The sequence below is a fragment of the Phyllobacterium sophorae genome, assembly GCF_003010965.1.
Taxonomy (GTDB): Bacteria; Pseudomonadota; Alphaproteobacteria; order Rhizobiales; family Rhizobiaceae; genus Phyllobacterium; species Phyllobacterium sophorae.
On record NZ_PGGM01000002.1, the window covers coordinates 286,753 to 738,552 of the forward strand.

General features: G+C 57.1%; 446 protein-coding genes, 10 tRNA genes and 4 pseudogenes (2 of these 460 cut by a window edge). 291 read left to right on the plus strand and 169 right to left on the minus strand.

The features are described 5' to 3' along the window. From phnK to phnN, 10 genes are all read left to right on the plus strand, one after another. Positions 1–67, plus strand: the end of a protein-coding gene (gene phnK, locus CU103_RS05290; RefSeq protein ID WP_106662893.1) for a phosphonate C-P lyase system protein PhnK. The gene continues 710 nt to the left of window position 1, outside the view; 67 of the gene's 777 nt are visible here — the last part of the coding sequence; the start codon falls outside the window, past its left edge; its stop codon occupies positions 65–67. A gap of 67 nt (positions 68–134) precedes the next feature. After that, positions 135–845, plus strand: coding sequence for a phosphonate C-P lyase system protein PhnL (phnL, locus tag CU103_RS05295; RefSeq protein WP_106663304.1), 711 nt, complete (start codon positions 135–137; stop codon positions 843–845). Next, entirely contained in the window at positions 842–1,456 is a 615-nt protein-coding gene (locus tag CU103_RS05300) for a DapH/DapD/GlmU-related protein (protein WP_106662894.1), read from the plus strand. Before phnL ends, CU103_RS05300 begins: the two co-directional genes overlap by 4 nt. Positions 1,457–1,553: 97 nt before the next feature. Then, positions 1,554–2,387 (plus strand): phosphonate ABC transporter ATP-binding protein, encoded by an 834-nt coding sequence (gene phnC, locus CU103_RS05305; RefSeq protein WP_106662895.1) that lies wholly within the window; start codon positions 1,554–1,556, stop codon positions 2,385–2,387. An 88-nt stretch (positions 2,388–2,475) separates the two neighbouring features. After that, a complete protein-coding gene (gene phnD, locus CU103_RS05310) occupies positions 2,476–3,387 on the plus strand; it encodes a phosphonate ABC transporter substrate-binding protein (RefSeq protein ID WP_106663305.1) in 912 nt (303 codons plus the stop codon). A 75-nt stretch (positions 3,388–3,462) separates the two neighbouring features. Next, positions 3,463–4,431, plus strand: coding sequence for a phosphonate ABC transporter, permease protein PhnE (phnE, locus tag CU103_RS05315; RefSeq protein ID WP_106662896.1), 969 nt, complete (start codon positions 3,463–3,465; stop codon positions 4,429–4,431). Then, complete coding sequence (gene phnE / locus CU103_RS05320) at positions 4,428–5,762, plus strand: phosphonate ABC transporter, permease protein PhnE (RefSeq protein WP_106662897.1); 1,335 nt, start codon at positions 4,428–4,430, stop codon at positions 5,760–5,762. Before phnE (CU103_RS05315) ends, phnE (CU103_RS05320) begins: the two co-directional genes overlap by 4 nt. A gap of 66 nt (positions 5,763–5,828) precedes the next feature. Continuing rightward, positions 5,829–6,536 (plus strand): DUF1045 domain-containing protein, encoded by a 708-nt coding sequence (locus CU103_RS05325; RefSeq protein WP_106662898.1) that lies wholly within the window; start codon positions 5,829–5,831, stop codon positions 6,534–6,536. Next, positions 6,537–7,676: an alpha-D-ribose 1-methylphosphonate 5-triphosphate diphosphatase gene (locus CU103_RS05330; RefSeq protein ID WP_106662899.1), complete on the plus strand. Its 1,140-nt coding sequence runs from the start codon at positions 6,537–6,539 to the stop codon at positions 7,674–7,676. A gap of 11 nt (positions 7,677–7,687) precedes the next feature. Next, the gene (gene phnN / locus CU103_RS05335; RefSeq protein ID WP_245448617.1) at positions 7,688–8,296 is read left to right on the plus strand and encodes a phosphonate metabolism protein/1,5-bisphosphokinase (PRPP-forming) PhnN; all 609 of its coding nucleotides are present in this window, start codon (positions 7,688–7,690) and stop codon (positions 8,294–8,296) included. 92 nt (positions 8,297–8,388) lie between these two features. Here the strand turns inward: phnN and CU103_RS05340 are convergent, their stop codons facing one another. Continuing rightward, on the minus strand, positions 8,389–9,432 hold the full coding sequence (locus CU103_RS05340; RefSeq protein ID WP_106662901.1) for a porin: 1,044 nt from the start codon (positions 9,430–9,432) through the stop codon (positions 8,389–8,391). 304 nt (positions 9,433–9,736) lie between these two features. On the opposite strand from CU103_RS05340, the gene CU103_RS05345 reads away from it, so the two are divergent. The 4 genes from CU103_RS05345 (at position 9,737) to CU103_RS05360 (ending at position 13,863) form a co-directional block, all read left to right on the plus strand. Continuing rightward, positions 9,737–10,060: a hypothetical protein gene (locus CU103_RS05345; protein ID WP_106662902.1), complete on the plus strand. Its 324-nt coding sequence runs from the start codon at positions 9,737–9,739 to the stop codon at positions 10,058–10,060. Between the two features lie 521 nt (positions 10,061–10,581). After that, complete coding sequence (locus tag CU103_RS05350; RefSeq protein WP_106662903.1) at positions 10,582–11,040, plus strand: (2Fe-2S)-binding protein; 459 nt, start codon at positions 10,582–10,584, stop codon at positions 11,038–11,040. A gap of 3 nt (positions 11,041–11,043) precedes the next feature. Continuing rightward, positions 11,044–13,200 carry a xanthine dehydrogenase family protein molybdopterin-binding subunit gene (locus CU103_RS05355; RefSeq protein ID WP_106662904.1) on the plus strand — a complete coding sequence of 719 codons (2,157 nt, stop codon included), beginning with the start codon at positions 11,044–11,046 and terminating at the stop codon, positions 13,198–13,200. A 12-nt stretch (positions 13,201–13,212) separates the two neighbouring features. After that, entirely contained in the window at positions 13,213–13,863 is a 651-nt protein-coding gene (locus CU103_RS05360) for an Isoquinoline 1-oxidoreductase subunit (RefSeq protein WP_106662905.1), read from the plus strand. A gap of 30 nt (positions 13,864–13,893) precedes the next feature. Here the strand turns inward: CU103_RS05360 and CU103_RS05365 are convergent, their stop codons facing one another. After that, positions 13,894–14,298, minus strand: coding sequence for a RidA family protein (locus CU103_RS05365; protein WP_106662906.1), 405 nt, complete (start codon positions 14,296–14,298; stop codon positions 13,894–13,896). 293 nt (positions 14,299–14,591) lie between these two features. Here CU103_RS05365 and dusA point away from each other — a divergent pair, with 293 nt between their 5' ends. Beyond that, the gene (gene dusA / locus CU103_RS05370; RefSeq protein ID WP_162707060.1) at positions 14,592–15,608 is read left to right on the plus strand and encodes a tRNA dihydrouridine(20/20a) synthase DusA; all 1,017 of its coding nucleotides are present in this window, start codon (positions 14,592–14,594) and stop codon (positions 15,606–15,608) included. Here the strand turns inward: dusA and CU103_RS05375 are convergent. From CU103_RS05375 to cobS, 3 genes are read right to left on the minus strand one after another with little or no spacing between them, the layout of a single operon-like run. Then, positions 15,605–16,309, minus strand: a complete 705-nt coding sequence (locus CU103_RS05375; protein WP_106662907.1) for a TIGR02281 family clan AA aspartic protease — start codon at positions 16,307–16,309, stop codon at positions 15,605–15,607. The genes dusA and CU103_RS05375 overlap by 4 nt on opposite strands. 7 nt (positions 16,310–16,316) lie before the next feature. Continuing rightward, a complete protein-coding gene (locus CU103_RS05380) occupies positions 16,317–16,550 on the minus strand; it encodes a DUF1289 domain-containing protein (protein ID WP_106662908.1) in 234 nt (77 codons plus the stop codon). Between the two features lie 18 nt (positions 16,551–16,568). Continuing rightward, complete coding sequence (cobS, locus tag CU103_RS05385) at positions 16,569–17,342, minus strand: adenosylcobinamide-GDP ribazoletransferase (protein ID WP_245448619.1); 774 nt, start codon at positions 17,340–17,342, stop codon at positions 16,569–16,571. A gap of 125 nt (positions 17,343–17,467) precedes the next feature. Here cobS and cobT point away from each other — a divergent pair, with 125 nt between their 5' ends. After that, positions 17,468–18,487 (plus strand): nicotinate-nucleotide--dimethylbenzimidazole phosphoribosyltransferase, encoded by a 1,020-nt coding sequence (cobT, locus tag CU103_RS05390; protein WP_106663308.1) that lies wholly within the window; start codon positions 17,468–17,470, stop codon positions 18,485–18,487. 42 nt (positions 18,488–18,529) lie between these two features. Here the strand turns inward: cobT and CU103_RS05395 are convergent, their stop codons facing one another. Beyond that, positions 18,530–18,976 (minus strand): DoxX family protein, encoded by a 447-nt coding sequence (locus CU103_RS05395; RefSeq protein WP_106662909.1) that lies wholly within the window; start codon positions 18,974–18,976, stop codon positions 18,530–18,532. A gap of 93 nt (positions 18,977–19,069) precedes the next feature. After that, the gene (locus tag CU103_RS05400) at positions 19,070–20,593 is read right to left on the minus strand and encodes a sensor histidine kinase (RefSeq protein WP_106662910.1); all 1,524 of its coding nucleotides are present in this window, start codon (positions 20,591–20,593) and stop codon (positions 19,070–19,072) included. A gap of 309 nt (positions 20,594–20,902) precedes the next feature. On the opposite strand from CU103_RS05400, the gene CU103_RS05405 reads away from it, so the two are divergent. The 4 genes from CU103_RS05405 (at position 20,903) to CU103_RS05420 (ending at position 23,287) form a co-directional block, all read left to right on the plus strand. Then, a complete protein-coding gene (locus CU103_RS05405; RefSeq protein WP_162707061.1) occupies positions 20,903–21,463 on the plus strand; it encodes a thermonuclease family protein in 561 nt (186 codons plus the stop codon). Beyond that, positions 21,460–22,071 (plus strand): glutathione S-transferase, encoded by a 612-nt coding sequence (locus CU103_RS05410; RefSeq protein WP_106662912.1) that lies wholly within the window; start codon positions 21,460–21,462, stop codon positions 22,069–22,071. Before CU103_RS05405 ends, CU103_RS05410 begins: the two co-directional genes overlap by 4 nt. A gap of 3 nt (positions 22,072–22,074) precedes the next feature. Next, positions 22,075–22,713, plus strand: coding sequence for a uracil-DNA glycosylase family protein (locus CU103_RS05415; RefSeq protein ID WP_210203711.1), 639 nt, complete (start codon positions 22,075–22,077; stop codon positions 22,711–22,713). A gap of 94 nt (positions 22,714–22,807) precedes the next feature. Next, a complete protein-coding gene (locus tag CU103_RS05420; RefSeq protein ID WP_099998570.1) occupies positions 22,808–23,287 on the plus strand; it encodes an Lrp/AsnC family transcriptional regulator in 480 nt (159 codons plus the stop codon). A 28-nt stretch (positions 23,288–23,315) separates the two neighbouring features. Here the strand turns inward: CU103_RS05420 and CU103_RS05425 are convergent, their stop codons facing one another. After that, positions 23,316–24,185 (minus strand): NAD(P)-dependent oxidoreductase, encoded by an 870-nt coding sequence (locus tag CU103_RS05425; RefSeq protein WP_106662913.1) that lies wholly within the window; start codon positions 24,183–24,185, stop codon positions 23,316–23,318. A 64-nt stretch (positions 24,186–24,249) separates the two neighbouring features. Between CU103_RS05425 and CU103_RS05430 the strand changes: the two genes are divergently transcribed. After that, positions 24,250–26,709 (plus strand): penicillin acylase family protein, encoded by a 2,460-nt coding sequence (locus tag CU103_RS05430; protein WP_106662914.1) that lies wholly within the window; start codon positions 24,250–24,252, stop codon positions 26,707–26,709. 11 nt (positions 26,710–26,720) lie between these two features. Here the strand turns inward: CU103_RS05430 and CU103_RS05435 are convergent, their stop codons facing one another. The 8 genes from CU103_RS05435 to moaA all read right to left on the minus strand — a co-directional run bounded on the left by CU103_RS05435 (position 26,721) and on the right by moaA (position 33,240). Beyond that, positions 26,721–27,341 (minus strand): glutathione S-transferase family protein, encoded by a 621-nt coding sequence (locus CU103_RS05435; protein ID WP_106662915.1) that lies wholly within the window; start codon positions 27,339–27,341, stop codon positions 26,721–26,723. A gap of 29 nt (positions 27,342–27,370) precedes the next feature. Further along, a complete protein-coding gene (locus tag CU103_RS05440; RefSeq protein WP_106662916.1) occupies positions 27,371–28,207 on the minus strand; it encodes an ABC transporter permease in 837 nt (278 codons plus the stop codon). Further along, positions 28,204–28,917, minus strand: a complete 714-nt coding sequence (locus CU103_RS05445) for an ABC transporter permease (protein ID WP_106662917.1) — start codon at positions 28,915–28,917, stop codon at positions 28,204–28,206. The genes CU103_RS05440 and CU103_RS05445 overlap by 4 nt, the downstream gene beginning before the upstream one ends. Before the next feature lie 129 nt (positions 28,918–29,046). Further along, entirely contained in the window at positions 29,047–29,838 is a 792-nt protein-coding gene (locus tag CU103_RS05450; protein ID WP_106662918.1) for an ABC transporter substrate-binding protein, read from the minus strand. 234 nt (positions 29,839–30,072) lie between these two features. Next, positions 30,073–30,588: a molybdopterin-guanine dinucleotide biosynthesis protein B gene (mobB, locus tag CU103_RS05455; RefSeq protein ID WP_106662919.1), complete on the minus strand. Its 516-nt coding sequence runs from the start codon at positions 30,586–30,588 to the stop codon at positions 30,073–30,075. Beyond that, on the minus strand, positions 30,585–31,214 hold the full coding sequence (gene mobA / locus CU103_RS05460; RefSeq protein WP_425350565.1) for a molybdenum cofactor guanylyltransferase MobA: 630 nt from the start codon (positions 31,212–31,214) through the stop codon (positions 30,585–30,587). The genes mobB and mobA overlap by 4 nt, the downstream gene beginning before the upstream one ends. 2 nt (positions 31,215–31,216) lie before the next feature. Continuing rightward, positions 31,217–32,140: a DMT family transporter gene (locus tag CU103_RS05465; RefSeq protein WP_162707062.1), complete on the minus strand. Its 924-nt coding sequence runs from the start codon at positions 32,138–32,140 to the stop codon at positions 31,217–31,219. A 110-nt stretch (positions 32,141–32,250) separates the two neighbouring features. Then, positions 32,251–33,240, minus strand: a complete 990-nt coding sequence (gene moaA / locus CU103_RS05470; RefSeq protein ID WP_106663311.1) for a GTP 3',8-cyclase MoaA — start codon at positions 33,238–33,240, stop codon at positions 32,251–32,253. 189 nt (positions 33,241–33,429) lie between these two features. Between moaA and CU103_RS05475 the strand changes: the two genes are divergently transcribed. Then, on the plus strand, positions 33,430–33,810 hold the full coding sequence (locus tag CU103_RS05475; RefSeq protein ID WP_106662921.1) for a gamma-butyrobetaine hydroxylase family protein: 381 nt from the start codon (positions 33,430–33,432) through the stop codon (positions 33,808–33,810). Between the two features lie 28 nt (positions 33,811–33,838). Here CU103_RS05475 and CU103_RS05480 read toward each other — a convergent pair whose 3' ends face one another. Then, positions 33,839–34,012 (minus strand): L,D-transpeptidase, encoded by a 174-nt coding sequence (locus tag CU103_RS05480; protein ID WP_425350566.1) that lies wholly within the window; start codon positions 34,010–34,012, stop codon positions 33,839–33,841. Positions 34,013–34,376: 364 nt separating this feature from the next. Here CU103_RS05480 and CU103_RS05485 point away from each other — a divergent pair, with 364 nt between their 5' ends. After that, entirely contained in the window at positions 34,377–36,296 is a 1,920-nt protein-coding gene (locus CU103_RS05485) for a L,D-transpeptidase family protein (RefSeq protein WP_106663312.1), read from the plus strand. Between the two features lie 11 nt (positions 36,297–36,307). Here the strand turns inward: CU103_RS05485 and CU103_RS05490 are convergent, their stop codons facing one another. The 6 genes from CU103_RS05490 to CU103_RS05515 all read right to left on the minus strand — a co-directional run bounded on the left by CU103_RS05490 (position 36,308) and on the right by CU103_RS05515 (position 41,921). Beyond that, positions 36,308–37,048, minus strand: a complete 741-nt coding sequence (locus CU103_RS05490) for a proteasome-type protease (RefSeq protein ID WP_106662922.1) — start codon at positions 37,046–37,048, stop codon at positions 36,308–36,310. Positions 37,049–37,086: 38 nt separating this feature from the next. After that, positions 37,087–37,884: a transglutaminase family protein gene (locus CU103_RS05495; RefSeq protein ID WP_106662923.1), complete on the minus strand. Its 798-nt coding sequence runs from the start codon at positions 37,882–37,884 to the stop codon at positions 37,087–37,089. Between the two features lie 5 nt (positions 37,885–37,889). After that, entirely contained in the window at positions 37,890–38,831 is a 942-nt protein-coding gene (locus tag CU103_RS05500) for an alpha-E domain-containing protein (protein WP_106662924.1), read from the minus strand. A 66-nt stretch (positions 38,832–38,897) separates the two neighbouring features. Further along, the gene (locus tag CU103_RS05505; RefSeq protein WP_106662925.1) at positions 38,898–40,310 is read right to left on the minus strand and encodes a circularly permuted type 2 ATP-grasp protein; all 1,413 of its coding nucleotides are present in this window, start codon (positions 40,308–40,310) and stop codon (positions 38,898–38,900) included. Between the two features lie 221 nt (positions 40,311–40,531). Then, on the minus strand, positions 40,532–41,086 hold the full coding sequence (locus CU103_RS05510; protein WP_106662926.1) for a BA14K family protein: 555 nt from the start codon (positions 41,084–41,086) through the stop codon (positions 40,532–40,534). A 151-nt stretch (positions 41,087–41,237) separates the two neighbouring features. After that, positions 41,238–41,921 carry an HAD family hydrolase gene (locus CU103_RS05515; RefSeq protein WP_106662927.1) on the minus strand — a complete coding sequence of 228 codons (684 nt, stop codon included), beginning with the start codon at positions 41,919–41,921 and terminating at the stop codon, positions 41,238–41,240. Positions 41,922–42,100: 179 nt separating this feature from the next. Here CU103_RS05515 and rpiA point away from each other — a divergent pair, with 179 nt between their 5' ends. The 3 genes from rpiA to gor all read left to right on the plus strand — a co-directional run bounded on the left by rpiA (position 42,101) and on the right by gor (position 44,965). Continuing rightward, complete coding sequence (gene rpiA / locus CU103_RS05520; RefSeq protein ID WP_106662928.1) at positions 42,101–42,814, plus strand: ribose-5-phosphate isomerase RpiA; 714 nt, start codon at positions 42,101–42,103, stop codon at positions 42,812–42,814. A 95-nt stretch (positions 42,815–42,909) separates the two neighbouring features. Then, positions 42,910–43,458: a DUF2059 domain-containing protein gene (locus CU103_RS05525; RefSeq protein ID WP_106662929.1), complete on the plus strand. Its 549-nt coding sequence runs from the start codon at positions 42,910–42,912 to the stop codon at positions 43,456–43,458. A 115-nt stretch (positions 43,459–43,573) separates the two neighbouring features. Next, positions 43,574–44,965 (plus strand): glutathione-disulfide reductase, encoded by a 1,392-nt coding sequence (gene gor / locus CU103_RS05530; RefSeq protein WP_106662930.1) that lies wholly within the window; start codon positions 43,574–43,576, stop codon positions 44,963–44,965. Positions 44,966–44,973: 8 nt separating this feature from the next. On the opposite strand, the gene CU103_RS05535 is transcribed toward gor, so the two are convergent. Further along, positions 44,974–45,858 carry an alpha/beta hydrolase family protein gene (locus tag CU103_RS05535; protein WP_106662931.1) on the minus strand — a complete coding sequence of 295 codons (885 nt, stop codon included), beginning with the start codon at positions 45,856–45,858 and terminating at the stop codon, positions 44,974–44,976. A gap of 198 nt (positions 45,859–46,056) precedes the next feature. Here CU103_RS05535 and CU103_RS05540 point away from each other — a divergent pair, with 198 nt between their 5' ends. From CU103_RS05540 to gltX, 7 genes are all read left to right on the plus strand, one after another. Next, positions 46,057–47,436 carry a class II 3-deoxy-7-phosphoheptulonate synthase gene (locus tag CU103_RS05540; RefSeq protein WP_106662932.1) on the plus strand — a complete coding sequence of 460 codons (1,380 nt, stop codon included), beginning with the start codon at positions 46,057–46,059 and terminating at the stop codon, positions 47,434–47,436. Positions 47,437–47,565: 129 nt separating this feature from the next. After that, positions 47,566–48,741: a Na+/H+ antiporter NhaA gene (nhaA, locus tag CU103_RS05545; protein WP_106662933.1), complete on the plus strand. Its 1,176-nt coding sequence runs from the start codon at positions 47,566–47,568 to the stop codon at positions 48,739–48,741. Beyond that, the gene (locus CU103_RS05550; RefSeq protein WP_106662934.1) at positions 48,742–49,239 is read left to right on the plus strand and encodes a GFA family protein; all 498 of its coding nucleotides are present in this window, start codon (positions 48,742–48,744) and stop codon (positions 49,237–49,239) included. A 54-nt stretch (positions 49,240–49,293) separates the two neighbouring features. Continuing rightward, complete coding sequence (locus CU103_RS05555; RefSeq protein ID WP_106662935.1) at positions 49,294–49,644, plus strand: diacylglycerol kinase; 351 nt, start codon at positions 49,294–49,296, stop codon at positions 49,642–49,644. Positions 49,645–49,697: 53 nt separating this feature from the next. Further along, entirely contained in the window at positions 49,698–51,371 is a 1,674-nt protein-coding gene (locus CU103_RS05560) for an NAD+ synthase (protein ID WP_106662936.1), read from the plus strand. Positions 51,372–51,739: 368 nt separating this feature from the next. Beyond that, positions 51,740–53,554: an ABC transporter ATP-binding protein gene (locus CU103_RS05565; protein WP_106663313.1), complete on the plus strand. Its 1,815-nt coding sequence runs from the start codon at positions 51,740–51,742 to the stop codon at positions 53,552–53,554. A 66-nt stretch (positions 53,555–53,620) separates the two neighbouring features. Beyond that, positions 53,621–54,994 (plus strand): glutamate--tRNA ligase, encoded by a 1,374-nt coding sequence (gene gltX / locus CU103_RS05570; RefSeq protein ID WP_106662937.1) that lies wholly within the window; start codon positions 53,621–53,623, stop codon positions 54,992–54,994. Here gltX and CU103_RS05575 read toward each other — a convergent pair. Both CU103_RS05575 and CU103_RS05580 read right to left on the minus strand, forming a co-directional pair. Further along, positions 54,912–55,904: a DUF2865 domain-containing protein gene (locus CU103_RS05575; RefSeq protein WP_170116988.1), complete on the minus strand. Its 993-nt coding sequence runs from the start codon at positions 55,902–55,904 to the stop codon at positions 54,912–54,914. The two genes, gltX and CU103_RS05575, sit on opposite strands and share 83 nt — an antisense overlap. 92 nt (positions 55,905–55,996) lie before the next feature. Then, complete coding sequence (locus CU103_RS05580; RefSeq protein WP_106662939.1) at positions 55,997–58,294, minus strand: NADP-dependent malic enzyme; 2,298 nt, start codon at positions 58,292–58,294, stop codon at positions 55,997–55,999. A gap of 226 nt (positions 58,295–58,520) precedes the next feature. Between CU103_RS05580 and CU103_RS05585 the strand changes: the two genes are divergently transcribed. The 3 genes from CU103_RS05585 to CU103_RS05595 all read left to right on the plus strand — a co-directional run bounded on the left by CU103_RS05585 (position 58,521) and on the right by CU103_RS05595 (position 61,773). After that, the gene (locus CU103_RS05585) at positions 58,521–59,342 is read left to right on the plus strand and encodes a UDP-2,3-diacylglucosamine diphosphatase (RefSeq protein ID WP_106662940.1); all 822 of its coding nucleotides are present in this window, start codon (positions 58,521–58,523) and stop codon (positions 59,340–59,342) included. Beyond that, positions 59,332–60,414, plus strand: a complete 1,083-nt coding sequence (locus CU103_RS05590; protein WP_106662941.1) for a glycosyltransferase family 4 protein — start codon at positions 59,332–59,334, stop codon at positions 60,412–60,414. Before CU103_RS05585 ends, CU103_RS05590 begins: the two co-directional genes overlap by 11 nt. A gap of 153 nt (positions 60,415–60,567) precedes the next feature. Next, the gene (locus CU103_RS05595; RefSeq protein ID WP_106662942.1) at positions 60,568–61,773 is read left to right on the plus strand and encodes an MFS transporter; all 1,206 of its coding nucleotides are present in this window, start codon (positions 60,568–60,570) and stop codon (positions 61,771–61,773) included. A 10-nt stretch (positions 61,774–61,783) separates the two neighbouring features. On the opposite strand, the gene dgcA is transcribed toward CU103_RS05595, so the two are convergent. Beyond that, positions 61,784–62,767: an N-acetyl-D-Glu racemase DgcA gene (gene dgcA / locus CU103_RS05600; RefSeq protein WP_106662943.1), complete on the minus strand. Its 984-nt coding sequence runs from the start codon at positions 62,765–62,767 to the stop codon at positions 61,784–61,786. A 57-nt stretch (positions 62,768–62,824) separates the two neighbouring features. Here dgcA and CU103_RS05605 point away from each other — a divergent pair, with 57 nt between their 5' ends. From CU103_RS05605 to CU103_RS05620, 4 genes are all read left to right on the plus strand, one after another. After that, on the plus strand, positions 62,825–64,000 hold the full coding sequence (locus CU103_RS05605; RefSeq protein ID WP_106662944.1) for an ABC transporter permease: 1,176 nt from the start codon (positions 62,825–62,827) through the stop codon (positions 63,998–64,000). A 20-nt stretch (positions 64,001–64,020) separates the two neighbouring features. Beyond that, a complete protein-coding gene (locus CU103_RS05610; protein WP_106662945.1) occupies positions 64,021–64,899 on the plus strand; it encodes an ABC transporter ATP-binding protein in 879 nt (292 codons plus the stop codon). 3 nt (positions 64,900–64,902) lie between these two features. Beyond that, positions 64,903–65,895, plus strand: coding sequence for an MlaD family protein (locus CU103_RS05615; RefSeq protein ID WP_106662946.1), 993 nt, complete (start codon positions 64,903–64,905; stop codon positions 65,893–65,895). A gap of 65 nt (positions 65,896–65,960) precedes the next feature. Next, the gene (locus tag CU103_RS05620; protein ID WP_425350567.1) at positions 65,961–66,545 is read left to right on the plus strand and encodes an ABC-type transport auxiliary lipoprotein family protein; all 585 of its coding nucleotides are present in this window, start codon (positions 65,961–65,963) and stop codon (positions 66,543–66,545) included. 4 nt (positions 66,546–66,549) lie between these two features. On the opposite strand, the gene CU103_RS05625 is transcribed toward CU103_RS05620, so the two are convergent. Continuing rightward, positions 66,550–66,975, minus strand: a complete 426-nt coding sequence (locus CU103_RS05625; protein WP_106662948.1) for a rhodanese-like domain-containing protein — start codon at positions 66,973–66,975, stop codon at positions 66,550–66,552. 85 nt (positions 66,976–67,060) lie between these two features. Between CU103_RS05625 and ftrA the strand changes: the two genes are divergently transcribed. Next, positions 67,061–68,056: a transcriptional regulator FtrA gene (ftrA, locus tag CU103_RS05630; protein ID WP_106663314.1), complete on the plus strand. Its 996-nt coding sequence runs from the start codon at positions 67,061–67,063 to the stop codon at positions 68,054–68,056. A 76-nt stretch (positions 68,057–68,132) separates the two neighbouring features. Here ftrA and CU103_RS05635 read toward each other — a convergent pair whose 3' ends face one another. Next, positions 68,133–73,100: an apolipoprotein A-IV repeat region-like domain-containing protein gene (locus CU103_RS05635; RefSeq protein WP_106662949.1), complete on the minus strand. Its 4,968-nt coding sequence runs from the start codon at positions 73,098–73,100 to the stop codon at positions 68,133–68,135. A gap of 383 nt (positions 73,101–73,483) precedes the next feature. On the opposite strand from CU103_RS05635, the gene CU103_RS05640 reads away from it, so the two are divergent. From CU103_RS05640 to CU103_RS05650, 3 genes are all read left to right on the plus strand, one after another. After that, positions 73,484–73,852, plus strand: a complete 369-nt coding sequence (locus CU103_RS05640; RefSeq protein WP_106662950.1) for an Hpt domain-containing protein — start codon at positions 73,484–73,486, stop codon at positions 73,850–73,852. A 135-nt stretch (positions 73,853–73,987) separates the two neighbouring features. Continuing rightward, the gene (locus tag CU103_RS05645) at positions 73,988–74,308 is read left to right on the plus strand and encodes a 2Fe-2S iron-sulfur cluster-binding protein (protein WP_106663315.1); all 321 of its coding nucleotides are present in this window, start codon (positions 73,988–73,990) and stop codon (positions 74,306–74,308) included. 215 nt (positions 74,309–74,523) lie between these two features. Further along, on the plus strand, positions 74,524–75,549 hold the full coding sequence (locus CU103_RS05650; protein WP_106662951.1) for an NAD(P)/FAD-dependent oxidoreductase: 1,026 nt from the start codon (positions 74,524–74,526) through the stop codon (positions 75,547–75,549). Positions 75,550–75,640: 91 nt separating this feature from the next. Here the strand turns inward: CU103_RS05650 and CU103_RS05655 are convergent, their stop codons facing one another. Then, entirely contained in the window at positions 75,641–76,258 is a 618-nt protein-coding gene (locus CU103_RS05655) for a DUF922 domain-containing Zn-dependent protease (protein WP_106662952.1), read from the minus strand. Positions 76,259–76,388: 130 nt separating this feature from the next. On the opposite strand from CU103_RS05655, the gene folP reads away from it, so the two are divergent. Beyond that, the gene (gene folP, locus CU103_RS05660) at positions 76,389–77,228 is read left to right on the plus strand and encodes a dihydropteroate synthase (protein WP_106662953.1); all 840 of its coding nucleotides are present in this window, start codon (positions 76,389–76,391) and stop codon (positions 77,226–77,228) included. Then, complete coding sequence (gene folK / locus CU103_RS05665) at positions 77,225–77,746, plus strand: 2-amino-4-hydroxy-6-hydroxymethyldihydropteridine diphosphokinase (RefSeq protein ID WP_210203712.1); 522 nt, start codon at positions 77,225–77,227, stop codon at positions 77,744–77,746. The genes folP and folK overlap by 4 nt, the downstream gene beginning before the upstream one ends. Before the next feature lie 43 nt (positions 77,747–77,789). On the opposite strand, the gene CU103_RS05670 is transcribed toward folK, so the two are convergent. The 4 genes from CU103_RS05670 to CU103_RS05685 all read right to left on the minus strand — a co-directional run bounded on the left by CU103_RS05670 (position 77,790) and on the right by CU103_RS05685 (position 81,594). Continuing rightward, on the minus strand, positions 77,790–78,326 hold the full coding sequence (locus CU103_RS05670; RefSeq protein WP_106662955.1) for a hypothetical protein: 537 nt from the start codon (positions 78,324–78,326) through the stop codon (positions 77,790–77,792). Positions 78,327–78,459: 133 nt separating this feature from the next. Then, positions 78,460–79,533 carry a YcjF family protein gene (locus CU103_RS05675; protein ID WP_106662956.1) on the minus strand — a complete coding sequence of 358 codons (1,074 nt, stop codon included), beginning with the start codon at positions 79,531–79,533 and terminating at the stop codon, positions 78,460–78,462. Beyond that, a complete protein-coding gene (locus CU103_RS05680) occupies positions 79,530–80,990 on the minus strand; it encodes a YcjX family GTP-binding protein (RefSeq protein ID WP_106662957.1) in 1,461 nt (486 codons plus the stop codon). Before CU103_RS05680 ends, CU103_RS05675 begins: the two co-directional genes overlap by 4 nt. An 88-nt stretch (positions 80,991–81,078) precedes the next feature. Next, positions 81,079–81,594, minus strand: a complete 516-nt coding sequence (locus tag CU103_RS05685) for a SixA phosphatase family protein (RefSeq protein WP_106662958.1) — start codon at positions 81,592–81,594, stop codon at positions 81,079–81,081. Positions 81,595–81,992: 398 nt separating this feature from the next. Here CU103_RS05685 and dksA point away from each other — a divergent pair, with 398 nt between their 5' ends. Next, entirely contained in the window at positions 81,993–82,409 is a 417-nt protein-coding gene (gene dksA / locus CU103_RS05690) for an RNA polymerase-binding protein DksA (RefSeq protein ID WP_091877580.1), read from the plus strand. Positions 82,410–82,479: 70 nt separating this feature from the next. Here the strand turns inward: dksA and CU103_RS05695 are convergent, their stop codons facing one another. Then, positions 82,480–83,523, minus strand: a complete 1,044-nt coding sequence (locus tag CU103_RS05695; protein WP_106662959.1) for a CvpA family protein — start codon at positions 83,521–83,523, stop codon at positions 82,480–82,482. Between the two features lie 566 nt (positions 83,524–84,089). On the opposite strand from CU103_RS05695, the gene cckA reads away from it, so the two are divergent. Further along, on the plus strand, positions 84,090–86,687 hold the full coding sequence (gene cckA / locus CU103_RS05705) for a cell cycle histidine kinase CckA (protein WP_106662961.1): 2,598 nt from the start codon (positions 84,090–84,092) through the stop codon (positions 86,685–86,687). A 71-nt stretch (positions 86,688–86,758) separates the two neighbouring features. Here cckA and cysK read toward each other — a convergent pair whose 3' ends face one another. Continuing rightward, a complete protein-coding gene (gene cysK, locus CU103_RS05710) occupies positions 86,759–87,730 on the minus strand; it encodes a cysteine synthase A (RefSeq protein WP_106662962.1) in 972 nt (323 codons plus the stop codon). Between the two features lie 142 nt (positions 87,731–87,872). Further along, the gene (locus tag CU103_RS05715; RefSeq protein ID WP_106662963.1) at positions 87,873–88,493 is read right to left on the minus strand and encodes a LysE family translocator; all 621 of its coding nucleotides are present in this window, start codon (positions 88,491–88,493) and stop codon (positions 87,873–87,875) included. A gap of 144 nt (positions 88,494–88,637) precedes the next feature. Between CU103_RS05715 and mbfA the strand changes: the two genes are divergently transcribed. Both mbfA and CU103_RS31300 read left to right on the plus strand, forming a co-directional pair. Beyond that, a complete protein-coding gene (gene mbfA, locus CU103_RS05720; protein ID WP_106662964.1) occupies positions 88,638–89,621 on the plus strand; it encodes an iron exporter MbfA in 984 nt (327 codons plus the stop codon). A 220-nt stretch (positions 89,622–89,841) separates the two neighbouring features. Beyond that, complete coding sequence (locus CU103_RS31300; protein ID WP_162707041.1) at positions 89,842–89,991, plus strand: hypothetical protein; 150 nt, start codon at positions 89,842–89,844, stop codon at positions 89,989–89,991. Here the strand turns inward: CU103_RS31300 and CU103_RS05730 are convergent. Both CU103_RS05730 and CU103_RS05735 read right to left on the minus strand, forming a co-directional pair. After that, on the minus strand, positions 89,979–90,326 hold the full coding sequence (locus CU103_RS05730; RefSeq protein WP_106662966.1) for an antibiotic biosynthesis monooxygenase family protein: 348 nt from the start codon (positions 90,324–90,326) through the stop codon (positions 89,979–89,981). The genes CU103_RS31300 and CU103_RS05730 overlap by 13 nt on opposite strands. Next, a complete protein-coding gene (locus CU103_RS05735) occupies positions 90,323–90,652 on the minus strand; it encodes an NIPSNAP family protein (protein ID WP_106662967.1) in 330 nt (109 codons plus the stop codon). Before CU103_RS05735 ends, CU103_RS05730 begins: the two co-directional genes overlap by 4 nt. A gap of 130 nt (positions 90,653–90,782) precedes the next feature. Between CU103_RS05735 and CU103_RS05740 the strand changes: the two genes are divergently transcribed. Next, a complete protein-coding gene (locus CU103_RS05740) occupies positions 90,783–91,478 on the plus strand; it encodes an ArsR/SmtB family transcription factor (RefSeq protein ID WP_106662968.1) in 696 nt (231 codons plus the stop codon). A gap of 9 nt (positions 91,479–91,487) precedes the next feature. On the opposite strand, the gene CU103_RS05745 is transcribed toward CU103_RS05740, so the two are convergent. Further along, a complete protein-coding gene (locus CU103_RS05745) occupies positions 91,488–92,201 on the minus strand; it encodes an SDR family oxidoreductase (RefSeq protein ID WP_106662969.1) in 714 nt (237 codons plus the stop codon). Between the two features lie 293 nt (positions 92,202–92,494). Here CU103_RS05745 and CU103_RS32460 point away from each other — a divergent pair, with 293 nt between their 5' ends. The 3 genes from CU103_RS32460 (at position 92,495) to CU103_RS05760 (ending at position 94,235) form a co-directional block, all read left to right on the plus strand. Continuing rightward, the gene (locus CU103_RS32460) at positions 92,495–92,626 is read left to right on the plus strand and encodes a hypothetical protein (protein ID WP_280954581.1); all 132 of its coding nucleotides are present in this window, start codon (positions 92,495–92,497) and stop codon (positions 92,624–92,626) included. Positions 92,627–92,838: 212 nt separating this feature from the next. Continuing rightward, positions 92,839–93,363: a GNAT family N-acetyltransferase gene (locus CU103_RS05755; protein ID WP_210203713.1), complete on the plus strand. Its 525-nt coding sequence runs from the start codon at positions 92,839–92,841 to the stop codon at positions 93,361–93,363. A 221-nt stretch (positions 93,364–93,584) separates the two neighbouring features. After that, positions 93,585–94,235, plus strand: coding sequence for a YiaD family glycine zipper/OmpA-like lipoprotein (locus CU103_RS05760; RefSeq protein ID WP_106662971.1), 651 nt, complete (start codon positions 93,585–93,587; stop codon positions 94,233–94,235). On the opposite strand, the gene CU103_RS05765 is transcribed toward CU103_RS05760, so the two are convergent. Both CU103_RS05765 and CU103_RS05770 read right to left on the minus strand, forming a co-directional pair. Then, positions 94,228–95,172 carry a pseudouridine-5'-phosphate glycosidase gene (locus CU103_RS05765; protein WP_106662972.1) on the minus strand — a complete coding sequence of 315 codons (945 nt, stop codon included), beginning with the start codon at positions 95,170–95,172 and terminating at the stop codon, positions 94,228–94,230. The genes CU103_RS05760 and CU103_RS05765 overlap by 8 nt on opposite strands. Beyond that, entirely contained in the window at positions 95,169–96,143 is a 975-nt protein-coding gene (locus CU103_RS05770) for a carbohydrate kinase family protein (RefSeq protein WP_106662973.1), read from the minus strand. Before CU103_RS05770 ends, CU103_RS05765 begins: the two co-directional genes overlap by 4 nt. Before the next feature lie 318 nt (positions 96,144–96,461). Between CU103_RS05770 and recA the strand changes: the two genes are divergently transcribed. From recA to CU103_RS05785, 3 genes are all read left to right on the plus strand, one after another. After that, positions 96,462–97,553 (plus strand): recombinase RecA, encoded by a 1,092-nt coding sequence (gene recA, locus CU103_RS05775; protein ID WP_106662974.1) that lies wholly within the window; start codon positions 96,462–96,464, stop codon positions 97,551–97,553. Between the two features lie 285 nt (positions 97,554–97,838). Then, positions 97,839–100,496, plus strand: coding sequence for an alanine--tRNA ligase (alaS, locus tag CU103_RS05780; RefSeq protein WP_106662975.1), 2,658 nt, complete (start codon positions 97,839–97,841; stop codon positions 100,494–100,496). Between the two features lie 300 nt (positions 100,497–100,796). After that, the gene (locus CU103_RS05785; protein ID WP_146147749.1) at positions 100,797–101,345 is read left to right on the plus strand and encodes a hypothetical protein; all 549 of its coding nucleotides are present in this window, start codon (positions 100,797–100,799) and stop codon (positions 101,343–101,345) included. Here the strand turns inward: CU103_RS05785 and CU103_RS05790 are convergent. The 3 genes from CU103_RS05790 to CU103_RS05800 form a co-directional block, all read right to left on the minus strand. Then, positions 101,342–101,665, minus strand: a complete 324-nt coding sequence (locus CU103_RS05790) for a YciI family protein (RefSeq protein ID WP_106662977.1) — start codon at positions 101,663–101,665, stop codon at positions 101,342–101,344. The genes CU103_RS05785 and CU103_RS05790 overlap by 4 nt on opposite strands. A gap of 138 nt (positions 101,666–101,803) precedes the next feature. Next, positions 101,804–103,042, minus strand: a complete 1,239-nt coding sequence (locus CU103_RS05795; protein WP_106663317.1) for an aminotransferase-like domain-containing protein — start codon at positions 103,040–103,042, stop codon at positions 101,804–101,806. Positions 103,043–103,181: 139 nt separating this feature from the next. After that, positions 103,182–104,396 carry an NADP-dependent isocitrate dehydrogenase gene (locus tag CU103_RS05800; RefSeq protein WP_106662978.1) on the minus strand — a complete coding sequence of 405 codons (1,215 nt, stop codon included), beginning with the start codon at positions 104,394–104,396 and terminating at the stop codon, positions 103,182–103,184. Positions 104,397–104,849: 453 nt separating this feature from the next. On the opposite strand from CU103_RS05800, the gene CU103_RS05805 reads away from it, so the two are divergent. Further along, entirely contained in the window at positions 104,850–105,716 is an 867-nt protein-coding gene (locus CU103_RS05805) for an RNA methyltransferase (protein ID WP_106662979.1), read from the plus strand. Further along, positions 105,709–106,521, plus strand: a complete 813-nt coding sequence (gene murI, locus CU103_RS05810; protein WP_106662980.1) for a glutamate racemase — start codon at positions 105,709–105,711, stop codon at positions 106,519–106,521. The genes CU103_RS05805 and murI overlap by 8 nt, the downstream gene beginning before the upstream one ends. Positions 106,522–106,595: 74 nt before the next feature. Here murI and CU103_RS05815 read toward each other — a convergent pair whose 3' ends face one another. Together CU103_RS05815 and CU103_RS05820 are read right to left on the minus strand one after the other, a co-directional pair. Continuing rightward, positions 106,596–107,660 (minus strand): LLM class flavin-dependent oxidoreductase, encoded by a 1,065-nt coding sequence (locus tag CU103_RS05815; RefSeq protein ID WP_106662981.1) that lies wholly within the window; start codon positions 107,658–107,660, stop codon positions 106,596–106,598. 159 nt (positions 107,661–107,819) lie between these two features. Further along, the gene (locus tag CU103_RS05820; protein ID WP_106662982.1) at positions 107,820–108,461 is read right to left on the minus strand and encodes an NAD(P)-dependent oxidoreductase; all 642 of its coding nucleotides are present in this window, start codon (positions 108,459–108,461) and stop codon (positions 107,820–107,822) included. A 146-nt stretch (positions 108,462–108,607) separates the two neighbouring features. Between CU103_RS05820 and CU103_RS05825 the strand changes: the two genes are divergently transcribed. After that, on the plus strand, positions 108,608–109,024 hold the full coding sequence (locus CU103_RS05825; RefSeq protein ID WP_106663318.1) for a winged helix-turn-helix transcriptional regulator: 417 nt from the start codon (positions 108,608–108,610) through the stop codon (positions 109,022–109,024). A gap of 216 nt (positions 109,025–109,240) precedes the next feature. Next, on the plus strand, positions 109,241–109,429 hold the full coding sequence (locus tag CU103_RS05830) for a DUF3008 family protein (protein WP_106662983.1): 189 nt from the start codon (positions 109,241–109,243) through the stop codon (positions 109,427–109,429). 21 nt (positions 109,430–109,450) lie between these two features. Here CU103_RS05830 and CU103_RS32465 read toward each other — a convergent pair whose 3' ends face one another. Continuing rightward, on the minus strand, positions 109,451–110,464 hold the full coding sequence (locus CU103_RS32465) for an extensin family protein (RefSeq protein ID WP_106662984.1): 1,014 nt from the start codon (positions 110,462–110,464) through the stop codon (positions 109,451–109,453). Positions 110,465–110,884: 420 nt separating this feature from the next. On the opposite strand from CU103_RS32465, the gene rpsD reads away from it, so the two are divergent. The 4 genes from rpsD to CU103_RS05855 all read left to right on the plus strand — a co-directional run bounded on the left by rpsD (position 110,885) and on the right by CU103_RS05855 (position 113,995). Then, entirely contained in the window at positions 110,885–111,502 is a 618-nt protein-coding gene (rpsD, locus tag CU103_RS05840; protein ID WP_106662985.1) for a 30S ribosomal protein S4, read from the plus strand. A 75-nt stretch (positions 111,503–111,577) separates the two neighbouring features. Then, on the plus strand, positions 111,578–112,507 hold the full coding sequence (locus tag CU103_RS05845) for a glutaminase (RefSeq protein WP_106662986.1): 930 nt from the start codon (positions 111,578–111,580) through the stop codon (positions 112,505–112,507). 84 nt (positions 112,508–112,591) lie between these two features. Then, the gene (gene ttcA / locus CU103_RS05850; RefSeq protein ID WP_106662987.1) at positions 112,592–113,434 is read left to right on the plus strand and encodes a tRNA 2-thiocytidine(32) synthetase TtcA; all 843 of its coding nucleotides are present in this window, start codon (positions 112,592–112,594) and stop codon (positions 113,432–113,434) included. 177 nt (positions 113,435–113,611) lie between these two features. Then, complete coding sequence (locus CU103_RS05855) at positions 113,612–113,995, plus strand: endonuclease domain-containing protein (protein ID WP_342588894.1); 384 nt, start codon at positions 113,612–113,614, stop codon at positions 113,993–113,995. 139 nt (positions 113,996–114,134) lie between these two features. On the opposite strand, the gene CU103_RS05860 is transcribed toward CU103_RS05855, so the two are convergent. From CU103_RS05860 to purL, 4 genes are all read right to left on the minus strand, one after another. Continuing rightward, positions 114,135–115,340 carry a multidrug effflux MFS transporter gene (locus CU103_RS05860; protein WP_106662989.1) on the minus strand — a complete coding sequence of 402 codons (1,206 nt, stop codon included), beginning with the start codon at positions 115,338–115,340 and terminating at the stop codon, positions 114,135–114,137. Positions 115,341–115,488: 148 nt separating this feature from the next. After that, positions 115,489–115,821, minus strand: a complete 333-nt coding sequence (gene grxD / locus CU103_RS05865) for a Grx4 family monothiol glutaredoxin (RefSeq protein WP_106663319.1) — start codon at positions 115,819–115,821, stop codon at positions 115,489–115,491. A gap of 133 nt (positions 115,822–115,954) precedes the next feature. Then, complete coding sequence (locus CU103_RS05870; protein WP_099998651.1) at positions 115,955–116,188, minus strand: BolA/IbaG family iron-sulfur metabolism protein; 234 nt, start codon at positions 116,186–116,188, stop codon at positions 115,955–115,957. Between the two features lie 12 nt (positions 116,189–116,200). After that, positions 116,201–118,432, minus strand: coding sequence for a phosphoribosylformylglycinamidine synthase subunit PurL (gene purL / locus CU103_RS05875; protein WP_106662990.1), 2,232 nt, complete (start codon positions 118,430–118,432; stop codon positions 116,201–116,203). Positions 118,433–118,636: 204 nt separating this feature from the next. Between purL and CU103_RS05880 the strand changes: the two are divergent. After that, positions 118,637–119,403, plus strand: a pseudogene (locus tag CU103_RS05880) (SDR family NAD(P)-dependent oxidoreductase). Between the two features lie 115 nt (positions 119,404–119,518). Beyond that, a complete protein-coding gene (locus CU103_RS05885) occupies positions 119,519–119,845 on the plus strand; it encodes a DUF1330 domain-containing protein (RefSeq protein ID WP_106662991.1) in 327 nt (108 codons plus the stop codon). Between the two features lie 217 nt (positions 119,846–120,062). Here the strand turns inward: CU103_RS05885 and CU103_RS05890 are convergent, their stop codons facing one another. Continuing rightward, entirely contained in the window at positions 120,063–121,475 is a 1,413-nt protein-coding gene (locus tag CU103_RS05890) for an aminotransferase-like domain-containing protein (protein ID WP_106662992.1), read from the minus strand. Positions 121,476–121,567: 92 nt separating this feature from the next. On the opposite strand from CU103_RS05890, the gene CU103_RS05895 reads away from it, so the two are divergent. Further along, a complete protein-coding gene (locus CU103_RS05895; RefSeq protein WP_106662993.1) occupies positions 121,568–121,801 on the plus strand; it encodes a DUF1127 domain-containing protein in 234 nt (77 codons plus the stop codon). Between the two features lie 48 nt (positions 121,802–121,849). On the opposite strand, the gene CU103_RS05900 is transcribed toward CU103_RS05895, so the two are convergent. The 7 genes from CU103_RS05900 to purC form a co-directional block, all read right to left on the minus strand. Next, positions 121,850–122,266 carry a hypothetical protein gene (locus tag CU103_RS05900; protein ID WP_106662994.1) on the minus strand — a complete coding sequence of 139 codons (417 nt, stop codon included), beginning with the start codon at positions 122,264–122,266 and terminating at the stop codon, positions 121,850–121,852. Between the two features lie 73 nt (positions 122,267–122,339). Next, a complete protein-coding gene (locus CU103_RS05905; RefSeq protein WP_106662995.1) occupies positions 122,340–122,999 on the minus strand; it encodes a glutathione S-transferase family protein in 660 nt (219 codons plus the stop codon). 80 nt (positions 123,000–123,079) lie between these two features. Continuing rightward, a complete protein-coding gene (locus CU103_RS05910; protein WP_245448624.1) occupies positions 123,080–123,496 on the minus strand; it encodes a PIN domain-containing protein in 417 nt (138 codons plus the stop codon). After that, positions 123,474–123,704, minus strand: a complete 231-nt coding sequence (locus CU103_RS05915; protein ID WP_106662997.1) for an AbrB/MazE/SpoVT family DNA-binding domain-containing protein — start codon at positions 123,702–123,704, stop codon at positions 123,474–123,476. Before CU103_RS05915 ends, CU103_RS05910 begins: the two co-directional genes overlap by 23 nt. Before the next feature lie 62 nt (positions 123,705–123,766). Beyond that, on the minus strand, positions 123,767–124,435 hold the full coding sequence (purQ, locus tag CU103_RS05920; protein WP_106662998.1) for a phosphoribosylformylglycinamidine synthase subunit PurQ: 669 nt from the start codon (positions 124,433–124,435) through the stop codon (positions 123,767–123,769). A 136-nt stretch (positions 124,436–124,571) separates the two neighbouring features. Then, the gene (gene purS / locus CU103_RS05925) at positions 124,572–124,811 is read right to left on the minus strand and encodes a phosphoribosylformylglycinamidine synthase subunit PurS (RefSeq protein ID WP_106662999.1); all 240 of its coding nucleotides are present in this window, start codon (positions 124,809–124,811) and stop codon (positions 124,572–124,574) included. 19 nt (positions 124,812–124,830) lie between these two features. After that, the gene (purC, locus tag CU103_RS05930; protein ID WP_099998663.1) at positions 124,831–125,595 is read right to left on the minus strand and encodes a phosphoribosylaminoimidazolesuccinocarboxamide synthase; all 765 of its coding nucleotides are present in this window, start codon (positions 125,593–125,595) and stop codon (positions 124,831–124,833) included. A gap of 328 nt (positions 125,596–125,923) precedes the next feature. Here purC and CU103_RS05935 point away from each other — a divergent pair, with 328 nt between their 5' ends. Continuing rightward, a complete protein-coding gene (locus CU103_RS05935) occupies positions 125,924–126,241 on the plus strand; it encodes a DUF1476 domain-containing protein (protein ID WP_106663000.1) in 318 nt (105 codons plus the stop codon). A 124-nt stretch (positions 126,242–126,365) separates the two neighbouring features. Continuing rightward, positions 126,366–127,136, plus strand: coding sequence for an HpcH/HpaI aldolase family protein (locus CU103_RS05940; protein WP_210203723.1), 771 nt, complete (start codon positions 126,366–126,368; stop codon positions 127,134–127,136). A gap of 29 nt (positions 127,137–127,165) precedes the next feature. On the opposite strand, the gene CU103_RS05945 is transcribed toward CU103_RS05940, so the two are convergent. Both CU103_RS05945 and CU103_RS05950 read right to left on the minus strand, forming a co-directional pair. Beyond that, on the minus strand, positions 127,166–127,714 hold the full coding sequence (locus CU103_RS05945) for an RBBP9/YdeN family alpha/beta hydrolase (protein ID WP_106663002.1): 549 nt from the start codon (positions 127,712–127,714) through the stop codon (positions 127,166–127,168). Positions 127,715–127,775: 61 nt separating this feature from the next. Further along, entirely contained in the window at positions 127,776–128,393 is a 618-nt protein-coding gene (locus CU103_RS05950) for an NAD(P)H-dependent oxidoreductase (protein ID WP_106663003.1), read from the minus strand. Between the two features lie 93 nt (positions 128,394–128,486). Here CU103_RS05950 and CU103_RS05955 point away from each other — a divergent pair, with 93 nt between their 5' ends. The 3 genes from CU103_RS05955 (at position 128,487) to CU103_RS05965 (ending at position 131,254) form a co-directional block, all read left to right on the plus strand. Beyond that, positions 128,487–129,131, plus strand: a complete 645-nt coding sequence (locus tag CU103_RS05955) for a TetR/AcrR family transcriptional regulator (protein ID WP_106663004.1) — start codon at positions 128,487–128,489, stop codon at positions 129,129–129,131. A 102-nt stretch (positions 129,132–129,233) separates the two neighbouring features. Continuing rightward, positions 129,234–130,217: an NAD-dependent epimerase/dehydratase family protein gene (locus CU103_RS05960; protein ID WP_106663005.1), complete on the plus strand. Its 984-nt coding sequence runs from the start codon at positions 129,234–129,236 to the stop codon at positions 130,215–130,217. 146 nt (positions 130,218–130,363) lie between these two features. Next, on the plus strand, positions 130,364–131,254 hold the full coding sequence (locus CU103_RS05965; protein ID WP_106663320.1) for a VOC family protein: 891 nt from the start codon (positions 130,364–130,366) through the stop codon (positions 131,252–131,254). Positions 131,255–131,781: 527 nt separating this feature from the next. Here CU103_RS05965 and purB read toward each other — a convergent pair. From purB to CU103_RS05990, 5 genes are all read right to left on the minus strand, one after another. After that, positions 131,782–133,098: an adenylosuccinate lyase gene (gene purB, locus CU103_RS05970; protein WP_106663006.1), complete on the minus strand. Its 1,317-nt coding sequence runs from the start codon at positions 133,096–133,098 to the stop codon at positions 131,782–131,784. An 89-nt stretch (positions 133,099–133,187) separates the two neighbouring features. Beyond that, positions 133,188–133,919 carry a DUF2259 domain-containing protein gene (locus tag CU103_RS05975; protein ID WP_245448627.1) on the minus strand — a complete coding sequence of 244 codons (732 nt, stop codon included), beginning with the start codon at positions 133,917–133,919 and terminating at the stop codon, positions 133,188–133,190. After that, entirely contained in the window at positions 133,916–134,590 is a 675-nt protein-coding gene (gene rpe / locus CU103_RS05980) for a ribulose-phosphate 3-epimerase (RefSeq protein WP_106663008.1), read from the minus strand. The genes CU103_RS05975 and rpe overlap by 4 nt, the downstream gene beginning before the upstream one ends. Positions 134,591–134,656: 66 nt before the next feature. Beyond that, positions 134,657–135,664, minus strand: coding sequence for a P1 family peptidase (locus tag CU103_RS05985; RefSeq protein WP_106663009.1), 1,008 nt, complete (start codon positions 135,662–135,664; stop codon positions 134,657–134,659). Then, positions 135,664–136,746: a branched-chain amino acid ABC transporter substrate-binding protein gene (locus CU103_RS05990; RefSeq protein WP_245448629.1), complete on the minus strand. Its 1,083-nt coding sequence runs from the start codon at positions 136,744–136,746 to the stop codon at positions 135,664–135,666. The genes CU103_RS05985 and CU103_RS05990 overlap by 1 nt, the downstream gene beginning before the upstream one ends. Before the next feature lie 223 nt (positions 136,747–136,969). On the opposite strand from CU103_RS05990, the gene CU103_RS05995 reads away from it, so the two are divergent. The 8 genes from CU103_RS05995 to CU103_RS06030 all read left to right on the plus strand — a co-directional run bounded on the left by CU103_RS05995 (position 136,970) and on the right by CU103_RS06030 (position 143,740). Further along, positions 136,970–137,425: a flavin reductase gene (locus tag CU103_RS05995; RefSeq protein ID WP_106663322.1), complete on the plus strand. Its 456-nt coding sequence runs from the start codon at positions 136,970–136,972 to the stop codon at positions 137,423–137,425. A gap of 79 nt (positions 137,426–137,504) precedes the next feature. Continuing rightward, positions 137,505–138,383, plus strand: a complete 879-nt coding sequence (locus CU103_RS06000) for an AAA family ATPase (protein WP_425350573.1) — start codon at positions 137,505–137,507, stop codon at positions 138,381–138,383. A gap of 1 nt (position 138,384) precedes the next feature. Then, positions 138,385–139,617, plus strand: a complete 1,233-nt coding sequence (locus CU103_RS06005; RefSeq protein ID WP_106663011.1) for a vWA domain-containing protein — start codon at positions 138,385–138,387, stop codon at positions 139,615–139,617. A gap of 21 nt (positions 139,618–139,638) precedes the next feature. Further along, positions 139,639–139,971 (plus strand): XdhC family protein, encoded by a 333-nt coding sequence (locus CU103_RS06010; protein ID WP_106663012.1) that lies wholly within the window; start codon positions 139,639–139,641, stop codon positions 139,969–139,971. A 2-nt stretch (positions 139,972–139,973) separates the two neighbouring features. Further along, positions 139,974–140,687: an XdhC family protein gene (locus CU103_RS06015; RefSeq protein WP_106663323.1), complete on the plus strand. Its 714-nt coding sequence runs from the start codon at positions 139,974–139,976 to the stop codon at positions 140,685–140,687. After that, positions 140,684–142,303, plus strand: a complete 1,620-nt coding sequence (locus tag CU103_RS06020; protein WP_106663013.1) for an NTP transferase domain-containing protein — start codon at positions 140,684–140,686, stop codon at positions 142,301–142,303. The genes CU103_RS06015 and CU103_RS06020 overlap by 4 nt, the downstream gene beginning before the upstream one ends. 10 nt (positions 142,304–142,313) lie before the next feature. Further along, complete coding sequence (locus CU103_RS06025; RefSeq protein WP_425350569.1) at positions 142,314–143,192, plus strand: alpha/beta hydrolase; 879 nt, start codon at positions 142,314–142,316, stop codon at positions 143,190–143,192. Between the two features lie 122 nt (positions 143,193–143,314). After that, a complete protein-coding gene (locus CU103_RS06030; RefSeq protein ID WP_106663014.1) occupies positions 143,315–143,740 on the plus strand; it encodes a hypothetical protein in 426 nt (141 codons plus the stop codon). 29 nt (positions 143,741–143,769) lie between these two features. Here CU103_RS06030 and CU103_RS06035 read toward each other — a convergent pair whose 3' ends face one another. Together CU103_RS06035 and CU103_RS06040 are read right to left on the minus strand one after the other, a co-directional pair. After that, the gene (locus tag CU103_RS06035) at positions 143,770–144,696 is read right to left on the minus strand and encodes a diacylglycerol/lipid kinase family protein (RefSeq protein WP_106663015.1); all 927 of its coding nucleotides are present in this window, start codon (positions 144,694–144,696) and stop codon (positions 143,770–143,772) included. A 70-nt stretch (positions 144,697–144,766) separates the two neighbouring features. Next, on the minus strand, positions 144,767–146,065 hold the full coding sequence (locus tag CU103_RS06040) for a glucoamylase family protein (RefSeq protein WP_106663016.1): 1,299 nt from the start codon (positions 146,063–146,065) through the stop codon (positions 144,767–144,769). A 130-nt stretch (positions 146,066–146,195) separates the two neighbouring features. Here CU103_RS06040 and CU103_RS06045 point away from each other — a divergent pair, with 130 nt between their 5' ends. The 4 genes from CU103_RS06045 to CU103_RS06060 all read left to right on the plus strand — a co-directional run bounded on the left by CU103_RS06045 (position 146,196) and on the right by CU103_RS06060 (position 151,878). Continuing rightward, positions 146,196–146,891 carry a fumarylacetoacetate hydrolase family protein gene (locus CU103_RS06045; protein WP_106663325.1) on the plus strand — a complete coding sequence of 232 codons (696 nt, stop codon included), beginning with the start codon at positions 146,196–146,198 and terminating at the stop codon, positions 146,889–146,891. A gap of 312 nt (positions 146,892–147,203) precedes the next feature. Then, positions 147,204–147,683: a hypothetical protein gene (locus tag CU103_RS06050; protein ID WP_106663017.1), complete on the plus strand. Its 480-nt coding sequence runs from the start codon at positions 147,204–147,206 to the stop codon at positions 147,681–147,683. A gap of 194 nt (positions 147,684–147,877) precedes the next feature. After that, complete coding sequence (gene mprF, locus CU103_RS06055; RefSeq protein WP_106663018.1) at positions 147,878–150,502, plus strand: bifunctional lysylphosphatidylglycerol flippase/synthetase MprF; 2,625 nt, start codon at positions 147,878–147,880, stop codon at positions 150,500–150,502. Beyond that, entirely contained in the window at positions 150,499–151,878 is a 1,380-nt protein-coding gene (locus CU103_RS06060) for a virulence factor family protein (RefSeq protein ID WP_106663019.1), read from the plus strand. Before mprF ends, CU103_RS06060 begins: the two co-directional genes overlap by 4 nt. Before the next feature lie 107 nt (positions 151,879–151,985). Here the strand turns inward: CU103_RS06060 and CU103_RS06065 are convergent, their stop codons facing one another. Both CU103_RS06065 and CU103_RS06070 read right to left on the minus strand, forming a co-directional pair. Then, a complete protein-coding gene (locus CU103_RS06065) occupies positions 151,986–152,978 on the minus strand; it encodes a bile acid:sodium symporter family protein (protein ID WP_106663020.1) in 993 nt (330 codons plus the stop codon). Between the two features lie 183 nt (positions 152,979–153,161). Beyond that, complete coding sequence (locus CU103_RS06070; protein WP_106663326.1) at positions 153,162–153,911, minus strand: DUF1868 domain-containing protein; 750 nt, start codon at positions 153,909–153,911, stop codon at positions 153,162–153,164. Positions 153,912–154,250: 339 nt separating this feature from the next. Between CU103_RS06070 and CU103_RS06075 the strand changes: the two genes are divergently transcribed. The 4 genes from CU103_RS06075 (at position 154,251) to CU103_RS06090 (ending at position 158,857) form a co-directional block, all read left to right on the plus strand. After that, positions 154,251–155,318 (plus strand): ABC transporter ATP-binding protein, encoded by a 1,068-nt coding sequence (locus tag CU103_RS06075; protein WP_106663021.1) that lies wholly within the window; start codon positions 154,251–154,253, stop codon positions 155,316–155,318. Between the two features lie 124 nt (positions 155,319–155,442). Beyond that, positions 155,443–156,465 (plus strand): Fe(3+) ABC transporter substrate-binding protein, encoded by a 1,023-nt coding sequence (locus CU103_RS06080; RefSeq protein WP_106663022.1) that lies wholly within the window; start codon positions 155,443–155,445, stop codon positions 156,463–156,465. Positions 156,466–156,613: 148 nt separating this feature from the next. Then, on the plus strand, positions 156,614–158,188 hold the full coding sequence (locus tag CU103_RS06085; RefSeq protein ID WP_106663327.1) for an ABC transporter permease: 1,575 nt from the start codon (positions 156,614–156,616) through the stop codon (positions 158,186–158,188). 96 nt (positions 158,189–158,284) lie between these two features. Then, complete coding sequence (locus tag CU103_RS06090; RefSeq protein ID WP_106663328.1) at positions 158,285–158,857, plus strand: DUF1349 domain-containing protein; 573 nt, start codon at positions 158,285–158,287, stop codon at positions 158,855–158,857. A 7-nt stretch (positions 158,858–158,864) separates the two neighbouring features. On the opposite strand, the gene CU103_RS06095 is transcribed toward CU103_RS06090, so the two are convergent. Next, on the minus strand, positions 158,865–159,569 hold the full coding sequence (locus CU103_RS06095; RefSeq protein ID WP_162707077.1) for a GntR family transcriptional regulator: 705 nt from the start codon (positions 159,567–159,569) through the stop codon (positions 158,865–158,867). Positions 159,570–159,655: 86 nt separating this feature from the next. Between CU103_RS06095 and CU103_RS06100 the strand changes: the two genes are divergently transcribed. The 4 genes from CU103_RS06100 to CU103_RS06115 all read left to right on the plus strand — a co-directional run bounded on the left by CU103_RS06100 (position 159,656) and on the right by CU103_RS06115 (position 164,126). Next, a complete protein-coding gene (locus CU103_RS06100) occupies positions 159,656–161,254 on the plus strand; it encodes a sugar ABC transporter ATP-binding protein (RefSeq protein WP_170116989.1) in 1,599 nt (532 codons plus the stop codon). Positions 161,255–161,292: 38 nt separating this feature from the next. Then, entirely contained in the window at positions 161,293–162,573 is a 1,281-nt protein-coding gene (locus tag CU103_RS06105; protein WP_106663329.1) for an ABC transporter permease, read from the plus strand. Positions 162,574–162,644: 71 nt separating this feature from the next. After that, positions 162,645–163,574, plus strand: coding sequence for a substrate-binding domain-containing protein (locus tag CU103_RS06110; protein ID WP_245448656.1), 930 nt, complete (start codon positions 162,645–162,647; stop codon positions 163,572–163,574). A 156-nt stretch (positions 163,575–163,730) separates the two neighbouring features. After that, positions 163,731–164,126: a hypothetical protein gene (locus CU103_RS06115; protein WP_106663026.1), complete on the plus strand. Its 396-nt coding sequence runs from the start codon at positions 163,731–163,733 to the stop codon at positions 164,124–164,126. Positions 164,127–164,156: 30 nt separating this feature from the next. On the opposite strand, the gene trhA is transcribed toward CU103_RS06115, so the two are convergent. Then, the gene (gene trhA / locus CU103_RS06120) at positions 164,157–164,813 is read right to left on the minus strand and encodes a PAQR family membrane homeostasis protein TrhA (RefSeq protein ID WP_245448630.1); all 657 of its coding nucleotides are present in this window, start codon (positions 164,811–164,813) and stop codon (positions 164,157–164,159) included. 302 nt (positions 164,814–165,115) lie between these two features. Here trhA and CU103_RS06125 point away from each other — a divergent pair, with 302 nt between their 5' ends. Beyond that, positions 165,116–166,828, plus strand: coding sequence for a cache domain-containing sensor histidine kinase (locus CU103_RS06125; protein ID WP_106663027.1), 1,713 nt, complete (start codon positions 165,116–165,118; stop codon positions 166,826–166,828). 144 nt (positions 166,829–166,972) lie between these two features. Here CU103_RS06125 and CU103_RS06130 read toward each other — a convergent pair whose 3' ends face one another. Continuing rightward, entirely contained in the window at positions 166,973–167,941 is a 969-nt protein-coding gene (locus CU103_RS06130; RefSeq protein WP_106663028.1) for a formylglycine-generating enzyme family protein, read from the minus strand. A gap of 250 nt (positions 167,942–168,191) precedes the next feature. On the opposite strand from CU103_RS06130, the gene CU103_RS06135 reads away from it, so the two are divergent. The 4 genes from CU103_RS06135 to CU103_RS31945 all read left to right on the plus strand — a co-directional run bounded on the left by CU103_RS06135 (position 168,192) and on the right by CU103_RS31945 (position 171,844). Then, positions 168,192–168,842, plus strand: coding sequence for a hypothetical protein (locus tag CU103_RS06135; RefSeq protein ID WP_106663029.1), 651 nt, complete (start codon positions 168,192–168,194; stop codon positions 168,840–168,842). A 391-nt stretch (positions 168,843–169,233) separates the two neighbouring features. Continuing rightward, the gene (locus tag CU103_RS06140) at positions 169,234–169,455 is read left to right on the plus strand and encodes a hypothetical protein (RefSeq protein WP_245448631.1); all 222 of its coding nucleotides are present in this window, start codon (positions 169,234–169,236) and stop codon (positions 169,453–169,455) included. Positions 169,456–169,577: 122 nt separating this feature from the next. Further along, positions 169,578–171,335: a tetratricopeptide repeat protein gene (locus tag CU103_RS06145; RefSeq protein WP_106663031.1), complete on the plus strand. Its 1,758-nt coding sequence runs from the start codon at positions 169,578–169,580 to the stop codon at positions 171,333–171,335. Between the two features lie 299 nt (positions 171,336–171,634). Further along, positions 171,635–171,844, plus strand: coding sequence for a lysozyme family protein (locus CU103_RS31945; protein ID WP_245448632.1), 210 nt, complete (start codon positions 171,635–171,637; stop codon positions 171,842–171,844). A 12-nt stretch (positions 171,845–171,856) separates the two neighbouring features. On the opposite strand, the gene CU103_RS06155 is transcribed toward CU103_RS31945, so the two are convergent. Genes CU103_RS06155 through CU103_RS06165 form a run of 3 tightly spaced genes read right to left on the minus strand, consistent with a single transcriptional unit; the run spans position 171,857 to position 174,963 of the window. After that, complete coding sequence (locus CU103_RS06155; protein WP_106663032.1) at positions 171,857–173,035, minus strand: hypothetical protein; 1,179 nt, start codon at positions 173,033–173,035, stop codon at positions 171,857–171,859. A 7-nt stretch (positions 173,036–173,042) separates the two neighbouring features. Next, a complete protein-coding gene (locus CU103_RS06160; RefSeq protein WP_106663033.1) occupies positions 173,043–174,311 on the minus strand; it encodes an alpha/beta hydrolase in 1,269 nt (422 codons plus the stop codon). Between the two features lie 19 nt (positions 174,312–174,330). Next, entirely contained in the window at positions 174,331–174,963 is a 633-nt protein-coding gene (locus tag CU103_RS06165; protein ID WP_106663034.1) for a response regulator, read from the minus strand. A 291-nt stretch (positions 174,964–175,254) separates the two neighbouring features. Between CU103_RS06165 and CU103_RS06170 the strand changes: the two genes are divergently transcribed. The 5 genes from CU103_RS06170 (at position 175,255) to CU103_RS06190 (ending at position 179,598) form a co-directional block, all read left to right on the plus strand. After that, positions 175,255–176,187 carry an ABC transporter substrate-binding protein gene (locus tag CU103_RS06170; RefSeq protein ID WP_245448633.1) on the plus strand — a complete coding sequence of 311 codons (933 nt, stop codon included), beginning with the start codon at positions 175,255–175,257 and terminating at the stop codon, positions 176,185–176,187. Between the two features lie 44 nt (positions 176,188–176,231). Then, complete coding sequence (locus tag CU103_RS06175; RefSeq protein ID WP_245448657.1) at positions 176,232–176,876, plus strand: L,D-transpeptidase; 645 nt, start codon at positions 176,232–176,234, stop codon at positions 176,874–176,876. 47 nt (positions 176,877–176,923) lie between these two features. After that, complete coding sequence (locus CU103_RS06180) at positions 176,924–177,223, plus strand: hypothetical protein (RefSeq protein WP_106663331.1); 300 nt, start codon at positions 176,924–176,926, stop codon at positions 177,221–177,223. 78 nt (positions 177,224–177,301) lie between these two features. Continuing rightward, positions 177,302–178,627, plus strand: coding sequence for a DUF3300 domain-containing protein (locus tag CU103_RS06185; protein ID WP_106663037.1), 1,326 nt, complete (start codon positions 177,302–177,304; stop codon positions 178,625–178,627). Between the two features lie 41 nt (positions 178,628–178,668). Next, a complete protein-coding gene (locus CU103_RS06190) occupies positions 178,669–179,598 on the plus strand; it encodes a DUF2950 family protein (RefSeq protein WP_106663038.1) in 930 nt (309 codons plus the stop codon). A 181-nt stretch (positions 179,599–179,779) separates the two neighbouring features. Here the strand turns inward: CU103_RS06190 and CU103_RS06200 are convergent, their stop codons facing one another. After that, positions 179,780–180,196 carry a hypothetical protein gene (locus tag CU103_RS06200; protein WP_106663040.1) on the minus strand — a complete coding sequence of 139 codons (417 nt, stop codon included), beginning with the start codon at positions 180,194–180,196 and terminating at the stop codon, positions 179,780–179,782. Between the two features lie 502 nt (positions 180,197–180,698). Between CU103_RS06200 and CU103_RS06205 the strand changes: the two genes are divergently transcribed. The 7 genes from CU103_RS06205 to phoB all read left to right on the plus strand — a co-directional run bounded on the left by CU103_RS06205 (position 180,699) and on the right by phoB (position 187,552). Beyond that, positions 180,699–180,929, plus strand: a complete 231-nt coding sequence (locus tag CU103_RS06205) for a hypothetical protein (protein ID WP_146147750.1) — start codon at positions 180,699–180,701, stop codon at positions 180,927–180,929. Positions 180,930–181,017: 88 nt separating this feature from the next. Next, a complete protein-coding gene (locus CU103_RS06210) occupies positions 181,018–182,067 on the plus strand; it encodes a substrate-binding domain-containing protein (protein WP_106663042.1) in 1,050 nt (349 codons plus the stop codon). Between the two features lie 90 nt (positions 182,068–182,157). Beyond that, positions 182,158–183,531 (plus strand): phosphate ABC transporter permease subunit PstC, encoded by a 1,374-nt coding sequence (pstC, locus tag CU103_RS06215; protein ID WP_106663043.1) that lies wholly within the window; start codon positions 182,158–182,160, stop codon positions 183,529–183,531. Further along, positions 183,524–185,263, plus strand: coding sequence for a phosphate ABC transporter permease PstA (gene pstA / locus CU103_RS06220; RefSeq protein WP_106663044.1), 1,740 nt, complete (start codon positions 183,524–183,526; stop codon positions 185,261–185,263). Before pstC ends, pstA begins: the two co-directional genes overlap by 8 nt. 15 nt (positions 185,264–185,278) lie before the next feature. Beyond that, on the plus strand, positions 185,279–186,094 hold the full coding sequence (gene pstB, locus CU103_RS06225; protein ID WP_106663045.1) for a phosphate ABC transporter ATP-binding protein PstB: 816 nt from the start codon (positions 185,279–185,281) through the stop codon (positions 186,092–186,094). 22 nt (positions 186,095–186,116) lie between these two features. Next, positions 186,117–186,848, plus strand: coding sequence for a phosphate signaling complex protein PhoU (gene phoU, locus CU103_RS06230; protein ID WP_106663332.1), 732 nt, complete (start codon positions 186,117–186,119; stop codon positions 186,846–186,848). 17 nt (positions 186,849–186,865) lie between these two features. Continuing rightward, positions 186,866–187,552 carry a phosphate regulon transcriptional regulator PhoB gene (gene phoB / locus CU103_RS06235; protein ID WP_162707281.1) on the plus strand — a complete coding sequence of 229 codons (687 nt, stop codon included), beginning with the start codon at positions 186,866–186,868 and terminating at the stop codon, positions 187,550–187,552. Positions 187,553–187,907: 355 nt separating this feature from the next. Here phoB and CU103_RS06240 read toward each other — a convergent pair whose 3' ends face one another. Beyond that, the gene (locus tag CU103_RS06240) at positions 187,908–188,810 is read right to left on the minus strand and encodes a LysR family transcriptional regulator (RefSeq protein WP_106663046.1); all 903 of its coding nucleotides are present in this window, start codon (positions 188,808–188,810) and stop codon (positions 187,908–187,910) included. A 121-nt stretch (positions 188,811–188,931) separates the two neighbouring features. Here CU103_RS06240 and CU103_RS06245 point away from each other — a divergent pair, with 121 nt between their 5' ends. After that, a complete protein-coding gene (locus CU103_RS06245; RefSeq protein ID WP_106663334.1) occupies positions 188,932–189,657 on the plus strand; it encodes an SDR family NAD(P)-dependent oxidoreductase in 726 nt (241 codons plus the stop codon). After that, complete coding sequence (locus CU103_RS06250; protein ID WP_106663047.1) at positions 189,651–190,139, plus strand: RidA family protein; 489 nt, start codon at positions 189,651–189,653, stop codon at positions 190,137–190,139. Before CU103_RS06245 ends, CU103_RS06250 begins: the two co-directional genes overlap by 7 nt. Positions 190,140–190,385: 246 nt before the next feature. Here the strand turns inward: CU103_RS06250 and CU103_RS06255 are convergent, their stop codons facing one another. From CU103_RS06255 to CU103_RS06305, 9 genes and pseudogenes are all read right to left on the minus strand, one after another. Continuing rightward, positions 190,386–191,660, minus strand: coding sequence for an alpha/beta fold hydrolase (locus CU103_RS06255; protein ID WP_245448634.1), 1,275 nt, complete (start codon positions 191,658–191,660; stop codon positions 190,386–190,388). A 258-nt stretch (positions 191,661–191,918) separates the two neighbouring features. Further along, on the minus strand, positions 191,919–192,953 hold the full coding sequence (locus CU103_RS06260) for a sensor histidine kinase (RefSeq protein WP_106663049.1): 1,035 nt from the start codon (positions 192,951–192,953) through the stop codon (positions 191,919–191,921). Continuing rightward, a complete protein-coding gene (locus CU103_RS06265; protein WP_106663050.1) occupies positions 192,937–193,620 on the minus strand; it encodes a response regulator transcription factor in 684 nt (227 codons plus the stop codon). The genes CU103_RS06260 and CU103_RS06265 overlap by 17 nt, the downstream gene beginning before the upstream one ends. A 45-nt stretch (positions 193,621–193,665) precedes the next feature. Further along, a complete protein-coding gene (locus tag CU103_RS06270; protein ID WP_106663051.1) occupies positions 193,666–194,436 on the minus strand; it encodes an SDR family oxidoreductase in 771 nt (256 codons plus the stop codon). 1,002 nt (positions 194,437–195,438) lie between these two features. After that, positions 195,439–196,356 carry an MBL fold metallo-hydrolase gene (locus CU103_RS06285; protein ID WP_106663052.1) on the minus strand — a complete coding sequence of 306 codons (918 nt, stop codon included), beginning with the start codon at positions 196,354–196,356 and terminating at the stop codon, positions 195,439–195,441. A 261-nt stretch (positions 196,357–196,617) separates the two neighbouring features. Then, positions 196,618–197,309 (minus strand): annotated as a pseudogene (locus CU103_RS06290) (SDR family oxidoreductase); the annotation flags it as partial. Between the two features lie 72 nt (positions 197,310–197,381). Continuing rightward, on the minus strand, positions 197,382–197,786 hold the full coding sequence (locus tag CU103_RS06295) for a cupin domain-containing protein (RefSeq protein WP_210203714.1): 405 nt from the start codon (positions 197,784–197,786) through the stop codon (positions 197,382–197,384). Between the two features lie 85 nt (positions 197,787–197,871). After that, entirely contained in the window at positions 197,872–198,627 is a 756-nt protein-coding gene (locus tag CU103_RS06300) for an SDR family oxidoreductase (protein WP_106663053.1), read from the minus strand. A gap of 116 nt (positions 198,628–198,743) precedes the next feature. Beyond that, a complete protein-coding gene (locus CU103_RS06305) occupies positions 198,744–199,019 on the minus strand; it encodes a carboxymuconolactone decarboxylase family protein (RefSeq protein WP_106663054.1) in 276 nt (91 codons plus the stop codon). Positions 199,020–199,477: 458 nt separating this feature from the next. Between CU103_RS06305 and CU103_RS06310 the strand changes: the two are divergent. The 4 genes and pseudogenes from CU103_RS06310 to CU103_RS06325 form a co-directional block, all read left to right on the plus strand. After that, positions 199,478–201,388, plus strand: a pseudogene (locus tag CU103_RS06310) (PAS domain-containing protein); the annotation flags it as partial. Further along, the gene (locus CU103_RS06315; RefSeq protein WP_106663056.1) at positions 201,385–202,032 is read left to right on the plus strand and encodes a response regulator transcription factor; all 648 of its coding nucleotides are present in this window, start codon (positions 201,385–201,387) and stop codon (positions 202,030–202,032) included. The pseudogene CU103_RS06310 and the gene CU103_RS06315, both read left to right, overlap by 4 nt. Beyond that, complete coding sequence (locus CU103_RS06320; protein WP_106663057.1) at positions 202,029–202,406, plus strand: response regulator transcription factor; 378 nt, start codon at positions 202,029–202,031, stop codon at positions 202,404–202,406. Before CU103_RS06315 ends, CU103_RS06320 begins: the two co-directional genes overlap by 4 nt. Then, positions 202,403–203,125, plus strand: a complete 723-nt coding sequence (locus tag CU103_RS06325; protein WP_106663058.1) for a response regulator transcription factor — start codon at positions 202,403–202,405, stop codon at positions 203,123–203,125. The genes CU103_RS06320 and CU103_RS06325 overlap by 4 nt, the downstream gene beginning before the upstream one ends. 33 nt (positions 203,126–203,158) lie before the next feature. Here CU103_RS06325 and CU103_RS06330 read toward each other — a convergent pair whose 3' ends face one another. Then, on the minus strand, positions 203,159–204,352 hold the full coding sequence (locus CU103_RS06330; protein ID WP_106663336.1) for an MFS transporter: 1,194 nt from the start codon (positions 204,350–204,352) through the stop codon (positions 203,159–203,161). Positions 204,353–204,935: 583 nt separating this feature from the next. Between CU103_RS06330 and CU103_RS06335 the strand changes: the two genes are divergently transcribed. Next, positions 204,936–205,757 (plus strand): alpha/beta fold hydrolase, encoded by an 822-nt coding sequence (locus CU103_RS06335; RefSeq protein ID WP_210203725.1) that lies wholly within the window; start codon positions 204,936–204,938, stop codon positions 205,755–205,757. A gap of 169 nt (positions 205,758–205,926) precedes the next feature. On the opposite strand, the gene CU103_RS06340 is transcribed toward CU103_RS06335, so the two are convergent. Both CU103_RS06340 and CU103_RS06345 read right to left on the minus strand, forming a co-directional pair. Next, complete coding sequence (locus tag CU103_RS06340) at positions 205,927–209,730, minus strand: vitamin B12-dependent ribonucleotide reductase (RefSeq protein WP_106663059.1); 3,804 nt, start codon at positions 209,728–209,730, stop codon at positions 205,927–205,929. A gap of 628 nt (positions 209,731–210,358) precedes the next feature. Then, positions 210,359–210,841 carry an NUDIX hydrolase gene (locus CU103_RS06345; RefSeq protein ID WP_410010387.1) on the minus strand — a complete coding sequence of 161 codons (483 nt, stop codon included), beginning with the start codon at positions 210,839–210,841 and terminating at the stop codon, positions 210,359–210,361. 258 nt (positions 210,842–211,099) lie between these two features. Between CU103_RS06345 and CU103_RS06350 the strand changes: the two genes are divergently transcribed. Further along, complete coding sequence (locus tag CU103_RS06350) at positions 211,100–212,140, plus strand: magnesium and cobalt transport protein CorA (RefSeq protein ID WP_106663061.1); 1,041 nt, start codon at positions 211,100–211,102, stop codon at positions 212,138–212,140. A gap of 9 nt (positions 212,141–212,149) precedes the next feature. Here CU103_RS06350 and gpt read toward each other — a convergent pair whose 3' ends face one another. From gpt to CU103_RS06365, 3 genes are all read right to left on the minus strand, one after another. Continuing rightward, the gene (gpt, locus tag CU103_RS06355) at positions 212,150–212,647 is read right to left on the minus strand and encodes a xanthine phosphoribosyltransferase (protein ID WP_106663062.1); all 498 of its coding nucleotides are present in this window, start codon (positions 212,645–212,647) and stop codon (positions 212,150–212,152) included. A gap of 141 nt (positions 212,648–212,788) precedes the next feature. Continuing rightward, positions 212,789–213,631 (minus strand): universal stress protein, encoded by an 843-nt coding sequence (locus tag CU103_RS06360; protein ID WP_106663063.1) that lies wholly within the window; start codon positions 213,629–213,631, stop codon positions 212,789–212,791. Between the two features lie 108 nt (positions 213,632–213,739). Further along, positions 213,740–214,492 carry a competence/damage-inducible protein A gene (locus CU103_RS06365; RefSeq protein ID WP_106663064.1) on the minus strand — a complete coding sequence of 251 codons (753 nt, stop codon included), beginning with the start codon at positions 214,490–214,492 and terminating at the stop codon, positions 213,740–213,742. 153 nt (positions 214,493–214,645) lie between these two features. On the opposite strand from CU103_RS06365, the gene CU103_RS06370 reads away from it, so the two are divergent. Beyond that, positions 214,646–214,731: transfer RNA gene (locus CU103_RS06370), tRNA-Leu, on the plus strand. A 108-nt stretch (positions 214,732–214,839) separates the two neighbouring features. Further along, the gene (locus tag CU103_RS06375; protein WP_106663065.1) at positions 214,840–216,336 is read left to right on the plus strand and encodes an ArnT family glycosyltransferase; all 1,497 of its coding nucleotides are present in this window, start codon (positions 214,840–214,842) and stop codon (positions 216,334–216,336) included. 11 nt (positions 216,337–216,347) lie between these two features. Here the strand turns inward: CU103_RS06375 and CU103_RS06380 are convergent, their stop codons facing one another. The 3 genes from CU103_RS06380 to CU103_RS06390 all read right to left on the minus strand — a co-directional run bounded on the left by CU103_RS06380 (position 216,348) and on the right by CU103_RS06390 (position 219,377). Then, a complete protein-coding gene (locus tag CU103_RS06380; RefSeq protein ID WP_106663066.1) occupies positions 216,348–217,850 on the minus strand; it encodes a tripartite tricarboxylate transporter permease in 1,503 nt (500 codons plus the stop codon). A 9-nt stretch (positions 217,851–217,859) separates the two neighbouring features. Beyond that, complete coding sequence (locus CU103_RS06385; protein WP_106663067.1) at positions 217,860–218,321, minus strand: tripartite tricarboxylate transporter TctB family protein; 462 nt, start codon at positions 218,319–218,321, stop codon at positions 217,860–217,862. Between the two features lie 78 nt (positions 218,322–218,399). Beyond that, positions 218,400–219,377 (minus strand): tripartite tricarboxylate transporter substrate binding protein BugD, encoded by a 978-nt coding sequence (locus CU103_RS06390; RefSeq protein WP_106663068.1) that lies wholly within the window; start codon positions 219,375–219,377, stop codon positions 218,400–218,402. A 259-nt stretch (positions 219,378–219,636) separates the two neighbouring features. Between CU103_RS06390 and ade the strand changes: the two genes are divergently transcribed. Genes ade through CU103_RS06410 form a run of 4 tightly spaced genes read left to right on the plus strand, consistent with a single transcriptional unit; the run spans position 219,637 to position 223,794 of the window. Further along, a complete protein-coding gene (ade, locus tag CU103_RS06395; RefSeq protein ID WP_106663069.1) occupies positions 219,637–221,451 on the plus strand; it encodes an adenine deaminase in 1,815 nt (604 codons plus the stop codon). Beyond that, the gene (ilvA, locus tag CU103_RS06400) at positions 221,448–222,707 is read left to right on the plus strand and encodes a threonine ammonia-lyase IlvA (RefSeq protein WP_106663070.1); all 1,260 of its coding nucleotides are present in this window, start codon (positions 221,448–221,450) and stop codon (positions 222,705–222,707) included. Before ade ends, ilvA begins: the two co-directional genes overlap by 4 nt. An 8-nt stretch (positions 222,708–222,715) precedes the next feature. After that, positions 222,716–223,261, plus strand: a complete 546-nt coding sequence (locus CU103_RS06405; RefSeq protein ID WP_106663071.1) for a DUF1697 domain-containing protein — start codon at positions 222,716–222,718, stop codon at positions 223,259–223,261. Next, positions 223,258–223,794, plus strand: a complete 537-nt coding sequence (locus CU103_RS06410) for a DUF1697 domain-containing protein (RefSeq protein WP_106663072.1) — start codon at positions 223,258–223,260, stop codon at positions 223,792–223,794. Before CU103_RS06405 ends, CU103_RS06410 begins: the two co-directional genes overlap by 4 nt. Here CU103_RS06410 and CU103_RS06415 read toward each other — a convergent pair. Then, complete coding sequence (locus CU103_RS06415; RefSeq protein WP_245448636.1) at positions 223,791–225,197, minus strand: aminotransferase-like domain-containing protein; 1,407 nt, start codon at positions 225,195–225,197, stop codon at positions 223,791–223,793. The two genes, CU103_RS06410 and CU103_RS06415, sit on opposite strands and share 4 nt — an antisense overlap. Positions 225,198–225,310: 113 nt before the next feature. On the opposite strand from CU103_RS06415, the gene CU103_RS06420 reads away from it, so the two are divergent. From CU103_RS06420 to CU103_RS06460, 8 genes are all read left to right on the plus strand, one after another. Then, positions 225,311–226,174 carry a DMT family transporter gene (locus CU103_RS06420; protein WP_106663074.1) on the plus strand — a complete coding sequence of 288 codons (864 nt, stop codon included), beginning with the start codon at positions 225,311–225,313 and terminating at the stop codon, positions 226,172–226,174. Between the two features lie 329 nt (positions 226,175–226,503). Next, on the plus strand, positions 226,504–227,844 hold the full coding sequence (locus tag CU103_RS06430; protein WP_106663338.1) for a DEAD/DEAH box helicase: 1,341 nt from the start codon (positions 226,504–226,506) through the stop codon (positions 227,842–227,844). 188 nt (positions 227,845–228,032) lie between these two features. After that, positions 228,033–229,067 (plus strand): cysteine synthase A, encoded by a 1,035-nt coding sequence (locus CU103_RS06435; RefSeq protein ID WP_106663339.1) that lies wholly within the window; start codon positions 228,033–228,035, stop codon positions 229,065–229,067. Further along, entirely contained in the window at positions 229,067–229,813 is a 747-nt protein-coding gene (locus tag CU103_RS06440) for an alanyl-tRNA editing protein (RefSeq protein ID WP_106663076.1), read from the plus strand. Before CU103_RS06435 ends, CU103_RS06440 begins: the two co-directional genes overlap by 1 nt. 2 nt (positions 229,814–229,815) lie before the next feature. Beyond that, on the plus strand, positions 229,816–230,667 hold the full coding sequence (gene sseA / locus CU103_RS06445; protein WP_106663340.1) for a 3-mercaptopyruvate sulfurtransferase: 852 nt from the start codon (positions 229,816–229,818) through the stop codon (positions 230,665–230,667). Positions 230,668–230,670: 3 nt separating this feature from the next. Then, entirely contained in the window at positions 230,671–231,207 is a 537-nt protein-coding gene (locus CU103_RS06450; protein ID WP_106663077.1) for a GNAT family N-acetyltransferase, read from the plus strand. Positions 231,208–231,302: 95 nt separating this feature from the next. Then, positions 231,303–231,740 (plus strand): hypothetical protein, encoded by a 438-nt coding sequence (locus CU103_RS31010; protein WP_146147751.1) that lies wholly within the window; start codon positions 231,303–231,305, stop codon positions 231,738–231,740. Positions 231,741–231,831: 91 nt separating this feature from the next. Next, on the plus strand, positions 231,832–232,305 hold the full coding sequence (locus CU103_RS06460; protein WP_106663079.1) for a DUF1203 domain-containing protein: 474 nt from the start codon (positions 231,832–231,834) through the stop codon (positions 232,303–232,305). 48 nt (positions 232,306–232,353) lie between these two features. Here the strand turns inward: CU103_RS06460 and ald are convergent, their stop codons facing one another. After that, positions 232,354–233,469 (minus strand): alanine dehydrogenase, encoded by a 1,116-nt coding sequence (ald, locus tag CU103_RS06465; RefSeq protein ID WP_106663080.1) that lies wholly within the window; start codon positions 233,467–233,469, stop codon positions 232,354–232,356. 153 nt (positions 233,470–233,622) lie between these two features. Here ald and CU103_RS06470 point away from each other — a divergent pair, with 153 nt between their 5' ends. After that, positions 233,623–234,108: an Lrp/AsnC family transcriptional regulator gene (locus tag CU103_RS06470; RefSeq protein WP_106663081.1), complete on the plus strand. Its 486-nt coding sequence runs from the start codon at positions 233,623–233,625 to the stop codon at positions 234,106–234,108. 149 nt (positions 234,109–234,257) lie between these two features. Here the strand turns inward: CU103_RS06470 and CU103_RS06475 are convergent, their stop codons facing one another. Both CU103_RS06475 and CU103_RS06480 read right to left on the minus strand, forming a co-directional pair. Beyond that, the gene (locus tag CU103_RS06475; protein ID WP_106663082.1) at positions 234,258–234,617 is read right to left on the minus strand and encodes a hypothetical protein; all 360 of its coding nucleotides are present in this window, start codon (positions 234,615–234,617) and stop codon (positions 234,258–234,260) included. After that, complete coding sequence (locus tag CU103_RS06480) at positions 234,614–235,876, minus strand: SAM-dependent methyltransferase (protein WP_106663083.1); 1,263 nt, start codon at positions 235,874–235,876, stop codon at positions 234,614–234,616. Before CU103_RS06480 ends, CU103_RS06475 begins: the two co-directional genes overlap by 4 nt. 536 nt (positions 235,877–236,412) lie before the next feature. Between CU103_RS06480 and CU103_RS06485 the strand changes: the two genes are divergently transcribed. From CU103_RS06485 to CU103_RS06530, 10 genes are all read left to right on the plus strand, one after another. After that, entirely contained in the window at positions 236,413–236,883 is a 471-nt protein-coding gene (locus CU103_RS06485; RefSeq protein WP_425350574.1) for a Csu type fimbrial protein, read from the plus strand. Positions 236,884–237,000: 117 nt separating this feature from the next. Continuing rightward, positions 237,001–237,717, plus strand: a complete 717-nt coding sequence (locus CU103_RS06490; protein ID WP_106663085.1) for a fimbrial biogenesis chaperone — start codon at positions 237,001–237,003, stop codon at positions 237,715–237,717. Between the two features lie 19 nt (positions 237,718–237,736). Beyond that, a complete protein-coding gene (locus CU103_RS31015; protein WP_146147752.1) occupies positions 237,737–238,336 on the plus strand; it encodes a hypothetical protein in 600 nt (199 codons plus the stop codon). After that, positions 238,299–238,994 (plus strand): Csu type fimbrial protein, encoded by a 696-nt coding sequence (locus CU103_RS06500; RefSeq protein WP_162707282.1) that lies wholly within the window; start codon positions 238,299–238,301, stop codon positions 238,992–238,994. Before CU103_RS31015 ends, CU103_RS06500 begins: the two co-directional genes overlap by 38 nt. A 325-nt stretch (positions 238,995–239,319) precedes the next feature. Continuing rightward, on the plus strand, positions 239,320–239,622 hold the full coding sequence (locus CU103_RS06505) for a spore coat protein U domain-containing protein (RefSeq protein ID WP_106663088.1): 303 nt from the start codon (positions 239,320–239,322) through the stop codon (positions 239,620–239,622). Continuing rightward, positions 239,622–239,846 carry a Csu type fimbrial protein gene (locus CU103_RS06510; RefSeq protein WP_106663089.1) on the plus strand — a complete coding sequence of 75 codons (225 nt, stop codon included), beginning with the start codon at positions 239,622–239,624 and terminating at the stop codon, positions 239,844–239,846. Before CU103_RS06505 ends, CU103_RS06510 begins: the two co-directional genes overlap by 1 nt. Before the next feature lie 235 nt (positions 239,847–240,081). Beyond that, on the plus strand, positions 240,082–240,612 hold the full coding sequence (locus CU103_RS06515) for a Csu type fimbrial protein (protein ID WP_106663090.1): 531 nt from the start codon (positions 240,082–240,084) through the stop codon (positions 240,610–240,612). Between the two features lie 27 nt (positions 240,613–240,639). Beyond that, positions 240,640–241,356 carry a fimbrial biogenesis chaperone gene (locus CU103_RS06520; protein WP_106663091.1) on the plus strand — a complete coding sequence of 239 codons (717 nt, stop codon included), beginning with the start codon at positions 240,640–240,642 and terminating at the stop codon, positions 241,354–241,356. After that, positions 241,337–243,850, plus strand: coding sequence for a fimbria/pilus outer membrane usher protein (locus tag CU103_RS06525; protein WP_106663092.1), 2,514 nt, complete (start codon positions 241,337–241,339; stop codon positions 243,848–243,850). The genes CU103_RS06520 and CU103_RS06525 overlap by 20 nt, the downstream gene beginning before the upstream one ends. Then, the gene (locus CU103_RS06530; RefSeq protein WP_106663093.1) at positions 243,847–244,812 is read left to right on the plus strand and encodes a Csu type fimbrial protein; all 966 of its coding nucleotides are present in this window, start codon (positions 243,847–243,849) and stop codon (positions 244,810–244,812) included. Before CU103_RS06525 ends, CU103_RS06530 begins: the two co-directional genes overlap by 4 nt. 313 nt (positions 244,813–245,125) lie before the next feature. On the opposite strand, the gene CU103_RS06535 is transcribed toward CU103_RS06530, so the two are convergent. Next, positions 245,126–245,542 (minus strand): hypothetical protein, encoded by a 417-nt coding sequence (locus tag CU103_RS06535; RefSeq protein ID WP_106663094.1) that lies wholly within the window; start codon positions 245,540–245,542, stop codon positions 245,126–245,128. A 59-nt stretch (positions 245,543–245,601) separates the two neighbouring features. Next, the gene (locus CU103_RS06540; protein WP_106663095.1) at positions 245,602–247,128 is read right to left on the minus strand and encodes an NAD(P)H-hydrate dehydratase; all 1,527 of its coding nucleotides are present in this window, start codon (positions 247,126–247,128) and stop codon (positions 245,602–245,604) included. A gap of 135 nt (positions 247,129–247,263) precedes the next feature. Here CU103_RS06540 and CU103_RS06545 point away from each other — a divergent pair, with 135 nt between their 5' ends. Further along, positions 247,264–247,512: a DUF2171 domain-containing protein gene (locus tag CU103_RS06545; RefSeq protein WP_106663096.1), complete on the plus strand. Its 249-nt coding sequence runs from the start codon at positions 247,264–247,266 to the stop codon at positions 247,510–247,512. Between the two features lie 30 nt (positions 247,513–247,542). Here CU103_RS06545 and CU103_RS06550 read toward each other — a convergent pair whose 3' ends face one another. Next, on the minus strand, positions 247,543–247,851 hold the full coding sequence (locus CU103_RS06550) for a DUF6665 family protein (RefSeq protein ID WP_106663341.1): 309 nt from the start codon (positions 247,849–247,851) through the stop codon (positions 247,543–247,545). 219 nt (positions 247,852–248,070) lie between these two features. Beyond that, positions 248,071–248,145: transfer RNA gene (locus tag CU103_RS06555), tRNA-Asn, on the minus strand. A gap of 164 nt (positions 248,146–248,309) precedes the next feature. Between CU103_RS06555 and CU103_RS06560 the strand changes: the two genes are divergently transcribed. Then, positions 248,310–248,639 carry a hypothetical protein gene (locus CU103_RS06560; RefSeq protein WP_483428615.1) on the plus strand — a complete coding sequence of 110 codons (330 nt, stop codon included), beginning with the start codon at positions 248,310–248,312 and terminating at the stop codon, positions 248,637–248,639. A gap of 18 nt (positions 248,640–248,657) precedes the next feature. On the opposite strand, the gene CU103_RS06565 is transcribed toward CU103_RS06560, so the two are convergent. Continuing rightward, positions 248,658–249,119, minus strand: coding sequence for a GFA family protein (locus CU103_RS06565; protein WP_106663342.1), 462 nt, complete (start codon positions 249,117–249,119; stop codon positions 248,658–248,660). An 87-nt stretch (positions 249,120–249,206) separates the two neighbouring features. After that, the gene (locus CU103_RS06570) at positions 249,207–249,443 is read right to left on the minus strand and encodes a hypothetical protein (protein WP_106663343.1); all 237 of its coding nucleotides are present in this window, start codon (positions 249,441–249,443) and stop codon (positions 249,207–249,209) included. Positions 249,444–249,642: 199 nt separating this feature from the next. Between CU103_RS06570 and CU103_RS06575 the strand changes: the two genes are divergently transcribed. Next, positions 249,643–249,716: transfer RNA gene (locus tag CU103_RS06575), tRNA-Cys, on the plus strand. A gap of 187 nt (positions 249,717–249,903) precedes the next feature. Here CU103_RS06575 and CU103_RS06580 read toward each other — a convergent pair. Next, complete coding sequence (locus CU103_RS06580) at positions 249,904–250,668, minus strand: putative nucleotide-diphospho-sugar transferase (RefSeq protein ID WP_106663098.1); 765 nt, start codon at positions 250,666–250,668, stop codon at positions 249,904–249,906. A gap of 354 nt (positions 250,669–251,022) precedes the next feature. Here CU103_RS06580 and CU103_RS06585 point away from each other — a divergent pair, with 354 nt between their 5' ends. From CU103_RS06585 to CU103_RS06595, 3 genes are all read left to right on the plus strand, one after another. Then, positions 251,023–251,352, plus strand: coding sequence for an ArsR/SmtB family transcription factor (locus CU103_RS06585; protein WP_106663099.1), 330 nt, complete (start codon positions 251,023–251,025; stop codon positions 251,350–251,352). Next, complete coding sequence (locus CU103_RS06590; protein WP_106663100.1) at positions 251,349–251,834, plus strand: SRPBCC family protein; 486 nt, start codon at positions 251,349–251,351, stop codon at positions 251,832–251,834. The genes CU103_RS06585 and CU103_RS06590 overlap by 4 nt, the downstream gene beginning before the upstream one ends. A 126-nt stretch (positions 251,835–251,960) precedes the next feature. Then, positions 251,961–252,377: a GFA family protein gene (locus tag CU103_RS06595; protein ID WP_106663101.1), complete on the plus strand. Its 417-nt coding sequence runs from the start codon at positions 251,961–251,963 to the stop codon at positions 252,375–252,377. A gap of 5 nt (positions 252,378–252,382) precedes the next feature. Here CU103_RS06595 and CU103_RS06600 read toward each other — a convergent pair whose 3' ends face one another. Beyond that, complete coding sequence (locus CU103_RS06600) at positions 252,383–252,934, minus strand: GGDEF domain-containing protein (protein WP_106663102.1); 552 nt, start codon at positions 252,932–252,934, stop codon at positions 252,383–252,385. Between the two features lie 695 nt (positions 252,935–253,629). On the opposite strand from CU103_RS06600, the gene CU103_RS06605 reads away from it, so the two are divergent. From CU103_RS06605 to CU103_RS31950, 3 genes are all read left to right on the plus strand, one after another. Beyond that, positions 253,630–254,304 (plus strand): protein-L-isoaspartate O-methyltransferase family protein, encoded by a 675-nt coding sequence (locus tag CU103_RS06605; RefSeq protein WP_106663103.1) that lies wholly within the window; start codon positions 253,630–253,632, stop codon positions 254,302–254,304. 145 nt (positions 254,305–254,449) lie between these two features. Continuing rightward, on the plus strand, positions 254,450–255,844 hold the full coding sequence (locus tag CU103_RS06610; protein WP_106663104.1) for a TolC family outer membrane protein: 1,395 nt from the start codon (positions 254,450–254,452) through the stop codon (positions 255,842–255,844). Between the two features lie 217 nt (positions 255,845–256,061). Continuing rightward, positions 256,062–256,910: a PopZ family protein gene (locus tag CU103_RS31950; protein ID WP_245448637.1), complete on the plus strand. Its 849-nt coding sequence runs from the start codon at positions 256,062–256,064 to the stop codon at positions 256,908–256,910. 36 nt (positions 256,911–256,946) lie between these two features. Here CU103_RS31950 and CU103_RS06620 read toward each other — a convergent pair whose 3' ends face one another. Continuing rightward, complete coding sequence (locus CU103_RS06620) at positions 256,947–257,288, minus strand: hypothetical protein (protein ID WP_106663105.1); 342 nt, start codon at positions 257,286–257,288, stop codon at positions 256,947–256,949. Between the two features lie 176 nt (positions 257,289–257,464). Here CU103_RS06620 and CU103_RS06625 point away from each other — a divergent pair, with 176 nt between their 5' ends. From CU103_RS06625 to CU103_RS06640, 4 genes are all read left to right on the plus strand, one after another. Continuing rightward, the gene (locus CU103_RS06625; protein ID WP_106663106.1) at positions 257,465–260,251 is read left to right on the plus strand and encodes a valine--tRNA ligase; all 2,787 of its coding nucleotides are present in this window, start codon (positions 257,465–257,467) and stop codon (positions 260,249–260,251) included. 390 nt (positions 260,252–260,641) lie between these two features. Further along, positions 260,642–261,925, plus strand: a complete 1,284-nt coding sequence (locus tag CU103_RS06630; RefSeq protein WP_106663107.1) for an OmpP1/FadL family transporter — start codon at positions 260,642–260,644, stop codon at positions 261,923–261,925. 404 nt (positions 261,926–262,329) lie between these two features. Beyond that, positions 262,330–262,464: a hypothetical protein gene (locus CU103_RS32470; protein WP_262260608.1), complete on the plus strand. Its 135-nt coding sequence runs from the start codon at positions 262,330–262,332 to the stop codon at positions 262,462–262,464. Beyond that, positions 262,451–263,245 (plus strand): tetratricopeptide repeat protein, encoded by a 795-nt coding sequence (locus CU103_RS06640; RefSeq protein WP_106663109.1) that lies wholly within the window; start codon positions 262,451–262,453, stop codon positions 263,243–263,245. Before CU103_RS32470 ends, CU103_RS06640 begins: the two co-directional genes overlap by 14 nt. A gap of 144 nt (positions 263,246–263,389) precedes the next feature. Here CU103_RS06640 and xth read toward each other — a convergent pair whose 3' ends face one another. Together xth and erpA are read right to left on the minus strand one after the other, a co-directional pair. Beyond that, positions 263,390–264,169, minus strand: coding sequence for an exodeoxyribonuclease III (gene xth / locus CU103_RS06645; RefSeq protein ID WP_106663110.1), 780 nt, complete (start codon positions 264,167–264,169; stop codon positions 263,390–263,392). 42 nt (positions 264,170–264,211) lie between these two features. After that, a complete protein-coding gene (gene erpA / locus CU103_RS06650) occupies positions 264,212–264,547 on the minus strand; it encodes an iron-sulfur cluster insertion protein ErpA (RefSeq protein ID WP_106663111.1) in 336 nt (111 codons plus the stop codon). Between the two features lie 158 nt (positions 264,548–264,705). Between erpA and CU103_RS06655 the strand changes: the two genes are divergently transcribed. The 13 genes from CU103_RS06655 to CU103_RS06715 all read left to right on the plus strand — a co-directional run bounded on the left by CU103_RS06655 (position 264,706) and on the right by CU103_RS06715 (position 279,369). Next, complete coding sequence (locus tag CU103_RS06655) at positions 264,706–265,914, plus strand: deoxyguanosinetriphosphate triphosphohydrolase (protein WP_106663112.1); 1,209 nt, start codon at positions 264,706–264,708, stop codon at positions 265,912–265,914. A 202-nt stretch (positions 265,915–266,116) separates the two neighbouring features. Next, entirely contained in the window at positions 266,117–267,874 is a 1,758-nt protein-coding gene (gene argS / locus CU103_RS06660) for an arginine--tRNA ligase (protein ID WP_106663113.1), read from the plus strand. Positions 267,875–267,984: 110 nt separating this feature from the next. Continuing rightward, positions 267,985–270,507: an SPOR domain-containing protein gene (locus tag CU103_RS06665; RefSeq protein WP_106663114.1), complete on the plus strand. Its 2,523-nt coding sequence runs from the start codon at positions 267,985–267,987 to the stop codon at positions 270,505–270,507. Positions 270,508–270,582: 75 nt separating this feature from the next. Continuing rightward, positions 270,583–271,602: a beta-N-acetylhexosaminidase gene (nagZ, locus tag CU103_RS06670; RefSeq protein ID WP_106663115.1), complete on the plus strand. Its 1,020-nt coding sequence runs from the start codon at positions 270,583–270,585 to the stop codon at positions 271,600–271,602. Positions 271,603–271,615: 13 nt separating this feature from the next. After that, on the plus strand, positions 271,616–272,479 hold the full coding sequence (locus CU103_RS06675) for a segregation and condensation protein A (RefSeq protein ID WP_106663116.1): 864 nt from the start codon (positions 271,616–271,618) through the stop codon (positions 272,477–272,479). Then, entirely contained in the window at positions 272,472–273,203 is a 732-nt protein-coding gene (gene scpB, locus CU103_RS06680) for an SMC-Scp complex subunit ScpB (RefSeq protein ID WP_106663117.1), read from the plus strand. The genes CU103_RS06675 and scpB overlap by 8 nt, the downstream gene beginning before the upstream one ends. A gap of 195 nt (positions 273,204–273,398) precedes the next feature. After that, positions 273,399–273,626, plus strand: coding sequence for a twin-arginine translocase TatA/TatE family subunit (locus CU103_RS06685; RefSeq protein WP_106663118.1), 228 nt, complete (start codon positions 273,399–273,401; stop codon positions 273,624–273,626). Positions 273,627–273,690: 64 nt separating this feature from the next. Then, positions 273,691–274,275, plus strand: a complete 585-nt coding sequence (gene tatB / locus CU103_RS06690) for a Sec-independent protein translocase protein TatB (protein WP_106663119.1) — start codon at positions 273,691–273,693, stop codon at positions 274,273–274,275. Next, positions 274,272–275,099, plus strand: a complete 828-nt coding sequence (gene tatC / locus CU103_RS06695; protein ID WP_106663120.1) for a twin-arginine translocase subunit TatC — start codon at positions 274,272–274,274, stop codon at positions 275,097–275,099. The genes tatB and tatC overlap by 4 nt, the downstream gene beginning before the upstream one ends. A gap of 68 nt (positions 275,100–275,167) precedes the next feature. Beyond that, a complete protein-coding gene (serS, locus tag CU103_RS06700; protein ID WP_106663121.1) occupies positions 275,168–276,451 on the plus strand; it encodes a serine--tRNA ligase in 1,284 nt (427 codons plus the stop codon). Between the two features lie 17 nt (positions 276,452–276,468). Continuing rightward, a complete protein-coding gene (surE, locus tag CU103_RS06705; RefSeq protein ID WP_106663122.1) occupies positions 276,469–277,227 on the plus strand; it encodes a 5'/3'-nucleotidase SurE in 759 nt (252 codons plus the stop codon). Then, positions 277,224–277,877, plus strand: a complete 654-nt coding sequence (locus tag CU103_RS06710; RefSeq protein ID WP_106663123.1) for a protein-L-isoaspartate(D-aspartate) O-methyltransferase — start codon at positions 277,224–277,226, stop codon at positions 277,875–277,877. The genes surE and CU103_RS06710 overlap by 4 nt, the downstream gene beginning before the upstream one ends. A gap of 124 nt (positions 277,878–278,001) precedes the next feature. After that, positions 278,002–279,369, plus strand: a complete 1,368-nt coding sequence (locus CU103_RS06715; RefSeq protein WP_106663124.1) for a M23 family metallopeptidase — start codon at positions 278,002–278,004, stop codon at positions 279,367–279,369. Positions 279,370–279,423: 54 nt separating this feature from the next. Here CU103_RS06715 and CU103_RS06720 read toward each other — a convergent pair whose 3' ends face one another. Further along, positions 279,424–280,287 (minus strand): ATP-binding protein, encoded by an 864-nt coding sequence (locus CU103_RS06720; RefSeq protein ID WP_106663345.1) that lies wholly within the window; start codon positions 280,285–280,287, stop codon positions 279,424–279,426. A gap of 157 nt (positions 280,288–280,444) precedes the next feature. On the opposite strand from CU103_RS06720, the gene yajC reads away from it, so the two are divergent. From yajC to CU103_RS06740, 4 genes are all read left to right on the plus strand, one after another. Beyond that, positions 280,445–280,786: a preprotein translocase subunit YajC gene (yajC, locus tag CU103_RS06725; protein WP_106663125.1), complete on the plus strand. Its 342-nt coding sequence runs from the start codon at positions 280,445–280,447 to the stop codon at positions 280,784–280,786. A gap of 63 nt (positions 280,787–280,849) precedes the next feature. Then, entirely contained in the window at positions 280,850–283,120 is a 2,271-nt protein-coding gene (gene secD / locus CU103_RS06730; RefSeq protein WP_106663126.1) for a protein translocase subunit SecD, read from the plus strand. A gap of 3 nt (positions 283,121–283,123) precedes the next feature. Continuing rightward, complete coding sequence (locus tag CU103_RS06735) at positions 283,124–283,513, plus strand: Mth938-like domain-containing protein (RefSeq protein ID WP_106663127.1); 390 nt, start codon at positions 283,124–283,126, stop codon at positions 283,511–283,513. Between the two features lie 27 nt (positions 283,514–283,540). Beyond that, a complete protein-coding gene (locus CU103_RS06740) occupies positions 283,541–284,377 on the plus strand; it encodes a phytoene/squalene synthase family protein (RefSeq protein WP_106663128.1) in 837 nt (278 codons plus the stop codon). A 2-nt stretch (positions 284,378–284,379) separates the two neighbouring features. Here the strand turns inward: CU103_RS06740 and trmFO are convergent, their stop codons facing one another. Then, on the minus strand, positions 284,380–285,789 hold the full coding sequence (gene trmFO, locus CU103_RS06745) for a methylenetetrahydrofolate--tRNA-(uracil(54)-C(5))-methyltransferase (FADH(2)-oxidizing) TrmFO (protein WP_106663129.1): 1,410 nt from the start codon (positions 285,787–285,789) through the stop codon (positions 284,380–284,382). 89 nt (positions 285,790–285,878) lie between these two features. After that, positions 285,879–286,826, minus strand: coding sequence for an aldo/keto reductase (locus CU103_RS06750; protein ID WP_106663130.1), 948 nt, complete (start codon positions 286,824–286,826; stop codon positions 285,879–285,881). 145 nt (positions 286,827–286,971) lie between these two features. On the opposite strand from CU103_RS06750, the gene CU103_RS06755 reads away from it, so the two are divergent. Beyond that, positions 286,972–287,547: a hypothetical protein gene (locus CU103_RS06755; protein WP_245448638.1), complete on the plus strand. Its 576-nt coding sequence runs from the start codon at positions 286,972–286,974 to the stop codon at positions 287,545–287,547. A 176-nt stretch (positions 287,548–287,723) separates the two neighbouring features. Here the strand turns inward: CU103_RS06755 and CU103_RS06760 are convergent, their stop codons facing one another. After that, positions 287,724–287,870, minus strand: a complete 147-nt coding sequence (locus tag CU103_RS06760; RefSeq protein WP_100001090.1) for a DUF1127 domain-containing protein — start codon at positions 287,868–287,870, stop codon at positions 287,724–287,726. Between the two features lie 254 nt (positions 287,871–288,124). On the opposite strand from CU103_RS06760, the gene CU103_RS06765 reads away from it, so the two are divergent. The 3 genes from CU103_RS06765 (at position 288,125) to CU103_RS06775 (ending at position 290,012) form a co-directional block, all read left to right on the plus strand. Next, complete coding sequence (locus tag CU103_RS06765; protein ID WP_162707283.1) at positions 288,125–289,237, plus strand: DUF2157 domain-containing protein; 1,113 nt, start codon at positions 288,125–288,127, stop codon at positions 289,235–289,237. Continuing rightward, positions 289,234–289,809 carry a GDYXXLXY domain-containing protein gene (locus CU103_RS06770; protein WP_106663132.1) on the plus strand — a complete coding sequence of 192 codons (576 nt, stop codon included), beginning with the start codon at positions 289,234–289,236 and terminating at the stop codon, positions 289,807–289,809. Before CU103_RS06765 ends, CU103_RS06770 begins: the two co-directional genes overlap by 4 nt. Before the next feature lie 120 nt (positions 289,810–289,929). Then, positions 289,930–290,012 (plus strand) — tRNA-Leu (locus tag CU103_RS06775). A 98-nt stretch (positions 290,013–290,110) separates the two neighbouring features. Here the strand turns inward: CU103_RS06775 and CU103_RS06780 are convergent. Together CU103_RS06780 and CU103_RS06785 are read right to left on the minus strand one after the other, a co-directional pair. Continuing rightward, on the minus strand, positions 290,111–293,281 hold the full coding sequence (locus CU103_RS06780) for an efflux RND transporter permease subunit (RefSeq protein WP_106663133.1): 3,171 nt from the start codon (positions 293,279–293,281) through the stop codon (positions 290,111–290,113). Continuing rightward, on the minus strand, positions 293,278–294,441 hold the full coding sequence (locus CU103_RS06785) for an efflux RND transporter periplasmic adaptor subunit (RefSeq protein WP_106663134.1): 1,164 nt from the start codon (positions 294,439–294,441) through the stop codon (positions 293,278–293,280). Before CU103_RS06785 ends, CU103_RS06780 begins: the two co-directional genes overlap by 4 nt. A 588-nt stretch (positions 294,442–295,029) precedes the next feature. Between CU103_RS06785 and tig the strand changes: the two genes are divergently transcribed. Continuing rightward, the gene (gene tig / locus CU103_RS06790) at positions 295,030–296,454 is read left to right on the plus strand and encodes a trigger factor (protein WP_106663135.1); all 1,425 of its coding nucleotides are present in this window, start codon (positions 295,030–295,032) and stop codon (positions 296,452–296,454) included. Between the two features lie 66 nt (positions 296,455–296,520). Here tig and CU103_RS06795 read toward each other — a convergent pair whose 3' ends face one another. From CU103_RS06795 to sfsA, 5 genes are all read right to left on the minus strand, one after another. Then, positions 296,521–297,240 carry a 3-keto-5-aminohexanoate cleavage protein gene (locus CU103_RS06795; protein ID WP_106663136.1) on the minus strand — a complete coding sequence of 240 codons (720 nt, stop codon included), beginning with the start codon at positions 297,238–297,240 and terminating at the stop codon, positions 296,521–296,523. A gap of 126 nt (positions 297,241–297,366) precedes the next feature. Further along, complete coding sequence (locus CU103_RS06800) at positions 297,367–298,200, minus strand: AraC family transcriptional regulator (protein WP_106663137.1); 834 nt, start codon at positions 298,198–298,200, stop codon at positions 297,367–297,369. A gap of 72 nt (positions 298,201–298,272) precedes the next feature. Then, positions 298,273–299,076: a RadC family protein gene (gene radC / locus CU103_RS06805; protein WP_106663138.1), complete on the minus strand. Its 804-nt coding sequence runs from the start codon at positions 299,074–299,076 to the stop codon at positions 298,273–298,275. Between the two features lie 13 nt (positions 299,077–299,089). Next, positions 299,090–299,920 (minus strand): type I methionyl aminopeptidase, encoded by an 831-nt coding sequence (gene map, locus CU103_RS06810; protein ID WP_106663139.1) that lies wholly within the window; start codon positions 299,918–299,920, stop codon positions 299,090–299,092. Positions 299,921–299,938: 18 nt separating this feature from the next. Then, positions 299,939–300,640, minus strand: a complete 702-nt coding sequence (gene sfsA / locus CU103_RS06815) for a DNA/RNA nuclease SfsA (RefSeq protein WP_106663140.1) — start codon at positions 300,638–300,640, stop codon at positions 299,939–299,941. Between the two features lie 320 nt (positions 300,641–300,960). On the opposite strand from sfsA, the gene CU103_RS06820 reads away from it, so the two are divergent. Then, positions 300,961–301,143: a hypothetical protein gene (locus CU103_RS06820; RefSeq protein ID WP_210203715.1), complete on the plus strand. Its 183-nt coding sequence runs from the start codon at positions 300,961–300,963 to the stop codon at positions 301,141–301,143. A 118-nt stretch (positions 301,144–301,261) separates the two neighbouring features. On the opposite strand, the gene CU103_RS06825 is transcribed toward CU103_RS06820, so the two are convergent. The 3 genes from CU103_RS06825 to CU103_RS06835 form a co-directional block, all read right to left on the minus strand. Continuing rightward, positions 301,262–301,336, minus strand: a tRNA-Glu gene (locus CU103_RS06825). A gap of 144 nt (positions 301,337–301,480) precedes the next feature. Beyond that, positions 301,481–302,737 (minus strand): YcbK family protein, encoded by a 1,257-nt coding sequence (locus CU103_RS06830; RefSeq protein WP_106663348.1) that lies wholly within the window; start codon positions 302,735–302,737, stop codon positions 301,481–301,483. Between the two features lie 323 nt (positions 302,738–303,060). Next, positions 303,061–304,881 carry a PHA/PHB synthase family protein gene (locus tag CU103_RS06835; protein WP_106663141.1) on the minus strand — a complete coding sequence of 607 codons (1,821 nt, stop codon included), beginning with the start codon at positions 304,879–304,881 and terminating at the stop codon, positions 303,061–303,063. A gap of 120 nt (positions 304,882–305,001) precedes the next feature. On the opposite strand from CU103_RS06835, the gene CU103_RS06840 reads away from it, so the two are divergent. The 7 genes from CU103_RS06840 to CU103_RS06870 all read left to right on the plus strand — a co-directional run bounded on the left by CU103_RS06840 (position 305,002) and on the right by CU103_RS06870 (position 313,352). After that, the gene (locus CU103_RS06840; RefSeq protein ID WP_106663142.1) at positions 305,002–305,346 is read left to right on the plus strand and encodes a hypothetical protein; all 345 of its coding nucleotides are present in this window, start codon (positions 305,002–305,004) and stop codon (positions 305,344–305,346) included. Between the two features lie 256 nt (positions 305,347–305,602). Beyond that, the gene (locus CU103_RS06845) at positions 305,603–306,820 is read left to right on the plus strand and encodes an LL-diaminopimelate aminotransferase (RefSeq protein WP_106663143.1); all 1,218 of its coding nucleotides are present in this window, start codon (positions 305,603–305,605) and stop codon (positions 306,818–306,820) included. Between the two features lie 69 nt (positions 306,821–306,889). Further along, positions 306,890–308,206: a homoserine dehydrogenase gene (locus tag CU103_RS06850; protein WP_106663144.1), complete on the plus strand. Its 1,317-nt coding sequence runs from the start codon at positions 306,890–306,892 to the stop codon at positions 308,204–308,206. Between the two features lie 178 nt (positions 308,207–308,384). Then, positions 308,385–309,374, plus strand: coding sequence for a class II fructose-bisphosphatase (gene glpX, locus CU103_RS06855; RefSeq protein ID WP_106663145.1), 990 nt, complete (start codon positions 308,385–308,387; stop codon positions 309,372–309,374). 207 nt (positions 309,375–309,581) lie between these two features. Next, on the plus strand, positions 309,582–310,139 hold the full coding sequence (locus tag CU103_RS06860; protein WP_146147753.1) for a hypothetical protein: 558 nt from the start codon (positions 309,582–309,584) through the stop codon (positions 310,137–310,139). A gap of 76 nt (positions 310,140–310,215) precedes the next feature. Continuing rightward, the gene (recJ, locus tag CU103_RS06865; RefSeq protein ID WP_106663147.1) at positions 310,216–312,006 is read left to right on the plus strand and encodes a single-stranded-DNA-specific exonuclease RecJ; all 1,791 of its coding nucleotides are present in this window, start codon (positions 310,216–310,218) and stop codon (positions 312,004–312,006) included. 101 nt (positions 312,007–312,107) lie between these two features. Next, positions 312,108–313,352: a Y-family DNA polymerase gene (locus CU103_RS06870; RefSeq protein ID WP_106663148.1), complete on the plus strand. Its 1,245-nt coding sequence runs from the start codon at positions 312,108–312,110 to the stop codon at positions 313,350–313,352. 240 nt (positions 313,353–313,592) lie between these two features. Here CU103_RS06870 and CU103_RS06875 read toward each other — a convergent pair whose 3' ends face one another. Further along, positions 313,593–313,850, minus strand: a complete 258-nt coding sequence (locus tag CU103_RS06875; protein ID WP_106663149.1) for a YjhX family toxin — start codon at positions 313,848–313,850, stop codon at positions 313,593–313,595. A 277-nt stretch (positions 313,851–314,127) separates the two neighbouring features. On the opposite strand from CU103_RS06875, the gene CU103_RS06880 reads away from it, so the two are divergent. Then, the gene (locus CU103_RS06880; protein ID WP_210203716.1) at positions 314,128–314,427 is read left to right on the plus strand and encodes a nuclear transport factor 2-like protein; all 300 of its coding nucleotides are present in this window, start codon (positions 314,128–314,130) and stop codon (positions 314,425–314,427) included. Between the two features lie 21 nt (positions 314,428–314,448). Here CU103_RS06880 and CU103_RS06885 read toward each other — a convergent pair whose 3' ends face one another. Continuing rightward, on the minus strand, positions 314,449–315,228 hold the full coding sequence (locus tag CU103_RS06885) for a bestrophin-like domain (protein ID WP_106663151.1): 780 nt from the start codon (positions 315,226–315,228) through the stop codon (positions 314,449–314,451). A gap of 233 nt (positions 315,229–315,461) precedes the next feature. Here CU103_RS06885 and CU103_RS06890 point away from each other — a divergent pair, with 233 nt between their 5' ends. The 7 genes from CU103_RS06890 to CU103_RS06920 all read left to right on the plus strand — a co-directional run bounded on the left by CU103_RS06890 (position 315,462) and on the right by CU103_RS06920 (position 320,836). Then, entirely contained in the window at positions 315,462–316,565 is a 1,104-nt protein-coding gene (locus CU103_RS06890; RefSeq protein WP_106663152.1) for a DNA cytosine methyltransferase, read from the plus strand. Positions 316,566–316,612: 47 nt separating this feature from the next. Further along, positions 316,613–317,629: a DUF262 domain-containing protein gene (locus CU103_RS06895; RefSeq protein ID WP_210203717.1), complete on the plus strand. Its 1,017-nt coding sequence runs from the start codon at positions 316,613–316,615 to the stop codon at positions 317,627–317,629. A gap of 55 nt (positions 317,630–317,684) precedes the next feature. Further along, a complete protein-coding gene (locus tag CU103_RS06900) occupies positions 317,685–318,443 on the plus strand; it encodes an MAE_28990/MAE_18760 family HEPN-like nuclease (RefSeq protein WP_106663153.1) in 759 nt (252 codons plus the stop codon). Positions 318,444–318,447: 4 nt separating this feature from the next. Next, positions 318,448–318,882 carry a very short patch repair endonuclease gene (locus tag CU103_RS06905; RefSeq protein ID WP_210203718.1) on the plus strand — a complete coding sequence of 145 codons (435 nt, stop codon included), beginning with the start codon at positions 318,448–318,450 and terminating at the stop codon, positions 318,880–318,882. Positions 318,883–319,141: 259 nt separating this feature from the next. Continuing rightward, on the plus strand, positions 319,142–319,531 hold the full coding sequence (locus CU103_RS06910; RefSeq protein WP_106663155.1) for a nuclear transport factor 2 family protein: 390 nt from the start codon (positions 319,142–319,144) through the stop codon (positions 319,529–319,531). 26 nt (positions 319,532–319,557) lie between these two features. Continuing rightward, positions 319,558–319,998, plus strand: coding sequence for a hypothetical protein (locus CU103_RS31020; RefSeq protein ID WP_146147754.1), 441 nt, complete (start codon positions 319,558–319,560; stop codon positions 319,996–319,998). Positions 319,999–320,065: 67 nt separating this feature from the next. Continuing rightward, complete coding sequence (locus CU103_RS06920) at positions 320,066–320,836, plus strand: pyrroline-5-carboxylate reductase (protein ID WP_106663157.1); 771 nt, start codon at positions 320,066–320,068, stop codon at positions 320,834–320,836. A gap of 50 nt (positions 320,837–320,886) precedes the next feature. Here CU103_RS06920 and CU103_RS06925 read toward each other — a convergent pair whose 3' ends face one another. The 3 genes from CU103_RS06925 to CU103_RS06935 form a co-directional block, all read right to left on the minus strand. Beyond that, complete coding sequence (locus tag CU103_RS06925; RefSeq protein ID WP_106663158.1) at positions 320,887–321,537, minus strand: FMN-binding negative transcriptional regulator; 651 nt, start codon at positions 321,535–321,537, stop codon at positions 320,887–320,889. 104 nt (positions 321,538–321,641) lie between these two features. Continuing rightward, positions 321,642–322,130: an anthrone oxygenase family protein gene (locus tag CU103_RS06930; RefSeq protein ID WP_106663159.1), complete on the minus strand. Its 489-nt coding sequence runs from the start codon at positions 322,128–322,130 to the stop codon at positions 321,642–321,644. Continuing rightward, entirely contained in the window at positions 322,127–322,972 is an 846-nt protein-coding gene (locus tag CU103_RS06935) for an NmrA family NAD(P)-binding protein (protein ID WP_106663160.1), read from the minus strand. The genes CU103_RS06930 and CU103_RS06935 overlap by 4 nt, the downstream gene beginning before the upstream one ends. A gap of 92 nt (positions 322,973–323,064) precedes the next feature. Between CU103_RS06935 and CU103_RS06940 the strand changes: the two genes are divergently transcribed. Then, complete coding sequence (locus CU103_RS06940; RefSeq protein ID WP_106663161.1) at positions 323,065–323,697, plus strand: TetR/AcrR family transcriptional regulator; 633 nt, start codon at positions 323,065–323,067, stop codon at positions 323,695–323,697. A 2-nt stretch (positions 323,698–323,699) separates the two neighbouring features. After that, positions 323,700–324,140: an SET domain-containing protein-lysine N-methyltransferase gene (locus CU103_RS06945; protein WP_106663162.1), complete on the plus strand. Its 441-nt coding sequence runs from the start codon at positions 323,700–323,702 to the stop codon at positions 324,138–324,140. Here the strand turns inward: CU103_RS06945 and CU103_RS06950 are convergent. Both CU103_RS06950 and CU103_RS06955 read right to left on the minus strand, forming a co-directional pair. After that, the gene (locus CU103_RS06950) at positions 324,137–325,615 is read right to left on the minus strand and encodes a pyridoxal phosphate-dependent decarboxylase family protein (RefSeq protein WP_106663163.1); all 1,479 of its coding nucleotides are present in this window, start codon (positions 325,613–325,615) and stop codon (positions 324,137–324,139) included. The two genes, CU103_RS06945 and CU103_RS06950, sit on opposite strands and share 4 nt — an antisense overlap. Before the next feature lie 190 nt (positions 325,616–325,805). Beyond that, positions 325,806–326,441, minus strand: a complete 636-nt coding sequence (locus CU103_RS06955) for a cysteine hydrolase family protein (RefSeq protein ID WP_245448639.1) — start codon at positions 326,439–326,441, stop codon at positions 325,806–325,808. Between the two features lie 238 nt (positions 326,442–326,679). On the opposite strand from CU103_RS06955, the gene gatB reads away from it, so the two are divergent. The 5 genes from gatB to CU103_RS06980 all read left to right on the plus strand — a co-directional run bounded on the left by gatB (position 326,680) and on the right by CU103_RS06980 (position 330,191). Further along, positions 326,680–328,182 carry an Asp-tRNA(Asn)/Glu-tRNA(Gln) amidotransferase subunit GatB gene (gene gatB, locus CU103_RS06960; protein WP_106663164.1) on the plus strand — a complete coding sequence of 501 codons (1,503 nt, stop codon included), beginning with the start codon at positions 326,680–326,682 and terminating at the stop codon, positions 328,180–328,182. After that, on the plus strand, positions 328,183–328,692 hold the full coding sequence (locus tag CU103_RS06965; RefSeq protein WP_106663165.1) for a GNAT family N-acetyltransferase: 510 nt from the start codon (positions 328,183–328,185) through the stop codon (positions 328,690–328,692). Positions 328,693–328,709: 17 nt separating this feature from the next. After that, on the plus strand, positions 328,710–329,177 hold the full coding sequence (locus CU103_RS06970) for a GNAT family N-acetyltransferase (protein WP_106663350.1): 468 nt from the start codon (positions 328,710–328,712) through the stop codon (positions 329,175–329,177). Between the two features lie 84 nt (positions 329,178–329,261). Further along, complete coding sequence (locus tag CU103_RS06975; RefSeq protein ID WP_106663166.1) at positions 329,262–329,660, plus strand: NADH:ubiquinone oxidoreductase subunit NDUFA12; 399 nt, start codon at positions 329,262–329,264, stop codon at positions 329,658–329,660. Between the two features lie 156 nt (positions 329,661–329,816). Beyond that, the gene (locus tag CU103_RS06980; RefSeq protein WP_425350575.1) at positions 329,817–330,191 is read left to right on the plus strand and encodes a DUF2155 domain-containing protein; all 375 of its coding nucleotides are present in this window, start codon (positions 329,817–329,819) and stop codon (positions 330,189–330,191) included. Positions 330,192–330,236: 45 nt separating this feature from the next. Here the strand turns inward: CU103_RS06980 and CU103_RS06985 are convergent, their stop codons facing one another. From CU103_RS06985 to CU103_RS07020, 8 genes are all read right to left on the minus strand, one after another. Continuing rightward, the gene (locus CU103_RS06985) at positions 330,237–330,650 is read right to left on the minus strand and encodes a VOC family protein (protein ID WP_106663168.1); all 414 of its coding nucleotides are present in this window, start codon (positions 330,648–330,650) and stop codon (positions 330,237–330,239) included. A 149-nt stretch (positions 330,651–330,799) separates the two neighbouring features. Next, positions 330,800–331,369, minus strand: coding sequence for a leucyl/phenylalanyl-tRNA--protein transferase (gene aat / locus CU103_RS06990; protein WP_280954582.1), 570 nt, complete (start codon positions 331,367–331,369; stop codon positions 330,800–330,802). A 47-nt stretch (positions 331,370–331,416) separates the two neighbouring features. Beyond that, positions 331,417–332,778 (minus strand): acetyl-CoA carboxylase biotin carboxylase subunit, encoded by a 1,362-nt coding sequence (gene accC, locus CU103_RS06995; RefSeq protein WP_106663170.1) that lies wholly within the window; start codon positions 332,776–332,778, stop codon positions 331,417–331,419. 19 nt (positions 332,779–332,797) lie between these two features. Then, positions 332,798–333,256 carry an acetyl-CoA carboxylase biotin carboxyl carrier protein gene (gene accB / locus CU103_RS07000; protein WP_106663171.1) on the minus strand — a complete coding sequence of 153 codons (459 nt, stop codon included), beginning with the start codon at positions 333,254–333,256 and terminating at the stop codon, positions 332,798–332,800. A gap of 38 nt (positions 333,257–333,294) precedes the next feature. Continuing rightward, on the minus strand, positions 333,295–333,738 hold the full coding sequence (aroQ, locus tag CU103_RS07005; protein WP_106663172.1) for a type II 3-dehydroquinate dehydratase: 444 nt from the start codon (positions 333,736–333,738) through the stop codon (positions 333,295–333,297). A 123-nt stretch (positions 333,739–333,861) separates the two neighbouring features. Further along, positions 333,862–334,653 (minus strand): DsbA family protein, encoded by a 792-nt coding sequence (locus CU103_RS07010; protein WP_106663173.1) that lies wholly within the window; start codon positions 334,651–334,653, stop codon positions 333,862–333,864. Between the two features lie 53 nt (positions 334,654–334,706). Beyond that, entirely contained in the window at positions 334,707–336,113 is a 1,407-nt protein-coding gene (locus CU103_RS07015; RefSeq protein ID WP_106663174.1) for a M48 family metalloprotease, read from the minus strand. A gap of 182 nt (positions 336,114–336,295) precedes the next feature. After that, on the minus strand, positions 336,296–339,235 hold the full coding sequence (locus CU103_RS07020; protein ID WP_106663175.1) for an Rne/Rng family ribonuclease: 2,940 nt from the start codon (positions 339,233–339,235) through the stop codon (positions 336,296–336,298). An 813-nt stretch (positions 339,236–340,048) separates the two neighbouring features. On the opposite strand from CU103_RS07020, the gene CU103_RS07025 reads away from it, so the two are divergent. The 3 genes from CU103_RS07025 to prfB all read left to right on the plus strand — a co-directional run bounded on the left by CU103_RS07025 (position 340,049) and on the right by prfB (position 345,228). Beyond that, on the plus strand, positions 340,049–341,254 hold the full coding sequence (locus CU103_RS07025) for an N-acetylmuramoyl-L-alanine amidase (RefSeq protein WP_106663176.1): 1,206 nt from the start codon (positions 340,049–340,051) through the stop codon (positions 341,252–341,254). A 272-nt stretch (positions 341,255–341,526) separates the two neighbouring features. After that, entirely contained in the window at positions 341,527–343,986 is a 2,460-nt protein-coding gene (locus CU103_RS07030; protein ID WP_106663177.1) for a penicillin-binding protein 1A, read from the plus strand. 113 nt (positions 343,987–344,099) lie between these two features. Then, positions 344,100–345,228, plus strand: a protein-coding gene (gene prfB, locus CU103_RS07035; protein ID WP_106663178.1) for a peptide chain release factor 2 whose coding sequence is annotated in 2 segments (ribosomal slippage) — positions 344,100–344,168 and positions 344,170–345,228 — 1,128 coding nt in all. Because the reading frame shifts where the segments join, the coding sequence is not laid out codon by codon here. A 61-nt stretch (positions 345,229–345,289) separates the two neighbouring features. On the opposite strand, the gene CU103_RS07040 is transcribed toward prfB, so the two are convergent. Both CU103_RS07040 and bcp read right to left on the minus strand, forming a co-directional pair. Then, positions 345,290–346,561: a M23 family metallopeptidase gene (locus tag CU103_RS07040; RefSeq protein ID WP_106663351.1), complete on the minus strand. Its 1,272-nt coding sequence runs from the start codon at positions 346,559–346,561 to the stop codon at positions 345,290–345,292. A gap of 117 nt (positions 346,562–346,678) precedes the next feature. After that, entirely contained in the window at positions 346,679–347,152 is a 474-nt protein-coding gene (bcp, locus tag CU103_RS07045; RefSeq protein ID WP_106663179.1) for a thioredoxin-dependent thiol peroxidase, read from the minus strand. 108 nt (positions 347,153–347,260) lie between these two features. On the opposite strand from bcp, the gene CU103_RS07050 reads away from it, so the two are divergent. Further along, entirely contained in the window at positions 347,261–350,689 is a 3,429-nt protein-coding gene (locus tag CU103_RS07050) for a YhdP family protein (RefSeq protein WP_146147755.1), read from the plus strand. Positions 350,690–350,864: 175 nt separating this feature from the next. Here the strand turns inward: CU103_RS07050 and tyrS are convergent, their stop codons facing one another. Next, complete coding sequence (gene tyrS, locus CU103_RS07055) at positions 350,865–352,118, minus strand: tyrosine--tRNA ligase (protein ID WP_106663181.1); 1,254 nt, start codon at positions 352,116–352,118, stop codon at positions 350,865–350,867. A 263-nt stretch (positions 352,119–352,381) separates the two neighbouring features. On the opposite strand from tyrS, the gene CU103_RS07065 reads away from it, so the two are divergent. Beyond that, positions 352,382–353,512, plus strand: a complete 1,131-nt coding sequence (locus CU103_RS07065; protein WP_106663183.1) for an anhydro-N-acetylmuramic acid kinase — start codon at positions 352,382–352,384, stop codon at positions 353,510–353,512. Here CU103_RS07065 and CU103_RS07070 read toward each other — a convergent pair. Further along, entirely contained in the window at positions 353,509–354,183 is a 675-nt protein-coding gene (locus tag CU103_RS07070; RefSeq protein WP_106663184.1) for an alpha/beta hydrolase, read from the minus strand. The two genes, CU103_RS07065 and CU103_RS07070, sit on opposite strands and share 4 nt — an antisense overlap. Before the next feature lie 208 nt (positions 354,184–354,391). Here CU103_RS07070 and CU103_RS07075 point away from each other — a divergent pair, with 208 nt between their 5' ends. From CU103_RS07075 to CU103_RS07105, 7 genes are all read left to right on the plus strand, one after another. Then, positions 354,392–355,567, plus strand: coding sequence for a cysteine desulfurase family protein (locus CU103_RS07075; protein ID WP_106663185.1), 1,176 nt, complete (start codon positions 354,392–354,394; stop codon positions 355,565–355,567). Between the two features lie 168 nt (positions 355,568–355,735). Further along, positions 355,736–357,262, plus strand: a complete 1,527-nt coding sequence (gene sufB / locus CU103_RS07080; protein WP_106663186.1) for a Fe-S cluster assembly protein SufB — start codon at positions 355,736–355,738, stop codon at positions 357,260–357,262. Then, positions 357,262–357,462 (plus strand): hypothetical protein, encoded by a 201-nt coding sequence (locus CU103_RS07085; protein WP_106663187.1) that lies wholly within the window; start codon positions 357,262–357,264, stop codon positions 357,460–357,462. The genes sufB and CU103_RS07085 overlap by 1 nt, the downstream gene beginning before the upstream one ends. A gap of 93 nt (positions 357,463–357,555) precedes the next feature. Further along, entirely contained in the window at positions 357,556–358,311 is a 756-nt protein-coding gene (sufC, locus tag CU103_RS07090) for a Fe-S cluster assembly ATPase SufC (protein ID WP_106663188.1), read from the plus strand. An 11-nt stretch (positions 358,312–358,322) separates the two neighbouring features. Beyond that, positions 358,323–359,594: a Fe-S cluster assembly protein SufD gene (sufD, locus tag CU103_RS07095; protein ID WP_106663352.1), complete on the plus strand. Its 1,272-nt coding sequence runs from the start codon at positions 358,323–358,325 to the stop codon at positions 359,592–359,594. A 42-nt stretch (positions 359,595–359,636) separates the two neighbouring features. Continuing rightward, entirely contained in the window at positions 359,637–360,878 is a 1,242-nt protein-coding gene (locus CU103_RS07100; RefSeq protein ID WP_106663189.1) for a cysteine desulfurase, read from the plus strand. A 5-nt stretch (positions 360,879–360,883) separates the two neighbouring features. Then, positions 360,884–361,300: an SUF system Fe-S cluster assembly protein gene (locus CU103_RS07105; RefSeq protein ID WP_245448641.1), complete on the plus strand. Its 417-nt coding sequence runs from the start codon at positions 360,884–360,886 to the stop codon at positions 361,298–361,300. On the opposite strand, the gene CU103_RS07110 is transcribed toward CU103_RS07105, so the two are convergent. Then, entirely contained in the window at positions 361,297–361,863 is a 567-nt protein-coding gene (locus CU103_RS07110) for a Cif family virulence factor (RefSeq protein ID WP_113172853.1), read from the minus strand. The two genes, CU103_RS07105 and CU103_RS07110, sit on opposite strands and share 4 nt — an antisense overlap. A gap of 126 nt (positions 361,864–361,989) precedes the next feature. Between CU103_RS07110 and sufA the strand changes: the two genes are divergently transcribed. Further along, entirely contained in the window at positions 361,990–362,364 is a 375-nt protein-coding gene (sufA, locus tag CU103_RS07115) for a Fe-S cluster assembly scaffold SufA (RefSeq protein ID WP_106663191.1), read from the plus strand. A gap of 9 nt (positions 362,365–362,373) precedes the next feature. Beyond that, positions 362,374–362,694, plus strand: coding sequence for a TfoX/Sxy family protein (locus tag CU103_RS07120; protein WP_106663192.1), 321 nt, complete (start codon positions 362,374–362,376; stop codon positions 362,692–362,694). A 3-nt stretch (positions 362,695–362,697) separates the two neighbouring features. Here the strand turns inward: CU103_RS07120 and CU103_RS07125 are convergent, their stop codons facing one another. The 3 genes from CU103_RS07125 to CU103_RS07135 all read right to left on the minus strand — a co-directional run bounded on the left by CU103_RS07125 (position 362,698) and on the right by CU103_RS07135 (position 365,579). Further along, positions 362,698–363,105, minus strand: a complete 408-nt coding sequence (locus CU103_RS07125) for an NUDIX domain-containing protein (RefSeq protein WP_106663193.1) — start codon at positions 363,103–363,105, stop codon at positions 362,698–362,700. Between the two features lie 9 nt (positions 363,106–363,114). Next, the gene (locus CU103_RS07130) at positions 363,115–364,620 is read right to left on the minus strand and encodes a DEAD/DEAH box helicase (protein ID WP_106663194.1); all 1,506 of its coding nucleotides are present in this window, start codon (positions 364,618–364,620) and stop codon (positions 363,115–363,117) included. A 185-nt stretch (positions 364,621–364,805) separates the two neighbouring features. Next, positions 364,806–365,579 carry an NAD kinase gene (locus tag CU103_RS07135; protein WP_106663195.1) on the minus strand — a complete coding sequence of 258 codons (774 nt, stop codon included), beginning with the start codon at positions 365,577–365,579 and terminating at the stop codon, positions 364,806–364,808. Positions 365,580–365,733: 154 nt separating this feature from the next. Between CU103_RS07135 and CU103_RS07140 the strand changes: the two genes are divergently transcribed. After that, positions 365,734–365,809, plus strand: a tRNA-Thr gene (locus CU103_RS07140). 191 nt (positions 365,810–366,000) lie between these two features. Here CU103_RS07140 and CU103_RS07145 read toward each other — a convergent pair. Further along, on the minus strand, positions 366,001–366,372 hold the full coding sequence (locus CU103_RS07145; protein ID WP_106663196.1) for a hypothetical protein: 372 nt from the start codon (positions 366,370–366,372) through the stop codon (positions 366,001–366,003). A gap of 325 nt (positions 366,373–366,697) precedes the next feature. On the opposite strand from CU103_RS07145, the gene CU103_RS07150 reads away from it, so the two are divergent. From CU103_RS07150 to CU103_RS07165, 3 genes are all read left to right on the plus strand, one after another. Then, positions 366,698–367,576 carry an AbiJ-NTD4 domain-containing protein gene (locus tag CU103_RS07150; RefSeq protein WP_106663197.1) on the plus strand — a complete coding sequence of 293 codons (879 nt, stop codon included), beginning with the start codon at positions 366,698–366,700 and terminating at the stop codon, positions 367,574–367,576. Between the two features lie 231 nt (positions 367,577–367,807). Then, entirely contained in the window at positions 367,808–368,074 is a 267-nt protein-coding gene (locus CU103_RS07155; RefSeq protein ID WP_106663198.1) for a DUF2277 domain-containing protein, read from the plus strand. 1,284 nt (positions 368,075–369,358) lie between these two features. Continuing rightward, the gene (locus tag CU103_RS07165) at positions 369,359–371,008 is read left to right on the plus strand and encodes an FAD-binding dehydrogenase (protein ID WP_106663200.1); all 1,650 of its coding nucleotides are present in this window, start codon (positions 369,359–369,361) and stop codon (positions 371,006–371,008) included. A gap of 102 nt (positions 371,009–371,110) precedes the next feature. Here the strand turns inward: CU103_RS07165 and CU103_RS07170 are convergent, their stop codons facing one another. The 3 genes from CU103_RS07170 to rlmB form a co-directional block, all read right to left on the minus strand. Continuing rightward, the gene (locus CU103_RS07170; protein ID WP_106663201.1) at positions 371,111–371,704 is read right to left on the minus strand and encodes a YceI family protein; all 594 of its coding nucleotides are present in this window, start codon (positions 371,702–371,704) and stop codon (positions 371,111–371,113) included. After that, positions 371,701–372,300: a cytochrome b gene (locus CU103_RS07175; RefSeq protein ID WP_106663202.1), complete on the minus strand. Its 600-nt coding sequence runs from the start codon at positions 372,298–372,300 to the stop codon at positions 371,701–371,703. Before CU103_RS07175 ends, CU103_RS07170 begins: the two co-directional genes overlap by 4 nt. Before the next feature lie 95 nt (positions 372,301–372,395). Further along, positions 372,396–373,262, minus strand: a complete 867-nt coding sequence (gene rlmB, locus CU103_RS07180) for a 23S rRNA (guanosine(2251)-2'-O)-methyltransferase RlmB (RefSeq protein WP_106663203.1) — start codon at positions 373,260–373,262, stop codon at positions 372,396–372,398. A gap of 243 nt (positions 373,263–373,505) precedes the next feature. On the opposite strand from rlmB, the gene CU103_RS07185 reads away from it, so the two are divergent. The 12 genes from CU103_RS07185 (at position 373,506) to rpoC (ending at position 387,836) form a co-directional block, all read left to right on the plus strand. After that, positions 373,506–373,590, plus strand: a tRNA-Tyr gene (locus CU103_RS07185). Between the two features lie 34 nt (positions 373,591–373,624). Continuing rightward, positions 373,625–373,698 (plus strand) — tRNA-Gly (locus CU103_RS07190). A gap of 239 nt (positions 373,699–373,937) precedes the next feature. Beyond that, on the plus strand, positions 373,938–375,113 hold the full coding sequence (gene tuf, locus CU103_RS07195) for an elongation factor Tu (RefSeq protein ID WP_106663204.1): 1,176 nt from the start codon (positions 373,938–373,940) through the stop codon (positions 375,111–375,113). A 403-nt stretch (positions 375,114–375,516) separates the two neighbouring features. Then, positions 375,517–375,592 (plus strand) — tRNA-Trp (locus CU103_RS07200). A gap of 227 nt (positions 375,593–375,819) precedes the next feature. Continuing rightward, positions 375,820–376,020: a preprotein translocase subunit SecE gene (gene secE, locus CU103_RS07205; RefSeq protein WP_099999177.1), complete on the plus strand. Its 201-nt coding sequence runs from the start codon at positions 375,820–375,822 to the stop codon at positions 376,018–376,020. 37 nt (positions 376,021–376,057) lie between these two features. Then, positions 376,058–376,588, plus strand: a complete 531-nt coding sequence (gene nusG, locus CU103_RS07210; RefSeq protein WP_027229726.1) for a transcription termination/antitermination protein NusG — start codon at positions 376,058–376,060, stop codon at positions 376,586–376,588. Between the two features lie 140 nt (positions 376,589–376,728). Then, positions 376,729–377,157 carry a 50S ribosomal protein L11 gene (gene rplK, locus CU103_RS07215; protein ID WP_106663205.1) on the plus strand — a complete coding sequence of 143 codons (429 nt, stop codon included), beginning with the start codon at positions 376,729–376,731 and terminating at the stop codon, positions 377,155–377,157. Positions 377,158–377,161: 4 nt separating this feature from the next. Beyond that, positions 377,162–377,860 carry a 50S ribosomal protein L1 gene (gene rplA, locus CU103_RS07220; RefSeq protein WP_106663206.1) on the plus strand — a complete coding sequence of 233 codons (699 nt, stop codon included), beginning with the start codon at positions 377,162–377,164 and terminating at the stop codon, positions 377,858–377,860. A gap of 344 nt (positions 377,861–378,204) precedes the next feature. After that, a complete protein-coding gene (rplJ, locus tag CU103_RS07225) occupies positions 378,205–378,723 on the plus strand; it encodes a 50S ribosomal protein L10 (protein ID WP_106663207.1) in 519 nt (172 codons plus the stop codon). Between the two features lie 49 nt (positions 378,724–378,772). Then, the gene (gene rplL, locus CU103_RS07230; protein WP_099999172.1) at positions 378,773–379,150 is read left to right on the plus strand and encodes a 50S ribosomal protein L7/L12; all 378 of its coding nucleotides are present in this window, start codon (positions 378,773–378,775) and stop codon (positions 379,148–379,150) included. 185 nt (positions 379,151–379,335) lie between these two features. Then, on the plus strand, positions 379,336–383,487 hold the full coding sequence (rpoB, locus tag CU103_RS07235; RefSeq protein WP_106663208.1) for a DNA-directed RNA polymerase subunit beta: 4,152 nt from the start codon (positions 379,336–379,338) through the stop codon (positions 383,485–383,487). 140 nt (positions 383,488–383,627) lie between these two features. Then, complete coding sequence (gene rpoC / locus CU103_RS07240; RefSeq protein WP_106663209.1) at positions 383,628–387,836, plus strand: DNA-directed RNA polymerase subunit beta'; 4,209 nt, start codon at positions 383,628–383,630, stop codon at positions 387,834–387,836. 334 nt (positions 387,837–388,170) lie between these two features. Here the strand turns inward: rpoC and CU103_RS07245 are convergent, their stop codons facing one another. Further along, positions 388,171–388,452 (minus strand): hypothetical protein, encoded by a 282-nt coding sequence (locus tag CU103_RS07245; protein ID WP_106663354.1) that lies wholly within the window; start codon positions 388,450–388,452, stop codon positions 388,171–388,173. Positions 388,453–388,921: 469 nt separating this feature from the next. Here CU103_RS07245 and rpsL point away from each other — a divergent pair, with 469 nt between their 5' ends. From rpsL to CU103_RS07425, 36 genes and pseudogenes are all read left to right on the plus strand, one after another. Then, complete coding sequence (rpsL, locus tag CU103_RS07250) at positions 388,922–389,293, plus strand: 30S ribosomal protein S12 (RefSeq protein ID WP_008121760.1); 372 nt, start codon at positions 388,922–388,924, stop codon at positions 389,291–389,293. A 60-nt stretch (positions 389,294–389,353) separates the two neighbouring features. Next, positions 389,354–389,824: a 30S ribosomal protein S7 gene (gene rpsG / locus CU103_RS07255; RefSeq protein WP_105732683.1), complete on the plus strand. Its 471-nt coding sequence runs from the start codon at positions 389,354–389,356 to the stop codon at positions 389,822–389,824. 33 nt (positions 389,825–389,857) lie between these two features. Continuing rightward, positions 389,858–391,945 (plus strand): elongation factor G, encoded by a 2,088-nt coding sequence (gene fusA, locus CU103_RS07260; protein ID WP_106663210.1) that lies wholly within the window; start codon positions 389,858–389,860, stop codon positions 391,943–391,945. A 65-nt stretch (positions 391,946–392,010) separates the two neighbouring features. Further along, positions 392,011–393,186: an elongation factor Tu gene (tuf, locus tag CU103_RS07265; RefSeq protein WP_106663204.1), complete on the plus strand. Its 1,176-nt coding sequence runs from the start codon at positions 392,011–392,013 to the stop codon at positions 393,184–393,186. A 63-nt stretch (positions 393,187–393,249) separates the two neighbouring features. After that, on the plus strand, positions 393,250–393,558 hold the full coding sequence (rpsJ, locus tag CU103_RS07270) for a 30S ribosomal protein S10 (protein ID WP_008124902.1): 309 nt from the start codon (positions 393,250–393,252) through the stop codon (positions 393,556–393,558). A gap of 25 nt (positions 393,559–393,583) precedes the next feature. After that, on the plus strand, positions 393,584–394,321 hold the full coding sequence (gene rplC / locus CU103_RS07275) for a 50S ribosomal protein L3 (RefSeq protein ID WP_106663211.1): 738 nt from the start codon (positions 393,584–393,586) through the stop codon (positions 394,319–394,321). After that, positions 394,321–394,941 carry a 50S ribosomal protein L4 gene (gene rplD / locus CU103_RS07280; protein WP_106663212.1) on the plus strand — a complete coding sequence of 207 codons (621 nt, stop codon included), beginning with the start codon at positions 394,321–394,323 and terminating at the stop codon, positions 394,939–394,941. Before rplC ends, rplD begins: the two co-directional genes overlap by 1 nt. Then, the gene (locus tag CU103_RS07285; protein WP_106663213.1) at positions 394,938–395,231 is read left to right on the plus strand and encodes a 50S ribosomal protein L23; all 294 of its coding nucleotides are present in this window, start codon (positions 394,938–394,940) and stop codon (positions 395,229–395,231) included. Before rplD ends, CU103_RS07285 begins: the two co-directional genes overlap by 4 nt. Positions 395,232–395,251: 20 nt before the next feature. Further along, entirely contained in the window at positions 395,252–396,085 is an 834-nt protein-coding gene (gene rplB, locus CU103_RS07290; RefSeq protein WP_105732688.1) for a 50S ribosomal protein L2, read from the plus strand. A 15-nt stretch (positions 396,086–396,100) separates the two neighbouring features. Then, positions 396,101–396,379 carry a 30S ribosomal protein S19 gene (gene rpsS / locus CU103_RS07295; protein ID WP_008124912.1) on the plus strand — a complete coding sequence of 93 codons (279 nt, stop codon included), beginning with the start codon at positions 396,101–396,103 and terminating at the stop codon, positions 396,377–396,379. 2 nt (positions 396,380–396,381) lie between these two features. Continuing rightward, complete coding sequence (gene rplV / locus CU103_RS07300) at positions 396,382–396,771, plus strand: 50S ribosomal protein L22 (RefSeq protein ID WP_099999162.1); 390 nt, start codon at positions 396,382–396,384, stop codon at positions 396,769–396,771. Further along, on the plus strand, positions 396,771–397,481 hold the full coding sequence (rpsC, locus tag CU103_RS07305) for a 30S ribosomal protein S3 (protein ID WP_099999161.1): 711 nt from the start codon (positions 396,771–396,773) through the stop codon (positions 397,479–397,481). Before rplV ends, rpsC begins: the two co-directional genes overlap by 1 nt. Before the next feature lie 41 nt (positions 397,482–397,522). Continuing rightward, entirely contained in the window at positions 397,523–397,936 is a 414-nt protein-coding gene (gene rplP, locus CU103_RS07310; protein WP_106663214.1) for a 50S ribosomal protein L16, read from the plus strand. A 12-nt stretch (positions 397,937–397,948) separates the two neighbouring features. Continuing rightward, positions 397,949–398,149, plus strand: a complete 201-nt coding sequence (gene rpmC, locus CU103_RS07315) for a 50S ribosomal protein L29 (RefSeq protein WP_027233168.1) — start codon at positions 397,949–397,951, stop codon at positions 398,147–398,149. A gap of 11 nt (positions 398,150–398,160) precedes the next feature. Beyond that, positions 398,161–398,403, plus strand: a complete 243-nt coding sequence (rpsQ, locus tag CU103_RS07320) for a 30S ribosomal protein S17 (RefSeq protein ID WP_091876997.1) — start codon at positions 398,161–398,163, stop codon at positions 398,401–398,403. A 79-nt stretch (positions 398,404–398,482) separates the two neighbouring features. Continuing rightward, entirely contained in the window at positions 398,483–398,851 is a 369-nt protein-coding gene (rplN, locus tag CU103_RS07325; protein WP_008124924.1) for a 50S ribosomal protein L14, read from the plus strand. A gap of 10 nt (positions 398,852–398,861) precedes the next feature. After that, positions 398,862–399,173, plus strand: coding sequence for a 50S ribosomal protein L24 (rplX, locus tag CU103_RS07330; protein ID WP_106663215.1), 312 nt, complete (start codon positions 398,862–398,864; stop codon positions 399,171–399,173). Then, entirely contained in the window at positions 399,166–399,723 is a 558-nt protein-coding gene (gene rplE / locus CU103_RS07335) for a 50S ribosomal protein L5 (RefSeq protein ID WP_099999156.1), read from the plus strand. The genes rplX and rplE overlap by 8 nt, the downstream gene beginning before the upstream one ends. A 25-nt stretch (positions 399,724–399,748) precedes the next feature. Further along, positions 399,749–400,054, plus strand: coding sequence for a 30S ribosomal protein S14 (gene rpsN, locus CU103_RS07340; RefSeq protein ID WP_099999155.1), 306 nt, complete (start codon positions 399,749–399,751; stop codon positions 400,052–400,054). 12 nt (positions 400,055–400,066) lie between these two features. Then, positions 400,067–400,465, plus strand: a complete 399-nt coding sequence (gene rpsH, locus CU103_RS07345; RefSeq protein WP_099999154.1) for a 30S ribosomal protein S8 — start codon at positions 400,067–400,069, stop codon at positions 400,463–400,465. A 25-nt stretch (positions 400,466–400,490) separates the two neighbouring features. Next, positions 400,491–401,024 (plus strand): 50S ribosomal protein L6, encoded by a 534-nt coding sequence (gene rplF, locus CU103_RS07350; protein WP_106663216.1) that lies wholly within the window; start codon positions 400,491–400,493, stop codon positions 401,022–401,024. A gap of 12 nt (positions 401,025–401,036) precedes the next feature. Continuing rightward, complete coding sequence (rplR, locus tag CU103_RS07355; protein ID WP_091876984.1) at positions 401,037–401,399, plus strand: 50S ribosomal protein L18; 363 nt, start codon at positions 401,037–401,039, stop codon at positions 401,397–401,399. Positions 401,400–401,500: 101 nt separating this feature from the next. Next, a complete protein-coding gene (gene rpsE / locus CU103_RS07360; protein WP_091922984.1) occupies positions 401,501–402,064 on the plus strand; it encodes a 30S ribosomal protein S5 in 564 nt (187 codons plus the stop codon). Positions 402,065–402,132: 68 nt separating this feature from the next. Further along, the gene (gene rpmD / locus CU103_RS07365) at positions 402,133–402,333 is read left to right on the plus strand and encodes a 50S ribosomal protein L30 (RefSeq protein WP_106663217.1); all 201 of its coding nucleotides are present in this window, start codon (positions 402,133–402,135) and stop codon (positions 402,331–402,333) included. Between the two features lie 17 nt (positions 402,334–402,350). Next, positions 402,351–402,827, plus strand: coding sequence for a 50S ribosomal protein L15 (rplO, locus tag CU103_RS07370; RefSeq protein WP_106663218.1), 477 nt, complete (start codon positions 402,351–402,353; stop codon positions 402,825–402,827). Between the two features lie 129 nt (positions 402,828–402,956). Beyond that, positions 402,957–404,297: a preprotein translocase subunit SecY gene (gene secY / locus CU103_RS07375; RefSeq protein WP_106663219.1), complete on the plus strand. Its 1,341-nt coding sequence runs from the start codon at positions 402,957–402,959 to the stop codon at positions 404,295–404,297. Beyond that, positions 404,294–404,944 (plus strand): adenylate kinase, encoded by a 651-nt coding sequence (locus tag CU103_RS07380; RefSeq protein ID WP_106663220.1) that lies wholly within the window; start codon positions 404,294–404,296, stop codon positions 404,942–404,944. Before secY ends, CU103_RS07380 begins: the two co-directional genes overlap by 4 nt. 210 nt (positions 404,945–405,154) lie before the next feature. Further along, complete coding sequence (gene rpsM / locus CU103_RS07385; RefSeq protein WP_106663221.1) at positions 405,155–405,523, plus strand: 30S ribosomal protein S13; 369 nt, start codon at positions 405,155–405,157, stop codon at positions 405,521–405,523. Between the two features lie 130 nt (positions 405,524–405,653). Further along, positions 405,654–406,043 (plus strand): 30S ribosomal protein S11, encoded by a 390-nt coding sequence (gene rpsK, locus CU103_RS07390; RefSeq protein WP_008124952.1) that lies wholly within the window; start codon positions 405,654–405,656, stop codon positions 406,041–406,043. A gap of 110 nt (positions 406,044–406,153) precedes the next feature. Then, on the plus strand, positions 406,154–407,167 hold the full coding sequence (locus CU103_RS07395; RefSeq protein ID WP_099999147.1) for a DNA-directed RNA polymerase subunit alpha: 1,014 nt from the start codon (positions 406,154–406,156) through the stop codon (positions 407,165–407,167). Between the two features lie 72 nt (positions 407,168–407,239). Next, a complete protein-coding gene (gene rplQ, locus CU103_RS07400) occupies positions 407,240–407,668 on the plus strand; it encodes a 50S ribosomal protein L17 (RefSeq protein WP_106663222.1) in 429 nt (142 codons plus the stop codon). Between the two features lie 278 nt (positions 407,669–407,946). Further along, positions 407,947–408,405, plus strand: a pseudogene (locus CU103_RS07405) (hypothetical protein); the annotation flags it as partial. A gap of 193 nt (positions 408,406–408,598) precedes the next feature. Continuing rightward, positions 408,599–408,922 (plus strand): ArsR/SmtB family transcription factor, encoded by a 324-nt coding sequence (locus tag CU103_RS07410; RefSeq protein WP_106663224.1) that lies wholly within the window; start codon positions 408,599–408,601, stop codon positions 408,920–408,922. A gap of 110 nt (positions 408,923–409,032) precedes the next feature. Beyond that, entirely contained in the window at positions 409,033–409,470 is a 438-nt protein-coding gene (locus CU103_RS07415; RefSeq protein ID WP_245448662.1) for a DUF1801 domain-containing protein, read from the plus strand. Positions 409,471–409,519: 49 nt separating this feature from the next. Beyond that, the gene (locus CU103_RS07420) at positions 409,520–409,930 is read left to right on the plus strand and encodes an SRPBCC family protein (protein ID WP_106663226.1); all 411 of its coding nucleotides are present in this window, start codon (positions 409,520–409,522) and stop codon (positions 409,928–409,930) included. A 77-nt stretch (positions 409,931–410,007) separates the two neighbouring features. After that, positions 410,008–410,421: a DUF1801 domain-containing protein gene (locus CU103_RS07425; RefSeq protein WP_106663227.1), complete on the plus strand. Its 414-nt coding sequence runs from the start codon at positions 410,008–410,010 to the stop codon at positions 410,419–410,421. A 2-nt stretch (positions 410,422–410,423) separates the two neighbouring features. On the opposite strand, the gene CU103_RS07430 is transcribed toward CU103_RS07425, so the two are convergent. Together CU103_RS07430 and CU103_RS07435 are read right to left on the minus strand one after the other, a co-directional pair. Further along, positions 410,424–411,035 (minus strand): LysE family translocator, encoded by a 612-nt coding sequence (locus CU103_RS07430; RefSeq protein WP_106663228.1) that lies wholly within the window; start codon positions 411,033–411,035, stop codon positions 410,424–410,426. Between the two features lie 86 nt (positions 411,036–411,121). Next, positions 411,122–411,934, minus strand: a complete 813-nt coding sequence (locus CU103_RS07435; protein WP_162707138.1) for an AraC family transcriptional regulator — start codon at positions 411,932–411,934, stop codon at positions 411,122–411,124. A 285-nt stretch (positions 411,935–412,219) separates the two neighbouring features. Here CU103_RS07435 and CU103_RS07440 point away from each other — a divergent pair, with 285 nt between their 5' ends. Together CU103_RS07440 and CU103_RS07445 are read left to right on the plus strand one after the other, a co-directional pair. Continuing rightward, a complete protein-coding gene (locus CU103_RS07440; RefSeq protein ID WP_106663355.1) occupies positions 412,220–413,584 on the plus strand; it encodes a DegQ family serine endoprotease in 1,365 nt (454 codons plus the stop codon). Positions 413,585–413,602: 18 nt separating this feature from the next. Next, positions 413,603–414,916, plus strand: a complete 1,314-nt coding sequence (locus CU103_RS07445) for a replication-associated recombination protein A (protein WP_106663230.1) — start codon at positions 413,603–413,605, stop codon at positions 414,914–414,916. A gap of 64 nt (positions 414,917–414,980) precedes the next feature. Here the strand turns inward: CU103_RS07445 and CU103_RS07450 are convergent, their stop codons facing one another. Further along, the gene (locus CU103_RS07450; protein WP_106663231.1) at positions 414,981–416,756 is read right to left on the minus strand and encodes a glucan ABC transporter ATP-binding protein/ permease; all 1,776 of its coding nucleotides are present in this window, start codon (positions 416,754–416,756) and stop codon (positions 414,981–414,983) included. Positions 416,757–416,955: 199 nt separating this feature from the next. Here CU103_RS07450 and crcB point away from each other — a divergent pair, with 199 nt between their 5' ends. The 5 genes from crcB (at position 416,956) to CU103_RS07475 (ending at position 422,245) form a co-directional block, all read left to right on the plus strand. Beyond that, entirely contained in the window at positions 416,956–417,333 is a 378-nt protein-coding gene (gene crcB / locus CU103_RS07455) for a fluoride efflux transporter CrcB (RefSeq protein ID WP_106663232.1), read from the plus strand. A 30-nt stretch (positions 417,334–417,363) separates the two neighbouring features. Continuing rightward, on the plus strand, positions 417,364–418,350 hold the full coding sequence (locus tag CU103_RS07460) for an RluA family pseudouridine synthase (protein ID WP_106663233.1): 987 nt from the start codon (positions 417,364–417,366) through the stop codon (positions 418,348–418,350). A gap of 42 nt (positions 418,351–418,392) precedes the next feature. Next, the gene (locus CU103_RS07465; protein ID WP_106663234.1) at positions 418,393–419,187 is read left to right on the plus strand and encodes an ATP12 family chaperone protein; all 795 of its coding nucleotides are present in this window, start codon (positions 418,393–418,395) and stop codon (positions 419,185–419,187) included. A gap of 266 nt (positions 419,188–419,453) precedes the next feature. Continuing rightward, complete coding sequence (locus CU103_RS07470; RefSeq protein ID WP_106663235.1) at positions 419,454–419,696, plus strand: hypothetical protein; 243 nt, start codon at positions 419,454–419,456, stop codon at positions 419,694–419,696. A 95-nt stretch (positions 419,697–419,791) separates the two neighbouring features. Beyond that, positions 419,792–422,245 carry a M10 family metallopeptidase C-terminal domain-containing protein gene (locus CU103_RS07475; RefSeq protein WP_162707137.1) on the plus strand — a complete coding sequence of 818 codons (2,454 nt, stop codon included), beginning with the start codon at positions 419,792–419,794 and terminating at the stop codon, positions 422,243–422,245. 60 nt (positions 422,246–422,305) lie between these two features. Here the strand turns inward: CU103_RS07475 and glnA are convergent, their stop codons facing one another. The 4 genes from glnA to uvrA form a co-directional block, all read right to left on the minus strand. Beyond that, on the minus strand, positions 422,306–423,715 hold the full coding sequence (gene glnA, locus CU103_RS07480; RefSeq protein ID WP_106663237.1) for a type I glutamate--ammonia ligase: 1,410 nt from the start codon (positions 423,713–423,715) through the stop codon (positions 422,306–422,308). Positions 423,716–423,786: 71 nt separating this feature from the next. Further along, the gene (locus CU103_RS07485) at positions 423,787–424,125 is read right to left on the minus strand and encodes a P-II family nitrogen regulator (RefSeq protein WP_008123000.1); all 339 of its coding nucleotides are present in this window, start codon (positions 424,123–424,125) and stop codon (positions 423,787–423,789) included. 255 nt (positions 424,126–424,380) lie between these two features. Further along, positions 424,381–425,184 carry a DUF72 domain-containing protein gene (locus CU103_RS07490; protein WP_106663238.1) on the minus strand — a complete coding sequence of 268 codons (804 nt, stop codon included), beginning with the start codon at positions 425,182–425,184 and terminating at the stop codon, positions 424,381–424,383. Positions 425,185–425,244: 60 nt separating this feature from the next. Next, on the minus strand, positions 425,245–428,166 hold the full coding sequence (uvrA, locus tag CU103_RS07495; protein ID WP_106663239.1) for an excinuclease ABC subunit UvrA: 2,922 nt from the start codon (positions 428,164–428,166) through the stop codon (positions 425,245–425,247). A gap of 430 nt (positions 428,167–428,596) precedes the next feature. On the opposite strand from uvrA, the gene CU103_RS07500 reads away from it, so the two are divergent. Together CU103_RS07500 and CU103_RS07505 are read left to right on the plus strand one after the other, a co-directional pair. Continuing rightward, complete coding sequence (locus tag CU103_RS07500) at positions 428,597–429,124, plus strand: single-stranded DNA-binding protein (RefSeq protein WP_106663240.1); 528 nt, start codon at positions 428,597–428,599, stop codon at positions 429,122–429,124. 49 nt (positions 429,125–429,173) lie between these two features. Continuing rightward, positions 429,174–429,608, plus strand: coding sequence for a YqaA family protein (locus tag CU103_RS07505; protein WP_106663356.1), 435 nt, complete (start codon positions 429,174–429,176; stop codon positions 429,606–429,608). 9 nt (positions 429,609–429,617) lie between these two features. Here the strand turns inward: CU103_RS07505 and CU103_RS07510 are convergent, their stop codons facing one another. Beyond that, on the minus strand, positions 429,618–430,025 hold the full coding sequence (locus CU103_RS07510) for a DUF2000 family protein (protein ID WP_106663241.1): 408 nt from the start codon (positions 430,023–430,025) through the stop codon (positions 429,618–429,620). A gap of 35 nt (positions 430,026–430,060) precedes the next feature. On the opposite strand from CU103_RS07510, the gene CU103_RS07515 reads away from it, so the two are divergent. Both CU103_RS07515 and CU103_RS07520 read left to right on the plus strand, forming a co-directional pair. Next, on the plus strand, positions 430,061–430,924 hold the full coding sequence (locus CU103_RS07515; RefSeq protein WP_106663242.1) for an AraC family transcriptional regulator: 864 nt from the start codon (positions 430,061–430,063) through the stop codon (positions 430,922–430,924). A gap of 98 nt (positions 430,925–431,022) precedes the next feature. After that, positions 431,023–432,330 (plus strand): NAD(P)/FAD-dependent oxidoreductase, encoded by a 1,308-nt coding sequence (locus CU103_RS07520; protein ID WP_106663243.1) that lies wholly within the window; start codon positions 431,023–431,025, stop codon positions 432,328–432,330. A gap of 90 nt (positions 432,331–432,420) precedes the next feature. On the opposite strand, the gene CU103_RS07525 is transcribed toward CU103_RS07520, so the two are convergent. Then, a complete protein-coding gene (locus CU103_RS07525; RefSeq protein WP_106663244.1) occupies positions 432,421–433,047 on the minus strand; it encodes a MarC family protein in 627 nt (208 codons plus the stop codon). A 339-nt stretch (positions 433,048–433,386) separates the two neighbouring features. Here CU103_RS07525 and gyrA point away from each other — a divergent pair, with 339 nt between their 5' ends. Continuing rightward, a complete protein-coding gene (gyrA, locus tag CU103_RS07530; protein WP_245448663.1) occupies positions 433,387–436,104 on the plus strand; it encodes a DNA gyrase subunit A in 2,718 nt (905 codons plus the stop codon). Between the two features lie 18 nt (positions 436,105–436,122). Here gyrA and CU103_RS31305 read toward each other — a convergent pair whose 3' ends face one another. Then, entirely contained in the window at positions 436,123–436,263 is a 141-nt protein-coding gene (locus tag CU103_RS31305) for a hypothetical protein (protein WP_162707136.1), read from the minus strand. Between the two features lie 185 nt (positions 436,264–436,448). On the opposite strand from CU103_RS31305, the gene coaD reads away from it, so the two are divergent. From coaD to tgt, 5 genes are read left to right on the plus strand one after another with little or no spacing between them, the layout of a single operon-like run. Continuing rightward, on the plus strand, positions 436,449–436,943 hold the full coding sequence (coaD, locus tag CU103_RS07535) for a pantetheine-phosphate adenylyltransferase (protein WP_106663246.1): 495 nt from the start codon (positions 436,449–436,451) through the stop codon (positions 436,941–436,943). A 15-nt stretch (positions 436,944–436,958) separates the two neighbouring features. Continuing rightward, entirely contained in the window at positions 436,959–437,543 is a 585-nt protein-coding gene (locus CU103_RS07540; protein ID WP_106663247.1) for a peptidylprolyl isomerase, read from the plus strand. A gap of 34 nt (positions 437,544–437,577) precedes the next feature. After that, complete coding sequence (locus CU103_RS07545; RefSeq protein ID WP_106663248.1) at positions 437,578–438,087, plus strand: peptidylprolyl isomerase; 510 nt, start codon at positions 437,578–437,580, stop codon at positions 438,085–438,087. A gap of 17 nt (positions 438,088–438,104) precedes the next feature. Then, a complete protein-coding gene (queA, locus tag CU103_RS07550; RefSeq protein ID WP_106663249.1) occupies positions 438,105–439,184 on the plus strand; it encodes a tRNA preQ1(34) S-adenosylmethionine ribosyltransferase-isomerase QueA in 1,080 nt (359 codons plus the stop codon). Then, positions 439,181–440,314 (plus strand): tRNA guanosine(34) transglycosylase Tgt, encoded by a 1,134-nt coding sequence (gene tgt / locus CU103_RS07555; RefSeq protein ID WP_106663357.1) that lies wholly within the window; start codon positions 439,181–439,183, stop codon positions 440,312–440,314. Before queA ends, tgt begins: the two co-directional genes overlap by 4 nt. On the opposite strand, the gene CU103_RS07560 is transcribed toward tgt, so the two are convergent. After that, a complete protein-coding gene (locus tag CU103_RS07560; RefSeq protein WP_106663250.1) occupies positions 440,315–440,890 on the minus strand; it encodes a TetR/AcrR family transcriptional regulator in 576 nt (191 codons plus the stop codon). It abuts the gene before it with no gap. A 162-nt stretch (positions 440,891–441,052) separates the two neighbouring features. Between CU103_RS07560 and CU103_RS07565 the strand changes: the two genes are divergently transcribed. Beyond that, entirely contained in the window at positions 441,053–442,279 is a 1,227-nt protein-coding gene (locus tag CU103_RS07565; protein ID WP_106663251.1) for an efflux RND transporter periplasmic adaptor subunit, read from the plus strand. Beyond that, positions 442,276–445,359, plus strand: a complete 3,084-nt coding sequence (locus tag CU103_RS07570; protein WP_106663252.1) for an efflux RND transporter permease subunit — start codon at positions 442,276–442,278, stop codon at positions 445,357–445,359. The genes CU103_RS07565 and CU103_RS07570 overlap by 4 nt, the downstream gene beginning before the upstream one ends. Positions 445,360–445,437: 78 nt before the next feature. On the opposite strand, the gene CU103_RS07575 is transcribed toward CU103_RS07570, so the two are convergent. The 3 genes from CU103_RS07575 to CU103_RS07585 all read right to left on the minus strand — a co-directional run bounded on the left by CU103_RS07575 (position 445,438) and on the right by CU103_RS07585 (position 446,584). Further along, the gene (locus tag CU103_RS07575; protein ID WP_106663253.1) at positions 445,438–445,692 is read right to left on the minus strand and encodes a GlsB/YeaQ/YmgE family stress response membrane protein; all 255 of its coding nucleotides are present in this window, start codon (positions 445,690–445,692) and stop codon (positions 445,438–445,440) included. Positions 445,693–446,029: 337 nt separating this feature from the next. Beyond that, positions 446,030–446,239, minus strand: a complete 210-nt coding sequence (locus CU103_RS07580) for a hypothetical protein (protein WP_106663254.1) — start codon at positions 446,237–446,239, stop codon at positions 446,030–446,032. 42 nt (positions 446,240–446,281) lie between these two features. After that, on the minus strand, positions 446,282–446,584 hold the full coding sequence (locus CU103_RS07585; protein WP_245448643.1) for a hypothetical protein: 303 nt from the start codon (positions 446,582–446,584) through the stop codon (positions 446,282–446,284). Positions 446,585–446,818: 234 nt separating this feature from the next. Between CU103_RS07585 and CU103_RS07590 the strand changes: the two genes are divergently transcribed. Together CU103_RS07590 and CU103_RS07595 are read left to right on the plus strand one after the other, a co-directional pair. Continuing rightward, positions 446,819–447,535, plus strand: a complete 717-nt coding sequence (locus CU103_RS07590) for a response regulator (RefSeq protein ID WP_106663255.1) — start codon at positions 446,819–446,821, stop codon at positions 447,533–447,535. Next, the gene (locus CU103_RS07595; RefSeq protein ID WP_106663256.1) at positions 447,532–448,944 is read left to right on the plus strand and encodes an ATP-binding protein; all 1,413 of its coding nucleotides are present in this window, start codon (positions 447,532–447,534) and stop codon (positions 448,942–448,944) included. The genes CU103_RS07590 and CU103_RS07595 overlap by 4 nt, the downstream gene beginning before the upstream one ends. Before the next feature lie 122 nt (positions 448,945–449,066). On the opposite strand, the gene CU103_RS07600 is transcribed toward CU103_RS07595, so the two are convergent. Continuing rightward, positions 449,067–449,142, minus strand: a tRNA-Lys gene (locus CU103_RS07600). 271 nt (positions 449,143–449,413) lie between these two features. On the opposite strand from CU103_RS07600, the gene CU103_RS07605 reads away from it, so the two are divergent. The 3 genes from CU103_RS07605 to glmS form a co-directional block, all read left to right on the plus strand. Beyond that, entirely contained in the window at positions 449,414–450,160 is a 747-nt protein-coding gene (locus tag CU103_RS07605) for a cytochrome c biogenesis CcdA family protein (RefSeq protein ID WP_106663257.1), read from the plus strand. Between the two features lie 85 nt (positions 450,161–450,245). Beyond that, entirely contained in the window at positions 450,246–451,607 is a 1,362-nt protein-coding gene (gene glmU, locus CU103_RS07610) for a bifunctional UDP-N-acetylglucosamine diphosphorylase/glucosamine-1-phosphate N-acetyltransferase GlmU (protein ID WP_106663258.1), read from the plus strand. Between the two features lie 105 nt (positions 451,608–451,712). Continuing rightward, positions 451,713–451,800, plus strand: the beginning of a protein-coding gene (gene glmS / locus CU103_RS07615; protein WP_106663259.1) for a glutamine--fructose-6-phosphate transaminase (isomerizing). Its footprint extends 1,736 nt past the window's final position; only the first 88 of its 1,824 coding nucleotides appear in the window; it begins with the start codon at positions 451,713–451,715; its stop codon lies beyond the right edge, outside the window.

The window sequence follows — 451,800 nt, forward strand, 5'->3', positions numbered from 1 at the left end:
CCGCGTGCTGGACGACCCGCAGGCGCCTTACACCCAGCTTCTCGTCTCTTCCATTTTGCAGGTCTAGAAGCAATTCCAGGAAAATGTGCAGCGGTTTTCTGTCCGGAATTGCGATAAAACAAAAAGGTAAAATCATGCCGACACCTCTCGTTGTTTCCGATGTCGCCAAGAGCTTCACCATGCATCTGCGTGACGGCATTCGACTGCCCGTCGTGGCAAACGTCTCCTTCTCCATCAAGGCCGGTGAATGCGCGGTGCTTGGTGGTCCATCCGGGGCTGGCAAGAGCTCGATCCTGAAAATGATCTACGGCAATTATGCCGTGGATGCCGGCCAGATCATTGTGCCGTACCGCGATCGGCTGATTGATGTCGCAGCTGCCGATCCGCGCACCATGCTCGGCATTCGACGCGACATGATCGGGTACGTCAGCCAGTTCTTGCGCACCGTGCCGCGTGTTGCGGCATTGGACGTGGTGGCCGAACCGCTGATCGCGCGCGGTGTGGATCGCACCGGGGCCCGCGACAAGGCAGCGTCATTGCTTGCCGGGCTCAACCTGCCGGAACGTTTGTGGTCGCTACCGCCGGCCACATTTTCCGGTGGTGAGCAGCAGCGCGTCAATATTGCACGCGGCTTCATTACCGACCATCCGATCCTGCTGCTCGATGAGCCGACAGCATCTCTCGACGCCAAGAACCGCGATGTCGTTGTCTCGATGATACAGCAGAAGAAGGCTTCCGGCGTTGCCATGCTCGGGATCTTCCACGACGAGGACGTGCGTGAGGCTGTTGCCGATCGCATTATCGATGTTACGGCGTTTTCAGTATCAAACGAGGCTGCAGCATGACCAGGCTTTCAGAAACGCCGTTCATTCACGCGACCGCGTCTGTTCATGATTGCCAACTCGGTCGATACACGGAAATCTCCGAGCGCTGCCGCATCAGCGAAGCCATCCTTGGCGACTACTCCTACATCATGCAGGACGGTGCTGTCTGGTGCGCAACCATAGGCAAATTCGCGAACATCGCCGCGAGCGTTCGCATCAACGCGCCCAATCATCCGACATGGCGGCCGACACTGCATCATTTCACCTACCGATCCAGTGACTATTGGGAAGATGCCGGCGTCGACGAGGCATTTTTCGAATGGCGCCGGACGAACTTCGTCACCATTGGCCACGACGTCTGGATCGGCCATGGCGCAACCATTTTGCCGGGTGTCACCGTTGGCAACGGGGCTGTGATCGGGGCGGGGGCGGTCGTCTCCAAGGATGTCGTGCCCTACACCATTGTCGGCGGGGTTCCCGCCCGCAAAATCCGCGATCGCTTTGATGGGAAAACGGCTGAACGCCTGCAGATCCTGGCATGGTGGGACTGGGATCACGCAAAATTGCGCATGGCTCTCGATGACTTCCGCACGTTGGATATCGAGGCTTTTCTAGAGAAACATTCAGCCTGATCAAAGCTTTACACAGTTGTCACGCAACTGAAATCAAACTGCCATCGCAGCTTCACACAATCGCTTTACGACAGTTCAAGGCCAAAGGGATGAACTGATGCTGAAGATTGAAAATGTGACGAGGCGTTTTGGCAAGTTCACTGCCATCGACGATGTCAATTTGGAAATCCCGCAAGGTCAGATGGTTGGTATTATCGGCCGTTCAGGCGCGGGCAAATCGACCCTGCTGCGCATGATCAACCGGCTGGTCGATCCCTCCGAAGGGTCAATCTTCTTTGAGGGAACCAATGTTGCGCAATTGAGAGGTTCGCAGTTGCGAAATTGGCAGCGTGACTGTGCGATGATCTTCCAGCAATTCAACCTTGTGCCGCGCCTTGATGTTCTCACCAATGTGCTGCTTGGCCGTCTCAATCACCGGTCGACCATCAAGAGCCTTTTCGGCATGTTCTCTCGCGAGGAACGCGCCATGGCGATCGCTGCTCTCGAGCGGCTGGATATCGCCAAGACCGCCTTGCAACGGGCCGGAACGCTCTCCGGAGGGCAGCAGCAACGCGTGGCCATCGCACGCGCCCTCATGCAAAACCCCAAGATCATTCTTGCCGACGAACCCATCGCCTCGCTCGATCCACGCAATGCCCAGGTTGTGATGGAGGCGCTGCGTGACATCAATGAGAAGGAAGGTCTGACAGTTGTCACCAACCTGCACACGCTCGATACGGCGCGGCATTTCTGTCAGCGGATCATCGGCATGCAGGGTGGCAAAGTTGTCTTCGACGGAACGCCGGACGACCTGACAGAACTTGCTGCGCGCCGCATCTATGGCGCCGACGGTATCAAGGACGCGTTTTCAGAAGCCATTACATCGACAAGCATCAGCCGCGGCGCACCAAAGCCGATACCGGAGCTGGAGGCCATTCTGGCCGCGCGTTGAGCGCAACGAGATCGTCTCGCCCACGTACGGGCTCATATGAAAATAGATCGCAAACCCATTTTTGGACGTTTGACAGGAGAGAACCATGTTGCTCAAGAAAGCCCTACTGAGTGCAATCGCAATCGGCGCAATGCTCGCTGGTTCGATGGCCCGCGCTGAAAACCTCGAAACATTCCGCGTTGGCATTATCGGTGGCGAAAATGAGGCCGATCGCCTGCGCAATTATCAGTGCATTGTCGATCAGCTGCCGAAGGTCCTCGGCGTCAAGGAAGTGAAGCTTTTCCCGGCGACCGATTATGACGGCGTTATCCAAGGTCTGCTAGGCGGTACACTCGATTATGCAGAACTTGGCGCGTCCGGTTTTGCAAAAATCTACCTGACCAACCCAAAGGCGGTCGAGCCAATCCTGACGACGGTTCAGACCGATGGTGCGACCGGGTATTATTCGATCATGGTTGCCCGCAAGGACAGCGGCATCAAGTCTCTCGCTGACATGAAGGGCAAAAAGCTTGGTTTTGCTGATCCGGATTCCACGTCCGGCTATCTTATCCCTGTGACTTCACTCCCGAAGGACATCAAGACTTCAGTCAAGGATTACTTCAGCGAAACGGGTTTCGGTGGCGGTCACGAGAACCTCGTGCTGGCCGTCAAGGACGGCAAGTTCGATGCCGGCACCACCTTTGGTTCGGGTGTTGGTAAATTTGACGAAGGCTATACATCAGGCAACCTGCGCAAAATGGTCGACAAAGGTGTCATCGACATGAAGGACTTTGTCGAACTATGGAAATCGCCGCTCATTCCGAACGGTCCGATCGTTGTTCGCACATCGCTCGACAGCAACCTGAAGTCCAAATTCAAAGACTACATGATGAACTTGCCGAAGTCCGATCCCGCCTGCTTTGCAGCGACAATGGGCGGTGACTTCAAAGGTTATACGGAAGTGAACACCGAATTCTATCAGCCGATCATTGACGCCCGCAAGGCTCAGATCGGCGGATAATTTCACAAAAACCGCCCACGGCCAGTTCCCCCGGGATCTGGCCGTGATTTTTTTGTGCCCTGGAAGGATAGATCAATGAGCCGAGCCATTTCCGCCGAGCTTTCCGCTGACGGCATCCAGATCGAACGGCACTGGCAGGAGCTCGCCGCCCGCCGCCGCGCTTATTCCTGGCTCATCTCGATATGCCTGCTGGTTGCAGTGGCTGGCTCCCTCTGGTTCGCCAATGAGTCAAATGCCGGCAAATTCTTCGACCGGCTGCCACATTTTTTCGATTTTGCGGGCGATCTCATTCCGCGTGACGGCTGGGAAGTCTGGCGTGCCATGTTCGATCTGCCATCGCCCTATTTCGACGGAAGTATGAAATATGATTATCCGGAGGGGCGGGTCTATCTGTTTGGCGGATTCTACTTTCCGGAATATTTCTATAAAATGCTGGAAACGCTCAATATTGCGATCCTTTCCACGCTCGTTGGCTTTATTTTCGGCTTCCTGCTCTGCTTTCTCGCCGCCAAGAATCTGGTGAAGAGCAAGCTGATCCGTTTCGCGGCGCGCCGCTACATGGAAATCCTGCGTGCATTCCCCGAAATCGTCATCGCCGGCTTCTTTGCGGCGATATTGTCACTGGGCCCGATCCCCGCAATGTTCGCCGTCGGCATCCACACGATTGGAGCGCTGGGCAAGCTGTTCTTCGAAGTCGTCGAGAATGCAGATATGAAAGCGGATGAAGGTCTGCGGGCCGTTGGAGCAAACTGGTTCGAACGGGTCGGCTTCGGCATTGTCCCGCAGGTCATGCCGAACTTCATGTCCTACGCACTGCTCCGTCTGGAAATCAATGTCCGCGCCTCGACCATTATCGGTGCTGTCGGTGGTGGCGGAATTGGCGAGGAGTTGCGGCTGTCGATCGGCCGGGGCCATCAGGCAAAGACGCTCGCCATCGTGCTGCTGTTGCTGGTGACGATCATCGCCGTCGATCAATTTTCCGCCTGGTTGCGCCGCCGTCTTGTCGGCAATCAGGCCTTCGCTTTTGGTGGGAAGCAATCATGAATGCACTCTCGTCCGCCGCCATCACCGATTTTGAAACGCGCCACCCTGCTGTCTTCAACCCACCCGTGTGGAAGCGCTTTATGCCGCTTCTGATCGGTGCTGGCATTGTACTTTATGTCGTTTATTGCTGGTGGTTCTTTTCCATAGGAGCCGTGCTTTCCAGCGGCCAATGGCAGCGCGCCGAACTCTATGCACGCGACTGGGTTTCCTACGCAGTCAGAACGACCGTACGCATGTCGCCCACAGCAACAACAGTCACATATCCGCGGTTTTCCGAGCTCGGCGACAATCCAAAACCGGATTGGGTGGTTCAAAACGGCAACAATGTCGCCATATCGTTCGGCGCGGGCAAATCGCTTGATATCAATGACAGCCGCGTGATCGCCACACGCAATGGCGAAAGCCTGACGGTTCTGATCGCAGCCGACGGTGCCAAGCCTCAAGGGGCGCTGCCTGAATGGGCGACGCTGAAAGAGGATCAGGTGACCGTCACTTTCGGTTTCGCCGGTCAGGCGGACATCATTCCGGAACGCGTTGTGGTGAGCCGGCGGTTTCCCGGATGGGCGAATTTTGTGTTCGATACCAATTCGCCATTCTGGAACAAGTCATTCGGCGAAGTGGCATCGATGATCACAAGCGGCGAACGCATCAAGCCGGAAATGTCCAATGCTGCCCTCGCATTCGACAATATCTGGTACAATTCGTCATGGCAGCACGGCGACGTCTGGACGAAGCTGATGCAAACCATCGTCATGGCCTTCATGGGAACGCTGCTTGCGTCACTGGTTTCGTTTCCGTTAGCATTTATTGCCGCCCGCAACATCATGCCGAATTTCTTCGCCAACCAGATCACCAAGCGCTTCTTCGATTTCTTGCGATCGGTCGATATGCTGATCTGGGCGCTGTTCTTCACCCGTGCCTTTGGTCCTGGGCCGCTCGCCGGTATCTCGGCCATCTTCTTCACAGATACAGGCACCTTGGGCAAAGTCTATTCCGAGACCTTGGAAAATATCGACGACAAGCAGCGCGAGGGTGTGAAATCAGTCGGTGCCTCGCCATTGAATGTGCAGCGTTACGGTGTCGTGCCTCAGGTACTGCCGGTCTTTGCCAGCCAGGCGCTGTATTTCTGGGAGTCCAATACGCGGTCCGCGACCATCATCGGTGCAGTGGGGGCAGGCGGCATTGGTCTCAAGCTCTGGGAGGCTATGCGTACAAACACCAACTGGCACAATGTCGCCTATATGGTGGTGCTCATTCTTGCGGTGATCTTCATTTTTGACAACATATCCAACGCGCTGCGCTCACGCTTGATGGGAAGGCAGCAGCATTGAGGCAGGTTGTGTTCAAAGGCTTGTCATAATCGGAGCGTAACGCGAGAGTGTTCCGGAGGAATCAATATGCGCTATGCAATCTACTTCACGCCGCCATCCAGCGATCCGCTGCTCAAAGTAGCGGCGAATTGGCTCGGCCGAAATGCCTTTACCGGTCAACCGGTGAGAACACCGCAGATTCGTGACCTTGCGCATGAAGATTTTGCCCAGCTAACGGAATCGCCGCGGCGCTATGGATTTCATGCGACGCTAAAAGCGCCATTTCACCTCGCGGACGGCATCGAGGAACGAGAACTCTTGTCCGCACTGATGCATTTTTCCTCTTCAATCGATCCGGTTGAGATTCCGAAACTGCGGATCGCCTGTCTCGACGGGTTCTTCGCGCTCATTCCTGCAGAGCCGCTTGATCGTCTCGATCAATTGGCCAATGATGTCGTTGTCGCATTCGACCGTTTTCGCGCACCGCCAAGCGAGCAGGAGATCAAACGTCGCGAGCCTGACAAAATGAGTGTTGCACAGCGCCGAAATCTCGAACTGTGGGGCTATCCTTATGTATTCGAAGATTTTCGCTTCCACATGACACTCACTGGACCGGTGCCTGAACGGGATCGGCCGAAAATTGAACGTATCTTGAGTGAGTTCCTTGAGCCAGTTCTTGAAGAACCGGTCGAAATCAACAATCTCGCTCTGTTCACTGAAGCCGAAGCCGGGTTCCCTTTTGAAATACACTCGCTGCACCCGCTTGCGGGAACCAACCGAAGAAAGACTGCATAAATGTCTGCCGAACTGATCTTGAACAATGCAAAAATCGTTCTCGAAGATGAAGTCATCGCAGGATCGGTTGTGATCCGTGACGGCAAAATTGCCGGCATATCAGAAGGCAACGTTGAAGGCGGAGAGGATTTTGAGGGCGATTATCTGATTCCCGGTCTGATCGAACTGCATACCGATCACCTTGAAGGCCATTATTTGCCGCGCCCGCGGGTACGATGGAATCCGATTGCCGCCGTTCTCGCACATGATGGGCAGATCGCGACGTCGGGCATCACGACCGTTCTCGATGCCCTGCGGGTAGGGTTGGACGAGGACGCGGACATCACAGCTGCAGAAACCCGCAAACTGGCCGACGCGATTGAAAACAGCGTCAAAGAGGGCCGTCTGCGTGCGGATCATTATTTCCACCTGCGTTGTGAAGTTTCAGTGCCTGATTGCCTGGAGGGCTTCGCCCATTTTGATAATGACAGCCGGGTTCGGCTGGCATCGCTGATGGATCACGCGCCTGGTCAGCGCCAGTTCGTCAATCTGGAAACTTATACCTACTACTATCAGCGCAAGCTGAAACTCTCCGATCAGGAATTCAATGCATTCTGTGAAAAACGCATAGCGGAATCGGCCAGGAATTCCGGCCCGCAACGAAAGGCGATTTCCGATTTGTGCCGCGAGCGGGGCATTGTGCTGGCCAGTCATGACGATGCGACTGCTGCCCATGTCGATGAAGCGGTCGAGCAAGGCATTCATGTGGCGGAGTTTCCAACGACGCTGGAAGCCGCCGCCGCCTCAAAACAGGCAGGCCTGTCAGTGCTGATGGGCGCACCAAACGTGGTGCGCGGCGGCTCACATTCGGGAAATGTCTCGGCACGTGAACTGGCCGAGCATGGCTATCTCGACATTCTTTCATCTGACTATATTCCGTTCAGCCTCATCCAGTCGACGTTCTTCCTCAGCGAGGCGGTCGATGGCATTACCTTGCCGGACGCTGTGCGTCTGGTGACAAAGAATCCAGCACAGGCTGTCGGGTTCGACGATCGCGGCGTCATTGAGGTCGGCAAGCGCGCTGATCTGGTGCGGGTGCGTGTCGATGAACATATTCCTGTGGTTCGTACCGTGTGGCGCGAAGGCCGACGGGTTGTATGATGGCGGCTGCGATGATCGAACGTGCCCTCAATGAGGCGTCTGCGCCGCTTCGCAATGGTGCCTTTGTCGCCGTGGTCGGGCCGAGTGGTGCCGGCAAGGATACCATCATCGATTTCGCCCGGGCGGTGCTTGGCGGCGAGCCGGGCTATCATTTCGTGCGGCGGGTCGTGACACGTCCGTCCTCCGCCGATACGGAAGTTCATGACACGTTGAGTGAGGAGCAGTTCCTGGCGGCAAAAAGGGCAGGGGAGTTTAGCCACTCCTGGGAGGCCCACGGTTTGTACTATGGCCTGCCACGATCTGTCGACGACGAGATTGAACGTGGTGCAGTCGCTGTTGCCAATGTCTCGCGCGGGGTCCTGCCTGCACTTCGCGAGGCCTATTCCAATTTTCTGGTCGTCCATATCACGGCTTCGCATGAGGTTCTGGCGAAACGGCTGTCCTCCCGCGGACGCGAAGATGCTGAGGAAATCCGCCGGCGTTTGACGCGGGCCGCTCCAAATCCATGCGATCCTTCCGGCGCGGTCATGATCGATAATTCCGGGGCTGTCAGCGATTCCGGTAATGAGTTTGTTGCGGTATTGAAAAGGACCGCCGCGTTTGTGGCCGTTTCCGAATAGATGTAGTGTTTAAGCAAACAGCCGGTAAGTACTGAAAGAAATGGGAAAAAATCCGGAAGCGACGCTTCCGGATTTTCATAAGAGCAAGACGGTCAGAAATCGCGCTGGAAACGGATGATACCGCCCAGTGCGTCGTCGTTGCCGCGATCTCCGTCAAACCTGGTGTAGTCCACTTCTGGCGTTACCGTAAAGCCGGGAACAAGCACGTAAGCGACGTTCAAAGCCGCAGCGACTGTGCCTTCAGACTCATAGGCGAGCTGAGCATTGACGGTTGCCTTGTCGGTCACTTTGGCGGCCAAGCCACCCCATGCAGCCCAGTCTCCGTGCCAAGGCGCTAGGAAATTGCGGTTTGTGCGTGTGTCGTCATAATTGGACTGATAGCCGCCCATGACCCAGGCTGTCACCGCGTCGGTGATTTTCACGTCCAGTCGAGCCTTGCCGGCAAATTCTTCGACGTTGGAATCGTACCCTGCAATGGCGGAGATTGTGCCCCAACCCTGTTCATACTTCACCCCGGCTAGAACATGAGGCATGTAGTCCTCGATGACGTAGTCGGCATAACCGTCGTTGATCGAGCCCTGTTCGGCGGCAATGATTGCAGAGAAACCATTACCGCCAGCAAAGGTATAGCTGATCTGGTTCGTTTCCCAACTGTTGTAGTTGATCACATCGTCCTGGATGATATCGCCAGCGTAACCGTTCCACGAGCCGAAAATTTCATCAGCAATACCGACACGGAAGCCGCCGAGCTCGATGAATGCCTGGGGAATGCTCGCGCCTTCGTTCAAACCATCTTCGAAGTCGAAGCGCGTTTGGATGTAGGAGCGCAACGTACCAAGTTCGGTTTCCGACCGGGCATCGAAGCGGACCTCTGCGCGCGTGTGCTTGACCCAGGTACCTAACTCGCCACCGTTGTAGACGTCATCGCCGCCTTGCGCGTCATAGCGTACATAGCCGCTGACCTTGAGGCAGGTTTCTGTACCCGGGATATAGAAGAAGCCGGCGCCATAGGCGTCGCATACGCGGACATATTCAACTGGTTCCGGTTCGGCCACGACGACCGCATCCGCGGCGCGCGCACCAGAAACTGCGATCAGGGCAGCAGTGGAACCCAGGAGAAGGCTCTTGATATTCATTTCAGATCTCCGATCAGGAAAGATTTTCATACAAGCTCATGTCCCCGGAACGGATGCTTAGTCCTGTTTTTTGAATGGCGCAAAACCGATCTATTATCGAACCGCGGGTTCGGAAATCGGTGTTGCGATTTTAACACGTGACTAACAAACAGTGAGATTCGGAACCTGGTTGTCAGCATCAGGGAAATCAATTGTGCTAATCATTGGCGGCACACCTTCCGGGCATCACCGGCGGTCGCAACCTGTCTGTAAAGGTGATAACTAACGAATTCATGCAAACGAAAATCTATCGGGGAATGCTGAAATGAGATTAGCCTGCTACGTCCTGGTTGCCGCCGCTCTCGTCTTTTCAACGTCATGCACGACGCCCAATGTCGACACCAATCTGGCGACCAACTCCCTCAGAAACTCGGTATATGACGAGTGTGGATGGGCACCCGACGCCTCTACCCTCTCCGGCTTGATTCCCGCCATTTCACAGGGGCGGGACGGATTTCAAAGAACCACCAGAGCAGTCTGCGCTGCGGCAAAGGGCGCGCCGGCTTCCCCAGGGGAGTTCGTAACTGTCGAGGTCGAGGGAAAACAGGTTCGCGGAAGGTTTCTCCAGCCGGGAGAGAAACTCACTTAAGGCCCGTAGGTCGTGTTGAGATGAACTCTCGCCGAGGTCAATGTCGATGACATGAGCCTGCTCGTATTCATCACCGTCAGGAGCAGGCTGCGTCCAAATCGTGCCGCCTGCCCCTTTCAATATTAGCTTCGTTAATGCCTCGTCTCCGTTCCCTCAGACCCGATAGCGGTTAGAAGGTTGGGAGTTGCACAATCGAAATTCCATAGAAAATATAGGCACCGATAGCCGTAGTGATTGCGATAACGATCAGCATTGCCCCATCTGTTAATTCGAACATTTCGCCCTCCTTATTATTATTTTTCACAAGTCTAGCAAATTGCGTCGCCCTTGGCTGCACATCAACCTGAGCTAACCAGGTAGAGTTAATTGGCTGATGGCCAATGGCATCGATGTCTCACGATCCCGTGAGCAGTGAAACACGGCGTGGGCACCCCGCTGAGTTTCATGTTATGAGTTGCCGATCACGATGACATCCCACTCAAGCCAGCACGGAATGTGCCAGCCAGATGCGGAGTTCAAGCATGGTTACTTTCAAGCTCAACGGACAGGAACGGAGTTTTGACGGGGATCCCGAGACCCCGCTGCTCTGGGTCTTGCGCGATTTCGAGAAACTCACTGGCACGAAATATGGTTGCGGTATCGCCCAATGCGGTGCGTGTACCGTCCATATGGACGGTACGACACGCCGAAGCTGCATCACGCCGGTCTCAACGGTCGATGGGTCGGAAATTGTCACCATCGAGGGTGTCACCGGCAAGGAGGCTGACGCAGTCAGGAAGGCGTGGGTCGCGATTGACGTCCCGCAATGCGGCTATTGCCAATCAGGGCAGATCATGTCGGCTGTTTCCCTTCTCCAAATGACCCCGAAACCCACTGACGCGGATATTGATGGAGCAATGGCAGGAAATATCTGCCGCTGCGCCACCTATCACCGCATCCGGCAGGCGATTCATGACGCCGCCGATATCCTGGAGGGTTAAGCGATGACCCTGCACCACATCACAAGCACGCGCCGCTCCTTCCTGGCAGGTGCTGGTTTAATCATCGGTTTTTCGCTCGCACCAAAGATTTTTGCGGCAAGGGCCTTCGAAGGTATTCAGGCGGGAGGGGGTGAAGCGCTTTCGACGATGAATGCCTTCGTGAAGATCGGCACCGATGACACAGTGACTGTGCTGTCGAAGCACATAGAGTTTGGTCAGGGCCCATTCACGGGACTTGCCACCATCGTAGCAGAAGAGCTCGATGCCGACTGGAGCCAGATGCGGGCTGTTCATTCGCCGGCCGATGACAAGATCTACGCCAATCTCGCATTCGGTCTGCAAGGTACCGGTGGTTCCACGTCGATTGGCAACTCATATGAACAGCTTCGAAAAGCCGGCGCGACGGCAAGGGCAATGCTCGTCTCGGCGGCCGCCGAAGAGTGGGGTGTTCCGGCGAGCGAAATAACGGTGGAACATGGCCGCATCAAACACGCCGCATCGGGCAAGGAAAGCGGGTTTGGTGCATTGGCGAGCAAGGCTGCCAAGCAACTCCCCCCTGCCGAGCCAAAGCTGAAGGATCCCCAGAACTTCACGCTCATCGGCAAGGAACTTCCAAAGCTCGATACCCTCGGCAAGACGAATGGGACAGCCGTTTTCACGCTCGATATCACTGCAGACAATATGTTGTATGCCACCGTTGCGCATGCTGTACATTTCGGGGCGGCGGTCAAATCCGTCGATGATGCGGAGGCTCGCAAGGTCCAGGGCGTAGTCGATATCAGACAGGTACCCCAAGGCGTGGCCGTCTACGCTGACAACACGTTTGCGGCGCTGAAAGGTCGTGAGGCGCTGAAAATCGAATGGGATCTCTCCAAAGCCGAAACTCGATCAAGTGACGAGCTTGCGGCCGATTACGCTAAGCTTTTCAACGAGAAAGGTCTCGAAGCGACAAATACCGGCAATGTCGAAAGTGCATTCACCGGCAATGGCGTGCAAACGTTGGAGGCAGAGATCACCTTTCCGTTTCTCGCCCATGCGCCCATGGAGCCGCTCGACGCGGTGTTCATCAAGGCCGCCGATGGATCGGTTGATATCTATAATGGCGCCCAGTTCCCGGGAATGGACAAAAACACTGCAGCAAAGGTGCTCGGTCTCGATCCTGGGAAAGTGCGGGTGAATACGCAACTTGCGGGCGGGAGCTTTGGCCGCAGGGCACAATTCGGGTCGCCCTACATCCAAGAGGCGGCGGCGGTTTTCGGAGCCACTGACGGCAGCCGTCCGGTCAAGCACATGTGGACACGCGAGGACGATATTCGCGGTGGCTTCTACCGGCCCATGTATGTTCACAAGATGCGTGGTGCGATAGACCCGGACGGGCGGATTATCGGTTGGGACCAGGCAATTGTTGGTCAATCGATCTTGGCAAAAGCTGACCTGGATGAAAGTTCGGTCGAGGGCGCTTCCAACTTGCCCTACGTAATTCCCAATTTGCGCGTCATTTCGCATAATACCACGCTTGCCGTGCCCCCGCTCTGGTGGCGTTCGGTCGGTCACACTCATACGGGATTCGCTGTCGAAACCTTCGTCGATGAATTGCTTGAGAAAGTGAACAAGGATCCCGTGGAAGGCCGGCTGGCGCTCCTGACCAGGGAGCCGCGACATATGGCGACACTGAAGAAGGTTGCCGAAATGGCGGATTGGGGTTCGCAGGTTCCGGAAGGGCGCCAGCGCGGCGTTGCGGTGGTAAAGAGTTTCGGGACTTATGTGGCGCAGATTGTGGAAGTATCCGTTGCCGACGACGGCACTCCCCGGGTGCATAAGGTATGGTGCGCTGTCGATTGCGGAGTGGCAATCAATCCCAATGTTATCACGGCTCAGATGGAAGGAGGTATCGGGTACGGTGTCGGGGCAATCCTGTTTGATGCGATTACACTCGGCGAAGGCGGCAAAATCGTTCAGTCCAACTTCCATGATTACCGCTCACTGCGCATCAATGAAATGCCCGCAGTCGAAGTCGCAATAATCCCCTCAACCGAAAATCCGACCGGTGTTGGCGAACCTGGGGTACCTCCGGTGGGGCCGGCAATAGCCAATGCATGGCGACGGCTTACGAATAGTCCGGTTCGGCGTCTGCCGATCGTAAGTGTCCTTTCCGCATAGGAGATGCACGCTATGAGACGAAATATCGCCTTCATTTCCATTGCGCTGTGCCTCGCCGTCAATGCGGCAGTTGTGGCCACCAATATTTCATTCGCCCAAGACAAGTCGGTGCCGGAGAAAGATAGTCTAAAGCCGGCGTCGGCATTCCAATCTATTTCTGATGAAAAACAGCGGTCTGTCGCCCTTTTCGAAGAGGCAGGGAAAGTCATCCAGCATCCGCGATGTGTAAATTGCCATCCGGTGGGTGACCGGCCATTGCAGGACATTGCCATGCATCCGCACCAGCCACCCGTCTCGCGCGGTGAAGCTGGCATGGGGCTTCCCGGAATGACCTGTAACACTTGTCATGGGGCTGAGAACGTTAAGGTCGTCGGCCAAGCGGAGACGATCAAGAGCATTCCTGGCAATCCCAATTGGCATTTGGCACCGATTGAAATGGCTTGGGAGGGCAAAACCCTAAGTTACATCTGTAAACAGATCAAAGATCCGCAGCGCAATGGCGGCAAATCGCTGGACGGCATCATTGAACACATGGCGCACGACGACCTTGTCGGCTGGGGCTGGAGCCCTGGTGAAGGCCGCGAACCGGTTCCGGGGACACAGAAGGCGTTCGGAGAACTGATCCAGGCATGGATTCAAAGCGGAGCCGCATGCCCATCATAGTTGACCGATCCTGTTAGGCTTGTTCTCATGCTAAAGTGAATCGTCAATGACTGCCATTGCGTCAACCTCGAGAAGGTAATCGGGTCTGGACAATGCGGCTACTCCCACCAGCGTATCGGTTGGCTTGTGATCTCCGAACAACGAAATTCGCCCTTCCTCAATCATGGCCAAGTGTTCGCGCTTATAGTTGGCCACAAAGATTGTGAGCTTTGTCACTTGCTGTGGCCGGGCGCCGGCCGCGGCAAGCGCCCGTCCGATGTTGGCAAACACCTGGCGGGCCTGGGCGGTCATGTCGCCGGAGCCAACAACATTGCCTTCACGGTCCTCAGCTACCTGTCCAGCGATGAAAACCAGCCTGCTCCCCGTGGCAACGATCGCATGGCTGTAAGTGAGAGGGGTAGGTATGTCGGTAGGATTGATACATTTCAATGTCATTGATCTGGTCTCTCGCGTTCAAGACAACTCTGGATGATTTGGCTCTTCCGATTTCGACTGCCGGTTTCAATTTGCGGCGTGTTATCGCGTGCCGTCGCAACTCGGCGTGATCGGCGGGTGCCTCCCGGTGGACAGTTTCACCGTTACGGATTATGACGATCCGACCGTTGTACCCGAACGTTTTTCGCTGTCTTGGTGCGGCACACTTGGCTGCATTTTAGGGCCAAATAAGTGGAAATGGTCAAGAACAGCTTTGAGGGGCAGCCAAACGGACATTTTGGAACTGACGGCAAGTGATTGAAAACTCGAAAAAACGCAACGATTACAGCGACAGCCGCTTCGCAGTGGCGCCGATGATCGATTGGACCGACCGGCATTGCCGGACGTTCCATCGACAATTCACACGCCATGCCTTGCTCTATACCGAAATGGTGGTTGCAGATGCGGCGATCCATGGAAATCGCGAGAGAATTCTAGGATTTGCAGAAGACGAACATCCCGTTGCCCTGCAACTGGGTGGGTCCGATCCTGCAAAACTGGCAGAAGCCGCGCGCGTCGGCGAAGCCATGGGTTATCAGGAAATCAATCTCAATGTCGGCTGCCCATCTGACCGCGTTCAATCGGGCACGTTCGGAGCTTGCCTCATGCAGACGCCGGGCGTCGTTGCTGCATGTGTGCACGCAATGAAGCAGGCAGTCGCACTTCCGGTGACAGTCAAGTGCCGTATCGGCGTGGACGATCAGGATACCGAAGTGGCTCTGGATGACCTTGCAGGCGCCGTGTTCCAGACCGGTGCCAATGCGTTGTGGGTACATGCGCGCAAAGCGTGGCTCAAGGGCCTTTCACCGAAGGAAAACCGCGATATTCCGCCGCTGGACTATGATCGCGTCTATCGCCTGAAACGGCAAAATCCGAATCAATTCATCGGGATCAATGGCGGTATTCAGACGCTCGATGAAGCGGTTAAGCATTTGAATCATGTAGACGGCGTTATGCTTGGTCGCGCTGCCTATCAGAATTCGATGCTCCTCCTCGATGTCGATACGAGAATATACGGCGACGATGGCGCATCGGCCTCGATCGGCGCCATCATCGACCATATGTGCGACTATGCGGATGCCCACATCGTGCGTGGCGGCCGGCTTTCTCATATCACCCGGCACATGGTGGGCATGTTTCACGGCGCTGCGGGTGCGCGTCGCTGGCGGCAAATTCTCTCGACCGAAGCAAATCAGGCCAATGCCACGAGCGCTGTGATCCGTCGCGCCTTTGAGGCAATCCAAACCACTCCAGCTGAAGAAGCGGCTTAATCCGACAGGACCAGGCGGTCGCCGCGCACGGAAAACCCGCTGAGCGTATTCAGAAAATTCATGCCGAGCAGACTGCCGGCCATCCGGCCGTCCTCGGTAACCATTGCGCGGATATTGCGCCGTTCGATGGCACCGATCTTGATGCTGTCCAACGTAACATTCGCGGCCGTTGTCATGCCATTGGCGGTCATGATCGGTGTTCTGTAGGAGAGCTTGTCCGGATTGAAACCGGCCCGGCGGGCATCGTCAGCCGAGAGCACGATTGAGGATGCACCGGTATCGATCATGAAGGGCACGGTTGCCCCATTCACTTCACCCCGAACCTCAAAATGACCATTATCTGCCTTGGCCAATGTCACGGTGACCAGACCATCGCCATTGCTGTTGGAGATGGGGCTGCCGGGAATCAAACCCGCTGTAATGCGGTGGCCGACGTCCTGCAATTCATAGCGATATTGATAACCAGCGACGAGGGCCAGAATGATGATGATCCAGATCGCGATGCTGCGCAGGAAGTGGCTGAGCGGTATGCCCGAGCCGAGGAGGGCGGAGGCAAGGACAATACCCCAGATACCCATATAGGCGAGGCGGGCAAAATCGTCATTGGCCATGCCCAGCGTCGAACCGCTATCGCTATTGGCCATCAGCAGAAGGAGAGTGCCGCCAATGAGTGCGATGATGATCCAGAACAGGCGGCTCATGGTTTGATCATACCTCCTGCTGTTTTTCGCGTGCCATCCGGTTTCGCCGAGTTTCGCGGCGTGGACGCCGCTCGACAGTTTCAAGCCGGGCAGGCAGGCCCGCCATGATGGCGCGGCGATTCTCAGGTGACATGATCGACCAGGCACCAATTTCGTCGCGCGTGCGCCCGCAACCAAAGCAAAAGCCCGTTTTCATATCGATCGCGCAAACAAGAATACAGGGTGACTCGATGATGCTCATGGCACAGATTTGGTACGGTTAAAGCGCAATGACAAGCCCGAGCAGAAGTGAAATCGTCGTGAGTTGTTGTATGGCGCCCAATGTATCTCCCGTCTGTCCGCCCAGCTTCTCCCGGCATAGCCGTGAAAAACCAAGGAAAACGAGTGCGGTCAGAACTGCGGCAATGATGACGGCCGTTAGTCCGCCGGCGGTGCCATAGCTGATCGCAAGGATGACTGCGCCGAGGAAAAAGGCAAAATTGGTGTCTTCGGCACTTGGGATTCCTGCCCGGTCAGCGACACCGCCGGCCCGCGCGGATGGCAGGCTCTGCCAGAATTTGACTAGTGCGGCCCGGCTGCCGGCTTCCGTTCCAACAATGATGATCACTGCCTGGAATGGTCCAACTTCATCGACGATCGTGGCCAGCAGTGCTGTTCGCAAAAGGACACTGACGATCAGGGCGAGCGTGCCGTAGGAGCCGATGGACGAGTCCTTCATGATTTCGAGCCGTCGCTCTACCGAATTGCCGCCGTAGAAGCCGTCGGCGACATCGGCCAGCCCGTCCTCATGCAGCGCGCCGGTGGTAACGATCAAGGCCACAATCACAAACAAGGCGGTGGCCATTTCAGGCAGATCGAGCGTAACCGCGACGAGCAAAATGATCGACGCGGGCAGGGCGATGATCATGCCTGCAAGGGGAAAGCCGCGGACTGTATCATGGAGAGAACCGCTGTACCCGGCGAACCAGTGCGGCGAGACGGGCAGTCGCGAGAGAAAGGCCAGCGCCCGCATCGTCTCCTTGACCAGTTCCATATTGAAAAACCTCTGAATCGAAGGGTCGCGACACTCTGTGCCGTGTGTTGACCTTTGCCTTTTCTCTTCCAGCGCTTATAGGACGGAGGTTCCTAATTTGCCATGAAGACTTGATTGCAAGGGATATCATGACCACTGGCCTGCCGTTTGACGATTTTCGCACTCTGATTGACACATTGCCCGGACCTGACGAGGCGGCTGTTGCAGCCGTACGCAAGCGCGATGCGACGCTGACAAAGCCGCCCGGCGCGCTGGGACGCATGGAAGAGATTGTCGAATGGCTTGCCGCATGGACGGGCCGGGCCAAGCCACAGGTCACACGTCCTCTGGTGGCGGTCTTTGCGGGAAATCACGGTGTTACTGCGAAGGGCGTTTCGCCCTATCCATCCTCGGTGACGGCGCAGATGGTCGAAAATTTTGCTGCGGGCGGAGCAGCCATCAATCAGATCTGCATCGCCAACGACCTCGGCCTGAAGATCTTCGATCTCGCGCTCGAATATCCGACTGCAGACATCACCGAGGAAGCGGCAATGGACGAAAAGACCTGCGCGGCTACAATGGCTTTCGGCATGGAGTCTATCGCTGGCGGCACGGACCTCCTCTGCATCGGTGAAATGGGGATCGGTAACACAACGATCGCAGCCGCGATTTTCCACGCGCTCTATGGCGGTACAGCGGAAGATTGGGTCGGACCTGGCACAGGATCGAACAGCGAAGGTTTGAAGCGCAAGGCCGATGCCGTTCGTACTGCAGTCGCGCTGCACGCATCACATCTGAAGGATCCGCTGGAAGTCCTGCGGCGTCTCGGCGGCCGTGAAATAGCGGCCATGGCCGGTGCAATCCTCGCGACACGCGTGGAAAAAATCCCGGTAATCATTGATGGCTATGTCGCGACGGCCGCGGCTGCGGTTCTGCATGCTGCCAAACCCGACGCGATCGATCATTGCCTGTTCGGGCACGTCTCAGCGGAGCCAGGTCATCGCAACGTTCTGGAAAAGTTGGGCAAAAAGCCGCTTCTCGATCTCGGAATGCGGCTTGGCGAGGGCACGGGTGCCGCGCTGGCTGCGGGCATTGTCAAGGCAGCTGCGCTCTGCCATAGCGGCATGGCGACGTTTGATCAGGCGGGCGTCAGTAACCGCGACTGAGACGGTAAAAGCCCGCAGAAGCGGGCTTTTTTCTTGAGTGAGTTAGAATTCCTTGCCGATCTTCGCATCGACCGAGTAGCTGCTGGCGCCGCGAATGACGAAGAAGAAAAGGATCGCCGTCCAAAGGATCGACTTTTCCGCACCGCTCCAGCCTTGTCCCTGGACAATACCGTGGAAGTAGATGGTGACGGCGAGGATAATCGTCGTGGCAAAAGCGGCCGGGCGGGTGAGCAGTCCGATGGTCAGTAGAATGCCGCCCACGAATTCGGTCACGGACAGCAGCGGAGACCAGAACACGCCTGGATAGAACCCCAGGCCTTCGACCATTCCCACAGCACCGAAGGGGTTCATGATTTTTCCGGAACCATGTACAATCAATGCGATGCCGGTTATCACGCGCAGTATCGTTTCCGAGAATTCGCCCAGATTGCTATAAATGTTGCCGAGGGCAGGGATGACCAATGGCCGATTATTTCCATTTGCGTTCATTAATACATTTCCCCAATCAAATTGTTGCCCTGCACGGAGCAATGCAGTGCTGCTAAATAACGAGCAAATAACAATAAATTGAAGTTGAGTTTTTCAGGCGGCTTTTTGCTGAACGGGTTTCTTGGGACTTGCCGGCGTCGCTTGAATGACGCGGCTGCGCGGGAATGTCGCCAGTGCTTCCGTGCCCTCACGCAGCTTGGAGAACAGGTGGAATTCTCCATCATGGATATGAACAAGCGCTTGCACAATGGGGAGCCCAAGGCCAGTTCCCTGTTCGGCGTTCTTGATGGCGATCGATCCCTGTCCAAAAGCCGAAAGCACGATCGGAATCTCCTCGGGCGGGATGCCGGGACCATTGTCACGAACGGAGATGTATTGCCCGCCGCCTACGGTCCATCCCACCTTCACATAAATCTTGCCATTGGGCGGAGTGAATTTCACGGCATTGGCCATGAGATTGAGCAGGATTTGACGGATTGAGCGCTCATCGGCGTTAAGCAGCAGCATTCCCGTCTCAAACTGTGGAATAAGAGTGATGTCCTTGTTGCGTGCCTTCAAATTCATCATGTGGATGCATTCATTGGCGATTTCGGCCAACAGCAGGGGTTCTTCCTTGATCGTGTATCGCCCGGCCTCGATGCGGCTCAGATCGAGGATCTCGTTGATGAGATTGAGCAGATGTTCGCCGGATGCATGGATATCGCTGGCGTATTCCCGGTAAGTCCCGTTCTGAATGGGACCGAGCACTTCCTTGGCCATGACCTCCGAGAATCCGAGGATGGCGTTGAGCGGCGTGCGCAGTTCATGGCTCATGGAGGCGAGGAATCGTGATTTTGCCAGGTTGGCTTCCTCTGCCCGCCGCCTTCCTTCGTCGGACATGGCGTTGGCTGTTTCGAGCTCGGCGATCAACGCGTCTTTCTCGGCCTGAAGCGCCAGGGTAACCGCAACGGACCGGTTAAGCCGGGTCGCGACCAGATAGAAGAAAGCAAGCCCTGCAAACAGCATGGCGACCATCACTGCCATGAGGGGGGTATCCATGTGATTGGATGCGAGGAGTGTATAGGTGATCACCGGCAGTGTGAACGCGGCCAGGACCGCGGCGCGCATGGCCGATGCAACGACAGCGGTAATGGCCATGGCAAGAATGATCACTACCGCCTTGATAACCGGAAAAAGGCCGGCGCCACAGGCCGGGCAATCGAGGTAAGCGAAATAGGCCCAACCTATGCTGGTCATGAAATGACCGCCGAGATAGATCATCTGCCATTGCCGGATGTATTCGTTGCCAATGCCTCGTTTTGCCAGGCGCCGCGCCAGTAGGCCAAGTACACCGTAGAGACCTATCGTAAAGCCCGCCCACAGCACGATGCTCTTGCCAAGGCCTGCAAAGACGCCGATGACTGCGATCATCACAATCAAGAGCGGGATCGTTGCCGCATTGACGATGAGCGCCCGGGTGTGCATGAACAGCAATTCGCGTTCGAAATGATTGATGCCAGAACGCTCCATCAGGCGGTCGCGGGCGCCGCGCATGAGCTTCGACAGATCCTTGTTGCGCGGCAATTTGCGGCGATCAACAATATTTTTGTCTGCACTGGTTGCGTCGAGTAGTGCCATGCGCCTCGTTCCAGATGGCCTTAGGGCGTAAACGCATGGATAGAATACCGTCTCGATTCTATCTATAAGTTCACGAGCTGATCTGCACTTGTGGCAGCATTGCATCGCAAGCCTATTCATAAATGATTAATGGAGCATCAAATCGAATGGGAAGAATCGAATCGATTCTGGAAATTTGAGGCAATTCATGGCGCATTGTAATCCCGTGCATCACCGATGAGCAGAGGCTATCGCAGCTATCGCCGCAGATGGCGGCGTCCGGTATCGGCGCCGCGCTCGTTTGGCCGGAGGGTGCTGGATTTTGTGTTGATGGCGATCTTTTTTGCTTTGGTCGCCTTACTTGTTGCCAAGCTCAACCAGCGGGAACCAGTGGAGCCTCTTGTGGGCAAAGCCTACGTTATTGACGGCGATACGATCTCGGTTTCCGGGAACCACATTCGCCTCAAGGGTATTGACGCGCCGGAACTTGCCCAAAGTTGCGGCAATGCATCAGCGCCGAATACCTGTGGTCAGGCCTCCCGCCAAGCGCTAATCCGGCTGATCGGCGGCAAGCCGGTCCAATGCGCGGAAGACGGGCGCGACAAATATAATCGAAGGCTTGCAACCTGCTCCGCCGGTGAGCTCAACCTCAACCGGGCAATGGTCGAGGCGGGACAGGCCGTCGCTTATGGCGACTATCATGATGCGGAGACGCAGGCTCGCGGCGGCAAGAAAGGCTTGTGGGGCACAACGTTTGAGATACCGCAGGATTGGCGCAGGGAACACGAGAAGGAACTACTCGAGCTGCCACAACAGCAACCCAATCGCCCGGCAGACTTGATCGAACAATTGTCTGGATGGATCGGTCGCCTACTGGGAGGAATTCTGTGAAGCTTTATGATGGGGGCCGCGCGCCCAATCCACGCCGCATACGCATATTTCTGAACGAAAAAGGCATTGAAGTGCCGCTGATACCGGTCGATATGGCCGCTATGGGGCACAAATCTCCGGAGATCACAGCACTCAATCCATTCCAGCGCCTACCGATACTCGAACTCGATGATGGCACAATCCTCACTGAGTCCGTCGCAATCTCGCGCTATTTCGAGGAGCTCCACCCAGAACCTGCCTTGTTTGGTACAGGCGCGGTTGGCAAGGCACAGGTTGAAATGTGGAACCGCCGTGTGGAGCTTTATCTCCTCGCGGCCGTTACAGCCGCCTTCCGCCACACACACCCGGCGATGGCCGAATGGGAAATACCGCAAGTTCCCGCATGGGGTGAGGCGAACCGCTCAAAGGCCGAGGCTTACATGAAGATCATGGATGACCAACTCGCGAGGAATGAATTCATCGCCGGCAGCGCGTTTTCGATTGCCGACATCACGCTACTCGTGGGGGTCGATTTCCTGAAGCCAGCGAGAATCCAGATACCCGAGGAACTCATCAGCCTCCGCCGCTGGCATGGCGCCGTCTCGAACCGCCCGAGCGCCAAGGCGTGAACCTTGACAAATTCGCTGTTACTCGCTGCTTTGTCTGCCGAAATAGAGACCTGCCGTATTTGCCGGGAGGCGCCGCGTTACGGTTCGCCCTTGCCGGTCGAACCGAATCCGGTCTGCGTCGTGTCTTCAACCGCGCGCATTGTCATTTGTGGGCAGGCCCCCGGCATTCGCGTCCACAATACCGGTTTGCCGTTCAATGATCCTTCCGGGGATCGGCTGCGTGCCTGGCTCGGCGTCGGTAGGGACGCCTTCTACGATCCAAACAAGTTCGCCATCGTGCCCATGGGATTCTGCTTTCCAGGTTATGATGCGCACGGCGGCGATCTTCCACCCCGGCGGGAATGTCGCGAGACGTGGCATGATCGCGTGTTTCAATCCATGCCACAGCTCGAACTCATCCTGACGATCGGCCAATATGCACAGGCCTATCATCTCGGCCGTCGCCGTAAGCGCAGCATGACGGATACGGTCCTCAACTGGCGCGAATATTTCGAAGTGGACACCGGCCCGTCCATTCTGCCCTTGCCGCATCCCTCCTGGAGGAACAACGTCTGGTTGAAGAAGAATCCATGGTTCGCGCAGAACGTTCTACCAGTCGTGCAGGAGAAGGTCAGGATTCTAATTTCCCAGACATCTGGATGAAATTTTTTTCAGATTTGCAAAGATTGGAATAATTTTCTTGTACGCAAGTTGATTATCGGACCATAAAGTATCCCATTCCACAGGGATGACAAACATGGACAGACTCGACCGAAAAATTCTTCGCCTCCTCCAGGAAGATGCAACGCTTGCGGTGGCAGATGTCGCCAAGAAAGTCGGCCTTTCGACGACTCCATGCTGGCGCCGTATCCAGAAGCTGGAAGAGGATGGCGTGATCCAGCGCCGGGTCGCGGTTCTGGACCCGGTTCGCGTCAACACGCGGGTGACCGTTTTTGTCTCGATCCGCACCGGGTCGCACAGCAATGAGTGGCTGAAGCGCTTCTCCGAAGTTGTGCAGGAATTCCCTGAAGTGGTCGAATTCTATCGCATGAGTGGCGACGTCGATTATCTCCTGCGCGTTGTCGTGCCGGACATTGCCGCCTATGACGCAGTCTACAAGCGCCTTATCACAAAGATCGACATTCGCGATGTCTCGTCTGCCTTTGCCATGGAGCAGATCAAATACACGACCGAACTGCCGTTGGATTATATGAGTATCGAGAAAGAACCGGCCTGAGAATAATCAGGCCGGCGCCGGCGATTGTTTATTTCTCCAGCCGCGCCAACAGGGACGATGTATCCCAGCGATTGCCGCCCATGATTTGCACATCCTTGTAGAACTGGTCGACCAAGGCAGTAACCGGCAGCTTGGCGTTGTTGCGATTCGCTTCTGCGAGGCAAATCCCCAAATCCTTGCGCATCCAATCGACGGCGAAGCCGAAATCATATTTCCCGGCATTCATGGTCTTGTGGCGATTTTCCATCTGCCAGGAGCCGGCTGCGCCCTTGGAGATGACCTCGATGACCTTCTCGATATCAAGTCCCGCTCTCTTGCCGAAATGAATACCTTCCGCGAGGCCCTGGACCAGGCCGGCAATGCAAATCTGGTTGATCATCTTGGTCAGTTGCCCGGCACCGGCTGGCCCCATCAGGCCGACCATCTTGGCAAACGACTCAATGACCGGCTTTGCCATGTCAAACGCATCCTGTTCGCCGCCGACCATCACCGTAAGTGCGCCATTTTCAGCGCCTGCCTGACCACCGGAGACCGGGGCGTCGAGAAAGTGGAAACCTCTCTTGCGCGCTTCCGCGTCGAGTTCGCGTGCGACTTCTGCAGAGGCGGTCGTGTTATCGATGAAAATCGAGCCCTTCTTCATCGAATGAAATGCGCCGTTTTCGCCTGTTGTCACTGCACGCAGATCGTCGTCGTTGCCAACGCAGGAAAAGACGAAATCCTTGCCCGCTGCCGCCTCTTCCGGAGTTGGTGCGTAAGCGCCCTTGAACTCCCCGGCCCACTTTTTTGCTTTCTCACTGCTACGGTTGAAGACCGTAACGTCATGGCCGCCGCGTGATTTGAGATGACCTGCCATCGGGTATCCCATGACGCCAAGACCGATAAAAGCGAGTGTTGCCATTACATAGTTTCCTCTGTCAGATAGGACATAGTGTTGAGTATCCGGATCGGGGGACGTTAGGACAATGCGGCGGATCATCAAAGGCCTATTGTGGATTGTTTTCTCCCTCATCCCCATCGCCCTCCTTGGGTCGGTTCTCGGCTACGTCTGGCTTGCACGCTCGGTCGCGCCTGCAACCGGTGAAATGACGCTTGCGGATCTGTCTGGGGCTGTCACGGTCACCCGTGACAAGAATGCGGTGCCGCACATCAGTGGCAATTCGGTTGATGACGTCCTGATGGCCCTCGGTTTTGTGCATGCGCAAGAGCGGCTTTGGCAGATGGAAGTGAACCGGATGGCCGGGCAGGGCCGCCTGTCCGAGCTTTTCGGGGACAAGACTGTCTTCACCGACCGCTTCATCCGGTCAATTGGTCTCTACGAATCCGCGGAAAGCTCCCTTGCGGCGCTGAACGATGCGGACCGCAAGAAAATTGATGCCTATGTGCATGGAATCAATGAATTTATTGCCAGTGCAGGCCCGACATTTGGCTCCAAATATTCGCCGGAGTTCGTCGTCCTCGGCCACAAGCCCGAAAAATGGGCGGCAGCAGATGTGATTGTAACGTTAAAACTGATGTCAGTGACACTGGCAGCCAACATCGATGACGAAGTGTTACGCCTGAAATTTGCGCGCCTTGGCATGAACGACGCGGAGATTACCGACTTGCAGCCGCCAGTGCCCGCCGACACGCCGCCGCCCTTGCCGGATTTGCGTCAGGTACTCGGCTTGCCAAGCGGTACCCTCAAGGCCGGAGCCGTCGAAGCCGAAAAACAGTTTGCGTCGCTGAATGAATTCATGGCCACCGGTGCGTCGAACAATTGGGTTGTTGGTGGGGCGCGAACCGAAAGCGGAAAGCCGATTCTCGCCAATGATCCGCATCTTGGACTGACGGCACCCGGAATCTGGTATCTCGCGCATCTTCAAGTCAAGAATGCTGATGGTACCTCAAGGAATCTCGTCGGGGTGACCTTACCGGGTGCACCGCTGGTCCTTCTCGGTCGAAACGACAAGTTGGCCTGGGGTTTTACGAACACCGGCGCGGATGTTCAGGATATTTTTATCGAAAAGATCAACCCCGCTAATGCGAACGAGTATCAGACGCCGCAGGGCTTCCAGCCTTTCGAGAAGAAGAACGTAGCGATCAAGGTGAAGGGCGGCGATACCGTCAATTTCGAGCGAATGGTCACGCGCCACGGCCCGGTCTTGCCCGCTGACTATCGCGGGCTTGACCATTATTTACCTGACGGCACCGTCGCCTCGTTGTCCTGGACAGCCTTGGCTGGTGACGACACGACCGTTTCCGCAGGTCTGAAGCTGTGGGATTTTGCCAATGTGTCTGACTTCCAGAATGGTATGCGTGATTTCATCACTCCGATGCAGTCGATCGTCATTGCCGATGTGGAGGGCAATATCGGGTTGATTGCACCGGGGAGAGTGCCTGTCCGTGACCCGGCCAATCAGATCATGGGTCGCGCCCCATCGCCGGGCTGGGACGCGACATATGACTGGAAGGGCTTCATTCCGTACGAGGGATTGCCTCGGGTCTACAACCCCGCTGAAAATGTGCTGGCGACAGCGAACACAAAGATCGTGGATGCGGCTTACCCGCATTTCCTTACCTTTGATTGGGACGAACCCTGGCGGTTCGAGCGGATCAAGACACTTGTATATGGCGCGAACGAGCAAACGCTGGCAACGAACGGCAAGGTGCAAGGTGATGCGTACGACAATGCCTATGCAGTATTGCTCCCGGTTATGCTCAAACAAGTCGGCGGCCGCAATGATGTAGATCTGGACGTCGTCAAGCAGTTGAGTGCGTGGAACTTCGTCGAAGACCGGGCCCGTGCCGAGCCCTTGCTTTTCAGTGCATGGCTCAGGATGGCGACAAAGCGAATTCTGGAAGATGATCTCGGTGACGCCTTCCCGTCATTCTGGCAGGGCCATGTTGGCGCCATGTTGCGCTGGCTCGGTCCAAATCCAGCGCGTGATTGGTGCGATGATGGCCGCACGCCGGAGAAGGAGAGTTGCGGCGACATCCTTGCATTGGCACTTGGCGACGCGGTCAAGGATCTGGAAACGCGTTTGGGTTCTGACCGCTCGAACTGGAGTTGGGGCAAACTGCATTATGCCTATGGCGCCCACCGGCCGTTTGCGCAGGTCAGCCCGCTTGACCAGCTTTTCAACGTCACGGTGCCGGCGTCAGGCGGTGCGTTCAGCCTCGATCGGGGCAAATCTTCCTTTACCGACGAAAACAATCCCTTTCGGGTGACCCACGGTACGAGCTACCGCGGCCTGTTCGATCTCGCCGATCTCGACCGGTCGACTTATATCCAGACCACGGGTCAATCGGGAAACGTATTCTCAGCCAACTATCGTGATTTTGCTCAGAAATGGGCGAACACCGAAGCAATCTCCATTCCAACTGGCGAGCGGGCCTATGAGGAAGGTCTGCTAGGGGTGTGGCGCCTGAAGCCAAAAAACTAGGAGAATGCCGCTCAGGTGAGGGGGATCATCACTGCCTTCTGAAATGCCGGGCGCTCTTTCAGCCGCTCATACCACGTAACAAGATGCGGGTGATCCGGCCGCTCGATAGGCATTTCCAACCAGGCATAGGCAAAGCAGCCAAGGGGAATGTCGCCCACACCGAATTTTTCACCGGACAGGTATGGCTGCTGGGCAAGGGCGGCATCAACGATCGCAAACAGCCTGCCGCAGTCCTGAATGCCCTTTTCCTTGGCCGCATGATCCTGTTTGTCAGGTGTCAGGCGCACAACATTCCAGAAGACGTCGCGGAAGGGGGTGGCGAGCGTGGACGTCGCCCAATCCATCCACTTTTCCGCCTTTGCTCTCGCAGCGGCATCTTCGATGTGGAGCGTCGCTTCGCCATACTGCGCAACAAGGTAGCGCACGATTGTATTGCTTTCCCAAAGCACCAGATCCTTGTCTTCCAGCGTTGGCACCAAGCCATTCGGGTTCATCGCGCGATACTCGGGATCGGATACGATGCCGAATGCACCCCCAGCTGGACTGTTCTCGTAGGGAACGCCCACTTCTTCGGCAGCCCAGAGGGCTTTCTTGACATTGTTCGAGTTTGTCCGGCCCCAGATCTTCAGCATGGTTCGGTTCTCTTTTCGTGGATTTGCAATTAGCGAATCAGGTGGCGCGTAATGCGGCGCTCCATCCAATCCCATAGATGCCGCAGTATTTCCACCAGAACCAGATAAATGATTGCTGTCCATAGATAGGTCTGGAAGTCAAACGTGCGCGAATACGCAAGTTTTGTATAACCCATGAGGTCATAAACCGAAATCAGGGCGACAATCGCCGAGCCTTTGATCATCAGGATGACTTCATTCCCGTAGGGCCGCAAAGCCACGATCAAGGCCTGCGGCAGAATGATTTTCCAGAATGTGACCGCTTTGGAAATCCCCAGCGATGCGGCTCCTTCCCATTGTCCCAAGGGAACGCTGCGGATGGCGCCTCGCAAAATTTCAGCCTGATAGGCGGCGGTATTGAGTGCGAACGCCAACAGGGCGCAAAACCAGGCTTCGCGGAAGAATACCCACAATCCAATCGATTGCAGCTCTTTATTGAATGAACCGACCCCATAATAGATCAGGAAAACCTGGGCGATCAACGGCGTCCCGCGGAAGAAATAGACGTAGAAATAAGCAACCGATGAAATGATACGGTTATTGCTCAAGCGGCCCAATACGACCGGAATGGAAAGCACCGCGCCGAGAATGATTGAGCTACCCACAAGGGTGATCGTGGTTCCGAGGCCGGAAAGGTATGTGGGGCCGTATTTCCTTACGAGATCGATGTTCCAGGCACTGTAAAGGTAGACCAGCAGCCCGAGAATGAGGGCGGCCCAGACTCCGACGAGTATGTGCCCGATCACGCGTGATCGCGTCCAGCCTTTGGGTGGCGCGGGCGGACGCAAAACGGTCGGGGTCCGTGCGTTGATGAAGCTCTCGGTCATCGCTTTGCCCCGCTTTTGGCCGACCATCGGTCAATGCCATCGATTACAAAGGATGACAGGATGGCAAGCACGAGATAGATCATGCAGGCCGTGCCGTAGAACAGGAACGCGTGTTTTGTAACACGTGCGGCAACTGAGGTCTGGCGCAATATATCGGCAAGTCCGATCGCGGAAACGAGGGCTGTGTCCTTGAGCAGGATCATCCAGAGATTGCCCAGTCCAGGAAGCGCTATCCGGATCAATTGCGGCAGGATGACCTTGCGCATTGTCTGGCCGTAGGAGAGGCCAATAGCATAACCGCCCTCGTACTGACCTTTCGGAATGGCGCGGAACGCCGAGAGGAATACTTCGCTGGCATAGGAGGAAAAGACCGTACCCATCGCGAACATGCCGGCGATGAATGAATTGATCTCGATCGTACCTGTGTAGCCCAGGAGCTGGCCCAGCTTCTGGATACCAATCTGACCGCCGAAATAGACCAGGAACAAAGTCAGAAGTTCGGGTAATCCGCGGAAAATCGTCGTATACATATTGGCAGCAAGCTTGACCGACGGTTCTTGCGATTGCTTGCCGAGAGCGACGAAAAAGCCGATAGCCAAGCCGACTGGCAGCGTTGCAAGGGCCAAGCTGACCGTTACGAGAACACCGCTGGCAATGCTAGGGCCCCATCCGCCTTCGCCAAAACCAAGTAACGCTATTGAGCCTTCCATAGGCAACTTTCATGTTTCGCGGGCCATTCCCCAGGGCTCTTTATTCGAGCCAACCCGTCATTTTTGAAGTTCGTGTTGTGAATGGCGGTCGCCCGCCATCCACATATTTAACAAGTCAGATCAATCGGCTCAATCTTCGCCGCCGTAAACGTCGATCTTGAAGTACTTGTCGTTGATTTCCTTGTATTTTCCGTTCTTGCGGATCGCAGCAATCGCCGTGCTGAACTTGTCAGCCAGGGCGGTGTTGCCCTTCTTCACAGTCACACCGGCACCCGGACCATGGATCGCAACGTCAGGTTCGAGCGTTCCCAGGAGCTTGCAGCATGCGCCGGCTTCGCTGTCGAGCCACTGGCCGAGAACGATCACGTCGTCCATCGCAGCGTCGATACGACCATTCGCCATTTCGAGTTTATACTCGTCTGCCGTCGGATACATCTTGATTTCGGAGCCGCTATATTTGGCTTCGGCAAAGTTCGAGTGGCTGGTGGAGGCCTGAACGCCAAGGGTCTTGCCCTTTAGCGCTTCCGGAGTGATGTCCTTGATGTCGGAATCCTTCGGGACGACGATGGCAGGCGGAGTATTGTAATATTTCTTCGAGAAATCGACCTTTTCCAGACGTTCTGGAGTGATCGACATCGACGCGATTATGGCGTCGAATTTACCGGCCTGCAGAGCCGGGATCATGCCGTCCCAATCCTGGGTCACGAAGGTGCATTCTGCCTTCATCTCTTCGCACAGAGCCTTGCCGATATCGATGTCGAAGCCTTCCAGCTTGCCATCTGGCGTCAGGTTATTGAACGGCGGGTAGGCACCTTCGGAGGCGATTGTAAGCTTAAGGGCGTCCTCTGCGTGAGCCGCACCCATGGTAAAGGCAAGGGCCGCAGCGGAAATCGCGAGTGCGAGACGCTTGGTGATACGCATTTATTTGAACCTCTCTTTTATGGCCCGGCTGTTCCCCTGCTTTTTTGGACAGCCTTCCGGGCAAGTCGCAGTTTTACTGCTCCTGACGCGGATATTCCCACTAGTTTTGAGCCAAAAGCAACTGTGAATCGTGCGCCTCCGGACGAATCTGGAGGGTAAAAACATACAATTATTATTGCTCTTATACTTTTGTTGCGCACGTTTCGGTGGAAACGTCATTTTCTGACGCGGCCGTCAGGAGAGCCCTGTCTCGCGCTCGACGAGGTCGGCCAGGCCGGTGATATCATCAAGGTCGTAGACGGGGATTTTCTCCCCGGCCAGGAGATGGTCGCTGGCGATCGCTACGATTGCCGCATCGTTCAACGCCAGGCGCTCTCCGGATCTCCCCTCGAGCCTTCTCGTCTCGATCTTCTTGTGATGTTCACGCTTATAGCCTTCGACGAGCACAAGATCACAAGGAGCAAAGCGTGCAATAATTTCAGCCAGAGAAGGCTCTTTTTCCTCGGCGAGTTCATGCATCAGCGCCCAGCGCTGATCGGACACAATGGCGACTTCACCCGCACCTGCTTTGCGGTGGCGGTACGAATCGGTGCCCTGCTTGTCGATATCAAAATCATGATGGGCATGTTTTACCGTCGATACCTTCCAGCCTCGTCGCGTCAGTTCACTGACGAGCTTGACCGTGAGTGTGGTCTTTCCCGAGTTCTTCCAGCCGGTGATACCGAAAATCCTGTGCATTCCGGATGTCATTGTAGTGCGGTCCATCTTTGCCGGGCGTCGGCAATATCCTGCGGCGTGTTGATGTTGAAAAATGGGTCGAACAAGGCGCCCGACTGTGTTGTCACAATCGGAAATTCCGCGATCTTGTGCGGATGCCCTTCGATCCAGGCAACGACACGGCGATTTTTGGCGTCGCTTAGCCAATGGCGAAGGTCAGTTCTGAGAAAGACGGGCCACAGCCCAAAGACCGGATGAAGCCTGTCGCCGGACGCGGCAACGCCGATGTGGCCGGGCGTTTCGGCGATGGAGCGCCGAAGTGTGCGAACAAGATCATCGGGAAAGAACGGGCTGTCGGCGGCTACAGTCAGGATGTGCGAAAATGGCGTCGGCTGCCTATTGGCCCATTCCATTGCGGCCAGAATTCCGGCGAGCGGGCCGGCAAAGCCGGAGATGTCGTCCGGTATCACCGGCAGGTGCAAATCTGCAAAATGCTCGGGAGCGCCGTTGCTGTTCAAGGCGACGATGTCGATCTGGCGGGACAGGCGTTCGAGTACATGGTCGATCAGGCGGCGGTCGCCGAACGGCAGCAGCGCTTTGTCCTTCCCCTCCATCCGGCGCGATTGTCCGCCTGCCAATATGATACCCGCAATCCGCACCGTCACACTCCATCCGGCGATGTTGTTGCTGCCGCAGCCGTCATCGCCACAGGTTTCATGCGGTTGACGGTACGCTCACGGTAGAGCGTATAGAGCCCGCTGCCAATGACGATGATGGAACCGATGATCATCGGGAGATCTGGAAGATCGCCGAAGAACAGGAAGCCGAGGACGATTGCCCAGATCAAACTGGTATAGCGGAAGGGCGCAACGAATGAAATCTCGCCCTCGCGCATAGCGAGGATAATGAAATGATACGCAACGATCACGCAGCAAGCCGCGAGTGTCAGGAGCAGCGTATTTGTCAATGTCATCGGCGTCCAACCTCCCAGCGGGCCGATCATTGCCACGCCAGCGAGGGAAACGCCCACCGAAGTCAACGCGGAAATCATCAAAACGGGAATGGCTTTCGGCACCTTGCGGGTGGCGAGATCGCGGAGCGCAGCGAAGATGACAGTGATGACGACCAAGAAAATATAGGGGCTTACACCATCATTGCCGGGCCGTACGATGATGAGGACTCCTGTAAAGCCAACGGCGATCGCAACCCAGCGCCGCCAGCCCACGGGCTCGCCGAAGAACATAGCTGCTCCCATGGTTACCACAAGAGGCAGCGCCTGCAGAATTGCTGACGTCAAGGCGAGAGGGACGTGGACAAGGGCGACAAGAAAGCTGACTGTCCCAACCACTTCGCCAATGACCCGCAGAACGGTCATTCTATGCAGGGCCTGGCGGAGAGGTATCAGCATTCCATTGTGCCAGGCGAGCGCAATGATCAGTATGGTGGCGATCGATCCGCGCACCAGCATGACCTGACCCATATTCATATGCTCGGCGACGAATTTCACCGTCGCATCATTAAACGTGAAGCTGGCCATGCCAATGGCCATATACAAACTGCCACGCAGATTGGGAGATAGCGCCAAAATTGTCATTTCCGAATGAGTGAGCGATTCTCCTCCAGAATCGCTAAATTGATATATCAGCCTGCGCTCCTGAGCGCATTCGGAATATTTGAGAAGCTCGCGGGAGGATCTTAACCGCCGGTGACACTCATATGCCGGGAGACGGCCGGGCGATTGTGGCGGCGATCGATGATGAAATCATGCCCCTTGGGCTTGCGCCCAATGGCCTCATCGATCGCATTGTTCAGAAGCGCATTGCCTTCGGAAGCCCGAAGAGGCTCGCGCAGATCAGCAGCATCTTCCTGGCCGAGGCACATGTAAAGCGTGCCGGTGCAGGTGAGGCGAACCCGGTTGCAACTCTCGCAGAAATTGTGGGTCATCGGCGTGATAAAGCCGATACGGCCGCCGGTTTCCCTGACCTCGACATAACGGGCAGGGCCGCCTGTCTTGTAGGGGATATCCTCCAGGGTAAATTCCTCGCTGAGCTTGGCGCGCAGCAATGAGAGCGGCAAATACTGGTCGGTGCGGTCGAGATCGATTTCGCCCATCGGCATTGTTTCGATCAGCGTCAGGTCCATGCCTCGCCCATGCGCCCATCGGATCATTTGCGGAATTTCGTGATCGTTGAAACCCTTGAGGGCAACTGCATTCAGCTTGATTTTCAGGCCGGCATCCTGCGCAGCGTCGATGCCTTCCATGACACGGTTCAGATCGCCCCAACGCGTGATGGCACGGAATTTTTCAGGGTCCAGCGTGTCGAGTGATACATTGATGCGCTTGACGCCGTGGTCGGCCAGCTCGTGCGCATACCGTGCCAATTGCGAGCCGTTGGTGGTAAGCGTCAGCTCTTCAAGAGCGCCGGATTGCAAATGACGGGAGAGTTCGCCAATCAGATGCATGATATTCTTGCGCACAAGCGGTTCACCGCCGGTAAGACGCAGTTTTTTCACGCCTTTTTCAATGAATGCTGTGCAAACACGGTCGAGCTCTTCGAGCGTCAGGAGGTCCTTTTTCGGCAAGAATGTCATGTGTTCCGACATGCAGTAGGTGCAGCGGAAATCACAGCGATCCGTTACCGATACGCGCAGATAGCTTATCGTACGCCCGAATGGGTCTATCATCGGTGCTTGACGTTCCGTCCTATCGATCAATGCAAATTGGTCCAAGGCTTCCTCCTGCAAAAGAGATAGGGTGCCAGCAGCCGCTTGTCCAGTCACGGGACGGTGCATGCGTTTACACCTTCTGGCATTTGTGCGCTTGCAGGCTTCATTTGCGGTGCTTACAGAGGAGCAGAACAAGGATTATACATCATGACCAATGCTTGGCCGAAAGAATTGCGTGTAAGCAAGGATCGCCGGTCGCTAACGATCACCTTTGACGACGGCGAAAGCTATAATTTGACGGCGGAGCTTCTACGGGTAGCGTCGCCATCGGCGGAAGTTCAGGGGCATTCACCCGAACAGCGCGTCACTGTGCCCGGGAAGGTGAATGTCGAAATTGCCAAGATGGAGCCTGTTGGCAATTATGCAGTGCGCATCATCTTTGATGACATGCACGACACGGGGCTGTTCAGCTGGGATTATCTGATGGATCTTGGCCGCAACAGGGATGAACGCTGGCAGGCATATCTCGATGAACTCGCCGAAAAGGGGCTGAGCCGCGAGCCCTTCACTCCACGGCGCTCCCACTAGAGCAAATTTTGTCTTTCTGGAGCCAGTTCTATCTCAGAACTATGACTTTTGTGCCAATGTCGACATTGGCGTAGAGATGCTTGACATCGTCATTGGCCATTCGGATGCAGCGGGATGACATGGCCTGACCAATCGTCCAGCGTTGATTGATGTGCAGGCTTTCCGGCCAGGAATATTTTTCTGATAGTTTGATCTTGTGCACGTGCAGGCATAGTCAAAGAGGATACGATTTATACTGTTGCGCATAGCAAAAGCAGGAGGAAAAACTTGTTCACCGTGTCCCCATTCGATCCAGCGAGTCGATTCTTCTGTAACGCTATTGGAAGATTTTTAAAATAACTCGGTGGGTCAACGAGTTCTCTTGTAGATCAACATGATAATCAATGTGTATCGCGATTGATGTGTCGAAATCGGCACACAGCTTAAAATTGTGCTCCTGGATAATAATCAATCGGGGGCGGGGCATTGTTAAAAGAATCTAAATAGGATGCGATGAAACTGGCCGAACACCAAATCAATGGCCCATGTTCACCCGTGGGCATGACAGTACCATCCGGGCGGACATCATGAATTCCTTTTCAAAAAAGCGTGCGATTTTTCTGGCTGCATTGTTATCGGCGACGGCAGTCTCGATTTCGCAGGCCTCGGCAGCAAACAATCTGATGGAATTGCTGTTCGGTAACCGCCGCGTGGAGTCCAAGCCTGTCGGTCCTTCCAGACCCGGCGAGGGCATTGACGAACAGTCAGCGTCTGTCAGACGCCCGTCAGCGCCGATCAAGCGCGTCACTGTGACTGCGCCGACGAATTACGATTACAAGCCCGAAGCGCTCGTTCAGATTGACTTTTCCAGGGTCGATCCTCAGCTGACTGCCTCCGCGGATCATGACACCGTAGCGCCGCCACAGATGGAACAATTCGGTCTCAAAATAGATCACTTAAAAGACGCGCATGTGCAGGCGGAAAAACAGATCGCCGACGCCATCGTTTCCTATTACGCCACGAAACAGCAGCCGATCTGGACCGCATCATATGATGTGACCTCAAAAGCCAAGGCTGTTCTGGCGCTCTTCGCCAAGGCTGGCGAAGATGGCCTTGATCCTCAGGATTACGCCGTCAAGGTGCCGGGCGATGATTATGACCGTGCCAATATTCCAGCACGGCTGAAGGAACTCTCCGAGTTCGAATTGACGCTGTCGGCGCGCGCGCTGCGGTATGCGATGGATCAGGGTGAGGGCCGTATCAATCCAAATCGTCTGAGCGGGTTCCACGATATCGCGGTTGGCCGCGTCCGTCCACGCGAGGTAATTGATCAGCTCGCTTCTTCAAGCGACCCGAGCGCCACGCTTGTTGCCTTTGCGCCTCAAAGCAAATGGTATGCCGAATTGAAGCAGAGCCTGGACAAGATCGGCGATGCCAAAGAGCCCACTGTGCGCGTTGCTCCGGGTACCCTGATAAGGCCGGGCGAAGTAAATCCGGAAATTCGCAATGTCGTAGCCCTGATCAAGGCAAAAGCCCCCGAAGACTATCTGGCAAAGCACGAGGCTGTGCTGCTATCGCACGAAAATACCGACGTCTATGACGAGAGCCTCGTCGAAGCCATCAAGGAATTCCAAAAAGGACAGGGGCGCAAACCCGATGGCATCATCGGCAGCAGCACCATCAATACGCTTCAGGCAGAAACGACCTCATCCAAGCGCGATCGAATTCTCTATTCGATGGAACGCTTGCGCTGGCTGCCGCATGATTTCGGCACGCGCTACGTCTTCATCAATCAGCCAGCGTACCGTGCTCAGTATTTCGATGACAACACCGAAAAGCTGGCGATGAACATCGTAGTCGGGTCACCGACGAACCAGACCTACTTCTTCCATGACACGATCGAAACCGTTGTCTTCAATCCATCTTGGGGCGTGCCACGGTCGATCATTCTCAATGAGATGATGCCGAAAATTCTCAACAACCCATCCTATCTCGAGAATAGCGGTTATGAAGTCTATGACAAATCCGGGCGCGTCATCCCTTCAAGCGCGGTGAATTGGTCACAAGTTGCCGCCAGTGGCGGTGGCGTCGGCATTCGTCAAAAACCGAGCCTCGACAATGCATTGGGTGAGCTGAAAATTCTGTTCCCGAACAGCCACGACATCTACATGCATGACACACCGGCGAAATCCTATTTCAAGCGGGACATGCGGGCATTGAGCCACGGCTGTATCCGGCTGGAACGACCACGTGATATGGCCGCCGCCGTGCTTGGTGTTCCGGTCGAAGACCTGAAGCAATATTTCGGCAAGAATGAGCGCAGCGTCAGGGTGAAGGACCAACTGCCCGTTTACGTGTCCTATTTCACCGCTTGGCCCGATGCCGCCACCGGCGAAATCCAATTCTACAACGATGTCTACGAGCGCGATGCCTACCTCGCAAAGGCATTCGCGAAAACGCGGGCCGTCCGTCAGGCCGCTGAGGTTGCCCAGACTGCAGGGCTCTGAAGTCCGCTGCTCTAGCTCCTGGGCTCTATTTCGAATGGGGGCAGGCTCTGAAATGCAAGTTTCAAGGCCTGCGACCAACCCTCCGAAATGATCTCGTAATAGGGATCGTGGCGTTCGATCCGCTTTTCGAATCCGAGCTTGAAGCTGTCGGATTCATAGAATTGCAGGTCAAGCGGCAGCCCTACCGACAGGTTGGACTTCAATGTTGAATCGAATGATACCAGCAACAGCTTGGTCGCTTCTTCGAATGTCATCGCCGGATCGTAGGACCGTACAATAATCGGCTTGCCGTATTTGTGCTCGCCGATCTGGAAAAAAGGCGTGTCGGGCGTGGACTCGATGAAATTGCCTTCCGGGTAGATCAGGAACAGACGGGGATCCCCGCCTTTGATCTGGCCCCCGAGGATAATCGACGCTCCGAACGAATCCGCGCGTTGCCCCCCGGAATCCACCTCGTCGATGACATGTCTTATCGTATCGCCGACGAGCCGCGCGGTCTGGAACATCGATGGCATATCGTAGATCGATGGCGACCGTTCAGAGGGTGTCTTGGTACGCTCATTCAAAATACTGATGACGGCCTGCGTGGTTGCAAGGTTACCAGCGGATAGCAGCGTGATTACGCGATCGCCTGTTTTGGCCCAGGTGTACATTTTCTTGAACGTCGAGATGTTGTCGACGCCAGCATTGGTCCTTGTGTCAGACATGAACACAAGACCACGGTCCAGTTTGAGGCCTACACAGTAGGTCATAGCGAATCCCGAATTCCGATTCCGAATGAATTTTGAGATTACTGCTCCACATTGACCTCGACGGCAAGTGATTCGATGCCTGGTCCAAAGCGTATTCCGGAAATCGGGGCTGCTTCGCGGTAGTCGAGGCCGCATGCTACGCGGACATAGCCTTCATTCGGGCAAATATCGTTGGCTGCATCGAATCCGACCCAGCCGAGCCCCTCGATGTGGGCTTCGGCCCAGGCATGGCTTGCCGTCTGTTCGATCGTATTGTTGAGCATCAGATAGCCAGATACATACCGTGCCGGAATATTCAGGACGCGTGCGACCGACAAAAAGATGTGTGTGTGGTCCTGACAGACGCCTTTACCATTCAAAAGCGCTTCCTCGGCCGTCGTGGCCACATTGGTCGATCCTGGTATATAGGCCACTCTCTGGTGCAATAGTCCCATCAATTCATGCATGATCGCAAGTTTGTCGGTCCTGATTTGAAGGCCGGCCGCCAATTCGCGAATCGCCTCTCCGGGCTTTGTCAGCTCGGTCTCCCGCTCATAGAGCCAGATCGGCATGAAGTTATAGACCTTGCCGAGAACGCCCGTGCGATCCTCGGTTTCAACTTGGCCTGAAGCGCGGATGACGAGCTCCTCGACGTTGCGTTCAAGGCTTATCAAGGTCGTGCGATTGCCATAACCGTCGCGATAGTTCGCCTCCTGCGTTGCCCCTTTCACCGTCACCGTCCAATCGATAACCTTTTGCCCTGGGCTGCTCTGTGGATGCAGGCGCAAACGCAGTACCGAATAATGCACCGGGGAGTCATAACGATAGTTGGAATTGTGATGAATGTTCAAAAGCATGGGCTTCAATCGAAGTTGTAGGCCGCAGCAATTTTGCTGCTCAAGCTGTTCGTTTGATAGATGAGATCGCTCAGAAATTCATGAAGACCGTTGTCAAAGATGGTCCGGATATCATTGTTTTCCAGGCGGATCATTATACTTTCCGACATGTCATGGCATTCGTGCCGCTTGCCATAATCGCTGGCAAGGTATTTCAGATTATCCACGATGTTCGAATAACAGAAATTGAGCGATCGCGGCATTCTGGAGTTGAGGATCAGATAGTCTGCAATATTTACGGGATTGTATTCCACGTCATAGACCCAGCGATAGGAGCGGTGCGCTGAAACGGAGCGCAAGATTGACTCCCACTGAAAGTTGTCGAGTGTCGTGCCAACATACGAGATCGACGGCAGCAGGACGTAATATTTGACATCGAGAATGCGAGCGGTGTTGTCCGCCCGCTCGATAAACGTCCCGATGCGTGCAAAATTGAAAATCTCGTTGCGCAGCATCGTTCCGTGGAAAGCGCCGCGGATGATCGCGGTTTCACGCTTGATCTGGTCGAGCACACGCGGAAGATCGGTCTCGGGGACAGCCTGTGCCAGCGTGGATTTGAGGATCATCCACGTCTCGTTCACACTTTCCCAGGCCTCGCGCGTCAGTGCCGTGCGCACCATGCGCGCGTTTGAGCGAGCTGTCTCGACGCACGACATGACGCTCGACGGGTTTCCGGGATCGCGCAGCAGGAAATCAGACACCAGGCTGGCATTGTATTCGTTGTACTTGTTGTCGTACCCGATTTTTACACCGGCGCTCATCAGAACCGAGGACCATTCTTCCGGTGCATCGGAAGTCTTCGTCAGAGCCATGCGCAAACCGGCATCGATCAGGCGAGCCATATTCTCTGCCCGCTCAATATAGCGGAACATCCAGTAGAGACCATTTGCGGTTCGGCCAAGAAGCATTTTTCGGTGTTATCCCTCTTTGTCTCTGGAACCGTCTTTGGCGGCCCTCATCCCCTCAGAACAAGTCTAATCGTCCAGCACCCACGTGTCCTTCGTGCCTCCGCCCTGACTGGAATTGACGACAAGCGAACCTTCTTTCAAGGCAACGCGTGTCAGCCCGCCAGGCGTGATGCGAATGCGATCGGAAACAAGAACAAAGGGCCGCAGGTCCACGTGCCGTGGCGCCAGGCCCTTTTCAGTCATGATCGGGGTCGTCGAAAGTGCCAGGGTCGGCTGGGCGATATAGTTCTTGGGGTTGGCCTTCAGCTTGAGTGCGAAAGCCTCGCACTCCTTCTTCGAAGCGGCAGGACCCACCAGCATGCCATAACCGCCTGAACCGTGGACTTCCTTGACGACGAGATCGGCGAGGTTTTCGAGCACGTATTTGAGTGTGTCCGGCTCGGAGCAGCGATGGGTTGGAACATTCTCCAAAATCGCCTTGCGGCCAGTATAGAACTCGACGATTTCGGGCATGTAGGAATAGAGCGCCTTGTCGTCGGCAATTCCCGTTCCAGGGGCGTTGGCGATTGTGATGTTGCCCGACCGGTAGACATCCATGATACCGGCGACGCCCAGTGCCGAGTCACGGCGGAAGGTGAGGGGATCGAGGAAAGAATCATCGACCCGGCGATAGAGAACGTCGATCGCGCGATTGCCCTCGGTGGTCCGCATGACCACCTTGCCGTTTTCCACTTTCAGATCGCTGCCCTCGACGAGCTCGACACCCATCTGATCCGCGAGGAATGCATGCTCGAAATAGGCCGAGTTGTAGATGCCCGGCGTAAGAACAGCGATTGTCGGTGTCCCTTTGCATCCGGGCGGTGCAACTGCTGCAAGCGATTGGCGCAGCAGCTTCGGGTATGTTTCGACGGGGCGAACCTTGATCTGCTGAAACAGTTCCGGAAACAACTGCATCATCGTTTCGCGGTTCTCCAGCATGTACGAAACACCGGACGGTGTGCGCGCATTGTCTTCAAGCACATAGAACTGGTTTTCTTCAGTTCTTACGATATCGACGCCGATAATATGCGTATAGACGTTGCCGGGCGGACGGAACCCGACCATTTCAGGTAGATAGGCATCGTTGTGGGTGAATAATTCTCGCGGAATGCGCCCCGCACGAATGATTTCCTGACGGTGGTAGATATCATCGAGAAACGCATTGAGGGCCATAACACGCTGCTCAATGCCTTGCGACAGGCGGCGCCATTCATTGCCGGTGATAATACGGGGAATGATGTCGAATGGAATGAGCCGTTCGGCTGCTTCTTCGTCGCCATAGACTGCGAAGGTAATCCCGGTCTTGCGAAATACATTTTCCGCATCCAGCGCCTTCTGCGCCAATCGCTCGGGGTTCTGGGTATCAAGCCAGCATTTCAGCTGTTCGTATGGCAGGCGCACATCACCGCCGGTTTTGATCATCTCATCAAATGGCTTCACTAATACCCCCTTTATATAAGTGTCATTCAAGCGGGTTCAGCAAAAAAAGCAAGCACATTCCATCGTTTAAGCGTGCACACTTTACTCCAGCACAAAAATTAGGCAGCCAAGACGGGATTGAGGCAAGCGCAATACGATTCCGGTTATGGCGTAGGCGCTAAACAATAAGAAGCCCGGATAAGGATCCAGGCTTCTTGGATTCGGCAGGTATCGGTGAAGACTTACCGGTAGGGTGAATAGCACTGCCGGCGCGGGCCACCATAGGGTTGATAGGTGTTGTCATAGGCCCGGTAGGACCGGTAACGATTGTAGCACCATTCCGTATGTGAACTGCCGGTGCGGTATACGGGAGCTGACTGGCTGATCGCATTACCGATGATCAATCCACCCGCGAATGCTGCGAGCGGGAACCAAGCGTCATTATAGTAGCGATAGCCGGGACGGTAATAACGGTAGCCGCGATATCCATTATAGTAATTGTTTCCATAGTAGCCGTCACCGCGCCAGCCACGATAACCGCGCCAGCCGCGATCGCCGCGCCAGTTCCCGTCGCCGCGCCAGCCTCGATCGCCGCGCCAGCCGCGATCGCCGCGCCATTCACGATTGTAGCGGGGCATGCGCCTGAGGACGCGATTGTCCTCATTGACCAACTGAATATTGCTGGGCGTTTCAACGGAAAGCAGTGCCAACGGTGCCGAATAACCGGGCACCGTTCCGGCAGACATCGTACTGACCGACATTGCGAGGGCTGCCAGTACCGAGGTGAGCTTTCTCATATTTCCTCCTGAAATCCGAGGCTTTATGCCTCGCATTTATGTAAGAGCAAAGAAAAGTCTGATGGTAAGCCAAATTGGCGTAGCATCAATCGACAGAGTAACGTGCGATTCTCGCTTTTGTTCCAGATCACCTTTGAGTTACTTGATTCCATCAAGCATTAACGGCACCGATCAGATCGTCCGCAAGTTCGACTTTCAATTCACGATAGTGTGAGATGATCCGGCTTGGATCGTAAGTCGCAACTGGATGGTCCGAATAGCCGAAATCGACGGCGACGACAGGAATTCCCGCGGCTTTCGCTGTATCGATATCGGTGCGGCTGTCGCCAATCATGACCGCGCGTTCCGGATCACCGCCGGCTTTCCTGATTGTTTCAATCAAATGACGGGGGTCGGGTTTGCGAAATGCGAACGTATCCGAGCCGCAGATTGCGCTGAATCGCGATGACTGGCCAAGCCCGCTCAACAGGTTGACAGAAAGTGCTTCAAACTTGTTGGTACATACCGCCAACAGATAGCCGGCGCCTGAGAGGTCTTCCATCGCCTTCTCGGCGCCTTCGTAGAGCGCCGAATGGCCGGGCATATGGGCGCTGTAATGTGCAATGAAGACGTCGACCAGCCAATCGAGCTGTTCCGGACTGAGAAGCTTCTGCTGTGCCTCAAAGGCACGTTCGATCATCACGCGCCCGCCTTGCCCGACATAGCGGCGCAGCGTGACGGGATCGACCTTTTGCATCCCGGCCTCGCTGAGGCAGTGATTGAGACTATCGAGAAGATCGGGTGCGGTATCCACCAAAGTTCCATCGAGATCAAAAACAACGATTGGTTGCGACATTTGTTTTCCTGTGACGTGGCGAAATTAATTCGCCAATTTTGTGGTGGGCACCCTTACACTCAAGTATAAGGCTGGCTGTAAAACAAGCAACGAGCCTTGACCCGATAGCCTGACGTGTTAGGAGCCCAGTGTCACGTCAAACCGATGTCGAGTCAAAGCTACAAGAGGGCGCACCACGAATGGATGCCAGGACATTGAAAATCAAAGCAGCTGGTGAAGCGCTGACCTATGTCAGGGATGGAATGCGCCTTGGAATTGGAACGGGTTCGACAGCCGAAGAGTTTGTGCGGCTCCTTGCGGCAAAAGTCGCATCCGGATTGAATGTTATTGGCGTGCCAACCTCCGAGCGCACTGCCGCGCTTTGCCGTGAACTTGGCGTCAAGCTCACCACTCTCGAGGATACGCCGGCACTTGATCTGACGATCGATGGTGCGGATGAAGTTGGCCCGGAACTCGCGCTTATCAAAGGCGGCGGCGGGGCTTTGCTGCGTGAAAAGATCGTTGCGGCCGCGTCGACAGAGATGATTGTAATTGCGGACGAATCAAAGCTTGTGGAAACGCTTGGCGCCTTTCCGCTCCCCATCGAGGTTAACCGATTTGGTCTTGCAGCCACCACATTGGCGATCGAACTTGCGGCTTCCAGACTTGATCTTTCAGGTACACTTACATTGAGGATGACGGGAGCAGAACCATTTGTTACAGACGGCGGGCATTTGATCCTGGATGCATCTTTTGGCCGCATTCCGGATACAAGAGCGTTATCGGCCGCTCTGCACGCCATTCCTGGTGTCGTGGAGCACGGACTTTTTTTGGATCTGGCGCGTGTGGCCATTCTGGCCGGTAGCGACGGTATCCGGACATTACTGCGCCGCGCGCCCGGTTCGGACGCATAAGGACGTAGCAACAAATTAAAATGGCGCATGATCCTTTGCAAAATCAAAGACGATTTTTGGGTCATGCGCGGCAACGAAAACGGAGCGATAAATTCATGAACCGAGCATCTGGCTTTCGCCGCTTGATTGCACCCCTGTCTGTTGCGATCATGCTTGGCGGTCTTTGCACTGCACAAGCGCAGGAAATTACCCCCTCGCATCTGGCGGCGGCCCGCGCTGCCGTTTCCGCAATCAAGACCACGGACATGTTCGACACCATCCTGCCTGACGCTGCGCGCGGGCTGAAGAGTGAATTGATTCAGAAAGATCCGAATCTCGAATCCGTTATCAGCACTGCCGTTGACGAGCAGGCACTGGCGCTTGCATCGCGTCGTGCCGATCTTGAAAACGAAGCTGCCCGCGCCTACGCCGTTTCGTTCACCGAAGAAGAGCTTAACGCCATCACGGGCTTCTACACATCTCCCGCAGGAAAAAAGCTGCTGTCGGAAGGCCCGATCGTGACGCGTGAAGTAAACAAGGCTGCAACGATCTGGGGGCGCGGTATCGCCCGGGATCTGGCGCAGGCCGTTGCCGAGAAGATCGCAGCCACCGCCGCGGCGACGGCGCCGGCCACGCCTGAGGCACCAGCCAAGCCGAAACCCTGATTGCTGCATGGATACAAAATCTGCAAAGCCCGGTCTCTAGCCGGGCTTTGTTCTTTTAAGCCGCCACGATACAACCCATATGCAATGACCTGTCGACCAGATTCGGAGTGTTACCATGACAAGCTATGACTACGACCTATTCGTCATCGGAGGCGGATCGGGTGGCGTACGAGCGGGTCGGCTTGCCGGCGCCATGGGAAAAAAAGTCGGGCTCGCCGAAGAATACCGGATGGGGGGGACCTGTGTCATTCGCGGCTGCGTTCCAAAGAAGCTCTTCGTTTACGCTTCCCAATTTCCGGAACATTTCGAAGCTGCCGCCGGATACGGCTGGAGCGTTGGGGCGACTACGTTCGATTGGCCCACACTGGTCGCCAACAAAGACCGCGAAATTGCGCGGCTGGAAGGGCTCTACCGAAGCGGGCTCGATAACTCAAATGTCGAGATTTTCGACAGCAGAGCCGTGTTGATCGACGACCATACGATTGAAATCCTCAAGACCGGCAACCGGTTCAGTGCCGATCAAATTCTTGTCGCTACCGGCGGCCACCCCAATCCGCATGTGGCTTTGCCCGGGCATGAGCTATGCATCAGCTCGAACGAGGCTTTTCACCTCGAGGAACTGCCGAAAGCCATTGTGATCGAAGGCGGGGGCTACATCGCGGTGGAGTTCGCGAACATATTCCATGGTCTCGGGGTTGAAACCACGCTCGTCTACCGTGGTAAAGAAATTCTTTCACGGTTTGATCATGATTTGCGGCAATTGCTGCATGCGTCCATGGTTGCCAAAGGCATTCGCATCCGCTGTGTTGAAGTTATCAAAGAGGTGAAACGGCCGGACAACGGGCGTCTTACCGTTCGTCTGTCAGCAGGCGATGAGCTTGTGGCAGACCAGGTAATGCTTGCGATCGGACGCGTGCCCAATACAAAAACGCTCGGACTCGAAGCGGCGGGCGTCGAGGTCGACGAGATTGGCGCGATCAAGGTTGATGCATATTCGCGTACCACCAAGGGAAATATCTGGGCAGTCGGGGATGTGACGAACCGCGTTCAGCTGACGCCCGTCGCCATCCATGAGGCGATGTGTTTTCTTGAGACGGCGTTCAAGAATAATCCCACCAGGCCCGACCACCGGCAGATCGCCACCGCTGTTTTCTCGCAACCGGAAATCGGTACGGTGGGCCTCAGCGAAGAGGAAGCGGGCAAGCAGTTCAAGGAGCTTGAAGTCTATCGCGCCTTGTTCCGTCCAATGCGCAATACGCTTTCCGGGGCCAAGGACAAGATGCTGACCAAGCTCATTGTCGATGCTGCCAGTCGAAAGGTCGTTGGCGCGCATATATTGGGACCCGACGCCGGCGAGATGGCGCAGCTTCTGGCCATTCCAATCAAGGCGGGTTGCACCAAGGATGATTTCGACCGGACCATGGCCGTGCACCCGACAGCATCGGAAGAACTGGTGACGATGTATAAGCCGAGCTACCGCATCGTGGATTGCCAGCGCATGGACTGATACGTTGCCTAGGCGGCCTGTGCTATCCGGCGCGGCGCCGCATTTTCGGGAATTTTGGCGTGCAGCAGCCAGTTGGTGACTGCAGGCCATAATTTTCCGGCCTGGTGCTTCCGGAAAAAGCCCAAATGCCCGATCTGGGTGTCGGCGGATTGGCCCGGCGAAAACCACATTTCGTGAACCGGCGCATTGCCGAAGCGCGAGAGCAGATCGTTCACCGCTCTTCGCGTGCCCCAGACATCGTCGGTTATTCCGACCGAAAGGAGCGGGATCGCAACCGATTGGAAATGTCTTGCTTCGGGAACTGCCGGATCGGCGAAGAGGAAATTCGGATTGCGGCACCACCGCGCCCAATCGCGAAAGATGGTTCCCGGAACGGCCTCGCCCAATCCTCCCCACCTTGGCAGTTTGCCGAAGGGGATGGTGAGAGGCACGCCGAGAAGATTCATCTTGGCATACATCGCGCAGGGTTGGGCCGTGTTGCGGTAGTAGCCGGAGAGCGAGGCAAGCATCGTGTAACGTTCGAACTCCGAAGCACGATTGCTGAGGCCAAGGGCAACGCCACCATAGGAGTGGCCAATGCCGACAAGCGGGCGGGGTCCTGCAATGCGCTTCAATTCGTCCAGGGCAGCCGGGAAGTCGAGTACACCCCAGTCCTTCAGGTTGAGCCGCGCCTTCCAATTTCGGGGCACGGCCGATTTTGCGACACCGCGATAGTCATATGTCAGCACATACGATGCGCCCAATTCTACCAGACGGCCGGCAAAATGCCGGTAAATCGTGTCCGGAACCGCCGCAGCAGATGAAATAAGGATGGCTGGGCCGTCGCCGGTCCCTTCAAACAGACTTCCATGCAGCGGAAAACCATCCGCTGCTTCAAATATGATGTCGCGCAATCGATCCTCCCAGATCTTACCTTAACGTTAACGTAATTCAAATTGATGTAGCGGGCAACGACGAAAATGCTTTGCCGTCACAATCCTTAACGGGACTGGTGCAAACGATGTAATTGGACTATATGAGCGCCTTCCGGCATGACCGGAGAAACCCCGAACAATCGCTACCAATATGGAAAGCAAATAACAGGTGCAATAATGACCAAGAACTGGACACCGACTTCCTGGAGAGGCATGCCTATCAAGCAGGTGCCATACTATCCGGACGCTCAGGCCGTGAGCGATGTCGAGGCCCGTCTTCGTACTTATCCGCCGCTCGTATTTGCAGGTGAGGCGCGCAAGCTAAAGAAGCAGCTTGCAGCTGTTGCCAAGGGTGAAAGCTTTCTGTTGCAGGGCGGCGATTGCGCCGAAAGCTTTGCCGAACATGGTGCGGACAATATCCGCGACTTTTTCCGCGTATTCCTGCAGATGGCCGTCGTCCTGACGTTCGGGGCGTCCAAGCCTATCGTCAAGGTCGGCCGCATCGCCGGCCAGTTCGCCAAGCCGCGTTCCTCGGATACCGAAACGAAGAACGGCATCGAACTTCCGATCTACCGCGGTGATATCATCAATGGTACCGAGTTCACGGAACAGTCGCGAACTCCCGATCCGGCCCGTCAGGAAATGGCGTATCGCCAGTCAGCCGCTACGCTCAACCTTTTGCGCGCTTTCGCACAGGGTGGCTATGCCAATCTGGAGAACGTAAACCAGTGGATGCTGGGTTTCGTTGCCGATAGCCCCCAAGGTGAGCGTTATGGTTCGCTGGCACGCCGCATCTCCGACACGATGGACTTCATGCGTGCCGTGGGTATTACGTCCGAGAGCAATGCCCAGTTGCGCGAGACGGATTTCTATACCAGCCATGAAGCATTGCTTCTCGGTTATGAAGAAGCCTTGACCCGCGTCGATTCTACTTCGGGCGACTGGTACGGCACATCAGGCCATATGATCTGGATCGGCGACCGTACGCGTCAGGCGGATCATGCTCACGTCGAATACTGCCGCGGTATCAAGAACCCGCTTGGTCTCAAGTGCGGTCCGACCTTGGAGCCCGATGACCTGATCCGCTTGATCGACCTCCTCAATCCGGCGAACGAACCGGGCCGCCTGACGCTGATCAATCGCTTCGGCCACGACAAGGTCGGCGATCATCTGCCGAAGCTGATCCGCGCGGTGCAGAAGGAGGGCCGCAACGTGGTCTGGTCCTGTGATCCCATGCATGGCAACACGATCACCGCCAATGGCTATAAAACACGGCCGTTCGACCGCATCCTGAAGGAAGTCGAAAGCTTCTTCGCCGTTCATCATGCCGAAGGAACCTATCCGGGAGGCATCCACATCGAAATGACCGGCAATAACGTGACGGAATGCACCGGCGGTGCGCGGGCGATTTCGGCAGAAGATCTGTCCGATCGCTACCACACCCATTGCGATCCGCGCCTCAATGCCGATCAGGCTCTGGAGCTCGCATTCCTCGTTGCCGAACTTCTCAAGAAGGAGCGTGACAGCCATCCGCAGAAGCTGGCCGTCAACGCCTGACCTGCTGGCCACGCGTGCATATTGCAAAGGGCGGTCTCGGACCGCCCTTTGTTGTGGGTGACCTGTGCAATTCCAATTAGCCCGGTGTTTTGGCTGGAGTTTTGCGTTTCAGGATTCTATCAAGGCTGCATGGACACAAAACCCTCGCGCCGAATCCGCCTGACTGCGTCTTTCCGTTCGTTCATGGAGAATGAGGCCTCCGGGGGCATCATTTTGATGGCAGTTGCCGCTTTGGCGCTGATCATTGCCAATTCACCGCTGAGCGAAGACTACTTCGGGTTCCTGAAGACCTATGTCGGCGGGTTGAGCATCCTGCACTGGATCAATGATGCGCTGATGGCCGTGTTCTTCCTTCTTGTCGGCCTTGAAATCAAGCGTGAGATGATCAGCGGACAGTTGTCGAACTGGTCGCGCCGAGCATTGCCTGGCTTTGCCGCGCTCGGCGGCATGATCGTCCCGGCGCTGATCTTCCTTGCCTTCAACGAAGGGGAGACCATCCGTGGCTGGGCAATCCCGTCCGCCACCGACATTGCCTTTTCGCTCGGGGTGCTGTCGCTGCTCGGCTCGCGGGTCCCGCTATCGCTAAAGGTGTTCCTGACAGCCCTGGCCATCATAGATGATCTTGGCGCTGTCATCATCATCGCCCTGTTCTATTCAGACGGCTTGAACGTGCCTGCGCTGGCAGGCGTGGCCGCTGTCTTTGGCATTCTCATCGCGATGAACTACCTCGGCATGGTGCGGCTGTGGGCATATCTCGTTCTCGGCGTGATCTTGTGGATATTGGTCTTCAAGTCCGGCATCCACGCGACGATCGCCGGTGTGCTGCTTGCCCTGGCCATTCCCATGCGCGGCGAAAAGGGACAGGCGGATTCGCCGCTGCTGGAGCTCGAACACGCGATTCAGCCCTGGGTTGGATTTCTCATTGTGCCCATCTTCGGTTTCGCCAATGCCGGTGTCTCCTTCAGCGGCGTATCGCTGTCCAACCTTGCCGACCCGGTACCGATCGGCGTTGCCGCTGGCCTCTTCTTCGGCAAGCAAATCGGTGTTTTCTCGTTCGCCTGGGTGGCCATCAAACTGCGCCTTGCCGAGCGTCCGGCGGGGGCAACCTGGCTGCAAATTTACAGCGTCGCGATTCTTTGCGGTATTGGCTTTACCATGAGCCTGTTCATCGGATTGCTCGCCTTTGCCAATTCGCCGCTGCTGCAGGATGAAACGAAGCTGGGCGTGCTGCTCGGATCGTTGTTGTCCGCTGTTGTCGGCGCGGCGCTGTTGCGCCTGTCGTTGACACGTCCGGCAAAGGCGTAAATGCGAAAGGCGTCGCTTGCGGCGTCGCCTAAGTTCGTCGTCGATAATCGGGAGGTTGTGGTTGTGGTCGAGTTGCGTCGGGGCTCTTGTCTTTGCGGGAAAGTACATTTCGAAACGCGGGGAAATCTGCGTGGCGTCGTTTATTGCCACTGCTCGCAATGCCGCAAGCAAACCGGCCATTTTCTGGCGGCGACCAATGTTCAGGACGATTCGATAAGCGTTTCTGGCGAAGAGAATATCGGCTGGTATGAGGCGAGCCACTTTGCCAAGCGCGGCTTCTGCAAAAACTGCGGCTCGGTCCTTTTCTGGAAACACAACGAGCTTGACTATATTTCCGTCATGGCAGGGGCATTCGATTATCCTTCCGGACTACGCGCCGAAAGCCATATATTCGTCGCCGACAAAGGCGACTATTACGAGATTGGCGACGACCTGCCGCAATATGAAAAAAGTGGCGGTGGTGTCGTGGTTGCGGGGACTGACCGTTCAAAGGATTGACGCGCGCCAATCTCCCCGTAAAGCTGCCCTCAGCGGAAAACACGGGGGCGGGGCATGCATCGGCTAGTATTGGCATTCATCAATTCCATGCGTGCTCTGAAGCATCTGGCGAAGCATGAGCAAGCGGTCCAGCAAGAACTCATTCTGTTTTTCCTTTCCATTCCCATCGCTGCCCTTATTGCACCCTCCGGTCTTTCTTTCCTGCTTCTGACCGGGTCCGTTTTGTTTCTGATCATGATTGAAGTGCTCAACACCGGCATCGAGGCAGCGTGCGATGCGGTTTCATTGGATTTTCATCGCGAGATCCAGATCGCCAAGGATTGCGGGTCACTTGCCGTGCTGATTTCGATCATCCTGGTTGCAACGGTCTGGTTCTATACGCTCTGGACGGTGTTTTTTTCCTGATGCATGTTACCGCCCACATTGTTTATCGAACAACGAAATGCTAAATACTCAACATGAGCAAAAATCCCGACATTCTCCGTATCGCCATCGCCCAACTCAATCCGGTGCTGGGTGACATCAAGGGCAATCTGGCAAAAGCCCGCGAAGCACGAGCGGACGCCGCACGTCAGGGCGCCGATCTCGTCCTTTACACCGAGCTTTTCATTTCGGGTTACCCACCGGAAGATCTGGTGCTCAAGCGCGCTTTCATCGAAGCCTGTGAAAAGGCGGTGCAGGATTTCGCCCTGGATACCGCCGATGGTGGTCCGGGGGTCATCATAGGAACGCCGCTGAAGCGTGAGACCGGCTTGCACAACTCGGTCATGGTGCTCGACGGCGGTAAAGTGATTGCCGAGCGTTTCAAGGTCGATCTGCCGAACTATGGCGAGTTCGATGAAAAGCGTGTCTTCCAGGCTGGCCCCATGCCCGGTCCCGTCAATTTCCGCGGGGTGCGCATTGGTATTCCAATTTGCGAGGATATCTGGGGCGATCATGACGTCTGCGAAACGCTGGCGGAGAGTGGCGCGGAAATTCTCTGCGTACCCAATGGCTCGCCCTATTATCGCGGCAAGGTCGATGTGCGCTATCAGGTGGCGCTGCGTCAGGTGATCGAGACGGGACTGCCACTGGTCTTTGCAAACCAGCTCGGCGGACAGGACGATCTGATTTTCGACGGTGCCTCCTTTGCGTTCAATGCCGACAAGAACCTTGCGTTCCAGATGTCGCAGTTCGAGGAACAGCTGATCGTCACGACATGGCGGCGCGGAGCCAATGGCTGGGCATGCCATGAAGGGCCGATGTCGAGGATTCCGGAGGGCGAAGAGGCGAATTACCGTGCCTGCATGCTGGGCCTGCGCGATTACGTCAACAAGAATGGCTTCAAGGATGTCGTGCTCGGCCTTTCCGGTGGTATCGACTCCGCGATCTGCGCTGCGCTTGCGGTGGATGCATTGGGCGAAGAGCGCCTGCGCGCCGTCATGATGCCTTATACCTATACGTCGAAAGATTCGCTGAAGGACGCCGAGGATTGCGCCCGCATGCTTGGTTGCCGCTACGACATCGTGCCGATCTTCGAGCCGGTACAGGGCTTCCTCAAGGCGCTTGGCCCGACTTTCGAGGGCACCAAGGAAGGCATTACCGAAGAAAATCTGCAGAGCCGCGCGCGTGGCACCATCCTGATGGCGATTTCCAACAAGTTCGGCTCCATGGTGGTGACCACGGGCAACAAGTCCGAAATGTCGGTCGGCTATGCCACACTCTATGGCGACATGAATGGCGGATATAATCCGATCAAGGACCTTTACAAAATGCAGGTCTATGCCATGTCGGAATGGCGCAATAACAATGTCCCCGCCGGTGGTCTCGGCCCTTCGGGCGAGGTTATCCCGGTGAACATCATCAAGAAGGCGCCCTCGGCCGAGCTGCGTGAAAACCAGACCGACCAGGATTCGCTGCCGCCTTATCCGGTGCTCGACGATATTCTGGAATGCCTCGTCGAGCACGAGATGGGCGTCGATGAAATCGTCGGGCGCGGTCATGACCGCGCGACGGTCGAACGCATCGAGCACCTGCTCTACATTGCCGAATACAAGCGCCGCCAGTCTGCGCCGGGTGTAAAGGTGACAAAGAAGAATTTTGGCCGCGACCGGCGTTATCCGATCACCAACCGGTTTCGGGATCGAAGCTAGACCGGCTAACTGTTGCAATCTGGCCGCACCAATATCCGAAAAGCGCCTGCCTAAAAAACAGGCGCTTGGCGCCCGGGAACGATTCACCTATAAGCGATCTTCCGGCAATGAAGACCGGGAGGTTCACGAATGACAGCTTTTTCCATGTCCCCGCGGGGCGGCGTTCGTTCCTGACACGTGATGACGGGAAGCCTTACGGCCTCTCGATTGACTTCACGAAGTCAAGGTAACTCATCGCCGACATTGGCCTTTCCTGTATCCAGGCGAGTCGCCAAATCAATCATGCCGTACTGATTCTTGTTCCCTTTTCACGGCATTCTTGTCTGAATTTTCTATTGAGGCCGGTGCGCTTGGCGCTGGACATTATCATGTCTTTTTTTCGATTCGACCTGCGCGGTGGTGCATTCCGCAGCGTTCTTGGATTCACCTGGAAACACTGGCAAAAGCAGCCGGTGCGTCTGGCTGTCATTCTTGGTGCGGTGTTGCTTTCGACACTGGCCGACGTTTTGACACCGCTCTATTCAGGGCGGCTCGTCGATGCGGTCGTCAATGGTCACGCCACCGAAGCAGTGGTCTGGAATGCCGCAATCGCGGCGTTCTCGGCGTTGCTTGCCTTGTCGCTGGGTGCGATCGTCCTGCGGCACATCACCTTTATTGCGGTCACGACTCTGACATTGAAGATGATGTCGGATATTGCGTTGGGTGCATTCTACCGCATCCAGCGGTTTTCGACCGACTGGCATGCAAACAGCTTTGCCGGCTCGACCGTGCGCAAGGTAACGCGCGGCATGTGGGCGCTCGATCTCCTGAACGATACGCTGTTGCTCGCCCTGTTCCCGTCGATTGTCATGCTCGCTGGCTCAACAGCACTTATGGCGTGGTACTGGCCAATGATGGGTGTGATCATCGGCATCGGATCGCTGGTCTTTGTCTCGGTCACGATGATGATGTCGCTTGGTTATGTCGCACCGATGGCAAGCCTTGCCAATCGCTGGGACACAAAGCTCGGCGGGTCGCTCGCCGATGCTGTCAGCTGCAATATGGTGGTGAAGGGGTTTGGTGCGGAGAGCCGTGAAGATGCGCGCCTGGCCAAGGTTCTGACCAAATGGCAGGACCGTACAGCCCGCACCTGGATCCGCGGCACACGCAACGGCACGACGCAAGGCTCGATGCTGCTTATCCTTCGGGCTGCGGTCATCGGCTTTGCGCTGGTCCTGTGGTCGAATGGGCAGGCGAGTGCGGGTGACATCACCTTTGTGCTGACATCCTTCTTCATCCTGCAGGGCTACCTGCGGGAAGTCGGGATGCATATCCGCAATTTGCAGCGTTCGGTCAATGACATGGAGGAATTGGTTGATATCCAGAGTCAGCCGCTTGGCATTGAAGACAGGCCTGGCGCCAAGCCGATCCGGATCACCAATGGCAAGATCGAGTTCGACAATGTGACCTTCCTCTACGGTGCGCATCGTCTGCCGCTCTACGACCGGTTCTCGGTGACGATCCGGGCAGGCGAGCGGGTGGGGCTGGTCGGTCACTCCGGATCGGGCAAGACGACTTTCGTCAAGCTGATCCAGCGACTGCATGATGTGAAGGCCGGTCAGATCCTGATCGACGGTCAGGATATTGCCGGCGTGCGCCAGGCCTCGCTGCGTCAGCAGATCGCCATCGTGCAGCAGGAGCCGATCCTGTTTCATCGGTCTTTGGCGGAAAATATCGCCTATGCGCGGCCCGGTGCCACGCAGGAGGAGATCGAGGAGGCCGCAAGGCAGGCCAGCGCGCATGACTTCATTTCGGCTTTGCCGAAGGGGTACAGCACGCTGGTGGGGGAGCGCGGTGTCAAGCTTTCCGGCGGTGAGCGGCAACGCGTGGCCATCGCGCGGGCGTTCCTGGCAGATGCACCCGTTCTCATTCTGGACGAGGCAACCTCCAGCCTCGATTCTGAATCGGAGGTGCTGATCCAGCAGGCCATGGAACGGCTGATGCTGGGACGGACGACGCTGGTGATTGCTCACCGCCTGTCGACCGTGCGTTCGCTCGACCGGCTTCTGGTCTTCGACCACGGCCGGATCGCCGAGGAAGGCAACCATGAAGCGCTGATCAGGCTCAATGGCGGTATCTACCGCGGCCTGTTTGAGCGGCAGGCGCTCGAGCTGACCAAGGGGCTTGTCCTCAACGACGACTAAGAATATGGGCCGCGTGCAGGCGCGGCCCATATTGCCAATTGTAGCGGCATCCGATATGCCCCCAGCATGACCATCACCGTCCGTTTTGCACCATCTCCGACCGGTTACATCCACATTGGCAACACGCGGATTGCCTTGTTCAACTGGCTGTTCGCGCTGAAGAACAATGGCCAATTCATCCTGCGCTTTGACGATACGGATACTATTCGTTCCAAGACGGAATATGCCGAGGCGACGATCGCGGATCTTGACTGGCTGGGTATCAAACCGGTGCGTATCGAATACCAGTCTAAGCGTATTGCGAACTATGACGCGGCAGCCGCGAGGCTCAAGGCATCGGGCCTGCTTTATCCCTGTTATGAGACGGCCGAGGAACTGGAACGCAAGCGCAAACTGCGTCTGGCTCGCCGCCTGCCGCCAATCTATGGCCGGGATGCCCTTAAACTGACAGATGCCGACAGGGCAAAGCTTGAAGCGGAGGGCCGGCGTCCGCATTGGCGTTTTCTCCTGCCAAACTTCAAGGACGATCCATTTTCGATTGCGAGGACCGAAGTTCACTGGGACGATCTCGTGCGTGCCAGGGAAACGGTTGATCTTTCGTCGCTGTCGGACCCGGTTCTGGTGCGTGAGGACGGCACCTATCTCTATACGTTTACATCGGTCGTCGACGACATAGATATGGAAATCTCCCATATCATCCGTGGCAATGACCATATCACCAATAGCGGCGTTCAGATCTCGATCATCGAGGCTCTGGGGGCGAAGGTCCCCGAACTCGGGCATATCAACCTCCTGACGACCGCCTCCGGCGAGGGAATTTCCAAACGTACCGGGGCACTCTCGATCGGCAGCTTGCGCCGTGACGGTTATGAGCCGATGGCTGTTGCCAGCTTGGCGGTGTTGATCGGTACATCGGAAAATGTCACTGCTGTATCCAGCATGGATGCGCTTGCAGCGATTTTTGATCCCGCGGCCACATCGAAATCCGCGTCGAAGTTCGACCCTGCAGACCTCGATGCACTCAATCGGTCGCTGATTCACGCCATGCCCTTCGCCGACGCGAAAGAGCGTCTTGAGGCGCTGGGGATCAAAGGCGATCGCGCAGAAGATTTCTGGCTGGCTGTGCGCGGCAATCTTTCGCGCGTGTCGGATGCCGCCAGCTGGTGGAAGATCATCAAGGACGGCCCTGCAACGGATGAGCAGCTTGCCGAAGAGGATCGCGAGTTCGTCGGGGCCGCGTTCGATCTGCTACCGCCTGAGCCGTGGAATCGTGACACATGGAAACAGTGGACCGATGCCGTAAAAGCGCAGAGCGGGCGAAAGGGCAAGCCGCTATTCATGCCGCTGCGTGTCGCGCTTACCGGCCTGACTTCTGGTCCGGAGCTTGCAGACTTGTTGCCCCTGCTTGGTCGGGAAGGAACGCTGGCCCGACGACCCTGACCTTGCGGTTGGGGTCGATGGGCTTGTCTTCGGTCAAGGGTTTCGGCTTCTCGATATTTCCCTTCGCTGGCTCGCCCAATTGAATAATTGAAGAGGGGTTCGCTGCCTCCGCAGCAGGTGCGGGCTCCGCAGGCTTGCTTTCCGTGGGTTTCGCCGGTTCTGACCTGGCTTCGAGCGATTTGTTTGCATCGGGAGCTGGTACGGGTTTGACTGGTTCCACGGGTACTTCCCGCGGATTTCCCAGCGTCTTGAAGTTTCCGGCAGGCTTCTGGCAAAAACATTGCGGCGTTGCAGTGGCGCCAACATTCCTGAACTTGAAAGCGTTCGGCATGTTTTTGTAAACATCCCCTCTCAGCGAAATCATTGTTTCAGGATTCTGGTTGTCGGTCGGCTGATAAAAAAGCTTTGCGCCCGGGCATTGGGCCTGACATTGCGTTTGATCACGCGAGAAATTCTCGGCACCCGTTTCGTAGGAAATCGGGAAATAGTAACCGTCGCATGTGCGCACGCACAGCGTCTGATAGCGGCCGCCGTAAACCGGTGCTGTGCTCATTTCCCGCTCGATCGGTTCCGGCTCGTTCCCGAGGATATCATAGGGACGCGGCTGAGCCACATCGCCTGGCAACTCCTGCAATGGCTGGTCGCGTTGCGGCTCATCGTAAAGCGGGACATCGCGCCGGGGCTCCGCATGGATCGGCTCATCGATTGTGGGGCAGTCATTTGCATCAAGCGCCGCTTCAACCCGATCGCGCCGGAGCGTGAGTTCATAATCGTCCGGATCAGAGCTGCTGTTAAGCTGATCAAGCCGTTGCTGCATCCGCATGCAAATATCTGAATTTGCAGAAGCAAGCTGCGTCGTTGCCACAATGGCGGCAACGGCAAATACAAGGAGGTGAAGTAACCGATACATCCAGAAGCCCGGGGTTATCATGCGCATTCGAGGGGAAACGAATGCGCATGACCCATCCACAATGATGCGGCAGTAATGAGACATTCGCAGGCTTATTCCGTACGTTGTGATGCCTCCACAACAGCCAGAGCCGTCATGTTGACGATCCCGCGTGATGTCACGGACGGCGTCAGGATGTGCGCCGGCTTAGCCGCGCCAAGCAGGATCGGTCCGACGTGCAGTGCGTCGGTTACCGTCTTGACGACGTTGAGCGTGATGTTTGCGGCATCGAGGTTGGGGAAGACCAGCAAATTGGCTTCGTCGCGCAGACGCGAATGCGGAAGAACGCGCTCACGCAGGACCTGCGAAAGTGCGGAGTCGCCGTGCATTTCGCCGTCCTGTTCCAAATCTGGGGCCTTCGCCCGCAGGATTTCCGAGGCAGTACGCATTTTTGCGGCGCTATCGGAATCGCGCGAGCCGAAATTGGAGTGAGACAGCAATGCTGCCTTTGGCTCGATTCCGAAGCGGCGGATTTCATTGGCCGCAAGAACAGTCTTTTCGGCGATTTCCTCGGCGGTCGGATCAATGCTGACATAGGTGTCAGTGAGGAAGAGCACGCCGCGCTGCGAGATGAGCAGGCTCAGGGCAGAGAAATTGCGAATGCCTTCGGATTTGCCGATGATCTGGTCGACGTTGCGCAGGTGCCGTTCGAAACGGCCCTCGAGACCGCAAATCATCGCATCAGCTTCACCGCGGACGATGGCAAGAGCAGCAATGGCAGTGCTGCTGCCGCGAACGACGCTTCGCGCCACTTCCGGCGTCGTGCCGCGCCGCCCGGTCAAATTGACGAGGAGATCGACATAGTCGCGGTACCTCGGATCGTCTTCGGGGTTGATGACGTCGAAATCGGTGCCGATCTTGATCTTCAGGCCGTAGCGCTGCAGACGAGACTCGATGACCTGCGGACGCCCGATCAGCGTAGGGACGGCGATCCCTTCCTCCAGCACCACCTGCGCAGCACGCAGGACGCGCTCATCTTCGCCGTCAGAATAGATCACGCGCTTCTTCTCGGCAGTCTTTGCTGCCGTGAAGATCGGCTTCATGATCAGGCCGGAGCGGAAGACGAAACGGTTCAACCGGTCAAGATAGGCGTCGAAATCCTCGATGGGACGCTCGGCAACCCCGGTCTCCATGGCCGCTTTCGCCACTGCCGGGGCGATGCGCAGGATGAGGCGCGGATCGAAAGGCGAAGGAATGAGGTAGTTCGGACCGAAAGTTGGCGTTTCACCGGAATAGGCGCGCGCCGCCACATCCGATGGCTCTTCGCGGGCGAGCGCCGCAATGGCCTTCACCGCGGCCATTTTCATTTCCTCGTTGATCGCGCTCGCCCCGCAATCAAGTGCGCCACGGAAGATGTAGGGGAAGCAAAGAACGTTATTGACCTGGTTGGGGAAATCCGACCGGCCCGTGCAGATCATGGCATCAGCGCGCGCGGCGCGTGCTTCTTCCGGCATGATTTCCGGGTTCGGGTTGGCAAGTGCCATGATCAGCGGGTTGGGGGCCATCTGCTTCAGAAGCTCAGGCTTCAACACGCCGGCGGCGGACAGGCCAAGGAAAACGTCAGCGCCGCCGATGACGTCGGCGAGCACGCGTGCATCGGTCTTCTGCACGTAGACTGATTTCCAGCGATCCATCAACGTATTGCGGCCTTCATAGACGACGCCATCGATGTCACAGACCCAGATGTTCTTCCGGTCCGCACCGAGTTTTACCAGCAGGTTAAGGCAGGCAAGGGCCGCTGCGCCGGCGCCGGAAGCGACGATCTTCACCTTGGAAAGGTCTTTGCCAGCAAGCTCCATACCGTTGAGGATAGCCGCTGCCACGATGATCGCCGTGCCGTGCTGATCGTCATGGAAGACAGGAATGTTCATCTTGGCGCGGAGCTGTTCCTCGACCTCGAAACATTCAGGAGCCTTGATGTCTTCGAGGTTGATACCGCCGAAGGTCGGCTCGAGTGCCGCTACCACATCGACGATCTTGTTGATCTCCTGGGCGTCGATTTCGATGTCGAAGACATCGATATTGGCGAATTTCTTGAACAGGACGGCTTTGCCTTCCATAACGGGCTTGGATGCAAGCGGTCCGATATTGCCGAGGCCAAGAACCGCAGTGCCGTTGGAGATGACGGCGACGAGGTTGGCACGGCTCGTATAATCTGCTGCCGTTGCCGGATTCTCGTGAATGGCAAGACATGGCGCGGCAACGCCAGGCGAATAGGCAAGTGCCAGGTCGCGTTGATTCCCCAGCGTCTTCGTAGCCTGGATTTCCAGCTTACCCGGTTGAGGAAAGCGATGATAGAACAGGGCGCTTTCTTCAAGGTCGGAACTGCTGGGTAGGTTGTCCTTGGCCATGGATGAAGTCCTCCGGGAAAATTGGCTCAGCGTCATAAATTCGCGTTTCAATTTGTGTAGCACGCATAAATAACAGCGCGAGGCATAAATGAAGTCTATTTTGTTACAAGTGTTTATCTTCTGAAAACACCGACTTTTCCGTGCCGTCATATGATTGTGACATGAATCGGGTTTGTGTCAGCGCAACTGGACGCCCCGGCGTCAGCGCTGAACGGAGATCAGCACCATGGTCGAGCACGAGGCCCGTAAGTTCCGTACGCTGTTTTTGTCCGATGTACATCTCGGCTCGAAAGGCGCGAAGGCAAATTTCCTTCTCGATTTCCTGAAATACCACGATGCGGATACGATTTATCTTGTCGGCGACATTGTCGATGGCTGGCGCCTGCGCCGCAGCTGGCATTGGCCACAGGAACACAACGATATCGTCCAGAAGCTTTTGCGCAAGAGCCGCAAGGGCGCCCGCATCCTCTATATCGCGGGCAATCACGACGAGTTCCTGCGCGATTTTCAGGGGACGCATTTCGGCGGCATCGAGGTGATGGATCGCACGATGCATGAGACAGCCGACGGCCGGAAGTTCCTGGTCATCCATGGCGACCAGTTCGACGTCGTGGTGCGCAATGCCCGGCATATCGCCTATCTCGGCGACTGGGCCTACGACGCCGCGCTGGCCATCAACACGATCATGAACAAGGTACGGCGCATGCTCGGCCTGCGCTACTGGTCGTTTTCGGCCTGGGCAAAGTTCCGGGTCAAGAAAACTGTGAACTTTATCGGTTCATTTCAGACAGTGGTTTCCGAGGAAGCCCGGCGTATCGGCGCTGACGGCGTAATTTGCGGTCACATCCACCACGCAACGATCGAGCACATAGACGGTATAGAGTACATCAATACCGGCGACTGGGTGGAAAGTTGCACCGCAATTGTCGAACATCATGATGGCCGCATGGAGCTGCTGTCGTGGACGCATCTGATCGGCGAGCTGGCCGGTTTCGCACCCGTCGTTCGACTGGACGACAAGCGTCCAAAGGCGGCGAATGCGGCCTGAGGGTAGCGCCCAGCCAAAACGGCTCGTCATTGTTTCTGACGCCTGGCACCCGCAGGTGAACGGTGTGGTGCGGACGCTGACCAAGTTGCGCGAGCAGATGGAAGCGCGCGGCTTTGAGGTGACGATCATTTCGCCAGCAGACTATCGTTCGGCCCCCTGTCCAACTTATCCGGAAATCCGCCTGGCATTGACCCATCCGTTCGCGGTCAAGGCGCGGATCGAGGCGCTTCAGCCGGCATTCGTCCATATTGCCACGGAAGGCCCACTCGGCATCATGGCGCGGCGAGCTTGCCTGAAGAACAATTGGCGCTTTACCACCAGCTTCCACACGCGATTTCCCGAATATCTGCGCGAGAGGCTGCCGATCCCGCTTTCCTGGACCTATGGTTTCCTCCGGCGTTTTCATAATGCGGCTGAAAGCTGTCTTGTCCCCACGCAATCGATCCATGACGAACTGGTGGCCCGAGGCTTCGATACGCTTAAGGTGTGGACGCGCGGCGTGGACCGTGAACTCTTCCGTCCCCGACCGGAAGTTGATCTCAAGCTGGCCCGTCCGATTTTCCTGTGCGTCGGCCGTGTTGCACCGGAAAAAAACCTCGAAGCGTTCCTGTCGCTTGATCTGCCTGGAACCAAGCTCATCGTCGGCGACGGTCCGGATCTGGAGGAATTGAAGCGGAAATTCCCGAAGGCCGTGTTTGCCGGCAAGAAAGAGGGCGATGAGCTTGCCCAATTCTATGCGGGGTCTGATGTCTTCGTTTTCCCAAGCCGCACCGACACATTCGGACTGGTGCTCCTGGAAGCCATAGCCTGCGGTCTGCCCGTGGCTGGCTATCCCGTGCCCGGCCCAAAGGATGTAATCGGCGCCTCGGGTGCGGGCGTCCTCTCAAACGACTTGCGGGAAGCGGCGCTCGCCGCGCTGGATATGGGCCGCGTCGATCCCGATGTCAGGCTCCAGGGTTTCAGCTGGGAGGCCTGCGCCGATATTTTCGAGAGCGTGCTGACGACAATTGTCGGTTCGAGGGAACTTGCAGCGAGCAAGGTGAAATCCAGTCGCGCTGTATCTGCTCAATAGCAATATTCCATTTGTTGGGAAGTCAAATCTCAATCGAAGAATAAAATCACCAGCGTTTCTAGGCGCTTGGGAATTTTCGTGTTAGTTCGAAAATTCAGGCAATGCAGGGTTGCGATTCTGCCTGGGCCATTCTGATCTTCCGAAAGTTCTTCAATGATAGCCGCCGCCTCAGCGGACACGTACCAGGAGAAGCCGCCTCGTTTCGAGCTGCGGGTTGCACTGGCCTATTTCGCGATTTTCATGTCCAGCGGATTGCACCTGCCGTATTTTCCGCTGTGGCTCGAGTACCGCTCCCTGACGCCGACGCAAATCGCCATCGTCCTGTCCATGCCGCTTTTCGTGCGTGTCATTGCAGCGCCGCTGGTTTCCATGCTCGCAGACCGCTCAAACGACCGCGCGCATATTCTGACCATTGCCACGATCCTCGCGGTCCTGGTCGCTGCCTTCTACTTTGTGCCCTTCGGCTTTGCGGGAATTCTGGTTGTTTCGCTGGCATTGGCACCGCCGTGGACATCGCAGGTACCGCTTGCCGACACAATCGCCTTGTCGGGTGTGCGCCGCTATGGCGCTGATTTTGCCAAGATGCGTGTATGGGGATCGATATCCTTTCTGCTCACCTCGTTCGTTGGCGGTATTTTTATCCAGAATGTGGGCGAACACATCATACCGTGGGCATTGCTGGGCACACTGATAGCAGCATGCGCCATGAGCTTCATTGTGCCGCGCATCGGCAAGCCGCGCCGCCTGTCTCCACTTTCGGATGTGGACATGGCGGACGCGGGCAGGGCGCTGCGACGGCCGGCCTTCGTCACCTTTCTGATCGCCACCGGCATTACCCAGGCCAGTCATGCCTATGGCTACAGTTTCTCCGCGATCTATTGGAAATCGATCGGTATCGGGGAAACCATGATCGGAACGCTGTGGTCGATTTCCGTGGTGGCGGAAGTGATCATGTTCACCTGTTTCCGCCGGCTTTTCGGCCGCCTTCACCCGGCCAAGGTGCTGATGATCGGCTCGGCAGTCGCGATGTTCCGATGGACGGTGTTTCCGCTCATTGCTCCGGCCGGTCTGGGCGTCGCCGGGTTTCTGGTTGTCCAGAGCCTGCATGCTTTCTCGTTCGCGCTTTCGTTTCTCGGCATGCAGAAGATGATCGCGCTTACAATTCCCGAAGAACGTGGTGGCACTGCCCAAGGACTTTCAACATTTTTTATCGGCACATCTCTGGCAATTGTCACGATGGCATCCGGCCCGCTCTACAGCGCCACCGGCATCTATGGTTTCTATGTTATGGTCGCTTTCGCTGCTTTCGGGCTCTTCCTCGCGAATGTCTCGCTAAGGCTCGAACAACGGGAGGCCTAGGAAAAGGAATCTAGCCCCAGAGTTCCGGTTCGGGTGGTGAGACACGGCTGCCTTCGAAAACCAGACCGGGATCGCGATCTTCTTTCAGGATCAGGGGACCATCGAGATCGACAAAATCCGCGTCCTGAGCTACCAGTGTGGCAGGTGCCATCGCCAGCGACGTTCCGACCATGCAGCCGACCATGATGCCAAAACCAAGTTCGCGGGCGCGCTTTTGCATGCGCAGCGCCTCCGTCAGACCGCCGGTCTTGTCGAGCTTGATGTTGATACTGTCGTAGCGGCCAAGCAACGTGTGAAGATCATCGGTGCCATGGGCGCTTTCATCGGCACAGACCGGTACCGGGTGCGGTATCTCGGCAAGGATATCGTCCTTTCCGGCAGGGAGAGGCTGCTCGATGAGCACCACGCCGGCCTTGGCCGCAGCAAGCATGTTCTCAACGATGTTGTCGCCGCTCCAACCCTCATTGGCGTCGATGATGATGCGGCTCGCGGGTGCCGCCTCGGCAACCAAGCGAATGCGTTCCGCATCATTGTCCCCGCCCACTTTGACCTTGATCAACGGCCGGTCGGCAAAGGCAGCAGCTGAAGCAGCCATCGCCCGGGCATTACCGAAAGAGACGGTAACTGCCGTGGTAAGGTCCCGCAACGGAGGCAGCCCGACCATGTCCGCCACCAGCTTGCCGCTGCGCTTGGCCTCCAGATCCCATAATGCACAATCAATGGCGTTGCGGGCGGCACCTGCACCGATGAGAGCGGGCAAATCCTCCCGGGTGGCGCCGTTCAGCAACGCGTCGCGCAGCTTTTCAATTTCGCCGCAGACAGAATCGAGGCTTTCGCCATAGCGTGCGTAGGGCACACATTCGCCACGTCCGACATAGTCGCCATCGGTCAGAATGCAGAGCACGACCGCAGCTTCGGTTTTTGAGCCGCGGGAGATTGTAAACGCCCCCGCTATGGGCCAGCGCTCAACCATTATCTCCATTTTTAGTGCCATTTTTCACGCCTTAATTGTTCAAGTGACATCAGCCAAGAGACTCGATATGTGTGTGTGATGTTGACCGATAGAGCAAACAATTCAAGTGCTTCTACCGCAGCGCCGCCTCACGTTGAATTCAGCAAGGAAGGCGATCGCGCGACGGTCACGCTTACTGGTGCATGGACGACCCGCAACGTTCGCCGCGTTGACGAGCGTATGCGCGAAATCGGTCGCGATAACGGCTTTTCAAGTGCTGTAATTGACCTTTCGGGCATTGAATTGCTCGATACCGCCGGAACCTGGCTGGTCGAACGCTTGCGTACCAGGCTTGAAAAGGCCGGCAAGCAAGTCACGATCGAGGGCCAGGCCGAGAGTTGGGGCGCGCTGTTTGAGGCTGTGGGCGAAGCTGCGGCAGCCCCCGAGGATGCAGTTCCTGCCGCAAAGCCCAGTCTGGTGATTCGCTTTCTGGAGACCATTGGCAAAACCGTCTACGCCTTTGGGGACGATTTCATCATGGCGATGCACATCCTGGGCGCCACCGTACGCGGCGCCCAGATGAAGGGTAGCGGCCGCAGCGGCATCAGGCCCGCGGCCATCGTTCACCAGATCGACAGCATGGGTATCGGCGCCGTTCCAGTCGTTGTGCTGATGTCAACGATCATCGGCGCGATCATCGCGCAACAAGGTGCGTTTCAGCTGCGCTATTTCGGGGCCGAGATTTTCGTCGTTGATCTCGTCGGTATTCTCGTCCTGCGCGAAATCGGCGTGCTTCTGACCGCGATCATGATTGCCGGGCGTTCCGGCAGTGCGATCACGGCAGAGATAGGCTCGATGAAGATGCGTGAGGAGACGGATGCGCTGACCGTCATCGGTCTCAATCCGGTGGGTGTTCTGGTATTTCCGCGCCTTGTCGCGCTGGTGATCTCACTGCCATTGCTGACGATCATAGCCGACTTTGCCGCTCTCATGGGCGCAATCGTCATCACCTGGGCCTACTCCGGAATCACTCCCGACGCATTCATTCAGCGGCTGCGCGATGCCATTGATTTGTCGAGCTACTTGGCGGGCTTGATCAAGGCACCATTCATGGCGATGATCATCGGCATCATGGCTTCCGTCGAAGGAATGAAAGTCGGTGGAAGTGCGGAGTCGCTTGGCCAGCGTGTGACCGCATCCGTGGTCAAATCGATTTTCGTGGTGATCGTCGTTGATGGTATTTTCGCTATCTTCTACGCATCGATCAATTTTTAGGTCAGGGACCGCCGAGGCGCATGACTCCGACAGCAGCCAACAAACAGATCCCCGACACAGAGGCCAAGGATGTCATCCTTTCTATAAAGGATGTCAGCGTTTCATTCGGCACGTCGAAAGTGCTCGATAATCTGTCACTTGACGTCTATCGCGGCGAGATTCTTGGTTTCGTTGGTGCATCCGGTACTGGCAAGTCGGTTCTTATGCGGGCAATACTTGGCCTGAACCAGAAGCAATCCGGAAAGATCAGCATTTTTGGCCACGATATCGACAAGGCTTCCGAACAGGAAAAGCTCGGCGTCGATATGCGCATGGGGGTACTGTTTCAGCATGGCGCGCTGTTTTCATCGCTGACGGTGCTGGAAAACATTCAGGTCCCCATGCGTGAGTACCTTGATATTCCACAAAGGCTGATGGATGAATTGGCGCGCCTGAAGATCGACCTCGTCGGACTGAAGCCCGACACGGCGGAAAAATACCCGTCGGAACTTTCCGGCGGCATGATCAAGCGCGCGGCTCTTGCCCGTGCACTGTCGCTCGATCCGGAGATTGTCTTTCTCGACGAGCCGACCTCGGGTCTCGATCCGATTGGCGCGGCGGATTTTGATGAGCTTATCGCCAACCTGCGCGATACGATGGGGCTTACGGTCTACATGGTGACCCACGACCTCGACAGCCTGTTCGCGGTTTGCGACCGAATCGCTGTATTGGGTAAGAAGAAGGTTCTCGTTGAAGGAACCATCGACGACATGCTGGCGTTTGATGACCCGTGGGTTCAAGAATATTTCCGCGGCAAGCGTGCGCGCCAGATCGTCAGCAATGGCAACAGCAGGCGGCGGCCAGGAGGCGATGGAACGACGCCACAGCCTGCACAAGGACGAGAAGGTCAGGTGGAATAGACCATGGAAACGAAAGCCAATTATGTCCTGGTCGGGATTTTCACGCTGGTCGTCTGCATTTTTGCGTTCGGCTTTGTCTACTGGATCGCCCGTTATGGCGATCGAAGCGAAACTGCCACGCTTGAAATCCGCATCGTCGGCTCTGTTACCGGCCTCGCCGAAGGCAGTCAGGTGCTTTTCAACGGTATCAAGGTGGGCAGCGTCCGGCGGCTGTTCATCGACGCCAATAATCCCGATGCGGTGATCGCCCAGACGGAAGTCAACGCAACGACTCCGATCACCCGTTCGACACAGGCGACGTTAGGCTTTGCCGGCTTGACCGGTCAGGCGTTCATCGAGCTCAAGGGCGGCAAGCTCAACGAGCCGAACCTGCTCGAGGAAGCCGCGAAAGACGATCAGATCGCCCGCATGGATGCTGATCCTTCGGTGGTGAACAACCTTCTGCAAAAGGCGCAAACGATCCTCGAACGCGTCGACGGTGCGGTGAGCACGATCGAAAGTTTTATTACCGAAGTGAAGGGCCCTTTGGTCGATACGGTCAACAATACGAAGAAGTTTACCGACGCGCTCGCGAACAATTCGGAAGTCATCGACAAGTTCAGCCAAAGCGCGGAAGACGTGCAGGCCGTGGTCAAGGAGGCGCGGGAAATGATGACGCGTCTCAATTCTGCATCGACCCGGGTCGATGGCGTTCTCGTCAAACTCGACAAGCAACTTTCGGATCAGGATGGCAGTGTTGTGAGGGAAGCGCGCGAAACAATGCAATCCTATCGCGCAGTGGCCGACAATCTCAACGCGCGACTCGGTCCGATCACCGACAACATCAACCGATTCTCTGGACAGGGCTTGCGCGACGTGCAGGCGCTCGTAAATGAGAGCCGTCAATCGGTCCAGCGGATCGAGCGGGCGATCACCGATCTTGAAAAGAACCCCCAGCGCGTGATTTTCGGTGGGGGAGGCAACGTTCCTGAATATGACGGGCGCACACGCCGTTGACTTTGGCAGATTCGCATCGCATGAAGGCTAACGGATCGTTGCGCTTCGCGGGGACAGGGGCATTGGTGAATTCAAGAACGACAGTTGCCGCTCTGCTGATCACCTTGTCCGTATCAGCCTGCGCCAGCAGCAAAAAGCTTGATACATTTGATCTTTCCAGTGCCTCGCCGTCCGTTACTTCACCGCGAAAGCAGGGGCGTCAAATCCTGATTGCCGCGCCGTCTGCACTCAAGGCGCTCGATGGCGAAAACGTTGTCGTTCGCTCGGGTCCCAATTCGATTTCGTTCCTCAAAGGGGCGCAATGGGCCGACCGGCTGCCGAATATCGTGCAGTCACGCCTGATTCAGGCCTTCGAAAGCACACGCCGCCTTGGCGGCGTGGGCCGTCCAGGCGATGGCCTTGCCATCGACTATCAGGTGATCAGCGAGATTCGCACCTTCGACATCGATGCTTCGGCGGGAGAGACCGCGGTTGTCGAGCTCGCCATAAAGATTCTCAATGACAAGAATGGAACCGTGCGCTCTTCGCGCGTCTTCCGCTCGACATCGCCGGTCAGCGGGCCAGGCAATGAATCGTATATCGCCGCTCTCGATCGCGCGTTCGACAGTGCCACAAGCGATATAGTGGCCTGGACACTGTCGGTTATTTAGCCGCTCAGGCAGCCTTGCTCAGGTCACCGGCGTCGGGGCCGGAAGCAAAGGGCAGCTCTTCGTCCGCCCATCCGGTGATTCCGCCGATCATGATTTTCACGGGACGGCCAAGTCTGGCGAGTTTCAGCGCGGCCTGATCGGCTCCATTGCAATGAGGGCCGGCACAGTAGGCGATGAACAGCGTGCCGTCTGGCCATTCTGCCGTACGTTCGGCCGATATTTCGCGGTGCGGCAAATGGATCGCGCCAGGAATGTGGCGGCGTTCGTATGCAGCCACTGTCCCGACAACATGGAGAAGCACGAAATCCTGGTTGCCTGTCATCAATGCCGATGCGACATCGGCACAATCGGTCTCTACTGAAAGCCGGCGGGAAAAATGTTCGATGGCGATCTTGGCCGGGGCGGCGGGAACATCGGTTACGTAGCTCATTTTGTTCTCCTTTGTGGATGGCCTATCAATAGGACAGCCATGGAAGGTCTGGTAGTTGGCGAGATTGCCATATATCGTCAAGATCATGTCAAACTCATCCGTTGCTTCCCGCCTTGAAAACCCGCTCGTCGTTGCTGTTGCCTATGATGGGCTCTGCACGTTCGAATTTGGCGTCGTCGTCGAAATGTTCGGACTGCCCAGGCCCGAGATGGGCGATGACTGGTACAAATTCGCAGTCGCCAGCATTGAAATGGGCGAACTGCGTGCCACGGGTGGTGTGCGCATCATCGCCGATGGTGGCCTCGATCTCTTCGACCATGCGGGAACGATCATCATGCCGGGCTGGCGCGGCGTCGAACACTCCGTGCCTGAATCGCTGGTGCAGGCGTTGAGACGGGCGCATGACAACGGCGCCCGCATTCTTTCCATCTGTTCCGGTGTCTTCGTTCTGGCCGCGGCGGGCCTTCTGTCGGGGCGCAGGGCAACCACCCATTGGCGCTATGCGGACCTGCTGACAGAGCGCTATCCGGACATCGAATTTGCCCCGAATGTACTCTATGTGGACGAGGGCAACATTCTGACCTCAGCGGGAAGTGCGGCCGGAATCGATCTTTGCCTGCATCTCATTCGCCGGGATTTCGGTACAGAAGCGGCGAACAAGGTAGCACGGCGTCTCGTGGTTGCCCCGCACCGCGATGGGGGACAGGCGCAATTCGTCGAACGGGCTGTGCCAGCGCAGCATGAGGGTGCGCGATTCTCCCCGCTGCTCGAACGCATGCGTAAAGAACTGCACCACGGCTATTCCATCGCGGCCTTGGCAAAGGCCGCCGGCATGAGCCCGCGTACTTTCCTTCGCCGGTTTCAGGCCGCGACAGGTTTGACGCCAGCGAAATGGCTGTTGTCGGAGCGTTTGGCAAAAGCACGGGAGATGCTCGAGAGCTCATCCATATCTGTCGAAAAGATCGCTAAATCCACCGGGTTTGGTACCGCAGCGACATTGCGGCACCATTTTCGCCAGGAACTGGCCACGACGCCGACTGCTTACCGCGAGATGTTCGGTCAGGAACAGGAATTGTTGTAGTGGCTGAAATGTTTTCGCTTCGTCTGACAAAAAAACGCGGCTCAAGGCCGCGTTTTTTCTTGTCTGGACCAAGATGTTACCGCAGGCGATTACTCGCATGCGCCAGCATCGTGTAGACCTTGCCAGTGTCTGACGTCAGATAGTTCTGCGTCATGACATTGTCGCGGTCGTTGCGGCTCACGTCTTCGAGAAGACGTTCGAAATCATCCATGTAACGATCCACAGCGCGGCGGAATTCGCTGTCCGCCGTGTACTTGCGCTTGATCTCGTCGAATGTCTGCTGACCCTTGAGCGTATAGAGGCGGCGCGTGAACACGTTGCGCTCGCCGGCACGGTAACGTTGCCAGAGTTCGACCGATGCCTCGTGATCGATCGCACGGGTAATGTCGATCGACAGCGAGTTCAGCGATTCGACCACCTGGCCCGGGGAACGGGCACCGGTCTCAGGCGATTTCGCCTTGGGATCCGACTGGGCCTCGTCGCTGGAAGCGCGGCGCAGCAGGTCCGAGACCCAGCCATTGCCGGCCGGACGCTGAGCCTGTGCCGCGGTGCCACGGACATCGATGCTGCCGCGCATTGCCGGTGCGGCAGGCGCTTGAGCTGTTGTGGCCCTCGGTGCTGTCGCCGGTTCGCTACGCTGCGGCTGCGCCGCAACGGCGGCTGTGCGAGCCGGAGCAGCTGCGCGGGCGGCGCGAGCTTCGCCAACGTCCGTGAGACGGCCGGATTTCTGAACGATTTCCGACAGTTCCTTCAAAGCGTTGATCTGTTCGGAAACAGCCTTGCGCATTTGTGCGGTCGACTGTTTTGCTTCTTCCGGCATGTCCATAACGCCGCGCTGCAATTCGGAACGGGTTTCCTCGAGTTCCGCGCGAATGGCGGCGGATGAGCGACGGATTTCGTCCGTTGCAGTGGCGAACTTCTGCGATGCCTGTTCGACAACCTCCGAGATAGAATTGCGGATCTGTTCGGTCGTCTGTGACGCACGGCCTTCGGCTCGATCGAATGCCGAGGATACCAGCGATTCGAACGAACGCATGGTCTTCTCGATGCCCTCCGATTTTGCCACCAGTCCGGCTGCCAGATTTTGCAGCGCTTCCTGGCGTTCGTCGAAGGTCGATGCGAGGTTCGACTGCGATGCGTTGATCAGTTCCGATGCCGAGTTCAGCATGCGGCCATGTTCATCGAAGCGCTTGGCGATGGCGGCAATGTCCGTCAGCGTCGAACCCGACAGCTCTGACAGCTTGCCGAGATTACCGTCGATGAGACGCGTCGATGTCTCGAAAGACTCCGCAGCCTTGGTGGCATTTTCGGCAAATGCGGTCGTCGTGTCGAGAAGACGCCCGTCGATGTCGCCGAGGTTCTTGGTCGCCATATCGATCAGTTCACCGAGCTTCGCATTGGAGGCGGAGAGGCGGTCGATGAGATTGCTGACGTCGTCGGTGAGGCCAGCCTTAGCCGCCTGGACAGCAGTGATCGTCTCGGCCGTGCGGCTGGCGATCGCGTTGATCAGAGCCGCATTTTCGACACGCAGACGTTCCGTTGCGGCCGTTGTCGCTTCGACGAGCTGTGAAGCCAGCGTGCGGCCATTGTCTGCGAGGCTGTCGACCAGCGGCTGTGCGGTATTGTCAAGGATGCCGATGATTTCCTGCGAACGGGCAGCAAGGACTTCGTTGAGTTCGCGGGTGCTCTCGGCAAGCTTGGATGCGGTAGAATCCGTCGCGGCGGAGAAGCGGGCCTCGAGCGCTTCCAGATTGGCTGCGGCTTCGCGGGCGCGCTCACCAAGACGCTGTTCGGTTTGCGCCAGGCTCTCATTCATGCGCTGGCTGAACGCCTCGCCATGACCGTCCAGCGCTTCACCGGCCTTCTGTGCCTCACCCGTGAGCGAAGAGGCGGCCTCGGTGATCTTGTCGCGCAAGGTGCGTGCAACGACGGAAGCGCTCTGCTCCAGCGACTTGCGCACATTGTCCACGCCCATCGCGAGCGCGTCCTGCATGGTCGTCGTGCGCTCGTCGATGGTTCCACCGTGGCTTTCGAACGCCTTTGCCAGCACTTCGGCGCTGTCCTGCAGCACAGCCTGAAGCGCAACTGTGCGGTCGCTGATCGCGCTGGCTTGATTGTCCAGCGTCTGGCCGATGGCGGCATTGCCCTGTTCCATGGCAGCCCGGATGCCGGCGATACGGTCATCAAGCACGCTTGCATGCGCATTCAATGTATCACCGATACGGGTGTCGCTATCCGACAGGGTTGCCCGGATCGCCGCGGCCCGCTCTTCGAGAGCGCCGATATGCGAAGCGAGCGTGTCGCCGATCTGGCTGTTGCTGGTGTCGAGCACCGAGCGAATACCCGATGTGCGCTCTTCAATATCGTGGGCATGCTGAGCGAGGGTCTCGCCAATGCGTGCGTGGGTATTCTCGAGTGCCGACTGGATGCCGGCAGTCCGCTCATCGAGCGAAGACGCATGGGTCGCAAGCGTCTGGCTGATGCGCGCATCGCTGTTGACCAAGGCCTGCTCGATACCCGCGGTGCGATCCTCGATAGAGCTGGCATGAGAAGCCAGAACGTCGCTGATGCGTGCGTCGCTGTCGATGAGTGCCTGGCCGATCCCTGCAGTGCGTTCTTCGATTGCGCTGGCGTGAGTGGCCAGAACATCACCGATACGCGCATCGCTGCTGGTAAGTGCGGACTCGATGCGGTTCGTCCGATCGTCCACGGAATCAATGAATCCACCGAGCGTGTCATCGATACGCGCGCCGCTGTTAAGCAGTGTCGATTGAATCTCCGCGTTGCGGGCGTCGATGGCCTGCGTATGGGCCGAAAGGGTCTCGCCGAGCTTGATATCGCTGCTCGACAATGCCTGCTGGATTTCCTGATTGCGCTCGTCAAGGCTCTTGGCGTGCTGATCCAGGGTCTGGGCGATCTTGGAATGCGTATCGACGAATGCAGCGCGCATTCCGGATGTGCGATCGTCAATGATCTTGGCATGGGCATCAAGCGTCTGACCGATGCGGGAGTCGTTCGTCTGGATCGCCGCCTCGATGCTGGAACTGCGCAGGTCGATTGTGCGTGCATGTTCGTCGAGCGTTGCGCGAATCTTGGCATCAGTATCCGAGAAGGCGGCGTGCATGCCAGAGGTACGGTCTTCGATCGCTTTTGCGTGTTGTTCAAGCGCCGAGCCGATGCGGGCATCATTGTCGTCGAGGGCCGTACGCAGCCCGGCAGCGCGATCTTCGAGGGAGACAGTGTGGCCCTCGACAATCTGGCCGATGGCGGCGGTGCTGCTTTCGAGAATGGTTTTGAGATTTGCGGTGTGATCGCCAATCTGACCGGCCTGTTCGAGAATGAGCGAGGCGGCGCGATCCGTTTCACTCGACAGCGTGGCTGCCAGTGCCTCACGGCTTTCAACCAGTCTGTCCGCAAAGGCTGCCGCATTGGTGGACAGCAGGCTGCCAACCGATTCCGACAGGCTCGACAGATCGTTGCCGATCTTGGCTTTGGTCTCGTCGACGATCCCGTCGATCGAGGCGCGGCCATCGGTGAAGGTCTTGGCGATATCGCGGGTGCGCTCGATCAGCTGTTCGTTGATCTGGCGTGCACGGGCTTCAAGCGCCGAGTTGAGACGCTCTGTGCTTGTGTCCAGCGACTGCGCGCGTGTCTCGAACTCGGCAAGCAGCGAACGCCCGCGTTCGTTGATCGTCGTATCGAGGCCGGCAAGACGTGTGTCGAATTCGCCGACAAGGGTCTGGGTTGCGTCGCCGAGCAGCGAGAGCATGCTGTTGGTGCGGCCATCGAGTGTGTCGGCCAGTTTCAGCGTTACGGCGTCGGTCTGTTCGGACAGGGCAGCAATGCGCATTTCCAGAAGATTTGCAAAGGCTTCGCCGGAAGTGCTGATCTTATGTGAAATGTCGTCGGAGCGCGTAACGATCGATTCGGAAATTGCCTGGCCGCTCTGGGTCAGGCGGTCGATGAGGGTCTCGCCCGACTGGCTGATCGACATCGTCAGGTTCGTCGAAGCACTGGAAAGGTTTTCGCGCAACGCATCACCGGCTTGCGACAGTTCATCCTTCAACTGTTCATGCGCACTCGATATCGAGGCGCGAACACGTTCGGCGTGGCCAATGACAGACTCGCGTTCACCGCCGAGCCGGTCGACCAGCGTCCGGATACGATACTCATTGTCCGTATAGACGCGTTCGAGCTGATTGACTTCGGTCTGGACAAGGGTTTCGAGTTCAACGGCGCGGGCGAGCGTGCGCTCGACACCCTCGCTCATCGCCGCAACTTCGCGGCGCACGGCTTGTCCCAGCGAGGCAACACGGTCCGAAGACAGCATTTCCGGTTCGGACAGACGCATGGCGGCTTCAGCCATGGAGCGCGCGGCATATTGCATTTCCTGAGCGCGGCGTACCATCAGGGCGAAAGCCCAGAACAGCATGATCGGCACAATGATGGCCGCGGCCAGTCCGATTGCATAAGGCGCTGCGGCGAAGTCCGACAATGAGCGGATCGACCATAGCGAGGACCCGTAAAGTGCGTTGCCGAGGACAAGCACGCCGGCGGCCCAGAGGACGCTTATGATTGCGGTAACGAGACTATAGGATCTTGGTGCCTGCACCGGGGCCGATGGACGCGAGGCTGATTTCGTCTGCAGCAGATCATCGTTTGCCGGCTTGAATGTCTGCGCCGGTATGGCCGGAGCCTTGGGTGGCGCGGGCGGTGCGGCGGGGATCGGATTTGCAGCCTTGATCTGAGGTTTTGGCGCGGGCAGGGGAACGGCAGCCGCCGCCGCAAGGGGCGCCTTGATTTCAGCCGCTTTCACAGGTTCCGGCTCTGAAGGAGCATTGTGCTTTTCGGCTGCGAGCTCCTGTGCTGCCTGTGAAATCTGGGCTTCCAGATCGTTCAAGGACAAAAGATCGTCATCGATTGGGGACAAATCCATGTCCATCCCAAGCGTCGACTCGTCGAAATCAATTTCGAGAGCCTTTTCAAGAGCTTCCCCGAGTTCTTCTTCGGTCTTCGCTGCTTTGCTTTTAGGAGCTGTGGCCATGTTTACCTCACAATATTGGGCGGTGACCACATGTGGAGCTCACCGCGCCATACTCATTACGCCGCTACTGTATCGTACTGGCACATGGCTTGGAAAGAAACAATGGATTCGGGAAATGCTTAAAAGTTTAAACACAAGGTTAATTTTTGCGCGTGACCCAAAAAATCGCTTGTTTGATTTTTTGACGCCCGCTGCGTCCTTGGTGAGGCCCAGGAACCAGCGGCACAGTATGATCGAATGAAATTTCACAGGAAAATCAAAATTTACCGAACGTTCACCATAAGTGCCTGTTTTTACACCGCGACTGCCACGTTTTAACCTTGAATCATCGGCATTTGAATAAACTCGTTAGTTCATTTGTAAATGCGTTGAGGAGAGTAAAAATGGCACAGCAAGCATCGATGGCCTTCGCGCTGCCGGGAGGCGAAAAATCGAAGCCATCGCGAAAGCGCCCCATCGATCTCGTTCATCTCACACGCGAGACCTTTGGCAACAGAGCCCTCGAAATCGAAATTCTCAGCCTCTTCTCGCGTCAGACATGCGGTATCGTTGACCGGCTCGCTCAGGCCAATCCGGACGAGCGCGTCCGTCTCGCCAGATCGTTGAAGGGATCGGCCCGGGCTATCGGCGCTTTCGGTGTCGCAGAGCTGGCGGAGGCGATCGAGCAGGCGCCATCCGATTCCCGAAAGGTCAAGGACCTGCGCCCGGTCGTTGACGATGTCCGTGATTATATAGCGGCAATTACCCGGTAACGTTCCTGGCCAGCAAGCTCGCCGCTTTCCGGGGAAGGGTGGAACCGTCATCGTAAGGCTGCGTCAGGGAGTACAATTGACTTCCCTGTCCGAATCCCTATGTCAGCGGTAACTTTCCTGCTTGGGGCATTTTTTATGGCAAAGATCACGTTTGTCACTTTCGATGGCGCGCGAATTGAGGCGAACGCCGAAAACGGCTCGACCGTGATGGAAAACGCCATCCGCAATGCGGTCCCGGGTATCGATGCGGAGTGCGGCGGCGCTTGCGCCTGCGCCACATGCCATGTCTATGTCGATGAAGATTGGACTTCCACGACGGGGGAGCCCGAAGCCATGGAAGAGGACATGCTGGATTTCGCCTACGATGTTCGCCCTAACTCCCGCTTGTCCTGCCAGATTCGGGTTTCAGACGATCTGGATGGTTTGGTTGTGCATGTGCCGGAACGCCAGGCCTGATTGGACGGCTGTTTTTTTCTCATCCACCGATTAGAATAACTGCCATGCCCGCCGTTTTGGTGTCACGGCAAAGCGCATTCTCTTGACCTCGACGAATGCAGTCGTTACGCGCTGTGCAGCCCGTGCGTATCCAGACCAGAAAGGCGCTGACGCACCAGCCATAATCCCTTTCAATCTGCACGGCATGCAGAAGGTCCTGGTGTGAGGAATTTACGATGAGCGAGATTATCAAGACTGATGTTGTGATCATTGGCGCCGGGCCGGTTGGCCTGTTCGCTGTCTTTGAACTTGGCCTCTATGATCTCAAATGCCATCTCATCGATATTCTTGACCGCCCGGGCGGCCAATGCGCCGAACTCTATCCGGAAAAGCCGATCTATGACATTCCGGCATGGCCGATCATCAGCGGGCACGATTTGACCGAGAAGCTGATGGAGCAGATCAAGCCGTTTGCACCGCAGTTCCATTTCAACCGCATGGTGACCAAGCTCGAGCGCCAGGCCGACGGCTCGTTCCATGTCGAAACTGACGAGGCGGAAGTCTTCGAGGCCAAGGTTGTCGTGATCGCCGCTGGCGGTGGCTCGTTCCAGCCGAAACGTCCTCCGGTTCCGGGCATCGAGGCCTATGAAGGCAAGAGCGTGTTCTATTCGGTGCGCCGCATGGAGGAATTCCGCGATCAGGACATCCTGATCGTCGGTGGCGGCGATTCCGCGCTCGACTGGGCGCTGAACCTGCAGCCAATCGCGCGCAGCCTCACCGTCGTGCATCGCCGTGCCGAATTCCGCGCTGCGCCCGATAGCGTCAAGAAGATGTTCGAGCTGGTCGATAGCGGCAGTGTCCGATTCGAACTCGGCCAGGTTTCCGGTCTCAAGGGTGAGGGCGGCCAGCTTACCCATGCAACGATCAAGGGCAGCGAAGGTGAAGTCCACATTCCCGTCACGCGTATGCTGCCCTTCTTCGGCTTGACGATGAAACTTGGACCCATTGCCGATTGGGGTCTCAATCTCAACGAAAATCTCATTCCAGTGAATGTCGAGACCTTCGAAACGTCGGAACCGGGTATCTTCGCCATCGGCGACATCAACTGGTACCCCGGCAAGCTGAAACTTATCCTCTCCGGCTTCCACGAAGCCGCGTTGATGACTCAAGCGGCTAAACACATCGTAAGCCCGAACGAGCGGATCGTATTCCAGTACACCACGTCATCAACCAGCCTGCAGAAGAAGCTGGGCGTCAATTAAAGACCCATTGTGGAAATGGGTCGATGAACCATCTGGCGCGGTTCGAGAACCGGAAGCGCAGAAAATCGCATGAGATGTCCATCAGGATGCATCAAGGATTTTTGCCGAATTCGCGAATAATCCGGTAGGTAAGAAGCCGCCCAAAACGATCTTCGAAATTTTTTGCCTCGACGCGGTCGAACTGGACTTGAGCGAGGTCGTGCTGCAGCATCAGTTTGACCGTCAGGGCATCGATATCGGCCTTCAAGGTGGGGCAATCGCTGCGCCAGGGGAGCGCCTTGAGCCGGCGCTCCATATCCCCGGCTGCAGTACGGGCAATGGAGATATGACTTTCCTCGTGCCGCTTGATATCTGACGACAGCGTGTCCCATACCATGGCGAGGTCCGGCTTGGCTGTCCGGCGCTGCTTCCACCGCGGCAGATATACCTGCGCATGGACCGTGATGCTGGCTTCGACGACACGGCAGCTGCTGCCATCCGAACCGTACTTGATCCGGTTGGTGAGACGCATCCTCGTCATGCCGGGATGGCGTTGCCCCGTCTTTTGCAACAACGGTCCGCGTCGGTACAATTCGCGGTCGAGATCTGCGGCGGTGCGGCCATTCAAGGAAAAATATTCGTATTTTCGCAAGACTGTTGCCGCGTCGGCGGCCGGCGCGGCCAAGAAAAGCGCCATACCGAGTGACACAGCTTTGGCTAGAGTATGCATGTAGATTTCCCTTCTCAGCCAAGTCTGCCTGATCCTGACCCTATCGTCAAAAACATTGCTGATGAATTGACGTTACGCTCGTTCTGATCAAAAACAGGACAAGGATTTGTGAAGTTCAAGGAGCGCGCCGATGCAACGGGAATGGAAACTGGCACATGGCCGGTCTCTGACTTTGGGGAACGAAGCGCTCATCATGGGAGTCCTGAATGTCACGCCTGACTCCTTTTCCGATGGCGGCGTTCACTATTCGTTGAGTCACGCGCTGGACGGCGCGCGCAAGATGATCGCCGAGGGCGCATCCATCATTGATGTCGGCGGCGAGTCGACGCGCCCTGGTGCGACGCGCGTTGAGCCGGCCGTCGAGCAATCCCGCGTGCTGCCGGTGATCGAAGCGCTGGTGAAAGAGACGGATATTATAATATCCGTCGATACCTATCGCGAAGAGACCGCTCGCCTCGCCGTTGCCGCCGGTGCTCACATTGTAAACGACGTCTGGGGCGTTCAGCGCGAGCCGGCTATTGCCGATCTCGCCGTCGAAACCGGTGCTGGCCTTGTCATTATGCATACTGGACGCGAGCGGGAGCGTGATCCGGATGTCATTGCCGATCAGTTCGCGTTCCTCAACCGGTCGCTCGAAATTGCCAAGGTCGCTGGTGTCTCACGCGACCAGATTGTGCTCGATCCGGGGTTCGGATTTGCCAAGGACACAGCGGAAAACATCGCCCTGATGGACCGCTTCTCTGAACTTTTGGCCTTCGGCTATCCGTTCCTCGTTGGCACTTCGCGCAAACGCTTCCTCGGCGCAACGTCGGGCGGAGAGGCCGAGCAGCGCGATGTCGCGACCTCCGCCTCGTCGGCGATCTTGAGGCTCGGGGGTGCGGACATTTTCCGCGTGCATGATGTTGCGATGAACCGGAGCGCTCTGGCACTGGCGGACGCCATGCTGAACGCGCGCCGCCGGCGAAGTTGAGCATGCCGATGCGCAAGGCCTGGCTGGGGCTTGGTGGCAATATCGGCGATCCGGTGGCGTCCATGGGACAAGCCCTGCGCGCATTGGACAGCCGAAATGATACGAACGTCCGTGCGGTATCTCCCGTTTACAAGACCCCGCCATGGGGCAAGACCGATCAGGCCTGGTTTCACAATGCCTGTGCCGAAGTTGAGACCGCGCTTGAACCGGAGGCATTGCTTGCCAGCTGCCTCGATATCGAAGCGCGCATGAAGCGCCAGCGCCTCGAGCGCTGGGGTCCGCGCATCATCGACATCGATGTCCTTGCCTGTGAAGGCATGGACAAGTTTGAAAGCCCGACACTGACACTGCCGCACCCGCGCATGACCGAACGTGCCTTCGTGCTGGTCCCGCTCGCCGATATCGCACCGGAATTAATGGTAAGCGGCAGGCCGGTCGCCGCATGGCGCGAGCTATGCGATAAGACCGGCATGACAAAAGCCAGCAGCGACGGGGGCTGGTGGCGTCAGACAGATTAATGGAAAAAAGGCCCGGTAACGTTGCACTGCGGACCATTTATGCTCAGTTTTTGGCGATGCTGCCGACCGCCGTCTGGTCAACGCGCTTCAAGGACATGCCGACAACCGGAATGAGTTGATCTTCCAGCCGCACGGAAATGGTGACGTTCATCGTGTTGTCGCTGGTGAACTTCGCCTGCATGGCGCCATTGAGTTGCTTGCGGCTGATTGACAGGACCACCTTGTCGCCGGAGACATTTCCGCCGGTGATGTCGAGGCCCTTGCCAGCCGAGCCATCGAGGAAACTGCCCTTGTAGCTATTGCCTGCCCGGACGATCGTTGCCCGCATCGGCTGATTGAAGATGCCAACGCGGCAGCTGCCATCGAGCGTCATGCCGGCTTTCTCTCCGGGTGTCGTGCCATCAAGGGTGCAGGTGAACTTGGTGCCTTTGTATTTGCCGGCAACAATCTCGCCCGGCCCCACCCATTGGCCTTCAACGGTCTGGAAAAACTCGGCATCCTTATCCTTGGCTTGCGCCGGCAACGCCAGAAGCGCGCAGGCGAACAGGGACAGGGTAGCGGCTGCTGCGCTTCTTTTCATCGACAAGACTCAACACAAATCATTGGAATGGCACTGGTCCGATCATCGTCCGGAATGGTTAACGGATAGTTGTCATCCACAGAAAACTTGGCTTGACGGAAATTGCAACCCCAAGAGGTCGGTAAAGCGACGCCTATGGCTTTCTTGCACCACCAATGCGTGCCAGATCCCCGATGAAATCGCCAATGCTCGGGCGTCGTTCCGCATTGAAGGGAAAAGGCCGCACCAGATCCATGGCTGAAATGCCGATGCGTGCCGTCATCAAGCCATTGATGACGCCTTCGCCCAGCCGCGCCGATAGTTTCGCGGCAAGGCCGTGTCCCACGAGCTGCTGGATGATGCTGTCGCCCATCGCCACCGTGCCCGTGACAGCCAGATGCGCTATCACATTGCGCGTGAGCTTGAGGAAGCCGAGCGTTCCGGGCCGTCCGCCATAGAGTTCGGAGAGACGGCGGATGAGGCGTGCCGACTCGAACACCACGTAGCCGATATCGACCAGCGCGCGGGGGCTGACCGCCGTCACGATTGAAACGCGCTTCGAGGCGGCGAGGATCATATCGCGCGCCTGCCGGTCAAGCGGGCGCAGCAGTTCGGTCTCGCTGAGCCGGATCAGATCGCGGCCGTCTATGACATCGTCGCGCAGATCATGAAGGAGTGCCCGGCCCTTGGCCGTCGCGGGGAGGGCTTCCGCAATCGAGACAAGTTTGCCGACGGCAGCTTTGGCGGCCCGCACATCATTGTCGGCGGCGGCCTTGGCGGCCTCGTCGCGCAGGTTCTGAACTGAGGCGAGACGGCGCAGTGCGAACGCTTCCCTCAGCACGATGGCCATCAGGGCAAAGGCGGCGACAGCGCTGACGCCGAGCGCGACCCAGCCGAGCCACGGCACGCGCTCGAACAGCGTGCGGATGAGGTTGTCGGCCCAAAGGCCGAGCGCCAGCGATACCAGCACGCCAAGCGTAACAGTCAACAGGGAGGCAAAGGAGAAGCGCCGTTTTTGGGCGATAGCTGGTGGCGGGGTCAGCCCGTCCAGTTCGTCAGCCGTGGCGGTGTCCGGATCGAATACATCGACCGCTGCCGGCGTGATAACTGCGGTATCCTTGATCGCGGCCGGCTTGCGCTGCTGTATCGATGTGGCCTTGCGCGGCGCTTCGGCCGGTTCCTGCGGCTCCAGGCGAAAGGAGGCGGGTCTGCGAGGATGATCCGTCATGCGAGGCGATCTCCGATGAGGAACTGTAGTGCGCGATCGAGCCTAATGTGCGGCAAGGACAGCGTGAAACCTTCCGCTGTCTTTTCCAGCCGGGGCGGGCGAAAACGGACGAAGCGGATCGCGGGGTCTTCAGAAACTGATTCCGCCTGCTCAAAAATTGAATCCGGTTTTGCCGGTAAGTCGCCGGGAAATATCGCAGTTTCCGTTTTGCCGTCGAACTGTTCGCCATTGATCGTTTCGCCCTTGAGGGGTGTTCCGACAATAACCGGCAGAACTTCCTTGCCCTGCGTCACCGTTGCCTCGCGTGTGGTCCGTACGGCGGCCATGGCGAGAACATCAACGCTCGCACCGGAAAAATCTGCCCGGCTTATGGCGCGGTCAACAAGGCGGCGGACAATTGCCTGCAGCCGGTCATGGCTCTCATGATGCAGATGATCGGCTTTCGTCGCCGCAACCAGGATGCGGCCGATGCGCCGCTGCACGAGGCCCGTGAGGAAATTGGTGCTGCCAGGGCGAAAGCAGGAGAGAATTTCGGTCAGCGCCCGTTCCAGATCGGCAATTGCAGCCGGGCCGGCATTCATTGCCTGCATGGCGTCGACAAGGACGATTTGCCGGTCAAGCCGGGCAATGTGCTCGCGGAAAAACGGCTTCACCACGTGGGTCTTGTAGGCCTCGTAGCGCCGTTCCATCATCGCACCAAGTGATCCCGGACGCAGTTTCGCGCCAAGATTTGGCAGTGGGGCGAAGGTAAGCGCTGGCGAACCGTCGAGGTCGCCCGGCATGAGGAAGCGGCCGGGTGGGAGCGTCGAGAGCGCGCGCTCGTCGGCTTTGCCTGCCTTCAGGTATTCGGTAAAACTTTTTGCCAGCCGTTGCGCCGCCATCTCGTCCGCAGCTGAATCCGCGTCGGCACTGTCAGCTACCTTCAGCCAGTCCACCGCAACGTCGCAGTGGCTTGGCTGTTTTGCCAATTCAAAGGAGTCTTTTGAAAACTGTGCGTAGGATTTGCCGAGCAACGGCAAATCGAGCAGCCATTCGCCAGGATAGTCGACAATGTCTACCGACAGCTTGCCGCCGGCAAACATGCGGTTCCACATCGAAGCCGATTCATATTCGATCGTAAGGCGCAGTTCGGATATTGCCCGGGTTGAATCCGGCCAGACGCGGTCATCGATCAGCGCCTTCAGATGATCTTCGTACTGGAAGCGCGGCACCGCATCGTCCGGCTGCTCTTCAAGATAGGCGCGGGCGATGCGGCCGGATTTTTGAGCCTCAAACATCGGAAGCCGTCCGCCGTGGATGAGATTGTGCACGAGCGCGGTTATGAAAACGGTCTTGCCGGCGCGCGAAAGACCCGTGACACCGAGCCGAAGCGAGGGCGAAACCAGCGCGCTGGTTCGATCGGCCAAGGTGTCCAGCGCAATTTTCGCTTCGTCGGTAAGCGTCGTCAGTGTTCCCAATTCAACCGTCCTATGGCCGCAGTCACAATCTGAGCCATATGGGACGAACCCCGTTCAATGGCAAGAAACTGAGCAAGAATTTGGCGTGTCAATGATGCGTGGAGGGAGAGAAGAATGCTTGCAACGTGCCGGTCCCCGGGCGGATCTCTGCGAGCGGCCCGTCAAACTGGATCACGGCGAGACCTGCCGTTGGAAAACCGGACTCAAAATTCGGGTGCGACGGCGGCTTGCCGCGTCCGGCGAGGGCGATGGCCAGTTCCTCCATCATGGGATTGTGGCCCACGAGCATGATAGAACTGGCGTTTTCATGCTCCAGTCCGGCCATGCGGATCGCCATGAGATAGGCGTCGGGCCCGCCCGAAAACAGTTTCTCGGACTGTTCGAGGACGAATGGAGGTTCGAGGTCGAGATATTCGAGGGTTTGCTGCGCTCTTATGGCGGCCGAGCAAACGACGATTTCGGGTTTCAGGCCGGCTCGCCTCAGTTCCTGTCCCAGAATCCTGGCGGCTTCGATCCCATCTGTATCCAGCGTCCGGTCGAAGTCCTTCTGCCCGGGGGAAGGCCATGCCGCTTTCGCATGCCGCAGCAAATAGACCTGGCTCATCCGTTATCTCCAGTGCATTCCGTTCTAGACAAAGCTTGCTCTAGATAAGGTGTCATGCTTCATGAAAAGACACAAATAGTCGATAAATGTCTGCGGAAAATGTGACAGTTATCAAATAATTGTGCAAAACCGGTTTGCGACAATTCTGTGCGGGATGCGTTTTTGCAAGGCAGCGCGCAACGGGTCTTAGTGCGTTGGAGCTATGAAACGGCGGAAATTGGGCCAGTTTCCTCATCTTTCGGATCAGAAAATCGCGAAACTTCGCGGATTTTGCCAATAATTTGAGCAAATTCGTGGCATTTCTTTCTTTGATTTACATGTCTTTTTGTAGTTGTGCGCCCCTTTGACACGACCTATATAGGCCTCCTCGCGTCTCATAGGTGCAGGGTGATTCAAAGATGAATAAACTTATCGATCTTGACTATAAGCCCACGGATGACGAGCCCTTCATGAGTGATCGGCAGAAATCCTATTTTCGTGAAAAGCTCATCAACTGGAAAAACGACATTCTGCGGGAAGCGCGCGAAACGCTTGAAATCCTGCAGCAGGAAAACGCGAACCTGCCGGATATTGCAGATCGTGCATCCTCCGAAACCGACCGGGCCATTGAACTGCGCGCGCGTGACCGCCAGCGCAAGCTGATCTCCAAGATCGATGCCGCATTGCAGCGTATCGACGATGGAACCTACGGATTCTGCGAAGAGACAGGGGATCCGATCAGCCTGAAGCGTCTGGATGCGCGTCCAATCGCAACTCTATCCATCGAAGCTCAGGAACGTCACGAAAGGCGCGAGAAAGTCTACCGCGACGACTGAGCTGGCAACTGCAAATGAGAAAAAGGCCCGGTTTCCCGGGCCTTTTCTTTTTGCAGCAACAGCAGGCGCTCTAGCGTTTTTCTGGCTTGGACAAATCACCCAGCAAACGTTCCATCTCGTCTTCGATGCTGTCGGCCTTTGCAGGCTTTTCATCCTTGCCCGGCGCAATGTGCAGTTCGCTTTCGACATCGGTCTCGAATGCATCCGTAAAATCGAGATCCCCCAAGGTAACTTCCGGCTCCTCCGTCTCAGCAGGGCCTTCGAGCGAGGGTTCCTTGTAGGCTGATGATGTCGGTTCGCTGCGTACGGCAAAGGGGAAGGCGGCCGCAGTCGTCGTTCTGGCCTCTGCCGGTGCCGCCCGCTCTGGTACAGCCGTTTCGGCGGCCGGTTCACTTCGGGCCGCGGTGCCAAAGGAAGGAGACGCCGTACGTTGCCAGTTGTTGCCGTTGTCTCGTGCCGGTGCGTTGACCGCGGGCGGTTCGGCCGCCGGCGCTGTTGCCGGAGCTGGGTCCGGCGTGATTGTTACATAGGGAACGGGTGCCGGAGCATGTTTCGGAGGCTCCGCCAAGCGCAGGTCCCTGGGTGGTGACACCGGCTGCGGCGGCGCCGGGCGAAGCGGTACCTGTGGTGCTGGTGCGGCCTGAACCGGTTGGGCCGGCCGCTGCGTTGGCGGGGCCGGAGGGGCGACGCGCGGAGCTGGCACGGCTGGTGCGGCCGGTTGCGTGCGCGGCGTTTCCGCAGTCCCGCTTGCAGCCCTTGGTTCAGGTTCGGCCGGTGCTGCGTGCGCAGCCGGTTCGGCGCGCGAAGGCTGCTTGGCGAACTGCCGGATGTTCTGCTCGATGACCAGATCGCTGGGGCCGCCGATCAGGATCAGATGTTCGACATCGTCGCGCCTGACCAGCACGAGCCTCCTCCGATTGTCGACCGCGGCCGCGTCGGTAACTGACAGGCGCACCTGCCTGTTGCGCCCGCCGGCAACGAAAGTGCCGCCCGTCACCCGCCGCAGGATCGCGAAGACGATAAGGAGGAGCGCAATCACCAGAATGAAAAGCAGTACAAATCCCACGATAGGGGCAGCGGTGTCGCCAACGATAGTGGCAAGCCAAGCGTTCATGACGAACTCCTTATTTGCGATCTCCGAACCCGAAACTTGGTCCCCGACACGGGCTCCGGAGCATTACTTTGCGTGACACAAGGGTCAGGACCCATTGATCTGGTCGAAATGGTATGAGGCTTTTCGTCCGGATACAAGGAGCAAAAGGCGACGGAAATGTGGTTCATTTTCAAGTCTTTGCGACAATGCAGCCGGTCGAAAAGACCATATCCTCCGGACGCCGGAACCGCTGAAAGCTCCAATGTCGAACCGTTCGTCCGGGGCGAAGACTCCGCCCTTCAAGCTTCTCCTCGCATCTTTTTGCCGTTTCAGGCGCCATTGTCGACCATATCAATGGGTCTGGGCCCTGATGCGAGCGATTGTTAGCCGCATCCCCGATGATGCGATGCTCAACGATCATCCGCAGGCCGAAATTGAACAATTGTCGAACGGAATGGTGGAATACCCTGTGGCACATAAATGATGGGGTTTATACCGCCTCAAAGATATGATCCAAACGATTCGGTAATAGACCTCGGCCCGATCCAGGGATGTGGCCGATGATGAAGAAAAGGGGTTTGAGACGCATGTCTCAAGAAACGAACAGCGATCTTTATCCAGAACCGATCATTGCGAACACCAAGTCGAGCAAGGCGGGCTTGCGTCTGGTCATTCTCGGCGTGTTGCTCGTCGGAGTTTCAATCCTCTATTTCATCTATCGCGATCAGCTTGGACAGCAGTTCCTCCTCGGCCTTCTCGGCACGCTTGCCATGACCGGCGTGTTTTACCTGTTCGGTTCAGCAATCAACGTCATCCAGTTTACGCCGCGCGGCACGAGCGACGAACTCACCCGCGCCTTTGTCGATACATTTCCGGAAGGCACAGTCGTTTGCGACCAGAAGGGCCGTATCGTCTATGCCAACCGGGCTTATGCCGAACTCACCGGCGTCACCAATTCCAATGATGTGCGCGCGATAGAGCATATTCTTTCCAGCGAAGCTGCGGCCTCCGATCCGATCTACAGGCTCGCCAACGCCGTGCGCGATGGGGTTTCCGGCCAGGAGGAATTGCGCCTGTCGCGGCCGCTCGACCCGTCGCGCGAGCCAGTGCCGACCTGGTACAGGGTCAAGGCGCGGCCCGTTGCCGGTATTCCCGACCAGACGGCGCCGGTCTATGCTTGGCAGATCGCCGACATTTCGGCGGAGCGGGCGGAGCAGGAGCGCTATTTCCAGGATATTCAAGAAGCCATCGATCATCTCGACCATGCGCCGGCAGGCTTTTTCTCTGCCGATCCGGATGGCCGCATCATCTATATCAATGCCACCCTCGCCGAATGGCTTGGCGTCGATCTGACCCGGTTCACTCCGGGCTTGATGATGGTTCGCGACATTGTCGCAGGCAATGGCATGGCGCTGATCAATGCGGTCAAGACCGAACCCGGCACGAGCCGCAATACGGTCATCGATCTCGATCTGGCAAAATCCAATGGCCAGAGCCTTGCCGTGCGCTTCTATCACCGCGTTCAGGCCCAGCGCGATGGCAGGCGTGGCCCGACCCGCACCATCGTCCTCAACCGCGCCGAGGGCGAAGACACTTCCGCTGCGTTGCGCGCGGCCGAGGTAAGGTTCACGCGCTTCTTCAATTCGGCGTCCATGGCAATTGCCGCCGTCGACGCCACCGGCAAGATCCTGCGCACCAATGCAAGGTTCCTCGGCCTTTTCGCGCCTGTGGTTGATCGCGATGACATCGATCGGCGCATCCCGCTGGAAACCGTGGTGCATGAACGTGATCGCGAGGCTTTCGACCGGGCGCTGGCAGCAGCCTTCGCCGGCCAGGCGGAGATTTCTCCGGTCGATACGGTAATCCCCGGCAATGAAGAGCGGCATTTGCGCTTCTATATCAGTCCGGTCTTTGACGCTGGTTCGGAAGACGGTGCCGAGGAAGCGGCCATCGTTTCCGTGGTCGAGACCACGGAGCAGAAGGCGCTCGAAGCCACCATGGCCCAAAGCCAGAAAATGCAGGCGGTGGGGCAGCTTGCAGGCGGTATCGCACACGACTTCAACAATGTTCTCACCGCGATCATCATGTCGTCGGACCTGCTTTTGACCAATCATCGCGCGTCGGATCCGTCCTTCGCCGACATCATGAATATCAAGCAGAACGCCAACCGCGCTGCGTCATTGGTCCGTCAGTTGCTGGCATTCTCGCGCCGTCAGACCCTTCGGCCGGAAGTTCTCAATCTGACCGATGTGATTGCAGATGTACGCATGCTGTTGACGCGCCTTGCCGGTACGCAGGTCAATCTCAAGATCGAGCATGGGCGCGATCTGTGGCCGGTACGCGCCGATCTCGGCCAGTTCGAACAGGTCGTGGTCAATCTCACCGTCAATGCACGCGATGCCATGCCCGAAGGCGGAGACCTGATCATTCGTACGCGAAACATGAGCGAAGCCGAGAGCGCCGAGCTGAATTATCGCGATCTCGTGCCGGGCGATTATGTATTGGTCGAGGTGGCGGACACCGGCACCGGCATGACGCCGGATGTGATCGCGAAAATCTTCGAGCCATTCTTCACCACCAAGGAAGTGGGCAAGGGCACTGGCCTCGGTCTGTCGATGGTCTATGGTATTATCAAGCAGACTGGCGGTTCGATCCATGCCGAGTCGGAACTCGGCATGGGTACGACATTCCGCATTTTCCTGCCGCGTCATGTGGAGGAAACGCACCCAGCGATGCTGGACGCCAATGGCGAAGTCCTGGTGACGGAAGTGCCCAGGAAGGAGAAGAAGACGGAAAAAGCCACCGATCTTTCCGGTTCCGCAACCGTGCTCCTGGTCGAGGACGAGGACGCGGTTCGCATGGGCGGCCTGCGCGCGCTACAGTCGCGCGGCTACACGGTGCACGAGGCATCGAGCGGCGTCGAGGCCCTGGAGGTGATGAAGGAGCTTGGCGGCAAGGTCGATATCATCGTCTCCGACGTCGTCATGCCGGAAATGGATGGCCCGACGCTTCTGCGCGAACTGCGCAAGGAGTATGGGGATATCAAGTTCATATTTGTTTCGGGCTATGCGGAAGACGCCTTTGCCCGAAACCTGCCGGAAGATGCCAAATTCGGCTTCCTGCCGAAGCCGTTCTCGCTGAAACAGCTGGCAACGGCGGTCAAGGAAATGCTCGAGAGCGAATAGATTCTGGAGATCGGTGGCGCAGGTATCAATTGCGCCCACCAAGGGAATAAGGCATCGCTCAGCGATAGAAGCTATTCCAGTCCTTCAAACAGCACCGTTGAAAGATAACGTTCGGCGAAGGAGGGGATGACGACCACAAGGTTCTTGCCCTTGTTTTCGGGACGCCTGCCAACCTCTATGGCAGCGGTCAGCGCCGCACCGGAGGAAATACCGACCGGCACGCCTTCGAGCCGCGCCACCAGTCGCGCATTGGCGAAGGAATCCTCGTTGGAAACCTGGATGACCTCATCGTAGATATGCGTATCGAGAACTGCAGGCGCGAAGCCGGCGCCAATGCCCTGGATCTTGTGCGGGCCGGGATTGCCGCCTGACAGCACCGGAGAATCCTTCGGCTCGACCGCGATGATCTGCACGTCCGGTTTGCGTTGCTTCAGGACCTGGCCGACGCCAGTGATGGTACCGCCAGTACCAATGCCGGCGACAAAAATATCGACCTTGCCGTCGGTATCGTTCCAGATTTCCTCGGCCGTGGTCCTGCGGTGGATTTCGGGATTGGCCGGATTGTCGAACTGGCCGGGAATGATCGCATCCGGCGTTGTCTCGACAAGCTCATTGGCCTTGGCGATGGCGCCCTTCATGCCCTTGGCGCCTTCCGTCAGAACGAGTTCCGCGCCGAGCAGCTTCAACATCTTGCGGCGCTCAACCGACATGGTTTCCGGCATTGTGAGGATCAGGCGATAACCCTTTGCTGCAGCAGCAAAAGCCAGCGCGATCCCCGTATTGCCGGAGGTCGGCTCGACGAGCGTGGTCTTGCCCGGTGTCGCCTTGCCCTGGGCTTCAAGCGCTTCGATCAGCGCGACGCCGATACGGTCCTTGACGCTGGAAATGGGATTGAAGAATTCGAGCTTGGCCAGAAGATTGGCGCCGACGCCCTTTTCCTTGGCCAGTTTGTCGAGACGGATAATGGGCGTATCGCCGATCGTGTCCACAATGGAATTGTAAATGCGGCCCCGGCCGGGTTTGCGCGCGTTATCATGGCTCATGAATATTCTCCCAATTCTGGATTGCGTCGTGAATCGATCTTATGGGGCGTACCTGAAAATTCATAGTCGAAGCCGTGCGCAAACCGCCTGCCGGCCGGAAATGCCTACTAATATAAGCTCGTTGTTAGAATAATATTCCGGATTATGAAGCGCGCCCGGCAATGGCCAGTGCTGCGCCCGCCATGAAGGCTGCGGCGGTGCGGTTCAGCCGCTTGAGGGCGCGGGGGGAAGCGAGCAGGCCGCGCGCCTTCGCCGCCAGCGCCAGATAAGGCACGAGCACAACCAGCAAAACCAGAATCGTCAGCGCAGCCAGGATCGAATAATCAGCGAGCGTGATTGTGTGCAGGTCGACCAGAGTTGGCGTCAGTGCGATGTAGAAGAGCATGGTCTTGGGGTTGCCGAGTGTCACGGCAAGGCCAGCCAGCACGGCGGAGAGGGCGCCACCACGGCTTTTCTTCGCCTCGATCTTCTCGGCCGAAATGCCGGAGGTCCAGAGATCCCAGGCGAGGTAGGCAAGATAAGCGACGCCGGCCCATTTGATCACGAGGAAAACCGTACCAAACGTTTGCGCCACCATGGCAAGACCGAGCACGACCGCGGTGAGATAGGTGAGGTCGCCGATGATGAGCCCGAGCGACATGAACAGCGAAGAACGGAATCCCGAGCCAAGCGCCCTCGCGACAAGGGCGGTTACTCCCGGTCCCGGAATGGCGGCGGCAATGGCGAGTGCACCCGAATAGGCGACAAAACCGGCAAGTGTCATGATGAAGCTCTGCTAATGGGGTTGGCGGAGGCGGACGATACTACCGTGCCGCCTTTCTGTCCATGGGCGCAAAACCTGGGATCAGGGCTTGAATCAATCCCCGAGTCCCTATAGTTTAGAACTATTCTAATTTTGGATCGCATCATGCTTAGCCGTTTCTTCGGTCACCGCCGCCATGACCTCGCTTCCCTGTCTGAACAGCAAATCCTGGCACTCGCCATTTCCTCCGAGGAGGACGATGCGCGCATCTATCTCGCCTATGCGGACGGTCTGCGCGAGAACTTCCCGCAGAGTGCCAAGGTATTCGAGGAGATGGCCGAGGAGGAAAACGGTCATCGCCAGTCATTGATCGACCTGCATCAGCAGCGTTTTGGCAACCAGATACCGCTCATTCGCCGCGAGCATGTGACGGGTTACCTTGAGCGCAAGCCGGACTGGCTCGTGCGTCCGCTTGGCATCGACAGGGTGCGGGATATGGCCGAAAAAATGGAAGAGCAGGCCTACCGCTTCTATACGGAAGCGGTGAAACTTGTCCGCGATGCCTCGACACGCAGGCTGCTCGGCGACCTGGCCGCCGCCGAAAAGGTGCATGAATCGCTGGCACATCGTCTCGGTGTCCAGCATACCCCGGAAGACGTGCAGGAGGTCGAGAAACAGACCGAGCGGCGTCAATTCATTCTGACCTGGATCCAGCCTGGTTTAGCGGGACTGATGGATGGTTCGGTATCGACCCTCGCGCCGATCTTTGCAGCCGCCTTTGCCACGCAGGATACATGGCAGACGTTTCTCGTCGGCCTGTCGGCCTCGCTTGGCGCCGGCATTTCCATGGGTTTCACCGAAGCCGCGCATGATGACGGCAAGTTGTCCGGCCGCGGGTCGCCATTGAAGCGCGGCCTCGCCAATGGCCTGATGACCGCAATCGGCGGCCTCGGTCATGCTTTGCCTTACCTGATCCCGGATTTTTGGACGGCAACGACCATCGCGGCTCTTGTGGTCTTCGTTGAACTTTGGGCCATCGCCTATATCCAGCACCGTTTCATGGAAACGCCGTTCTTTCGCGCAGCGATTCAGGTCGTGCTCGGGGGCAGCCTTGTATTGGCGACGGGCATCCTGATCGGCAACGCCTGATATCCGGAGCCGAATCACCCAGATCCACCGGAACAGGGACGAATTTGCGCTCTTTCAAGTTTGAAAAAAACTTTATTGCCCAACTAGTTAAGGCTAATTTTTCATGAATTTATCTCATTTTAACCAACGCCGTTCAGGAGGCGTTCATCTTTATGAGTTAAATTTTAGCTAATTGATCGCTACCGGCGTTTGCCCGGCCAGCCAGAACCAAGAGACCAAAATGATGACCATGATTATCCAGCTGCGCGATACGCTTCGCGTCGTCCGCGAATTCATTGTGCCGAGCTACCGGCCCGAACGCCACTATATGCGTGGTCCGGGACCGGCATGTGCCCAGCGCAATCACGGCCACGGCGTTCAAGCATCATGATAAGTGCGCGCATCAAGCGGGGCCTCATCACGGGCTCGCAAGCCATAGTCACGCACAACGGACGCAATCCGCAGCCGGTAATCGGCAAAGATCCCGGCGCGACCGTCACGCTGGGCCATACGATGTTCCTCGGTCTGGCGCCAAGCCGCTACTGACGCTTCGTCACGCCAGAAAGAGAGCGACAGATAACGGTTCTCGTTGGCAAGGCTGCGAAACCGTTCCACTGAAATGAATCCGTCCATCGTCTCCAGCAGCGGACGCAGATTCGCTGCCCGGTCGAAATAATCCTTGCCCCGCCCCTCGGCAGGCTCCACTTCGAAAATCACCGCAATCATCTGATCAGACCTCCGTTCGTTCCGGTAATGAGGCGCAGAAATGTGCGATCCTCACGCCGGATGAATTTCTTCTCTCTGGAGAACTCATAATTGGCGCGCCCCTGCGGATCGGCCATGAGGCGCGCGCGGTAAGCCTCATAGGCTGCCAGGTTTTCGATGTTGTAGGCAGCATAGGCGAGTGTGGCAGAACCTTCATGCGGCGCATAGTATCCGATGAGGTCTGCGCCGCAGCGCGGTATCGCCTCGTTCCAATTGCGCGCATATTCCTCGAAAGCATCCTTCTGATAGGGGTCGATGTCGTATTGGATGAAACATGTGATGGTCATTATGGTCACTCCTTTGCGTGTGGGTTGACCATTCTTATAAGCAGCAATAGTGCTTGATACTTCGAGCGTTTTCGAAGCATTCGTCACCGCGACGACCTAGATTTGCCGGGCAACACCAACGGAAAATACCATGTCGAACAATGCCAGATTTGCGGAAATAGCAGCGCTCGCCGGTGATCCTGGCCGGGCGAGCATGCTGAACGGGCTGATGGATGGCCGGGCGCTGACGGCATCGGAACTGGCGCAGCTCGCCGGTGTAACCGCGCAAACCGCCAGCAGCCACCTTACACGCATGACAGAGGCTGGCCTGCTTGCCGTGGAGAAGCAGGGCCGGCACCGCTACCACCGGCTGGCGTCCCCGGCCGTGGCACAGATGATCGAGAGCATCATGCGGCTCGCAGCACCGGAGATTACCGCCAAGCCGGTCCGGACCGGTCCGCGTGATGCAGCGCTCAGGGCAGGGCGCACCTGCTACGATCATCTGGCCGGTCATCTGGGTGTTTCGATGACCGATGCCCTCATCGATGCCGGGCATCTCGATCTTGGCCTCGATGCGGGCGAGGTGACGGATAGCGGTCGCGCGCTCTTCGATCGTGCCGGTATCGATATCGAGGCGATCACCGTCAGGCGCGGGCGTATCCTGTGCCGCCCCTGCCTCGACTGGAGCGAACGCCGCCCGCACCTTGCCGGCGCAATCGGCGCGGCGCTGTGCAGCCATTGCTTCGACAATGGCTGGATCAGGCGAATCGAGGGCACCCGCGCCGTCTCCGTAACGCCGAACGGCCAGAGACAATTGCGCGAGACCTTTGGCGTCAATCTCTCCTAGTCGTCCGGCTTAAACATGTCTGGTGATGCCGCCATCGATGCGAATGTTCTGGCCGGTGATATAGCCTGCATCGTCTGACAGCAGGAATGCCGTCGTCTTGGCGATCTCCGCCATGGTGCCAAGCCGCTTCATGGGCACCTTGTCTTCGGTTCCCGGCTTGTGGTCGAGACTGTCGATGTATCCCGGCAGTAGCGCATTCATGCGGATGTTATCGGCGCCATAGCGATCGGAATAAAGCTTGGTATAGGCACCCACGGCAGCGCGGTAGGCGCAGGACACCGGGAATACCAGGCTCGGCTCGAAGGCGGCGAATGTCGTGAGGTTCACCCAGGCGCCCTTGCCCTGCTTCAGCATATAGGGCGTCACCAGCCGCGCCATGCGTACGACGCTCAGGACCATCAGGTCATTGCCCTCGATCCAATTTTCGTCGGTAATGTCGAGGAGATCGCCCTTCGGCGGATGGCCGGTGAAGTTCACCACGGCATCGACGCGGCCATAGGCCTCGACCGTCCTGGCGACCAAAGCCTCAAGATCCTTGGCTTCGCCTGCCGAACCCTTGATGCCGGCGCCGCCCAGCTCGGCGGCCAGTTCCACCGCACTGCCGGAAGGCGACATCAGGCCAAGGCGATAGCCACGTTCGTGCAGTTCGCGGGCAATAGCAGCGCCCATGCCGCGTCCTCCGCCGGTGATGATTGCGACGGGAGCCTGTGAGGTGTCAGTCATGATCTGGCCTTTCAATGTTTGGAATGGTGCCGAGCATGTTTGATCGCTGCGGCTCACGCAAACGAATTCACCTTGCGGCGATGCTCAAATATTTTGAACTGCGTTGAGAAAATGCGTCAAAAGTCGAATTGAATTTGTTGAGATAATTGTGAGAAGTCTTCAAACGGCAATCACGAAAATACATGACGATGGCGATAGCTTTTGATAGTCGTGGATATGCAAAGCGCTTGCGTGAAAATGGTGTGTACCAAGGCCACGCAGAAGCCCATGCCGAAGCTGCGGGGGATTTCATCATGTCCGAACTCGTTACCAGGTCCGATCTGGCAGCTGCTCTGACAGCTCAAACGCTGGCGCTGACGTTGCGTCTCGGTGTGATGATGGCTGTCGGATTCGGTGTTCTGGCAACACTCATGAAGATTCTTTAGCGCTGCGTTGAAAGCTTATTGAAAGCCTGGCGCGAATAAGGAATGATCAACGCCATGACCATTCGCTCGATCACCATGATGGCTTGCTCTGTCCTCCCCTTCAGGGGTGGTGGAAAGCTGTTGCGCTGAAATTGACGCGAAGTTTCACCAGACCCTGCCACTGAGGCGCGCGGGGTCCGGTCCTGCTCTCCTCATAGACAATGGAGAGCCAAATGCCTGATCCTTCCATTTCCCCATCCAATGCCGGCGGATTATCCATCCGGTCCACCCGCGTCACGGATTTCGAACAGATAACCACTCTCTCGAACCTGCCGCTCTATCGTGCCGGTACCCTGCGCTTGCCCTATCAAAGTCTGGAACACACGCGAAAATGGCTCGAGAGCCATGGCAGCGGCACGCTGAGCATCGTTGCCGAGATCGACGGACAGATTGTTGGCGTCGCCGGCTTGCAACGGCTTGAAGGACGGCGCCTGCACGCGGCGGATCTCGGCATCGGCGTGCATGACCAGTTTACCGGCCAGGGCATCGGCAAGGCTTTGCTTGGCGCCTTGATCGACGCAGCGGACAACTGGCTGAACATCAGGCGTATCGAGCTGACGGTCTTCGCGGACAATGCCCCGGCCATCCGTCTCTATGAAAAATTCGGATTCGAGACGGAAGGACTGCTGAAGGCCTACGCCTTCCGGGAAGGGCGTTTTGCCGATGCCTTTGCGATGGCGCGGGTGAGGGGGATTTGATTTGGCGGGTCGCCCGAAGTTACCGGAATTCTGCGGTTCCCGATTTCCTGGATGACGACCATCAGCAATATTAATGCGGAGCCCAGTGCCATGATGGCCGCAATTCCCTATTCTGCCGGAGGGGACGAATTTCATTCACACTGCGCCTCCTTTTTCCTCTCCCTTCTTTTGCCCGAATCGATTGTATATTCCGGGCCACATCCAACCGGGGACCTGATTCCATGATGAAGAAACTTGCCATCTGCTGCCTTGCAGCGACCTTTCTTGCGGGCTGCACGACGACGGATCCCTATACGGGTCAGCAGAAGGTGTCGAACACCGCGGGCGGCGTGGCGCTGGGCGCGATTGCGGGTGCCGGACTCGGCATGCTGGCGGGCGGCAATGACCGCCGCAATGCGCTGATCGGCGCCGGCATCGGTGCGCTCGGCGGCGGCGCTATCGGCAACTACATGGATCGTCAGGAATCGGAGCTGCGCGCGCAGCTGCAGGGGTCCGGCGTTTCGGTTACGCGCAATGGCGACCGGATCATCCTCAACATGCCGTCCAACATCACGTTCAACACCGATCAGGACCAGGTGAAGCCGCAATTCTTCGAGACGCTGAATTCCGTTGCCATCGTCCTGCGCAAGTTTGACCAGACCACGGTCGATGTCGCCGGCCATACGGACTCCACCGGCAGCCTGCAGCACAACCAGCTCCTGTCGGAGCGGCGCGCACTGTCGGTTTCCAACTACCTGACGCAGCAGGGCATCGACAACCGCCGCTTTGCCGTTCAGGGCTATGGCCCGACGGAGCCTGTCGCGACCAATGCCACCGAGGCCGGCCGCGCCCAGAACCGCCGCGTCGAGCTCTCGATCGCGCCGCTCACCTGAGCGCGGACAGCGCCACGGCAATCTTGGCTGCAAGGCGCGCATTGTTCTCGACGAGGGCAATGTTCGCCTTGAGGCTGGTTCCCTTGGTGATGTCGAGCATTTCCGCAAGCAGATAGGGCGTCACCGCCTTGCCGGTGACGCCGTTTTTCGTGGCGCGGGTAATCGCCTCGCTAATATACCCGCTCATGATCCCCGCCGGGATTTCGCTTGTCTCAGGTATCGGGTTGGCGATCAGCATGCCGCCGACGACGCCGATGGCATCGCGCGCCGCCTGGAATTTGGCGATGGCTTCAGCCGTATCGAGACGCAGCGGCGCCTTGAGCGGTGCCCCGTTGAAAATAGCTTCCCGCGACCAGAACGCCGGCAAGACGTCCGAGCCATGGACCACGACCGGAACGCCCTTGGTTTCAAGCACTTCCAGCGTTTTCTCAATATCCAGAATCGCCTTGGCTCCGGCCGAGACAACGATGACCGGCGTGCGGCCAAGCTCTTCCAGATCGGCGGAAATGTCGAAGCTCTGCTCCGCTCCCTTGTGCACACCGCCAATGCCGCCGGTGGCAAAGACCTTGATGCCGGCAAGGTGCGCCGCCAGCATTGTCGCCGCGACTGTCGTGCCGCCGGTGCGGCCTTCCGCTAGCGCAAAGGCGAGATCGGCGCGGGAGAGTTTCATGGCGCCCTTGACCTGGGCCAGCGCCTCGCGCTCCTCGGCCGACAGGCCGATCTTCAGGCGGCCATCGACAATAGCGATGGTTGCCGGGACCGCGCCTTCCGCGATGATGATTGCCTCGACATCCGCCGCCATGCGGCTGTTGTCCGGGTAGGGCATGCCGTGGGTGATGATCGTGCTTTCCAGCGCAACCACCGGCCTGCCAGCGTCCAGCGCTTCTTGCACTTCGGGGGCGATATCGGTGAAGGGGTTGAGAGCTCTGGTCGTCATGGCCGTTTCCTTTTTCTTTCAGCTGAGAGGGAGACTACAGCCGGGATGCACGCAAGTGCACTTTCGAATTGGTGTGATGAAAAACGCGGGCTCGCCGAGTGCGTTTGCAATGTCAGCATGGAAGCGGCCATGCCTTCGCGCACGGCTTCAGGAAATGCGGTACCGCGCATCAGCGCGGCAATCGTCCCGCCCGCCAGCGCATCTCCAGCACCGGTAACGTCGGCAATACCGTTCACCGCAGGCGGCACGATCGAAAACGCATCGCCGCCGGAAAAAGCGAGGGCGGCATCGCCGCCGTTGCTGACGATCGCGCCGCACAGGCCCTTTGCGCGCAACGCCGCATATATGTCGCTCAACGCCGCATCGGACCCGAGCCCCGTCAATGCCCGCGCCTCGCGCCGGTTCATGAACAGGCAGGTGAGACTGCCGAAGACCGGCGCCAGACGCGAAACCTTGGCCGGTGAAATTGCCAGCGCAAACAGCGGCCGGTCGCCGGCCAGACCGGCCAGCCGCTGCAGCGCATCCGGCGGCAGGTTGGCATCGCAGAAGACAGCATCGGCCAGGGCGATCGAGTCCCGTACCTTGCGCCGCAGCAGCTGCCTTGGCAGCGCCAGCTCGTAAAGCTCCATATCGGCAATGCCGGCGACCACATCGCCGTGCTCGTCGAGGATGGCGGTATAGCTCGGCGTTGCCCGGTCCATATACACGGCGGAGCCATCCTTGATCCCTGCGGTCTGGATCGCCGCGCCGATCATGTCGCCGATCCTGTCGCCGCCGCGCACCGAGAGGATTTCGGCTGAGACACCGCGCTGCACCGCGAGCCGGAGTGCGTTGAACACGCCGCCGCCGGGCTCCTCGCGCATAATGCCAGGATTGGATGCGCCCGGCACGAATGGCACGCTGCTTTGGCCGCGCCGATCGAGATGGGCGCCGCCGACAGCGAAGAGCAGCGGTTTTATCGTTGATGTCATGGTTGATCGCTTATCCGGGGTAAAACTTCAAGTTGCGAGGCTTTGGTTTCGCTCTTGTCCTAGAACGGCGGATGGCCGGACGCAATCATTCAGGCGATTCGAATTCGCCGCAGGAACTTTACCCCGCAGCCCGCCGGTCCGGCTGCAGATCATGCGTGCGGCATATGATCCTGACAAAAAGAACATTTTGCGAACATTTTTAAGTTATTGTTTATTTACAATGAGTTAAGCCTGTTGCCAAATAAGAACAAAACAGATACAAATAAGTTCAGATTCAGGAACATCCGTACTTCATGGATAACACAGGGGTAGTGTAACATGGCTCAAAATTCTTTGCGGTTGGTTGAGGGTAATTCGGTGGATAAAACGAAAGCACTGGACGCGGCATTGTCCCAGATCGAAAGGGCCTTTGGTAAGGGCTCGATCATGCGGCTTGGCCGTAATGAGCAGGTGGTGGAGATCGAAACGGTCCCGACCGGCTCGCTGTCACTGGATATTGCCCTTGGCGTCGGCGGATTGCCGAAAGGCCGCATTGTCGAGATTTACGGACCGGAAAGCTCGGGCAAGACGACGCTCGCCCTGCACACCATTGCCGAGGCGCAGAAGAAGGGCGGCATTTGCGCCTTCGTCGATGCCGAACATGCGCTCGATCCTGTCTATGCCCGCAAGCTGGGCGTCGATCTGGAAAACCTGCTGATTTCGCAGCCGGATACCGGCGAGCAGGCGCTCGAGATCACCGATACGCTGGTGCGTTCCGGTGCGATCGACGTTCTGGTCGTCGATTCGGTTGCCGCCCTGACGCCACGTGCGGAAATCGAAGGCGAGATGGGCGACAGCCTGCCGGGCCTGCAGGCGCGTCTGATGAGCCAGGCGCTGCGCAAGCTGACCGCCTCGATTTCCCGCTCCAACTGCATGGTCATCTTCATCAACCAGATCCGCATGAAGATCGGCGTGATGTTCGGCTCGCCCGAAACCACGACAGGCGGCAATGCGCTGAAGTTCTATGCTTCGGTCCGTCTCGATATCCGCCGCATCGGCTCGCTGAAAGAGCGTGACGAGGTTGTCGGCAACCAGACCCGCGTCAAGGTCGTTAAGAACAAGCTGGCGCCGCCCTTCAAGCAGGTCGAATTCGACATCATGTATGGCGAAGGCGTTTCCAAGACCGGCGAGCTGGTGGATCTCGGCGTCAAGGCCGGTATCGTGGAAAAATCCGGTTCCTGGTTCTCCTATAATTCGCAGCGTCTTGGCCAGGGCCGCGACAATGCGAAACTGTTCCTCAAGGAAAACCCGGAAATCGCCAACGAGATCGAAGTGGTGCTGCGCCAGAATGCCGGACTCATTTCCGAGCAGATGCTCGACAAAGGGCCCGACGACACTGAGGATGATGGTCCCGAGGCCGCCGAAGGCTGATCTCTCAAGACAGGCGGTTTCCCGTCTCTGATTTTAAAACCCGCAGCCAGGCTCTGGCTGCGGGTTTTTTTGTTCGCAAAGCGGTTCACTCCTTGCAACGTCAAGCAGTAACCGCGCCGCGTAATGCCAGGCACCGGCATCCGCCTGGTGCGCTTGTCGAACCACGGCATCAGGGATTTTCTGGACAGCGGGCAGCCCTGTCGCTACAAGCGTTGCGGTCCGCCCCTTCGATGTGAGAAGGGGCCAATTCCGCTTTGGATAAAAAGAAGTCAGAGGCTAAGAAACATGAGTGGCGTCAACGAGATCCGGTCGACATTTCTGAACTATTTCAAGAAGAACGGCCATGAGATCGTGGCGTCGAGCCCGCTTGTTCCGCGCAATGATCCGACGCTGATGTTCACCAATGCGGGCATGGTCCAGTTCAAGAATGTTTTTACCGGCATCGAGCAGCGCCCCTACAACCGCGCCACCACGTCGCAGAAATGCGTGCGCGCTGGCGGCAAGCACAATGACCTCGATAATGTCGGCTATACTGCTCGCCACCACACTTTCTTTGAGATGCTCGGGAATTTCTCCTTCGGCGACTACTTCAAGGAAGAGGCGATATCGCTCGCCTGGAATCTGATCACCAAGGAGTTCGGCCTTCCCAAGGACAAGCTGACGGTCACCGTCTACCACACCGACGATGCCGCTGCCGGGTTCTGGAAGAAGATCGCAGGCCTGCCTGAGGATCGCATCATCCGCATTGCCACCAGCGACAATTTCTGGGCGATGGGCGATACCGGCCCGTGCGGTCCGTGTTCGGAGATTTTCTACGACCATGGCGAAGACATCTGGGGCGGTCCTCCCGGCAGCGCCGATGAAGACGGCGACCGCTTCATCGAGATCTGGAACCTCGTCTTCATGCAGTTCGAGCAGGTAACGAAGGAAGAGCGCATTGATCTGCCGCGTCCGTCCATCGACACTGGCATGGGTCTCGAGCGTCTCGCCGCGGTTCTGCAGGGCAAGCACGACAATTACGATATCGATCTGTTCCAGACGCTGATCCACGCGTCGGAAGAGGCGACAGGTGTGAAAGCCGAGGGCAAGTTCCGCGCCAGCCACCGCGTTATCGCCGATCATCTGCGGTCGTCGAGCTTCCTCATCGCCGACGGTGTTCTGCCCTCCAATGAGGGCCGCGGTTATGTCCTGCGCCGTATCATGCGCCGCGCCATGCGCCATGCGCAGCTGCTTGGTGCCAGGGATCCGTTGATGTGGCGCCTGCTGCCGGCACTTGTGCGCGAAATGGGCCAGGCCTATCCGGAACTGATCCGCGCGGAATCGCTGATCTCGGAAACACTGGAACTGGAAGAAAAGCGTTTTCGCAAGACGCTTGAGCGTGGCCTGAGCCTGCTTGGCGATGCGACGGAAAAGATGGGCGAGGGGGACAGTCTGGACGGCGAAACCGCGTTCAAGCTCTACGATACATTCGGCTTCCCGCTCGACCTGACGCAGGATGCATTGCGCCAGCGCGGGATCACCGTCGATTCGGATGGCTTTGCGGCCGCCATGGAGCGGCAGAAGGCGGAAGCCCGCGCCAGCTGGGCCGGTTCCGGCGATGCCGCTACGGAAACCGTGTGGTTCTCCGTGCGCGACAAGGCCGGTGCCACCGAATTCCTTGGCTATGAGACAGAAAAAGCCGAAGGCATCATCACCGCGATCGTGCAGGACGGCGCGCTTGTTCAAAGCGCCGGGACAGGCGAAGCTGTGTCCATCGTCGTCAACCAGACCCCGTTCTATGGCGAATCCGGTGGCCAGCAGGGTGACACCGGCACGATTACCGGCGATGGATTCAGCGTGACGATTACCGACACGCAGAAGAAGAACGATGTCTTCGTCCATATTGGCAAGGTGACCAAGGGCACCGTGAAGGTCGATGCGCCGGTGGAGCTCAGCGTCGATGGCACGCGCCGCACCCGCATCCGCTCCAACCATTCGGCGACCCACCTGCTGCATGAGGCCCTGCGCGAGACGCTCGGCACCCACGTGGCACAGAAGGGTTCGCTGGTCGCCCCGGACCGCCTGCGGTTCGACTTCTCGCATCCGAAGCCGATTTCGGAAAAGGAACTCGCCGTCATCGAGGATCTCGCCAACGAGATCGTGCTGCAGAACGCGCCGGTAACGACGCGCCTGATGGCAGTCGATGATGCGATCAAGGAAGGCGCCATGGCGCTGTTCGGCGAAAAATATGGCGATGAGGTGCGCGTGGTTTCCATGGGCACGGCGCTGCATGGCGACAAGGCCGGCAAGAGCTATTCGACCGAGTTGTGTGGCGGCACCCATGTGCGCGCCACCGGTGACATCGGCCTTATCCGCGTCGTCTCCGAAGGTGCGGTCGCTGCCGGTGTGCGCCGTCTCGAAGCGCTGACGGGCGAGGCTGCCCGCCGTTACCTCGAAGAACAGGACGAGCGCGTCAAGGCGATCGCCGGTGTACTGAAGTCGTCGCCCGCCGATGCGCTGTCGCGTGTCACGGCGCTGATGGATGAGCGCCGCAAGCTCGAGCGCGAGCTGACGGAGGCACGCAAGCAGTTGGCTCTCGGCGGCGGTTCCGCTTCGGGCGGCGCGCAATCCGAGACCGTCAATGGCGTGGGTTTCATCGGCAAGGTGGTCAGCGGTGTCAATCCGCGTGATCTGAAGCCGCTGGCCGACGATGCGAAGAAGACCGTTGGCTCCGGTGTTGTTACCTTCATCGGCGTGTCGGAAGATGGCAAGGCCAGCGCGGTTGTCGGTGTCACCGACGATCTCGTCGGCAAGTTCAGTGCTGTCGATCTCGTGCGCGTTGCCTCTGCGGCGCTTGGCGGGGCAGGCGGCGGTGGCCGTCCTGACATGGCCCAGGCTGGCGGGCCGGATGGCTCGAAGGCCGAAGCAGCCGTCTCCGCCGTGCGTGAAGCTTTGGCCGGATAATCTTTCTGCTCACCAGCCGCGTGTAACGCGCGGCTGGAAACTATCTCAAGTTGTTATTGGATATTTATTGGTATTTGAGACTTATTGTTGAGGTCTCAATACTTGCGTATTTGCTTTTTACTGTGCCAGAATACTACTGAGAATTACTTGATCCATTTTCACCGACTAACCTGTCCACTTTCAATGCGCTCTCTAACAAAACGCCAGTTTTAGGGCGTCGTTGAGCAGCATCATCGCAAGCTTTCGCCTGACAGAAATGCACTTGGAACCCTGTTTTTTCGGTTGACCACGGGAGAAATCGTGAAGCGCTTACTAAGCCTGGCATTGATTGTCGTCGGCCTGACGTCCTGTGTAGCCAGCCGCCCGCCGCACATAGAAAGCGACGTTCACACTGGTTCCAGCATGGCCTATGGCTCGTACCACAATATCCGGGCAAGTACCGGTGAGCTGGTCATCCGGGCATTTATCTCGTCTAATTCCGATTACGGATTCTCCACGGTATACGGCAGCGATGACAAGATAGGCATTAACGAAGCCTGGAGCTTCGGCAAGAAGTTTCGCTACATCAAAGGTGGAAGTGTCAAAAGGGGCTGTCGCGGTTGCCTGGCGAAGGAAGTCGGTGCTGTAATCCTGAGCGAATCCGAATTCCATTCCGCGGCCGTCAATGGCTTCGAATTTGAGTTGAGTGGAAAGGCTGGAGACGTTACCGGTCAAATTCCGCCTCAGGCGTTCAGCGAAGTATTAGGTCTTCAAGTCAAGCTCAACGCGACCAGCAGCAGTGCAGGTGGGGATGCCCCAGCAAATCAAACCCTCGAAATAGCAACGCCCGATGAAGCCGAGCCGGGTTAAGCAGATGGCTCCGCACGAAAGCCGCGCGCTGCGGCGATATGCATTGGAGCGATGCTGTAGCTGTTCAATCCCGCCAGCACAGTCGGATCATTTTCCGCAAATTGTATGGCCTCGTCGGGGTGCAGCACCTCCAGCAAGGCGATGCCAAACCATCCGTCAGGATCTCGAACCGGCCCGTAGGCCAGCACGGTTCCGGCCTCGAAGTACTCGCCCACATAAGTCATGTGCTGGCGCATCAATTCCTGTTCGTCATCATCCATGTCTTCGGCAAAGGTCGGGCGCGGCGGGATAAGCCGGAAAAAGAACTGCTGCTTGGTCATCGTCTCGCTCCCTGTTCCTGGCGGTGGCGATGGATGATACTTCATAATGGCCCATCGCGGCACGGTTTTTCGCAAAAGACCGCACCGCGAGGCGATTGTTGGCGCCCTATGGCTAAAACAGCGCAAGTATTCAGCGATCTAGCTTGCGAGTTTCTCGCCGGCCTTCATCTCGCTTGCGATCAGCGCACCAAGCCGGGACATACCCGTTTCGATAATCTCGGCATTCGGCAGCGAAAAATTCAAACGTATGGTGTTCCTGCCGCTTCCGTCGGCGTGGAAGGCGCTACCTGGCACAAATGCCACGCGAATTTGTTCGATCGATCGTGCCAGCAGCTGCGCGCCATCCATGCCGGAGGGCAGGGTCAGCCAGACGAACATTCCGCCTTCCGGCTTTGTCCATGTCACCCCTTCCGGCATATGGCGCGTCAAGGCTTGCAGCATGTAGTCGCGGCGCTCCCGGTAGTGGGCGCGGGCCCTTTCAACCTGATTGTCGAAATGCCGTTCCGCAACATGTTGGATGACCATCTGGTTGATGGTCGGGCTGTGCAGGTCTGCGGCCTGCTTGATCAGCACCAGTTTGGTGATGACCGGCTGCGCCGCGCAGACCCAGCCGACGCGCAGACCGGGCGTCAGGGTTTTCGAAAAACTGCCGGAATAGACAACGCGGGTGCGGTCGATATGGCCTTCGCGCTCGATATCCAGTGCCAGCATCGAGGGAACATTCTCTCCCTCGAAGCGCAGGGCCTGATAGGCGGCGTCCTCGATGAGCGGAATGTCCAGCTCATGGGCGAGGTTAACCAGTTTCACGCGATCGTTGCTGCTGATGGTTTCGCCGGTCGGGTTGGAAAAATCTGCGGTCAGATAGGCCAGCTTGACCTGGCCACCTGCTGCCTGTGCGTTGGCGCGGTAGGCGGCCGGGGTCATGTTGCCGCCTTCCGGGATCAGGCGGTCATAGCGCGGCTCATAGGCATTGAAGGCTTGCAGCGCACCGAGATAGGTCGGCCACGTCGTGAGGATCGTGTCGCCGGGGGATACGAACAGCTTGCCGAGATAGTCGAGCGCCTGCTGCGACCCGGTGGTGATGATGATATTGTCGATCGTGCAGGCGACACCCAGCGACGCCATGTGCCGCACCAGCCATTCGCGCAGCGGCTTGTAGCCTTCGCTGACAGAATACTGCAGGGCAGTGTCCGCACTCTCGCCCAAATGGTCATCATAGGCGGCGCGGATCGCATCCTTGGGGAACAGCGCCGGATCGGGGATGCCGCCAGCAAAGGAAAGGATGTCCGGCTGGTCAAGCAGCTTGAGCAGTTCACGAACCTCCGAAGCGCGCATCTTGTTGGCGCGCGCGGCGTATCTGGCATCCCAGTTGTTCATTGCATCCTCCACGAATTCCGGCGGCTCACTCGACTGCAAATAGCATAATATGTCAATAATGCTGTCGTATTTTGTTGAGACTTTCATGAAAAAAAGCCCCGGCAAACCGGGGCTTTTTCAATTTGTAATGGGACGTGCCTCAGGCAGCCATGGCCTTCGACAGGTTTTCGTTGATCTTGTCGAGGAAACCTGTCGTGGACAGCCAGGGCTGGTCCGGGCCGATGAGCAGCGCCAGGTCCTTGGTCATGTAGCCGGCTTCGACCGTGTCGACGCAGACCTTCTCAAGCGTATGGCTGAAGCGTTCGAGTTCCGCATTGCCGTCGAGCTTGGCGCGGTGGGCGAGGCCACGTGTCCAGGCGAAGATCGAGGCGATGGAGTTCGTCGAAGTTTCCTCGCCCTTCTGGTGCTGGCGGTAGTGACGCGTCACTGTGCCGTGCGCCGCTTCGGCTTCCACTGTCTGGCCGTCCGGCGTCATGAGAACCGAAGTCATCAGGCCGAGCGAACCGAAGCCCTGGGCCACGATGTCGGACTGAACGTCGCCATCATAGTTCTTGCAGGCCCAGACATAGCCGCCGGACCACTTCAGCGCCGAAGCCACCATGTCGTCGATCAGGCGATGCTCATAGGTGATCTTCTTGGCCGCGAACTTGTCCTTGAATTCAGCATCGAACACTTCCTGGAAGATATCCTTGAAGCGGCCGTCATAGGCCTTGAGGATAGTGTTCTTTGTGGACAGATAGCACGGGACGCCGCGGTTATAGGCATAGTTGAACGAGGCATGAGCGAAATCGCGGATGGAGTCGTCGAGATTATACATGGCCATGGCAACGCCGGCGCTTGGTGCGTCATAGACTTCGTGTTCGATGGTCTTGCCATCTTCCCCGACGAACTTGATCGACAGCTTGCCCTTGCCGGGGAATTTGAAGTCGGTCGCGCGGTACTGGTCGCCGAAAGCGTGACGGCCGACGATGATCGGCTGGGTCCAGCCCGGCACCAGGCGGGGAACGTTCTTGGCAATGATCGGTTCGCGGAAGATGACGCCGCCCAGAATGTTGCGGATCGTGCCGTTTGGCGACTTCCACATCTTCTTGAGGCCAAACTCTTCAACGCGCTGCTCATCCGGGGTGATGGTGGCGCATTTGACGCCGACGCCGTATTGCTTGATCGCATTCGCCGCATCGATCGTCACCTGATCGTCGGTCGCATCGCGGTGCTCGATCCCAAGGTCGTAATATTTCAGGTCGATGTCGAGGTAAGGATGGATCAGCTTGTCCTTGATATATTGCCAGATGATGCGAGTCATCTCGTCGCCATCGAGCTCGACGACCGGATTTGCAACCTTGATCTTTGCCATGGATGTTCAGCCTCTAATTTGCTGCGTGTGGGAATGTCAGCATCGGTTTTCAATGAGGGTTCGCGCCCCTATAGCACCGTGATTGCAGAACGCAAAGACAGTTGGTCAAGAAGAGGAAGGTTATCGTCGACGTCGATGCCGATTATCTCCCCCTTGGCGGGGGAGAAAGGATTTTCTCGGGTTTAGCCCTTGCTAAATCCTTGGAAAATCCAAGAGAGTGGGTATCTATCTCATACCCCAAATAGCCCCTCACTTGCGATGTCTGGCACTTAGCTGACGCTAAGATGCTGAAATCGCTTTCTCTCCCACAAGGGGGGAGATAATTGGCATCGACCTTCGCGCATCCCTTTGCACGGTAATTGCGCAACGCTGTGGAACGGCACTATCGATACGCAGCATTGCTCATCAAAAAAACGCGAGCTATGACGGCGCAATGTCAAGCAAGGATTGAAAATGGCCGGTACAGACAGACAGCGCACTCTTATTGCAGAAGGTCCAGCGATCATTCTGGTGGAACCGCAACTGCCGGAGAATATCGGCATGGTGGCGCGCGCCATGGCAAATTTCGGTTTGGCGGAACTGCGTCTGGTCAAGCCCCGCGAGGAATTTCCCAATGACAAGGCACGCTCCGCCGCCAGCCGTGCCGACCATATCATTGACGCGGCACAGGTCTTCGACGATCTGCCGTCGGCGATCAAGGACCTTCAATTCGTCTATGCAACCACCGCGCGCGAGCGCGATGCCTTCAAGCAGGTGCGCGGTCCGGTTGAGGCCGGTCAAACCTTGCGCCAGCGCTTCAACAAGGGTGAGAAGACAGGAATTCTTTTCGGGCGGGAACGCATCGGCCTCAATAATGACGAAGTCAGCCTTGCCGATGAGCTGGTGACGTTCCCGGTCAATCCGGCATTCTCGTCGCTGAATATTGCACAGGCGGTTTTGCTCATGTCCTATGAGTGGATGAAATCAGGTCTCGAGAAGCACACCGACACCGCCTTTCGCGGCCCGGAGCTCGAGCCCGCGCCCAAGGAACAGCTGCAGGGCTTCTTTAACCACCTCGAGGACGCGCTGCAGGCGCGCGGTTATTTCCGGCCGATGGCGCGCAAGGAGATCATGGTCAACAATCTGCGCGGCGTGCTCACAAGACCCGGCTTTTCGGACTCCGAATTGAAGCTTCTGCGCGGCGTGCTGGTCTCGCTGGATTATTTCAGCCCGAAGACACCGCGAGGCTCCGGGGCGCCGGAAGGGCGCAAGCGCCAGAAAGTTCCTTCAGAGAAAAAAGCCAGGCAACCTGAAACTGGGGATTCATCAAGCGATGAATGATGTGACAACGGACCGCCCAATCCTTGTCTTCGACAGCGGTATTGGCGGCTTGACGGTGTTGCGCGAAGCGCGCGTGCTGATGCCGGAGCGGCGCTTTGTCTACATCGCCGACGATGCGGGTTTTCCCTATGGCGAATGGGAGGAGGGCGCATTGCGTGCACGCATCGTCGGCCTCTTCGGTGGGCTCATCGCCGAGCATGATCCGGAAATCGCGATCATCGCCTGCAATACAGCCTCCACTCTGGTGCTCGAAGACCTGCGCAAAGCTTATCCCGACGTACCCTTCGTCGGAACGGTCCCGGCGATCAAGCCTGCGGCGGAGCGCACGTCGTCAGGTCTCGTCACTGTCCTCGCCACCCCCGGCACGGTGAAGCGCGCCTATACGCGCGATCTCATCCAGTCCTTTGCCACCAAATGCCATGTGCGCCTTGTCGGCAGCCAGAATCTCGCTCGCCTCGCCGAAGCACATATTCGCGGCGATCCTATCGACGATGAAGCCATTCGTGCTGAAATCGCGCCGTGCTTCTATGAAAAGGATGGCCAGCGCACCGATATCGTCGTGCTGGCCTGTACGCACTACCCCTTCCTCGCCAATGTTTTCCGGCGCCTTGCACCCTGGCCGGTGGACTGGCTTGATCCGGCCGAGGCGATCGCCCGCCGTGCGCTATCCCTGATCAAACCGAACGGCAGGGGCACCGAGCCGGAACATGGCGACGACATAGCCGTCTTCACCTCCGGCAATCCGGATTTCTCGACAAGAAGGCTGATGCAGGGTTTCGGGCTGGATACGGGCGTGATGGCCTGAAAAATTCGAACATACTGAGGCGCCAGCGCACCTCCGGTTGCCGGGACGACGCCGTCATCATCTTCCAGTAGCCCTCAGGCCGTTGCCGCCGCCTCAGCCTTCGCCACGCCACCCAACTCCTGCCTGATCACCGGCGCCACCTTCGTGCCATACAGTTCGATCGCCTTCAGCGTGTTCGCATGCGGCAGACTGCCAAGATCGATCTGCAGCATGAAACGGTCATGCTTGAAGTAGGTGTGCTGCAGCATGATCTTGTCGATCACCTCCTGCGGCGAACCCACCAGCAGCGCGCCGCGCATCGTCCGTCCGGCTTCGTACTGGCCGCGATTGCTCGGCGGCCAGCCGCGCTCGCGGCCGATCTTGTTCATCACCACCTCATAGCTTGGCCAGTATTCGTCCGAAGCCGCCTGCGAGTTCTCGGCGACGTAGCCATGCGAGTTGATGCTGACCTTCAGCTTTTCCGGTGCATGGCCAGCCTTGGCGCCTGCCTCGCGGTAAAGTTCGACCAGCGGCGCGAAGCGGTGCGGCTCGCCGCCAATGATCGCCACCGCCAGCGGCAGGCCGAGCGTGCCGGCGCGGATCACCGATGCCGGTGTGCCGCCAACGGCGATCCAGACGGGCAAGGGATCCTGCAGCGGGCGCGGATAGACGCCGAGATTGTTGAGCGGCGCGCGCAGCTTGCCGCTCCACGTCACATGTTCGCTGGCGCGCAGCTTCAAGAGCAGGTCGAGCTTTTCGGCAAAGAGCTCGTCATAATCGTTGAGATCGTAGCCGAACAGCGGGAACGACTCGATGAAGGAGCCGCGTCCGGCCATGATCTCGGCGCGGCCGGAGGAGATGAGGTCGAGCGTCGCATATTCCTGGAAGACGCGGACCGGATCGTCGGAGCTCAGGACGGTCACGGCGCTGGTCAGGCGGATATTCCTGGTGCGTGCCGCGCCCGCTGCCAGCACAACCGCCGGTGTGGAGATGACGAAATCCGGACGGTGATGTTCGCCGATACCGAAGACGTCGAGCCCGACCTGATCGGCGAGTTCCATCTCTTCGATGAGGTTCTGCATGCGCCGGTGCGCACTGATTGCCACACCGGTCGCAGGATCGGGGCTCATGCCTGCAAATGTATAGATGCCGAGTTCCATCTGTGTACCCTTTGTTCACTGTTGCTGCACAGGTAAGCACAGTTTCAGACGATGTGAAGAACGCACATCGCGGTTGCCGAGGCACCAAAAGGATACCGGATGGGTGGTCTATCTCCCCCCTTGTGGGGAGAGATAACCGGCATCGGCTGTCGCTCCAGATCAATAAGCCACAGTAAATCGCTGCTTGATATGCTTCGGCTTTTCCGCCTCATCGACAATTGCGACGGCCAGGTCGCTGACGCTGATCGCGCTCTTGCCCTCGGCATCGAAAACCGGATGGTCCTTGCCGAGCCGGTACTTGCCGGTACGCTCACCCGGAGCGAGGGCGAAAGGCGGCGACAAGAAGGTCCAGCCGAGTTCGGTCTCGCCGCGCAGATCGTTCAGCGCCTGACGGGCACCAAGCGCGCCTTCCTTGTATTCGGCCGGAAAGCCCTCGCCATCGACGAATTGTCCGCCGGCCTCATTGTAAAGACTGCCCGCACCGCCGACAACGATGAGACGGCCAATGCCTGCCCGCTTGGTTGCTTCGGTGATCGACCTGCTGGCTGCAATGTGGACCGCCTTGATGTCCGGGTTGCCCCAGCCGGGATTGTAGGCGGAAACGACGATGTCGTGGCCTTTAAGCTTGGCGGCGAGATCGGCCGTGTCGAGAGCGTCGGCCTCAACTGCCGTAACGCCATCCAGCTTTTCCACCTTGTCCACGTTGCGAACCAGCGCGGTGACGCTGCCGCCGCGTGCCACGGCCTCTTTGAGGATTTCCGCGCCGACAAAACCCGTGGCACCAATCAATGCGATCTTCATTTCGTTCTCCTTTGATGCAGGTACGCATCGTTTTCTGGTTACTAATAATAACCATGTATGCTAGAAGCTGGAGCTTGAGAAGAACGCACTTTTTCCGTTTCAGGGCACACGGAAGTAACCGCCCTGGCAATATGACGAGGATCGGCATGAGTATTCACGCAAAGACCGAGGGCAAAACGCCTCTGCTGGCAACCATGCCGGCCATGGAATGGGATGGTACCGGCTCCTGTCCGATGCGCGAAGTGCTTGATCTTATCGGCGATTCGTGGAGCCTGCTGACAATCATCAATCTGCAGTCCGGTCCGCGCCGCTTTAACGTGCTGCGGCGAATGATCGAGGGTATCTCCCAGCGCATGTTGACCGTGACGCTGCGCTCGCTGGAGCGTGACGGCCTGGTCACTCGCACGGTCAAGCCGACTTCGCCGCCGGAGGTTACCTATGCGTTGACGGAGATCGGTCATTCGATTGCGGTGCCGATTGGCGCGCTGGGTGAATGGGCGGTCAAAAACCGCGATCATTTGCGCGCTGCGCGCGAGGCATTTGATGAAGCAAGGGTGGATTAGTCACCAACAGCGATCCGTAATCTCTCCCCTTGCGGGAGAGAAAGCGATTTCAGCGTCTTAGCCCTTGCTAAGTGCTAGAAATCGCCAGAGAGCCGAGAAAATCCTTTCTCTCCCACAAAGGGGAGAGATAATCTGCATGAACGTTTGAGCTGGCTGGAACCCCTATCCGCCGGTTGCGTTTTTCTCCCTGTGCAACAATTCACAGGGAGAATGACAATGCCTGCAAAATCCCAGGCCCAGCAAAAGGCAGCCGGTGCGGCGCTTTCCGCCAAGCGCGGACAGACCAGGAAAAGCGAGCTCAAGGGCGCGTCAAAGAGCATGTATGACTCGATGAGCGAGAAGCAACTGGAAGAGTTTGCCGAGACCGATCGCAAGAACCTGCCGAAGAAGAAGACCAAACACTGATCAGGTCCCGGGGGCGCGCACTCATTGGCAGATGCGCGCCTCGCATTTTTTCCCGTGACAGCCGAGATCGAGGTGCAGATTGCCTTGATGGGCGGCGTCTCCATCCGGGCCGATCACCGTCATGAACCGGTCGCAGCTTGCCTTGTGCAGCGAACGCCAAAAGGTCTGCTCCTCGGGCTTGCCCTTCCAGCCTGAGCCAAGTTCCGTGGTCTTGCCGTTCTTGAATTTGAACGAGACGATATCGACGGCATTGGCGAAAGCGTGTTCCGAGACCCGGCCCTTGTGGCCATTATTGACCTTGCGGCACTGATAGTCCGAACCAGTGGTAATGCTTTCGATCTCCGCTCCGAAATTGGCCTGTGCCTCCTTCTGTACCTCGACGACCCACGTCGCCAAAGAACTGGCCATGGCGCAATTCGTGGTGACGGGAGCAGCGAATTTCACCGGGTTGTCCTTGCCAATGGCGGTGACCTTCAACGGCGAGCGCTCGCCGCAGACGCCCTCGGAGAGCGGCGGAATAATTTCACCCTGAACATCGCCATTCATGATGGCAGGACAGGCATTCTGGTAGACGCGGTCGGGCGAAGTCGAGGGGTCGGCCTTCTCGGCGCCTTCTTCGTGATCGGCCTTGCCTTCGTCAGTGTCAGCGGCACGAGCTTTCGGCAACGGGTTCGGTCCCAGCTGCTCGGCCGGTTTTGGCGGTGCCTCAGGCTTCTCCACCGGTTTCGCTTCAGCGGCCGGCTTCTCGTCAGGGACGGGCGTCGTTTGGGGATCGGCCTTCTGTATTCCCCCAGCGGGCTTTTCCTCGGGCTTCGGTGCTTCCGGCGTCTCGGCCGCGCGAGGATTGGCCTCCGGTATTGGCGGCACGGCTGGGAGGGGGACTGCAGGCTGGGGTATACTCCTGGTACGATGTCCTCGCCTGTGCCGCGCGTCCGCATCACCGGCAGAACTGATGAGGATCGTACTTGCAATACAGGCGGTGAGGGATAGAAGAACGAGTGTCGAGAAACGCGACTGCCGCGAGAATAGGGTCATTACCGGCTCTACTCCTGTTGAGCTTAGGTCGTAAACTCGTGAATAGGGTCGAAATGGTCATTGTCGATCCTATTCATGAGCTCACGACCTGACCCTAACGTCTGAATTGTGGCAGCGGTTTCAAATTATATGATCCGCTGAAACATGTGGGGCTGGGTCGGAGCGCAGAAAACGTCATTTGCAGGCCGTCAGAGCGTGAATACCAACAGGCCCTGGCTTGACATCACAGAACCTTCACACTAGAAGCCACCCCAGCGCAGGGCTCAACGGCTCTGCGTTTCATTTGACGTGTCCCGTGAGTGATTTCGCAAAGCGTGCGTGAATCATTCTGTCAGTCTTCACAAACAGGAGGCAGAGGAGGGCGCGTTTCCTTGAATCGAAGTGTGAACTTCGATTCGTATTTGTTTGAAAGGAAATGCGATGAGCAAGCGCGAATCGTCCAAGTATAAAATTGACCGCCGTCTTGGCGAAAACATCTGGGGCCGTCCGAAGTCCCCGGTAAACCGCCGTGAATATGGCCCCGGCCAGCACGGTCAGCGCCGCAAGAGCAAGCTGAGCGATTTCGGTGTTCAGCTGCGCGCAAAGCAGAAGCTCAAGGGTTTCTACGGCGACATTTCGGAAAAGCAGTTCCGCAAGACCTATGAAGAAGCCGCTCGCCGCAAGGGCGACACCGGTGAGCAGCTGATCGGTCTGCTCGAGTCGCGTCTGGATGCGATCGTGTACCGCGCCAAGTTCGTTCCGACGATCTTTGCAGCGCGTCAGTTCGTCAACCACGGCCACGTCAACGTCAACGGCCGCCGCACCAACATCCAGTCCTACATCTGCAAGGCTGGCGATGTTATCGAAGTGCGCGAGAAGTCGAAGCAGCTCGTTATCGTTCTGGAATCGGTTCAGCTCGCTGAACGCGACGTTCCCGACTACCTTGAAGTCGATCACAACAAGATGGTTGCCAAGTACAACCGCGTTCCGGCCTTCTCCGATGTGCCATACGCTGTACAGATGGAACCGAACCTGGTTGTCGAATTCTATTCGCGTTAATCTATCTTCCGTTTAAGAAAAGCCGCCCCGGAGAGATCTTGGGCGGCTTTTTGTTATTCCAACCGGAGTCCCGGCATGACCGACCTTCAAGACGTCGTCGACAGTGTCCATCACGATCTTGCCGCTCGCATCGGCGAGGGCAAGCTTGCTGACTATATTCCCGAGCTTGCGACGGTCGACCCGAAGCAGTTCGGCATTGCGCTGGTGACAGTCGACGGAAAGGTGCACGCAGCCGGTGACGCGGAAACTGCTTTTTCAATTCAGAGCATCTCGAAAGTCTTCACGCTGACCCTGGCGCTCGGCAAGATCGGCGATGGACTGTGGAAGCGCGTCGGTCGTGAGCCATCGGGCAATGCCTTCAATTCCATCGTCCAGCTCGAGCAGGAAAAGGGCAAGCCGCGCAATCCCTTCATCAATGCCGGTGCAATCGCAGTTGCCGATGTTGTGCTGGCCGGGCATCTGCCCAAGGAAGCCATTGGCGAAATCGTGCAATTCATCCGCCATCTTTCCGATGACGAGAGCATTGCCATCGATCACAATGTCGCCCGATCGGAGACGCAGACCGGCTATCGTAACGTGGCTCTGGCCAATTTCATGCGGGCATTTGGCAATCTCAATCATCCGGTCGAGCACGTGCTTGGCGTCTATTTTCACCATTGCGCCATTGCCATGTCGTGCCGTCAGCTGGCCCATGCGGGGCTCTATCTCGCTTCCGCCGGACGCAATCCGCTCAGTGGCGGCAGCGTGGTGTCGTCCAGTCGCGCCCGCCGCATTAATGCGTTGATGCTGATGTGCGGGCATTACGACGGTTCGGGAGATTTTGCTTACCGCGTCGGCCTCCCGGGTAAAAGCGGTGTCGGGGGCGGCATCCTCGCCATTGCTCCGGGCAAGGCTTCGATTGCCGTCTGGTCGCCTGGGCTGAATGAAAACGGCAATTCGCTGCTTGGTTCGGCGGCGCTGGAACTCCTGGCGCAGCGCACCGGCTGGTCGGTGTTCGGGCAGTAGTTTCAAAGATTTGCATCACCACGCATGGCACGTTTGCAACAAGAGTTGGCTGAAGCTATAAGCGTCGCGCAACGAGGTGTTCACATGACAATTCATGAGCCAGATCTAAGCGACGCCGCCGGTTGCCACCCGATGTTCCTCGGCGTGCCATCCAATGTCGAGTTCAACAAGTTGCGCAAGCGTCTGCTGCGCAATACGAGGCAAGCGCTCGAGGATTTCGCCTTGGTGAAGCCGGGTGAACGCTGGCTCGTCGGCCTTTCCGGCGGCAAGGATTCCTATGGTCTCCTCGCGCTGCTGCTCGATCTGAAATGGCGCGGGCTGCTGCCGGTAGAGCTGCTCGCCTGCAATCTCGACCAGGGGCAGCCGAATTTTCCCAAGCACGTCCTGCCGGATTTCCTCAAGGCAAACGGCATCGAGCACCGCATCGAATACAGGGACACCTATTCCATCGTCACCGGCAAGATTGCGGAAAACCAGACCTATTGCTCGCTTTGCTCGCGGCTGCGGCGCGGTCATCTCTATCGCGTAGCGCGCGAGGAGGGCTGTTCGGCGCTGGTCCTTGGGCATCACCGCGAGGATATTCTTGAAACCTTCCTGATGAACCTCTTCCATGGCGGACGCCTTGCCGCGATGCCGCCGAAGCTGCTCAACGACGAAGGCGACCTGATGTTGCTGCGGCCGCTCAGCTATTGCGCCGAAGAGGATCTGGAAAAGTTCGCAGCGGCCATGCAGTTCCCGATTATCCCCTGCGATCTCTGCGGCAGTCAGGATGGGCTGCAGCGCAACATGATGAAGGCGATGCTTGCCGATATCGAAAAGCGTATGCCGGGCCGCAAGGAGATCATGATCCGCGCGCTGGCCAATACGCGCCCGAGCCATCTGCTCGACCGCAAGATATTTGATTTTGCGGGGTTGGTGACGAGCTAATGTAATCGGCATTGCTGTGAACTAAAGTTCAATTGAATGGCGTGAATAGTCATGCAACGCTTGGTCTCTCCCCGAGGGGAGAGAAAGCGATTTCGGTACCTTGGGTTTGAGCGAAGCGAAGACGCAAGTGCCAGAAATCGCAAGTGAGGGGATTCTAGGGAGATAGCCATTCACAGGATCGTCCCACCAAAGAACCGTAGATTTGCGCGGGAAATGCGCAAAGACCCGACGTTGGCGGAAAACATTCTGTGGCAAGCTCTACGCAACAGGCAGTTGAACGGTTTGAAATTCAAGCGGCAGCTTCCATACGATCGTTACATCCTGGATTTTATCTGCCTTGAATCGCGGTTGATCATCGAGCTTGACGGCGATCAGCACTCGGATTCCATCGCTGATTCTAGCCGGGATGCCCATTTCGCTCGCCTCGGTTACAAAACGCTGCGCTTCTGGAATGATGAGATCGTGACGAATCTTGACGGTGCATGCTCACAGATCTTGCATGAAGCCAATGTGCGGCGAAAGCTTTTGAATAGCCCCTCACTTGCGATTTCTGGCACTTAAGCCGATTTCGCTCCGCTGTGCGTCGCTCGGCTCAAGCGACCGAAATCGCTTTCTCTCCCCAAGGGGAGAGATTAAGAGCTCCATGCTCGTGGCGCGTATCCATGCAAGTACCACATTGGATCAACGGTTCTACAATTGCTCACACCGGCTTGTTGTGCGGCTGGAACAGTTTCCCCCGCTCGGCAATGAGCACGAAGATCAGGCCGATCAGCGACAGCACGAAAAACCCTGCGACCAGAGGCAGTGTCGTGCCGTCATAGGCCTGTCCGATCAATGCGCCGATAGCGCCGCCGCCCGCGGTGCTCATGAAGCCAAGTACGGACGACGCCGTGCCGGCCACGTGGCCAAGCGGTTCCATCGCCAGCGAGTTGAAGTTGGATCCGATCCAGCCGAACTGGAACATCGCCAGGGCAAACAAGAGCATATAAAGCGCGAACGGTGTGGGTTGCGGCCCGAACAAGGTCAGCAGCAGCCACAGCCCGTTAATGCCCATGAAGGCGAGGAGCGCACCGTGCGACAGCCGGCGCATGCCGAAGCGTCCGACGAACCGCGAATTCACGAAGGACGAAAACGCCATCATGATCGCGACGGCGGAAAAGGCGACAGGAAACCAGACGCCCAGATCATAGATCCCCACATAGATCTGCTGCGCCGAGTTGATGAAGCCGAACAGGGCGCCAAAGATGAAGGAACTCGCCAGCGTATAGCACAGCGCCACACGGTTGGTGAGAACGATCTGGAACCCTCGCGCCACCGATTTCAATGTGAACGGGCGCACGTCCGCCGGATCCAGCGTCTCGGGAAGGCGGATATAGACCCACACAAGCACCGCGCTGGCGATGGCAGCCATGAAGATGAAGATCAGGTGCCAGTTGCCGAACAGCATCACCGCCTGGCCGGTGCCCGGTGCAATGACCGGGACGACCATGAATACCATCATGATCAGCGACATGACTTCGGCCATCATCCGACCGCCATAGACGTCGCGGACAACGGAAATCGTGATGACCCGTGTCGCTGCAGATCCGATGCCCTGCAGCAACCGGAACAACAGGAGTGAAGTAAAGCTCGGAACGAAGACGCAGGCGATCGCCGAGATGATGTAGATCACCAGCCCCGTAAACATGGGCACCCGCCGGCCGAAGCGGTCGGAGAGGGGGCCGTAGAACAGCTGGGAGATCGCAAAGCCCATCAGATAGGCGGAGATCACATATTGCCGGTGATTTTCGCTGGTCACGCCGAGGCTGGCGCCGATTTGCTGCAGGCCGGGCAGCATGATGTCGATGGCCAGGGCATTGATAGCCATCAGCATCGCCATCATCGCGATGAATTCAACCTTGCCCATCCCCTTCAGGCGAGGAGCGGACGTGTTCGTAGGGGCATCCATGATGAGACCTGCAAAATATCAAACAAAGACAAAGGCGTCGGGACGGCCGACGCCTTTAACATTGAGATTCCGGAATGCTCCGGAACCAATTGAACTTATTGCGTAATCAGGCGGCCTTGGTGGCGACGCCCTTTTCGCTCAGGAGGGTCTGCAACTCGCCCGCCTGGAACATTTCGCGGATAATGTCGCAACCGCCGACAAATTCACCCTTCACATAAAGCTGAGGAATGGTCGGCCAGTTGGAGTAATCCTTGATGCCCTGGCGCAGTTCGTTGGAGGAGAGGACGTTCACGCCCTTGTAGTCGACGCCGATGTAATCGAGGATCTGCACGACCTGACCGGAAAAACCGCATTGCGGGAAACCGGGGGTGCCTTTCATGAAGAGAACGACGTCGTTGCTCTTGACTTCATTGGCGATGAATTCGTTGATACCGCTCATTTCGGGTCCTTTCGCGGCCGCGCGGGGAGGAATCGCGGCCAAAAAATGCTTTCGAGGCTATTTTACCTCATCTCTTTGCCCAGAAAAAGCACGATGGGCGCGCGAACGCAAGTCAAACTATGGCGCGCGGGTGTTACTCCGGCGCGCTGGTCTGCAGGGCGAGGGCATGCAGAACCCCGCCCATATTGCCCTTCAGCGCATCGTAGACCATCTGGTGCTGCTGCACGCGCGACTTGCCGCGAAAGCTCTCCGCGACGACTTCGGCGGCATAATGATCACCATCACCGGCGAGATCGCGTATCGTCACCTTTGCATCCGGAATGGCGTCCCGAATCATTTTTTCGATATCGCGCGCGTCCATTGCCATCTCGTTCTCTCCTCAGGCGGCCTGTATATTATCGTCCGCCTGACCGCTCATATAGTCAGGGAACCACGATTCGTGTGCTTTTGTCAGGTCTGCTACAGATATGGAGAGTAGACGCCCAATCGTCAATGCATTGCCGCCAACTGTCCCGAGCTTGCGGAACGGAACGCCGCAACCTTCAGCATTCAGCGTGATGATGTTGGCCATCTCCGGCGAGGCAGCGACGAGATAGCGCGCCTGGTCTTCGCCGAAGAGCAGGGCGTGCGGGGTAGTCTCGCCGATCTCGACGCTCGCGCCCTTGCCCGAAGACATGCACATTTCGCTGAGGGCGATCGCCAGGCCGCCGTCGGAAAGATCGTGGCAGGCCGTGACCTGTTCGTTGCGAATGGCGGAGCGCACGAAATTGCCGTTGCGTCGCTCTGCGACAAGATCAACGGCCGGAGCCGGACCGTCGGCGCGGCCATGCAGGTCGCGCAGGTAGATCGACTGACCGAGGTGCGTACCATCGCCGCCAAGCAGGACCAGCACGTCGCCATCGCGCATGCCGCCGATCCTGGCGGTCTTTGTCCAGTCCGGGATGAGGCCCACGCCGGCAATGGTCGGCGTCGGCAAGATCGCCTGGCCATTGGTCTCGTTGTAGAGCGAGACATTGCCCGATACGATCGGGAAGGCCAATGCGCGGCAGGCGTCGCCGATGCCGCCGACAGCCTTGACGAGCTGGCCCATGATTTCCGGCCGTTCCGGATTGCCGAAGTTGAGGTTGTCGGTCGCGGCCAATGGTTCCGCGCCGACGGCGGTGAGGTTGCGCCAGCATTCGGCGACCGCCTGCTTGCCGCCCTCATAGGGGTCGGCTTCGCAATAGCGCGGTGTGACGTCGGAAGAAAAGGCGAGCGCCTTGCTCCGGTGGCCTTCGACACGCACGACACCGGCGTCGCCGCCGGGAAGCTGCAGCGAATTGCCCTGGATCAGCGTGTCATATTGTTCATAGACCCAGCGGCGCGAGGAGAGATCGGGTGAGCCGATCATCTGCAGCAGCGCCGCGCCGTAGTCTGCGACTTCAGGAACATTGGCGGCGGGGAGCGGCGCATGCTTGCCCGGCTCCATCCACGGACGGCCATATTCCGGCGCCTGATCGCCGAGATCCTTGATCGGCAGATTGGCGACTTCCTCGCCATCATGCAGCACGCGGAAGCGCAGATCGTCGGTCGTATGACCGACAATGGCGAAATCCAGGCCCCACTTCCTGAAGATGCCTTCGGCTTCGTCTTCCTTTTCGGGGCGCAGCACCATGAGCATGCGTTCCTGGCTTTCGGACAGCATCATTTCATAGGCGGTCATGCGTTCTTCGCGCACGGGAACGGAATTGAGATTGAGCTCGATGCCGAGATTGCCCTTGGCGCCCATTTCGACGGCCGAGCAGGTGAGGCCGGCCGCGCCCATGTCCTGAATGGCGATGACAGCGCCGGAAGCCATGAGTTCGAGCGAGGCTTCAAGCAGGCATTTTTCGGTGAAGGGATCGCCCACCTGCACTGTCGGGCGCTTTTCGTCGATCAATTCGTCGAATTCCGCCGATGCCATCGTCGCGCCGCCGACGCCGTCACGGCCGGTCTTTGCGCCGAGATAGACGACGGGAAGGCCGACGCCCTTGGCTTCCGACAGGAAGATCGCGTCGGTCTTGGCGAGACCCGCAGCAAAGGCATTGACGAGAATATTGCCATTGTAGCGGGCGTCGAAATTGACCTCGCCGCCAACCGTCGGCACGCCGAACGAGTTGCCATAGCCGCCAACGCCTTCGACGACACCGGATACGAGGTGACGTGTCTTCGGATGCGAGGGTTCGCCAAAGCGCAGCGCATTCATCGCGGCAATCGGGCGTGCGCCCATGGTGAACACATCGCGCAGGATACCGCCAACGCCTGTCGCCGCACCCTGATAGGGCTCGATATAGGACGGGTGATTGTGGCTCTCCATCTTGAAGACCACGCAATCGCCGTCGCCGATATCGACGACGCCAGCATTTTCACCAGGCCCCTGGATGACCTGCGGTCCGGTGGTCGGCAGCGTCCGCAGCCACTTCTTCGAGGATTTGTACGAGCAGTGCTCGTTCCACATGGCGGAAAAGATTCCAAGCTCGGTGAAGCTTGGCTCGCGCCCGATCAGGTCGAGGATGCGTTGATATTCATCCGGCTTCAGCCCATGCGAGGCAACGAGTTCCGGTGTGATCTTGACGGTGTTGGAAATGGTCATGGGTCCTGGAATATCCGTGCGCGGTTCGACTAGCTCACCATGAGGGGCGGCTTTTGGCCTCTCTTTAACCCATGTAGTGCTGCGGCGCGACAGGAAAATGGTTGGAATCAACAGAGAGGCTCAGTGGCGCTTGTTCGCATTGACGGCCAAGCGTAACTTCTTCCGGCACAAGCAATAAATGCCGTTTTTTGAAAGGGAAACAAAATGTCGGGAAGACTGGCGGGCAAGGTGGCGATCATTTCCGGCGGAGCGACCGGAATGGGCGGGGCAGCATCCAGGCTCTTCGCAGCGGAGGGCGCAAAAGTGGCGATTATCGACCGCAATGAACAGGCGTCCGCGGCGACGGTATCGGAGATCGCCGCCGCCGGCGGGCAGGCTGCGTATTTCGTCGCCGATGTCTCAGATGAAGCGCAGGTGCAAAAGGCGGTCGCCGGTGCGGCTCAGGCGTTCGGCAATGTCACAGTGCTTTTCAATCATGCCGGTACGATTGTGATCAAGCCGTTCCTGGAAACGACGGTGGAAGAATGGGATTGGCTGCACGCGGTCAATGTGCGCTCGATGTATCTGATGACGCGCGCCGTCATTCCCCACATGCTTGAGGCCGGTGGCGGGTCGATCGTCTGCACCTCGTCCATTTCAGCTGTCGCGGCCACGCCGATGGAAGTGCTTTACGATACGACCAAGGGCGCCTGCCACATGTTCGCGCGGGCCATTGCAGTCGAATTTCGCGACCGCAATATCCGCTGCAACGCGGTCTGCCGGGCTTCATCCGGACGCCGCATGGCCTGCGCGAAGTGGATGAACTGCAGAAGAGGGGCGTCGACGTCTCGGACGAGGCGATGACCGCGGCACAAGGGCGTATCGGCGAGCCGGAGGAAGTGGCGCGGGCCGCCCTGTTCCTTGCCAGCGACGAGGCGAGCTTCATTACCGGCACGCACCTCTTCGTCGACAATGGGTTTACGGCGATCTGAGGCGAAGCGTGTTCGATACAGTTCTTGAACTGGAGTGCCGGAGCGTCTCATGCAAGAGTGTCATTGGGCCACCGAAGTACAGGTCAAACGACCTGATATAAAGGGAGTTAGGACAATGACGGTTTACCTGATCGCAGACGTCAAGATAACGGATGACAAGTGGGTGCCGGAATACGCTGCGATGGTACATGAGATCGTGCACAAGCACGGCGGCAAATATCTGGCACGCAGCGGCAATATAAAGGTGCTGGAAGGCGATCCTCTGGATACGACCCTCATTGCCATTCTGCAGTTCCCGACCTCAGAAACAGCCGAGGCTTTCGCCAACGACCCGGAATACGCCGCATATGCCAAGGCTCGTCAGGACGGCAGCGACAGCCGCTTCCAGCTCATCGATGATACGGATATTGCCGGAACGATCCCGTATCTCGGCAAGGGGTGAGGAGGTAATTCTCAAGGGCAGATGCCGATTATCTCTCCCCTTTGCGGGAGAGAAAGGGTTTTCTTGGATTTAGCTTCTCGCTAAATCCTTGGAAAATCCAAGTGAGGGGATTGTTGTGGTCATCAATTTGAAATCCCCTTGCGATTTCTAGCACTTAGCAAGAGCTAAGATGCTGAAATCGCATTCTCCCCCACGAGGGGGGAGATAAACGCTGCGGTCAGGAATAACTGTCGTAACTCGCATTGTCGGTTTCCATGAGCCGGCGCAGGATGGTGAAGCCCTGTTGCAGTTCCTCGCGCGTCCTCGGCACCGTAAGTCCCAGCCTTACCCGGTGGAATACCTTCTCGGTACGGCCCGGTTTGAATTCGTCCTCGTCGTCGATCAGCACGCCTTCATTCAGCGCGGCGTTCTTGAAGGTGCCGGAGAGCCAGGGGTCTGGCAGCTTCATCCACAGAAACGGCGAAAGGGGTTGAGAGATGAAATCCATGCCAGCGAAGGCTGACCGGGCGATCGCCTCTCGCGCCGTCACTTCCGTCTGGACCTTGGCACGGATGGCGTCGGCCTCGCCGCAATTGACGATCTGCGCGCCAAGCTCGGCCATGAGGAACGGCATGCCTCCGCTGACCATCTTGTGGGCAGTGAGCACACGTGCGGCAAGGTGAGGCGGGCAGGCGACCCAGCCGCCGCGAACGCCCGCGGCGACGGATTTTGACAGGCCGCCAATGTGGAACGTGCGTTCCGGCGCCAGATCGGCGATCTTCACGTGATCGTGCCGCGTGAGCGATCCGTAGATCTCGTCCTCGATGATCCAGACATTGTAGCGCCGGGCTATCTCGACAATGGCATGGCGATCCTCTTCCGGCATGGTGGTGGCGGTTGGATTGTGCAGCGAAGGCATCAGAAACACGAGCTTCGGGTGCTGCTGGGCGCAATGCCGCTCGAAATCATCGGGTGTCAGACTGCCGTTCTGCGTCTGCATGATGATGCTGCGGCGGCCCATGAGGTTAACGCTGCGCGCCGCCGAACAATAGGTCAGGTCTTCGAAGGCAATCCTGTCGCCGGGAACGGTAATTGCCGCGATCACCGCAAGAATTGCTGAATGCGCACCCAGCGTCGGCACGATCGAGGCTGGCTCCGGCACCCACCCTGCGGCAGATAGCCATTTGCTTCCCGCTTCCTGCCAGGACGCGGGGAGGGTGCGGGAATAGCTGGAAATCTCGCTTGGGTATTGCTTGGTGATCTGTGCCAGCAGGCGTTCCATCGCGTCGGATTGTCCAACCTCGATTGCTGCCGTGCTGTCCATGCGAATCTTGCCGGGCACGGCAACCGGTCCGCGTGTGCCGCCAAACGGTTCGGTATTCTGTGGCGGTACCAGCGATGTTTCCTTGTGATCCGTCACATAGGTCCCGCGCCCGACCTCGCCGCTGACAAGCCCGCGTTCGCGGATGAGATTGTAGGCGCGCCCCACCGTGCCGATGGTCACGCCGATATCAAAGGCCAGATTGCGCTGCGGCGGCAATTTTGTGCCCGGCGCCAGAATACCCTCGGCGATGTCGGATTCAATTCGTTCAGCCAGCCGCAAATACAGCGGGCCTTTGCCTTGTTCAAGATCAGGAAGCCAATTTGTCATGGTGACAATTATTACATTGCGATTCCAATTGAGTCAATTCATACAATAATTGCACATATAAGAGACAATTGGACCTCCCAAGGACAAGAACAATGAGTACAATCGATACAATTAGAAGGCGCGGTGGCTCGGAAATCCACAAAGCATCGACCGGCAACCGCGGATTGGTACGCACAATCTCGGCTCTATCTGCCTGGTATGGCAATGCAATGGTCAAGCGCCGGACGCGGCTCCATCTCAGCGAGCTCAGCGATGAGCTGCTGAAAGATGTCGGCATCGCGCCTGCCGATGCCCGGCGCGAGTTCGGGCGGCCCTTCTGGGATTAAGAATTCTGCTCAGGTGCTGCCTGAGCAGAATGACCTGTTGCCCGTGATCTAGCTGTTTGCCGAACAGGAGGGCTGCCCGCCGGCCCAACGGCGGACGTCGGAAGCAATGCGATTGCCGGACGAATGCATCATGAGCGGGCCGAATACCTCGACCTTGGCGGGGTTGCCTTCCGCATGGACAACGAGCAGCGGACGTCCGCCCGGATTGCTCGCAGGCACCACCAGGATGCGCGGCCTTCCCGAATAGGAATCAAGTTCCGGTGCCAGCCGATAGGGCTTGAAGTTTGAATCTCCCGATTTGAACCAGCAGCTATTTGCCGCGAGCGCCACACGTTCCATCGTTGGCAGCGCGGCCTTCTCCGAGTTGAACGCCAGGCTGCCTGGTCCTGGCTTGGCCTTGGACTGGCATCCGGCAACCGCCGCAAGCGCGATCATTACGGCGATACCGATTATCGGCGTTTTCATGCATTGTCTCCACTGCTGCGCCGTGCGTCCTTGGCGGACAAAGGACGCAGCAGCATTTTGAAATTAGGGGCGATCAGGCAGACTCGAGTTCACCCTGGAACACTTTGAGGCCATCCGTCATCTCGTACCAGACCAGCGATAGCACCGGATCCTGAACAATAAGTTGCTGATAGGCATCAAATTTCGGATAGGGATCGAGAAGGTTTTCGCGGCCCGATATCTTGCGGAAATTGTTGAAGATGAAGCGTGTTGGCGTCAGCCAGGCATCGGCAAGGGTCATCTGGTCGCCCAGCGCGTAAGGGCCATGGCCGAGGCGTTTTTCGGTTTCCGTCAAGCCGGTTTCCATCTGCTTGAACAGCTTGGAAATCCGCGTCTCATCCTTCGACTTGAGATAGATAAGCTCGAACAGCTCCATCACCGGTGCAAGGACTTCGAGTTCGGCAGCGCGCGCCGTCATGCGCACGATGGCGCGATCGCGGGAATCGGCCGGCAGCAGCGAAGGTTCGGGAAAATGTTCTTCCAGGTATTCGGCAATCACCGGTGCCTCGACGATGGTGAGGCCAGAACCGGTGATCAGAACGGGAATGCGGTTGAAGGGGGAGATGGCGCGGAACTCTTCCGGGATCGGAAAGCCTTGTGGCGGCGCGACGATCTTGATTGGCGCTTGCTTGTAATAAGCGATGCAGCGGACGATGGAGGAGTAGGGGGATAGCGGCCGCGAGTAGAGTTTCATTGAGCGTTCCTCCGTTTGAGCCGTTTTTCTGGCTTATGCAAACACTGCTTCGACCAAGCGTATAGGAATGCCCGCAGAGATCAAGGAAGACGGAAGGGATTGATGATGTGAAGCTGGCTATCGATGATCATGCCATCTTGCATGTCCTCGGACCAGAGAACATCGCATCCGCTGAGTTTGGCGGAGGCAATTATGAGCGCGTCAAAAATTTGGAAGCCGTACCGTTCAGCAATGACAATCGCTTCATCATGGACATCAAGGTCCATGGGCACCACGATCGGGCAGAGAATACGGATCGACGAAAGCGCATCACCAATTTCGCCCCAGTTCATGTTGAGTTTGCGGCGAGCAACATTGGTAAACTCGTTCAGGATCTGCACCCCGATCGTGCAACCTTGGGCAAGGAGTTCCTGCGCCCTATGGCTGCGTGGATCCTCTGCAAAAGCATAAATCAGGACATTGGTATCCAGAAACTCACCTGGCATTGGCTTCGTCACGATCGAATTTCCAGTCGCTGGGTAGTTTCTTTCCGAAAGCGCGAATACGTTCTAGCGCACGCTCGCGGCTGCGATCATGTGCGATATCGAAGGTGCGCTCGTCCGCCACGCGGATTTCAATCTCGGTGCCTTCCACCAGGCCCAATGCGTCCACAACCGTTGCAGGCAATCGGATGGCGAGGCTATTACCCCATTTGGCGACACGCATGATGAGCTCCTTTAGGATATACACAGAACAATGTATATCCTAAAGGCTATTCAGTCAATAACTCAGGCGGCAACCCCGAGAATGCCTGCAAACAGCGCACGGCCGTCGGTTCCGCCGTGAGCCGCCTCGATCAGGTTTTCCGGATGCGGCATCAGGCCGAGAACATTGCCGTTCTCGTTGATGACACCGGCGATATCATTGATCGAGCCATTCGGATTGGTGCCTTCCGCATAGCGGAAAACCACTTGGCCATTGCCCTCGACGCGCGCCAATGTCTCTTCATCGGCAAAGTAATTGCCGTCATGATGGGCGACAGGGCTGCGGATGATCTGGCCATGCGAATAACCACGGGTGAAGGCGGTATTGGCGTTCGTCACTTCGAGCTTAACTTCGCGGCAGACGAATTTCAGCGAAGCGTTGCGCATCAATGCGCCAGGCAGCAAGCCTGCTTCCACCAGGATCTGGAAGCCGTTGCAAACGCCCATCACCATGACGCCCTTGCCGGCTTTCTCGCGGATCGCCTGCATGACCGGCATGCGTGCGGCAATCGCGCCGCAGCGCAGATAGTCGCCGTAGGAAAAGCCGCCGGGAATGACAATCAGATCGACATCGGGGATTTCCGTGTCGGTCTGCCAGACCGTGTGCGGCGCAACGCCGGAAATCTTCGTCAGCGCCGCAATCATGTCGCGGTCGCGGTTGAGGCCGGGAAGGAGGACAACTGCTGATTTCATGGGTGTGGTTCAAACCTTGCTTGTGCTTCAGAGAATTCTCTAAGTTCGAGACGGTTTTCGATGCGATCGAGGCGATCAATGATCTGTACATCCGAAGCACGAAGATCGTTGACCATGGCGAATCCTTGAAAAGTCATCAATCAATAGCGAAACTATAATCCTCGATCACCGTATTTGCGAGGAGCTTTTCGCACATCGCCTTGAGGTTCGCCTCGGCCTTGGAACGGTCCGTCGTGTCGAGTTCGACATCGAAAACCTTGCCCTGGCGCACGGAGCCGACGCCATCGAAACCGAGACTGCCCAGCGCGCCGACAATTGCCTTGCCCTGCGGGTCAAGAACGCCATTCTTCAAGGTTACAGTGACACGTGCCTTCATCGACTTGTCTTCTCCAGTGCTATTTGACCAAAACGGGCCCGGCCGGGCGCGTCGGTTCGTTTTCATTCATGATGCCGAGACGGCGCGCGACTTCCTGATAGGCCTCGATGAGACCGCCCATATCGCGGCGGAACCGGTCCTTGTCCATCTTCTCGGCGGTCTGGCTGTCCCAGAGGCGGGCGGAATCCGGCGAGAACTCGTCGGCAAGAACGATACGCATCAGGTCGCCCTCGTAGAGGCGGCCGCATTCGATCTTGAAATCGACGAGCTGGATGCCGACGCCAAGAAACAGGCCGCTCAGGAAATCATTGACGCGGATGGCAAGCGCCATGATGTCGTCGATTTCCTGCGGGGCGGCCCAGCCGAACGCAGTGATGTGCTCTTCCGATACCATCGGGTCGTCAAGCTCGTCATTCTTGTAGTAGAACTCGATGATCGAGCGCGGCAATACCGTGCCTTCCTCGATGCCGAGGCGCTTTGCCAGCGAGCCGGCGGCGATATTGCGCACGACCACCTGCAGCGGGATGATCTCGACTTCCTTGATCAGCTGCTCGCGCATGTTGAGGCGGCGGATAAAGTGCGTCGGAATCCCCATGCGGTTGAGCTGGCTGAAGATATATTCGGAAATGCGGTTGTTCAGGACGCCCTTGCCGTCGATGACTTCGGTCTTCTTCGGGTGTAGCACGGTTGTATCGTCTTTGAAGTGCTGGACGAGTGTGCCTGGTTCTGGTCCTTCGTAAAGGATTTTGGCTTTGCCTTCGTAGACACGGCGGCGACGGTTCATTGCGGATTCTCTGGTATTGGAGTTATCGGTCGGCCCCGGGTATGATGCAGTGCCGTCATGTTGGCGCGCTAACTATCTTAAATGCAAGCATTCTACAATGATCCTTTATGGAGGTCCCCCGAATTATGGGATATATGGGACTATGGAGCTCCAACGACAATGTGACCTCATACCCCTCAAGGTGTATAATTTGAGCCTTTCGATTTTCTGGAGAACGGTTATATGAAAATGAAGAGCGACAAACATTGGGGATTTGCCTGAAAAACGCCCAACCTCCCAATGTAGACTAGCGTGGAAGTAACCGATCATTTTGCGGGAGCAAGAGAGGATGACAATGGAAGATCGCAAGAACGCCTTTGAAAACAAGTATGCGCACGACGCAGAAGTGCGTTTCAGGGCGGAAGCACGGCGGAACAAGCTTCTCGGCCTTTGGGCGGCAGAAAAGCTCGGCAAGACCGGCGAAGAGGCCGAAGCCTATGCGAAAGAAGTCATCAAGGCGGATTTCCAGGAAGCTGGCGACGATGATGTCTTCCGCAAGATCCGCGCCGATTTCGATGCGGCCGGCATCGACAAATCCGACCATCGCATTCGCCGCACCATGGAAGAACTTATGATCGAGGCCATTCGCCAGATTGAAAAGTCCTGATCCATCGAAGATTTCCATCAAAAGCCCGGCCATCGCGCCGGGCTTTTTGCTTTTGAGGTTCCCGCGCGCCCTTGACCCGCCCCCTACACGCTTCCCATAATCCCCCCAAATCACCACTTGAGGAATCATCATGTCGCTTGTGTCACGCCTCAGGGCTGGGGAAACCATCTATTCGGCCTGGTCGAACCTGACCGACCCGCTTGTCATGGAAGCGCTGTGCCGGACATCGCTCGATGCGGTGCTGCTCGACATGCAGCATGGCGCGCATGATACGGCGAGCATTGTTGCTTTGACTGGCATCATCCGGGCGGCCCAAAAGCATACGCTGGTGCGCGTTCCCGTCGGACGGTTCGACATGGCGAGCCGTGCGCTCGATATGGGTGCCGAAGCGGTTATTGCGCCGATGATCAACAGCGTGCACGATGCACGGCTCTTTGCCGCCGCGATGAAATACCCGCCGCTGGGCGAACGCTCCTGGGGGCAGCTGCGCGGCCGTCCAGGCAGCTATGGCGCGGGCGGGTCGGGCAGTTATTTGCGCGAGGTCAACGACGCGACGCTGTCCTTCGCCATGATCGAAACCCGCGTCGCCTATGAATCGCTCGACGATATTCTGGCGGTCGAAGGCATTGATGGCGTGTTTGTCGGCCCGTCGGACTTCTCCATAGCCTGGAGCAACGGGGCCGAGGTCGACGCGGGTTCCGAAGCCATCATCGAGCCGCTGACACGGATTGCAGTCAAGGCGAAGGGCGCAGGCAAGCTTTGCGGCATCTACGCTGCGACGCCCGCTCTGGCACAGCGCTTTGTTGGGCTCGGCTATAGCTATATCCCGCTCAGCGTCGATACTGCGTATCTGACCCTCGGCGTGCAGTCACTGCTGGACGCAGTGAAGGCATAGGCTTCTTTCCGGCATACCCTGACGAAACGTCACAACCGCGACAGAAACTGGGCAAACACCATCGAGCCTTCCGGCCAGGGGCCATGTCCGCTTTCAGAATTGAGATGGCCGCTGTCGCCGGCATCGACGATCATTGAGCCCCAGGATGCGGCGAGATCGTCCGCCACCTCATAGCTGCAATAGTGGTCGTTGCGGCTGGCGACGACAATTGACGGGAAGGTGAATGGCTCGCGCGGGTAGGGGCCGAACGTCATCAGGTGCTTTGGCCGGATCTTCGGGTTGGAAACGTCCGGCGGCGTCACCAGGAAAGCGCCCTTCACCTTGTCGCCGATCTCGGGAATGGCGTGGATGAAAGTCGGCACGCCAAGCGAATGCGCGACGACGACGACGGGCCGCGTCGCTGCATTGATGGATTTGACCACTTCGGCCACCCAATCCTCGCGCACGGGTTTCGTCCATTCCGCCTGCTCGACGCGGCGCGCTGTCGATAGCTTCGACTCCCAGCGCGTCTGCCAGTGATCGGGGCCGGAATTGGTATAACCGGGGACAATGAGAATATCTGCGTCTTTGACCTTCATGCGCCCGTATTTAGGAAAAATGGCGGGAGATCGCAATATGGAAGCGAATGCCGGCCACAGCTCATGCTGCGTCGGTCACGTCGCATCTTTGGGTTGCAAAGAGATCGCGGCCGATGGCGCGCGCAGTGTCCAAATGCAAAGCCGGATCCAGCGTTTCCGATTCGAGCAGGAGTTCTGACGTGGCGACGCATGCACCACAATAGTCGAAGATCCCGTGGTCGATCTGCGTCTTCATGGCGCTGGCATAGCCATGACGGGCATAGGCTCCCGCGTCGCTGCCTCCAATGCCGACGAGATGGACCCGCAGGTGACGAAGCTTCTTGACCAGCTTGGCATCCGGGCGGAAGTCGAATGCCCAGCCATTGGCGAAAACGCGATCGATCCATCCCTTGAGGAGCGCTGGCATCGACCACCAGTAGACGGGAAAGATGAGTACGAGTGCATCGGCGCGATCGATCCTCGCCTGCTCGGCGGCAACATCGGCCGGAGGCGGCGCCAATCGGCGATGGACGGCAAGGTCAGCCGCGGTGAACCTTGGATCGAAAGCTTCGGCCACAAGGTCTGCGATTTCGAAAGTATTGTCCGGGGCGGACAGCGATATGCCCTCGGCAACATGCGCGGCGATGGCATGACTGAGCGACTTGGGATCGGGATGCGCGACAACGATAAGCGCGTGCATGTTGAAAACTCCTGCTGACTGATTGCGGACGAAGGCCTTAGGCCGTATACTTTTAGTAGGCTACATTAGGTAAGTTACTTTTGGTATATAAGCATGTCAAGCGCTGAAACGAGAGAAATGCTTTCCGGTTCGCCGCTGCGCCGCCGCTTGTCGAGGGATGATCGGCACCGCCAGCTTCTGGATGTGGCATGGCGGCTGGTTCGTGAGGAGGGAACGGAAGCCTTGACGCTCGGTCGGGTCGCCGGGCAAGCAGGCGTTGCAAAACCCGTCGTATACGACCATTTCGGAACGCGGCCAGGGCTGCTAGCTGCGCTCTACCAGGAATACGACGCCCGTCAGACAGCGCTGATGGACTCAGCGCTTCAGGCAAGCGAACCGGTGCTGGCGCAGAGGGCTGCTGTCATTGCGTCTTCTTACGTAGACTGCGTGCTTAGCCAGGGCCGCGAGATACCCGGCGTGAGCGCGGCACTCGCCGGTTCACCGGAACTCGAAAAGATCAAGCGCGCATACGAAGCGGCATTCATCGAGAAGTGCCGCATTGTCCTCACCCCGTTCGCGGGAGCAGGCGATATCGCTTCGGCTGCTCTTTGGGCGATGCTTGGAGCGGCCGAGGCCCTGTCCTATGCCGCAGCGACCGGAGAAATCACGGCGTCGGAGGCCCAGGACGAACTCTTCGAAACCATCGTCGCGATGGTCGCCAGAAGCACAAGCGGCAGCACTCGGCCAAACATCCGATAGACAAAGGTCCGCCGCCCGGTCGATGGAGATGCTGCCTAACGGCCTTCACCCCTTGCCACAGGGAGTGCTAGCATCGCGCCGATTCCATTTGCGGAGACAGGCATGACGATATTGGTCACGGGCAGTTCTGGTCATTTGGGCGAGGCGCTGGTTCGCGTCTTGCAGGAGCGGGGAAAGGAAGTTGTCGGGCTCGATATTGCCGAAGGTCCATACACGACGCATACCGGCTCGGTCGTGGACCGGCCTTTCGTCAAGAACTGCATGGCGGGAGTGACGGCCGTGTTTCATGCGGCGACGCTGCACAAGCCGCATGTCGCCACCCACGCGCGGCAGGAATTCATCGATACCAATATTACCGGTACGCTCAATCTTCTGGAAACGGCTGCGGCGGCGGAGGTTCGATCCTTCATTTATACCAGTACGACGAGCGTCTTCGGCGATGCGCTGATCCCGCCGGATGACGAACCGGCGGCGTGGATCACCGAGGATGTCCGGCCGATACCGAAGAATATCTACGGCGTCACCAAAGCTGCCGCCGAAGATCTGTGCCAGTTGTTCAACCGGAACCAGGGGCTCGCGACGATGGTGCTGCGGACATCTCGTTTCTTTCCTGAAGAGGACGACAACAGGAGTGTCCGCGATGGCTTTGCCGACGAAAATATCAAGTTGAATGAATTTCTCTACCGGCGCGCCGACATCGAAGATATCGTCAGTGCACATTTGCTGGCGGCCGAAAAAGCGCCTGAACTTGGTTTTCGGCGCTATATCATCAGCGCGACAACGCCCTTCACGCCGGACGATTTGCCTGATCTGCGGCACGATGCTCCGCGCGCCGTGCAGCGGCATGTTCCCGAATATGAGCAGGAGTTCGAGCGGCGCGGCTGGAGGATGCTAGAGAGCATTGACCGTGTCTATGTCAACGAGCGGGCGCGGATCGAGCTCGGCTGGCAGCCGCGTTATGATTTCGGGTTTCTGATCGAGCGGCTGGCGGCGGGCAAAGATATGCGCAGTCCGCTGGCCCAACTGATCGGATCGAAAGGCTATCACGCCGAGAGCTTTTCGGAAGGGCCTTATCCGGTGGAATAGGCCTTGGGTTCGACAATCCGGTAAACAATCTAGCGCTATGTGTTCACTGTTTGTGAACAAGCTGTTCGCTGGCACATGGCTTGTTTCGGGCGTGGATAAATCCGACTTTATCAGCAACGAAACGGATATGTTACGAAGGGATGCGCATGAAGCTCACACGCCGGGATGTGGTTGGTGGTGCGGCGGCCCTTGTGGCGATGGCGGGAAATGCCCGCGCGGAGACAAAGATGGACAAGATTTCCTTTGCAGCGACAGCGCCGACTCATGTGTCGAAGGTTGGCATCAAGGCCAAGGACGCGGATGCGCTGTCGAAATATTACCAGGACGTCGTTGGTCTGCGGGAGATTTCGCGCAAGGGGCAGTCGGTCATCCTCGGGGCGGGCGAGACACCGCTGCTCGATATAGAGCAGGCCCCTGCTATCCGCGCCGACGATCCGCACAGTGCCGGCCTTTATCATACCGCCTTCCTGTTGCCGGCCCGCGCAGATCTTGCCCGCTGGGCCAAACGGGCAATCGACAGGCGCACCCCCATTGTCGGCGCCTCGGATCATCTGGTCAGCGAGGCGATCTATCTGACCGATCCCGAGGGCAACGGTATCGAGATTTATGCCGATCGTCCGCACGAAAGCTGGAAATGGAACGGATCGTCGGTGGAGATGGCCACCGAGGCGCTCGATGTCGGCAATCTGCTTGGCGAGCCCGGCAGCGACATCTCTTGGGCCTCCGCGCCAGACGGCACGATGGTCGGCCATTTGCACCTGCGCGTCGGCAGCGCCAAGGAAGCGGAGGCCTGGTGGCAAAACGAACTCGGGTTGCAGACAGTTGCAGGGTATGGCGGCAGCGCCGTATTCATGTCGACCGGCGGCTATCACCACCACGTCGCCGCCAACTCCTGGCAGAGTCGCGGCGCCGGTCGCCGCGACAATGACCGCTCGGGTCTTGCCTGGGCCGAATTCAGCTCGGCCGATGCAAAAGACGAGCGAGAGATCGTCGATCCCTGGGGCAATGTCATCAGGATCGTGCCTGCGAAGGGTTAGTTGGCACTTACGCGACCTCCTTCATTCTGAATTGCCACCTCTCCGTCATCCTCGGGCTTGACCCGAGGACCCACGGCTGAGCAGCGCCATGTGATCGCGTCGTGCTCCAACGGAATCCAGCCGGACGATTTCTCAGTGGTAAGCTGCCTCACCATTTTTCAATGACTGGACGCCGCCAAAATGGTGGATATCGCCTCGCTCCTTTGCCATGGGTCCTCGGGTCAAGCCCGAGGATGACGGAGAGGCAGGTATTTGAAGATAAAGCGGGAGGTCCGTACCCGCCGGTACGGTACTTCAACGCATTGCAACGCAAGCACGCAAAATCCCGGGAAAATTAATCGAACGCTCGTTCAATTAATTTTCCCGATCACTCGGTTTTAACTGGCGGTTCCTCGCTGTGTTCGGAGACAAAACCGCTATTCCGACCGATCAATTGCTCAAGTCAGAGCAATCCTCACCCAAGAAGAGGCGATTCTGGCTCGAGAAACCGCGAAAATTGCCAGGTTTCTTCAACCGATGGCTTTAATTCAGTTGTTGCCAGTTGCCTCAAACACGCGCTTGAAAATCGTATCGACATGTTTGGTGTGATAGCCGAGGTCGAACTTCTCGCGGATCGTTTCCTCCGGGAGGGCGGCGCGGACGTCCGCATCAGCGAGCAATTCCTCCAGGAAATCCTTGCCGTGTTCCCAGACCTTCATGGCGTTGCGCTGGACCAGGCGGTAGGAATCCTCGCGGGAAACCCCAGCCTGCGTCAGCGCCAGCAGCACCCGCTGTGAATGGATCAGACCACGGAACTTGTTCATGTTTTTCAGCATGTTATCCGGATAAACCAACAGCTTTTCGATAACGCCGACCATGCGTGCCAGCGCAAAATCGAGGGTGATGGTCGCATCCGGACCGATCATGCGCTCCACGGACGAGTGCGAAATATCGCGCTCATGCCAGAGCGCCACGTTTTCCATTGCCGGCAGGGCAAAGGCGCGGACCATGCGGGCGAGGCCGGTCATGTTTTCGGTCAGCACCGGATTGCGCTTGTGCGGCATGGCGGAGGAGCCTTTTTGACCGGGTGAAAAGTACTCTTCGGCTTCCAGAACCTCGGTCCGCTGCAGGTGGCGGATCTCGACGGACAGCCGTTCGATTGATGAGGCTATGACACCCAAGGTTGCGAAGTACATGGCGTGACGGTCGCGCGGTATGACCTGCGTCGAAACCGGTTCTGCCTGCATTCCCAATGCCTTGGCGACGTGTTCTTCCACGCGCGGATCGATATTGGCAAAGGTGCCAACTGCGCCGGAGATGGCGCAGGTTGCAATCTCCGCGCGTGCCGCCACCAGACGGGTGCGGCAGCGCTCGAACTCGGCATAGGCTTGCGCCAGCTTGACGCCGAAGGTGGTCGGCTCGGCATGGATGCCATGGCTGCGGCCGATGGTGACGGTGTCCTTGTGCTCGAAGGCCCGCGTCTTCAGGGCGGCGAGAAGCTTGTCCAGATCGTCAAGCAGGATGTCGCTGGCGCGCATCAGCTGTACATTGAAGCAGGTGTCGAGCACGTCGGATGAGGTCATGCCCTGGTGCACGAAACGTGCATCAGGTCCAACGATTTCCGCCAAATGTGTAAGGAAAGCAATGACATCGTGCTTGGTCTCGCGTTCGATCTCATCAATGCGATCGATGTCGAAAGTGGCCGCTCCGCCCTTTTCCCAGATCGTTTTCGCCGCCTCCTTGGGAATGACGCCGAGTTCCGCGAGGGCGTCGCAGGCATGGGCTTCAATTTCGAACCAGATGCGGAACTTCATTTCTGGAGACCAGATGGCGACCATTTCAGGCCGCGAATAGCGCGGGATCATATGTTTTCCTGTCGGCGGTGTTTATGGGCTTGAGGGCGGTCTAGCAGACCGGAGCCGTTCACTCAACGCTGCTCTTTTGGGATGCGGCGCTATTGGCGTTTGGTGACAGCCAGCCAGCGATAGTCCGGGCCTTCGAAGCCCATTCCGCGGACGGCAATCATGACCGCTATCACCCGCTGTCCGTTGGGCGGGTAAAATGTCTGGACAGCGCCTATGCTGTAGCCTTGGGGGCAGCCGCGGCTTGCCGGTATCGATGTATCTTCATGCAGCAATTCAGGCTTGGCGTTTGCCCCGTCCTCGAGAAGCGTCAGGCGGAACCCTTTGATTTCACCGATGTTTTGGCACGTCTCGCTGGCCGGAACCGGGACTTCCTCAAGCTGCACGGTCAGTGCCGGGTCGATGGCCGGAAAGACCGGGCGTGGATTGACCTTGACCTTGTATGGATCGGCCGAGAGCTCGGTCACGGGATTGGCGGCGACCGTCTGGCCGGCATTCGCCCGCAGTTCCTCATCGGTCAGCGAGGTCACGCCCTGCGCATCCAGACTGGCCTTGTTGCGGGCGTTCTCGAGCGAAGAATTCTCGTCGTCGAGCCTGACGCGGACCGGTGTCTTGGCGAGAAACTTGTCTCCCTCCGTGTCGATGTAGAACCGGTTCGAATAGGGGAAGCCCGAACCGTCCTGCACGCCATATTCTTCGAAAGCAAAGACGCTGCCATCCTTGGAAAAGCCGAGAATATCAAGCTTTGCCGCGTCTCCGGCCTGCGCCGCGATCGGCCACGAAGTCACGAGCAAGGTGACGAGGGCGCGGCGGAAACCCATCATGATCCTGTCACGCATGCACTGCGGATGAGGTCTATATTGGCGCGGTACGCGGCTTCGGATCCGCCCTTGTAGATGGCGGAACCGGCGACGAGCGCATTGGCCCCAGCCGCGGTGACCAGCGCCGCCGTTTCGGCGGTGATGCCGCCATCGACTTCAAGATCGATCGGCCGACTACCGATCATCGCCTTGATTTTGCGTATCTTTTCCTGCGTTTCCGCGATGAACTTCTGGCCGCCAAAACCGGGGTTGACCGTCATGACGAGGATCAGGTCCACATCGTTCAGCACATATTCGATGACCGATTCAGGGGTCGCGGGATTGAGCGCGACGCCAGCCTTCTTGCCGAGGGTGCGGATTGCCTGCAGCGAGCGATGCAGATGCGGCCCCGCCTCCGCATGAATGGTGATAATGTCCGAACCGGCCTTGGCAAAAGCCTCGAGATAGGGATCACAAGGCGAAATCATCAGATGCGTGTCGAATACGGCATCGGTCAGCGGACGGATGGCTTTGACCACTTCCGGGCCGAAGGTGATATTGGGGACGAAGTGCCCGTCCATGACGTCGATGTGTATCCAGTCTGCGCCGGCCTGTAAAACGGTGGTGACTTCCGCGCCAAGCTTGGAAAAGTCCGAAGCGAGTATGGACGGTGCGATGACGAGCGGACGGCTCATGGAGGATCTCCCGTAAGAATTTGTGCGCCGGTTACCACGGGTGACACCGTGGCACAATCGAAACCATCAGAGCCGTGACCGCCAAACCGGGAAGGGATCGTTGTCCGCAGGCGTTGCGGTATATACACCGCGCGCGATCGCACGCGCCATCGTTGAGGCCGCAGTGGCGCAAAGGTCAATGAATTCAGCGGCTTCTGGTGTTCTTCCGCTGGTTCCGGTGGCGAGCGTAAAAACCAGATCGCCGTCGAAAGGAGTGTGCGATGGCCAGATCGCCCGGGCAAATCCATCATGGGCGGCGATAGCGAGACGCTTGGCCTGCGCATTGGTCAATATCAAATCGGTGGCGACAACGCCGATCGTGGTATTCGCTTGAGGCGCTGGATCGTTGAACTTTGTCTTGATCTCGACAGCATCGGCAGGAAGCGGATGCGGCGGGCCAAGCCCGCCAAACTCGTCGCCGATTTCGAACGGCGCAGCCCAGAAATGCCTGCTTTTTCCGACAGTTACGGAGCCCAATGCATTGACGGCCACCAATGCGCCCACGGTCGTTCCGTTTTCCAGAAATGACGAAGCGGAGCCGAGGCCGCCCTTCAATCCCGCAACGGTTGCACCCGTTCCGGCACCGACCGTGCCGAGGTCAAAATCACGCGATGCCGATTGCGCGGCAGCGTAGCCAAGTTCGCGGTAGGGCGGGTAGCGTCCCCATTCCTTGTCGCCGCCATTCAGAAGATCGAACAATATTGCAGCCGGGACGATGGGGATACGTTGCGTGCCGACTTCAAAGCCGATGCCCTTTTCGCGCAAGGCGGCCTGAACGCCGGACGCCGCATCAAGCCCGAAGGCTGATCCACCCGATAGAACCAGCGCATTGATCGCCTCGACCGTATTGTGCGGCTCTAGAAGGTCTGTTTCCCGTGTGCCCGGCGCGCCGCCGAGAACCTGGACGGCGGCAGTCGCGGGCATATCGCAAAGAATGACGGTGCTGCCGGACTTGATCCTGGCGTCCGAGGCATGGCCCACGCTCAAGCCTTCGACATCGGTGATGAGATTGCGCAGACCGGTCTTGATACTCATCAGTTGGTCTCCAGCACGAACTGGGTCCCATCATACTTCTGCAAGCGGTATGTGTCGGCAATCCGCTCTCCGGTCGTATTGAACTGTACCGGTCCAAGCGCCGTATCGAAAACATTCTTGCGGAGGAGTTCCGTCAGCGATCCGGCTTGCGCCTGCGCCGCGGTTAGGACCTGGATCGCAACTTCTGTGGCAGCGTAGGCCGGTACGGTATAGCCTTCCGGCACCTTTCCAGCGAGTTCGATGCCATTCCTGGCGTTACGCGCGCTTTCCAGCATCTGCGGCTCACGCGGGGCAATCATCAATGTGCCGGGGGCAAGGTCACTGCCATTGCCTTTGGCATTCAACGCTTCACCGCTGGCGATGATCAGGGGGTAGCCAAGCGCCACGGCACTTCGGCCGATGGCAGCTACGTCGTCGCGTTCGCCGCCGACGAATACCTGGGTTGCGCCGGCACGTTTCAGGCGCGCAACCAGTGCATTCTGATTATCGAGACCGGGACGATAGGTATCGGCGAAGACCGGTTTCAAGCCCTTCTCCTCAAGTCGGCCGCGCACACCGGATGCGAGTTCGCGCCCAAAGATCGTGCCATCATCGATGATGGCGAAGGGTGCCGAGTGCCAGAGTTCCGCAAGAATATCGCCGGTTTCGTTTGCTTCGTTGCGGTCCGATTGCGCAATCCTGAAAACGGGGTAAGGCTGTGCTGTCCGCAATTCCGTCAATGTCTGCGACCGCACCCCGGGTGTGATGACGGGGATACCCTTTTGATTCAGGATGGGCAGGGCTGCTTCGAGCGATTCAGCGCAGAGAAAACCAATGACGAGCGTCACATTGGCCTGAACCATCTGCTTTGCGGCTGCTGTGCCACCCGCGGCATCACATTTGTCGTCGGCCGTGGCGATTGAGATCGTCTGGCCATCCTTGTTTGCAGCAACAGCAACGTTCACCCCATCCACCAATTGTGCACCGAGGCGCGCAAAGGAACCGGAAAGCGGCGCAATGACGCCGATCTTGTCTTCCGCATATGCGACACTGCAGAACAACAGGCAGAGGCCAAACGTTGCGGTGCGTATCATGGAATTCATTGCGAGAATGCCGTTTCCCTTTGGGTGATATGATCTACACGTTTTCGGTAACCGTTTCCTTCACTCTGCGCAATCTAGGTCTATATAAAAGGAAGATATCGGAAAAAATAATCTGCCCCTATGGTTGAGACGCGTGTTGCGATAGTGATGGTTCAGACAACGGAATAGAATTGTGCTTATTGCCAAAGATCAGAAGATAGAGCCGCTCGCATTTCGTAATGCCATGAGCCATTTTGCCGAGGCGGTCCACATCTTGACCACGGATGGTCCGGCTGGGCGCCGTGGTGTGACGATTTCGGCAGTATGCTCGGTTTCGGACAATCCGGCGACCATGCTGGTTTGCCTCAACCGCAGCCATGAATTCAATCATCTCTTCATCGAAAATCAGGTATTTGCGCTAAATACCCTGTCAATCGGCCAGCAAGCACTTTCTGAAGCTTTTTCGGGGAAGGGCGAGCTTTCCCAGCAAGACAGATTTGCGCTCGGACGCTGGCAAACGCTCCAGACCGGAGCACCCGTGCTGATGGATGCACTGGCGAGTTTCGACTGCCGCATTATCTCAACGCACGAAGTTGCAACGCATTATGTGATCTATGGCAAGGTCACCGCGCTCAATACAGGTGAGCCCGGCCGCTCTTTGATCTATCTCAACCGCTCCTATCACAGTGCAGGAGACTAAGTCGTAAACGCTTATAGGAAGCAGAGACAATATGGCCGCAAAGTCAGTTTCGTCGTTGCCGCAATCAATCGAGGACACGATGGCCCTGCTTGAAGCAGGGGGCTATGTCGCGGACCGTTCTCTGGCAACAGTACTGTTTCTCAGTCTGCGCATGAAACGGCCGCTTTTCCTCGAAGGTGAGGCGGGCGTTGGCAAAACCGAGATCGCCAAGGTGCTTGCAGCAACGCTGGACCGGCCATTGATCCGCCTGCAATGCTACGAAGGGCTGGACGTATCTTCGGCCGTCTATGAGTGGAACTATGCAGCACAGATGATCGAGATCCGACTGGATGAAGCAAGCGGCAAAGTCGATAAATCGGCCATTGAACGCAATGTCTTCTCTGAAAAGTTTCTGATCCGCAGACCCGTCCTGCAGGCGCTGTCGGGTGAGCCAGGCAAAGCACCGGTCTTCCTGATTGATGAGCTTGACCGGACGGACGAGGCTTTCGAGGCGTTCCTGCTTGAGGTGCTGTCGGATTTTCAGGTCACGATCCCCGAGCTTGGTACGATCCGATCGGCCGAGCCGCCAATTGTGATCATCACCACAAACCGGACACGTGAAATTCATGACGCCCTGAAACGCCGGTGTCTCTACCACTGGGTGGACTACCCGTCTGCGGAGCGGGAGCTTGAAATTGTTCGCCGCAAAGTACCGGCTGCCAATGAAAGGCTGTCGGATGAAATCGTCCGCTACGTGCAGAAACTGCGCGATATGGATCTGTTCAAGCTGCCCGGTGTTGCTGAAACGATCGACTGGGCGGGGGCGCTGACGGAAATGGACAAGCTCGCTCTCGATCCTGAAACGGTGTCGGATACGATTGGAGTTCTGCTTAAATATCAGGACGATATCGCCCGGATTTCAGGCGGCGAGGGCCGGCGCATCCTGGACGAGGTGAAAGCTGAATTGAGCGCGGCGTGATATGGAAACGTTCGCCTCATCACCCGGGATAGCGCGGTCCGACAGCCGGCTCGCGGACAATATCGTGTATTTCGCTCGCACGCTGCGCAAGGCCGGATTGCGAGTTGGTCCGGCATCGGTCCGGGATGCCATTGAGGCCGTCCTGGCGGGAGGGATCGGCTCCCGTGACGATTTCTATTGGACGCTGCACAGCGTTCTCGTCACGAGGCGCGAAGATCACGCAACTTTTGACGAGGCGTTCCGGCTCTATTGGCGCTCCCGTGAATTGATCGAGAAAATGCTCGCCATGTTCTCGCCCGTCGCCATGGCGCGCGAACGGCCAAAGGCAAGAGCGGCGGAAGCCCGTGTTGCCGAGGCCCTCTTCAAGGGCGGTTCACGCAACGAACCGGGTGAACGGCCGCCGGAGGTCGATATCGATGCGCGATTTACGTTTTCAGGCAAAGAAGTGCTTCGGACAAAGGATTTCGCACAGATGTCGGCCGAAGAACTTAACCAGGCACGCCGTGCAATGGATCAGCTGGTACTGCCCGTCGACAAGGTAGAGACGCGGCGTTTCCGCAATGATCCCAAGGGCGGACGGATTGATCCGAGAGCGATGATGCGTACCAGTCTGCGCACGGGCGGCGATCTCATTCTCCCGAGATTCCGCACGCGGCGGGAAATGCAGCCACCGCTGGTCGTCCTTGCTGATATCTCCGGTTCGATGAGCCAGTATACCCGCATCTTTCTGCATTTCATGCATGCGATGATGGCGAAGCGCCGTCGTGTTCATTGTTTCGTTTTTGGCACGCGCCTGAGTAACATCACGCGGCCTTTGCGCTCCCGTGATCCCGATGATGCCATTGCCCATTGCGCTGGTGTCGTCCAGGACTGGTCGGGCGGTACGCGCATCGGCGAGACGCTGCGAGAGTTCAACCGGCATTGGTCGCGCCGCGTGCTTGGCCAGGGTGCGGTGGTATTGCTGATCACCGACGGACTGGAGCGTGAAGAAACCAGCGGGCTCGAAGCGGAGATGGAACGTTTGTCGAAATCCTGCCGGAGGCTGATCTGGCTCAATCCATTGCTCCGCTTTGAAGGTTTTGAGCCGCGTGCGCGTGGCGTAAAAGCTATGCTTCCCTACGTTGACGAATTCCGCGCCGTACACAATATGGATGCATTGGACGACTTGTGTAGAGCACTCAGCCGTCCGAATGACAAGAATGACGACCCGAAGCGCTGGTTGCACCGATATTGAAGTTTGTGGTACTGTCATACAATGCAAAGTCCTTCTGAAGAAATACGAGATCCGCTGCTGATCGCCGAGGGCTGGATGGCCGAAGGCCGTGATGTGGCAATCGCCACCGTCGTCGAAACATGGGGCTCGGCCCCGCGCCCGGTCGGGAGCCATCTGGTGATCGACGAAGCGGGAAACTTTGAAGGTTCGGTTTCCGGTGGATGCGTCGAGGGCTCAGTGATCACCGAGGCGATGGAGGTCATCAGCCAGGGCAAACCGCGCATGCTGGAATTCGGTGTCGCCGATGAGACGGCGTGGCAGGTCGGGTTGTCCTGCGGCGGACGTATCAAAGTCTATGTTGAACGGCTGGGTTGAGCGTGGATCCGTATTGCCTCAAGAAACTCAACGAAGAACGCCGTGCTCGCCGCGCGGCTGTTCTGTTGACCGATCTTGGCGATGGGCGCGATCGGGTAATCAAGGAGGGTGATCCTGTTGCTGGTCTGCTTGGAGATGCGATCAGGCAAGCCTTCTTGTCCGGGAAATCCATGATTGCCGAGATTGAGGGGCGTCCGTTCTTCCTTAATGTCCATCTGCCGCCTCCGCGCCTTGTTGTGATCGGTGCGGTCCATATCAGCCAGGCTTTGGCGCCGATGGCGAAGATCGCTGGCTATGACATGGAAATAATCGATCCACGTACTGCCTTTGCGACTCCCGAGCGGTTTCCCGGCGTAAAGCTTTTCGCCGAGTGGCCACAGGAAGTTCTCGAAACGCGCCCGCTCGATCCCTACACCGCGGTTGCCGTTGTCACGCACGATCCAAAAATCGACGATCAGGCCCTGGAGCGGGCACTGACGGCCGGATGCTTCTATGTCGGTGCGCTCGGTAGTCGCAAGACGCATGCAAAGCGAGTTGACCGCTTGAAAGCGCTTGGTCTGAGTGACGGGCAGATAGGCCTGATTCATTCACCCATCGGCCTCGATATTGGCGCTGCGAGTCCCGCCGAGATTGCCGTTGCGGTTATGGGTGAGGTTATCAAGGCGTTCCGCGCGAGAGGGCTGCAGGCCACGCGGCAACTGGAAATAACAGCATGATTTTTGGTGAGACTTCCATCGAGGATGCACTTGGCGCCATCCTCGGGCATTCGACGCATGCGGGTGCTCTGAAGTTGAAGAAAGGCCATGTGCTCGCGGTACGTGACATTGAGCAATTGCGCGAAGCCGGGGTAACGAAAGTTATCGCTGCCCGCTTGCAGGAAACCGATATGGAAGAGAATGCAGCTGCCCAGAAAGTAACCCGGGCGCTGCAATGGTTTGGCGTAAGGGCAGGACCAGCTTCGACTGGCCGGGTCAATTGCTATGCGGAAAGAGCCGGTCTCTTCACCGTTGATGCAGATCTGATCCATGCCATCAATGCGATCGATCCGTCAGTGACGATAGCAACCTTGAAGCCGTTCGAGCGGGTCGAGCAGGGGCAGATGGTTGCGACAATCAAGATTATTCCGTTTGCAGTTGCAGTTTCTGTCATGGAAACGATCAGCGAACTGGCACGAAGCCGTACTGCCTTTGGTGTTCATGGCTTCGCCGGGTCACGTGTCGGACTGATACAAACGATGTTACCATCGTTAAAAGCAACTGTGCTCGACAAGACGCGCAGCGTCATCGAAAAGCGGATTGCGGCGAACCATGGATTTTTGACCTCGGAACTGCGTCCAGCGCATGCCAGCGAACCGCTTTCTGCTGCGATACGCGAACTGCAAAAGGCCAATGAAATTGTTATCGTCTTTGGTGCATCCGCGGTTGTCGATCAAGCCGACGTTGTGCCAGCGTCGATCAGAGAAGCAGGCGGAGCCGTCCATCACGTCGGAATGCCGGTCGATCCGGGAAATCTGCTGGTACTTGGCGAACTAGGCGGTAAAGCAGTCATCGGGGCGCCAGGCTGTGCGCGAAGCCCCAAGGAGAATGGCTTTGACTGGGTGCTTGAACGGCTGATGGCGAATGTGCCGGTTACCAAGGCTGATATCGTCGGCATGGGTGTCGGCGGGCTCCTGATGGAAATCCCAACGCGTCCACAACCGCGTGACCCGCGGCCGCCAGCTGCGAGGTCAAACGTGGCGATTGCCGTTCTCGCTGCGGGCCAGTCGACGCGCATGAAGGGGTCCAATAAATTGCTCGCTACCTTCGACGATGTGCCGTTGGTTCGGAGATCGGCCATGACGGCAATCGAAGCAGACGGGCATCCGGTTATCGCTGTGCTCGGCTATATGGCGGAAGAATGCAGTGCCGCACTGGACGGTCTCAACGTCGTGACCGTGCTGAATAAGGACTATGCCAGCGGGCTGGCCTCGTCGCTGCAAACCGCGATCAGGCATGTGCCACCGTCGGCGGATGGCGTGATGATGCTTTTGGCCGATATGCCAGCACTGTCGGCAGCTGATCTGAAATCCATGATCAGCCGGTTTCAGAATGCCGGCGGCCAGTCGGTCGTCAGAGCAACATATGAGGGAAAGCGCGGCAATCCCGTGCTCTTGCCGCGGCTCTTGTTTGACGAGATATTCTCCCTCGCCGGTGATGTGGGAGCGCGGCATCTGATCGAACGCGGTGATATTCCGGTCATCGATGTTGAACTTGGCGAGGCAGCGGCTATTGATGTCGATACACCAGACATGCTGAATCGTGCTGGCGGAACTATCCCTGACACCATCCGATAAGGAAAATCATTTGATCAGGTCTTTACTTCTCGCCGCGCTGGCGCTCGCGTGCCTTTCGAGCGCCGCTTCGGCATTACAGCTTGAACCTTATAAGGACGATCTCTTTTCCTATCCCGGCATTCTGAAATCAGATGACGGTGGCGACTATGTTGTGGTGGAATACAACGAGATGCGCGACATCAACGGCCGTGACCAGGTGCCCGAACGCCGGGTCAAGCAGAATTATGTCTCACTTCAGCCAAAGCGTTCGCAGAAGGATCTTGTTGTAACCACGAATACCGGTCCGGTGAAGGTCATGGCGGCGGGTAAGCTCGATCAGGGCGCTTCCATCATCACCATCTATCTGCATGGGCAAGGCGGCAATCGCCAGCAGGGCATGAATGACTTCACCTTCGGCGGGAACTTCAATCGGCTGAAAAACCTTATGGATCGTAATGGCGGGCTTTATTTGACGCCCGACTTCAGCGATTTCGACGACAGGGGTGAAAGCGAGATAGCCGGGCTCATAAATTATTTCAAATCGCAATCGCCACAAGCCAAACTTATCGTTGCTTGCGGATCAATGGGTGGGGCTCTGTGCTGGCGGCTTGCCCGGGACGCCAAGGCAGCCAAGAGCATTTCCGGTCTCGTCATCCTCGGCTCACTATGGGATGAGAATTTCATCGGGTCGGCAGCGTTCAAGCGGCGCATCCCGGTTTTCTTCGGCCATGGAAGCCGCGACCCGGTCTTTGCGATCGACAACCAAGAGGCCTTCTTTCAGAAAATCCGGGGCTCGGCGAAGGGATACCCCGTGCGATTTCACCGGTTTGAAAGTGGCAATCATGGTACGCCAATCAGGATGATTGATTGGCGCGGCGTGCTGAACTGGATGCTTTCAGTCGCACCCTGATACCCTCCTGTCTGTTGTTGCAATAAAGTCCCATTGTGGCAGTTGTGCCACTAGACAAACAGCGAAAAGCGAATAGTTTCCGGCCATATCCAGTCCTGTGATGAGACTTTGCGGAGAGAGCAATGCGCCTGCCTACCAATCCTTTGAGCCGAATTGCCGCTTTGGCCGTTCTTATCCCCCTGGCAGCGTGCTCAACGACAGGCGAGCCCAACATGATGCCGACGATTCCGACGTTCGCGCCCATTCGTCCGCCTGTAAATTCAGCCCTTGCGGAACCGTGCATTTCAGCGGCAGCCACCAAATATTTCCTGTCTGAAAGCAATATTAAAGCTGTCGACGTCGAGGCCGTTGGTGGTGGTGTAAACCAGGTAAGGCTAAAAGCCGACCTTCGCGACGCCATGTGCACCGTAACCGACAAGGGCAAGGTCCGGTCCGTCGTTGATACGATGCCGAAGAGTGCCGATCAGGTCGCGGCTGAGCAAGCTGCTGCCCAGAAGGCGGCCAACCCTGCTCCAGCGCCCGTCAAAAAGACAAAGAAGAAAAGCTGACCGGCCGCATTCAATTGGACGGCGCGGACTCAACCCGCGCCGTTTTGATTGCTCGGGCCTTCGGACGGCACAAGAACCTGAAGCTCGCCGGCGTGAATGATTATCACGACGTCCTTTGGCAACCGCACCAGTTCACCGTCGATCGTCGCTTTGGCGCCGCGTCGCAACCGCGGAAAGTGCAGTTCTACCTGTTTTGCCGGAATCTCATCGACATCGGGATTGTTGCGCCACGATCCCGTCAGCACCGTGAACGCCAGTTTCATCAGGCCAGCAGGCGTCAACCGGCCCGCAATATAGACGCCAAGCTCGCCGCGATTGACACCCTCTGGCACCGGCAGCATGCCGTGGCCATAGGGATTGTTGGCGATTGAGATCGCCGAAACCGTTCGCTCGATGGGGACACCGTCGATATTCAAGCTCACATCGAACTGCGGCGGATTGCCCATGACCTTGGCAAAGGCGCGCAAACTCGCCAGCCGTTTGCCCCAGCGAGAGCGAAACTCCAAAGTGTTGCGCAGCTTGATTATCTGCGGCTGAAAGCCAATCGAAAATTGGTGGACGAAACTCTCCTCGTTGGCTGTTGAGATGTCGACCGCCTGTATCGTTCCTCCAGCAAGGCTTTCCAATGCAGCGTTCAATTCCAGGGGAATTTTCAATGCCCGCGCAAACAGATTCATTGTTCCAGCCGGTAGCACAGCCAGCGGTACTCCAGCCTTCCATGCAACATCTGCGGCGGCCGAAATGGTGCCATCGCCACCGCCAGCCATCAGCACATGCTCACCGGCCTCGGCAGCGACGTTCTTTAGGGCTTTTATGATATCCTTGCCCGCTACTACTTCACTCTCGAATGTATGCCCGTGCTTTTCAAATATGGTTCTGGCTGTTTCGGAAAAAAGCGTCATGTCCATAGTGCGAAACGTGCCGCCATCACGGTTGAAAACGGCATGGACTTTCATTTCTGATCCTTGATTTTCGGCCGCAGGATTCGATCGGAAGATGATCGTTTACGCCAAGGGAAGCAATGCCTCAGCGGCTGTTTGGTTCCGTTTCCCGTGTCAAGTGAGGGCTGGTAAAGCCAAGCTTCCTCAGCGCATCCCTAATTTCGGGCGCGCTCATGAACAGTTTCCAAAGAAGACCGCTCCGGTGGTTCTCGATCATCGCGACGACCGGCCCTTGGTCAATTGCGAGATACGTTCTGGCAAACCAATTGCTCGTCAGCGAGAATGCGTCAACAAGGCCAAACCGTCCAGTGATCTTGCCATGGGGCAGAGCCAGGAAACGACGTAAAGCGCGCATCGATTCTTCAGGCAGATAGGGAAGGCTGCTCAGTGCCGCGGTGGGTGCAATCAAGCCGAAATCCAATCCCGGCGAGCTGACGACATAACCTCTCGGACCGTGACTTGAAGTCAATCCCCAGCAATCGGACCCATACCCGGTATAGCCATGTGGATTATGCAGGCTGTGCAGATAGTTGATCCGTGCATGACTGCAATTCTGTTGCCAGTAATCCGCATAACGATCTGCAAGGCCACGGGGGTCGATCCCACAGAACGAATAGTGTGCGAAGAAGAGCGGCCCGCCATAATCCGGACCGAGCGGCAGCTTCACGCCGTAATAGCTGCGTCCATTGATGAAGGCACCGTTGGCTGCAAAACCCTCGTGATAAATTTCAGCGTCAATGCCGTAGGAAGGCGAAGCGGCCGCCAGAACGTAGGTGACCAGCGCCTCGTTCCAACCATGTATCGGCACATTCCGCGCCCAGCCGAATTTCGGGCTGTGATGCCAGTAGAGAACCTTTTCAGTGTTTTTGATGTGGGAATTCCACTGAACTGCGTGCCAGAGCCGATTGATTCTGTCGCGGATGCTGGCTTCACCCCGGTCATTTGAAGCAAAATATTGCCGAACGCAGATCAGACCCTGGAACAGGAGAGACGTTTCAACCAGATCCCCACCATCGTCCAGCTTTGTGAAGGGGACGGTCGAACCGTCGGTGCCATTGATAAAATGCGGGAAAACGCCGTTGTATCGCTTCGTGCGTTCAAGTGCTGACAGCATCTTGCCAATGCGTGCTTTTGCCTCGTCGCGCGTGATCCAGCGCCGTTCGACGGCGACGAGGATCGCAATAAACGCGAAGCCAGACCCACCGATGGCGACAAGATCATTCCTCGGGTCGGCAGTTCGTCCAGACCGGTCGCGCGCGAGGCCGCTTTCCGGATGGGAGCCCTCCCAGAAATAGCGAAAGCTTGCCCGTTGTACCTGGTCCAGCAGAATGTCATCGCCATCTTCCGCTGCAGGCGGGTACCGTGGCTCGGATCTCAAATACATGGGGGCGACAGAAATCCTTGCACAGGGCGTTATGCCGGGTTGCATCGGGCGATCGTCTGATCTCTATAGCATGTAGTAGGCGATATTCAGTCTGGAAAACCGCATATCTTGCAATTAGCGAAGGCCGATGATGCAGATAGATCAGTTCGTTTTTGACCCGCTTCCGCAACCGACTTTGAGAGTGGTCGGTTCGGACAAGTTGTTTCCGGTACATCGGATCTATTGTGTCGGGCGCAATTATGCCGACCACGCCATCGAGATGGGGCACGACCCAAACCGTGAACCGCCGTTCTTCTTTCAGAAAAATCCGGATTGTCTTGTAACAGAGGGGCGGGATTTCCCGTATCCGTCCGCAACCTATGACGTGCATTTCGAGATGGAGATGGTGGTGGCGCTCGGAAAGGGCGGAGCTGATATCGACGTAGACTATGCGCTCGATCATGTGTTCGGATATGCCGTTGGTCTGGACATGACGCGCCGCGACCTGCAGGGCGAGGCGAAGAAGCTCGGCCGCCCTTGGGAAGTTGGCAAAGCCTTCGAAGCGTCTGCGCCATGCTCGGCCATCGTGCCTGCTTCGCATATCGGCCATCCGGCCAAAGGTGCCGTCTGGTTGAAAGTCAATGGAATGGAGCGGCAGCGCGGCGACCTCGGTCAACTTATCTGGAAGGTGCCGGAAACAATTGCCTACCTTTCGACGTTGTTCACGCTGCAGCCCGGGGACCTTATCTACACCGGAACGCCAGCAGGCGTGGGGGCAGTAGTGCGTGGTGACGAAATGCATGGCGGCGTGGACGGAATAGGCGAGATACGGGCGCGCGTCGTTTGACATTGATCCGGGAAATACATTTTGCCAGCGAATGGAAAATGTTGCGTCTCTGAAACGGCACGACAGCCAGAAAAAATTTTGATCGCCGTTATGCGGGCGGCGGCTGGTTTGTTTCGCCGAAAAATGAGAAGTTGAGCGGGAAATCGGGGCGTTTCGGCGGAATTTAGCGGCGTGCGGGTCAATTGCGATACGATGCGTTGGCTAAGCAAAATACGCTCGCAAATCTGTGAAGAATGGCGGTGTTGTCTTTGAAAATAAATAGTCTATTGAGGATTATTCGTCGATCACCCTGTGTCTTAAAAGTGCCGTTTCATGAACCACCGCATTCTCTTTGGCTCCTATCCGATTCCCCGCTTCGCCGGGATCGCCAGCCATAATTTTGTTGTCTGGATCGATGAGAAGGGCAGGCCGCTTTACGAGATCAACGGTGGCGCCGCGAATGCCGATGGGAGTTTCAATTATTGCGCAATCCGTGGTCCGTTGACTGCCGTGGTCACTGACTATTCAAAACGCGATCTTGTGTACTGTCCCGAGTTTTATGTGCGACCCACGTCTCGTGCGACGCTGCTGATTGAGGGCAGCTATACATCGATCGCCGCACGCTGGCGTGCTGCCGTTGATGTGGCCGCGCGGATAAGGCTTTCGAACTTGCGGTATTCGTTCCTGATCCAGAACAGCAATTCCGTCGCCACTGCCATTGCCGAAGGGATGGGACTCAGCCCGCCTTCGGCGGCGATTGGCCGGGTCAGGGCGCCTGGAAGCCATCGTCAACTGGTACTCAACCCAACTTAATCAAGAATCGCGCTGGTCATAGGATTGTAACAACAGCGTGTGTAAAATTTGGCCCGCCTTGATGCGTGGAAGTTTAATTTTGTCTCTATTCTGGGCGCAATCCCGCCATTATTACAGCGCTAATGACGCCTTCCCAAATTCCTGGTGAAATTGGCAACTCCTTTAAATCCGTTTCTTACTTCGGAACAACGCCAATGACGTTCCTTCCTAACCACGACAAGCAAATTCAGAGACTTGAGGCCCGCGCGCAGTCAAGGCTGCCGTGGTGGGGCAAAAAAACCAAATCGGCAATGTTCGCGTTCTTCGGAATTGCTGTCGCCGTTGTCAGCTTGCTCGTCCTAAGTCACCTGTCGAGCGAAATTTCCCTTCACGACGTCAAACGCTCCCTGCATGCCATACCTAATGACGTCCTGCTGACCGCGCTATTCTTCACGATTGTCAGCTTCGCAGCCGTTGCCCTGTATGATGTCGTTGCGGTCGAAACGATTGCGCCGGGACGGGTGCCATATCACATATCCGCGATGGCGGGCGGTGCCGGGTATGCAATTTCCAATGCGCTGGGGTTTTCGCTTTTGACGGGCGGTGCGCTTCGATACAGGGTTTACGCTGCGGAAGGCATCGATATCGCTGATATTGGCCGAATTATCGGCACTTCCTGGCTTGCGATCTGGTTTGCGTTCACGATCCTGATCGCGGTTGCCCTTGTTATCGATCCAACGAGGATCCCGTGGGTTGTCTCGTTCGGCCCGATGGTGGATCAGGTGATCGGCGCCTCAATTCTGGTGGCGGTCGCCGTGCTCTTGTACTGGCTTTCCCGCCGCGAGCGAACCCTGCAGATCGGACGTTTCTCGGTCCGCCTGCCGTCGTCGCAAGGTGCCTTGCTGCAGGTGTTGGCCGGGCTCGTTGATGTGGCGGCAGCGGCCGCAACACTCTATGTGCTGCTCCCCGCGGGGTCGGTCAACAGTATCCCGGCGTTCGCGCTTGTCTATGTCGTCGCGGTGGCTCTTGGCATTGTCAGCCATGCGCCAGGTGGCATCGGTGCATTTGAGGCGACGATCATTGCCGGTCTGGGGCTCGGTCAGAATCCCGGCGCGATTGCAGCACTGGTGGCATACCGTGCCATCTACACGCTTATTCCCTTCCTGGTGGCGATTGCCGGTTTCGTGGTCTCCGAGATCCTGCGCAAGCGTCACATCCTTGCCGGCCCGACAATATCGGCAGTGCGAATGTTCGAGCCGCTGATCCCGCCGCTGTCGGCAGGCATTGCGTTCCTCGGCGGTATCGTTCTCTTGATCTCAGCGGTCATTCCCGATCTGCACCACCGGCTTGAGATGCTCGCGGACGTATTGCCGATGCCGTTTCTGGAAATGTCGCACCTGGGCGCGAGCTTTGTTGGTGTGGGATTGCTGATCGTGGCACGCGGACTGGCCCGGCGGCTCTGGCGCGCCTGGTTCGTTGCTTTGGTGCTCTTCAGTCTTGGCGCGATTTTTGCGCTTGCAAAGGGCCTCGCCTGGGAAGAAGCGCTGATGCTGACCCTGATGGCCGGCACGCTGCTGCTGTTTCGCGATTCATTCTACCGAAAACCGTTGGGTGAGCGTTTCACACTGACTTGGGGCTGGCTGGCAAGTATCGGTACGACGGCATTTGCAGTTCTCTGGCTCGGCTTCTTTGCCTACCGCCACGTTGAATATGCCAATGAACTCTGGTGGGAGTTTGCCTGGGATGCCCAGGCGTCGCGGTTCCTTCGTGCTTCAGTGCTGGTTCTGACATTCTTGGCCGCCATTACGATCAATACCGTGATCAATGGGGTTGGCCGGGGCAAGCTGCGTGCTCAGCCTATCCCTGAACGGGTGCCTGATCTGGTTGCGGCTTCCCCCAGGGCTTCCGATGCGCTCGCCTTGCTTGGTGACAAGCGCTTTCTGATGGATCCCAAGGGCGAAGGCTTTGTTATGTATGCCCGCTCGGGCGGTAGCCTGGTATCGATGGGAGAGCCCGTAGGCAGCGATGGCGCGGTTTCCGATCTCGCCTGGGCGTTTCGGGGATTGGCCGACCGCACCGGAACGAGAACGGTATTCTATGGCGTGGGACCGGAGAGATTGCCATTGTTCCTCGACATGGGATTGACCGCGTTGAAACTTGGCGAGGTTGCCCGCGTCGATCTCAGCGATTTCTCACTGGAAGGTTCCAGGCGGCAGCCGCTCCGTTACGCAGCCCGGCGGCTGGAAAAGGAAGGGATCTCCTTCGAGATCATTTCGAAAGACCAGACGCAGGATATTTTGGATGAACTTCGCGGCGTGTCCGACGCCTGGCTGGAAATGAAATCGGGTTCCGAGAAGCGTTTCTCGCTTGGCTCGTTCGAGAACGCCTACCTTTCAAATTTCGATATCGCCGTCATGCGCAAGGAAGGTACAATCGTCGCATTCGCCAATTTGTGGCGGGGTGCAGACAACCAGGAAATCGCCGTTGATCTGATGCGACACTTGCCTGACGCATCCAGCGTGATCATGGACGGGCTTTTCGCCAATCTTCTAATGGCTGCAAAAGCGGAAGGATATCGCTGGTTCAATCTTGGCGCCGCTCCGCTCTCGGGTCTCTCCGATAGTCATCTGGCTTCGCGATGGAACAGGATCGGCTCTTTCATTTATCGTCGCGGTGCCGAGTTTTATCGATTTGATGGCCTTCGTGCTTTCAAGGACAAGTTCGACCCGAAATGGACACCGTACTATCTGATTTGCCCCCCAGGCCTAGCAACGCCTCGTTCACTTATTGATGCAACGAATCTTGTGAGCGGCAGCCCCTTCGAGGTGTTTAAACGATGAAATTTCTGCGCAGACCCTATCTCGTCATTTTTTCCCTTCTCATTGTCAGCATCGTCCTTGCCGCAGCCCTTCAACTTCTCCCGCGATTTGGTTTCGGACCGGCGGGGAAGCGAATTCTCGTCTCATCGGAACGATTAAATGACGTGCCGCTCCTGCAGCCGGATGGCAAGCCGGCCGGCATTGCCATCCTCGTGTCGCAAAAGGGAGGGCCTGGCCCCGACGATGAAGCCATGACGAAGATGCTGCTTGACCGCAATTTTCTGGTGCTGACGGTTGATCTCGAGAAGTGGCGGAAGGAATTGGATCAGGATACTGGCGAATGCACCTATTTCGTTTCCGACCTCGAGGGAGTCGCCAAAGAGGCTCAACGGATGATTGCTGTCGATACCTATATGCATCCCGTGGTAGTTGGCATTGGCGAGGGCGGCGTCATATCCTTTGCTTCCGTTGCCGACGCACCAGCGGCGACGCTGGCGGGCGCCGTGGTCGTCGATCCGTCCGCCGCCCTGAAGACCAAGCTGCCATCCTGCGAAGGTGCTGACTACGAGACTGTTGCAGGCGAGGGCTTCAGTTATTCCTACGATGCGGATCTGCCTAATCCGGCGACGATTGTCCGGGAAAAGCCTGACATTGACCCCAAGGGCCCGCCGAGCGCCGGATTCTTTCTGGCGCAGGAAAAGATTGGTGCCACCAAGGTCGAACGTTTCCAAATGGCAGCGGATGCCGCGGTTGATATTGCCAGGGAAGACGCTTCCACGGAGTCGTTGCCGATAACGGATATTCCGGCCGGCGATGGGCAAGCAAAATATCTGGCCGTTTTCTTTTCCGGAGATGGTGGTTGGCGCGATATTGACAAGTCCGTTGGTGATATCATTGCAAAAAAAGGAATTCACGTCGTTGGGGTGGATTCGCTCCGCTATTTCTGGTCGCTGCGTAAACCAGAAGACATCGCCAAGGACATTTCAAGGATCGTCGCGAAGGCTGATCCAACGGGCAAATTGCCGGTTGTTTTGCTCGGTTATTCATTCGGTGCAAACACCATACCGTTTTCCTGGCCCTATCTTTCCAAGCAACTGCAGGATCGCGTCAGCCTTGTTGGCTTGATCGGCACGGAAGAAACCACGCCGTTTCAGGTATCGGTTGGTGCGTGGCTCGGAATGGGAGGCGACAATGAAGTTGCGCCGGCGGTAGCAAAACTACCGCTGGACAAGGTCTTGTGCGTCTACGGTTCGGAAGAGGACGATACTGCCTGTACCGCTCCCGCACTGAGCGCAGTTCAGAAGATCGAGCTGCAGGGCGATCATCACTATGACGAGAAATACGATATGCTGGCGTCCAAGCTCATGGAGGCGATTTCAGCGCGGCAAGCGAAGTAACGTCCTGACGTAGAGCGCTTCCGCTTAAAAAAGCGTCGCGGAAGTGCTCTATCTCTTTGTTATTACCATTTCCGGACGGAAAACCGCTTCACCCTTTTCCTGGAAATCTAGGTGGCAGGCTGCGCGTTTTCTATTTGGAGCTTCTTTGCAGCATCGGCATACTTCTGCGCGATGACGGCGCAGACCATGAGCTGGATCTGATGAAACAGCATGAGCGGTAGCACGATGCTGCCTATGCTCTGCCCGGCAAAGATAACCGTGGCTATTGGAATGCCGCTGGCAAGGCTCTTTTTGGAGCCGCAAAAGGTGATGGCTATCTCGTCTTCCTTTGAGAATCCCGCCCAACGACTGCCAAACATCGTAATGGCCAGGACGACGGCGAGGATTATTACATCGACGACAATCACCACACCGAGATCGCGGATTGAGATCGTGCGCCAAAGGCCCTCGGTCACAGATTCGCTGAAAGCAAGGTAAACGACCATAAGGATCGATCCTCGATCCACGGGCATGAGCAACTTGCGCTTGGCTCGAATGAATTCGCCGATCCATGGTTGCAGGATCTGACCCAGAACGAACGGGGCCAACAGCTGAAGGAGGATCGACTTCAACGCATCAAGGGAGAATCCTGCATGACCGCCCGCTGAAAGCAGTATACCGGCGAGCAATGGCGTCAGGAACATGCCAAAGATATTAGACGCCGATGCGGAGCAGATTGCTGCTGGTACATTGCCGCCGGCGATAGACGTGAAGGCGATTGAAGATTGAACCGTTGACGGCAATACACAAAGAAAAAGAACGCCAGCGTAGAGCGCCGGCGGCAGGATGCCCGGTACCAGAACCCCCGCGCAAAGGCCGATCACCGGAAAAAGTATGAAGGTGGCAGCAAGGATGGTCAGGTGGAGTTTCCAATGGAGGAAACCTTTAATGACTACGTCACGCGACAAGCGCGCGCCGTGCAGGAAAAACAACAAGCCGATGGCAACCTTTGTCGCCAAACCGAAATAATCCGCTGCAACGCCGCTGACTGAAAAGAACGAGGCGAGGATCACCGTGGCGATCAGCATGATGGTGAAAGTGTCAGGCAGAAAGCGGCGCATGGTTCTTTCCAGGACTTATTGCATTTAACCCTCGTCTATCACAGGCTTTGCCCGGCTGGAAACGCACGCTGCATATCCTAGCCCTCGCTCGAGCTGCTGAACACACACATGCCGCGCCTTTCCCCTTTCAATTCTTCGCTTTCCGGAGATGATCGTGCCGTGAATTTGCACGATACTTTTGCCCTACTTTGCAATGCTCATTTCAGAGGTTTCCAGGCGCTTATTGCCCAGTATCAACAACTCTTCGAAGTGATTCATGTCATTGAACCTGCAAAAGGCCGGCGGATGAATTTCAATGACGGGAGCTTCGCGATCGAGCAATTCCAGGCAATCATCGAACAGATCCTGCCATGCAGGTAAGCGGTCATCCGACAGCCAATCGATGAGGTAGGCGAAGGTAATGTGAAAAACATATGCGTCGTGGTCTGGGTGTCTGTAGCCAAATTGCATTGATAGCGCCTCACGCCAGGCCCTGATGGTTCGTTCGTCTTCCGGGGCGGCTCCCTTGACCGTAAGTCCTGCTGGCGTGACATCAATCACCTTGATGCGGAATGACCCGGCGCCTTCAAATCCCTGCAGGCGTTTCAGATAGAGATCCGTCATCTCATCGATGCCGGTGTCGAGGGGTACATTATCGGGCCAGTAGGGCAGGGCGCGCCGATATTCGATGATGCCTTGAAACAGCGTCATGTGGAGGCTGGATACAGGTGTAAAAGTCAGTTTGTTGGCGTCAGGCATCGACATAATGCGGTCGCGCACTTCAAGGACTGCCCGTTCGGATGCGGACCCATTGATCAGATGGCAGACAACCGTGTTGCCGGGCTCCTGCAGAAAATTGCCGTTCCTGTCATAGCGCGTTCCCAAGTGGCGAGGAGCGCTGGAGTTGTTACCTGCTGCGTATCGGGCGAGGGATGGTTTGGTGGGCTGGGGCATAAGAAATCCGTCACAGTTGGCGCGTTCATGGGCGGAAGGATGAAACCGATGCGAATCGCACCGTGGCATCATGGTGGCTCACGAGCTTGACAGCGAGATGAACGGTTGACGCGCCGGCTGCGCACCAGCCTTCACTTCCTTGAGTATCACTGACTTAATTCTTGTGTAAGTTGACAAATCTTATCATAAATGAGTGTCGAGCATGCTTCGTATCCTGTCACCGCGACTATACAGGTGCTTCGGATACCAAATCCTCTTGCACGCTTTTTTTGACTTCAAACCTGATTTGCGCGATCAAGAAATGAAAACAGAAAAGTTCGAATCTGGTAACGATTGAAAATGGACGGAACGGTTGCTTCAAAACCAGCAAATGCAGTGCTGGAACTTAACAACATCTGCAGGCGCTTTGGCATTACCGAGGCGCTGCGCGATGTGTCCCTTGCGATCGTTCCGGGTGAAATAATCTGTCTGGTGGGGCAGTCGGGTTGCGGAAAGTCTTCCCTCCTGAGAATCATTGCCGGTGTCGATACGCCTGACAGTGGCGTGCTGCTGTTAAAGGATGAGGAAATCGCAGGACCCAGTCGATTTGTTGAACCTGAAGCCCGCAACATTGGCTTCGTGTTTCAGGATTATGCACTGTTTCCGCATCTGACCGCTGAACAGAATGTTCTCTTCGGGCTCAAGGGGCTGCCAAAAAAGGAAGCCCGCGAACGCGCGGCGGAAATGATTGATCGCGTTGGCTTGTATCCGCTGATGAAACGCTACCCGCATATGCTCTCTGGCGGTGAGCAGCAGCGCGTTGCACTCGCGCGTGCGTTGGCTCCCAGCCCCAGCATCCTGCTCATGGACGAACCGTTTTCGAGCCTGGACCGGGGCCTCAGGGAAAAGGTGCGCGATGAAACCCTGACCCTGCTGCGAGCACTTGGAACGACGGTCATCATGGTTACGCATGATCCTGAAGAAGCGCTTTCAGCAGGCGACCGGATCGTTCTGATGAGAAAAGGCCAGATCGTGCAGACAGGAACCGGCTATGACCTCCACGATCGCCCGAATTGTCGCTACGCAGCCGACTTCTTTTGCGCCTTCAACAAGGTTCCCGGCACATACCGGAATGGGCGTATCGAGACGGCGATAGGGGAATTTTCATGTGAAGCTACACTGGCCGAGGGGAGCGCGGCCATCGCATATATACGTCCACAAGCGATTTCGGTTGGCCAAGACAAAGGACATATCCCGGGGCGTATTACGGGCCGCCTTTTTCTCGGGGAGGTGGAACAATTGACCGTTCAGGTCGAAGGCTTGTCCGAGCCACTGTTGGTACGCACGATGATGCGGCTTCCGGCCACTACCAATACCATCTGGCTAACAATTCGGGCCGAAAGCCTTTTGGCATTCAGCGCACACTGAATTTAAACCTGTCGACCTGTTGGTGATCAAATCTTTATGATTGGTTGAACCGGTGAAAACTTGACTATTTTACTCTATTATGTTCCAGCACTGCCGTGCTCATTTCAAAGGTAAGGGGGGTCGAATGAACAAACTTTCCATCGTTAAATCCATACTGCTTGCAGGATCGGCTGTTTTAGCCGGAGGCACGGCATTCGCCGCTGAAGTCAATATCTATACGACACGGGAGCCTGGATTGATCCAGCCGCTGCTCGACTCGTTCAAGAGCTCCACAGGTATCGCGGTCAATACCGTTTTCCTGAAGGACGGTCTTGCGGAGCGCGTCGCATCGGAAGGCGAAAGCTCACCGGCTGATATACTTATGGCCGTAGACGCCGGCAATCTCGTTGACCTTGTAGAAAAAGGTGTCACCCAGCCAGTCACTTCCGCTGTGCTGACCGAATCGATACCTGCGCAACTGCGTGATCCGCAAGGCAACTGGTTCGCGCTGTCGACACGCGCACGGGTGCTCTATGCGGCGAAGGACCTTGACCTCGCATCCTTCAACTATGAAGACCTCGCTGATCCGAAGTGGAAGGGGAAAATTTGCATACGTTCGGGCCAGCACCCCTACAACACTGCGCTTTTTGCTGACTACATCGCCCATCATGGTGCTGAAGAAACGGAAAAGTGGCTGGCAGGCGTAAAGGCAAATCTCGCACGCAAAGCCGCTGGAGGCGATCGCGACGGCGCCAAGGATATTCTAGGCGGTATTTGTGATATCGCAATTGCCAACTCTTACTATGTTGGCTTGATGCGTTCGGGCAAGGGCGGTGAGGAACAGGTTGCCTGGGGCAACGCCATCAAGGTCATTCTGCCGACGTTCAAAGATGGAGGCACGCAGGTCAATATCAGCGGCGCTGCAGTTGCCAAGCATGCGCCTAACAAAGAAGAAGCCATCAAGCTGCTGGAATATCTCGTTTCCGATGAAGCCCAGAAGATCTATGCTGAGGCGAACTTCGAATACCCGGTAAAGGCCGGAGCAGCGACAGATCCGATCATTGCCTCACTCGGCAAACTCGAGATCGATCCAACGCCATTGACTGAGGTAGTCAAGCATCGCAAACAGGCGAGCGAATTGGTCGACAAGGTCGGCTTCGACAATTGATGACCGGAGGGCGCTCGACCGCGGGTGCCCTTTTCTCTTACGTCCGCAAATGGAAGCAAACTTGACGCCTGTCCCAACCAAGAGCCGGCCGTACCGTCGCGCCGGAACGGCTTGGCTTTTGTCAGCTGGGATGGTTGCCATTCTGGTCATGCTGCCGGTCCTGGCCCTCGTGTATCAGGCGATGCAGGGCTCTGCCGGATTATGGTCTCATCTTCTCACAAACGTCCTTCCGGCGGCTCTGACTGACACCGTGATACTCCTTTGCGGCGTTGGTCTGCTGGCCGCCATTCTCGGTACGACTACCGCTTGGTTGGTCACTGCCTATGACTTTCCCGGGCGTGGTATTCTGGAATGGGCGCTGCTGCTTCCACTGGCGGTGCCGACCTACATCATCGCTTATGCCTACCTCGATATCTTGCACCCGATAGGCTCTCTACAAGGGACGATTCGCTGGCTCCTCGGCTATACAAATCCGCGCGAGTTCCGGCTTCCGGATATCCGCTCTATAACCGGCTGCATCATCTTGCTTGGGTTTGTGCTGTACCCTTACGTTTATATTCCAACACGTGCGATGTTCTTGACGCAAACAGCCAATTTGATCGAGGCATCACGAACCCTCGGTGTGTCAAGGCGGAGTGTCTTCTGGCACGTGGCTCTGCCGCTTGCACGCCCGGCGATTGCCGTAGGAATCAGTCTCGCTCTCATGGAAGCGCTGAATGATATCGGAGCCTCCGAGTTCCTCGGTGTTCGCACCCTGACAGTTTCAATTTATACGACATGGGTTACGCGGTCGGATCTGCCCGGTGCCGCGCAGATTGCGCTCTCGCTGCTGTGCGTGGTGGTGGCGCTCATCGCGCTCGAGCGGTGGGCCCGGCGAGAACAGCGCTATTCGATCAGTGCGCAACGCAGCCGCTATTTTGAACCGCACAAAGTGACGGCGATAAAAGGCCTGCTGCTATTTGGTCTCGGCTCCCTTCCGGTACTCATCGGATTTGTTGCCCCTGCCAGCTACCTTGTAACTCATGCTTGGAAACGCTTCCGGTTTGCGGGCCTGTCATCTCGATTCCTGGACGATGCGGCAAACACGATTGTTTTCGCGGCCACTGCGACGGTTATCGTAGTCATATTGGGTCTTGTCGTCGCCTACGCGGTGCGACTGCGGCCAGGACCATCCGCGACCTGGTTCTACAGGCTTTCAACGATGGGCTATGCTGCTCCCGGAACCGTGATCGCCATCGGGGTTCTGGTCGTTGTCGGCAGTCTTGATCGTTTCATCGACAAAACCACCATTGCCTGGTTCGGCATATCTGCAGGCCTTGTTTTCATGGGGTCTGGCGCTGCACTCATTTATGCTTATGTCGCAAGGTTTCTGGCGATTTCCGCGGGTGGGACTGAAGCAGGATTGGCGCGCATTCCGCAATCGTTCGACCATGCTGCACGGACACTCGGCCAAACAACCGAAGGCACTTTCAGGTATGTTCATTTGCCGCTTTCGAAAGCAGCCCTGACGGCGGCGGGGCTGCTCGTATTCGTCGATTGCGTCAAGGAACTGCCCGCGACCCTCCTTCTGCGTCCGCTCAATTTCGAGACATTTGCAACTCAACTCTATGGGGAGGCGGCGAGGGGCACCTACGAAGAAGCCGCGATCGCCGCCCTCGCGATCGTCGTTATCGGAATCCTGCCTGTTGTCCTGCTATCGAAAGTGGGACGACCGAAAGGCTGACCTTGGCCAAGGGGCGGCGTTCGATTGTGAGGAACCGCAATGTCGATGAAGATGTCGTCGAGTGGGCAACTGTTGCAAACCGAAGAGGATGGGGAAATGGGCAAGAACTTCAGCTGGTTGAACGAACCTGTTACATTCAGCGGCGACACGCTGGAGCTCAGGCTTACGACAGACGAAAAGACCGATTTCTGGCAGGAAACGTTCTACGGATTTCAGCGTGACAACGGTCACGCTTATCTGACGCCAGTCAGCGGTGATTTTACCGCCAGCGCAACTGTCCGGGGTGACTATCAGCAACTCTACGACCAAGCTGGACTCATGTTGCGAATTGATCAACGCAACTGGATCAAGACCGGCATTGAATACACGGACGGACTGATGCATTTCAGCGTGGTCGTCACAAACGGCACCTCGGACTGGTCAGTCATCCCCCTGCGCGGTTCGGGCAAGGACGACGAAGTCGCGGTGCGTTTGACGCGACATGACAATGCGGTTCGCGTGCAATTTTCAGTTAACGGGGCGCCGTGGCAGCTCGCCCGTCTGGCGCCGTTTTCGAGCGCCGACGCTCTAGTGGGCGTCATGGCCTGCTCGCCAGAACGGGGCGGTTTCGAGGCCGTGTTTCAAAACCTGAGTGTGGGCCCCGCGATTGCTCGCGATCTTCACGGCTAGTCGTTTCTTAACTCCCGAAAAGTTCCGGACGCTTTTCGCGCAGATGCAGAAGCAGTTTGCCCATTTGAGAGATGTGGGTCTCCATTGCCTTGGCGGCCCGATTTGCGTCCTTCTCTGCAATAGCAGTAATGATTGCCTCATGCTCGATCAGGGTCTCGATCATGCGCGTCTCATAGTGGAGCAGGAGCCGTCTGACGCGATCGATCTGGCTCCGCTCCTTCGAAGCGATCTCACGTAGACCTGCCAATCCTGCGGCATCGCAGATCATGTCATGCATTGCTTCGTCAAGTTCGTAGAACTGCTCAAAATCAAGCCTGTCCGCGGCTTTCCTTTGGCGCTCCAGATTTTGTCGCAGGCGGGCCAGGAGTTCTGGTGTGCTGCGCTCGGCGGTTCGGCGGATCGCTGCTGTTTCCAGGGCCATGCGCACAAATTGCGCGGTTTCGATCTTATCCAGCCAAAGTCTTGCTACAAAGGTTCCCGTTTGCGGATAAATTTCGACCAGACCCTCATCGGCCAGGCGGTTGATCGCGTCGCTCACGGGCGTTCTTGAGACACCGAGCTGTGAGGCCACGAGTTCCTTGCGGATGGCCTCTCCGGGGGAGAGCTGCGATGAAATGATCGCCTGTCGCAGTATCGTATAGACTTGGTCCTTGCGCGTGACCGAGACGACTTTTTGCTCCCTATAGTTCCTGCTCGAAGAACGAAGCTGCAAGATCCAGTCACCCCCAAGAATACCGTTTCCACTGCCGAAAATCGATCGCCACTCAACCGATTGACTCTGCCTCAATAACATCTAACATGTTACACGCTAACTGGAAAGAATGTTTTGGGAGGAGCATTTTGGACAGCCAATTCCCAATCGTATCGTTGCGTGGGATCAGCAAATCCTTTGCTCACGTGGTAGCGCTGAGAAGCATCGATCTTGATATCCATGCGGGTGAAATCCATGCGGTCATGGGTGAGAACGGCGCAGGAAAATCGACACTCGTGAAAGTCTTGAGCGGCGTTCATCGCCGTACCAGCGGGCAAATGACGGTTCGCGGCCGTGAGGTCGATTTTGCGACCCCGAAAGAGGCGGAACGCAATGGTATTGCGATCATCCATCAAGAACTCAACCTTATTCCAAGCCTGAGTGTTTCGGAAAATATCTTTCTCGGACGGGAGCCGCTTAAGGCCGGTTTGTTCATCGACTATGCAGAGATCGAAGCGCGGAGTGCCGACATTCTCGCGAAGTTCGGAATTGATATCGATCCGCGCGCAGATGTTGAGAATCTTCGTGTGGGCGAGCAGCAGTTGGTCGAAGTTGCGCGCGCTCTTTCCTTGAATGCGGATGTGCTCGTCCTTGATGAGCCGACCTCCGCCTTGTCGGAAGCTGAAGCACAGAGGCTTGCAAGCTTTGTACGCGCGCTCGCCCGTAAAGGCGTTGCGATCGTCTATATTTCACATCGCATGAGCGAGGTCTTCGCTCTCGCCGACAAGATCACGGTATTGCGTGATGGCAATTTCATTGCGACGCGGCATTCCGGTGAAATCAGCGAGCGTGATGTTATTCGCATGATGGTGGGGCGCGAACTCAAAAAGCAGGAAGCCAAATCGTCAGTTTCCGACAATCCGGTCGTCTTGTCCGTACGCAATCTCGGCCTGCAAAGGCCCAACTCTCGCGGACGAATCCACAGCGTTGTCAACGATGTGAGCTTCGATCTCCATGCTGGCGAAATCCTAGGCGTAGGCGGTCTGCTTGGCTCTGGCCGGACTGAAGTGCTGGAGCTCATTTTTGGAGCGGCGATCGGCAAACGCTCGGGCTCCATCCGGCATAGAGGGGTCAGCGTCCATGCCCAATCTCTTACACCGCGCGGATCTGTCTCCAAAGGCATTGCATTCCTGACCGAGGACCGCAAAGGAACGGGGCTGTTGATGCATTCCGATATTCGTTCGAATGCCGTCTTGCCTTCCCTTCCATGGATTGCACCACTCGGCTGGATAACCAGATTTCGGGAGAACGCCGTTGCCAACCGGATGATAAAGGCGATGCGGGTTCGTTGCCAGGGACCCGATCAGAGGATCGATGAGCTGAGTGGCGGAAACCAGCAGAAGATTGTTCTCGGCAAGTGGCTGGAAACCAGACCGAGCGTTGTGCTGCTTGATGAACCGACACGGGGCATCGACGTTGGCGCCAAGGACGAAATCTATGACCTTCTCAAGAAGCTCGCGGATTCCGGCGTCGCAATCGTCATGGTAAGTTCGGAATTGCCGGAACTTCTCGCGCTTTCGAACCGTATTCTTGTGATGTGCGAGGGCAGGGCGACTGGCATCGTCGAGAGTCGTGAGTTTTCCGAGGAGCGGGTGATGGAGCTGGCGACGCCGTTGGGCAATGCGCTTGCGGGAGAAGCTGCATGACCGGTACGGGCGAGAAAATCATGCGATCATCGAGCGGCATGGAACGGCTGAAATACGTCTTGAAGGCGACTAAGCTCTATTGGGGCCTCGCCCTGCTGTTCCTTGTGGGCGTGCTTTCTTCACCCGTCTCATCAAAAGGCAATAACATCTTTCTTTCGTTTGGAAATCTGTCGGACGTTTTCCGTCAGATTTCGGTCACCGGCATCACCGCTGTCGGGATGACGCTGGTTATCCTGATCGCCGGGATTGATCTGTCGGTTGGATCCGTCCTTGCCTTGGGATCAGTGGTTTGCGCGATGCTCCTGACCAATGAGGGGTGGTCTGCTGCCTATTTACTTGGCGTTCCCGCCGTTTTCCTTCTGGCCTTCCTGCTTCTGTTTGGCGTGGCTGCGTTCGGACTCAAGCTGCAAAGCCGCTTTTCGAATTCCACCCATGACAACCCGCCGGCCAAATCAAAGGTCGCCGCGACCCTTGCACTCGTAGCGGCTTTCGCCATTGCTCTTTGGATAGCGTCGAGTTCCGACGCGAAAGCCGGTGTGCTGCTGGTACTTCTCGTGGTGCCCGCCGTCGGGTTCATGCTTGGCACCGTGAATGGACTGATCATTGTCGGAGGACGCCTGCAGCCATTCATTGTAACGCTCGCGATGATGGTTGCGGGTTTGGGAATAGCACGGCTTACTGCGGGCCAGAATACGGCGGTCTGGCCCGTCTACACGGGCAGCAACGCTACAGAGGATTTCGAAGCTTTACGCTCGCTGATATTCGGAATCGTGCCCGTTCCAGGTGTTATCTTTGCCGGCATTATTGTCCTGTTTTGGGTCGTCCTGAAGTTTACAAAGTTTGGGCGCTACGTTTACGCTATCGGCGGCAACGAGGAAGCCGCTCGCCTGGCAGGTGTCCCAGTGTGGCGGGTTAAAATCACCGTCTACGCCATTTCGGGCTACCTCGCAGCACTTGCCGGTATTCTCTATGTCGCACAGTATCGTCAAGGGAAGCCCGATGCGGGCATGGGACTCGAGCTGGATGCCATTGCAGCCGTTGTTATCGGCGGCACCAGCCTCATGGGCGGACGAGGATCGATGATCGGAACGCTGGTCGGTGTTCTGATATTCGGCTTTCTCAGCAACATTCTCCAGCTCAACAACATCGACAGTAACACCCAGCTCGTCTTGAAGGGCGTCATCATCATCGTGGCCGTATTGCTCCAGGAACGGCGTTCAAGCGGATGGTTGTTCTTCCTGTCCCAACTCAGGGTACGCAATCAGCCCGATAGATCCGTGCAAAACCAGCAAGTCGATCGACAGCGGCACGGTGAGTGAGTCGCATAACAAAGAAAACACAAGGGAGAGAGACAATGAGCATTACTCGCAGACAACTTGCCAAATGGGCCATGGCAACCGCGCTAATTGCCCCATTCGCATTCAACGTCCCCACCGCAGACGCCAAGGACAAATATGTGATCGGCTTCAGCCAGACGACAACCGTGGAGCCCTGGCGTGTCCAATTCAACAAGGATCTGGAGGCCGAGGCCAAGAAACACGCCAATGTCGAATTGCTGGTCGCGGATGGCCAGGACAAGACGGAAAAACAGGTGGCTGACGTTGAGAATTTCATTCGGCAAGAAGTGGATGCCATCCTGATTTCACCCAAGGAATCGGCTGGTCTCACCGGCGTTGTCGAGAAAGCCATGGATGCCGGGATTCCGGTCATTGTTCTCGATCGCAACGTCGATACCGACAAGTTCACGCAGTGGATTGGTGGAGACAATGTCGTCATCGGGGAGGCAGCCGGCAAATATGCCGTCGATCTCCTCGGCGGCAAGGGCAAAGCCAAGGGCACGGTCGTCGAGATATGGGGCGGCCTTGGAACGCAGGCCAGTCATGACCGGAGCAATGGCTTTCACAAATATACCGATGCAGAGCCAGGCATCAAGTATTTGCTCGACAAGCAATCGGGCGACTGGAAGCAGGATCAGGCCTATAACATCATGGCAACCGCCTTGCGCAACCATGAGGACATAACGATGGTCTACGGCCACAATGACCCGATGGCCTATGGCGCATATCTTGCGGCGAAGGATGCGGGCCGGGAAAAGAATATACTTTTCATCGGGGTGGACGGTCTTCCGAATGAAGGTGTGCAATGGGTGAACAAAGGTGAGCTCGCAGCGACATTCCTCTACCCGACGCCCGGGGCCGAAGGGCTGCGCCAAGCGCTGAAAGTGCTGGCTGGAGAAAAAGTCGAGAAGAAGATCGTCCTTGAAACGGAAGCGATTACAAAGGAAAACGCCCCGGCGATTTTGAAAGCCAACGGTCTGTAATGTCGAATGAAATGGCGAGCCGCGTGATCGCGCGGCCCGCCCCAGGCATGTGCCCGTTTACCGCGTTTGGCTGAATCGTTTGCATCGGCGACGCTGGTGGCGCTCAATGCTGTGGCCAATTCCTTGTTGGGAGCATTGACAGGCAGGAGAATCGAGATGAAGAAAAGTGTCATACCCACCGTGACGATTTTCATGTTGAGTTCGCTGATGACCCCTTCTTTCGCCGAACCACTCAAAACCATGGCTGATGTTGGACGTGCGATCAATACCTGCTGGACCGCGCCATCAGGCTTGAAGGGCACCGTGACGCTCAGTTTCAGTTTCAAGCGTGATGGTAGTCTGTTTGGTAAGCCTCGGCCCACCAACATCAATGTCGAAGGCGACGACAAAGCGCGCCAGCAATTTATTGAGTCTGCCATCAACGCACTGAGCGCCTGTACGCCGCTGACTTTTTCCTCAGGACTGGCGGAAGGCATTGGCGGTCAGGTATTTACGATGCCTTTCAGTGCGCCGGATAATTCTGGCGTAACGCCTACAGTCAATACACAGTGAAGGTCTGTCGAAGGTCTATAGCCGCTTCAATTAGACAACCAGGGAATAAACGGCGGCGAAGTGTATGCCGGCCGCGATGAGGACGAAAGCGTGCCAGATCGCATTGTGAAACGGCAGGCGTTCAAGCACGTGGAAGATGACGCCCAACGAATAGACCATGCCGCCGGCGAGTATCAGCCAGAGTACCGAAGCTGAAAGGGCCCCCGCCAGTTCATGATAGGCAGCAACACCGCTCCAGCCCAGCGCGAGATAAAGTCCGATCGACAGCCTGTCGAATCGGTCTGGCTTCAGAATTTTCAACATGATCCCGGCCACCGCAATCACCCATACACCCGAGAGGAGCCACCAGGTACCGCTCTTGGCCATGAACGGCGTGTATGTCCCAGCAATAAGCAGATAGATCGCTGAATGGTCGAAACGCCGCAACAAGCGTTTCACCGGGGAAATCGGCCATATATTGTAGGCCGCAGAGAGCGCCATCGAGAGAACGAGCGTTGCAAGATAGATCGCGGTTGCCGCCGATGTGCCTCCGGCTGGTTGATTGAGTACGATCGTCAGCAGGGTCGTCGATGCGATAACGGCGAGAATGACGCCGACAATATGAACCGCGCCATCCGCCCACAACTCTGCCCCCGAATAATTCCGGAATATCGTAACGGGTAGGGCGCGTGTCGGTGGTGTCTGCAATGAGCTTCCTTGTTGATTAGGGTTACCAGCCTATTTCATTCCAATGGATAAACAACCAAAATCCGCCCCGTGCAATAGACCCGGATCGACAGGTCCGGTCGTGTCGCATGTCCCGGCCGTCTGGCGACGTCCCCCAGGGGGCATGACAGTCGCGCCAACCCGGCCAGGAAGAGCCCGATGCGCGGATAGGGAAAATATGTAACACTGTTATACTATGTTCAGTTCCTCCTCTGGGGAATATTGGAAGAGAAGTGCAAGAACTTGAACACCGGAGTGTTCGCTTGCTGCGTCGGGGGCGGCCATTGAATATTCTGCGCAGATACGGTGATCGCTGGAACTGGGTGCTCGTTCCGGCACTTTTGCGCCGCTTCGGCCTGATCTTCCCCGACGGAAAGAGCCTGTCCGGCAACACTGTGATGAACGCGCGCGCTTCGTCCTTACTGCCCTACGGGCTTTTTCTGCTTCTCGCCGTCGCTGCCATCGTCATGGTGTTCGTTGTTGGTGTCTTTGAGAGCAGGGACCGCATGATTTCGCAGTCCAAGATCCAGCTGAGGCAGAAGACGGCGCTACTGGAGGCCTATGTCAGCAAGTTACTCGAGGCGAATGACATGGTCTTGCAGAACATTGCGTCCGAGATCGATCCGATGCCCTGGCCTGAAATTATTGCCTCGGAACGGGTATCGAAGCTATTGGCGACACAGAAGCAATATCTGAAGCATTCGGGTGTCATCGCTCTCGTCAACCAGGACGGCTCCCTGGTGTCCTATAGCGAGGGTTTTCCGGCAAAATCGTTCAGCGTCACCGATCGGGATTACTACCGGTTCCATCGTGACAATCCCTCGGATGCGACTTTCATCGGCGAGCCATTGATTGGCCGCGTTTACGGCAAGCCGTCCTTGACGATGAGCAAGTCATTGCGTGGACCCGACGGGAAGTTTGAAGGTTTGATACTGATAACAATGCCGATCGAATATTTCTCCAGACTGTTCAAGGGAGCGGCCTCGCCATCGGACGTTGCTCAACTCCTGCGCGACAATGGAAAAGTGATCGTAAATGTTCCTTTCCTGGAAGGAAGCACCGCAGTGCCCCCCTGGTTCCCCGATGCGGTGTCCGAACATCCCGATGCGGGCGTCATTCAGAATATTTCATCGACAGAAGGAGACGACCGCCTGGTGGCCTACCGGAAGGTCGAGGAGTTTCCGTTTTATGTGAGTTATGGCATAGACGAGGGCAAGCTGCTTTCCGGGTGGCGGCAGTCGATTCGGGTTTACGGAGCTGTTCTGGCAACAGCCCTCGCGGCCTTCATGGCGACGGCATGGCTCGCACGCCGCCGATCGATTGCGCTGGTGTATTCGAACGAGTCTCTCCGGGAAGTGAGTGAGCGTGTTCTGGTATCGCAAGATGATGAACGGCGCTCGATCGCACGGGACCTGCACGATTCCACCGGACAACACCTCATCGGCGCAGCCATGGAACTGGCAAATGTGAAATCCCGCATGCGCAATATCGATGACGAAACGTCCAAGGCGTTGGCGCGCACGGCGGAACTCATATCTCAAAGCAATGAGGAACTGCGAACACTTTCATACCTGCTGCATCCGCCGATGCTTGACGAGTCCGGGCTACCCAATGCCTTGGAACTTCTCGTCGTTGGCTTTGAGGAGCGCAGTGGGCTGGAAATTGAATTGCGGGTTTCGCCCGAAATCGGGACGAAGAGACCGCCGCCTGGCGTGGAGCTGGCTATTTTCCGTATCGTGCAGGAAGCGCTGACCAATATCTACCGGCATTCCCGGGCTCGCACCGCGACGATCAGGCTTGTTCGGCAGGGAAGCGACTCCAGCTCCATGCTTTCGCTCACGGTGAAAGACGACGGCGTTGGTATTGAACGCCGCAACCGCAAATACATAGGCGTCGGTCTTTCCGGCATGGAGGCACGCTTGCGTCCGCTCGATGGATTGCTCGATATATCCACGGGCAGAAAAGGGACGACGATATCGGTAAAGGTTCGTGGCTGAGAACCACGCCGGATAACTCAATTTTCGAACGTGTACCATCATTTCCGAAGACGGCGATGCGGTTCTCGCGCCGAACGAACTTCGCGCCGCCCTGGCGGTCACCGACTTGCAATACTGCTCATGGAAGACGATCGCTTGGTTGGGCTACGGCCGCTTGACGCAGCGGAAACCGACGTGGCTTGTGGACGTATCTTCCGGTTCTGCATGGCGGGCGGCGGGACGATAGCGCCGGCAGTAGTTCGGCGCACAAAGATGCGACCCGCCCTTGAGTACACGCCGTGGAATGCGAATCTCCGGTTGGGCTGGATCGTAGCTGGAGTCCATCGCTCCACCCCTGGGATTGACGGGAATGCAGCAAGCTTTTGCCGCGGGTTCGGGGTGGCGGGTCGACCAGAAATCGCCCGTCCACTCCCATACATTTCCGATCATGTCGTAAACGCCATATCCGTTTGGTGGGAAACTGCGGACGGGCGATGTTCGGTCATCGCCTTGGGAGCGAAGGTTGTGATGGGGGAAAATGCCTTGCCAGGTGTTGGCCATTAGCCGCCCTCCGGGCGTCATCTCGTCACCCCAAGCAAACTCGGCGTCGACCAGCCCGCCGCGTGCGGCGAGTTCCCACTCGGCCTCCGTTGGCAAATCCTTGCCCGCCCAGTCAGCATAAGCCTTGGCGTCGCAAAAGGCGACATGGACAACGGGATGCTCGAACTTGCCCCTTATGTCGCTTCGGCGTCCATATGGGTGTCTCCAATCGGCACCGAATTTGAATGTCCACCACTGGGTGATGTCGGGGCTTGTGACAGGACGGATTGGCGGATCGAACATCAGCGATCCGGCCTTGAGCATATGAGGCAATGCGCCGGGATAGTCCGTCGGATCGGGCGTTTTTTCTGCGAGCGTGACATATCCTGTAGCTTTGACGAATTCGATGAACTGACGGTTGGTGACGGGGGTTTCGTCAATCCAGAAACCATCGACTTCGACCGGATGGGCAGGCGCTTCCTCGGTGTAGTGCTTGTCCGAACCCATCGTGAAGGTTTTCCCGGGTATCCAGACGAGCCCGTCCTCGGAAACGGACGGCTCCTTGAGGGTCTCCCGCCGGATTATAGCTGTCATCCTGTGTCGCCTCCGAATTCGTCTGGTCCAGCATCAATAAGAAGGGGCGCCAACTGAAGTACGTTACGGTTACAAACGGCTGTTCAAGGGGTGAGGATGTGAAACTGGACGGGGCAGGCGGTTCCGAATCGATGCACATCGTGCGTGACGCGAGTTCGGATAAAACTGCTGCCGTAACAGTTAAGTACTTCGTTCTCCTCCAGGATTGATCAAAGATCGGAATCCTCAAACTAATCAACAGGAGCCCTGGATGAGTGCGACACGTTTCCCGATCATCTCTGTCATTACATTCATTGCAAGTTTGCTCTTGTTCCAGCAGGCCCGGGCCGACGATGTAAAGCTGTCCGGCTTTCCCTCGCTTGTCCTATCCGGTGGAGCTGCCAAAGCGACCTCCCATCCCATTCCAAGGCCTTTCGATAACCGGGTGAAGGCCGATACACTCGACATCGGATTCGGTCGGACCGCTCTGGATGAGATCCAGAAACAGTTCGGAGGCGAAATCCGAACACGCGGTGCAGGAACGGGGGCGGCGAGCTGGTTGTGTTTTCAGGTGGCGCTCGACGGTCACGCCTCGAACCTTTGGTTCATTTCCAATGGAGAAGGCAGCGGTTCGAAGCGTCTCCTGACGATGGTGGCGGCGGAGGAAAGCGATACGGCGCGGTCGGGTTGTTCGCAGGGTCCTGAGACACTCACCGTATGGATGCTCCCGGTACCCGGCTTGAAAGACCGTGAACAAGATTTACAGAGCGCTTTTGGCACATCGGTGAAAGACGGGATCATTCGGTATTCGAATGAAGCTGGACCGGATAATAATGGGTTTACGACGTTGCAGGCGCTTGTCTACAGACTGGAAGACGGCAGGATCAATGCTGTATCGTTTGGTCAGATCACGACGAAATAGTCGAGCGCAATCACTCTGCCACCGCTGACATTGGACCGGCACGTCGCGCGTTGCGATTTAAAGCGAGTACGTAACAGTAACGCGAATTGGACAAAATCCGTCACCTGGATCAGGCAGGCAATAGGCTCATGCGAGCGGACATCTAACGAAAATACTTCAATATAATTCCCGTATCCGCCCTGTCGAACCAAGATACGACATGGCGTTTACCGTAACGTACTCCCAAGCAACACCCTATTGGACATTATTGCATGTTGGTGGGTGCACAAATCCGCTGTCATCGATTTGTGTACCTTGTGCGTATGTTCACAATCGGAACCGAATAACCAGGAGCAGGTTCAAAATTAAGGCGATGTCGACGGCGTCAGAGCAACGGGGACTCTGGAAGTTGATGCTCAAACTGCCCGCAATGCGTGGACGGTTGCAGATGCTCAGCGCCCGAAATCCCACCCTGCTGAGCTTGTGTGATGCATTTGACGAAGCAAGCTCCACACTCGATCGTTTGCGGCGAAATGGCTCCGACGATCTGAAACTTATTGCCGAATACGAAACGCTGTGTTCAGATCTCGAGGGAGAGGTCATCGACATTTGCATGCGCGCTAAGATGATCTGAACTTGCGAGACGTAAATTAAACGTATCAGTACAATTCCGCTACAACCTAGGGTGTTCACCCTATGGCGTCGCGGAACGTTCCGTTCGATTGTATCCTGAGATGAAAATTGCGGGGTTCTGCCATGGAAGTTGACGCGAATGTCGACCTACCGGAAACGGAAGGGGTTACCGAGCTGGAGGCTCAGATGGAGCTGGACAGGCTCCTTGCCGACTCACAATTCCATTCGACGGAGCGCAATAGGAATTTTCTGAGGTTTGTCGCCAAAGAAATGTTTGAAGGGCGTGGCGGTGCGGTAAAGGCGTACACGATTGCGGTTGACGTTTTCGGCCGTCCCTCCAGTTTTGACCCCACGACTGATCCGATTGTCCGTATAGAGGCGACAAGGCTCAGGGCATCCCTTGCTCAGTATTATGAATCCCGTGCCGAAGAAGGCAGCGTTCGCATAGAATTGCCGCGCGGAAGGTATATCCCGGTCTTCACAAAAGCACCGCCGCAGGGGGACAACCTCGATGATGTCGACGCTGCCGACGAACCCAGATTTGAGGGATTATACTCCGGGTGGTGGAACACGGCCTCGAAGCGCAGTTTTATCGTTTCGGTTATCGCTGTCGCGGCAGCCTTTGTCACAATTTGGCTGGTTTCTGCCAAATCACCTGTATTCTCGGACAAGCCTAGTGTCGCAGTCGAGATGAAGCTGGCAGGTAACCAGACAGATATCGAGGCCGGACTTATCCGTGACTATCTGATGATAGCTTTGTCGCAATTCCAGACACTCAAGCTTGCCGCTGGTCAAACGCCCGATGTTGTCGCTGCCGGTGCCGCACAGGCCGCCCCCGGGCCGCTGTCGTTCAACTCTGCGCAACGAACGACAAGTCCTTATCACGTTATCCTCAAATACCACCCAGCAGATGCAGATCGCGCGGTCTGGTGGCAGATCGTCAATCCTGTAACCGGGGAAGCACTGCACTCGGGAGTCGAACGGGTCTTGGTGGACAAGAAATCAGAGACCGATGTCCGGCGCGAACTCGTCACGAACCTTGCGACCCGGTTCGCCGGCACCCGCGGCGCGATCAACAGCATTGAACTGGCACGTGAGCTGACTGCGCCAACCTTTGGTAATGGCTGTATTCTTCGTTCTGCTGTGGCAGTTGAGCAGTTCAACCCCGATGAATTGTGGGAAGCCAAGACTTGCCTCGATGCCACGCTCCTGGCGGCACCCAATGATCCTGACGTCAACGCTGAGCTGGCAATCGTACTCCTGGAGTTGGAGGCGCCGGAAGTGTCGGCCGAATTGACCGCGCGCGCACTCGCACTTGCAAATCGATCTGTCACTCTCGCGCCGACGTCGGATCGTGCCAGCTATGCTCAGATGCTGGCCCTGTTTCGAACTGGACAAATGGAAGCGGCCTTCGCGTCCGGGTATCGGGCCATGTCGCTCAATCCGAACAACAGCGTCATACCAGCCCGATTGGGTTCTTTGCTTTTTGCCCATGGCAGATGGGCGGAGGGCGCCGGTTTGGCCATTAAGGCTGGCATGATCGAAAACGTCCCCAATACCGACACGGGCCTAACTTTGGCTCTTGATGCCTACCGGCGCGGAGAATTTGCCGAAGCCCTCCTTCGGGTCCAGCAAATGGGACGTTCTGACAATTATGTGGCGAATATTCTTGAGATAGCAGCATCCGGGCAATTGGAGGAAGCCGGGAGTGCGAAAGACGCGGCACATCGCGTGAGTTCTTATCGCGAACATTTCTGGACGTCTTTCCGCGCTGACATGACGGCGAGGCACTATGTGCCTGCACTTATTGACCAGCTTGCCGCCGGACTGATCAAGGCGGGCGTCCCTTTGCCACGCCCCGTGGCGGACGCCGCCAACTAGAGGCGGCATCGCCGCGAGCTTCGGGACACCCGCCGGTCAGGACGTCATCAAGAAGCGATATAGCGATCTGGCTTATCAGCGCGCGATGCAGATCCACATATGGGCGCTGCCGGCACGTTGAGCGGGAGGTTTACAAACATGCACAGGGGGTAGGCATCGAAAAGGACGAAGACCGCAACGTCGAGGCCGGGTCCAAATATCTGCGCTAACTGATGGATACTTATATCAACGAACCCGGTTTGAATTAACGTGACCGGCAGTTGCTGGCATTTGCGGCTTACAATGCCGGTCCGGGGAACGTGAACAAGTTCCGCCACAAGGCCAAGGAGATGGGCCTTGATCCGAATGTGTGGTTTGGGAATGTCGAGAATTCCGCCGCTTCAATAGCGGGTAGGGAGACGGTCCAGTACGTCGGCAACATCTATAAATACTATGTTGCCTATACGATGCTGGCCGAGAGGCTCCAGGAGAACGCTGATGCTTTCAATACCGGGACAAAAGGCGGTTAGCGCGCTCCAGTTTCAAAACAGCAGAAGGTGTTTGAGAACCGGAATGAGTTCCTTGACGGGAAGCTGCGTGAAGCCGGCCGCCGCAAATGGCAATAGCGCAGCCGCAGATACCGGGACGAGCGTTGCTCTGGTCACCAGCATTGGGGAGAGTTTCTTGGCGGCCTCATAGAACTTTGCGGGGTCCGGAATCTCATCCTCGGTTACGTTGCCTTCATCCGCGATCACATTTCTACCCAGCGTTTTCCGCTCGGCCTGCCGCTGGTATTCGGTTCCGCGGGTCGCGGCAGCCAGCAGTGAGCTTTTCTTGAGGTCGGAAAGCAATCTCATGAAACATATGAGCGGAATTCCGAAATAGGCAAATATCAATGCAAGCCACAAACCCATGATGGTACTGAGCGCCGAAACCGTGAATGTGCCGTGCAGGACCTGGTGGGTTACAGCTGCCGAGATGACGCCACTCACGGCAACCGTGAATAGCACATACGCGTTGGGATACTTGCCGATGAACCCAAGACCACCATGGCCATCCGGGTGACTGGCGACGAGCCGGGTTTCCAGCCGCGAAAGGTCCCGCAACAGCAGGGACCATATGATGTGCCGCCACAGAGCACGTCCCACCAGGAACCAGAAGAGCGTATTGCTGACGATGATTGACCACCACGCCGCCGGGCTGAGCGATGTGCTGGCATCGTTGATCGTTGTCGCCCATGATGACGATGTACCATTCTGGTCATTCATCAAGAGAACGCCGGAAGCCAGCAGTGCCAGCAGCAGACATATCAGTTCGGCCGGCGTTGAGTTTCGCCGGCGAAGGGCTCTGGCCACCGCCGCTTTGGCCAGACCAAGGGACTTTGGCGTGAGGAGCCGCCCGTCGAAGAGTTGCCGGACACTTTCGCGCAGGTGCTCTTCAATCTGTGTTTCCGCCAAAACGAGGAGGCCGATCGCTAGAAAGAAACGCGCCCAGGCGCCGGGATCGAGCAGAAAGGGACGAGCCGCGAGTGGTCCGAGGGCCGTACCCGCCACTACACTAAGAATCAATGGAACACCCCAGGCCAACGAGACGAAGACAAGTGCGCGGACGGCCGGATTGAGACCCTTGCCGCGAATTAATTTCGCCTTTAGTTGCAGGTCATAAAACGGCCCTCCGCGGGCGATGAGAAAGGGCCGGGGGTGATTGGGGTCGTCCACCATAGACGAATCAGTAGCTCAATTCGCTTGATGGCGTCTTGCTTCCCAAAGTTCTGTCAAGTTTGCTGGGTTTCTTCGGGGCCTGATTTTGCTGCTCGAGCACTGTCAGTGGCGCAGCCACCGTCGTAGCGGCTACCTTTCCAACCGTGCTGACTGTTCCGGCAACCACCGCCGTTATGCCCTGGCCGAGCGATACATTCGAATCGGTCAAAGTCTGCCCGGTCACCAGGCGCTGGCCGATTAGCTGTACGACCTGCGGGCTTTCCGCGAATTTGCCATGATTGAGCCTGTCTCCGCTTTTGACCTTGGTCAGGTCGATTACTGTAATGCCGGCTTTTTCAAGCTGGGTGCGATAGGGCTCGTCCGCCGGATTGATCGCTCCAAGCCGTTGCACGTCGCCTGAAATGAAACGCGAAGCTGCAAGTGCCCGGTCGTCCTGGGAGACGAAGATAGTAAATTGCGGGCGTTTCTCGCCCATTTCCGTCCATTGGCGTGCGAACACATCGACATCAATGTCTGGCGATGCGAGAATGACGTTATCAATCTTTGCGGCTACCCTGCCGTCACGGATTGCCATCTGGCGCAAGGATTCCACGGCAAGCCAAGTCCCCATGGAATGAGCCATGACCGTGATATCCTTGACGTCCGGGTCTTTCGCCAGCGTACGCAGCGTCTGCTCGAAAGCCACCCGTGAGTAGTTGGTGCTTTCCTTGTCGTAATTGTAATCGAAGACGCTGGCGCGAGACGGCCAGGTAAAAAGGATTGGAGCCACTTGCGCGCCGGAATCGTGAACGATTTGGGCAAAGCGAAACACGGAATCCTCATAGCGATTGTTGAATCCATGGACGAAAACCAGAGCATGGCCGCCAACGGTGTGCTTCCGGAACCAGGACCGGCCATCCTCGACGGAATTCAGCTGCCTGACGTTGGTAACTGCAAACTCGGTTTCCGGATTCGGCGGCAGCCGCTTGGGCCACTGGACGCTGCCGGCCTTGCGATACTTGTCAGAAGGAATCGAAACAGTGATTTCGTTCAGATAGGGCCGTGGACTGCGCTCGCCCGTAAATAAGGTAGCAGGATCATCCGAAGGGACGCGGCTTGTCACGACGAGCATGTCCACTTTTGACCCGCCGGTCGCTCCTGTGGTGAGAACGGGGGCCATGACACCCCTGGCGTGGCCGGCGCATCCACCCAATACAAGGGCGAACAACAACAGGGCAGGTACGCCGAAGCGTGGAAGCCCAAGGGACGGGGTTGGTCCTGGAGTGTGATACTTCATGTTTCGCTTTTTCGACAGGTCATGCTTCAATGAGCCGGTTTCTGATCGCATACCGAACGAGCGCGGCGGTTGATTTGGCGTCGAGCTTGCGCATGGAAGCGGAACGGTGGCTTTCAACCGTTTTCTCGCTGAGCCCCAGGATCGCTGCGGTTTCCTTGTTGCTGTGTCCCTCCGCAATCAGTTTGACGACTGCCGTTTCCCGCGCCGTCAGTATGCTCGGCGAGGCATCCGATTTCGCGAGATACGAGGACACCAGGATATCGGATACCGTCTTCGTAAAGAATGGCTGATGGTGTTCCAATGCTTCCACTGCCTGAACCAGGTACAAGGTCGCATCCGACTTGAGCAGATATCCCCGGACGCCAGCTTCGAGAATATTCCGCAACAAAGCCTCGTTATCGTGTTGGGTAAACATGAGGACTTCGGTCTTGGGGCTGTGGACACGGATCTGGCGGGCAACTTCAATCCCGTTGATGAAGGGCAGGGCATAGTCGAGGATCGCGATTTCTGGTTCAGTTACCCGCGCTTGTTCCACCGCATCGCGTCCATCGGCTGCCTCGCCCACGACCTCCCAACGATCTCGTCTCGACAGGATCGCCCTGACGCCTTGCCTGACGATCTCATGGTCGTCAGCGATTAGGATTCGTGTCATAGTCGCCCCCGCATTTGGTCGGTCCGGCATGCTCCTCATTTATCCCCGAGATGGCCAGAGCAGAACAGATTACTCCTACACCGGAAATGCGGTTCCGGCAAAAATTAACAGTTACGTACTTCCGGTTGCGGCGCCGATGCCCGTTAATGCCGCAACAAATCAGCGGGAGCGCCCAAGATGAAGCAACGACCGTTCCGGGAATTGTGTCCGCCAAGCTGCGGACCTTCCCTTGCGAAGCCGGTGAGACGCCTCCGGTCGACAATGCTCGGCCAATTGTTAGCCTTGGGGTCGATGATATATTTGCTGCTGCCCGGGGTTGCGGTTGCCGCCGATCTCGTCGTGGCGATGCCGAATTGGCCCTCGGGCCAAGTGACGGCAAACATCATCAAGTCCGCACTGAAGAAAGATCTCAGTCTGGATGTCGAAGTGCGGGAGATGGGCACGATGACCGCATTTGCCGGCCTCGCCTCCGGACAGGTCGACATACATCCTGAGGTCTGGCTGCCAAATCTCGCTTCGCTGGTGGGCAGGTATGCCGGCAAGGATGGGCCGGTGCAGATCGCCGATATCGGCGTGTCCGCATGGCAGGGAATCTGCACCACCAGGCAGACCGTCGAAAAAACTGGCATTCGTGCCGTAGCCGACCTCCTCGACCCGAAAAAGACCGCTGCCTTTGATACGGACGGCGATGGCCAGGGTGAAATGTGGGTTGGTGCGGAGACCTGGTCGTCGACGGCGATCGAGCGCATTCGCGCCAGCAGCTATGGCTATGCCAAGACAATGCGCCTGCTTCAAATGCCGGAGGAAATGGGCATGGCGGCAGTCGATGCCGCGGAGGCGACCGGCAAACCGATCATTTTCGCCTGCTATAGTCCGCATGTCGTCTTCAAGTTGCACGACATCGTCAAGCTCGACGAGCCCGCTTACGATGCCGCCAAATGGCATGTCGTGCTTCCAGCGGACGATCCGGATTGGCTGTCAAAGTCGAGCGCACCAGTGGCTTGGGACAAGGCGCATTTCCACATCGCCTACGCGAAAGCGTTGGCGACCAGGAAACCCGAGGTTACCAAATTCCTCGAGAGTATCGATTTCACGCCGGAAGAGATCATCGAGATGAGCTATGCTGTCGAGGTCGACCGCCAGTTGCCCGCTGCCTACGCGGAATCCTGGGTCGCCAAGAACGGTGACCGCGTCGCCAAGTGGTTGAAGGGGAGAGTGCAATGAAGCCGGTTTCGCGTTTGCCTTTCAGCACAAAGTTCATTGGCGGGATGGCACTGGCCGGATTTCTGGCCGCTTGCGTCGCCAGCATCGGTTTGGCGCAAGTGCCCAAGACGCAGATTTATGATGCGAAGACACGCACCTGGGTCAGTTACGACAGCAGGAAAGCCCGCAAATACTACGCTGCCAACGGGCAGGTGCCGGAAGCCTTCCGCAGGCAGGTCGTGGTATTCCGGACTGCTGAAAAGCCGGGAACCATCATAATCGACGGCAACCAGCATTTTCTCTACCTCGTAAAGGGTGGAGGGCAGGCGGTGCGCTACGGGATCGGTGTAGGCCGCGATGGCTTCGGTTGGGCAGGCATTGTACGGGTGGGCAGGGTGGCCGAATGGCCAACTTGGACGCCGCCAGCCGAAATGGTGGCGCGTGATCCGAACGCTGTCAAATTTGCGGGCGGCATGCCCGGAGGCCCCGACAACCCGCTGGGCGCGCGTGCGCTTTATCTGTACGAGGGTGATCAGGACACGATTTACCGTATCCACGGAACGCCCGAACCATGGTCGATCGGCCTGAATGTATCCTCGGGCTGCATCAGAATGAACAACGACGACATTGTCGACTTGCATTCACAGATTGAGGTGGGCGCAAAAGTGATCGTGCTCATGCAGGGCGCATCTCTTTACAAGGGTGTTTGAGCAGCAAAAGCAGGGGGAACGCGATGCTTTGCAAATCGGTGTGGATCTTGAAAACAATACTGCCCTTCGTTTTTGCGGCAGGTTCGGTGGCCCTTGCGGGATGCCAATCGAGCCCAGCGCCCGAAAACATGACGCGTAATACGATGCAGACGGCACCGGCCGACCTGCAACTTGCTTGCGCAACGGCGGCGTCGACAAAATTCGGAGCAGATCACGCTTCGGTTCTCCCGGTAAGTTCGAGTGTGCTCGACGGTGGAAAGTATCAGATCATCCTTGAAGCCAAGGGACAGCGTTCGACTTGTCTGATCGATCAGGCAGGAACTGTCCTCTCGCTGGAAAAGGCCTGAACATAATGCCGTAAGCTACACTGGCACAACATAAAACAAGAATCCGCCGATGCGGAAGGCCGATGAGGAGATGCCGGAATGTCATGGCACCGAAAGACGATCGCGCTCGTTGCATCAGCCGCGCTGATGTTCCTTTCCGGATCAGGAATCCAATATGCAGCAGCCCAGAATGCGGCTGCGCCGGCCGCTACAACGGCACCAGCAGCCGAGGCGCCCAAACGACTTACTTCCACTGAGCTGCAGACGCTTGTTGCACGTGTCGCCCTCTATCCCGATGACCTCGTTGCGCTGGTGCTGTCGGGCAGCCTCAACCCGCTACAGATCGTGCAGGCCGCAAGATTTCTGGACCAGAGCAAAACCAAGCCCGACGCGAAACCGGATCCTTCGTGGGATGGCAGCGTCGTATCGCTTCTCAACTATCCCACAGTCCTGACCATGATGAATGACGATCTCGACTGGACTGAAGAACTGGGAGAAGCGGTCGTCAATCAGCAAAAGGACGTGCTGGTGGCTATCCAGGAGTTACGTGACAAGGCCGTAGCCAATGGCGTGATCAAGTTGGATGATAAAGTTATCGTCGAGACGAAGAACGACAATGTCATCATCCGCCCGGCAAAAAAAGAAGTGACCTATGTCCCTGTTTATGATCCGGTTATTCTGACCAGTTCGACATATGTGGCGACGGCGCCGATCGTCTATGGCGACCCGTATCCTTCCTACTACTACCCCTACGCGCCCTATTGGGCCGGCTTTGTTACCGGTGTGGCCTTTGGTGCCGCTGTTGACTGGGATAACTGGCAGGCCTGGGGAGGCAACGACGTCGACATCAACGTCAATAGTTTTAATCGCAACGACTTCCAATTCGACAAGAACAACATCAACAACCTGAACTTTGACAGCAGCAAGCTCAACTTTGACAGCGCTTCGATCGCAAACACCCTTCGCGAGAACAAGGGAAATCGCCTTGATCTGCGGAACAACGGCCAGATCGGAAACCTTAGCGGTCTTGCCGGCGCTGGATCGAGAATCCAGAGCGGCGACGTGCGCCGCGATGTGCAAAACCAGTTGACAACCGGCGGCGGCAACCTCGCAAACCAACTTCCGGCTCAGGGCGCAAATCGGCCGGCCAATCGTAACATCGGGCAGAATGCAACTGCCAATCGTCAGAGCCTGAATGATGCCAGCACAACCCGTCCCGGACGGCCAAGTCAAAAACCGGCTGGCCGCGTTGATAGCCGTCCCGGGCAACCGGGCGCGCTCGGCAGTTACGGCTCCGGTCGCGATGCCCGCTTCTCGTCCCAGCGCGGTAACGTCAGTCTGGGCGGCGGCGGAGGTGGACCAAGGTTCCAGGGTGGTGGAGGCGGAGCACGCTCCCAGGGCGGCGGCGGTCGCTTCCACCGCTGACCGGATGGCCAATCGGACTTTCCTTTCGAAGGGATCTCAAAATGTACGGCACAACTCCGAAAATATTGCTGGCCTCTGCGCTCCTGTCCCTGGCGGCATCGTTGTCCACATTCGCGGCAGAACCGTCGCTCCAGCGCTTCGTCGGTCCAGAGCCGGAAACATTCATGGAGCCGGGCGAGGCAGTGGATGCGCTGAAAAAGGATCTTGAAGCGAAGGACATTGATCACTTGGCGAAGATTCTTGGTCTCAAGGCCGAAGAGGCCAAGAAGTCGGATGATTTCGACGAGCGGCTCACCGACCTTCAGAAAGCTGCCAAGGAGCGCGCGGAAATCCGGGGCCGCGAGGATGGTGTCAAGGAAATCATCCTTGGCAATCTCGCCTGGCCATTTCCATTTCCTTTGGTCAAGCGCGATACAGGCTGGCAGTTCGATACGCTCAAGGGCCTCGAGGAAGTTCTGGCGCGGCGTATCGGTGAAAATGAAATTGAAGCGATCCAGACCTGCCGCAATTACATCCTCGCCCAGGTTGCCTACGCCAAGGACGATCACGACGGTGACAGCGTCCTTGAATTCGCCCAGAAGATTATCAGCGATGAGGGCAAGCAGAACGGTCTCTACTGGAAGTCCGCAGGCGGCGAGGAAAGCCCGGCAGGCGGTTTTGGAGACGCTTCAAAGATCGAAGCGGCGGCAGGTTCGGACCGCGGCTATTTCGGTTATCGCTACCGCGTCCTCAGGGCTCAGGGCAACAATATCGCGGGCGGCAAATATGATTTCGTCATCAACGGCAACATGATCGCAGGACACGCGCTGATCGCCTGGCCTGCGATTTATGGCGAGACCGGCGTCATGACATTCGTCGTCAGTCATCATGGTACCTTGTATGAAAAAGACCTGGGGCCCGGTACCGGCAAGGCGGTTAAAGAGATAAGGTCGTTCAATCCGGATCGGACGTGGGAGCCTGTCGAGGATTGATCGGGATACTCAGAACTGGGGGAGGCGCCGCTGATGTCGACGTCGACTGGGATGTTGCGGGCGGCATAGGCTATCAGTTCAACGAAAGGATCTCCGATCTTCGGCGCCGTCATGCATTTCTGACGCGCCGACGCGCCAGAATGGTCCGCCGTTACTGACGGACGCCAGGTCCATTTGATACTCACATGTCGCACTTGTGATAGGTGATATACATGTTGTCCCCAAACGGGTCGAAGCGCTCGAACGTCTGGCTGTCAACGATCTTGAATGTCACCGTCTGGCTGTTTTCCATCATGGAGTCGACGCAATTCAGATTTGCGGCAAGACGGTCCTTCTGTTTGCGTACACTCTGCGTCGTGCATACCGCATTCGGTCCGGCAATCCGGCTTCCCGTGACAAGCAATCCGGTCGATGTCGATGCGGTCCGATCCTTGAAGTCGATCTTGTCGCCGACTTTTTTAAACGTATCCGCGCATTTTGTTCCATCCATGGTCCATGCACCCTGCAGCTCCTTGATGGATGCAGTCATGGCGCTGGTGGTCATGCACAGGCCGGCGACGCCACTCAAAAACATGACCTTGCTGAATTTGTTTTTCATCGAGGTAACTCCGAGATCCGTTTCACGCTCGCAACGATAGGCATTTGTCCCAGTGCCGGAAATGGGACCGGCGGGAATATACCGCTACGATACGGTAAATGCGCGGTCCGCCAAAATAATTGTGGCTGTTTATCCAACACCTCCAAACCTGGGGAACTGCTTCCGGAGCCGTTCGAAGCGGGGAAAGGACCGGCGCCTCCGATGGCGGGGAACGGACCCGCTGTCCGGGGAGGTTCTGTCCAAGGGTTCCCCAGCCGGTACTAGGACCGGCGCGTGCTGGACGAGCACTCTAAGGGGCACGTAGGTGACGCATGGAATGCCGCAAATGGCCTTCCCCGGTGCCGAAGCCTCCCAAGCGGAACGGACGGGATGAAAAGTCGCCGGACGGGCGGTCTTCGGATCGCATTACTACTTCTACCAAGACGCGCTTCGGCGACCGCCCGTCTTCCCCAACCACTCAATGGCCAGACTCAGAGAATGAGGGCGTGGCGGGGGGAGGGCGTTGTGGCGCTACGGCCAGGACCGCAAATGCTCGATAAGGGCTATGCAGGGACGGCATTTCCCGCTGGCCATTGCCGGTGGTGCGTCAATGCTGCCGCAGGATGTAATTGAAATCGTTGAAGGTTTGCAAATTGATTATGGGCAGCTTGCTGGTTTATCCGACATATGTTTTGCATTTAATATGCAATTTCAATTCGTTACAGGTAGAAGCGCTGCGAGGAAACGTTTGTGATCAAACCGTAATATCAGTGTCACATCACTGTAATAAAAGCTCTGTAGATAGCGCTTACTTCAAAAGATTTCTAACGGGAGTAATGACTATGACCAAGCTTCTCACTACGGCTGCCGTTGCTGCGATCGCGATCGCAGCTTCCCTCGGTTCAGCCGCGGCTCGGGATCAGATCCGTATCGTCGGGTCGTCGACCGTATATCCATTCACCACAGCTGTGGCTGAAAATTTCGGCAAGACCTCTGGCATGAAAACACCGGTGGTTGAATCAACTGGAACAGGCGGCGGCATGAAGCTGTTCTGCGCCGGCGTTGGTGAAAGCCATCCTGACGCAACCAATGCCTCGCGTCGCATGAAGAAGGGCGAATGGGCGGATTGCACGAAGAATGGTGTCAAGGATATCGTCGAAATCCTGATCGGCTATGACGGTTTGACTTTTGCTCAAGCCAAGGCTGGCCTTCAGATGAAGATCACCCGCAAGAACCTCTTCCTGGCATTGGCCAAACAGGTCCCGGATGCTGACGGCAAGCTGATCCCGAACCCATACAAGAACTGGTCGGACATCGACGCGTCGCTTCCGAACGAAAAGATCGAAGTTCTTGGACCTCCTCCGACATCGGGCACACGGGACTCGATGCATGAGTTGTTCATGGAAGTCGGTGCCGGTGAAATCCCTGCACTGAAGGCCCTGAAAGAGAAAGATGCGAAGGCATTTGAAACCGTGTGGAAGTCGGTTCGTGAAGACGGCGCTTACGTTGAAGCCGGCGAAAACGACAACGTCATTGTTCAAAAGCTCGAAGCAAATCCAAAGTCATTCGGCGTTTTTGGCTACTCGTTCCTCGAAGAGAATGTTTCGAAGTTGTCCGGCGTTCCAATTGACGGCGTTGCACCCTCTTTCGAAACGATCGCCGACGGTTCCTACAAGCCTTCGCGTGAGCTCTTTGTGTACCTGAAGAAGGCCCATGTTGGCGTTGTTCCGGGTCTGGATAAGTTCGCATTCGAATATGTTTCTGATGCTGCGACGGGCGACGAGGGTTACCTTTCCGATAAGGGCCTCGTTCCTCTGCCGGCAGAGAAGCATGCGGAAGTTGCCAAGGCTGTAAACGCCTTGGAGCCGATGAAGGGCGATGAGCTGAAATAAGCTCGCTACGAAACGGGGTAGCCGGACGTAAACTCCGGCTGCCCCGTTCTCGCATGAAGCTAATGGGCAAAGACCGAGATTGGCGCGACCATGACCACAGCATATTTCCTGATACTTGCGCTATTTACCCTCACGTGGTTTTTGGTGGGACGGCAAAGAGCATCATCCCTTGCAGGTGCTGATCCATCCGCGCTCCACTCGCTACCGTCGTACCACGGGCTTTTCCTGGCGGCATTGGTGTTTCTGCCAATGCTTCTCATATTTGCCGTGGGCGCTCCGCTTGCCGAGCGATACGTGGAAGCTACGGCGCTGAAGGGTTTCGACCCCGCGACGGTTTCCGAGGGATTGGGACGCAGCGCAATCCTTCGTGACATCCAATCCGTCCTGGCGGGCAATTATTCCGGAACTGCGGCACCCGAATTGACCGCGGGTGCATCCGCATATGCACAGGCCTCGAATTTTGCTCATTGGTCGCTGCTGATTGCCGGCGTCGTCGCCGCACTGCTTGCCGCTATGTCCGGCTTCCGCCTGATTGGCCCGGAATTCCGCGCTCGCAACAGTGTCGAGCGATTGGTCAAATATGTGTTGCTTGCATGCTCTGCAATCGCAGTGCTCACCACCGTTGGCATTGTATTTTCGGTGCTTTTTGAAACGATCCATTTCTTTTCAAAGGTTTCTCCGATCGACTTCCTGTTTGGACTTCAATGGTCGCCGCAGACCGCCATTCGCGCTGATCAGGTTGGTTCGTCAGGCGCATTTGGTATTGTGCCGCTCGTCACCGGTACTTTGTTGATTACGGTGATTGCGATCGCTGTGGCGGGCCCATTGGGACTTTTTGCCGCCATCTACATGGCTGAGTATGCAAGTCCGCGGGTGCGTGGCATCACCAAACCCATTCTGGAAATCCTTGCCGGCGTTCCAACAGTGGTCCTTGGTTTTTTTGCAGCCCTGACAGTCGCGCCATTCATCCGCGGGTGGGGGGAAATGGTGGGCTTGAATGTGGCGTCGGAATCGGCGCTTGCCGCAGGGCTGGTCATGGGCATGATGATCATTCCGTTCGTCTCGTCGCTTTCCGATGACGTCATCAATGCCGTTCCCCAGGCCCTGCGGGACGGCTCCTATGCCATGGGTGCCACGAAATCGGAGACGATCAAGAAAGTGGTGCTGCCTGCCGCGCTGCCCGGCATCGTATCGGCCTTCATGCTGGCCATATCGCGTGCCGTTGGTGAAACCATGATCGTCGTCATGGCGGCAGGTCTTGCCGCCAACCTGACATTCAATCCATTGGAAGCGGTCACAACCTTTACCGTGCAGATCAAGACAATCCTGGTCGGTGATCAGGAGTTCGACAGCGCCAAGACGCTCTCCGCCTTCGCACTCGGTTTTGTGCTCTTCTTCTTCACACTTGTGCTCAATTTCATCGCGCTCCAGATCGTCAAGAGATATCGGGAACAATATGACTGACATCACCTCATCGTCCGACATTGTCGTCACCGCCGATCCGCGCGACGCGCTGATCAAGAAGCGGTATCGTGCAGAGCGCCGTTTCAAGTTCTATGGCATCGCCGCGATTGTCGTAACTGCGATCTTTCTTTCCGTTGTCCTTATCGACATCCTGCTGAAAGGAATTCCTGCGTTCTCCGAGCACCGCATTGACTTGAAGGTGATTGCCGATCAAGCCGCATTGGACCCTCAAAAGACCGGCGATCGCACGGCACTCCTGGCCGGCAACTACGACAAGATTATTCGCGACGCTCTGGCGGCACAGTTTCCCGACGTAACGACGCGTGCTGACCGGCGGGCCCTCAACGGCCTTTTGAGTTCCGGTGCTTCGGATGATTTCCGCCGCATGATCGTCAGCAATCCTTCGTTGATTGGCCAGGAAGTGACTGTTCCCGTGCTGCTTTCCGATGACGCCGATCAATATCTCAAGGGGTATCAAACGGCCGAAACGAACCTCAAAGGCGACGGCACACTAACCCAGACCATCAACGGCGATGTTTATTCCTTACGGTCATCCGGTGATGACTTCGCCAAGGCTTTCAAGGAAATTCAGGCGTTCCTATTCGAACGGCTTGACAGTCTGCGAAGTGAAATAGCGCGCCTTGAACGATCTTTGCCCGGTTTGGCGGGTGATGCAGCCGCTGCATTGAGCGGGCAGATTGAAACCCTCAAATCTGAAGCCAATACGCTGAACGCGCGGATCACAGACGCCAACACCGCAATCGAACTCGACCAGCGGTTGCCCAGTCTGCTCGTCAACGTGAACGGTGGTACCATCAAGGCAACGCAGATTAGTCCCGCCGGAATTGATGGTCTGAAAATGATCACGCCGACAAGCACGGAGCCGGCGAATGCCGGAACGTGGTCGATCCTGACGCTCGAGACACCGGAGTCCAACCGGCGAGTCCAGGATCAATCGGCCACTTGGCTCGAGCAATTGAAAGCAACGGGGACGCTCGAAAAGGCCTTCGCCACACGGTTCTTCACATCTGGTGATTCCCGTGAACCCGAGCTTGCCGGTATCCGGGGCGCTTTGACCGGAACATTGTGGACGCTCGCCGTCACATTGATCCTTTGTTTGCCACTCGGCGTCGGCGCGGCGATTTACCTGGAAGAGTTCGCGCCTAAAAACCGGATCACCGAAGTCATCGAAATCAACATCAACAATCTTGCGGCTGTTCCATCGATCGTCTTCGGTTTGCTCGGATTGGCAATGTTCCTGAACTTTTTCGGTCTCCCAAGATCCGCGCCGTTGGTAGGCGGTCTGGTGCTGGCCTTGCTTGTCCTGCCGACAATAATTATCGCCTCGCGCGCTGCCCTGAGAGCTGTTCCGCCATCCATCAAAGAAGCAGCCCTTGGTGTCGGAGCATCACACCAGCAGGCCATCTTCCACCACGTGTTGCCCTTGGCCATGCCAGGTATCATGACAGGCACCATCATCGGCATGGCGCATGCTCTCGGTGAAACCGCTCCGCTGTTGATGATCGGCATGGTTGCCTTCATCGTTGACATACCGGGAGGTATTACAGAAGCGTCGACGGTGCTTCCAGTTCAGATCTATCTATGGTCTGATCTTCCGGAAGTTGCCTTCCAGGCCAAAACAGCCGCCGCGATCCTGGTACTGCTGGCATTTCTCTTCATCATGAACGCTTCAGCGATCATGCTACGTCGACGCTTCGAACGTCGTTGGTAAACGAGGTATAAGGACATGAACATGCTCACTGAAGTTGATGTGGAAAAGAAATTGTACGGCACCCCTGATCAGACCAACATCAAGATGCGCGGTAAAAACGTATCCGTATTTTACGGCGCGAAGCAGGCCCTGTTCGATGTCAACCTTGACATCAGGGAAAATGAAGTCACGGCATTGATCGGACCCTCGGGCTGCGGCAAGTCCACTTTCCTCCGCTGTTTGAACCGTATGAACGATACGATTTCGATCTGCCGCATTACGGGCGACATCACTCTCGACAATCGTGATATTTACGATCCGAAAATCGACGTCGTTCAGTTGCGTGCGCGAATCGGGATGGTGTTCCAGAAGCCTAATCCTTTTCCGAAATCCATCTATGAAAACGTTGCTTACGGCCCGCGGATTCATGGTCTGGTCAAGGGCAAGGGCCACCTCGATGAGATCGTTGAAAAAAGTCTGCAGCGAGCAGGGCTTTTCACTGAGGTCAAGGACCGCTTGCATGACTCGGGAACGAGCCTTTCCGGCGGCCAGCAGCAACGCCTGTGCATTGCCCGCGCCATCGCCGTTAGCCCCGAAGTCATCCTGATGGATGAGCCGTGCTCCGCGCTGGATCCAATTGCCACTGCCAAGGTGGAGGAATTGATCGACGAACTGCGCGAGAACTACACGATCGTCATCGTTACGCATTCGATGCAGCAGGCCGCCCGCGTTTCGCAGCGGACAGCGATGTTCCATCTCGGCAATCTGGTTGAGGTGGGCGACACGGAAATGATGTTCACCAGCCCGTCGGAAAAGCGGACGCAGGACTATATTACCGGGCGCTTTGGTTGATCCCTGAAACGAGGATATGGACATGACAGAACATACAGCACAGCACACCGTCCGTTCCTACGACGAAGAACTGAAGTTCCTGGCGCACAAGATCGCGGAGATGGGCGGTCATGCAGAGCGTATGGTTGAACAGGCAGTTACGGCCATGGTCAATTCCGACAACGCGCTGGCACAGCGCGTGATTTCGGACGATCTTATTCTTGATGCCGGCCAGCGCGAGATTGACGAAAAAGCCATTACCATCATCGGCAAGCGCCAACCAATGGCGATCGATCTGCGTGAAGTCATAGGCACGATCCGCATTTCCTCCGATCTCGAACGCATCGGCGACCTTGGCAAGAACATCGCCAAGCGCGTCGTTGCCGTTACCGATACCCGCCAGACATTGTCGGTCTATCGCGGCTTGCAAACCATTGCGGAACTGGCACTGACGCAGCTGAAGGACGTGCTCGACGCCTACGCGACGCGCTCGGTACAGCAGGTAAACATTGTGCGCGAGCGGGATGACGAAATCGATGCGCTGTATACTTCGCTTTTTCGCGAGCTCCTGACATATATGATGGAGGATCCGCGCAATATCTCGGCCTGCACGCATCTTCTGTTCTGCGCCAAGAATATCGAGCGGATTGGCGACCATGCGACCAACATCGCCGAAACGGTATATTACATCGTCACCGGCTCACAACTGCCGGCCGAGCGGCCGAAGGAAGACCAGACCCACAGCATCGTTGTCGATGAAGCCAGACAACCGTAATCCAGGATAAATGAGCCATGGCGATAGCCCCCAAAATCACCGTTGTGGAGGACGAGGAAGCTTTGAGCGTTCTTCTCCGGTACAATCTTGAAGCTGAAGGCTATGTTGTTGAGACGATCACGCGCGGCGATGAAGCGGAAATTGCCTTGCGGGAAAAGGTGCCGGACCTTCTGATCCTCGACTGGATGCTGCCCGGCCTTTCGGGAATCGAGCTCTGCCGGCGCCTCCGCGCACGTCGCGAAACGGAAATCCTGCCGATCATCATGCTGACGGCGCGCGGCGAGGAGAGTGAACGTGTCCGGGGGCTCTCTACGGGAGCCGACGATTACATGGTCAAACCATTTTCGACGCCGGAACTTCTTGCTCGGATCAAATCCATGTTGCGGCGGGTCAATCCGAGCCTGTTGTCGCATGTGCTGAGCTTTGGTGACCTGAAGCTGGACCGCGAACAACACCGGGTATTCCGCAAGGAACGCGAATTGAAGCTTGGGCCGACTGAATTCCGCCTCCTGGAATTCCTGATGCAGTCTCCGGGACGCGTGTTCTCTCGTGGCCAGCTGCTCGACAATGTGTGGGGCGCTGATATCTATGTCGATGACCGAACCGTTGACGTGCATGTCGGCCGCTTGCGCAAGGCTATCAATATTGGCCGCTCGATCGATCCGATCCGGACTGTACGCGGCGCTGGCTATTCTTTTGGTTGACGAACTTTTGTCACGTCCGTTGATCCAGTGGCCCCGCGAATGGTGCTGCCAGTACCACCTGCCAATAGCGCAACAGAAAACACGCCTGCATGCCATTCCGGGCCCGAGGCGGTCCTGGTAGGGCGACATTAAGGGCTTGCATTTCATCTATCATGAACCCCATTGCCAGTCCGTCCATCATCGAATTTCAGGGTTACGGCTCTCTCGATGCCGCCCTGAGCGCTCTCGAACCCCACGGCGCCAAGTCCTCATCAATGCAACGCCACCACGGTCACGAATCGATACATCTTCATGGTCGTTCAAGCGATGCGGTTTTACGCCAGCCATTACCAACCTCCCGATGCACCAAAAGCAGTTAGCGCAACGGACTCCATAGGGAGCTCTTCCAAGCCTTGAGTTCATGGAGGAAGACCTGCAGTTTCGCCGGCAAATAGCGTCGTGTCGGGTAGACGGCGTGCACGAAAATTTCTGGCGATGACCAGTCTGGCAGAAGACGAACGAGTTTGCCTTGTCGGATACGTTCGTCGCAATAGGTTGACGGCAGCAGGCCGATCCCATGCCCAAGATAGGTAAAAGCACTTATCGAATGGAAGTCCCTGCTTGATAAGGGTCCGGACACATGCAGTTTTACCGATTTGCGTCCGTTGACCAAATGCCATTCCGCCTCGTTGTTGCGGCCGTTGAGCAGAATGCACTGATGGTCTTTCAAATCCTCCGGTTTCACGGGGGGCGACCGGCCTTCGAGATAGCCTGGAGTAGCGACGACGTAGCGGACGCTCTTCCCTATTGTCTGGGTTACAATTGTCGAATCCCGAAGTTCACCGAAACGAATGCCGACGTCAACGTTCTCTGCAATCAGATCGAGGAATAGGTTCGTGACGAAAAGGTCGACCTGTATCCGTGGGTACGTTTTCAGGAACGCGGAGAGAAAATCATAAAATGGCTCTTGACCCATGATCACCGGAACAGAGATTTTCAGCAGGCCTTCCGGCTCTTTCTGCGTCTGTGTCAGAACCCGCTCCGCGTCAAACAAGTGACTGAGGGGTTCGCCGCATTGATTGTAGTAGGCACGGCCCTGGAGGGTGAGCGTCAGCTTGCGGGTCGTTCGCTGCAGCAATGTGACACCGAGCTGATCTTCGAGTGCGGAGACTTTCCGGCTGACAGTAGACACTGGCATCCCGAGCGCGTGCGCGGCCCGGCTGAAGCTTTGGAATTGCGCAACCTTCACGAAAACCGCGATGTCATTGAGATCGACCATGCATTTGATTTTTGCATAAATGGAAAAAAGATTCCAGATATTTCCATCTAATCGCGGAATAGAACGTCAGCCATATTCATTGGGAGCAAGCACAATGCTGCGCAATCCAATGGAGATCAAAATGCAAACACGAAAGACTGTTGTCATTACGGGAGCCTCGCAAGGTATCGGAGCAGGCCTCGTTAACGCCTTCGTCGATCGCGGCTACAATGTTGTCGCGACATCTCGCCAGGTCAGTGCTTCGGATGCTTTTCGAGCCTCAAGTCAGCTGGCGCTGGTCGATGGCGATATCGGCGATCCTGAAACGGCAACAAAAGTGGCAGAAACCGCCATGGACCGGTTCGGGACGATCGATGCTCTCGTAAACAACGCCGGTATTTTCTTCACTAAGCCATTCCTTGATTATACAGTGGCCGACTTCAAAAGATTGTCCTCGACAAATCTCGAAGGCTTCATCCACCTCACCCAGCTTGTTGTGAAACAAATGTTGGCGCAGAAGTCCGGCGGCAGTATCGTCAGCATCACGACGCCGCTAATCGATCATCCGATCGCTGGCCTCACCGCTTCGGTCCCGATGATGACCAAGGGCGGAGTCGACGCGATCTCCAAAAATCTCGCGATGGAATATGCGAGGGATGGGATCCGGGTCAACACAGTCGCTCCCGGCGTGGTCGACACACCCTTGCACAGGGACAATCCGAAGGAATTCCTGAGGACGCTGTCGCCGATGGCGAGTATTTCCAATGTCCAGGAAATTGTCGACGCAGTCGTTTTCCTGATCGAAGCGCCACATGTAACCGGGGAGGTGCTGCACGTTGACGGTGGCGCACATTTGGGGAAATGGTAGACCATGCGAAAGCGCCCGTGGCCGGCGCAGAACCGCGGCTGCAGGAGCTCGGCATCACGCTTCCCCCGCCGCCGACACCGCTTGGTGCTTACGTCGAAGCGGTGACGATCGGCAACCTCGTCTACCTGAGCGGCATGTTGGCCGTCGCAGGTCGTGAAACTCCCTTCGTCGGACGCGTTGGCGTTGAACTCACGGTCGAGCAGGGCCGCCAGGCTGCCGAAGTGGCAAGCCTCAACGCTCTATCGGCGGTAAGAGAATATCTGGGCTCTCTCGACAAGGTCAGCAGAGTCGTAAAGCTTGGCGTTTACATCGCGACCGCGGGGGATTTCAGGGAGCATCCGATAGTAGCGGATGGAGCATCCGAGATGCTGGTCAACGTCTTTGGAGAGGAAAAGCTTTCGGGCCGGATCGTGCTTGGCGTCGCGAGTCTGCCGCTCGGTCTGCCCATCGAGCTCGAACTCGTCCTGGAAGTCGATGCTTGAACGTTGCCAACAGTCCAGATGACCGTTGCTATCCTAATATAAATCCGGATGCTCAAGCGCCCGGATTTATTCATGTCGTCTCCCTCTTGAATATTTCAACCGGTACGACGAGGTTACTATTGCGGTCAATTCCTTTGGGACAAGGCCGCCGGTTTGATTAAATCAGCCGCCGCCAGCCGATACTCGCAGGTAAGATTGTCCCGCAGAGGGCTGCGGCTGCATGGTTAACAAAGGTGCAACGATCAATCATCGCAAAGCCTGCCGGACATCCGATATTCGCCAGAAAGGACGTTTGATTTCGACGAGTTGGCGGCGGGGGTCGCCAGCCTTCACTCTGTCGCGGATCAGTGCAACCAAGTCCGCTTTAACAGCCGGATCGGACAAGAAATAGCTGTGGCCGATGAAGCCGCCGCCTGAAAACTCGACGAAATCGACCAGCCTTCCCATCTGAGACCCTGCCCATTTGGACGCCGCCTGGCTCCTGTCTTTGGGAAGCCTGCCGACTGCGAGCTGCCCCAGCCGCAAGGCGCTGCCGAAGAGCAGTGTTGATGCCCTCAACGCCTTGTCGCTGGGAGACGAATAAACCGTGAGATGCATGGCGCCTTGAGGCGGGAACCTGCTTGGACTTGATTTGCTGCCGAAGGCAAGGTCTGGGTCCGATACCCACGCGAACAACTTGGAAGAAGCCACATCGAGATCAATATCGGGAGCGAAAAACACCGCGTTCGCGATCTTGTAGCGCTGCCAAAGCGAGGATCGGCTGACATAGGCTTCAATGGCGAGTTGCTGCACCACACTCGCGAGTACATCGGTTCCGCGGCTATGCGCCAGGAGGTGAAGCCGCTCGACACCCTTAGCTTCGGCGATGATGCGGATGGCTTTCTTGAAGTCCGCGACTGCAAACTCGCTCGACTCGCGGTCGATGTTGTAGCCAAAGAAAAAGCCGCCGGAGCCCCCGGCAGGCCATGTCAGGACAATGCAGGCAAACTGGTTCTGCAGCGACCGGCAAATCTCGCCTGTGGCGCGCGCGGCGTCGTCGAAGCTGTTGCCGTATCCGTGAATAAAAACCACGACTTCCTTACGATCGGCTGTTGCGAGACGACGAGCGACGTCGGCCTGCAGCGATGCGGCAGCCTGGTCATGGGCCGCGACTGCCCTCGGCGTGCGGTGTAGTCCGTTCGCGGTCGCCACGACGCCGTAAGGTGTCGCTGGAAACTGCCCGGTCCCGGAAATCACGCCGACACGCAATTCACTTGTGGGAGAGTTGCGGGTCGGGGTGACCGACACCGATCCGAAGCTCAAGAACATGGCTCTTTCGGCACCGTAAGACAACGTGCTGTCCGATGCAGTTACAGGTGCCCGGTCGGTAACGTAGAGGAGGTCGAAGGCTCCAGAACTCTGGCGGGACCGAACGGTCGGGGTGTTTTGCAACGCCGGCGACGCAGTAACGGGCGGCGTTGCAACCTCCGCGCGCTGCGTGGCACAGCCGGCGAGGAAGACAAGCAAGAGGAGCCCTGACATTGCCCGACAAAAATTTATTCCGACCTCTCCCATGCGTCCCCCATCCCGCTGCTTTCAAACGGACGAACCTTTGGTACCTCGGTTCCGGCGGCCGTTTTTCCAGTCGGAGCTCGTGCTCCTCCATGGCGTTGGTGCACCAATATCCAGTCGAGGATCGCTATATTTTCGGTAAGCGCATCGCCGCGTCGAAGCCGTGGCGGCTTGGCCGCAACAATGGGCGATTATGGGATCGAACGATATTATACGTGGGGCTATGTCCTACAGTGCCTTGAGGTAGGGAAGGTCATTGCATTGGTTGTCCAGTACAATCGCATGCTTGGTCAAAGACGTGATTTGTTGGGACCGGATATCCGTTGATGCCGGATTGTTCGCTACGTCAGCAGCGCTTTGCGTCGGGATTGAAAAACGGAACAGAGCCCCGCCGGCTGGATGATTGGCCGCAGTAATCGTCCCTCCGTGGGCGTTGACGATTGATTGGCAAATAGCCAGTCCTATGCCCAGCCCGCCTTCCTTGGTCGTGAAGAATCCATCGAAGATTTGCTCCATGTGATCGACGGGGATACCCATTCCAGTGTCCCTGATCGAGAAGGCGACATGATCGTTGCCGTCCAAACTGGTTTTGAGATAAATTTCGCGCCCCGTCTGAGGTGCCGGGTTCATGGCCTGGATGCTGTTGACGACCAAGTTGACTATAACTTGCTGCAATTGAATCCGATCACCATGCACGTGTGGAAGATTTGGCTCCAGGCTGGCCTTGATGACGACGTTTTTGTCTTCGGCCTCGTGGCTAAGAAAAACTAGGCATTGCTGAACGACATCATTGAAATCAAGCAAAGCATTGGTGGGTGCGCGTTTGCCGGCCATATCCTGGATCCGGCCAATTATTTCAGTGGCTCGCTGAGCGCTGTCGACGATACGAGATGTCAGTTGCTCGACCTTTTCAAGATTTGGCACAGCCTTCCTGAGATGGCGCAGAGTGGTCTGTGCATTCATCAGGATCGCTGCAAGCGGCTGTTTTATTTCGTGCGCTATCGAAGCGGTCATTTCGCCCAGCGTCGAAAGTCGCGCGGCGTGGAAGAAGTCCGCCTCGATTTTACGCAACCTGGCTTCTGCCTCCAGGCGCGGAGTGTTGTCGATCATGACGAGGATTGTTGCGCCGGATCGTTTACCCGGTACACGGAAACGATGTTCAAGTTGAAAACTTTCGTTCAACTCGCTGACGCTGCACGGTTTTAATAACCGATCAGTCACGGCTCCGTCAAAGCTATACGAAAGGTTAAGCCGGGTATTCATCACGTATATCCGCAGGCAGCGATTGCCATACACGAACCAGGTGCGTGAGGAAGGGCGTCTTCATCTTTCGCATCAAGTTGCTTCGATGGAGTTTGACCGTGATCTCCGAAATGTTGAGTTCGAAAGCTATCTGTTTGCTCATCGCGCCGCGAACGACGGCCGCCATGACTTGCCGTTCACGAGGGGTTAACGTCGCATAGAGTGCGCGATTGGCGTTGGATGTGTACTGTTCCGCTCGCTTATCCTTGTCTATTTCTATGGCTCTGTTCACCGCGTCGAGCAGAGTCTGGTCACGAACGGGTTTGGTCAGGAACTCGACCGCACCCGCTTTCATCGCCTGGACTGTCATCGGAATGTCGCCGTGGCCGGTCAGGAAAACGATCGAAGCGGAAATGCCGTTCGCGGCCAGGCTAATCTGAAAATCAAGACCGTTCACGCCGGGCATGCGGACATCGAGTATCATGCAGCCTGGTCGATCCAGCACATCGGCGTCGATGAGCGCCTGCGTCGAGTCGAAGCCGACGGCATCAATACCGACAGATTCCAGCAACTCGCAAATCGAAAGGCGCACCGATTCGTCGTCATCCACCACCAATACAAGTGGACCAGACTCGAAACGAGCTCGAGTTTCCGTTGCGCTGACTATATTCCCTGACGAAATGTTCATTTTAACCTCCGATGCGTTGCGCAGCCTTACGCTGGTCGCGACAGTTCAGCCTTCCGAATGATCGTTTGTCTGAATTACAGTGCTGAGCCAGTCCTCAAAACATGTCGGGCCGATGCGCGGATCATCGCCGGGCGTCAGCGATCGATCGTTCAATTCCGCACCAAAGAAGCGTGCATGGACGTCTGGGATCACGGTTCGCGGGTCCTTCGTGGTATGCAAGTATTGACGTACAAGCTCGTCGATCGGCACCCGTTCTGGCCCCGCGATCTCGACCGTGCCGTTAATCGGCACTCCGACCGTAATTTTGGCCAAGGCGTCAGCCACGTCGTCAGAACCGATGGGCTGGAAGAGGGCAGGCGACGCCCGGACGAATTTCCCCTCCGTCCCCGATTGGGCGATGCCGTCCACGGTTTCGAAGAACTGTGTTGAACGGACGATCGTATAAGGAATGTTCGAGGCCTTGATCAGTTCTTCTTGAACCATCTTCGCGCGGCAGTGGCCATTCTCAGGAAAATGCTCGATGCCGACCAGCGAAAGCGCGACGTGATGCTCCACACCGGCGGCTGCTTCCGCAGCAAGGACGTTACCACCTGACGTCTCGAATAACTCCAGAACGGCCATGTCCTCGAATGAGGGAGAATTTGCTACGTCGACGACCACCTGAGCGCGTGCGAGTGCGTTCGCCAGTTCCTCATCAGTGAGGGTTTTGATGCCGGGGTTTGAAGATGTCGACACCACGAGGTGGCCCTGCTGGTGAAGTCTGTTGGCGAGCTTCGTTCCAATAACGTCGCTGCTGCGGATCAGTACGATTCTCACGACTTGGCCTCCGTTCCACATTGATCACGATCATTTGTGAGGGAGAATGCCAGCGCGCGGGCAGGAAGTCCTTGCAGAGCCCTTGAATTACAATTGACTCTCTCTTGAATATTCGTTGAAGAATCCGGCAGACAGGTCTCCCGGTCACAGTCACTTGTGCCCGGCAATGATGACGACATCGGCCTTGACCTGCCGGGAAATACTACAGATGCCTCATCAAGGAATACATGGACTTCCTCTTCGGAGGCATCGAGTATCTCCATCGCCTCAGCTAAAGCCGTCAGTGTTGATTGAGCGGAACGCCTGCCGTGCTCGAGGTGATACGGAAGTGAGGTCGTGGGTTCCCCAGCCAACCTCTGATTGGCGGAAGTTTACCGAGTTGAAATTTCTAATGAGAATTCGGCAACATCGTTCTAACGCCCCTATGGCTTCAGCAGATGATGGGTTATACGGCGACGTGGGCGGGCATTGCCACAGCGCCGACGGGCATACTTGCAGTCATTATTGCGCCGATTGTCGGTCGGCTCATGTCGAGGATAGATCCGAGACTGATCGTCAGCTACGGCATGGCGGTTCTGGCAGTCTCCTTTTACATGCGAGCACATCTCAACGCCAAGCCGACTCGCCTCCGATCTGCCAGCTGCGTCGGTGCGGAACATCGGTCAGTTCAAGCTGAAGGGCTTAGTCGGTGAGCATGACGCATTCACTATCACTTCCGACCACGAAAGTGAGCCATAAGCATCAATTTGACAGTGAGGGCCGCCCGCAGCCATTGCAGGATGCCGTGCGGGCGCCGCCGAGCGCCTCGTTGATGATGCGGCGGATGGTGCCCGGGCAGGGCCGCACTGCGCTCTGCAGCCGAGACAACCATAAACCTGGCCATCGAGCGCGTCGGCTCCGCCTCGACGGCGGAGCGGACATCCTGATCAGTAAACACATTGCACGAACATACGATCATGGCGCGATGTCCTCGACGGCTGGTACGCCTAACCGAACAAGCGGTCAGTAGTCCCAGAAGATCGGTACCCAACGAAAGGTATCGCCGTCGACCGCCACATGACCGACGGAGGGGAACGGCAGGTGAGTTGCCACCAGCAACTCACCGCTCGCGGCCAGCTCGCGCAAAAGACGGACCCTGACGCGGGCCGCTTCCTCGGGGTCGTGTTCAAAGCCGTTGAACCAGTCGGGGTGATCGAACCCGACCGTGAATACGGCGTCGCCGGCGAACATCAGCCGGTCGCCGCCGGATGCGAGGCGGACCACGCTGTGCCCGGGGGTGTGGCCGCCGGTGCGGGTGACGACTACCCCTGGCGCAACCTTGTACTCGTCCTCGAACGTCTGCAGATTGCTGCGATACTCTTCCGCGAACCGCTTGGCGGCCGCCCGAAGCGCGTCCGGGAACCCCTTAGGCATGGAAACGTGGGAGAAATCGGGCGACGTCCAGAATTTGACCTCGGCGGCCGCCACGTGGATTCGCAGGTCCGGACGCAGCTGGTCCTTCACCCCGTCGACGAGCAGCATACCAATGTGGTCCATGTGCATGTGGGTAAGCACTACGTCGGTCACGGACGCAAGATCGATGCCGGCAGCCTCCAGTCGATGGGCCAGTTGCCCGGCCTTCGGCAAGTTCAGGTCCGGGTCGTCCCCCAGTCCGGCATCGATGAGTATGGTCTGGCTGCCGCTACGCACCACCACCACATTGAGCCCCCAATCGAGCATGTCCGCCGGCAGAAAATTGTAGTCCATCCAGGCCGTCCTCGCGGCCGGGTCGGCGTTGTGACCCAACATTGCACCTGGCAGCGTTAGCACCCCATCGCTAATGACCATTACGTCAATTTCACCGATCTTTAGCGCGTAGCGCGACGGAACCAACTCGTCGGGTCCCGGCCTAGTGGAATGTGAAGTGTTGTCCAAGCTCATGTTAACCTCCTGCTGATTTCCTGATTGAATTTCAATACTCCCGTTTGCAACGGCGATGTATCACCCTGTGGTATAGGCTGCGTATATCCAACGCATAGGGATCGGCACCTGTGAATTCATTGCGGTGTTCTCCTTCCAATGTTGGTGGAAAGCTTGCCCGCGGACAGCTTCCACGCTGTCCGCGGCCGCGATTTCATTTTGTAAAAGGACGTCGATCCACCTCCGCGTCGTGCTCGATGAACTGACTGAAACTGTCCCAGGGGCTCCCTTGAGCGGAAGCAATGTGTCATCGTTCAGTTCGACCCCGTAGTAGCGAGCGCTGTTGTCGGTTATGACCTGGCGCATGTCTTCGTTTGCTGCGAGGTGGATGCGCGCAATTTCGTCGAGACCGAATCGCTCGTGACCGCTGATCTCTACGGTATTGTTCCTTGCTGTTCCCATTGCCAATTCGGCCAGCATTTCGGCGACGTTGTCAGCTGCTATCGGTTTTACCGATGCCGACGGAAGCCGAAAGCCGTCACCGTCTGCCCCCATGTCGATCACGCCGCCGATGAACTCAAAAAATTGCGTGGAATGGAGAATGGTGTAGGGCCTCCTTGCTGCCCTGATGAGATTTTCCTGTACCATTTTCGCGCGGAAATAATCACTCTCAACAAGCCGAGGTGTGCCCACCACGGAAAGCGCGAGGTAGTGTCTGACGCCAGCATTTGCTGAGGCAGCCAACAGATTCCGGGTGGAGGCCTTAAAAAAATCCAAAGCCGTGTCGTCGCCAAACGACGCGGCGTTCGTAACGTCGATAACAACGTCGGCTCCGGCTATGGCCGCTCCGAGGCTGTCACACTGTTGACACCGAGAGAAGTGGACGCAGCGACCACCTCGACACCTGTCTGTCCAAGTTTCTCTACGAGGTGCATCCCAATTCGCCCGGTCGCTCCCATGACCGTGATTTTCATCGACTGGCTCCCTCTATTGCGCCGTGAACGGCGCCTGATTTCGCCCTGCCAAGCAGCTTGCAAACATTGGAGTTACTCCACCGGCATGACGACCGGAGCGTCCTTGTTCTTGAGGAGCACAACAATAAATTTAGCTGGTTCGGTCGTGCTCGCGTTCCGGCTGACCAGGTGAATGTCGGAAGGGCCTTCGTAGAAGGTCTCTCCCGGCGACAAGGTGACTTCCTTTTCCCCCTTGACCTGCATCGCGATCGAGCCCTCCAGAACGTAGACGAATGCGTTCGCCTCGTGTTTATGAATGGGCGAGGAACCGCCTGGCTCATACTCGACTGATATCATCAGCCCCTCCTTGCCAGGGTAATTTGGAAGGTCCTTTTGCATGAGCGGCGTAACCTTTGCGGCGTCTTCAGCGGCAAACGTCACACCTCCAAGGAGGCAAACTGCAGCCGACACAAACAGCGATAACAAAGCTGACTTCATTGTCGTAATCCTTTGGTTGTTGAATGCGTATGCCCGTTTGAAACCTGGGCAGGAGACTAGCGCTCAAGTTTGTTCTGTGTCTGCGTTACTTCGGCTGTTGGGACTGACGGAACCAATCCTCGAAGTTGATCTTGCCGAGCCGCGCACCGCCTAAGGGCACAAGTGACTGATCGTTCAGCTCAGAGCCGAAATAACGCGCGTGGACATCTGCCTCGACTGTCCGCGGATCGTTCGCCGCTTTCAGATACCGGGCAATGATCTCGCTCATGGGAGCGCGCTCGGGACCCGCGATGTCGATCGTGCCGTTGAGCGGTTTTGTGAGAGCGACATCCGACATCACATCGGCAACGTCGTCCGAGGCGATAGGCTGGAAAGCGGCGGGCGAAAGACGAGCGACGTTGCCGACGGTTCCTCCATCGGCGATGCCCTTCAGGAATTCCATGAACTGGGTGGAATGGACGATCGTGTAGGGAATCGGCGATTCCTTGATGAGCCTCTCCTGGGCAAGTTTGGCCCTCATATACCCGCTTTCGGGCAACCGCTCTGTCCCAACGATCGACAGGGCTATATGATGCTTGACGCCAGCCTTGGCTTCGGCGGCGAGCAGATTGTGTCCCGACGTTTCGAAGAATTCGAGCACAGCCTTGTCTTCCCAAGATGGTGCGTTGGCGAGGTCAACGACGACCTCGGCACCGACCAACGCTTCCGCAAGCCCTTCGCCAGTGATGGTGTTGACGCCGGTGTTCGGCGACACGGCAAGAACCTCGTGGCCCTTGTTGCGCAGGCGTATGGCGGTCTTCGAGCCGATGAGCCCGGTTCCCCCGATAATAACAATTTTCATAACGCATCTCCCTGTTCGCGGCCCTCAGGCCTGATGATTTAGGTTTCCGGCTGTCCAAGCTGCACTCGGCCGGGAAGGCGTTTGGCCTGGACAAGTCGCGGTGGTTCCTGGTCGCCTTACCTGAGATCTGCCTTGTTGGGGCCGAACTTGGCATCTGCGGAACCAGGCCATGCTGCAAGGCGATAAAGGCGCAATCGGCGCTCACCATCGATTTTGGCCTGCTTGACGTGCATACCAAGGCAAAAGGTGCAGCCGTTCTGCTGCGCTGCATGGATGGCGACGAGATCGCGGACCAGCTCTTCGGTTGTGCTCTCTCGGATTGCAGCCAGAAACTCGGTGAATTTCGTCAGAAGCTCTGGCGACCCTTCTGCATACTTGACACGCTGAGTCATTCTCGCCTCCTCATTATTGCGGCTGCTCCGGATTGGTTCGCTGCTTCCGACAATGACTGGGGAGACAAAATCATTCTATCATGCACGGGGCGTAACGCACTAATCGAAGGGTTTAGTCGGCCCATACCCAAGTCTAGAAAACGCGGATAGAAATGACGCCGGCTGGGACGCAAGCTGCCGATTTCTGCGACCGAGGTATGCCGCCTGTCGCGTGCCGAGGTTAGGGGCGTTCGCTGCCGACTCGGTGCATTGCCGCTTCAGCTAGTCACATCCACGTACAATCATGGATTTCCATGAGGTGCGGCAGGGGCATGGTTGGATTAAGCTGCGGTATGATTTCGTCGGCCCGGACATTGACTGTGAGTGGTATAAGCGGCGTAGACGGTCCCAAAGTTTGCTTTGTCGGGCAGGAGCGGCCGATTATGCCGATAGAAATCGAAGACCAAAAACCGGTCAATGAAGTGTTACGGGACCGGGAGCACGAGCTCTCGCTACTGGTAGACATGGTTCCGAGCCACCTATGGCGCTTGACCCCGGACGGCGAGCCCACTTTCTTCAACAAGCGCATGGTCGATTTCCTCGGCCTGGACTTACCGGACACGGACAGACCAGGAATGAGCCGATTGGAGGCGGTAATCGAAACCGTCCATCCGGATGACGCAGCGGAGTTTAGAGGCAGGTTGAATCGCTGCCTCGTCACCGGCGAGCGCTTCACGATGAGATATCGCCTCCGCCGCGCAGATGGCGTCTATCGCTGGATGTCGAGCAGCGCCGAGCCGATGCGGGATCGTGACGGACAGATTGTCCAGTGGTATGGCCTCTGTCATGGCATAGACGATCAGATGCACGCTGAAGAGGCGCTGCGGCAAAGCAGGCGGCAACTTCAGCAGATGATCGATGCCGTGCCGGTGCGCATCTGGAGCGTAACGTCAATGGATTCGCCGGTCTACTTCAACAAACGATACCAGGACCACTTCCGCTCCGTGATCGCCAACTTCGAAGCAATCGGGGAGCCGCGCATCGAAACGCTGCTGCGAGAGCTGATTCATCCCGAAGATGCTCCGGAGGTGCAGCGAACGTTGCTTAATTGTTTCGAAGCTGGCCGCGGCACCGTGATGCGGTTTCGATGGCGTGAGAAAGACGACATTTATCGGTGGGCGGAGTGCAGGGTAGAACCCCGGCGTGAGCAAGACGGAACGATTGTTCAATGGTACGGCGTTTCTCTCGACATCGATGATGAGATGCGCGCCCAGGTGGCGCTGCGCGAACGGGAGCGGGAACTCTCGCTGCTCGTCGACATGGTTCCGAGCAACCTCTGGCGGCTGACACCGGACGGCGAGACTACGCTCGTCAACAAGCGCATGGCGGACTTTCTCGGGATGGACCTGGACGACAAGCAACAGTTGGCAGTCGTGTTCGACACCATCTTCCACCCGGACGATGCCGGGGCGGTGGAAGACGTTCTCGGCCGCTGCCTTCTCACGGGCGACCGCTTCTCCATGAAATATCGCCTGCGTCGGGCGGACGGAGTATACCGGTGGATGTCCGGTCGCGCCGAACCCCTACGAGATCAGGACGGTCGCATCGTCCAGTGGTTCGGTCTTTGCCACGACATTGACGATCAGATGCACGCCGAAGAAGCGTTGCGACGGGCCTCGGAGAGGCTCGCGCAGGCAACTCGGGCGGCAAGCCTGGCCGAGTTGTCAGCGTCGATCGCACATGAAGTAAACCAGCCGCTCGCCGCGATCGTCGCCAATTCCCACGCATGCCACCGTTGGCTGTCTGCAGAGCCCCCGAACGTCGAACGCGCCAAGATCACGGCCGAGCGCATCACCCGTGATGCCAACTCGGCGGCGGAGGTTGTCGGTCGTATCCGCGCCCTCTTCCGTCACGCTCCAGAGGCCAGATTACCTGAAGACGTCAACCGCCTGATCGATGAAGTGTGCCTACTGATGGCTGACGAAACCACGGCGAAGACCGTCTGCGTCGAGACGACCCTTGAGCCGGACCTGCCGCTGGTCGCACTCGACCGGGTCCAGATACAGCAGGTGTTCGTGAACCTGATCCGGAATGGGGTCGAGGCGATGGACGCCGTAGCGGGCAGCGCTCGTGCGATCAAGATACGCTCGTACCGCGATGGCCCCGACGCAATCCGCGTTGAGGTTCGCGACGATGGAACTGGTTTCAAGGATCCCCAGCGGGTCTTTGAGCCGTTCTTCACCACAAAGGCGCATGGGATGGGTATGGGACTCGCAATTTGCCGGTCGATCATCGAATCGCATGGGGGGCGCCTTTGGACCGCCAACAATGAGCCGCGCGGGGCGACCGTCGCCTTTACGCTTCCGCTGGCTGCGAGTGAAATGCCATGAAACCGCCCGAGGAGATCGTCTTCATCGTGGATGACGATGCCAGAGTCCGCGAGGCGCTCGGAGAACTGCTGGAGTCCTTGGGATGGCAATCCGCGACGTTCGCCGTCGCCGCTGACTATGTAGCCTATGCGAAGCCCGATCTCCCAGCGTGCCTGATCCTCGATGTCGAACTGCCCGACGTCAACGGTCTGGAGTTCCAGAGGCAACTATCGAGTGACGTCCATCCTCCTATCGTATTTCTCACGGGGCACGGCGACATTCCATCGACGGTGAGGGCGATCCAGGGTGGCGCTGTCGACTTTTTGACCAAACCCGTCGGGGAGAGCGATTTGATTGCGGCGGTTCGCGCGGCCATCCAGCGTGACCGGGAACAACGTTCGACTCGCGCGGAACTGGCCGATCTTGTACGCCGTTTCTCGGTGCTTACGCCGCGCGAGCGCGAGGTATTGCCACTCGTGGTCAGTGGGCTCCTCAACAAGCAGGCGGCGGCGGAACTCGGCATCAGTGAGATCACCCTTGAAATCCACCGGGGCAAGATCATGCACAAGATGGAGGCGACATCGTTCGCCGACCTGGTGCGGATCGCCGAAAAGCTGCAGATCCCAATCACTCATTCCAGACGATCAGGAAACTCGCGAGAATGACCAACCCGAAGCCCATAATAGCGATTGTCGATGACGATCAGCGCCTCCTCGACTCGCTTGAGGATCTTCTCGAGTCAGCGGGACATGCTGTGCGGGCATTTTCGTCGGCACAAGCCCTCCTCGACTGCAACGCTCTGAAGGAGATCGGTTGTCTGATCACCGATATCGGTATGCCCGGCATGGACGGCTTCGAGTTGCAGCGCGTGATGAGCGAGAGACGAGTTGACCTGCCGGTGATCCTGATTAGTGGCAGGCACCAACTCGCCGAACAGATGCAACCAAAGCCTGGCTGGTTCTTCCGCAAGCCTTTCGACGGGCAAGAGCTGCTTGCAGCGGTTGCCGACGCACTGACCGGAAAGGGGTATCCAATATGAGTGAGAGCTATCATGCAAATGCAAGCGATAAATTGCCTGATCGATCGCCGTCCGCGGGCAGCTGGGCCAAAGCGGAGCACCCATTGGTCATCCTGGTGGATGACGATGAAAGGCTCCGTGAAGCACTGGACGAGCTAATGCAGTCGGTGGGCCTGGACACAATCAGCTTCGGATCGACGCAAGACTTCCTCGAAGCCGAGCTTCCGGATCGGCCGGGATGCCTTATCGCCGACGTGCGGATGCCGGGCGTGAGCGGTCTCGATCTCCAGCATAGGCTCCTGGAAAGTGGTGACGGCAAGCCGATCATCTTTCTTACCGCCCATGGCGACATCCCGATGTCAGTCCAGGCGATGAAGGCGGGAGCGGTCGATTTCCTCACCAAACCCGTGCGCGACCAAACGCTACTTGATGCAATCGCAGCAGGGATTGAGCGCGATATCAAGCAGCGCGCCCAGGCACGGATCGTTACCGACCACGTAAGCAAGTTCGCGCTGCTTACACCACGTGAACGTCAGGTGATGCGAGAAGTCGCAATTGGCCAGCTGAACAAGCAGATTGCCTTCGGCCTCGGCATCAGCGAGATCACTGTCAAGCTCCACCGTTGCAACGTCATGCGCAAGATGGGGCTCATGTCGGTCGGTGAACTTGTCCGCGTGTGGGAAGCGCTGCCTGCCGGGGTGCGAAAGACGCTGGAGACCGGACAGCTTCAAACGCACTGACCGAGTGGGCGAGGCACGGTTCCAATGGCCGCTTCAGCCCGGCACTTCGATGGAGGCGGCAGCCGTTCCCCGGCCTTGCCGAATAACGATCATCGCAAGCCCCCACGCGGCGGCGGTGATCACGACGCAGACCCCGGCGAGGCCGGCGTAACCCGCCGCCCCGATCACGCTGCCAGCGACAAGAGGGCCTGCAGCGAATCCGAGCAGATAAGCCGATCCCGCGGCCGCAGCCCAACGTCCGTTGCGGTCGAGCGCCGCGGCCAGACCAAAAAGATACGGGATCGAGAAGTAGTAAATGACGACCGACGCGACGAGGGCGGCGACGTAGACTGTTGGGTTACGCCAGAGACAGAGCGCGAGCACGACAAGTGCGAATCCGGCGCAGAACCCCGAGATAGGGATTGCCCGTCCCCAGCGCACATTGAGAGCAGTGGCGGCTCCTGCTCCTGCGAGACCGACGAGCGACGCGACGGTCAGCACATAGCCGACCGCGGTCGTATCAAGACCCGCGCCCGCGCGCTCGCCCAAGGGCGCACTGAACGCATAGATCGCAGCCGAGGCGGTCAGGTAAAGCACGATCGCGCCGAACGTCATGACGCCCAGCAAAGGTGGGGCCTGCGCCGTGTCAGCTTCAGCTCGGTATCCGCTCTTGGCGCGGTCGTCCGGAATGAGGAGCAGGAGCGGCGCGAGTATGAGCGTCACACCCGCGATCAAGGCGAGGATGCCGCGATGTGCGAAGGCAGCGGTGAGCTGACCGCCGATAGCGAAGAGCGCGACACTGCCCAAGGCCCAGATCACCTGAAAGTAGCCATAAACCTTGTCTGGGTTTCTGCAATGGGAGGCGACAATGGAAAGCGACACCGCATAAAGTGTGCCTTCCCCAACACCCGCAAGAACGCGGAGCACCGCGAGCCATCCAAGCGAGACGCTGAAGATTGATGCGCTTTGAGCGACCAAGACCAGTGCTGCGGCGACGAGGCCGACGCGCCGATAGGAAAACTGGGGCAGGATGGGTGCGATTGCCATCGCAGTGACGGCGAGGGCGAGGAACTCGGCGAACGCGATAAAACCGGCGTCGCGTTCCGACAGTGAAAGACCGTCCATAACCCCGGCAATCACAAAGGGAGACATCTGCGGGACCAGCCCGCCGATCACCTGCGCGGCGATCGCGCCGGCCACGAGAATCGCAGAATTGCGAGGCGTCAAAGAATCGCCGGTTTCGGTCATGGTTTGACTGAACTCCATGGTTATCCGGCCGGAGCATACTCGAACCCCGGCAAGCGCAGCTTGGAACGATGTGAGCGGTTGACATCAACGATTCACGCGCGACAGCCGAAACTTTATCACTGGATCGTTCGATACGTCGAGCGGCGTCCAGTTTTTCCAGAGAACGGAGCCAGCGGTCACTGGCGGTCATGAAGCACCTGCATTTGGTCCTGTGTAGTGTGACCTTGGGTATAAGCGATCCAAACCAATGGACGGGATGTTTGAGCCCGGCATGTGAGCTAATTTTCTTCTGTGAGCTGTGTTAACCGGATGCGACAGAGACGATGAATGCAGAAGTTTTTCCGGTTTCTTCCCGCAGCCAACGAATTGGCAGGCGAGCGTGCCACCTGTCCGGCTCTGCATCCCGAAGGGAGATTGCTGCATGAATGAACACACACAGTTTGAAACAATCGAAGCGTCTCGTCGTGACCTGCTTCTGCTCGCGGCGAGCGTGACGGTCATGGCTGTGACGCCTTCGCTGGCGTTCAGCGCCCAAGGTGTTTCACCAACCAGTTTTAGCAACAAAAGCGAAAGGACGAATGACATGGGCTCACTTAAAACCAGGGATGGTACGGAAATCTTCTACAAGGACTGGGGAGCGGGGCAGCCGATTGTTTTCCATCACGGCTGGCCGCTCTCCAGCGACGATTGGGATACGCAGATGCTGTTCTTCCTGGACAAGGGTTACCGCGTCATCGCTCACGACCGTCGTGGCCACGGCCGCTCCACCCAAACCGCGACCGGCAACGACATGGACACCTATGCTGCCGATTTCGCTGAACTCGCAGCGTCGCTCGACCTGCGCGATGCCATTCATGTGGGGCATTCGACCGGCGGCGGCGAAGCTGCCCATTACGTCGCTCGCCATGGCAAGGGTCGCGTGGCCAAGCTGGTGCTGATAGGGGCCGTTCCGCCGATCATGGTGAAAACCGCGGCAAATCCGGGTGGCTTGCCGATTGAGGTCTTGGATGGCTTGCGTGCCAAGCTCGCTGCCAACCGTGCGGAATTCTACTGGAATTTCCCGATTCCATTCTACGGTTTCAACCGCGAGGCCGCGACCGTATCCGATCCGATCCGTGCGAACTGGTGGAGGCAGGGCATGATAGGCGGTGCAAAAGCGCATTACGACTGCATCAAAGCCTTTTCAGAAACCGATTTCACCGAAGACCTGAAAGCGATTGACGTTCCAACGCTTGTGATGCACGGCGACGACGACCAGATCGTCCCCATTGCGGACTCCGCGCTCCTGTCGGCCAAGCTCTTGAAGAATGGGACACTGAAGGTCTATGAGACATATCCGCATGGCATGTGCACGACCCATGCCGACGTCATCAATGCGGATCTTCTAGCGTTCATAAGAAGTTGAGTGATATCTGCGGCCGGTGACGTGGGGGCACCGGCGAGATTGAACTGCACATCAATCAGGTGCTAATAGCTGCCCCAGAATTCTGGGACAGCCAAATCGCAGTGAAAAGGACACGGTGGGCGTCCTGAGCGCGATTCTCCTTGCGAGCATCAAGGAGTGCAAAAAGCGCTTAACTACAACCGCTCGTGGCGCCACAGGTATCGCATTTCAGGCAGGTGCCATTGCGCACCATCGTGAAGTTCGAGCACTCCGAGCAACTGTCCCCGGTATAGCCCTGCATCATTGACTTGATGCGGCGGTCGGACATTAGCTTCTTCGCCTCGGCCTTGGCTTCCTCAGCTGCGGCCTCTGCGTCGGCGTTGTCGAACAGGGCCGATGCGGCGCTGTTCTCGGCTTCCGTCTGGTCCTTGGCACGCTCTTCATAGTCACGCTTGAAGCCCGTGGATTCCTGTGCAACAGCGGCAATTGCTGGTTTCGCAGCGAGTGCCGTTGTCGTGCGGCTGGTGAGGGTCGTGACATTTGATGACGCAGTTGCCTTCGGCGCGCTGACGACGCCCGCTCCCCCTGCGTTGCTAAAACCCTTCGGATCAGCCTTGTTGGGAGAGACCACCTTCAGCGAAGCACCGCGTGTCAGTCCCTTCGAGACCGGCTCAGCCTTGCCTTCGGAAATGCCGCGACCCAGCGAGGTGTTGGAGAAATCCGACTGATCTACATGAGCAAGGTCGTGCCGATCCAGATAGGAAACCGCAAGTTCGCGGAACAGATAATCCAGGATAGATGTCGCGTTCTTGATCGCATCATTGCCCTGGACCATGCCAGCCGGTTCGAACTTGGTGAAGGTGAAAGCCTCCACATATTCCTCCAGGGGCACGCCATATTGCAGGCCAAGCGATATCGCGATGGCGAAATTGTTCATCATCGCCCGGAAGGCGGCGCCTTCCTTATGCATGTCGATGAAGATCTCGCCCAGACGACCGTCGTCAAACTCACCGGTGCGCAGATAGATCTTGTGGCCACCAACCGTGGCTTTCTGGGTATAGCCCTTGCGGCGATTCGGCAGTTTCTCGCGATCGTGGATGTATTTCTCCACGATGCGTTCAACGATCTTTTCGGTGACCTGCACCGCGCGGGCGGCTGCTGGGGCCTCGATGTACGCCTCGATTGCATCATCCTCATCCTCGTCTTCATCGGCAAGCAGAGATGCGTTCAGTGGCTGCGACAGCTTCGAGCCATCGCGATAAAGTGCATTGGCCTTCAGAGCCAGCTTCCAGGACAGCATGTAAGCGGATTTGCAATCTTCAACAGTTGCTTCGTTTGCCATGTTGATCGTTTTGGAGATCGCACCGGAAATGAAGGGCTGTGCCGCAGCCATCATGCGGATATGGCTGTCGACCGAAAGATAACGCTTGCCGATCTTGCCGCACGGGTTGGCGCAATCGAAAACCGGATAGTGCTCTTCCTTGAGGAAGGGCGCGCCCTCTAGCGTCATCGCACCACAGATGTGAATGTTGGCGGCTTCGATTTCCTTCTTGGAGAACCCCAGGGCGGGCAGGATTTCGAAGGAGATGTCGTTAAGCTGCTCGCTGGTGAAGCCGAGCACATTCTTGGCGAAATCTTCACCAATGGTCCACTTGTTGACTGCGAATTTGATGTCGAATGCCGACTTCAGCGCCGTGTTGAGCGTGGCGATGATCTCGTCGGTGAATCCCTTTGCTTTTAGCGAGCCGGGATTAATGCCGGGCGCCTGATTGAGATTGCCGTGGCCGACAGCATAGGCCTCGATTTCGGCAATCTGACTTTCCGAGTAGCCGAGCGTGCGCAAAGCCTCCGGAACGGCGCGGTTAATAATCTTGAAGTAACCACCACCGGCGAGCTTCTTAAACTTGACCAGCGCAAAGTCCGGCTCAATGCCTGTCGTGTCGCAATCCATGACGAGGCCGATCGTGCCGGTAGGCGCAATTACCGTGGCCTGCGCATTGCGGAAGCCATGCTTTTCGCCAAGCTCCAACGCCTTGTCCCAAGCGGACTTCGCATGGGTGATCAGGTCCTGATCCGGGCAATCAGCAGCAATCAGCGCAACGGGGTTTACGGCCAGGCCTTCATAGCCTTGATTTTCGCCATGGGCGGCGCGGCGATGATTGCGAATAACGCGCAACATATTGGCGGCGTTTGGCGCATAGCCGTTGAAGGCACCGAGCTCCTTGGCCATTTCGGCCGAGGTGGCATAGGCAATACCGGTCATGATGGCTGTGAGAGCTCCGCCAATGGCACGTCCTTCAGCGCTGTCGTACGGAATGCCGGAGGTCATTAGCAGGCCTCCGATATTCGCATAGCCAAGACCGAGCGTGCGATACTCATAGGAGAGCTTGGCAATTTCCTTGGACGGGAATTGCGCCATCATCACGGAAATTTCGAGAACGATCGTCCACAGACGCGCCGTATGCTCGTAGCCGGAGACGTCGAACTTGCCATCCTTGCCGCGATAGGTGAGGAGGTTGATCGAGGCGAGATTGCAGGCCGTATCGTCAAGGAACATGTATTCCGAGCACGGGTTGGATGCGCGGATGGGACCGGCGGCCGGGCAAGTGTGCCAATCATTCATAGTCGTGTTGAAATGCAAACCCGGGTCAGCCGATGCCCAGGCCGCATATCCGATTTTCTCCCAAAGATCGCGAGCCTTCAGCGTCTTCATTACCTTGCCGTCCTTGCGGGCGGTCAGGTTCCAGTTGCCGTCGCTTTCAACAGCGCGCAGGAATTCGTCCTTGAGCGAAACGGAATTGTTGGAATTCTGACCGGCGACAGTCAGATAGGCTTCGGAATCCCAATCCGTGTCATAGGTCTTGAAATCGATATCCGTGTAGCCCTGCTTGGCAAACTGGATGACGCGCTGGATGTAGTTTTCCGGGACCTGATTCTTCTTGGCTGCCTTGATCTCACGCTTCAGTGCCGGATTTTTGGCCGGATCATAGCAATCGCCATTGTCGGCCTCGCAATTAACGCAGGCCTTCATGATCGCAGCCAGATGCTGCTTGACGATCTTGGAACCGGTAACAAGAGCCGCAACCTTCTGCTCTTCTTTCACCTTCCAGTCGATATATTCCTCGATATCTGGGTGATCGACATCGACAACGACCATTTTCGCAGCGCGGCGAGTCGTGCCGCCTGACTTGATGGCGCCCGCAGCCCGATCGCCGATCTTCAAGAACGACATCAGGCCGGAAGAGCGGCCGCCGCCGGAGAGCTTTTCGCCTTCTCCGCGCAGGAAGGAGAAATTCGAACCGGTACCGGAGCCGTATTTGAACAGGCGCGCCTCACGTACCCACAAATCCATGATGCCGCCTTCGTTGACCAGGTCGTCCGCGACGGACTGGATGAAGCAGGCATGCGGCTGCGGATGTTCATAGGAAGATTTGGACTTGGTCAGCTTGCCGGTGTCCGGGTCAACGTAATAATGGCCTTGCCCGGGACCATCGATACCATAGGCCCAGTGCAAACCGGTGTTAAACCATTGCGGCGAGTTGGGCGCGACGCGCTGGGTGGCGAGCATGTAAGCAAGCTCATCGCGGAAGGCGAGGGCATCAACTTCACTATCGAAATATTTGCCTTTCCAGCCCCAATACGTCCAGGTGCCGGCAAGACGGTCGAAAACCTGACGCGCGTCCATTTCGGAGCCAAAACGCTCTTCAGCGGGCAGGGCGGCCAAAGCCTCATCATCAGCTACCGAACGCCAGAGCCACGAAGGAACCGAGTTTTCCTCGACCTTCTTCAACTTGGCTGGCACGCCGGCTTTGCGGAAATATTTCTGCGCCAGAATATCGGCGGCCACCTGACTGAACTGGGCCGGAACATCAATATTCTCCAAACGGAACACGACAGATCCGTCCGGGTTCTTGATCTCACTCGTCGCTACGCGAAATTCAATCTCCGCATAGGCTGACTGGTTCTCTTTGGTAAAACGCCGTTCGATCCGCATCTGTCTCGTCCTTGTCCCTATATATAGTGTCCCTTGGGCGCCGTGTGAAGTGTTGCGCGCCGCATGAACACAAATCCGCCCTATCCGGTTTCACCACTGAAAACCGGTCGCTTCACCTCAGCCCGTCATTGATGCGATATCCCGCTTCATTTCCGGGCTTGGCGGCCCATTTGCTGACGCCTGTCGTGTGATTCATCGTTGATGAGAATGTCACACTATCTGGTACGCAATATACGTGTAAACACTAAATATTGTGTTAAGGCGCTATTTACCCAACAAATATTTGCCTGTGCATGTCCAGTCTTTTCCATCCAGATACGGCTCCTCGATGCCACGCGCCAATTGGGCACAAGGTCCGGAAAACACAGTAGAAACTGGAAGAAAACCGGGTACAGACACTCCGGTCACGCTACAAACGCAACGCCGAAAACCATAAAAAGTGACTCGCGGGCGAGCGTCAAGAAATAGTTTTTTGCATATTTGTGACCGCAATATCTTGTGTGTCACATATGTGGATAACGGGGAGAAACGCGTGCGGGTATTTGCAATTACTGGTCGCTTAAAGGCCAGTCTGGAAGTGCTGGAACATATCTGAAAAAGCTATAATCCAAGCGTTCCGCCGACGCGGTCAACGAACGCTGACTAGCTCAGGATCAAAGCGCGCTATGAGGGCTTTCAATTCCGGCTCTTCGACGCGGCGCACCGATTCTTCGACGCTAACCCATTCGAGCCGCCGCTCGCCGCGCTCCGGCCAATTTTTTTGTTGATGCGTAAAGTGCATTGGAAAGACATCGACAACGAAGTCGCCGACTTCACCGTCGCTCATATCTTGTTTTTCGTATGTATACGTGCCGATGGAAAAAGGGGCGATGTCGCCCCGGACGCCGGCCTCTTCAAAGGCTTCTGCCCGCGCAGATTGCGCAAACGTCTTGCCAATCTGCGGCCAGCCTTTGGGTAAAACCCACCGGCCAGTGCCACGGCTGGTGATCAGGAGAATTTCAGGCCGTTCCTTCTTGACGCGATAAACAAGCGCCGCAACCTGGCGAACCCTGCCGTCTGGCGTCTCTATCCGCTTGCCGGTCACAATCTCATCCCGATAGGTTACGTTCAAGGCTCCACTCATTCTTCTATCTTGTTTAGCGTAATTGTGGACCGATTCGTTGAAACCACAATAATTCATCAGCAACTGTTTTATGCTTACGCACGACTTGTGACATTTTTTTGAACAGCAGTGCAAAAAAATCACATTAGTAGATAACATACTGAAAACATGGGATGATCTCGGACAGCGGCATTTCGCTAAAGGATGGCTGGAATGAATTGGCTACAACAGATAGACTCCATTCAAACCGCGACGTTGGGAGGATAAATGACGTCTGCCCGTTCCTCGTTTGAAGATATCGGACATTCTGCCGATACGGCGGCTTCCAGAGATGAGAGCGCCAGTATCATTGCATCGTGCGTCTATGCCAACGGAAAGCGTATTGCCGATATTTCCATTGACGACGCGGGAAAATGGACCAATACGGAGGGGCACGTCGTCTGGATCGGGTTGCTGGAGCCTGACGGGGAGCTGTTGCATCGCGTCCAGAAGCAATTCGGGCTGCACAGTCTGGCTATCGAAGATGCGGAACATGCCCATCAACGACCCAAACTCGAGCAATATGGCGACGCAATTTTCGTGGTGGCCCGTACTGCTCAGCTGATTGACGGCCGTGTGGCCTTCGGCGAAACCCACGTCTTTCTCGGTAAGGGCTATATTGTCAGCGTTCGTCACGGAGCATCGACGTCATACACGGCGGTTCGTCAGCATTGGGAAACCTCGCCCTATGCACTTGCCAAGGGTGAAGATTTCATCCTTTACGCGATCCTCGATTTCATCGTCGACAATTATATGCCCGTACTGGAGGCAATACACGACGAGGTCGAATCTATCGAAGATCGGGTTCTCACAAAACCAATGACCAGCAACGATATCGAACGGCTCTACATGCTGCGTCGGGATCTGCTGCGTCTGCGCAATGCCATCGGTCCGCTTGTCGATGTTTGCGGGCGCCTGAGCAATACGGATCTGCCACAGATTCAAACTGCGATGCAGCCACTCTTTCGGGATGTTACGGACCACGTTCGCACCGTTCAGGAAAAGATCGACGGCTTGCGGGAGGTTCTCGCGTTTGCCTTCGAAGCCAGTTTGCTCGTTGGTCAGAGTCAGGAGACGGCCATTTCCAAACGCTTGGCATCATGGGCCGCCATATTGGCGGTGCCGACGGCTATCGCCGGGATTTACGGCATGAACTTCAAGCACATGCCGGAACTGGATTCGCCCAATGGTTATTACTGGGTTATGGGCGTGATCTTACTTGTGTGCCTGACCCTCTTTTGGCGTTTTCGCAAGAGCGGCTGGCTTTAGGATAGACTTCTATCCGCGGTGACCCTTGGTAATCGGTTCCTGATAGGTCAGGCCCATGTCCCATGGGAAATAGATCCAGGTGTCCTGAGAGACTTCCGTCACAAATGTATCGATCAGCGGGCGGCCCTTTGGCTTGGCATAGACTGTGGCGAAGTGCGCCTTCGGCATCATTGCGCGCACGATTGCCGCGGTTTTGCCCGTATCGGTCAGGTCATCGACCACCAGTATGCCGTCGCCGCCATTTTCCAGAAGCCGGGAATCGACATCCTTTAGCACCTTGAGTTCGCCCTGCTCGTCATACTCATGGTAGGAGGCAATGCATACGGTCTCGATCATGCGGATGCCGAGCTCCCGGCAAATGATCGCTGCGGGTACGAGTCCACCGCGGGTAATGGCCACCATGGCACGCCATTCACGTTGCATCCCTGCAACCCGCCAGGCGAGGGCGCGGGCATCCCGGTGAAACTGATCCCAGGAGACCGGAAAAGCTTTGTCAGGAAGGGACATGGCATGCACTCCATCAGGAAAATAAAATACGCGGACTATCCGCGAGGAATGCATTTCGCAATAGCGGGAAATGCGAGTGCATGGCAAGCAACTTGAGCCGCGTGCGGGCCATCATGCCAAGAAAGGTGTGATTTTAGCTGTTCAGCGCGACATTAACGTCAAGCAGGGCATGTCGGCCATGATTGAACTGGTGACGCCACCGAAAACCCACTCTTTCAGGCGTGACTGGCTATAAGCGCCCATCACAAATAGCGATGCATTGTTTTCGGCGATCCGCCGCCGCAAAATTTTGTCTGTAGATTCGCCGTGTGACTCGATTATGTGCGGATTCACGTTGACGCCATGGCGCCGCAGTGCATCAGAAAGCGGTGTGCCAGGAATATCCACACTGGGGTCGATGGATTTCTTCGGATCAACCCACACGATATCGACACTTTCTGCTTTGAGCAGCAGGGGGAGCGAATCGAAGGCAGCGCGAGATGCTTCGCGTTTCCCGTTGAAAGCGACAACAACGCGGTCGATCTTTTCCGGCAACGCAGTCTTGTACGGAACAAACAGTACTGGTCTTCCACTCTCCATGACCAATGGATCAGTGACGTCGTTGACGCTATCGGGGTCATTGGGGTCCGGTTGTCCTGCGATAATGATATCGGCGCGCAGGGCACTCTGTGTGACCCCGGCAGACGGGCTGCTGCTTTCGCAACGGACGATACGAAACTCGTGGGAGATCGTGCCTCTTGCCATTTCTGCGTTGAAAAGGGCTGTGATCGCTTCCGAATTTTCCTTGTGGCGCTGTTCGTGCGCTTCAAAGAGGGTTGTATCGGCAAAGCCGGTCGGATCTGCGTAAACGATAGGCGAAGGAATAGTATAGAGACCAATAATATGGGTGCGCTCGCTCGAAGAAGCAATCAATCTTGCCGCGCCAATAACCCGCCTAGCTTCACGTTCGCTGCGAATGAATGCGATGATCGTGCGAAATGCCATACTGGCCTCCATCGGTTGTTGCACCATTAGATGCATATGGCACTATTATACGCCTTGAGCGCAACAATTACTCTGTGTTTTCGGCAGCTTGCGTAAATACAACGCATCTCAACGCAGGGCGGTTTCGGACGCGATTTGCGCCACCATTTCCTTGACTGCCGCCTCTGCTGCAACGAGTTTTTCGGCATCACGTGCGCGGATGACCAGCTCGGTGGAAAACCTATCGTTTTCGTATTTCGGATAGGAGCCGATAATCGTATCGGGGTGGGCTGCCTGAATTTCACGCAGCGGAACGGCAATCGCGCCCTCGCCGAAGGGACAATTCACCGACCGGGACATGAGCTGCTTCCCGACTTTCAACGTTGGAATGATATTGTCGAGCATGGCCTGAAAGACCGATGGAACGCCGGCCATGACATAAACATTCCCGATGTTGAAGCCAGGCGCTGTCGACACGGGATTGTCAATATGCACCGACCCACGCGGCATACGTGCCATGCGCTGACGGCTCTCGGTGAACTCGATCCCGCGGGCAGCGTAATTGTCGCCCATGAGTTTCATTGCTTTCGCGTCGTGCTCGCAAGGTACGCCAAAAGCCTTTGCAATTGCGTCAGCGGTTATGTCGTCATGCGTAGGGCCGATTCCTCCCGAAGTGAAAATATAGTCATATCGCCCACGTAACGCATTGAGGGCCTCAACAATTCGGTCCTCCTCATCAGGAACGATCCGCACTTCTTCAAGGTCGATACCAACTGCCGTCAGAATATCGGCCAGATGGCCAATATTTTTGTCCTTGGTTCGACCGGATAACAATTCGTCGCCAATTGCGAGCATGGCGGCGGTCACGATTTCGTTCGTCATCAGGAATCTCCTAGCGGAGAGGCGAACGTAATTGTCCGAATGGATCGCCGCAAGCCATTTCAAAGCGTGGCAGGTGCGCTCATCGGGCAGTCCGCCGGTTGTAGCAAAACAACGATTGACTGAATCGCTTTAACCGTCGAAAAGCAAAAGCGCGCGGACGTGGCGAAACTGGTAGACGCAAGGGACTTAAAATCCCTCGGCCATAGGTCATGCGGGTTCGACCCCCGCCGTCCGCACCACGAACAAGCAAGCCCACAGTATGATCGTGCCCGCGCTTGATCTTGGTGTGGGTGGATTTGCAATCCAGTTTCAACTAAAAGCGGCGCACTTAACGGTGTGAGAAAACAATGCCTGCCATTTTGGTTCAATCTCCTGTGAGCAGGATCAGAACATTTGTCTCGGAATATCCGGCGCTCTTGTTTGTATTGGTGTATTTCGCCTTTCAGGTCTTCTTTCTGACAATGATTTCAAACGGCGCAGGCGTCGACGATGCCGAGCAGTTGGCTTACGTCGGCGCGTTGCAATGGGGGTATGGAGGTTCGCAGCCGCCGCTTTATACCTGGATAAACAGCGTAGCCGGCAGTGTGCTCGGAATCAGGCTTTTCACGATCTATCTTGTAAAATTCGGAATGCTGGCCAGCCTGTTCGCCAGCGTATATTTTGGTGCCCGTTTACTCGGACTGCCTCGCGCAGTTGCTGCTGCCGGCATGGTAGGCATTTTCATGCTGCCACAAATTGCCTGGGAGTCACAACGGACCCTGACCCATTCGGTTGGTGGAACGACTGGCTGTGCGTGGGCATTTCTGGCGTTTGCCTGGCACTTGAAATCGCGTTCCTGGCGCTCTGCAGCACTTTTGGGACTTGCATTCGCCTGTGGTCTGCTTGGCAAATTCAATGCAAGTTTCTTTCTTATCGCGTTGATTTTGGCCGGCCTTTCGATACCAGCCTATCGATCAGTCCTGTTGTCACGCAAGAGCGTTCTCTCGGCGGTCGTATTTATTGCTGCCGTAACCCCTACGGGCCTGTGGGCCCTTGCGCATACCGAGAACTTGCTGGCGCGAACGCACAAATTTGAAATGAATGCAGGTGGCCAGCTCCTGATCAGCCGGCTCCATGGCGAATGGAAACTTTTTCTAAATAGCATTCTATTCGCAGGCGTTGCGCTGGTGTTCTTCCTGATGGCCTGGTGGAGAAGCCGTGCACAGCGGATTTCTCGGCCCCGGGACTGGATGGATGGCGAGAAGCTCATTGCACGGGTTCTGATATTTGCACTCGGCGGCGTCTTTATTGGCGTTCTCATTAGCGGTGCGGCGGAGGTCAAAGATCGCTGGCTGCAACCCATGCTCTTTCTGACGCCGCTGTTTCTTTCAGCCGTCCTGGGACGTGCCATAGAAAGTGATCTGCCGCTTAAGCGCTTTGTTGTGGTCGGCGCAATTTGCGGTCTGATCGTGATCCCGGGCCTGGCGGTCAACATTTTATACGCCCGCGATGGCAAAGCACCTTCTATTGGCCAGTTGGATTATGCCAGACTTTTTGCCGTGACCCGAGCCGATGGCAACTATCAAACGGTTGTGTCGGACGGACCGCAATTGCCTGGAAATCTGCGTCTTTTCGACAATTCCATCAATCCGGTGCATCTGGAAATGCCGAATGCTGTGTCGCATATTCATTTTCCAGCACTTTTTGTCTGGTTCGGCGAGGACGTCAACCCGGTCGTGATGAACCTAATGAGCAGCGCTGGAGTTGCTGCATCTCCCGCCGAAATCAAACGCATATCACTCAGCTACAAATATTACCCGGACAAGACAGACGCGGTGAGCTACGTCATCGTCCAGGCTCGGTAGGGCTCGACGCATCAATCCTCAACAAAGACTTCGTCGCGCTTTTTCCTGATGCTCGGGAGGAGCACCACGACGAGAACCGCGACTGCCAGGAGCAGGAGGGTGAGGCTGATTGGCCGCGTCAGGAAGGTAGTCGGATCGCCCCGCGACATGATCATCGCCCGGCGAAGGTGTTCCTCCAGCAGCGGTCCAAGTACGAAGCCCAGCAGCAGAGGTGCTGGCTCGCAGCGCAATTTTGCCAGCCCGTAGCCAATGAACCCGAAGAAGGCGACCGCGTAGAGATCAAATACATTGGAATTGACGCTGTAGACGCCGATCGAGCAGAACGCGATGATGGCTGGAAACAACATGTAGTAGGGGATCGTCAGGAGTTTAACCCACAATCCAATCAAAGGCAGATTAAGCAGGATCAGCATCAGATTGCCGATCCACATGGAAGCGATGATGCCCCAGAAGAGGGCTGGCTGTTCGGTGGCGACGTTAGGGCCGGGGACGATGCCCTGAATGATCATGGCGCCGATCATCAGTGCCATAACGGGATTGGCCGGGATCCCCAGTGTGAGCATCGGAATGAACGATGTTTGAGCGCCCGCATTGTTGGCGGATTCAGGCCCCGCCACGCCGGCGATCGCTCCCTTGCCGAACTCCCCCGGCGTCTTCGAGATGCGCTTCTCGACAGTGTAGGATGCAAAGGAGGCAAGGATCGCTCCACCGCCGGGCAGAATACCTAGCGCTGAGCCAATCGCCGTACCGCGGAGAATCGGCGCCGCCATCTCCTTCCAGTCTTCCCGCGTGGGCAGAAGATTGGTGACCTTCTTGATCATCACATCGCGATCGTGCTCGTTTTCGAGATTGCGAAGAATCTCCGCAATGCCGAACACGCCGACAGCAAGTGCGACGAAATTCAAACCGTCGGAGAGTTCCAGGATTCCAAGATTGAAGCGTGGCGTCCCGGTGTAGATGTCAGTGCCGACGAGCCCGAGAAGAAGACCCAGAACAACCATACCGAGCGCTTTGACGACTGAACCATGGGCAAGCGCGATAGAGGAAACGAGACCGACGATCATCAGTGAGAAATATTCGGCTGAACCGAATTTCAAGGCAACCGCCGTCAGGGGCGGAGCGAATACGGCAACGAGGAAGGTTGAAACCGTTCCCGCAAAGAACGAGCCAATGGCAGCGATGGCCAGCGCTGCACCAGCGCGCCCCTTACGCGCCATCTGGTAACCATCGATGGCAGTGACGGCGGACGAGGATTCGCCTGGCATGTTGATCAGGATTGCTGTGGTCGAACCACCATATTGCGCGCCGTAGTAAATGCCCGCCAGCATGATCAGGGATGAGACCGGTTCAAGTTGGAAGGTGATCGGCAGGAGCATGGCAATGGTCGCGGTGGCGCCAATGCCGGGGAGCACGCCAATCAACGTGCCAAGAATCACGCCAATGAAACAGAAGAACAGGTTCCACGGTGAAGCGGCAGTGGCAAAGCCGAGAATGAGATTGCTGAGAAGATCCATGGGCCGCCCTTACTGTCCGAGCCAGGGGCCAAAGCGCCGGAAGGGCAGGCCGAGGGCATAGCTGAATACGATGACGGAAAAGAGTGTCAGTCCACCGACAAGGAGGAGCGCCGTACCAGGGCGCATCTTCGTGCTGGCAAATGCCGCAAGGAGGGCGGTGAGAAATAGCGACGGAACAAAGCCGAGGCCACGAACGGTCAGGCCGAAAAAAATAGGCGCCGGCAAAATAAACAGTATACCACGCCAGGCGATGGGGCCCATTGGTTCATGCTCGACCTGCGTGCCCTGAATGATGACGACAATGCCAAGCAACACAAGCATGCCCGCCAGAACCAGCGGAAAGTAACCGGGACCCATACGGAATGCTGTCCCGAGTTCAAGTCCATAGGCTTGTATGGCGAAGAACAAGCCAACGAGTATGAACAACACGCCACAAATCAGGTCACGCGAACTGAAGCTCAACGATTTCATACCGCCCCTCCCGCCGTCTTACGGCAATTTTTATAAAAAAGGGTCAGAAATGATCTATGGTTTCTGACCCCTTGTGGATCAATCAGCGTATTGACCAGCGGCTTCAATGACCGGTTTCCAACGGGTGACTTCGCTTTCAAGCTTTGACTTAAGGCCTGCGGGCGTTGCTTCCGCATCGGTTACCGGTACGGTTCCGAGCTCAGCAAAACGCGACACGATATTGGGGTCTTTCAACGCCTTTTGAAGCGATGCTGACAGCTTCTGCGTAACCTCCCCGGGCGTCCCCTTTGGAGCATAAATGCCGTGCCAGATACCAACTTCGAGTCCAGGCAATCCAGCTTCAGCAACGGTGGGGAGATCGGGAAGGGCGTCGAGCCGTTTGGCCGATGTAACCGCGTAAGCCTTGACCGTGCCGCCCTTGATCTGTTTTGTCGTGTTGGTGGTCTGATCACACATCAGATCCACTTGACCGCCAAGAAGATCAGTCATGGCCGGGCCCGTGCCCTTGTACGGAACGGTCACCAGCGACGTTTTGATTTCGCTCATGAACAACATGCCGCACAAATGAGACGCGGCGCCGATACCGGCATTCGCAAGGCTCACCTTGTCGGCATTTGCCTTCACGTATTCGACCAGGCCCTTGAGGTCGGTTGGTTCGAAATCCTTTCTGGCGACGATGGTCATGGGCACGTCGGTGACGAGGCCGACATATTCGAAAGCGTTGAGCGTATCGTAAGGAAGCTTGCGATAGAGCGTAGCGCTCGTCGCCATGCCGATGTGATGGAGCAAAAGCGTATATCCATCCGGCTCGGCCTTGGCCACCTGAGATGCTCCAAGCGTACCGCCCGCGCCGCCAACGTTCTCAACGATGATTTGCTGATCAAGATCTTTGGACATGGATTCAGCAACAAGGCGCGTTACCGTGTCGGTTGGACCGCCAGCCGCGAACGGCACGACCATTGTGATGCTGCGCTCAGGGTAGCCTTGGGCGTTTGCTGCTCCCGAGAGCAGGGCCAAGACTGCTGTGGCAGCTAGCGAAATAGCGAGTTTGTGCATTAATGTTCCTCCCAGAATAATGCTCGAAACGGCTTCAGCGCACCTTCGTCGTCGACGCCATCAATATCTTTTCTCCTGCGATATTGGCAGCTTCGACTTCGGCGCGTAGCATTCATGCTATCGGACGTAACCACGGCTGGTATGTCAAGCAATTCATGGGGTTCGTGAATATTTTTGACAATTGGACTGTGAACAACGTCGCGAGGTCCGTTTTCGTGTATGCATCGTTCCTACCCATTGAATGACTAGAGGTAACGCAATGAGCAAACAGGCAAGAGCCGGCAACCGACCGCAGTCTTGGACGCAATCAGCATCCCTGCTGGTGGATGTTGCCATGGGCCGAAGCCACGCGGATATCGTGGTGCGTAACGGTCGTCTTGTCAGCGTCTATTCCGGGGAAATCATTGCGGGCATCGATATTGCCATTGTGGCAGGTAGGTTTGCCTTCGTCGGCCATGGGGCGACCCATTGTATTGGGCCCAAAACCAAGGTGGTGGATGCCGGAGGGCGCTATCTGATACCTGGTCTCTGTGACGCGCATATGCATGTCGAAAGCGGGATGGTTACGGTCACCGAATTCACACGTGCGGTCATTCCCCATGGCACAACATCAATGTTCATCGACCCGCACGAAATTGCCAATGTATTGGGCCTTGAGGGCGTGCGGTTGATGCATGACGAAGCGCTGGCCATGCCCATCAATGTTCACGTGCAGATGCCAAGCTGTGTTCCTTCGGCGCCAGGGCTGGAGCATGCCGGTGCTGCCATCACTCCGGCTGACGTTGCAGAGGCTATGACCTGGCCAAATATTATCGGGCTAGGTGAGGTTATGAACTTTCCGGGCGTCGCAAACAACGATGCCACAATGCGCGGCGGCATTGATGCAACCGTAAAATCGGGCAAGACCGTCGGTGGTCACTTTGCTTCACCGGAGCTTGGCCGGGCATTCCATGGTTACGTTGCGGGTGGTCCCGAGGATGACCATGAGGGCACGCGGATGGAGGATGCGATTGCTCGCGTGCGCCAGGGCATGCGGGCAATGCTGCGTCTTGGGTCGGCCTGGTACGATGTTGCCAGCCAGATCAAAGCCGTGACGGAGCAGGGGCTGGATCCACGCAATTTCATATTGTGCACCGATGATAGCCATTCGGGCACGCTGGTGAATGAAGGTCACATGGACCGCGTCGTTCGTCATGCGATTGCGCAAGGATTGAAACCGGTGACCGCAATTCAGATGGCGACCTTGAACACGGCACAGCATTTCCGGCTGGAGCGCGAAATTGGCTCGATCACGCCAGGGCGCCTTGCAGATTTCCTGATCGTGTCGGATCTTGCGAACCTGACGATCGATCGCGTTTACGCGCGAGGATTGCTCGTGGCCGAGCAGGGCAAACTTGTTATTGAAATACCGGCATATAACTATCCCTCATTCGCCAAGAATACGATCAAACTTGGCAAGAAATTGAATGCCAAGGATTTCGATATCAAGGCGCCCAAACCCACCAAACATGTCACTGCGCGGGTGATCGGCGTGATTGAAAATCAGGCGCCTACCAAGGCACTGGAAGCTGACCTCTCCGTATCCGACGGCATCGTCCAGATGGACCGGCGGAACGATGTCTGCCAGATTGCCCTTGTCGAACGCCACCGTGGAACAGGTGCAGTGGTCAACGGCTTCGTTTCCGGCTTTGGTTATACGCTTGATTGCGCCATGGCTTCGACTGTCGCCCATGACAGCCACCATATGATCGTGGTCGGCACAAACAAGGAAGATATGGCAAAGGCTGCCAATAGGCTTGGTCAAGTCGGAGGTGGCGTTGTGCTGTTTTCCAAGGGCCGCGAACTTGCCCTGGTGGAAATGCCTATCGCGGGTCTCATGTCCGACCAGCGTGCGGAAATAGTCGCGGGGAAGGCCGACAAGCTGGTCAGCGCCATGCGTGCGATGGGCTGCAGCCTCAATAATGCCTACATGCAGCATTCGCTGCTGGCGCTGGTGGTCATACCGGAATTGCGCATTTCGGATGTCGGGATTATCGATGTAAGGACATTCGAGAAGGTTGACCTGTTCCTATGACTGCTTTCATCAAGGCCGTGGACCGCGCAACGGAAAAGATGCGTGTGCTATTCCCGGAAACGCCGCTGCAACTCAATCACTATCTGTCCCATAAATACGGTGCGCAAATCTGGCTGAAGCGCGAAGATCTATCGCCGGTACGCTCCTACAAGATCAGGGGCGCATTCAACTTCATTTCCCACTATCTGAACGAACACAAGTCCGGGAGCCCGATTTTCGTTTGTGCGTCTGCCGGTAATCATGCCCAAGGTTTTGCCTTCATTTGCCGGCATTTTGCCAAGAAGGGTGTCGTCTTCATGCCCGTGACGACGCCGCAGCAGAAGATAGACAAGACACGCAGTTTTGGCGGCGAATTCATCGAGATCCGCCTTGTTGGCGATATTTTCGACCAATGCTATTCCGCAGCGCAGGATTATGCTGCCGAGTCGAGTGCAGTGATGGTACCGCCCTTCGATCACATGGATATCATCACCGGGCAGGCTACTGTGGCGCATGAGATCGCTGCGCAGCTACCGGACAAGCGCAAACCGGATTTGATGATCCTGCCTGTTGGCGGAGGCGGCCTCTCCGGTGGCGTTACGCGCTATCTGGCTGATCTTGGCTGGGAAACGCGCTTCCGCTTCGTAGAACCCGCCGGCGCGCCAAGCCTGAAGCGCAGTCTTGAAGCCGGTAAGCGCGTCAAGCTTGATACCGTCGATAATTTCGTCGATGGCGCTGCCGTTGCTGAAATCGGGCGGGAAAACTTCAAACTTCTCAAGGGCTTCACGGCAGATTCTGTTACTTTGATTCCAGAAAATCGACTGAGCTCGACAATCCTGGAAATGCTCAACGTTGAAGGGATCGTCGTAGAGCCAGCGGGCGCTTTGGCAATAGACGCGCTCAAGGACTTCAAGAAGAGCGATATCAAGGGCAAGCGGATTGTCCTCGTCATTTCCGGCAGCAATTTCGATTTCGAGAGGCTGCCCGAATTGAAGGAGCGGTCGCTGCGCTACGAGGGTTTGAAGAAATACTTCATTTTCCGCTTTCCTCAGAGGCCAGGGGCGTTGCGCTCGTTTCTTGATCTGCTGGGCCCGGAGGACGACGTTGCACGTTTCGAATACCTCAAGAAATCGGCACGCAATTTCGGGTCCGTGCTGATCGGTATTGAAACGAAAAACAAGGTCAATTTCGACACCTTGTTCAAACGGTTTGACGAAGCCGGCTGGGCTTATCAAGACATCACTGACAATGAAAGCATCGCGGGACTGATTATTTAAGGAGGCAGATGGCGACTTATATCGTTCTGTTTCGAGGCGTCGGCGGCGCGACGTTGCTGCCCGTTCAGCCATTGAAAACGGCCCTGATCGAAGGCGGGTTTGAACGCGTCGCTACCTATATCAATACCGGCAATGTCGTTCTTATTTCGGACGCGAGACCCAAGGTTATCGTACAACGGATTGCTGCTATTGCCTTGGAAAAATTTGCTTTTTCCAAGGCAATCATGATCCTCAGCAAACCCCAATGGAAAAAACTCATCGCTGACAATCCTTTCCCGGAACACGCCGGGGAGGGCGACAAGCTGCATGCATTTCTCATGGAGAAGAAGCCGGACGATGAAGCCGTCAAGGCGCTGGAACGCAAAGCGATTGGATTGCCTGAGCAATTCAGGATCGGCGGCAAGGTGCTGTACTATTACCCGCCACAGGGCGCTTCCCAGTCCAAATTACACGGAAAGATTGAATCCACACTAAGAGTCACCACTACGGCGCGCAACTGGAATACAGTTTTGAAACTTGAGCAGTTGGCCGACAAGCTGGAGAAGACTTCATGACGACTTATATTGTGCTTTTCCGTGGCATCAATGTCGGAGGGAAACGGGTCGTGAAAATGGAAACGCTCCGGACCCTGCTGATCAAGGCAGGTTTCACTGATGTGAGAACCTATATTCAGAGCGGAAATGTCGTTCTGGCGTCAAACCAAACGGCGCGGCGTATCAACGAGACCATTTCAGCTTTGTTTTCGAAAGCATTCGGCTTCGAATCACGCATATCTATTCGTAACGTTGATGAGTGGAATTGCATGGTTGCCAAGAATCCTTACCCGGAAGCCAGTGAAAGCGCCAAATCCCTTCATGCAGTCATTCTCGACGGTGATCCGACTGACGCGGCGCTGGCGGATTTTACCAGCAAGGCCAGCGGGAAGGAGAGTTTCACCTTGAGAAACCGCGTACTCTATCTTTATACGCCTGATGGCTTCGGCACGTCCAAGCTTGCCCTCGCCCTCGACAATGCGTTGAAGGTGCCACTGACCGCGCGCAACTGGCGCACTGTCCTGATGCTTCAGGAGATTGCGGCTTCAATCTAGGGGGACATGAGCGCGCTTTGCAGAACCTGAAAAATGTGCGGATCCGTGCACTGCGCTACGTTGAATCGCATATAGGAATTTGCCGATTGCGATTGGCTGAAGACATTGCCAGGCGCAAAAATGATCCCTTCTGCGAGTCCGTATCGAGCGATTTTTGCGGCGTCGGCACCATCCGGCAGTTTGCTCCATAGAAACATGCCACCCTGCGGTTCGATCCATGGCGTAAGGCCAAGCGCCTTCAATCGGACGCCGGTTTCGCTCATGCTTCGTGCCAGTCGCGTCCGCAAAGCATCCATGTGTTTGCGGTAAGTGCCATCTTTCAGCATGAAGAGTACGAGCTCGGCCGATAATTGCCCGCCGCCGAAGGACGTCGCAATACGGATATCTACAAGTCCTTCGATCCAGTCCCGGCGCGCTGCTATAAAGCCGCAGCGAATGGACGCCGACAGTGATTTGGAGAAACTGCCAATATGTACGACCCGGTCGAGCCCATCGAAAGCGGCAAGGCGAGGGGCAGGCTCATGTTCGAAATCGGCAAAGATGTCGTCTTCGATGATTGTGAGATCATGTTGTTCGGCGAGCTTGAGCAGCCGATGTGCAGTGACAGGGGAGATCACAGCACCTGTCGGGTTATGCAAAGCGGAATTGGTAATGTAGAGACGCGGGTGATGTTCATGCAGCGCCTCGGCAAAGCGCTCGAGATCGGGGCCGGCGGGCGTATATGGTACTCCGATTACCTTGGCGCGATGTGCCTTGAGCAAAGCGTGAAAATTGAAATAGCAGGGATCATCAACGATGACCGCGTCGCCAGGCTCAATCAGGAACCGGCAGAGCAGGTCGATAGCCTGCGTTCCGGATTCCGTCAGCATGACCTGATCGGGCGCGGCTTCAACGCCGTGTTCGGCCATGCGCCGTGACAGGAGTTGGCGTAGCGGTTTCAGCCCAAGCGGAGATGCATAATCTGTCAGGGAGGCATTATCGGCTCTTGCCAAAGCCCGCAGGGCACGGCGAATACCTTGTTCTGGCATCCATAAGGGAGGTAGCCAGCCGCAGCCGGGCTTTGCCATGTCTGCGCTGGCATCGAGTGACATCCGCGACACCCAGAGTGGGTCGATAGCACGGTCCAGCTGGGGCTCGATTTCCGTCAACGACAGTGGTGGCAGATGTCCGGCCACGTAAAAACCGGATCCGCGTCTCGACTGGATGACGCCTTCGGCTGCCAGCCGGTCATAAGCCTCCACGATCGTCGACTTCGAGACCTCCATGGTTGACGCAAGGCTGCGGATTGAGGGCAGCTTGGCGCCCGGTGTCAGGGTTCGTCCGGCGATGCGCTGGCGGATCGCGTGCATCACACGCTCAACCAGCGTACCACCCACATGATTGGCAGCAAACTTCATATCCATCTGTATTGCTGACCTTTCCATTACAGTTCTTAAGGATTGTACTGCACCGTATCTGGAAAATCCATGTTCGAAGGCCGATACGACGATAAAAATATGATGGCTGGATGAAAAATATGGACAAGATAACGAATGGCTGGATCAATGGCTTCGTGGGCGTACTGATCTTCAGCGGATCGCTGCCGGCTACACGCGCCGCCGTTGCGGATTTCGACCCCATTTTTTTGACGAGCGCTCGTGCCACCATCGCTGCGGCGCTGGCACTAGCATTGCTGCTTGCCTTTCGTGAAAAGCGCCCGACAAAGGCCGATCTCGGCCCGCTATTTATCACAGCGATGGGTGTGGTTGTCGGGTTTCCGCTACTGACAGCTCTGGCACTGCGTCACATCACTTCGGCACATTCCATTGTGTTTGTTGGTCTTCTGCCGCTTGCAACCGCTATATTTGGCGTCTTGCGTGCGGGTGAACGCATGCGTCCGCTGTTCTGGCTGTTTTCCTGTCTCGGCAGCCTGCTCGTTGCCGGTTTTGCGCTGACGCAGAATCTCTCCGCGTCGTTGACCGGGGATCTCCTGATGTTTGCCGCGATTGTCGTTTGCGGCCTTGGTTATGCCGAAGGAGCCCAGCTCTCACGCAGACTTGGGGGCTGGCAGGTCATTTGCTGGGCGCTTGTTCTTTCGTTGCCGGTCATGCTGCCGCTTACGCTTTATATACTGCCCGAGAACTGGAGCGGCATTGGTGAGCCAGCATGGATTGGCCTTTTCTACGTCTCGCTATTCTCGATGCTGATTGGCTTTATCTTCTGGTATCGCGGTCTCGCACAGGGCGGAATCGCGGCCGTCGGTCAGCTGCAATTACTGCAGCCATTCTTCGGCCTCGTTCTTGCTGCAACGCTGTTGCATGAGCCCGTGGGCTGGCCGATGATCATTGTCACCATGGCGGTCATCCTGTGCGTTGCGGGTGCCAAGCGGTTCGCCAAATAATTCCGTCGTTTTGCGTTGCACAATAAAATCGTTTGCTTTTTAGCGCAAGAAAGCCCATATGCCGTTCAGGCGCTTGGACCGGTCAATCCGGACTTCCGAACTAGGACTTGTGGCGTCTGAGACCCATCCGCATGAAGCGGAGGGCACGGCTGCGCAAGTCGCATGGAACCACAAGCCTTTGGCATATGGTTTTCCGCGTCTCGTCGTTCATCCAGAAATTGTTGCACGCAGGTTGCGCCCTGTGATGCGTTGTGTGGCCCGCGATAATCCGCGCTGGCCAGTGAAAGAAGATTGAATTGGAAACTATTGAAACAAACGGCTTTGCGGCCATGGGTCTGAATGCCATCCTGCTGAAAGCAGTCGAGGCTGCCGGAATGGCTACTCCCAAGCCGATCCAGGCACAGGCCATCCCGGCACAGCTTGCAGGTCAGGACATTCTCGGCATCGCCCAGACGGGTTCTGGCAAGACAGCAGCTTTTGCTCTGCCAATCCTGCAGAAGATCATCACTATCGGTGACAAGCGCAAGGGCAAGACGGCGCGCGCGCTGGTCCTTGCGCCAACCCGCGAACTTGCCGTGCAGATCGAAGAAACGTTCCGCACCTTGGCGAAAGGCGCACATATCTCGACCGCTCTCGTCCTTGGCGGCGTTTCGCGTATTGCGCAGATCAATAAGATGCAGGCCGGTGTCGATGTCCTGATCGCAACCCCCGGCCGGTTGACCGACCTTGTTCGTGACAACCGCGTCGATCTATCCGAGACGCGTTGGCTTGTGCTCGACGAGGCCGACCGCATGCTCGATATGGGGTTCATCAACGACGTGAAGCGTATCGCCAAGGGCACGCATCGCGATCGCCAGACCGCGCTGTTTTCGGCGACCATGCCCCAGGAAGTGGCAACGCTGGCAGCCACCCTGTTACGTAATCCGGTTCGCGTTGAAGTCGCACCGCAGGGCACTACAGCTGCCGAAATCAAGCAGGTCGTGCATATGATCCCGACCAAGCAGAAGAAGCAGGTTCTCTCTGCCATGCTTAAGGACGAGACCTTGGCTTCGGTCATCGTTTTCACCCGCACCAAGCATGGTGCTGATGCTGTGACGCGGGTCCTCGAGAAGGACGGCTATGACGTTGCCGCCATTCACGGCAATAAGTCGCAGAATGCACGCCAGCGCGCGTTGAACGGCTTCAAGGATGGTTCTGTGCGCGTTCTCGTCGCCACCGATATTGCAGCACGCGGTATCGATGTCGTTGGTATCAGCCATGTGATCAATTTCGACCTGCCAGACGAACCAGAGAGCTACGTTCACCGCATCGGCCGTACCGGTCGTAACGGTGCATCGGGCTCGGCAATCACATTGTACGATCCTGCAGAAGAGAGCTCAAAGCTGAAGGCGGTTGAACGCGTCACGCGGATGCGCCTTCCGATGCATGATTCCCCAATCGATCTGTCTAGCTTGCCGGCTCGTGCAGCCAATAGCGACCAGCGTCCACCACGCCGCGAAGGCGGCACTGGCGCACCTGGCAAGAAGCCGCACCGCGGTCAGTCTGCCGGTTCCGGTAAGCCGCGCGAGGCGCGCGGCGAAAAGATCTGGAGCAACGACGGTGGCGCGCCGGCGCAAAAGCGTCCCTTCCGCCGCAACAAGCGCAAGAGCTTTGGCGCCAAAGCCGCCTAGGCGTCCTCGCCAACGACTTTCCGGCCGTCAGCACATCGTGTTGGCGGCTTTTTATTTGCTGGTTCCCTTCGATCAACTTGTTCCACCAAAACAAATAACCGCATATCGTCCAGTTTGAGGAATTCTGCGCTTGAACGCCTTCCCCGGGGCAAATAGGTTCAGTTCCAACAGAATGAAGGACTATGCGCATGTTTGATTCAGTGATCGACACCATCGGAAACACACCGCTCATTCGCATGAAGAAAGCGTCCGACCTCACCGGTTGCGAAATTTACGGCAAGGCCGAGTTCTTGAATCCAGGCCAGTCAGTCAAGGACCGCGCGGCGCTCTATATTATCCGCGACGCTGAAAAGCGTGGACTGCTCAGGCCCGGCGGCGTAATTGTCGAGGGCACGGCCGGTAATACCGGCATCGGCCTCACCATGGTCGCCAAAGCATTGGGCTACCGCACCGTTATCGTGATCCCCGAAACCCAAAGCCAGGAAAAGAAGGATGCGTTGCGGTTGCTCGGCGCGGAGCTTGTTGAGGTGCCTGCTGTTCCCTACAAGAACCCGGACAATTATGTGAAAGTCTCCGGCCGTCTTGCGGAGCAGATGGCGAAAACCGAGCCGAATGGTGCGATCTGGGCAAATCAGTTCGACAATGTCGTCAATCGCCAGGCGCATGTGGAAACCACGGCACAGGAAATCTGGCGTGATACGAATGGCAAGGTGGACGGATTCATCTGTGCTGTTGGCTCTGGCGGCACGCTGGCCGGCGTTGCCCAAGGGCTGAAAGTCAGGGATGCGTCAATCAGGATCGGGCTTGCTGATCCGCTCGGTGCGGCGCTCTATTCCTATTATACGACGGGTGAATTCAAGGCCGAGGGAAGTTCGATAACCGAAGGTATCGGGCAGGGGCGCGTTACGGCCAATCTCGAAGGCTTTGCGCCAGACTTTTCGTACCAAATCCCGGATGCGGAAGCATTGGAAGTGGTGTTCGATCTGGTGACGGAAGAGGGGCTTTGTCTCGGCGGCTCGTCCGGCATCAATGTTGCCGGTGCAATCCGCATGGCGCGCGATATGGGGCCAGATCACATCATTGTCACGGTCCTCTGCGATTACGGCAACCGCTATCAATCAAAGATGTTTAACCCCGAGTTCCTGCGTTCCAAGGATTTGCCTGTGCCGGCATGGATGGAGGCGAAGACCAACATACCGGTTCCGTTCGAGAATAAATCCTGATGGCGTACGACACGATGATCCTTTTCCGCGACGATTCCTACATGAAGGAAATCGACGCGACGGTGCTCGCGATCAATGAACGCGGCGGCATTCTAATGGACCGGACGGTGTTTTACGCAACCTCGGGCGGCCAGCCTGGCGATACGGGCATGTTTATTCGCTCCGATGGCTCGACCATCGCAATAGCGGCAACCGTGACTGGCGAAACTAAGGATGAGATCATCCATGTGCCGACACCTGATCAGCCTGTTCCTGCAATTGGTGAAAGATTACGCCTGCGCCTCGATTGGGACCGGCGTTACAAGCTGATGCGAATGCATGCAGCATGCCATTTGCTCAGTGTCGTCTGCCCGTTTCCGATAACCGGCGCGGCGGTTGGCGAGGATGACAGCCGCGTGGATTTTGATTTACCGGATGCAGGCGTGACCAAGGAAGGCGTAACCGCGAAACTGATGGAATTGGTCAATGCCAATCATCCCATCTTCACACGTTGGATCACGGATGAAGAACTGGCCGCCAATCCGGGCCTGATAAAATCCAAGAATGTGCGTCCACCAATGGGCACTGGACGCATCAGGCTGGTGTGCATCGGCGAGAATGCTTCAGTGGATTCTCAGCCCTGCGGGGGAACGCATGTCGCTACCACTGGCGAAGTCGGAGCGATCCACATCGGAAAAATTGAAAAGAAGGGCAAGGAAAACCGGCGGTTCCGTATCCGCTTTGGTACCTCGCCGGAAGGAGAATGAACGTGTCGGACAAGAGCGCTTTTGTGGTTTCCCCCGAATGGTTGCAAGAGCGTCTGGATCAACCGGGCCTCAGCATTCTCGATGCATCCTGGTATTTCCCATTCCAGAATCGAGACGCCAAGGCGGAATATGATGCGGCGCACATTCCAGGCGCCGTCTTTTTCGACCACGAGAAACTGTCAGATTCCGACTCATCGCTACCGCACACCTTGCTAAAGCCGGAAGCTTTTGCGGCAGCCGTCAGCAGCATGGGGATCACAAATGACGATACGATTGTTGTTTATGATGGTCCGGGGATGCACACATCGCCACGCGTCTGGTGGATGTTCCGGACAATGGGCGCGACGAGTGTATTCGTGCTCGACGGAGGTTTTGAAAACTGGAAGAAGGCCGGCAGGCCGGTTACCAATGCGGTGACCAAGATCGCGCCATCTGCCTTTGTGCCCAAATTCGATGCTGCCAAGGTGGCGAGCTTTGCCGACATGCGCAAGATCGTCGAGAATGGTTCGCGGCAGATCGCCGATGCCCGCGCTGCCGGCCGCTTCAAGGGTGTTGATCCGGAGCCGCGGGAAGGGTTGCGCTCGGGGCACATGCCGGGCGCGCGTAATGTCCCTTCATCAAGCTTGGCTGATAACGGATATCTGAAAGATATCAGTGCTCTAAGACAAGTTCTGGATGAGGCTGGTGTTGACCTGTCACGACCAATTGTGACGAGTTGTGGATCGGGCATTACGGCGGCCGTCATTACGCTCGCACTCGAATCCCTCGGTCACAACGACAATATGCTTTATGATGGGTCTTGGACTGAGTGGGGCGGAAACAAGGACACACCGGTCGTTACCGGGGATGCATGAGTCATGACCGACGCAGCAAAGCCACGAATTTTGAGAACGCGGGTTACGCACTTGGAAATGACGGAGCGGCCGACCCAGTCTGTGCCGACGCCTGTCAGCTTCAAGCTCGCATTGATGCGGGCCACGAAGATTTCGCTGCCATTCTACCGTTTTCTCTACGAGCAGGTCGGAAAACCGCACCATTGGTCGGTGCACCGCAACCTGAGTGATGAGGATTTGGCAGCAATCATTCATCGCGACAATATCGATATTCACGTTCTGTACGCCGACGGATCGCCAGCAGGCTTCTTCGAACTTGTGCTCGACGAAGCGCAAGGCGTCGCCGAAATTCTGTATTTCGGCCTGGTTCCGGAGTTCCAGGGAAGGGGCCTGGCCAAGTTCTTTCTGAATGAGGCGATCTCGACAGCATGGATGAGTAGCCCGCAAAAGGTGATCATCGAAACCAATACACTCGATAGTCCGCGTGCATTGCAAATGTACCAGAGGATGGGGTTCAAGCCCGTCAGTTTTGCAGAAGCGGAAATCGAAGCCTGGAATTAGTCTTCGATATCGTCTTGTTTCCACCTTAAGTTGTATAGCGGGGCGCCTAGAATCTCTCTATCAGCTCTTCATAGAAGGGTTTCAGGGGGATTGAAATGAATTTGAAGCAAGTATTGTTGACCGTGACGGCAGTTTCGTCAGGACTATCAGCTGCCGGTTGCCAAACATCGGAACTCACAAGCACCCGTACCGGGTCGTCTGCCTTTACGATATCTGCAAAATCAGGGCACAAAACTGGACTTTTAAGCAACTATATGGTCAATCCAGACTGTTCCAGCGGCAAAGTCCCTGATTTCAAAGTTGCAGCAGCTCCCGCAAATGGAACGGTTGATCTCTGGCGAGGGGCGGTTTCTCCTTTCTTCGCACAAGGTCATTCGCTGCAAAAGTGTAACGTGCGCAAAATTGCAGCGGTCGGTGCTTTCTACACCTCCAAATCAGGTTTTGTTGGTACCGATAAAGTGGTTGTTTCGAGCAAGGCGCCCGGCAGTGATGTTTATAGTTATGTCACTGTCCATATTAACGTTGCGAAATAAGACACCGCTTCCATCCGATGCTTTTCCTGCAAGAATCGGGTGGTTTCATGCGAAATTGAGGTGTTTCCTTGCTCCAACAAAGGAGGCACTCATGAGCACGATCCGATTTATTGCAATGCCCACCACGCTCGCCCGTCACTATCAGGCGGGCGGTCCTGATGCCAATGGCCAGACACCGGAGGTCCAAATCTCGGACGGAGATGGCGTGCCCTGCAGGCACTGTCTGCACAATGTGAACGCAGGTGATAAATATCTCGTCCTTTCACACCGGCCGTTTCCGGCACCGCAGCCCTATGCGGAAACGGGGCCGATCTTCCTGCACGCGGATGAATGTGAGCGCTATGGAGAGACGACGGAAATGCCGGAGATGTTTCGTGAAAGTCGTGACTACATCCTGCGCGGCTATTCGTGCCAGGACAGGATCGTCTACGGAACCGGCGGAGTGATCAAGACCAATGACATACCGGATCGGGCAGAAGAGCTGCTGAAACGCGACGATGTCGCTTACGTCCACATGCGCTCGGCAAGGAACAATTGCTTCCAGTGCCGGATCGATTTGGCATAAAAAAGCCCGGACGTGTGTCCGGGCCCTTCTAAATTTTATGCAATAATATCAGGCGGCTATTGCCGCTTTTGCTTCAACCATCTCAAGACCGAGTGCCTCGGCGACAGCCTGATTGGTGATGCGGCCCTTGTGGACGTTGAGACCATTGCGCAGGTGCGGATTGTCGACAAGCGCCTTGACGCCCCGGTCGGCCAGCTGCAGACCATATTGCAAGGTGGCGTTATTGAGCGCATGGGCCGAGGTGACTGGAACGGCACCGGGCATATTTGCGACGCAGTAGTGGATGACGCCGTCGACCTCATAGGTCGGCTCCGAATGGGTCGTGGCGTGGGATGTTTCAAAGCATCCGCCCTGATCGATGGCGACATCGACAATGACGGCGCCTTTCTTCATGCCCGACAGCATTTCGCGGGTCACCAGCTTGGGTGCCGCAGCGCCCGGGATGAGAACGGCGCCGACGACGATATCGGCGGAAAACACTTCTTCATCAAGGGCTTCTATGGTCGAGTAGCGGGTGTGAATGCGGCCGCGGAACAGGTCGTCGAGCTGACGCAGACGCGGAATCGAGCGGTCGAGGATTGTCACGTCGGCGCCGAGGCCCGTTGCCATCATTGCCGCATTGATGCCGACAACACCGCCGCCGATGATGGTCACCTTGCCGGGTAGCACGCCAGGCACGCCGCCGAGGAGCACACCGCGTCCGCCATTGGCCTTCTGCAATGCGGTCGCACCGGCCTGGATGGCGAGGCGTCCGGCAACTTCCGACATCGGCGCAAGCAATGGCAGGCCGCCGCGATCGTCCGTTACAGTTTCGTAGGCAATAGCAGTGACGCCAGAGGCGAGGAGACCTTTTGTCTGCTCCGGATCTGGAGCAAGATGAAGATATGTATAAAGAATCTGTCCGTCGCGAAGCTGCGTCCATTCGCTTGGCTGCGGCTCTTTTACTTTAACGATCATGTCAGATTGTGCGAATACTTCTTCAGCAGTCTTGGCAATCTTTGCGCCTGCTGCCTGATAGGCTCCGTCGTCGGCGCCTATTCCAATGCCAGCTCCGGACTGGACGATGACCTGATGGCCATGGGCGATATATTCGCGTACGGCCCCCGGAGTGAGACCGACGCGATATTCATGGTTTTTGATTTCCTTCGGGCAGCCAACGCGCATAACGCCTCCTGATAGTGTTTATAAGTGTTCCCGTTTGAGGCAAATATCACATCACGAATCGCGTCGCATGTCCTTGCCAAGAAGCCTCGACTGGCTTGCATTTTTCGAATAATCTTGCGCGAAACAACACATCTGCCGAAGAAAGCTCGAACAATGTCATTAGACAGGATTGATATCGCCATACTCGACAACCTGCAGAAGGATGGCCGCATGTCGAATGCGACACTGGCCGAAAAGGTGGGCCTGTCGCAATCTGCCTGTTCACGGCGATTGGATATATTGGAGAAGTCGGGCGTCATCCGCGGGTACCATGCGCGGCTCTCAAACAAGATGCTCGGGCACCCGGTCATCGTAATCGTCAATATTTCACTTTCCGGTCAAGCCGATAAACAACTTCGTGAATTCGAAACGGCAGTAAAGCGATGTCCAAATGTTCTTGTTTGTTACCTTATGTCTGGCGAATATGATTATTTGCTTCGCATTGCTGCGAGGGATCTTGAAGACTACGAGCGTATACACAAATTCTGGCTCTCGGCCATGCCGCATGTGACGAAAATCAATTCTTCATTTGCGCTGCGCGAAGTCGCGGACCGCACCGGCCTCGGCGTCGAAACCGCGCTTATCGATGTCGCAAGCTAGGGTACGCTTCAACTAGATACACCTATTTTTCTCGCGATGATTGATAAGCTTTGGCCATAATCGCACGTTCTTTGGCAAGAATCGGCGGTTCACGGGTGAGATTCGATTATTTTGGTGGAAGATTGTCCCGGCAGCTACCCAGATGGTGTTCACTCCGCGGCGAATGCTTTCTTGATCTTGGCAGGCGCCTTGGCGTGCCAGGCAAGTTTGATGCGGTGCGCAAGTTCCGCGTCGGATACAGCGTCCAGGTGCATCAAGATGTAGGGCCAGCCCTTGTAGTGGTCGGTCTCGAAATAGATGTTCGGCACGTTTTCCATGAGGAGAGGTTTTTCCTCCAGCGGACAGTGAATGGCGAAGGTATCCTTATCCTTCAAACGACCGAGAAAGGATGTCTTCACTTTCAACGAGGGCGTACCGTGGGTGGTGCTGCGCACGAGTTCGGGAAGGTTCAGTCCGTTGGCGATAGCCCAGACGCGGTCAAAGGCTTCATCGAATGTATCGGTTGTCATGATTTATAGAATACCTGGCGCACATCGATATATTCTGAACGGAACCCGGCCTCACAATAGAAGAGATAAAATTCCCAAAGCCTCTTGAAGCGACCATCAAAGCCGAGGTGCCGTAACCGGTCCCATGAACCCCAAAACCGCTGGCGCCATTCGGCAAGCGTCCTGGCATAATCCTGCGGAAAGACATTCTCGCGATAGATATCGAGGCCGAAGTCCTTGCCAAGTTTTTTCAGCTTCTCCGGCGTCGGCAACATGCCACCGGGGAAAACATAGCGTTGAATGAAATCCGGCCGCTTGCGATAGCGATCGAAGGATTTGTCGTTGATGGTGATGATCTGCATGCCGGCGCTGCCGCCGGGATTGAGGCAGTCCTTAACCTTGCCGAAAAATACCGGCCAGTATTTCTCACCGACCGCCTCGAACATTTCGATCGAGGCGATGTGGTCATACTTTCCCTTCTCGTCACGATAGTCCTGAAATTTGATCTCCACCTTGTCCGAGAGCCCGGCCTTCTGCATGCGTTGTGTCGCATATTCGAATTGCTCGCGACTGATGGTAAGCCCGGTCACATGCGCACCAACCTCACGTGCAGCATACTCGGCAAAGCCACCCCATCCACAGCCAATTTCCAGCACTTTGCTTCCAGGGGTAATTCCGATGTTGCGGGCGAGGGCGCGATATTTTGCGGTTTGCGCACTTTCAAGATCGTTGGCGCCTTCGCCATACAGCGCCGAGGAATACGTCATCGTCGGATCGAGCCATTCGCGATAGAAGGCGTTGCCGAGATCGTAATGCGCCGAGATGTTTTTGCGCGACCGGGTCCGGGTATTTTCGTTAAGCCAATGGCGTAGCCGCTGGACAGTGTTCATGAACCAGTTTGAACCGCCCGCAAGATCCTCGCCAACCTGTTCGTTGACCACGAAGAGTTCCAGGAAGGTCGCGACGTCAGGACTTTCCCAATCGCCATCCATATAAGATTCGGCCAAGCCGATTGTGCCGCCAGAAAAGGCTCGGCGGGGTAAATTCCAATTGTGCAGGACCACCGCGGCATCGGGACCCGTTTGTCCGCCGCCCACCTTGAAGACACGCTTGTCCGGTGTGGTGATGGTCAGCGTGCCACGTGGCAGATGAGCAGCGGCGCGCAATGCAGCCTGGGCCTTCAGCGGGAGGCCCCTCACTGCCGTGCCGACGTTTTCAGGCGTCAGCAGTTTGAGCTGCGCCAGTGTTCCGGAAGAAGCGTTCCTTGTCTTATTCGTCATCTGTTCGATCTTTCACTCTGCCGGCTCAATATTTGCCGCCAAAAGACAAATGTTCAAGATGTATTCATTCATGAGCTGTCCCGGCAGAACATGCGTACTCCACAGCAAATTGGATCATCTGTAAATGCGGCGGTGCTTTTTCGCACTCACCCATGCGGGATACAACTATCCGGCAGGTCCTGACCCTAAAACGTGGTTCACCAAGTAGATGCAAAACATAAAACGCACTTTTGAGGTCAATTATAATGCAACCTTATTCAACTGTAAGTAGAAACTTCTTGATCGGTCGTGGGTTTATCAGTTAACCAATCGAAGGTTTTCGCAATGACGGCAATAAAGTGCCGATAATTATTTGAGAACTAGAAATTTTTGTTGCAAGACCGTGCCGATCTATAATACATTTTAAATGTATGGTCCGTTAGAATCGGAAAATAATTACTGAGATATTATTGCTGATCGAGAGATTGTTGTATCACATCGGATTATTTAAAGGAGGTTCAATGAGTTTCAGCATTTTGCCAAACCGTGCCGTATTGATGGGCTTTGCTGCTGTTTTGGGCATTTCCAGCCCAGCTTTGGCGGTCACGGTGACAGGAAGTTTCACGGTCAAGATCAACATAAATGCCGAGTGCAGGGTGGTATCATCCGAGGAACACAATTTTGAAGGACGTGGTATCATAGACCAAAATATTGATACGCAGAGCGCCATTAAAGTGCAATGCACGAGCGGGACGCCTTACAGTGTGGGTCTCGGGCTTGGAATTGGGGCAGGCGCAACGCTTGCAGCCCGTAAAATGACTGGGCCAGGTAATGCCACGATCAACTACAATCTTTACCGGGATGCGGCCTTTACGGAAGTCTGGGGGACGACGGCTGCTACCGATACATTGTCCGGAACAGGAAACGGAGTGGAGCAGTCCATTCCCGTTTACGGGCGGGTTCCAGCGCAGTCCACGTCAGCGACCGGTGCCTACTCCGATACGGTAGCGGTAGCCGTCACTTACTAAGAGACTGGTTTGCGGAAATCATCCTGACGGACAGGATAGTTTTTTGGTTCTCGCCAAATGCTTCGTCGGGCTGATTTTCCGGTAGGTCTATCGGGTTAATTTCATACTGGAGATCGAATGCGAACCGTGCTTTATGGCATTGGGGTGATGGGCCTTGTGCTTTTTGCGGGTGTTGTCCAGGCGGCCTCCCTGCGCGTATCCCCCACCAATCTCGAAATGACAGTGCCCGGCAGTGCCGGGATCCTCACGTTGACCAACGAAGCAAAACGTCCGATCAATGTGCAGATAAGAGTGTTCCGCTGGACGCAGGTAAACGGTGCTGAACAGCTCGACCCCACCAATGACGTGGTGGTCAGTCCGCCTTCCACCAGTCTTTCCGCGAACAAGGATTATGCAATCCGCGTGCTTCGCGTGGCGAAGAAACCGGTCGTGGGTGAAGAGAGCTACCGAGTTATCGTTGATGAGTTGCCCGATCCTTCGCGCAAGAAGGCCGGAGCGGTTACCCTTGTCGTGCGCTATTCAATACCGGTTTTCTTCAAGGATCAGGACGCAACGCCACCAAAGGTCGACTGGGGGATTGCCAAAACGAAAGGGTCGCTGGTGCTCACTGCCCGTAACACGGGTGACATGCGGCTCAGGCTTGCCGATGTGCAACTGACCCAGCAGGGCCGTGTGCTCGGCGCGCGCGAGGGGCTCGTCGGTTACGTGCTGGGCGGCGCAAGCATGCAGTGGCCCATTGCCGGCGGGCATTCGGTTTCCGCGGGATCAATCGGGCTGAAGGCGCAAAGCGAATCCGGGTTGTTGAATGCCGATATTGCGATCAGCGGCCGTTAGGCTGGGGGCGATTATTTGCATGAGTTTGTGTCCGCCTTCCTTGTTGCAGGCGCAGGAGCCAGGGGGAGACGCGCCGGGTCATACGCAATCGCAAAACGCCGGGACAAAGGACCTCTATCTGGAGGTCTTCATCAACGGTGATTCCATGAAAATGATTGGTGCATTCAAGCAATTGCCTGACGGCGCGCTGGTAGCGCGACCCGAGGAGCTGCGAGAGGTGGGCCTTGAGCCGAATGGCAAGGCGGCCGCTCCTGACGGATCGATCAGGATCGATCGATTGCCAGGTGTCGGATACCGGATCGAGGCCGAAACACAGCGCCTTTACTTCACGACTCCAGATGCAGGGCGTGCGGCCAAGGTCATCGACATCAATCCGGAGCCTGATAAGGAGCGCCAAAAGCCCCAATCCAGCTATGGGGCAGTGCTGAATTATTCGCTGTTTGCCAGCACGGACAATTTGATGGACGGGAATGTGAAGCCGTTCCAGGGCATTTCCGGCGGCTTCGATGCGCGATTCTTCAGTCCCTATGGAACACTCAGCCAGTCGTTTACCGCAAGGTACAATTGGCCCGTTCCGGCTGATGACCGGCGGGGGATCGCTTGCGTATCAGCTCTATAGCGATCCAGCGCGGCAAGTCGTCTGGGGCTCGTGGATTTGGGCACTCACGCCACGCCCGCCGGAAATCTTCGTCGACGTTCCGCTTCTTGGACTCGGAACGACCACGACGACAATATATGGTCAGGTTCGCGCCAACCAGCCGACGGCGCCCGTCGGCAGCTATTCATCGGCATTTTCCGCAGCGCAGACCCCGTTCCGCTATCGCTACAATGACAACAATGGATGCGCAAATCCCGCGGGCATTCAGGGGACCACCAGCTTCACGGTCAGCCTCCAGACCGCCAAGGATTGCCTCGTTTCCGCCCATGATATCGATTTTGGCAATCGCGGCGTGCTGAGTTCCAATATCGATCAGGATGGACAGGTAACGGTGACATGCTCTCCGTTGACGCCCTACGTCGTGGCGCTCGGCCCCGGCGGCGCCAATGCCGGTCCGACTGCACGAAGAATGACCAAAGGGGCGGAATCCATTACCTATGGACTTTACCGCAATGCGGTAAGAAATCTTGCCTGGGGGGATACTGCCGGCAGCGACACGGCGAGCCAAACAGGCACGGGTCATGCTCAGAACCTGCCGGTCCATGCACGTATCCCGCCGCAGACGACACCGACGCCAGGCGCCTATAGCGACACGATCGTCGTTACCGTTACTTATTGACGTACGGGAACATTCGGTTGGCGAGCAAAAATCCATTTTGTTGACGCGATGGTCCAATATCACCCATACCCATACCCACGCTTGCGTATATAGTGTGAGGCGATGCAATTACTGGTTGATATGTTAGACTTAAGTAAAAGGCGATATTCGTGCTTAGGTTGAGTTGTTCTATATTGGCAGCTTGAAAGCTTGGATTAGTCTTAATATTTCGAATCTTTTGCCGATTTTCTGTTGACATGGACGCTATCCACGTCGTAGGCGAAATACTTATTAATGCCTCCCAATTAATTGGGGTCTATTTTTTATTTTTTGCCGGATAACCATTATGAATTGTCTTTTTTCAGGGCCCGGCCTGCGCGCTGCGGCTATCGTCATGGCTTTGTCGCAACCGGCGCTGTCTGCATCGCCGACGGGGACACTGAATATCGGTTTGACACTCAAGGGTGGAAGCTGCGAACTGAAAAGTGTGCCCAGCATCGATTTCGGCACCTATGCCAATCTGGTCTTCAAATTGGGGAGGCGCGATATCGAGAAAAGAGCTGACATTGTCATCAATTGCGCCGCGAACACCGGTTACACGCTCACGCTTGGCGCGGGGCTGAATGATGATAATGAGGCCATCGATTGATGCGCAGCGCTAAAGGCAATCTCGTCTGGTATTATTTGATGTTCGGCCGGGAGAGCATCGAAACCTTTCCCCTCGATGAGAATAATAAACCGATAACAAGGGGCACAGGCACGGGAGCGGACGAGCCCATAACGGTTGTCGCAGGTATCCCGCAGAATATGAGAAGCCCAAATCCTCTTCCCGGAGTCTACAAGGATACGGTTACGCTCATACTCACCTTCTGATGTTTTTTGTGGAGGGCATTTGCAACTACAGAATAATACTAAAGGACAATCGAAATAATGCGCCTATGTTGTTGTGTGTTTAATCGGTAACACCAAACAGGCGTTTTTGTAGAAAGCAGATATACTTTGTATTTTCAAAATGTAGCGCATTGACACCTTGCGCCAGCGATATGTTAACAAACGTTCTCCCAATTTATAGGGACCAATTTAATTTTGAATCATAGGGAATTTTTTGATGATGTCTCGTATTTCAACACGCATTGCATTTGCTTCCGCGCTCGTTGCCTCGCTTGGTTTCACTGGTTCTGCGTTTGCGGCTTCCAAGAGCGGCACGCTCAATGTCCAGCTGACAATTGAAGAGGGTTGCAGTGTCTTTGACACTGACGGCGCCAATCTCAACTTCGGTACATGGTCCGGTCTGACGGACAACATCAAGCAATCAGCAACGTTCAACGTTTCCTGCAGTACGGCAAACGCCAAGTTTACCGTTGGTTTGGATGCCGGCAAAGGCGCTGGCGCCAGTGCTGCCGCGCGCTATATGACGAATAGCACCGATGCGACCAAGAAGGTCGGCTACAATCTCTACACTGCATCTGACTATCAGAAAGTTTGGGGTACAGGTGCTGATGCCGTGAGTTATACTGCGGCGACGACTGCCGCCCAGACGAATGTGCCGTTCACGGTCTACGGCTGGGTAAAGCCCCAGATCAATCCTGGCTCTGGCGTCTACAAGGACACCGTCGCGATCCTGGTTACGCTCAACTAGCAGCTCTGCACATCACTGGAGGACGCCATGCGATCCTTGTTATACGGCATCGGCCTTCTCGGCCTTTGCGCGTTTCAAACCGGCATTGCCGCGGCGTCCTCCCTGCAGGTTTCGCCTACCCGTATCGACCAGGTGATGCCGGCCAGCGCCGGCGTCATCACCCTCAGGAATGAGGAGAACAGACCGGTCAACGTGCAGGTCCGGGTCTTCCGCTGGAGCCAGGTCATGGGTGTTGAGAGGCTGGAGCCGACGGCCGATGTGGTCGCGAGCCCGCCATCGGCGCAGATCGGCGCGGGCAAACAATATCTGTTGCGCGTGGTACGGATCAGCAAAGCGCCGGTCACTGCCGAGGAAAGCTACCGGGTACTGGTCGACGAACTGCCGGACCCGTCGCAGCTGAAGGCGGGCACGGTCAATTTTACCGTGCGGTTTTCACTGCCGGTCTTCTACAGGAGCGAACAATCGGCTGCAGCGCGGGTCGGCTGGAATATCCGGCGCGCCAATGGCGGCTATGTCCTTTTCGGGTCCAATGCCGGCGGCACGAAACTTCGCCTGACGGATATTCAGCTGCTGCAGAGCGGCCGGATCATCGGCGTCAAGAAAGATGCGGGCGGCTATGTGCTGGCTGGAAGCTCGGCGCAATTTCCGCTCGGCCCAGCAAAAGGGCTGAGACCGGGTCCGGCAGTCCTGAAGCTGCAGACCGACAGGGGAGCTCTCGAAGCCGATGTCGACGTCAGCAACTAGAGCAAGCCTTGAAATCCTGGCGCGGTGTGGAGATGACGCTCCGCGCAGGTTTTCAACGCGTGCTCTTCGATGCATCGGGCTGGCTCTGTGGGCCATCGCCTGCCTTGACACGGCAGGGCGGGCGCAAGAGATGCCGCTTGATGCCGCGCCGGTGGCGGCTATTCAGGTGGCGGGCCAGGTGGCGGGGGCGCAGGGACTGCAGCTCGCAGTCTATATCAACGACGTCAATACGGATTTTGTCGGCACATTCGAGCAATTGCCCGACGGCAGCCTGACGGCCGAGCCGGATGAACTCGAGGAAGTGGGGATCAAGCCCGTCAAGAATGCGATCCGGCCTGACGGGTCAATTCACCTCAACGATCTGCCGGGCATCGCATATCATGTCGTGCCGGATACCCAGAGCATTTACGTGACCGCGACCGATGCGGCGCGCGTGCCGCGCAAAATCGATCTCGATGCGCGGCGGACCGGGCGGGAACGGCCCAAACCCTCCGCGAGCACCGGCGCAGTTCTGAACTATTCGCTCTATTCGAGCTCCAACAATTTGATGGACGGCGACCTCAAGCCTTTCCAGGGCATTTCCGGCGGTTTCGATGCACGGTTCTTCAGCCCGTTCGGAACATTGAACCAGTCCTTCACCGCCAGCTTCTCGGACAGCGAATTGCAGGGCGTCAGGCGGCTGAACACCACGTGGAACTATTCCGACGCGGAGCGCCTGATCACCTATAATGCCGGCGATCTCGTCTCGCGCGGATTGCCCTGGACGCGTTCCGTCTACCTCGGCGGCATGCAGATCGAACGGAATTTCTCCTTGCGGGGGGATCTTGTAACCCTGCCCATGCCTGTCGTGTCCGGTTCGGCAGCGGTTCCTTCGACGCTTGATGTCTACACGCAGAATGTAAAGACCTACAGCACGGAGATTCCGGCGGGGCCGTTTGAACTGTCCAATTTTCCGGTGATCAGCGGGGCGGGCGAGGCCCAGGTGGTGTTGAAGGATACGCTCGGCCGTGAAACCAGAACGACATTGCCGTTTTATACTTCGAGCGAGCAGCTGGTCAAGGGACTGCTCGATTTCTCGGCGGAAATCGGCTTTCCCCGCCGCGGTTACGGCAACGAATCCAATGATTATAGCAGCGACATTTTCGGCACGGCGACGGCCCGCTATGGTCTGACCAACTGGCTGACTCTGGAAAGCCATGTGGAGGGTGGTGCCGATCTGTTGAACGGCGGCATTGGCGCCGCCTTTCCGCTCGGGCGCTGGGGCGCCACGTCGCTGGCGGTGGCGGGGAGCCGGCATGACGGCGAAACCGGCGTGCTTGTGAACGGGTCGCTGGAACTGCGCTATGACACATGGACGCTTTACGGCCGCATGCAGCGCACTTTCGGGGATTATGACGATATTGCTTCGGTTTCCGCCGATAGCGAGCGCATTCGCGATCAGTTCTACTATTATCCGGGCGCGCGGATATTCTCGGCGCGGGTACCGCGTTCGATCGATCAGGTGAGCTTCAGTCTTCCAACGCCGTTCAGCCGGTCCAGTATCAATCTTTCCTTCACACAGATCGAAATGGATAACGGCGAGAGAAACCGCGCGGCAAGTGCTTCCTACAGCCAGTCGTTATTCAAAAATACGTCGCTCCATGCGTCCGCCTTTACAGATCTAGACGACAGCGACAATTTCGGCGTCTATGCCGGACTATCCGTATCTTTCGACAACGGCATCTATGCCTCGACCGGTACCGACGATAACGGCGGCGATATTGCCGGTTTCGCGGAAGTTGCGAAATACGCGACCACGGAACAGGGCAGCTATGGCTGGGCCGCGAGAACCAGCGAGGGCAAGACGCCCAACCGCTCGGTATCGGGCAGCTATCGCGGCAAGATCGCGCACGTCGATGGCTATGTGCAGCAATATGGCGACGCGGCACGAGTCAGTGGTCAGATCGATGGCGCTATTGCGGTGGCAGGCGGCGGCGTCTTTGCCACCAATCGTATCGATGACGCCTTTGCCGTGGTCAATGTTGGCGCCCCCGGTGTCGAAGTGAAGTCCGGCAACAATGTGGTTGGGCATACGAATGGCAGCGGGCGACTCATCGTGCCGGATCTCAACTCATGGGAGACCAACCAGATCGATATCGACCCGCAGAACCTCCCCGTCGATGCCGCTATCGGTGATACGCAAAGCATTATCGTTCCCGCTAACCAGGGCGGCGTGGTGGTGGATTTCCATGTCAAGGAAGCTGGCGGCGGGGCGATCGTCACGTTGCTCGATGCAAATGGAAAGCCGTTGGCGGCCGGGCTTCTGGGGAAGATCGACGGTAGCGGGAACACGTTTGTCGTCGGTTATGATGGCGAGGCATTCGTCCAGGGGCTCGCGCCGGGTGAAAATCTGGTTTCGATTGAACTGACAGGCGGAAGCTCCTGTCATGCAGCTTTTGCCTACCGGCCACAACCCGGAAACCAGGTATCAATCAGGAATGTGGTGTGCCAATGAGACGGTTGTTGTTACTGCTGATCTGCCTTGCCGGGTTCACGCTGGTCCCCCGGATGGCTTTCGCGCTCACCTGCACGTTCGCCCCGAGCGGGGAAATGGTCTTCTCGGGCAGTCCGTCGGGGTCCGCCGTTCTCGACGCTTCATTGAACATAACCTACTCTTGCTGGAGTACACCCCTCGATCCTGGAACAACCGTTCTGGTCTGTCCGGCAGTGGGCAGGCTTGACGCGGCAACCGGAACACGCAGCATGAAGGCCGGCAGCAGTGATCTAAAATTCCAGCTCTATTCCGATGCGGCCAGATCGAAAGTCGCCCCGGACCAGGGCTATCCAGCGACCCTCATGCAATTGGCGGTGGTCTTTATGGGCGTCGGCAATGGAACCTTCACATTTCCCTATGGGCGGATCGAGAAGCAGCGGGTGGAGTCAGGAGACTATTCAGCGAATATACCGATTACTTTTTACTATCGCTGGCTGACCCTGTTGGAACCGCCGCCTGGCTGCCCGCTTGGCGTTGGCACCCAGACTACGCAAATGAATTTCATGGCCAGGATCAAGGTCGACAAGACTTGCTCTGTGGACACAAGTCCGATCAATTTCGGCAAGATGGCGGCCCTGCCGCAGGGTCAGGATATCGACGCGACCGGCTCGCTGAAAATCAACTGCACGCCGAATGTGGGTTACAATATCCTGCTGGGCAACGGCAAAGCGGCGATCGGCCCTAACGCCAGGAAAATGTTCGCCGGATCAGACCCCGTCGGTCAATCGATCGGCTATGGTCTTTACAGCGACCCGGGCCGGACTGCTTCCTGGGGCGATATGATCACTGCAAGCGGGCAGGCAGAGAAGCTTGGTACGGGGACAGAGCAGAATTATACCGTCTATGCCCGTGTCCCCAGGGGGCAGGCGACACCTCCAGCAGGCATCTATTCCGACTACGTCATCGTGACCGTGACTTACTAGGTGCTGATGTTCACGCCATGGCGAAATGGCGCCTGAAACGGCAAGAAAATGCAACGCAGGTATTAAAAAAGCAAAAGGCCGGGAGCTACCCGACCTTCCTAAGCTTACCTCAACATCAGTGCCAGTACATCCGTGGTCAAAGATGGAAATAAGCTATTCGCTATGTGTAATCATTAGCCTGTCATTGCGACAGAATAATGACAGGCGGTAAATGACTGGAAGCGCGTACGCCATACAAATCGCGCTTGGGAACAAGGTGAATGATCAAGGTAAACGCGGGGTTAATAGATCGGCACAAATTAAATGAAATCGCTCAGGCCGGTCCCAGCATCCTGTCCTGGTTCGTTCGTCCGCCCATGCAGCGGTAGCGAACTTCGTAGCGAGGATCCATGATAGCCGTCACATCCTGCGCAGTGCAGTTGCGTCCGGAGCTGCGCAGGTACTGTTCTGCGGCATCGCGGTAGACCACTGGAGGAGTGGCAACGAGGCTGTTGGCGACGCCCATACCAAGGCCGCGGACGAAACCTTCGGTTGCCGAGCCGCCTGTACCCGGCCCTATCATCATCCGGCCGCGCGCCGGATTGTCGATGATCTGGAATGACTGGCCGCTTGACGCCGTGAACTGTTGCTGAGGCAAGCCGCCATAGTTGGATTTAGCGTAATTGATCCCGGCGCAGCCGCTCATTGCAATCATCAGGAGAGGGGCCGTCAGCCGCAAAAACAGTTTCATGATTCACTCCCGCTTTCGTTGAATCGTGGTCTTTTTGGTGCAGTCTTCGTCACTGGCAATCAACGGTCCATTTCCCGGTTGGTTCCCGGATCGCGATTTGCCCGCAACCCGGCGATGACCTTCGTGGCCGCCATTGGAAGGTCTTCCGCGATCAGTCCAAAGCCGAGATGGTGCGCGGCTGCGCCGTGAATGTAGACCGCCGCGCAAGCTGCTTCAAAGGGCGGCATGCCTTGCGCCATCAATCCCGCAGCAAGCCCCGCCAGCACGTCACCGGAGCCCGCGGTCGCCAGCAAAGGCGTGCCGTTGGTATTGATCGCGGCGCGACCATCCGGCGCTGCGATCACGGTATCGGCACCTTTATATATGACGATCGCGCCGGCGCGGGCGGCGGCCTCGCGAGCTCGTTCGAGCTTGGATGGCGTCTTGGTGGCGACGATATCCGGAAACAGCCGCTTGAATTCGCCCTCATGGGGCGTCAGTACGAGACGGACCTCCGGAAAGCGCTGCGTTGCATTGAAGAGGGCGTCCGGGCGATCCTGAAAGGATGTGATCGCATCGGCGTCGAAAACCAGTTTGACTGACTGGTCCTGCAGCAGGGACAGGGAAAACTCGCGTGTTTTATCACCAATGCCGAAGCCGGGGCCAAGCACGAAGGCAGATGGTTTTCGCCTCTCGATGAACGATATCAGGTCTTGCCTGTGATCGCAGCGGCTGAGCATGATGGAGGTGAGGTGCGCGGCATTGACGGAGAGTGCTGTATCGGGCGACAAAACGGTGACCGCGCCTGCACCGCTTCTTGCTGCTGATAGCGCCGATAGCCGCGCTGCGCCGGTCGAGGTCGCATCGCCGGAAAACACCGCCACATGGCCGCGCGTGTACTTGTGCGTGTCCGCACCGGGCGCCGGAAGCAGCTCTCGCCACAGGCGCGGCATGTTTTCGAAACAGCCTGGCTTCACGGCGGCGAGAACGTCATCCCGGATGCCAATATCGACGACGGTCAAATCACCACAGAGCGTGCGACCCGGGTAGAGCAGGTGACCGGGCTTCTTGCGGAAGAACGTGATAGTGGCGTGCGCCTCGAGGACGGGGCCGAGCGGCTGTCCGCTGGAACCATCGAGGCCCGAGGGCATGTCGACGGCCACCCGGCGCACCGGCGCATCGTTGGCGCGGGCGATGGCGCCTGCGGCCTTGCCTGCTATCGGCCTGTCGAGGCCAGCGCCAAACAATGCATCCACAACGAGACTGCCGGGCGCCGGTTCAAAACCGTCGATGGCGCGGGGTTTGACAGGGCAGTCTGCCAATGCCCGCGCTGCATCGGTTCCGGGCTTCGGGGAGCCTGTGGACCAGACCTGCACACGAGCGCCGCTCTCGATCAGGAGACGGGCAATGACGTAGCCGTCGCCGCCATTGTTCCCGGGCCCGCACAGGATGTGAAATTCCGGCATGTCGCCATGATGCGCCAGAAGATGACGGGCGATGGCATGGCCGGCGTTCAGCATGAGAGCGTAACCGTCGCCGGGGCCAGCCGCGATGGTTAGCCTGTCAGCTTCACCCATCTCGGCGGGGGTCAAAATCTCGTAAGCCATTGGGGGCAACGCTTTCCTTGAGGATCATGCCGGGCAGAGTAGAGCTTTCGCGCCTGTCCCGGAAGCCTCCAACGCGGCAATGCATCCAAAGTCCGCTTCATGCGTTCATGATGCGTCATCCTTGGAGGTAATGTCATGACTGCTACACGCATCAAGCAACATATGGAAGTGATCGGCGCCGACGGTGTGCATGTCGGTACCGTGGACAGGATCGAGGGCGGGCGAATCAAATTGATCAGGAAAGACAGCGGCGAGGGTACGCACAAAGGCCATCATCATTATATTTCGATATCGCTGGTTGCGGATGTGGAAGGCAACCGCGTTCGTCTTTCTGCCAATTCTGACGTGGCGGTGATGTTCGAGGAAGAGGCGCCGGAGAAATAAGCCAGCAGTTTATCGGTCGCCTGGCGCCGGCTAAACCGCCCCCAGCCGGACCAGCACTGCGCGCGGAATGCCATAATGCTGGATGGGATCATCGTGATTGCGCAGGCCGCATAGTTCGCGCTGGATGAAATAGGCGTGTACTGCCTGTGCCGCGGCCTTAAGGCACACCTCCCGGTCCACCTCCGCCGCAGCGTGCAATCTTTCCAGCGTCCGCTCGACTTTCTGTCCAGCGCGCCCGAGCGCCGCAGCCGTTTCCGCCAGGATTTCCATGTCAATGGCGCTCGGCGGGCCATTCTGGTCAAACCGGGCGGAAATGCTTCGGGGCGATCGAAAAGACATGACGTATCGGCTGTTGAAGCGGTTGAACATGCGGATCGCAAAGCGATCGCGAGCGAATACCGGCACGATTCGAGCACAGAGTCGGTTTTGCCGCAAGCTCGGGTCATTCAATTCGCCAGCGGCGGCCTCCAGAAAAAGCTGAAACCGCCAAATGCTGTCCGCGAGCTCAGAAAAAGCAAAAGGCCTGAGCGATTTCTCGGCTCAAGCCTTTGAAGTGACTGGCTCCCCGGGCCGGATTCGAACCAGCGACCGATCGGTTAACAGCCGATTGCTCTACCACTGAGCTACCGGGGAATATCTACTTAGTCATCAGCGAAGTGGCCTATAGCAAAAGGGTTCCGCTTTTGCAAAGGACGATTTCGATTTTTTTCCACTAATGTGCATAACAAAACGATGACATGCGTCGGGAGGCTTCCTACATCGGGACTGAAACGCCATTTAACGAGAAGAGAATATCGTTGTCCGATCGTCCGGAAGATACTGATACGCACCCCAATACGGGACATCACAAGCACCAGTCGCACAGGAAGCGCCGGCACATGCGCATCTTTGGCCGCCATGTACCCGTGCCGCAATCGGTGGCAATGCGCCGCATGCTTGGCGGATTGCTGGTTGCGGGCGGCACTCTGGGCTTTCTGCCCATCCTTGGATTCTGGATGGTTCCGCTTGGGCTCGTCGTGTTGTCGCATGATTCGGCTATCGTGCGGCGCAAGCGCCGTCAGATCGAGGTCAAGCTGGGCCGCCGGTGGAAGGGCAGCTGGTTTGATTCAAACAAGAATGAAGGCTGAGCGGGAATGTGGCGACAATTACAATGATTCCGCCTGTTCCGCATATTGCCTGGTCAAACCTTCGTATTGATCGAATGCCGGCAGAGCTTCGAAGCTGTGAACGGCCGGCGTGGTCGCCCAAGGCAGCTTCTCGCTTGTCCATGTTTCGATGAATGGTGTGAACCAGCCGGGATTGTCGAGCATGGTCGGGCGAAGGTTGACGAGCCAGTCAAGACCTTCGGGCCTTGTGAACATCCAACTCATGCAATGGGGGCAGAAATAATGCCGGGATGCGCCATGCAGACCGCCAATGACTGGCTGTCCTTTCGTGATTGAGAAGCCTTCACTCGCAATAGCCGCACTCAACGAGTAAGCGCTGGCGCTCATGCGTTGGCAGCCGGTGCAGTGACAGGCCATGGTAAGAAGGGGCTTGGCAGTAATCTTCAGGCGCACCTGGCCGCAACGGCACCCGCCCTCCTGAGGTAACGCGAATCCGCTCATGATCAGTTCTCTCAGTTGCTGCAGCCAACGATAAACAGGATTGGCTTTGACTGTCAAAGGAACGAACCGCGCCGAGTTCCAGCGATGCTACACTGTTGGCAGCAACAACATCAACGCACCGATAGCCGCAATCAAGAGACCAGGCCAATTGGCTTTCAGACCAAGAAAGCGCAGGCCACGATGGCGCGGCTCGAGCGTGAGACCGGCTGGCTCATGGGGAGAAGAATGCGCATCGGTCAACCTGCCGCGATAGATGGCGACTCCTGCCATATACAAAAGTCCGCATGTAACCAGCAATGCACCGACGAGAGTGGTTGTTGCCATCGGAGCCTCCTCAAGCAGGTAACGGATTGCATGCGCTTTCGTTCCAGAGGGCCCTGGAGCGATTGTTTTGCGCATGTTCATTTTTCGTATTGCGGCACAAAACAAAAACGGCTATTCGGAATGCCGCAAGTGACGCTGTTCGAAATGAATATTCGTCGCTTCTATAAGTAGTTAATTTCATTAGCTATTTTGACTTTGGGGCCTCGTGGCGGAGTGGTTACGCAGAGGACTGCAAATCCTTGCACCCCGGTTCGATTCCGGGCGAGGCCTCCAATAAGTTCAGGCGCCACATCAACTAATTGATTTACTTATCTTTTCGTCAAGTGTGGCAATCCGGGACACCACCCGTCATCAGGGTGAGGCGATACCTTCCCCATTTCACGCCAGTCAACTTCGAAATGGCCCGACCCGCGCATCGGACATTCCGCGTATAAACTTTCATGGTCTTGCATCCTTGGCCTCAAGCGCTGCCGATCAGGACCTCTTCTATTTGCCTGACGCGTTCGCGCCTGCGTCTAAGGCGCTTTCCAACACGGCCGAAAAGCCGCTTCTTGTGTGTCGCTTGCCGGCTGGCTTGCAGCTGTTCGATATAGACAACGTCGGTTTTTTCGTTGGTCAGGCGGTCAAAAATCCAACAGAAAGATACTGGCAGGGAACCGACTTGAAACTGCCGTGCGCCGGATGCCTGATCCTCCGCTATTATTTGCTGCAATACCAATTGGTCCCAAATATCAGGGTCTTCGTCGCACCGTTCCTTCCACATTTCGATGAGGCGAAGTGCGGCAGGTGTATCGTTAATCAGGATGGTCGCTGATATCAGTCGCCCATTGTCCGAATAATGGACTGCAAGGTCGCCGTCAAACGAGGCTAGCGCAGGCCATGGATTGCGATGGAAGACCGCATCAACATCCACGTAAAGAAGCGGGCCTCGCTTATGGCGACGCTCTTTCAAAAGGAAGCTCGGTTTCATGGCAGCGTTGCGGACCCAACTGCCAGCGCTTTCAATGGCGGTAGCGGTGACCTCCAGCCCCAAGCGCACGGCCGAGGCGATCATACGCCTGGCTTCATGTACGTAGAATGAGTTGGAGGTGAAGAAGGCGACGATCTCTCCCGTTGCCTGGGCAACTGGATGATGTTCAATTTCGCGATCATCCGGGAAGGGGACTATGATGGACCGGTGCGCAGATTTGTTAGCGCGAAACAGGTCAAGGAGGCGCGATAGCATAGGTGGCCTTGTAAGGATTGGTCTTGAGAGGGGGTACCCATGCACCAGCTTTCGGGCTGGTGCAACCCCAACGCCAAACTGCTGCGCGTGGCATCAAGGTGATTTAACGCCCTCTCACCTCGCTCCCGGTGAGGTATCCACAGTGCTTTTCCGTGTTTAACTAATTGATTTTCTTGCTGACCCCTTTCCGTGCAACCTTGGTTTGAAAAGCTTGGCAGTGTCATTTTGCGATTCTACCCCAATCACTATCCGGCCCAGCGATCGAGGGACGCAATTCAGCGGCAGAGATAATGAGGTCGCGAAACAAAAACATTAGTGTTGACTAATTAATGAGTGGTGGCTAATGTAATAGCCATGATTGAAGCCGTTACCATAAGCGCTGTCCTGCGCACCCTTGCCGATCCGACCCGCCGGGCCGTCTACGAGCGTGTCGTCAGCTCCGATGAGATAACCGTGGTCGAACTGACGCGAGGGAGCGGCGTAACACAGGGTGCCATCTCCCAGCACCTCAAATCATTGAAACAGGCGGGTCTGGTTGCGGAGCGGCCCGAGGGCCGGAAGGTCTATTATCGCGCTGAACCCGAGGGCCTTTCGCCGCTCGTCGAGTGGATGAGCCATTACGGCGTATTCTGGCGCGAGCGCTTTGCAAACCTCAGAACCTTGTTAACGGAGATGGATACATGAACGACGTCGCGCTGAAGTCCGGCACACAGGAAATCGTAGTCGAAGAGGTCTTGCCGCATGCACCGGAGACGATCTGGAAAGCGCTGACAACAGGCGAATTGATTAATCGCTGGCTGCGGATGCCTTTGATCGGATTCGAGGCGGTGGAGGGCAGGCACTTCACGTTCCAGACGACGCCGGCCGGCATGTGGGACGGTGTCATTCACTGCCAAGTGCTGGAGGCGAAGCCGAACGAGCGGCTTGCTTATGCCTGGAAGGGCGGACACGAAGGAAATGCCGGCTATGGCTCACGTTTGGATACAGTGGTCACGTGGACCCTCTTCAAAGTCGATAGCGGAACGCGCCTTCGTCTTGTCCACTCCGGCTTCGTACTCCCAAGGAACGATGTGGCGTTCACGAATATGGGCGCAGGGTGGAAGAGGGTTGTCCCCAGCATCGGCGATGTCGTTGCGGAACAGGTCTCTTCAAAGAAGCTGCACTGACGCGGCGTCGTGAAGAGTACAACAGGGGCTGACTGCTGCGTTCATTCACCCAGACACTGAAAATGCAGAGTGCCGTCCGTTGCTGGTTCTGTGGGACCAACCGGGCTTTATCGCAGGAGTGAAAACATGAGCAAGGCTTATACCGGCGGATGCGCCTGCGGCGCGATCCGTTATGAAATTTCTGCCGAACCAATAGTGATGAACGACTGTCAGTGTCGCGACTGTCAGCGGAAAAGCGGCACAGGCCACGGATCCTATCTGACCTTCCCGAGCAAGGAGAGTGTGAAACTCAGCGGCGAAGCCATGCATTGGGATATCGCCAGCGATAGCGGCAATGTGAAGACGCGTTCCTTCTGCCCCACCTGCGGATCACCGGTCTATTTGACGTTTGCGGCCATGCCCGATCTGTTCACAGTGCACGCCGCGAGCCTTGACGATCCAAGTCGATACAAGCCGCAAATGGTAACCTACGGCGTGCGAGGCTACGCCTGGGACCACATCGATTCAAACCTGCCGAAATTCGACAAGATGCCTGCGCCATGATGTGTCTAGCTGGAGCGTCGTTCCGAATAGCGGCGGTAGACGCCTTTTCCGGCTTTCTTGGCGATATAGAGGGCAGCATCACCGCACCACAACAGGCTTTCAGGTGTATCGCCATCGCGCGGCGCAAGGGCCGCGCCGATAGTAACACTGATTGCCGCCGGCTCGGCCCGGCCAATATCGTAGGGCTGTGAAAGCGTGCCGATGATGCGGTCGGCGATGCTGGCAACCTCGTTCGCCGTCACCTGCAGCAGGACGATAGCGAATTCGTCGCCATCGATGCGGTAGACCACATCATTCTTGCGCATGCATGACTGCAGGCGATCAGCCACAAGTCTAAGCAGCGTATCGCCCTCAGCGCGCCCATATTGTTCGTTGAATTTCTTGAACCCGTCCAGATCAATGCAGAGGATGGCAAACTCCAGCCGGTCGTCGAAATCGCTTTCTGCATAGGACCCGCAAAGACTGTCGAGATGCTCCTCGAGCGCGGCTCTGTCAGCCAGTCCTGTCAATTCGTCCTGGCTGATGGGAGACGCGTTGAATCCTTTGATCTCGATCATTTGCTTTGAATTCCTATCGTTCGCACGAACGATTCCATGCACTGAAGTATAGAATGACAGGTGCAGCCGAACTGTTCAATCCCGGAATAATCCTACGGTTAAGGGAGTTTGTTACCAGATACTATTTTCTTATAAAGATATTTCGCACTTGAACTTGCAGTCTGACAAAGCTTCCTGCTTTCGTTGGTGCAGCGAGAATAACGAGGAGATCAAGCAAGTATCGATGCGCGATCCAGTAAAGCACGACCGATCCGGATGACCCTGATCTCCTCGATGCTTACAACAAATGGCGGGAACGCTGCGCGGCGAGCAGGCTGACCCCGCGCCATGGCCGTGTTGTCACCTCCAAATCAGCCGCAGATGATTCGGGCGGCAGGCGTGGCATCGCTATTGTACCCTGGTCTTCGGGCGACCGGCGAAGCAGTTGACCGGGGGCGGGTGGCGGACAGTGGTGCATGAAGGCCGCAGTCCTGAGACAATGTGAACAGTGAAGCGCCGTCGCGTTAGTCATTCATTGACGCTGACGGAAAATTTTGCCACATCCTCTGACAAATTGAGATAAATTGGTGCTTCTATAGGAAGATGGTCCTCAAGGATCATCAACTTTACAGGCGGCAGGTTGGATGCGGATCTGTCAGAAGCATGTTACGCGCCTACATGTGTTGCAGGCGCCTTGCCAGGAAAGCTTGTAGAATATGATGCTGAATTTCGAAGACTTGCGGATCAAGATGGTCGACAATCAGTTGCGCACGACTGATGTGACCGACAAACCGCTGCTTCAGGCTTTTCTTGATGTCCCGCGCGAGAAGTTTGTGCCAAGCACACGTCACGCACTGGCCTATATCGATGACGATGTCCTGGTTTCGGCTGCTACGGCAGACTCTATCGCCCGCTATCTGATGCAGCCGTCGCCTTTCGCGAAGCTGGTTCAGCTTGCCAATGTCCAGCCCGATGATGTCGTTCTCGATATCGGATGCGGCACGGGCTATTCATCAGCCGTGATTTCGCGAATCGCAGGTTCGGTGATCGCTCTCGAAAGTGACAGGAATCTGGCCGATCAGGCGACCGCTATATTGTCGGAGTGCGGGTCGGATTGTGTTGTGGTCGTCCATGGGCCGCTGGAGAAGGGTTATCCCTCCGAAGCGCCCTACGACGTAATCATAATTGAGGGTAGCGTGGACCACGTTCCTAGTACATTATTCGATCAATTGAAGGATGGGGGCCGACTCGTGGTTGTCGAGGGGGCGGGAAATGCAGGCAAGGCAATGCTTTACGGAAAAAATGATGGGGTTGTTTCCGGACGCCGGGCTTTCAATTCCGCAGTCAAACCGCTTCCCGGATTTGAGAAGGTAGCAGAATTCGAATTCTGAGTGTCGCCTATGAGACAAAAGTGCAACGGTTGAGTACTTTTGTCAGCAGATTGGAAATTGTGCCTGTGGCCTTCTTGCCAATTGGCGAACAATGAACAACATGTTGTCGAACCAATCGGTTCGGTTGGACGTGCAAGTTTAGAGAATGAAGGGGCTTATAGTGTTCTTAGCGGGTAAGCGAGTACTCACCGCAGCGCTGATGTCGGCGACGGTATTGGCCACTACGCCTTCGATGGCTGAAACAATCTTTGGCGCAATGGCCAAGGCATACAGCAACAATTCCACGCTCAATGCCGACAGGGCGGGCGTCCGCGTTACGGATGAAGGCGTTGCAGTCGCGAAATCGGGCTACCGTCCGGTTGTATCTGCCACGGCAGATTTGACCACGACCGCTAGCCGGCTTGACGGAGGTACCCACGGTACCAGGAATACCGGAACGTTCGGGATACAGATCAATCAGACGCTCTTTGATGGTTTCACCGTCAGCAACAACATCAAATCGGCCAAGACACAGGTTCTGGCGGCCCGCGAAAACCTGCGCAACAACGAGCAAAACCTGCTCTTCAGTGCTGCTCAGGCGTATATGGATGTCTATCTGAACCGCCAGATCGTTATTCTGCGCCAGAAGAACCTCGAGTTTCTTGACGAGCAGCTGCGCGCCGCAAAGGCGCGATTCGATGTGGGCGAAGGAACCCGTACGGACGTTGCGCAGGCGGAGGCATCGAAGGCTTCCGCGATCGCCACGCTCGATGCGGCAAAATCGGATGAGAAGATCGCGGAAGCGAATTATATCCAGATCGTTGGAACGACACCCGGCAGGCTGGCGGCTGCCGCTATGGCCTCGAAGTCATTGCCGAAATCGATGCAGCAGGCGTTTTCAATCGCAACCGGCAATCATCCGGCAATTCTCGCCAGCCAATATGCCGTGGACGCGGCCGGTTACAGTGTGAAGGCCAATGAGGGGCAACTCCTGCCACAGGTTGGACTTGTGGGTACAGTTGAGCGCGAGGAGATTTTTTCAGGCGGTATCAGCACCGGCACGACGGATAGCACCTCAGCGTCCGCAGGTATCCAGGTGACGATTCCGATCTACAATGGCGGCCGGACCTCTGCACTTGTCCGCCAATCCAAGGAAACCCTGGGCCAGCGTCGCATCGAGGTCGATGTGGCGCGCGACAGTGTCCGCCAGGCCATCGCTCAAGCTTATTCGCAAATGGAATCAGCCAAGGCACAGATCGTTGCACAAAGGTCAGTGGTGGCTGCCGCGCAACTCGCCTTGAACGGCGTGATCGAGGAGCGCAAGGTTGGCCAGCGCACCACCCTGGACGTCTTGAACGCGCAGGCCGACGTTCTCACCGGTCAGGTATCGCTCGCACAGGCCGAACGGGACAGTGTCGTTACCAGCTATGCGGTTCTGTCAGCCGTTGGCCGATTGACCGCATCGCAGATCGGACTTCAGGTTGCCGAGTACAGACCGGAAGAGCACTACGAAGCGGTAAAGGACAAGTGGATCGGTCTGCGCACGCCGGACGGGCGCTGATTTCCGATTTATCCGCGGTTTGCCGCTTTCAAATTTGCCGCCAGGCCGACCGCCTGGCGGCAAATTGTTTTCCGGCGCCAGTTGAGGCGTTTTTCAGAAAATCTGTGGGTTAGCTGCAAACATTTCGCCTGAGGATTCTCAAACGCATTACAAGCCTCTACACTGAATACAGATTCGTTGCAGCGCAACGAAACAAGATGTAGTGGGCAAGAGCATCATGGCACAATCATCCAGCGTCGCGCGGGAACCCTCCATGGAGGAAATTCTCGCATCGATCCGCCGCATCATCGAGGAGAGCGATACCACGCGGCCCGATGACACGCCGCCAGTTCCCGTCAACTCCGATATCCCATCGCGTACGGCGGTGCGCGAGCCCCATTCTGCCGATCGATACAGCGATGAGGAAGCCGAGCTGCCACCACGCGAAGGCATCGCCGTCGCAGCCGCCACGCCATCGTTTGAATCGCCGCTCGGACGGTCTTCTTCGCCACTGCAATCAAAGCTGGTGGAACGGGAACCCGCGCCCGACACGCCGTTGAACGCCGATATCCCGGACAGGCAGGCCGCCGATGCTCCTGGCCAGCAGGTCGCGCCACTGCCCGCCGAAACGCTGGAGGACGCCTCGGGAGTCCATACTGCGACGAAGGTTCCTGAAATGCATCCTGCGTTGACTGAAGAAGCTGCATTGCGGCAAGAAGATCCGGCAGCTGCGGACTTGAATCCTCCGGTGTTCGATACGGAGGCCGTCGAGCTGGCCGATACCCTGTCGGTCCCCACCCGTCTCACTGGTCCGGAACCGGATGCACGAATGGACGACGAAGTGTCGCTCGATCTGGAGCAGGCGCTCGAACCCATCCTTTCCGAGGCGGCCGAGCGGCAGGTGAGTTCAGCGTTCGATGATCTGTCATTCGCCGTCCGCAATGAGCAAAGGCGCTCATTCGATGAGATCGCGCAGGAGATCATGCGACCCTTGCTGCAGGACTGGCTGGACAACAACCTGCCGACGCTGGTCGAACGCCTCGTGCGCGAGGAAATCGAGCGGGTGGCACGAGGCGGCCGACGGTAAGCCGGGCCGCTTGCGCGTTGGAATTACCCAGCTGTGCTAGCGCCCCTGGATCACTTTGAGCGCATTGGGAGTAAGGGCGCCCTTATAGACGGAATTGATGTCGTCGCGCGTCAGTTTCCCGCTGGCAACTCCCTGGACAATGCGTCTGCAGAAGACCGTCGGCACGCTTGCGACTGACGTCCCCGCCAGCGTAGCAAAACTCTGGCGCCGCTCGGGCGACATGTTACCCACTGAGGTGGAGCAGTTTGCGATTTCAGCTTTCTGCTGAGCGGGATTTCGCACGCTGGCTTGTACTTGCTTGTAGCGGTTTTCAGACACCATGCATCCCGCCAGCACAAGCGCAGCGAGGCATGATGTAACCAAATGCGAGATTTTCATTCTCTTCCCCCAAAATGCGCCACTGTTGCGCGGCTCACTGGTCGAGGGTTCGCATTGATTCGTCAAGCGGGCGCGAAGCACGTTTGACAGTCATCATTGACTTTTCATTGACTTATAGGCGGCCATTCGGTTTACACCGTAGCCAATCCTTTTTCCGCAAATGACGGACACTTTGTATGCTTGAGAAGACGTATGACGCCGCGGCCGTAGAGCCCGAAATCGCAAAACGCTGGGACGAAGCCGGGGCCTTCAAGGCCGGGGCCGGCTCGAAGCCGGGCGCCGGTCCGTTTGCGATCGTCATTCCGCCGCCAAACGTGACGGGTTCCCTGCATATGGGCCATGCGCTCAACAACACGATCCAGGACATTCTCGTCCGTTTCGAGCGCATGCGCGGCAAGAACGTACTGTGGCAGCCGGGAATGGATCACGCGGGCATTGCCACGCAGATGGTTGTCGAGCGGCAGCTGATGGAGCGCCAGCAGCCAGGCCGCCGCGCCATGGGCCGTGAGAAGTTCGTGGAGCGGGTATGGGAGTGGAAGTCAGAGTCTGGCGGCATCATTGCAGGTCAGCTCAAGCGCCTCGGTGCATCCTGCGACTGGTCTCGCGAGCGATTCACCATGGACGAAGGTCTGTCGAAAGCTGTCCTTGAAGTTTTTGTCACGCTTTACAAGGAAGGGCTGATCTACAAGGACAAGCGCCTCGTCAACTGGGATCCGAAACTTCTGACTGCGATTTCCGACCTGGAAGTCGAGCAGCACGAGATCAAGGGGAATCTGTGGCATTTCCGCTATCCGCTGGAAAACGTGGCTTTCGATCCGCAGAATCCGCATACTTATATTGTCGTGGCAACGACGCGTCCGGAGACCATGCTGGGCGATACGGGTGTTGCGGTCAATCCCGGCGATGCCCGCTATCACGCGCTGATCGATAACAATGTCATTCTGCCACTGGTCGGCCGTCACATTCCCATCGTTGCCGACGACTATGCCGATCCGGAAGCGGGTTCCGGTGCTGTCAAGATCACGCCGGCCCATGATTTCAACGATTTCGAAGTCGGCAAGCGTAACGATCTGCGTCAGATCAATATCCTCAACACGGATGCTTCGATCCATCTGAAAGACAATGATGAATTTCTCGAAGGCCTGGAGCCATCGAGAAACCTCAGTCAGCTGATACATGTTCTGGATGGCAAGGATCGTTTTGCTGCACGCAAATTGATTGTCGCGATGATGGAAGAGGGCGGCTTTCTCGAGAAAATCGAGGACCACACCCATATGGTCCCGCACGGTGATCGTGGCGGTGTGCCAATTGAACCGTACCTCACCGATCAGTGGTATGTGAATGCGGCCGAGCTCGCCAAGCCGGCGATTGCCAGTGTGCGCGAGGGCCGGACCAATTTCGTGCCGAAGAACTGGGAAAAGACCTATTTTGACTGGATGGAGAATATCCAGCCGTGGACGATCTCGCGCCAGCTCTGGTGGGGTCATCAGATCCCGGCATGGTACGGCCCGGACGGGCAGGTCTTCGTTGAACGCAGCGAGGAAGAGGCGCTAAGCGCCGCCATCCAGCATTATCTCGCACATGAGGGGCCGATGAAAGCTCATGTCGAGAATCTCATCGAGAACTTCAAGCCGGGTGAAATCCTGACGCGCGATGAGGATGTGCTCGACACGTGGTTCTCGTCGGCACTCTGGCCATTCTCGACCCTGGGCTGGCCAGACAAAACGCCGGAACTCGCTACCTACTATCAGACCGACGTTCTCGTGACGGGATTTGACATCATTTTCTTCTGGGTGGCCCGAATGATGATGATGGGCCTGCATTTCATGAATGAAGAGCCGTTCCACACGGTTTACGTTCACGCGCTCGTTCGTGACAAGAACGGGGCGAAGATGTCGAAGTCGAAAGGCAACGTCATTGATCCGCTCGAACTGATCGACGAATATGGCGCAGACGCGTTGCGCTTCACCCTGGCGATCATGGCGGCGCAGGGACGCGACGTGAAGCTTGATCCAAGCCGCATCGCCGGTTACCGCAACTTTGGCACCAAGCTGTGGAATTCGACGCGCTTTGCCGAAATGAACGGAGTGGCGCGCGATCCATCGTTCCGCCCGGAGCATGCCAAGCTTACGGTCAATCGCTGGATTCTGACAGAATTGACGAATGCGGTGCGTGATGTCACCGATGGAATCACCAGTTATCGCTTCAATGAAGCAGCAGGTGCTGCCTATCGCTTCGTCTGGAACCAGTTCTGCGACTGGTACATCGAACTCTTGAAGCCGGTATTCAATGGCGAGGATGCAGAGGCAAAGGCCGAAGCCCAGGCCTGTGCCGCCTATGTCCTTGACGAAATCTACAAGCTGCTGCATCCGTTCATGCCGTTCATGACAGAAGAGCTTTGGGCGCATACGGCAGGCGAGGGGCAGGCACGCGAAACGCTGCTTTGCCATGCGGGCTGGCCGGAGCCAGAATTTCTCGATGCCGAGGCTGCAGCCGATATCAACTGGCTCATCGATCTGGTCACCGGCATTCGCTCGGTGCGGGCCGAAATGAACGTTCCCGCATCGGCAGTGGCGCCCCTTGTGGTCATCGGTGCCAACGATGTGACGGAGGAACGCCTTCGGCACCACGACGCTTCGATCAAATGGCGCGCCCGTGTGGCGACGATTACGCTGGCCGCAGACGCTCCAAAGGGCTCGGCTCAGTTTGTCATCGGCGAAGCCACGGCCTGCCTGCCGCTGGGAAGCCTCATCGACGTGAACGCCGAGATTGCAAGGCTTACCAAGGAAGCCGGCAAGATTGCCGATGAATCGGAGAAGATCGCAAAGAAGCTTGGTAACGAGAAGTTCGTCGCCAATGCGAAACCGGAAATCGTCGAAGCCGAGCGCGAACGTTTCGCCGAGTTGCAAGCCTCGGCCGAAAAAATCGAAACGGCGATCCGCCGGGTACGCGAAGCGGGTTGATGACAAAGATTCGCGAGCCGGCGCGAATCCCGCTTGATTGAATCGAGACTTCCCCTTGAAACACAGGGGGAAGCTCCCCATTTCCGCCAGTGAAAAGCCCCAATTTTGTCATTTTCCGGCGGCGTTGCATTTGAGCAACAACGGCGTTTTCCGCCCAAAAATCATTGATTTTGCCACTAACCAATTCGGATTAGTTGAAAAAATAGCGAAACCTCGATCTCGAAATCGAAAATTTCGGAATTTTTCGATTCTCCATCGCCCCGTTGAAGAATCAGCCTTTCGCAAACCCGTTGCACGATCGGTGTGCTTTGTTACCTATTACGTATTGGTAACAATTTTGCTGAACTGTTGCGGCGTTCAGGAAGTTTTTGGACTTTCGGGGGATAACTAATGTCTAAGGCTATTTCAACGATTTTGGGCGGGGCGCTGCTTTTGACGGGTGTGGCCTCTGCTGCTCAAGCCGGGGGGCTAGAGCGCGGAGGCTACAACTGGGAATTGTTGTTCGACCCTAGCCGCGTTGCAACGGAAGCAGGCGTGATATACGTGATGCCTGACCGCAAATTCAAGAACGCTCGCGATATCAATCCGCTTGATGGGCTTGGCGCCAACGGCATCGGCGGCGGGTCAACCTCCGGTCATGAAACACCGAACTATACAGTTCCACGTTTCGGCGCGAAACTCGGCATCACGTCAGATTTCGACTGCTTGGGAACTTATTCCGAGCCATGGGGTGTTCACACCAATCCAGGTGCCGATTGGGTAGGCGCAAACCAGAACATTGAGACCAAGATTAACAGCAAGGACTATGGTCTGACCTGTTCCTATAAATTCGACGTAGGTAAGGGATACCTCCGCGCAATCGGCGGTGTGTCCTACCAGGAGGTCGACGGCTTCAAGGAAAGGCTTGTTCTCGGTCAGGTTCTCCAGACCCCATTCGCAGCAGCAGGCTTTGACGGAACGGGTGTTCTCGACCTGAAGGGCGATGGTTGGGGCTGGCGCATTGGAGCGTCATATGAAATCCCAGAATACGCATTTCGGGCAAGCTTCATCTATAACGCCGAGGTCGATCTAGGTCGGATTGCCGGCACGATCGATGTTACAGAAATTCCTGCGATTTTTGCCAACCCGCTTCTACCATTCGCTGGACGGATCATCGACGTATATGGAACGGCAACGTTGCCGCAAACCGCTGAGTTCAGATTCCAGACTGGTATCGCACCAGACTGGCTGGCTTTCGGCTCGGTAAAATGGGTCGATTGGAGTGTGCTCCAGGTCGTCGGCTTCTGTTCGGTAACGGTTCCCACCTGTACGCCTGCCGCCTATGCCACATCACTCGATCTGATGTTCCGTGACGGCTGGACGGTATCCGGTGGTGTCGGCCATAAATTCAACGATCAGTGGAGCGCACAGGTTCAGCTGAGCTGGGATCGCGGCACATCAACTGGTTTGACTACGCAGACCGATACCTGGCTGCTTTCGACCGGCGTTTCCTATACACCGAATGATAAGTTTGAAGTTCGCGCCGGCGGTGCGGTCGGTATGCTGACGTCTGGCGAGTATGGACCACCTCGAAGCTGCCCCAGCAGGTCTGGGGTCTGCGGCGGCGACGTTGCCTATGATTTTGGCGATGACTTCGTAGGCGCCCTGTCGCTTTCGGCCAAGCTAAAATTCTGATCCAAACCTTTGATATAAAAGAAAAGCCCGGCAAACCGCCGGGCTTTTTTATTGAGATGGCTCTGGCCAATACGAACCCCCTTCCAGTGTAAAATCATTTTTCTGCCGTTCAAATTTTGTGACGATTCAGCAACACTTCTGCGCGATGATCTGCAGCGCAAGAGCGGGGGACAAATCTGCCCATTTTGCGCCACAAACCCGGAGCACCTCAATGGAGCGGCAACCTTGGGTGGTTGGAAACATCGAGTAATAGTGCAGATGCTCCGCATGGGAAAATGATGGACGCGTTAGTTATTTCGAAGACCCGATCTGCAAGACGTCAGCGGACGTTCGTTCATCATTTTATTGTGAGCCCCAGTATTGCCGGAAATCCGTCAAATGATTGCTGGAATGATGTGCGAGGCTTGAACATCTCGCCGCTGAATGCGGTGTTCATGCAGGCTGGCGAGTATAGTACCTGGACGGTTGAAATGGCGCGCGGTGTTGCTGCGACAGATCTGGTCAGGGTGAAGGAAGAACGCTGCCATGTTCGTCACTGAACGCCTTGTCGCTCCGCTGGTCGGAATTGGCCTTATGATGAGCGCCATGACGGCACCTTGCTTTGCGTTCGATACCAAGAATGAAATGAATGAGGATTCCAGCCCGTTTGCGCTCTTCAAATTCGGCTTCTCGGCCTACAAGAATGGTCACAAGGATGAGGCGGTCAAGGCGCTTCGCTTTGCCGCCGAGAAAGGACACCAGGGCGCCAACTGGAAGCTTGCCCGCATGTATGCGGAGGGTGACGGCGTCAAGGAAGATGACTACGAAGCCTATAAGATGTTCGAGCAGGTCATTCGTGAAGGCGCTGATCAAGGCACGCAGAACGAAAGCTATGTCGCCGACGCCCTTGTTGCACTTGCCGGCTATTTGAGGCGCGGTATTCCCAATTCACCCATCAATTCCAATCCGGGCGCTGCGCGCGATCTTTATCTGCAGGCGGCGTCGAATTTCGGCGACTCCGATGCGCAGTTCGAACTTGGCAAGATGCTGATGAAGGGCGAGGGCGGACAGCCCAACCCCAACCAGGCCGCACGCTGGTTTCGCCTTTCGGCACAAAAGGGTCATGCGGGTGCGCAAGCCATGCTCGGCAATCTGCTGTTCCAAGCGGGAAAGACGGTGCGTGGTCTGGCGATGATGACGGCGGCTCTCGAGCATGCCAGCAAGCAGGATCGGGCCTGGATCGGCGATATCCAGGAACAGGCGTTTTCAATAGCCGATGAGGCTGACCGGCGAACTGCCATGGTACTCGCAGAGGATATCATCAAGACCGGCGACTTCTAGGACCTTCCAATTCACGCTGATGGACATCTGATGCGATTTTCTGCGCTTCCGGTGCTTACGGACCAATAGGGCCGCTACGCTCCGGTTCTCGAAAACCGCACCAGCCGCCTGAATTCTCGAAAGGTCTTTAGCCAGAACTGCGTGCTAAGCGATCGAAATCGCTACGGGCACATGATCCGAGGGCTTTTCCCAGGCGCGGACATGTTTCTCGATACTCGCAGACTCAAGCAGGTTGGCCGCTTCGGGTGACAACATCAGATGGTCGATGCGAATACCGTTGTTCTTCTGCCAGGCTCCGGCCTGATAGTCCCAGAATGTATAAGTCCCTGCCGCATCGGTGACGCTGCGGACAGCGTCAGTGAACCCGAGATTTTCGAGCCGACGAAATGCCTGTCGGGTTTCCGGCTGGAACAGAGCGTCGTTGACCCACGCTTCGGGCACCTTGGCGTCGACCGGCTCGGGAATGACGTTGTAGTCGCCGGCAAGTATGAGCGGTTCTTCCAGCGCGAGCCTTTCTTCAGCCCATCGTTCCAGCCGCGCCATCCAGCGCAATTTATACGGAAATTTCTCCGTATCGATCGGATTGCCATTGGGCAGGTACAAAGAGGCGACGCGCAAGGCGCCATTCCCGGTTGAGAAGACCGCTTCGATAAAACGCGCCTGTTCGTCCGCATCGTCTCCGGGGAGGCCACGCGTTACCTCCTCCGGTGATTTCTTGGACAATATGGCAACGCCATTGAAGCCTTTTTGGCCATGCGTTTCGACATGATAGCCGAGAGCCTCGAGTTCGAAACGCGGAAAGCCATCATCGACGGATTTGATTTCCTGCAAGCAAACGATGTCCGGATCGGATTCTTGCAGCCAGGTGGTGAGAACCTCGATGCGTGCTTTTACACCGTTGATGTTCCAGGTGACGATTTTCATGGCAGTTCCGCTCTGGTTCAACGGTGAGAATTTATGGATTTATCAGACGGAAAAGCTGGTTCCGCAACCACAGGACGATGTGGCGTTGGGATTGCGGATCTGGAACGACTGTCCCATCAGATCGTCGACGAAATCAATTTCCGAACCGCCAATATAGGGCAGGGAAATCGAATCGATCAGTACCCTTGCGCCCAGCTTTTCAATTACGATGTCGTCGGCGTCCTGCGCATCGACCAGATCGTATTTGTAGGAGAAACCCGAGCAACCGCCACCCTCGACCGAAATGCGCAGGGCGGTCTTTTCTGGATCGGATTTCAAAATCGCCGAGATGCGCCGTGCGGCGGCGTCGGAGACAGAAACATTGGCTAGTTCGGTCATTCTTTACGATTCCTCTGCGGATTGCTCCGCTGCGCTCGGCCGGGGATTGACATTGCCATGTCACACCTTGCCATTCATCATACACCATAGCTAAGAATTGGCGACTGTGAAGTCAACGATGTCCGCAGTCACAAAACCGGAAGGCGCGTAATTCAGTCATGTCGATGCAGGGTATCGGATTCGGTTACAGGGAGCGCGCGGCTTATGCCTGCGACCCCGAGAAAAGCCGAGGGCGGCTTGTCGAGGAAAACGAGAGCCCCACTCGCACTGTGTTTCAGCGCGACCGGGACCGAATTATCCATTCAACCGCGTTCCGGCGGCTGAAGCACAAGACACAGGTGTTCATCGCGCATGAGGGTGACCATTATCGCACGAGGCTGACACATACGATCGAGGTGGCGCAGATCGCCCGGGCGCTGGCGCGGTCCATGCGCCTCGATGAGGATCTGGCCGAGGCGATCGCGCTCGTGCACGATTTCGGCCATACGCCGTTCGGTCACACCGGCGAAGATGCGCTCAACGACAAGATGGGGGACTTTGGCGGTTTCGACCACAATGCGCAATCATTGCGGATCGTGACGAATCTCGAAAAGCGTTATGCCGAATTCGATGGGTTGAACCTGACATGGGAAACGCTCGAGGGGTTGGTCAAACACAACGGTCCCCTGATCGACAGCGCGGGCAACGGGCTCAAGCATGCGGTGCCCGCGTCAATTCTTGAATACAACGCGCGGCTTGACCTGGAACTTGCGAACTACGCTTCGCTGGAAGCCCAGTGTGCTGCGATTGCAGATGACATCGCCTATAATGCGCATGACATCGATGATGGATTGCGCTCAGGTCTGTTGTCACTCGATGCGTTGGAAGGTGTGGCTATCACCGGCGATATCCTGCGTGCGGTCAGGCAGAAATATCCGGTGCTTGATGATGTGCGCACATCCCACGAGATTGTGCGGCGGCAGATCACAATCATGGTCGAAGACGTCATTCGGAGCGCGCAGGCGAATTTGGAGGCGCTCAAGCCGCAGACTGTCTGCGACATTCACGGTGCGGGGCGAATGATTGTGGGATTCTCCGCACCGCTGCGCGAACAGGAGCAGCTGCTCAAAGCCTTTCTCTACGAGAACCTCTATTTCCACCAGAGCGTGGTGCGCGTGCGCAAATCCGCTGACATGATTGTGAGAGACCTGTTCGACGCGTATCTCGCTGACGAACAGTGCATGCCGGAAGGCTGGCGGAACGGCGGGACACGGGGCGATTTGACGGCGCGCGCACGGCTTGTGGCGGATTTCCTGGCAGGTATGACCGATACCTATGCTGTGCGCGAACACCGCCGGCTGTTTGACCATACGCCCGAATTGTCCTAGAGACCGTCTGCAAATTCACCCTGAGGGACGTCTGATGTGATTTTCAACGCTTCCGGTGCTCGTGGACGAAAAATGTCGACTTCGCTCCGATTCTCGAAAATCACACCAGCTGCCCCATCAGGCTTCCAATGTCTCCTGAGGCGAACCCAACTTCGGCAAGTTAGCCGAGCAATCGATACAAAACCCGAATGAGTATGATGTCATGAATATCTTCGCGGACTTCGATACGCGGATCAAGAACGCCCTGCAAGCGCTTGAATTGAAAACAACAGATGGCGCTGAGGTTGATCTGTCACGCGTGGGCGTGGAACCGCCGCGCGATGCGAGCCACGGGGATATCGCGACCAATGCGGCAATGGTGCTGTCCAAGGCGGTCGGCCAAAATCCGCGCGAACTTGCGGTAAGGATTGGCGATGCTCTGAAGAACGATGCTGATGTCGGCACGGTCGAGGTGGCGGGACCCGGTTTCATCAATCTGAGGCTGAAGGACACTTATTGGCATCGGCAACTCGCAGGCATGCTGAATGCCGGCCTCGATTATGGCCGGTCGAAGATCGGTTATGGACACCGGGTCAATGTCGAATATGTCTCGGCCAATCCGACCGGGCCGATGCATGTGGGCCACTGCCGGGGTGCCGTGGTTGGCGATGCGTTGGCCAACCTTCTCAAGTTTGCGGGTTATGACGTCGCCAAGGAATATTACATCAATGACGCCGGGGCGCAGATTGACGTTCTGGCGAGTTCCGTGATGCTGCGCTACCGCGAGGCGCTGGGCGAACATATTGGCGAGATCCCTCCCGGGCTGTATCCGGGCGACTATCTCGTTCCGGTCGGGCAAGCGCTGGCGAAAGACTTCGGCACGAAACTCCTCGAGATGCCGGAAGACGAGGCGCTTGCCATCGTCAAGGACCGGACGATCGACGCCATGATGGCGATGATCCGCGACGATCTCGCTTCGCTCAACGTGCATCATGATGTGTTTTTCTCCGAACGGACCTTGCATGCGAACAACGCAAAGTTGATCCGGTCGGCGATCAATGACCTGACGCTGAAGGGACATGTCTACAAGGGGAAACTGCCGCCGCCTAAGGGGCAGCTGCCGGAAGACTGGGAGGATCGCGAGCAGACCCTGTTCCGGTCAACAGATGTTGGCGATGATATCGACCGGCCGTTGGTCAAGTCTGACGGGCAATTCACCTATTTCGCCGCCGATGTTGCCTACTTCAAGGACAAGTACGACCGGCATTTCGATGAGATGATCTATGTGCTTGGAGCCGATCATGGCGGTTATATCAAGCGGCTGGAGTCGCTGGCGCGAGCCGTTTCCGGTGGAACGGCCAAGCTGACTGTCCTGATATGCCAGCTGGTCAAGCTCTACCGCAATGGTGAGCCCGTGCGGATGTCGAAGCGGTCGGGTGAGTTCGTCACTTTGCGGGATGTCGTGGAAGAGGTGGGCCGCGATCCCGTCCGGTTCATGATGCTTTACCGGAAGAACGATGCGCCGCTGGATTTCGATTTCGCCAAGGTGACCGAACATTCCAAGGACAATCCCGTTTTCTACGTCCAGTATGCTTCAGCGCGGTGCCATTCGGTTTTCCGGCAGGCAATCGAGCAGCTTGGCATCGGTGAAGAAGCGCTGGCGGCAAGTGCCCAGCATTTCCATCTGCTCACGGATGAAAGCGAAATAGCGCTCATCCGCAAGCTTGCGGAGTACCCGCGGCTCATCGAAACAGCGGCATTGCATCAGGAGCCGCACCGGCTGGCTTTCTACCTCTATGACCTTGCAAGTTCGCTACATACGCAGTGGAACAGGGGAACCGAAAATACGGACTTACGTTTTATTAAGGTTAACGATCCAAACTTGTCCCAAGCCAGGCTAGGGCTGGTTCAGGTTGTTTCGAAGGTCCTGGCGTCCGGATTGTCTATAATTGGTGCGGACGCCCCGACTGAAATGCGCTAGAATGCGCTGAAAAGCGTAGCAATCCTGTCAACTTTTGCCCACATTGCGCTGGTAAGGCCAATGCGTGACGTCTTCGGGCGTCCCACAGTTGAGAGTACAGGATTAACGCCATGGCGGACAACTATCTTCAGCGTTCTCACCGGCAGGATGATTCGCGATTAGGTTCTGACGACCCCTTGATGGAGCTTTCCCGCATTATGGGAACGCCGGAAGAGGATGAGTCTGCGACCGGATCTTCAGATGAATTTACCCTGGATCTTGAACGCGAGCTGATGGGAGGTTTGGATGAGCCGACCCTTCCCCGGTCCGCCCAGCAGGTTCCTGACCATAGTCAGCCCGCAGACGATCATTTCGCCGTTCAGGACTTTCAGGAGTCCATCGAGCGGGAATTATCTGCGAGTGAACCTTCCAATGCACCCGAGGAAGTAGCCACTCAGCCTGCTTTTGCTTATGAAGAGCCGGATTATGCCGATTACGAGCCCGACGCCTCTTACACGGATCGCGAGGTCGGTGAGGGGATAGATGCTCCCATAGCTGCGCAGCATGAAGCGCACCCGGTTGCTGCGGCTCCATCACTTAGCCTGGAGGATGAACTGGAAACCCTGCTAGCGGGCTCCGCCCAGCCTGTCGTGCAGCGATCCGCAAATGCCACCTGGGGCTATGGTTCGCAAACACAGGTCGCCGGGCGTACGGAGCCGGCACCCTCGATCAGCCGGACGACATCCTATCAGGAGCCAGCATCGCAGCCGTCCTTCACGCAGGAACCAGCGGTCTATGAGGCCACTGACGAGCAGATTCAGGATGCGTCGGACGAAGATTTTGATACCGACGAACTGATGGCGGCTTTCGATGATTTCGACGTTCCATCGGAAATCGAGGAAGAACAGGCTGTCGTTGCATCCGAGCCGGTTTTTCCGCGCTACCACAGCGTTGAGCAGTCGTATGCGCCTGCGCACGAACCGATCGAAGTGCCGGTCGCTGCGCCCGTTGCCAGCGCACCGAAACTGCCCGAAGTTCACGATCTGGGCGATTATGCCGATGAGCTCGATCGTGCGGCATCTTCGATCGATGCGGCGCCCGACGTTGATACGGTGGCGGTGACCGAAAACCGGGTCGACTACACCGAGTCTCTTGATCTGCCGGCGGTAGACTATGGGGATGACGTTTCGGACCACCATGGTCTCGGGGAGCTTGAGACAGAGTTTGCCGAAGTGTTTGGTTCGATAGAGGCCGAAGACCAGCGTACCACTGTTGCCGAAGAAGCTTCGGCGCCAGAGCCGGTTAAGGACGAGTTTGCGGATATTTTTGCCGACGTGTTCGGCAATGAAGCGGAACAGGGCCGTTACAACGCTGCCGGTTACGCCACCGCAGCAGCAGCCGGCGCAGCCGGTATAGGGATAGCTGCCGCCAACGCGCAGCAGAACCGTCAGGCAAACCAGGCCACCTATCAGGACGGACCGGACGCCGATGATTTCGGTTATGATCCACGGCAGGACAATGTCGACATTGCCGCAACGCCCTATGGGCAAAAGCAGGCGAAGGGCAGAAGCAGCCTGTTCGTGCCGGGTGTCGCTGCAGCAGTGGTGCTTGTGGCCGTCGCTGGTGCGGTAGCCTATAAATGGACTGGCGGCCCGGGTGGTGAGCCCGTCGTCATCATGGCGGACAAGACGCCGATCAAGGTTCAGCCGGAAACCGCCAGCACCGCCGTTGTTCCCAATCAGGACAAGGCCGTGTACGACAAGGATGCCACGGCGGCACCAGCTGCACCGAAACAGGATCAGCTTGTAACTACCCGTGAGGATCCTGTGGATCTCGCTGCCGATGAGGACGAAGACGTGCCAGCGGACCTCGGCAAGGTCGAGGCACGGGTCGATCCGGCAGAGCAGGATACTGCCGCCAGTGAGCCACCGGCTGAGCGCAACGGCGCGATCGCACCGCGCAAGGTCCAGACAATGGTGGTCAAGCCTGACGGAACGATGGTTGCATCCATTCCACAGGCTGGCGAGCCAATGAGTGCCGGTCCTGCCGCTGCTCCGGCCGAACGCCCTGCTGCGCCAGCCCCGGTCAGTACAAATGCACCGGCCGCTCCAGTAGCATCGGCGGACGATCAGATTGGTTCCCTCGTCCAGGATAGCGAGCCTGCTGATCTTGCACCTGTTGCTGCCCCTGAAGCTGTACCTGCGAAAACGACAAAAGCTCCGGCAGCGGGCAAGCTGCCTGCCAAGCCGGTCGAGACGAAGAAGATTACCCAGGAAACGGTCGCATCCGTAGGGCCGAAGAATGTTCCGGTAGTCGAGTCTCGCCCTGCCGAGCAGCCACTGGACATCGTTGACCGCGTGCCACCGAAGAATGCAGCTGGTCAGCAAGTCGCCTCCACCGCCCCCGCGGCAGGCAGTTACATGATCCAGATCGCTTCGCAGCCAAACGTTGAAGGTGCGCAGAAGACTTACGCATCGCTGTCACAGAAATATGCAAGTGTGATCGGCGGGCGCGGTGTGGATATCAAACAGGCGGAAATCGCCGGCAAGGGCACGTTCTTCCGTGTCCGGATCCCCGCTGGCTCCAAGAGCGATGCAAACGCTTTGTGCGCCAAGTATAAGACTGCAGGCGGCAGCTGCTTCGTTACGCAGTGACGCCTCCAACATTCTCGTGAAGAGGCGGCAATGGCCGCCTTTTCTTTTTTTGCGTCAAAGAAGTAGACTCTGTGCATGAGCGAATCAAAAGCATGGATTGCCGGAACCACCGGTTTGAAACTGACCCCCGATGAAATCGCGTTCTTCCGCGACGAGCGTCCATGGGGTTTTATTCTGTTTGCCCGCAATGTCAGCGAACCCGCACAGATCGAGGATCTGTGCGCGCATCTGCGCGATCTGGTCGATCGTGACGACGCGCTTGTGCTGATCGATCAGGAAGGCGGACGCGTGCAACGGCTGCGTCCTCCGCTGGTACAGAACTATCCTTCAGGATCGGCGCTGGGTGCGCTTTACCGGGAGGACGAAGAGAAAGGCCTGCGTGCTGCATGGGTCATGTCACGTCTCCACGCCTTCGATCTGCTCAAGCTCGGCATCAATGTGGATTGCCTGCCGGTGCTGGATGTGCCGGTTGAGGGGGCAAATGATGTGATCGGGACACGGGCTTATGGCAAGCATCCGGAAATCGTGACCGCAATGGGGCGTGCGGCGGCAGAAGGTCTGCTTGCCGGCGGTATGCTGCCAGTGATGAAGCATATGCCGGGCCACGGCCGTGCGTTTGCCGACACCCATCATGCGTTGCCAACGGTCGCGACGCCGCTGGAAGAGCTGGCGGAGCATGATTTTGCGCCATTCCGCGCTTTGGCGCACCTCCCGATGGCGATGAGCGCGCATGTGATCTTCTCGGCTGTCGATCCGAAGAACCCGGCCACGACATCGGGTAAGGTGGTGGAAGAGATCATTCGCGGCTATATAGGCTTCGACGGGCTGCTGATGAGCGATGACATCTCCATGAACGCACTTTCTGGGGATTATTTTGATCGAACCAAAGCAATCTTTGCGGCGGGACTCGATATCGTGCTTCATTGCCACGGTATCATGGACCAAATGAGAGCGGTCGCATCGTGCACGCCAGAACTCGAGGGTAAGGCGCTCGAACGGGCGTCGCGAGCGATAGATTACAGAAAAGAGCCGGACACCTCCAATGAGGAAGAGCTCCGGGAAGAATTCCAGCGCACCTTCGAGGCGGTGGCATAAAGGCGAGAAGAATTTGGCTGCGAGCGAGCAAAAGACCAATGGGAAGAGCACGACGCCGATGGAGGTGCTGTGGGAAAGCCCGTCTGATCGCGGTCTCAGCGAGCCCTCGCTGGTCATAGATATCAAGGGTTTCGAAGGTCCGCTTGATCTTCTGCTGCATCTTGCCCGCAATCAGCGGGTCGATCTTGCGCGCATTTCCGTGCTCGCGCTTGTCGAACAGTATCTCGTCTTCATCCGTCAGGCGCAGGCCCTGAGGCTTGAGCTGGCGGCCGATTACCTGGTGATGGCCGCGTGGCTCGCCTATTTGAAATCAAAGCTGCTGATACCCAAGGCTCCTGGTGAAGAAGGCGAGAGCGGCGAGGAACTCGCGGCAACGCTGCAATTCCGACTGAAGCGGTTGGAGGCCATGCGCGATGCGGCGACCAAACTGATCAATCGCAACAGGCTTGGCCGCGATGTTTTCGTGCGGGGCATGCCTGAGGCGGTCATCGTCGATCAGACCAATACATACTCAGCGACACTTTACGAGCTTTTGACTGCCTATGCCTCACAACGCCAGAAACGGGCGGTTTCGCAAGTGCAGATTGCACGGCGCAGCGTTTGGTCGCTCAAGGATGCGCGCACGATCCTGATGCGGCTGGTGGGCGAGACGAAGGACTGGACGGCGCTCGATCAATATCTGCTGGAATATATCGTTTCTCCGGCGGAGCGAGCCACGGCGCTTGCCAGTTCTTTTGCCGCCAGCCTGGAAATGGTTCGGGAGGGCCATCTCGAAATCCGCCAGACGGGTGCGTTCGACCCGATATACCTCCGCAACAGGCCCGCAAGATTGGCGGAACTGCCGGTTGCGCCAATTGAGGACATGGTCAATGGCTGATTCCATGCAGGACCAGTTCGAGATCGAGAACGATGAATTTGAATCATCGGCTGAAAACTGGAACTCGTCGCTTTCTCTTTCAGAGGCATTGCGCATGGCTGAGGCCATTTTGTTCGCATCGGCCGAACCAGTGAGCGAAAAGGCGCTGCAGGAGCGCCTGCCATCCGGTGTTGACGTTGCGGCGCTGCTTGGAGAATTGCAGGAAATCTATTCCAAGCGCGGCATCAATCTTCGGCAGGTTGGCGGTGCATGGGCATTCCGCACTGCGGCGGATCTGGCCTTCCTGATGAATCGCGAGGCTTCACAGCAGAAGAAGCTTTCGCGAGCGGCGCTGGAAGTCCTGGCAATCATCGCCTATCACCAGCCGGTTACCCGCGCGGAGCTGGAAGATATTCGCGGCGTGGAGACGTCCAAAGGTACGCTCGATGTATTGATGGAGACGGGCTGGATCAAATTTCGCGGGCGCCGGCGCACACCGGGCCGCCCCATAACCTATGGCACAACCGCTTCGTTCCTGGATCATTTTGGCCTGCAGGAAGTGCGCGATCTGCCGGGCATTGACGAGTTGCGCGGAGCTGGATTGCTTTCAGCACGCATGCCGGCCAACTTTGCCATTCCGGTGCCGGCGAACGATCCGGATGAATTGACCGAGGATGAGGATCCGCTGACGGACATTGACCTTGAAGAACTCGGTCTTTTGACTCCCCGTATAGAACATGATTGAGACAAGGTTTCTTGCCTACTTTTGTGCGCAATGGTGGCGTAAAGAAACCGTGGCGGAAGAATTCCTGCCGGAGTCTTCACTTCGGACTTGCGCGGCGTTTACATGAATGTGAAAGAGCAGAATATACTTGTGTTTGAAAAGCACGGGAAAAAGGCATAGATCAGCCCAAACTGTTGGGCGAATGTGAGGAATGAAATGGGTAGTTTTTCAATTTGGCACTGGCTTATCGTGCTCGCTGTCGTGCTTCTGCTGTTCGGTCGCGGCAAGATTCCGGAACTCATGGGCGATGTTGCCAAGGGCATCAAGAACTTCAAGAGCGGCATGAGCGATGATGATGCCGCCGCCGCCGATGATTCCAAGACGATTGACAATCAGACGAGCCAGCCGGTGAATTCAGTCAAGGAAAAGACGACAAAGTCTTGAATGACAAGAATTAGTCTTGTCCTGCGCGCGGTCCCGTTGCCGCGTTGTGGCTGGAGCATGATGGATGTTTGAAGTTGGTTGGTCGGAAATCCTGGTTATCGTGATCGTCCTGATCGTGGTGGTCGGTCCGAAGGATTTGCCGAAAATGCTGCGCGCATTTGGCAAGGCGACGACGAAGTTTCGCGCCACCGCCGGTGAGTTCCGGCGGCAGTTCGACGAAGCCCTCAAGGAGGCTGAACTCGACGATGTCCGCGATATCATCAAAGATGCCAAGAGCCTTGATCCACGCAGCGATATCCGCAAGGTGTTCGATCCGGTGCGGACGATTGGCGAGGAAATCCGTTCAAGCCTGAAAGATGCGACGTCAACCGCGAAGGAAAATGTTGCTGTTCCGGACCCAGAAGCGCCCGGCGCCGCGCAGTTGCAACCGCAGGTCATGGAACCATTGTCGTCAACCACCCCTGCGGCCGCCGCGACCACGACCGCAGCCGAAGCGACAGAGCCAAAGGCTCCGGCTGCTAAAAAGACAGCAGCAGCCAAGAAGACCGCAAAGCCGGCTGCGGTAGCTGATGCAAAGCCGGCAAAGGCACCGGCAAAAAGCACGGCGAAGCCGCGGAAGAGGGCTGGCGATACGGGGATACAATCTTGAACAAGATCGATGACGATATCGACAAGAGTTCGGCGCCGCTGATCGATCATCTGATTGAATTGCGCCGGCGTCTGATCTGGGCGCTGGTTGCGTTTTTCATCGCGTTCCTCGGTTGCTTCCACTATGGCAAGCAACTGTTCAATCTGCTTGTCATTCCCTATCAATGGGCTGTTGGCTGGGCAGGTTTTGACCCGGCCAAGGCGCAGCTGATCTACACCGCACCGCAGGAGTTCTTCTTCACCCAAGTGAAGGTCGCCATGTTTGGCGGTCTGGTGCTGGCGTTCCCGGTGATTGCGTCGCAGATCTACAAATTCGTGGCTCCGGGTCTGTATCGCAACGAGCGCATGGCGTTTCTGCCATTCCTGATTGCATCGCCGATCCTTTTCCTCCTGGGCGGTGCGCTGGTATATTTCTTCTTCACGCCGATGGTCATGTGGTTCTTCCTCGCCATGCAGCAGCAGGGGGTTGCCGGTGAAGTGCAGATTTCGCTGCTGCCGAAGGTGTCCGAATACCTCAGTCTCATCATGACGCTGATTTTTGCCTTCGGATTGGTTTTCCAGCTGCCGGTGGTCACGACGTTGCTGGCGCGCGTTGGCCTCGTCGGGTATGAAGGGCTGAAGTCGAAGCGCAAATACGCTATCGTCATCGCCTTCATCGTCGCTGCAGTCATTACGCCGCCGGACCCGGTCAGCCAGATCGGTCTTGCGCTCCCGACGATCATTCTCTACGAGATTTCCATCTGGATGGCGCGTCTGGTCGAGAAGAAGCGTGCGGCGGCCGATGCCGAAGCGCAATCGGAGTCCAGCGAAATCTCCTCTTCCTGACGCCTCAGATTTCGCCGGGCGCCTCGCGCCCTTAGTCAACCAATTCACTCCAATACGGCTTTATTCCCATGCTCGATATCAAATGGATCCGCGAGAATCCGCAAGCGCTTGACGCAGCTCTGGCCAAACGGGGCGTCGAGCCGGCATCATCCCGGCTGATCGAGCTTGACGAAAAGCGCCGTCAGCACATCGCCAAGCTGCAGGAAGCACAGGAACGCCGCAATGCCGCCTCGAAAGAGATTGGCAAAGCGATGGGCGCAAAGGACCAGGCGACAGCCGACCGTCTCAAGGAGGAAGTCGCCGAGATCAAGCTGTTCCTGCAATCCGCCGAAGAGGAAGAGCGCCAGCTCGACCGCGCGTTGAACGATGCGCTGTCGGTGCTGCCGAACGTGCCGCTGGAAAGCGTGCCTGTCGGCAAGGATGAAGCCGCCAACGTCGAGACACGGCGCGTTGGCGCTTTGAAGAACTTTGCCTTCGAGCCAAAAGAGCATTTCGAGATCGGTGAGAAGCTTGGTTACATGGACTTCGAGCGGGCGGCGAAGCTCTCGGGCAGCCGCTTTACGGTTCTGAAAAGTCAGTTGGCTCGGCTGGAGCGCGCTCTTGGACAGTTCATGCTCGACCTGCACACGACCGAGCATGGCTATACCGAGGTCAGCCCGCCACTGCTGGTCAACGACGATGTGCTTTACGGTACGGGCCAGTTGCCAAAATTCGCCGAGGACCTGTTCCAGACCAGCGATGGCCGGTACCTCATTCCCACTGCTGAGGTCCCGCTGACCAATCTGGTGCGTGAGGAAATCCTCGATATTCGTGACCTGCCGATCCGCATGACTGCTCTAACCGCATGCTTCCGCTCGGAAGCCGGTTCTGCCGGCCGTGACACGCGCGGCATGCTGCGCCAGCATCAGTTCATGAAGGTCGAGCTCGTATCGATCACCGATGCCGAGCGTTCCATCGAAGAGCATGTGCGCATGACGGCCTGTGCGGAAGAAGTGCTGAAGCGGCTCGATCTTTCCTTCCGCACGATGACGCTTTGCACGGGTGACATGGGCTTTGGTGCACAAAAGACCTATGATCTCGAAGTCTGGCTGCCCGGCCAGAAGGCCTATCGCGAAATCTCCAGCTGTTCGGTCTGCGGCGACTTTCAGGCACGCCGCATGAATGCGCGCTACCGGCCGGAAGGCGAGAAGTCGACGCGTTTCGTTCATACACTCAACGGTTCCGGTGTCGCCGTTGGACGCGCATTGATTGCCGTCGTCGAAAATTATCAGAATGAAGACGGCAGTGTCACAGTTCCTGATGCACTCGTGCCCTATATGGGTGGACTGAAGCGGATTGAAAAAGCAGCTTGAATTTAAGGGGTAGGGCAATGCGCATTCTCTTGACCAACGATGATGGTATTCATGCGGAAGGTCTGAGCGTGCTTGAACGCATTGCCCGCCAGCTGTCTGACGATATCTGGGTGATTGCACCGGAAACCGACCAAAGCGGTCTGGCGCATTCGCTGACACTCTCCAATCCGTTGCGGCTGCGCAAGATCGACGAGCGGCACTATGCCGTGCGCGGGACGCCGACCGACTGCGTGATCATGGGGGTCAAGCACCTGATGCCGCAGGCTCCTGACCTTATCATCTCCGGTGTCAATTCCGGTTCGAACATGGCTGATGACGTTACATATTCCGGCACGGTTGCCGGTGCGATCGAGGGCACGCTGCTTGGCATCAAATCCATCGCCCTTTCGCAGGAATACAACCTCGACGGCGGCACCCGCATTCTGCCTTGGGAGGTTGTCGAGGAACGGGCACCGGCGCTTTTGAAGAAGCTGCTTGGTGTCGAGCTGGCAAAGGGTGTGCTCATCAATATCAATTTTCCGAGTTGTGCGGCTTCGGAAATAGCAGGAACGCGTGTGACGGCGCAGGGCAAGCTCTCACATGGCCTCACCATCGAGGAACGCCACGACGGGCGTGGCCTGCCTTACTACTGGCTGCGCTATGGCCGCGGCAAGGATGTGCCTGCGGAGAACAGCGACGTAGCGGCGATCCGCAGCAACCATATTTCGATCACGCCACTGCAGCTTGACCTGACCGCACATGAGATGCGTGCAACCTTGGAGAATGCGTTCGCATGAAGCCCGCACTCTCGGAACGTGAAGGATTTGCCGCTTTTGTTCTTCGCATGCGCTCGCTCGGCCTTACCGACCAGCGACTGATGGCCGCCTTCGAGGCGACACCGCGCATGACATTCGTCAACGGCAATCTGGGCAATGTGGCTTATGGCGAAGGCATGCTGCCAATCGAGTGCGGCGAGTTCATGGAAGGACTGGATCTGCAAGCGCAGCTCATCAAGACGCTCGAGCTGGAGCCCACGCATCGCGTGCTCGAAATCGGCACGGGTACAGGCTTTACCGCAGCTGTCATGGCGCGTCTTGCCGGTCGTGTGCTCTCGCTCGAGCGCTATCGAACCCTTGTTGAAATTGCCCAGCAGCGCCTACAGGCTTTGAAGATAGAGAACAGTTTCATCAAGCACGCCGATGGCAGGCATGGCTTGGCACATGATGGTCCCTTCGATCGCATTATCGTCTGGGGTGCCTTTGAAAGCATGCCGCGCCCGTTCGTCGACCTGCTGTCTTCCAACGGCGTGATGGTGGCGCCAATCGGCCCGCTCGATGGCAGGCAGGTGATCGCGCGTCTTTCGAAAATCGGCAGCCGCTTCGAGCGGCAGGACATGATGCCGGTGCGTTTCCTGCCGCTTTTGGAAGGGGTTGCCGCCGCGCTCTAAAGTTGCAACGGTTTAAGAGTTTGGTGAATTTTTTACAAATTTTATTCGCCTTTTAACGGTCGAGTAACATTAACGCGATCTAATGCTCCCAATATTCTTGTATTGAGTACGGGCGGGATATGCGATGCGTTTGAGTACACTAGACAAAGCGTCACGGCGGCTGGCTCTGAATGCCGCTATTCTCACAATTGCCGGCGTGGCTGCAGGTTGCAGCTCGGGCGTGCAGCGCTTCACCAGCGCGGATTTCAGCTCCGGCTACAGCGATAACCAGCGGTCAATCATGCAGACACAGAACAACGGGCCGCAGCCTTATACGCCGCCGGTCGATTCAACCTATACCGCCTCGGTCAATCGTGGTGCGGTGCAATCCGGGGGTGTCCAGCGCGGCAGCCTGCCGCCGGTTGGCGCAGCAAGCGCATCGGCCCTCCCGCCGGTATCGTCGCAGCCGTCGCGTCCAGCGTTGGCGCCGGTTGCAAGCGCGGCGCCATTGCGGCAGCAGCAGGTTGCTTCCGCTGAGTCCACCCAGTCGATGCAGGCTGCACCACTTGGTGCAAACTCCGGCACTTTGAAGACTCCGGATGGGCGCGAGGCCAAGATGCCGGCAAAGCCAGCTCCTGCCCGGGCGCCTTCAAACGAAGTCGCGGTCTTGCCGCAGACACCGCAGGTGAAGGAAAAGCAGGCCGCCCCGTCGGCGACGCCGGCAACCACGGCAAAGAACATGACGCCGCCAAGCAGTGGCGGTTCCTATACCGTGCAGAGCGGCGATACACTGCATGCGATCTCGCGCAAGACCGGCAGCAATGTCGAGGCGATCAAGCAGGCGAACAATATGAAGGACGGCACCGTTCGTATCGGCCAGTCGCTGATCATCCCTCCATCCAATGCGGCGCTGGCGCAGAATGTCGCCAATAACATGAAGCCGAAGGGCGCGGTCGATCAGGTCAAGACAGCATCGACACCACCAGCTGAGCAGCCAAAGGTTGTGGCCAATGCCGCCACACAGGCCGCGACCGCTGCGGCAGCGCCGCAGGCGGATACCCAAGCCAAGCCTTATACGCCGCCCCAGGCCAGCGAAAAGGTGATCGATGAAGCCGAAAAGGATGTTGCTGCCGCACCTTCCGCGACGGGTGTCTCGGGGATGCGCTGGCCGGTTCGTGGCCGTGTCGTTGCCAATTACGGCAAGGGCAGTGATGGTATCGATATCTCGGTACCGGAAGGCACGCCGATCAAAGCCGCTGAAAACGGCGTTGTCATCTACTCCGGCGATGGTCTCAAGGAATTTGGCAATACGGTTCTGGTACGCCACGACAATGGTCTGGTTACCGTTTACGGCAATGCCAGCAAGCTCAACGTTCAGCGCGGCCAGAAGGTCAAGCGTGGCGAAGAGCTCGGACGTTCCGGTATGACCGGCAACGCTACGACGCCGAAGTTGCACTTCGAGGTTCGCAAGAATTCGACACCGGTCGATCCGTCGAAATACCTCGAATCCTGATCGATCAGAGAATGCACAAAAGCCCGCGCCGGAAGGTGGGGGCTTTTGTTGTTTTCATAGTTTCTTGCCGAGACGGCCCGCAAGATCCTGGGTGAACTGCCAGGCAACACGGCCAGAACGCGATCCGCGCGTGGTCGACCATTCCAGCGCTTGCGCATGGAGCCGGGATTTTTCCACGGCCAGGTCGAAATGGGCCGCATAGCCGTCGATCATCGACAGATAATCGTCCTGGCTGCACTTGTGGAACCCGAGCCAGAGACCAAAACGATCCGAGAGCGAGACCTTTTCCTCGACGGCTTCAGATGGGTTGATCGCGGTCGAGCGTTCGTTCTCAATCATGTCCCGCGGCAGGAGATGCCGGCGGTTCGACGTGGCATAGAAGATCACATTGTCGGGCCGTCCTTCGACGCCGCCTTCCAGCGCTGCCTTCAGGGACTTGTAGGACGTGTCGTCATGGTCGAAGGAAAGGTCATCGCAAAACAGGATGAAGCGATAATCCGTGTCCTTGATGGCCGCCATCAGGGCAGGGAGGCTGTCAATATCCTCCCGATGGATTTCGACCAGTTTGAGCGGATGGTCACCGGCTGGGGTGCCACTGTTGACAGACGCATGGACGGCCTTGACGAGCGATGACTTTCCCATGCCGCGTGCTCCCCACAGGAGCACATTATTGGCTTGCAGACCGTCGGCGAACCGCTTGGTGTTATCAAAGAGGATGTCGCGAACGGTGTCGACACCGCGGATCAGGGAGATATCGACGCGGTTGACCTTGCTGACCGGATCGAACGCGAGGCGATCCGGATTCCAGACAAAGCAATCCGCCACGTCCAGCCTGACCGGTTGTGGCTTGGGTGGAGCCATGCGCTCCAGCACTGCAATCAGACGGTCAAGTTTATCTGTGAGCAATTCCTCGGACATTCGCATCAAGCCTTCGTTTTTGTATGCGTGGTGTCACTATCATGTTGACGGTAAATCGAAAAGCAGCACACGCAGTTTTGTACGGTTGCTTTTGACAGTCCAAACATTGTATTGCGCAGGCTGGTTCATTCAAATTTGTTCTCTGGAGGTTGTCTCTATGTTCGTAACTCCCGCATATGCACAGGCAACGGGTGCCGGTGGCGCACCGGAAATGCTCATGAGCATCCTGCCATTCATCCTGATCTTCGTGATCATGTATTTTCTGATCATCCGCCCGCAGCGTACGGCAGCGAAGAAGCGCGAGGAGCAGCTGAAGAATATCCGTCGCGGCGATACGATCATAACGGGCGGTGGCTTCATCGCCAAGGTGACCAAAGTTTATGAAGACACAGGCGAACTCGACGTTGAAATCGGTGACGGCGTAAAGGCGCGGGTGTTGCGCGGCATGGTCGCCGACGTCCGGGTCAAGGGCGAACCGGTTGCCGACAACAAGAAATAAGGCATAGTTGCGGGGCGGCCATGGAGCCGCCCTGTTGATTCTAGGTTCGAGGGCCGGAACCGTATGCTGTATTTTAGCCGCTGGAAAACTGTACTCATCTGGGCTGTGGTCCTCGCAGGCCTGATCCTGGCGCTGCCAAATGTCTTCACTCAGGACCAACTGGTGAACTTGCCAGATTGGCTGCCGAAGAAACAGCTGGCGCTGGGCTTGGACCTGGAGGGCGGTTCGCGCATAGGCCTGCAGGTGGACAAGGACCACTTGCCGGACACTGACGCGACGATCGCAGTCCTCAGCCGCCGCCTCAGCGAGCTTGGCTATATAAATCCCCATGTCGTGAGCCAGCGAAATGGCCGTGTGCTCGTCGAGGTGCCGGGACTCTACGATTCCCAGTTGCTCAAAGACATATTGAGTCTGACGGGTGAACTCAGCTTCCAGATGGTCGACCCTTCTGTACCGGTGCAGCAGGCTATCGATGGTGCGCCGCCGGAAGGCGACGAGGTGGTCTATTCCTTTGATGACCCTCCCGTTGCCTATCTGGTCAAGAAAGAACCCCTGGTTTCAAACAAGAATTTCGTCGATGCACAGGCCGGTATCGATACCGCGACCCAGCAGCCGGTTATTACCTTCAGGCTGGACAGTATCGGCGCCGACCGTTTCTCGAAGGCGACCAAGGCGGGCGTCGGTCAATCCTTTGCCATCGTTCTCGACAATCAGGTACTTTCGGCTCCGGTTATCAGCGAAGCCATTCCGGGCAATACGGGCCAGATTTCCGGCAATTTCGATCTGTCGGGCGCCAGTAACCTGGCACTCGTCATGCGGGCCGGAGCTTTGCCAACAGATGTCACGGTGATCGAAGAGCGAACGATTGGCACGGATCTTGGTGCGGCGGCTGTTGTATCCGGAAAAATCGCTGCCATTATCGGTGCGGGCCTCGTTATTCTCTTCATGCTGTTGACGTACGGGTTCCTTGGCGTGATCGCCAGTATCGCCCTCGTCGTCAATGTGATCCTTATCCTCGCGGTTTTGACACTGTTCGGCGCGCCTCTGACGCTGGCCGGGGTTGCTGGTATCGTGCTGACGATCGGCATGGCGGTCGATTCGAATGTTCTCATTTATGAGCGCATCCGCGAAGACAGGCGCGCTGGCTTCTCGGTCATACAGGCCATCGATTCCGGATTTTCCCGCGCCCTGGCAACGATTGTGGATGCCAATGTCACCACACTGATCGCTGCTCTCGTGCTATTCATTCTCGGCAGTGGACCGGTACACGGCTTTGCCCTGACAGTGACCATCGGTATCGTTACGACGCTGTTCACGACGTTCACCCTGACGCGTTGGCTCATTTCGGTGTGGGTGCAGCGTTCGAAGCCGAAGGAAGTTCCCCGCGCGCCGCTCAAGCTTGTTCCGAACGACACCGAAATACCATTCATGAAATTGCGCGGCCTGACACTGGGCTTCTCCGCACTGTCGAGTATTGCAGCCATCGCGCTGTTCGCGATTGTCGGCATGAACTTCGGCATCGATTTCAAGGGGGGAACGATGGTCGAGATACAATCGCATGAAGGCGCGATTGATCTTGACGATGTCTATAGCCGGCTTGATGAACTGAACATCGGTGAAGTCAAGATCGAGCCTTTCAAATCTGACGACCGGGCGTTGATCACCGTGGGCAGCCAAGGCGAGGGCGAGAACGCCGAACAGACGGTCGGCGTCAAGATTCGCGGCGAATTGCAGGATGATTATGATTTCCGGCGTGTCGATGTGATCGGCCCTTCAGTATCGAGTGGTTTGTCGCAGGCTGGAGCACTGGCCGTCGCACTTTCGCTGATCGCGATCTTTGTCTATGTGTGGTTCCGGTTCGAGTGGCACTTCGCGCTGGGTGCGATCCTGGCTACCATCCACGATGTGGTGCTGCTCCTTGGCATGTTCGTTCTCTTCCAGATGGAGTTCAACCTGTGGAGCATAGCCGCCTTGCTTGCGATCGTTGGCTACTCACTCAACGATACGGTGGTCATCTATGACCGCGTGCGCGAGAACCTGCGGCGGCACGGGAGCGGCATGTCATTGTCGGCCATACTCGACGCTTCCATCAACCAGACCCTGTCGCGTACTATTTTGACCTCGCTTGCGACGTTCCTGGCGCTCATCGTTCTCTATGTCTACGGCGGTGACGATGTGCGATCTTTTGCGCTTATCCTTGCAGTTGGCATTGTCGTCGCAACCTATTCCTCGATCTTCGTGGCAGGGCCGCTGTTGATGCTGTTCGGGCTCAAGGGCCATGATGTGATCGACAACGGATCGACGGCGGCGGTTTCCGAGCAAAACGGAGTTTAGACAATGGCCAAAGGCATTGAAATCCGGGACGCCCATTTCCCTGGGCGGGCGCCTATCGATGCCTATGGAAACGGTGGATTTCGCTTTGCCGACATGTCGCATCGCGGGTCCATTCTCTGTCTGCCTTCGGGCATTCATGGCTGGGAGCCAAAAACGCCACCCATTCTGACGGCCGCCGATTTGTCGCTTGTGCTGGAGCAGGCCGCCGACATCGAAATATTGCTCGTCGGAACAGGAACGGAATTACGCCGGTTGCCGCAGGAACTGCGCGATGAGCTGCGTAAGCACCGCATATCGTCCGATCCGATGAGCACGGGCGCGGCGGTGCGAACCTACAATGTTCTGCTGGCGGAAGATCGCGCTGTCGCCGCAGCGCTGATTGCGGTGGAATAATTCGGCGCGGCGCGATATCTCACCCCCATGAACGCCAACGAAACCCACTGCATGCAATTCCTGCGGGATGCGGATCCTGACCGTTATCTCTCCGTGCTTTATGCACCGGAAGACAAGCGCGGGGCCTTGGCCGCGCTGTATGCGTTCAATGCGGAAGTAGCCCGCATCCGCGATCTGGTCCACGATCCGCTTCCGGGAGAGGTCCGGCTGCAGTGGTGGCGTGATCTTATCAATGGCAAAGAGCACGGCGCTGCGACCGGCAATCCGGTTGCCGCTGCACTGCTCCATACTGTGAAGGCGCATGGTCTGCCGCGAACGGCGCTCGACAATTATTGCGAGGCGCGGATTTTCGATCTCTATGACGATCCGATGCCAAGCCGCAACGATCTGGAAGGCTATTGCGGCGAGACAGCATCAGCGATGATCCAGCTGGCGTCGCTGATTCTTGATGCGGATGCTGCTCCCGCACACGCAGATACGGCCGGGCACGCAGGTGTCGCGCAGGCAGTGGCAGGATTGTTGCGGTTGTTGCCGCTGCATCGCCGCCGCCGCCAGGTCTACATCCCGGCGGACATACTCGCCGCTGTCGGGGCAAGTGCGGCCATGGTGCTGGATGGCTCGGACAAGGCAGCCACGCGGCGTGCAATCGATGCGATGGTGGCACTTGCCGAGGACCACCTTTCCAAGTTCGAGGCGGCCGCAAAGTCTTTACCGGCAACCCTGCGTCCAGCCTATCTACCGGCCTCACTCACTCGTACCTATCTGAAAAAGCTCAAATCCAACCGGTCTGATGCCGCCAATGAAGTTGCCGATATCTCGCCACTCGGCCGCCAATGGGCAATGTTCAAGGCATCGGTACGGTAGACCTATTCGGCAGCTTCGGCGATTGCAGGCAGACCCAGCCAGGAACGGCAGTCGGCCAGGGCTCGCGCACTCATGGCGCGTTTCTTGGCGTTGGACTTTTCCTTGCCGCGCAGCCGTTTTCCCTCGAACTTCGGTGCTTCGATGGGCGGGAACAGGCCATAATTGACATTCATCGGCTGGAAGGACCGCTTGCCCGGCTCCTCGTCGGTAACGATATGGCCGCCAGTTATGTGCCCGAGCAACGCACCGAAAGCTGTTGTCAGTGGCGGTGGCGTGACAGCTTGGCCGAGACGTTCCGCCGCGGCAAAGCGCCCGGCGAGCAGGCCGATGGCGGCAGACTCGACATAGCCTTCGCAGCCGGTGATCTGGCCGGCAAAGCGGAGGCCAGGGCGGCTTTTCAGCTGCAAGGTCGGATCAAGCAGGATCGGGGAATTCAGATAGGTATTGCGGTGCAGACCGCCGAGCCGGGCGAATTCCGCATTCTCCAATCCCGGTATCATGCGAAAGATGCCGGTCTGCGCGCCGTATTTCAGCTTGGTCTGGAAACCAACCATATTGTAGAGCGTGCCAAGCGCATTGTCCTGCCGCAGCTGAACCACCGCATAGGCCTTGACGGTGGGATTGTGGGCGTTGGTCAGGCCCATCGGCTTCATTGGGCCATGCCGCAGGGTTTCCACCCCGCGTTCGGCCATCACCTCAATCGGCAGGCAGCCGTCGAAATAGGGCGTGCCCTCCCATTCCTTGAACTCTGTCTTGTCACCCGCAATCAGCGCCTGGACGAAAGCCTCGTACTGCTCCCTGGTCATCGGGCAGTTGATATAGTCCTTGCCATTGCCGCCCGGGCCAACCTTGTCGTAGCGCGACTGGAACCAGCAGACATTCATGTCAATCGAATCGTAATGCACGATCGGCGCGATCGCGTCGAAGAAGGCGAGGGCGTCGGCACCGGTTTCCTTGCCAATGGCTTCGGCGAGTGATGGCGCCGTCAGCGGGCCGGTGGCGATGATGGCCTTGTCCCACTCCGCCGGTGGCAGGCCGGTGATTTCCTCCCGCTCGATGGTGATCAGTGGATGGGCTTCAAGCTTTTTCGTCACCGTTTGCGCGAAACCATCGCGGTCGACGGCAAGCGCGCTGCCGGCCGGAACCTGATGGGCATCGGCGGAAGCCATGATCAGTGAGTTAGCGAGGCGCATTTCCGCATGCAGTACCCCGACCGCATTCGTCTGCGCATCGTCCGAGCGGAAAGAATTGGAGCAGACGAGCTCCGCCAGATCTTGCGTCTTGTGCGCATCGGTGCCGCGAACGGGACGCATTTCATGCAGGATGACGGGAATGCCAGCTTCCGCAAGCTGCCAGGAGGCTTCGGAACCGGCGAGACCGCCGCCAATGATGTGTACAGGTTTGTTCGACATAGGCTTCCCATAAACCCTTTGAAGCCATGCTTCAACGTGGAAAAGCCGCCGCAGGCACGCTGCAGCGGCTCTTTAGTCTACAAGCGTGTTCAGGCGCTGGCCTTGTCGAGCTCGGCGATGTCGTTCTTGTCCAGCTCAAGCGATGCGGCCTTGATCAGGCTCTCCAGCTGTTCCAGCGAGGTTGCGCTGGCGATTGGTGCCGTGACGCCTTCGCGCTGAATGATCCACGCCAGGGCGACCTCCGCTTGCTTGGCCTTGTGCCTGGCAGACACCGCGTCCAGCGCACCCAGAATGCCGCAGCCGCGCGGGTTGAGGTAATCCTTTACCCCGCCACCGCGAGCGCTTTTTCCGAGATCGGCTTCGCTGCGATATTTACCGGAGAGGAAGCCCCTGGCGAGGCTGAAATAGGTGATGACGCCAATATCTTCTGCCATGCAGAGATCGCGCAGTTTGCCGTCATAGCTCTTGCGGTCATAGAGATTGTATTCCGGCTGCAGCACGTCATAGCGTGGCAAGCCCTTTGCGTTGGACACATCCAGCGCCCCGCGCAGCTGATCCGCATCGAGATTGGAGGCGCCGATCGATTTGATCTTGCCCGCCTTCAACAGTTTGTCGTAGGCGCCAAGCGTTTCCGCGTAGGGTGTATCGGGATCAGGCCAATGCGAGAGGTAAAGATCGATCGCGTCAACCTGAAGACGCTTCAGCGAGGCTTCTACGGCCTTGGCAATATAGGCGGCGGAAAGGTCTTTCTTGCCTTGCCCCATATCCGAGCCGACCTTGGTGATGATCACCACCTTGTCGCGCGCCTTGCGTGATTTAACCCATTCGCCAATGATCACCTCGGATTCGCCACCCTCGTTGCCTGGAACCCAGCGGGAGTAGGCATCGGCCGTATCGATGGCGTTGAAGCCGGCATCGGCGAAACGGTCGAGCAGATCGAATGAAGTCTTCTTGCCGGCGGTCCAGCCGAAGACATTTCCGCCAAAAACCAATGGCGCGATGGATAGGCCAGTGCGGCCAAGTCGACGTTTTTGCATGGAACGTACTCCTGGGAATCTGAGGCGGAATTGGAATGTAGGGCTGGGCGGAGGGCGTTTCCAGCCCGGCGGTCAGTCAATGACGAGAAACCATAAGATGTAAATTCGGTAGGCTTGAGCGATAGCCCTTGCTAGAGTTTCTGCCATGCGCATCACTGGATCAAGTACTCTGCCGCTGCTCCTCTTTGCTGTCCTGTGTGGCACTGCGTCAATGGCGCGAGCGCAAACCTTTCGCGTTTGTCACGGCTATGGCTGCAATTTTCAAACAAAGGTGACGCTGACGGGAGCGGACCGCGCCAAAATCGCCTCGATAATGGCGGATGGCCGCAAATCCGCCGAAGCGGAACGAGCCGCTGTCCGCCGCGCCGTGCAGGTCTTCGAGCGCCGCAGCACGCAGGTTATTGGTGTGACCGACCGGCCGAAAATGGATTTTGGCGCTGGGCGTGAGAAGGGGCAGATGGATTGCGTCGATGAATCGACCAATACAGACCATTTCCTGCGCTATCTGCAGAGTGCCGGTCTGCTCGGTTTTCACAGCGTCAGCCGTCGCGACGCGCGCGGGAGCTTCCTGGATGGGCGTTATCCGCACTTCACTGCGGTTCTCCGTGACCGTTCCGGTACATTGTGGGTGGTCGATTCCTGGTTCGAGCCGGGGGGCGGGCCACCTGATGTCATGCGCTTGGCGGAATGGAAGCAGAGGGGCGTTGGCGGCGCACGCTGAAATGAAGGGTCGAAAGCGCTCCAAATTCCTGGCGTAGGCCAGAAACAACAACACCCACCGCGGGAGGAGGTGCGGTGGGTGTCGTTTTGTAAAGGCCAGCTGGGAGGAGGAGTGCCGGCCTTTGACCGCGGGAGCTCTGGGAGGAGGATGAGCCCCGGCGATATTCTGTTGTGCTATTAGCGTACTGCGGACTTCTTGGCGACGAACGGGATGTCCGAACGGGCAATGCCCAGATCGCTGAGTTCGCGGGTCGACAGACGGTTCAGCTCGGAAACCGTGTCACGATAACGGCGCCAGTTGCTGTAAGAGCGGATAAGGTTCATTTCAATCACCACTTCGGTTCGTTGTTTTGTTGATCACTCTTGATCGTTGAACTGAAGATAGTGCATGGCCCTCAGAAGTTGCAGAGCCAAGTTTGCAGGTCAGCTATGCAATTGTTGCATTGCAACATTAATCGATTTTAATTGTTGCGTCGCACAAATGTCATCTTTGCGGCAATCGCTCGAATCGGGCCATGATTGCGTTCTTGCTGTCTCTGGCGTTAGTTGAGAGCGAAAGAGCGAATCAGGAGCATCCCGTGGCGATTTCCTTCGGCGTAAGAAAACATATTGCGCGCTGGCAGCAGGATGGCTTGATCGATGACGCCACGGCCGAACGCCTGCGCAACGATATAGAGAACAGGGGTTCCGGTTTCGGCCTTGGCGGCATTCTCGCGCTCCTCGGCGCCGTCCTTCTCGGCGCGGCCGTTGTTTCGCTCGTCGCCGCCAATTGGGAGGCGATGCCGCGTCTTCTCCGTGTTGGCCTCATCATGTCCGTGCTGTTTATCGGCTATATCGGCGGGGCATGGCGGGAAAGCCGCGGCGACAAGGTCTTCAGCCAGGCCCTCTACCTGACAGCGGCGATTACCTTCGGTGCTGGAATTGCTCTGGTCGGCCAGATGTATCATCTGTCGGGCGATGCCGCGGACGCTGCACTCCTGTGGGTGGCCGGTACCATGGTTGCCGCGCTGTTCCTCCGCTCGCCCGTGCTGGTCTCGGCGAGTGTCGCCATTACAGGCTTCTATCTGTTCTGTTCGCTCGAACCTGCCACAACGGAGCGGCTCAGCTATCTCTGGCTGGTCCCTATCCTGCTTTTCATCTGTGGCGGTTTGGTCTGGTTCACCAATGGGAAGGCGGCCAGGCATTTCATTGCCCTGTTGCTGATCATCTATGTCTTCACCGTCAGGTTTGACCTCGACCGGAGCTGGATATTGTGGCTGGCCGCCATCCTTGGCGGTGCGCTCTTCCTGGCGGACGCATTGGGTAATAGTGCAATGCAGCGGCTGACAGGCTGGGCCGAGGCAATCGGCGCTTATGGTTTCATGATGCTGCTCCTGGCATTGATTTTCTTCCAGTTTGACCAGTTCAGCGATGGCGTCGGCAATCAGGTTATCATCGGCTTTGCCATTCTTGGCTGTTCGATTGCAGGTCTTGCACTCTCTGGCCACCGCAATCTGGCGGTGCGCTGGAGCGCGTATACAGTCTTCTCGCTTGAGGTCCTCTATCTTGCCTTTGAAACCATAGGCACACTGATCGGGACGGCAAGCTTCTTCCTCAGTGCGGGCGTGCTCGTGCTGCTGCTCGCAGCTTTCGTCATCCGGATGGAGCGGCGGCTTCAGAGGAAGAGCCCAAAAAAGGAGGTAACGGTATGACTTTGAAGTTGAATCGCTTCCTCTGGCTTGGCGCTGGCGTGGCGCTGCTGCAGTCCGGCGCGCTTTACGCCATGGTCGCACAACATGCCTCCATTCTGCGCAATGGCACCGATATCACGCTGCTGACCGAGCCCGTCGATCCACACGATCTGCTGCGCGGTGACTATGTCACTCTCGGTTATGGCATTTCCAACATCGAGGCGGGCAAGATCAGTGGAACCCCACCGGTCGCGGACGGATTGGCCGATATTTATGTGACGGTGAAGCAGGGCGATGACGGCGCCTGGACGTTCGGTGGTGCCTCCTGGCATAGACGCGAGGATTTGCAGGCGGGCGAGATCCAGCTGCGCGGCCGCACAGCCAGCTTCGCCAATGCCACCGTCTACCATCAGCTTCGCGTCACCTATGGCATTGAGCGTTATTATGTGCCTGAAGGTCAGGGAAAGGCGATCGAAGACCAGCAGCGGGAGCGCAAGATCGAGGCTGTGATTGCCGTTTCGCCCGCCGGTGATGCGCAGATCCGTGCGCTGAAGGACGATGGCAATGTGCTTTATGAAGAGCCGATCTACTGACCACCCGCATTCACTCATGCGCCGGGAATTATTGCTGGCCGATGCTCGCCTTTTTCCTTTGACCCATTCAAAGACGGTGATATAGAGACCGGCGCTTGGGGTGCAGTTACGCCTCCATCTGCGGATATGGCGAAATTGGTAGACGCACCAGATTTAGGTTCTGGCGGGAGACCGTGGGGGTTCGAGTCCCTCTATCCGCACCAGCAAACTTCTCAAAAGTAGTATCTTACCCGGACGCAATCTCTTCAACGGCCGCTTTGGCCCCTCCAGCTTGGACGACCGCGCATGTAGCGCGGAGCTGTTAAAAGCCCCGCGCTGGTGCCTCCACCACTGGCTTCCGTTTGCGCCGCAAGGACCTGAGCGCAACATAGAAGACCGGCGTCAGGAACAGGCCGAAGAAGGTGACGCCAAGCATGCCGGAGAACACGGCCGTACCCAATGACTGGCGCATTTCCGCGCCGGGGCCGGTGGCAATCATCAGCGGGACCACACCGAAGATGAAGGCGAATGCCGTCATCAGGATCGGACGCAGGCGCAAGCGGCTCGCCTCGATGGCAGCCTCCACCGGTGTAGCACCGTCTTCCTCGTGCTGACGGGCAAACTCGACGATCAGAATCGCGTTTTTTGCGGCGAGACCGATGAGGACCACGAGCCCGATCTGAGTCAGGATATTATTGTCCATCCCTCGCAAGCTGACGCCTATGAGCGCGGCGAGCACGGCAAGCGGAACAATCAGGATGATCGCCAGCGGCAGGATCCAGCTTTCATATTGCGCCGACAGTGCAAGGAAGACGAAGACTACCGACAGGCCAAAGATGAATATTGCCGTGTTGCCGGTGCTGCGTTCCTGGAAGGCGAGTTCCGTCCAGTTGAAAGTGGTACCGGGCGGCAGCGTATTGGCGGCGAGGGCTTCCATCTTGTCGAGCGCGTCGCCCGTGGAAACGCCGGGAGCGGGGTTACCCTGCAACGGTACCGAAACGTACATATTGTAACGCTGCACCAGCGATGGGCCGGTCGTATCCCTGATATCGACCAGCGTCCCGAGCGGCACGAGTGCCCCGGTTGACGAACGCACCTTCAGATCCAGAATGTCTGCACGTTGCATCCGATACGGCTGGTCAGCTTGCGCACGGACCTGATAAACCCGCCCGAAGGCATTGAAATCATTTACATAAGACGTTCCAAGGTTGATCGACAATGTCTCAAAGATATTCGGTATCGGGACATTCAATGCCCGCGCCTTGTCGCGGTCAATTTCGAGAAAGTATTGCGGGCTTGAGGCCGAGAATGTCGTGAAGACGCCCGTGAGACCGGGCGTCTGGTTGGCCTGTCCCATCATCTGATAGGCGAGGGCGAGAACCCGGCGCATATCGGAACTATCACGGTCGAGCAGCTGCATCTTGAAGCCGCCGGAATTGCCGACGCCGCGGATTGAGGGCGGCGGCACGGCAATAATGAAAGCTTCCTGGATGCTTTGCAGGCTTCCAAAAAGGTTGCCAATGATGGCGTTGGCGGTCTGGCCATGTTTGAGCCTTTCCTCGAAAGGTTCAAACGGTGCAAAGACGACGCCGGAATTTGAGGCATTTGTGAAAGTGGCACCGTTGAAGCCAGCAAAAGCCACGGCATTGCTGACGCCAGGGACTTTCCTGACGATCTCGGATGCGCGTTTGATCACTGCGTCCGTGCGTTCCAGCGATGCGCCGTCGGGCAACTGGACAACGACGATGGCATAACCCTGGTCCAGTGTGGGGATAAAGCCGCGCGGCACAGTTGTCGCCATATACCAGGTAGCTCCAAGGAGAGCCACGAACACCAGAAGGCTGGCTATCAAGCCTGTCGCAGATCCAACAAGGCTCCGGATAACCCGCGAATATCCGTTCGCCATCTTGTCGAACCCGGTATTGAAACCGTTTGCAAGCGTTCGTCCGAAGCGGGTCAAGGGATTTCGCGGTGCCGTGGCGTGCTCATGGGGACGCAGGACGATTGCTGCCAGCGCCGGCGAAAGCGTCAATGAATTGAGCGCGGAGATCGCAGTTGCGACGGCAATCGTCACGGCGAACTGCAGATAGAACTGACCGGTAATGCCTGGAATGAACGCGGTGGGCACAAAAACAGCGATCAGCACCAGCGAGATGGCGATAACGGCCGTTCCGACCTCATCCATCGTCACGTGCGAGGCCTGTTTCGGCGTCATCCCCGCCGCCAGGTTTCGTTCGACGTTCTCGACGACAACGATCGCATCGTCGACGACGATACCAATGGCGAGCACCAGACCGAACAGCGTCAACATGTTCAGCGAGAACCCGAAAGCCAGCAGGAATGCCAACGTGCCGATTAGCGATACCGGGATCGCGACGATCGGGATGATGGCTGTCCGCCACGATTGCAGGAAAACAAGCACCACCAGGGCAACGAGGATTACGGCTTCGAAAATGGTCTTATAGACCTCGTTGATCGATTCCGAGATGAATTCGGTGGGGTTGTAGACGATGTCGTAGGTTAGCCCAGCTGGAAAATCCTTGGCCAGGTCCACCATGGTCGCTTTGATAACGTCGGCGGTCGCCAAGGCATTTGTGCCTGGACGGTTGAAAATGCCGAGAGCGACCGCAGGGCTGCCGCCAAGATAGCTGTTGGTCACGTAGTCCTTGGCGCCAAGTTCGACGCGGGCGACATCCTGCAGCTGCACAAGCCGTCCGCTTTCCGTCGCCTTGACAATGACATAACGGAATTGTCTCGCATCGCTGAAGCGGCCTTGGGTTGTCACCGTATACTGGAAGGCATTCGTTCCAGAGGCGGGTGGTCCGCCGATGGAACCGCCGGAAACCTGCACGTTCTGCTCCTGCAGGGCCTGGACGACATCACTCGCCGTCATACCATAGGCCGCCAGTTTTTGGGGATCGAGCCAGATGCGCAGGGAGAATTCACGTTCGCCAAAGATCGTGAGATCACCGACGCCATCGAGCCGCAACAGGACGTCGCGAATACGCGAGCGGGCGTAGTTCGAGACGTAGAGCTGATCGTAGCGATTGTCCGGCGATAGAAGGTGAATCACCATCATCAGATCCGGTGAACTCTTCGTCGTCGTTATGCCGAGACGACGCACTTCTTCAGGCAGGCGGGGCTCGGCGATCGAGACGCGGTTCTGCACAAGGACCTGCGCCTTGTCGAGGTCGGTGCCGAGCTTGAAAGTGATTGTCAGTGCCATCGATCCGTCGGCCGTCGAATAGGAAGACATATACAGCATGTCCTCGACGCCGTTGATTTCCTGCTCGATGGGGGTCGCCACCACATTGGCAATGGTTTCTGCATCGGCACCAGGATAGGAGGTGCGCACGACGATCGTCGGTGGAGCGATTTCTGGATACTGCGCAACCGGAAGCTGCGTATAGGCGATGCCGCCGACAATCAGCAGAACGATGGAAAGAACGGATGCGAAGATAGGCCGGTCGACGAAGAAATGCGCGAACCTCATTGGCTGGCTCCCGCGAAAGACGGGCCTTCCTGCGGCAGCACCACAAGTTCCGGCTTGACCTTTACGCCCGGACGAATCCGCATCAATCCGTTGACAACAATGGTCTCATCGCCAGTCATGCCCTCGCGGATGACGCGGTAGCCGTAGAGCGTGGGCCCCACTCTTACCGGCTTAGGCGTGACGGTACCGTCCTCGCTGACAACATAGACAATCCGCTCGTTCTGATCAGAGCCGATCGCATCGTCAGGTATGAGGATGCCCTTGTACTTGTTCGACGCGGCCACTTCGACGCGGCCGAAAAGCCCCGGTTGCAGGATGAGATTGGGGTTGTCGAACCGGGCACGCACCCGCATCGTGCCGGTCGCCGCGTCAAGACGATTTTCCGCAAAGTCGAGTTTTCCCTTGACTGGCGGTTCGTTGGAATCGGTCAGCTTAACCGTTACTTCAAGCCCGCCACCGCCTTCCTGCAGGATTTGACCGTTTTCACGGGCCGTGCGCGCATAGTTGAGCAGATTGCGCTCGTCCACATCGAAGTAAAAGTCGATTGGGTCGAGCTGGACGATGGTGGTCAGTATCGTATCGTTTGCATTGACCAGATTGCCGACAGAGATCAGCCGGCGGTCGATGCGTCCGTCCTGGGGGGCGGTAATTTCCGTGTACATCAGGTTGAGCTTGGCGCCGTCAACAGAAGCCTGGGCGCCGGTTACACTGGCCTGGCCGGCCAGGAACGCGCGCCTTTGGTCGTCAAGGGTCGAGACGGACAACGTCCCGCTGCCAGTGAGCGATTCCGTCCGCTTGTACTGGGCTTCCGCATAGTCGAGCGTCGTCTTGGCAACCTCCAGCGCCGACTGAGCCTGTGCAAGCGCAGTCACATAGGGGCGCTGGTCAATCGTGAAAAGCGGATCACCCTTCTTGACCAGGGCACCATCCTTGAAATGCACCTGGTCGAGATAACCATCGATACGGGAACGGACGGCCACTTGATTGACAGCTTCAAACCGCCCAATGAACTCATCGGCATCGATAACGTCGCGCACGACCGGTTTCGCTACCGTCACGGGTGGCGGCGGAGGAGCGGCCTCTTGGGCGAATGCTGCAGATGCCGAGAAAATGACGGCAGTAAAGCCAAGTCGAATGGCTGAGATGAACGTTCGTGACAAGGGTAGCCTCCGTGACAATCAGACTTCCGATGCGTCGCGCGGGTAAATGCCGAGGTACTCAACTGGTTGGAGCAGCTGGAAGGCCGATTCAGCGGACGATCAAGTCAAGCAATGCAAGTCAGGTATTCAACGCTCTATAAGGTGCTCGTGAAGTCTCGACACGTTCGGCACGTTGCGCAACCGGCACAATGTGCATGCACAAATCAGCCGTCTCAAAACCCCACGTATCCAGACTTGCACAGTTCGATTTCCTTGTCACCTCGCAATCGTGGGTAGCGGAGGGCTTAGGATCCGCAATTTCGCCGCCCGCGATGGCTCCACCATTGATTTTTGTACTGAGTGGAAGTAAAGGGAGCGACCAGTCGGTAAAGGTGCAATTCTTCCGCAACTTTGTGCCACATTCTGTGATACAATCTGTGCCACAAATTGAGAGTTGAGTTAGAAATAAGGCAATAAAATCAACGTGGATGGCAGGAGCTGAGCTTGCTCCATCCGCACCGAAGCCACGATGGCAACAGTTTTTCTCCCGCAAATTGGCAACCAAGCCGGAGACGGCGGGACAAATGTTAAAAAAGTGAAGGTTTGGACATGCAGGTTACTGAAACGCTCAATGAAGGGCTGAAGCGCGAGATCAAGGTCGTTGTTCCGGCCAAGGATCTGGAAGCAAAGCTTTCCGAACGCCTCCAAGGCGCCAGCGCCAAGGCGCGTATTAACGGCTTCCGCCCCGGCAAAGTGCCCATGAGCCATCTACGCAAGATGTATGGCAAGTCGTTCATGGCTGAAGTTGTCAATGAGATCTTGAGCGATTCATCACGCTCGATCCTTGCCGATCGCAACGAAAAGTCGGCAACCCAGCCTGAAGTCGTCATGACCGAAGACGAGAAGGAAGCGGAAAAGGTCTTGAGCGGCGAGGCGGATTTTGAATTTTCGCTGAACTACGAGGTTCTGCCTGCGATCGAGATCAAGGATACCTCTAAGATCAGCGTCACGCGTGAAGTTGTCGACGTAAGCGATGAGGAAGTCGAAGAGCAAGTCAAGCGCGTTGCAAGTTCTGCCCAGACCTTCGAAACGAAGAAGGGCAAGGCCGAAAGCGGCGACCGCGTTACCATGGACTACCTCGGCAAGGTCGACGGTGTTCCCTTCGACGGCGGCGCTGACAGCGATGCAACGCTTATTCTCGGTTCTGGCCAGTTCATTCCGGGCTTCGAAGACCAGCTGATCGGCGTCAAGGCTGGCGACGAAAAGCAGATCAACGTGACGTTCCCGGCCGAATATGGTGCCGCCCATCTTGCTGGCAAGGACGCAACCTTCGACATCACCGTCAAGGAAGTTGCCAAGCCGGGCGAACTTGAAATCAACGACGAGACCGCCAAGAAGCTCGGCATCGAAAGTGCGGACCGCCTGCGTCAGGTCATCCGTGAACAGATCGAGAGCCAGTACGGCACGTTCACCCGCCAGAAGGTAAAGCGTCAGATTCTGGATGCGCTTGATGGCGAATACAAGTTCGAATCGCCGGAACGCCTGGTAAATGCCGAGTTCAATAACATCTGGGCACAGATCGGTAACGATCTTCAGGAAGCCGGCAAGACCTTCGAAGACGAAGATACGACGGAAGAAGAAGCTCGTGAAGAATACCGCAAACTGGCTGAACGCCGTGTGCGCCTGGGCCTCGTTCTTTCCGAAATCGGCAACAAGGCCGGCATCGAAGTAACTGAGGAAGAATTGCAGCGCGCCGTTTACGACCAGGTTCGCCGTTATCCCGGCCAGGAACAGCAGATCTATGAATTCTTCCGCAAGACTCCGGAAGCGGTCAACAATCTGCGCGCTCCGATCTTCGAGGAAAAGGTTGTCGATCACCTTCTTTCGAACATCACTGTTACCGACAAGAAGGTGACCAAGGAAGAGCTGATGGCTGACGACGAGGCGGATGCCAAGCCCGGCGAGGCCAAGAAGCCTGCCAAGAAGGCGGCGCCGAAGAAAGCCGCCAAGAAGAAGTCCGACGACGAGGCATAAGCTTCACCGTTCCGATCATAAAGAGGCCGCTTCAAGCGGCCTTTTTTCTTGCCTTGAGTGACCTGTTCAGTACGCACGCGCCAGAAGAACCGCCGCACCAACGATATCAGCGTTGCCGGCGGCTTTCTTGCCCGAGGGAAGGAGATTGCCATCCTCAAGCCCAACGCGACTGTCATAGCCTCGAGCCATGGCCTCTCTGAACATCGGCCACACACTCGCTTCATCGCCATGCATCAGAATGGGAAGCCTGAATTTGGCTCGCGCCAGGACCGATATGATTCCCGTTGCAGCGGCCAGGCCTTCGTCGATGTCCTGTTCGTTGATTTCAATCAACACGCGAAGGCATTTTCTGGCGTCAGGCAATGTCACGAAGCGCTCGGCATCACTGATGGACCAAAGTCCGGCTTCCACCCCAATGCCCTTGCCGAGAATCAGTGAGATCACGTCCGGAGCGTCTTCTTCGATAAGATTGACGGAAACATAATCAGGAAGTACCTGCCACCGCTCGATCTGTCCCTGGCGTGCCGTGCCACCGGGCGGTATGCGCCAATGGGTCGAAAGTCCGATGGGAGTGCCCGGTACATTGTGACGGATTGCAAGTATTGCCTCTGCCGTGTCGTTGGGATCGAGGCTCTCGGCACCGCTGGAACTGCGAGGATGGATGTGCAGTTCGCTTGCACCCGCCGCCACCGCAGCTGCTGCGTCTTTGGCGAGTTCTGCCGCCGTATAGGGCACCGCAGGATGAAAGTCGCGTGTTCGTCCACCGTTCAAGCAGGCTTGCAGCATGGTATGCACTCCAGTCGCGTAACCGCAGTTGATCATAGCGGATTTCGTGCTGACAGCGAGATGTCATGATAAATGAGCGAAAAACAGGGGGTGGGGATGGAACTCCCGCAACCCCCACTTTTGATGTCAGTTCTTGATCGGAATCCAGATCTCCATGCCGCCATTGCCGGTTCGTGGGTCGAATTCGGGGCCGTATCGCTCGAAATTCGGTGCGTCGGCAACTTCATGCCGGGATTCGGGCAGGTACTTGCCCCAGATGGTCATCATGGTGCTGCGGATCGACGAGATGTGGTCCCGATGCGTGAAAACCAGATACCGCTGTGCGGGAATGCGCACCCGGCTGAATTCGTCCGGAAGATCGGAAAAGTCCGTAACTTCCACGCCCGCAATATAGTCGAAATTGTTCTCTTCGTCGCTGTTGCAGCAGACGCCGTAGTAAATGTCGCCAACCTGGCCGGACACATTGCCCGCATAGGCATTGAATTGCTGCCATTGGGACGGGATCGCCTTGCTGGTCTCACAATTATAGCGGGCACCGATGCCAGCGATGAGCATTGCTTTGCCCTCGACGGTGCGGGGTGTTTCGAGATTTACAACAAATGATTCATCCATTTTGAGTGCCTCCACCATTGGAATGTTTTCGACATGGCCTTGCGTACGGACCTGTTCCGGCGTGAAACCGAACTGGTCGCGAAAGGCCCGGGTGAACGCTTCATGGGAGTTGTATCCGGCGCCGAGAGCGACGCAGAGAATATCCGGGGCACCCTTGGAAAGGATCTTCGCCGCTTCGGTCAGCCGCCGGCCGCGCAAGTAGCCACTGACAGAACGGCCTGTGAAAACGGCGAATGCGCGGGACATGTAGAAGCGGGATATGCCGGCCGAGGCCGCAATATCGTCCAGTGTAATGTCCTCGGCAAAGTGACCTTCGATAAACCAAATCGCCTTCTCAACCGGATTCATTCAAACCTCCATTTAGCACGGAACCGGGATAAGGGCTTTTGGTGTGGCGCATTTGATTATGTTTGCGCTCGGCTAGAAAAGATTCAGACCTTTGAGACTGGCATGGCCATTCTTGCCGATAATGATGTGATCATGCACGACGATGCCCATCTGCGCACCAATATTGGCGATGGTCTTGGTCATGTCGATATCGGCTTTGGAGGGTGTCGGATCACCGGAAGGGTGGTTATGCGTCAGGATGATGGCGCTGGCGGAAAGTTGCAGGGCCCGCGCAATGACCTCGCGCGGATAGACGGGCGTGTGATCCACAGTTCCAACTTGCTGCACTTCATCGGCGATCAAAGCATTTTTCTTGTCTAGAAACAGGATGCGAAACTGTTCGCGCGGTTCGTGCGCCATGGCCGCTACGCAGTAATCCATGACTTTACTCCACGAACTCAATACGGTCTTTTCCCGAATATCACTGCGGATCATGCGGTGGGTGAGGGCGGAGACGAATTTAAGATCGAAGGCCGCAACCGGCCCGCAACCTTTCACTTCCAGCAGCAGATGTTCCGGTGCGCCAAGGACCTCGGCAATCGAGCCGAAACGGGCAAGCAGCGCCTTGGCCAAGGGTTTTGTATCGCCCTGCTTGAACGACCGGTAGAGCAGCATTTCCAGCATCTCATAATCGGCAAATCCTGCATGGCCGACTTTTTGAAATCGTTCTCTCATCCGCTCGCGGTGGCCGTGATAATGCGGGGGATCTTCCGCCGGCTCGGTCTTCTGCTCCGCGTTGCGCTCTCGCGCTTCTGGCTCAACGGCAGGTTGTTTGGAGGAGAGTTTCGTCGAGGGTTCGTTGAGGAAGAAAGTCGGTTCTGGCTTTTCTTCGCTCATTTGCCTCGCGTTCCTATTCGAGTTTCAATCCCGGCGCGAACAAACCGGCCGGCGACAGTGTAAAGATCTCGCAGCCATTATTGGTGACGCCAACCGTGTGCTCATATTGCGCAGTCAGCGAGCGGTCGCGGGTAACCGCCGTCCAGCCGTCGGCGAGAACTTTTACGTGCGGGCGGCCTAGGTTGATCATCGGCTCTATGGTGAAGATCATGCCCTCGCGCAGTTCGACGCCTTCGTTCGGTGTGCCGTAATGCAGTATGTTCGGGGTGTCGTGGAAAAGCTGGCCGACGCCATGGCCGCAGAAATCACGCACGACCGAGCAGCGTTCCGACTCTGCGTAGGATTGGATTGCGGCGCCGATAGCACCAGTGCGGGCACCGGGCCGTACAGCTGCTATACCGCGCATCAAACTTTCGTGGGTAACTTCCATTAGCCGCTCGGCAGCACGTTTTATTTCGCCGACGGGATACATGCGGCTTGAATCGCCGTGCCAGCCATCGAGGATATATGTCACGTCCACGTTGACGATATCACCGTCGCGCAATGGCTTGTCATCTGGAATGCCGTGGCAGACCACGTGATTGATCGACGTGCAGCTGGATTTGGTATAGCCGCGGTAATTCAGCGTTGCGGGCAGCGCGCCGTGATCGGCACCGAATTCAAAGACGAATCTGTCGATCGTGTTCGTCGTCACGCCCGGCGCGACGATCGATGCTAGCTCATCCAGGCAGCGTGCTGTCAACTGGCACGCCTTGCGCATAGCCTCAAACCCTTCCGGGCCGTGAAGCCTGATCTGCCCGGTGTTCTTAAGGGGCGCGCTTTGCGCATCGAGATAGGTGACCATTATGCTGTCCGCTTGACGTCAGTCGATAATTGGCATCGTGCTGATTGCAGCAATGCCGGTAGGCGTGATGTGGCATTTTAATGCGTAAGCTTCAACCCCGCGCCGCATTGCCCGCTCAAAAGCAGCGGCATAAATGGGATCGAGGTCACCGCAGATTTTCAAGCTATCGCAGTCTCCACGCTGGATGACGTAGAGCATGACACCACGATGGCCACTTTCAACCATGTTGCCAAGTTCGTCCAGATGTTTTGCGCCGCGTGCAGTCGGAGAATCGGGAAATTCCGCCAGGCCATTCGTCCTCGAAAAATGCACGTTCTTGACTTCGACATAGGCGCTGGGACGCTCCCCATCATGCAGCAGTATATCGATGCGCGAATTGATACCGTATTTCTGCTCGCGTTTCAGTTCGCCGTAGCCCGTCAACGTGGGCAGCAAGCCCGACAGGATTGCTTCTTCCGCAATGCGATTGGGAAGGCCGGTGTTAATGCCGACAATTGTGCCCTGCGCTTCGACCATCTGCAATGTGTGCGGATATTTGCGTTTGGTGTCGTTCGAAAGCGACAGCCAGACCCTGATACCAGGATCGGTCAGCCCAAGCATCGAACCGGTGTTGGGAACCGAGCTGGTAATGGGATTACCATCATCCAGGATGATATCGGCGAGAAAGCGCTTATAGCGTTGAACCAGCCGGCCGGTGACGAGAGGGGACGTGAAGATCATCGCAACGGTTTAGCCGACCTCGAACGTCATAACAATCGTGGGTCGTGGTCCAGGCGGCGCCTGTCTTCCATAAAAAAACCTGCCTTTTGAAAGGCAGGTTAGTTTGCTCTGGGGTGGGAGAATCGGGCTCGAGTGGAGGTTGATTCGAACCCTGCTGCCGCAGATATGAGTGGCGGCAGTGATTTATGATAGGTCAGCTCATGATTTCGGTCTCATAACTTTGTCTAACAGCCGGTGACAAAGCTTGAAAAAACTGGACTGTTCTAATCCACAAGTCTGTCACATGCTATGTGCAGGGACGAAACCCATCAGGAGGAGACATGATGAAACTCAAGTTTTTCCTACCGTTTGTTGCTGTCGCGGCATTAACTTTGGCGGCCTGTGACAACAAGCCGTCAGAAGGCACAACCACACCGCCCGCGACCACATCCGAACCGACAACGCCCGCTCCCGCACCAGCCACCCCGGCTCCAGATCCGGCGAAGCCGGCACCAGCAAACTAGGCTGGACAACAGAATACGCAAACGGCCGGCTCATTTGCAGCTGGCCGTTTTCATTGCAGACGAACACAAAACCGTGAGAGTTTCGCGCCGTAAAGCTTTGATCTTCCTGGAAAAAACCTGGTACGCCCAAGGGGAATCGAACCCCTGTTTGCGCCGTGAAAGGGCGCCGTCCTAACCGCTAGACGATGGGCGCCGCTCGGTTAAGCGGCTTATAGTGAAACAGGTTTTCCGCCGCAACCCCATAAAGCGTTTTTTTTCGAAAAAATGGAACTTGTTCAATTCGCGGGCCGGATAGATGGGTCCCACCCCTCATCGGCAAAGTATTTCGTAGGTGAATTTAGGCCCGCCGGCGTGAGCAGCGCCAGTTCCAGTCGCGCCGCGGACCAATATCGACGTGTACTGATTCGGTATGACAATAGGTGCCAACTCCACCTCGTCCTGACATGGACCGCGCAAAATTAGCCAATTCCCACTTGGAAACCCCAGGAATTTGAATGTCCGCTGCGGCGCAGGACATGTGCAGCGAGGCCTTGGCGCCGTTTACCAGGCGGTTATAGGGTGGGCTGCGATAGCCGGAGGTAACAATTACCGATTTGCCGTAGCGGCGCTCGAGAGTCTTGAGGATACCGACGAGCTGCGGCTTGAGGCAGGCAACCTGTACGCTTTCGCGTTGAACTTTGAGGCCGTTCGGTGCAAGGCGCGCCAGACCTGCCGCCGACGCCAGAATCAATGGTGCGCCAGCTGCTTCGATGTCATCATCGGCATAAAGACTGTCGCGCTGCATGATCTGGATGCCGGCATTGGGCCGCACGCCAGGCAGCGATGACAGATGTTCCGTTTTGCCAGCAAATGATTCGGCGGACGGAAGCGCCGATGCGGTCTGTACCGGGGTTTCAACCGCCCGGAGCTGCGGCTGTGATTTTGGCTGGATGACCGCAACCTGGCGGCTTACCGGCGATTTTGCCTGGTTGTTGGCAAAGAGCCGGACGAGCAGGCCATTATCCCTGCCGGACGGCGGCTTCCTTTCGGGCGTTGCAGCCTGCTCCGTATTGGTTTCAGCAGCGTCGCCAGCTTTGGCATTCGTGGGTTTGGCGCCATCCTTATCAGCAGCAGTCGATTGCTGCGTCTCCTGTGGCTGGGCGGGCTGCGGGGCAGGCGGCGTCCTTGTTGAACTGCCAAACAAGGAAGTTCTGACGGGCGGCGCCACAGCGGCAGCCGCACCTGCGACCTCTTGTGTCTCTTCTGTTTTGGCTGGGGTGTTCGATCCGAACAGGGATGACTTGACGGCGGGCTTCATCTCGGCAGGAGCAGCTGCTTGCTGCGTTTCTGCTGTGGGCGAGGGCGTTGCGCCGGCGATCTGCGCGGGCTTGCCGTCACTGGGTTTGGCGGCCTCTGTGACAGCCTTCAGGGCGTTGGTCTCGGTGGTGCCTGCCAGGGCAAGCGCTTCCGGAGCAACGGTCTCAGTTCCGCTTGATGGCAGGGAAGAATCGGCGGCATGCTTTGAATCGCTGGTTGGGGAATTTTCCGGGGTGACGGCCAAAGCAGAAGTAACACTGGGGCTTGGTCCAGTCGAAGTGCAAGAAGTAGCGGCCATAGCAGAAAGCACGAGGACGCATGCAACCGTGCTCGCCCGAAGGGCCGAAACTGAAGCTGGCAGTATGTTCAACGATTCCCCCGTCTCGTCTTTTCCGGCCCCGTAGCTGTTCAGTCCGGTCCGCTTTTGTAAGAGCAGAAAGCTCGCGAAGTTCTATTGAAGTGCAAATAACACCGGCAGAGAGTCGCCAGAGTTAATGAACTTTTATCATCTGCACAAGGCGTCAAGTATACGTAGAATGAGGCGAAAACGTGATTGGCCACTTTCTTGCCATTGTCGAGAAGTCTTCTTGAAGCGATTTCACAGACTGGAACCGGTTGTTTTCATACACGCACGCGTACATAGGTTCCGGGCGCATCGGCAAGAATCTCCATGTTATTTTCGCCAGGCTTACGGGCAGGAACACGTTTCTTGTCCTGCGATTCGATCCATTTTTCCCAGTGTTTCCACCATGAGCCGGGATGTTCACTAGCCTTGGCCAGCCAATCGTCGAAAGAACCAACGGGCGCCGCGCCTGTCCAGTACTGGTACTTGTTCTTCTCCGGAGGATTGACGACACCGGCGATATGGCCCGAACCCGCAAGCACATAGGTAACATCGCCGCCAAAATACTGGCAGCCGGTAAAGACTGAAAGTGCGGGTGCGATATGGTCCTCCTTGGCAGCAAGATTGAAGATCGGGATCTTGACGTCACCGAGCGAGAGGTTTTCGCCGGCAAGCTGCATCATCCCGCGCACGAGGTTGTTGTCCAGATAGCAATTGCGCAGATAGTAAGAGTGGTTCGCCGCGCTCATGCGTGTAGCGTCGGCATTCCAATAGAGAAGATCAAAAGGTACCGGCTCGCGCCCGCGCATGTAGTTGTTGACGACATAGGGCCAGATGAGATCGCCGGAGCGCAGCATATTGAACGCGGTCGCCATGCGCGTGCCGTCAAGGTAACCCTCCGCTGACATTGCGTTCTCAAGGGCCCTGATTTGGTCCTCGTCGACAAAAACCTTCAGGTCGCCAGCATGGGTAAAATCCACTTGCGTGGTGAACAGGGTTGCACTCTTGATCCGGTCTTCACCTTCCCTGGCAAACAGCGCCAGCGCAGCGCTCAGCAGCGTACCTCCGACGCAATAGCCTATGGCATTGACGGCTTTTTCACCGGTGGCCTTCTCAATCGTATCCAGACCAAACCGCAGCCCCTCGTTGATATAGGCCGTCCAGTCCTTCAATGCGTGGCGCTGATCGGGGTTGACCCATGAGATGACAAAGACCGTATGCCCGCGATCAATGGCCCATTTGATGAAGGACTTTTCCGGATTGAGGTCGAGAATGTAAAATTTGTTGATCCAGGGCGGACAGATCAGAAGAGGGCGCTTCAACACGTCCTTTGTGGTTGGCTCATATTGGATGATTTCTGCCACGTCGCTGCGTGCGATGACCTTGCCCGGCGTTGTTGCCACGTTCTCGCCGAGCGCAAACTTGGTCAGGTCTGACTGGCGTAAACGCAGGTCGCCGCCGCCGGCGACAATGTCTTCCGCAAGCATCTTCATGCCACGAACGAGATTCTCGCCGTTGCTCGCAACTGTTTCTTTGTAGAGTTCCGGATTGGTCAGCAAGAAATTGCTTGGCGATGCGGCCGTGGTTATCTGCCTGACATAGAAAGCGGCCTTGTGCCGCGTGTGATCGTCGAGCCCTTCAGCATTCTCAACCAGATCTCCGGCCCAGCGCGCCGTGACCAGGTAGGCTTGTTTGAGAAAATCGAAAAAGGCGTTCTTGCCCCAGTCTTCGTCGGTGAAGCGCTTGTCGCCCTTTTCAGGCGTCACCACGTCTTCGACCTCTTCGCCGCCCATACGACGGATGGAATTCGACCAGATCGCCATATAGTTCGCGAACAGCTTCGTTTGCGCCTCCAGCGCGCGCGCCGGTTCAGACAGCCAGTATTCGGAAACCTTGGAGAGCGTTTTCACCACATCGGTGACAGGATCGGCCAGCGTATCGCGCTTCAGCCCCTTTTCGCGTGGCTCGACCCAGGCGGACGCAGCTTTGCCGGCTTGCTCGATCATATGGGCGACATTGCGCGCAAAGGCCTCTGGATCCTTGACGACATAATTATCAAGGTTTGGGGTCTTGCTGCTCTTGCCGCCTTGATTATCCATATAGTCGCTCCCTCCCGCCGCTAAAGCAATATTGACATCATATCATGAATTGGTGCTATCCCTCTAACGTGCAATTCTTATCACCATGATGAATATCGTTTTTTGCAGTCAGGACACACGATGAACACTCCGGTCAAAACCATCTTGCGCTTGTCGGTTGGCGCCGTTCTGATTGCTGGTTTGGGTGCTTGCGCCAATACGCCTCCTGCGCCCATGTCCAATTCCCCCTTGACCGGTCCCGTAAACACCGGGACATATCCGCATTTTACCCCGGATCCGAAAGGCGAGACGACGCAATTTACGCCTGAAGAAAAGGAAGCCTTGCGATCAAGGACCACTGCAGCGAAAAACAGCCAGGTTGGTCCGTCGTCGGATCCCGCGGTCGCGGCCCGCAGGCAAGCGGAGATGCAACTCCTTAAAAAGCAGCAGGCAGAAGATCTGAAGGCGATCGAGGGGAAGCTGTAAGCCCATAATCGCCCTCTGCTTCTTACGGGCTCAAAAACCCGCTCCGAATAGGCGCTCTACGGCTAGCATCACAATTCTACGAAGATGCGCTTCAACCACCGGTGGCTTCCCTCACACGATTTCACGGTCAGGCGCGAAAGCGGATGTGGCGGGGTTGGGCGCAAACGATTGCTATCCGCAATGATTGCTCGACCCCAGCGGCGTTTCGGTGTATAGCGCACGCGCACATTCAACCCTATTGACCGGACCCAACCCTATGGAAGAATTTCATAAAGTTCGCCGCCTGCCACCTTACGTTTTTGAACAGGTGAATCGCCTCAAGGCGAGCGCGCGAGCCGCGGGGGCGGACATTATCGATCTTGGCATGGGAAATCCGGATCTGCCGACGCCACAGGGCATCGTCGACAAGCTGTGCGAAGCCGTTCAGGACCCGCGCACGCATCGCTATTCTTCTTCCAAGGGTATTCCCGGTCTGCGCCGGGCGCAGGCTGCCTATTACGATCGCCGTTTTGGCGTCAAGCTCAACCCCGATACGCAGGTCGTGGCGACACTCGGCTCCAAGGAAGGCTTCGCCAATATGGCGCAGGCCATCACGGCGCCGGGGGATGTGGTACTTTGCCCGGATCCCACCTATCCGATCCACGCCTTCGGCTTCATCATGTCCGGCGGAGTTATCCGCTCAATTCCTGCTAAACCCGACGACCAGTTCATTCCGGCGTTGGAACGCGGCATCCGCCATTCAATCCCGAAGCCCCTGGCGCTGATTCTCAACTATCCGTCCAATCCGACCGCACATGTCGCTTCGCTGGATTTCTACAAGGACGTCGTGGCTTTCGCCCGCAAGAATGAAATCATCATTCTGTCAGACCTGGCCTATTCCGAAATCTACTTTGATGACACGCCGCCACCATCGGTCCTGCAGATACCTGGCGCGATCGATGTCGCCGTAGAATTCACGTCGATGTCGAAGACATTCTCCATGCCCGGCTGGCGTATGGGCTTTGCCGTCGGCAATGAGCGGCTGATCTCGGCGCTGACGCGGGTCAAATCCTATCTTGACTATGGTGCGTTTACGCCGATCCAGGTCGCTGCTGCCGCTGCGCTGAACGGTGACGGCTCCGACATTGCCGAAGTGCGCAATATCTACAAACATCGCCGTGAGGTGCTGGTGGAGAGCTTCGCCCGTGCCGGCTGGGAGGTCCCCGCGCCTGCCGCCACCATGTTTGCCTGGGCACCAATTCCCGAAAAATTCCGCAGCCTTGGCTCGCTCGAGTTTTCCAAACTGCTGATCGAACATGCGGATGTCGCTGTTGCCCCTGGCATCGGCTTTGGCGAACATGGCGATGATTATATCCGTATTGCCTTGGTGGAGAACGAACACCGGATCCGTCAGGCAGCCCGCAGTCTCAAGCGGTTTCTTGCAACCGCCGACGAAAAACTGCACAACGTCATTCCGTTGAACCTGCGTCGCTGATCGGACGCACGTCAAGGGAATCCGCGGCGCCGTCCGGCGCCGCTTCAGAAAATCTCAGGGAATTGAATGATGAGTGAAGCGCTGCGCGTGGGAATCGCCGGACTGGGCACGGTTGGTGCCTCGGTCCTGAAAATATTGCGTGACAAGGGCGAAATGCTCACCCGTCAGTGCGGCAAGGAAATTATTGTGACTGCCGTCTCGGCGCGTGATGCAAAGCGTGACCGCGGCGTGGATTTCTCGTCGGCGACCTGGTTCGACGATCCGATTGCTTTGGCCAGGTCCAACAATATCGATGTTTTCATCGAACTCATCGGCGGCGACGAGGGCCCGGCGAGGGCCTCGGTTGAGGCAGCGCTCAGGTCCGGCCGCCACGTCGTCACGGCCAACAAGGCGCTGCTGGCCAAGCACGGTGTTGCGCTCGCCAAGATTGCAGAAGACAAGGGGGTGCTTCTCAACTTCGAAGCGGCGGTAGCCGGCGGCATTCCCGTCATCAAGGCGCTGCGCGAGTCACTGACCGGCAACACGGTTTCGCGCGTCTATGGCATCATGAATGGTACCTGCAATTACATCCTGACGCGCATGTGGGACGAGGGCATTTCCTTCGAGGATTGCCTCGCTGATGCGCAGCGCCTTGGCTATGCCGAGGCCGACCCTACCTTCGACATCGAGGGCAATGATACGGCGCACAAGCTGGCGATCCTGACGAGTCTGGCTTTCGGCACTCAGATTGCGGCTGACGACATCTATCTCGAAGGCATCAGCAATATTTCGCTCGCCGACATCAAGGCGGCAGACGAACTCGGCTACCGCATCAAGCTCCTGGGTGTTGCATTGAAGACCGACAGCGGCATCGAACAGCGTGTTCATCCGACCATGGTGCCGGTCGAGTCCGTCATCGCGCAGGTCCATGGCGTGACCAATGCGGTGGCGATCGAAACCGATCTGCTTGGCGAATTGCTTCTGTCCGGCCCCGGTGCCGGCGGCGCAGCCACAGCCTCGGCGGTTATTGGCGATCTTGCCGATATCGCGAAGAGCCGTCCGGGCTTCCAGCATGGCCCGGTGTTTGGGACGCCTGCCAAGGCGCTTGCGCCTTACAAGCGTGCCAGGATGCGCGCGCATGAGGGTGGTTACTTCATCCGCCTGACTGTGCATGACCGCGCGGGTGTGTTTGCCGCGATTGCCAAGCGTATGGCCGACAACGACATTTCGCTGGAATCGATTGTGCAGCGTCAAAGCGCTCACGACCAGCCCGAGGCAACCAAAACGGTCATCCTCGTGACACACGAGACAACCGAGGCGGCCGTCAAGAAAGCGCTTGAAGGCATCGTCAAGGATGGCCACGCGACTGACAAGCCGCAGATGATACGCATCGAGCGTGCGGGTTAATCCTGTTCTAAAAACCCGGCTACACCGTTTAATCGATTAGCTTTTTCGGCGAGGGGATTTTCTTGCCCGTCGGCTCTTGCCGCACGGTTGTGACTTTGACAAAAGGTTTGCATACCGATGCTAAGGAACGCTGTATTTATTCGAAATATGGCAAATCGACACCAACGCAGGAAACATTATGCCGAAAAATTCCGACCAGATTGAAGCAGGTCTCGATCGTATTCTGACCCTTGAGCTAGTGCGTGTAACCGAGCGTGCGGCCGTTGCTGCAGCGCGGCTGCGCGGGCGCGGCGACGAGATGGCGGCCGATCAGGCGGCTGTTGACGCGATGCGCCAGGAGCTTAACCGCCTGCCCATCTCCGGTACTGTCGTGATCGGCGAAGGCGAACGCGACGAAGCGCCGATGCTCTACATTGGTGAGGAAGTTGGAACGCGCAACGGACCGGCGGTCGACATCGCGCTTGACCCGCTGGAAGGCACGACGATCTGTGCCAAGAACTTGCCGAATTCACTTGCCGTCATTGCAATCGCTGAAAAAGGCAATCTCCTCTACGCACCCGACGTATACATGGAAAAGATTGCCGTTGGACCCGGCTATCCGGCCGGGATCATCAATCTCGATGCACCGGCGATCGAGAATATCACTGCCGTGGCCAAGGCCAAGGGCGTACCCCTCAGTGAAATCACAGCCTGCATCATGGATCGTCCGCGTCATGCCCGCCTCATCGAGGAAGTGCGTGCAACCGGCGCTGCCATTCGCCTGATCGGCGATGGCGACGTGGCCGGCGTCATCCATACGACGGACCCGGATGAAACCGGGATCGACATCTATATCGGCATTGGCGGTGCACCTGAGGGCGTATTGGCTGCTGCAGCGCTGCGTTGCATCGGCGGCCAGATGCAAGGACGCCTGCAGCTCAACAGCGACGACAAGATCGCCCGCGCTGCCAAGATGGGCATCAGCGATCCGAAGAAGATCTATACGATGGAAGAAATGGCCAAGGGCGACGTGCTCTTTGCCGCGACGGGCGTTACAGATGGCAATATGCTTTCCGGCGTCAAGTTTGCGCGCGACTACATCCAGACCCATACGGTTGTCATGCGTTCGCATTCCCAAACAGTGCGCGAAATCAAGGCCAAGCACCAGGATCTGTCCAAGTTCCAGTAAGAACACTTTGGTCAGTTACATGGACTGCCGGTTCCGAAAGGGACCGGCAGTTTTGCTTTTTAACCCAGTTTCGTGATCAAGTGTGACTGTACCCTATTGGGATCAAATGATTTTTGCTATTTTGATCTCAGAGGAATTCATTCCGATAGGACAATCATGAATATCCGGTACGGAATAGCATGTAGTGTATTGTCGGCGGTCCTTGTTTTGGCCGCTGTTTCTTCGCTGCAAGCGCAGGAAGCGGATCTTGACCTCATTCAGGGCTATCGTTCCGGTGACATTCTGGTTGGACTTCCTGAAACCTCGGGTCCCTTTACTGTGATCAGCCGCACCAGTGATCCGCAAAACTTCAGCGCTACCGTGGAATATGGAGGTGTGGACGCGCGTGCGATCGTGTCGATCAATGGTGTCCGCGCCAGCAATGTTGCAGGCATGTACCCTGTCAGGGACGGGCCGGACGATCCTGTGGTGCGCAGCCTTCTCGATCAGGCTTTTCAATATCATAGCAGCCAGCCCAACCAGATCGCGGTACGAACCAATATCAGTTACGGCAATCGGGCCATGGCTTGCGTCAGTTCGGATGATCCCCAAAAGAAGGATGATTTTCTGGTCTGTGCGACTGGTGTTCTTGGCCGCTACATGCTGATTCAGCCGGTCATGAATTACAGGCTCAGTTCGAAAGGCGTGGTTGACCGCCAGCTCGCCGATTTCGCCTCATCGATGGCTCAGGCCATAAGCGAGCTGGCGCTGCCGGCGGGGAATTGAGCCACTGTCTGCGATTGCCGTTGGATACATCTTTCGAAGCATTGCATTCATTGCCGCCGGATGATTGAACCTTCAGATGATTTCTGAACGGCTCTTCCTCGGCGTTGAACAATCGGCAACCGGTCTGAAATGGGTCGACCGGCTGGGACAGCGCGAGGCAAATATCGCGCTTGCCATGGCGCAGAACCATGGTTTTCCCGATCTGGTGACGCGCGTTCTGGCGGGCAGGGGTGTTGGTCTGGACGAGGCGGCTTCCTTCATGGAGCCGACGATCAAGGGCCTGATGCCGGATCCAGCTTCGCTGACTGATATGAATAGGGCAGCGGAGCGCATCGCCAAGGCTATCGCCGGGCATGAGAAAGTTGCGATTTTTGGCGACTATGACGTCGACGGCGCCTGTTCTTCGGCTATCCTGTCACGTTTCCTGACCCATTACGGCATTGCCAACCGGATTTACATTCCGGACCGGATCTTCGAGGGCTACGGTCCCAATCCGTCGGCGATGCAGGAGCTGGCGGCGCAGGCGTCGCTCATTGTCACGGTCGATTGCGGCACCAACAGCGCGGCGGCGATTGAGGCGGCCAAGGCGGCAGGCGCCGAAGTGGTGGTGCTCGATCACCATCAGGTAGGCGGCGAATTGCCGGCTGCGGCGCATGCTGTTGCCAATCCGAACCGGGAGGACGATCTCTCCGGCCAAGGTCATCTCTGCGCTGCAGGGGTGGTATTCCTCACACTGGTGCAAACGCTGCGGATCATACGCGAAAAGCGCATCGCCACCGGCACGCTTGCGCCTGACCTCCTGTCGCTGCTCGATCTGGTGGCGCTGGCGACCGTGTGCGATGTAGTGCCGTTGAAGGAGCTCAACCGGGCCTTCGTCGTCAAGGGCATACTGGTGGCGCGGGCCCAGCAGAACGTCGGACTGGCCGCGCTGGCGCGTGTCTCGCGCATCGGCGAGCCGTTGAATGCCTTTCATTTCGCTTACCTCATCGGGCCGAGGATCAATGCTGGCGGGCGCATTGGCGATGCCGGGCTTGGCGCAAGGCTGCTGACGCTCGACGACCCCAACGAAGCGATGCGTATTGCCGAGGAACTCGACCGGTTGAACCAGGAACGCCAGGCGATGGAAACCATCATGCTGGAACAGGCCGAGACGGAAGCGATGGTCGAGCTCTCCGCCGGGGCGGGACCGGCAGTTCTGGTCACCGCCAGCGACGACTGGCATCCGGGCATCGTTGGGCTTATTGCGGCGCGGCTAAAGGAGCGCACGCGGCGCCCGGCTTTCGCCATCGCCTTCAACGCCAATGGCACGGGCAGCGGTTCCGGCCGGTCGATCAATGGCTTCGACCTGGGAAGGCTGGTGCGAAATGCGGTTGAACAGGGGCTTCTCGTCAAGGGTGGCGGTCATGCCATGGCGGCAGGAATCACGGTGGAACGGGGCAAGTTGGGCGCGCTAAGGGCGTTCTTCGAGGAGAATGCCAGCGACATGGTCGGCCAACTCCGCGGCAACGCATCCCTTGCCATCGATGGCGCGTTGAGCGCCGCGGGCGCCACTGTGCCCCTTTATGAAACCATGGAGAAGGCCGGTCCATACGGCTCCGGGCATCCGCAACCGGTTCTGGTACTGCCCCATCACCGGTTGGTCGATGCCCGGATGGTCGGCACGGCCCATGTCAAGGCGACGCTGGCCGGAGCGGACGGCAAGCGCATCAACGCTATCGCGTTCCGGGCGGTCGGCAGTCCACTCGGCGACTTCCTTTTCAATCAGTTGGGCCAGTCAATGCATGTGGCCGGCAACCTCGCTCTCAATCACTGGAACGGCTCGACCACCACGCAATTCCGCATCCTCGATGCGGCAAGAGCCATCTGAATCATCGTTTTTTGTCAGGATTGGACATTTCTCCTACAGATTTCTATTTCATATCTATATCACATATGTTCTAGTTTTGTTCTCAGTTGAGAGCTTCGAGCATGCGTAAACCGACCCATCCTGAAAAGCTGTATCTGGATTTCGACAGTTTCTTTGCCAGCGCCGAGCAGCAGCTCAATCCGGCGCTGCAGGGACGTGCGGTTGCTGTTGTGCCGCTGGATTCGCCCCATACCAGTGTCATCGCCGCGAGCCACCAGGCCAAGCCCTTCGGCATCAAGACGGGAACGCCGGTACGCGAGGCGAGGGAGAAATGTCCGGACATCGTCTTCATCGAAGCACGACCGGATGTATACGTAAAGTTGCACAACCGCATTCTCGAGACGATCGAGCGCTGCGTGCCGATTGCCTCGGTGCGCTCCATCGATGAGGTCTCCTGCAGCCTGCTGGCGTCGGAGGCGCGCGAAGCCGAGGCGCTGGTGGCGCGGATCAAGCGCGCCCTGCGTGACGAGATCGGGCCGATCCTCACCTGTTCAATCGGCATCTCGGTCAATGAACTCCTGGCCAAGATCGCGGCGGAAATGGACAAGCCGGACGGTTTTGTGCTGCTGGATCATGCCGACCTGCCGGGAAGGTTGTTCGACCTCGAACTGCGCGATCTGCCGGGCATTTCCAAGGGCATGGAGACGCGGCTGGGCGAGGCGGGCGTCACCGATATCCGCGGTTTGTGGGATCTCGCGCCGAAGCACGCCCGCGCCATCTGGAATAGCGTCGAGGGCGAGCGCTTTGTCTCGGCGCTGCATGGCTACGCGGTGGAAAAGCCGGAGACGGTCAAACGCATGTTCGGCCATGGCCGCAATTTGCCGCCGGACTGGCGCGCGCCGGAAAAGGTGCTGCAATGCGCCAGGCTGCTGACGCTCAGCGCCGCCCGCCGCCTGCGCCGCTCGCATTTCCGCGCCGGAGCCATGAGCTATACGATCGGGGTCAGGCGCGACAGCCGCGTGACACTGGAAGGCCAGTTCCGCCCGGCGCGCGACGACCATACTTTCCTGAATTGCCTCAATGATTTGCACGCAAAACTGCTGAAATCGGGCGAGATGCGCAACATCAGCAATGTCACCGTGGTGCTGCACGATCTATCCGGCGAGGAGGAGGCGAGCCGCGACCTGTTCGACACCGGCGCGAGCATGAAGCAGCGCGGCCAATCGGAACGCGTTTCGGATATACTCGACAAGGTGCGCGTGCGCCACGGCTCGAAGGCGCTAAACCTCGGGCCCATGAATGGCCCGGGCAACTATATCGGCTCGAAGATCGCGTTTGGGCGCATACCCGAGGCGGAGGATTTTTGAGGTTGATCCGATTTCTCTCCCTTGCGGGAGAGAAAGGATTTTCCCGGATTTAGCCCTTGCTAAATCCTTGGAAAATCCAAGTAAGGGGATACTTTTCTGTTGAAGTCAAGAATCCCCTCTCTTGCGATTTCTAGCACTTAGCAAGTGCTAAGGTGCTGAAATCGCTACCAGGGCGAGCCACGGAGCTCGCCCGCCTTTCGGGCCCCTCAATGGGGGAGATAACCGGCCGGACCCACGGTGCTACCGATTATCCAGCTCGGCGCGCACCAGTTGCAGCCCGCGCCGGGTGACCCGGTAGGGCCCGCCACCGGCGGACGCGATTGCCCTTTTCTGTTTCAACTTGCGAAACAGCCGAAGATCGCAGGCCATATAGCGGGAGCCATCGCGGGTGAGGCAGATGATCTCGACAATGGTCTTGCGTTGGTCTTTTTCGAGCAGAATCTTGCCGCCCTGGGCGAGCAGGTGAAGAATGCGCTGTTCGTCGCGCGAAATATCCATGTCTGTAGTCCTGAGGAAAACGGGCAAAAGCCCATGAAAACTCGTCCGCAGCCGGTGATGCCGGCGCGGGGCTCCTGTTTTCATGCCCCAAGCTTCAAGGAAGCTGGGCTTCAGCGGGACTCAGACTGAGAAGACATAAGGACTCCATCGGGTGGATGGCCGATATATAACGCGGACAATCCGGATGTCAAAGCGGCGCGGAACCTTCGCAGCTCCGGCGGGATTATAGATCATCACACGAGGGAGGATTGCCAAGGACCGCGCCGCGATCGAGCCATTGATTGCCGAGGATTTCCATTTCACCAGCCCGCTCGACAACCGCATTGATCGCACCATCTTTTTCGAACGCTGCTGGCCGAACAGCGAAATCATTGCGGGTTTCGAATTCATCCATCTCGTCCCCACGGGCGACAAGGTGTTTGTTGCCTATGAGGGCAGCAGCACCGACGGCCACAGGTTCCGCAACACGGAAATCCTGACCGTTCGCGAGGGCAAGGTCACCGACGCGGAGGTCTATTTCGGCTGGTCGATCCCGCACAAGGCAGAACCGGGCGGCTTCGTCGACAGTTCACAATAGGCAAGGTCCGGTCGCACTTGATCAGCTTGGCGCCGGCGGCGCCGCGCTGGCGATCTGCTCCTGCAGCCGCAGCAGCGGGCCCGGACTGAGCTCGGCCGGCGGGCTGTAGGGATTGGAGAAGGCGTAGATGAGAAACAGGATGATGCCGGTATAGGCGCCGAATATCGAAATCAGCAGGATATTTCGGCGCCGCGGCGGGTAGGAATAATAGGCGAGCGAAATGAAGAACAAGCCCGAAAGCGCGGCGAACCAGAATATCGCGCTCATGGTATCGGCAGCGGTGCTCTCGCGCCTGGTGCGGCTGTCGGAAACGACATAGATGCGGTCGAGCATGTGGCCGCGCAGGCTTTGCTGGCGCGGATTTGTTGGCACGAGGTCGAGAACCGCGCGATAGGCCTCGTCCCATTGCGCCCAGGCTTCCGGCGCCAGCCGGTCGGTCTCGCCAAGTTCCTGCCATTCCTTATCGACGACGACGCGGATATAATCGCTGAGTTCCTTCTGGATCGCTCCCTTCTCGGCATCGCCATAGCGCCCGGCATCGAAATAGATGTCGGCGAGGGCATTGGCCTCCGTGGCGGTCTGGTAGCGGAGCTGCTGGTAGTCGATCATCTCCTGCGCAAAAACCAGCGCCAGGATCAGCCCGTGCAGCGCGGAAATGCGGAAGATGACCGAGCTCGCCAGGTCTTTTTCGTGGGTCTCGGCCTCGCCGCCGGTGATCCACCGCATCAGGAAATAGGAAGCGAGCGTCAGCGCGATGGTTCCGCCGACGAAAATGGCACCGACAAAAACCTCGAAAAGCATGCGGCATCTCCCCCGGGACGGTATTTTTAGCTGCCGGTTATGCGCGTTGTGCGCAACCGGAGCAGCATTTATGCAACCGATGGTATCCCCTGGGGGTAATTTACGTGGATTTGGCGGGAATGCTACTGGGATCAATGAGTGCGCAGAAGCCAGAAATCAAATAGTGAATTTTCAACGTAATTAGCGTGCTGCCCCACTGGTAATACGATGTCCGACTCGGATATTGAAATAATATGACTAAGACTGTTTCTAACATGGTAGTTCAAGAAGATACGACCGCAGTCATCGACCTCTTTTGCGGGGCGGGTGGGCTGGCCTATGGTCTTAAGATGGCCGGGTTGCACGTGGCTGCGGGCGTCGATCTTGATCCAAATTGCAAGTATCCATTGGAAACAAATACTGACGCTGTTTTTGCGTGTCGGGATGTTTCGGACCTAGCTCCCGAAGATTTAACACAATGGTTTGGCGATGCTTCGGTTCGTGTATTGGCAGGGTGTGCTCCCTGTCAGCCATTTTCCACTTATTCACAAAGCCGTAAGTCAGTCGATCATCGGTGGACGTTGCTACGTGAATTCCAGCGTTTGGCCATGGCTGTTCGTCCAGAGATTGTTACCATGGAAAACGTTCGCGGTTTGGCGACCCAGGCCGTTTGGAGCGAGTTCGTCCAAGGGTTAGAGGAAAGCGGCTATACGGTTTCTTGGAGCGAAGTAACATGTACAGATTATGGTATTCCCCAAAATAGGAAACGATTGGTGTTATTGGCCTCTCAGTTTGGGCGAATTGAGCTGATCGAACCAACCGAGAAAAAAATTGTCACTGTAATGGATACCATTGGCGATCTGCCTCCCATCGCGGCAGGAGAGCAATTTGATGGTGATCCCTTGCATATATCATCGACATTGAGCTCTCTCAATCTGCGTAGAATGAAGGCTTCGAAACCAGGGGGAACGTGGCGAGATTGGCCGAATGACCTTCGAGCGGATTGTCATGTCCGCGAAACCGGAAAGACATACCCTTCGGTATATGGTCGGATGGAGTGGAACAAGCCCGCACCAACCATGACGACTCAGTGTTTTGGATTTGGTAATGGGCGGTTTGGTCACCCAAAACAAGATCGCGCTATCAGTCTTCGCGAGGCCGCGCTACTGCAATCGTTTCCACGCGATTATGCTTTCTTGAAACAAGACGAGCAAGTCTCTTTTAAGCGCCTTGGTACCTTGATCGTAAACGCAGTTCCACCAAAGCTCGGAGAAATAATTGGGCAATCCATCCGCCAGCACCTTGTGCAAGTGCGTAGTGGTACCCTGCCGGGAACACAACAACTGTCTCTGCTCTAAGATCGTCGGCGGAATATAATCGACCTTAAGAAAAATTGGGGGATTGCATGGGGAAACAGACACGGAAACGGACCGTTTCGGCTGAGCAAATAGCAGATGCCGAAAGGCAGATCGTAGACCGTTCCCGCCGTATTGATTTCTACATGACTGAATACTCAGTCGAATTGCTCGTCGAAAAATTGGGTCGGGAGGATTTCGTGATCCCGAAGTATCAGCGGGAATTCACGTGGGATCCGTTTCGGAAATCCCGATTTATCGAGTCCCTCATTATGGGCTTACCAATTCCGTTTCTTTTTTTCTGGGAAATGGACAGCGGAAAACTAGAGATCGTTGATGGCTCGCAGCGCCTTCGTACTCTGCACGAATATGTGCTTGGCGATTTGAAACTTTCCAATCTCGAAGAGTTGTCATCGCTTTCCGGTACCAGGTTTTCGGATCTCCCTCCCTCACGTCAAAACAAGATCAGGAATCGATCAATTCGCGGCATAGTACTTAACGAGCATGCCGATGATCAAGCTCGCTTCGATATGTTTGAACGAATAAACACCGGCAGCAAAGCAGCGAACACTGCTGAAGTCCGTCGTGGCGCGCTTGGCGGCCCGTTCTTAGATTTGGTGGTTGACTTGGCGCGTACGGAATCTCTGGCGGAATTAGCACCCGTGTCGAGCAAATCCGAGCGAGAGAGGATACGCGAAGAATTAGTGACCAGATTTTTTGCCTATGGTGATGGAATGGACGGATATCGAGACAGTCCATCCCGTTTCATATTTGAATATACGGGTAAGATGAATCAATCTTTTCAAGATCGACCTGAATTAGTTGAAGAGTACAGGGACCGATTTAACTTGGTAATGGCATTCGTTGAACGCGTGTTCCCTCACGGATTCCGCAAAACTGAGAATGCAAACACCACCCCGAGAGTTCGTTTCGAAGCAATCGCCATCGGTAGCTATCTCGCCCTCAAGGATCATCCAGAAATTGCAAACGGAGACATACCAGATGTTTCCGTTTGGCTCGAAAGTGAAGGGTTCAAGGAAGTACAACCTCTGATGCGGCTAATGTGAAATCCAAGCTGCTGAGACGCTTAGAATTCGTTCGCAATGCTCTTGTGGAGGGGTGATGCCAGACGAACTTTCCGAGCGTTTTGAGGAACGGTTCTCTGAAATACTTGCTTACTTGGATTTCTTGGAAAACGTTCAGACCGCAGTGCAATCTGGTGTTCCTCAACTAGGCGGTGAGGACGGTCTAGTGGTAACCACTCTGCAACAGCGGATTCTCTATTCGGGCGTGTACTTACAGCTATATAATCTTGTCGAGTCGACCATGACGGGATGTTTGGATGCAGTAAGCAAGGCTGCGATACAACAGGTCCACTGGGGCCCGGCGGATTTGAGCACCGAATTGAGACGTGAATGGGTCAAATATGTGGCTCGAACGCACGTTGAAATGGGTTCCGACAAAAGACTTGAAAAGGCCATCCTGCTTTGTGACCATCTGGTCTCGGCGTTGCCGGTCGGCCCGTTTGACATTGAGAAAGGTGGAGGAGGCAATTGGGATGACGGTGAGATTCATCGCGTCGCTCTACGAATTGGTTTCGATCTAAAGGTCAGCAAACGCTCGTTCAAAGATGTGAAAAAGATCGTACGAGATGATCTTGGATCAATGGCGTTGATTGTTAGCCTTCGAAATAAATTGGCTCACGGTTCAATGTCTTTCGCGGAATGCGGCCGATTTGATACGGTCAACGATCTAAAGCAGATATCAAAACGCGTCGCGGCTTATCTAAGAGAGGTGGTGGAGGCATTCATCACATATATAAAGGAACACAAATATTTACGACCGGAAGTCAGGCCACAGCAAGAGATACCAGCAAACTGACTCAGTGGAGAATATAACTTCTCCAGAGCGATCTTTGCTTATGTCGCGAATAGCGCAACGTGACACCAAACCGGAAATGGTCGTGCGACGATTAATTCATTCGTTAGGTTACCGGTTTCGTCTGCAAAGACGAGAACTACCGGGTACCCCCGATCTCGTCCTCCCACGATTTCGCAAAGTGGTATTCGTTCATGGTTGCTTTTGGCATCGCCATCCTGGTTGCAAATTAGCTTCATTCCCAAAAACAAAGATTGATTTTTGGCGCGATAAATTTTCGCGAAATATTGAACGAGACAATAGGAAAGAAGCTGAACTAATCGCTCTTGGCTGGGATGTCTTAACCGTTTGGGAATGCCAAACTCGGAAACCCGAAGCGCTACGCGTTCGGCTCCGTGATTGGCTCTCGGATTCCATTAATTGCAATAACAGTAATAATTAGCTGCCCCAACCGCCTCCGCCGCACCAACTCCGCCTTGCTTTCTCGCTGTGTCCTAATCAGCTTCCAACGCCGGTGCGTCGTTTTACGGGCTGACCGTCCACGTGCCCACGACGCGGTCGTGGCACCGCCACCGATTATGGTGCCGCCCGGCCTTGCGACCATCATCGATATTCTAATGACGTCCGTTTCCCGACACATCGGTGGAACTTGACAGCGATGCAGAGCGTTTTGCGGTGATACAACATTGCAGGAGGACGTCATGAACGCTCATGCCAAGCCAACGAAGAACGAGATCGTCAACCTTGAGAAATCCTACTGGGACGCGATGAAGGCGAAAGATGGCCGCCGCACTTCCGAACTCTCGGGGAAGACCGCGCTCGTCACCGGCGCACAGGGGGTCATGCGTATCGAGAAAGAGAAAATGGGTAAGATGACCGAGGAAGGAAATTGGAGCCTCGACTCCTATGCCCTTGAAGATGTCGAAGTATCCACGCCTTCGCCCGATATTGCGCTCATTGCATACACAGTTCGGCAGAGCGTCACGATGAACGGCAAGTCGCAAGATCTGCGGGCAGCCGACAGCTCTGTCTGGATACGCGGGTCGAAAGGATGGGAGTGTCACGCCCACAGCGAGACATTCTTAAAGTAATATAGCGGGGCCGCCAGCGTATATCCTTGCGTGCGGCCCGCCTTGAGACCAACGGAGTTGGCTTCGTCGTCGTGGGCCTTGGAGCAGACACCGCCAGTATTGGCGTCTGGAACATGAAGCTCGCCATGGGAGCACCAATTGAGTTAGATTGGTGCGCGTTTTGTTTTCGCTATCCTTCTGTAGGAATATTCATGAATAGACCATCAACGGCTCTTCTTCCTTTGGTCTTGACTATCGGTTTGCATTCCCCGCTTGCATTTGCCCAAGAGGACAGTGCAGCGCAGTATACAACCATCAACAAGATCATAAGAGGCGAGGGAAAGCCCGGTGAATCCGCTACGGCCAAGAACGGGGAAGTTATTTACACCGTTCTGGAAGGTGGCATCGTTGAAATCAGGAATATACGCTACAACACCGTGCAACGTTTCAGTACGATAAAGCCGAACGATAACTTCAAGTCAAAATAGCGACGCTCATGTCTGCCATTCGCACCATGGCATTCTGATGCGTGTACGTCAAAGTCAGCGGGGAACGATGAAACTGGGTTTTGTAGGAACGGGTGCCATAACCGAGGCCGTCGTCACCGGGTTGATGAAATCGAGAACGAATATCAGTGCAGTTACTGTCTCGCCTCGTAGTGCGCACGTCGCCTCCCGGCTGGCGGGGAAGTTTCCGCTCGTGCGCGTCGGCGTTGACAATCAGGATGTCGTGGACAGCGCCGACATCGTGTTTCTTGCGGTCAGACCACAGATCGCCGAGGAAGTGGTCAAATCACTCAGATTTCGTGAGCAACAGCAGGTGGTGAGTTTTATTGCTGCTGTCCAGATCGAGGCGCTTGCCGGCTGGATTGGCGTGCCCGTAACCATCACCCGGACAATTCCCCTGCCATTTGTCGCTGAGTTGCGGGGAGTGACGGCAATCTATCCGCCCAATGAGCAGGTAGCTGGGCTGTTCTCATCGCTCGGGACTGCGGTGCAGGCGGAGAACCTCAAGCAATACGATCTTTTCGGCGCGGCGAGCGCGCTGATGGCAACATATTTCGGCCTGCTGGAAACAAGCGCCCGTTGGCTCGAAGCGGAAGGAATGTCCTATGATCAGGCGAGTGCGTATCTGAAAGGGCTGTTTGGCGGCCTGTCCCATGTCACGGACGCCTCGAAGGAGCAATCGTTTGAGGCAATGGCTTCCGAGTTTTCGACAAAGGGCGGCCTGAATGAGCAGGTCCTTACGGAGTTTACCGGGAATGGTGGAACAAAGGCGCTGACGCTCGCTCTCGAATCCGTCCTCAAGCGTATCGAACAGAGCTGAATTACCGGGCACCAACATCCGGCTGCGTACGAAACAGCAGCCAATGCTCGTCAATTGGATGAATTTGCGCCGCCGCGTCTCACCATCTCGGCCATGGCCCGTGCTTCCGCGGTGTGCTGATCGGCTTCGAGGCCCTCCGCAACGCCGGTACGGTCACTTTCCGGGCGGTTCTGGCTGACCTTCCACTTGCCTTCGATCGCGGCGATTTCGATCTCGATGCCGATGATGCCTTTCAGCTGGGCGTCGATATAGCTTGGCGGGGCGTCATCGACCGTCCACGGCGTGGCGCGCGGCGCCTCGTTGTGGCCGGTGAGGCTCGCAACCTGGCCGGCAAGCCAGGTGCGGTCGTCGATAACCTTCGCCATGCCGCGCACCTGTACGATGGCATAGTTCCATGTGGGGACGACCTTGCCGGTCTCGCGTTTCGTCGCATACCAGGAGGGCGTCACATAGGTCTGGGCGCCCTGGAAGACGATGAGCACACGCCCGTCCTTTTCGAGATCGCGCCATTGCGGATTGGCGCGGGCGAGATGGCCGCGCAGCGTGCCCTTGGGCGAAGCTTCCGAGTCGATCAGGAATGGAATGGCATTGGCGACCGGGCCATCCGCGCCGGTCGAGATCAGCAGGCCGAGCGGATGCGCCCTGATCAGGCCGTGCTGGATTTCGAGCCTGTCCTCACGGAAATGCGGCGGCTGGTACATGCGGTTACTCCCTGCGGTTGCGGCGGGAGTTTGCCTTAAGGCCAGGTTTTGCACAAGGTTCAGGAGAAGAGAGCGAAGCGCGGCTCCCGCGCTTCGCTGCGCGCTCAGGCCGCCTGCTTGGCGTAGGCGAGAATGAAGGCGACAAGCGCGGCGATGTTGGCGAGGGTGCGCACATGGTTCCACGGCAGCCACTCGGCGAGATAGCGGGTCCATAGCGTTACGCCTTCCGGGCTCGACGGCGCAACGGCAGCCAGCGCATCATTGAGCGGAACGTTGAACACCATGGTGACGCCGATGGTGCCGGCGAGGAAGATGAGGCTGCCGATGAGCAACCATGCCGAGCCAGGCTCGGCCCATCGCAGAATGCTGACAACGCCGAGACCGAGGCAAAGCAGGGCCGTGCCGAAGAAGGCGAGGCCGAAGGTGGCGTTGAGGATCGTCACATTGATCGAGTTCATGGCGGCGATCCCCTGTTCGGGCGGCAGCTTTGCCAGCGCCGTCATGATGAAGCTGGAGAAGGCGAAGAACAGCCCGGCCATGAGACCGCTGCCGACCGCTGCGATCAGGGTGAAGAGCGGAATCAAGGCGATCATTTCGCGTTCTCCCAGATGCCGGTTGCGGCGGTCTCGCGGGCATAGTCGGCAAAATCGCGCGGTTTACGGCCGAGCGCCTTCTGCACGCCGTCGGTCACGTATTCGTTGCGCCCGTCGAGCACCACGGTGAAGAGCTCGTTGACGAGCGCGGCGATGTCGGCGGGAACCTGTTCCTGTTCGAGGCCTTGCATGAATTCCTCCGCGGTGATGGTGCGGTAGTCTATGGTGCGCCCGCTGGCCTTGGCAATCTCGGCTGTGGCCTCGGCGAAAGTCAGCATGCGCGGGCCGGTTACCTCGTAGAGCTGGCCGACATGGCGGTCATCGGTGAGGGCGGCGGTGACGATATCGGCGATGTCATCGGCATCGACGAAGGGTTCGCGCACACTGCTGACCGGCAGCGACATTTCACCGGCAAGGATCGGGCCGAGCAGCATGCTTTCGTTGAAGTTCTGCATGAACCAGCTGGCGCGGACAATGGTCCAGTCGGCACCGGAGGCCTGCAATGCCTGCTCGGCGCGCTGGGCTTCCGGTTCGCCGCGGCCCGAGAGGAGCACGAGGCGCTTGACGCCTTTGCGTACGGCAAGGCGGGCGAGATCGCCGACGGCATCGGAAGCGCCGGGAACGGCGAGGTCGGGATAATAAGTGATGTAGGCGGCCGAAACGCCTTCGAGCGCAATTGCCCAGCTTTCCGGATTCTCCCAGTCGAAGGCGGGGCTGGCGCGGCGCGATCCAATGCGGATGGGTACACCCCGCGCAATCAGCCGCTCGGCAACGCGGCGCCCGGTCTTGCCGGTACCGCCGACGATAAGGACAGGGAATTTCGAAGCGTGAAACGTCGTCATTTTCATCTCCTATTAAACGTGAGTAATTCTCATATTTGCAAATGTGATAAATCCTCATATTATAAGAGTCAAGGAAAATGTGAGGATTATTCATGAACAAGATTGCGGCGGTTGAGAGCGAAGCGGGAGCGGTGCGCCGTGAACCGATACAGAAGCGCAGCCGTGAGCGGGTGGAGCGCATTCTCGGCTGCGCCTCGACCTTGATCGAGAAGAGCGGCAGCGATGCCATGCGCATGAGCGACGTGGCAGAGATGGCGGGGATTTCGATCGGCTCGCTGTATCAATACTTTCCCGACAAGGGCGCGATCATCCGCACGCTGGCGGACCGCTACAATGTGGCCGGGCAGGTCTGCATTGCGGAGGGTCTGGCGGACGTACAGGACCGGGAAGGGTTGCGACGGGCGTTCGGCGAGCTGATCGACGTCTATTACGCAATGTTCCTTGCCGAACCGGTGATGCGCGACATCTGGTCGGGCACGCAGGCCGACAAGGCACTGCGCGACATCGATCTCGCCGACAGCCGCCTCAATGGCGCCGTGCTGGCTGCGGCACGGGAGCGGGTCGATCCCAAAGCGGACCGCGCGGAGCTGGAGACATCGAGCTTCCTGATCATGCAGCTTGGCGAAGCGACGATGCGCCTTGCAATCTCGGTGGAGCGCAAGGAGGGCGATGTGCTGGTGGAGCAATACAAACGCATGGTGCTGCGCGAAATGATGGAGGGGTAGTCATGACCAAGGCCACGATCGACACCTGCGCCGAAATTTTCCTCAATGGCGAGACGCTGGTCGAGACCATCCCGGAGACCTATCTTGCACCAGGCGCGGCGCAGGGGCAGGGCCTCCATACGCGGCGGCCGTGGGCGAGGGATGAGGTGCTGTGCGTGCTCGACGGGCAGGTGGTCGAGGCGCACCGCTATCCGGTGATTTTGACCGAGATGGAGTGGAATGCCTTGCCGGATGAGATGCTGCTGGTTCGGCCCTTGCGCACCAGCTACGGCTTTATCAATCACAGTTTTGAACCGAACCTCCAGATCGGCCCTGATTACCGGACGATCCGGGCTGTGCGTGCGATTGCTGCAGGCGAGGAACTGACGCTCGACTATGCGGCACAACCGGTGCCCACAGGCTATCTGGAGCGGGATGACACGCAGTTCATGCGTAGATCCTAGTCAGCCGCACTGGTGTTCGCGATCTCGCGGCCAAGGCGAATTGTTTCCCGGATCAGCAGCTCCAGGTCGTCGCGCCGGGTTCGGTGATTGTTGATTGCGACGCGCAGGCAATGCTGGCCATGAACAGTCGTATCCGAAATGGCTGCCGTGCCTTCTTCCTGCAGGCGCAGCATGATCTCGGTGTTGAGCGCCTTCAACATGTCGCCATCCATTCCTTCGAGGTGATAGCGGTAGCAGACGATATTGATATTTGTCGGCGCCACCAGTTCCAGCAGGGGTTCGGCCTGGATGAGCGTGGTGAGGTACCTGGCCTGCTCGATGTTCTGGTCGATCAAACGTCCGAACTTTTCGATGCCATGCTCCTTGAGCGCCATCCAGACCTTGAGGGCCCGGAAGCCGCGGGTGGTCTGCAGGCCGAAATCATGCAGCCAATTGGCCGAGGCGAGGCCGCGCGGCGTCATCTCCAGATATTCCGGCGTGACGGCAAATGTCGCGTGGTGCGCATCGGCATCCCGGATGAGTGCACAACCGGCCTCGAATGGAGCATGCAGCCATTTGTGCGGGTCAAGTGCAATGGAATCGGCAAGCTCGATTCCGGCGACGCGATATTTGTTCTCGGGAGCGATAGTGATGAGCGCGCCGATACAGCCATCGACATGAAACCACAGGTCTTCTTCCGCAGCCAGTTTCGCCAGACCTTGCAGATCGTCAATGGCCCCGGTGTTTACGGTTCCGGCCGTTCCGATCACGCAAGCTGGTTGAAATCCCCCAGCGCGATCCTCGGCGATTGCCGCACGCAATGCGGTGATGTCGATCCGCAGGCTTGCATCGGTTGAAATGCGCCGCAGAGCCCGATTCCCCAATCCCAGCGCCTCCATTGCCTTGCGGTGGCAACTGTGGATCTGATCGGAGCCATAGAAGCGCAAGGGTTTCTCCATGGCAGCGAGACCCAACTCGCGCACGTCTACGCCGGCTTTCCGGTTACGCGCCACGGCGAGGCCAATGATGTTCGCCATCGAACCGCCGCTGACCAGGGTGCCGCTGGCCGAAGCGGGGAATCCCAGCATCTCCTTGCACCAGTTGACCACCTGCTGGTCCATATAGGCTGCAGCATGGTTGCCGCCGCCAAGGTTCGACCCCTGGATTGCCGCCAGAAAATCGCCGAGCGCCCCGGTAAAATTGCTCGAACCCATATACCAGGCCCAAAAGCGGGGATGAACGTTTCCCATGGGATAGGCCATCACATTGTCGACAACCTCACGATAGATTTCCGCCAGCGGCGCTGGCTCGTGTGGCAGAGGAGATTCAAAGAATGCCTTCACCTCCGCAGGAATTTCCTGCCACACGGGGCGATTGCGGATATCACGCAGATAGCGGACGGCATCGTCGACGACCTGATGAGACAAGGCTTGCACATCGGCCCAGTCATCCGGGTCGAGCGTTTCTTCGGCAGCAGCTTTCCGCAAAGTGTCCATTCGAACCTCTCCCAAACAGCGCCCTTTGCAGGGCGGCGAAGTGAAACCTTGGCATCGAGCGCAGAGGGGGCTCTCTCCCCGAAGCGCTTCTCCGAGCCAATCGGGTGGCTCACTATGGACCGTTTGGAGTGTGTTACAAATGAAAATCCGCACCGGAAGAACGTAGCCGATCCCCAGGAACCTCGATGGTTCAGCGCCAGACGGCGGATAGGCCTTCAACCGTACAGAACATCGCATCGCCCATAAATTTCATGCCCGCCATCGCCCGGTCCGCTGCCTCAGCTTCGCCGCCGCCACAGGCGTCCTCTACCACAATCGGGATAAGGCCAAGATCGGCGCCATGGCGGACAGTGGGTTCAATGCCGATTTCGGTGGCGATGCCGCAGATGAGAAAACTCTTCAGGCCGCAATCGCGCATGGCGATGGCAAGCGGCGTCCCTTCAAAGGCCGAGAATGTGATCTTGTCGAAAATCACCTCGTCGTCGCGAACTTCAAGTTCCGGGGCAAGGGCAAAGCCGGGGCTGTCGCGCAAGAACCAGGGGTTAACATCCTCGACCGATGATTTGCGCTGCCAGGCCATCATCTGCCGGAACTGAAAGACACCCGCCATCCGTGCCGGCAAGGACATGTGCCGCATGAAAAAGACGCGTATCCCGGCGGATCGCGCAAGCTGAAGGGTGTGCAATACACGCTCCAGGATAGCGGGCCCATTTTCCAGCTGGCGCAAAATCCCGATCTGCATGTCGTAGACGACAAGCGCCGTCGTCTCTGGCCTCGTTGCCTCGGCAATGGTTTCAGGAATAGCAAGACCGTGGATATTCTGCATTGGCCGTCCTCCTCTTGTCTCCAAGCGATCGAGTTCGAGTCGCTGTTCCCAGGGTCACGTTAGCACGACCACACCGGGAAAAAAGTGCGAGCTTCGCGGTCGGCTTATGGAGAGATCGAGCGCGGAATCGCCAGCATTTCCTCAATCTCACGTCATGCAGATTGAGAAACACTTGCCTCATCCGGCGGATTGCACTAGCCAATGTAAAGATATTTTTAGCTACGAATGACAGGCCAGCATGACTCTCGTTGATACCCGTACGCCCGAACCCAAGCGTTTCATTTCCGGTGCCACAGGCGATTGGGAGATCGTCGTCGGCATGGAAGTTCACGCCCAGGTTACATCCAATTCGAAACTGTTTTCCGGCGCGTCGACGACTTTCGGCGCCGAGCCGAATGAGAATGTGTCGCTGGTCGATGCGGCGATGCCCGGGATGTTGCCGGTGATCAATGAATGGTGCGTGCGCCAGGCGATCCGCACGGGGCTCGGCCTCAAGGCGCAGATCAACCTCAAGTCGGTTTTTGATCGCAAGAATTATTTCTATCCCGATCTGCCGCAGGGCTATCAGATTTCGCAGTTCAAGCAGCCCATCGTCGGTGAGGGCAAGATGATCATTTCGGTCGGCCCCGATAAGAAGGGCGAGTTCGAAGACATCGAAATCGGCATCGAACGCCTGCACCTGGAACAGGACGCGGGCAAGTCTTTACACGACCAGAACCCGACCATGTCCTACGTCGATTTGAACCGGTCCGGTGTCGCACTGATGGAAATCGTCTCCAAGCCGGATATGCGCTCGTCCGATGAGGCAAAAGCCTACCTTACCAAACTGCGGACCATCGTGCGTTATCTGGGCACGTGCGACGGCAACATGGACGAAGGCTCGATGCGCGCCGATGTCAACGTTTCCGTGCGCCAGCCAGGCGGCGAATTCGGTACGCGCTGCGAAATCAAGAACGTCAACTCGATCCGTTTCGTCGGACAGGCCATCGAGTACGAAGCGCGTCGTCAGATCGCGATCCTCGAAGACGGCGGGTCGATTGATCAGGAAACACGGCTGTTCGACCCGGTGAAGGGCGAAACACGCTCCATGCGTTCCAAGGAAGAGGCGCATGATTATCGCTATTTCCCCGATCCCGATCTACTGCCGCTCGAATTCGAGCAGGCATATGTCGATGAGCTGAAGGCCGATCTGCCGGAGTTGCCGGACGACAAGAAAGCCCGCCTGGTCTCTGAGCTGGGCCTGTCTGTCTATGATGCGTCGATCCTCGTGACCGAGAAGGCGATTGCCGATTACTACGAGGCGGTAGCCAATGGGCGGGATGGCAAGCTTTCCGCCAACTGGGTGATCAATGATCTGCTCGGTGCGTTGAACAAGGCTGGCAAGGGCATTGAGGAATCGCCGGTTTCGCCGACGCAGCTTGGCGCAGTGATCGACCTTATCAAGGAAGGCACGATTTCGGGAAAGATCGCCAAGGATCTATTCGAGATCGTCTGGAATGAGGGCGGTGACCCGCGCGAGCTGGTTGAAAGCCGCGGCATGAAGCAGGTTACGGACACCGGTGCGATCGAAAAAGCGATCGACGACGTTATTGCTGCCAATCCGGACAAGGTCGAGCAGGCCAAGGCAAAGCCCAGCCTCGCCGGCTGGTTTGTCGGACAGGTGATGAAATCGACGGGCGGCAAGGCCAATCCGCAAGTCCTCAGCGATCTGGTCAAGTCCAAGCTCGGGATCGTCGAATAGATGTGGGTCCGCAGCGCTACGAAAGAAGATCTGAATGCTGTGCGCGACATGCTGGTCGAAACCTGGCACGCGACCTATGACGATGTCTACGGGGTTGAGAAAGTCAACGCGATCACCGATCGCTATCACTCGCTGGACGCTTTGAAGAAGCAGTTGGCCAAGCCTTATTCGGAATTCATCATCGCTGACGATGGCGCCGACATTCTGGGCATGGCCTACGCATCCCAGAAGGATCACAAGCTGTCGATCCTCAACCAGCTCTACGTCCATCCCGAACATCAAAAGCAGGGCGTCGGATCGCTGCTTCTGGCCGAGGTCGAAAGTGCTTTCCCCGGCGTCTTTGCGCTGCAGCTTGAAGTTATCGAGCAGAATCAAAACGCTATCAGATTTTATGAAAGCAGGGGATTCGAACGCACCAATGGCCGCATCGACAATTGGGGCGAGCCGAATTCGGGCATCTCCGCCGTAGTGCTGGAGAAATCGCTGACCGGGTATGAGCTGGCACCGTGACAATTGATACGGAACTGATGTTTAGGCAGGCCGTGCGCAAAGATCTGCCGGCTTTAGTCGAGTTATTTGCCGATGATTCCATTGGAGGCCATGGTGATACGACTGATCCGGCGGCTTTACCGCTTTACGAAAGTGCTTTTGCAGCGATCCAGGCGAGCCCGAATGATCTCCTGTTTGTTGGCGTTCTAAAAGATGAAATCGTTGCTACCGCGCAGGTGACCTTCATTACCTCGCTTACCGGGCGCGGAACGAGGCGAATGGCCATCGAGGCCGTGCAAACGCGCGCTGACATGCGCAGCAGGGGCATCGGTGCGCGGTTGATCAACCACTGCCTTGATGTCGCTCGAGAGCGCGGTATTGCGCTGGTGCAATTGACATCAAATGCCAAACGTCCCGATGCGCACCGCTTTTATGAGAGGCTCGGATTTGAAAAGACCCATGCGGGTTTCAAGTTAAGGCTGGAACCTGCTCGCGCGTCAACTTGACCCTTGCTATCGCGCAATGATACGGCCATAAACCGTTGAGTTGCCATAGTAGTATGGATTGAACGACATCGTTCGAGGATTGCCATGAAGACCTTCTTTACTCAGTTTTTCACCTGGTGGAATGGACAGACGCTCGGTACGCGCTTCTTCACCTGGCGCAAGGGTACCAAGGTCGGCGAAGACCAGTTCGGCAACGTCTATTATGAAGGCACGTTCGATTCCGAGGGCCGCAAGCGCCGCTGGGTGATCTACAATGGCTACGCCGAAGCGTCGGCCATTCCTGCTGGCTGGCACGGATGGATGCATCACAGGGTTGAAACGCCTCCTTCCCGCGAAGACTACAAGCCATATGGCTGGGAAACGAATCACCAGCCTAATCTAACCGGCTCAGCAGCCGCATACCGTCCGAAGGGTTCGATTGCACATGGCGACAATCGCCCGACCGTGACAGGTGATTACGACGCCTGGACGCCCGGTTCTTGATCCGATCTTCTTCTGCCACAATTGGTCATTATCGACGGGCTGGAATCGCAGTCTCCCTTGGCAACAGCTGAAACCGGAAGTGAAATGATCCGTTCGACTCTGTCCTTTCTCTTCCGTCAGAAGATTCGCCTTGTTGCAGCCGGACTGATCGCTGGAATGATCCCCGCGACACTTGCGACGCGGGCCTTGGCCGACGAAAAGATTACCAATCCAATTGCCGTCTTTTCCGGTCTCGACAAGATTACAGGCCGTATCACGACCTTCGACGTCTATATCGACGAGACCGTGCAGTTCGGTGCGCTGCAGCTGACGCCGCGCGCCTGTTATACGCGTCCCGATACGGAAGCACCGAAGACGGATACGTTTGTCGAAGTGGATGAAATCACGCTCGACCGCAAAATCCGCCGGATTTTCTCCGGCTGGATGTTTGCCGACAGTCCCGGCCTCAACGCCGTGGAGCATCCTGTCTATGACGTCTGGCTGAAGAGCTGCAAGCAGAAGTCCGACGTTCCCGCGCCTGACAAGGGGTAGGCCCCGCTACGCCGGTGCGGACCAGGGCCATTGTGAGGTGGCCCGTCAGCCGGCCTTCGGGCAGTTGACCATCCACGGTGTGCCGAATTGATCGACAAGCATGCCAAACCGTAGCGCCCAAGACGTTTCGGTGATCGGCAGTATGACGGTTGTAGCGTCCTTTGACAGCGCGGCGAACAGGCTTTCGGCCTCGCCTGGGGTGTCCGTGTGAAGGGCAACGCTCATGCCTTGTGCCTTCTGGAAATTGGGAGAAGGATCGTCCGATCCCATCAGAACGTTGTCGCCGAACTTCAGCGATACATGCATGATTTTCTTTGCGGATTCGGGCGAATGATCGCCGCTCTCCGGCATTTCGTCAAATCGGATCATGGCCTCGATCTTGCCACCTAAAACGTCTTCGTAAAACTTGAATGCTTGTTCGCATTGACCGTCAAAAAGCAGATATGGGTTGATTTTCACGGCAGGTCTCCTTTTGTGGTTGGGGTCTTCCCGGTCCAAGGACGAACGTCAGGCAGTCAGTCCGACATCCCGGCAAAAATTTATTGGATTGCACTAAGCGCTGGCGGGAATGCTCCAGGCTAGCACGGCAATGTGATGGTTATGTTGCTCTAGAATTCAGCCGGCTGGGCCAAAGCATTTTCCAGCATTTTCTGGTACTGCCGTCGCGGGATCTCGACCGCACCAAAAGTCTCCAGGTGATTGGTGGTGAATTGGGTGTCGAGCAGCGTGAAGCCTTTGTCGATCAGATGGCCGACGAGATGGACGAGGCAGACTTTCGATGCATCCCGTTCGCGTGAGAACATGCTCTCGCCGAAAAAGGCCGAACCCAAGGCGATGCCATAGAGCCCGCCGGCCAGCTTTCCGTCGTGCCATGCTTCGACCGTGTGGCAATAGCCAAGTTCGAACAGCTTGCCATACGCCTCGCGGATGGGGGCATTGATCCAGGTGCGGGCGCGTTCGCCGCTACCGCTGGCGCAGCCGTCAATGACGCCGGCGAAATCCGTATCATAGCGAATGTCGAAACGCGCCTGGCGGACAACCTTGCGCAGGCTGCGTGATACATGAAAATTCTCAAAGGGGATGATGCCGCGCTTTTCCGGACGTACCCAGAAGATTTCGGGGTTGTCTGCCTCTTCGGCCATAGGAAAGACCCCGGTTGCGTAGGCGCGCAACAGCAATGCGGGGTCAATTCTGAATATCTCTTCCGGGTCTCTACCCGACATACCTATTCTTCTGCTGTGTCAGCTGTATCGCCAGCCAGATATTTCTCGAGCCAATGAATATCATAATCACCGTTGGCAATGTCGGGATTGTTGATCAAATCCTGAAAAAGCGGCAGGGTCGTCTTGATCCCGTCGACAACGAACTCATCCAGGGCCCGCCGCAGACGCATCATGCATTCAACCCGGTTGCGGCCGTGGACGATCAGTTTGCCGATGAGGCTGTCGTAGTATGGCGGGATCTTGTAGCCCGTATAAACACCGGAATCGACACGAATGCCGAGACCACCGGGCGTATGGAAATGAGTGATCTTGCCAGGTGAAGGCGTGAAGGTCCGCGGGTCTTCGGCGTTGATGCGGCATTCGATGGCATGGCCGGAGAAACGGATGTCTTCCTGGGTTACCGACAGTCCGCCGCCGGAGGCGACACGGATCTGTTCGTGGACGAGATCAATGCCGGTGATGGCTTCGGTCACGGGATGCTCGACTTGAAGGCGGGTGTTCATTTCAATGAAATAGAACTCGCCATTCTCGTAGAGAAACTCGATGGTACCGGCGCCGCGATATCCCATGTCGGCCATGGCATTGGCGCAGATCATGCCGATCCGCTCGCGTGCATCGGAATTGAGGGCAGGTGAGTTGGCCTCTTCCCATACCTTCTGGTGGCGGCGCTGCAACGAACAGTCGCGTTCGCCGAGATGCACAGCCTTGCCATTGCCGTCGCCCATGACCTGGACTTCGATATGGCGCGGTTTCTGCAGGTACTTCTCGATATAGACCGCATCGTCGCCGAAGGCGGCACCAGCCTCGGAGCGCGCAGTCGACAGCGCAATCGACAGCTCGTCCTCATTCAGCGCGACCTTCATGCCGCGGCCACCGCCGCCGGCTGAGGCCTTGATGATGACCGGATAACCGATCTCGGCGCAGATGCGGGCTGCTTCCTTGTCGTCGGTGACGCCGCCATCCGAACCGGGAACGACCGGAATGCCGAGACGTTTTGCGGTCCGCTTGGCCTCGATCTTGTCGCCCATGACGCGGATATGCGCAGCGGTCGGGCCGATAAAAGTGATGTTATGGGCCTCAAGGATTTCAGCAAACTTGGCGTTTTCCGAAAGGAAACCGTAACCAGGATGGATCGCATCTGCGCCGGTAATTTCGCAGGCAGCAACAATCTGGTGGATATTCAGATAGCTTTCGCGCGAAGGAGGCGGGCCGATACAGACGCTCTCGTCGGCTAGGCGGACATGCATGGCGTCAGCGTCGGCAGTCGAGTGCACGGCGACTGTCTGGATGCCGAGTTCCTTGCACGCACGCAGGACGCGCAGAGCAATTTCGCCACGATTGGCTATGAGAATTTTCTGAAACATCACGCTCTCGATCTGGCCCTTACTCGATCACAACCAGCAACTCGCCGTATTCGACTGGCTGGCTATCGGTGACGAGGATGGCGGTAACAGTACCGGCGCGCGGCGAGGGGATCTGGTTCATTGTCTTCATCGCTTCGATGATCAGAAGCGTCTGGCCCTCCTTGACCTGCGTTCCAACCTGTATGAAGTCGCGCGCGCCCGGCGCGGGCGCAAGATAAACAGTCCCGACCATAGGCGACGGAATGGCATTCTTCGATGGATCGCTGGCCGGTGCGGCAGCCGCCGGAGCAACAGGAGCGGCAGCGGGGGCTTGTGCGTAGACCGCCTGAGGCGCTGCAGCCTGAACCGTGACCTGCCGCGAAACGCGAATGCGAAGGTCGCCCTGTTCGATCTCGATATCGGTGAGGTCCGTCTCGTTCAGGATTTCCGCAAGATCGCGGATCATGACCTTGTCGATCCCGGTGTTTCTGCTAGCCATGCTTTTTCAAGCCCCTTATTTCTATTTGGCGGTCTGCGCTATTGCGACGCCGCCAGCTTGATGAGTGCGCGCAGGCCCATCACGTAGCCATCGACCCCGAAGCCACATATCACCCCTTTAGCCAAAGGGGAAACGTAAGAGTGATGACGGAATGACTCGCGCGCGTGAATATTGGAAAGATGAACTTCCACCAGCGTGACAGCGGCCGCGCGGATGGCATCATGCAATGCGATGGATGTATGCGTGTAGGCGGCGGGATTGATCAATACCAATGCCTTCTGCTCGCCTGCTTCCTGAATCCAGCTGACCAGATCACCCTCATGATTGGACTGGCGAAAGATGATTTCAACCCCGAGGGACTCACCTTCTGCGCGGCACAAAGCCTCGATATCGCTCAATGTCGCGGCGCCATAGATCCCCGGTTCACGCTTTCCAAGCATGTTGAGGTTCGGGCCGTTGAGGATGAAAATCTGCTGCTTCATGATGTACCGGACGGTTCGAGGTTCTGGTCCCATATAGACGGCTTATCGGCAAGCGAAAAGCCTGCAAAGTCACGTTATTGCTTGTCCACAAAGGGTTTTCGCAGGCAGAAGTAAATATTAACTCTATTTGTTGCGAATATGGCTGATCTTCTCGGCCAGCGCGTCGGCGCCAAGTGCACCAGGAACAACCTCATTGCCTACGACATATGACGGTGTGCCGGTGATGCTCAGGCTGTTCGCCAGGTCATAGTTGTCGCGGAAAGCCTGCGTAACCTCAGGCGACTTCATCTTCTCGCGTAGCTGTGCCTCACTGGCGCCAAGTTTGACCGCAATCGCCATCGCGGATTCTTCAGTCGCGCGACCCTCACCGCCCAGCAGATCACGGTGGAACTCAAGGTATTTATCTGGCATCACCGCCTTGAATGCCTTTGCAACAATATGCGCACGAGTTGAATCCGCACCAAGGATCGGGAATTCCTTCATGACGAAGCGCAGGTTCGGATCGCTCTGCAGTAGCGCATCCATGTCCGGCAATGCCTTTTTGCAATAGCCGCAATTGTAGTCGAAAAACTCGACGATCGTCACGTCACCATTCGGATTGCCGAAGACGGCGTCCATCGGCGACAGAAAGATCTTGTCCCTGTTTTCGCTGATAACCTGCGTCGAGGCTTCCTTCTGAGCTGCCTCCTGCTTGGCGTTGAGAGCTGTTTGGACTTCGATCATTACCTCGGGATTGTTGATGAGGTAGTTCCGCACGATCCCTTCAATTTCTGCCCGGTCTGTGGTCGCGGCCGTGATCGTTGACATGTCAGGTGCAGCGCTGACCAAGTCAGTCCGCCCCGCCTGGTAGCCGAGAGCGAGCGCAGCAACGCCGGCAAGACCGGCGGCTGCAGCAACCAGAGTGACTTTTGTCATAGTGAACTGTCCTTTTCAAATCCTGTTTTGCAACGAACGCGGACTGCCGCGTCTCACTTGCGCTTGGTCTTGGTGCTGATGATATCCTGAGCCTGTATCCACTCGGGTGAGCCACTTTTCAAGCCACGCTGTGCGCGAGTAGCAAAGATTTGCGCTTCCTGGATCTTGCCGGAATAGTATTTTTCTTCCGCACTGGCCAGATCGGAACGGGGCATGTCACCCAGTTGGCCATAGGCTTGCGCCAGGTAACCGTAACCAGCAGGAGACTCGCGGTCCCGGCCGATACCTGCCTTGATTTCGTTAATCGACGCCTTCAGATTGGCTGGCGTTCCCGTTAGCATCAATGCCCGGCCATAGCTCATGCGGATCAGGCTGGACTTACGCGAATCGAGTGTGCCGGCCTTTTGAAATGCTGTAGCCGCATCCGCCGCTTTATTTTGCTTCAGCAGAATTTCCCCCCTTATTTCCTGGAAATAAGGGTTCTTCGGCTGTTCCTTGATCAGCGCATCGATCTTAGAAAGTGCTGATTGCGAAGAACCGTTGAGATACGTCGCAATAGCATCGCCGTAACGTGCGCCGATATTGCGCGGGTCCTTGCGGAATGTCTGCAGGACACTGGCTCCGCCACCGGTATAGGCGGCGATTTTGCCGCGCATGAGGTCGTGACGCTGTTGCAAGGCAGGGCTGTCCAGCTTGTCGAAGTAGGGACTCGCCCGCGCCAGTGTTTCAAGATTGGCAATGCGTTCTCGCGGCAAGGGGTGACTGATCCGATACGGATCCATGCGTGTACCGGTCAGCGACAGCGCGCTGGAAAAACGTTCAAACGTCGTCAGCATGCCCTTGGCGGATTGTCCGGTGCTTGCAAGGTAGGTGATGGCGGAACGGTCTGCCGCCATCTCTTCCGTCCGCTGATAGTTGAGCAAGCTTCGCATGGCGACTTCCGTACCACCCATGGCGACGCCCGCGCCAGCCTGCGCGAGCCCGCCCTGGCGGCTGGCGGCACCGGCAACCATAGCGCCTGCTCCGAGCAAACCTGCCACGACAGCCATGGTCTTGGCATTAGCCAGTTGTTCTCGAAGCTTGAATTGGTGACCGCCGGCAAGATGACCAGTCTCATGCGCGAGAACACCGATGATTTCGTTAGGCGTTTCGGCCTGGAGCAGGGCACCGGTGTTAATGAAAATGCGGCGGCCGTCGACAAACGCGTTGAAACTGGGGTTGTTGACCAGGACAATGCGGATTGCCTGCTTGCCAAGGCCCGCCGTCTTGACGATGGGAGTAGCATAATCGGTGACCAGTGCCTCAATCTCCGCATCACGAACGATTGGCACGGATCTCGATTGAGCCCTGGCGACAGACGTTTGCCCGATAGCCAGCGCGCACGCGGTGAGTAGGGTAAGGAGACTGCGCATCGCCGCAGCAATCGATTGACTTGAACTGATCTTTTGGAATGCAATCATGTCCTATTCGTACCCAAATCGACATTTGAAAGAAAGAGAGGCTTGTAACGCTCCCCACTTTGTGAAGCCAGCCTATTCCGGCAAATCTGCGGCGTCAGCAAGCAATTGACAGATCTCGATAAAGAAGAACCGGCAATGATGCCGGTTCTTCATGTCGTTTATTCATGATGGGCTTTTGAAGCTCAAAAGAAGCCCTTCTTTTGCCACCAGCCACGCTTGGGCGCCGGTTCACCTTCGTTTTTCTTTTCCTTCGCGGTGGAGGAGGTAACAACTGGCTTGCTCTCCTCGACCTTCTTTGGTTCGGGCGCCGGTGCGGGTTGCTCCGGTTCCGGCTCAGGCTGCGTTTGCACAGGAGCTGTTTGAGGCGCTTCCACAGCGGAAGTCGCTTCGTCAGCAACTGCTTCAACGGCCTCTACTTTTTTTGCCGACTTGCGCGGTGCGCGTTTCGGTTTGGCCGGTGCTTTCAATTCCGCTTCGGCAAGGACCTCGGCGACGGCGATTTCGGCCGCTTCAATTGCCGCCTTGGCGCGAGACTTGCGTTTGACGGGTTTCTTCGCGGGAGCTTCGTCGATCACTGCTGGTGCGTCGGTGACAAGCGCCTCTGCGGTCACAAACACGGATGCTGCCTCTGCCGCATCGGCGATCGCTTCGATCGTCTTTGGCTTGGCAAAATCCGGCAACGGGATCGACACAAACACCGGCTCGGCGTCCGGAACGATCTTAGCGGCGACCCGGCTGTCCGTATCGTCGCCATCGCGCTTGTTCTTGCGACCGCCACGACGCCCGCGGCGGCGCTTCTTGCGACGCTCGTTTTCTTCCTCGCGTGCTTTGGTAGCAGCAGCATCCTCGCCTTCAACCGGAGGCTGGTCGGCATCATCGGCATCGTCGTCGCTACGGACTGACTGGCCTTGCTCCGCGCCGGCTGATTCCTGGCGATCGCGACCACCGCGACGACGCCGCTTGCGTCTGCGCTTACGCGATGCATCGTCATTGTCGGCGGTTCTCACAGGTTCGCCCGTCTGGGCTTCTGTGACGTCCTCATCCGCATCTTCGACGACCGGGTCGGTTTCATCGAAATCATCGGCGATGCCGATCGTCGGTGTCTCGGTCAGCGGAATGATCGGTCCGAGCGCCAGAGAACCCTTGTCGATGGCAAAATGCTGGGCACCGACGCTGTCGTCTGCTTCTATGCTTATGGTCAGGCCAAAGCGTGTCTCGAGATCGGCGAGGTTCTGTCGCTTGTGGTTGAGGACATAGAGAGCAGTCGCGACCGTCGTACGAACAATGATATTGTTCTGGGAGTGGCGCAGCAGATATTCCTCGATCGACCGCATGACGTGCAGAGCGATGGAGGACGCGGAGCGCACGTGGCCTGTGCCGCCGCACATGGCGCACACTTGGGTCGTGCTTTCAAGAACGCTGGCGCGGATGCGCTGGCGCGACATCTCAAGAAGACCGAAATGCGAGATCCGGCCGACCTGAATGCGGGCGCGATCATCTTTCAGACAATCCTTCATCCGCTTTTCCACCGCGCGGTTGTTGCGGTTCTCTTCCATGTCAATGAAATCGATGACGATCAGCCCGGCAAGATCGCGCAATCGAAGTTGACGCGCAACTTCATCCGCTGCTTCAAGATTCGTCTGCAAGGCAGTGTCTTCGATGGAATGTTCGCGGGTCGAGCGGCCGGAGTTGACATCGATTGCCACCAGCGCCTCAGTCTGATTGATGATGATGTAGCCGCCGGACTTGAGCGTCACCTGCGGCTGCAGCATGCGGTCCAGCTGCGCTTCGATACCATTGCGAGCAAAGATCGGCGTCAATTCGCGATAGGGTTGAACGACCTTGGCGTGGCTCGGCATGAGCATGCGCATGAAGTCCTTGGCCTCGCGATATCCGTTCTCGCCGGCAACGAGGATTTCGGTGATATCCTTGTTGTAGAGGTCGCGGATCGAGCGCTTGATCAGACTGCCTTCTTCGTAGACGAGGGTAGGTGCAGTTGATGCGAGGGTGAGACTGCGGACGTTCTCCCACAAGCGCATCAGGTATTCGTAATCGCGCTTGACCTCCGGCTTGGTACGCATGGCACCGGCAGTGCGCAGGATTACGCCCATGCCCTTCGGCACTTCGAGATCCTTGACGATATCCTTCAGACGCTTGCGGTCCTGAATGCTGGTTATCTTGCGCGAAATGCCACCGCCACGTGCAGTGTTCGGCATCAATACGGAATAACGGCCTGCAAGCGAGAGGTACGTCGTAAGAGCCGCGCCTTTGTTGCCACGCTCTTCCTTGACAACCTGAACCAGCAGGATCTGCCGGCGCTTGATGACATCCTGGATATTGTACTGACGGCGCTGAAAGCGCTGATGCGTCGGTACCTCCTCCATCGCATCCTCGGCTCCAACGGACTCGACTTCATCAAGTTCGTCGTGCACCTCGTCCTTGTCTTCGTTAGAACGGCCCCTGGACCTTCTCGAACGGTGATCACCGGCGTCGGATGCGGGCCTTTCTTCGGACTCGCTCCCGGTTGCGTCATCCGCCTCGACAACGATGGCTTCCGAAATCACATCCGCGTCGATCGATGCTGCGCGTGTCTGGCCACTGCTCTCCCCGGACGAGCTGTCATCAGCCGATTCGTCCGCGGCGGCGTGTTCAGTTGCCCCGTAATCGTCGCCGGACTCACTGACGTTTTCCTCGTCGGAAGCTTCAAGCTTTACCGAATCGTCATTCTGCCTCGGACCACGACGGCCGCGGCGGCGATTGCGTGAGCTGCGATCGTTGCGATCACGGCTGCGCTGCTCGTTTGCATGCTCTTCATGATCTTCATCCTGGCTGGCAGCTTCTGCCTCGGCCTCTATCAGAGCCTGACGATCGGCGACTGGGATCTGGTAATAATCTGGGTGAATTTCGCTGAATGCGAGGAAGCCGTGGCGATTGCCGCCATATTCAACGAATGCAGCCTGAAGGGACGGTTCTACGCGCGTAACACGCGCCAGGTAGATATTGCCTTTGATTTGTTTCTTGTGTTCCGATTCAAAGTCAAATTCTTCAATCCGGTTGCCGCGAACCACGACAACGCGTGTTTCCTCCTGGTGGGAGGCGTCGATTAGCATTTTGTCCGACATTATAATTCTTCTCCCCGGCTAAAACGCTGTCGACGCGGGGCAGCCAGGACACCCGTAAGGTTCCTGGAGCCGCGTCTTCACATTTGCCGGATTTATTAAAGTTCGCAGAAACAGACAGACACGGCATCGCGCGGAGCTGCCCTCGGGCAGCCGCGGCTTGCAAGCCGGTTAAAATCACGTCTGTACCAAACATTCCTGTTCCTGACGAAACGACCTCACGAATGGCACGCTTGTTTGCAATGCCGACCCAGTTACTGCGCCGTGCGTTCTTTTTTGGACGCACAAAGGACGCAATAACAATTAACGTTGCGCATAATCCTTATCCAAAAATCGGAATGATTCTTGGGGTTATGCGTTAACACCCTCGAAAGGGCTGGCTCCACGCGCCTTGTCTGCGCGATCTGCCGTTACAAAAGCGCTGCTGACAATCCCTGTCCGCTCGCGCCAAATTCTTTATCGGTTACCTACAGCGAAGCTTCGCATCGCCGCTCCGTACCTCTGCCGTCGGTGTCAACCGGTCGTTCGCCGTGACATCAAAGAGCCTGATTCCGGGGGGCGGAAAGTAACCCACCTTTGCTTTTAGGAGGTGTGTCGCGTAATGACAAGGCCTTCTTCATAATCGTGTCATCGACGCGCCCGCCAGATAAGCTTGCATAAGACATTATTAACCATGGTTCCTTACCTAATAGTCATAGATAGTATGTCCCGGGCAGAGTGCCAATGCGTGCCCGGTCTGATACAAGGTGTGCATCGGGAAACGCCTGCCCGATAGCTTCGAACGACAAAGAGGTGAGTGTGATCTGTCGAATATTCATGGCTGCATTCTTTGGTTTTCTTGCCTTTGCACAGGCGGGGAATAACGGACATGCAGCCGATGATCTGGCGGCTCTGACCTATCAGGCCGCTGGCGACGAGCTGCGTACGCGCGTTGTCATCAATTTCGATCATGAACCCGAAGTATCGACGATGCTGCTTGGCGAGCCGCACCGATTGGCGATTGATCTGCCGAAAACCGTTTTCGCCTTCGACAAGAAATCAATCGAGTCGCGTGGTCTGATCACGGATGTGCGCTATGGCATGATCGACGATTCACGTTCCAGACTGATCTTCACGCTCAAGGGCCCATTTGTGGTCGAGCGGCTTGACGTGATCAAGAATGACAATAGCCCCGGCTATCGGCTTGTGGCCGACCTCGTGGCCTCGTCGGACCAGAAGTTCGCGGACGCCCTGAAGGCACAGAACCAGACGACAGCTTCAACGGTTGTGGCTCCGAAAGGTGACCGCATCGCGAGCGCCGCCGCCAACGAGGTCAGCAAGGGACCGAAGCCGTTCACGGTTGTCGTTGATCCGGGACATGGGGGTATCGATAGCGGCGCGGAAAGCGGCAGCGGGAGTCTTGAGAAAAATGTCACACTGATGTTCGCGCAGCAGTTGCGCGATGAACTCGGCAAGTTACCTGGAATCCGCGTCGAAATGACTCGCAACGACGACACATTCCTGCGGTTGTCGGAGCGTGTGCGAATTGCCCGGCAGTACGAGGCCGATCTGTTCATTTCGATACATGCCGATACGATCAATCGGGGCAGCATTCGCGGTGCTACGGTTTACACAGTGTCAGACAAGGCTTCCGATGCCGAGTCGCGGGCCATGGCGGATCGCGAGAATCGAGCAGACGCGGTGGCCGGTATCACTTTCGACAATGAAACACCGGAAATTGCGGATATTCTTATGGATCTGACGCGCCGGGAGACGCACACATTCTCATTAAGCTTCGCCAAGACGGTGGTGAAGTCCCTCAAGAAAGACGTCACCATGATCAACAATCCGCATAGGTTCGCCGGTTTCCAGGTCCTGCGCGCGCCGGATGTTCCGTCCGTTCTGGTGGAGATCGGTTATCTCTCCAATCAGGAAGATGAGAAACTGATGCTCGATCCGGCCTGGCGCAGCCATGTTGCGCAACGACTGGCGGCTGCTGTCGGTGAATATGCCGGGATGAAGACGGCCGGTGCGCTAAACTGAGGATTCCTGCACGTTAGGGTTGTGAAAAAATCACAGGCCTCTCCGTTGCCGAAACTCCACATTTGGTATTTAAATTGTAAAGGGAAACGAGTTTTCCTTGCCTTTGTCACATTTGTCGCTCAATTGCATCGACGAGCTTTCGGCATTGCACTAAGTGGTTGCCGGACCGGGAAAACCCTTAAGGTTGGTCATTCCCGCATCGCAATCTGCATGGATCGAGAGCATGCATTGATTTTATACGTGCCAACAGGTGAAATGGGTTCCGGATACAAATGATACGCTTGATCGGATATTTTTTCGGAATCGGCACAGTGATGGCGCTGCTGGGAGCAGCTGCCGTTGCGCTTTACGTCGTCAGCATATCGAAGGATCTGCCTGATTACGAGGTTCTGGCGAAATACGAGCCGCCAGTGATGACGCGCATCCATTCATCGGATGGCCAGCTTATGGCGGAGTTTGCGCGCGAGCGCCGGCTTTACTTGCCAATTCAGGCTGTGCCGGACCGGGTAAAGGCTGCGTTCATTTCAGCGGAAGACAAGAACTTCTACCAGCATCCGGGTGTTGATATCGGCGGCCTTGCCCGCGCCGTGATGACCAATATCCAGAATTGGGGTTCCCGGCGGCCCGTGGGGGCATCGACCATTACCCAGCAGGTGGCGAAGAACTTCCTGTTGAGCAACGACCAAACCATCGGACGCAAGGTCAAGGAAGCGATTCTGTCCTTCCGCATCGAGCAAGCCTATTCCAAGGACCGCATTCTCGAACTCTATCTCAACGAGATTTTCTTTGGTCTGAATTCCTATGGCATCGCCGGCGCTGCGCTGACTTATTTCAACAAATCGGTCAACGAACTGACTGTCGCCGAGGTTGCCTATCTTGCCGCGCTGCCCAAGGGGCCTTCCAATTACCACCCGTTCCGCCAACCCGAACGGGCGGTCGAGCGCCGCAACTGGGTCATCGATCGCATGGCTGAGAACGGCTATGTAACCATGGAGGAAGCGAAAGAAGCAAAGGCAGAGCCTTTGGGCGTCACGCCGCGCCATACCGGCAACTATCTTTTCGCTTCGGAGTATTTCGCCGAGGAAGTACGCCGCCAGATCATCGCCCGCTACGGCGAGAATGCCCTTTATGAAGGTGGATTGTCAGTCCGCACGACCCTCGATCCGAAAATGCAGGTTCAGGCCCGCGCAGCGCTTCAACAAGGTCTCTTCAAATATGATGAGGCGCGGGGCTACCGGGGTGCCTACAAGACAATTTCGACCAATGGCGATTGGGGAATTCCGCTCTCTGAAATCAAGGCATTTTCCGACGTGCCGGATTGGCAATTGGCCGTGGTCCTGGAAGTCACGCCGGAACAGGCGATTATCGGCCTGCAGCCGGAACGGGAAACCTCGGACAAGCTTGTCAATGAACGCAAGAAGGGCACTATTGATGCCGCGGACATTAAATGGGCGTTCCGATTGCTCAGTAATGAAAAGCGCACCACGGCTAAAACGCTGGAAAATATCTTCAACGTCGGCGATGTGATTTTCGTCCAGAAGAAAGAAGGCAGCGATACGGCGTTTGATCTCCATCAAGTCCCGAAGATCGAGGGCGGCGCGGTAGCGATGGATCCGCATACTGGTCGCGTGCTGGCCATGGTTGGCGGCTTCTCGTTTGCCGAATCAGAATTCAATCGGGCAACGCAGGCGATGCGTCAGCCGGGCTCATCTTTCAAGCCGTTCGTCTATTCCGCGGCACTCGACAATGGTTATACGCCGGCTTCGGTGGTGCTCGATGGACCGATCTCGGTTGACCAGGGCGGCAGCCTCGGTATTTGGGCTCCCAAGAATTATGGTGGAAAGTTCGCCGGTCCATCGACATTGCGTTATGGCATTGAGCAATCGCGCAATCTGATGACCGTTCGGCTTGCCCAGGACATGGGCATGAAGCTGGTCGCCGAATATGCCGAGCGTTTCGGCATTTATGACAAGATGCTGCCCGTGCTTGCAATGGCGCTCGGTTCGGGTGAGACGACTGTTCTGCGCATGGTCACCGGCTATTCGATCATCGCCAATGGCGGGCGCAAGATAACGCCGTCGATGATCGATCGAATCCAGGACCGGTATGGCAAGACCGTCTTCAAACACGACGAGCGCAAGTGCGAGAACTGCTCGGCCGCCGAATGGAAGGATCAGCCTGAACCGGAACTCATCGACGATCGCGATCAGGTGCTTGATCCGATGACGGCCTATCAGATCACCTCGATGATGGAGGGTGTCGTTCAGCGCGGTACTGCGACTATCCTTAAGAGCCTCAATCGTCCGATCGCCGGCAAGACCGGCACCACCAATGACGAAAAGGATGCATGGTTCATCGGTTTCACGCCGGATCTCGTTTTTGGTGTCTATCTTGGTTACGACACGCCCGTTCCGATGGGCAAAGGCTTTACCGGTAGCGGTCTTGCTGCTCCGGTGTTCAGGGACTTTGCAGAGGCTGCGCTCCAGGGCCAGCGTTCCGTTGATTTTCGCGTTCCGGAAGGCATGACAGTTATTCCGATCGACCGAAAGACGGGCATGCGCGCATCTCCTGACGGCCCGAATGTCATCATGGAAGCGTTCAAGCCGGGTACGGGACCTGCGGACAGTTATTCCGTAATCGGCATGGATACATTCTCAGAAGGGTCGCCGGTTGGGGTGCAATCTCCCAACGTCAATCGTGCCCTGCAGGGTGGCGGCGGCGGGCTGTTTTAGCCGCTTCCCTTCCGCATTTCGTGGAACGCTGAAGACTTTACATCGAGCGGACCAGTCAATATGGTCCGCCGAAATCTGAAAGCCATAAAAAGACAAGAAGGAACGGACAGCCAATGCGCGCCGAAATTGAGACGCTGGTCGACGAGATCAAGCAGGCCATAAGCCTGCTGAGGAGGCATCTTTGACTGGGATACCTCAATCAAACGCTTAGGCTATCTGAATCAGCTTGCCGAAGACCCATCTCTCTGGAATGACGCGCAGGAAGCCCAGAAACTGATGCGCGAGCGCCAGCAGCTGGAAGACAGCATCAACTCAATCCGTGCCTTGACCCAGTCTCTGGAAGACAACATCGAACTCATCGCCATGGGCGAGGAGGAGGATGACAAGTCGATCGTCGCCGAGGCGGAAGAAGCCATTCGCAGCATCAAGCAGGAGGTCGATCGCCGTCAGATCGACACACTGCTTTCCGGCGAAGCGGATGCCAATGACACTTATCTCGAAGTGCATTCCGGTGCTGGCGGCACGGAAAGTCAGGACTGGGCATCGATGCTCCTGCGCATGTATACGCGCTGGGCCGAACGCAAAGGAATGAAGGTCGAACTGCTCGAAGTGCATTACGGCGAAGAGGCGGGCATCAAGTCCGCGACCATTCTCGTCAAGGGACACAATGCCTACGGCCTTCTGAAGACGGAGTCCGGCGTGCACCGGCTGGTGCGTATTTCGCCATACGACTCCAACGCGCGCCGGCATACTTCGTTTTCGAGTATCTGGGTTTATCCGGTCGTCGACGACAATATCGATATTGCGGTCACGGAAGCTGATGTGCGCATCGACACCTACCGCGCGTCCGGTGCCGGCGGCCAGCACGTCAACACGACCGATTCGGCCGTTCGCATTACCCACATCGCAACCGGCATCGTCGTACAGTGTCAGGCAGAGCGTTCGCAGCACAAGAACCGCGCGACCGCATGGTCGATGTTGCGCGCACGTCTCTATGAGGCGGAGCTTGAGAAGCGCGAGCAGGCGGCGGATGCAATTTCAGCTTCCAAGACCGACATCGGCTGGGGTCACCAGATCCGTTCCTACGTGCTGCAGCCCTACCAGCTGGTGAAGGACTTGCGCACGGGCGTTGAAAGCACGAGCCCGCAAGATGTGCTCGACGGCGATGTCGACACGTTCATGGAGGCCGCGCTTGCACACCGCGTGCATGGCACGGATGCGGAAGTGGAAGACATCGCCTGACGTGCGTCAGGCGGCTCCCAGCTCAACATGATCCCGGCAGCCCTTGTGTTTCTGCTTCAGCCTAAAGTTCCGCCGCGATTTGCCGTCCAATCGTAAGATAGCTGGCGGGGTTGATCGCATTGCCATTCTTGCGAACCTCGTAATGCAGGTGAGGGCCGGTGGACCGGCCGGTGCTGCCGACCTTACCGAGAACATCGCCCGAATTGACGTGCTGGCCGGCACTCACGAGGATCTGGCTCATATGGCCATAGCGCGTGGACAGGCCGTTGCCATGGTCTACCTCGACCATATTGCCATAACCGCCGGTATAGTCGGCTGCCGTCACTGTCCCGTTGGCCGTGGCCAGTACAGAACTTCCGGAAATAGCGCGGAAATCCATGCCTGAGTGGAACGCCATCATGCCGAGAAGCGGGTCTCTTCGCGCGCCGAAGGGGCTTGAGACCGGCATGCCGGGGACCGGATTGGCGATCGGCACGGCCTTCGCCAGAGCCTTGGCTCCTTCAAGTCGTGCAAGTGCTTCATCAAGGTCCACAAGCTTGGTGTCAAATCCGGCTACGGGACTTGTGCTGGCAAGCAGCAACGGACCGCCGGCGCCCCACTTGTCATCATCCAGAACCGGTTTGACGCCGGTTGCCGCCAGCGCTTCCATGATCTTGTCGGCGCTTTCATAGGCGTTATTCGATAGCGTCTGTATTTGTTTGGCTTGCCGGTATTCGATCGTGTTCAGGGAATGGTCGACGGAATCCAGAATCTCGGCCTTGTCTATCCCGGTTCTGGCTTTGTTATCGCGCGGCGGCGGCTTGCGCGTTGAGGTGGTCGGTCCCGTAATGATCGGATCAATGCCGTAGAAGCCATCCGGTTCTTCGGAATGCACGATGCCCTGGCCGTCCCGATCCATGACAAGGTTGGTTTCTGGCTCTATCGGCAAGGCTGTTCCGGCGCGCTGAAGCAGGGGCGCAAGCTTCTCGTGCCGTTCGCTCAGGGTCTTTTGCCGTTGGACAAGTTCGGCAACTTTACCATCCATCAATTTCTGGTCGAGCAATTGCCGGCTCGTAACGCGGTCGAGCTGTGTGCGCAGGGCTGCAATACGGTCCTCATACGCCTGCTGCAGGCGGGCCTGCCTCGCGACACTGCCGCTGATGAGGTCGTCACGGAAGACAAGATACGAGGTCGCGAGCAGATAGCTGCCGGCGAGGCCGAGGGCGAGGGTGCCGCCAAGAAGCGCCGCCCAAGGCCTGACAGTGAAATGACGGATCGTTTCGCCCCGTGCGATGATAATCGTGTGAGGTTCTCTCGTGGCGCCGAAGATGCTGGGATATTTGACCTTCTTCATTGCGGCTACGCCCGTCGATTTTGCAGCTTCAATTTGTGAAATCATTACACTCCGTTAGGGTTAATAAACCCTGACAAAGGTGAGATTCTCATCCGAATTTCAACTGAAACATGCAAACTAGGCCCGGAGCGTCCTGGTTGCTTCGAGCACCTCGGCCGCATGACCCGGAACTTTGACCTTGTTCCAGACTTTTGCGATCTTGCCGTCCGAATCGATCAGGAAGGTTGTCCGCTCCACGCCCATATATTTGCGGCCATACATGCTCTTCTCAACCCAGAGCCCGTAGGATTCGATGATGGCCTTATCCTCGTCGGCAACCAGCTCAACCTTGAGGTCGTGCTTTGTCTTGAACTTGTCGTGCTTCTTGACGGGATCCGGCGACATGCCGATGACTTTTGCGCCAAGCTTTTCAAATTGTGGTTTGAGCCCGGAAAACTCGATCGCTTCCTGCGTGCAGCCGCTGGTATCGTCCTTGGGATAAAAATACAGGATGACCGGATTTCCGCGTAAACCTGAAAGGGTAATCGTGCCGCCGCCGTCGCGGGGCAAGGTGAAATCGGGGGCTTTGCTGCCGATATCCAAAGCTGTCATAGGAATGCCTTTCTTTCATTATTGAATGCGAGCCTCAGTTACGCAACTATAGAGAGGCACGGGAATCGTCTACGGTTTCCCAATTGATTCCTCAATTGGCTTGGGAATTTGACAGAGAAACCGGAAAAAGTCCGTTTCACAAAGCGAGACTTCACAAAACTGCACCATTACCCTTCGGCTTTCGAACAAAGCGAGGTTCCCGTGGTGATGCCGCCAAAGCGGTCCCGTCTGCGGTTTGCCTGCGGTGCAGTTTCCTCATTTCTTATTTTGATTGCCGTTCTTGCTGGCATAGCCTTCGTGGTTCTGCGCGTCGGCGTGGGCGGCGAAGCGCTGACGCAGCGCACACAGCTGGCGCTCAAGACAGTGCTTGGGCCGGAGGCTGATGCGACGATCGAATCCGCACAAATCTCCTTGGATCAGCGCCGCCACGTGGCCCTCGAGGCGCGAAACGTCAATATTGCCGACACGAAACGCGGCATTGAAATCAACGATGTCCGCTCGGTGCGTATCGGATTGGCTACGCTGCCTCTCCTGCGCGGCGATGTGCGGGTCGAGCGACTCGAACTCGATGGTGCTCACATCAGGGTTACCTCGCAGGTTCCATTCGATTTCATGTCGCTGGTGCCCATGGATGACCGCGGTCTGGTCAATCTCGATGGTGCAACGGATGTGATTTTCGCCGGTCTCGAAGGTGCAGTCTCCCTGCTCGATCAGCGCGAGACACGCGACATAACGATTTCAGATACGTCGTTTGATTTCACGGTTGCCGGCGCACCGGAACGCCTGCGTATCGTCAAACTCGACCTCTCGGAGACGGGCGGCCCGGTAGCTATCAAGGGCACGGTGGAATGGCGCGGCAAAGAAGTCGAGGTTTTCGCCCAGGCGGATCGGTCGGCGATTGGTGCCAAAGTTGAGGCCTTTTCCCTGGCGATCAGCGAGATTCCACTGAGCGGCAAATTTGGCGTTGCACCTGTTCCGGATATTGACGGCATCAAACCGGATGGAGCGTATCTTGCCTATGATAACCAAGCCGAGGTGAAGCTGGACGGAACCGCCGCTACCATATCCGAACCGGCGCGCATACGAGGCACGATCAATGTGGGCCAGGGCCCGGTTACGATCGGCAATGTTGACGATATGGTGGTGGAGTCGCAGATCAATTTCGAGCATGTATCGGGCACGGACAAAGTCGAAATCAAACCTTCCAATATCCATTTCGGGGCGTTCAAAGGTGTTGTCGAAGGGGCAGTGGGACCGGAGCCCCGCTCCACGGATGGCGTCGCGCCGGCAAACGCCGGCTACCGGTTCGAATTGATCACGCAGCAGGCCACCTCGGCCCCGCAGGATTCCACCGAGCCGGCACTTGCGTTCAATGCGCGGGTTGCCGGGCGGTATGACCAAGCACATAAGCAGCTTGACGTTTCGGAAATTGCCGTGCGCACCAATGCCGACAGCGAACTGTACGGACAGGCGGGTGCGACATTTGGCAAGGGATCGCCGGCCATGACGCTGGCGCTGCGCATTCCCAAGATGCCAGTTGCGCATGTCAAGCAGCTATGGCCGATCTGGGTTGCCACAGGTGCACGCCGCTGGGTGCTTGAAAACTTTTATGGCGGTACGGCAAAGGATAGCAGGATCGATGTGATTTTCCCCGCCGGCCGGTTCGATGGTCCGGGAAAACCGCCGCCGCTAAAGGCTGACGAGGTTCAGGTTGATTTTGCGGTAGAAAATTCACGCTTCGATATCGTTGGTGATCTGCCACCTGTCCGCAATGCGGATGGCAAGATCAACGTGCGCGGTGCCTATACGACCATCAATCTGGAGAAAGGCTCATCCTTTACCCCAAAGAACCGCGAAGCGCGGATTGTCAACGGCACGCTCATCATTCCCTGGGGACCGCAGCGGCCGGTTTTGTCCGAGCTTGATCTCAATCTGGAGGGCGATGCCTCGGCGGTGGCCGAAATTATCGGCTTCAAGCCGATCAACGGCCTGAAGAATCTTCCATTCGCACCGGAAGACATCAAGGGCAATGTGAAGACCCATGTGCTGGTGACGTTCCCGGTGACTCGCCGTTCGCCGAAAGGCAGTTTGAAGTGGTCGGCGGAGATGGCTCTGTCCGATGTTTCAATCGCCAAGAAAATTGACGGGCAGACAATCACGGACGCGGATGGCACGCTGTTCGTCACCGAAGACGAGGCACGCATCGATGCAAAGGCGCAGCTCAATGGTATTCCTGCTGAAGTCAAATTGTTTGAACCATTGGGAAGCAACACAGCCAAACGCGAACGGAACGTAACCCTCCAGCTCGACGACAAGACACGCAATGCGCTGTTTCCAGCGCTCGACCCGCTGCTTTCGGGGCCGATATCGGTTGATATCGACAAGGCCCCGGATGGCTCGCGGCTTGCCATCGCCGATCTGACCAAGGCCGAAATCAAGTTGGCCCAGTTGGGTTGGACCAAGGGTGCTGGAGTCAAGGCGAGTGCCAAATTTGCGCTGCAGCAGGACGGAGACAACGTCAATATCCGCGATCTGGATGTATCTGGCGACACGTTCCGCCTGCGCGGCGACGTAAAGGTCGTAGGCGGTGACCTGACTTCCGCCGATTTCAGCGATGTAAGGCTCAACCGCGGTGACAATATTGCCGTCAAGGTCTCCCGGACCAAGTATGGCTATCGTGTGGATGTGAAGGGCGACTCGTTTGATGCGCGGCCGTTGCTCAATCAGATCACGGACAAGAAACAAAAGAACGCCGATAGCGGTGGCAAGCAGCGTATCCTGGTCAATGCGGACATTGGCGAGGTAGCGGGCTTCTATTCGGAAAGCTTCAGCAATGTTTCACTTTCCTATGAAGGAGTAGGCTCGAACGTTTCCGGCCTTGCCTTTAACGCGATAACGAAATCCGGGCAAAAGGCGATTGCCACGGACAGTTCTGAAAGTGGCGCACGGTCCATTAGTCTTCAGTCAAAAGATGCCGGCGCGGTCCTGCGGTTCTTCGGCTTCTATGACAAGATGTCGGGCGGCACCATCAGCGTCGCGCTGGATTCCAAGGGCGACGGTCCGTTGCGAGGTCAAGTTGATGCGCGGAACTTCACGCTGGTCAACGAGCCCCGTCTTGCAAAACTGGTCTCAACATCGCCAAACGGCACGAGCCTGAACGATGCGGTGCAGAAAAACATCGACGTTTCTACAGTGACATTCGATCGCGGTTTCTCGCAGATCGAAAAGGGTTCGAACTATACCAATCTCGCCAATGGCGTCATTCGTGGCTCGACCATTGGGACAACGTTCCAGGGCGTGCTCAGCGATCCACAGGGCAATATGTCCCTGACTGGTACATTCATGCCCGCCTATGGCATCAACCGCATTTTTGGCGAGTTGCCAATTCTCGGGCTTTTGCTTGGGAACGGACGGGACCGCGGGCTGATCGGCATCACCTACAAGTTGTCAGGCCCGCTGAAGCAACCGCAGATTACCGTCAACCCGATCTCGGTGATTGCGCCCGGCATTTTCCGCTCGATCTTCGAGTTTCAGTAGAGAGCCAAACTTATCTCCCCTTTGTGGAGGAGAAAGCGATTTCAGCATCTTAGCCCTTGCTAAGTGCTAGAAATCGCCAGAGAGGGATTCAGCGCGATAGATGCAATCCCCTCACTTGGATTTTCAAGAAAATCCTTTCTCCCCCACAAGGGAGAGATGGGCATCAATCGTCGTGCTAAACCGGCCGAACCAAAATGTGCTTCTTCTTGCCGAGAGAAAGCTTGACCACGCCGTCAGCCGTAACTTCGGACGTTCCGACCTTCGCCTTTTCGTCGGCAATGCCGATGTCGTTTAGCCGCACCGCGCCGCCCTGGATATGACGGCGCGCTTCGCCGTTCGATCCGGCAAGCCCTGCCTTGACGAGAAGTGTCAGGATGCCGATCCCGGCCTCGAGTTCACTGGTGGCGATCTCGATGGTCGGCAGATTGGTCGCCAGAGCGCCTTCCTCGAATGTTTTGCGCGCGGTCTCCGCCGCTTCTTCCGCCGCCTGTCGCCCGTGAAGCAATGCAGTGATTTCAGTCGCCAGGACCTTTTTTGTCTCGTTGATCTCCGCACCGCCCGAGGAGGCAAGCCGTGCAATCTCGTCCAGCGGCAACGTGGTGTAGAGTTTGAGGAAACGCTCGACGTCGGCATCTTCCGTGTTGCGCCAGTACTGCCAGAAATCATAGGGGCTCAGCAGTTCGGCATTCAGCCAGATTGCTCCATTCATCGACTTACCCATCTTGGCGCCCGATGAGGTGGTCAGCAGTGGTGAGGTGAGGGCGTAGAGCTGCGGTGTCCCCAGGCGATGGCCAAGGTCGATGCCGTTGACGATGTTGCCCCATTGGTCTGACCCACCCATCTGCAGGCGCAGGCCGTAGCGCTTGTTAAGCTCGACGAAATCATAGGCCTGCAGGATCATGTAGTTGAATTCGAGGAAGGATAGCGACTGTTCGCGGTCGAGCCGCTGTTTGACGCTATCGAAGGACAGCATGCGGTTGACCGAAAAATGCTGGCCGACATCGCGCAGGAATTCGAGGTAGTTGAGCGGCAACAGCCATTCGGCGTTGTCGACCATCAGCGCGTCTTTCGGACCATTTCCGAAGTTCAGATAGTTGGAGAAGACCCGCTTGATGCCATCGATGTTGTTCTGGATTGTTTCCGGCGTCATAAGTTTGCGCGCCTCATCCTTGAACGAGGGGTCTCCAACCATGCCGGTGCCGCCGCCCATCAGGGCGACTGGACGATGACCGGTCTTCTGCATCCAATGCAGCATCATGATCTGCAGCAGGCTGCCCGCATGCAAGCTGGAGGCAGTCGGATCAAAGCCGATATAGGCTGACACGGTTTCCCGGGCGAAGAGCGCATCCAGACCCGCATCGTCGGAGGTCTGATGGATGAAGCCGCGCGTGGAAAGCGTGTGCAGAAATTCGGATTTGAAGGCAGACATGAACATTTTCCTGATTGAATCGGCGTGCACGAAATGCGTGCCGTGTGAGACGGAGCCGTTAAGAGCAAATTTTGTCCATATGAAGCCAGTTCTGTTTCTCGGCTGGCGGCCAACCACTTTGTCAGGCGGCGTCGTCCGATGGAAACACATCGGCCTCGCCAAATCCCTCGACCTTGAACCAAATTCCCTCCAGCAGAACGGCTTCCTATAGACAAAACTTGCTCTAACATCATTCTCTATCGAATCACAAGAAAGGCAGTGTCTTGGCGGCGATACGGCGTGCAATCGGCCTGATGAGCGGAACGTCCATGGACGGAATCGACATCGCCCTCCTCGAAACCGATGGCCGCGCCGAGGTACGGCGGGGTCCTTCGGACTTCATGCCATATGAAACTGCGTTCCGGCGCCAGATCGAAGCTGGACTTGAGGATGCGAAATCGATCAGGACGAGAGATCAGCGCCCCCGAGAGCTGACAGCTGTCGAAAAGGAACTGACGAAGCGCCACGGCGACGCAGTGCTCAAGTTCCTGTCAGACTGCAAGATCAGCAAGGATGATATTGATATCATTGGCTTTCATGGACAGACAGTCCTGCATCGCCCACTGGAGGGCCTGACCGTTCAACTTGGCGACGGCAAGATGCTGACGGAAATGACGGGCATTCCGGTCGTCTATGACATGCGGGCCAATGACATGATACACGGCGGGCAAGGCGCACCGCTCGTGCCGGCCTATCATCAGGCGCTTGCCGCACGCGTTCCATTCGAGCTCAGCAAGGGCAAGCCGGTCGTCTTCGTCAATATTGGCGGCATTTCCAACATCACGATCATTTCAGACGGTGAAGACCCGATCGCTTTCGATACCGGACCAGGAAACACGCTTATCGATCAGTGGGTGTCTGACAAGGCCGGGATCGCCTACGACGCGGGCGGTTCGATCGCCAGCGAGGGGCAGATCATTGCCAATATCGTAACGCGCTACCTGGCGAAACCATTCTTTGACCTGAAACCGCCCAAGTCGCTGGACCGCAACGATTTTACCCTGGCGGATCTTGGCGATCCCGAACTGGCCGATGGAGCGCGGACCCTGGCGCGCGTTACAGCCGAAGCGATCCTCATGGCCGGTGCCTACGCGCCGGACAAGCCATCGCTCTGGATCATTTGCGGCGGCGGCCGCAAGAACACCACGATCATGAAAGATCTCGCGGAAGGCGCTGCGACCATCAGGGCAAGTGTCATCGTCGCGGAAGATTTGGAGTTCAACGGCGATTCGATGGAGGCCGAAGCCTGGGCCTATCTTGCGGTGCGGGCGCTGGATGGATTGCCGCTGACATGGCCGACCACAACCGGCTGCAACGCCCCCGTGTCCGGGGGCGTGCTGGTAAAGCCCTTTTAGCGCAATCGCTTCGGCTTCGCTTCGACCAACTCGCCATTCAGGCGGCGGTCAAGATAGTCGGAGCATTCAGCGATGACTTCGTCGGTCATGCCGGAGAAGAAGTGGTTGGCACCGACCATCGTCTTCTGTGTAATGGTGATACCCTTCTGCGTCTTCAACTTGTCCACAAGACCCTGAACGTCCTTGGGTGGTGCGACCTTATCCTGATCCCCGTGAAGGATCAGGCCGGACGAGGGGCAAGGTGCAAGGAACGAGAAATCATAGGTGTTTGGCTGTGGCGCCACTGAGATGAAGCCTTCGATCTCCGGCCGGCGCATGAGCAGCTGCATGCCGATCCAGGCGCCGAAGGAATAGCCCGCGACCCAGCAGGTCTTGGAGTCCGGATGCAGCGACTGCACCCAGTCGAGAGCACCAGCGGCATCCGACAACTCGCCTGAGCCATGATCGAATTCGCCCTGACTGCGGCCAATGCCACGGAAGTTGAACCGCAATGTCGTGAAGCCGCGTTGCTGGAACATGTAGAACAGATCGTAGACGATCTTGTTGTTCATGGTGCCGCCAAACTGGGGATGCGGATGGAGGACGATCGCAATCGGGGCATTTTTTTCCATTGAAGGCTGATATCGGCCCTCAAGGCGTCCCGCTGGTCCATTGAAAATAACTTCAGGCATGTATACTCCACTCTTCGCTATGGGGCTCTTCTTGACACGCCGGGCTTGACGGCAATCAACAGCACCCATAAAACCAGTTTAGAACCGTTCAAAACTGGTATAGAATTTTATCTCGGAACGGCTTAATAGGCTGGTCCGAGGCGGAATTTCAAGAAAATTGCGCTTTTCGACGGCGCAGAGTTCAAAAGAACAGGATTGAGAAGCAGGCATGGCCCGAAATCGCGCCTATCTGGACTACAATGCGAGTGCGCCGCTTGTCCCGGCAGCGCGCGATGCAGTTGTCCATGCTCTGATGCAGATTGGCAATCCGTCTTCCGTTCATCTGGAGGGCCGTGCCACAAAGGCGATTCTTGAGGCAGCGCGCCGCGATGTCGCTGCTCTCGTGAATGCCAAGCCCGATTATGTGGTGTTTACATCGGGTGCGACCGAGGCAGCTTCAACTCTTCTGACCCCGAACTATGTGATGGGGCGGGCGCCGATGCGCATGTCCCGGCTTTATGCAGGCGCCAGCGAACATCCATGCATCCTTGCCGGCGGGCAGTTTTCTCCAGAACAGATCGACAAAGTGCCGGTGGATGGCAATGGCTTGCTCGACCTTGAGCGATTGCGCGCTCTGCTAACTGCACACGACCGCAGTCAAGGTTTACCCTTGGTTGCCGTGCAGGCGGCCAACAATGAAACGGGCGTTTTGCAGCCAGTCGAAAAAATTGGCGCGCTGGTGAAGGAATTCGGCGGGCTGTTCGTGGTTGATGCGGTTCAGGCAGCGGGACGTATTCCACTCGATATTGCAATATGTTCTGCCGATTACCTCATCCTGTCTTCGCACAAGATTGGCGGACCGAAAGGCGTCGGCGCAATTATTGCCGTTTCCGATCTGGTGATGCCGAAGGCGCTGGTTCGCGGCGGCGGACAGGAAAAAGGCCATCGCGCCGGCACGGAAGCCCTGCCGGTGATTGCCGGTTTTGGCGCGGCTGCGCGTTTGGCGCGCGAGTGCGTGAGTTCTGGTGGCTGGCCGGCGCGAACTCGCGAGACTATAGAGCACGGAATTCACGCGATCGCACCCGACGCCATAATCTATGGTGAGACTGTGGAGCGGCTTCCGAACACCACTATGTTCTCGATGGCGGAAATGAAAGCGGAAACCGTGCAAATAGCTTTCGATCTTGCCGGAATTGCGCTATCGGCAGGGTCTGCCTGTTCTTCGGGAAAAGTCGGCCCCAGCCATGTGCTGGCGGCGATGGGATATGGCGATGGGATGGGAGGTCTGCGGATCTCCACAGCGCCTGAAACCAGCGAAGAGGACATCGCGCTTTTCCTCGACGCGCTGAAAAATATCGTCGCGCGGCGCGACCGGCCGAAGCCGCCTGCCGCTGATGCGGCGTAGAGAATTTCGATTATCGGCAAATTATAGCCGGTAATTGCAAAAAATCCGGTGAATGCCGGTGTTAAATCGTGCAATTGCACATTACATAGAAGGCAAATATTCAAGACGACATACGCCTTGACGTTTGCAACTGCGGGGCCTTGACCCCCGCGTGGATGGAGAACGCCAATGCCTGCCGTGCAGGAAACTATTGATCGTGTCCGTACGCTGGATGTGGACCAGTACAAATATGGCTTTGAAACCCTTATCGAGATGGATAAGGCGCCCAAGGGCCTGAACGAAGACATTATCCGCTTTATCTCTGCCAAGAAGAACGAACCGGAATGGATGCTGGAATGGCGTCTGAAGGCTTACGAACGCTGGCTGACGATGGAGGAGCCCACATGGGCACGCGTCAATTATCCGAAGATCGACTTCCAGGATATGGTCTACTTCGCCGGTCCAAAGAACCAGACTGGCCCGTCTTCGCTTGCTGATGTGGACCCGGAACTGCTGCGAACCTATGAGAAGCTTGGAATTCCGCTGAAAGAGCAGGAAATTCTTGCTGGCGTGCGCAAGGTCGGCGAACCGGGCCCGGATGATGAAGAAGAAGCCAGCGACAACGTCTATAAGTCAGGCCGCGTCGCGGTGGATGCCGTATTCGACAGTGTCTCGGTTGTGACCACGTTCAAGGCGGAACTCGCTAAAGCCGGCGTCATCTTCTGCTCGATCTCGGAAGCGATTCGCGAACATCCCGAGCTGGTGAAGAAGTACCTCGCCACGGTTGTCCCGGTTTCGGACAATTTTTACGCGACGCTGAATTCGGCAGTCTTTACCGACGGCTCGTTCGTCTATGTGCCGAAGGGTGTGCGCTGCCCGATGGAGCTGTCCACCTATTTCCGCATCAATGAGCGGGATACGGGCCAGTTCGAACGGACGCTCATCATCGCCGAAGAGGGCGCTTATGTGTCCTATCTCGAAGGTTGCACAGCGCCGCAGCGCGACGAAAACCAGCTGCATGCAGCGGTCGTCGAGCTGATCGCACTGGACGATGCCGAGATCAAGTATTCGACGGTGCAGAACTGGTTCCCCGGCGATGCGGAAGGCAAGGGTGGCATCTACAACTTCGTCACCAAGCGCGGCGATTGCCGCGGTGTCAATTCCAAGATTTCGTGGACCCAGGTCGAGACCGGTTCGGCGATCACCTGGAAATACCCATCGGTCATCCTGCGCGGCGACAATTCACGCGGCGAGTTCTATTCGATCGCCGTATCGAATGGTCATCAGCAGATCGATAGCGGTACAAAGATGCTGCATCTCGGCAAGAACACGTCGAGCCGCATCATCTCCAAGGGTATTTCAGCCGGCAAGTCGAACAACACCTATCGCGGCCAGGTTTCGGCGCATCGCAAGGCTGAGAACGCCCGCAACTTCACCCAGTGCGACTCGCTGTTGATCGGCAATGATTGCGGAGCGCATACGGTGCCCTATATCGAGGCAAAGAACGCCACGGCGCAGTTCGAGCACGAGGCAACCACCTCGAAGATCTCCGAAGATGCGCTGTTCTATGTGATGCAGCGCGGTATTCCGGAAGAAGAAGCAATTGCGCTGATCGTCAATGGTTTCGTCAAGGAAGTCATTCAGGAGCTGCCGATGGAATTTGCGGTTGAAGCGCAAAAGCTCATCGGCATCAGCCTCGAAGGCTCAGTCGGTTAATGGCCCCGGTCATGAAGGAAGAGCTCGACAGACTTCGCCGGCGCTACAAGGAGCTGGGCGAAGTCATCGACGACCTCACGGATACGTTGGGTCATGCTTCCTCCGCGACCGAAAGCGTCCTCGAGCCAGAGCTGATTAGGGCGCGCAAGGAGCTGTCATCAGTGGTCGAGCGGCTAAAGAGCCTGAGCGGCGAGACCTGATAATTTGGGCGGCGTGCGCCATCGACTGACAGGATCAACATTTATCATTGGGATCGCCAAGGCTGATCCCCGGAATTCGAAAAGGTAGTACCTATGCTGGAAATCAGAAACCTTCATGCGAAGATCGCAGACACCGACACCGAGATCATCCGTGGTCTGAATCTCACCGTCCAGGCTGGCGAAGTCGCGGCGATCATGGGGCCGAATGGTTCGGGTAAATCGACGCTGTCCTATATCCTCGCGGGCCGCGAAGATTACGAGGTCACAGAAGGCGACATTCTCTACAACGGCGAGTCCATTCTCGAGCTCGACCCATCAGAGCGCGCTGCCAAGGGCATCTTTCTGGCATTCCAATACCCGATGGAAATACCCGGCGTCGCTACAATGGAATTCCTGAAGGTGGCGATGAATTCGCAGCGCAAGGCGCGCGGTGAAGAGCCGCTGAAAATTCCGGAATTCATTTCTCGGGTGAAGACCGCTGCCTCGTCGCTGGACATGGATATTGCCATGCTCAAGCGCCCGCTCAATGTCGGTTTCTCCGGTGGTGAGAAGAAGCGTGCTGAAATCCTGCAGATGAAACTGCTGGAACCGAAGCTTTGCGTTCTCGATGAGACCGATTCCGGGCTCGACATCGATGCCCTCAAGATCGTCGCCGATGGCGTCAATGCCTTGCGTTCGCCGGACCGCGCCGTGATCGTGATTACGCATTATCAGCGCCTGCTCGATTATATCGTGCCGGACAGCGTGCACGTTCTCTACAAGGGTCAGGTGATCAAGTCGGGCGACAAGGACCTTGCACTGCATCTCGAAGAGAATGGCTATGCCGATATTATCGGCGAGGCAGCCTGAGGATCGCTATGATGAATGTTCATACAGGACGCCAGCCCACAGCCGCTGAATCGGCGCTGGTCGACGCTTTTGTCGACCGGATGGGCGACCTACCCGGGAACAGCGAGATAACCAGTGCCCGCGACAACGCCATAGAGGCGTTGAAGACACAGGGCCTGCCGTCGCGCCGTGTTGAGGCCTGGCACTATACGGACCTGCGCACATTGCTGCGCAGTGTTGCCGTCTATGACGAGACAGCAGGAACCAATGCCTTGCCGCCGGTTATCGCCGGTTCGGCGGTGGCTACCGTTTCCAATGGTGTGGCTCTTGTTGCCCCGCGTGTTGAAGGCATTGAATTCACCAAGTTCAGCGACAAGCTGATCGATGGCTCGGTTATCAGCCAGCTTGCCATTCGTGATGGCGACGATGCGATCGGCCAGATCAATGCGGCCTATGTGACCGATGGATGGGCGGTATCGTTTGCCGATGGTCTGCAGCTGGAGGCACCGCTCGAATTGCAGAACGCGCAGCTGCGCGGGCAGGGGCATGTGCGTTTTCCGGTCAAGTTCGGCAAAGGCGTCAAGGCAACGATTATCGAACGGCAGACCGGCGGCGAGGGCGAAGGCTTTTCGACGAGCGTCAGCAACGTAACCGTTGCCGACAACGCGGAAATTACCTGGATCATCCTGCGCGAGCAGGGCATCCATGCCACCCAGCTGGCCCAGTTCACCGCGACGCTCGGTGCCAACGCCAGGCTGACGCTTTATGTCGTCAATGCCGGCGGCAAGCTCGTCCGGCAGGAAGTCCATGTGCTGGTGAAGGGCGAAGGCTCTGACTTCCAGCTTCGCGGAGTGAATCTGCTCGGCGGCGACAGCCACACCGATGTGACGATGACACTTGGCCATCTGGTCGAAAACACGACATCGGTGCAGATCATCCGCAATGTGGTGACGGACCAGGCACGCGGCGTGTTTCAGGGTCAGATCAAAGTTAACAAGATCGCCCAGAAGACCGATGCCCGTATGGCGTGCAACACACTGCTGCTTTCTGACGATGGCGAATTCGATGCCAAGCCGGAGCTCGAGATCTTTGCCGACGATGTGGCTTGCGGCCACGGCGCGACTGTTACCGAAATCGATGGCAACCACCTGTTCTATCTGCGGGCGCGCGGCATTCCGGAAAACGAAGCGCGTGGCCTTTTGATCAAGGCTTTCGTTGCTCAAATCGTCGAAGAGCTGGAAAACGAGCCACTTGTCGAGGCGCTGGAGGCGATTCTCGAAAAATGGCTCGCCGCACACGTCTAGTCGGTCGAACACAGCTAAATCTGCACGGGAAAGCGCGGCAATATGGATACGAAGATCATTCAAAGCAGCTACGACGTAGAGGCGATCCGCCGCGACTTTCCCATCCTGTCGCGTGAAGTCTATGGCAAGCCGCTGGTCTATCTCGACAATGGCGCTTCGGCTCAAAAGCCGCAGGCTGTGATCGACATGATCACGCATACCTATCGAGAAGAATATGCCAACGTGCATCGCGGCCTGCACTTCCTGTCGAACGCAACCACCGATGCCTATGAAAAGGCACGTGAAAACGTTCGCCGGTTCCTGAATGCCGGTTCTGTTGATGAGATCGTGTTCACGAAGTCTGCGACGGAAGCGATCAATACCGTCGCCTACGGCTATGGCATGCCAAACATGGGCGAAGGCGACGAGATCGTGCTTTCGATCATGGAGCACCATTCGAACATCGTGCCGTGGCATTTCATTCGCGAACGTCAGGGCGCAAAGCTCGTCTGGGTGCCTGTCGATGATCAGGGTGCATTCCACATCGAGGAATTCGAGAGCCGGCTAACAGAACGCACCAAACTCGTGGCCATCACCCATATGTCGAACGTGCTCGGCACCGTGACGCCGATCAAGGAGATCGTCCGCATCGCCCATGCGCGCGGCATTCCCGTGCTGGTCGACGGCAGCCAGGGCGCCGTGCACCTCCCGGTGGACGTGCAGGATCTCGGCTGCGACTGGTACATTTTCACCGGACATAAGATTTACGGTCCATCTGGCATTGGCGTGCTTTATGGCCGCAAGACCATGCTTGAAGCGATGCGGCCTTTCCAGGGCGGCGGCGAAATGATCGAAGAGGTGACGGAGGATATTGTCACCTACAATCACCCGCCGCACCGCTTCGAAGCGGGCACCCCACCGATCGCCCAGGCGATCGGACTTGGTGCGGCGATCGAGTATGTCGAGAAGATCGGTCGCGCCGCCATTCTCGCGCATGAGGAAAATCTTCGCGACTATGCGCATGAGCGGTTGCGGCAGATCAACTCCTTGCGCATTTTTGGCGATGCCAAAGATAAGGGCGCGATCATTTCCTTCGAACTGGAAGGCATTCATGCGCACGACGTATCAATGGTGATCGACCGTGCCGGCGTTGCCGTGCGGGCAGGGACACACTGTGCTCAACCGCTCTTGAAGCGCTTCGGCGTCACTTCGACATGCCGTGCCTCATTTGCCATGTATAATACGAGAGACGAGATCGATGTTCTCGCCGATGCGCTGGAAAAGGCGCGGAAATTCTTTGGGTGATGACGATGACCGACAAAGTCGAGACACTGGAAAAAGACGAAGCGACGCTCGCTGACGCCGGTTCCGTGCATACCGGGGTTGGGACAGCGTCCGCATCTGCCATTCCGGCCGAAGAACTGGCACGCATGACCGATGATATCATCGGGGCACTGAAAACCGTTTATGATCCGGAAATTCCGGCCGATATTTATGAACTTGGCCTCGTCTACAAGATCGACATCGAGGATGATCGCTCGGTGAAGATCGAGATGACATTGACGGCCCCGGGCTGTCCGGTTGCTGGCGAAATGCCCGGATGGGTGCAAGATGCGGTTGGCGCCGTCGAAGGCGTCAGCTTTGTCGATGTCACCATGACCTTCGATCCGCCCTGGACACCGGACCGCATGTCTGAAGAGGCGCAAGTCGCCGTCGGCTGGTACTAGGGCGCTTCGCAGCCTTCCGGCACGCTCTCCTCGAAGGGTTTTTCGGATTTCTCCAGCGTTCCATCGAGGATCGATAGCGGTACATAGGGTACGCCCTGAATCGCCGGGTTGGCGAGCCTCAGGCGATAGCAGCCGTTAAAGACCGTGGCAGTACCGTCCTTGGCGGCGGATTTGATCGCCAGCGGCTGGCTCCAATAGGCGGAACCGGCTGCGCCTTCGCCCACGGCCTTTCCGAACCGCACCTCCACCGAGGCAGTGTTTTCGTAACCTGCCTGGAATTGCGGGAAGGGCTGCGGCGGATTGTCGGGAGAATAGTAGCTGTAGGCGCGGGCGTATTCGCCTCTGTTGATCGCGTTGTAGTAGGATTGGATCAACGTTTCCGGTGTGCTGCGATTGTCGAGGTATTCCGGCGGTGTCTGGGGGGCTGCTTCCGCTGATTGCTTTGGCGCCGGTGTTTCTGCGGGTGCTGTTGCTTCAGGCTGTTTGGTTTCCTGAGCCAGCAATGGTGAAAGGTCAAGCGCCAGCGCGGCTATGCTGCAAAGAACGAGATGGCGATAATGCATGATTTCAGCCTTCTGCCGGTCGTGTTTGTGGGTCTGAAGCAGTTTGAACACTTGCAGTGACGGTTGTGTAACATTAACTATGGTACTGAGTGATCGTTCCGCGATCTCGAACAAGAGAGATGAGAAATGGGTCGTTTTTCTGTCATGACGTTGACTGACGCCGCCGCACAGCGCGTAAGCGAGATTGTGGCGACGCGCGAGAATGCGCTCGGCATTCGCGTCGGCATCAAGAAAGGCGGCTGCGCCGGCATGGAATACATGATCGACCTCGTCACGGAAGCGAAAGCTGGCGACGATGTCGTCGAAAAGGACGGCTCGAAGGTCTTCGTCGCGCCCGAAGCCGTTCTCTACCTCCTCGGTACGCAAATGGACTTCGAAGTGACGAAGTTGCGCACCGGCTTTGTCTTCAACAATCCTAACCAGACATCCGCTTGCGGCTGCGGCGAATCGGTCGAACTGACGCCGGCAAAGCCTGAAGCGATCGCTTCCGCCGCTTCCTGACGTTTCGCCATGGACAATGATGCGATCGAGGATCTGTTTTCAGGCCTCGGCCCTGTCACCATCAAGCGTATGTTTGGGGGCAAGGCGATATATTTCCAAGGGTTGATCATCGCGCTTGAAGTGCAGGATGAAATTCTCCTGAAGGCCGACGAAGTTTCGGCGCCCGCTTTCCAAGCTGCCGGCTCCAGGCAATGGCGTTATGAGCGCAAATCGAGAAAACCCGTCGATATGCCGTACTGGTCCATCCCCGAAGATGCTTTCGACGACCCGGACATCATGACCGAATGGGCCAGGCTTGCCCGCGAGGCATCATTGCGCCGGGCAAAGTAAGGCTCACGCCAGACCGCGCTGCCGAACCAGATCGATGGCGTGAAGTGTCGGCAAGGTCAGGCGTTCCGGTAGTTCGTCGAGGGAGAACCAGTCTATCCCGCCGTGCTTGTCGGGTTCGAGCAGTTGCATCTCACCGGAATAACTCTGCGCCAGGAACAGGACACCCAGCCAATGCTGCCGTTCGTCATGGAAGAGCTGCTCGCTGAGGCCGAGGAGAGCGATTGCTCCAGCCCGGAGCCCGGTTTCCTCGAGGGCCTCGCGGCGAATAGCCTGTTCGGCGGTTTCGAGAAAGTCCACTTTGCCGCCGGGGATGCCCCAGGCGCCGGCCTCAGGGCTTTTCTTGCGTTTCAGCAGGAGGATATGGGCATCTCTCAAGAATACGATGCCGCATCCAACGCCGGGTGACTGCACGAGCAAGCCTCAGATTTTGGTGTCGATCAGCATGAATGCCGGAATTTCGTCACCGAAACCGACCGGTGCCGAGCCCATGTCGTCGCGGTCGCGGCGGTGGTCTCGGCGCGGTTCGGCATGCGGGACGCGAGCGCGGCGCTGCTCGTTTTCGGCCTTGATAGCAGCCTTTTGCGGCTTCTCCGCCGTGCGGATGACCGGCTGTTCCTCGACTGGCTGAACGTCGGCTTCCTTTGCCCTCTCGGCAGCAGCGATGATGTCGATTTCCGACTGCGGCCGCTCGCGTTCGCGGCCTTCATTGCGCGGCCGGCGTTTCGGCTCGGCTTTACCCCGGGCGCGACCACGGCGCGGCGCTTCGTCCGGCTCCGTCGAGACGGGCAGGGTGGAAAGATCGCCATCGTGCCAGATGATATCCTCGCCAATCAGCTTTTCGATCGACGCGAGATATTTGGTATCGGCCGGCGTCACCAGGGTGAACGCCTTGCCGGAACGTCCGGCGCGGCCGGTACGGCCGATACGGTGCACGTAATCTTCCGAATGGATCGGCACGTCGAAATTGAACACATGGCTGACGTCGGGAATATCGAGACCGCGTGCGGCGACATCTGAGGCGACGAGAAGCTTGAGCTTGCCGTCCTTGAAGTTCGCCAGCATCGTGGTCCGGGCACGCTGATCCATGTCGCCATGCAGGGCGCCGGCATCGAATTCATGCTTCACCAGCGAGCGGAACAGCTCGGAGACATCCTTCTTGCGGTTGCAGAAGATGATCGCGTTCTTCAGGCCTTCGTCCTCGGCGCGGATCAGGTCGCGCAGCACGGCGCGCTTTTCCCAATCCTTCTTGCCGGATTTGACCAGCTTCTGTTCAACCGTCTTGGCGGTCGTCGCCGCCTTGGCAACTTCGATGCGGACGGGCGAATGCAGGAACTGTTCCGTCAGTTTTGTGATTTCCGGCGGCATGGTGGCCGAGAAGAACAGCGTCTGGCGGGTGAAGGGGATCAGCTTGCAGATGCGCTCGATGTCCGGGATGAAACCCATGTCGAGCATGCGGTCGGCCTCGTCGATGACGAGAATATCAACAGCGCTCAGGAGCAGCTTGCCGCGCTCGAAATGGTCGAGCAGGCGGCCGGGCGTTGCGATCAGCACGTCGGCGCCGCGTTCGAGCTTGCGCAACTGATCGTCGAAGGACACGCCGCCAATCAGCAGCGCGACATTGAGACGATGGTTCTTGCCATATTTGACGAAGTTTTCCTCGACCTGCGCTGCGAGTTCGCGCGTCGGCTCGAGGATCAGCGTGCGCGGCATGCGGGCCCGGGCACGGCCCTGCTCAAGCAGCGTCAGCATGGGCAGTACGAAAGAAGCGGTCTTGCCGGTACCGGTCTGCGCGATGCCAAGGACATCCTTGCGTTGCAGCGCATGCGGGATGGCGCCAGCCTGGATCGGTGTCGGAATTGTATATCCTGCTGCTTCTACAGCATTGAGCACTTTCGGTGAAAGGCCCAGATCGGCAAAGGTGGTCAAAGGAGGTTTAACTTTCTATCTGCAGTCATTGCGGTGCGGTCCGTCCTCGGCCAAAGCGTCAGACGCTCGAATTGCACAGCGTTTTGCTGCAATGGCGTTACGGCGCGAACCAGCAAAAGTCAACTCTCAGGTGAGGACACATTTAAGAGTTTGTTACAATTGTCCGCCATTTTATTCTAATGTTGTCAATAAAGGAACTGTTCCTTGAGAATTCGTTCGTTCCAGGAATGGTTCTTGTCAAACAGAATGGTCGCCCGCAAATGAGATGCTTCCTCGACCGTGACGGATAGAACGGACTTTACTTCCGTGTGATCGGCGACCGCATTGACCGGCCGCTTCTCCGGTTCGAGAATATCAAAACGCACAGTCACCCGGTTTGGCAGGAGCGCACCGCGCCAGCGCCGGGGGCGAAAGGCGGAAACCGGGGTGAGGGCCAGCAGCCGCGCATCGAGGGGGATTATTGGCCCCTGCGCGGAGAGGTTGTAGGCGGTAGAGCCGGCGGGGGTTGCCACCATGACGCCGTCGCAGATCAATTCTTCCAGCCGCACCTTGTCGTCGACGGTGATCCTGATCTTCGCTGCCTGGTAGGACTGGCGCAGCAGCGAGACTTCATTCAGCGCAAACGCCGTAAACTCACCGTCTTCGACGGACTCCGTAACCATCTTCAAAGGCCGGATGGTCTCGGCATGCGCTGCCTCCACGCGTTCCTTCAATCCGGTGCCGCTGTATTCGTTCATCAGGAAGCCGACGGACCCACGGTTCATGCCATAGATCATCTTGCCCTGGTTCATGTAGTTCTGCAGCGTCTGCAGCATGAAGCCATCGCCGCCAAGCGCAACGATGACATCGGCATCCCGCGCTTCGGCGCCACCGTAGATCCGGGTCAGTTCATGCTGCGCCTCGTCGGAGTCCGGCGTGCCGGAGGAAAGAAAAGCAAATGTTTCGATTTTCCGGTTCATGGCTGCCTGCATGCGCGAATGACTGAGGACCTATCGCCTAGCACGCCATGACCCATCTGGCAAAACGCGGGGCGATCAAAAAAACTGTAAAATTATCGCGCAGGGCTGTTTTTTCGTTTTACAGATCGGAGGTTTGTGCTAATCGGACGCCGCTGCCCTTGTAGCTCAGTTGGTAGAGCATCTGATTTGTAATCAGAGGGTCGGGAGTTCGAGTCTCTCCGGGGGCACCATTTTTCCTCAATGAAATTTTGACTTGTCAGGAACCTGCAGGCGACCCGGTTCGCTTGTGGGCTAAATTGAGCACAGCGCCGATTTTCGCAGGCGGAATAACAGCCGCCCCGAACCAAGCAACCGCCGACATCGCGCCAAAAATGATCGATACCCAAACCATGCTAATCTCCTCTCCATTGTGCAATCCGCGCTATCGCCGCGTAGGGATCTCGCGCCCAAGGAACTTGGCAACCTCGTCAATGGTTTCCACCACACCGTAAGTCTTGCCGTCGATGGTATATTGCGGTGATATTCCGTTAAAACTCGTTATTGAGTTTTCCCTATAGATTGGTCCGCGACGACGACTCAGTTCTTGCTTTGCGAAAGGCATTCGAAGGTTTTCAAGTTGCTTTTTCCTCTCCTTGATCGTCTTACCTAGATCAGTCGTGAAGCAGGCTGTGTGCTGATCCATCGTCCTGAGAACCTCGTATGCTCCAAGCGTCCAAAACCAAAAGAAGTTGTAAGCTTTCAAGAACTCCGATGTGCTGGCCGCGGTGTTCGGACCTATAGCGTTACTCAGCATCGTTTGATTTCTTCGCCCATCTCGCCCACTGCCCGGGCTTGTGTGTTTGTGTAGACTGAAAACTTCATGAGCGGATTATCGTTCAGCATTTTCTCCATTGCCGCATTCTGATGGTCCGTGGTGTTGCTCATTCCTTGTCGCTCACCGCCCTGATGGCTCGTTGGAATCGCAAGCATTTGCCGATGAATGATCACACCAAGCTATGGATGAAATCGTATATCTATCCCATGCATTGACCAAGTTGTGTGTTAGTACCATCGTCAAATCTATCGATGACTCGGGCCGACTATAGTGCTGCAGCCGAGATTCGAACAGGGTCGACACCGTGACCGACGACAATATTAATCGCTTGAAATTGACCTTCGAGCAGGCAGAGGGCGTTGCCCCGCTGCCACGACAGTTGGAGTTGCAAGAAGTTTCGCCAGAGCTGCGAGCACAGCTTTGGCAATACATTCACGATTCAATCGTGAGCGCGATGAAGTCTGGAGAATACGGCCTATATGTCGGCGGAAGTTGGCAATCGATTTTGCGTTCGATGCATGTCGATCACTACCATCGTATGATAGACGATTTTGTTAGCGATTGGGGCGTTCATAAGAAGCTGCTGCGACGCGTTTTTCAGGATGGCTCTTACACGGCAGTCTTCGGATTTCTGCAGTGGATACTACGGCATCGAACGCAGCCAAGCCACAATTTCTCTAGCGAAATTGATGCTCGCTTAGCTCGGTGTCGATCGGCCTATCGTGTCGTGAATGGCAACACGATTGTTCCGGTCTCCTCACCAGAAGAAAAGCAAACACTGGACCGCGCATTCGCCGACCTCGCTTCCACAGAGTTCAACGGGGCACGCCAGCACTTGAAATTAGCTGCTGAGCGGGCAACGGCGGGAGACTGGGCTGGAAGTGTCCGGGAAAGTATCAGTGCGGTGGAATCAACCGTGAAGTGTATCGACCCAGATGCGAAAGAACTCCGGCCCGCGCTCGCTGCGTTAGAAAAGCAGGGCACCGTTCATGGTTCGCTAAGGCAAGGGTTTCTCAATTTGTATGGGTACACGAGCGATGAAAAAGGCGTCCGTCACTCGCTGTTAAAAGATGATGCCGCGAAAGTGGATCAGACCGAAGCGCTCTTTATGCTCGGGGCCTGTGCAGCATTCGTCTCATACCTGATCAACAAAGGCCGAGGATCGGGACTAATCAGCAAGTAGCGCCCTCCAAAGCGGGTATAAAGACGTGCTGTTGCCTGAAATCCGGGCCCGTCGCTTGGTGGTTTGATCCTTTTGGCCACTCCATCTTGCAAAATTCCTGGCCTCGCGCTTGGATAGGATAGCATTTGCCGCTCAACGGGAATTATTTGCGGTTCCCGTTGCGAGAGCAGTTCGCGGGTTTTCTCTGCGCGAGCCCGCCCTATCTTTGTGATCCAGGACAAGGAGACCGCCATGTGCCGCAACATCAAAACGCTGTTCAACTTCGACCCGCCAGCGACCCAGGAAGAAATAGATGCTTCCGCGCTGCAATTCGTGCGCAAGCTCTCCGGCTTCAACAAGCCGTCGCAGGCCAACGCGGAGGTGTTCGACCGGGCTGTCGCGGAAGTGGCGGATGCGTCGCGGCGTCTGCTTTCATCCCTGCACACGCATGCGCCGTCGCGTGACCGGGATGTCGAAGCCGAAAGGGCACGCGAGCGCTCAAGGGCAAGGTTCGCATAAACAAGGGTAAGCCGGGGGTGAATGGTCCGCCGGTGCGCTATGATAGTCCCGAAGCCGCCTATCCGCGGACGTTTCTCATGCTGACGAGATACAGCAGCCCGTAGGTCAGGGCGAAGGAGGCTAAGCTGGGAAGCAAATAGTCAATCATAATGCTCATCTTGCCCTAACTATATTGGCGAGAAAATGTTCCATTTTCACTATAGCATAAATGCAAAAGGTTGGGTTTCGGTTTACGCCTTCCTTTATCCTATAAATATTTTGGTGGGCTTGCGCCAGCCTGGAAAGCCGAAAATCCACATCGAAAGCGAGTCGGGCGAAGCACGGCCGCCTTTAACGGATTGGCGCGATTCGAATGTGTTCCTGCCTTCACCTGCCGGGGGCCGAAGGCGGGTGGACACGCGGCACGCCCGGGAGCGATGCCGGCATCTTACCCAAGCCGGATCCTTGGAAAGTTCAAACGGGATAACTTCGCAATGATCTCTCCATGGTGGAAAAGCATCCGCCTCTCCGTCATCCTCGGGCTCCTCGATCTCCGTCATCCTCGGCTCCTCCTTCTCCGTCATCCTCGGGCTTGACCCGAGGACCCACGGCAAGGGTGCGCCTTCCATGAACCACGCGATATGCATTCCCGAGAATTGCTAAGATCAATGAAGCGTGCCGCCGGAACTATCACTCCGCTGGATCCCGCCGAGTTTTGTGCAAATGTACCCCTCCTTTGCCGTGGGTCCTCGGGTCAAGCCCGAGGATGACGGAGAAGGATGTGCCCTGCAACTACGGAGAAGGCCCTGCAACTACGGAGGGATGTGCCCCGCAACTGCCGGAGAGAGGCGCTCGCCGAACAATGCACAATGGGACACAGTTCACCAGGAACGCAGCGCAATCAAAAATAATCCCGCCAACTTATCCACGTCTTCCAAACCTCGTTTATGCTAACCCGGTCCTTTTCACGGGGAACTGCTTCCGGAGCCGTTCGAAGCGGGGAAAGGACCGGCGCCTCCGATGGCGGGAAACGGACCCGCTGTCCGGGGACGTTCTGTCCAAGGGTTCCCCTGCCGGTACTAGGACCGGCGCGTGCTGGACGAGCACTCTAAGGGGCACGTAGGTGACGCATGGACTCAGAGAATGAGGGCGTGGCGGGGGGAGAAACGTGACGGCCTTTTCGACGTTCTTGATCACTTTCTCGATTCGAACTTGCCGAAGTCCGGCTTTTGACAGACAACGTTGACGTAAAGGTAATGCGAATCTGCTCGTGTTGTCAGGCAATTGGAATTGGGAGGTTTCCATATGGCATATGATGCGGACGCCATCGTCATCGGCGCCGGGCTGGCGGGGCTGGTAGCGGCGACGGAGCTGGCCGATGCCGGAAAACGGGTGATCATCCTCGATCAGGAACCTGAGCAGACCCTTGGCGGACAGGCGTGGCGATCCTTTGGCGGCTTGTTCTTTGTCGATTCTCCCGAGCAGCGGCGCTTGCGCATCAGGGATTCGCGCGCGCTTGCCCTGCAGGACTGGATGGGCTCTGCAGCTTTCGACCGGGACGAAGATCACTGGCCGCGCCGGTGGGCAGAGGCCTATATCGATTTTGCCGCCGGCGAAAAGCGGTCCTGGCTGCATGCGCAGGGCATGCGCTGGTTTCCCGTTGTGGGATGGGCCGAACGTGGCGGATCGCTGGCCACAGGGCATGGCAATTCCGTGCCGCGCTTTCACATCACCTGGGGAACGGGAACCGGCGTGGTCGAGCCATTCATTCGCCGTGCCCGCGAGGCCGAACAAAACGGGCGCATTTCCTTCCGCTTCCGGCACCGGGTGACAGCGCTCGTCACCAACGCGGGATCGGTTGATGGAGTCGAGGGTGAAATCCTTGTGCCAAGTGATGTCAAACGCAGCGAACCAAGCTCACGCATCGTCGCTGGTTCTTTCCGCTTGAGGGCACAGGCCATCATTGTCTCGAGCGGCGGCATTGGCGGCAATCATCATCTGGTGCGCAGGAACTGGCCAAGGCGGCTGGGCACGCCGAAACATTTGATCAGCGGTGTTCCGGATCATGTCGACGGGCTGATGCTCGGCATCGCGGAGCGGGCGGGCGCCCATCTGATCAATGGCGACCGCATGTGGCACTATGTCGAAGGTGTACACAATTGGGATCCGATCTGGACGAAACACGCGATCCGCATCCTGCCCGGGCCGTCCTCGCTCTGGTTCGACGCCGACGGAAATCGCTTGCCGGCGCCATGCATGCCCGGTTTCGATACGCTGTCGACGCTCGATTACATCATGAAGTCCGGTTACGATTATTCCTGGTTCGTGCTGAACCAGACGATCGTCAAAAAGGAATTCACGCTTTCCGGGTCGGAACAGAATCCCGATTTTACCAGCAAAAGCTGGCGGCAGGTGGCGAAACGCGCCCTGGGCGGCGTGCCCGCGCCGGTCCAGGCTTTCCTCGACAATGGCGAGGATTTCATCGTCGAGAAAGAGTTGCCGGATCTTGTGTGGCGCATGAATGCGCTGACCGGGGACAATCTCATTGATGAGCGCCGGCTGAGGGCCCAAATCGAAGCGCGTGATCGCGAAGTCGATAACCCCTACACCAAAGATGCACAGATCACGGCGATCCGCGGCGCCCGCAATTATATCGGCGACAGGCTGGTGCGCGTGGTTCCGCCGCACAAGATCCTTGATCCGAAGCACGGGCCCCTAATTGCAGTTCGGCTCAACATTCTGACGCGCAAATCGCTCGGCGGTATCGAAACAGACCTCAGCGCACGGGCGTTGAAGGCGGATGGTGAGCCGCTGGCGGGTGTCTATGCGGCAGGCGAGGCGGCCGGGTTTGGCGGCGGCGGCATGCACGGCTATAATTCGCTGGAAGGCACGTTCCTTGGCGGCTGCATCTTTTCAGGCCGGATAGCGGGCAGGGCGGCGGCGAAGTCCGTGTAGGTTCCAGGCAGGTTTGATCAGGCAGACAGGCGCATTGATCGAATGACGTTCGACAACACCTGGCTTACGGGCGATCAACAGGTATTGTTCCAGATAGATGCGTCATGAACGCTGGCCACGGATAATCATGTCGAACTGCACAACGTTCGAATAGATCGGCGTGCCGACATCCATGCCATAGCGTGAACGCATGACCTTGCCCTGAACATGAAAAGTGATCGAGTTCTTTCCATGGTCGGACAGATTGGCTTGAAAACTCGCCGGGCTGCTCTTGCCGCGTGCCGTCAGGATACCTGCCACTTCGGCTGTATCGGGGCTAGTCTGGGTGATCTGCGTGGACTTGAATGTGATCGTCGGAAAATTGGCGCTATCAAAAACCGCGTCGGACCGCAGGAAACTCTCGACACGGGCCTGTCCGGTGGAGACACTTTCCGGATAGAGCGTGAAGTTGATGGTTGACCGGCTAATATCCGAATTGTTGAGGGAGAACACGCCCGAGAATTTCTTGAAATTCCCGTTAATGCCGCCACCGCCGACCTGTGTCACGGTGAACGCGACGCGAGACGATGGCTGGATATTGTAGCGCCCTGCAACTTCGGACAGGGTGTCAGCTTGGGCACCCACCGGGGAAGCGGCAAGGAGCGCTGCAATACCTGCCCGGAGAACAGTCGAGAACAAACCGCTCGTGGTGCTCATGATGATTTTCCTGTCAGTTTGATTGCCTGGTGCCGTCTTTTGGCTGCATTCGGTCTCAGCATGCGTATCAGGACTGTATCTCGCTTCCAGAAATGGTGGTGCAGGGCGGCAAGGATATGCGCCACCGCGATGACGGCGGATAGGTAGGCAAGCCAGGCGTGGCTGGCCGACCAGAAAGCTTCGGCGCTGTCCGATATTGCGATTGGCAGCTGCGGGATCACCACCAGATTGAACATGAATGTCGGTATCTGCAGCGGCGAGCTCGATGCCACAGCCCATCCGGTCAGAGGCACAATGAACAGACTGGCATAGAGGGCAATGTGGGCCCCATGTGCCGCTACTCGTTCCATTTGGCCCATTGATGCAAGATCACGCGGTCGAGCATTCGCGGCTTTCCAGAGAAGGCGGAAGGCAGAGAGGCCAAGAACGAGGAAACCGAAGGATTTGTGCCACTGGTAGAGGCTAAACTGGAGGGTGAAATCGCTCACCCTGACCATCAGGTAGCCAAGCGCGATCTGGCCAAGGAAAATGAAGCCGATAATCCAGTGAAACAGGATCGACACTAAACCAAACGAATCCTTGGTGTTTCGCAGCATTTGTGCACTCCATCGCGCAGATCGACCTCATGAGATAGGGCCTGCCATGTGGTGAACACCGCTGGTTCGAATAATATTCGAACGTCGTTTTTTCTTTATTGTTTGGCTTTGGAGCTCAGGTAACGCTGCGCTGCATAAAGGGAGATTGCGGCCGCATTCGACACATTGAGCGATTTGATGGCACCGGGCATGTCGAGCCGCGCGAGGTGGCTTACGGTTTCTCGTGTTTTTTGCCGCAGCCCCTTGCCCTCGGCGCCGAGCACAAGCGCGATGCGGCCCGCCGCCATCGTGTGCTCCAGTTCGAGCGGGCCTTCCGAATCAAGGCCGATTGTCGTGAACCCGAGTTCGTGCAGTTCGCCGATCGCATCGGCAAGATTGCGTACTTCAATATGGGAAATGAGTTCCAGGGCGCCGGAAGCGGCCTTCGCGAGAACGCCGGTTTCCTGCGGGCTGTGCCGTGCCGTGGTGATGATGGCACCTGCACCAAAGGCAACCGCGGACCGCATGATCGCGCCGACATTGTGCGGATCAGTGACCTGATCGAGAATCAGCAGCAGCGAACTATCCTGCAGTGCCTTGAGCGACTGAGCCTTCAGCGGCTTGGCCTCAATCATCACACCCTGATGCACGGCCTCTGAACCGGTTTCGCGGTCGATGGCGCGCGGGTCGACAATTTCGACGTCGAAGGGCAGGGCATCCGAATCGGTAATCTCAAGCCGGTCGAGTGCGTTCTTAGTCACCAGCATCCGCTTGATCTGGCGCGCGGGATTGTCCAGCGCAGCGCGTACGGTGTGCAGACCATAGAGCCGCACGAGGCCCTCTGGCGCTTGTGTGCCCTCGACAGCCGGGCGTGACGCGCGCTGAGCCTGCGGCGGCCCGCCTGCCTTTTGGTCGCGGAATTGGCGGCGCAGAGTCGCATAATGTGAATCTTTGGGGGTACGGGAAGGTTTTTGATCGGTCATGGCGCGACATATACTCTTTTGACCCGCTATGCGATACAGACATATCGCGAAAATTGAAGCCGCAGGCGGCTCTACCGTGAATATTTCTTTAGCCTATTTCCACAAGCCATTCATTTTCTGAAGTGAAGTGTTGACACCACGTGGGCTAGTCGGCATAAGGCCCTCCGCAAGCAGCAGCCGGGAAATGAAGTCCGGTAAGCTGTGTGCAGAGTGCCAGATGGCGCGGTTCTATCGGCAGTGACCGGAGGAGTGCCCGAGTGGTTAAAGGGGACGGACTGTAAATCCGTTAGCTTGGCTTACGTTGGTTCGAATCCAACCTCCTCCACCACTGCCGGAACCGAACGCCTGGCGCACCAAGATGTGCGGGTATAGCTCAGTGGTAGAGCAGCAGCCTTCCAAGCTGAATATGCGGGTTCGATTCCCGCTACCCGCTCCAGTTTCAAGAGCACCGCATACACGCGAGCGAGCGCGTATAGGTGCTCTTCGATTTTTGTCTTGAGCATTGTACATTCGCTCATGTGTTTCCATATGAACGAGCAAGCTCAGGCAATTCAAACCCGGTCGATTTTTTTCGATTGAGCGGGTGACTGTGCTGACGGACGGCTCGCTGTCTCGTCTGAGCGACAAACATGGTACCGGCGCAAGACCGGTTATGATGACGAGAGAACGACAGCTATGGCTAAGAGCAAGTTTGAACGTAACAAGCCGCACGTCAACATTGGCACGATTGGTCACGTTGACCATGGCAAGACGTCGTTGACGGCAGCGATTACGAAGTATTTCGGAGAGTACAAGGCGTACGATCAGATCGACGCAGCGCCGGAAGAGAAGGCGCGCGGGATCACGATCTCGACGGCACACGTCGAGTATGAGACGCCGGCGCGTCACTATGCGCACGTCGATTGCCCGGGCCACGCCGACTATGTGAAGAACATGATCACGGGTGCGGCGCAGATGGACGGTGCGATCCTGGTTGTCTCGGCTGCCGACGGCCCGATGCCGCAGACGCGCGAGCACATCCTGCTTGCCCGTCAGGTTGGCGTTCCGGCGATCGTTGTGTTCCTGAACAAGGTTGACCAGGTTGACGATGCCGAGCTTCTGGAGCTGGTTGAACTGGAAGTGCGCGAGCTTTTGTCGAAGTACGACTTCCCGGGCGACGACATTCCGATCGTCAAGGGTTCGGCTTTGGCTGCGCTTGAAGACTCCAACAAGGAAATCGGCGAAGACGCGGTGCGTGCGCTGATGGCGGAAGTCGACAAGTACATCCCGACGCCGGAACGTCCGGTCGACCTGCCGTTCCTGATGCCGATCGAAGACGTTTTCTCGATTTCGGGCCGTGGTACGGTTGTGACGGGCCGCGTTGAACGCGGGATCGTCAAGGTTGGTGAAGAAGTCGAGATCATCGGCATCAAGCCGACGACGAAGACGACGGTGACCGGCGTTGAAATGTTCCGCAAGCTGCTCGATCAGGGCCAGGCAGGCGACAACATCGGTGCGCTGATCCGCGGCGTTGGCCGTGAAGACGTGGAGCGCGGCCAGATCCTTGCCAAGCCGGGTTCGGTCAAGCCGCACACGAAGTTCAAGGCAGAAGCCTATATCCTGACGAAGGACGAAGGTGGCCGTCATACGCCATTCTTCTCCAACTACCGTCCGCAGTTCTACTTCCGCACGACCGACGTGACGGGTGTTGTGACGCTGCCGGAAGGCACGGAAATGGTCATGCCCGGCGACAACATCGCAGTCGATGTGACGCTGATCGTGCCGATCGCGATGGAAGAGAAGCTGCGCTTCGCTATCCGTGAAGGTGGCCGCACCGTCGGTGCAGGGATTGTTTCTTCGATTATCGAATAATCGAAGAACAAATCCCGGTTGCTACCAACCGGAACCGAAGATTGCGAGGCGAAAGCTCGCAGCTGGTGCAGGCATCGTATCGTCGATCATTGAATAAATTCGTCGAAAGACGGAACAATAGAAGGCGGTCCATCGGGCCGCCTTTATTATTAATGCCGAACGACCGTCGCGCTTCGGAGCGCAGTGTCCCGATTCGGCAAGCAAAATCTCATGCAGCCTTGAAAGCGTCTCGGCAGCATAACTATATGGTTTATGCGGTTCGCGAGATGCCAAGCCAGCGGTTCGCCCGAGCTGCAATGCCCAGGATTGTCGAACTCACGCATGAATTTTGCTCGAAGGTGCAAGAAGTCGTATGATGGGCCTTGAAAAGGCAGCGGCTTTGTGGAATGTACGCCCCGGACGTAGGGGAGTAGCTCAGTTGGTAGAGCGGCGGTCTCCAAAACCGTAGGTCGCAGGTTCGAACCCTGTCTCCCCTGCCAACGCATAGTCTGCCGGTACACGATTGGATGGTGCACTGACAGATGTTTGGAAAGAAACGAATCCGGGGGCCTTGTGTTTTTCCGGAATCGGTTCTATGTAACATTAACAGACACGCGGTGCGTGGAGCTGAACAGTCAGCTTTACGGGCCGCAATGGTGTGGACAGATGGTGTTGCATTGATTGCAGCGCAGCATGTTTACAGCAACATGACACGCACGAGCGGTAAATGGCATCCAAAACGAATCCAATAACTTTTTTTCAGCAAGTGCGCGCTGAAACCGCAAAGGTCACATGGCCTTCGCGTCGCGAAACGCTCATTTCCACCGCGATGGTGATGGTAATGGCGTTTTTTGCTGCGATCTTTTTCTTCGCAGCTGATCAGTTGATGGCGTACGGGATCGATCTCGTTCTCGGTCTTGGTCGTTAACGCAGGCTGACAAGAAAATCGGGATTGGGAATCAATAATGACCGCGCGCTGGTATATCGTTCACGCCTATTCGAATTTTGAAAAGAAGGTCGCAGAGTCGATCGAAGAAAAGGCAAGGCAGAAGGGTCTGTCTCACCTTTTCGAGAAGATTCTCGTGCCGACCGAAAAAGTCGTCGAAGTGCGCCGTGGCCGTAAGGTTGATGCGGAGCGCAAGTTCTTCCCGGGTTATGTTCTGGTTCGTGCTGATCTGACCGACGATGCCTATCACCTGATCAAGAACACGCCGAAGGTTACGGGCTTTCTCGGTTCGGACAACAAGCCAATCGCGATTTCCGATAAGGAAGCCGAGCGTATCCTGACCCAGGTCCAGGAGGGTGTCGAGCGTCCAAAGGCTTCGATCTCATTCGAGATCGGCGAAAGTGTTCGCGTTGCCGATGGTCCGTTCGCTTCGTTCAATGGCACTGTTCAAGAAGTCGACGAAGAGCGTTCGCGTCTCAAGGTGGAAGTTTCGATTTTCGGCCGCGCCACGCCGGTCGATCTGGAATTTGGTCAGGTCGAAAAGGTCTGACTATTTGGCGGCTCTTTGAGCTGCCCGCCACGTCAGTGGCGATCATGGTGGGAGGTGAAGCGGCCTTTAGCCGGGCCATCAAGCCGCACCACCAAACTGCAACCGCTGGTTTTCCGGCATAATGTAAAGGCAGAGAAGTTATGGCTAAGAAAGTAGCAGGCCAGCTCAAGCTGCAGGTTTCGGCAGGATCGGCAACGCCGTCCCCGCCGATCGGACCGGCACTTGGTCAGCGCGGCATCAACATCATGGAATTCTGCAAGGCCTTCAACGCGGCTACGCAGGAGCTGGAAAAGGGTTCGCCCATTCCGGTCGTGATTACGTATTATCAGGACAAGTCCTTCACGTTTGCGATGAAGACGCCGCCGGTGTCTTACTTCCTCAAGAAGGCTGCAAACCTGAAGTCCGGCTCGAAAGAGCCAGGCAAGGTTGTTGCCGGCAAGATCTCGCGCGACAAGGTCCGCGAAATCGCCGAGGCAAAGATGAAAGACCTGAATGCAGCGGACGTTGAAGCCGCCATGCGCATGGTCGAAGGTTCTGCCCGTTCGATGGGCCTGGAAGTGGTGGGCTGAGACGATGGCAAAACTTTCAAAGCGTGTAGCGAAGGTTCGTGAAGGCGTTGATCGCAACAAGCTCTATGATCTGACTTCGGCGATTGCCATGGTCAAGGAGCGTGCGGTTGCCAAGTTCGACGAGACGATCGAAGTTGCAATGAATCTCGGCGTTGATCCTCGCCATGCGGACCAGATGGTTCGCGGCGTTGTCAATCTTCCGAATGGTACGGGCCGTACGGTTCGCGTGGCTGTTTTTGCCCGCGGCGAGAAGGCCGAAGAAGCTAAGAAGGCCGGTGCCGATATCGTCGGTGCAGAGGATCTGTTCGAGATCGTCAATGGCGGTAAGATCGATTTCGATCGCTGCATTGCCACGCCGGACATGATGCCGCTCGTCGGCCGTCTCGGTAAAGTTCTCGGCCCGCGCGGCATGATGCCAAATCCGAAGGTTGGCACGGTTACGGCTGACGTTGCCGCTGCCGTCAAGGCTTCCAAGGGCGGTGCTGTCGAATTCCGCGTTGAGAAGGCCGGTATTGTTCATGCTGGCGTCGGCAAGGCATCCTTCGATGCCAAGGCTCTGGAAGAGAACATCAAGGCATTCGCTGATGCCGTCACCAAGGCAAAGCCAGCTGGCGCCAAGGGTGAATACGTCAAGCGTGTCGCGATTTCTTCGACGATGGGCGCTGGCGTCAAGATCGATCCATCAACCGTACGTCCTGCGTAACTGTTGATTGAAGTCTCAAGCCTAACCGTTTGAGATAAAAGAATTCCAGGCCTTTCGGGGCCTGGATAACCGGATGAAAGTCCGGTTATCCTGTCCGAGATTGCGGGTGGTTCGCCTTAATATCGCAAGAACCCGCATGAGACGTGGAACAACCAGGTTTTGAGGGCTTCGCCCAATGAACAAGGTTCGAACCGTAGTTGCCTTTCGCTTGCAGCCGATTTCGGCGAAGCAGGGGGGACAGGATCCTCAAGTGCTGTGTGGTTCCAGTTTCAAATTGGCTCCTTGCAGCAAAAGGCAACCCGGCAGGGGCGCAATCAAGCGTTTCTGTCAAATGGAGAGAGACAGTGGAAAAAGCGGAAAAGCGCGAATTCGTCGCGTGGCTGAATGGAGTCTTCAAGGACTCTGGTTCAGTTGTCGTGGCCCACTATACCGGTCTCACCGTTGCGCAGCTGAGCGATCTTCGCTCCAAGATGCGTGATGCTGGTGGCACCGTTAAAGTCGCGAAGAACCGCCTTGCCAAGATCGCTCTTCAGGGCACGGATTCGGAAGGCATCGCTGATCTGTTCACAGGTCAGACACTCGTTGCTTATTCCAACGATCCGATTACGGCACCAAAGATCGCCATCGAATTTGCCAAGGGTAACGACAAGCTCGTCATCCTCGGTGGCTCGATGGGAGCAACAACTCTCGACCCTGATGGGGTAAAGGCTCTTGCCGCACTTCCATCACTCGACGAGTTGCGCGCAAAGCTGGTTGGTATGATCCAGACACCGGCAACACGCATCGCTCAGATCGTCAACGCACCGGCAGGTCAGCTTGCCCGCGTTTTCGGCGCCTATGCCCGGAAGGACGAAGCGGCATAAGGCCGTTCTCGCTGTCACAATATATCGAACCTTGTAAAGGAATACCAAAATGACTGATCTCGCAAAGATCGTAGACGACCTGTCCAACCTGACCGTTCTCGAAGCTGCTGAACTTTCGAAGCTTCTTGAAGAGAAGTGGGGCGTTTCTGCCGCTGCTCCTGTTGCTGTTGCTGCTGCCGCTGGCGGTGGTGCAGCTGCTGCCGCAGTTGAAGAAAAGACTGAATTCGACGTCGTTCTGACCGAAGCCGGTGCTAACAAGATCAACGTGATCAAGGAAGTCCGCGCTATCACCGGTCTCGGCCTCAAGGAAGCCAAGGACCTCGTTGAAGCCGCTCCCAAGGCGGTCAAGGAAGCTGCTACCAAGGACGAAGCTGACAAGATCAAGGCACAGCTCGAAGCTGCTGGCGCCAAGGTCGAACTCAAGTAAGTCTTGCGTTATTGGCGGGCAGGGCAACCTGTCCGCCAACTTGCCCCTCCGGGGGTTCCGGTACTGAACCCTTTTCCTGACGGCAATTTCGATGCTTTCAGGAAACGGGTTTTGTCCCGTTCACGGGGCCGCAGAAGCGGTTTTAAGAAACAGGCCAGTTTCTGGCATAAAGACGAGGAGCGACGATGGCTCAGACCCATTCTTTCAATGGTCGTAGGCGCGTACGCAAGTTTTTCGGTAAGATTCCGGAAGTCGCAGAGATGCCGAACCTCATCGAGGTTCAGAAAGCTTCCTACGATCAGTTTCTGATGGTGGAAGAGCCCAAGGGCGGGCGTCTGGATGAAGGTCTGCAGGCGGTATTCAAGTCTGTCTTCCCGATTTCGGATTTCTCGGGTGCTTCCATGCTCGAATTCGTCAAGTACGAGTTCGAGGCTCCAAAATTCGACGTTGACGAATGCCGTCAGCGCGATTTGACCTATGCCGCGCCGCTCAAGGTGACGCTGCGCCTGATCGTGTTCGATATCGACGAGGATACGGGCGCGAAGTCAATCAAGGACATCAAGGAACAGGACGTTTACATGGGCGACATGCCGCTCATGACGGACAACGGCACGTTCATTGTTAACGGCACCGAACGTGTGATCGTATCGCAGATGCACCGTTCACCAGGTGTTTTCTTCGATCACGACAAGGGCAAGACGCATTCCTCAGGCAAGCTGTTGTTCGCCGCTCGCGTTATTCCTTACCGCGGTTCGTGGCTCGACATCGAGTTCGACGCAAAGGATGTCGTCTATGCGCGTATCGATCGCCGCCGCAAGATTCCGGCGACGTCGCTGCTGATGGCGCTTGGCATGGACTCGGAAGAGATCCTGTCGACCTTCTATAACGCCATCACTTTCAGCCGTGATGGCGATACCTGGCGGATTCCTTTCTCTGTCGATCGTTTCAAGGGCTTCAAGGCCACGACGGACGTGATCGATGCGGATACCGGTGAAGTCATTCTTGAATCCGGCAAGAAGCTGACGGCACGCAGTGCAAAGCAGCTGGCAGAGAAGGGTCTCAAGTTCATCAAGGCGACGGAAGACGACCTGTTCGGCTCCTATCTTGCCGAAGACATCGTCAACTTCGAGACGGGTGAAGTCTATCTCGAAGCCGGCGACGAACTCGACGAGAAGACCCTCAAGGTTCTTCTCGACACGGGTGTTTCGGAGATCAATGTCCTCGATATCGATCACGTCAATATCGGACCGTACATCCGCAACACGCTCGCCGTGGACAAGAACGAAAGCCGTCAGGACGCGCTGTTCGACATCTACCGCGTGATGCGTCCGGGTGAACCGCCAACGATCGACTCGGCCGAAGCCATGTTCAAGTCGCTGTTCTTCGACTCAGAGCGTTATGATCTCTCGGCTGTTGGCCGCGTGAAGATGAACATGCGCCTTGATCTCGATGCGGAAGACACCGTTCGCATCCTGCGCAAGGAAGACATCCTTGCCGTGGTCAAGATGCTGGTCGATCTGCGCGACGGCCGTGGCGAAATCGACGACATCGACAATCTCGGCAACCGCCGTGTGCGCTCGGTCGGCGAATTGATGGAAAACCAGTACCGTGTCGGTCTGCTCCGCATGGAGCGCGCCATCAAGGAACGCATGTCGTCCATCGAAATCGACACTGTGATGCCGCAGGACCTGATCAATGCGAAGCCGGCAGCTGCTGCTGTCCGCGAATTCTTCGGTTCTTCGCAGCTGTCACAGTTCATGGATCAGACCAACCCGCTGTCTGAGATCACGCACAAGCGTCGTCTTTCGGCATTGGGACCTGGCGGCTTGACCCGTGAGCGTGCAGGCTTCGAGGTACGCGACGTTCATCCGACGCATTACGGCCGTATCTGCCCGATTGAAACGCCGGAAGGCCCAAATATTGGTCTGATCAACTCGCTCGCAACCTTTGCCCGCGTCAACAAGTACGGCTTCATCGAAAGCCCGTACCGCAAGATCGTGGACGGCAAGGTGACGGACGAAGTCGTCTATCTGTCGGCAATGGAAGAAGCCAAGTACCATGTGGCGCAGGCCAATGTGGAACTCGACGCTTCCGGCGCGTTCACGGACGAATTCGTTGTCTGCCGTCATGCGGGTGAAGTTCTGATGGCGCCGCGTGAAAACGTGGATCTGATGGACGTTTCGCCGAAGCAGCTTGTCTCGGTTGCCGCAGCGCTTATTCCGTTCCTGGAAAACGACGACGCCAACCGCGCCCTGATGGGCTCGAACATGCAGCGTCAGGCCGTTCCCCTGGTTCGTGCCGAAGCGCCGTTCGTCGGTACAGGCATGGAACCGGTTGTTGCTCGCGACTCCGGTGCCGCCATCGGCGCACGCCGTACAGGTATCGTCGACCAGGTCGATGCGACCCGTATCGTTATCCGTGCAACGGAAGATCTCGTTCCTGGCAAGTCAGGCGTCGATATCTATCGCCTGATGAAGTTCCAGCGCTCGAACCAGAACACCTGCATCAACCAGCGTCCGCTGGTTCGTGTTGGCGACCGGATCGAAAAGGGTGACATCATCGCCGACGGTCCTTCGACGGATCTGGGCGACCTGGCTCTCGGCCGTAACGTGCTCGTCGCGTTCATGCCGTGGAATGGCTACAACTACGAAGACTCCATCCTGCTTTCTGAAAAGATCGTTTCGGATGACGTCTTCACCTCGATCCATATCGAGGAGTTTGAAGTCATGGCCCGCGATACGAAGCTTGGACCGGAAGAAATCACGCGTGACATTCCGAACGTTTCGGAAGAAGCGCTGAAGAACCTGGATGAGGCTGGTATCGTCTATATCGGTGCCGAAGTTCAACCAGGCGATATCCTCGTTGGCAAGATCACACCGAAGGGCGAAAGCCCGATGACGCCGGAAGAGAAGCTTCTGCGTGCCATCTTCGGTGAAAAGGCTTCGGACGTGCGTGACACCTCGATGCGCATGCCGCCCGGGACTTACGGTACAGTTGTGGAAGTTCGCGTTTTCAATCGCCACGGCGTTGAGAAGGACGAACGCGCCATGGCAATCGAGCGCGAGGAAATCGAGCGTTTGGCCAAGGACCGCGACGACGAGCAGGCTATTCTGGACCGCAACGTCTATGGCCGTCTGGCCGATGTTCTCAATGGCAAGTCTGCCGTTGCCGGACCGAAGGCGTTCAAAAAGGGCACTGTTGTCACGCAGGACGTCATGGGCGAATACCCGCGTTCCCAGTGGTGGCAGTTTGCCGTCGAGGACGAGAAGATCCAGGGCGAAATCGAAGCTCTGCGCAACCAGTACGACGACTCCAAGAAACTGCTCGAGCAGCGTTTCATGGACAAGGTCGAGAAGGTCCAGCGCGGCGATGAGATGCCTCCAGGCGTCATGAAGATGGTCAAGGTCTTTGTCGCTGTGAAGCGCAAGATCCAGCCAGGCGACAAGATGGCTGGCCGTCACGGCAACAAGGGCGTTGTTTCGCGTATCGCCGCTGTTGAGGATATGCCGTTCCTGGAGGACGGAACGCATGTCGACATCGTGCTCAATCCGCTTGGCGTGCCGAGCCGCATGAATGTCGGGCAGATCCTTGAAACGCATCTGGGCTGGGCCTGCGCCGGAATGGGCAAGAAGATCGGGGAACTGATCGAAGCCTACAAGGCACAGCACGCACAGGGCAACGGCGACATTGGTCCGCTGCGGGCGACGATCGAGTCGATCATTCCGGACAATGACCGCAATGAGCCGGTTCGCAACTATGACGATGAGAGCATCGTTCGTCTTGGCGAGCAGATGAAGCGCGGCGTGTCGATCGCAACACCGGTGTTTGACGGTGCGCATGAGCCAGACATCAATGTGATGCTGGAACAGGCGGGCCTGAAGTCTTCGGGTCAGTCGACGCTCTATGACGGACGTACGGGTGAAACTTTCGATCGTCAGGTGACTGTCGGCTACATCTACATGCTGAAGCTGCACCACCTGGTGGACGACAAGATCCACGCCCGTTCGATCGGACCATACTCACTCGTTACGCAGCAGCCCCTGGGTGGTAAGGCCCAGTTCGGCGGCCAGCGCTTCGGTGAAATGGAGGTCTGGGCCCTTGAAGCATACGGTGCGGCTTACACGCTGCAGGAAATGCTTACGGTCAAGTCCGATGACGTCGCCGGTCGTACCAAGGTCTACGAAGCCATCGTCCGTGGTGACGACACATTCGAGGCCGGTATTCCGGAGAGCTTCAACGTTCTCGTCAAGGAAATGCGTTCGCTCGGCCTTAATGTCGAGCTGGACGATACGCGCCAGCAGGAGCAGCAACAGGCCCTGCCGGACGCTGCAGAGTAAGAAGGGAAGGGTGCGCAGTTCGCTGCGCACCCGACCAGTTTGTTTCGAGCCGCTGCAGAAGCGGCATTTGATCTAGATGGACCGCGGCGGCGGATATCCATCGCAAGCAGAGGGCACTTTCTGCCCCATGGAGAAACGGCATGAACCAAGAGGTCATGAATCTTTTCAATCCTCAGGTACCTGTGCAGGCATTCGATTCCATCCGGATTTCGATCGCCAGCCCTGAGAAGATTCTGTCCTGGTCATACGGAGAGATCAAGAAGCCGGAGACGATCAACTACCGCACCTTCAAGCCGGAGCGGGATGGTCTCTTCTGTGCTCGGATCTTCGGGCCGATCAAGGACTATGAATGCTTGTGCGGCAAGTACAAGCGCATGAAATACAAGGGTATCATCTGCGAAAAGTGCGGTGTGGAAGTCACACTGTCACGTGTTCGCCGTGAGCGCATGGGCCATATCGAACTCGCGGCCCCGGTTGCGCATATCTGGTTCCTGAAGTCGCTGCCCAGCCGTATCGGCACGTTGCTCGACATGACCCTCAAGGGCATCGAGCGCGTTCTCTATTTCGAGAACTACATCGTGACCGAGCCAGGCCTGACTGCCCTGAAGGAGCACCAGCTCCTTTCGGAAGAAGAATACATGATTGCCGTCGATGAGTACGGCGAGGACTCCTTCACCGCACTGATCGGTGCTGAAGCCATTCATGAACTTCTGGCATCGATGGATCTGGAAAAGATCGCTGGCGATCTGCGCGAAGAACTGGCGACAACGACGTCGGATCTGAAGCAGAAGAAGCTGATGAAACGTCTCAAGATCGTCGAAAACTTCCTGGAATCGGGTAATCGTCCGGAATGGATGATCATGAAGATCGTTCCGGTCATTCCGCCGGATCTGCGTCCTCTGGTTCCGCTGGATGGCGGCCGTTTCGCGACTTCCGATCTGAACGACCTCTATCGCCGCGTGATCAACCGCAACAACCGTCTGAAGCGCCTGATCGAACTGCGCGCTCCTGGCATCATCATCCGCAACGAGAAGCGCATGCTTCAGGAATCGGTCGATGCGTTGTTCGACAATGGCCGTCGCGGCCGTGTGATCACCGGTGCCAACAAGCGTCCGCTGAAGTCTCTGTCCGATATGCTCAAGGGCAAGCAGGGCCGTTTCCGTCAGAACCTGCTCGGCAAGCGCGTTGACTACTCAGGCCGCTCGGTCATCGTGACCGGTCCGGAGCTGAAACTGCACCAGTGCGGTCTGCCCAAGAAAATGGCGCTCGAACTGTTCAAGCCGTTCATCTATGCCCGGCTTGACGCCAAGGGTTATTCCTCGACTGTCAAGCAGGCGAAGAAGCTCGTTGAAAAGGAAAAGCCGGAAGTCTGGGATATTCTCGATGAGGTCATCCGCGAGCATCCGGTTCTCCTGAACCGTGCGCCGACGCTGCACCGTCTTGGTATCCAGGCATTCGAACCCACCCTGATCGAGGGCAAGGCAATCCAGCTGCATCCGCTCGTCTGTACCGCTTTCAATGCGGACTTCGACGGTGACCAGATGGCTGTTCACGTTCCGCTTTCTCTGGAAGCGCAGCTTGAAGCCCGCGTTCTGATGATGTCGACGAACAACATCCTGCATCCCGCGAACGGTCTGCCGGTTATCGTTCCGTCGCAGGACATGGTTCTCGGCCTTTACTATCTGTCGATCGTTGCGGCCAAGGAGCCGGGCGAAGGCATGGCTTTTGCCGATATGGGCGAACTTCACCATGCCATCGGCAGCGGTGCTGTGACCCTGCACACCAAGATCAAGGGCCGCTTCAAGAGCATTGATGCGGACGGTAAGCCGACCTCGAAGATCTTCGAGACGACGCCCGGCCGCATGATCATCGGTGAGCTTCTGCCCAAGCACCACAATGTGCCTTTCGACATTTGCAATCAGGAAATGACCAAGAAGAACATCTCCAAGATGATCGACACGGTCTATCGCCATTGCGGTCAGAAAGAGACGGTCATTTTCTGCGATCGCATCATGCAGCTCGGCTTCAGCCATGCCTGCCGCGCCGGTATTTCTTTCGGCAAGGACGATATGGTCATTCCGGAAACCAAGGCAAAGCTGGTTGCTGAAACCGAAGCTTTGGCGACGGAATACGAGCAGCAGTACAATGACGGCCTGATCACTCAGGGCGAGAAGTACAACAAGGTCGTTGACGCTTGGGGCAAGTGCACCGAGAAGGTCGCCGATGAAATGATGGCGCGCATCAAGGCCGTCGAGTTCGATCCTGTCACTGGCCGCCAGAAGCAGATGAACTCGATCTACATGATGTCGCACTCTGGTGCCCGTGGTTCGCCGAACCAGATGCGTCAGTTGGGCGGTATGCGCGGTCTGATGGCCAAGCCTTCCGGCGAAATCATCGAAACGCCGATCATTTCGAACTTCAAGGAAGGCCTGACCGTGAACGAGTACTTCAACTCGACCCACGGTGCCCGTAAGGGTCTCGCCGACACCGCTTTGAAGACGGCTAACTCCGGTTACCTGACACGCCGTCTTGTTGACGTCGCGCAGGATTGCATTGTCATCTCTGTGGATTGCGGCACGACGACGGGCCTCACCATGCAGCCGATCGTTGATGCGGGCCAGGTCGTTGCGACCCTCGGTCAGCGTGTTCTCGGCCGGACCGCACTCGAAGACATCCTGCATCCGGTGTCAGGAGACGTGCTTGTCACCGGTGGCAACATCATCGACGAGTTCGATGTCGATGCCATTGAAAAGGCTGGCGTTCAGTCGATCCGCATCCGTTCGGCCCTTACCTGTGAGACCCGTGGCGGCATCTGCGCCAAGTGCTACGGCCGCGATCTGGCCCGTGGTACTCCAGTGAACCAGGGTGAGGCTGTCGGCGTTATCGCTGCCCAGTCGATCGGTGAGCCAGGCACGCAGTTGACGATGCGCACGTTCCACCTTGGTGGTACGGCACAGGTGGTCGATCAGTCGTTCCTCGAAGCCAGCTATGAAGGCACCGTGCAGATCCGCAACCGCAATGTGGTGCGTAACTCTGATGGCCATCTGGTCGTCATGGGCCGCAACATGGCCGTCGTCATCCTCGATGCGACCGGCAAGGAACGCGCTACACACCGCGTCACCTACGGTTCGCGCATCTATGTCGATGACGGCGATAACGTTAAGCGCGGCCAGCGTGTAGCCGAATGGGATCCGTACACTCGTCCGGTCATGACGGAAGTCGAAGGTCATGTCGAATTCGAAGACATGGTCGATGGTCTTTCGGTTACGGAAACGACGGACGAATCCACCGGTATCACCAAGCGCGTGGTCATCGACTGGCGCTCGACTCCGCGTGGTTCGGATCTGAAGCCTGCTATCGTCGTCAAGGACAAGGCCGGCAAGGTTCTGAAACTGGCAAAGGGCGGCGATGCACGCTTCCAGCTGTCCGTGGAATCGATCCTTTCGGTCGAGCCCGGTTCACATGTGAAGGCGGGTGACGTTCTTGCCCGTATTCCGATGGAAAGCGCCAAGACCAAGGACATCACCGGTGGTCTGCCGCGCGTTGCGGAACTGTTCGAGGCCCGCCGTCCGAAGGATCACGCGATCATCGCCGAAATCGATGGTACGGTTCGTTTCGGCCGCGACTACAAGAACAAGCGCCGCATCGTCATCGAACCGAACGACGAGACGCTTGAACCTGTCGAATATCTGATCCCCAAGGGCAAGCCTTTCCATCTTCAGGACGGCGATGCCATTGAAAAGGGCGATTATATTCTCGATGGAAACCCGGCACCGCACGACATCCTGGCCATCAAGGGCGTGGAGGCTCTGGCTTCATACCTCGTCAACGAGATCCAGGAAGTCTATCGTCTGCAGGGCGTTCTGATCAACGACAAGCACATCGAAGTGATTGTTCGTCAGATGCTGCAGAAGGTCGAGATTACCGAGTCGGGTGATACCGGGTTCATCCCTGGCGACCACGTCGACCGGATTGAGCTGGACGAAATTAATGAGCGTCTTGAAGAGGATGGCAAGAAGCCAGGCTACGGCACTCCGGTGCTGCTCGGCATCACCAAGGCCTCGCTCCAGACGCCGTCGTTCATCTCGGCAGCGTCCTTCCAGGAAACAACACGCGTCCTTACGGAAGCGGCTGTTGCCGGCAAGATGGATGCTCTGCAGGGCCTGAAGGAAAACGTCATCGTTGGACGTCTCATCCCGGCAGGTACCGGCGGCACGGTCAAGCAGATCCGCCGCATTGCCGGTGCCCGCGATGAATTGATCATCGACGAACGGCGCAAGGAGTCGGGTGCAACAGCCGCCAAGGCAGGCCCGATGCTGACGGACATGACAGGCCAGCCGGCCGAATAAACCGGTTCCTGTAACAATGAACAAGGCCGCCCCGGGGAGATCCGGGACGGCCTTGTCTGTTTCAAGATTCAACCGAACGCACCAGAATTGCTCGTTGTAGTAGAGAATATTGGGTCAGATTCGCCGATTGTTGGGTAAGAACCGGCCAAGCTTGGGCCAAATTCGCAATGTTGCGCACAACCTCTCTACAAGAATGCACGTCGCCCGCCTCCCGGCTAGTCTGGCCGCGATTGAACGAAGCACCCGCCTGACAGCCAACCGTAACGTTTGGTACGGTTCGTAAGAATCTCAATTCCAGATTGCGGACAGCTGCATGAACCGGCAAGGCAGCACGCTACTCATTGAACTCTATGAGTGCAGCCTGACCGGTAAGGGCATTCTTGTAGGCGGAGAGGTGGGGTTCCTCGTCTGGCTCTTCGGTTAGCGTCCCGATCTCGAGAAGTTCCGCTTCGTCATAGCCTTCATTGGCGAGAATTTGCAGAGCGACGCTGACGAGATTGTCGGTGTCGTCCGTCATCAGCAGCAGATGGACCTGCCGCGGTTCCTCTTCCTTGTTTTTCCAGACATCGGCGACGATGAGCTGGACAGGTTTCGACTCGGATGGTGCTGATGACATTGAATGATTCTCGATTCCTGGTTTCAAGGGTGCAGAATGGATATTTTGACGCCTCTTATCATAATCCGGCGCGAAAACGCTGTGCACGATGTGAAATTTTGCTTGAATTAATGCCTCCTCGGCGAAACTATCTTTCATTCAGGCCACAAAGCGCCTGTAAACGCTGCAATCCTTAATAATATTTGGGGTTCAGGCTTGACGAGAGCCCGGGGACGAAGTATCAGCAGCCCATCTGAGCCGATGTGAGATTGGCTGTTTCGGAGCGACACGCTCTGGAGTTCATCTCAAACAGGGTTCGTTTTACGATCGAAATGCAATTTGCCGCTCGCATGAAGCCAACAGGGCTTCCTCTGCTTTTATTCGGGCAACCACCTCGCGGTGGTTTATTTGCCCGAATTCGTGCATGAGCATGGCGCTGAAACGGCCCTGACGGGCGAAGATACGAGATTTGTGAAAGAGGGAAGGTTGAATGCCTACCGTAAACCAGCTGATCCGCAAGCCGCGCACTGCGCCGGTAAAGCGCAATAAAGTCCCTGCTCTGCAGGAAAACCCGCAGAAGCGCGGCGTTTGCACTCGCGTCTATACGACGACACCGAAGAAGCCGAACTCGGCTCTCCGTAAGGTCGCCAAGGTGCGTCTGACGAACGGATTTGAAGTCATCGGATATATTCCGGGTGAGGGGCATAACCTTCAGGAGCACTCTGTCGTGATGATCCGCGGCGGCCGTGTGAAGGATTTGCCGGGTGTTCGTTACCACATCATCCGCGGTGTTCTGGATACCCAGGGCGTCAAGAACCGCAAGCAGCGCCGTTCCAAGTACGGTGCGAAGCGTCCGAAGTAAGATTTTCCGGGACTTTGGCCACCAGGTGGGTCAACCCGATGCAGATAAGAGACAAAGAATATGTCCAGACGCCATAGTGCAGAAAAGCGTGAGATCAATCCGGATCCGAAATTCGGCGATCTCGTTCTTACCAAGTTCATGAATGCAGTCATGCATCATGGCAAGAAGTCGATTGCTGAGCGTATCGTTTACGGTGCGCTTGAGTCCGTTGAGGCCAAGAGCAAGCAGGAGCCGGTTGCCCTGTTCCATCAGGCTCTCGACAATGTCGCGCCGCACGTAGAAGTTCGTTCGCGCCGCGTTGGTGGTGCGACCTACCAGGTTCCGGTCGATGTTCGTCCGGAGCGTCGTCAGGCTCTCGCTATCCGCTGGCTCATCAATGCAGCTCGCGGCCGCAATGAGACGACGATGATCGATCGCCTGTCCGGTGAGCTCCTGGATGCTGCGAACAATCGTGGCTCGGCCGTGAAGAAGCGTGAAGACACGCATCGCATGGCGGAAGCCAACCGCGCATTCTCGCATTACCGCTGGTAAGCGTCGAAACCCTATTCTTGAAGGCACCCTATCATGGCCCGCGAATATAAAATCGAAGACTACCGTAATTTCGGTATCATGGCGCACATCGACGCCGGCAAGACCACGACCACCGAGCGTATCCTTTATTACACCGGTAAGTCGCACAAGATCGGTGAAGTCCACGATGGCGCCGCAACCATGGACTGGATGGAACAGGAGCAGGAGCGTGGCATCACGATCACTTCGGCTGCGACCACCACGTTCTGGAAGGGCCGCGACGGCAAGATGCGCCGTTTCAACATCATTGATACGCCTGGCCACGTCGACTTCACGATCGAAGTAGAGCGTTCGCTGCGCGTTCTCGACGGCGCAATTGCGCTGCTCGATGCCAATGCCGGTGTTGAGCCGCAGACCGAAACCGTCTGGCGTCAGGCTGAGAAGTATCACGTTCCGCGTATGATCTTCGTCAACAAGATGGACAAGACCGGCGCTGACTTCTATCGCTGCGTCGATATGGTCAAGTCCCGTCTCGGTGCCAAGGCGCTTGTCATGCAGCTGCCGATCGGTGCTGAGAACGAGTTCAAGGGCGTTGTCGATCTGATCGAGATGAAGGCCCTGGTCTGGCGCGACGAGCAGCTCGGCGCACAGTGGGATGTCGTTGAGATCCCGGCTGACCTGAAGGACCGTGCAGAAGAGTTTCGTGAAAAGCTGATCGAGACCGCTGTTGAGGTCGAGGAAGCTGCCATGGAAGCTTATCTCGAAGGCAACATGCCCGACAACGAGAAGCTGCGTCAGTTGATCCGTATCGGCACCTGCCGCGTAGAATTCCATCCAGTATTCTGCGGTTCTGCTTTCAAGAACAAGGGCGTACAGCCGCTTCTTGACGGTGTCGTTGAATTCTTGCCTTCTCCGGTCGATGTTCCGGCGATCAAGGGTATCGATCCGAAGACCGATGCAGAAACAGTTCGTAAGTCGTCGGACGAAGAGCCTTTGTCGATGCTGGCATTCAAGATCATGAATGACCCGTTCGTTGGCTCGCTGACATTCTGCCGCATCTATTCCGGCAAGCTGACCAAGGGCATCTCGCTCGATAACACGGTGAAGCTGAAGCGCGAGCGTATCGGCCGCATGCTGCAGATGCACTCCAATTCGCGTGAAGACATCGAAGAAGCATTTGCCGGTGACATTGTTGCCTTGGCAGGCCTCAAGGAAACCACTACGGGTGACACGCTTTGCGATCCGCTGAAGCCGGTTATCCTGGAACGCATGGTGTTCCCGGAGCCAGTTATCTCGATCGCGATCGAGCCGAAGACCAAGGCTGACCAGGAAAAGATGGGCCTCGCGCTTAATCGTCTTGCTGCTGAAGATCCTTCCTTCCGCGTCAAGTCGGACGAAGAATCCGGCCAGACCATCATTTCCGGCATGGGCGAGCTTCATCTCGACATTCTCGTCGATCGTATGCGCCGCGAGTTCAAGGTCGAGGCGAATGTCGGTAATCCGCAGGTTGCCTATCGTGAATCGATCACCCGCAAGGCTGAAATCGACTACACACACAAGAAGCAGTCCGGTGGTTCGGGTCAGTTCGCTCGCATCAAGGTCGTCTTCGAGCCGCATGATGGCGATGAGTTCATCTTCGAATCGAAGATCGTCGGTGGTGCAATTCCGAAGGAATACATCCCTGGCGTCGAAAAGGGTATCTTGAGCGTCATGGGTGCGGGTCCGCTCGCAGGCTTCCCGATGCTCGGCGTGAAAGCCACGCTGATCGACGGCGCCTACCATGATGTGGACTCTTCGGTTCTCGCCTTCGAAATCGCAGCTCGCGCTGCATTCCGCGAAGGTGCGCAGAAGGCCGGTGCCCAGCTGCTCGAGCCGATCATGAAGGTCGAGGTAGTAACCCCTGAAGATTACGTCGGTGACGTGATCGGCGATCTGAATTCACGTCGTGGTCAGATCTCGGGCACGGAAGCTCGTGGTATCGCTACCGTCGTCAATGCAAACGTGCCGCTGGCCAACATGTTCGGTTACGTGAGCAACCTGCGTTCGATGAGCCAGGGTCGTGCACAGTACACCATGCAGTTCGATCACTACGAACCTGTTCCGACAGCAGTCGCACAGGAAATTCAGAAGAAGTTTGCGTAACCAACCGGTTGCGCGTGACAGTTGAGTTGAGCCTGAGCAGGCGAACATAATAACGGAGAGCTCAGATGGCTAAGAGCAAGTTTGAACGTAACAAGCCGCACGTCAACATTGGCACGATTGGTCACGTTGACCATGGCAAGACGTCGTTGACGGCAGCGATTACGAAGTATTTCGGAGAGTACAAGGCGTACGATCAGATCGACGCAGCGCCGGAAGAGAAGGCGCGCGGGATCACGATCTCGACGGCACACGTCGAGTATGAGACGCCGGCGCGTCACTATGCGCACGTCGATTGCCCGGGCCACGCCGACTATGTGAAGAACATGATCACGGGTGCGGCGCAGATGGACGGTGCGATCCTGGTTGTCTCGGCTGCCGACGGCCCGATGCCGCAGACGCGCGAGCACATCCTGCTTGCCCGTCAGGTTGGCGTTCCGGCGATCGTTGTGTTCCTGAACAAGGTTGACCAGGTTGACGATGCCGAGCTTCTGGAGCTGGTTGAACTGGAAGTGCGCGAGCTTTTGTCGAAGTACGACTTCCCGGGCGACGACATTCCGATCGTCAAGGGTTCGGCTTTGGCTGCGCTTGAAGACTCCAACAAGGAAATCGGCGAAGACGCGGTGCGTGCGCTGATGGCGGAAGTCGACAAGTACATCCCGACGCCGGAACGTCCGGTCGACCTGCCGTTCCTGATGCCGATCGAAGACGTTTTCTCGATTTCGGGCCGTGGTACGGTTGTGACGGGCCGCGTTGAACGCGGGATCGTCAAGGTTGGTGAAGAAGTCGAGATCATCGGCATCAAGCCGACGACGAAGACGACGGTGACCGGCGTTGAAATGTTCCGCAAGCTGCTCGATCAGGGCCAGGCAGGCGACAACATCGGTGCGCTGATCCGCGGCGTTGGCCGTGAAGACGTGGAGCGCGGCCAGATCCTTGCCAAGCCGGGTTCGGTCAAGCCGCACACGAAGTTCAAGGCAGAAGCCTATATCCTGACGAAGGACGAAGGTGGCCGTCATACGCCATTCTTCTCCAACTACCGTCCGCAGTTCTACTTCCGCACGACCGACGTGACGGGTGTTGTGACGCTGCCGGAAGGCACGGAAATGGTCATGCCCGGCGACAACATCGCAGTCGATGTGACGCTGATCGTGCCGATCGCGATGGAAGAGAAGCTGCGCTTCGCTATCCGTGAAGGTGGCCGCACCGTCGGTGCAGGCATCGTATCGTCGATCATTGAATAAATTAAGGTTTTATGCGGAAGACGCCTGCTATAGGGCGTCTCCGCTAAACAAGGAAAAGATGAAATGAACGGTCAAAACATCCGCATTCGCCTCAAGGCGTTTGATCATCGGATCCTTGACGATTCGACGCGGGAAATCGTGTCGACTGCCAAGCGTACCGGTGCCAACGTGCGCGGACCGATCCCGCTCCCTACACGGATCGAAAAGTTCACTGTTAACCGCTCGCCGCATATCGACAAGAAAAGCCGCGAACAGTTCGAGATGCGCACTCATAAGCGTCTTCTCGATATCGTAGACCCAACCCCGCAGACAGTTGACGCGCTGATGAAGCTCGATCTTTCCGCTGGTGTTGATGTCGAGATCAAGCTGTAAGGCTTGAGGACGGAAGGACGAACCGATGCGTTCAGGTGTAATTGCACAGAAACTGGGCATGACTCGCGTCTACAACGACGCAGGTGAGCATGTGCCGGTGACAGTACTCCGGATGGAGAACTGCCAGGTTGTGGCTCAGCGTACAGTCGAGAAGAATGGCTACACTGCCGTTCAGCTCGGTGTTGGACTGGCCAAGGTAAAGAATACGACAAAGAGCTTGCGCGGTCATTTCGCGACGGCTTCCGTCGAGCCAAAGGCGAAGGTCGCGGAATTCCGCGTCTCGGCCGACAATCTTCTTGATGTCGGTGTTGAGATCACCGCCGAACATTACGTTGCCGGCCAGAAGGTCGATGTGACTGGCACTTCGATCGGTAAGGGTTTTGCCGGTTCGATGAAGCGCCATAACTTCGGCGGTCACCGCGCTACGCACGGTAACTCGGTTACTCACCGCGCTCACGGTTCTACCGGTCAGCGTCAGGATCCGGGCAAGGTGTTCAAGGGCAAGAAGATGGCCGGTCACATGGGTCAGACCCGCGTGACGACACAGAACATCGAAGTCGTTTCGACGGACCTCGATCGTGGCCTCATTCTGGTCCGTGGTGCAGTTCCTGGTTCCAAGGGTGCATGGATCCTGGTACGCGATGCCGTCAAGGTAGCGCTGCCGGACAATGCTCCCAAGCCAGCAGGTCTCCGTCAGGCCGCAAATATCGAAGCAGCCGTGTCTGATGCAGAAGTCGCACAGACAACCGAGGGAGCCGAATAATGGATCTCACAATTACAACACTTGAAGGCGCCGAAGCCGGCAAGGTGAAACTCTCCGAGGAGATTTTCGGTCTTGAGCCGCGCGACGATATCCTTCAGCGCATGGTCCGTTACCAGCTCGCCCGCAAGCAGCAGGGTACGCACAAGGCAAAGGGCCGTTCGGAAATCGCACGGACCGGCGCCAAGATGTACAAGCAGAAGGGTACGGGCCGCGCCCGTCACCATTCGGCACGTGCACCGCAGTTCCGCGGCGGCGGCAAGGCTCACGGTCCGGTTGTTCACAGCCACGATCATGACCTGCCCAAGAAGGTTCGTGCTCTTGCGCTCCGTCATGCCCTGTCCGCCAAGGTCAAGGCTTCCGACCTGATCATCGTCGATGATCTGCTGTCGGCTGAAGCCAAGACCAAGGTACTTGTTTCGCAGTTCGCCAAGCTTGGCCTCGAAAATGCGCTTCTCATCGGCGGTGCCGAGATTGATGCGAATTTCCGTCGCGCTGCTTCGAACATCCCGAACATCGATGTTCTGCCAATTCAGGGCATCAATGTTTACGACATTCTGCGTCGTGGCAAGCTCGTGCTTTCCAAGGCAGCAGTTGAAGCTCTCGAGGAGCGTTTCAAATGACTGATCTTCGCCACTACGACGTGATCGTCAGCCCGGTCATCACGGAAAAGTCGACCATGGTTTCTGAACACAACCAGGTCGTCTTCAACGTCGCCAAGAAGGCAACGAAGCCGGAAATCAAGGCCGCAGTCGAAGCGCTGTTCCGCGTGAAGGTTACTGCAGTCAATACAGCTGTGCGCAAAGGCAAGGTGAAGCGGTTCCGCGGCATCGTCGGGCGCCAGAGTGATGTCAAGAAAGCAGTCGTGACGCTCGCCGAAGGGCAGTCGATCGATGTTTCGACTGGTCTCTGAGGGGCCGTGGAGTAAAGACAATGGCACTCAAACATTATAATCCAACCACACCAAGCCAGCGTCAGCTGGTGATCGTGGACCGTTCGGAGCTCTACAAGGGCAAGCCTGTCAAGGCCTTGACCGAGGGTCTGTCGTCGAAGGGTGGTCGTAACAACTCCGGTCGCGTGACTGCACGCTACCAGGGTGGCGGACACAAGCGCACATACCGCTTCGTCGACTTCAAGCGCCGCAAGCACGATGTAGCGGCCAAGGTTGAACGCCTTGAATACGATCCGAACCGGACCGCATTCATTGCGCTCATCCGCTACGAAGATGGCGAGTTGAGCTATATCCTGGCTCCGCAGCGTCTGGCAGTTGGCGACAGCGTTATCGCTGGCGCACAGACCGACGTGAAGCCGGGCAATGCGATGCCTCTGTCTTCGATCCCGGTCGGCACCATCATCCACAATGTGGAGATGAAGCCAGGCAAGGGTGGTCAGATCGCTCGCTCCGCCGGTACCTATGCGCAGCTCGTCGGCCGCGACCAGGGCATGGCAATTCTTCGCCTGAATTCAGGTGAACAGCGCCTCGTCCACGGTTCGTGCTTTGCCACGGTCGGTGCAGTATCCAATCCTGACCATGGCAATATCAGCCTTGGTAAGGCAGGTCGCAGCCGTTGGCTCGGTAAGCGTCCGCACGTTCGCGGTGTTGCCATGAACCCGGTCGATCACCCCCACGGTGGTGGTGAAGGCCGTACGTCGGGTGGACGTCATCCAGTTTCTCCGTGGGGCAAACCCACGAAGGGCAAGAAGACGCGCTCCAACAAGTCGACGGACAAGTTCATCGCTCGTTCGCGTCATCAGCGCAAGAAGTAAGAGAGGTAGTCTGAAATGGCTCGTTCAGTTTGGAAAGGCCCGTTCATCGATGGCTATCTTCTCAAGAAGGCTGAGAAGGTACGTGAGGGCGGTCGCAGTGAAGTTATCAAGATCTGGAGCCGCCGCTCCACGATCCTGCCGCAGTTCGTTGGACTGACCTTCGGCGTGTACAACGGTAACAAGCACGTTCCTGTTTCGGTCAACGAAGAGATGATCGGACACAAGTTTGGTGAATTCGCACCGACGCGTACCTATTACGGGCACGGCGCGGACAAGAAAGCGAAGAGGAAATAAAGATGGGCAAGGCTAAGGCTCCGCGCCAGCTTAAGGACAACGAGGCGAAAGCCGTTGCCCGCACGCTCCGCATCAGCCCTCAGAAGCTTAATCTGGTGGCTGCTTTGATCCGTGGCAAGAAGGTGAATGCCGCTCTTGCCGACCTTGAATTTTCGCGCAAGCGGATTGCAGGGACGGTGAAAAAGACTCTCGAATCAGCTATCGCCAACGCAGAAAACAACCATGACCTGGATGTTGATGCTCTGGTTGTTGCTGAAGCCTATGTAGGCAAGTCAGTCGTGATGAAGCGTTTCCATGTTCGTGGCCGCGGTCGTGCAAGCCGGATCGAGAAGCCATTCTCGCATCTGACGATCGTCGTTCGCGAAGCTGAGGAAAAAGGGGAGGCCGCATAATGGGCCAGAAGATTAATCCGATTGGCTTCCGCCTTGGCATCAATCGGACCTGGGACTCGCGTTGGTACGCGAACACAGGTGAATACGGCAAGCTGCTGCATGAAGACCTGAAGATCCGCAAGTATCTGATGGACGAACTGAAGCAGGCCGCCATTTCCAAGGTGGTGATCGAGCGTCCGCACAAGAAGTGCCGCGTCACGATCCATGCTGCACGTCCGGGTCTGATCATCGGTAAGAAGGGCGCCGATATCGAGAAGCTGCGCCGCAAGCTGTCAGAAATGACCAATGCAGATGCCGCACTCAATATCGTTGAAGTCCGCAAGCCGGAAACAGACGCGGTTCTCGTTGCTCAGTCTATCGCTCAGCAGCTGGAACGCCGTGTTGCATTCCGCCGTGCCATGAAGCGCGCCGTTCAGTCGGCCATGCGTCTTGGTGCAGAAGGCATTCGTATCAATTGCTCGGGCCGTCTCGGCGGCGCGGAAATTGCGCGTATGGAATGGTACCGCGAGGGCCGTGTGCCTTTGCATACACTTCGTGCCGATATCGATTACGGAACTGCTGAAGCACACACTGCCTACGGCATTTGCGGCGTCAAGGTCTGGGTCTTCAAGGGCGAAATCCTTGAACACGATCCAATGGCCTCCGAGCGCCGTGCTGTTGAAGGTGATGCCAGCCATCAGGGTTCGGGCCGTCGCCGCGAAAACGCTTAAAATAGCGTCTTTCGGAAACGAGAATTTTGGAGTAGAGAACAATGCTGCAGCCTAAGCGCACAAAGTTCCGCAAGCAGTTCAAGGGCCGTATCCACGGCGCGTCGAAAGGCGGCACGGATCTGAATTTTGGTGCTTTCGGCCTGAAGGCCCTCGAGCCGAACCGCGTTACGGCGCGTGAGATCGAAGCCGCTCGCCGTGCAATTACCCGTCACATGAAACGTGCCGGTCGTGTGTGGATCCGGATTTTCCCGGATGTACCGGTCACCTCGAAGCCTACCGAAGTCCGCATGGGTAAAGGTAAGGGTTCAGTTGATTATTGGGCTTCCCGTGTCGCACCAGGCCGCGTCATGTTCGAGCTCGACGGCGTTTCGGAAGAAGTCGCTCGTGAGGCACTTCGTCTCGGAGCGGCCAAGCTTTCGGTCAAGACGCGCTTTATTCAGCGCATCGCAGAATAAGGGGTGGATGTCATGAAATCCGCAGAAGTCCGGGCGATGAGCCTCGATCAGTTGAATGAAGAATTGGGTTCCCTGAAGAAAGAGCAGTTCAACCTGCGCTTCCAGAAGGCAACCGGCCAGTTGGAAAAAACCGCTCGCGTCCGGCAGATCCGCCGTGATATTGCGCGCATCAAGACTGTCGCCCGCCAAAAAGCGGTCGAGAGCAAGGCTTAAGGAAGAAAACCATGCCTAAACGCATTCTGCAGGGCGTTGTCGTGAGCGACAAAAACGACAAGACCGTTGTGGTCAAGGTCGAGCGGCGCTATTCGCATCCGCTCCTCCAGAAGACTGTGCGCCAGTCCAAGAAGTACAAGGCGCACGACGAGAGCAATCAGTTCAAGGTCGGCGATGCCGTTTCCATCCAGGAATCGAAGCCGATTTCGAAAGACAAGCGTTGGGTTGTCGTTACAGACGCCCCGGCGAGCTAAAAATCTGTAGGTAAGTACGCAGCAATCGCGAGGGGCAAGGAAAGCCCAGTCCGGTTGAACAAGAAGAAGGCGGCTAGTCATGATTCAGATGCAAACAAACCTCGACGTGGCGGATAATTCCGGCGCACGTCGTGTCATGTGCATCAAGGTGCTGGGCGGTTCGAAGCGGAAATATGCTTCGGTCGGCGACATTATTGTCGTTTCGATCAAGGAAGCAATTCCGCGCGGCCGTGTAAAAAAGGGTGACGTGATGAAGGCGGTGGTTGTTCGCACCGCCAAGGACATCCGTCGCGCGGACGGGAGCGTTATTCGTTTCGACAAGAACGCCGCCGTCCTGATCGACAACAAGAAAGAGCCTATCGGCACGCGTATCTTCGGACCGGTTCCGCGCGAACTCCGCGCAAAGAGCCACATGAAGATCATCTCGCTGGCTCCAGAAGTATTGTAAGGAGCAGACGATGCAGAAGATCCGTAAAGGCGACCGCGTTGTCGTTCTTGCTGGTAAGGACAAGGGCCGTACCGGCGAAGTAATCAAAGTTTTGCCGAAGGACGAGCAAGCGCTCGTTCGCGGTATCAATGTTGTCAAGCGTCACCAGAAGCAGACACAGAATCAGGAAGCCGGCATCATTTCGAAAGAAGCGCCGCTCCATCTGTCGAATATTGCGATCGCCGACAAGGATGGCAAGCCGACCCGCGTTGGCTTCAAGATCCTCGAAGACGGCAAGAAGGTACGTGTAGCAAAGCGTTCAGGAGATCTGATCGATGGCTGATGCAAAGATCGAACCCCGTCTGAAGAAGCAGTACTTTGAAGTAGTACGTAAAGCGCTTCTCGAGGAGTTCAAATACGACAACGAGATGCAGATCCCCCGCATCACCAAGGTTGTCCTCAACATGGGCGTGGGTGAAGCTACGGCTGACTCCAAGAAGCCAACTGTCGCAGCCGAAGATCTGGCATTGATTGCTGGTCAGAAGCCGGTTATTACCCGTGCGCGCAATTCGATCGCTACCTTCAAGGTGCGTGAGAATATGCCGATCGGTACGAAGGTCACCCTTCGTAAAGAGCGCATGTATGAATTCATCGACCGTCTGATTACGATTGCGCTCCCGCGCGTTCGAGATTTCCGCGGCTTGAATCCAAAAAGCTTTGACGGTCGTGGCAATTTTGCCATGGGCATCAAGGAACACATTGTGTTCCCGGAAATCAACTACGACAAGGTTGATCAGATCTGGGGCATGGACATCATCGTTTGTACGACTGCAAAGACGGATGATGAAGCACGCGCTCTTCTGCGCGCCTTCAACTTCCCCTTCCGCCAGTAACGGCAAGCGTAGCGAGGTATATGAAATGGCTAAGACGAGCGCAGTCGAAAAGAACAAGCGCCGTGGTCTTCTGGTAAAGCGTTTCGCTGCAAAGCGCGCGCGCCTGAAGGCTATCGTGATGAATCAGTCGCTGCCGTTGGACGAGCGCTTCCGCGCTACCATCCAGCTGGCAGAACTGCCACGCAATTCCACCAAGGTTCGTATTCGCAACCGTTGCGAAGTTTCGGGCCGTCCGCGCGGTTACTACCGCAAGATCAAGATGTCGCGTATCGCATTGCGCCAGCTGGGTTCGCTCGGCCAGGTGCCCGGCGTCGTGAAGTCGAGCTGGTAAGGGAGAAGACGGATGTCTATGACAGATCCTCTCGGCGATATGCTGACACGTATCCGTAACGCAACGATGCGCAAGAAGGGCAAGGTTTCCACGCCTGCCTCCAAACTGCGTGCACGTGTTCTGGATGTTCTTCAGGCCGAAGGCTATATCCGCGGATATAGCCAGGTTGATTTCGAGAACGGCAAGTCCGAGATCGAAATCGAACTGAAATATTTTGAAAATGTACCGGTAATTCGCGAGATCACCCGTATTTCGAAGCCCGGCCGTCGTGTTTACGTTTCGGTCAAGTCGATTCCGCAGGTTGCGAATGGTCTTGGTATTTCCATCCTGTCGACGCCGAAGGGCGTGATGGCAGACCACGAGGCACGTGAACAGAATGTCGGCGGCGAATTGCTCTGCCGTATATTCTAAGCAGCGGCTTGGAAAGGTTTGAAAAATGTCTCGTATCGGTAAAAAACCCGTGGCAGTCCCGCAGGGCGTAACAGCCAGCGTAGACGGCCAGACCATCAAGGCCAAAGGTCCGAAGGGGGAACTCTCCTTCGTCGCCAATGACGATGTTGTGGTCAAGTTTGAAGACGGCGCCGTCAGCGTTAACCCGCGTGACGATTCCAAGGTCGCTCGTTCGAAGTGGGGCATGAGCCGCACGATGGTCGTCAACATCTTCACCGGTGTTAAAGACGGCTTCGAAAAGCGCCTTGAAATCAGCGGCGTCGGTTATCGTGCGGCCATGCAGGGCAAGAACCTGCAGCTGTCGCTCGGCTTCAGCCACGAAGTAGTCTACCAGGTGCCGGAAGGCATCACAGTTGCTGTCCCGAAGCCGACGGAAATCGTCGTCACCGGCATCGACAAGCAGCAGGTTGGCCAGGTCGCAGCTGAAATTCGCGAATATCGTAGCCCAGAGCCTTACAAGGGCAAGGGCGTGAAATATGCGGGCGAGAAGATCGTTCGTAAAGAAGGCAAGAAGAAGTAAGGAATTCGTGTCATGGCATCGCCGAAAGAAATCATTCAGCGTCGCGCTTCGCGTGTTCGCCGCCAGCTCAAGGCGGTTGCCGGTGACCGTCCGCGGCTCAGCGTCCACCGTTCTTCAAAGAATATCTATGCGCAAATCATCGATGATGCGCGTGGTCACACTATTGCATCCGCATCCACTCTCGAAGCTGACCTCAAGGGCAAGCTGAAGACTGGTGCAGATTCGGACGCAGCGGCACTGATCGGCAAGCTCGTTGCAGAGCGCGCTGTCAAGGCCGGCATCAAGGAAGTCGTCTTCGATCGTGGTGCTTATATTTACCACGGCCGTGTAAAGGCGCTTGCTGAAGCTGCCCGCGAAGCTGGTCTCAGCTTCTAAGGTAAAACTTTCGAAATCCGGAACTGCAAGGGCTTGTCTCTTGCAAGCCGGATTTCGCAAATATCATTCGTGCTACCGGAAAAGAAAAAGGAATTAGGAGCATGGCGCAGGAAAAGAGAAGCCGCGAGGATCGCGGCCGCAACGAAGAGCGCGATAGCGAATTCGTTGACAAGCTCGTGCATATCAACCGCGTCGCCAAGGTCGTCAAGGGCGGCCGGCGTTTTGGCTTTGCTGCTCTCGTCGTTGTCGGCGATCAGAAGGGCCGCGTAGGTTTTGGTCATGGCAAGGCACGTGAAGTGCCGGAAGCTATCCGCAAGGCGACTGAGTCCGCCAAGCGCGAAATGATTTTCGTGCCGCTGCGCTCGGGCCGCACCCTTCATCACGACGTTGAAGGCCGTCATGGCGCCGGCAAGGTTCTGCTTCGCGCAGCCACAGCTGGTACAGGCATCATCGCCGGCGGACCAATGCGCGCTGTCTTCGAGACGCTTGGCGTGCAGGACGTTGTCGCAAAGTCGCTCGGTTCGTCGAACCCGTACAACATGGTTCGCGCGACATTTGATGCCCTGAAGCATCAGATGCATCCGAAGGACATTGCTGCCCAGCGCGGTATCAAGTATTCGACACTGCAGGCTCGCCGCCGCGACGTGGTCGGTTCGGAAGAATAGGCCAGAAGCTGGCGCAGCAGGGCAGGGCCTTTGGTCCCTGCTCACTGTAGAGACTAAAGGACAAAGTCATGGTTGAGAAGAAGAAGGGTAAGACGGTTACGGTCGAACAGATCGGCAGCCCTATCCGCCGTCCAGCAGAACAGCGCGCAACGCTGATCGGCCTGGGCCTCAATAAGATGCATCGCCGCCGTACACTTGAAGATACGCCTTCAATACGCGGCATGATTGCCAAGGTTCAACATCTCGTCCGCGTTGTGGACGAGGCTTGATACCGGAGATTAGACAAATGAAACTCAATGATCTGAGTGAAAATCCAGGCGCCACCAAGGCCCGCAAGCGCGTCGGCCGTGGTATCGGTTCTGGTTCCGGCAAGACTGCCGGTCGTGGTGTCAAGGGTCAGAAGTCGCGTTCGGGCGTTGCCATCAACGGTTTCGAGGGCGGTCAGATGCCGGTTTACCGTCGCTTGCCAAAGCGCGGTTTTACCAACATCTTCTCGAAGAACTTCAACACCGTATCGGTTGGCCGCATCCAGACTGCGATCGACGCCAAGAAGCTCGACGCCAAGGCACCAGTCACGATCGAAGCTCTCAAGGCTGCCGGCGTTATCCGCCGCCCCAAGGACGGCGTTCGTCTCTTGTCGGACGGCGAGATCACGACTGCGGTAACGTTCGAGGTTTCCGGTGCATCCAAGGCTGCGATCGAGAAGATCGAAAAGGCCGGCGGTACCGTCAAGCTTCCAGCTGCTCCTGCAGCCGCAGAATAAATCGGACTATTCAGGCGGCGATCTTCACGATCGCCGCTTGTACCTTTTATCAAGGGCACATATCTGGGTAAAGCCGCCGATTCCCGTTTCGGGTGGCGAGGCCCTGACGGGCACAGACCGGAGACTATAATGGCTTCAGCCGCAGAACAGCTCGCGTCAAATCTCAATTTCTCTGCTTTCTCGAAGGCCGAAGAGCTCAAAAAGCGCATTTGGTTTACGCTCGGCGCATTGCTGGTCTACCGGCTCGGCACTTATATCCCGTTGCCGGGGATCAATCTCGAGGCCTATGCGCAGGCGTTCAACAATCAGGCGCAGGGCATCCTCGGGATGTTCAACATGTTCGCCGGCGGCGCCGTTGCCCGCATGGCGATTTTTGCGCTCGGCATCATGCCCTATATTTCGGCATCGATTATCGTCCAGCTGATGACTTCCGTCGTTCCGGCCCTGGAACAGCTGAAGAAGGATGGCGAGCAGGGCCGCAAGGTCATCAACCAGTATACACGCTACGGCACCGTGCTTCTGGCAACGGTTCAAGCCTATGCGATTGCGGTTGGTCTGCAGGGCAGCCAGGGAATCGTCGCCGATCCGGGTCCGTTCTTCCTGTTCTCGACCGTCATCACGCTTGTCGGCGGCACCATGTTCCTCATGTGGCTGGGCGAGCAGATCACTGCGCGCGGTATCGGTAACGGCATCTCGCTGATCATCTTCTCCGGCATCGTCGCCAACCTGCCGCAAGCTATATCCGGCACGCTGGAACTTGGCCGTACCGGCGCCCTGTCGACCGGCATCATCCTTGCCATCATCGTGCTGACGGTGGCGGTCATCGGGGTCATCGTTTTCGTAGAGCGCGCACAGCGCCGCCTGCTGATCCAATACCCGAAGCGCCAGGTCGGTAACCGCATGTTCCAGGGCGACACGTCGCACCTGCCGCTGAAGCTCAACACAGCGGGCGTTATTCCGCCGATCTTCGCTTCGTCGCTGCTGCTGCTGCCTGCCACGATTGCCGGCTTTGCCAATAGCCAGAACATGCCGGCCTGGGCGACGACGATCCTGTCATCGCTTGGTCATGGCCAGCCTGCCTATATGTTCCTTTATGCTGCGATGATCGTCTTCTTCGCCTTCTTCTATACGGCGCTCGTCTTCAACCCGAAGGATACTGCCGACCAGCTGAAGAAGCATTCTGGCTTCATTCCCGGCATCCGCCCCGGCGAACGCACGGCTGAATATATCGACTACGTTCTGACACGTGTCACGGTTCTTGGCGCCATCTACCTGGTCATCATCTGCATGCTGCCTGAATTCCTGATCTCGTGGGCCGGTGTTCCTTTCTATCTCGGCGGGACGTCGCTGCTGATTGTCGTGAGCGTGACTCTCGATACGGTTGCGCAGATCCAAGGGCACCTGATTGCGCACCAGTATGAAGGGCTGATCAAGAAGTCGAAGCTCCGTGGGGGGAAACGTAACAGATGAGATTAATACTTCTCGGACCACCGGGGGCAGGTAAGGGAACTCAGTCTCAGCGCTTGGTAGAAAAACTTGGTGTACCGCAACTCTCCACCGGAGACATGTTGCGCGAGGCGGTGAAGGCCGGAACAGATGTCGGCCTGCGGGCCAAGGCTGTCATGGATGCCGGCAACCTGGTTTCCGACGAAATCGTCAATGCGATCGTTTCTGACCGCATCGACCAGCCCGATGCGGTCAAGGGGTTTATCCTCGATGGCTATCCGCGCACACTTGTTCAGGCCGATGCCGTCGAACAGATGCTGGCCGACAAGGGCCTCGAACTCGATGGTGTCATCGAGCTTGAAGTGGACGACAATGTTCTGGTGGAGCGTATATCCGGTCGTTACTCCTGTGCGAAGTGCGGTACCGGTTATCACGATACGAACAAGAAGCCGCATGTCGCGGGTGTCTGCGACAAATGCGGTTCGACGGAATTCAAGCGCCGTCCGGACGACAATGCCGAAACGGTGCGCACGCGCCTGGAGGCATACTACAAGCAGACTTCGCCATTGATTGGCTACTACTATGCCAAGGGGAAGCTGAAGAAGGTCGATGGCATGGCGGACATGGAAGATGTCACCGCGTCGATCGAAAAAATTCTGTCGGAATTGTAACTCTGACAAAAAACTATCGGGGGAGTTGACTTTTCACAGCGATTCCTTCAAGTACGGCGCAAATTCGCTTGGATATAAAGCGGTCGGCGCCGATCCGGTAAAGCAGGTTCGGGGCTGATCGTTTGTGTTTGTCCCGGATATCATTTTTCATCCCGTCATCTGGCTGCCGCGTTGGCACTCCAGCTCTGCCGGTTAACAAGGAGAACAGACGTGGCTCGTATCGCTGGCGTCAACATCCCGACGAACAAGCGCGTTGTTATCGCGCTTCAGTACATTCACGGGATTGGTCAAAAGTTTGCTCAGGAAATCGTCGCGAAAGTCGGCATTCCTGCAGAGCGTCGCGTCAACCAGTTGACCGATGCGGAAGTCTTGCAGATTCGCGAGACCATCGATCGTGATTACCAGGTTGAGGGTGATCTGCGTCGGGAAGTTTCGATGAATATCAAGCGTCTGATGGATCTGGGCTGCTACCGCGGTCTGCGTCATCGCCGCTCGCTGCCGGTTCGCGGTCAGCGCACGCATACCAATGCGCGTACCCGCAAGGGTCCTGCCAAGGCAATCGCCGGCAAGAAGAAGTAAGTTTATTCCGGCGCGGTCCGCTGCGCCGGTTCTGCTTTTGCAGAGATCAGTGCTGGTTTCGCACTCTAACTGAAACCACGGTGGAGCCTCTGGAAATACGGAGGCGTCGAGATCAACTGAAAGGACTACCATGGCCAAAGAAGCCACGCGCGTTCGCCGTCGCGAGCGCAAGAATATTTCGTCGGGCGTTGCCCACGTCAATTCGACATTCAACAACACGATGATCACCATTACGGATGCACAGGGCAACGCGATTGCCTGGTCCTCCGCCGGTGCGCAGGGCTTCAAGGGTTCGCGTAAATCCACGCCTTTCGCTGCACAGATGGCTGCCGAAGACTGCGCCAAGAAGGCACAGGAACATGGCATGCGTTCGCTCGAGGTTGAAGTTTGCGGACCTGGCTCCGGCCGTGAATCGGCTCTGCGCGCACTCCAGGCTGCCGGTTTCACGATTACGTCCATTCGCGACGTAACGCCGATCCCGCACAATGGCTGCCGCCCGCGCAAGCGTCGCCGCGTCTAATCTTTTGCGACAGGATTTGGCCGCATGAGCTGATTTTCAGCTCCTCTGCGGTTTCCACGCCTCAATGCCACGATTGGATGGTGGTAAAGGCAAGGATGAAGGAAAATTAAATGATCCAGAAGAACTGGCAAGAATTGATCAAGCCGAACAAGGTCGAGTTTCAGACCTCCGGCTCGAAGACCAAGGCAACGGTCGTCGCTGAGCCGCTTGAACGCGGCTATGGCTTGACGCTCGGCAATGCCTTGCGCCGTGTGCTCCTGTCCTCGCTGCGCGGCGCTGCCGTAACAGCTGTGCAGATCGACGGCGTTCTGCATGAATTCTCGTCGATCCCCGGCGTGCGTGAAGATGTGACGGACATCGTCCTCAACATCAAGGAAATCGCGATCCATATGGAGAGCGACGGTCCAAAGCGCATGGTCGTCCGCAAGGAAGGTCCGGGCGTCGTAACGGCTGGCGATATCCAGACCGTTGGCGATATCGAAATCCTCAATCCGGAACACGTGATCTGCACGCTGGATGAAGGCGCTGAAATCCGCATGGAATTCACTGTCAACACTGGCAAGGGCTACGTTCCGGCTGACCGCAACCGCGCAGAAGATGCTCCGATCGGCTTGATTCCGGTCGACAGCCTTTATTCTCCGGTTCGCAAGGTGTCTTACAAGATCGAGAACACCCGCGAAGGTCAGGTTCTCGATTACGACAAGCTGATCCTGCAGATCGAGACCGATGGTTCGATCTCCGGCGAAGATGCCGTTGCCTATGCAGCGCGCATTCTTCAGGACCAGCTGGCAATCTTCGTCAACTTCGACGAGCCGCAGAAGGAAGTTCAGCAGGAACAGGTTACCGAACTTGCGTTCAACCCGGCTCTGCTCAAGAAGGTCGATGAACTCGAACTCTCGGTTCGTTCGGCAAACTGCCTGAAGAATGATAACATCGTCTACATTGGCGATCTTATCCAGAAGACAGAAGCAGAAATGCTGCGCACACCGAACTTCGGCCGCAAGTCACTGAACGAAATCAAGGAAGTTCTGGCTTCCATGGGTCTCCATCTCGGTATGGAAGTTCCTTCATGGCCGCCGGAGAACATCGAAGATCTCGCGAAGCGTTACGAAGACCAATATTAAGAACCCGGGCTCTTGCCCGACAACAAAGCCCGGGCCGTGAGCCCGAAAAAGAGAAACTGAAGGAGAAGGCTCATGCGCCACGGTAATTCAGGCCGCAAGCTTAACCGGACTGCCAGCCATCGTAAGGCGATGTTTGCCAATATGGCTGCATCATTGATTGAGCATGAGCAGATCGTGACAACGCTGCCCAAGGCCAAGGAAATTCGCCCCATCGTTGAAAAGCTTGTCACGCTCGGCAAGCGCGGTGACCTGCACGCACGTCGTCAGGCCATTTCGGCAATCCGCGATGCGAAGCTCGTCGCCAAGTTGTTCGATACACTTGCTCCGCGCTACGGCCAGCGCAACGGCGGCTACATCCGCATCATGAAGGCGGGTTTCCGCACCGGTGACAATGCACCGCTCGCAGTCGTCGAATTCGTCGATCGCGATACCAGTGCCAAGGGTTCCAAGGACCTGGCCCGCGTTGCCGCCGAACAGGCTAGCGAAGCCGAAGCAGCGTAATCGACGCTTCGACGCTATAGGAATTGAAAAGGGGGCCCGCGCCCCCTTTTTGTGTTTGTTGATTTGCCGGCGACGGCCCGGGAGAATTCAGCCTCCAATTTTTCCGGTGTAACCGTTACGTACTTGAATCGTTCAGATCGCTTCTCCAACCTTTCCGTATGAAAAGCTCCAGGGAGGGTTCGATGAACAGGAGTCAGCGAGAAAACACGCAACTCAATACAGCAATCGCAAATCGCAATCGCCGTTGGGTATCAGGAATGGCATTGCCAGTATGGTTGGCGGCTTGCGTCTTTGCCGGTGCTGCAGCGGCCCAGCAGCCGACACAAGCGCAGCAAAATGCGATCAAATCAGCCTGCCGCTCTGATTTCATGGCACAGTGCTCGGGTGTCCAGCCAGGCGGTCAGGCCGCCCTTTCGTGCTTGCAACAGCATAGCTCGTCACTGTCAGCCGGTTGCCAACAGGCGATTGGTGCCCTTGGAGGCGGGAAAACCGCACCGGCAGCGACTACGGGGAAAGCTTCTTCTGCAACTGCGCCAGCTGCGGCTGCGCCTGCCACACCCGCACCGACGTTTACGCCCCGCGAAGAAATGGCCATCGCGCGTCAGGAGTGCGGTCCGGACTTCAGGTCACTTTGCAGTTCGGTAGCACTTGGCGGGGGTCGCGGAATTGCCTGCCTGAGGAAGAACATGGCACGACTGTCGCCAGGCTGTCAGAAGGTGCTGACGGCGGGCAGGTAGCAGCTTCTTGCAGACACTGCCGGCTAATATCCCAACTCAAGTCCAACGCAGCTGGTGTCGGGCGTCGCCGGCCCGCATTTCGTGTTCGGGGGTGCCGCCCAAGACATGGCCACGATCGTCCGACGGTCACGCTTGACTAACACATATCTCCGTGGTTATAAGTCAATCAATAGCCAGCGGGTTATCGATCTAAATGACAAATGCTCACGATGTGCTCTTCAGAACGCTCGCGGATCCGACCCGGCGGGCCCTCTTCGAACGGTTGTGCCATGAAGGAGAGCAGACGGTAGGGGCACTGACAGCTCAGTCCGGGGTCTCGCAACCGGCTGTGTCGAAGCACCTCGGGGTCCTGAGGCGAGCCGGGCTGGTACGTGACCGCCATGAAGGACGACAGACCCATTATAGCGCGCAGCTCGGTGCCTTGGCCCCGCTGCTCGACTGGACAAAGGAAATGGCTGGGTTCTGGCAGAACCGGTTCGACCACCTCGAAGACTTGCTGAAAAGGATGGACCAATGAGCAAACCTGCTACCGAAGCGCTCTCCGTCAATGCCAAAAAGACATCCAGGGGGCCGGCGAAGGTCGCAAATGACGCCGCCGCCAAGGGGGCAAAGGCGGCCAAGCCGCGTATGGCGAAACCGAAGGTGCAGCCGAGCGAGCCCGGGAAGCCGGTCCTCCTCGCGGGCGGTAACCCGCAGATCGCGAAAGCCTATGGCGACGCCCCCGTGCAGGCTTACATTGCGGCGATGCCCGGTTGGAAGAGCGATGTCGGGCGCCGGCTCGATGCACTCATTGTGCGCACCGTACCGGGCGTGTACAAGGCGGTCAAATGGAACACGCCGCTCTACGGTTTTGAGGGCGAAGGCTGGTTCCTCGGCGTCCATTGCTTTGAGAAGTACGTCAAAATTACCTTCTTTCGTGGCACCTCGCTGCGTCCCGTTCCTCCCGTCGCGTCCAAGATGCACGACGTACGCTATTACCACATCCACGAGAACGACCAGCTTGACGAAGCGCAGCTTGCCGCTTGGGTAAAACAGGCGAGCGAATTGCCCGGCGAGCGCATGTGAATGGTCAGATGAAGAAAGCAGCCTGGAAAACACCAAGAGGACGAATCCAATGAGCCAAAGCGCGACCGAAACACGCTCAGTCGTTATCGAACGGGAGATGCCGCATCCGCCGGAAAAGATCTGGCGCGCGCTCACGCAACCACACCTGATCGCGGAGTGGCTGATGAACAACGACTTCAAACCGGACATGGGCCACCGTTTCAATCTTCGCGCCGACTGGGGCGCTGTAGACTGTCAGGTGCTTGCGATCGAGCCGAACAAGACGCTGTCGTACACGTGGGCGGCCTACGGGCTTGAGAGCGTCGTCACCTGGACCCTGACCCCGATGGGAACGGGGACCCATCTGCGCATGGAGCAGGCGGGTTTCCGTGCGGATCAGCAGCAGGCCTACGGGGGCGCCAAGAGCGGCTGGCAGCAGTTCTTCGGAAATCTGGAGCAAGTCCTGGCACGGATAGACTGAAATTCTGCCGGCACAGTTCAAAGTCAGGTCCTGTTTGGTCGCAAGATAGAAAAACAGCGGAATGAGGTGCAAACAACATGAAAAATAGCGCAACGACCACGGGCGAATCGCCTTCCCGGCTGATCGACGCGAGGATCAAGGAACTGGATGATTGGCGGGGCAAGACGCTCTCCCATGTCCGCGCACTCATCAAACAGGCTGTCCCCGAGGTTGTCGAGGAGTGGAAGTGGAGAGGTGTCCCGGTTTGGTATAAAGATGGAATGATCTGCACCGGCGAGACGTACAAGAGTGCCGTGAAGGTGACCTTCGCCAAGGGCGCCTCGGTTGATGACCCTTCAGGACTGTTTAATTCCAGCCTGGAAGGCAACACCAGGCGCGCTATCGATTTCCATGAGGGGGATGAAATAGATGAGGATGCCTTCAAGACGCTCATACGCGCCGCTGCTGCCCTGAACAGGTCACCGGCGCGAAAGTCAACCACTTCCACCTGACTTCACCGGTCCGCCAGAGCCAGCTTGACCCCCAGCGCAACGAACGCTCCGGCAAATGTCCGGCGCATCCACGTCAATATCCGCGGACGCGAGATGACATGGTTGCGCACGGACGCGGCGAATAGACCGTAGGCGACGAACACGACGAAGGTCATCGCCATGAAGACACCGCTCAAGCTGAGCATGCGCATGAGCGGCTGGGGCTCGGCGCCACTGACGAATTGCGGCAGGAACGCCAGAAAGAAAATCGACAGTTTTGGATTGAGTATGTTGATCAGGATTGCGGTGATGGTCACTTGCATCAATGACCTTTCACCGCCGTCATCCTCGACATTCAGCGATCCCTTTTCGCGCAACGCGTTCCAGGCCATATAGAGAAGATAGGCGACACCCACATATTTGAAGGTGTGGAAGGCGAGGGCGCTTGTGTGCAGGATCGCCGCCAAACCTCCGATAGCCGCTGCCATATGTGGAATGATGCCGATTGTGCAGCCGGTTGCTGCCGCGACGCTCGCCTTGGCTCCCCGCGCGAGGCCGGTCGCCAGAGTATAGACCACCCCTGTCCCGGGCGAGATCACGATGATGAATGATGTAATGAGGAACTCGATGCCCACGATAATGCTCCTTAAGGGTTCAGTTAACGCACTGAAACCGAACGGGAGCCGTTCGTCTTGAACAGGATTGCAAGAGGAGCAAAAAATCAGGCGACAGCGGCAGCATAAGCACCCGGAGAGACACCGTATATGCGAACGAACAGGCGTGTCATATGGCTTTGGTCGGCGAAGCCGCTTGCTGCGGCGGCATCTGCCAGACCAGATCCTCGCGCGATCAGGCGGCGGGCGGCATCAATCCGCCGCTGCATGAGATAGGCGTGTGGCGTGAGACCAGTTGCCTTGGCAAAGCCGCGCAGGAGCTGAAACCGGCTCAGGCCGGATTCCCGGGCGAGATCCGCCAGTGTGATCGGGGCGGCCGGCTGATCGTCGATCAGAACCTGTGCCTTGCGCACGGCGAAAGGTGCCGGGCGGGATACCTTATTTTCTTGCCGTTTGTCGATGATGCCGTCAAGCAATGCCAACAAGAGCTCTTCGCGATGGAGTTGGGATGACGTGTTGCAGGGCGTTATCATGGTTGAAAACAGCTGCTGGAACAGCGCCGCCACGCTGGCATTGTCCATCACCGGCTGTGCAAACTCGCAACCCGGCCGACCGCCTTCATTCATGTCGCAAACGGCCTGACTGACAATCTCCGGGTCGAAATAGAGCATTCGCCACGAGCGGCCGGCATCGCCTATGGGCATGCCGTCATGCACCTCGCCGGGATTGACGGTGATGACATTGCCTGGCCCCGCTTCCACCGTGCCGCGACCGCTATGGGATTTCTGCGCGCCTTGATGAATGACGCCAATGCCATACTGCTCATGCGTATGCCGTGGAAAGGAATGGCGCGTTGCAGCCTCGATGACCTCAATACCGGCCACTTCGCAGGGATAAATCCTGAATTGACCCTTCAACACCCCATTTCCATTCCGCTTCTGCATGCGTACCGGGTCCCAAACAGACAAAACTTGCTCTAAGTTATCCCAAATCCCCGGTCTCAAGAAGGTGCAACCTGGGGCGGGATAAGAGGTGTAATCATATGTCTCAAATTTGCTTTGTTTCTTGGCTGGTATCTCCGTTCAAAATCACCACATTGGTCGAGACAGTTTGACTGATTCATTACGTATCCGGAGATTGATATGAGTTTCAAAGTCCCACCATCGACCCGGGCATTTTTCCTGTGCACCGCAGTTCTTGCCGGCATGGTGGCGCCACTTCATGCACAGACGGCCACCGATACGGCCAAGCAACTGCCCGCAACCCGCAGCGAGCTTCAGCTCTCCTTCGCGCCGCTCGTGAAGCAAACGGCTGGCGCCGTCGTCAATGTCTATGCGGCGCAAGCGGTACAGACACGCTCGCCCTTTGCCGGCGATCCGTTCTTCGAGCAATTCTTCGGTGGACAGCAGTTCAACGGCCCTCCGCGCGTGCAATCCTCGCTCGGTTCCGGCGTGATTGCCGATGCGTCGGGGATCATCGTGACGAACAATCACGTCATTCGCAATGCCGATACGGTGAAGGTTGCGCTATCGGATGGGCGGGAGTTTGACTCGAAAGTTCTTCTGAAAGACGAATCCACCGACCTCGCGATCCTGAAGATCGATGCCGGTGAGCCGCTGCCCGCCTTGCCATTGGCCGATTCCGACCAGGTGGAGGTGGGCGATCTCGTGCTGGCCATCGGCAATCCGTTCGGTGTCGGGCAGACGGTGACGAGCGGTATCGTTTCGGCGCAGGCGCGAACACGTGTCGGAATTTCCGACTTCGATTTCTTCATACAGACCGATGCAGCGATCAATCCCGGCAATTCGGGCGGTGCACTGATCGATATGACCGGCAAGCTCATTGGCATCAACACCGCGATCTTTTCGCGTTCCGGCGGATCAATCGGAATCGGATTTGCCATTCCTTCCAATATGGTACGGGCGGTTGTTGAGACGGCAAAGGGCGGTGCGGACACGTTTGAACGCCCGTACATCGGTGCTGCTTTTCAGAATGTGACTCCGGATGTCGCTGAAGGGCTTGGCATGAAACAGCCCTATGGCGCCCTGGTGACGAATATCACCAAGAACGGACCGGCAGAGAAGGGCGGGCTGCTCGTCGGCGATGTGGTTTTATCGGTGGATGAGATGCGGATCGAAAATCCGGACGGGCTTGGTTACCGCCTGAGCACCGCAGGCATAGGCAAGACGATAAGGCTGGACGTATTGAGCCGCTCGAAGGAAAAGACCATCACGGTCGTCTTGGAAAAGCCGGGACCGGACTCCCCGGACAATCAGATGCTCATTCAGGGCAGAAATCCCCTTTCCGGTGCGCATGTTATCAAGCTCACTCCGGAAGGTGCGGCGCGTCTGCGCCTGCCGTCCGATACGGAGGGCGTGGCGGTTGACAAAATTTTCCCGAATACGCCCGCCGCGCGGATCGGCTTGCAGCCCGGCGATATTGTGCGTGGGATAAACGGCGCGGAAATCGCAACCATGGCCGATCTGACAAAGGCAATGTCAAGCAAGCCGGTGCTTTGGCGCTTCGAATTTGAGCGGGGTGGTGACATAATCAGGCAAGTCATTCGCTAGAAGAGATAGGTAGAGAGTATGGCGGATCTGTTTTCGGTCCATGACGATCCGGCATTGGACAGGAGCCGGCCGCTTGCCGACCGGCTGCGGCCGAAAACGCTGGGGGAAGTCACCGGACAGGAGCACCTGACCGGCCCGGAAGGTGTATTGACGCGCATGATCGATGCCGGTTCGCTTGGCTCGATGATTTTCTGGGGCCCGCCGGGAACCGGCAAGACGACAGTGGCACGGCTGCTTGCCAATGAGACCAATCTGGCTTTCGAACAGATTTCCGCTATCTTTTCCGGTGTCGCCGACCTGAAGAAGGTCTTTGACATGGCGCGGGCACGCAAAATGTCCGGCCGCCAAACTCTGTTGTTTGTCGACGAGATCCATCGCTTCAACCGGGCGCAGCAGGATTCATTCCTGCCGGTAATGGAGGACGGGACAATCGTCCTCGTCGGAGCGACCACGGAAAACCCTTCATTCGAACTGAACGCCGCTCTCCTGTCTCGCGCCAGGGTTCTGGTGTTTCACCCGCATGACGAGGCAAGCCTCAGCGCCCTGCTGGAGCGTGCGGAGGGCCATGAGAGCAAAGCCTTGCCCTTGACTGCGGAGGCACGCGCGAGCCTTGTCCGGATGGCTGACGGCGACGGACGGGCAATCCTGACGCTTGCCGAGGAAGTCTGGCGCGCGGCACGCGACGGCGAGCTATTCGATGCCGAGCGGGTGCAGCAGATCGTGCAGCGCCGGGCGCCGGTCTATGACAAGAGCCAGGACGGACACTACAATCTTATCTCGGCCCTGCATAAGTCTGTGCGCGGATCCGATCCCGATGCTGCGCTCTATTACCTTTGCCGGATGTTCGACGCGGGCGAGGACCCGCTTTATCTCGGCCGGCGGCTGGTACGCATGGCCAGCGAGGATATCGGCATGGCTGATCCGCAGGCGCTCGTGATCTGCATTGCCGCGAAGGATGCCTATGACTATCTGGGCTCGCCGGAAGGCGAACTCGCCTTGGCGCAGGCCTGCGTCTATCTCGCCACCGCGCCGAAATCCAACGCTGTCTATACGGCCTACAAGGCCGCCATGGCGGTCGCAAAACAGAATGGCTCGCTCGTTCCGCCGAAGCACATCCTCAATGCTCCGACCAAGCTGATGAAGGGCGAAGGGTATGGCAAGGGTTACGCCTATGACCATGATCAGCCCGATGCCTTTTCCGGCCAGAACTATTTTCCGGACGCCCTCGGCCGGCAGACGTTCTACGATCCGCCGGAGCGCGGCTTTGAACGTGAGATCCGCAAACGGATCGATTACTGGAACAAGCTTCGCCAGGAACGCGGAGAAGAATAAGGAAAGGCCGCTCAATAGCGGCCTTTCGTTTGCGTGGACGTTTGCGCGTTAGAGCCCGAGGCTCTTAAGCAGCTTCCGGCTTGCGCGGGAATGGCGTGACGTTTGCCGTGTCGTCGTCGAGCTTCAGGCCGCCGGCTTTGAGCAGCGAGGTGAAGCGGCCGTTCTGACGCGCCAGCTCATCGAAGCTGCCGGATTCGATTACTTCACCCTGATCCATGAAGAGCACGATATCGGCGTCGCGGACCGTGGAAAGACGGTGTGCGATGATGAACGTCGTGCGGTTCTGGCACAGCTTGTCCACTGCAACCTTGACGCGTGCTTCGGTTTCGACGTCGAGCGCACTGGTTGCCTCGTCGAGCACGAGGATCGGCGCGTCCTTGAGGATGGCACGGGCAATGGCAACCCGCTGGCGTTCACCGCCGGAGAGCTGCGAACCGCGTTCGCCAACAACCGTGCCGTAGCCGCCGGACTTCGCGAGGATGAAGTCGCTTGCATCGGCAGCTTCGGCAGCAGCAAGCACGTCCTCGGCACTGGCTTTCGGGCGGCCAATACGGATATTGTCCTCGATCGAACGGTTGAACATGCCGGCATCCTGGAACACCGTAGCGATGGCGTTGCGCAGCGAACGGCGGCTGATCGTGCGCGTATCTATGTCATCGACAAGAATACGGCCTTCCTTTGGATCATAGACACGCTGCAGCAGGTTGATCAGCGTCGTCTTGCCGGCACCGGTCGGGCCGACAATCGCAACTGTCTGACCGGCCTTTGCCTTGAACGAGACATTCTTCAGGCCCTGGGTCGAATTGGCGAATTCGAACGACACATTCTTGAATTCGACATCGCCGCTGACATTGTCAATGTCATGAACCGTCTTTGGTTCTACCGCATAGGCCGCGGAGGCTTCCATATCGAAGAAATCCTCAAGCTTTGCGCGGGCCGCGAAAATCTGGTTCACAAAGGCGCTGAGCTGATCCAGGCGACCAATGAGCAGGCCGGCGAAGCCGATGAACGACACGACCTGACCGACCAGCATTTGGCCTTGCATGACGAAATGTGCGCCGAGGGCCAGAACCACGAGGATGGATATAGTAGACGCCATGCGGTTGATGCCGGCGGCCAGGGCCCACCAGTTCAGTACAGGGTATTGCGCGGCAAGCAGCTGCTTCGCGTAGGACTGCAGCGCACGCGTTTCTTCGTCGATACGATTGTAGCTTTGCAGGACAGAGATATTGCCCATCGAGTCGGTAACGTGGCTGAAGGCCGTAATGTGATGACGCTCGACCTGAGCCTGACCGTCCTTGGTCTTTGCTGTCACAAAGCGGCTCACGAGGACATAAACGACACCCAGAACCGCCAATACGGAAGCCAGACGCCAGTCCTGCGCCACAGCCATGGGAATGAGCCCGACGAGCGCAACGGTGGTCGCGAGGTGAGTGCGCATGAATTCGAGCCACAGGCCGAACAATGTCTCGATGGCGCGCAAAAGCGTATGCATCGCATTGGATGTGCCGCGCTGGTGGTGCCACGAAAGCGGCATGCTGATCACGCGATTGTAAGATTCGGTGAGTACGGCGAGTTTGCGCCGATGCGCAAGCCGGTCGGCCTCCCTCGCAACGAGTACATTGGCGCCGATGTGGAACAAGCCAACTGCAGCCAATTGAGTAAGGGGAACCCATATGTCCGCCTTGTCAGCAATTGCCTGGATGACGAGGCCCATTAGCAACGGCTCAAACAGCATCGTCAGAGCCAAGGCGATGTTGACCACGCAGATAAACACGGTCGCGCGCTTTTCAGCGCCGAGATATTGGAGCGATTTCCAATAGATGTTCAACAATGACACTATGCCACTCCGCTTGCTTGGGCTGCTACTCACGCCGCAGATTGACTCTGCATCAGACTCTTGTGCACCGCAATATTCAATGCTCTAAAGTCTTCGTAGTTGTGCGTTCCTACAAGGAACATTTTTCTACGTCGCGTAACGTCCCGTGATGATTCAACCATTTGAGTTCACAAAATAAACTGGCCGAGCTGAATGTAAAATGAACGCAATATTACTTGTGGCATCCGGCGGAGCGATAGGCTCTGTTGCGAGGTACCTTGTCGGGGTCCTGATGACCCGGGCTTTTGGTGCGAATTACCCCTATGGGACGCTGACGGTGAATGTTGCCGGCGGTTTTCTGATGGGGCTGTTCATCGGCATTATGGCGCAGCGGCTTGAAGGATCGATGGACCTGAGGCTGTTTGTTGCGGTCGGGATCATGGGGGGATTCACCACGTTCTCGTCATTTTCGCTCGATGTTGCCGTGCTTTGGGAGCGTGGTGAGCTCCTCACTGCGCTGATTTATGTCCTTGCAAGCGTGATCTTGAGCATTGGCGCGCTGTTTTTAGGATTATGGCTCGCAAGAATGACTGCATAGTGCTATTCGCCTGAGCAAAAGGTGGAAGTAATGGCAGCGGTAGAACAAAAGACAGTCGATACGGGTGAGGCGGAAATGCGTCTCGACCGGTGGTTCAAGGTACATTATCCGGGTCTGGGTTTCGGGCACCTGCAGAAATTGCTGCGCTCTGGCCAAATCAGGATCGACGGATCCCGCGCCAAATCCGACACAAGGCTGCAGGCCGGACAGACTGTCAGGATTCCGCCGCTTCCGGTGGATTCGAAGGCCGAAGGTCATCTGACCGGCAAGAGCATTCGCGGCCGTGAGGACGGCGATGTCCTGTCGCAGATGTTGCTCTACGAAGATCCGAAGGTTTTCGTGTTCAACAAACCGGCCGGTCTGGCAGTGCAGGGCGGCTCCGGTGTCAATCGCCATGTCGACGACATGCTGGAAGCCTGGCGCAACAAGAAGGGTGAGAAGCCCCGCCTGGTTCACCGGCTGGACCGCGACACGTCCGGCGTCCTTGTGGTTGCCCGTACACGCGGCGCGGCACAGGCGTTGACTGCCGCTTTCCGTGAACGCGAGACGAAGAAAACCTATTGGGCGCTGGTGAAGGGCATACCACGCAAGCGGGAAGACAAGATCACCACCTGGCTGGTCAAGGAAACGACCCCAGACGGCGACCGCATGCGCGTTGCCCAGCATGGTGAGCCGGATTCGGATCACGCCGTTTCCTACTATCGTGTGATCGAATCCGCCGGACAGGTTCTGACCTGGCTGGAAATGGAGCCCTATACGGGCCGGACACACCAGCTGCGTGTTCATGCCGCTCATATTGGCTGCCCCATCATTGGTGATCCGAAGTATTTCGAGGCGGACACGAACTGGTCGTTTCCAGGCGGTATCCAGAACCGCCTGCATCTGCATGCCCGCCGCATCCGTGTTCCCAACCCTTCGGGTGGCGTGATCGACGTGACCGCGCCGTTGCCGCCGCATATGGTGCAGACGTGGAATTTGCTGGGTCTGGACGAACACGACGGGGATGACGACAGTTAGAATCTGTCCCGCAATACTCTAAACCAAAATTGGACTTCGACGATGCGTAACGATCTTTTCAATATGGATGCGAAACAGGATCTTTCCGATCCGGATCCGGTTCGCCGCGCACAAATCCAGTCAAAACTGCCATTACCCAAGCGCTTCTACAAGGAGGCCGCAGTTGCCGAGCGCGAGGGCAAGTTTGCCATCGAGCTCGACGGGCGCGTCGTCAAGACGCCGGCCCGGCAGAACCTTTGCCTGCCGACGCGGGCTGCCGCGCAATTGATTGCCGACGAATTTTCCGCGCAGGAAAAGGAAATCGATCCGGCGCGCATGCCTGCAACGCGCCTCGCCAACACGGCAATCGATGGGATCGTCAATGACCCGCAGGCGGTTCTGGAAGATGTATTGCGCTTCGCCTCATCCGACATGCTGTGCTACCGCGCCGGCTCGCCTGAACGGCTGGTCAACCGGCAGACCGAACTCTGGGATCCGATCATCGAATGGGCAGCATCCGCTCTCGGTGCGCGCTTTGTGCTCGCAGAAGGCGTGATGCATGTGGAGCAGCCGCGCGAGGCGCTTGGCGCGTTCAGCGTTCATCTCGGCGGGTTCAGTGACCCGTTCGCCATTGCAGCCTTGCACATGATTACCACGCTGACCGGATCGGCGATCCTGGCGCTGGCTGTGGCCAAGGGCGAGATTTCGGGCGAGCAAGCCTGGAAGCTGGCGCATGTCGATGAAGATTGGACGATCGAGCATTGGGGCGAGGACGCGGAAGCCGCTGCTCGCCGCGCAGTCCGCGAACACGAAATGATGGCCGCAGTGAAGATGCTTGAAGCGGTTTCGTCTCTCTGAATCGCCATTTTCAGGACAATAGGATTCGCGCCAGCTTCTGAGTTGCAATTTTAAGCAACTGTAGGTCGACAAAATGATCGTATAGAGTTGTGTGAAAATATGCTTGATGCAATTGTTAGTTGATATTTCATATTTATATGGTTGCAAGTTTATAATTATATTACAACTTTGGTATTATATTTGTCTAATAATGCTGGCCTAGCGGTCATACTTTGGTATAACTTACCTTATGCCTGCATGCCGCAGGAGGGGCGAGGAGACCTGCAATGATCCTGGGGCACAATCCAATTGCGTGGGCACTCGCCGTCACCCAACTGACAGCCGCGCCAGCTGGCGTTCCGCGCAATCCGGAACGCCCCATGAATCCTTCGTCATGCAAGGAAGCGCTGGACCGTGTTGAGGAAGCCGCGGAAGGCAGTCCGCTGATTTCGTCTGAACGAAATAAAATGTTGCTGCGCGAGGCCATCAAGAAGGCCAAGCAGCAGTGCCTTACCAGCCCGCCAAAATAGATTTCAGATTAACGACTGTCTGTTGATCCGGCTGAAGCCTTCAGCCGGCAGGGAGGTCGTGTGCCATTTTTTAGCGACAACCGGGAGGAATGAGCATGCCAAACATTGTGGAAACAACAGATGCGGCCGCCAGTACCAGCACGAGCTATGCACTGGTTGCCGGGCAATCCGCCCAGGGCCAACTTGCAGTTGCGGGAGACCGCGACTGGTACCGGATCGATCTCGTCGCGGGCCAGACATATACATTCGGTATGACCGCAACCGGCGATGCCGCCAGCCAGGTGCGCGATACCTATCTGCGTCTGCGCGACAGCGCAGGCATGCAGATCGCCTTTGATGATGACAGTGGTGACGGATTGAATTCGTCGATCACCTTTACTGCGATTACCTCCGGTACCTACTACCTCGATGCGGGCGCGTACAACGATGTCTCGGCCGGCCAATATGATCTTTCGGTTGCTACCGAGACTCTACCGCCGCCGCCGGCAGGCAGCGAGACGACCGATGCAGCCGCGAGCACTGCCACCACCTATGCGCTGGCGGGCGGGCAAACGGTTCGAGGCAATCTCGCAGCGACGGGGGATCGAGACTGGTACCGCATCGAACTGGTTGCGGGGCAGACCTACACATTCGCCATGGCGGGAAGCGGGGCGGCAGGTGCCCAGGTTCGTGATACCTATCTGCGATTGCGCGACAGCACGGGTGCACAAATCGCCTTTGACGACGACAGCGGGGAAGGGCTGAATTCGACGATAAGCTTTACCGCGACTTCATCCGGCGTCTATTATCTCGATGCAGGGTCATACAACAATGCCTATGCCGGCCAATATGATCTTACAGTTGCGGGACCGCCTCCCCAGCCACCCCAACCGCCTTTCGATCCAGGCGATCCGCTGCCGCCGGCGCGCGTCACGGAGACTGCCGACGCGGCCGCCAGCGCCACAACGGCATATTCGCTTGCTATCGGGAAGTCGGCTCAAGGCCAGCTTGGCACTGCAGGCGACCATGACTGGTACGGCGTAAACCTCGTTGCTGGCCAGACCTATACATTCGCGATGGTAGGAACCGGCATCTCCGGGGTCAACGATAGCTATTTGCGGCTTTACAGTGGCGCTGGCGCGCAAATTGCCTACGACGACGACGGCGGACCTGGGGGCAATTCCACCATTACCTTCACCGCAACGACGTCCGGGACCTATTATCTCGATGCGGGCGCCTATAACGACGCTTCTGCCGGTCAGTATGGATTGTCTGCGACCTTGGGAAGCAAAGCCTCCTACGACGAAATGATGGGCGCAGGCGCCCTGATCCGACCCGGCGCGTCATGGAGCACGCCGGGCACGGCTGCAAGCGTCACCTGGGGTATCCGCCAGTCCTCGGCCACTGCGACCGATGCGTCGGGAAATCCGACGCCTTTCATCGCGCCCTCGGCAGCGCAGATCGCTAGCGTACAGGCGGGCCTTGCCTTATATTCCGAAGTTGCGAACCTCACCTTCAGCCAGGTCAATCCCGGCGGCACAACGAATGATGCGACAATCCTGGTGGGTGCGTATTCGTCCAATGTGGATGGTGCGGGAGCATTTGCCTATTACCCCGGATCAACGGCCAGCGGCGATTTGGCTGGAGATATCTGGCTCAACAATACGAGCGTGTCGACCACGTCGCTGCCGAATGGCAGTTTCAGTGCCTTCGCCATTGCTCATGAAATGGGCCATGCAATGGGCCTCGCGCATCCGGGAGACTACAATGCGGCTCCCGGTCTTCCCATCACCTATGCCAACAATGCGCAATTCGTTCAGGATGACCACCAATACTCGGTGATGAGTTATTTCGACGAGTCCAATACCACTGCGTCATATAATGCTTATCCCGACACACTGATGCTGTATGACATTCTTGCCGTGCAACAGCTCTACGGCGCCAACATGACCACCCGCGCCGACAATACGGTTTACGGATTTCACTCGAATGCCGGGTCTGTCTACGACTTCGCGATCAACCGGGATCCCGCACTTTGCATTTGGGATGGCGGCGGCACCGACACGGTCGACGCGTCCGGATTTGGTCAAAACCAGATGATCGATCTGCATGACGGCTCGTTTTCCAACATGGGCGGATTTACCGGGAACATATCCATCGCCTTCGGCGCGATCATCGAAAACGCCATCGGAGGCAGTGGGTCAGACACCTTGACCGGCAATAGCGCCAGCAATGCGCTGACCGGGGGAGCCGGCGCCGACACCTTCTGCTTCAAGGATTTCCTGGGTGTAGGATTCAGTATCGACACGATCACGGATTTCTCCGCGCAAGACGATACGATACGGCTGGACCCGGCGATTTTCACAGCACTTGCGCCGGGCGGCCCGCTTTCGGCCGATGCTTTCCACGTCGGCTCGATAGCCGCGGATGCCTCGGATCGGATCATGTACGACAGCGGAAGCGGCGCGCTTTACTACGACCGCGACGGTGCAGGGGGTCGCGCCGCGGTCTGTTTCGCAAACCTTTCAGGCGGGCTGGCCGTGACCAGCGCGGACTTCCAGGTTGCATAGCGGAGTCCAAACTAAAACCCCGGCTCGTGCCGGGGTCTTTCCTCGTGGAATGTGGTCCAATCAGACCGAATAGTACATGTCGTACTCGACCGGATGCGGGGTCATTTCGAAACGCATCACTTCGGCCATCTTCAATTCGATGAAGCTGTCGATCTGATCGTCATCGAACACGCCGCCGGCCTTCAGGAAGCCGCGATCCTTGTCGAGGCTCTGCAGGGCTTCACGCAGCGAGCCGCAGACGGTCGGGATCTTCTTGAGCTCCTTCGCAGGAAGGTCATAGAGGTCCTTGTCCATCGGTTGGCCGGGATGGATCTTGTTCTTGATGCCGTCGAGGCCGGCCATCAGCATCGCGGCGAAGCCGAGGTAGGGGTTGGCTGTCGGATCCGGGAAGCGGATTTCAACGCGCTTGGACTTCGGCGAGGAGCCGAAAGGAATACGGCATGACGCGGAGCGGTTGCGCGCTGAATAGGCCAGCAGAACCGGAGCCTCATAACCTGGAACCAGACGCTTGTAGGAGTTGGTCGAAGGGTTGGTGAAGGCATTGATCGCCTTGGCATGCTTGATGATGCCGCCGATGAAGAACAGGCAGTTTTCCGAAAGGCCCGCATATTCATTGCCCGCGAAAGTCGGCTTGCCATCCTTCCAGATCGACATGTGAACGTGCATGCCCGAACCGTTGTCGCCGAAAATCGGCTTCGGCATGAAGGTTGCGGTCTTGCCATAGGCATTGGCGACCTGATGCACGACATACTTGTAGATCAGCATCTTGTCGGCGTTGCGGGTGAGGGCGTCGAACTTGATGCCAAGTTCGTGCTGGGCAGCGGCCACTTCGTGATGGTGCTTTTCAACGCGCACGCCCATTTCGGTCAGAACCGTGAGCATTTCCGAGCGCATGTCCTGCGCGCTGTCGATTGGCGGTACGGGGAAGTACCCGCCCTTGACGCGCGGACGGTGACCAAGGTTTCCGGTTTCATAGTCGGTGTCGTCATTGGACGGCAGTTCGGTGGAGTCGAGTTTGAAGCCCGTATTGTATGGATCAGCCTTGTACTTGACGTCGTCGAAGACAAAGAATTCAGCTTCGGGGCCGACGAAGATTGTGTCGCCGATGCCTTCGGCCTTCATGTAGGCTTCGGCCTTCTTGGCGGTTCCGCGTGGATCGCGATTGTAGGATTCACCGGAAATCGGATCGAGAATGTCGCAAAGGATAACCATCGTCGACTGGGCGAAGAAGGGGTCCATGTGAACCGTATCGGTGTCTGGCATGAGCACCATGTCGGACTCGTTAATGGCCTTCCAGCCAGCAATGGAGGAGCCGTCGAACATGACACCGTCGGCAAACATATCTTCATCGACTTCGGCAATGTCCATCGTCACGTGCTGCAACTTCCCCTTTGGATCGGTGAAGCGGAGGTCAAGGAACTTTACGTCGTTGTCCTTGATCTGTTTCAGAATATCTTTGGCGGTCGTCATGTCAATTTTCCTTATTCAGCGACGATGAAGGTTGTTGCCGGCGCGAACGCACCTGCAGATGGGTGTGGGGATCAGATGGCGTCGATGCCGGACTCGCCGGTCCGGATGCGCACAACTTCTTCGATGTTGGAGACAAAGATCTTTCCGTCGCCGATACGGCCGGTCTGCGCGGCCTTGCGGATCGCCTCGATGGCGGCCTCGACGGATTCGTCGCCCAAAACGATCTCTACTTTTACCTTCGGCAAGAAGTCGACGACATATTCGGCGCCACGATACAATTCGGTATGACCTTTTTGACGGCCAAAGCCTTTGGCTTCCGTGACTGTGATGCCTTGAAGGCCCACTTCCTGCAGTGCCTCTTTCACCTCATCCAGTTTGAATGGTTTGATGATGGCTTCGATTTTCTTCATCAGAGAACAGTCTCCCTATGCATAGCAACGGGCCTCTTGCCCGCTTGCCACAACAAAAAGCAGGAAGCATGCCAACTGGCCTCCCGGGTGGAAATAAATCCATGAATAGGATTTTATCGGGGAAGAAACGTAAATTCCTTCAACCTTTGGTGCGCTGCTACCGCAATAAGCCACTCGCCATCAACCGAAGTTGATGAAAAAAGATGCAAGTTGCATATAAAATAGGCGGCACGTGCTTGCTGGCGCGCACAATTACTACGCAACGCGCTCTTTCAACGCCCGTGCTGCCTGCGGAGCGCGCACTTTGCCTTCATGGATGAAATAAACGAAAACATCCCGGGCTCGTCTCTTTGCGTGCTCATCCGGCGAGGCGAGCGGCAGGTCATCAGGTTCGCCGCCATTTGCCCAAACATTGGTGCGCTCTGCCCATTTGTCGAGCGCATCGGCTGGGTAGGCGGTCTCGATGGTATCGTCGCCCTTCTGCAGGCGGGCATATATGAAGTCCGCGGTGACATCGGCGATTTCGGGATATTCGAAATGTTCGGCATAGACCACCGCGACGCCGTTCTTGCGTGCCAGGGCGATAAAATCGGGATCGATGAAAGAAGGATTGCGGACCTCAACGGCGTGACGCAGGGGAAGACCGTCGTGCTTCTTCGGCAGGAGTTCGAGAAAGGCGCCAAAGTCATCCGCATCGAATTTCTTGGTCGGGGCAAACTGCCAAACGACTGGCCCAAGCCGGTCGCCCAGTTCGACAATGCCGGACTTGACGAAGTATTCGATGGAATCGCCGGCTTCGGCAAGGACACGGCGGTTGGTGACGAAGCGATTGCCCTTGACCGAAAAAATGAAGCCGTCCGGGACTTGGCTGGCCCATTTGGCGAAAGTCGCCGGCTTCTGCGTGCCATAATAGGTGCTGTTGATCTCGATTGTCTGCAGATGCTGGCCTGCGTATTCGAGTTCCTTGGTCTTGGAGAGACCTTCCGGGTAGAAGGTGCCGCGCCACGGCTCGAAAGTCCAGCCGCCAATGCCGGTTCGTATGGTTCCGCTTTCGCTCATTCCGCTTCTCCTCCCTTCAATGCCAGATTGAAAAAACCCGCCACGAGGGCGGGCTTCAGGTCATTCCGCGGCCGCCTGCACCTTGTGTCCGGGACGCCGGCGCAGAAGCTCCTTGAGGAACTGACCAGTATAGGAGCGGTCGACTTCGACAATGTCCTCCGGCCGGCCAACAGCGACAATCTCGCCGCCGCCATCACCGCCATGCGGTCCAAGGTCGATTACCCAGTCGGCCGTCTTGATGACCTCGAGATTGTGCTCGATGACGACGACGGTATTGCCTTGATCCACCAGTTCATGCAGGACTTCAAGAAGCTTCGCTACATCGTGGAAATGCAAGCCAGTTGTTGGCTCATCGAGGATGTAGAGCGTGCGGCCGGTCGCCTTGCGCGACAATTCCTTGGCGAGCTTTATGCGCTGCGCTTCGCCGCCGGACAGGGTATTGGCCTGTTGACCGACATGGATATAACCGAGGCCGACCTTGGCAAGTGTCTGCAGCTTGTCGCGTACTGCCGGAACTGCGGCGAAGAACTCGGCACCTTCCTCGACGGTCATATCGAGCACGTCGGCGATCGACTTGCCCTTGAACAGAACCTCCAGCGTCTCGCGGTTGTAGCGCTTGCCATGGCAGACATCGCAGGTGACATAAACGTCCGGCAGGAAGTGCATCTCGATCTTGATCACGCCATCGCCCTGGCAGGCTTCGCAGCGCCCGCCCTTGACGTTAAAGGAGAAGCGGCCGGGCTGATAGCCACGTGCCTTCGCCTCGGGGAGACCGGCAAACCAGTCGCGGATCGGAGTAAAAGCGCCTGTGTAAGTTGCCGGGTTGGAGCGCGGCGTGCGGCCGATCGGCGATTGGTCGATATCGATGACCTTGTCGAGAAATTCCAGCCCGTCGATGCGGTCATGGTCAGCAGGATGTTCGCGCGATCCCATGATGCGGCGCGATGCGGCCTTGAACAGCGTTTCGATCAGGAATGTCGATTTGCCGCCACCGGAAACGCCGGTCACGGCGGTGAATGTGCCAAGTGGAATCTCTGCGGAGACGTTCTTGAGATTGTTGCCGCGCGCACCGACGATCTTGATGCGCTTCTTGGTTGTCTTGCGCCGCTCCGATGGCACAGCCACCTCTATGGCTCCGGACAGATATTGGCCGGTGAGCGATTTCGGGCTGGCCATGATATCGGCGGGCGACCCTTGCGCAATGATCTCGCCGCCATGAATACCTGCGGCCGGACCAATATCGACAACATAGTCGGCGGTGAGGATCGCATCTTCATCGTGCTCGACGACGATAACGGTATTGCCGAGATCGCGCAGGTGGCGCAGGGTCTTCAACAGTTGCTCGTTGTCGCGCTGATGCAGCCCGATGGACGGCTCGTCGAGCACATAGAGCACACCCGTAAGGCCCGACCCGATCTGCGAGGCCAGGCGGATACGCTGGCTTTCGCCGCCGGACAAGGTTCCGGAATTGCGCGACAGCGCCAGATAGTCGAGACCGACATCGTTGAGGAAGCGCAAGCGCTCGCGAATTTCCTTGAGGATACGTGCCGCAATCTCGGTCTGTTTTTCGTTGAACGTCTTGTCGATTTCGCGGAACCAGGCGTCGGCATGGCGAATGGACTTCTCGGTGATCTGACCGATATGCATGCCGCCGATTTTCACGGCCAATGCTTCAGGCTTCAGCCGGTAGCCATTGCAGGCAGGACAGGGGGTGCCGGACATGAAGCGCTCGATCTCTTCGCGCGACCAGGCAGAGTCGGTCTCCTTCCAGCGCCGCTCGAGATTTGGAATGACACCTTCGAACGGCTTGGTGGTGCGATAGGAACGCAGGCCGTCATCATAGGCGAACTGCACCTCACGGCTGCCCGTGCCGTAGAGAATGGCCTGCTGCGCCTCCTCGTTCAGATCGCTCCAGCGGTCGCCAAGCTTGAAGCCATAGGCAGCGCCAAGGGCATCCAGCGTCTGATTGTAATAGGGCGAGCTCGATTTCGACCACGGGGCAATTGCACCATTCTTCAGCGTCAGACTCTCATCCGGCACGATCATCGTCGGATCGATCGCCTTCTGCGTGCCAAGGCCATCGCAGGTGGGGCAGGCGCCGAAGGGATTGTTGAACGAGAACAGGCGCGGCTCGATTTCCGAAATGGTGAAGCCCGAAACCGGGCAAGCGAATTTTTCCGAGAACATCAGCCGCTCATGGGTATCGTTCTTGGACTTGTTGGCGGATTCACTCGATGTTTCGTCAGCCGGAAGCGGCTTATCGGCAAATTCCGCAACGGCAATGCCGTCGGCCAGCTTCAGGGAAGTTTCAAGACTATCCGCCAAGCGGGCGGCAATATCGGACCGCACGATGATACGGTCGACCACGACGTCGATATCGTGCTTGTATTTCTTGTCGAGTGCAGGGACATCGGCGATCTCGTAGAAAATGCCGTCAACTTTCACGCGCTGGAAGCCGCGCTTCTGGAGGTCGGCCATTTCCTTGCGATACTCGCCCTTACGGCCGCGGACGATTGGCGCAAGAACAAACAGGCGAGTGCCCTCTTCAAGCGCGAGAACGCGGTCGACCATCTGGCTTACAGTCTGGCTTTCGATCGGCAGACCGGTTGCCGGAGAATAGGGGATGCCGACACGCGCGTAGAGCAGGCGCAGATAGTCGTAGATTTCCGTGACAGTGCCAACCGTCGACCGCGGGTTGCGGCTGGTTGTCTTCTGCTCAATGGAAATAGCCGGAGAGAGACCGTCGATCTGATCCACGTCCGGCTTCTGCATCATCTCGAGAAACTGCCGCGCATAGGCGGACAGGCTCTCGACATAGCGCCTCTGCCCTTCGGCATAGATCGTGTCGAATGCGAGCGACGACTTCCCCGATCCGGACAGGCCGGTCATGACAATCAGCTTGTCGCGCGGCAGGTCGAGATCAATGTTCTTCAAATTGTGTTCGCGGGCGCCGCGAATGGAAATGTATTTCTGATCGCTCATGTCTGTTTGCCTTTGAGAGGGCACGCTATTCTGGAAGGAGGTACTGCCCTCTGGCGAGAGGCTTTCCTATATTTAGAAAGTCCCTGCCGTTTTGCGAGGTCAAACCCTGATGGAATCACCATAGCCATGTTGACATTGTTAGAGCAAGTGATAGAACAAAAAAAGAACAAATCGCGCAAGTCATGCTGACATTGAGTGAAAGCTGTCGCAGTCTCATGGTTGCCCGCGAAAACCTTGTGAAAGATGGCGATTGACGGGCGGCGGGCGTTGAAAGTCTCCTGACAAATCTGGCAGGAGCGTTTCGCAAGGCGTCAATGCTGATATGGCCAGGAACGGTATATTGTGGATAGCGGTAATCAGTTGCCCGCCATGAATGCGGCTTCTGTATGATGGCGCAAATTTTAAAATCGGAATTTACGGAGTTTAAATCATGGCAGGCAGTGTCAACAAGGTCATTTTGGTAGGAAATCTTGGCGCTGACCCGGAAGTCCGGCGGTTGGGTTCGGGTGACCCGGTCGTTAATCTCCGCATTGCGACGTCGGAAAGCTGGCGCGACAAGAACAGCGGTGAACGCAAGGAAAAGACTGAATGGCATAGCGTTGTCATCTTCAATGACAATCTGGCCAAGGTTGCCGAGCAGTATTTGAAGAAGGGCATGAAGGTCTATCTCGAAGGTGCGCTGCAGACCCGCAAGTGGCAGGACCAGACGGGCAATGACCGCTATTCGACGGAAGTCGTTTTGCAGAAATTCCGCGGCGAGTTGCAGATGCTCGATTCACGCGGCGAGGGCGCCGGAGCTGGCGGCGGCCGTTCGTTCGACAACAATTCGAGCCGTGGCCAGGTCTCGGACAACGACTACGGCTCCGATTTCGGTCGCTCCAGCGCTTCATCCAGCAGCTCATCCAGCGCAAGCGGCGGGAATTTCTCGCGCGATCTCGACGATGAAATCCCGTTCTGACAACTGGACGGATCAGACAGCGGATGAATAGTGCAAACGCCCGGTCATGATCAGTGATCTGGGCGTTTACGCCGGACTTTTTTCGATTGCTTTCGCTGCCGCTACCGTTCTGCCGATGCAATCGGAAGCGGCGCTCGCCGGCCTTCTCCTCAGCGATGCCTATTCACCGGCAGTTCTGATTGGCGTTGCCAGCGTTGGCAATGTGCTCGGCTCAATCGTCAACTGGCTGCTTGGCCGCGGAATCGACCGGTTCCGCGATCGCAAATGGTTTCCCGCCAGTCAGGCGCAGCTTGATCGGGCTGCGTCCTGGTATCAACGCTACGGCAAATGGACGCTTCTTTTGAGTTGGGCACCCATCATAGGTGACCCGCTGACGGTAATTGCCGGGGTATTGCGGGAGCCCCTGCTCAGCTTCGTTATCCTTGTAGCCATTGCCAAGACCGGTCGCTACCTCGCGATTCTGGCACTGACCACAGGCTTGTAAGCTGCCGCATCAGGGATGCATTTTTGCGCCTTTGGTGATTTTGTCGACCAGCTTCCTGTCAGCCCGCATGGCGATGCCAACGACCTTTGCATCATCCGGGGCGAACTGCGCGAAGACCGCGCGGTTTGCCGCATCATGGCCGGTGGAGAACATCTCCTCGACGTAGAGACAGGTTCTGATATCGCGCTCGAGCGAACGGCGGTGAATATTTGAAATCGTTGCCTGATCGGCTGCCAGCACGATCACTGGCTGAATTGACAGGGGGTTATAGATGTTGCCAGCACGGTCGCGGTAGGGTTCGCCGATCACCTCAGGTGATTGGGCAACGATGCCGCTGGTGAGAAATGCGGCCACATTCAGCGCTTGCCAGGACGCAAGGTCGTTTCGCAGCACGATTGCAATTTTGGTATCGAACATCGATATAGGTTTCCGTGTCATGAAGAGTTGGGCTTATGCTGGACGTTTTAGGCGAAGAGGCAGTGCACAGTCTTGGACGTTTGTGCGAACTACCCGGGCAGGACGCCATCCTGTCGGCACCTTCCAATCCAGGCCTTGAACGGATCGAAGCGCGCTTTGCCGGCGATGGCTACGACCTGCACCGGCATGACACCTATGCGATCGGGGTGACGCTGCACGGTGTCCAGACGTTCTGGTATCGCGGCCAGCGGCGCTATAGCCTGCCCGGCAATATCATCGTGCTTCATCCGGACGAGATCCATGACGGCGGGGCCGGTACCGATGATGGCCTGCGCTATCGCATGCTCTATCTCGAGCCGTCGCTGGCGCTGCAGTCGCTGCGCGCCGGCTCGCTGCCGTTCGTCAAAGACCCGGTTTTCGCTGATCCGGCCATGGCGGCCATTCTGTCGGCCGCTCTCGACAATCTTGACGAGGAATTGGATGAGTTGGCGGTCGACGATATCATTTCCCGATTGACGCAAAGCCTGGCCCGGCACGCCCGGCAGAACGTCAAGCCATTGGGGCCCGCTGCTGTGCGGCAGACGGAACTGGCGCGTGATTATCTTGAGGAACATGCCTTGCGTCTTGTCCGCTCAGGCGAGCTCGAGGCGGTAAGTGGGCTTGATCGTTACACTTTGTCCCGGCATTTCCGGGCGCTATACGCCACAAGTCCCCACCGTTTCCTGCTGATGCGCCGCCTGCAGCGGGCACGCGAGATGATCAAGGCCGGCGACCCACTGGCCGAGATCGCGGCGGCGGCGGGATTCACGGACCAGAGCCATCTCAACCGGCAATTCAAGAAAGCCTTCGGCTTGACCCCCGGACGCTGGGCAGCCCTGATCGGCGTCAATTCTGGCTAGCACACACGATACCTCAAGGCTGGTGCGCGTGTGGTGCAATTGTCCGGCCCGGCGCCGTCTGTTAGACAGGCGTTCGGTTTGTGCATCGGAGCCCTGTCATGACGGAACCCCAGACGCCATCGAATACGCGGCACCGCCTGGTCATCGTCGGTGGAGGCTTCGGTGGACTGGAGACGGTCCACAATCTTCGTAATGCCGATATAGACATCACGCTTATCGACCAGCGCAACCATCATCTGTTCCAGCCCTTGCTCTATCAGGTGGCGACTTCGACATTGGCGACATCGGAAATCGCCTGGCCGATCCGGCATCTACTGCGGAAGTACAAGAATGTCAAAACGCTGCTGGGTACGGTCGAAGCGGTCGATACCGCCGCCAGGACCGTATCAACTGCCGATGGCGAAACGATTCCCTACGATACGCTGGTGCTGGCGACCGGTGCACGCCATGCATATTTCGGCCACGACGATTGGGAACCGTTCGCGCCCGGCTTGAAAACGCTGGAAGATGCAACGACGATCCGGCGGCGTATTCTTACTGCATTCGAAAAAGCAGAACGTGAGCCTGATCCGGCGAAGCGCGCGGAGTATCTGACATTCGTGATGATAGGTGGCGGTCCGACAGGGGTCGAGGTTGCCGGAACGATAGCCGATCTTGCCCGCGATACGTTGAAGGGTGATTTCAGGGTAATCGATCCGGCATCCGCGCGTGTCGTGCTGATCGAGGGTGGACCTAGGGTATTGCCGGCTTTCAGTGAAGACATGTCCGCCTATGCAAAGAAAGCGCTGGAAAAGCTAGGCGTGACGGTCCACCTCGGCAATCCGGTCACCGAATGCCATGCGGACGGCGTCGAATTCGGCGGACAGTCACTGCGCGCCAGGACCATCATCTGGGCAGCCGGTGTCCAGGCATCGCCCGCCGCGAAATGGCTGAATGTACCCGCAGACCGCGCCGGACGGGTCATTGTCAATGCCGACCTGACGGCACCGGGATATCCAGAGATCTTCGTCATCGGCGACACGGCCACCGTTGCCAATGGCGGCAAGGGTACGGTGCCCGGTATCGCTCCAGCAGCCAAGCAGCAGGGTGTCCATATTGCCAAGACGATCAAGGCCAGACTTGCCGGGGATAGCGCATCATCGCCATTCGTGTACCGTCACGCCGGCGATCTGGCGACGATCGGCAAACGGGCCGCGGTAACGGATTTTGGCTGGATCAAGCTCAAGGGCTACATCGCTTGGTGGCTATGGGGCCTTGCCCATATCTATTTCCTGATCGGCGTGCGCAACCGCCTGGCGGTTGCCTTGAGCTGGCTGTGGATCTCAGTGAGCGGCGCTCGCAGCGCGCGACTGATCACACAGCGGGACGCTGCAGAAGAAGCGAACATGGACGAAAGCGGAGGCTAGAGCAGATTTTGCCAATCCCTCGACTTTGAACCAAATCCTGTACGGAAGAATGACTCCAAATAGACAAAACCTGCTCTCGCAGGGCAGCCGTCAGCCAATAAACGTCTTGATGCCGTCGGCCACGAACTGAACGGCGAGGGCGGCGAGAATGACGCCGAGAAGACGGGTCAGGATGGAGCGGCCAGTCTCGCCAAGGAAGCGGTCAACGCGCTCGGCAAGCAAAAACACCACATAAGATGCGGCAATGCAGATCAAGATGATACCGATTAACGCCAGGCGCGATGTGGCGTCGGAAAGCGTGCCCGCCAACAGGATAGTGGCGGAGATCGCGCCCGGACCGGCGATAAGCGGAATTGCGAGCGGGAAGGCAGCGATGTTGCGGATATGGTCCTTGGTGATGGCCACCTCGGCGCTCTTTTCCTTTCGCTCGTTGCGGCGCTCGAAAATCATTTCGAAGGCGATCCAGAACAGAAGCAGACCACCGGCGATCCGGAAAGCGCCCAGCGTGATGCCAAAAAGGGCCAGGATCTGAGCGCCGGCGACGGCAAAGATAGTCAGCACGATGAACGCGATAAGGCTTGCCCGCAACCCGACCTGGCTGCGCTCCTTGCGATTCATGCCGCGTGTAAGCGCCAGAAACAGCGGTGCCAGACCCGGTGGATCGATCGTCACCATCAAGGTCACGAGCGCATTGAGAAGAGTGTCAGAATACGCCACGATTTTGCTTTTCTTTTCTGTTTAAAGCTCGCCAACCTGCCGATCAAAGCCTCCGCAACCTATCGGATTCTCTATCCGGCGTCGAGAAACATGGAAATCCTTGCGCAAGTTTTTCGCCGCATGAGAAAAACTATTTTATCTTATTGATATTAAAGGTTTTTCTGCTGTGAATTACTGTCCCGTTTATTGGCTTTTCGCCCGGAAAGCCGCTATAAGATCAAAGATTGATTCTATACGAAAGATGAGTGCCTCGTGTCTGACCTAACTCCACCTTCTGGCCCCGAAGACGATAAATCCGGCCCAATCTCCGGAATCGAGCCCATTTCCATCATAGAGGAAATGCAGCGCTCCTATCTCGATTATGCGATGAGCGTAATCGTCAGTCGTGCGCTGCCTGATGTGCGCGACGGTCTGAAGCCTGTGCATCGTCGCATCCTGCACGCGATGAACGAGATGGGCCTGTCGTGGAACCGGTCCTACCGCAAATCGGCCGGTGTCGTCGGTGAGGTGATGGGTAAATTCCACCCGCATGGTGACGCCTCCATCTACGACGCACTTGTCCGCATGGCGCAGGATTGGTCATTGCGGGATCCTCTTGTCGACGGGCAGGGGAATTTCGGTTCGATAGACGGCGATTCACCGGCCGCGATGCGGTACACGGAATGCCGTCTGGAGAAGGTAACGGAATCGCTGCTCGAGGATATCGACAAGGAAACAGTCGATTTCCAGGATAATTACGATGGGCGCGAGCAGGAGCCTGTGGTTCTGCCTGCGCGTTTCCCCAATCTTCTCGTCAATGGTTCTGGCGGTATCGCAGTCGGTATGGCAACGAATGTGCCGCCGCACAATCTGGCCGAGGTTATCAATGGCTGTATCGCGCTGATCGACAACCCGGCGATCGATTTACCGGAAATGATGGAGATTATTCCCGGTCCGGATTTCCCGACCGGGGGTATCGTCCTTGGCCGCTCGGGCATCTACTCAGCTTACAGCACAGGCCGCGGTTCGATCCTCATGCGCGGTAAAGTTGCAGTTGAGAGCATGCGCGGCGATCGCGAAGCCATTATCATCACCGAAGTTCCGTATCAGGTGAACAAGGCGACAATGATCGAGAAGATGGCCGACCTGGTGCGTGAAAAGCGCATCGAGGGCATCTCTGACATTCGCGATGAATCAGATCGCGACGGATATCGCGTCGTCGTTGAACTGAAGCGTGATGCGGTGGCGGACGTCATCATCAACCAGCTCTATCGTTTCACACCCCTTCAGACGTCTTTTGGCGCCAATATGGTGGCGTTGAACGGCGGCAAGCCGGGACTGCTCAATCTCCTGGACATTTTGCGCGCGTTCGTCAGCTTTCGCGAGGAAGTTGTCAGCCGCCGCACCAAGTTCCTGCTGCGAAAGGCGCGCGACCGCGCGCACGTCCTGGTTGGCTTGGCCATTGCCGTCGCCAATATTGACGAAATCATTGCACTTATCCGCCGGGCGCCCGATCCTGCTACGGCCCGCGATCAGTTGATGGAGCGCCGCTGGCCCGCCAATGATGTTGCGCCGCTGATCACCCTGATCGCTGATCCGCGCCATACGCTCAACGACGACAACACCTATAACCTCTCCGAAGAGCAGGCGCGCGCTATTCTCGATCTGCGATTGCAGCGCCTGACAGCGCTAGGCCGCGATGAAATCGCTGACGAGCTGAACAAGATCGGCGTCGAGATCGCCGATTATCTCGAGATCCTGGCATCTCGCCTGCGGATCATGGGTCTGGTCAAGGACGAGCTGGTCGTAATTCGCGATGAATTCGGCACGCCGCGCCGCACTGAGCTTACCGAGGGTGGCGCCGATATGGACGATGAAGATCTCATCGCCCGTGAAGATATGGTGGTGACCGTCAGCCACGCCGGCTACATCAAGCGTGTGCCCCTGGTGACCTATCGCGCGCAACGCCGCGGCGGCAAGGGCCGTTCCGGCGTGACGATGAAGGACGAGGATTCCGTTACACGGCTGTTCGTGGCCAATACGCATACGCCGGTGCTGTTCTTCTCGTCGCGCGGCATCGTCTATAAGGAAAAGGTCTGGCGTCTGCCGATCGGTACGCCGCAATCACGCGGCAAGGCACTCATCAACATGCTGCCGCTGGAACAGGGCGAACGCATCACGACGATCATGCCGCTGCCGGAGGACGAGGCAAGCTGGGCCAATCTCGACGTGATGTTCGCCACGACGCGCGGCACGGTTCGCCGCAACAAGCTGTCCGACTTCATCCAGGTCAATCGCAATGGCAAGATCGCGATGAAGCTTGAGGAAGAGGGCGATGAAATCCTCAGCGTCGATACCTGCGACGAGTTCGACGATGTATTGCTGACTGCCGCCGGCGGCCAGTGTATCCGTTTCCCCGTAACCGATGTGCGTGTGTTCGCCGGGCGCAACTCGATCGGCGTGCGTGGCATCACATTGGCTCCGGGGGACAAGATCATCTCCATGTCCATTCTCGGTCATGTGGACGCAAGCCCCGCCGAACGCTCGGCCTATCTGAAGCAGGCTGCGGCTGAAAGGCGGGCACAGGGCGCCGACGACGTTGAAGAAATTGCTTTGGTCGGCGAGGAAGCCACAGATGTGGCCGATCTTTCGCCGGAGCGTTACGCCGAACTGCGCGATCGCGAAGAGACCGTGCTGACGGTTAGCGAATATGGCTACGGCAAGCGCTCGTCGTCCTATGAATTCCGCGTTTCCGGGCGCGGTGGCAAGGGCATTCGCGCCACCGACACGTCGAAGACCGATGAAATAGGCAAGCTGGTGGCGTTGTTCCCGGTCCAGGATTCCGATCAGATCCTGCTCGTATCGGATGGTGGCCAGCTGATCCGCGTTCCGGTCAATGGCATCCGTGTCGCCGGACGCTCGACCAAGGGCGTGACCATTTTCAATACGGCTGATGGGGAGAAAGTGGTTTCGGTCGAACCGATTTCCGAAACGGAAACCGATGATATCGAGGCTGAAACGTCCGTTGAAGCCGAGGCAGCAACCCCTGTCACGGATCCCGGCTCTGAAGAAGTCTAGCGCCGCCGGATCGCGCGATTAAAGATCGCTACGATGGTGATAAACACCGAAGCGGGATGTTCTGAGAGGAGCCTCCCGCTTTTTATTTTCTTCTACAATCATGATGATGGCGGAAACGATCATAGCAACCATCATGGCAATGCTCAGAAGAATAAACATATTCTGTCCCTTCGATCTTGCACTCTTTCAGAGTTAGCAACGTGCTAACTTCGAAATGGTTTCACACCATTGTCTCACGCTTAGTTGAAGTTGCCTGAATGCTTGCTGATTGCTGTGTTCATCTCCCGTTCATCCGATCGATTCCGACCATTGAAAGCGCCGGGCAAAACGGTTAGGAAAGCCCCATGACAATCGCGATTTATGCCGGATCATTCGATCCGATCACCAATGGCCATATCGATGTCCTGCACGGCTCGTTCCGGCTTGCCGACAAGGTATTCGTGGCGATCGGTATTCACCCCGGCAAAGCACCGCTGTTCTCATTCGAAGAGCGGGTCGACCTGATAAAGCGCGTCGCGGCCGATGTGTTCGGCAAAGACAGCAACCGTCTCGACGTGATTGCCTTCGATGGGCTCTTGATCGATGCGGCACGCAAGTATGGGGCATCACTCATGGTTCGTGGTCTGCGTGACGGCACAGATCTCGATTATGAGATGCAGATGGCGGGGATGAACGGCCAGATGGCCCCGGAATTGCAAACCGTGTTTCTCCCGGCGGACCCCTCGGTCCGCACCATTACTGCCACATTGGTTCGTCAGATTGCCGCTATGGGCGGTGACGTCCGGCATTTTGTTCCTGCTCTTGTCGCTGATGCGCTCGAGGCAAAATTCAAATCCTGATTTTTGGAGACTTTCATGTCCTTTATCCGCACAGCGCTCCTTGTTGCTGCCGTTTCGTCCCTGTCATTCGCAGCGCTGGCCCCGGCCCGGGCCGATGACGCGAACACCATGACCATCAAACTCAAGGATGGCGACGTCAAAGTCGAGCTGCTTCCCGATCTTGCGCCGAAACACGTCGAGCAGATCAAGGCGCTTGCCAAGGAGGGCGCCTATGACAATGTGGTGTTCCATCGGGTCATTCCAGGCTTTATGGCACAGACCGGCGACGTGCAATATGGCAACACGGAAAAGGGTTACAAGCCGCAGGCTGCCGGGACGGGTGGCTCGACGCGTCCGGATCTGCCTGCCGAGTTCTCGAAGGAGCCTTTCGTGCGCGGGGTTGTCGGTATGGCACGCGCGCAGAATCCCAATTCCGCCAATTCGCAGTTTTTTATCATGTTCACTGAATATCCCTCGCTGAACGGCCAGTATACGGTCGTCGGCAAGGTCACGAGCGGTATGGATATCGTCGACAAGATCAAGAAGGGTTCGGAGGCAGACAACGGTGCAGTCGAAAACCCCGACAAGATGATCAAGGTCACGGTTGGTTCAGCCAAATAATCACTAGCTTAGTTAAATCAGGAGATTGCCGAAAATGGCTTACAAAGACCCAGAAAACACCATCCTTCTTGAAACCACGAAGGGAAGTGTCGTTATCGAACTCTACCCGGATCTCGCGCCTGGACATGTCGACCGGATCAAGGAACTTGCACGCGAAGGTGCCTATGACGGCGTTGTGTTCCATCGCGTGATCGATGGATTCATGGCGCAGACCGGCGATGTCAAGTTCGGCAAGAAGGGCGGCACATCGTTCAATCCAGCCCGCGCCGGCATGGGCGGTTCGGAAAAGCCCGACCTCAAGGCCGAATTCTCCAATGCCAATCATGGCCGCGGCGCCTGTTCTATGGCGCGTTCGCAGAGCCCGAATTCGGCCAACTCGCAGTTCTTCATCTGCTTCGACGATGCAGGCTTCCTTAACCGCCAGTATACGGTGTGGGGCCAGGTTATCGAAGGCATGGACAATGTCGACAAGATCAAGCGCGGCGAGCCGGTGCAGGATCCGGATTCCATCGTTTCCATGCGCGTTGCAGCAGACGTCGAATAAGATCGTATTGATGCATTATGCGTGTTGATCTTTTCGATTTTGATCTGCCGGAAGAGAACATCGCATTGAGACCTGCAGAGCCGCGCGATTCAGCGCGGCTTTTGCTTGTGAAGGCGGATGCGTCCGGGTTCGAGGACAGTTGCGTCCGCAATCTTGGCGATTTCCTGCGGCCCGGGGATGCACTGGTATTCAATGATACCAAAGTGATACCAGCACAACTTGAAGGCTTTCGCGAACGTGAGGGCGTGAAGGCCCAGATCAGCGCGACTTTGCATATGCGTGCTGGTCCTGATCGCTGGAAAGCGTTTCTGCGACCGGCGAAGCGCATCAAGCAGGGTGAGCGTATCGATTTCGGCCACGGCAACAATGCGTGCCTGCTCGGAGCATTGCAAGCGACGGTCACTGAAAAGGGCGAGGCTGGCGAAGCGCTGCTGGTCTTCGATTTCAGCGGTGCAGATCTCGATCAGGCAATTGCCGCGGTGGGTCATATTCCGCTACCGCCGTACATCGCTTCCAAGCGTGCAGACGACAGCCGTGACCGGGAGGATTATCAAACGGTTTACGCAAGGGAAGAGGGCGCGGTCGCAGCGCCGACGGCCGGCCTGCATTTCACGCCTGGGCTGCTGGACGATCTGAAGAAGCGCGGGATAGAAGAGCATTTCGTGACGTTGCATGTGGGTGCAGGCACGTTTCTGCCGGTCAAGGCCGAAGACACAGCCAATCACAAGATGCACGCGGAAATCGGGACAGTGGATCAACGGACGGCCGAGGCACTGAACGCCGTGAAGGCGCGGGGCGGGCGTATTGTCAGCGTGGGCACGACATCCCTGCGGCTGCTCGAGAGCGCGACGGACGCAAATGGCGTGATCCAGCCGTGGTCCGGCCCGACGGACATTTTCATCACGCCGGGTTACAAGTTTCGCGCTGTTGATATGCTTATGACCAATTTTCATCTGCCGCGCTCGACACTGTTCATGCTGGTCTCGGCCTTCAGCGGGTTCGAACGCATGCATGCGGCCTATGAATATGCGATCAAAAATCACTACCGCTTCTATTCCTATGGCGATGCAAGCCTGTTATGGCGATCGGCATCATGAGCGAAAATTTTGAATTCAAGCTGATTGCCACCGATGGCATGGCGCGGCGCGGTGAAATCACCATGCCGCGTGGAACGGTACGGACGCCGGCGTTCATGCCTGTTGGAACCGGCGGCACCGTCAAGGCGATGTACATGGACCAGGTACGCGACCTGGGTGCCGACATAATCCTTGGCAATACCTACCATTTGATGCTGCGGCCGAGCGCCGAACGCGTTGCCAAACTTGGCGGACTGCACGAGTTCGCGCGCTGGGCAGGGCCGATCCTGACCGATTCCGGCGGATTTCAGGTCATGTCACTGGCGCAGTTGCGCAAGCTGACCGAAAAGGGTGTGACCTTCCGTTCGCATATCGATGGCAGGGCCTATGAGATGAGCCCAGAGCGCTCGATCGAGATCCAGGGATTGCTGGATTCAGATATTCAAATGCAGCTGGACGAGTGCGTCGCCCTGCCGTCGACGCCGAAAGACATTGAGCGGGCGATGGAACTGTCGCTCCGCTGGGCGGAGCGCTGCAAGGTGGCTTTCGGCAACCAGCCTGGCAAGGCGATGTTCGGTATCGTGCAGGGCGGCGACGTGGCCGATCTGCGTGTTCGCTCGGCGCAGGCACTGAAAGCCATGGATCTGAAGGGCTATGCCATTGGCGGGCTGGCGGTCGGCGAGCCGCAGGACGTCATGCTGGAAATGCTCGACATAACCTGCCCGGAGCTACCGGTTGAAAAGCCACGCTATCTCATGGGTGTCGGTACGCCGGATGATATTCTGAAATCGGTGGCACGCGGGATCGACATGTTCGACTGCGTGATGCCGACGCGGGCAGGGCGGCATGGCCTTGCCTTTACCCGGCGCGGCAAGGTCAATTTGCGCAATGCAAGGCATGCCGACGATCCGCGCCCGCTAGACGAGGAATCGCCGTGCCCTGCAGCACGCGACTACAGCCGCGCCTATCTGCACCATCTGGTCAAGTCCGGCGAAGCGCTTGGCGGTATGCTGCTGACATGGAACAATCTTTCCTACTACCAGCAATTGATGCAGGGTATTCGCGATGCAATCGAGGCTGGCCGGTACAGCACTTTTGCCGAGGAAACCCAAGCTGCGTGGGGCAGAGGCGACATACCCTTGTTAGCGTGATCAGACGGCTGCGACCGGCGTTTCTGACGCTTCGGCCGGCTCGAACAGGTTTTTCAATCGGTCGATCGCCGCGACCTGTTCGTCCCGGCTGAGCAAATTCATTTCGAAAAGTTTCAGGCTGCGCAAACCTTCGATCGTCAGAAAAACCATCATCACCAATGTCGGATCTTCAGCGTTTTCGCGCATCCGCTGCAGCAATTGCCTGTTATAGCGGCGAATTGGCTCAAGGAAGCCCGGGTCGTTAGCAATCGCCGCAAGAATGCCGGACGGTTCGGGTTCATTGCACAAAAATTCCGCGCGGTAGACGGCGATGCAAGCAAGCACAACACTGTTTGGGCCATGGTTTCTTGCTGCTTCTTCACGACGAAGTGATTCGTCGAATTCAGACACATGCTGCTCTACGAGCGCCTCAAGCAATTTGGCCTTGGTCGGAAACGTATAGAGCAATCCCCCTTTTGAAAGACCCGCTCGCCGCGCTACCGCATCCAATGAAAGGTGAACCGGGCCCACCTCCTTGGCGATTTCGGCCGCGGCTTGCAAAATCTTGTCTTTCGTGGAGAGAGTATCATTCGTCATTCTAACACTTTCGATCTATGAGAGGCGTGAAACCCGTATTGACATTACCGTCCAGACGGTACAGTACATGGCGCGTGGCAATCAAGCCCACCTGACGTTAATCTCATTTGACAGGCTGGCAGACCTCTTTGCTGGCCATTGTTTTGTTCCGGAGCAGTTCCCATGAAGCGGTTCATTCTACCCGTAATCGTTGTAATTCTCGTTGCGCTGCTCGGAGTCGGGTTGGTTGGTTTCAACTTGTTCCGGGACAAGGCGATCAAGGATTTCTTTGCCACCATGCAGCAGCCGGCGGCTCCTGTCTCGACATATACGGTCGAGCCCGGCGAGTGGACTCCCGAGGTTGAGGCGATCGGCACGGTGAGCGCCATTCAGGGCGTTGAGCTGTCGGTTGAGGTTGCCGGGATCGTCAAGGATATTCCGTTTACCGCCAATCAGACGATCCAGCAGGGTGCTCCACTTTTGCAACTCGATGACGCTATCGAGAAGGCTGACATCGTCGCCGCCAAGGCACAGGATGTACTGATGGACCAGACACTGGCACGCGCACGTACACTAAGTACCCGCGGCGTCGGCGCAGTGTCCAGTGTTGATGAGGCGCAGGCGGCGTCTCTGGCCAAGAAGGCCGAGATTGCCAAGTTGGAGGCCGTTATGGAGCAGAAGCTGCTGAAGGCGCCGTTCACGGGTACTGTCGGTATTCCTCGCATCGAACTCGGTCAGTATCTCGCGCCGGGCACGGTGGTGGTTACCCTGCAGGACCTTACCACGATGCGCGTTGATTTCACGGTTCCAGAGCAGGCGTTGAGCGAAATCAAGATCGGTCAGCCGATCAAGCTCGGTCTGACGGACAATGATATCAGCTTCAAAGGTGAGATCACGGCTATCGAACCAAGAATTGACCCGGCGACGCGGTTGATTTCCGTTCGCGCGAAAGTGGACAATCCGGAAGGAAAGCTACGTCCGGGTCAGTTCGCCCAGGTGCGTGTGACTCTCCCGAAGGAAGAGGACGTTTTCACCTTGCCGCAGACCGCTCTCGTTTCCAGCCTTTACGGCGACTACGTCTTCGTTGTCCGTCCTGCGCCGGACGAAGCCAAGCCAGCTGATGCTACGAAGCCGGCCGATGCCCAGTCATCGGGCGCGGCAAGCGCTGCAGATGCGGCAAAGCCGGCCGAAGGAGCCGATGAGAAGAAAGAGCCGAAGCTTGTCGCGACACAGGTTTTCGTCACGCCAGGCCGCCGTTCTGGCCTTGTGGTCGAAATTACCAAGGGCATCAAGCAGGGCGATATTGTCATAACCGCCGGTCAGAACCGTTTGAGCCCTGGTGCCGCCGTCAAGATCGCAAATGACGTGAATCCGGCCAACACCAAAGAAGCAGGACTGCCAACAAAATGAATTTCTCAGACATTTTCATTCGCCGTCCGGTCCTGTCGACGGTTGTCGCTCTGATGATTATTCTCCTCGGCGCTCAGGGGCTCGTGAACCTTTCGGTTCGCGAATATCCGAAGGTCGAAGAAACGGTCATCACCATCAAAACAGCCTATGCCGGCGCCAGTGCTGATCTGATGCAGGGATTCATCTCTGCTCCTATCGCCAAGGCCGTGACGACCACGGAAAACATCGACTATGTGACGTCGTCGTCAGCCCCATCGTCGAGCACGGTCACAGTGCAGATGAAGCTCGGCGCCAATCCGGATGCCGCGCTGACCGAAGTGATTTCCAAGGTCAACCAGGTGCGCGGCGACCTGCCCGAAGAAGCGGACGATCCTGTCATCACCAAGGGTACAGGGCAAGACTTCGCGACCATGTATCTGGCCGTGCAGAACCCGAACATGACGAGCGAGCAGATCACCGAGTATCTGGAACGCGTGATCCAGCCGCGCATGTCGACGATTCAAGGCGTCGCGGACGCGCAGATTCTGGGTGGCCAGGTCTTCTCCATGCGCGTGTGGATCGATCCGATCAAGCTGGCGGCGCGCAAAACGACGGCGTCGGAGGTCTTGACCGCCATCAACCAGTCGAACTTCCTGTCGGCGCCGGGCAAGGTGGAAAACCTTTATAACGCGTCGCCGATTACGTTGAAGACGACGTTGCAAACCCCGGAGGCGTTCGGCGCCATGCCGATCAAGTCCGATGGTGACAATATCGTTCGCTTGCGCGATGTAGCGCGTGTTGAACTTGGAGCTGTTAGCAAGGATACGATCGTTACGTTCAATGGGTCGAGCGGCACATTCCTTGGTATCTTTCCAACCCCTGCTGCCAACCCGATCGACATGACGGCCGCCGTTCGCAAGGAATTGCCATCGATCCAGGCAACCCTTCCCGAAGGCATGTCCATCGTCATGCTTTACGACGCGACGGAACAGATCAGTTCGTCAATCGATGAAGTGTTCAAGACCATCATTGAAGCCGTCCTCATTGTCGTCGCCGTGATCTTGCTCTTCCTCGGGTCTTTCCGCTCGGTCATCATTCCGGTGGTCACCATCCCGATTTCCTTGGTTGGTGTGTGTTTCTTTCTCTTTCTGCTCGGTTATTCGATCAATCTGCTTTCGCTTCTGGCTATGGTTCTGGCCATTGGTCTCGTCGTGGACGATGCCATCGTGGTTCTGGAGAATATCCATCGCCATATCGAGGAAGGACTGAGACCGCTCGACGCCGCGCTGAAAGGCATGAAGGAAATTACCGGTCCGATCGTCGCCATGACCATTACGCTGGCAGCTGTGTTCGCACCGCTCGGCTTTACGGGTGGATTGACCGGTGCCCTGTTCCGTGAGTTCGCTTTCACTCTTGCGGGCGCCGTTATCATTTCCGGTGTGGCAGCGTTGACTGTCTCGCCAATGATGTGTGCGTTGTTGTTGCGTGCGGGTGGCCACAGCCGGTTCCAGCAGATTGTTGACCGCAGTTTTGGCTGGCTCGAGGGTGCCTATGAACGGCGCGTCGCCGGTTCGCTCAATTTCCGCGCCGTGACCTTGTTTACCGTTATAGCGCTTGTCGCGCTGACCGGATTCCTGTTCACCAAGACGTCGTCCGAGCTTGCGCCGGAGGAAGATTCCGGCGCATTGTTCGCCGTCGTCAATGCGCCGCAATATGCGACGTCGGACTATACCAAGCTCTACGCCGACCAGATCGATGCGTTGACCAAGGATTTGCCCGAGCTGAAAGCCCGGTTCAATATTCTCGGCCTGGGCACGACCAACTCGGCATTCGCGATCTGGGTGTTCAAGGATTGGACGCAGCGCGACAAATCGCAAAAGCAGTTGCAGCAGGAGCTGCAGGGCATGATCAGCCCGATGGCCGGTGCTGAAGCCTTTATCTTCGCCCCGCCCACTTTGCCGGGCACCGGCGGCGGCCTGCCGATTTCCGTGGTCATCCAGTCCACCGGTCCTGCCGACAAGGTGTTCGAGGTCGCCGAGGAGATCAAAAACAAGGCGCAGGCCTCGGGTCAGTTCATCATCGTCCAGAACTCGCTGTCCTTCAATGCTCCGCAAGTTACGGTAACCATCGATCGTGACAGGGCTTCCGCATTGGGTGTACCGGTCAGCGATATAGGACAGACGCTCGGCCTGCTTGTTGGCGGCGGCAAGATCTCGAAGTTCGACCGTGACTCCAATAGCTACGACATCATCCCGCAGGTGCCGCAGGATTATCGTTCGAATCCGGAAAAACTCGGCCAGTATTTCGTCAAGAGTGCATCCGGCGACATGGTGCCGTTGTCGGCTGTCATCAAGGTTACCGAAAACGCATCGCCTGCAGCAATAGAACAGTTCAATCAGTTGAACTCGGCAACGATCTCTGCATTGCCATTGCCTGGTGTTACGACCGGACAGGGGCTGCAGACGGTTATCGACACAGCCACCCCTTTGATGCCCGACGGTTTCTTCATGGACTACTCCGGTCAGTCACGTCTGGAGATCGAGCAGGGGAGCACGATCCTCATTGCTTTCCTGCTGGCCGTGGTCGTCATCTATCTGGTGCTTGCAGCTCAGTTCGAGAGCTTCCGCGATCCATTCATCATCATGATGTCGGTTCCGCTGTCGATCTTCGGCGCGATTGTGCCGCTCAATCTCGGATTGGGTACGCTGAATATCTACACCCAGGTGGGGCTGATCACGCTCGTCGGACTGATCACCAAGCATGGTATTCTGATGGTGGAGTTCGCCAACCAGCAGCGTGATTTGCATGGTATTTCCCGGCATGATGCCATTATTCTTGCTGCGAAGACCCGCCTGCGTCCGATCTTGATGACCACAGCGGCCATGGCGCTCGGCGTCATTCCGCTGATCACGGCGACGGGTGCGGGTGCGGCAGCCCGCTATTCGATCGGGCTGGTGATCTTCTCCGGCATTCTGGTCGGCACGATTTTTACGCTCTTCGTCGTTCCGATGTTCTACACCTTCATCTCGAAGAAGGATGCGAAGACCGAAACGACTCCAGCGCCAGATGCGGGTATTGCTCCAGAGCCCAGTCATCCCTGAGGCAGGCGGTAGTCAAGAAGAAAGCCTCCGAGCCCTAGCGGCCCGGAGGCTTTGTTTTAATTTGGAATTTTTGAGAAATCAGGCGCGTTTAACGGCGCGAAGTATAACGAGGAGGATAACCGCCCCGATCGTTGCGGCGATGATGGCGCCGAGAATGCCGCCGCCGAGCGAGATACCGAGCGCCGGGAAAAGATAACCCGCCAGGAAGGCACCTATCACGCCAACGATCAAATCTCCGACGAGGCCAAAGCCGCCGCCGCGGACGAGTTGGCTCGCAAGCCAGCCCGCAATCAAGCCCACCAAAAGGAAAACAAGAAGACCTTCTGCACCCATAATGAAATCTCCATAAACCGGTTTCGCCCGCGCACAGCCCCAAAAATCAGTCGATCCCTGGAAAAGACGATGCACCATTCATCGCGTTACTGCGTCCCATGCGCGTCGAATGGAACGCAGGGCGTAGTAAGATGCTTCGCCGGCCGTGGATTCCTCAGTCCATGTTTGGCAGGAGAATCACCTTGGCAATTTTACGACGGTAAACAGAATTTGGATAACGAAACTTGTAATCAAATAAATGCGTGGTTGGGGAGCCACAATACAAGAAACTATACCGGCAATGGTTTCCCACGACCGGCATAGTTTCCCGCACAACGAATTTCCGGACTATCGAGGATTACTGCGTGACAGCTGGCTTCTTTACAGCGGTCTTGGCGGCGGTTCCATGCACCTTCTTCATATGATGCTTATGCGCAACCTTTTTAACTGTCGTGGTGGGGGCGGTCGTCGTTGCAGCAGGAGCGGCGCTCGCAATGGAGCTGAGAACCGGAGCCGATACAGCGAGAGCAACGGCGAGGCCGAGAGCTGTGTAGAGGGACTTTTTCATGGGTCAGTTTCCTTTTGATGCGGGCTTTGGGGACGCAGTCGATCAATCGGTGACCGGCTGCACACCAAGCAGCTTCAATGACTGTGCGTACGCTCTTATGCCCTGTGCCTGCTTGTTGCTTGCGCAGAATCTGGCCGCCTGTCTTTGAAGTGCTTTCGCCTTGGCCGCCCGTTTTGCCTCGGCGTGTTCGGTGATTGCGTGTTGAGCCTGTATTTGAAGTTTTCCGCAAAGTTCGATGCGGGTCGGCGTCTCGTCGGCAGCGGACTGTTCGATCGATGCGGTGAGGATCATCACACCGGTCAGGAGGGGAGCCGCAATGGTTGCGATGTTTCGAAGAAGGGCCATTTTTGAGCTACGAAGTAATCCCGTTTCAATCAGTCATGCCAAGTTCGACACGCTCTTTATCCGGCATGACTGTTGCCTCGGTTTTTCTGCATTGTTGAGTTTTGTTTCTGGATTGTTTCCGGACCAACGATCCCAAAAAATTGCGTGGCTTTTCGAATGGGATCGTGCGTAAAAACAAGGAGTTGGATTGCGCCCAAAGGCAAAGCGCAAAGCCGTCGCCACCGGGAAATGAGCATGAAATCCGAAGCGCATATTCTGATTGTCGATGACGACGAGGCCATTCGTGATCTCCTGCATGAGTTCTTGAAGAAGCGTGGCATGCGCGTCTCGGTTGCAAGGGACAGTGAGGAAATGCAGGACGTCCTTGCGCGCACACCGATCGATCTTCTGATTTTGGACGTTATGCTTCCGGGCAAGAGCGGCATGGAAATCTGCCGGGAGATCAGGATGCATTCGCGCATCCCTATCATCATGTTGACCGCCATTACGGAAACAACCGACCGGGTCGTCGGGTTGGAAATGGGTGCGGATGATTATGTCTCCAAGCCGTTTGACCCCAGGGAATTGCTCGCGCGGGTGAGGGCGGTGCTGCGCCGCCTGGATACGTCGGCGCCGGACCGGAGAATGGAACCTCAGATTCACAAATTCGCCGGTTGGACCATGGATTGCGCGCGGCGAAGACTTGTCTCGCCCGATGCCGTGCGCGTGGAACTCACGACAGCCGAATTCAACCTGCTAGAAGCATTGGTGAAGAGCTCGCAACGGATGCTGAGCCGCGATCAATTGCAGGAGCTGGCGGGAAGCAGCGCCGCCTATGGTTATGATCGCAGCGTCGATATTCTCATCAGCCGCCTCCGCCGGAAGATGGAGGATGATTCGCGCTCGCCGAAACTTATTCTCACAATCCGCAGCGGCGGTTATCAATTCGTTCCGGAAGTCACCTCGGAATGAAACGCTTCCTGCCTCAATCATTGCCGAGCTGGATCCTGCTCATTCTGATTGCCGGACTTCTGACCACACAAGTCGCCACGCTTTCGATCGTTTCGCGTGACAGGACTGAAAGCAACGACGTGCTTGAGCTTTTCCGGTTGAGCGAGCGTGCCTATACCTTGGTCAAGGTCCTCTACGCGGCGCCGGGGCCTGAAAGAAAGCAGCTCGCTGCCGCGTTGTCCAATAGCGCCAATCCGCTCTCGATGTCCGATCAACCAGCGGTGACTTCGGTCATCGCCGCTGATGACAGCCTTGCGGAGCTTGAGGACGTTCTGGTCGCGCGGCTGCAGGAGTTCGGCGTGACAGATGCCCGGATCCGCCGTGTTTCGGCCAGAGTCCCCACCAACACTGCACCCGGCCCCGGCGCGCCTGATCCTGACGCCGGTTTGATCGAACGGCAACTATCCGCTTTGGCGGAAGACTTCAGCCAAAGCGACGGGCTCGCTGCGTCAATCAAGTTCAAGGATGGTCAATGGCTGAACTTTGTCACACCGATTGCACCTGTGAACCCGATATTCACTGCGCAGACGCTGCCACTGTTCATCTCCGTGGCCGCCATTGTCATTGCCATGTCAATCTGGGCGATGCGCCGGCTGACGGCCCCGTACACCGCGCTCGAGCAAGCGGTCAAACGCATCGGTGAAGACGTCAAGTCGCCGCCTCTGCCTGAATTTGGCAGCAGTGAATACAAATCGGCGGCAAGGGCGGTGAATGCCATGCAGGCACAATTGAAGGAATATGTAGCCGACCGCGAGCAGCTGGCGGCGGCACTCGCTCATGATCTGCGAACGCCGCTAACGCGCATCCGCCTGCGTCTCGAGCTTTTGCGCAAATCCCCTCTGCGCCAATCGCTGACGCACGACCTGAACGATATCGAAGCCATTTCACGATCGGTTATCGATTTCGCAACTTATGAGATCGTCGACGAGGAACAGGAGAAGATCGATTTCTGGTCGCTCGTCGACTCGGTCACTGACAACTATCCGCAGGTTTCGTTCGACAAGCCAGCGCGCGCCTCACGCCGGCTGATTTGCATGGGTAGACCGATCGCTCTGCGGCGCTGCGTCACCAATCTGGTGGACAATGCGGTGACCTATGGCGGGAAGGCACATATCAGCCTGGCACCAAGTGGAGGCGACATCCTGCTGACAATCCATGATGAGGGCCCTGGCATCCCGCAGGCAAAGCTGGACGAGGTGTTTCAGCCGTTCCGGCGGGTCGAAAGCTCCCGCAACCGGCAAACGGGTGGCTTCGGCCTTGGTCTGACGATCGCGCGCAATATTGCACGCCGTTGCGGAGGGGATATCAAACTGGAGAATGATGTGAAGGGCGGCCTGAGGGCTGAACTGCGAATTCCTCGCATTGCCTGAATAAAAAGCTAAACGGCGAGCGTTGCGGCCAAACGGAGGCGAGTCGAGATTGGTCCGGGGGCCTGGTGGGCAACTACTCAGGTTAGCGACAGAAGCGTAATGGCTTGATTTGTTTTGTATTGTGGTGAGCGCGCAGGGATTCGAACCCTGGACCTACTGATTAAAAGTCAGTTGCTCTACCGGCTGAGCTACGCGCTCCCAAGGAAGCCAGTTCGCTGGCCTCGGGAAGTGCGGCGGAACATAGGTGCGACTTGCCAATCGGTCAACAGCTATTGTGCATAGTTTTCGCAACAAAAAGCGTTGTTTTTGCTCGTTTCGCTAATTTTCGTTCGAAGGCGGCAATAAACATGCGGTCATACCAACCGGGGAGCGCCGGGATAAGGCCGAACTGGCGAAAAGGTGATTGGAATTCCCGAGGGATTCGGCTTAATCCGGCCCACAAGACGAAAATGCCAATGAAGGAGCGCGGATGGCGCTTGATGTTTCCTATCTGACCGCAGCTGGCGCCGGGGCCCTGTCGTTTCTTTCACCTTGCGTGCTGCCGCTGGTTCCGCCCTATCTCTGCTACATGGCTGGCGTGACTGTCGAGGATTTTCGTTCCGATCAGACCGCAGCGCGAATCTCACCGGTGCGGCAGGCACTTCTGCTGTCATCGCTGGGCTTTGTTCTGGGTTTTTCCACGGTTTTTGTGCTGCTCGGTGCAGGCGCTTCAACGATCGGCGGATTCCTGCGGATGTGGCAGCAGGAAATCGGCATAGCGGCCGGCATCGTTATCATTTTGATGGGGCTCAATTTTCTCGGCGTATTCCGGCTGGCATTTCTATCGCGCGAGGCGAGGTTTCAAACGCAAGGGGCGCCCGCCAATCCGTTTGCCGCCTATGTGATGGGGCTCGCCTTTGCATTTGGGTGGACACCGTGCATCGGCCCGGTGCTGGGTCCCATATTGGCGCTGGCCGGCGCGCGCGACACGGTGGCCGATGGTGCTTTGCTGCTTGCCGTCTATTCGCTGGGTCTTGGCATCCCATTCATTATTGCCGCGCTGTTTTCGGGCATGTTCATGCGATTCCTCGCCAGATTCCGCACGCATCTCGGCAAAGTGGAAAAGGTAATGGGCGGACTGCTGGTGCTGACAGGTATTCTGTTCCTGACAGGCGGCTTGCAGACATTCTCGTTCTGGCTCCTCGAAACATTTCCCATCCTCGGTCAACTCGGCTAAACAGACGGAAGTTTCCATGTTGGAAACCAATGGCGTGTCATGGTCCGGCACGATATTTTAGTCAAAACTGATCTGGAAGTCCGACATGACATCACGTTCCTGCCTCACGGTTATTCTCGCTGCCGGTGAAGGTACGCGCATGAAATCCTCCCTGCCAAAGGTACTCCATACCATTGCCGGCCTGCCGATTGTCGCCCACGTGGCCAAGGCTGTGCATGGCGCGGGTGGTAGCGATATCGCCCTTGTGGTTGGCAACGGTGCCGATCAGGTCGAGGCTGCAGTGCGATCGGTGACCGCCAATGTAACGGTGCACGAGCAGGCCGAGCGGCTGGGAACTGCCCATGCCGTGCTTGCAGCACGCGAAGCCATCATGCGCGGTTACGACGACATTCTGGTGGTCTTTGGTGACACGCCGCTGGTTGAAACGGCCGCTCTCGAACAGGCGAGGACCAAGCTCGCCGCCGGTGCAGATATTGTCGTCATGGGTTTCCGGCCGACAGTGCCGAATGGTTATGGCCGCCTCATAGAACAGGATGGTCGTCTGGTTGCGATCCGCGAGGAGAAAGACGCGAGCGAGGCGGAGAGGAAGATCGGCCTTTGCAATGGCGGGCTGATGGCGCTGCGTGGCGATGGTGCGCTTGAGCTGCTGGAGAAGATCACCAACAACAACGCCAAAGGCGAATATTACCTCACCGACGTTGTCGAGATTGCCAACGCAGCGGGAAAGTCGGTCGTCGCTATCGAGATTTCACCGGACAATGTGATCGGCATCAACACGCGCGTCGAACTTGCCGAAGCCGAGGCAATCTGGCAGACGCGCAAGCGCCGTGACATGATGCTGGCCGGCGTTACCATGCGGGCGCCGGAAACGGTGTTCTTCGCGCACGATACGCTTATTGAAGCCGACGTAATACTTGAGCCCAACATCATCTTTGGACCAAAAGTCTCGATAGCGAGCGGCGCGGTGATCCATGCCTTTTCCTATTTCGAAGGCGCGAAGATCGGACCTGACGCCAATGTCGGCCCTTTCGCCCGGCTGCGGCCGGGTGCGGATCTTGCAGCAAAGTCCAAGGTTGGCAATTTCGTTGAGGTGAAGAATGCAAAGGTCGGTGTCGGTGCCAAGGTCAACCACCTGACCTATATCGGCGACGCAGTTGTGGGCGCTTCGGCAAACATCGGCGCCGGCGCGATCACTTGCAATTATGATGGCTATAACAAGCACCTGACCGAGATCGGGGCCAATGTTTTCATCGGTTCCAATTCGTCGCTGGTGGCGCCCGTTTCCATCGGCGATAATGCGTATATCGCCTCGGGCAGCGTGATAACGGCAAACGTTCCAGCGGAAGCTCTGGCCTTTGGCAGGGCACGGCAGGAGGTCAAAGAGGGGCGGGCTACACAATTGCGGGCACGCTATGCGGCGCAAAAGTTAGCCAAGAAGGCTGAATAGGCACGCCTTTTGTTCGAATAGAATTCTGAGATGATAAGTGTTTCACTGCAAACTTGATTCTGACGCTGGCTAGAGCCGAGAAATTCTGGGGTATTGGAGTAATTCATGTGTGGGATCGTAGGTATTATCGGGCGTGAGCAGGTTGCGCCGTTGCTTGTGGATGCGCTGAAGCGGCTTGAATACCGCGGCTACG

What these genes read in the sequence shown, in the direction of transcription:
- CU103_RS06970 (WP_106663350.1), top strand. Translation starts at nt 328,710, where the DNA reads ATGTTTAGGCAGGCCGTGCGCAAAGATCTGCCGGCTTTAGTCGAGTTA.
- CU103_RS07570 (WP_106663252.1), top strand. Translation starts at nt 442,276, where the DNA reads ATGAATTTCTCAGACATTTTCATTCGCCGTCCGGTCCTGTCGACGGTT.
- CU103_RS05345 (WP_106662902.1), top strand. Translation starts at nt 9,737, where the DNA reads ATGAGATTAGCCTGCTACGTCCTGGTTGCCGCCGCTCTCGTCTTTTCA.
- CU103_RS07500 (WP_106663240.1), top strand. Translation starts at nt 428,597, where the DNA reads ATGGCAGGCAGTGTCAACAAGGTCATTTTGGTAGGAAATCTTGGCGCT.
- CU103_RS06140 (WP_245448631.1), top strand. Translation starts at nt 169,234, where the DNA reads ATGCTCAAACTGCCCGCAATGCGTGGACGGTTGCAGATGCTCAGCGCC.
- CU103_RS05575 (WP_170116988.1), bottom strand. Translation starts at nt 55,904, where the DNA reads ATGTATCGGTTACTTCACCTCCTTGTATTTGCCGTTGCCGCCATTGTG.
- CU103_RS06795 (WP_106663136.1), bottom strand. Translation starts at nt 297,240, where the DNA reads ATGCTGCAAGCCTGCTTGAACGGTGGACGAACACGCGACTTTCATCCT.
- murI (WP_106662980.1), top strand. Translation starts at nt 105,709, where the DNA reads ATGAATGATGTGACAACGGACCGCCCAATCCTTGTCTTCGACAGCGGT.
- CU103_RS06030 (WP_106663014.1), top strand. Translation starts at nt 143,315, where the DNA reads ATGCGCCTGCCTACCAATCCTTTGAGCCGAATTGCCGCTTTGGCCGTT.
- CU103_RS05580 (WP_106662939.1), bottom strand. Translation starts at nt 58,294, where the DNA reads ATGGCCAAGGACAACCTACCCAGCAGTTCCGACCTTGAAGAAAGCGCC.
- CU103_RS06160 (WP_106663033.1), bottom strand. Translation starts at nt 174,311, where the DNA reads ATGAAGTATCACACTCCAGGACCAACCCCGTCCCTTGGGCTTCCACGC.
- purB (WP_106663006.1), bottom strand. Translation starts at nt 133,098, where the DNA reads ATGATCCCGCGCTATTCGCGGCCTGAAATGGTCGCCATCTGGTCTCCA.
- CU103_RS05915 (WP_106662997.1), bottom strand. Translation starts at nt 123,704, where the DNA reads ATGCGTGTCGCCAAATGGGGTAATAGCCTCGCCATCCGATTGCCTGCA.
- pstA (WP_106663044.1), top strand. Translation starts at nt 183,524, where the DNA reads ATGACTGACATCACCTCATCGTCCGACATTGTCGTCACCGCCGATCCG.
- rpiA (WP_106662928.1), top strand. Translation starts at nt 42,101, where the DNA reads ATGGATGCCAGGACATTGAAAATCAAAGCAGCTGGTGAAGCGCTGACC.
- mobB (WP_106662919.1), bottom strand. Translation starts at nt 30,588, where the DNA reads ATGACATCCGGAATGCACAGGATTTTCGGTATCACCGGCTGGAAGAAC.
- recJ (WP_106663147.1), top strand. Translation starts at nt 310,216, where the DNA reads ATGATTTCTGAACGGCTCTTCCTCGGCGTTGAACAATCGGCAACCGGT.
- CU103_RS05445 (WP_106662917.1), bottom strand. Translation starts at nt 28,917, where the DNA reads ATGGAAGGCTCAATAGCGTTACTTGGTTTTGGCGAAGGCGGATGGGGC.
- CU103_RS06515 (WP_106663090.1), top strand. Translation starts at nt 240,082, where the DNA reads ATGATGTCTCGTATTTCAACACGCATTGCATTTGCTTCCGCGCTCGTT.
- tgt (WP_106663357.1), top strand. Translation starts at nt 439,181, where the DNA reads ATGAGCGAAAATTTTGAATTCAAGCTGATTGCCACCGATGGCATGGCG.
- rplK (WP_106663205.1), top strand. Translation starts at nt 376,729, where the DNA reads ATGGCTAAGAAAGTAGCAGGCCAGCTCAAGCTGCAGGTTTCGGCAGGA.
- CU103_RS05425 (WP_106662913.1), bottom strand. Translation starts at nt 24,185, where the DNA reads ATGGCAACACTCGCTTTTATCGGTCTTGGCGTCATGGGATACCCGATG.
- CU103_RS06005 (WP_106663011.1), top strand. Translation starts at nt 138,385, where the DNA reads ATGGAAACGTTCGCCTCATCACCCGGGATAGCGCGGTCCGACAGCCGG.
- CU103_RS07110 (WP_113172853.1), bottom strand. Translation starts at nt 361,863, where the DNA reads ATGCATTATCGCCATCTCGTTCTTTGCAGCATAGCCGCGCTGGCGCTT.
- CU103_RS05860 (WP_106662989.1), bottom strand. Translation starts at nt 115,340, where the DNA reads ATGGGCAAGGTTGAATTCATCGCGATGATGGCGATGCTGATGGCTATC.
- aroQ (WP_106663172.1), bottom strand. Translation starts at nt 333,738, where the DNA reads ATGAAGCAGCAGATTTTCATCCTCAACGGCCCGAACCTCAACATGCTT.
- CU103_RS06595 (WP_106663101.1), top strand. Translation starts at nt 251,961, where the DNA reads ATGAGCAAGGCTTATACCGGCGGATGCGCCTGCGGCGCGATCCGTTAT.
- CU103_RS06105 (WP_106663329.1), top strand. Translation starts at nt 161,293, where the DNA reads ATGGAACGGCTGAAATACGTCTTGAAGGCGACTAAGCTCTATTGGGGC.
- CU103_RS05905 (WP_106662995.1), bottom strand. Translation starts at nt 122,999, where the DNA reads ATGAAACTCTACTCGCGGCCGCTATCCCCCTACTCCTCCATCGTCCGC.
- CU103_RS06260 (WP_106663049.1), bottom strand. Translation starts at nt 192,953, where the DNA reads ATGAATACCCGGCTTAACCTTTCGTATAGCTTTGACGGAGCCGTGACT.
- CU103_RS06050 (WP_106663017.1), top strand. Translation starts at nt 147,204, where the DNA reads ATGAACCACCGCATTCTCTTTGGCTCCTATCCGATTCCCCGCTTCGCC.
- CU103_RS06540 (WP_106663095.1), bottom strand. Translation starts at nt 247,128, where the DNA reads ATGGCTTACGAGATTTTGACCCCCGCCGAGATGGGTGAAGCTGACAGG.
- CU103_RS06980 (WP_425350575.1), top strand. Translation starts at nt 329,817, where the DNA reads ATGATCCCCGCGACACTTGCGACGCGGGCCTTGGCCGACGAAAAGATT.
- CU103_RS07565 (WP_106663251.1), top strand. Translation starts at nt 441,053, where the DNA reads ATGAAGCGGTTCATTCTACCCGTAATCGTTGTAATTCTCGTTGCGCTG.
- CU103_RS05990 (WP_245448629.1), bottom strand. Translation starts at nt 136,746, where the DNA reads ATGAATTCCATGATACGCACCGCAACGTTTGGCCTCTGCCTGTTGTTC.
- rpsE (WP_091922984.1), top strand. Translation starts at nt 401,501, where the DNA reads ATGGCGCAGGAAAAGAGAAGCCGCGAGGATCGCGGCCGCAACGAAGAG.
- CU103_RS07585 (WP_245448643.1), bottom strand. Translation starts at nt 446,584, where the DNA reads ATGGCCCTTCTTCGAAACATCGCAACCATTGCGGCTCCCCTCCTGACC.
- CU103_RS06210 (WP_106663042.1), top strand. Translation starts at nt 181,018, where the DNA reads ATGACCAAGCTTCTCACTACGGCTGCCGTTGCTGCGATCGCGATCGCA.
- CU103_RS06410 (WP_106663072.1), top strand. Translation starts at nt 223,258, where the DNA reads ATGACGACTTATATTGTGCTTTTCCGTGGCATCAATGTCGGAGGGAAA.
- pstB (WP_106663045.1), top strand. Translation starts at nt 185,279, where the DNA reads ATGAACATGCTCACTGAAGTTGATGTGGAAAAGAAATTGTACGGCACC.
- CU103_RS05450 (WP_106662918.1), bottom strand. Translation starts at nt 29,838, where the DNA reads ATGCGTATCACCAAGCGTCTCGCACTCGCGATTTCCGCTGCGGCCCTT.
- CU103_RS05435 (WP_106662915.1), bottom strand. Translation starts at nt 27,341, where the DNA reads ATGCTGAAGATCTGGGGCCGGACAAACTCGAACAATGTCAAGAAAGCC.
- CU103_RS05560 (WP_106662936.1), top strand. Translation starts at nt 49,698, where the DNA reads ATGAGCAAAAATCCCGACATTCTCCGTATCGCCATCGCCCAACTCAAT.
- CU103_RS06600 (WP_106663102.1), bottom strand. Translation starts at nt 252,934, where the DNA reads ATGATCGAGATCAAAGGATTCAACGCGTCTCCCATCAGCCAGGACGAA.
- CU103_RS05885 (WP_106662991.1), top strand. Translation starts at nt 119,519, where the DNA reads ATGACGGTTTACCTGATCGCAGACGTCAAGATAACGGATGACAAGTGG.
- CU103_RS07285 (WP_106663213.1), top strand. Translation starts at nt 394,938, where the DNA reads ATGACTGATCTTCGCCACTACGACGTGATCGTCAGCCCGGTCATCACG.
- CU103_RS07425 (WP_106663227.1), top strand. Translation starts at nt 410,008, where the DNA reads ATGAAAAATAGCGCAACGACCACGGGCGAATCGCCTTCCCGGCTGATC.
- CU103_RS05735 (WP_106662967.1), bottom strand. Translation starts at nt 90,652, where the DNA reads ATGACCATCACATGTTTCATCCAATACGACATCGACCCCTATCAGAAG.
- CU103_RS05590 (WP_106662941.1), top strand. Translation starts at nt 59,332, where the DNA reads ATGCGGCCTGAGGGTAGCGCCCAGCCAAAACGGCTCGTCATTGTTTCT.
- CU103_RS06585 (WP_106663099.1), top strand. Translation starts at nt 251,023, where the DNA reads ATGATTGAAGCCGTTACCATAAGCGCTGTCCTGCGCACCCTTGCCGAT.
- surE (WP_106663122.1), top strand. Translation starts at nt 276,469, where the DNA reads ATGCGCATTCTCTTGACCAACGATGATGGTATTCATGCGGAAGGTCTG.
- CU103_RS06845 (WP_106663143.1), top strand. Translation starts at nt 305,603, where the DNA reads ATGGAAGAATTTCATAAAGTTCGCCGCCTGCCACCTTACGTTTTTGAA.
- CU103_RS07520 (WP_106663243.1), top strand. Translation starts at nt 431,023, where the DNA reads ATGACGGAACCCCAGACGCCATCGAATACGCGGCACCGCCTGGTCATC.
- rpsN (WP_099999155.1), top strand. Translation starts at nt 399,749, where the DNA reads ATGGCTAAGACGAGCGCAGTCGAAAAGAACAAGCGCCGTGGTCTTCTG.
- erpA (WP_106663111.1), bottom strand. Translation starts at nt 264,547, where the DNA reads ATGACCGAACTAGCCAATGTTTCTGTCTCCGACGCCGCCGCACGGCGC.
- CU103_RS06065 (WP_106663020.1), bottom strand. Translation starts at nt 152,978, where the DNA reads ATGCGCCGCTTTCTGCCTGACACTTTCACCATCATGCTGATCGCCACG.
- pstC (WP_106663043.1), top strand. Translation starts at nt 182,158, where the DNA reads ATGACCACAGCATATTTCCTGATACTTGCGCTATTTACCCTCACGTGG.
- trmFO (WP_106663129.1), bottom strand. Translation starts at nt 285,789, where the DNA reads ATGTCGAACAAACCTGTACACATCATTGGCGGCGGTCTCGCCGGTTCC.
- CU103_RS06045 (WP_106663325.1), top strand. Translation starts at nt 146,196, where the DNA reads ATGCAGATAGATCAGTTCGTTTTTGACCCGCTTCCGCAACCGACTTTG.
- CU103_RS05955 (WP_106663004.1), top strand. Translation starts at nt 128,487, where the DNA reads ATGTCAAGCGCTGAAACGAGAGAAATGCTTTCCGGTTCGCCGCTGCGC.
- CU103_RS05350 (WP_106662903.1), top strand. Translation starts at nt 10,582, where the DNA reads ATGGTTACTTTCAAGCTCAACGGACAGGAACGGAGTTTTGACGGGGAT.
- tuf (WP_106663204.1), top strand. Translation starts at nt 373,938, where the DNA reads ATGGCTAAGAGCAAGTTTGAACGTAACAAGCCGCACGTCAACATTGGC.
- cobS (WP_245448619.1), bottom strand. Translation starts at nt 17,342, where the DNA reads ATGGAACTGGTCAAGGAGACGATGCGGGCGCTGGCCTTTCTCTCGCGA.
- CU103_RS06965 (WP_106663165.1), top strand. Translation starts at nt 328,183, where the DNA reads ATGTGGGTCCGCAGCGCTACGAAAGAAGATCTGAATGCTGTGCGCGAC.
- CU103_RS07175 (WP_106663202.1), bottom strand. Translation starts at nt 372,300, where the DNA reads ATGCTGCGAAACACCAAGGATTCGTTTGGTTTAGTGTCGATCCTGTTT.
- CU103_RS06430 (WP_106663338.1), top strand. Translation starts at nt 226,504, where the DNA reads ATGGGTCTGAATGCCATCCTGCTGAAAGCAGTCGAGGCTGCCGGAATG.
- fusA (WP_106663210.1), top strand. Translation starts at nt 389,858, where the DNA reads ATGGCCCGCGAATATAAAATCGAAGACTACCGTAATTTCGGTATCATG.
- yajC (WP_106663125.1), top strand. Translation starts at nt 280,445, where the DNA reads ATGTTCGTAACTCCCGCATATGCACAGGCAACGGGTGCCGGTGGCGCA.
- CU103_RS06390 (WP_106663068.1), bottom strand. Translation starts at nt 219,377, where the DNA reads ATGCACAAACTCGCTATTTCGCTAGCTGCCACAGCAGTCTTGGCCCTG.
- CU103_RS05550 (WP_106662934.1), top strand. Translation starts at nt 48,742, where the DNA reads ATGCGAAAGGCGTCGCTTGCGGCGTCGCCTAAGTTCGTCGTCGATAAT.
- gltX (WP_106662937.1), top strand. Translation starts at nt 53,621, where the DNA reads ATGACCATCACCGTCCGTTTTGCACCATCTCCGACCGGTTACATCCAC.
- map (WP_106663139.1), bottom strand. Translation starts at nt 299,920, where the DNA reads ATGGTCACCTATCTCGATGCGCAAAGCGCGCCCCTTAAGAACACCGGG.
- tuf (WP_106663204.1), top strand. Translation starts at nt 392,011, where the DNA reads ATGGCTAAGAGCAAGTTTGAACGTAACAAGCCGCACGTCAACATTGGC.
- CU103_RS05360 (WP_106662905.1), top strand. Translation starts at nt 13,213, where the DNA reads ATGAGACGAAATATCGCCTTCATTTCCATTGCGCTGTGCCTCGCCGTC.
- CU103_RS05805 (WP_106662979.1), top strand. Translation starts at nt 104,850, where the DNA reads ATGGCCGGTACAGACAGACAGCGCACTCTTATTGCAGAAGGTCCAGCG.
- xth (WP_106663110.1), bottom strand. Translation starts at nt 264,169, where the DNA reads ATGAAAATCGTCACCTGGAACATCAACGGTGTAAAAGCACGCATCGAG.
- CU103_RS05960 (WP_106663005.1), top strand. Translation starts at nt 129,234, where the DNA reads ATGACGATATTGGTCACGGGCAGTTCTGGTCATTTGGGCGAGGCGCTG.
- CU103_RS07395 (WP_099999147.1), top strand. Translation starts at nt 406,154, where the DNA reads ATGATCCAGAAGAACTGGCAAGAATTGATCAAGCCGAACAAGGTCGAG.
- mbfA (WP_106662964.1), top strand. Translation starts at nt 88,638, where the DNA reads ATGCTTAGCCGTTTCTTCGGTCACCGCCGCCATGACCTCGCTTCCCTG.
- CU103_RS05585 (WP_106662940.1), top strand. Translation starts at nt 58,521, where the DNA reads ATGGTCGAGCACGAGGCCCGTAAGTTCCGTACGCTGTTTTTGTCCGAT.
- CU103_RS06740 (WP_106663128.1), top strand. Translation starts at nt 283,541, where the DNA reads ATGAACGCCAACGAAACCCACTGCATGCAATTCCTGCGGGATGCGGAT.
- CU103_RS06155 (WP_106663032.1), bottom strand. Translation starts at nt 173,035, where the DNA reads ATGGTGGACGACCCCAATCACCCCCGGCCCTTTCTCATCGCCCGCGGA.
- CU103_RS07485 (WP_008123000.1), bottom strand. Translation starts at nt 424,125, where the DNA reads ATGAAGAAAATCGAAGCCATCATCAAACCATTCAAACTGGATGAGGTG.
- CU103_RS06760 (WP_100001090.1), bottom strand. Translation starts at nt 287,870, where the DNA reads ATGAACCTTATCCGCTCTTACAGCAACTGGCGCCGTTATCGTGACACG.
- CU103_RS05935 (WP_106663000.1), top strand. Translation starts at nt 125,924, where the DNA reads ATGACAATGGAAGATCGCAAGAACGCCTTTGAAAACAAGTATGCGCAC.
- CU103_RS07420 (WP_106663226.1), top strand. Translation starts at nt 409,520, where the DNA reads ATGAGCCAAAGCGCGACCGAAACACGCTCAGTCGTTATCGAACGGGAG.
- CU103_RS05395 (WP_106662909.1), bottom strand. Translation starts at nt 18,976, where the DNA reads ATGAACGCAAATGGAAATAATCGGCCATTGGTCATCCCTGCCCTCGGC.
- sufD (WP_106663352.1), top strand. Translation starts at nt 358,323, where the DNA reads ATGAATGTTCATACAGGACGCCAGCCCACAGCCGCTGAATCGGCGCTG.
- secY (WP_106663219.1), top strand. Translation starts at nt 402,957, where the DNA reads ATGGCTTCAGCCGCAGAACAGCTCGCGTCAAATCTCAATTTCTCTGCT.
- CU103_RS06250 (WP_106663047.1), top strand. Translation starts at nt 189,651, where the DNA reads ATGGTAGACCATGCGAAAGCGCCCGTGGCCGGCGCAGAACCGCGGCTG.
- phoU (WP_106663332.1), top strand. Translation starts at nt 186,117, where the DNA reads ATGACAGAACATACAGCACAGCACACCGTCCGTTCCTACGACGAAGAA.
- CU103_RS05355 (WP_106662904.1), top strand. Translation starts at nt 11,044, where the DNA reads ATGACCCTGCACCACATCACAAGCACGCGCCGCTCCTTCCTGGCAGGT.
- CU103_RS05965 (WP_106663320.1), top strand. Translation starts at nt 130,364, where the DNA reads ATGAAGCTCACACGCCGGGATGTGGTTGGTGGTGCGGCGGCCCTTGTG.
- rplP (WP_106663214.1), top strand. Translation starts at nt 397,523, where the DNA reads ATGCTGCAGCCTAAGCGCACAAAGTTCCGCAAGCAGTTCAAGGGCCGT.
- CU103_RS05475 (WP_106662921.1), top strand. Translation starts at nt 33,430, where the DNA reads ATGACCAATGCTTGGCCGAAAGAATTGCGTGTAAGCAAGGATCGCCGG.
- CU103_RS06720 (WP_106663345.1), bottom strand. Translation starts at nt 280,287, where the DNA reads ATGTCCGAGGAATTGCTCACAGATAAACTTGACCGTCTGATTGCAGTG.
- CU103_RS07590 (WP_106663255.1), top strand. Translation starts at nt 446,819, where the DNA reads ATGAAATCCGAAGCGCATATTCTGATTGTCGATGACGACGAGGCCATT.
- rpe (WP_106663008.1), bottom strand. Translation starts at nt 134,590, where the DNA reads ATGAGCCGTCCGCTCGTCATCGCACCGTCCATACTCGCTTCGGACTTT.
- CU103_RS07145 (WP_106663196.1), bottom strand. Translation starts at nt 366,372, where the DNA reads ATGCTGAGTAACGCTATAGGTCCGAACACCGCGGCCAGCACATCGGAG.
- purL (WP_106662990.1), bottom strand. Translation starts at nt 118,432, where the DNA reads ATGACCATTTCCAACACCGTCAAGATCACACCGGAACTCGTTGCCTCG.
- CU103_RS06500 (WP_162707282.1), top strand. Translation starts at nt 238,299, where the DNA reads ATGACCGGCGGGGGATCGCTTGCGTATCAGCTCTATAGCGATCCAGCG.
- CU103_RS06035 (WP_106663015.1), bottom strand. Translation starts at nt 144,696, where the DNA reads ATGAAAGTCCATGCCGTTTTCAACCGTGATGGCGGCACGTTTCGCACT.
- tatB (WP_106663119.1), top strand. Translation starts at nt 273,691, where the DNA reads ATGTTTGAAGTTGGTTGGTCGGAAATCCTGGTTATCGTGATCGTCCTG.
- rpmD (WP_106663217.1), top strand. Translation starts at nt 402,133, where the DNA reads ATGGTTGAGAAGAAGAAGGGTAAGACGGTTACGGTCGAACAGATCGGC.
- bcp (WP_106663179.1), bottom strand. Translation starts at nt 347,152, where the DNA reads ATGACAGCTTTGGATATCGGCAGCAAAGCCCCCGATTTCACCTTGCCC.
- CU103_RS32460 (WP_280954581.1), top strand. Translation starts at nt 92,495, where the DNA reads ATGTCCGAACTCGTTACCAGGTCCGATCTGGCAGCTGCTCTGACAGCT.
- CU103_RS06240 (WP_106663046.1), bottom strand. Translation starts at nt 188,810, where the DNA reads ATGGTCGATCTCAATGACATCGCGGTTTTCGTGAAGGTTGCGCAATTC.
- CU103_RS06335 (WP_210203725.1), top strand. Translation starts at nt 204,936, where the DNA reads ATGGGCTCACTTAAAACCAGGGATGGTACGGAAATCTTCTACAAGGAC.
- rplN (WP_008124924.1), top strand. Translation starts at nt 398,483, where the DNA reads ATGATTCAGATGCAAACAAACCTCGACGTGGCGGATAATTCCGGCGCA.
- CU103_RS06770 (WP_106663132.1), top strand. Translation starts at nt 289,234, where the DNA reads ATGACTTTGAAGTTGAATCGCTTCCTCTGGCTTGGCGCTGGCGTGGCG.
- CU103_RS06750 (WP_106663130.1), bottom strand. Translation starts at nt 286,826, where the DNA reads ATGCAAAAACGTCGACTTGGCCGCACTGGCCTATCCATCGCGCCATTG.
- CU103_RS07560 (WP_106663250.1), bottom strand. Translation starts at nt 440,890, where the DNA reads ATGACGAATGATACTCTCTCCACGAAAGACAAGATTTTGCAAGCCGCG.
- CU103_RS07380 (WP_106663220.1), top strand. Translation starts at nt 404,294, where the DNA reads ATGAGATTAATACTTCTCGGACCACCGGGGGCAGGTAAGGGAACTCAG.
- CU103_RS05645 (WP_106663315.1), top strand. Translation starts at nt 73,988, where the DNA reads ATGGCAAAGATCACGTTTGTCACTTTCGATGGCGCGCGAATTGAGGCG.
- CU103_RS06255 (WP_245448634.1), bottom strand. Translation starts at nt 191,660, where the DNA reads ATGTCAGGGCTCCTCTTGCTTGTCTTCCTCGCCGGCTGTGCCACGCAG.
- ilvA (WP_106663070.1), top strand. Translation starts at nt 221,448, where the DNA reads ATGACTGCTTTCATCAAGGCCGTGGACCGCGCAACGGAAAAGATGCGT.
- CU103_RS06115 (WP_106663026.1), top strand. Translation starts at nt 163,731, where the DNA reads ATGAAGAAAAGTGTCATACCCACCGTGACGATTTTCATGTTGAGTTCG.
- CU103_RS06710 (WP_106663123.1), top strand. Translation starts at nt 277,224, where the DNA reads ATGAAGCCCGCACTCTCGGAACGTGAAGGATTTGCCGCTTTTGTTCTT.
- CU103_RS06170 (WP_245448633.1), top strand. Translation starts at nt 175,255, where the DNA reads ATGATATATTTGCTGCTGCCCGGGGTTGCGGTTGCCGCCGATCTCGTC.
- CU103_RS05400 (WP_106662910.1), bottom strand. Translation starts at nt 20,593, where the DNA reads ATGGCACTACTCGACGCAACCAGTGCAGACAAAAATATTGTTGATCGC.
- gpt (WP_106663062.1), bottom strand. Translation starts at nt 212,647, where the DNA reads ATGTCCCTTCCTGACAAAGCTTTTCCGGTCTCCTGGGATCAGTTTCAC.
- CU103_RS05525 (WP_106662929.1), top strand. Translation starts at nt 42,910, where the DNA reads ATGAACCGAGCATCTGGCTTTCGCCGCTTGATTGCACCCCTGTCTGTT.
- CU103_RS05625 (WP_106662948.1), bottom strand. Translation starts at nt 66,975, where the DNA reads ATGAGCTACGTAACCGATGTTCCCGCCGCCCCGGCCAAGATCGCCATC.
- CU103_RS06245 (WP_106663334.1), top strand. Translation starts at nt 188,932, where the DNA reads ATGCAAACACGAAAGACTGTTGTCATTACGGGAGCCTCGCAAGGTATC.
- CU103_RS06485 (WP_425350574.1), top strand. Translation starts at nt 236,413, where the DNA reads ATGGGCTTTGCTGCTGTTTTGGGCATTTCCAGCCCAGCTTTGGCGGTC.
- CU103_RS06820 (WP_210203715.1), top strand. Translation starts at nt 300,961, where the DNA reads ATGATGAAACTCAAGTTTTTCCTACCGTTTGTTGCTGTCGCGGCATTA.
- CU103_RS07595 (WP_106663256.1), top strand. Translation starts at nt 447,532, where the DNA reads ATGAAACGCTTCCTGCCTCAATCATTGCCGAGCTGGATCCTGCTCATT.
- CU103_RS31300 (WP_162707041.1), top strand. Translation starts at nt 89,842, where the DNA reads ATGATGACCATGATTATCCAGCTGCGCGATACGCTTCGCGTCGTCCGC.
- CU103_RS07445 (WP_106663230.1), top strand. Translation starts at nt 413,603, where the DNA reads ATGGCGGATCTGTTTTCGGTCCATGACGATCCGGCATTGGACAGGAGC.
- CU103_RS06875 (WP_106663149.1), bottom strand. Translation starts at nt 313,850, where the DNA reads ATGGATATTTCGCGCGACGAACAGCGCATTCTTCACCTGCTCGCCCAG.
- CU103_RS05670 (WP_106662955.1), bottom strand. Translation starts at nt 78,326, where the DNA reads ATGAAAAGAAGCGCAGCAGCCGCTACCCTGTCCCTGTTCGCCTGCGCG.
- CU103_RS06715 (WP_106663124.1), top strand. Translation starts at nt 278,002, where the DNA reads ATGCGTTTGAGTACACTAGACAAAGCGTCACGGCGGCTGGCTCTGAAT.
- CU103_RS07010 (WP_106663173.1), bottom strand. Translation starts at nt 334,653, where the DNA reads ATGACAAAAGTCACTCTGGTTGCTGCAGCCGCCGGTCTTGCCGGCGTT.
- CU103_RS07025 (WP_106663176.1), top strand. Translation starts at nt 340,049, where the DNA reads ATGGCTGCATTCTTTGGTTTTCTTGCCTTTGCACAGGCGGGGAATAAC.
- CU103_RS06620 (WP_106663105.1), bottom strand. Translation starts at nt 257,288, where the DNA reads ATGAAAATCTCGCATTTGGTTACATCATGCCTCGCTGCGCTTGTGCTG.
- CU103_RS06895 (WP_210203717.1), top strand. Translation starts at nt 316,613, where the DNA reads ATGGGGAAACAGACACGGAAACGGACCGTTTCGGCTGAGCAAATAGCA.
- CU103_RS06165 (WP_106663034.1), bottom strand. Translation starts at nt 174,963, where the DNA reads ATGACACGAATCCTAATCGCTGACGACCATGAGATCGTCAGGCAAGGC.
- rplE (WP_099999156.1), top strand. Translation starts at nt 399,166, where the DNA reads ATGGCTGATGCAAAGATCGAACCCCGTCTGAAGAAGCAGTACTTTGAA.
- CU103_RS07170 (WP_106663201.1), bottom strand. Translation starts at nt 371,704, where the DNA reads ATGAGCACCACGAGCGGTTTGTTCTCGACTGTTCTCCGGGCAGGTATT.
- argS (WP_106663113.1), top strand. Translation starts at nt 266,117, where the DNA reads ATGAATATCTTCGCGGACTTCGATACGCGGATCAAGAACGCCCTGCAA.
- CU103_RS06375 (WP_106663065.1), top strand. Translation starts at nt 214,840, where the DNA reads ATGCCTGCCATTTTGGTTCAATCTCCTGTGAGCAGGATCAGAACATTT.
- CU103_RS06665 (WP_106663114.1), top strand. Translation starts at nt 267,985, where the DNA reads ATGGCGGACAACTATCTTCAGCGTTCTCACCGGCAGGATGATTCGCGA.
- CU103_RS05380 (WP_106662908.1), bottom strand. Translation starts at nt 16,550, where the DNA reads ATGAGCATCATCGAGTCACCCTGTATTCTTGTTTGCGCGATCGATATG.
- alaS (WP_106662975.1), top strand. Translation starts at nt 97,839, where the DNA reads ATGAGTGGCGTCAACGAGATCCGGTCGACATTTCTGAACTATTTCAAG.
- rplA (WP_106663206.1), top strand. Translation starts at nt 377,162, where the DNA reads ATGGCAAAACTTTCAAAGCGTGTAGCGAAGGTTCGTGAAGGCGTTGAT.
- CU103_RS07120 (WP_106663192.1), top strand. Translation starts at nt 362,374, where the DNA reads ATGGACAATGATGCGATCGAGGATCTGTTTTCAGGCCTCGGCCCTGTC.
- CU103_RS05555 (WP_106662935.1), top strand. Translation starts at nt 49,294, where the DNA reads ATGCATCGGCTAGTATTGGCATTCATCAATTCCATGCGTGCTCTGAAG.
- CU103_RS06490 (WP_106663085.1), top strand. Translation starts at nt 237,001, where the DNA reads ATGCGAACCGTGCTTTATGGCATTGGGGTGATGGGCCTTGTGCTTTTT.
- CU103_RS05765 (WP_106662972.1), bottom strand. Translation starts at nt 95,172, where the DNA reads ATGACGACCAGAGCTCTCAACCCCTTCACCGATATCGCCCCCGAAGTG.
- CU103_RS06100 (WP_170116989.1), top strand. Translation starts at nt 159,656, where the DNA reads ATGTTACACGCTAACTGGAAAGAATGTTTTGGGAGGAGCATTTTGGAC.
- CU103_RS07415 (WP_245448662.1), top strand. Translation starts at nt 409,033, where the DNA reads ATGGCGAAACCGAAGGTGCAGCCGAGCGAGCCCGGGAAGCCGGTCCTC.
- CU103_RS06685 (WP_106663118.1), top strand. Translation starts at nt 273,399, where the DNA reads ATGGGTAGTTTTTCAATTTGGCACTGGCTTATCGTGCTCGCTGTCGTG.
- CU103_RS06405 (WP_106663071.1), top strand. Translation starts at nt 222,716, where the DNA reads ATGGCGACTTATATCGTTCTGTTTCGAGGCGTCGGCGGCGCGACGTTG.
- CU103_RS06505 (WP_106663088.1), top strand. Translation starts at nt 239,320, where the DNA reads ATGAATTGTCTTTTTTCAGGGCCCGGCCTGCGCGCTGCGGCTATCGTC.
- sufA (WP_106663191.1), top strand. Translation starts at nt 361,990, where the DNA reads ATGGGTCGTTTTTCTGTCATGACGTTGACTGACGCCGCCGCACAGCGC.
- mprF (WP_106663018.1), top strand. Translation starts at nt 147,878, where the DNA reads ATGACGTTCCTTCCTAACCACGACAAGCAAATTCAGAGACTTGAGGCC.
- phnE (WP_106662896.1), top strand. Translation starts at nt 3,463, where the DNA reads ATGAGCCGAGCCATTTCCGCCGAGCTTTCCGCTGACGGCATCCAGATC.
- rpsL (WP_008121760.1), top strand. Translation starts at nt 388,922, where the DNA reads ATGCCTACCGTAAACCAGCTGATCCGCAAGCCGCGCACTGCGCCGGTA.
- rpsQ (WP_091876997.1), top strand. Translation starts at nt 398,161, where the DNA reads ATGCCTAAACGCATTCTGCAGGGCGTTGTCGTGAGCGACAAAAACGAC.
- CU103_RS06060 (WP_106663019.1), top strand. Translation starts at nt 150,499, where the DNA reads ATGAAATTTCTGCGCAGACCCTATCTCGTCATTTTTTCCCTTCTCATT.
- rpsH (WP_099999154.1), top strand. Translation starts at nt 400,067, where the DNA reads ATGTCTATGACAGATCCTCTCGGCGATATGCTGACACGTATCCGTAAC.
- CU103_RS06735 (WP_106663127.1), top strand. Translation starts at nt 283,124, where the DNA reads ATGGCCAAAGGCATTGAAATCCGGGACGCCCATTTCCCTGGGCGGGCG.
- CU103_RS07490 (WP_106663238.1), bottom strand. Translation starts at nt 425,184, where the DNA reads ATGAGCGAAAGCGGAACCATACGAACCGGCATTGGCGGCTGGACTTTC.
- CU103_RS06955 (WP_245448639.1), bottom strand. Translation starts at nt 326,441, where the DNA reads ATGCAGAATATCCACGGTCTTGCTATTCCTGAAACCATTGCCGAGGCA.
- CU103_RS05825 (WP_106663318.1), top strand. Translation starts at nt 108,608, where the DNA reads ATGAGTATTCACGCAAAGACCGAGGGCAAAACGCCTCTGCTGGCAACC.
- CU103_RS05890 (WP_106662992.1), bottom strand. Translation starts at nt 121,475, where the DNA reads ATGACAAATTGGCTTCCTGATCTTGAACAAGGCAAAGGCCCGCTGTAT.
- CU103_RS31950 (WP_245448637.1), top strand. Translation starts at nt 256,062, where the DNA reads ATGGCACAATCATCCAGCGTCGCGCGGGAACCCTCCATGGAGGAAATT.
- CU103_RS07075 (WP_106663185.1), top strand. Translation starts at nt 354,392, where the DNA reads ATGGCCCGAAATCGCGCCTATCTGGACTACAATGCGAGTGCGCCGCTT.
- CU103_RS05605 (WP_106662944.1), top strand. Translation starts at nt 62,825, where the DNA reads ATGTTGACCGATAGAGCAAACAATTCAAGTGCTTCTACCGCAGCGCCG.
- CU103_RS06420 (WP_106663074.1), top strand. Translation starts at nt 225,311, where the DNA reads ATGGACAAGATAACGAATGGCTGGATCAATGGCTTCGTGGGCGTACTG.
- CU103_RS06885 (WP_106663151.1), bottom strand. Translation starts at nt 315,228, where the DNA reads ATGCTTTTCGAGGTTTTTGTCGGTGCCATTTTCGTCGGCGGAACCATC.
- CU103_RS06440 (WP_106663076.1), top strand. Translation starts at nt 229,067, where the DNA reads ATGGCGTACGACACGATGATCCTTTTCCGCGACGATTCCTACATGAAG.
- CU103_RS05870 (WP_099998651.1), bottom strand. Translation starts at nt 116,188, where the DNA reads ATGGCAATGGACGCGCGCGATATCGAAAAAATGATTCGGGACGCCATT.
- CU103_RS07410 (WP_106663224.1), top strand. Translation starts at nt 408,599, where the DNA reads ATGACAAATGCTCACGATGTGCTCTTCAGAACGCTCGCGGATCCGACC.
- phnN (WP_245448617.1), top strand. Translation starts at nt 7,688, where the DNA reads ATGATCGAACGTGCCCTCAATGAGGCGTCTGCGCCGCTTCGCAATGGT.
- CU103_RS05655 (WP_106662952.1), bottom strand. Translation starts at nt 76,258, where the DNA reads ATGCATACTCTAGCCAAAGCTGTGTCACTCGGTATGGCGCTTTTCTTG.
- tig (WP_106663135.1), top strand. Translation starts at nt 295,030, where the DNA reads ATGCAGGTTACTGAAACGCTCAATGAAGGGCTGAAGCGCGAGATCAAG.
- tyrS (WP_106663181.1), bottom strand. Translation starts at nt 352,118, where the DNA reads ATGTCTGCCTTCAAATCCGAATTTCTGCACACGCTTTCCACGCGCGGC.
- CU103_RS06000 (WP_425350573.1), top strand. Translation starts at nt 137,505, where the DNA reads ATGGCCCTGCTTGAAGCAGGGGGCTATGTCGCGGACCGTTCTCTGGCA.
- CU103_RS07155 (WP_106663198.1), top strand. Translation starts at nt 367,808, where the DNA reads ATGTGCCGCAACATCAAAACGCTGTTCAACTTCGACCCGCCAGCGACC.
- CU103_RS06945 (WP_106663162.1), top strand. Translation starts at nt 323,700, where the DNA reads ATGACCAAGGCCACGATCGACACCTGCGCCGAAATTTTCCTCAATGGC.
- CU103_RS05340 (WP_106662901.1), bottom strand. Translation starts at nt 9,432, where the DNA reads ATGAATATCAAGAGCCTTCTCCTGGGTTCCACTGCTGCCCTGATCGCA.
- CU103_RS05420 (WP_099998570.1), top strand. Translation starts at nt 22,808, where the DNA reads ATGGACAGACTCGACCGAAAAATTCTTCGCCTCCTCCAGGAAGATGCA.
- CU103_RS31015 (WP_146147752.1), top strand. Translation starts at nt 237,737, where the DNA reads ATGAGTTTGTGTCCGCCTTCCTTGTTGCAGGCGCAGGAGCCAGGGGGA.
- CU103_RS06385 (WP_106663067.1), bottom strand. Translation starts at nt 218,321, where the DNA reads ATGAAATCGTTGAGCTTCAGTTCGCGTGACCTGATTTGTGGCGTGTTG.
- rplF (WP_106663216.1), top strand. Translation starts at nt 400,491, where the DNA reads ATGTCTCGTATCGGTAAAAAACCCGTGGCAGTCCCGCAGGGCGTAACA.
- CU103_RS07070 (WP_106663184.1), bottom strand. Translation starts at nt 354,183, where the DNA reads ATGCCTGAAGTTATTTTCAATGGACCAGCGGGACGCCTTGAGGGCCGA.
- CU103_RS05820 (WP_106662982.1), bottom strand. Translation starts at nt 108,461, where the DNA reads ATGAAGATCGCATTGATTGGTGCCACGGGTTTTGTCGGCGCGGAAATC.
- CU103_RS06265 (WP_106663050.1), bottom strand. Translation starts at nt 193,620, where the DNA reads ATGAACATTTCGTCAGGGAATATAGTCAGCGCAACGGAAACTCGAGCT.
- CU103_RS07460 (WP_106663233.1), top strand. Translation starts at nt 417,364, where the DNA reads ATGGCAGCGGTAGAACAAAAGACAGTCGATACGGGTGAGGCGGAAATG.
- CU103_RS06415 (WP_245448636.1), bottom strand. Translation starts at nt 225,197, where the DNA reads ATGGATATGAAGTTTGCTGCCAATCATGTGGGTGGTACGCTGGTTGAG.
- CU103_RS06940 (WP_106663161.1), top strand. Translation starts at nt 323,065, where the DNA reads ATGAACAAGATTGCGGCGGTTGAGAGCGAAGCGGGAGCGGTGCGCCGT.
- CU103_RS06755 (WP_245448638.1), top strand. Translation starts at nt 286,972, where the DNA reads ATGCGCATCACTGGATCAAGTACTCTGCCGCTGCTCCTCTTTGCTGTC.
- CU103_RS06085 (WP_106663327.1), top strand. Translation starts at nt 156,614, where the DNA reads ATGCTGCCGGTCCTGGCCCTCGTGTATCAGGCGATGCAGGGCTCTGCC.
- CU103_RS06835 (WP_106663141.1), bottom strand. Translation starts at nt 304,881, where the DNA reads ATGGATAATCAAGGCGGCAAGAGCAGCAAGACCCCAAACCTTGATAAT.
- nagZ (WP_106663115.1), top strand. Translation starts at nt 270,583, where the DNA reads ATGAGCGAATCAAAAGCATGGATTGCCGGAACCACCGGTTTGAAACTG.
- CU103_RS32465 (WP_106662984.1), bottom strand. Translation starts at nt 110,464, where the DNA reads ATGACCCTATTCTCGCGGCAGTCGCGTTTCTCGACACTCGTTCTTCTA.
- CU103_RS07605 (WP_106663257.1), top strand. Translation starts at nt 449,414, where the DNA reads ATGGCGCTTGATGTTTCCTATCTGACCGCAGCTGGCGCCGGGGCCCTG.
- CU103_RS05755 (WP_210203713.1), top strand. Translation starts at nt 92,839, where the DNA reads ATGCCTGATCCTTCCATTTCCCCATCCAATGCCGGCGGATTATCCATC.
- CU103_RS05430 (WP_106662914.1), top strand. Translation starts at nt 24,250, where the DNA reads ATGCGGCGGATCATCAAAGGCCTATTGTGGATTGTTTTCTCCCTCATC.
- CU103_RS06300 (WP_106663053.1), bottom strand. Translation starts at nt 198,627, where the DNA reads ATGAAAATTGTTATTATCGGGGGAACCGGGCTCATCGGCTCGAAGACC.
- CU103_RS06870 (WP_106663148.1), top strand. Translation starts at nt 312,108, where the DNA reads ATGCGTAAACCGACCCATCCTGAAAAGCTGTATCTGGATTTCGACAGT.
- CU103_RS07030 (WP_106663177.1), top strand. Translation starts at nt 341,527, where the DNA reads ATGATACGCTTGATCGGATATTTTTTCGGAATCGGCACAGTGATGGCG.
- CU103_RS05440 (WP_106662916.1), bottom strand. Translation starts at nt 28,207, where the DNA reads ATGACCGAGAGCTTCATCAACGCACGGACCCCGACCGTTTTGCGTCCG.
- gor (WP_106662930.1), top strand. Translation starts at nt 43,574, where the DNA reads ATGACAAGCTATGACTACGACCTATTCGTCATCGGAGGCGGATCGGGT.
- CU103_RS05695 (WP_106662959.1), bottom strand. Translation starts at nt 83,523, where the DNA reads ATGAACGCTTGGCTTGCCACTATCGTTGGCGACACCGCTGCCCCTATC.
- CU103_RS05830 (WP_106662983.1), top strand. Translation starts at nt 109,241, where the DNA reads ATGCCTGCAAAATCCCAGGCCCAGCAAAAGGCAGCCGGTGCGGCGCTT.
- rplX (WP_106663215.1), top strand. Translation starts at nt 398,862, where the DNA reads ATGCAGAAGATCCGTAAAGGCGACCGCGTTGTCGTTCTTGCTGGTAAG.
- CU103_RS05375 (WP_106662907.1), bottom strand. Translation starts at nt 16,309, where the DNA reads ATGAGCCGCCTGTTCTGGATCATCATCGCACTCATTGGCGGCACTCTC.
- CU103_RS06780 (WP_106663133.1), bottom strand. Translation starts at nt 293,281, where the DNA reads ATGAGGTTCGCGCATTTCTTCGTCGACCGGCCTATCTTCGCATCCGTT.
- CU103_RS07100 (WP_106663189.1), top strand. Translation starts at nt 359,637, where the DNA reads ATGGATACGAAGATCATTCAAAGCAGCTACGACGTAGAGGCGATCCGC.
- CU103_RS06535 (WP_106663094.1), bottom strand. Translation starts at nt 245,542, where the DNA reads ATGAAACTGTTTTTGCGGCTGACGGCCCCTCTCCTGATGATTGCAATG.
- rlmB (WP_106663203.1), bottom strand. Translation starts at nt 373,262, where the DNA reads ATGACCGATCAAAAACCTTCCCGTACCCCCAAAGATTCACATTATGCG.
- CU103_RS07510 (WP_106663241.1), bottom strand. Translation starts at nt 430,025, where the DNA reads ATGTTCGATACCAAAATTGCAATCGTGCTGCGAAACGACCTTGCGTCC.
- rplC (WP_106663211.1), top strand. Translation starts at nt 393,584, where the DNA reads ATGCGTTCAGGTGTAATTGCACAGAAACTGGGCATGACTCGCGTCTAC.
- CU103_RS07515 (WP_106663242.1), top strand. Translation starts at nt 430,061, where the DNA reads ATGCTGGACGTTTTAGGCGAAGAGGCAGTGCACAGTCTTGGACGTTTG.
- CU103_RS05745 (WP_106662969.1), bottom strand. Translation starts at nt 92,201, where the DNA reads ATGACTGACACCTCACAGGCTCCCGTCGCAATCATCACCGGCGGAGGA.
- glmU (WP_106663258.1), top strand. Translation starts at nt 450,246, where the DNA reads ATGACATCACGTTCCTGCCTCACGGTTATTCTCGCTGCCGGTGAAGGT.
- CU103_RS05815 (WP_106662981.1), bottom strand. Translation starts at nt 107,660, where the DNA reads ATGGAACTCGGCATCTATACATTTGCAGGCATGAGCCCCGATCCTGCG.
- CU103_RS05995 (WP_106663322.1), top strand. Translation starts at nt 136,970, where the DNA reads ATGAGCCATTTTGCCGAGGCGGTCCACATCTTGACCACGGATGGTCCG.
- rpoC (WP_106663209.1), top strand. Translation starts at nt 383,628, where the DNA reads ATGAACCAAGAGGTCATGAATCTTTTCAATCCTCAGGTACCTGTGCAG.
- CU103_RS06925 (WP_106663158.1), bottom strand. Translation starts at nt 321,537, where the DNA reads ATGTACCAGCCGCCGCATTTCCGTGAGGACAGGCTCGAAATCCAGCAC.
- CU103_RS07015 (WP_106663174.1), bottom strand. Translation starts at nt 336,113, where the DNA reads ATGATTGCATTCCAAAAGATCAGTTCAAGTCAATCGATTGCTGCGGCG.
- CU103_RS05945 (WP_106663002.1), bottom strand. Translation starts at nt 127,714, where the DNA reads ATGAAGGTCAAAGACGCAGATATTCTCATTGTCCCCGGTTATACCAAT.
- sfsA (WP_106663140.1), bottom strand. Translation starts at nt 300,640, where the DNA reads ATGATCTTCACGTCCCCTCTCGTCACCGGCCGGCTGGTTCAACGCTAT.
- CU103_RS05685 (WP_106662958.1), bottom strand. Translation starts at nt 81,594, where the DNA reads ATGAGCCAGGTCTATTTGCTGCGGCATGCGAAAGCGGCATGGCCTTCC.
- rplO (WP_106663218.1), top strand. Translation starts at nt 402,351, where the DNA reads ATGAAACTCAATGATCTGAGTGAAAATCCAGGCGCCACCAAGGCCCGC.
- CU103_RS06380 (WP_106663066.1), bottom strand. Translation starts at nt 217,850, where the DNA reads ATGGATCTTCTCAGCAATCTCATTCTCGGCTTTGCCACTGCCGCTTCA.
- CU103_RS05800 (WP_106662978.1), bottom strand. Translation starts at nt 104,396, where the DNA reads ATGGCAAAGATCAAGGTTGCAAATCCGGTCGTCGAGCTCGATGGCGAC.
- rplD (WP_106663212.1), top strand. Translation starts at nt 394,321, where the DNA reads ATGGATCTCACAATTACAACACTTGAAGGCGCCGAAGCCGGCAAGGTG.
- CU103_RS06145 (WP_106663031.1), top strand. Translation starts at nt 169,578, where the DNA reads ATGGAAGTTGACGCGAATGTCGACCTACCGGAAACGGAAGGGGTTACC.
- CU103_RS05790 (WP_106662977.1), bottom strand. Translation starts at nt 101,665, where the DNA reads ATGACCAAGCAGCAGTTCTTTTTCCGGCTTATCCCGCCGCGCCCGACC.
- CU103_RS06935 (WP_106663160.1), bottom strand. Translation starts at nt 322,972, where the DNA reads ATGACGACGTTTCACGCTTCGAAATTCCCTGTCCTTATCGTCGGCGGT.
- purS (WP_106662999.1), bottom strand. Translation starts at nt 124,811, where the DNA reads ATGAAGGCACGTGTCACTGTAACCTTGAAGAATGGCGTTCTTGACCCG.
- CU103_RS07575 (WP_106663253.1), bottom strand. Translation starts at nt 445,692, where the DNA reads ATGGGTGCAGAAGGTCTTCTTGTTTTCCTTTTGGTGGGCTTGATTGCG.
- gatB (WP_106663164.1), top strand. Translation starts at nt 326,680, where the DNA reads ATGACTCTCGTTGATACCCGTACGCCCGAACCCAAGCGTTTCATTTCC.
- CU103_RS06850 (WP_106663144.1), top strand. Translation starts at nt 306,890, where the DNA reads ATGAGTGAAGCGCTGCGCGTGGGAATCGCCGGACTGGGCACGGTTGGT.
- phnE (WP_106662897.1), top strand. Translation starts at nt 4,428, where the DNA reads ATGAATGCACTCTCGTCCGCCGCCATCACCGATTTTGAAACGCGCCAC.
- CU103_RS06175 (WP_245448657.1), top strand. Translation starts at nt 176,232, where the DNA reads ATGGCACTGGCCGGATTTCTGGCCGCTTGCGTCGCCAGCATCGGTTTG.
- CU103_RS05715 (WP_106662963.1), bottom strand. Translation starts at nt 88,493, where the DNA reads ATGACACTTGCCGGTTTTGTCGCCTATTCGGGTGCACTCGCCATTGCC.
- CU103_RS07165 (WP_106663200.1), top strand. Translation starts at nt 369,359, where the DNA reads ATGGCATATGATGCGGACGCCATCGTCATCGGCGCCGGGCTGGCGGGG.
- CU103_RS05635 (WP_106662949.1), bottom strand. Translation starts at nt 73,100, where the DNA reads ATGGCCACAGCTCCTAAAAGCAAAGCAGCGAAGACCGAAGAAGAACTC.
- CU103_RS06830 (WP_106663348.1), bottom strand. Translation starts at nt 302,737, where the DNA reads ATGGCCGCTACTTCTTGCACTTCGACTGGACCAAGCCCCAGTGTTACT.
- CU103_RS06315 (WP_106663056.1), top strand. Translation starts at nt 201,385, where the DNA reads ATGAAACCGCCCGAGGAGATCGTCTTCATCGTGGATGACGATGCCAGA.
- sufB (WP_106663186.1), top strand. Translation starts at nt 355,736, where the DNA reads ATGCCTGCCGTGCAGGAAACTATTGATCGTGTCCGTACGCTGGATGTG.
- rpsG (WP_105732683.1), top strand. Translation starts at nt 389,354, where the DNA reads ATGTCCAGACGCCATAGTGCAGAAAAGCGTGAGATCAATCCGGATCCG.
- CU103_RS06340 (WP_106663059.1), bottom strand. Translation starts at nt 209,730, where the DNA reads ATGCGGATCGAACGGCGTTTTACCAAAGAGAACCAGTCAGCCTATGCG.
- CU103_RS07440 (WP_106663355.1), top strand. Translation starts at nt 412,220, where the DNA reads ATGGTGGCGCCACTTCATGCACAGACGGCCACCGATACGGCCAAGCAA.
- CU103_RS05515 (WP_106662927.1), bottom strand. Translation starts at nt 41,921, where the DNA reads ATGTCGCAACCAATCGTTGTTTTTGATCTCGATGGAACTTTGGTGGAT.
- CU103_RS06040 (WP_106663016.1), bottom strand. Translation starts at nt 146,065, where the DNA reads ATGTATTTGAGATCCGAGCCACGGTACCCGCCTGCAGCGGAAGATGGC.
- ald (WP_106663080.1), bottom strand. Translation starts at nt 233,469, where the DNA reads ATGCGCGTTGGCTGCCCGAAGGAAATCAAAAACCATGAATATCGCGTC.
- CU103_RS07040 (WP_106663351.1), bottom strand. Translation starts at nt 346,561, where the DNA reads ATGAAGAAGGTCAAATATCCCAGCATCTTCGGCGCCACGAGAGAACCT.
- ftrA (WP_106663314.1), top strand. Translation starts at nt 67,061, where the DNA reads ATGTCAAACTCATCCGTTGCTTCCCGCCTTGAAAACCCGCTCGTCGTT.
- CU103_RS05500 (WP_106662924.1), bottom strand. Translation starts at nt 38,831, where the DNA reads ATGCTTCTTGGCCGAACCGCAAATGGTCTCTACTGGATGTTCCGCTAT.
- CU103_RS06470 (WP_106663081.1), top strand. Translation starts at nt 233,623, where the DNA reads ATGTCATTAGACAGGATTGATATCGCCATACTCGACAACCTGCAGAAG.
- CU103_RS06510 (WP_106663089.1), top strand. Translation starts at nt 239,622, where the DNA reads ATGCGCAGCGCTAAAGGCAATCTCGTCTGGTATTATTTGATGTTCGGC.
- rpsJ (WP_008124902.1), top strand. Translation starts at nt 393,250, where the DNA reads ATGAACGGTCAAAACATCCGCATTCGCCTCAAGGCGTTTGATCATCGG.
- CU103_RS06090 (WP_106663328.1), top strand. Translation starts at nt 158,285, where the DNA reads ATGGGCAAGAACTTCAGCTGGTTGAACGAACCTGTTACATTCAGCGGC.
- CU103_RS06185 (WP_106663037.1), top strand. Translation starts at nt 177,302, where the DNA reads ATGTCATGGCACCGAAAGACGATCGCGCTCGTTGCATCAGCCGCGCTG.
- CU103_RS07020 (WP_106663175.1), bottom strand. Translation starts at nt 339,235, where the DNA reads ATGTCGGACAAAATGCTAATCGACGCCTCCCACCAGGAGGAAACACGC.
- CU103_RS31305 (WP_162707136.1), bottom strand. Translation starts at nt 436,263, where the DNA reads ATGTTTATTCTTCTGAGCATTGCCATGATGGTTGCTATGATCGTTTCC.
- CU103_RS05365 (WP_106662906.1), bottom strand. Translation starts at nt 14,298, where the DNA reads ATGACATTGAAATGTATCAATCCTACCGACATACCTACCCCTCTCACT.
- CU103_RS06130 (WP_106663028.1), bottom strand. Translation starts at nt 167,941, where the DNA reads ATGACAGCTATAATCCGGCGGGAGACCCTCAAGGAGCCGTCCGTTTCC.
- purC (WP_099998663.1), bottom strand. Translation starts at nt 125,595, where the DNA reads ATGAACCGTCGCCGCCGTGTCTACGAAGGCAAAGCCAAAATCCTTTAC.
- coaD (WP_106663246.1), top strand. Translation starts at nt 436,449, where the DNA reads ATGACAATCGCGATTTATGCCGGATCATTCGATCCGATCACCAATGGC.
- CU103_RS06570 (WP_106663343.1), bottom strand. Translation starts at nt 249,443, where the DNA reads ATGGCAACAACCACTCTCGTCGGTGCATTGCTGGTTACATGCGGACTT.
- CU103_RS06135 (WP_106663029.1), top strand. Translation starts at nt 168,192, where the DNA reads ATGAGTGCGACACGTTTCCCGATCATCTCTGTCATTACATTCATTGCA.
- CU103_RS05740 (WP_106662968.1), top strand. Translation starts at nt 90,783, where the DNA reads ATGTCGAACAATGCCAGATTTGCGGAAATAGCAGCGCTCGCCGGTGAT.
- CU103_RS06580 (WP_106663098.1), bottom strand. Translation starts at nt 250,668, where the DNA reads ATGCTATCGCGCCTCCTTGACCTGTTTCGCGCTAACAAATCTGCGCAC.
- gyrA (WP_245448663.1), top strand. Translation starts at nt 433,387, where the DNA reads ATGCAGCGCTCCTATCTCGATTATGCGATGAGCGTAATCGTCAGTCGT.
- CU103_RS07085 (WP_106663187.1), top strand. Translation starts at nt 357,262, where the DNA reads ATGGCCCCGGTCATGAAGGAAGAGCTCGACAGACTTCGCCGGCGCTAC.
- CU103_RS06110 (WP_245448656.1), top strand. Translation starts at nt 162,645, where the DNA reads ATGGCAACCGCGCTAATTGCCCCATTCGCATTCAACGTCCCCACCGCA.
- rpsS (WP_008124912.1), top strand. Translation starts at nt 396,101, where the DNA reads ATGGCTCGTTCAGTTTGGAAAGGCCCGTTCATCGATGGCTATCTTCTC.
- CU103_RS06930 (WP_106663159.1), bottom strand. Translation starts at nt 322,130, where the DNA reads ATGATCGCCTTGATTCCGCTCTTCACCCTGATCGCAGCGGTCGGCAGC.
- phoB (WP_162707281.1), top strand. Translation starts at nt 186,866, where the DNA reads ATGGCGATAGCCCCCAAAATCACCGTTGTGGAGGACGAGGAAGCTTTG.
- scpB (WP_106663117.1), top strand. Translation starts at nt 272,472, where the DNA reads ATGGCTGATTCCATGCAGGACCAGTTCGAGATCGAGAACGATGAATTT.
- CU103_RS05675 (WP_106662956.1), bottom strand. Translation starts at nt 79,533, where the DNA reads ATGACGGATCATCCTCGCAGACCCGCCTCCTTTCGCCTGGAGCCGCAG.
- CU103_RS05760 (WP_106662971.1), top strand. Translation starts at nt 93,585, where the DNA reads ATGATGAAGAAACTTGCCATCTGCTGCCTTGCAGCGACCTTTCTTGCG.
- CU103_RS06200 (WP_106663040.1), bottom strand. Translation starts at nt 180,196, where the DNA reads ATGAAAAACAAATTCAGCAAGGTCATGTTTTTGAGTGGCGTCGCCGGC.
- CU103_RS06565 (WP_106663342.1), bottom strand. Translation starts at nt 249,119, where the DNA reads ATGAGCGGATTCGCGTTACCTCAGGAGGGCGGGTGCCGTTGCGGCCAG.
- CU103_RS06900 (WP_106663153.1), top strand. Translation starts at nt 317,685, where the DNA reads ATGCCAGACGAACTTTCCGAGCGTTTTGAGGAACGGTTCTCTGAAATA.
- CU103_RS06435 (WP_106663339.1), top strand. Translation starts at nt 228,033, where the DNA reads ATGTTTGATTCAGTGATCGACACCATCGGAAACACACCGCTCATTCGC.
- CU103_RS05985 (WP_106663009.1), bottom strand. Translation starts at nt 135,664, where the DNA reads ATGAGTATCAAGACCGGTCTGCGCAATCTCATCACCGATGTCGAAGGC.
- CU103_RS05795 (WP_106663317.1), bottom strand. Translation starts at nt 103,042, where the DNA reads ATGAACAACTGGGATGCCAGATACGCCGCGCGCGCCAACAAGATGCGC.
- CU103_RS06530 (WP_106663093.1), top strand. Translation starts at nt 243,847, where the DNA reads ATGAGACGGTTGTTGTTACTGCTGATCTGCCTTGCCGGGTTCACGCTG.
- CU103_RS06800 (WP_106663137.1), bottom strand. Translation starts at nt 298,200, where the DNA reads ATGAATCCGGTTGAGAAGGCGATTTGGTTTATCGAAGGTCACTTTGCC.
- sufC (WP_106663188.1), top strand. Translation starts at nt 357,556, where the DNA reads ATGCTGGAAATCAGAAACCTTCATGCGAAGATCGCAGACACCGACACC.
- CU103_RS07465 (WP_106663234.1), top strand. Translation starts at nt 418,393, where the DNA reads ATGCGTAACGATCTTTTCAATATGGATGCGAAACAGGATCTTTCCGAT.
- CU103_RS06545 (WP_106663096.1), top strand. Translation starts at nt 247,264, where the DNA reads ATGACTGCTACACGCATCAAGCAACATATGGAAGTGATCGGCGCCGAC.
- CU103_RS06460 (WP_106663079.1), top strand. Translation starts at nt 231,832, where the DNA reads ATGAGCACGATCCGATTTATTGCAATGCCCACCACGCTCGCCCGTCAC.
- rplQ (WP_106663222.1), top strand. Translation starts at nt 407,240, where the DNA reads ATGCGCCACGGTAATTCAGGCCGCAAGCTTAACCGGACTGCCAGCCAT.
- CU103_RS05485 (WP_106663312.1), top strand. Translation starts at nt 34,377, where the DNA reads ATGAATTCCTTTTCAAAAAAGCGTGCGATTTTTCTGGCTGCATTGTTA.
- glnA (WP_106663237.1), bottom strand. Translation starts at nt 423,715, where the DNA reads ATGACGACCGCCAAAGATATTCTGAAACAGATCAAGGACAACGACGTA.
- CU103_RS06605 (WP_106663103.1), top strand. Translation starts at nt 253,630, where the DNA reads ATGATGCTGAATTTCGAAGACTTGCGGATCAAGATGGTCGACAATCAG.
- moaA (WP_106663311.1), bottom strand. Translation starts at nt 33,240, where the DNA reads ATGATAGACCCATTCGGGCGTACGATAAGCTATCTGCGCGTATCGGTA.
- rplL (WP_099999172.1), top strand. Translation starts at nt 378,773, where the DNA reads ATGACTGATCTCGCAAAGATCGTAGACGACCTGTCCAACCTGACCGTT.
- CU103_RS06550 (WP_106663341.1), bottom strand. Translation starts at nt 247,851, where the DNA reads ATGTCTTTTCGATCGCCCCGAAGCATTTCCGCCCGGTTTGACCAGAAT.
- folP (WP_106662953.1), top strand. Translation starts at nt 76,389, where the DNA reads ATGCAACGGGAATGGAAACTGGCACATGGCCGGTCTCTGACTTTGGGG.
- rplB (WP_105732688.1), top strand. Translation starts at nt 395,252, where the DNA reads ATGGCACTCAAACATTATAATCCAACCACACCAAGCCAGCGTCAGCTG.
- rpsK (WP_008124952.1), top strand. Translation starts at nt 405,654, where the DNA reads ATGGCCAAAGAAGCCACGCGCGTTCGCCGTCGCGAGCGCAAGAATATT.
- CU103_RS05730 (WP_106662966.1), bottom strand. Translation starts at nt 90,326, where the DNA reads ATGATTGCGGTGATTTTCGAAGTGGAGCCTGCCGAGGGGCGGGGCAAG.
- CU103_RS07135 (WP_106663195.1), bottom strand. Translation starts at nt 365,579, where the DNA reads ATGAACCGGAAAATCGAAACATTTGCTTTTCTTTCCTCCGGCACGCCG.
- CU103_RS06840 (WP_106663142.1), top strand. Translation starts at nt 305,002, where the DNA reads ATGAACACTCCGGTCAAAACCATCTTGCGCTTGTCGGTTGGCGCCGTT.
- CU103_RS06295 (WP_210203714.1), bottom strand. Translation starts at nt 197,786, where the DNA reads ATGAAGTCAGCTTTGTTATCGCTGTTTGTGTCGGCTGCAGTTTGCCTC.
- CU103_RS06975 (WP_106663166.1), top strand. Translation starts at nt 329,262, where the DNA reads ATGAAGACCTTCTTTACTCAGTTTTTCACCTGGTGGAATGGACAGACG.
- recA (WP_106662974.1), top strand. Translation starts at nt 96,462, where the DNA reads ATGGCTCAAAATTCTTTGCGGTTGGTTGAGGGTAATTCGGTGGATAAA.
- rplV (WP_099999162.1), top strand. Translation starts at nt 396,382, where the DNA reads ATGGGCAAGGCTAAGGCTCCGCGCCAGCTTAAGGACAACGAGGCGAAA.
- CU103_RS05845 (WP_106662986.1), top strand. Translation starts at nt 111,578, where the DNA reads ATGACCGACCTTCAAGACGTCGTCGACAGTGTCCATCACGATCTTGCC.
- CU103_RS06305 (WP_106663054.1), bottom strand. Translation starts at nt 199,019, where the DNA reads ATGACTCAGCGTGTCAAGTATGCAGAAGGGTCGCCAGAGCTTCTGACG.
- CU103_RS06610 (WP_106663104.1), top strand. Translation starts at nt 254,450, where the DNA reads ATGAAGGGGCTTATAGTGTTCTTAGCGGGTAAGCGAGTACTCACCGCA.
- CU103_RS07245 (WP_106663354.1), bottom strand. Translation starts at nt 388,452, where the DNA reads ATGTCATCAGCACCATCCGAGTCGAAACCTGTCCAGCTCATCGTCGCC.
- CU103_RS05330 (WP_106662899.1), top strand. Translation starts at nt 6,537, where the DNA reads ATGTCTGCCGAACTGATCTTGAACAATGCAAAAATCGTTCTCGAAGAT.
- CU103_RS06525 (WP_106663092.1), top strand. Translation starts at nt 241,337, where the DNA reads ATGTCGACGTCAGCAACTAGAGCAAGCCTTGAAATCCTGGCGCGGTGT.
- CU103_RS05770 (WP_106662973.1), bottom strand. Translation starts at nt 96,143, where the DNA reads ATGACATCAACGATAAAACCGCTGCTCTTCGCTGTCGGCGGCGCCCAT.
- dksA (WP_091877580.1), top strand. Translation starts at nt 81,993, where the DNA reads ATGAATAAACTTATCGATCTTGACTATAAGCCCACGGATGACGAGCCC.
- CU103_RS06625 (WP_106663106.1), top strand. Translation starts at nt 257,465, where the DNA reads ATGCTTGAGAAGACGTATGACGCCGCGGCCGTAGAGCCCGAAATCGCA.
- CU103_RS06070 (WP_106663326.1), bottom strand. Translation starts at nt 153,911, where the DNA reads ATGCCCCAGCCCACCAAACCATCCCTCGCCCGATACGCAGCAGGTAAC.
- CU103_RS05615 (WP_106662946.1), top strand. Translation starts at nt 64,903, where the DNA reads ATGGAAACGAAAGCCAATTATGTCCTGGTCGGGATTTTCACGCTGGTC.
- CU103_RS05895 (WP_106662993.1), top strand. Translation starts at nt 121,568, where the DNA reads ATGAGTACAATCGATACAATTAGAAGGCGCGGTGGCTCGGAAATCCAC.
- CU103_RS06590 (WP_106663100.1), top strand. Translation starts at nt 251,349, where the DNA reads ATGAACGACGTCGCGCTGAAGTCCGGCACACAGGAAATCGTAGTCGAA.
- CU103_RS07105 (WP_245448641.1), top strand. Translation starts at nt 360,884, where the DNA reads ATGACCGACAAAGTCGAGACACTGGAAAAAGACGAAGCGACGCTCGCT.
- CU103_RS06350 (WP_106663061.1), top strand. Translation starts at nt 211,100, where the DNA reads ATGACGTCTGCCCGTTCCTCGTTTGAAGATATCGGACATTCTGCCGAT.
- CU103_RS05510 (WP_106662926.1), bottom strand. Translation starts at nt 41,086, where the DNA reads ATGAGAAAGCTCACCTCGGTACTGGCAGCCCTCGCAATGTCGGTCAGT.
- radC (WP_106663138.1), bottom strand. Translation starts at nt 299,076, where the DNA reads ATGAGCGAAGAAAAGCCAGAACCGACTTTCTTCCTCAACGAACCCTCG.
- nhaA (WP_106662933.1), top strand. Translation starts at nt 47,566, where the DNA reads ATGGACACAAAACCCTCGCGCCGAATCCGCCTGACTGCGTCTTTCCGT.
- CU103_RS06950 (WP_106663163.1), bottom strand. Translation starts at nt 325,615, where the DNA reads ATGGACACTTTGCGGAAAGCTGCTGCCGAAGAAACGCTCGACCCGGAT.
- uvrA (WP_106663239.1), bottom strand. Translation starts at nt 428,166, where the DNA reads ATGAGCGATCAGAAATACATTTCCATTCGCGGCGCCCGCGAACACAAT.
- rpoB (WP_106663208.1), top strand. Translation starts at nt 379,336, where the DNA reads ATGGCTCAGACCCATTCTTTCAATGGTCGTAGGCGCGTACGCAAGTTT.
- CU103_RS07545 (WP_106663248.1), top strand. Translation starts at nt 437,578, where the DNA reads ATGGCTTACAAAGACCCAGAAAACACCATCCTTCTTGAAACCACGAAG.
- dgcA (WP_106662943.1), bottom strand. Translation starts at nt 62,767, where the DNA reads ATGGCACTAAAAATGGAGATAATGGTTGAGCGCTGGCCCATAGCGGGG.
- CU103_RS06640 (WP_106663109.1), top strand. Translation starts at nt 262,451, where the DNA reads ATGTTCGTCACTGAACGCCTTGTCGCTCCGCTGGTCGGAATTGGCCTT.
- CU103_RS06920 (WP_106663157.1), top strand. Translation starts at nt 320,066, where the DNA reads ATGAAACTGGGTTTTGTAGGAACGGGTGCCATAACCGAGGCCGTCGTC.
- CU103_RS05565 (WP_106663313.1), top strand. Translation starts at nt 51,740, where the DNA reads ATGTCTTTTTTTCGATTCGACCTGCGCGGTGGTGCATTCCGCAGCGTT.
- CU103_RS07580 (WP_106663254.1), bottom strand. Translation starts at nt 446,239, where the DNA reads ATGAAAAAGTCCCTCTACACAGCTCTCGGCCTCGCCGTTGCTCTCGCT.
- CU103_RS06450 (WP_106663077.1), top strand. Translation starts at nt 230,671, where the DNA reads ATGACCGACGCAGCAAAGCCACGAATTTTGAGAACGCGGGTTACGCAC.
- secD (WP_106663126.1), top strand. Translation starts at nt 280,850, where the DNA reads ATGCTGTATTTTAGCCGCTGGAAAACTGTACTCATCTGGGCTGTGGTC.
- CU103_RS31010 (WP_146147751.1), top strand. Translation starts at nt 231,303, where the DNA reads ATGAATTTGAAGCAAGTATTGTTGACCGTGACGGCAGTTTCGTCAGGA.
- serS (WP_106663121.1), top strand. Translation starts at nt 275,168, where the DNA reads ATGCTCGATATCAAATGGATCCGCGAGAATCCGCAAGCGCTTGACGCA.
- CU103_RS06325 (WP_106663058.1), top strand. Translation starts at nt 202,403, where the DNA reads ATGAGTGAGAGCTATCATGCAAATGCAAGCGATAAATTGCCTGATCGA.
- CU103_RS05325 (WP_106662898.1), top strand. Translation starts at nt 5,829, where the DNA reads ATGCGCTATGCAATCTACTTCACGCCGCCATCCAGCGATCCGCTGCTC.
- CU103_RS06190 (WP_106663038.1), top strand. Translation starts at nt 178,669, where the DNA reads ATGTACGGCACAACTCCGAAAATATTGCTGGCCTCTGCGCTCCTGTCC.
- CU103_RS07540 (WP_106663247.1), top strand. Translation starts at nt 436,959, where the DNA reads ATGTCCTTTATCCGCACAGCGCTCCTTGTTGCTGCCGTTTCGTCCCTG.
- CU103_RS05610 (WP_106662945.1), top strand. Translation starts at nt 64,021, where the DNA reads ATGACTCCGACAGCAGCCAACAAACAGATCCCCGACACAGAGGCCAAG.
- CU103_RS05495 (WP_106662923.1), bottom strand. Translation starts at nt 37,884, where the DNA reads ATGCTTTTGAACATTCATCACAATTCCAACTATCGTTATGACTCCCCG.
- CU103_RS05950 (WP_106663003.1), bottom strand. Translation starts at nt 128,393, where the DNA reads ATGCACGCGCTTATCGTTGTCGCGCATCCCGATCCCAAGTCGCTCAGT.
- nusG (WP_027229726.1), top strand. Translation starts at nt 376,058, where the DNA reads ATGACCGCGCGCTGGTATATCGTTCACGCCTATTCGAATTTTGAAAAG.
- CU103_RS05300 (WP_106662894.1), top strand. Translation starts at nt 842, where the DNA reads ATGACCAGGCTTTCAGAAACGCCGTTCATTCACGCGACCGCGTCTGTT.
- phnC (WP_106662895.1), top strand. Translation starts at nt 1,554, where the DNA reads ATGCTGAAGATTGAAAATGTGACGAGGCGTTTTGGCAAGTTCACTGCC.
- ade (WP_106663069.1), top strand. Translation starts at nt 219,637, where the DNA reads ATGAGCAAACAGGCAAGAGCCGGCAACCGACCGCAGTCTTGGACGCAA.
- CU103_RS05975 (WP_245448627.1), bottom strand. Translation starts at nt 133,919, where the DNA reads ATGATGGGTTTCCGCCGCGCCCTCGTCACCTTGCTCGTGACTTCGTGG.
- CU103_RS06320 (WP_106663057.1), top strand. Translation starts at nt 202,029, where the DNA reads ATGACCAACCCGAAGCCCATAATAGCGATTGTCGATGACGATCAGCGC.
- grxD (WP_106663319.1), bottom strand. Translation starts at nt 115,821, where the DNA reads ATGAGCGGTATCAACGAATTCATCGCCAATGAAGTCAAGAGCAACGAC.
- CU103_RS06080 (WP_106663022.1), top strand. Translation starts at nt 155,443, where the DNA reads ATGAACAAACTTTCCATCGTTAAATCCATACTGCTTGCAGGATCGGCT.
- CU103_RS07475 (WP_162707137.1), top strand. Translation starts at nt 419,792, where the DNA reads ATGCCAAACATTGTGGAAACAACAGATGCGGCCGCCAGTACCAGCACG.
- CU103_RS06285 (WP_106663052.1), bottom strand. Translation starts at nt 196,356, where the DNA reads ATGAGCTTGGACAACACTTCACATTCCACTAGGCCGGGACCCGACGAG.
- accB (WP_106663171.1), bottom strand. Translation starts at nt 333,256, where the DNA reads ATGGCTAGCAGAAACACCGGGATCGACAAGGTCATGATCCGCGATCTT.
- rplR (WP_091876984.1), top strand. Translation starts at nt 401,037, where the DNA reads ATGGCATCGCCGAAAGAAATCATTCAGCGTCGCGCTTCGCGTGTTCGC.
- CU103_RS05540 (WP_106662932.1), top strand. Translation starts at nt 46,057, where the DNA reads ATGACCAAGAACTGGACACCGACTTCCTGGAGAGGCATGCCTATCAAG.
- CU103_RS05650 (WP_106662951.1), top strand. Translation starts at nt 74,524, where the DNA reads ATGAGCGAGATTATCAAGACTGATGTTGTGATCATTGGCGCCGGGCCG.
- CU103_RS06365 (WP_106663064.1), bottom strand. Translation starts at nt 214,492, where the DNA reads ATGACGAACGAAATCGTGACCGCCGCCATGCTCGCAATTGGCGACGAA.
- queA (WP_106663249.1), top strand. Translation starts at nt 438,105, where the DNA reads ATGCGTGTTGATCTTTTCGATTTTGATCTGCCGGAAGAGAACATCGCA.
- CU103_RS06655 (WP_106663112.1), top strand. Translation starts at nt 264,706, where the DNA reads ATGTCGATGCAGGGTATCGGATTCGGTTACAGGGAGCGCGCGGCTTAT.
- purQ (WP_106662998.1), bottom strand. Translation starts at nt 124,435, where the DNA reads ATGAAATCAGCAGTTGTCCTCCTTCCCGGCCTCAACCGCGACCGCGAC.
- CU103_RS06520 (WP_106663091.1), top strand. Translation starts at nt 240,640, where the DNA reads ATGCGATCCTTGTTATACGGCATCGGCCTTCTCGGCCTTTGCGCGTTT.
- cckA (WP_106662961.1), top strand. Translation starts at nt 84,090, where the DNA reads ATGTCTCAAGAAACGAACAGCGATCTTTATCCAGAACCGATCATTGCG.
- crcB (WP_106663232.1), top strand. Translation starts at nt 416,956, where the DNA reads ATGAACGCAATATTACTTGTGGCATCCGGCGGAGCGATAGGCTCTGTT.
- rpmC (WP_027233168.1), top strand. Translation starts at nt 397,949, where the DNA reads ATGAAATCCGCAGAAGTCCGGGCGATGAGCCTCGATCAGTTGAATGAA.
- CU103_RS06480 (WP_106663083.1), bottom strand. Translation starts at nt 235,876, where the DNA reads ATGACGAATAAGACAAGGAACGCTTCTTCCGGAACACTGGCGCAGCTC.
- CU103_RS06910 (WP_106663155.1), top strand. Translation starts at nt 319,142, where the DNA reads ATGAACGCTCATGCCAAGCCAACGAAGAACGAGATCGTCAACCTTGAG.
- CU103_RS06475 (WP_106663082.1), bottom strand. Translation starts at nt 234,617, where the DNA reads ATGACAACCGATACATTCGATGAAGCCTTTGACCGCGTCTGGGCTATC.
- CU103_RS05640 (WP_106662950.1), top strand. Translation starts at nt 73,484, where the DNA reads ATGGCACAGCAAGCATCGATGGCCTTCGCGCTGCCGGGAGGCGAAAAA.
- CU103_RS06010 (WP_106663012.1), top strand. Translation starts at nt 139,639, where the DNA reads ATGCAAAGTCCTTCTGAAGAAATACGAGATCCGCTGCTGATCGCCGAG.
- CU103_RS06330 (WP_106663336.1), bottom strand. Translation starts at nt 204,352, where the DNA reads ATGACCGAAACCGGCGATTCTTTGACGCCTCGCAATTCTGCGATTCTC.
- CU103_RS06075 (WP_106663021.1), top strand. Translation starts at nt 154,251, where the DNA reads ATGGACGGAACGGTTGCTTCAAAACCAGCAAATGCAGTGCTGGAACTT.
- CU103_RS06360 (WP_106663063.1), bottom strand. Translation starts at nt 213,631, where the DNA reads ATGGCATTTCGCACGATCATCGCATTCATTCGCAGCGAACGTGAAGCT.
- phnL (WP_106663304.1), top strand. Translation starts at nt 135, where the DNA reads ATGCCGACACCTCTCGTTGTTTCCGATGTCGCCAAGAGCTTCACCATG.
- CU103_RS05490 (WP_106662922.1), bottom strand. Translation starts at nt 37,048, where the DNA reads ATGACCTACTGTGTAGGCCTCAAACTGGACCGTGGTCTTGTGTTCATG.
- rpsD (WP_106662985.1), top strand. Translation starts at nt 110,885, where the DNA reads ATGAGCAAGCGCGAATCGTCCAAGTATAAAATTGACCGCCGTCTTGGC.
- secE (WP_099999177.1), top strand. Translation starts at nt 375,820, where the DNA reads ATGGCATCCAAAACGAATCCAATAACTTTTTTTCAGCAAGTGCGCGCT.
- CU103_RS05405 (WP_162707061.1), top strand. Translation starts at nt 20,903, where the DNA reads ATGGCGATCTTTTTTGCTTTGGTCGCCTTACTTGTTGCCAAGCTCAAC.
- accC (WP_106663170.1), bottom strand. Translation starts at nt 332,778, where the DNA reads ATGTTTCAGAAAATTCTCATAGCCAATCGTGGCGAAATTGCTCTGCGC.
- CU103_RS06890 (WP_106663152.1), top strand. Translation starts at nt 315,462, where the DNA reads ATGACTAAGACTGTTTCTAACATGGTAGTTCAAGAAGATACGACCGCA.
- rpsC (WP_099999161.1), top strand. Translation starts at nt 396,771, where the DNA reads ATGGGCCAGAAGATTAATCCGATTGGCTTCCGCCTTGGCATCAATCGG.
- CU103_RS05900 (WP_106662994.1), bottom strand. Translation starts at nt 122,266, where the DNA reads ATGAAAACGCCGATAATCGGTATCGCCGTAATGATCGCGCTTGCGGCG.
- ttcA (WP_106662987.1), top strand. Translation starts at nt 112,592, where the DNA reads ATGACAATTCATGAGCCAGATCTAAGCGACGCCGCCGGTTGCCACCCG.
- CU103_RS06630 (WP_106663107.1), top strand. Translation starts at nt 260,642, where the DNA reads ATGTCTAAGGCTATTTCAACGATTTTGGGCGGGGCGCTGCTTTTGACG.
- CU103_RS06020 (WP_106663013.1), top strand. Translation starts at nt 140,684, where the DNA reads ATGATTTTTGGTGAGACTTCCATCGAGGATGCACTTGGCGCCATCCTC.
- CU103_RS07470 (WP_106663235.1), top strand. Translation starts at nt 419,454, where the DNA reads ATGATCCTGGGGCACAATCCAATTGCGTGGGCACTCGCCGTCACCCAA.
- glpX (WP_106663145.1), top strand. Translation starts at nt 308,385, where the DNA reads ATGCCGAAAAATTCCGACCAGATTGAAGCAGGTCTCGATCGTATTCTG.
- cysK (WP_106662962.1), bottom strand. Translation starts at nt 87,730, where the DNA reads ATGAGCCATGATAACGCGCGCAAACCCGGCCGGGGCCGCATTTACAAT.
- CU103_RS05595 (WP_106662942.1), top strand. Translation starts at nt 60,568, where the DNA reads ATGATAGCCGCCGCCTCAGCGGACACGTACCAGGAGAAGCCGCCTCGT.